We start from the raw sequence: 449992 nt of genomic DNA, 5'->3' as shown, positions 1-449992 counted from the left end.
CGGCCAGATTCGCGCCGTCAAGACCGAGCCCGGCCTGTACTTCAAGCTGCCTTTCGCCTTCATGGATGCCGATCGTGTCCAGTACGTGCAGCAGCAGGAACTCCGCTTCGACCTGGACAATATCCGTGTCCAGGTCTCCGGCGGCAAATTCTACGAAGTCGATGCTTTCGTCGTCTACAAGATCATGGATGCGCGTAAGTTCCGCGAGACCGTCTCAGGCGATCGCGATGCGGCTGAATCGCGTCTCAGGACCCGCCTCGACGCTGCTCTGCGCCGTGTGTATGGTCTGCGCGGCTTCGAGGCGGCGCTTTCCAACGAGCGTGCCGCGATGATGACGGAAGTGCGCAACGATCTGCATCGTGATGCGGAAACACTCGGCCTTAATATTGAAGACGTCCGCATCCGCCGTACAGACCTGTCTCAGGACGTGTCGCAGAACACTTACGACCGCATGAAGGCAGAGCGTTTGGCGGAAGCCGAATTGATCCGCGCGCGCGGTAACGAAGAAGGCCAGCGGCGCCGGGCGGTCGCGGACCGTCAGGTCGTCGAGATCGTGGCCGATGCGCAGAAGGATTCGGAAGTGCTGCGTGGTGAAGGCGAAGCCGAACGCAACGCCATCTTCGCGGATGCCTCGAAGCGCGATCCGAACTTCTACGAGTTCTATCGTTCGATGGCCGCTTACAACAAGGCACTCGCCTCAGGTGGCAAGACGCTCGTCCTGCCGCCGAACCAGTCGGACTTCTTCAAGTATTTTGACAGCCCTGCGGGTTCCGCACCCAATTCCGGGGCGCCGGCATTCGCCAATCCGACGCCGCCTGCGAACTGAGGCGTCGATTACACTGAAACGAAAGGGCTGCCTGAGGGCGGCCCTTTTCTTTATGACGCATTGCATCACCTTTGGCCTGCAAGCATCGGCGGCGAGGAGGTTCGGGGATTTCTCAAAAAGGTGATTTCACGCTTCATCATTCCGCCTTATGTTGATGCTTATACAAGTTTTCCCTTTCTTTATGAGGATGCCTGATGGCTTCGACCAATCGCCTGCCTTTCAGCCGTTCGTTTGCCTTGCTCGCAAGCATTGCACTGATTGCCGGCCCCGTTGTGGGCGTTACCGAACAGGCTTATGCGCAGACGCAGAATAGCGGTGCGGCCGCAGGTGCCCAGGCGCCGGCCACGACCAACAATCAGACGCCGCCGGCAGCATCTCCCACGGTCACGGCGAACCCGGCCATGAATGCCGGTCCGGCATCGGTTGCCGATCTCGCTTCCGGCTTGCTCGATGCGGTCGTCAATATTTCCACGTCGCAGAAAGTCAAGGATGAGGGGAATGGTCCGGCGACCCCGAAGGTGCCGGATAACTCGCCCTATCAGGATGAATTCAACGATTTCTTCAACAACAAGAAAGACGACGACAGCAATCGCAAGGTAAGCTCGCTCGGTTCCGGCTTCGTCATCGACCCCTCCGGCTATATCGTCACCAACAATCACGTCATTGAAGGGGCCGACGATATCGAGGCGATCTTCCCGAACGGCACCAAGCTGAAGGCGAAGCTGATCGGCACCGATACGAAGACCGATCTTTCCGTCCTCAAAGTCGAGCCGAAACATCCGCTGACGGCAGTCAAATTCGGTGATTCCTCGAAGATGCGCATCGGCGACTGGGTGATGGCGATCGGCAATCCCTTCGGCCTCGGTGGCTCTGTCACCATCGGTATCGTCTCGGCGCGGGGCCGTAACATCAATGCAGGTCCCTACGACAACTTCATCCAGACGGATGCGGCGATCAACAAGGGCAATTCCGGCGGCCCGCTCTTCAACATGAAGGGTGAGGTGATCGGTATCAATACGGCGATCATCTCTCCGAGCGGCGGTTCGATCGGCATTGGCTTTGCAGTACCGTCCGAACTGGCGGAAGGTGTCGTCAATCAGCTCAGGGATTTCGGTGAGACGCGCCGTGGCTGGCTCGGTGTGCGCATTCAGCCTGTCACGGATGATGTCGCCAACAGCCTCGGTCTTTCTGAGGCGAAGGGTGCGCTCGTCGCTGGTGTCATCAAGGGCGGCCCTGTCGACAACGGCTCGATCAAAGCGGGCGATGTCATCCTGAAATTCGACGGCAAGGATGTGGACGAGATGCGCGATCTGCCGCGCGTTGTCGCCGAAAGCCCCGTCGGCAAGGAAGTCGATGTCGTCATCTATCGCGATGGCAAGCAGCAGACCGTCAAGGTGACGCTCGGCCGTCTGGAGGACAGCGATCAGGCGGCAGCCGCGAGCACCGACAACAACAAGAAGCCGCAGCTTGCGCCTGACGACAAGGGCAACAGCGACGGCGTCATCAATCCCGATCAGGGAGACGATGGCGACGATGACGGCATGGATGGGCAGGATCAGGGCGGCGATCCGCAGCAATCGCCGCAGGCTCAGCCGCCAGTTCAGGCGACCTCGAATATCCTCGGAATGAAGCTCTCGACGTTGACGGCAGAGAATCGCAAGAGCTTCGGCATTGCCGACAGCGTCGATGGTGTCGTCATCACCGAAGTGGCCCCAGGTTCGGCGGCGGCGGAAAAGGGGTTGAAACCTGGCGACGTCGTCGTTGAGGTCGCGCAGGAATTCGTCCAGACCCCGAGCGCTGCCTCGGACAAGGTGGCATCGCTGAAGCGGGAGGGACGCCGCAATGCACAGATGATGATTGCGTCGCCGAACGGTGACTTGCGCTTCATCGCCGTCGCACTGGAATAGAATTCAGCTGTCGACATGTTTTGCCTGCTGCGCCCGCCATTCGGCGGCGCTGAGGCGATGTACGACATGGCGCTTCAGATGCGGATGCGTCTCCGGAATTTGTGGATGGTCGAAATCGGAGGCCGGATCGTGGTACATGCCGATTTTGCGCATCACCGCGAGGACGCGCCTGTTGTCATGTACGGCGACGGACAGGATTTCTTCGAGATTTAGGACGGTGAAAGCGTGACGCATAAGAGCCGCGCCCGCTTCCGTCGCATAGCCCTTGCCCCAATGGCGCGCTGAGATCCGCCAGCCGATCTCCACGGCATCTCTGGGCAAATGAGGGGTGAGTTGTACTCTGGACAGCCCCGAGAAGCCGATTGCCTCGCCGCTATGCTTCAAAACCACGGCAAGAAAATCGAAACCAGGTTCGGAGATGACGTTCCGGATCATGGCGAAGATGGTGTCGGTTTCCTCGCGGCTGCGGCTGAAGGGAAAGAATTCAAGAACGGCCGGATCGGAGCTCAGCTCGTAAAACAGCTCGCGATCCTCTTCCCCGCATGGCCGCAGGATCAGCCGAGGCGTTTCGATAAGGGTCATTGCCGGGAGCGCCACTCGGCTGCGGTCAAGCGGTAGAGGACATGGCGCTGCAGATGGGGATGGGTGTCGGGAACGTTGGGGTGATTGAAATCGCTGCCCTCGACGCTGTGCATGCCGATCCGCTCCATCACCGATGTCGACCTGACATTGTTGTGGACCGCGAAAGAGACGATTTCATCCAGCTTGAGCGTGTCGAAGGCATGAGCAAGAAGCGCTCGCGCCGCTTCGCTGACCAGGCCCTTGCCCCAGTGCCGCGCCACCAGCCGCCAACCGATCTCGACAGTTCCGATCGCGACGAAGGGTTCCAGGTGATCCGTCCGCACGAGCCCGCAATAGCCGATGGGCTCGCCGCTTTCCTTCAGCTCCAGCACATAAAGGCCGAGCCCGGTCTCCGTGATCATCGATTGTACCCGATCGAAGAAGGCATCCGCCTCCGTACGATTGCGGCGAAAGGGAAAGAACTTCATGACTGTTTCGTCGGAGTTGATCTCGTAGGCCAGATCGCGATCCGTCTCGCGCCAGTTGCGGATGATGAGGCGGTCGGTTTCGGTGATGATCATCTGCAGCCCCTGATTTCGGCGATCTGTGCCGCTCTATGGTTTGACGAAATCCGTCTTGCGATAGCCCTGGATGTAGAGCAGCGCAGTCAGATCGCCGTGGTCGATGCGCATCCTCGCTTGTGCTGAGACCGTCGGCTTGGCATGGAGTGCGACGCCGGAACCGGCAAGCTGCAGCATGCCGAGGTCGTTGGCGCCGTCGCCGACGGCCAGGGCATCATCGGTGGAAATACCGAGCTTTTCGGTGATATCGGTGAGCGCATCCACTTTGGCCTGCTTGCCGAGGATGGGCTCCTCGACGAGGCCGGTCAGGATGCCGTTTTCTTCCAGCAGAATATTGGCGCGGTTCTCGTTGAAGCCGAGGGTCGCGCCGATGCGGCTGGTGAAGACGGTGAAGCCGCCGGAAACGAGGGCGGCGTAATAGCCTTTCGCCTTCATCGTCGCGATGAGTTCGGGGCCGCCCGGCGTCAGCGTGATGCGCTTGGCGATGACATCGTCGACGACGGAAATCGGCAATCCCTTCAAGAGAGCGACGCGCTCGCGCAGCGCCGGCTCGAAGTCGATCTCGCCGTTCATGGCGCGGGCAGTGATATCGGCAACCTTATCCTTGAGACCGACCTCGGCGGCGAGTTCGTCGATGCATTCCTGACCGATCATGGTCGAGTCCATATCGGCAATCAGCAGCTTCTTGCGGCGGGTATCGGCTTCCTGGATCACCAGATCGATCGGCGCACTGCCGATCGCTGCGAGGATATTGGTCTCCGCGGCCTCGATATCGGTATCGTCGCGCAGCGCGATATCGCAGGCAATGCCGTCAGCGAGCCAGTAAAGCCCGGACGCCTTGACGGCTTCAGCCGCCTTCTCTGCGATGGCCGGAACAAGAACGGGGTTTGACGGATTGGCAATAAGCGTGGCAACGAAGGCCATGAGCAGAAACCCTATGAGCAATATCGACGCGATCCTGATAACCGGGCCGACCGCCAGCGGCAAGTCCGCACTGGCGGTAGAATTGGCGCGTTCGCATGATGGCGTCGTTATCAATGCCGACAGCATGCAGGTCTATGACACCCTGCGTGTGCTGACCGCGCGGCCCGATGAAGCGGATATGGAAGGCATTCCGCATCATCTCTACGGCCACGTTCCAGCCGGCCAGGCCTATTCGACCGGCGTCTGGCTGCGCGAGGCCGGCGCATTGCTCGAGCGACTGCGCGACGAGGGCCGCATGCCTGTCTTCGTCGGCGGCACCGGGCTTTATTTCAAGGCGCTGACGGGCGGGCTTTCCGACATGCCCGAGATTCCGTCTGATATCCGCAATCGGCTTCGCAGTCGATTGCTGACAGAGGGGCCGGAGGCGCTGCATCATGAGCTTGCAAAACGCGACGGTGTCGTTGCCGAAACTCTGAACCCGCAGGACGGGCAGCGCATCGTTCGCGCCCTGGAGGTGGTCGAAGCGACGGGCCAGTCCATTGCGGCTTTTCAGGGCAAGAACGGGCCAATGATCATCGATCCAGACCGCGCGCGAAAGATCGTGGTTCTGCCTGAGCGCGCTATCCTGCATGAGCGTATCAACAGTCGTTTCGAGACGATGCTGGCGATGGGTGCGGAGGCCGAGGTGCAGGCTCTGCTGGCTCTGGATCTTCCGCCGGAAATGCCTGTCATGAAGGCTATTGGTGTCGCGCAGATCGCCGCGATGCTGAAGGGGGAGATGACGCGCGCTGAGGTCATCGAAACCGGGTCTGCAGCGACGCGGCAATATGCCAAGCGGCAGATGACCTGGTTCCGTAATCAGATGGACGAGAGCTGGGAACGATTGAGCCCGTAGTTCGAGGCGTCAGTCCTTGTCGTAAAGGCTGCTCAAGGGTTTTTTCAGAATGCTGTCCCGCAAGGACAAGCCGGATTCGCGCCGCAGCGATGGGGCAGTTTCTCTTGACGGCGGCGAGCGTGCGCCTCCTTCATCGCTGCGGAATTCACGGCGCAATTCCGCAAGCTTGCTGTCGATCGATGTTTGCGAAGGGACTGCGGGTTGCGGTGCGCCGGTGCGCGGCAGCATGTCGGGACGGTAGGGTTCGATCGACGGGGGATTCGGTTCAGCTTGATGACAGATTGTCTGCTGGACAGGCCCTTCGTCGAAATCATCTCCGATATCGGTCATCGGCACAGCGTTGTAGCTTTGTTGGAGAGGGCTGAGATCTGGGCCTGAAATCGAACGCATGCGGCCGATAATCGCGCGCAGATCGACCGTATCGGGCGAATCCTCGCTGGTTTTCGCGACGCTGCCGCTGGCTTTTGGCAGCAAATGCCGTTCGACCTGGGAAAAGCGCATGCGCATCGGGACCGCGATGGCCTCGCCGAAGGCGATCGCTTCGCCGTTGCCGATCGATGAGAGAAAGCTGGTCGTCGAGATCGACGAGTTGGGTATCGCCGAGCGGATGATTTCCTGGTCGCGATCATTGGCAAGACGCATGGCAAAGAGCGTCGAGCACTGCGAAAGGATCGTCTGGTCGAGCTCGCCCGGGCGCTGGGTGATGATACCGAGCGAAACGCCGTATTTGCGGCCTTCCTTGGCGATACGGGCGATGGCCTGCCGCGTCGGGAAGAAGCCGAGCGTCGGGTCGGCGGGGATGTAGCGGTGCGCTTCCTCGCAGACGACGAGCATATGGATCGCCCCTTCGCTCCAGAGCGCCAGTTCGAAGGCCATGCGGCAAAGGACGGATGCGACGGAATTGATGACTTCCGAGGGGATGCCGGCGAGCTGGAAGGTGCAGATCGGCTTACCGTCGCCCGGAATGCGGAAGATCTTGGCGATGGTCTCCATGATCGTATCGGTGATCGTGTTGTTGGAGAACATGAAGTGATAACGAGGATCGTTGATCGCCGAGATGATGCGCATCTTGAGCGAACGCAGATGCGGCTTTTCCTGACGGCCCTCAAGGCGGCCGATGCGCTCGTCGATCAGTGCCAGCAGATCGGCCATGCGGTATGGGACCGGCGTATCCGCCGTTACCGAGGCCTTTTCCGTCTGGCGGCGCATCAAGGTTGAATCGCTGCCGCGGAAAGCGCGCCTGGCTTCGGGAATAAGATCGCGCAGCGCATCCAGCTCTTCCGGTATTGCCGGGCGGCCGCGGAAGACGACTTCACTGAATTCCTCAAGCCGCATCAGCCAGAAGGGCAGGTCGAGCGTATCGGTGTCGATGACGACGGCATGCTTCGGAAAGGCGGCTGCGAACTCGTTGTGCGGATCGAGAATCAGCACACGCAATTTCGGATCGGCGCTGATCGCCTTGTGCAGCAGCAGAGAGACGGCGGTGGATTTGCCGACGCCGGTCGAGCCGACGACCGCGAAATGCTTCGCCAGCATCGAGGGGATGTGGATGGCGGCATCGATGCTTTCGTCCTGCGTCAGCTTGCCGATGACACAGCTGCTGCCCTTGCCGGCATCGAAAATGCGCATGAGGTCGGCAGCGCGGATGCGATGCGCTATGGCGCCAAGATAGGGGTAAGCGGAAATGCCACTCGAAAATTCCTCGCGGCCATCCGGGCCGACGCGAACCTCGCCCAACAGCTCGACCTCAATGCGAAAGAGATTATCCTGCCCTTCACCCCAGCCGACGCTTTGCGTATTCATCGAATAGACGAGGGCTGCGACGCGGTTCTTCCCGACACTGATGGAAATCAGGCGACCGACCGACCAGAGTTCGGTCAGGTCCGTGCCGCCGGCCTCGGCCACGGCGGCGATTGTCGCGCGGGAACCGTTGCACGCGACGACGCGACCGAGGAAGCGATTTCCCGGTTTCAACTTGTCGCGGCGATCAAGATCTCCAGCGTTGCCTGATGTCTGCAGATCGTTATTCAGCAACAGTTACCCCAATCATTAGTGGCTGGAGCATAGAGACGGTGGCTTAATAAAACCCTGTCGACCACCCGTGCTTTTTATAGGGTTTCCGCGGGGCCACGATTTTTTATTGCTTCACGCGTTGACGCTTCGAAATTTTCTGTCTATCACTTCGGCCCATGAAAAACTCGATCATTCTTATCGTGGTGGGAAGGCGCATGGGCAGGATGGTGTAACCATCCGGCGATAGCCACCCATGCGCTAGATGACAGGCTCCCTAAGGGGCCTTTTTTTATGCCCGAAATCGAGATTTCATTTTTCCAAACCTCCAGCAGACAGCGGAACAAACGTATGACCGGCACAGATAATCAGGCGAGCGGCAATCGAATGACAGGCGCGGAGATCGTGTTGCAGGCGCTCAGAGACAACGGCGTCGAACACATCTTCGGTTATCCGGGTGGCGCTGTGCTTCCGATCTACGACGAGATCTTCCAGCAGGACGACATCAAGCACATTCTCGTCCGCCACGAGCAGGGCGCCGGCCATGCGGCCGAAGGCTATGCCCGCTCCACCGGCAAGGTCGGCGTCATGCTGGTTACCTCCGGCCCGGGCGCGACCAATGCGGTCACGCCGCTGCAGGATGCCTTGATGGATTCCATTCCGCTCGTTTGCCTGACCGGCCAGGTTCCGACGACGCTGATCGGCTCGGATGCCTTCCAGGAGTGCGATACGGTCGGCATCACGCGGCCCTGCACCAAGCACAACTGGCTGGTCAAGGACGTCAATCAGCTCGCGGCCGTCATTCATGAAGCCTTTCGCATCGCGCAATCAGGCCGTCCCGGTCCCGTTGTCGTCGATATCCCGAAGGACATTCAGTTTGCGACCGGCACCTACACGCCGCCGGAATCGCATGATGTCCAGAAGAGCTATCAGCCGAAGATTCAGGGCGATCTCAACAAGATCAACCAGGCGATCGAGCTGATGAAGAATGCCCGTCGCCCCGTCATCTATTCCGGTGGCGGCGTCGTCAATTCCGGCCCCGAAGCTTCCAAGCTGCTGCGCGAACTGGTCGAGCTCACCGATTTCCCGATCACCTCGACGCTGATGGGCCTCGGTGCCTATCCGGCCTCGGGCAAGAGCTGGCTCGGCATGCTCGGCATGCATGGTTCCTACGAAGCCAATATGGCGATGCATGATTGCGACGTCATGGTCTGCATCGGCGCACGCTTCGACGACCGCATTACCGGTCGCTTGAACGCCTTCTCGCCGAATTCGAAGAAGATCCATATCGACATCGATCCTTCGTCGATCAACAAGAACGTTCACGTCGACATCGGCATTCTCGGCGATGTCGGCAATGTCTTGGAAGATATGGTTCGCCTGTGGCGTGCGCTACCGCAGAAGCCTGCTGCCGACCGCCTCGGCGATTGGTGGACCAGCATCACCCGCTGGCGCGCGCGCAACTCGTTCGCCTACAAGCCGAGCGACGATGTCATCATGCCGCAATATGCGATCCAGCGCCTCTATGAGCTGACCAAGCATCGCGACACCTATATCACGACCGAAGTCGGCCAGCATCAGATGTGGGCGGCACAGTTCTACGGCTTCGAGCAGCCGAACCGCTGGATGACCTCAGGTGGCCTCGGCACCATGGGCTATGGCTTGCCGGCGGCGCTCGGCGTTCAGATCGCCCATCCGGAAAGTCTGGTCATCGATATCGCGGGCGATGCCTCGATCCAGATGTGCATTCAGGAAATGTCGGCGGCGATCCAGCACGATGCGCCGATCAAGATCTTCATCCTGAACAACCAGTACATGGGCATGGTTCGTCAGTGGCAGCAGCTGCTGCACGGCAATCGCCTCTCCAATTCCTACACGGAAGCGATGCCTGATTTCGTCAAGCTCGCGGAAGCCTATGGCGCCGTCGGCCTGCGCTGCGAAAAGCCGGGCGAACTCGATGCCGCCATCCAGGAAATGATTGACGTCAACAAGCCGGTCATTTTCGATTGCCGCGTTGCCAATCTCGCCAACTGCTTCCCGATGATCCCCTCGGGCAAGGCGCATAACGAAATGCTGCTGCCGGACGAAGCGACCGACGAAGCAGTTGCCAACGCCATCGACGCCAAGGGTCGCCAGCTGGTCTGATCGATAGCCGGGGTGCGGCGGAAGCCGCGCCCCGGCCGATCTCGCTGGCATATCGAACAAGAACCGAGGAAACGGAACAAGGATAATGAACGCACACCTTCAACCCACGGGCTCCGCCTATTTCATTTCGCCGGAAACCGCGGCGGCTGAGAGCCACACGCTTTCGGTGCTTGTCGACAACGAGCCCGGCGTTCTTGCCCGCGTCATCGGCCTCTTCTCCGGCCGGGGCTACAACATCGAAAGCCTCACGGTTTCGGAGACGGAGCATCAGGCGCATCTGTCGCGCATTACCATTGTCACGCGCGGCACGCCGCAGGTGCTGGAACAGATCAAGGCGCAGCTTGAGCGCATCGTCCCCGTTCACCGCGTCGTTGATCTGACGGTGCGCGCCCGCGAACTCGGCCAGGAACGGCCGATCGAGCGCGAAGTGGCGCTGCTGAAGGTGACCGGAAGCGGAGAGATGCGCGCAGAAACGCTGCGGCTGGCCGACGCCTTCCACGCCAAGGTGGTGGATGCGACCGTCGAACATTTCATTCTCGAAATTACCGGCAAGTCTTCGAAGATCGACCAGTTCATCGCCATCATCAAGCCGCTCGGCCTTATCGAAGTGTGCCGCACCGGTATTGCCGCGATGAACCGCGGCTCGCAGGGAATGTAAAAGCCTGCGGCGTCGGCCGGTTTGCCGTTCGGAATTGCGTTGGAAATCAGAGCGGTTCAGTGCTTCCGTGGAACGCTGAACCGCTTTATCTTTTGCGGCGGTCGGCTTGGGTCGACGATGTTGTTTGCAGCGGGAGAATAGGGTGGCAATCCTTGCCGGCGAGACTTTGCCTGAGATCGGCGGAAAGCCATGGCATCCGCCTGATGATATGCGTCTCGGCGCTGCCTTCTTCGTCCGTGGCGATTTTCCCTGGCTCCGGCATTATTTCGGCTCCCGGAAACTGGCCTCGATCCTTTCTCCCGGAATAGGCGGCGTCGTATCCTGGGGTGGCCGTGCGCCGGCGAAGCTCGCGGACAGCGTTGCGCGCTTTCGCCATCTTCGACATTGGTATCTGGAGGATGGTTTTCTCCGGTCCATGGGGCTCGGCAAGTCCGGCGCCATTCCACTATCCATCGTCATCGACGATCTTGGTTTGCCCGTCGATGCAAACAGGCCGTCGCGGCTTGAGCGGTTGATCGAGGGGGTGGGAGAGGCAGGAGAGCTTGGCCGCGCCATTCGCGAGCAGATCGTTCTCAACAAGCTGTCGAAATACAACCATCTTCCGCATCGCCCACCCAGCATTGCGCCGACGACAAAGCGGCGCATTCTGCTGGTCGATCAGGTCGTCGGCGACGTTTCCGTCGGCCGTGCGCTCGGCTCAAAAACTTCTTTCGAGACGATGCTTGCCGATGCGCTGGCAAGCGATGCGCAATGCCTGATCCGCACCCATCCGGATGTTATGGCTGGGCTTCGTAAGGGTTATCTTACGGATGGCGCTTCGAAAGGCGATGCAATTCTTGTCGACGCCGAGGTGTCGGTGGCGTCGATCCTCGACGTCGTCGATGAAGTCTGGACGGTCTCCAGCCAATTCGGCTTCGATGCGTTGCTGCGCGGCATTCCCGTTCGCTGCTATGCGGCGCCCTTTTATGCCGGCTGGGGTGTGACCGAAGATCATTTCGGTGTCCATACCAAGGCCGTGCTCGCCGGCCGTAGAACGAAGCTTCGGACCGTCGATCAGATCGCCGCCGCCGCCTTTTCGCTTTATCCGACCTATCGCGATCCGGCCGACTGGCGGGAGATCGACGTTTTTCGAGCGATCGAGCTGATAGTCGCACAGCAGAAGGCCGTTGCCTGAACCTACAGCATGTCCAGTGACTTCTTTCGCGACGGTGGCGGGAAGGCGGCGTCGAGGATAGCCCAATCTTCATCCGTGATGTCGACATCGATCGAGTCGCGGTTTTCCTCGATGCGCTGCACGTTCGAGGATTTCGGGATCGATATCACGCCGTCACGCTCCAGCAGAAAGGCGAGGGCGATCTGCGCGGGCGTCGCCTGATAGGTCTTGGCGACGCGGATCAGTTCTGGATGGTGAAGCAAGCGACCCTGTTCGATCGGCGAATAGGCCATGATCGGAATGCTGCGTTCCTGGCACCAGGGCAGCAGATCGTATTCGATGCCGCGTCGGGAGAGATTGTAGAGCACCTGATTGGCGGCGACATTGCCGCCATTTGGCACGGAAAGCAGCTCATCCATATCGTCGACATCGAAATTCGAAACGCCCCAGGCCTCGATCTTGCCCGCAGCCTTCAGGCCTTCGAAAGCTTCCACGGTCTCTTCAAGCGGGTAGTTGCCGCGCCAATGTAAGAGATAGAGATCGATGCGATCGGTGTTCAAGCGCTTCAGGCTGCGTTCGCAGGCTTCGACGGCGCCTTTGCGGCTGGCATTGGCGGGATAGACCTTGCTGACCAGGAAGACCTCGTCGCGCCGCCCTTCGATCGCCTTGCCGACGATTTCCTCCGAGCCGCCATCGGCATACATCTCCGCCGTGTCGATCAGCGTCATGCCGAGATCGAGACCGGTTTTCAGGCTGGTGATCTCGTCCCGGGCGGTCGCGGCGCTCTCGCCCATATTCCACGTTCCCTGGCCGAGTGCCGGAACCAAGATGCCGGAGGGAAGGGTGACAGTTGGGATGGGCTCGCGCATGGTCATTCCTCACTGCAGAAAACCGAAGGATAGGGGCATTCGACCGGATTTCAACCGACATCCGTCATGTCACCGTGACAATCACCCTATGGCTTTCGTATGGCTGGCGAACTAATGTCGCACGGCCATGCGTCGTTACATTTTGCACGCATGAAGAAGAATTTTGGATGCCGCCCTGTCACAATACGGTGTCCTAGGAGGCATCATGGCGCTGGATACATTTCTGGCTCTTCTACTTTTTGCATTCACAACCTCAATCACGCCCGGACCGAACAACATGATGTTGTTTGCATCCGGCGTGAATTTCGGTTTCCGCCGCACCATTCCGCACATGCTCGGCATCGGCGTTGGCTTTCTCTCGCTGTTGCTCGGTGTTGGTCTCGGCCTGGGTGCCGTGCTGCACACAGTGCCGCTGCTCTATACCGTGCTGAAATTCGCCGGCGGCGCCTATCTTGTCTGGATCGCCTGGAAGATCGGCACGTCGCGTAGCCTGACCGAGAGCGAGGGCTCGGCGCAGCCGATGAGCTTCATCAGCGCCGCCGCGTTCCAGTGGGTCAATCCCAAGGCCTGGGTGATGGCAGTCACTGCCATGGCGACCTATACCAATGAGCAGCTCTATCTTGTTACCGTCCTTTTGGTCGGGTTGGCTTTTGCTGCGGTCAATCTCCCGAGCGTTTCGACCTGGGCTGGCTTCGGCTCGGCACTACGCGACTGGCTCTCTGATCCCGTCCGGCTCAAATGGTTCAACATAACCATGGCCGTCCTGCTGGTGCTCAGTCTCTGGCCGATGCTAAAGTAGTCGCAAAGAGACAGGAGACAGCCATGTCCCACGGACACTCGCATGATGACGACGATCATCACGATCACCATCACCACGACAACCACTATTCGGACATGCAGGCGCGGGTGAAGGCGCTCGAGACGTTGCTGACGGAAAAGGGTTTGATCGACCCGGCGGCGATCGACCGTATCGTCGAGACCTATGAGACGAAGGTCGGGCCGCGCAACGGCGCGCAGGTGGTGGCAAAGGCCTGGAGCGATCCCGATTTCGCCGACTGGCTGCGGCGTGACGCAACGGCGGCGATCGCTAGCCTCGGCTTTACCGGCAGGCAGGGTGAACATATGCGTGCGGTGTTCAATACGCCGGAAACGCATAACCTGATCGTCTGCACGCTTTGCTCCTGCTATCCGTGGGCCGTGCTCGGGCTGCCGCCGGTCTGGTACAAGGCGCCGGCCTATCGGTCGCGCGCGGTGATCGATCCGCGTGGCGTGCTTGCCGAGTTCGGCCTGACCTTGCCGCAGGAGACGAAGATCCGCGTGTGGGATTCGACCGCCGAACTTCGCTATCTGGTGATTCCCGAGCGTCCTGCCGGTTCCGAAGGCATGGACGAGGCGGCGCTGGCGGATCTCGTCAGCCGCGATGCCATGATCGGAACGGCAATCGCCAAGGCGCCGGAGGCCGCGCTATGAACGGACCGCACGATCTCGGCGGCCAGATGGGGTTCGGCCCGGTCGCGCCGGAACAGAACGAGCCTTATTTCCATGCGGAATGGGAAAAGCGCGCGCTCGGCATCACGCTTTCCTGCGGCGCCTTCGGTGCCTGGAACATCGATGAGAGCCGGCACGCGCGCGAAAACATTCCGCCGGCGAGCTATCTCGGCGCCAGCTATTACGAGATCTGGACTCGCGCCGTCGATACGTTGCTCGAACGGCATGGCTTTGCCACGGCCGAGGAGCTGCGGGTGGGGCACGCGATCGAACAGGGCAGAGCACCCAAGCGGGTGCTGAAGGCTGAAATGGTCGATGCCGCTTTGGCCAAGGGTGGCCCTTGCGACCGGCCGATCGATGCTGCACCACTTTTCGCCGTCGGCGATCATGTACGGACGAAGAACTTCAATCCGACCGGCCATACCCGGTTGCCGCGCTATGCCCGCGCCAAGACGGGCATCATCGAAGCGGTGCAGGGATCATTCGTCTTCCCCGATGACAACGCTCACGGCCGGGGCGAGAATCCACAATGGGTCTATACCGTGGTCTTTGAGGGTGCCGAGATCTGGGGCGAGGGCGCCGATCCCTCTCTGACCGTCTCGATCGACGCCTGGGAGAGCTATCTTGAGCGCGTGTAGGGTCCCGTCGCCTCTGGCGCAATCGCCGGGATTGCCGAAGTCGACCGATGGCGAGCCGGTCTTTCCGGAACCCTGGGCGGCAGATGCCTTTGCGATGACCGTGCATCTGCATGAGAAGGGCCTGTTTGCCTGGAGCGAATGGGCTGAGCGGCTCTCGGCGGAACTGCACAAGCCAGGCCGCGCGTCTGACGGCAGTGATTATTTCGATTGCTGGGTGGCTGCTCTGTCAGGGCTGCTGGTCGCGAAGGGCATTGCCGATGCCGATGCGATCCTGGCTTTGCAACAAAGCTGGCAACGTGCGGCCGAGGCAACGCCGCATGGCAAGCCGATTGCGCTTGAAAACGATCCGCAATGGTAGGGTAATCCGAGTATCGGTTTTACCGCTCACGGCAGGCTACGACGAGAACTGCTTGTAGCACTCGTCCGCCACCTGCCGCAGCATGTCGCGTGAGATTTCGCCTGTCACGGCATAGCCGAGATCGCCGTCGATCCAGTAGAAGGTCTCGACGGCTTTGTCGCTGGCGAAGCGGAAGCTGGTCGTGGTGTTGCCGCTATTGCGCCCCACCAGCACGGTCAGGCGCTGGCCGCTGGCATTTTCATACATGAACAGGGCTCCGGGCGTGCCGTTGATCGGCAGCAGCCGGCCGCCGACGAGCTGGAAGCCCAGTTTCTGCAGGCTCGGCACCTTGAGGCCGGCGACATTCATGCGCTTGCCGAGCCAGGTGGCGAGATGCGCCTCCTGATCTGCGCCGACTTCGACGGGGTGGCGGACATCGCTGGCATAGACGACGAAGGCCGAGTGCGCTTGCTGCGGCAGGGCTTCGATCGATGTCAGCTGCAATTCGGGCTTGGCGAAAAGATCGGGGCCGAAGTGGCCGGCCACAGCACCGGCGATGAAGAGCGCCAGTGAGGCAGCAAGCATCATCAGCCTGCGGCTTCTTTGCGGGGCAAACGTCTGTACAGCCGATGAGGTTCTGCTTTTCAAAATGAGGTCGGTGTCGCCATCCCTTGATATCGCATAGGGGGAGAACATGGCCCGGATGTCATCGTTCTGGGCCTGCCATGCAGTCACGGAAGCAGCCTCTTCAGGATTTTCGGCCAGCCATGCCTCCAGCTCCGCCTGCTTTTCGGGTGGCAGGAGGCCATCGGCAAGGGCGTGAAGGTCCGCTTCGGTCACGGTCGGTTTGTGTTCGTTCATTTTGGTCTCCGAAGCGTGACAACGTTGTCTGCATTCAGCAGGCTGGTCATCTTCTGGCGCGCGCGCGACAGGCGCGACATCACCGTGCCGATCGGGATATCGAGCATGTCGGCGACATCCTGATAGCTGTAGCCTTCGACGACGACGAGTATCAGCACCGCGCGATAGTCTTCGCCGAGGCTGTTCAGCGCCGTTTCGAGGCGCGATCGCTGCAGCGGATCGCTATCCGTTTCGGCAGCCGGCAGGTGGCTGTTGTCATCGATATCGACGAAGCTGCGGCCGCCCTGCTGGCGCCGCTCGTTGCGGTAAAGATTGGTCATGATGGTGAGGATCCAGCCGCGCAGGTTCAGTCCGCGCCATTGGCCGCGGCGGATCAGAACCTTCTCGACACAATCCTGAAGCAGGTCCTCGCCGTCGGCATCCGACCAGGTGAGGCTGCGCGAGTAGCGTCGCAGCGAGGGGAGGAGCGCCAGCACCTCCGCCTCGAAACTATCGGGCGCGGGGGAGGCTTCCGCCGCGCCGTTTCCGGTCCGGTCAGGGCCGTGCGGCATCCCAGACGCCCTTGAAGCCGTCACCGGCGACATCACCGGACTTTGCGTCCTTGACGAAGAAATAGAGCGGCATGCCGTCCTTTGCCCACTGTTTCATCCCGTCCTTGCGGGTAATGATCGAATATGCACCCTCAGCCTTGGCTTTGTCATCGGCCATGAGCGGCGGCCAGGCTTTCTCGCAATCGCCGTTGCAATTGGACACGCCAGCCTTGTCGTTTTTGAAGGTGTAGAGCGTCTTGCCGTTTTCGCCGGCGAGCACCTTGCCCTTGGCGCTCTCGACCGTCTTGACGGGTGCTGCGGCGAAGGCCGCTGTGGCAAAGGCCGATGCCGCAGCGAGCGCGGCCAGGAAACTCAGGGTCTTCATGATGTCTCTCCTCGGGTGGGTAAACGATGGTCGTCCAGGCCTCGCATTTTGCGTTGCCGGACATGAGACACCGGTACCTGGGATTTTATTCCCGGCTCGCCGGGTATTTTTTACTGCTTGCTTCCCTCGGCCGAATCCTGCCATTTCGGCGCATGCAATTCGCGCCGCAACAAGATGAAGCGCTCAAGGCCGTTGCCAACTGGCTGAAGGAAGGGCGCTCACCGCTGTTCCGTCTGTTCGGCTATGCCGGCACGGGCAAGACGACGCTCGCGCGGCATTTTGCCGAGCATGTCGATGGCGATGTGCTGTTTGCTGCCTTTACCGGCAAGGCGGCGCAGGTGCTGCGTTCGCGCGGCGCCTCCAATGCCAAGACCATTCATTCGCTGATCTATCGGCCGCGCGGCGAAGAGGCCGTCGAGGACGAAGAGACGGGCAAGACATCGATCGCCCCGATGTTCACCATCAATCGCCAGAGCCCGGTCGCCAAGGCCGCGCTGATCATTGTCGACGAATGCTCGATGGTGGACGAAGCGCTCGGCAAGGATCTGATGAGTTTTGGGACGCCCATTCTGGTGCTCGGCGATCCCGGTCAGCTGCCGCCTGTTTCCGGCGGCGGGTTCTTCACCAACGAGGAGCCGGATTATCTGCTGACGGATATTCACCGTCAGGCGCGTGACAATCCGATCATCCAGCTCGCCATGCAGGTGCGTGAGGGCAAGGAAATCATGCACGGCGACTATGGCACCGCGCAGGTGATCTCGAAGAACGAGGTCACGCAGCCGCTGGTGCTGGAGGCCGATCAGGTTCTCGTTGGTACCAACAGGACGCGCCGGCGCTACAATCAGCGTCTGCGCGAGCTCAAAGGCTTTACGGCCGACTATCCGCAATCCGGCGACAAGCTGGTCTGCCTGCGCAACGATCCCACCAAGGGGCTGCTCAACGGCTCGCTCTGGCAGGTCATGACGTCTTCCAGGGAAACGACGAAGCCCGGCATCAATCTTCTGATCCGCCCGGAAGACGACGACATGGACCGAGGCGCCGCGAAGATCAAGCTGCTGAAACAGGCTTTCGAGGATGTCGAGGGCGAGATTCCGTGGTCGACCCGCAAGCGCTATGACGAATTCGATTATGGCTATGCGCTGACGGTGCACAAGGCGCAGGGCTCGCAGTGGAACAATGTCGTGCTGTTCGACGAGAGCTGGGCATTTCGCGATACGCGCGAGCGTTGGCTTTATACGGCCATCACCCGCGCTGCCGAGACGCTGACAATCGTCCGATAGGGCTGCGTTTGCGCTCATAAATATCCGCAGAAGGACCTTGTTGCTGATACGTCACCGTATGGTGATGCCGCTTTGCCGTGTCCATCAAAGTTTTGCATGGGTTGATGTCGGAATCTCGTTGGTTTTGCTGGGCATAATGGCCTAAAACGGCTGCTATCATCCGCTTTGAAAATCAGGGATTTCGATCATGCCCGCCAAGCTTTCCGTGAACCTCAACGCCATCGCGATGCTGCGCAACCGACGCGATCTTCCCTGGCCGAGCGTTACGGGCCTGGGACGCATTGCGCTCGCCGCTGGCGCCAGCGGTCTGACCGTTCACCCGCGCCCCGATCAGCGGCATGTCCGCTTTTCCGATCTGCCCGATATCCGAGCCCTGATCGACGACGAGTTTCCGGAAGCGGAGTTCAATATCGAGGGCTATCCGAGCGACGAATTCTTCGATCTTTGTGCCTCGGCCGAGCCCGAGCAGGTGACGCTCGTGCCCGACGATCCCACGCAGGCGACCTCGGACCACGGCTGGGATTTCCGTAGGAACCGCGAACTGCTAGTCGAGGTCGTCGCCAAGTACAAGAAGATCGGCTGCCGCGTGTCGCTGTTTGCCGATGGCGACGGCGATGCGGACGCCGTGAAGATCGCCAGGGAAGTGGGTGCCGACCGTATCGAGCTTTACACCGGCCCTTATGGCGGCTGCTACGATGATCCGCAGAAGGCCGCTATCATTCTCGAAGCACTCGGCAAGACCGCCGATGCCGCCCTCGCCAATGGCCTTGACGTCAATGCCGGCCACGATCTGACGGTCGCTAACCTGCCAGCGTTGCTGAAGCGCATTCCGAAGCTTGCCGAAACCTCGATCGGCCATGGGTTGACCGCCGATGCGCTGGAATATGGCATGGCTGAAACGGTTCGCCGCTTCCGCCGGGCGTGTGGGCAGGTGGTTTGAGGGGAAGAGGTTTTGGGGCTGTGGTCACCCGGCTGACTTTGTCACGTAGTAAGTAGGCCTAATAGGTGGCAAAAAGAGATATGCCATATGGTGCTCTCTCGTGGAGATAAACAGTGAAGTGCGTCCCAAAGACCTTGCGCGACGATATTGACCCGAAAAAATCTATCTCCTACTAACTATCTTTGGCGGCGGTATGCTGCTTTTTCCCATCGTGGGACCGTTTCTGGTAATTTTTACTCTCGGCGCGGCGATACTGCTACCAGCACTTTGGTTGTATGCTACCGCAGCGCTTCCAGCATATGCCGTCTGGCGGATGTCCGGACGGACACGTCTTGCTGCAGCCATCGCTATAGCAAGTATCATTGTCCTCGCCACGGCGCCGGGGCAACTGGCTAACAAAGAGCTCAAGCGAACTCTGGATGGTTACCTCGCTCACGACATACAGCTCGTGGTGCCACAGCAACCCGCGGCGCTCCAATTCGTTGTGAATGGCGGGCAAAGGGTGTTTTGCAAAGCCGTATGTCAAAGGCTGTTGTTATCGGGCTCAGTGCAGTCAATTACGATTCGTAGCGATAGAGGCCGAAATCCTCCTGAAGTTGTAACTTATCGCGTGAAGCAACTTTTTTCGTGCCCAGAGATCTTTGCGAGCTGGGTGCCGGTATTGCCCTCGACACGGAAATCGATCGCCGAGAACAAATGCATCACCTCCAGCACTGGTGATGCAATGCACGACGGTGTGACCATCGAAGAAAAAGAAATTGAAAGCTCGTCAATTCCTCAGTTTAGTCTTGTGGGTGTTTACCGGGTTCAGCGCTTGCTGATATCGAAAGTTGATGCCGGCCAGGAGACGTTGCTTGTTCAGAAGACGATGGCAAGGATAGGCAAAGCTTCGACCCCATTTTGGCTGTATAACTACTGGGGCTTTCTGACATCGGTGAGAGGTGTCGCGGTAGCCCAGGTAGACGAGGTTTATAACCATTATCGACTTTTGGATGTGTTGGCCGAGATAGCGGGCATTGACGTCGACACGAGGTATTGTGGAGATCCGCGACCCTATGAGCCGTCGCCTGAAGAGATCCTTTTTAGCCAAGAGGCACGAGATTCGCATTGCCTAGCAAAGCAGCCGCAGACGGTACTTTGAAATTAAAAGGCGGCCGGGCAAACCTTTACCAAAGTGGCAGGCCAGCCCGGCCGCTTGAAAACTCAGCCGGCCAATGCGGCCTTGTGTTCCTCAAAGAAGCTGCGCAGCGTCTGCGGTTCCTTGCCGGTCAGCTTGTTGAAGTCGTTGGTGAGGATGTCGAATTTGCCGGCGCGGGTGTTGGCGTCGGCGGAGACGAGCATGTCGACCACGAAGGGCGGCAGGCCGGCGCCGGCAAGGCCAGCGGCAAACTGTTCGTCGTTGACCTCAACGACCTCAAGCGGGCGGCCGGCGATCCGGCTGACGACGCTGGCGATATCCTCGACAGTGATGGCGGTCGAGCCGGTCAGCGTGTAGGTGGCGCTTTCCGTGCTGTCGGAAGCGAGAGCAGCGGCGATGGCGAGCGCGCAATCTTCGCGGCTGATGTTGCTGACGCGGCCGCCACCGGTCGCTGTGTACCACTTGCCGATTTCGAGGCTGTGCGGGAGACCGTGCAGGAAGTTGTCGAAATACCAGGCGTCACGCAGGATCGTGTAGCCGATGCCGCTCGCCTTGATGGCGTTTTCCGTGCCGAGATGATCGGGCGCGAAGCTGACGAGCGAGTTTTCTGGTGCGGGCATAGAGGTGTAGAGGATGTGCTTGACGCCGGCTTTCTTGGCGGCCTCGACGGCAGCGGTCTGCTGCTTCAGGCGCTGGCCGGGAACGGCGAGCGCATCGGTGCTGATGATCAGCAGGCGATCGACGCCTGCAAAGGCGGCGGCCAGGCCGGCGGCATCGTCGAAATCGGCCTTGTGGGTGACGACGCCCTTGGCGGCGAGATCGGCAAGCTTTTCGGGGCTGCGCGTGGCGGCGATGATGCGGCCGGGAGCGACCTTGTATGTCTCCAGCAGGTGATGAATGACGCGCTGGCCAAGCTGACCGGCGGCGCCGGTGACGAGAAGAGTGCTGCTCATGTCTTTATCCTTGTTTGACCGCCGCGGATTTGCAGAGGTTTGTCGCTCTCAAAAAGAGACCAGCTCTACATTGGGGTTTGACTTCGACCTGTAAAGGAGGCAGTTTTTTGGCTCTACGTTACCAAAAGGGAACCGCCTTGAGCACCAGCACTGTCGTCAATCTGCGCAACGCGAAGGTACCGCTGCGTACCGTCGATATCAGCAAGGTCACGTTTACGGATTGCCCGGTGCGTGATCTGGTCTCGCAGATCGGCGGCAAATGGTCGGTGCTTTTGCTGGAAGCGCTGGCGCAGCGGCCCTATCGTTTTGGCGAGTTGCGCCGCATGGTGCCCGATATCTCCCAGCGCATGCTGACACAGACGCTGCGCGAACTTCAGCGTGACGGCTATATCGGTCGCGAGGTTTTCCCGACCAAGCCGCCGAGCGTCGAATATCGGATGACCGATCTCGGCTATTCGCTCTACGAACCGCTGGCACAGCTTCTGAATTGGGCCGAGGCCAATCATGAGGCCGTGCGGGCCGCCCGTACCCGTTTCGATCAATCGCCGGACTGAGCCGCCCATCGTGAAGCCCTTGAAGATCGCTATCGTCGGCGCCGGGCCTGCCGGTCTTGCCGCCTCTCTCTTTCTCACCCGTGCCGGTCATACGACCGACATTATCGAGCGGTTCGACAGCCCGGCTCCCGTCGGCTCGGCGCTGATGCTGCAGCCGACCGGATTGACCGTGTTGGAATCCCTCGGGCTCGGCCCTGCGATCCATGCGGCCGGTAATCGCATCGATCGCTTGTTCGGCACGGAAACTACCCGCGGCCGTATCGTCCTCGATGTGCGTTACAATGCCTTGCCGGGCGGGCGCTACGGGCTTGGTGTCCATCGTGCAGCGCTGTTCGACACGCTTTACGATGAAGTCTCCGCACGGCGACATCCTATTTATACAGGGCAGCGGGTCATTGGCGTCATCGAGGAGAGCGGCGCTAGCTATCTCTCAATTGAAGGTGGCGAACGTCTTGGACCTTATGATCTCGTCATCGATGCCAGCGGTGCGCGCTCGGAACTGGTCGCAGCGTCGTCCGTCGCGCCGCGTGCGCGCAATCTCGTCTATGGCGCTTTCTGGGCGACGCTCGATTGTCCGGATGGATTGGTGGATCAGGCGGCGCTGACGCAGCGTTATGACAAGGCGAGCGTGATGATCGGTGTCTTGCCGATCGGTCGTCGCAGGCCGCATTTACCGAAACAGGCAGCCTTGTTCTGGAGCCTCAAGGTCGCGGATGCGGATGAGGTGCGCAGGCTGGGACTCGAGCGTTGGAAGGACAGGATTCGTGGTTATTGGCCCGAATGCGAACCATTATTGGAGCAGATCAGCGATTGGGATCAGTTGACGCTGGCGCGCTATGCCCATCGCACCGTGAAGACGCCCTATAGCGGACGGACTGTATTCGTTGGCGATGCGGCGCATTCCACCAGCCCGCAGCTCGGGCAGGGCGCGAACATGGCGCTCCTCGATGTCGCGGCTCTGGCGCATGCGCTTGCCGGGCACGAAACCGTCGAGGCGGCTCTCTCGGCCTATGCCAGGGCGCGGCGGATGCATGTGCGGCTGTTCCAGCTGCTGTCGCTAGCGTTCACGCCCTTCTACCAGTCGGATTTGGCAGCGTTGGCCTGGATCAGGGACCGGCTGGTCGCCACCATCGCCAGGGTGCCGCCGGCGCCGCAGATCCTGGCGGGCATCGTTTCCGGCACACTGGTCGATCCGTTCAACGGTGCCGGCCTTAGGGAATGTGACTGGCTGCAGCTGGCCGTGCTGCAGCCGTCCTGATCAGCGTTTGTGTTGGAGCCTTTCCGCTTTTCTTCGAAACGCGGAAAGGCTCTATCCCTTGTCTCTACGCACTTTTCCTGGAATTGCGCTCGGTCAGGAAGGCAAGCAGCGCGATGACCGGGAAGGCGATGCCAATCCAGGATGCCAGATTCCAGCCGCCAGTCGCATAGGCCCAGCCTCCAAGCGCCGAGCCGATGGCGCCGCCGCCGAAGAATGTCGCCATGTAAAGGCCGTTGAGACGGCTGCGATGTTCGGCGCTGAGCGCGAAAATGGCGCGTTGACCCAGCACCAGATTGGTCTGAACGCCGAAGTCGAGCATGATGCCGGAGAGCGTCAGCGTGATCAGCGCCAACAGCGAGCCGCTGCCCGAGACGTGGCCAATGAAAAAGGCGATAATGGCGAGCACCATTGCGAAAGCGGTGGCGAGCTTCGTCCAGCCGCGATCGGCAACGCGGCCCGCGATCGGCGAAGCGACGGCGCCGGCTGCACCCGCAAGGGCGAAGAGGGCGATGCCGTTCTGCGTCAGGCCGAAAGCCGGGCTCGCCAGCAGCAGCGGTGTCGTCGTCCAGAACAGGCTGAAGGCGGCGAACATGCAGGCCTGATAGAGGGCCCGCCGCTGCAGCACCGGCGTATGCAGGGCGAGATGACCCATGGAAGAAAGCAGTTGGCCATAATGCAGCTTGGTGTGCGGCACACGGGTCGGCAGAACGAGGCGCAGGATGACGATCAACCCCACCATGATACCGGCCGAGATGATATAGACCGCATGCCAGGACAGAAGCTCCGACAGGAAGCTTGCGGCCGGGCGGGCGAGCATGATGCCGCAGAGCAGGCCGCTCATGACATTGCCGACGACGGCGCCGCGGCTGGCATCCGGCGCCATGTGGGCGGCAAAGGGAACCAGAACCTGCACCGCGACGGAGGCGAGGCCGATACACAGCGAAGCGAGCAGGAACAGCGACGGGGAAGAGGCAAAAGCAGCGCCTACAAGAGCAATGGCGGACAGCGCCACCAGCGTCAGAACCAGCCTGCGGTTCTCGAGAAGATCCCCCAATGGCACGATCAACAGCAAGCCGAGGCCATAGCCGATCTGCGTCAGCGTGACGATGAGACCGGTTGCGGCCGGCGTGAAGCCGAGCGACTGGCTGATGGGGCCTGCGAGCGGCTGGCCATAGTAGAGATTGGCGGCCACCAGCCCGCAGGCGGCGGCGAACATGAAGGTCAGCAGTGGCGAAATGGTCTTTTCCGGAAGCGGTGTGCTCTCCCGTCTGGCGGCGGCAGTTGCGGACATGTCTTATCCTCGATGCAAGCAGGGGAGCGCGCCCCCCGAAAATCCGATGAAGTCAGTTGAGCAGTTTCATGGCCGTCTGGGCGACGGCGAGCATATGTTCGTGTTTGCGGCCGGTCTTTCCGATCACGCGCATGCCCTTGGTGAGGGCAAGCATAGCGCAGGCGGTGCTTTCGGGATCGACGTGCTGCGCCACCGAGCCATCGGCATGACCGAGACGGATGAGATCCAGGATGCGGCGCTCGTCGAAATCGAAAGCCACGCCGACGCGGTTGGCGACCTCCTCGTCGAAAAGCGCAAGTTCGGTTGCACTGCCGACCACAAGGCACCCTCGGCGACCGATATCGCCGCAAGAGGCTTCGGCGAAAAATGTCACCAGGGCGTGGAGTTTCTCATAGCCGGTCGGAGCCTTGGCAAGGGTCTCGTCGATCAGCTGCTGGCGCACCTGGCGATAGCGGCCAAAGGCGGCAAGGAAGACGCCGCGCTTGTCGCCGAAAGCCTTGTAGACGCTGCCCGCCGTCAGGCCCATGGCCTCGGTCAATTCGCTGATCGAGGCGGCATAGTAGCCGCGCTCCGAAAAAACGCGCAGCGCCTCATCAAGCGCGGAATCCATATCGAATTCGCGCGGTCGACCGCGAAGCTTCGGCGTGATGTCGAGGGTGTCTGTCGTCATGCGACTCTTTTAGGAAATGATCGTTTCCAAATCAAGTGAATTTTTGCAATGCAGCAAGACATCGCGAGAATGATGGCTGCGGTGGATTTCGCTATTCGTGGAAAAACGCCATGTGGATCGCGTCCTTATAGCGTCCGTCTATGCGAACGGATTTACGCGCGAGGCCCTCGCGGACGAAGCCAACTTTTTCGTAAAGAGCGATGGCCCTGCTATTGTCGGCATGCACGCTGAGTTCGACGCGTTCTATTCCCGCATCATGCGCGGCTCGCAGCGTCGTTTCGATCAATCGACGCCCCAGTCCTTGGCCGCGATAGGCAGGGGTGATTCCCATGCCGAGCTTGCCGGCGTGAGCATGGGATGGAAAGCCATGGCGGCTGATATCGCACCAGCCGACCACCTTGCCATGTGCCAGGGCAACGAATTGCGGATTGCCTTTCTCGATCATGCCGAACACGAAGGCGCGCATCTCTTCCAACGGAAAGGCTTCTAGCAGTGATAGATATTCCCGCTCGCGCGCAACCGTATCGAGCGCCTTGTGAAAGCCTTCGACGTGCTCGGCCGATATGGGTTCTATCCGGATTTCGGTATCGGTGGTCATGGAAAACAACTCGATGCAAATAAGGGATGCATCGAGGATATGGTTCAACCAAGCGCCTGTCTATCCACCTATTTCACCAAGGATATCTACAGATCGAGCACCCAGGTCTGGCCATTCAGTTCCGGGCCGAACATGCGATGCCTCTCCTCTGCGGCGAGCTTGAAGCCTGCCTTGATGTAGATGGCCCGCGCGGTGTCGAGAATATCGTTGGTCCAGAGTGACAGCGTCTTATAGCCGGCGTCGCGGGAGAAGCGGATGCATTCGTCGACAAGCAGCTTGCCGAGGCCGAGGCCGCGTGCCGTCTTGTCGACGTAGAGCAGCCGGAGCTTTGCCACGCCATCGCCGCCATCCGCGATCATGGCGGAGCCGACATTGAGGCCGCCTCTTTCGGCGATCCAGCAGCGGTCCATCTGCGGATTGAAATTGGACAGGAATTTTCCGGCGACTTCGGCGACCAAACCTTCGAAACGGTCGTCCCAGCCGAATTCTTCGGTATAGAAGCGTGCCTGGCTTTGCACGATCCAGCCGATATCGCCAGGCCGGTGGTGGCGGATCAGGGCGGGTGCCCTAGTGGTTTCGTCGGAGCCAAGCGTGTCCTGGATGGTCCGCATCGCTGCCACAACGCGCTCAGGTTCGCCGATCGCGAGTTTTTCGAAATAGCCGGCGATCTGGGCGCGCGAGCGGCGGACGAATTCCTCAAATTGTCCCTGTCCCTTTTCGGTGACTTTTATGACCTGGCTGCGCGCATCGCTTGGATCCGGCGTCGTCTCGATCAGCCCGTCCTCGCGAAAGCGTTTGACGATACGGCTGAGATAGGCGGGATCGAGATGGAGGTCGCGTGTCAGGGCTGAGGCGGCAACACCGCCACGAAATCCAACCTCGAACAGCACGCGCACATCGGTCAGCGTATAGGGGCTGTCGAGATAGGCCTTGTTCAGGACGCCGAGAAAATTCGTATAGAAGCGGTTGAAGTCGCGGACGGCATCAATGGTTGTGAATTCGGCAGCGGGGGGCATGACATCGTCTCCTCGTATATAGGAGACGATGTCCATCATTTATTGGACTCAGTCAAGTAAATTGATTGAGATCAGGCCGCGCAGCTTTTACCGATCTTTTCATTCGCAAGAGCGAAGTCGACAGCCGCTTCGGCGTGGATCGTCGTGGTGTCGAAGCCGGGCAGGATGAGAGCCTTCGGATCGAGGATGAGGCAGATCTCGGTGCAGCCGAGAATGACGCTGTCGGCACCTTCGGCCTTGGAGCGCTCGATGATGCCGTTCAGCTTCCGGCGCGACTCGTCCTTGATGATGCCGGCGCAGAGTTCGTTGAAGATGATGTCGTGCGTGATCGTGCGATCCTCGGGGCCGGGGACCATGATGGAGACACCATTCGCAGCCATGCGCTCGGCATAGAAGCCGTGTTCCATCGTGTAGCGGGTGGCGAGCAGCAGCGGCTTGACGCGGCCGGCGACTTTCAGCGCCGTGGCGGTTTCATCGATGATGTGGATGAGCGGAGCTGAAACGCGTTCGGCAACCTGAGGCGCGATCAGGTGCATGGTATTGGTGCAGATGAGCACGCATTCGGCGCCGGCCGACTGCAGGCGCTGCGCGGCATCGGCGAGCCGGTCGGCGGCATCGCTCCAGCGTCCGGCCTTCTGCAACGCAACGATCTCCTCGAAATTGACGGAGTACATGACCATTTCGGCCGAGGAGAGACCGCCCAGCCGCTCGCGGACCATTTCATTGATCAGGCGGTAATAGACTGCTGAACTCTCGAAACTCATCCCGCCGATCAGGCCAATGGTGCGCATAATGCTGTTCTCCGCTCCTTAGTTGTGAATGTAGGAATAGTGCGGCGATTCATCCGCCATGTGTTTGCGTTTTTTGAAGCCTATCAAAGTTCTTCAGCAACAGTTTGCGTATTTTGTGATTTATGTGCAAAATAATGGCGCCTCAATAGGAATTGCCGCACATGCTGGACGAACGCGACAGAAAGATTCTCGAATTTTTGCAGGCCGATGCCGGCATATCCGTGACGGAACTTGCCGATCGCGTTGCGCTATCGGTCTCAGCCTGTTCGCGCCGCATCCAGCGGCTCGAGGAAAGCGGCCATATCGCCCGGCGCATCGTCGTGCTCGATCGCGAAAAGATGGGGGTGCCGACCACGGTCTATGCGATGATCAAGACCGCTCATCATGCCGACGAGTGGATCGAATCCTTCCGCAAGGTGATCGGTGATATTCCGGAAATCGTGGAGGCGCATCGGCTTACCGGGAATTACGACTATATACTGAAAATCGTGTTGCCTCGGGTCGAGCATTACGATGTCATCTACAAGCAACTTGTGCGTCGAGTCGAACTGTTCGACGTCTCCGCATCGATTTCGATGGAGGAGTTGAAAAGCGGCGCGTCGGTTCCGGTTGGATACGCACACTGAATTGGCAGCCGTCGCGTGCTAATTCCGCATATCACCCCGGCAAAGCTCCTATGGAGACGGCAAGTTTTGAAGTTGTAGAATCGGTCTTGTGATTATCGCTCTAGGGGCAATCCGCCATGCGCAACGCAGATATTCAAAATTACTTCGTGCCTGGTGAAAAACTATTGTGGCAGGGCCGACCGAAGCAAGGCTTTATGCCCAGCAAAAAAGATCTGCTGCTTGTGCCCTTTTCGCTGATATGGGGCGGCTTTGCGGTCTTTTGGGAAAGCATGGTCGTACGCCAAGGCAACGCACCAATCTTTTTCAGGCTTTGGGGGGTGCCTTTCGTGCTGATTGGCCTCTATCTCATCGTCGGCCGTTTTGCGGTCGATGCATTCGTCCGCGCAAGGACCCAATATGCTGTCACTGATCAACGCATCATCATTTTGCGCGAAGGCTGGTTTGCCAAGCTTCTGACCTTGTCACTGGAACGCTTGCCGGCCTTGGACCTCGATCAGAATGGCGACGGCTCCGGTACGATCAATTTCGGTGCCGATAGCGGGATCGGCTACGGTCGACGTGGCGGCGGTATGAGCGTCTGGACACCTGCGCTCTCGAATGTACCGCGATTTCTCGGCGTCGCGGACGTGCGCAACGTATTCAATCTCATTGTGCAAGCTCAATCCACGAAAGCATCCTAGTCCTCGGCGCGAGGGAGAGGATGCAGGGGTGCCATGCATAAAAGATAGTTGCTGCTTATGCGTCTCAACCCTACGTTTTCGGGCGAAACCTAGATAAGAGGTGTTGCCATGCAGGATCATCATGTCGTCGTCGTCGGGGGCGGTTTTGCCGGGGTGCAGCTCGCCAATGATCTGAAAGGCGCTCCCGTACGCATCACGATGGTCGACCGGCGCAATCATCACCTGTTTCAGCCTCTCCTCTATCAAGTCGCAACCACCTTGCTCGCCACATCCGAGATCGCCTGGCCGATCCGCAACTTCTTTCGCGACAGGCCGGAGGTGACGACGTTGCTTGCCGAGGTCGTCGGCGTCGACAGCGAGGCGCATCAGGTGCTTCTGAAGAACGGCCAAGAAATCCGTTACGATACGCTGGTGCTGGCGACCGGCGCCACCCATGCCTATTTCGGCCATGACGAGTGGGAGCCGGTAGCACCGGGATTGAAGACGCTGGAGGACGCCACGACCATCCGCCGCCGGTTGTTGCTGGCCTTCGAGCAGGCGGAGATCGAGACCGACCCTGCCGTCCGCGAGGCGCTGCTGACTTTCGTGATCGTCGGCGCCGGTCCCACGGGCGTCGAACTCGCCGGCATTATCTCGGAACTGGCAAGGACGACCTTGCCGAAGGAATTTCGCAATATCGACACCCGCAAGGCGAAGATCATCTTGGTGGAGGCCGGTCCTCGCGTGCTGGCCGCCTTCGCGCAAGAGCTGTCCGATTACGCACACAAGGAACTGGAGCTGCTCGGTGTCGAAGTCCGTTTCGGCAAGCCGGTCACCTCGTGCTCGGCGGAAGGCGTCACGATCGGCGATACGTTCGTGCCATGCCGGACCATCGTCTGGGCGGCGGGTGTCGAGGCGTCGCCGGCGGCGAAATGGCTTGGCATTCCAGCCGATCGTGCCGGCCGAGCTATCGTCGACAAGGATCTGAGGGCGCCGGGCAAGGAGGATATCTTCATCATCGGTGATACGGCAGCCGTCATGCGTGACGATGGCAGCCCCGTGCCGGGGATCGCTCCCGCCGCCAAGCAACAGGGCGCTTACGTTGCCAAGGTCATCAAGGCGAAACTCGCCGGCCGGCCGGCGCCTGGGCCGTTCCATTACAGCCATCAGGGCAGCCTTGCGACGATTGGAAAAAGCGCGGCGATCATCGATTTCGGCTGGCTGAAGCTCAAGGGATGGCTCGCCTGGTGGGTGTGGGGGCTTGCCCACATCTACTTCCTGATCGGCGTTCGCTGGCGCATCGCGGTCGCCTGGAGCTGGCTGTGGATCTATATCAGCCGGCAGCACAGCGCCCGGCTGATCACGCAAAGAGAAAGCGTGCGTGAGGAATAAAAAGGGGCGGCGTCCGTATCAGGCGCCGCCCCTTTTTTTAATTAAGCAAGCGAAGCGATATCGATGACGAAGCGGTAGCGGACGTCGCTCTTCAGCACGCGCTCATAGGCTTCGTTGATCTGCTGAATGCTGATCTTCTCGATCTCGGAGACGATGTTGTGCTCGCCGCAGAAGTCGAGCATTTCCTGGGTTTCCTTGATCGAGCCGATCATCGAGCCGGAAAGGCTGCGCCGGCCGGGGATCAGCGAGAAGGCATGGACCGGAACGGCATGTTCCGGCACGCCGAGCAGCACCATGCTGCCGTCATATTTCAGCAGGTTGAGGTAGGCATTCCAATCGATAGCGGTGCCGACCGTGTTGAGGATAAGGTCGAAGCTGCCGGCGAGCTTGGTGAAGGTTTCGGCATCGCTGGTCGCATAATAGTGGTCGGCGCCGAGCTTGAGGCCGTCTTCCTTCTTCGACAGCGACTGGCTGAGAACCGTGACTTCAGCGCCCATGGCATGCGCCAGCTTGACGCCCATGTGGCCGAGGCCACCCATGCCGACGATGGCAACCTTCTTGCCCGAACCGGCTTTCCAGTGGCGCAGCGGCGAGTAGAGCGTGATACCGGCGCAAAGGAGCGGGGCGCCTGCGTCGAGCGGAATATTGTCCGGAAAGGAAAGGACATAGCCTTCCTTGACGACGATCGAGTCCGAATAGCCGCCGAAAGTCGGCGTCTTGCCGTCGGCTTCGACATCGTTATAGGTCTGCACCAGACCCGGCATATAGTGTTCGTAGTCCGGGTCGCGCGTGGCGCAGGTCGTGCAGGAATCGACGAAGCAGCCGACGCCGACGCGGTCGCCGACCTTGAACTTCGTGACCTTGGAGCCGACAGCGGTCACGATGCCGGCAACCTCATGACCAGGCACCATCGGGTATTTCGAGAAGCCCCATTCATTGCGGGCCTGGTGGATATCGGAATGGCAGACGCCGCAATATTTGACGGAGATGGCGACATCGTCGTCATTTGGTTCGCGGCGCTCGAAGGTGAATGGGGTGAGCGGCTTGGACGCGTCGGTCGCGGCGTAACCCTTTGCGATAGGCATGGGAGTTTCCTTGATCTTGGGATGGGGTGGGAGTGGAATTGAGACGCTGCACTATGCAACGGGATCGGGCGACAGCGTTAGAGCGATCCTGCAAGCTTTGTGTACGATCCTGCGAATCTAATTCCGTGTTCACCCTTTCGCGGTCGCGGGCAGTTACCTAGATAAGTCTCGACAAGCCCTCTAAAACAGTTGGTTGCGCATGACACTACCCTTCAATCCCAACCAGGAACTCGCGTCCATCGTTGCCCGTTTCGCCACCGGAGACGGGGAACATCGCACGCCCATAGAGGGTCTCAACCTGTATCGGCAGTCGGCCGTGACCGTATGGCAACACGGGGCGTATCGGCCATCCTTCGCGGTCGTCGTTCAGGGGCGCAAAAGCCTGACGGTCGGCGCCGATACCTACCATTACGGAGTCGGCGAATATATTCTGATGGCTGTCGACCTGCCCGTGTCGACACAGGTCACCAATGTCCAAAGCGAAACGCCCTATCTCTGCTTCTCCATGGTGCTCGAAAGCGAACGGCTGAATGAATTGCTGTCGCGCGTCAACATTCCGCGCCAGGCGATGATGGCGGAACCCTTGCGCGGTCTCGCGGTCAATGCAGCATCGCCGGAACTGCTCGATGCCTCTCTGCGGCTGCTCAGATTGCTCGATCGGCCGGACGATATTCCGGCCATGGCGCCACTGATCGAGCAAGAAATCCTCTATCGCCTGCTGACCGGTCCGAACGGGCCTCGGCTGCTGCAGGTCGCCATGGCCGAGAGCCAGAGCAACCGGGTGGCGCGCGCCGTTGCCTGGATACGCGGCAACTTCGCCCAACCGCTGCGTATCGAGGATCTGGCCGAACGCGTTGGCATGAGCGTTTCGTCGCTACACCATCACTTCAAAGCGGTGACAGCCATGTCGCCGATGCAATATCAGAAGCAGCTTCGGCTGCATGAAGCGCGGCGGCTGATGATCGTTGAGCAGCTCGATGTCGGATCGGCCGGCCATCGCGTCGGTTATCAGAGCCCCTCGCAGTTTAGCCGCGAATACAGCCGTCTCTACGGTCTTCCGCCTCTGAGGGACGTCGAGGCGATGCGCAGTGCTGCCGCTGCGGAATAGACGCCGTCCTTACTCGTTACACTCGTGATCTTCGATCAACTGATCGGGGCGCCGCAGTCACTGCCATTCCAGATATAGCTGGGAGTGGCCCCCTGCGGTCCCCACAAGCCTTCGAAGCGACGATAGCCGGGAGCGAAGCAGATCGTCAGCGACCCCATTCCATATTTGTCGAACCAGCGCAGCGTGCGCTGCCTACCGCCAGACGTCCCGACTTCGGACACCGATCCGACCGTCGTCGTTCCATCGTCATCGAAGCGATAAGTCCCCGAGATGTGACCTTGCCCGTCGACCCGAAGAGACGTCTCTACATCGACCAGTTTGTCGCTGGAGAGAAGTTTGCCGCAATAGCGTCCCGCGGGTGCGGGGACTGATTTTGCCGTTGAGTGAGCCGAGGCGGGCAGGGCAAGCAGGCCCATCGCCATGCCGATCCCCGCGATACGGACGAGCACGCGTTGCTTGTCTTCGGCCATGCTGCCGCTGGATGGCGTGAGAAGGGTTGGTATATCGAGAGGCAACGACCGTTCGACTTTCATCAGGAGGCTCCAGCACAGAAGCGGATAAGCGACAAGCTCTAGCCGGCATGGGCCTGCCCTGACAAGCGCTCTCTTTTTGGCGCAGTGCAGCAACGAATTCCGCTTGACGGCCGCATTGGCGTCCTGCATAAAGCGCCACGAACCGTACCGTACGGTACGCATTTGGGAGTGGCCATCGTGCTGAGCGAAGTAGGACAGTCGAGCGAGTTTTCGCCGCGCCAGAACGCGGTTCTGGAACAGGCGCTGCGTCTCCTCGTCGACGGCGGCGAAAAGGCGCTGACGACCTCGGGCGTCGCGCGTGCCGCCAATTGCTCCAAGGAAAGCCTTTATAAGTGGTTCGGCGATCGCGACGGCTTGCTGTCGGCGATGATTACCTATCAGGCCAGCAAAGTGCGCACCTTCGAGCGCAATGGCGAACGGCTGAATACGGCAAGCCTGCATGACCATCTCGTCATTTTCGCCCGCGATCTGCTCGAGGTTCTGGCCGGCGACGTTTCTCTCGCCTTGAACCGCCTGGCGATCGGCCAGTCGAACCGTGACGGCTCCAAGCTCGGTAAGCTTTTGCTGGAGCGCGGGCGCCGGCAGATCGACCGCCGCGCCATCGGTCTCATCGATGCCGGCAAGCGGGTGGGATTGTTGCGCTTCACCGATGCCGACGAGGCATATCACACGCTTTACGGGCTCATCGTCTCCGATCTGCATGTTCGCATGCTGCTCGGCGAGCCCGGTTTGAAGGATACGAGCCGTCAGGCGGAAAAGGCGGTCAGCGCCTTCCTCAAGCTTTACGGCACGGAAAAGGTATTGGCGGAAGCAACAGCGACCGTCTGACAATTTAAAATCTGCACCCAGACAAGCAAAGGGAAGGACAAACAATGCGCGTCTATTACGATCGTGATGCCGATCTCAACCTCATCAAGTCGAAGAAGGTCGCCGTCATCGGCTACGGTTCCCAGGGCCGCGCTCATGCGCTGAACCTGAAGGACAGCGGCGCACAGAATCTTGTGATCGCGCTGAAGGCCGGTTCGCCCACGATCAAGAAGGCCGAAGCCGATGGCTTCAAGGTCATGACCGTTGCCGAAGCTGCCGCCTGGGCCGACCTGATGATGATGGCAACCCCCGACGAGCTGCAGGCCGACATCTACAAGTCCGACATCGCTCCGAACATTCGTGACGGCGCTGCGATCGCCTTCGCACACGGCCTAAACGTTCACTTCGGCCTCATCGAGCCTAAGGCTTCGGTCGATGTTGTTATGATCGCTCCGAAGGGCCCGGGTCACACGGTTCGCGGCGAATACCAGAAGGGCGGCGGCGTTCCCTGCCTCGTTGCCGTTCACCAGAACGCTTCCGGTAACGCGCTTGAACTCGCTCTCTCCTACGCTTGCGGCGTCGGCGGCGGCCGTTCGGGCATCATCGAAACCAACTTCCGCGAAGAGTGCGAAACCGACCTCTTCGGCGAACAGGTCGTTCTTTGCGGCGGTCTCGTCGAGCTTATCCGCGCCGGCTTCGAAACGCTGGTTGAAGCCGGCTACGCTCCGGAAATGGCCTATTTCGAGTGCCTGCACGAAGTGAAGCTCATCGTCGACCTGATCTATGAAGGCGGTATCGCCAACATGAACTACTCGATCTCGAACACGGCAGAGTGGGGAGAATACGTCTCCGGTCCGCGCATCATCACTGCCGAAACCAAGGCCGAGATGAAGCGCGTCCTCAAGGACATTCAGACCGGCAAGTTCACCTCCGAGTGGATGCAGGAATACCGTTCGGGCGCGGCCCGCTTCAAGGGTATCCGCCGCAACAACGACAGCCACCAGATCGAAGAAGTCGGCGCCAAGCTGCGCGGCATGATGCCCTGGATCGGCAAGAACAAGCTGGTCGACAAGTCGGTCAACTAAGCTTTCGGCGAGAGCCGGAATGGAGGGCCGGGGCGAGAGCTCCGGCCTTTCTATTTTTGGGCTTTGACATGGAGCCATTTTGTCGGCTCACCATCGAAGCCGCCGCCATTGGCCTCGGTCGTGACGATGTTTTTCCATCCTCCGGCGCTCAGCATAGCCTCAAGCCAGGTAGCGGAAGGGTAGTTGTAGTAGCGCCCGAACTTGTCGTGTCCTTCTGCTTCTCCCGCCTTGAAGCTGGCATGGAAGATGCCGCCCGTTTTCAGGGCGCGCAAAATACGGTCGAAGACATCCGGCAGGACGGATCGCGGAACATGCAGGAGGCTTGCTTCCGCCCATACTCCATCGAAAGCCTCTGTGGCATCCAGGGCTTCGAAGCGCATGATTCGAACGGGCTTGCCGAGACGTTTTTCTGCCTCTCTAGCGAGTTCGGCGGAACCGTCCGTGGGCGTAATCTCGAAGCCGCGGGACAGCATGTAGGCGGCATCCTGACCACCGCCGCAACCCAATTCGAGAATGGCTGCGCCGGCGGGTAGGGCGCCGAGGAAGGCATCAAGCCTCTGTCTCGGCAGCTTGCGGTTGCGCGCTGCATAAACGGCGGCGTTGTCGGTATAGAAGGACGATGTCGGGTCGGTGCTCATGCTTCCCGTGGCTCATTTTTCTTTATTCGAGATGGATAGCGACAAGCGGGTAGAATGAACCACTGTTATTCCTTACCAAGATAGACGACGCGATCTAGGCCTTTGAAGTGAGCATCCAGCGTCAGGACGTCGGCATCGTGCAGTTCCGCAGTGGCGTAGATGATCGCGTCGGCAAGTGAGAGTTTGTGTTTCGCTGAGACTTCGGCGGCTCGGCGGGCAAGGGTCGTGTCTAGGGAAGCGATGATGCAGGTGGCGGTGTAGGCGAAGAACGAATCGACGGCGTCCTCATCGCGCTCGCGCTCCAACCATTTGGCGAGTTCGAGCTGGACGATGGTGGGGACGATACATTCGGTTCGCAAGGGCATCTCGCCTTCGAGTCGATCCACCGCAGGGCCTCGGGTCAGCCACTCGATCCATGCCGAGCTATCAACGACGCGCATCAGAACCGGTCTTTCCGGTCGCGATAATTGCTGGGGTTGGCACCCTTTGCCATGCCCTTAAGGTCGGCGAGCTCGGGTACGGGAATAAGCAGCACGCCCTTGCCCTTGGGAATAAAGACGAACTCCTGGCCTGCGCTCCAATGCTGTTGTTCGCGAACTTCTTTCGGGATCGAGATCTGAAATTTTGAGGAAAGGGTTGCAGTGCTCATTCTTACTTTTTCCGATCGATGGATGCGGTGTAAGAATAACATCTGGAGAGGGAATTGTGTAGGTCCTTTTGGGGGAGTCTCAGCACAATGGCGGCCAACCGCAAATCGACCATTTCCAGGAATTGTTTGTCACCGTCACAACAAAATAGGTCAGTATTGTTGACTTATCTTTTGTTGCGTGATCTTGTGCAATAAAGATCAAAAATTACGAGGAAACCCCATGTTGAATTGGGAAAATATCTTTGCGACGCGTTCTAGCCGTATGCGCGCCTCCGAAATCCGCGAGCTGCTGAAGCTGCTGGAGCGGCCGGATATCATCTCTTTCGCCGGCGGTATTCCCGATCCCGCATTGTTTCCGGATGCGGAGTTCAAGCAGGCCTATGCCGATATCTTTTCCGGCCCGACCGTCAACGCGGCGCTGCAATATTCAGTCAGCGAAGGCTATAAGCCGCTGCGCGAATGGCTGGTTGGACAGATGGCGGCGCTCGGTATTCCCTGTGAGCTCGAGAACGTCTTCATCGTTTCCGGTTCGCAGCAGGGGCTCGATTATCTCGGCAAGCTCTTCCTGTCGCCGAAGGATACGGCGCTGGTGACGGCGCCGACCTATCTCGGTGCGCTGCAGGCTTTCAACGCCTATGAGCCGACCTACGACCAGCTGACGCCGAACGGCAACCGCACGCCGGATTCCTATCGCGCTGCGGCTTCGCAGGCGGGTGGTCGGGTGAAATTCGCCTATCTCTCGGCCGATTTCGCCAATCCGACGGGCGAGACGGTCGATCTGGCCGGGCGCGAGAAGCTGCTCGATCTTGCCGAAGAGCTCGATATCGCCGTCATCGAAGACGCTGCCTATCAGTCGCTGCGTTACGACGGCGAGCCGGTTGCGCCGATCCTGGCGCTCGAAATCGCGCGCAAGGGCAACATCAACGACACGCGCACGATCTATTGCGGCAGCTTCTCCAAGACGCTGGCGCCGGGCTTGCGCGTCGGCTTCGTCGTTGCCAATGCGCCCGTCATCCGCAAGCTGGTCCTGATGAAGCAGGCAGCCGATCTGCATTCCTCGACGATCAACCAGATCGCGATCCATCAAGTCGCTGAGCGCGGTTTCGAGGCGCAGGTCGCCAAGGTCCGCAAGACCTATAGCCATCGCCGCGACTGTATGCTGGCAGCGCTTGCGAAATATATGCCTGACGGCACGAGCTGGACGAAGCCGGAAGGCGGCATGTTCGTCTGGGTCACCCTGCCGAAGGGCATGGACGGCGCCAAGCTGCTGGCAAGGTCGCTGGAAACGGCAAAGGTTGCTTTCGTACCCGGTCAGGCCTTCTTCGCCGATGGCAGCGGCGCGAACACTTTCCGCGTCAGCTTCTCCTGCGCCAATGACGAGATGATCGAAGAGGGCATCTCGCGGCTCGGCAAGCTGATTGCCGGCGAGATCGGGGCAATGGCGGCTTAAGCAATTCCAGCAAAAGTGCAAAGCGGTTTTGCGTCCGGAATTGCGTGAAAGTAAAAAGATTGAGCATTTCCGTGCCTCTGTTCGAAACGGAAATGCTCGAAGCCGCCATCCAGTTTTCGTCACTTCGTCAGATGCGGGCCGATCAGTGAAAGGTCGGCCTCGCTCAGACGATCACTGGCCGTATTGCGCTGGTGCCAATAGGGATACATCAGCGGCGGCAGGCTGACGTCGTCGAGCCGCTTGCGCTCCTCGTCGGTCAGTTTCAATTCGGCACTGGCGAGATTGTCCTTGAACTGGGCTTTGGTGCGGCCGCCGATGATGACCGAGGTCACGCCCTTTCGGCCGATCAGCCAGGCAAGCGCCACTTGAGCTGCGGAAACGCCGCGACCCTCGGCGATCTCCACCAGCGTATCGACGATGTTCCACAGGCGGTTTTCATCGCGGATCGGCGGTTCCGTCCAGCCGGCGAACTGGCGCGTGCCCTCCGGCGTCGCCTGGTTGCGCCGGTGCTTGCCCGACAGCAGGCCACCTGCAATCGGGCTCCAGACGAGAATGCCAAGACCCTGATCGATGCTGATCGGCACCAGCTCGTTTTCCGCGTCGCGGGCTTCCAGCGTGTAATGGATCTGCTGACTGACGAAGCGTTCGCGCTTGTCACGCTCGCTGACGCCGAGCGCCTTCATGATGTGCCAGCCGGAAAAATTCGAGCAGCCGATGTAGCGGACCTTGCCCTGGCGGACCAATGTGTCGAGTGCTTCCATCGTCTCTTCCAGCGGCGTCTGCCCGTCCCACTCATGCAGCTGGTAGAGATCGATGACATCGGTCTTCATGCGCTTCAGGCTCGCCTCGCAGGCCTGAATGAGATGCTGGCGGGAAGAGCCGACATCATTGACGCCCGGACCCATCGGAAAACGCGCCTTGGTGGCGATGAGCACGCCGTTCTTGCGCGGGCCGCCGATGATCTCGCCGAGGATTTCTTCCGATGCGCCTTGCGAGTAGACGTCGGCCGTATCGAGCAGGTTGACGCCGGCATCGACGCACATGTCGACAAGCTTCTTGGCTTCCTTGACACCGAGATCGCCGACGGTTTTTGCCCAACCGACTCCGCCGAAGGTCATGGTGCCCATGGTGATGGTGGAAACTTTGAGGCCGGAGCGGCCAAGTAGGCGATATTCCATAGATCTGTCCTCCTCGATCCCGTCTGAAATACGTGCGTCAGAAAATAGTGCGAGAGGACGATGGTCAAGATTCAATCATCATATGAACGGCAATCTATTCAAATTCAACTGTCACAATCATGTTAAGCCGTGCGTCTAGACAACCCTCCTGCAACCTAGCCGAGGACGTTTTCATGAAGACCTTTATTTCCGCTTTTGCCGGCCTGTTGGCCATCGCTCTTTTCTCCGGTACCGCAAATGCTGCCGATCTCGTCCTCTACACCAGCCAGCCAAATGCCGATGCGCAGGCGACCGTCGATGGGTTCATGGCCGCCAATCCCGGCATCAAGGTCGACTGGGTTCGCGACGGCACGCCGCAGATCATTGCGAAGCTGCAGGCTGAGATGCAGGCCGGCGCTCCGGTCGCCGATGTTCTGTTGATCGCCGACACCGTCACGCTGGAGCGTCTCAAGGAAGCCGGCAAGCTGCTCGCCTACAAGTCGCCGGAAGCCGCCAATTACGATGCGTCGCTCTATGACGCCGACGGCTATTACTATTCCACGAAGCTGATCACGACCGGCATCGTCTACAACACGGCGGCCGCAATGAAGCCGGCAAGCTGGCAGGATCTGGTCAAGCCGGAAGCCAAGGGCCTCGTCGCCATGCCGAGCCCGCTGGCTTCGGGTGCCGCTCTCATTCACGCGCAGACGCTGGCCGGCGTCAGCAGCCTCGGCTGGGACTACTACAAGAGCCTCGCCGACAACGGCGCGATCGCTGCAGGCGGCAACGGCGCCGTGCTCAAGTCCGTCGCTTCCGGCGAAAAGGCCTATGGCATGATCGTCGACTACATGCCGATCCGCGAAAAGGCCAAGGGCGCCCCGCTGGAATTCGTCTTCCCGAAGGAAGGCGTTTCGGCAGTCACCGAGCCGGTCGGCATTCTCGCCGGCACGCAGCATGCCGATGCCGCCAAGAAGTTCGTCGACTACGTTCTCTCGGAAAAGGGCCAGGAAGGCTTCCTGAAGCTCGGTTATATTCCGGCCCGCAACGGCACGCCGCTGCCGGAAGGTTTCCCGGCGCGTGACAGCATCAAGGTTTTGCCGTTGAATGCCGCCGATGCCCTGAAGAACACGGATCAGGACCTGAAGACTTTCTCCACCTACTTCAAGTCGAAGTAATCCGACCCGGATTTGGAATGTACGGATATGTGCGTCGAGGAAACAGCCAGCCGGCCTGGCTGTTTCCTTTTGTTGTTGCCGTCGTGCTTTTGCTCAGCGTCCTGCCGCTGGCGCGGCTGGCGCTTGCCGGCATCGAGGCGCTGCTCAGGGGTGGTACCTATGAGCTCATCACCGATCCGGCGCTCTGGCGCTCTGCGTGGTACACGATCGAGACGGCGGTGCTCGGCACCATCGTTTCCGTCTTGCTTGGCTGCCTCTTCGCATTCCTGCTGACATTGACGGATCTGTCGGGCAGGGGGCTGCTCGGCTTCCTCTTCGTATTGCCGATGATGATCCCGCCGCAAGTGACGGCACTCGCCTGGGTGCAGATGTCCGGGCCGTCGAGCCCCCTACTGAAAGCATTGCATATCGCGCCGCCGCTAGGCTCGCCGCAGCCGCTCTATTCTGTCGGCGGCATTGCGCTGCTCTACGGCGTTCAGCATGCACCGCTCGTCTATCTCGCCCTGCGCGCCGGCCTGATGGCGCTGCCGCGCGATGGTGTGGAGGCTGCAAGGCTTTCCGGCGCCTCGGGCCTGCGCGTTTTCCGCGATATCATCCTGCCCTTGTCTCTGCCCGGTGTCATCGCGGGTGCGGCCATCGCCTTCGTTTCCTCGATCGGCAATTTCGGCATTCCCGCGATCCTCGGTATTCCCGCCTCGATCTATACGCTCTCGACCCTGATCTTCACCAAGTTCTCCAGCTTCGGCCCGCGCACATTCGGCGATATCGCCGTGCTGTCGACGATGATCGCCGTCATTGCGGTTGCCGGGCTTGCCGTGCAGGGCAGGGCCTTGAAGGGGCGTGATTATCGCGTCATCGGCATTTCCGGCGCGACGGCCGTCTTTTCGCTCGGCCGATGGCGCTACGTGGCGCTGCCGGTGCTCTGCACCATCCTGTTCGTCATGCTCGTCGCGCCCTTCCTGGCGCTGGTTGCCGGCGCGCTGGTGCCAGCCTATGGGGTTCCGCTCACTTTCAAGACGGCATCGCTCAACGCCTTCACGGAAATCCTGTTTCGGCAGAGCATAACGCGCACGGCCTTTTCCAACTCGCTGTTCCTCGCCGGCATGACAGCCCTTGGTCTCCTGCTGGTGACAGTGCTTGCGGCCTATGCGCTGACGCGGCGGAAGGACATGTTGAGCCGCATCGTCGGCGGCATGATCGAGATCCCCTATTCGCTTCCGGGCATCATCATTGCCGTATGCTTCATTCTGGTGTTTGCGGCACCGCTTCCGATCCTCAATGTCACGCTTTACGGGACGATCTGGATCATCCTGCTCGCCTATTTCTCCGCATACTTCGCCGTCAGCCTGAAACCGGTCATGAGCGCCTTTCTGCAGCTCGATCCGGCATTGGAGGAGGCTGCGCGTCTTTCGGGCGCTGGCTTCTTCCGTCGGCTGACCGATATCATCGTGCCGCTGATCGCGCCGGCTGCGGGCGCGTCGGTGATCCTCGTCTTCCTCATTGCCTGCAACGAGCTGACCGTTTCGGCGCTGCTCTGGTCGGCCGGCACGCAGACGCTTGGCGTCGTCATCTACAATCTCGATGATGGCGGCAGCGCCGATCTTGCCTCGGCCATGTCGGTCATCGTCATCGCCATGGTCGTTATCATGATGGTGCTTCTGGAAATCATGGCCAAGCGCCTGCCGAAGGGAGTGGTGCCTTGGCGAAGCTGATCCTCAATCATATCAGCAAGGATTTCGGCACAGGTGGGCGGGCTGCGGTCAACGCCTTGTCGCTGGATGTCCGCGAAGGCGGCTTCCTGGCGCTGCTCGGCCCCTCGGGCTGCGGCAAGACGACCGTGCTTCGAATGATAGCCGGTTTCGAGCAGCCGACCGATGGCTCCATCCACCTCGGCGAACGGCTGCTGGCGGATGCGGCAAACATGTTGCCGCCCGAACGGCGCAATATGGCGATGGTGTTCCAGTCCTATGCGCTCTGGCCGCATATGAACGTATCAGACAATGTCGGCTATCCGATGAAGGTGCGCGGCATCTCCGGCGAACGCTACCGCGAGAAGGTGCGCGAGGCGCTCGCGACCGTGCGCCTTGGCGATTACGCCGAACGCAGGCCAGCCGATCTCTCCGGCGGTCAGCGGCAGCGTGTGGCGCTTGCTCGCTGCCTGGTGACATCGCCCGATGTCGTGCTGCTGGACGAGCCGCTTGCAAACCTCGATCGTCACCTGAAGAAGGAGATGGAAGAAACCTTCCGCGAGTTCCACCAGCGCTCGGGTGCCACGATGGTCTATGTGACGCATGACCAGAGTGAGGCGATGGCGCTTGCGACCGACGTCGCCGTCATGTCCGAGGGGCGGCTGCTGCAGGTGGCGCCGCCGGCCGAAATCTATGCACGCCCCGAAGGCAGAATGGTCGGTGGTCTCGTCGGGCAGGGCGCAATCCTGTCGCTTGCTTTTCCAGGCGGCGGTCAGCGCCGCATCGACTGGTCGTCCTTCCGCGGTCTCTGGGATAATCGGGTAGGCGGCTCGCCGAGTGCGGATGTCCTTGTGCGCCCTGAGGATGTGCTTGCCGATGCGGAGGGCATCTCCTGCCGGGTCGATTCCGTTCTCTATGAGGGGGAGCGCTATGCGATGAGGCTGTCGATGCCGGATGGGCAAGTGCTGCGGGCCTATAGCCGTGAGGCTGTCGCTGTTGGCGACGACTACCGGATCGCCATTCGCTCCGCCTGGCGGCTTTGATCGGACAGGGGACAAGATGGTTGTTCCCTGCCGCCTCCTATGCTTGATTTGCTCGACGTCACGAAGGGGAGTCGCTTATGTCCGATCATAGCTTTCCGATTTTCGATCTCGGCGCTTTCGAGGTAGCCGATCACGACGAGAAAAAGCGGCTTGGCGCGGAGGTGGATCGGATATGCCGCTCGACCGGCTTCCTGGCGGTTGCCAACCACGGTGTCGCGGATGCCGTGATCGCCGAGGTCTGGAAGAAGACGCAGACTTTCTTCGATCTGCCGCCCGAGACAAAGCAGCGCGCCAAGACGCTCTATCCTGGCTATCCCTATGGCTATCTTGGGCCGGGAACCGAGGCGCTTGCAAAATCGCGCAATGTCGACACGCCGCCGGACCTGAAGGAGAGCTTCAATGGCGGCCCGCTTTCCGTTCCCGCAGGCATGAGCGATCCCGAAGCGCTGGGTTTTTGCTATGCGGAAACCATCTGGCCTGAAGGGCCCGAAGGGTTTGTGGAAGCTTGGAAGGCCTATTATCGGGGGATGGAAGATCTGGCGGCACGCATCATGCGCGTCTTCGCAACGGCGCTTGGCCTCGACGAGCATTTCTTCGATGCCTATGTTGACGCGCCGATCAGCGCACTGCGGGCACTGAACTATCCCGAGCAGCATGTGCCGCCGCAGCCGGGCCAGCTTCGCGCCGGCGCGCATACCGACTACGGCAGCCTGACGATTCTCCGGCCGCAGCCCGGCTCGAAGGGTCTTGAGATCATTGCACCCGATGGCCAATGGACGCCGGTGCCGCCGGTCGAGGGTGCTTTCGTCATCAATATCGGCGACCTGATGGCGCTGTGGACCAACGATCGCTGGGTTTCGACCGTGCATCGCGTTGTCAATCCGCCGCCGGAGGAGGGCGGCATGCAGCGTCGGCAATCCCTTGCCTTCTTCCATCAGCCGAACTGGTTTGCTGAGATCGCCTGTCTGCCGTCATGCCTGAAGGACGGCGAACAGCCGAAATACGCACCGGTTCTTTCCGGCCCTTATCTGATGGGCAAATTCAAGTCGACCGTAACAGCCAAAGCCGGCTGATATAAGCCGGCTCACATTTTCTTCGTAAACTGGAATGCTTCATGTCCCTGCGCCTTGCGACCTTCAATGTCGAAAACCTTCTGACCCGTTTCGATTACACCGGTTTCCGCAACCAGCTGCGCCAGGATCGCGTGCTGCAGCTCTTCGATGTCCGCAACGAGGAGGTCTATCAGCAGCTTGAGGCAGCGCGGGTGGTTGCCGCCACCGACGACACCAGACAGATGACGGCGCTGGCGATCGCAGACGCCGATGCCGACATCATCTGCCTGCAGGAAGTCGACAACATGGCGGCGCTGCAGGCTTTCGAATACGGCTATCTCTACCGCATGGTCGGCAATGGCTATCGCCAGAAATACCTGATCGAGGGCAATGACAGCCGCGGCATCGATGTCGCCGTGATGATGCGGGAGGAGACGCGTGACGGCCAGCCGATCGTGCTCAACGACATCAAAAGTCACGCCATGGTTACGTATGGCGATTTCGGTCTTTTCAGCGACGAGCTGGCGGAGCTCGGTCACCATGCGGAAGACAAGATCTTCAAGCGCGATTGCCTGGAGCTGCATCTTCACATCGGCGGCGTGCCGTTCTCGCTCTATGTGGCGCATCTGAAATCGATGGGACCGGCACGCGAGGGCATGGATGGACGTCACGCGACCATGCCGATCCGCCGGGCCGAGACGATGGCGGTTCGCCGCATTATCGAAGATCGGTTTGGCGCCGGTCATACGGCGTCGAAGAACTTCGCGATTTGCGGCGATATGAACGACTATCAGGAATGGATCGATGTCATCGGTATACGCCGCAGCGGTTATCGCTTCGAGCCACGCAGTGAGGAGAAGGGCAGTGCGCTCGATGTCTTCAGCCATGACGGCTTTGTCGAAAATGTCGTGCGGCGCCGGGACGAACTTGACCGCTGGACGCTCTACCATGCCCGCGGGCCTCAGGAGCAGCGGCTCTGCCAGCTCGACTACATCTGGCTCTCTCCGGCTCTGGCGCAGGCCAATGCGACGCGCCTTCCCGATATCGTCCGCTCGGGCCAGCCTTTCCGCACCTTATTCCCACCGGGGCAGGAGGTGGAGCGCTATCCGCGCGTCGGCTGGGACCGGCCGAAGGCCTCAGACCACTGCCCCGTCGTCATGACATTGGATTTGATATGAGCGTTTCAGAACAAAACGATACGGCCGGCTGGCCGCCGGAAGGCACTGTATTTCCCATCTCCAGCATCGATCTTGCTGTCCTTCCCGGAGAGCATCCCTTCCATGTTCGCGAGCGGGAGGCGGCTCAGGAGAGCTGGGCAAGGGAAATCGCCGCCAATCCAGCCCTCTATGATGGCCGCATGGTGTTCCAGCACCGGCTGTCGATTGTTGACGGCGCTGTGACGGGGGAATCCTATGTAACATCTTTCTCGACGTTTCTCTGGTGGCGCAGGCAGAGGCAGCCGGGTGGTTTTCACCTTTTCGGCCTTGCGGTTGTGGTGTCGTCCGATAATGCTATCATCGCGATCCGCATGGCGCCGCATACAGCCAATCCCGGACAGGTCTATTGCGCTGCCGGCTCGCTGGATGAGAACGATATCGTTGACGGACATGCAGATGTGGCGGGCAACATGCGGCGCGAAGTGCTGGAGGAAACCGGTCTGGATCTGAATGATGCGACCGCAGATCCTCAGTACTATGCTACCCATATAAGCCGTTCGGTCACGCTCTTCCGCGTTTTCCGCTTTCCCTGGACAGCCGAGGATATGTTGCGGCGAATCGAGGCACATGTGCTGGTTTCCGAAGAGGATGAAGTCGACGGTGTGGTCGCGATTCGTTCGGCTGATCCAGCGGCGCAGCGCTACAATGTCGCGATGCTGCCGATCCTCGCCTGGTTCTTCGGTGACGGCAGATAGCTTGGGCTTGCGCTGTGGTCGCTTGCCGGTATGAATAATCAAGTCTGGAAGTATGGATGGAGGCCGGATTGGCACGCAGCTATAGTGTCTATGATGTGTTCACCGACAACAAACTGGCGGGCAATCCACTTGCGGTCATCTTCGATGCCGAGGGGTTGAGCGACGAGGCGATGCAGGCGATTGCCAGGGAGATGAACCTTTCCGAGACCGTATTCGTGCTGCCGCCGCAAAATCCCGCCCATACGGCGAGCCTGCGAATATTCACGCCGGGCCGCGAACTCCCGTTTGCCGGACATCCGACCGTCGGCACAGCGATCGCCTTGGCGGAGAAGGCCCATGCCAATCACGGCGGAGATCTCGATCTTGTTTCGGTTCTCGACGAGCGTGTCGGGCCGGTGCGCTGTGCCATCAAGCTGCGGCAGAACAAGGCGAGCTTTGCCGAGTTCGACCTGCCGAAGAAGTCGCAGGAGATCCTTCTGCCGCTCGACAGAGCCGATATCGCCAACGCGCTCAGCCTGAAAATCACCGAGATCGGCTTCGAGAATCATGTTCCCTCCATCTGGAGTGCCGGTGTGCCGTTCCTTCTGGTGCCGGTGCATGATGTCGGCGCGGCAGAACGGCTGGAATTCGATCTGCAGCTCTGGGAAAAGACGGTGCCCTTCGTCGACGGCGCGCTTGCCTCGGCTTTCATTTATTGTCGCGGTGGCGTCAATCACGTTGCCAAATTCCATGCGCGCATGTTCCCCGTGGGAATGGGTATCGTCGAGGACCCGGCGACAGGTGCCGCAGTGGCGGCGCTATCCGGTGCGATCAATCAGTTCGACGCGCTGCCGGATGGGCATCATCCGGTCATCATAGAGCAGGGCATCGAGATGGGGCGGCCGTCGCTGATTCATCTTCACCTCGACATCGATGGTGGCCTGATCGCCAATGCCCGTATCGGCGGCCAGGCGGTGCGTGTTGCGTCAGGAATTCTTGAGCTTTGATTTTATTGAGTTTTCGGCGGCCTCTGAAATTTTTTTGACAAAAAGATAAAGAAAATTCGTCTGGCCGCTGGACAATCAAACCGATCCTATTTATATGCCCGGTCACGCCGCCAGCAAGCGGTACGGGTGATTAGCTCAGTTGGTAGAGCAGCTGACTCTTAATCAGCGGGTCGTAGGTTCGAGCCCTACATCACCCACCAAAAACCTCTTGAAATCGTTGACTAATCTGTAACGTTTCAAGGGTTTTCGGCTGCGCGGTTTCCAGCGCATCGGAAATGGCTTCCAACTCACTTTCCGCTCTTTCACCAGTTCCAAGACTTCCGTCGCAGACGCGAACATTGGGCGTCGACAAGCCTCGAATGGAAGCGACATGTTTTGTGTCAGGGCAATATGAGGTGAGGCGCGGCTCGCGCCGCCCTGAATGGCCTCGGGAACGGTTGTAGGACGATTTTCTGATCGGGCTGGATTTGATTTGGCTTTCGAAGCTATTGCTTCTGTTCAGGCCTTTTGCCAGCTCAGTGACTTCCTGTTCTTGATGACAAGAGAGCCACATAAGGCGTGCGCTCGTCCGCCGCCTGAACGGACAAGCGGTGGTCGATGTCTTCGGCCGGTAGGGTTTCGGATCAGTCGGAGAGCCTGCCCAGCAGAAGGCCGGTAAATAGACCAAGAAGCGCCGTCACGATCAGGACCGAGCTCGTGGCTGTCGGATTTTCCCTGGCGGCCTGCGCCACGTTCCTGCCCTCCGAGCGGGCATGGTCCGCGATGCTTGCAACTTTTCCCCTCGCCGAAGAAAGGGCCTCGTCGGCGCGATCCGAGGCGCTGTCGATCCGTCTTGCCAACTCGGTGGAGAGCTTATCGATCTGGCTGCGGAGCTCGTTGATCTGAGCGTTGATATCCTTGTCCAGCGAAGCGTCGGCCATGATGTTCTCCTTGATAGCGGGAAGTGCCTTTAGGAACGAACGGTGGCTTGCTTTGGTTCCCCATCGCGATGGATTGATCCCGGATGCTGCAGTCGTTGCTGTGTTCTCAGGACGAAGCCTTGCAAAAGCTGCCGAGGTGATGATCTTGTCTGAGACTAGTCGGGCTGGCCATCGTTACCTGCGCTCTTCAACGCGGCATTGATTTTATTCCAGGCGGATATGGCGGCACTGGCAAAAATCACGGGTTCGGTCTGGGCGCCACACGAATAACATCTGACATACCAGTCGTCCTTTGTCTTGCGTTGCAGGTGGACCTTGTCTCGCCCACAGCGGAAGCACGGTTCCAATGGCCACCTCGCAATTGCCGCCTTAGCCTTCATGGCGTCCATGCTCCCCAGGAGGTAGATCAGTCCGCCAACGACTACAAAGAAGATCAATAGTTTCAGTAGGTCTTCCATCATGTCCTCCCAGCTATCGATGCAGGTTGTTCATATTCGTTCGTCGTCCTGCAGAGCGGGTTCTCTTCTTAGCCCGGCTTGAGATGAGCCTCGCTATCCAGCGTCTCTCGCCTAGTCTTCGGGTGAACGACGTCTGAGCAGCAGAGCAGGCTGTGAGACGAGAAGAGAATGAACGATCCCTCTGATGGAAGGCAAAGCCCGGTTCAGCGCAGATGCAGCAGAAACGCCGTTGGTGCGGTTACCGATATCGTGAAGAGAAATAGGGAAAGCCCATATTTCAGCCTTCTCATCCGGCGTGTCTTTGTGCCATCCCAATCGTAAATCATAAGTATATCCCCGTTGCTTCATGTCTTGTCGATATCGGTAAATATCCTAGGAATTGTTTGCGCGAAGCTTGTGGAATATTTTCGCAGATTCATGAATAGATGCGTCGGATTATACAATCCTGTGCTGCAATGTCTGCTCTGATTTTTGCAAGTATAATCATGCAGCTTCATTCTCAAATCAAAGGACTTCGATCCGGCTCCTATTGGAAATCTTGCGAGATCGATATTCTTTGATTTCACGGCTACGAAGATGAAGAGTTTGCATGGGGCTGCAAAAGCGGCTCTTCGATCACTATAAGCGAATGCTCGCGATCGGAGATTGCATGCGGGTTGCAACATCAGAAATTCCAGCAGGAGCTCGGGCGGTTCTGGCAATTGCCAAGGAAGTTTTCGGTGGCCATCTCCAGGCCGTCTATCTGCATGGATCGGCGATCGCGGGCGGATTGCGGCCGCAAAGCGATGTGGATGTTTTGGCGATCATCGATCTCCCGATGACCGATTCCATGCGCAAATGCCTGCTTGCTCGTCTGCTGGAGGTTTCGGGTCGTCACCCGGTCCTGCCTGGTGCTCCGCGCTGCATCGAACTCATGGTGTTTTTGAAGGATCGTCTTGCAGCACCGGTTTTTCCGGTGTGTGGTGAGTTCATCTATGGTGAATGGTTGCGCGACAGCTTCGAGGCCGGCGGGCTCCCTGTGCCTCATTGTGATCCGGACATCACGCTCGTCCTGGCTCAGGCGCGGCAGCAGGCTCTAACGCTATTGGGCCCGGCTCCTGGTGATCTTCTTGCTGAGGTTCCAGCGGGAGATAGGACGCGCTCTGCGGGAGGCGCTGCCGGCCTTGCTTGCCAATCTGCATGGAGATGAGCGGAATGTCCTGCTGACACTGGCCCGTATGTGGAGAACGGCGGCGACAGCGGAGTTTGTCAGCAAGGACATCGCCGCCGGTTGGGCCATGCAGCGCCTGCCTGCACAAGTAATCCGAACGGCAATGCAGCTTGCTCGCGATGCCTATATGGGGGAAACGCAGGATGATTGGAAGTTTCGCCAGGGTGAGGCTCGCTACACAGCGGCCTATCTGCATCGGCAAATCCTGTCGTCGCTATAGGTGGCTTCGCCGTATGGACCTGATCATGTCAGGCAGGCGACCTTGCCAGCTGGTTCAGCCGCGCACTTCAACTCACGTCAGACATGTCCGCCTGACGGCAATGGCCACCGCTTTCGACCGTATGCGGTCAGTGTTTCCTATGTCCGCGTTCCATGACGCTGAACACAAATATGGCGGCCAGAATCAGCATCAACGTATAGTCGAACGCGGTGAGCAGACGAAGTAGTTCCATGATGCTTCTCCTCCCACAGAGAACACGAACCAGAACAACCGCTAGTATGTTCCTCTAACAGGTGTATGCCAAGTTTTTTACATCTTGCGATGCAAAAACAATGTTGTGCGAGGCACAAATAACCGCTTGTTTGCAAAGGCATATCAGTACTGTATTGACTGCCGTTGGTTGCGGCGAGGGCGGGCACGCGCTGCAATCGTGTTGTCAATAAATTTTATAGAGTATATCATTATCCCAATGATAATTGCGGTTGCCCGATGGATGCAGAATTCGCGTGGCGATCGATCTGGAGGGAGTTGGCTATTGACCATTGGCTCGGACCACCAGGCGTCTGATCTGCCTGTTATCGTCATAGTCGGCGGCGGCGTTTCCGGGACGGCGGTTGCCTTCCATTTGCTACAGAAGCAGTCGGTGCGGGGTGGTCAGCTCTTTATATTCGAGCCAAGGGAGCGTTTGGGGGCAGGGCTTGCCTACGACACACAAGATCCTGCCCACCGGATCAACGTGCCCGCGGCGAAGATGAGCCTGCTGCCCGATGACATCGAACATTTTCAGCGCTGGCTGCTGGAGAATGATGCGCTTGCCGATGATGATGTGGCGGTTGCCGTCAATGGCGGCTTTTTCCCGCGGCGCTCCGTTTTCGGCAACTATATCAACAGCATGATCCGCCCTTTTGTCGAGAATGGGCGGCTCCTCCATGTCAAGCAAAGCGTCGAGCGCATTCAGAGGACGGGCAGCCGTTGGACGGTCACCGGTACTGACGGACAGTGTGTGGATGCTGATATTCTCGTCATCGCCACCAGCCATCCGTCCCCCCTGCCGCCACAAGTGCTGCAGGATGCGCTTAGCGATCATCCTCGCTTCATTCCCAATCCGACGCGGCCGGATGCGCTTGCGGCCATTCGTGCCGGGGATCGAGTTCTGGTCGTCGGCAATGGCTTGACCTCGGCCGACGTCATTGCGTCGCTCGATCTCAGAGGTCACAAGGGACCGGTCACTGCCATATCCCGACGCGGTCTGCGCTCGCGTGGCCATGCGGCGGTCAAACAGGAACCGTTTGGCGATTTCGCCAATCAGCCGTCGAAGACGGCAGTTGAGCTGCTGCGCAGCGTGCGCGCCGCCATCCGCAAGGCGCAAGGAGAAGGCCGCAGCTGGCATGCTGTCATCGATCAGGTGAGGGCGCAGGGCCGGCATGTCTGGCAGGCGCTGCCGATTGCGGAGCGGCGGCGTCTCGTACGGCATTTGAGGCCGTTCTGGGATGTGCATCGGTTTCGTGTCGCGCCACAGGTGGAGGCTGTCAGCGAAGGAGCGCTCGCAAGCGGCCGGCTGGAAATACTGGCGGCTTCGGTCGCAGCTGTCGGCGTCGCCGATGGCATCATCGATTGTACCTTGCGGCTCAGCCGTTCCGAACAATCGGTTGAAAGGCAATTCGATGCGGTCGTGGTCACCACCGGTCCCGGACACCGCGGCATACTGCAATCACAGGGCTGGATCGATGAAATGTCGAAGGCCGGGCATCTTGCGATGGACCCGGCACGGTTGGGATTTTCCTGCGATACGCGATCGCGCGCGCTTGCCGGCGATGGAGCCGTGATACCTTCCCTGTTTATCTCTGGACCACTCGCGCGCGGAACCTTCGGCGAATTGATGGGATTGCCCGAAGTGGTCGAGCACGCCGTTCTGGTGGCTGAACAGGTGGCTGGCGCCATCACCGACCATGGGCGTGGGCAAAGGAAGGCATATTTGGACAGTAGCGCCGCCTAAAATCCAAGAAAAGCCGCAAATTCGTTGCTTAGGCGATACAATTGCCTAAATTTACTCATATAAACTATACAATTTGTGAGTTACTGTCTTGTTCGTAAGGGGCTGCGGGGTTACTTCCGCAATCCATGCTGACAAGACCGGCCCGTTGAGTCTCTTTCGAGCCACGCCGGGTTTCAACAATCGACTTTGCAGTAAAGCGGACGGCGATGCTTACGAAAAAAGGAAAATACGGATTGAAGGCGCTGGTGGATCTCGCACGCCTCGGTCCGGGTGAAACCGCGTTCATCAACGATATCGCGTTACGCAACAATATTCCGAAGAAGTTTCTCGATACCATCCTCCTCGAATTGCGAAACGCCGGCGTGTTGCGTTCGAAGAAAGGCCCCGGCGGCGGTTATTCGCTGTCGCGTCCCGCATCCGAAATCCGCATCGGCCATGTCATCCGCACCTTGGACGGTCCGTTGGCACCCATCCGCTGCGCCAGCCGAACGGCCTATGAAGCCTGCGACGACTGTTCCGATCCGGAGCGCTGTCAGGTGCGGCGCTCGATGACGGAGGTGCGTGACGCTATTGCCGAGATTCTCGACAACATGTCGCTGGAGCAGTTCGTTGCCGGCGGCGCAGACGTTGAGATCCCGGAACGGGAAGACCGCCGGGCTTCGCACATCGGTTGATCTTGCCGTTGTGCCCTGATGCCCATTAAGGCAACGAGTTCTTCGATGGCTTTACGCCGTTGAGATGATAGTTGCCGACGGTGTGGTATTTCCGATGTGCCGGCTCATGCAGCGTGTGAATGCGGGCGTTGCGCCAGTGGCGATCGAGGTTGAGCCCGATGCGCGCCGACTCTGAGCCCGCAAGTTCGAACAGCGTGTTGGCTGCTTCCATCGCAATGTCAGCCGTAATCGTCTGGGCTGCAGCTACGGAGAGCGCTGCGTCGATAACATGATCTTCGGTGAGATTGATCTGCGCGGCATCGATCTTGCCGCCGGCACGCTCCATCATCGCCGTCGCCGCTTCGATGCGGATGGCAATCTCGCCGATCCTCGTCACGATTAGTGGATCATTGACGGCTCGCTTATCCTCGTTGCTTTCCTCTGAGTGAGAGCGAGCCCGCACGAATTCCATCGCCGCCGCCAATGCGGAGCGGGCAATACCAAGATTGATGCCCGCGCGCGTGAGATGGTTCACGCTATCGATCACTGTGGGTTCAGCCAACTTTTCCCGGTGCAGGAGCAGGGCATCGGCATTGAGATAGACGTTATGCAATATGGTCGTGCCGTTTCCGGACGTACGCTGACCAAAGCCATCCCAGTCGTCAATGATCTGGATGCCCTCCGTATTTCTAGACACGACAGCGGCTATCGGTCCCTTGCGTTTGTCCGCCGTGAATAGCGCGATCCAGTCCGCAAACAGAATGCTGGCGGAGGCCTGGCTCCGTCCGTTGAGGCGGAAGCCAAGCCCGTCCGCTGTCAGATGCAAGGAATGCTGGTCGGTGCCGCTTGCATCGGACTCGGAAAAGATGCTGCCGAAACGATCGCCTGTAATGGCGCGGTCGAAAAGAGATGCCCGCTGGTCCTCGCCGCCCGCAATTCTCACCGCTTCCAGTACATGAAAATGCGTTTGCAATATCTGTGCTATGGAAGGATCGGCCTCTGCGAGGATGGCTATGACCTCGGCGAGAACGCAGTTTGAAATATCGATGCCACCATGTTCTGAAGGAACGGAAATCCCAAGCAGGCCCGATTGGGACAGGGCTTCGATCTCGTCATAGGGCAGGATGCGGTTGATATCGCGATCGCTTGCCTGCGGAGCGAAGCCGGCCGCGAGCGAACGTGCGATGTCGAGCGCTTCCTCTTCGCTTTGGACGCGATGGGCGGGCGGCCTGACGCGTTCGTGCAACTGCGAAACAGTCCCCATTCATCACTCCTCGGCCAGCGCCAGGTCGGTTTCTCAGGCGCGGCAAATCAGTACGATCTTAATTTCGATAGATGGAGTGCACAACGGATTTTCCTGGCGGATTCGCATCGCGCCCTCCGGCTCGATCGGCGTCGATCGCGGAAATTGTAAGCGCACAGTCCGATATAACGCGTTGAGGATAGCGAGTTGTGAACCCTCTTTTCTGCGTCAATGAATATCGAAAGCCGCTTCACAAGCTGATCTTAGAGCTTGGAATTGCTTTTTCTTTTGCCGATCGAAGCAAGCTCAAGATGAGAAGGGCTGTCCGGTCATCCGCCGTTTTCTGTGCCGCAGTCTCGTCGGCCCTGTTCTGTCCGGACAAGAAAGCGCTTGCTAGCGGAGCGTTTTCGCGCTTTCATATACGACTAAATAAGTAGACAATGGCAATAATCCTGCCGCCGATGGCTTTTGACGAAGTGATCATATGGTGGCCGATTGCAGGCATCTGGTGTTGGATCAGAGTTGGACCTGCCTGTCGCATCTTTCATTTTGGAAGGGATTCCCGATTGAAGAATTGCGACGCATATTGAGAACGGAAGCGGCTTTTTGTGCGTTCTGTCGGCCGCAGTTCCAAGGTTGCCGAGGCCCGGTATCGGTGTCTGTGTTTCCGGGCCTGTAAAAAGTGAGCAAGCCCCAAGAAAGGCATGATCGACCACCTCTCGCCCCAGGAGTTGATATGACGGTTCAGGGATTTTTTTCCGCGAGGACGAACGCGACAGCGCAGCCTTATGCGATGCCCCGCATCGCCGTGATCGGGCGTGGTTTTTCCGGCATGATGATGGCGATCGCGCTGATGAAGACGGTTCGCTTTCCCTTCCATCTGCAGCTTTTCGATCCCAATTCCACCGTCAGCGGCGGACAGGCGCTCGCCTCCGGGCATAGCAGCGAAATTCTCAATAGCCGTGTTCGCGATCTTTCCGTTTCCGCTGGAGATCCCGACGATTTCAATCAATGGCTTTGCGGCAATGCGCCTTTCCGCAGCGCCGTCCCCGCCGCCATACCCGGTTTTTTGCAGATCTTCGTGCCGAAGAGCATTTTCAGCGACTACGTCTATCAGCGCTTTTCGGAGGCCTTCTCATCTCGGCGGGATGTGGCGGTGCAGGTCAGCAGCGAGACGGTCTTCGGGCTTCGGCGCGTTCGTGGCGGCCGCTTCGTGGTGGAAAGCGACGGTGCCGCCAATGCGCCTTTCGACATGGTGGTGCTGGCGACAGGCTACGGCATTGCAGATCACGAATTCCAGGCCAGCGATCTCGTGACCGTGCCGACGACGGTGCGGGCGCGCCGTCTCGTGTCGCGACCGCACACGATCTTGCTTGGGAGCGGCCTGCGTGTCGTCGACCGGCTGCTGCAGATGCGTGAAAGCGGCTATGCGGGGCAGATCACCATCGTTTCGCGGCGAGGCTTCCTGCCGCAGAGCCATACGCGTAACAATGCTGATCCGGTTTTTCCTGCCGATGAGATGCCCGGTAAGCTAAGCGAGATCGTCCGCTTCGTCCGCACGGCTTGCGGCGAGGCGGAGGCGAGCGGTCAGAGCTGGCAATCCGTCATGAACGGCTTGCGCAAGCACGCGCGCTCGCTTTGGCGATCCCTGCCGGCGGGGCAGAAGCAGCAGTTCAACCGACATTTGCGGGCGCTCTATGACAGCCATCGCAATCGGTTGCCCGAGGCGCTGCATGTGCGTCTCAATCAGGAGCTTGCCGAGGGCAACACGCTGCTGCGGCGCGGCCATTTTATTCGCCGAACGCCGACAGGACTGGTTTTGAGGCCGGCTGGTCGGCAGGAGACCGAGCAGCTCTATGCCGACGATGTAATTGACTGTCGGTGTCAGGCGCCGGATCTGAATGTGCCCTTGCTGCGCAGTCTCATCGATGCCGGCCTTGCGGTGCCGGACGAGCTCGGCCTCGGTCTCGCCGTGGAGGCGACAGGCTCGCTAGAGGTCAATGGGCGCACGACGGAGGGGCTTTTTGCGATTGGTCCCCTGGGACTTGGAAGTCTCCCTGACATCGATCTGGTGCCTGAGATCGTCACGCAAGCCTATGCGGCGGCAGAGGGCGTCGCGTCGCGTTTCCATCCGCAGTGCAAGGCGGTCTAACAACCCAGTGGTTTTTTCATTCCGGATCGTGATTGCGGTGCCTCTGCACACGCATATCGCAGTTTTGGCCTCGAGGCGGAAATAGTAGCTTGTTATTTGTTATGTAATAACGTAACCAATAACGGAAGCCTAAGCTAAACCTCCAGGACAAATGAAAGCGCATATGACATCGCCGTTGCCCGCATCCGCTTTCTATGAGATGAATACCGCAGATGGTGCTGCTTTCGGATCGATCCCGACGGCGGCTGAAAAGGGAACACGGTGCGGACTACCCATCAGGGGCCAAAACCGTGGCTGCCCCCGCAACTGTAAGCGGAGAGCGCGTTCGCAATATGCCACTGGCTTTAAGCCGGGAAGGCGCGAACGAGTTGTGACCCGCGAGCCAGGAGACCTGCCATCGACGATATCAACCGCAACGGACGGGGTGTTCCGATGGAAAATCAGTGGTTGGGCGAGGGCGCCGTTGCGTCCGCTGGCCCTATCTTGACTTTGCCTCCGGTGAAATCTCCGGGAGGCATCTCATGGACAAAGCAAAAGAGGCGACGCACCGGATTACCGTGTGCACGAACTGCCGTCATGTCGGCAAACCATGCCGGCCGGGCCTCGATCTCCTGACGCATTTGCAGGCGGCCATTTCTCAGGCCGGCGCCGCTCTCTCGGACGATTTCAGCCTTGAAGGCAGCGTCTGCATGGCTGGCTGCGAGCGGCCCTGCACGGTCGCCTTCCAGGCGACGGCAAAGGCGACGTACCTCTTCGGTGACATCGAGGATGCGAGCGATATCGGTGCGCTCGTTTCCTTCGCGAAGCTCTATCGGGATCGTCCCGATGGGTTGACCCGCGAAGGCGAACGCCCGACCGCGCTTGGAGGCAAGACGCTCGCGCGCATACCCGCTGCCGTCGTGTCAGCCGAACGCCAGCCAGTCGTATTGCAATAGGAGCCGGTCATGTCCGAACGAAACGCGCGACTGGATGCGGACGGCATCACCTGGGGGCCGCAGAAGAGCACGCCGATCATCAGCGGTATCACCCTATCCGTCGAAGCCGGCGCCCGACTGGCCATTATCGGTCCGAACGGAGCTGGCAAGTCGACCTTGCTGCGATGCCTCTATCGCGGTCTGAAGCCGCAACGAGGTTTGGTGCGTCTCGACGGCACCGATCTTTGGTCCATCGGTCCGCGGGAGGTGGCGCAGCGCATCGCTGTCGTGCCACAGGAGACACCGGGCGATTTTCCCTTCAGTGTGCGGGACGTTGTGCTGATGGGACGTATTCCGCATCGCAAGGGCATGGCGCGCTGGAGCGATCGCGATCATGAAGTCACGACCACGGCGCTTGCGCGGCTGGAGCTGGAACCTTTGGCGTTGCGACAGTTCGCGTCGCTCTCCGGCGGCGAAAAGCAACGGGCGCTGATTGCCCGCGCTTTGGCGCAGGAGCCGGAGCTCATCATCCTCGACGAACCCACAAATCACCTCGACATCCGCCACCAGCTCGAGATTCTCGAACTGCTGCAGGGGCTTGGGCCGACGATCATCACGACGCTGCACGACATCAATCTCGCGGCAGACTTTGCGACCCATGTCGCGGTTCTGGATTGCGGGCGGCTGACGGGACATGGCGAGCCGGCCACAGTCCTGACCGTGGAGCACGTATCAAAAGCATTCCGTGTCGGCACCCGCCTGCATCGGGCTGACAATGGCCCGCAGCGATTTTCCTTTTCCCTTCGATAGTTCGATCATTGGAGTTGTTCATGTTTCCTCGCATGTATTTGTCTGCCACCGCGTTGCTGGTCGGAGTTTTGTTCGCAGGCGCGACGCTTGCCGAGCCCGTCACGGTGCGCAGCTGCAATCGGGATGTAACTTTCGACAAAGCGCCGGAGCGCGCCGTTTCCAACGACGTCAATCTTACGGAAATGATGCTGGCGCTGAAGCTGCAGGACCGCATGGTCGGCTATACCGGCATTTCCGGCTGGAAGACGCTGGACGAAAAGCTGCGTGATGGCGTGAAGGAACTGCCGGAGCTGTCACCGAAATATCCGAGCAAGGAGGTGCTGCTCGGCGCCAACGCGGATTTCTTTTTTGCCGGCTGGAACTACGGCATGAAGGTCGGTGGCGAGGTGACGCCGGAGACACTCGCGCCTTTCGGTATCAAGGTCTACGAACTTACCGAATCCTGCATCTTCGTCATGCAGAAGAACAAGCCGACCATGGACGACATGTTCGTCGACCTCCTCAATCTCGGCAGGATCTTCCGCGTCGAGGATAGGGCGGAGGCGCTGGTTGCCGGCTATCACAAGCAGCTTGGGGAAATCCAGGCGAAGATCGGTCATGTCGACAAGCCGATCAGCGTCTTCGTCTATGATTCCGGTGAGGAGAAGCCGTTCACCTCGGGGCGCTACGGCATTCCGACCGCCTTGATCGAAGCAGCCGGCGGCGTCAACGTGATGGACGATGTCGAGAAGAGCTGGACGGAGGTATCCTGGGAACCGGTCATCGAGAAAAACCCGGAAGTGATCGTCATCGTCGACTACGGCCAGGTGACCGCCGCCCAGAAGATCGCCTTCCTCAAGGGTAACCCGGCCTTCAGGAATATCGAGGCCGTGAAGAATGATCGTTTCGTCGTGCTGCCTTATGTCGAAGCGACGCCGGGGCCGCGCAATATCGAGGCCGTTGCCACCCTGGCCAAGGCCTTTCACCCGGGCGCCATGTAATCGTCTGCAATGTCGATCCATCCAGTCGATCATTGGATGGATTCTCTTCCTCAAGATTCAAGCATGCGCCTCAACCTCTCCATTCTCATCCCCTTGCTCGCCATAGGCTTCATCCTGTCGATTGCCGCCGGGGTGTCGCTCGGCTCGGCATCCATTCCGTTCTCTACCGTCTGGTCGATCGTCGGCAACAAGCTGCACGCGGGTAGCTTTCCGGTCACATGGTCCAGTGGGCAGGAAAGCATTGTCTGGGACGTCCGTTTCCCGCGCGTCGTGCTGGCCGCGCTCGTGGGAGCGGGGCTTGCCATCACCGGTGCCGTTCTGCAGGCGCTGACGCGAAATCCGCTGGCGGACCCGCATCTCCTCGGCGTCTCCTCCGGGGCGGCGTTCGGTGCCATTCTGGCGCTGCTGCATACCGGGCTGATCCTCGGCCTGCTGACGGTGCCGTTGTTCGCGTTTGCCGGCGCCTTGCTCGCAACCGCGGCCGTCGGGCTGACGACGCGCCTGACGCGTTCGCACTCGGCCGATCGGCTGGTTCTGTCGGGCGTTGCCGTAGCCTTCGTATTCACGGCGCTTGGCAACCTCCTGATCTTTTTGGGCGATCCCAGAGCCGCCAACACCGTTGTCTTCTGGATGCTGGGCGGGCTCGGGCTGGCGCAATGGCAGCACCTCATCTATCCCGCCGGCATCCTGCTGTTCTGTCTTGTCTTGCTCCTCCCGAAGACGAGGGAGCTCAATGCGCTTGCGATGGGCGATGAGACGGCCGTGACGCTTGGGATAGCAGTCGCGCAATTCCGCCTGTTGCTGTTCGTCATCACGGCGCTGCTGACCGGCGCGATGGTGGCATTTTCCGGCGCGATCGGCTTCGTCGGTTTGATGGTGCCGCATTTCGTGCGGCTGATCGTCGGTGGTGACAATGTGCGCGTGGTGCCGTTGAGTGCCGCTTTTGGCGCGCTAACCCTGATCTGGGCCGATATTGCCGCCCGCCTGGTCATGGCGCCCGAGGATATGCCGATCGGCGTCGTCACTGGGCTTGCCGGAGGTGTTGCCTTCATCCTGATCCTGCGAAGCGGGCGCGCGTAGATCTGCCCATTGCCAAGGTGTTTTCCTGGCCTATTTCCGGGCGGGCAATGGTTGGTCCGGAAGGTCGTCTTCAAGATGAAGCGGGTGATACCCGGTTTTGAGCAAGGTTCAGGACCGGATAAGGGTACAGAATGCCTTTGTGTCGCCTTTCTTTGTCTTACAAGGCGTACGCGTAAAGACTATGGAATTCGCAATCATACTACAGGACGACTCGGGTCTCCATTTTTGTGGCGATTTCGGTCATCCACTGCCTGCGACTTCATGTGCAACGAGGAGCTCTGCTTGCGCCCGCTGAAATCTCGTCTTTTTCTGCTGCCCCTTTTTCTGTTGGGATTGGCTGTCTTCACAGCCGTCATTCCGCTGACGGGCGGGCATGCCTTTGCGCAGGATCAGCAGCCGGCCCAAGCATCGCAGGCAACCGAGCAACAGCCCGCCAATGGGCTGATGGACGCCGCCGTTGCCGATCTCAACAAAGCGAAAAAGACCTATGCCTCGCTCCAGGATGCGGCCAAGCAGGCGACATTGGACGACGAGACGCTTGTCGCGCTGTCCGGTCAGGTCGACGACCTCAATCGCACCGTCGCGGCGATTTCCACGCGCCTGAAGCCCCGTACCGCCGAGATCGATACGCGCCTGACCCAGCTTGGCGCGGCTCCCAAGGAGGGCCAGCCGCCCGAAGCTCCGATCGTCACGCAGGAGCGCGAGAGGCTCAATGCCGAACGCTCGCAGATCAGCGCGGTAATCCTCGATGCGGACAATCTGACCGCGGAAACCAATCGGCTTTCGATGGAATTCATGGAGATGCGCCGAAAGCTGTTTGCCGAAACGCTATTCAAGCGGACGGAGATTTCCACCACGACGTTCGACGATGCAGGGGCGGCTCTGGTCGACGAGGGTGTGAAGTTCAGCACTGCCGTGACGAGCTGGATCGGCTTTGTGCTCAAGGCCAAGCTTGCCTCATTCCTGGCCGCCGTTTGCCTGTCCATCGGGGCGGCGCTGATATTTCTCTCCGGTGGTTATCGGTTGTTCCGTCGCTACTACGTGCAGGATGAGGCCGTCGAGAATCCACCCTATATCAGCCGGCTCTCTGTCGCCTTCTGGTCGACCTTGATCCGCACGCTATCGCTGGCGGCCTTTCTCGTCACGTCCTTCTTCTTCCTCTCGAATTTCAATGTGCTGCGGCCTGATATCGCGCCGATATTGGCGGCGGTCTTCGGTTTCATCGGCCTTGTCTATTTCGTCGGTCGCCTGAGCAATGCCGTCTTCGCGCCGTTCCGGCCGCATTGGCGTCTGGTCAAGCTATCGAACAAGGGAGCGCATTCGCTGACCTGGTGCCTGCAGGCCATGGCCGTGGTCAACGGGTTGGATTACGTCTTCGACCGCATCAGCGAGTCCATGGGATCGCCGGTCGTCGTTACCGTAGCCAAGAGCTTCCTGGCGGCACTGCTGATTGGCCTCATTCTGATTGCGGCCTCCTTCGGCTCGCCGATGCTGGCGAAAAACGGAGATCCGGACGCGCCAGGCCGCCATTGGCCGCATGGCATGGCCATCATTCTTCGCGTTCTCGGCATATTGGTGATCTTCATCTCGTTCATCGGCTATGTCGGGCTGGCCCGCTTCATGGCAACGCAGATGATCGTGACGAGCGCCGTCATCGCCACGATGTATCTCGGTTTCCAGCTCGGCAAGGCGGTGTCCAAGCAGGGCGTTTTTGCCGAAACGATCATCGGCCGCTTTCTGGAAAATCGCCTGAAGCTGCGTGAAGTTGCGCTCGATCAGGCCGGTCTCGCGGCCGGGCTTGCGACCTACGCCGTCGCGCTGTTGACGGGCATTCCGCTGATCCTGCTCTCCTGGGGCTTCCACATTCAGGATCTGGAGGTCTTTGCCTACAGGCTATTTACCGAGATCAAGATCGGCAACATGTCGATCTCGCTGCTCGGCATTTTTGTCGGCATTCTGCTGTTTGCGGGCGGTTATCTGGTCACGCGCTGGTTCCAGCGCTGGCTCGACAGCAATGTCATGGCACGTGGGCAAGTGGATCTGGGTGTCCGCAACTCGGTGAGAACCGGCATAGGCTATCTGGGCATAGCATTGGCGGCGATCTTTGCCATTTCCGCTGCCGGCATCGATTTGTCCAGCCTGGCGCTCGTTGCCAGTGCCCTCTCGGTCGGTATCGGTTTTGGCTTGCAAAACATCGTGTCGAACTTCGTGTCCGGCCTGATCCTGCTGGTCGAACGGCCGTTCAAGGTCGGCGACTGGATCGTCTCGGGTACATCGGAAGGTATCGTCAAGCGCATTTCGGTGCGCGCGACCGAGATCGAGACCTTCCGCAAGCAGTCGATCATCGTGCCGAATTCCGAGCTTATCAATGCGTCCGTGGGCAACTGGACGCATCGCAACAGGCTCGCTCGCTCTGAAATCCCTGTATCCGTCAGCTATGACGCCGATCCGCGCAAGGTGATGGATATCCTGCTGGAGCTGGTACGCTCGATCCCGAAGGTTCTCAGGAATCCAGAACCACATGTGGAGTTTCTGCGTTTTGGTCCGTCATCGCTCGATTTCGAGATGCGCTTCTATCTGTCCGATCTCTCCGATGGCATGGAGATCCGCAACAATCTGCGCATCGAAATCCTGAGGCGCTTCAATGAGGAGGGAATTTCCATTCCTTATCCGCATCAGGAACTGCATATCGTGCGCGATGGAAGAAGAGGTAGGCAGTCGGATATCGCAGCCGATGCCTTGACGGATTCCGCTGATGGACCTGAGGCTGACGATGACATGAAGGAAGATTCCGCTTTGTCAGCCGAAGGCAAGGTATCGGAAGCAAAGAGCACAAGCCGGCGCCGCGGCAGGACCGCCGCGGAGTAATCCGATTACCGGCAGGGTCCGATGAAACGGAGCCATGCTGCCGCGCGGGAGTGATGCCGGTCATCGTTTCCGGGCGTTCGGCTCTCAAGCTCTCAGTTGGCGTTCCTCGACGAGAGAGTGTCGCGGTCTTCCGGATTGTTTCTCGCGTATCAGGTCCAGGATCTCGCTACGTCGTTGCCGCGATAACCCTGGCAATCACGCCTTGGAAGTCGCGAACGGGGCTGTTTTCTTCATTTCCGGGAAACCAGTCGGCTTAACAAATCCGCAAAGGCTTTGTTCTAAAAAAATACAGAGGGGATCATTTTCAAAAAAGCAGGTTTTCATTATGCCATTTCTGGGTGTTTCGGGGATGCAATACTCCGGCGCGTCTCTTGCCGGCTCGCGCATTCTTCTCGTCGAGGATTCCAATCTCTTTACATCGATGGTCAGGGCCAAGCTGAAGGAGCTTCTGGACATCGACGTCGAGATTTGCCGCAATTTCGAAGAGCTGCAGCTCGCCTACGACAAGTCATCGGAGCCGATCAAGCTGGCGATCTCGAACATGAACCTGCCAGGCGCCGAGAAGGGAGAGGCCTTGGCCTATCTTCTCGATCTCAGCATTCCAACGATCGCTTTCACAGGCACTTTTCTCGAAGGCACGCGCGACGAGCTGATCGCCAAGGATGTGGTGGATTATATTCTCAAGGACAATGTCTTTGCGGTGGATATGCTGGCGGAATCGATCTGCCGTTTTCTCACCAACCACCGTCATCACGTCCTCATCGTCGATGACAGCGCGACGGCGCGTGCTTTGCTGTCCAGCCGGCTGAAGCGCTACAATTTCCGTGTCAGTGTCGCGGAAAACGGCGCCAAGGCGCTCGAAATCCTCAAGACCAGCCCGGATATCGGCCTCATGGTCACGGACTACAATATGCCGGACATGGACGGCTTCGAGCTGACGCGACGTATTCGTGCGACCACCGGCTCCCATGAGTTGCGCATCATCGGCGTCTCGTCATCCAACAATCGGCTGCTTTCGGCCCGCTTCCTCAAGGCGGGTGGCAATGACTTTATCCTGCGGCCATTCATTGACGAGGAATTCTACTGCCGCGTGAATCAAAATCTCGACACTCTGTTGCAGATTCGGTCAGCTCAACCGATCGGAAAGAGCGTATAGGCGCAGCAAATCAGGCAAAAGGACCCCAAGAAAAGTGAGGGAAAATCACTTTTATGTAAATCTCCGCAATCAGCGGTTCCAATTTTTTCACGAATCCTGTTCAGGATAGGTGGAAGATAGTTTGGGAAGACGGTTGGGCAGACCTGCGATTGACTGAATATTCATGCACCTGAAGGTGTGGGAGGAATTGACGGGAAATGGTACTGCATGTGGGATCCCTTGGCGGCGGCATCGGTCACCGCAATGGCAGCCAGAAAATACTTCTGGTCGAGGATTCGCGCATGTTTTCCGCGGTGTTGTCGCATCGGTTCGAAACCGAACTCGGCTTGGCCGTAACGCATTGCTCTTCCCTGAAAATGCTGAACGAGGTGCTGGCGGAGCCGGATAGCGGCTTCACGATGGCGGTGATCGACCTCAACCTTCCGGACGCTGCCCATGGAGAAGCCCTGGATGTTGCCGTCGCCCATGACGTTCCTACCATCGTCTTTACGGCGTCTTTCGACATGGCGACGCGCAATCGCATCATGGAGCGCAATGTCGTCGACTATGTGCTCAAGGATGGCGAGTTCGCCCTCGACAATCTCGTCTCCTCCGTAAGGCGCGCCATTGCCAACCGGTCGATGCGTGTTCTGGTTGTGGATGATGTGCCTTCGGCTCGAAAAATGCTGACAGATTTGCTGCACGCTCAGCAATTCAAGGTCGCCGAAGCCGGCACGGGTGTTGAAGCTCTGGCGATGCTTGAGACATTCGACGACATCGAAATCGTCGTCACCGACTACAATATGCCCGACATGAACGGTCATGAACTGACCCGCCGCATCCGCCATCGCTATGGCTCGGACCGGATGCGGATCATCGGCATTTCTTCTTCGAACGATCGTTTGCTGTCTGCGACATTCCTGAAGGCGGGCGCGAGCGATTTCATCTATCGCCCCTTCGTTCAGGAGGAGCTGCAATGCCGCATCGCATTGAATGTCGAGACATTGTCGCAGCTGAAACAATTGCGAGCGGCCGCGGCAAGCGATTATCTGACCGGGCTCTACAACAGGCGCTATTTTTATGATCATGGCCCGCGTCTGGTCAATGAGTGTCTGCGTCGCCAGCGTCCAAGCTCGGTCGCCATTCTCGACATCGATCACTTCAAGAATCTGAACGACACCTATGGTCACGAGATCGGGGATCAGGTGTTGAAGGCCGTTGCCGGCCGGCTGCACGGATTACTGGAAGGCACCGACAATCTGCTTTCTCGCCTCGGCGGCGAAGAATTTGCCATTCTTTTTGCGGAAATGAATTCGCGCGCGGCGACCGCGCTATGCGACGAGGTCCGTCTCAGCCTTGCCAGCCTGAAGGTTCATGCCGACGACGAAGAGCTTTCGGTGACGGTTTCCATCGGCGTGGCGGAGATTGCTGGCTACGAGTCCTTCGACAACTATCTCAATGCCGCGGACCAATTCCTCTACATGGCCAAGCACAACGGCCGAAATCAGGTCTATTCCGATTTCAAGATGGCCCAAGAGGCGGCCCAGTAGGCCGCCTGCAATAATCCGATTGCTTTGATTTCCATCGCCCTCAGACGACGATGCCGGTGCGGTTGGTCGACATGGTCAGCTTGCGCTCTGCGCGCTCCTGCTGTGGGGAGCGATTATAGAGTTCGCGATAACACTTGGAGAAGTGCGAGGCGGAGACGAAACCGCAGGCGACGGCCACTTCGACGACCGGCATGGAGGATTGCACCAGCAGATGCCGGGCGCGATCCAGGCGGATTTCGAGGTAATAGCGGGCCGGCGAGCGACCCATTTCCTGTCGGAACAAGCGCTCGATCTGCCGGCGCGACAGGCCGGCATCATCGGCAATTTCCAGAAGCGACAGCGGCTCGGCGAGGTTACTTTCCATCAGCTCGATGATCGACAGAACCTTGGAGTTCTGCACGCCGAGGCGCGCGCGCAACGGCAGGCGCTGGCGGTCATGCGGGCTGCGGACGCGATCGGTCAGCTGCTGCTCGCAGACGCGATTGACGAGGTTTTCGCCGAAATCCTGGCCGATCAGATTCAGCATCATGTCGAGCGAGGCGGTGCCGCCGGCGCAGGTGTAGAGATTGCTGTCGACCTCGTAGAGATCGGCATAGACTTCCGCCTGCGGGAAGGTTTCGGAGAAGCCCGGCAGATTTTCCCAGTGGATGGCGCAGCGCTTGCCGTTCAACAGGCCCGCCTGGGCAAGCACATGGGCGCCCGTACAGAGGCTGCCGACAGCAACGCCGCGATTGTAGGTTTCGCGCAGCCAGGCATTGACCGACTTGTTGTGGAATTCTTCGACATAGATGCCGGAACAGACCAGTACCATGTTCGGGCGGTTCTCGCCGCCGAGATAGCGGCGCTCGTCGGTGAGGGAGGAGTTGACCTCCAATCCGATGCCGCTGGAGGAATAGACTTTCTGCCCGTCCGTCGAGGCGAGCCGCCATGTGTAGGCGGGATAGCCCAGCATGCGGTTGGCAATCCGCAGCGTCTCGATCGCGGCGGAAAACGGCAGCATGGTGAAATGCGGAACAAGGAAGAAAACCAGGGAACGCGTCTTGATCGGAGTCTTGCTCATGTTGTGAAAATCCATGCTCCAGGGCCGTTACGTATTCCTTGCGTCAAATACGTCGGCCCGATGGTCTATAAGCGACATTGGCATGGATAATCGCGGCCGCAAAGGGATATTTGCGTCTACTATGAAAAATACGGCTCTAGAGGAGGGAAGCGAAGGGGAGGCGAGCAATATGCTCAAGCGGCGAAATATATTTGCAGGTAATTCTCAGGATTAAAGAGCGATTCGCGTCTGGATGCAGAAATGTTCAAAAGGCGACGCTCGCTTGGGTTGAGCGTCGCCTTCAGTCGTTATGCTCTTTGATTATCATCGGCTGGCTTTCGGATTCTTGATTTCGTTCGCGGCCGGCCAGCCCAAATCCTTGCGCATATCGTCGGACAGAGATTCGAGCTCGCGAAGGGAGCGCCACTGCTGCCAGCGATTAGCGAGGCGAGAAAAGAAGGGCATATAGCTGCTGCCGGACGGAAACGGGTTCCGCGTGCCGGTCTGTCTATAACTGATCGTCGTCATTTCCAGGTTCCTTTCAGTGTCAACCGTTCAAAATGTCACGCCTGTTGAGTGTAAATATGGATCTGGCTGGCCCATCAATCAAACGAATAGATCTTATAGCTGCCATTAGTATTTTTGAACGAATGCAGCTTGCCGGGCTTTCGCTCAAGCGCTGCCAAGGTGCGATCCGGCGGGAGACCGCGCGCATTGACGTCATCGATCAGATGAGCGGGAAAGCGCGTGGCAATCTCGTCGAGTGTATGCTGTGCCATCCGCTGAATTTTGCGGAGGCGTAGGAAAGAGAAAAGGCGAGAGGCCTCGTCCAATGCCGTGTCAGCCATGACTTTTACTCCTTTGAGGTTGTCTGCGTGAATTTCCATTGCGTCTAATATGGTGCTTCGTTGACATTCAGACAAATGAAATGATATGGTGCTTAAGATCAGAAAAATTGAAAGGTAATCGATATGACCGTTCCGTTCCGCCGGCCCATACCGTTGCTTGACAATGAAGTTCTGCGCACCTTTGTCGCTATTGCCGAAACGGGAAATTTTTCGACCGCGGCCGATGCCGTCTTTCGCACGCCGTCAGCCGTTTCGATGCAGATCAAGAAGCTGGAAGAGCAGCTCGGTGTCACGCTGTTCCTCCGCGATGCGCGCTCGGTGAGCCTGACGCAGCACGGCGAGATGCTGCTTTCCTATGCCCGCAACATCCTGGCGCTTTCCAACGAGGCGGTATCGCGCTTCATCATGCCCGAACTCAGCGGCGTCGTGCGGCTCGGCGCGCCTGATGATATTGGCGAGCGGCTGCTGCCGAGCATCCTGAAGAGTTTTTCCGAGAGCTATCCGGGTATCATGGTCGACGTCACCGTCGATATGAGCATCCAGCTCAAGAAGCGCATCGAGGAGCAGCGGCTGGATCTGGCGCTGATCAATTGCGCAACGCGGCCTTTCCCGACGGAAGGCGAGGTGATCTATACGGAACGTCTCGTCTGGGCCGGCGCCAAGTGCGGCACCGCCTATCGTCGCGATCCGCTGCCGATTTCCATCTGGGAAGAGGGCTGTATCTGGCGGTCGGAGGCCATGGCGCAGCTGGAGCGGCAGAAGCGCGCCTATCGTGTTTCCTATCTTAGCGCTCATACGATGGCGCAGCGCGCCGCCGTCGTTTCCGATCTTGCCATTGCGCCGTTTCCGCGTTCCTACGTCACGGAAGATATGGAAATTCTCGGGCCGAACGAAGGGCTGCCGGAACTGACGTCTTTCGACATTCGGCTATTGACGGCCTCGCAGATGACGGGGCCGATGAAGGCGGTGGCTGACAGCATCCGCCAGGCCTTTATCGAGATCGGGCGTAAAATGGCCGCGTGAACGCAGCCAATCGCTCTTTACTCGCGGCTGCGGCGACGCCTGCGGCCGCCGCCTTCTCCGCCATCGTCGGAGATTTGCTTGCGCTCCGGCAATGTCACCACCTTGGAGAGTTCCGGGAATGCGTCGACTTTGTTCGGCAGGGCCATGGCATAGACGAAATGTTCTTGAAACTTTGATTCAAGCGCCGTCTCTATCTTCTCGATTTTCCTGACGGTTTCCTCGATTTCGCGGCGATGGCCGCGGTTCAGCAGCGCCATGCGCGCGCCGGTGCCGGCGGCATTGCCGACGGCCTTGACCTTGTCGAGTTCGCAGTCGGGAATGAGCCCCAGCACCATCGCATATTTGGGATCGATGAAGGTGCCGAAGGCGCCGGCGAGGCCGATACGGTCGACGTGATCGATGCCCTGCTTGTCCATCAGCAGCTTGACGCCGGCATAAAGTGCCGCCTTGGCAAGCTGGATGGCGCGGATATCGTTCTGGGTCACCGTGATGCGCGGTTCTCCGTCGCGCAGCAGATAGGAGAAGGTGCGGCCGTTTTGCAGGATGCGCGGCGAGCGCGCTGCCATCGAGCCGTCGACGACGCCATCTTCCGAGATGATGCCGGTCAGGAACATTTCCGCCACGACCTCGATGATGGCCGAGCCGCAGATGCCGGTGACGCCGACCTTGGCGGCGGCTTCTTCGAAGTCTGGCTCATCGGACCATGGCTCGATGCCGATCACGCGGTAACGGGGTTCGAGGGTGACGGGATCGATGCGCACGCGTTCGATAGCACCGGGTGCCGCGCGCTGGCCGCTGGAAATCTCGGCACCTTCGAAGGCAGGACCGGTCGGCGAGGAGGCGGCGACGACGCGATGACGGTTGCCGAGCACGATCTCGGCATTGGTGCCGATGTCCACAAGCAGCATCATATCATCCTGGCGATGCGGCCCTTCGGCAAGTGTTGCAGCGGCCGCATCGGCGCCGACATGGCCGGCGATGCAGGGCAGCATGTAGATGCGCGTGCCCGCATTCATCGGCAGGCCGATCTCGGCCGATTTCAGATGCACGGCGCCGGATACGGCAAGCGCGAAGGGCGCACCGCCAAGTTCGGTCGGATCGATGCCGAGGAAGAGGTGGTGCATGATCGGATTGCCGACGAAGACGGCGTTCAGAATATCCTGGCGCGACACGCCGCCATCGGCGCAGACCTTGTCAATCAAGCCGTTCAAGGCTTCGCGGACGGCGTTGGTCATCGCCTCACGGCCGTCCGGGTTCATCATGACATAGGAGACACGGCTCATCAGATCCTCGCCGAAGCGAATCTGCGGGTTGGAGGCGCCGGCCGATGCGACGGTTCTGCCTGACAGCAGCGACGACAGATGCATGGCGATCGTCGTCGAACCGATATCGCAGGCGATGCCATAGGCCTCGTTCTTCAGGCCCGGATAGAGCGCGATGAGGCGAGGGCGTTCGCTGTCCTGATCGCGATGAATGGCGGCCGTTACCTTCCATTCGCCTTTGCGCAGGATCGACTGCACCTGCGGGATGAGGTGAAAATCCACTTCGAGATTGTCGTATTTCCAGTCCGCTGCGATTGCCTGCTTCAGGCGATCCAGATCGCCTGATGGTTTGTGCATGTCGGGTTCTTCGACCTCGACGTAACACATGTGCACGGCCGGGTCGCGTTCGATGACGCGCTCGTCGGCCGCCTTGCGCACCACTTGCGCATTGATGACGGTATCCTGCGGCACGTCGATGACGAGATCGCCCTGGATCAACGCGGAGCAGGAGAGGCGGCGGCCTTCCGGCAGATCGCGCACCTCGGCATAGCGCTTTTCCTTCGGTCCGATCGGCGAAAGGTGATCGTTGGCCGAAACGATCTTGTGCTTGGCGAAATTGCCTTCCTGTACGGAGACCTGGCAGCGCCCACAGGTGGCACGGCCGCCACAGACGCTTTCGACATAGACGCCAAGCTGGCGGGCTGCCTCCAGCACGGGCGTTCCCACCGGGAAGTGGCCGCGCTTGCCGGATGGCATGAAAAGGACGAGTGGTTTCGCGCTGTCGCTGGCTTCGGCCACGGATCAGCCTTTCTGTTTGCTGAGGCGGCGCACGTTCGAGCGAACGCGCTTGCTATATGGTTTGACGGCGGCGCGGGCGATCGAATCTGCCGCCTGGTGCGTCGAGGTTTTGCGCCCCGCCGCAATTGCCGTCATTGCCGCAATGTTCTGTTCAGCCATCGCCATGTTCGCAGCGATGACGCTTTCGCCAGCGGCCGCCATCTTTTCGGTGATCATCCGATTAAATTCGGCCGTGTTCACGCGGCCGCCGGTCAGGGCCGTCATCCACATTTGCGAGAGGCGCATCCCAATCACCATGGGTGCCTCAATCCACAGGGTGGCGAGATCGTCTGAAAGCCGGCGGCTCGGATAGGTCATCGCTACTCCCTCGTGGCTCCTGCACCGGCGCGCGCGGCACGGCCGCCACGACGTCCGCCGCCAGCAGCCGGAGCTGCCGTTGTTGCTGCCGCTACCGCGCCGCCTTCGGCCGGCTTGTAATCGCGATAGGTCATGATCCAGTTGGTGCAATTGGCGTCCGTGCCATTCAGCACGTTGGCGGCGCGCACGGCTTCCATCTCCTGCGGGCGGCAAGGGTTCATGATCGCCGAGGTCATGCCGGCGCCAATGACCATGGGGATGAAGCCGGCATTGATGCCGTGACGATGCGGCAGGCCGAAGGAGATGTTGGAGAGGCCGCAGGTCGTGTTGACCTTGAGTTCGTTGCGTAAGCGGTGCAGGAGGGCGAAAACCTGACGGCCGGCATCGCCGAGCGCCCCGATCGGCATAACGAGCGGGTCGACGACGATGTCATGCGGCTTGATGCCGTGATCCATGGCGCGCTCGACGATCTTCTTGGCGACTGCGAAACGTACGTCCGGATCCATGGAAATACCGGTCTCGTCATTGGAGATGGCGACGACGGGTACGTCGTATTTTTTGATCAGCGGCAGGATGGCTTCGAGCTTTTCCTCTTCGCCCGTCACCGAATTGACCAGCGGCCGGCCCTTGGCAACCTTGAGCGCTGCCTCGATCGCTGCTGTGACCGAGCTGTCGATCGAGAGCGGCACATCGACCAGACCCTGCACGATCTCGAGCGTCTGCACGAGAAGGCCCGGCTCGGTCTCGTTCGGGTTGACGGAGGTTACGCCCGCATTGACGTCGAGCATGGTCGCACCGGCGGCAACCTGCTCCAGAGCGTCCTTGATGACGGTGTCGAAATTGCCTTCGATCATCTCGGCGGCGAGCTTCTTGCGCCCCGTCGGGTTGATGCGCTCGCCGATCACGCAGAAAGGCTGGTCGAAGCCTATGATGATCTCGCGGGTGGCGGAGGCAACGATGGTACGCGTCATGTCTGATCCTCTGGTCAGTTGGCCCGATAGCTGGTCTATCGTGCGGTGATTTGGGTTACAAGCTGGCCGGTTCCTCTCCTGGCCCGCTGCTGTCGTCTCGAATTCAATGTGCCTGCTGCGGCGTATGATGGGCAGCGATCTCCGCCATAGCCTGCTGGTTTTCTTCCCTGCCTTCGCTGATCTGGTGCAGTCGTTCGGCTACGAGCGCATCGGTGCGGCTTGCCTCGCGCTTCCACGGCTGACGGCCCTTCAGGACGCCGGAATCATGCACCATTTCAGCGACATATTCTTCCTGGCGATAGGCCATGACGTGGATGCCGGAAACGCCTTCGATCTCCTTCACCTCGTTGATGATGTCGATGCAGAGCTGCTTGCCTTCCTTCTTCTGATCCTGCGCGCCCTCGATGCGTTTGATGACCTCATCGGGGATATGAACGCCCGGCACGTTGGAACGCATCCAGCGGGCGGTCTTTGCCGAGGCAAGCGGGCCGACGCCGACGAGAATGAAGCATTTTTCGTTAAGGCCGAGATCCCTGACCTTCTTCATGTATTCGCGGAACATCGGCACGTCGTAGCAATACTGGCTCTGGACGAACTGCGCTCCGGCCTCGATCTTCTTCGCCAGCCGGTAGGGACGAAAATCGTAAGGCGGGGCGAAGGGATTGATGGCGGCGCCCAAAAAGACCTTCGGCGGTGATGTCAGCTTGCGGCCGGACAGGAACTTTGCGTTGTCGCGCATGATGCGCACGGTTTCGAGCAGCGACATGCAATCGAGATCGAAGACCGGCTTGGCGCCCGGCTGATCGCCGGCCTGCACGCCGTCACCGGTCAGGCACATGATATTGCACACGCCCATGGCGGCGGCACCCAGCACGTCGCCCTGGATGGCGATGCGGTTCTTGTCGCGGCAGGCGATCTGCATGATCGGCGCATAGCCCATGCGGGTCAGCAAAGCACAGATCCCGACCGAGGACATATGGCAATTGGCGCCGGATGCATCGACGGCGTTAATGCCATCGACCCAGCCTTCGAAAATGGCGGCACGCTCGTAAACATCTTCGGCATTGGCGCTGTCGGGAGGATTCAGTTCGGCTGTCACGGCGAATTCGCCGCGGCGAAGCACGCGTTCCAGCCGCCCGAGCGAAGAATGGCCGGGCAGGGGATCGAGCGGCAGATGGACGCCAAGCGGATTTTCATCGATATGCGACATCGCTCAGGCTTCCTTTTTTGCCGCTTCGCGGGCTGCTGCCGCTTCCGCCGTGACGCGAAGCCAGGAGGAGGTCTCGCGCAGCGACTGGTTCACGGGCTTCTGCACCTTCAGGATCGCATCACCCTGGGTCATGTTCTGCGAGCCGTTCCAGGCCTGCACCCAAACGCAGGGCATGTCGGGTTCTACCTCGCAATTGCCATTGGCGCGAACGCCGCCGCAGGGGCCGTTGCGCAGTTGCTTGGGACAGTTCATCGGGCAGGACATGCCCGTCGACGACAGCGCGCACTGACCACACATGCGGCAATCGAACAGGAAGCCCTTCACATTGCGCTCGATGAAGGTGATCGGTCGCTCGACGCGATCATAGCCGAACGCCTTCCACAGCGGATGAAGCAGGAGGAAAGCGTCGGCGAAGCGACGATAGAACCATTCGAAGAAGCGCGAGTGACGCACCGCCCAGAGGCGGACCGTGTATTTGCGCCGGGCGCGGCGGTTGGGCGAGACGCCTGCCGGCGTGTAGGCGCCGCTGGCAGCCTTTGCGCCCGCTGCGGCATTGCCGGGCTTCTGGACGGCATCAGCCATTGTCGCGGCCTCCGGCCTTCACCAGCGCCACCAGCCGCTTGCGGTCATAAGCGGCCTCGAGCTCGCCGGCTGCCTTGTCTGCTTCAGCTTCGAGATCGTCCGATACCGGCACCGGGTCGGCCTTGCGCCATTCGGCGAGATAATCATCGGTTTCGGCCGCGCCCGTGCGCATGGCGCACATGTCGATTGCTTCGGTAAAGCGCAGCGAAAGCTCGCGTTTTGCCGTCTGCCTGCCCTTCTTGATAATCACCTGGGCCGGAATGTCCCGCCAATAGACGACAATGCGATCCGCCATGCACAAATCTCCTCTTCACGCCAGAATGCACGCCGGCCGAGCTCGGGACTGCGCTCGCCACGACGCGGCACATGCCGAAAAGCGACGCGACATGAAAAGCTTGTCTACGAGTGTCCGGAACGGGCATTATCCTTTGAAATTACCGGGTTCGAACTGTGATTGAATGTGCATCCCTCGTCCAGTATGTCGGTGATGGCAAAGAGGCAGCTGGTAGGAAATGACGGGGCGTCGCAATCAGACGACCAACAGTTCGCGGGCAAGGTCGCCATAGCCGGTGAAGCGATATTCATAATCCAGGCCGAGATAGGTGGCGGCTTCCTTTGCCTTCGCCTGCAGCGCCGGATCTTCCTCCTGCGAGAGATAGACCATCTTGCGGTAATTGCCGAAATACATGTCGCGCAGTTCGGGATGGCGATCGAGGCCGAGCGGGACGATAACGAAGGCTTCGAACTGGCGGGCCAGGAAATCTGTGAGGAAGAACGAGGTTATGTCGTCATCGTTCGCTGCGAAAGCTTCGTTGCCGGTAAAGAAGGAATAACAGTGCGGGCCGGAAAGGCGCTCTATCCCCTCTCGCTCGCAGATCCTGTCGATATCACCGCCGGTGCCACAATCGGCATAGCCGACGAAGACTTTCTCGAAGCCGCGCGCGCGGGCATCCGCAATTGCCTGTTCCAGAGCCGGTGCGATCTTCTGCGGGTAGGAATGGTAGATCGCCGGAAGACAGTGCAGGTCGATGTGATCGAGCCCGTTTATTCTGGACACCGCCAATATTTCGCGCGCGATTGCCCCGCACGCGATTACATGAACCTTTTGCTTTGTTATGCGTTTACTGTTTGGAGGGTTTTTCTCCGTATTTTGCCGATCGACATCCATACAAAAGGGGGCTCCTGATCATGACCGCATCGACAACAGGCAAAATCGCCGCTGCCTTCGCCGTACTTATGGTACTCGCTTCATGCTCCAACACAATTCGCGGCATGGGCAGAGATACGGCCAACGCCGTCAACGCGACGGAAGATGCCGGTCACAAGGTCAAGCGGGCCGTTCAGAACTAATGTGAGATGTGGATCGGCCGGCGACAAGGCTTTAATTGTCGCCGGCCTTGAATTCGCGGCAATCAGGCGCCAGCAGCCAGGCTGTTGTGCTTGCGCTTCATGAATTCCTTGGCGGTCTCGACCGCGACAGCCGCATCGCGGCAGTAGGCGTCGGCGCCGACGGCCTTGCCGAATTCCTCGTTCAGCGGCGCGCCACCGACGAGGACGACGTAATCGTCGCGCAGGCCCTTTTCCTTCAGCGTATCGATGACGACCTTCATATAGGGCATCGTCGTGGTCAGCAGGGCCGACATGCCGAGAATGTCGGGCTGTTCGCGCTCGATGGCGTCGAGATAGTTTTCGACCGGATTGTTGATGCCGAGGTCGATGACGTCAAAGCCTGCGCCTTCCATCATCATGCCGACGAGGTTTTTGCCGATGTCGTGAATGTCGCCCTTGACGGTGCCGATCACCATCTTGCCGAGCTTCGGTGCACCGGTCAGCGCCAGAAGCGGCCGCAGGATCGCCATGCCCGCCTTCATCGCGTTGGCGGAAAGCAGAACTTCCGGAACGAAAAGAATGCCGTCTCGGAAGTCGATGCCGACGATGCGCATGCCTTCGACCAGCGCCTGGGTGAGGACATCGTAAGGCGTCCAGCCGCGATCGAGAAGGATCTGTGTTGCTTCCTCGATTTCTTCCTTCAACCCGTCATACAGGTCGTCATGCATCTGCTGCACGAGCTCTTCGTCAGAAAGTTCCGAGAGAATGATTTCGTCGTCAGACATGCGCTCCATCCCGTTTTCGTGCAATGCATCAGAGACTTGTATAAAACACTGCCGCCATTATCGATAGACCGGAAGGCCGCCAAAACTCTTTTTGAATGCGACGTCGCACGGATCAATCGCGACGGACGAAGAACAGTTGATATTGGCAGCCCATGTCTGTCCTATGCTAATTGCTGGCGCATTAAGGAACGTCCGCTTGGCGGAATCGGATAGCATGGGGTCATGATAGACGCATCCATGCGCAGGAGTGAGGAAACATCATGGACGATATGATTGAGCAACCGGCTGCAGGCAATGACGGCGGTGGACGGCGTTCGCGCAGCGAGGGCAGGGGTGCGGCAGCACGGCGCGCTTCGCGCAGCGGCGGCGGGCCGGGTCCTTCGCTTCCCTATATCACCCGCAAGATCGGCGTCTACGAAGTGCTCGACGAGGAAGGCCTGCAGCTCATCGAGCGCAATGCCGACACGGTTCTGGAAGAAATCGGCATCGAGTTTCGCGATGACGCCGAAGCTCTGGCGCTCTGGAAGGAAGCCGGTGCCGATGTACGCGGGCAGCGCGTGCATTTTCCGAAGGGACTTTGCCGTGAGCTTCTGAAGACGGCGCCGAAGGAATTTACCTGGCATGCGCGCAACAGCGCCCGCAACGCCCATGTCGGCGGCAAGGCGACGATCTTCGCGCCGGTTTACGGACCGCCCTTCGTGCGCGATCTCGAGGGCAACCGCCGCTATGCGACGATCGAGGATTTCCGCAATTTCGTGAAGCTCGCCTATATGGCGCCGTCGATGCATTCGTCCGGTGGCACGGTGTGCGAGCCTGTCGATATCCCGGTCAACAAGCGCCATCTCGATATGGTCTACAGCCATATCAAATATTCCGACAAGCCGTTCATGGGATCGGTTACAGCACCTGAGCGTGCCGAAGACACGATCGCCATGGCAAAGATCGTGTTCGGCGACGATTTCGTTGAAAACAATTGTGTGACGCTGAACCTCATCAACGCCAACTCGCCGATGGTGTTTGACGAGACCATGCTCGGTGCATTGAAGGTCTATGCCCGGCACAATCAGGCGTCGGTCGTTTCGCCCTTCATCCTTTCGGGTGCCATGAGCCCGGTAACGGTTGCCGGCACGCTGACGCAGATTTTGGCCGAAGTGCTGGCCGGCGCTTCCTTCACGCAGCTGATCCGCAAAGGGTCGCCGGTGCTTTACGGCACCTTCGCGGCATCGATTTCGATGCAGTCGGGCGCACCGACCTTCGGCACGCCGGAGCCGTCGCTCGTTTCCTATGGTGCGGCACAGCTTGCCCGCCGTCTCGGCCTGCCGTTCCGTACCGGCGGCTCGCTTTGCGGCTCCAAGATTCCGGATGCGCAGGCGGCACACGAATCTGCCAGTACTTTGAATATGACGCTGCTCGCCGGCACGAATTTCGTGCTGCATGCGGCCGGATGGCTGGAAGGCGGTCTCGTTTCGTCCTACGAGAAGTTCATGATCGACCAAGATCAGTTGGGCATGATGCAGAAGATGGCGGAGGGTATCGATCTCTCGGAGAATGGCCAGGCGCTGGATGCCATTCGTGAGGTCGGCCCGGGAAGCCACTATCTCGGCTGCGGCCATACGCAGGCGAATTTCCAGTCGGCCTTCTATCGTTCGCCGCTCGCCGACAACAATTCCTTCGAGCAGTGGGAGATCGAAGGCCAGAAGCGCATCGAGGAACGCGCCAACGCGCTTTGCCGCTCGTGGCTCGATCACTACGAAGCGCCGCCGCTCGATCCGGTCATCGACGAGGCCTTGCTTGCCTATATTCAGAAGCGCAAGGATTCCATGCCGGACGCTTTCACTTGAAGAGAGCCCGAGGCCGCCAGGGAGCAAGGCGGTGCAACGCGCGTTGCCGACCTGATCCAGAAGGAAGTCTGGCGGCCGCACTACGCATATAAGGGGCCACGGTGAGCCGCGGCCCGCAAATATTCGAACAGCTCCGTGCGGCGCTCGGCGTCCACGGAGTTTTCGTTCGTGGCAGCCTGTCTTTTGATGAAGGCGAGGGGCCGCTGCTGACGGATGGCACAACAGCTCGAAGCGTCGCGCTGCTCGGCAATATCGGAGGCTCGATCTGGCCGGCGTTCTCGAAATGGCTGGATATGCCCGCCAACAGGACACGCAAAGATCCCCTCGACGATTGGTCGAAGGCAATCATCCGGCCGGTCGCAACCGAGTTGGGGGCCACGGCCTATTTTCCTTCGGACCCTCCTTGGCAACCGTTTCAGCGATGGGCCATGCAGGCCGAGGACCTGAAAGCGTCGCCGCTCGGCATCCTGATCCATCCGGACTATGGCCTGTGGCACGGCTATCGCGGCGCATTGGGATTTGCCGATGCTCTGGAAGGAGTGGAGGAGCCGCCAATTTCTTCGCATCCATGCGATCTGTGCGTGGAAAAGCCTTGTCTTGCCGTCTGTCCCGCCGGGGCGATAACGGCCGTGGGGTTCGATGTTCCACGCTGTCGGTCGCATTTGCGCAAGCCGCAAGGGCAGGCTGGCTGCATGGCTGGTGGCTGTCTTGCACGCAATGCCTGCCCGGTCGGGGCGGGCTATCGTTATCCCGCCGAACAGCTTGCATTCCATATGGCAGCGCTCCAGCTTTAGTTCTCACGCGTTCCTTGTTTCGCCGCATTGCGATGCGTTCTGAAGCCTGTGCTATCCATGCGGGGCCATGCGCTTGATTCGATTGATCATCATCCTTGCCGTTCTCGCCTTCGCCGCCACCGCGTCAGCCGGCGAAGCCTGTCGCAAGGTTCAACATCTCGGCGACGGCTATACGGTCTGCACTTTCGATCCCGCCGGCGACGATATCCAGATTTTCCAGAATGACCGCAGCGGCAAGCCCTATGGCTCGTTCCGGGCGCTCGAAAACGATCTGCGCGAGGATCGCATCTATGTGCGCTTCGCCATGAATGGCGGCATGTATCTCGACGACCAGTCTCCCGTCGGCCTCTTCGTCGAAAACGGACGCGAAGTGAAGGCGATCAACACGAATAAGGGATGGGGCAACTTCCATCTGTTGCCGAACGGGGTTTTCTATCTCGGATCGAGCAAGGCCGGCATCATGGAAAGCAAGGCCTTCGCCGCCTCTGGCATCAAGCCTTTTTACGCAACGCAGTCCGGCCCGATGCTGGTCGTCGGCGGCAAGCTCCATCCGTCATTTCTGGCGGACAGTCCGAGCTTGAAGACACGAAACGGCGTTGGCGTTACGGCTGACGGCAAGGTCATCTTTGCCATTTCGGATGGCGCGGTGCGCTTCCACGATTTTGCGACGCTGTTTCGCGACGAGCTGAAATGTCCGAATGCGCTTTTTCTGGACGGCAGCATTTCCAGCCTCGACATTCCGGAATGGCAAAGGCGCGACAGCCTGTTTCCGCTCGGGCCGATCATTGCGGTGACGGAAATGTTACCGGGCTGATGTGAAACCATAAGAAAGGCTCCGCCGAGCATTGCGCGACGGAGCTCCTTTGGCGTTCAACGTCAGATATCAGACGAACTGATCGATATAGGTGAGAATGCTGAACAGGCCGTCTTTCGGACCCGGATTTGCGGGGAAATCCTCCGTGAAGCGAAGATAGGCCCTTGGCTTGCCGCCATAGCTGCCGGTCTGCGGCGCTTCCCTTGAAAGATGCTGCCGGATCGACTGCGGGAGAAGGTTGATCGTGGCATCGTCGATGATCGGCTCGATGATGACGGGCTCGCCGTTGAAGGCGATTGCTTCCGTTGCGGCGGTGGAGATGCCCGCCAGCTTGCGGATCTGATCGTAGGATTCCGGCGGCAGCGGCGTCGGAAGATAGGCCGCCATGCGGTGATACATGATATAGGCTTCTACCCAGTTCTGCGCATTGACATGCAGGCGCATGGCGACCGCCTGACGCTGCAGCATGAATTCGGTAATGCGCGGCATCAGCGAGCCGCGATAGTCAGGCGGATAGCGGTTGTCGCGCAGGGCCTGCGAGGCGAGGTATTCGAGGCCGCCCCTGTAGGTATCCCACTGGAACATGCATTCCTTGTTGCCCTGCTGCAGGCGCGGATCGTCAGAAACGGCGGTCACGCGCGCAAAAGGTTCGGGCATGAACAGGATATCGGCCTTATCCAATGCACGGGTCGTGTAGAGGAAGGCCCAGAAGATGAAGGGCGTGGGGCTGGAGATCGACTTCGTCAGAACGTCGCGCCGGATGATCATGAATTCGGGGAAGATGTGCTTGTCGAGAATGAATTCCAGCATCGAGCGGAAGTCACCCTTGGTGTGACGCGTCGGATAGGAGAGGTGATAGAAGGGCTCCATATCGCCGCCGCCCGGCCGGCCGTCGACCAGAAGCCACGGCGCCTGGATCATGCCGATGTTCTTGTCGTCCACCATGATGCGAAGATATTCGACGACTTTTTCCGGGATCAGCAAGTCGTCATCGCCGAGGAAAACCGCGTAGTGGCCGCGGGCTCTCTGCATTGCAAAAGCGTAGTTGCTGATGAAACCGGAATTGCGCGCCCGGCGATAGGCGCTGATTTCCGGGTGATGCGAGATCGACTGAATGTAGGCCGCGGTCTCATCCGTCGAACAATCGTCGACAATGACGATTTCGAAAGGGAGTCCCAGTCGACGAAATTCTTCCAAGTGGAAATTGACGTTCCGTTCGAGCATGAACTGACGGTTATAGGTCGGAACGCAGATCGAAAGGACGGGAACTTGAGCAGAAGACATCGATATTCTCCACGAGGCATCAGCGCGATTCTATGCACGGACTTTGATCCATGAATAAGCCGGATTGCTTTCGCGGGGCTGGAGAGTTTTGGGCGACCTGATTGCGGAAAGCGCTCATGCTCCAGTTCAGTGCAAGTTCCGCTCTCTATGCTCCTGTCAGCGCATCCTGCAATCCCGGCAGGAGGCGATTGCCGTTTTTGAGGGTGCCTCTCCCTCGGAAATGGCTGGATAGCCGGAGGCGCATGGACAACCGATACCTGCAGGGTTTGGCATCCATGTCAGTATCAGGAGACCCTGTGAGCAAAGTCAGTGTCATCATTCCCGCCTTTAAGGCGCAGGAATCCATCGGTGAAACGATTGCCGCGGTTCTTGAAAATCGTGATGTTTTGGAGGTGATTGTCGTCGACGATATGTCTCCCGATGCCACCGCGATGATTGTCGAGCGACATGCTCAGCGCGATCAGCGGGTGCGGCTGCTGCGCAATCCGCAAAATGGCGGGGCGGGATACAGCCGGAATGCCGGCATGGCCGCCGCCCGCGGCGACTATTATTACTTTCTCGACGCCGACGACATGGTGGCGCATCGCTCGATCGATGAAGTCGTCCATCACATGGAAGCCAATGGTTGCGATGTGATGGTGTTTCGTTATCGCTATGTGACCGAGAGAAGCGGCCGTCTCGATCCGATGCTGCCGATCGATAATGATGCCTGGCAGGCACTGCTCGGCGATACTGATATAGGCATTTTTACGCTCGACCAGTGCGAGCGATTGCTGTTCACCGTGAATTTCCCCTGGAACAAGATCGTTAGCGCCAACCTATGCCGGGAAACGGGTCTCCGCTTCTCGGAGACGCGCGTCCACAATGACATCTATGCTCACTGGCACATCTATCTGTACGCCCGGAAGATCGGCATGATGAATCGCTATCTCATCGGCCACCGCGTCTATCAGGACCGGGCGCAATTGACCAATGTCTTCACCGAAAAGCGATTCGAGGTCTTCAAGGCCTTTGCAGAGGTGGAATCGCTATTTGCGCGCCTGCCTCAGATGAAGCAGGCCTACTATCAGTGGTTCCTTCGCAGCAAGTTCGATTTGCTCGATTGGATTTACCCGCAATTACCGTTCGATCTCAAGGAGCGCTTCTTCGCGCTGGTTCGGCAATGCTACGAAGAGTATGGCCTGGCTGACTATGAGAACGTGCGCAGGCAGTCGTTCGAGACTGCGGATATCGCGCTCAGGCTGAAACAGGCCCCTCATTTGATACTCGGCAAGACGCCAAGATAGCCGGCTAAGATAGTGTTCGGCGCCTGATGTACTCGCAATAAAAAGAGAGGCGCCGCGGTCATGCCGCGGCGCCTCTCTTCCGTTTCAGGCTGGTTCATCTGATGGCGTCGAGTTCGTTCAGATCCAGGGCATTTTCGAATTCGTCGCGGCTGTAGATCGCAAAATCCGCTTCGGTCGATTCCTTGAACTTGTATGGGTTCTCCACCAGCTTCAGCAGGGTCCATTGCGGGAACCGGTTTGCGATGTCCGTCGTGAACTTGCGGTGCCGGACATGCGACGCGCCACGAATGTCCGGGCCGTCGAAATTGGAGGCGTAGATAACCACATAGCGCTGTGGCAGGGAGAACAGCTGGTCGAGGTAATTGACGTAGATATTGTCGTCGATCAGATGGTAGAGCACGTCAAGCGACAGGGCGCAGTCATAGGCATCCTCGTGCATTTCCCAGTCCAGCGACTGATCGCCCAGCCAGACGAAATTGTAGTTCGGCTTGTCCCTATACATCATCATCGTGCGTTCGATGACCGTCTTGGAGACATCGAAGCCGGTATAGCGGTCGAACGAGAAGTATTTCAGCTGATTGCCGTCGCCGGAGCCCATCTCCGCAAAGGATTTCAGCCCTTTCTTCCGGGCGAGACTATTCAGAAACTGTCCCTTGTACTTGGCGAGCACATCATAAGAGCCGGCACCCGAGTTGCCGCCATTGCGATAACGGCCCTCCCAATAGCCGGTGGAGTCAAAGGAAGGGGCAGCTTCCGATCGCCGGATCGGCTGTTCCAGCGGCGTAACGGGAGCAAGCCGTTCCACAGATGGTGGCGGGATGGGGTGCGGCTGTGTCGGATAGGGCTGCGGCATCGGCTGCATCGCCACCTCGGCAACCGGCATGGCTTCGCGAACCTGCTGCACCGATATGGCCTGCGGAATAGGCGCCGCGGGCTGTTGAACCTGCTGTGCGGGTGCTGGCCGCTGAGCCAGCCAAAGCGGGACGGGCCGCTTCATATTTGAACCCGCCTGCTGTTCCAGCGATGCCCAATTCACGGGTTTTGCGACTTCGGGTACCCGATCGCCCATGACGATATCGAGTTCGCGCAGCTGCTTGGCGAGAGGGAATTTCTCGTGGACATATTGCGTCCATTGATGGGTCTGACCGGCAATGATCTTTTCGACGGCCTCATCCACCGACGAGAAGCGGATTTCGTCGGGCCAGAATTCTTCCGCACCGGGATAATCATGGACCACCGGTAGGGCGCCGACAGCCATGGCTTCGGCAATGTTATAACCGAAGCTCTCATGTACCGAGGTCGACAGTATCACGCCCTTGTCGGCAAGGAAGGCAGGCATGTTGCGCTGCCAGCCATGGAAGAAGACGTTGCGGGTGAGACCGAGCTTTTCCGTCGTGCGCTTCAGGTACGGCATCATGACGAACTCTTCCTGTTCGCCGGCCACATGCAGCGTGTAGGAAGGATCGCGCTTCACCAGCGAGTGCATGACTTGCAGGAACAGCGGCTGGTTCTTGCGCATAAAGGGCTTGGCGGCCCAGGCGATCTTCTTCTTGTCGAGCGAAGGGATCGGCTTGAACTTGTCGAGATTGAGGCCGTTCCACACGACGTGGGTACGGGTCTTCTGGGTGACCTGGGGTGCCCTGAGTTTCAGGACACGCAGCATGTCATGAGACACCAGAATCAGATCGTCGATGGCGCCGAAATCGATGCGATCGGGAAAATTCGATTCCACGATCTCGAAGCGATGCCAGCGCGCGATGACACGCTTGCCGCGCCGCTTGATGTTCTGGTTAATCGCATGGACGAAGAGCTCGTTGCAGAATTCGAACCAGACGATGTCGGCCCATTCCACAGCCGTCTCGATCTCCTTGAAAGTCTTTGGCTGTATGGCCATGACTTCGTAGGTCTTTGACAGATGTTGGATTATGTCGCCGATGAAGCTATCGACTTCGATGATTATGGCCAGCTTTTTCTTCTGATGCATCTTCTGCTACCGTAAAAGAGACGAGTGGTTCTTAGTCTCGACCTGACGGACGACACGACCGACCTTCGTGTCCGCCGAGCACCGACGTTCTTGGCAATATTCTGAACGCGCGATTGTCCCCGCACAGAAATTCCAGTCCCGAGCTTATGCCGACCAACTTTCGCGAGGCTGGATTGCGCGAAAAGTGTCCCGGGCGGCAGACGTCCGGCGATTTCCCGCACAAGCTTCGCAAAAGGAAGGATGGCCAAAGTGCCGATCAAACGAGCTCGATCGCGAGCGAATCTCCGGGAGCCACGTCGTCTGACTGCTTTCCTCGGATCGGGCCGTTACCTGGGGTTCGGAATTAGGGGACAGTCCACATGTCATTGGCAGCGAACAGCCTGCATACGCCCACCTACGAAGCGCATCCTGCGAGCCAGATACAATGGTCCGATGCGCCGCTGCTGACCCAGGACATGTTGAGCGGCACATTCTGGAGCCTTGGCGACGTCAATCGCGGGATGTTTACGCGCTTCATGGTTCTGGCGCCCGATGGCATGATCGGCAATTATTTCGATCCGAGCGTCGACTTCTGGCATGTCATGGGCGGCCGGCTTTGCCTGATCGACAGGGATGGACTGCCGTCGGTCATCTTCGATTCCGCCCATATCGAGGGCGGCAATCTTATGGCGCTTGCGGGACGAGGCGTCGTTGGCGGCGTTGATGCGACCTATCTGCTGGTGCCGGCCGATCATCCTCCACATCCGCTGTTTTCGACACCTGTGGGCGTCGAGCGCAAGGCAAACTTTCTTGTTCAGCCTCAGGAAGGATTGCGGCGTCCCAATCTGGTGGTCGCGCCGGCCGGTTCGAAGTCGCTCCATCCGCGCTGGTTCGAGAAGATCGATGAAGCCTCGCGCAACTGGGATCTTTGCATTGGCTATTATGGTGCCGAGACGCCGGAGGTTTCCAATAGCCCCTACGAATATCTGGCGCACATCCCGAAGACCAAGAAGTTCAAGATCATCTACGATCTCTTCCACGAAGGCAGCCCGCTCTGGAACTACGAGCGGATCTGGCTGCCGGATGACGATCTGCTCTGCGATGGTGAAGACGTCAACAGGATGTTCCACCTGTCGCATAAGCATGGTCTGGATCTGGCGCAGCCGTCGCTCAAGAAAGGTCCGGGTTCCTACCCCAACCATCCGTTGACGGTTCAGCGACCTAACAGTGTCGTTCGTTTCGAAGGCTTCGTTGAAATCATGTGCCCGGTCTTCTCGCGGCGGGCGCTGCAGATCTGCATCGAGTCCATGAAGGATGTCGAATCCGGATATGGCCTCGACCATCTTTGGCCTTCATTCCTCGGGCGGCCGGTAGCACGCATGGCGATCATCGATGCCATCTCTGTCGCCCACACGCGGCCGCTAGGCGCAACCTACAATGTCAACGCGGCGGTGGAAGAACAGGCCGCACTCTTCAGGACGTATCAGTATACGCCCTTGAAATATGCTGGCGTTTGGTAAGCGCACTTGGATTTTCCCTGTGCCGTCGATGGATTTGCGCTGACGCCACCCCTCACATCTCCATTTCCGATTGGCACGTTCGATTGCAACCGTTGACGGGATTTTGGTGGCACAGAAAGTTTTAGAGCATGATTGATTTTTCCAAGGTAGATTTATTGATCGTCGGCGCTGGGTTTTATGGCGCGACGATTGCCGAGCGGGTGGCGAACGAGCTGCAGAAGAATGTGCTTCTGATCGACCGGCGAAGCCATATCGGCGGTAATGCCTATAGTGAGTTCGACGGCGAGACCGGTATCGAGGTTCACCGCTACGGCGCGCATCTCTTCCATACGCCGAACGAGGTGGTCTGGACCTATCTCAACAGGTTCACGGCCTTCACCGACTACAAGCACCGCGTCTATTCGACTTATCGCGACCAGGTCTATTCGATGCCGATCAATCTTGGCACGATCTCTCAGTTCTTCAACCGGCGCCTTTCTCCGGCTGATGCAAGGGCATTGATTGCCGAGCAGGCGGCCGAGATGGCGGATCGTCATCCAGCCAATCTGGAGGAGAAGGCGATTTCGCTGATCGGCCGGCCTTTGTACGAGGCGTTCATCCGCGGCTATACCGCCAAGCAGTGGCAGACGGACCCGCGCGATCTGCCCGAACACATCATCACGCGCCTGCCGGTCCGCTACACCTTCGACAACCGTTACTTCAACGACAAGTACGAGGGTTTGCCTGTCGACGGCTATACGGCGATCTTCGACAGGATGCTGAAGCATCCGAAGATCCAGATCGCTCTCGGTGTCGATTTCTTTTCGCTGAAATCCTCGCTGCCGGCTGATCTTCCCATCATCTATACCGGCCCGATCGATCGCTATTTCGATTATTCCGAAGGCGAGCTGGGGTGGCGTACGATCGATTTTGAGAAAGAGACGCTGAATACCGGCGATTTCCAGGGGATGGCGGTCATGAACTATGCCGACGAGACGATCCCGTACACGCGTATCCTGGAGTTTCGCCACTTCAATCCCGAGCGCAGCTATCAGAACGAAAAGACCGTCGTCGTGCGTGAATATTCGCGTTCGGCCAAGCGCGCTGACGAGCCCTATTATCCGATCGACACGCGGCAGGACAAAGAAGTCTTCCTGCGCTACCGCGAGCGGGCGGAGGCGGAGACCAATGTCCATTTCGGCGGGCGGCTCGGCACCTATCGCTATCTCGACATGCATCAAGCCATAGGCGCGGCCTTGAAGGCTTTCGACAGTCGCGTCGTCCCGCATTTTGTCGAGGGACGCGCGATCGGCGGCGAGAAATAGCGGGCGGCTTGCGCAGGCTCGCTTTCGGCATGCTTTGAAGATGGTGCCGGGCGGAAATCTCTGTGGAAGCAATTGAATGATAAAAAGAAAGCCCGGTGACCGGGCTTTCTTTTTTGTCCTTAGGACCGTCTGCGGCGTTCGCGAGCGGGAGCCGCGCCGCCCTCGTTGGCGGTCTTGTTGCGCAAGGGGCCGATCTTTTCGACGATCGTTTCCAGCGTCGGGCGAGGGCCGGGCACATAGCTGTCCAGTGCCTGTCGCATTGCAGCCAGATGGCCGCAGGAGGTGCCGCAGCAGCCGCCAATGATCTTGGCGCCGGCATCGCGGGCAAGGCGGGCATAATCGGCCATTAGTGGCGGCGTGCCGGAATAATGGATTTCGGCGCCGCGATACTCCGGAATGCCGCAGTTGCCCTTGACGATAACGATTGCGGACGCATCCGCCTCGGTCATGTCGAGAAGGCTGGAGAGGATGTCCGAGGCGCCGACGCCGCAATTGGCGCCGACCGCGAGCGGGCCTGTGCCGATATCTGTGGCGACGGCATGAATGTCCTTCGGATGCAGGCCCATCATGGTCTTGCCGGCGGTGTCGAACGAGCCGGTATAGGTGTAGGGCAGGCCGACCTTGGCGGCGGCCTCGGCAGCAGCACGGATTTCTTCCGGCGACGACATGGTCTCGATCCAGGCGACATCGGCGCCGCCGGCCTGCAGGCCTTCCATCTGCTCGACGAAAGCGGCGACGGCGTCTTCATAGGTCAGGGCGCCAAGCGGCATCAGCAGCTCGCCCGTCGGTCCTACCGAGCCACCGACGATGACCTTGCGGTCGGCCTTGTCGGCTACGGCGCGAGCGATCTCGGCTGCCGTCTTGTTGAGGCTGTGCACGCGATCCTGCGCGTGGTGAAGCTTCAGGCGATGACGGGTGCCGCCGAAAGTGTTGGTGAGGATGATATCGGCGCCGGCATCGACGAAATCCTGATGCAGCTTCGTGATCCGGTCCGGGTGCTGTTCGTTCCAGAGTTCCGGCGCTTCGCCGGCCTCCAGGCCCATGGCGAAGAGGTTGGTGCCTGTTGCGCCGTCGGCAAGCAGCACGCCCTTTTCGGCAAGGAGATCGGTCAGGGGATTGTTGGCGACGGTCATGGCGTGTCCTCGGATACGTCGGATGTTCGGATATCAAATGCAGATATAAACATTTCTTTATGTGAACACAACGACAAGATAGCCGCCATGTGTGGGTGCGGCAATAGCGGCAGAAAAAAGCGCCCCGGTGGGGCGCTTTCCTTTGTCGAATGAAGGATGCTTTCAGGCCGCGGCCATCTGCGCCGTTTCGTGCGTTGTCGGCGTCACCATGGCGGCGATGATGCTTTGCAGGTCAATCGTGCCGATAGGCTTGCCGCCCGCATCGGTGACGACTGCGCCTGTCTGGCCGGCCTCGGTGATCTGCTTGGCGGCGACTTCCAGTGTCATGTCGCCGGGAACGCGCGTGCCGCTTGGCTCGCCGGCAAGCGGCTTCATGATCGTCTGCGCCTGGATGACGCGACCGCGGTTCACCTCCTTGACGAAGGCGGTGATATAGTCGTCGGCCGGCTGCAGCACGATCTGCTGGCCGGTGCCCTGCTGCACGACCTTGCCGTCGCGCAGGATGGCGATCTTGTCGCCAAGGCGCAGCGCCTCGTCGAGATCGTGGGTGATGAAGACGACGGTTTTCTTCAGTTCCTTCTGCAGATCGAGCAGGACAGTCTGCATATCCACGCGGATCAGGGGATCGAGCGCCGAATAGGCTTCGTCCATCAGCAGGATATCGGCATCGTTGGTCAGCGCGCGGGCAAGGCCGACGCGCTGCTGCATGCCGCCGGAAAGCTGGTTCGGAAAGTGCCTTTCGAAGCCCTTGAGCCCGACACGTTCGATCCAGTACTGGCCCTTCTTCTCGCTTTCGGAGCGCGGCACGCCCTGAATATCCAGGCCGTAGATCGTGTTTTCGATCACGGTGCGATGCGGCAGAAGCGCGAACTTCTGGAACACCATCGCCGTCTTGTGGCGACGGAATTCGCGCAGGTCGTTTTCGCTCATCTTGCAGACGTCGACGCCGTCATAGAGCACCTCGCCGACAGTCGGCTCGATCAGCCGGTTGATATGGCGGATCAGCGTCGACTTGCCGGAGCCGGAGAGGCCCATGACGACGGTGATGGCGCCGGCCGGCATGTCGATGCTGATATCCTGCAGGCCGAGCACATGGCCGTGCGTCTCGTTGAGTTCGGCCTTGCCTAGGCCGTTCTTGACCTGGTCCACATAGTCGCGCCCGCGCGGGCCGAAGATCTTGTAGAGGCTTTTAATCTGGATCGCGTGACTAGCCATGAATGACCTCCGAGTGCTTCTGGAGCCGTCTGCCATAGGCTTGGCTCGTGCGGTCGAAAATGATGGCGATGGCGACCAGAGCAAAACCGTTGAGGAAGCCGACGGTGAAGAACTGGTTGTTGATCGCCTGCAGCGTGTTCTTGCCGAGCCCGCCGACGCCGACCATCGAGGCGACGACCACCATGGCGAGCGACATCATGATGGTTTGGTTGATGCCGGCCATGATGGTGGGCAGCGCAAGCGGGATCTGCACGTTGAACAATTTCTGGCGATGCGACGAACCAAAGGCGTCGGCGGCTTCCAGCACCTCCTTATCCACCAGGCGGATGCCGAGATTGGTCAGGCGGATCATCGGTGGGACGGCATAGATGACGACGGCGATGAGGCCCGGCACCTTGCCGATGCCGAAGATGACGACGACGGGAATGAGATAGACGAAGCTCGGCATGGTCTGCATGACGTCGAGGATCGGGTTGACGATCGACTGCAGCCGGTCAGAGCGCGCCATCAGGATGCCGATCGGCAGGCCGATGACGATGGCGATGAGCGTACAGACTGTCACCATGGCAAGCGTGACCATCGTGTCGGTCCAGAGGCCGAAGACGCCGATGAGGATCATGGAGATCGCAGTGCCGGCGACAATCTTCAGATTGCGGCTGGCGGCATAGACGACGAGCATCATAGCGATGAGTATGATGAACCACGGCGTGTTGGTGAAAACCCATTCGAGATAGTTCAGAAACCATTGCAGCGGTTGGACGATGGCGTCAATGAGATTGCCGTAGGCGCGCACGGACGCCCTGAAACCATCATCGATGTTCTTGCGTGCGAGACGTATGATCGACTCGTCTATTGCCGGAAAGTTGCAGAGCACATTCGGCAGGATCGTACACTGAATAGCCATGTATTTCCCCTTCTTAGTCCGGTTCTGTCCCGCTCCGCCCGTGTGGCCTTCACTTGCGGATGGCTTTGCAGCGCTGCGACCGGTTCTTCAGGCTGCCCCTGAATTCTTACTACATTCGCCGCCATCAATCTGCACTCGTTGCGACCTTGCGCCATGTCGCTCTGTCGGTATGAGCGTCATACCGGTTGTGGCGCGCGAATGTGAAATCGGCGGCAGGCATGCGCCTGCCGCCGATTCTGCAGCATGGATTAGAGCGAAGCCTTGACCTTGGTGGCAACGTCCGGAGCAACCCACTTGGTCCACATGTCGGGGTAGGTCTTGAGGAAATACTTGGCGCCGTCCTCGTTGGTACCCTGATTGTCGGTCATCCAGGCGAGAACCTTGCCGACGGTGGCGTTATCCCACTTGCGGGTCTTCATATAGTCCATCGCAATGCCGGCCTTTGCCGCAAAGTCCTTGGTCACGACGGTATAGACATCCGAAACCGGATAGGAGTTCACCTTCGGATTGGCGCAGTCCTGGATCGCGGTGCAGGCGTCCCATTCCTTCTTGTCGTGCGGCACGTTGAAGCTCAGGCGCACCATGTCGTACTTGCCGAGGATGGCGGTCGGTGCCCAATAGTAGCCGAGCCAGCCGGTCTTCTTTTCGAAGGCGTTGGCGATCGAGCCATCGAGACCTGCGGCAGAACCCGTGTCGACCAGCGTGAAGCCGAGCTTGTCGGCGCCGAGGGCCTTGTAGAGATTGGCGGTCGAAATCTGGCAGTTCCAGCCGGCCGGGCAGTTATATACCGCGCCCTTGGAAGAATCTTCCGGGGCAGGGAAGAGTTCCGGATGCTTCAGCGCGTCCTGAACGGTCTTGATATCCGGATGGGCATCGGCGAGGAATTTCGGAATCCACCAGCCTTCGACACCGCCATCGCTCAAGAGCGGTGCCGCCTCGATCAAACGGCCTTCGGATACGGCCTTGTCGAGCGCGGTGCGCACGGCATTGACCCAAAGCTCGGGCGCGACGTCAGGCTGGCCCTTTTCGTCCATGGAGGTAAAGGTCGGCTGCGTGTCGCCGGTCACCAGAGTGACGTTACAGCCGTAGCCGTTTTGCAGGATGATCTTGTCGACCTGGGCGGCAACACCTGCCGATGCCCAGTTCATTTCAGCGATGGATACGCTGCCGCAATCCGCGGCGTGCGCCGAGCCAGCCAAAGCATAGGCGCCGAATGCAAAAATGGCTGAAGCGAGAAGCTTCTTCATTGATATCGTCTCCCAATTTTTCGTTACGTTGCGGAAATCGACTCCAAACGCGTTCGATTTCTGTCGATCCCCTGTCAGCGCGGTTCAATTACAACCGTTCATACGCCGCTGACGACGCCCGTACGGTCCCCTCTGCTGCCGTCGTGCATTTGGTCTTTTTGCGACCGCGGAACTCTGTCGCGGCCGGGCATTCTTTGCATCGACAAAGGGCAGCGTAAGGATTTGAAAGAAGAAATCAACAGCCCGTCGGCCAACTGCAGTTATCGTGCCTCTTGGAGAAGCTCAATTAAGCGCCTGAATTAGCCTGTTTTCTGCTATTCACGGCTGCAAAACAGGCATTGCATGGCTTCCGTGAAGCTTTGCCGCCAAGACGGATTTAAATACCGTTCGAATATCGCGTCCCTGAAAGACGTTTTGTATCCCATTTGCGTCGTTTGCGATTTCTCAACGCAAAGGGGAAAATTTTCAAAAAATTTTCGGATTCACTCTAATTTAAGCACTTAATAACCCTCCGGTAACGATGTCGGTTTATCAATCGATGCGTGGCGGGGGACATACCGCTGCTTCCCTGGATCAGGTATTGCGTACCGGGGAAAGCGAACCTTGCGGTGTTTGTGCAGGGAAGCCGGCGTTTTTGGCAAACCGCGTTGATCTCCGGATCGCGCGGTTTTCGCGCTTTAGAGGATGCCGTTTTGAGACAGTTTGATGTGCGGGAAGCGGCAACCCATTCTGATCCCGACAATGATCAAAAATAAAGCCGCCGATGCTGTCGCATGGCGGCTTCTCATGTATGGGGCTGGCGGCTTGACGCGGTATCAGCCGACATTATACGTGCGGATGAAGCCGATCGTGCCGAAGCGCGTGTCTAGCTGCTGCAGGCGGCTCTCCGGGCGGTGGGCCGGAAGCTTGCCATTCCAAGCGATCTGAATGGAATTCTGTCTGTTGAAGATGAAGAGCATTGGGGTATCCTCCGACCCGGACCGGCCGGTTGCGTTGTGTGATTTCGCGATGGAGATAATCCTCTTCCGGATAACTCACAATGGATGAAATCGTCATCCGATGTCGCAAACAGAGCATGTTTGAAGGTGATGTATTTTTGTATCGTGATCGCTCTTTCCGGCGGCTGGAAATCGCGGCAGAATCAAGGCGGAATCTAGCGTTTTCAGTGGCTGTGGCGTATCGAGGTGGTGGGGAATGACAAGAGCGATCATGCTGCAGGGAACCGGCTCCGATGTCGGAAAAACGGTATTGGTCGCGGGACTGTGCCGGCTGTTCGCAAACAAGGGCGTGAGAGTGCGCCCATTCAAGCCACAGAACATGTCGAACAATGCCGCCGTTGCCGAAGATGGCGGCGAGATCGGACGGGCGCAGTGGCTGCAGTCGCTGGCAGCGCGCGTTCCCTCATCCGTTCACATGAATCCGGTGCTGTTGAAGCCGCAATCGGAAACCGGCAGCCAGATCATCGTGCAGGGTAAGGTCTGGGGTCATGCCAAGGGCAGGGACTATCAAGCGCTCAAGCCACAGCTGCTTGGTGCGGTACTCGAAAGCTTCGCCACTATGCGGGCGGGAACCGATCTCGTCATGGTCGAGGGAGCGGGTTCGCCTGCCGAGATCAATCTACGACGCGGCGATATCGCCAATATGGGCTTTGCGACACGCGCCAATGTTCCGGTGGTGCTCGTCGGCGATATAGACCGTGGCGGCGTGATCGCGTCGCTGGTCGGCACATATCATATTCTGCCGGAGGAAGACCGGCGGATGATCCGCGGCTATCTGATCAACAAGTTTCGTGGCGATGTCTCGCTGTTCGGTGAGGGCATAGAGGCGATTGGCGGCTTCACGGGCTGGCAGTGTCATGGCATCGTGCCGTGGCTGAAGGCGGCGGCGCGTCTGCCGGCCGAGGATTCCGTCGTGCTGGAGCGGCTTGCCCGCGGCTCCTCCGGCGCGTTGAAGATCGCCGTGCCCGTGCTGTCGCGCATCGCCAATTTCGACGATCTCGACCCGCTGCGGGCCGAGCCCGATGTCGATCTCGTCTTTGTAAGGCCTGGCGAGCATCTGCCTGCCGACGCGGGACTTGTGGTGCTGCCTGGCTCCAAGTCCACGATCGGTGACCTCCTCGATCTGCGCGAGCAGGGATGGGATCGCGATATCGCCACGCATATGCGCCGCGGCGGTCGCGTCATCGGCATTTGCGGTGGCTATCAGATGCTTGGCCATACAGTCTATGACCCGCTCGGCATTGAGGGATCGGTCACCGAGACACCGGGATTGGGCCTATTGGATATCGAGACGGAAATGGCGCCGGAGAAGACGGTGCGCAACAGCCTCGCTGTCTCGAAAGAATATGACGTTCCGCTATCGGGCTATGAAATTCATCTCGGCGTGACGCGCGGCGCCGATTGCGACCGACCCTCGACTGTCATCGACGGTCGGCCCGATGGGGCGATATCGCCGGACGGCCGCGTCATGGGCACGTATCTTCATGGCCTCTTCGGCAGCGATGCCTATCGGGCGAGGCTGCTGGAGAGCTTCGGCCTGGCCGGCGAGCGGATGGATTATCGCGCCAGCGTCGATGCGGCGCTGGACGACATTGCGAGGGAACTGGAAGACGTACTCGATCCCGCCTGGCTCGACAGCCTTGTGGGCTAGAACGGTTAGCTTTTCGCAGAATTCCTGAACCGCTTCCGCTCTTTGTTTCCTCGCAATTCCGGACGGAAAACCGCCGCGGACTTTTCCTGGCGTTGCCCTAGAGTTCGCCCGACACTTCGCGGCGGCGGCGGTCGAGTTCTTCACTGTAGCGACGCAGCGTGTAGCTCTCCGTCAGCAGGCCGATGACCTTGCGTTCGATCAGGTCGTTGACCACGACGAGCGCTTCACTCTTGGTCTGGTCGAACATGGCGGCGGCCTGCTTGGCGTTCATCTGCGGCTGCAGGAACTCGTTGCGGAGCTGGATGAAATCGGCGAGCCCGTGTTCCTCGTCGTCCTTTTCGATCGGGCTCGCATAGATATCGGGCACGAGAACCATTCCGGAATATTTCTCGTTCTTGTCGATCAGGATGACGCGCTGGGCCGAGCCGATCGGGAAATTCCTGCGGAATTCCTCGATGCTCATGTCGATGCTGCCCGTATGAACATCGGGGCGCATCATTCGGGCGACGGTCAGATTGCGGATCCAGCCGACGTCGTGGGCGCTGCGGATGCTTTCGCCGCGCAGATGGAAGCGCCATGTGGCGAAGGAGTAGCCGAAGGTGGTGCGCACTACCAGCGACGAGGTGATGACGGCGGCCAGAACCAGGGCGGTGATCGGAAAGTCCCCAGTGATTTCAAGCGCCAGGAAGGTCATTGTCAGCGGCCCGCCGATGATTGCAACGGCAAGCGAGCTCATGCCGACCACGGCATAGACGACCGGCGTCAGCGTCGCATGATCGAAATAGGGGGCGCAATAGGCGAAGATCTTGCCGAGCAGCGCGCCCATGAACAGCGAGGCGAAGAACAGTCCACCTCTGAAACCGGAGCCGATCGATATCGCCGAGGCGAGCGATTTCAGCAGGAATAGACCCACCAAGGCGCCCAGCGTCACGTCCGTAGACAGATTGAGATGCAGTGCGCCATGGCCGGCCGAAAGAACCTGCGGCGAGATCAGCGCCAGTGTTCCGACGACCAGGCCGCCCAGTGCGGGCCGGAAGGGCGGCGCGATGGAGCTCTTGCGTGCCAGCTCTTCGACCCAGGCGACGCCCTGCATGATCAGGATGCCGATACCGGCGCAGAAGGCGCCGAGCAGGATGGCTGGAAGATAGTCTGCCGGGACGATCGCGCCGAAATGATCGATATCGATGGCGAAGTCGTCGCCCGCAAGCAGCCTTGCGATCATCGTTGAAATCAGTGCTGAGACGACGACGGGCGTCAGCGTGAGGATGGAATAGCTGCCGATGATCAACTCGAAGGCGTAGAAGGCGCCGGTGAGCGGCGCATTGAAGGCGGCGGCGATAGCGCCGGCCGCGCCGCAGCCGACGAGCATGCGTAGATCGGCGCGCCGCATCTGCATCTTGTAGCCGAATTTCGAGGCAATGCCGGCGGCGATCTGTGTGTAACCTGCTTCAAGCCCGACAGAGGCTCCAAAGCCGTTCGAGATCAGGTTCTGCACCGCGACGATGATGCTGTCCGTGAGCGACATGCGGCCGCCATGCAGCGCATTGGCTTCGATCGGGTCGACCATCGGCTTCTTGCGCGTGCGCGACAATATATAGAGCAGTATGCCGAGGATGATTCCGCCAGCGATCGGGGCGATGAACAACACCGATTTGTCGGGAATCGCCATTGCCGCCGAACTCAAGCGTTCGTAGTCGGTTATGCCGTAGATGAGGCTGTGAAGCTTGCGCGAGATATAGCTCATCGCGGTTACGGCGCAGCCGGACGCTATTCCCACCAGCGCGCCGGCGAAAACAAGGCCCAATTCGCCACGGCGCAGCAATGCCCTGAAGCGACCGAGATCGAATAGGGCCGAGAAGACGCCGAGGCGTCGCGGTTGGAATTTCTGCAACATGGGAAGCGAACGTTACGGTTTTGCTCGAATATGAGGGCTTACCCTCTATAAACTTCTAACATCAAAGAAATACGGCAAAAAAACCGCTGGCTTAATGGGAATTTTCAGCTGATTTCGCAATCAGGATGGCTAAGGTCGCATCCATGCCCTTGATTGACTTGAACTAAGTGAAAGCCTAATCATTGCGGCATAACGAATGGTTCCTGAGCGGCGATCCGCCGCATGGGATGAAAAGGGAATGTGACGGGACGGACCCAATCCGGGCGTCCTCATCACAGCCGACCCCGCGACTGTAGAGCGGTCAGGGTCTTTCGTTCGGTTTGAAGTCTATTTCGTCGATGATTCGCATGGGGCGAACGGGGCGGGGCAGGCGCAAATCGAAAAAGCCACTGGCGTGGCATCATGATCAACCGGGGCTGGACGCCTCTCATTCTACGAATCGTCCGCCTTTTCATGATGGATTGCCGGGAAGGCGAGAAAGACCCGCTGGCGCACGATCGGGGGCGACCGGTTTCGGTCTGCCCCCGTCGCGGCGCCTTATCCGTGAGCCAGGAGACCTGCCATGCGTGCCGGGCGCAGAGCCTGTTCTGGGACGAGAGTTCCGCTGCCAGCACGGAGGTTGTCGTGGCACAAGATGAGTTTTCGGCGTGTAGGCGCCCGTTTTCCGGTTTCAGCTGCGTGCTGCCAACCCTCGTTTTTCTGTGGGAGCGGGCGTAGCGCATGTCGTCTTCGATTTCCCGAGCCATTTTCGTCCTCGGTGGCGCGCGTTCCGGCAAATCCAGATTCGCAGAATCTCTGGTTTCGGATACCGGCCTCGAGCGTCACTATGTGGCGACAGGTCAGGCGTGGGACGATGAGATGCGCGAACGCATTACACAACATCGTGCCGACCGCGGCGATCTCTGGCAGACGCATGAGGAGCCGATCGACCTCGTCGCGCGGCTCGCCGCCATCGACGCCGAGGGGCGAGCCGTGCTTGTCGACTGCCTGACGCTCTGGGTCACCAATCTGATGATGGCGGAGCGTGACATGGCGGCGGAGTTTGCCGCTCTCGCCGAATTTCTGCCACGGGCACGATCGCGGCTCGTTTTCGTATCCAACGAAGTTGGTCTCGGCATCGTGCCGGAAAATCGCATGGCGCGCGAATTTCGCGATCATGCCGGCCGCCTGCACCAGATGGTCGCGGCGGCGAGCGCCGAAGTTTATTTTATCGCAGCGGGCCTGCCGCTGAAAATGAAGGGTTGATCCATATGAACCAGGAAAAGATTCCCGCCACCGTCATCACCGGCTTCCTGGGAGCCGGCAAGACGACGATGATCCGCAACCTCCTGCAGAATGCCGGCGGCAAGAAGATCGCTTTGATCATCAACGAGTTCGGCGATCTCGGCGTCGACGGGGACGTGCTGAAGGGCTGCGGCGCGGAGAACTGCACCGAAGACGATATCATCGAGCTGACCAACGGCTGCATCTGCTGCACCGTCGCCGACGATTTCATTCCGACCATGACGAAGCTTTTGGAGCGCGATGCGCGTCCGGATCATATCGTAATCGAAACCTCCGGTCTTGCGCTGCCGCAGCCGCTGGTCGCCGCCTTCAACTGGCCCGACATTCGCACCCACGTCACCGTCGATGGCGTCATCACCGTGGTCGATAGCGCTGCCGTTGCCGCCGGGCGTTTCGCCGACGATCACGACGCTGTGGAAGCCCGCCGTGTCGAGGACGACTCGCTCGATCACGAAAGCCCGATCGAGGAGCTTTTCGAGGATCAGCTGACTTGCGCCGATCTGATCGTGCTCAACAAGACCGATCTGATCGACGACGACGGGCTTGGCCGTGTCCGCGCCGAGGTTGCCTCGCGCACCGCCCGCAAGCCGACGATCATCGAAGCGAAGAACGGCGACGTGCCGGCCGCAGTTCTGCTCGGTCTCGGCATCGGCACGGAAGACGATATCGTCAACCGCAAATCGCATCACGAGCTGGAGCATGAGGACGGCACGCCGCACGACCACGACGAATTCGATAGCTTCGTCGTCGAACTCGGCCCGATTGCCGACTCTGCAGCCTTTGTCGATGCGTTGAAGGGCGTGATCGCCGAGCATGACGTGCTGCGCCTCAAGGGCTTCGTCGATGTTCCCGGTAAGCCCATGCGCCTGCAGCTGCAGGCTGTCGGCAGCCGCATCGATACCTATTTCGATCGCGCCTGGACACCGGGTGAAGCCCGTGCGACCCGACTTGTGGTGATCGGCTTGCACGAGATGGACGAGACGATCGTTCGCAAGGCGATCGAAGCGCTGGTCTAAGGGAAATCCATGCATCTCCTCTTAGCTCAAAAGGGAACGATCAGCGACGGCGAAGAGGCGATCGATCTCGGGCAGTCGCCCGGCGATATCCTCTTTCTGTCGGCGGCCGATACCGAGCTTGCGTCGATTGCCGCGGCGCACGGCGAGGGCGGCTGTTCCCTTCGGCTCGCAAGCCTGATGAGCCTCAAACATCCGATGTCCGTCGATACCTATGTCGACCGGACGGCCCGGCATGCGAAGCTCATCATCGTGCGGGCGCTCGGAGGAGCAAGCTATTTTCATTATGCGCTGGAGGCGCTGCATGCCTGCGCGGCGCGCCAGGGTGCCTTGATTGCAGTGCTGCCGGGGGATTCGAAGCCCGATCCCGGGCTGACGCCTTTTTCCAACGTCGCGCTCGATGATCTCAATGCACTCTGGTCCTATCTGATCGAGGGCGGCGAGACGAATTCGCGGGCGTTTCTTAGCTATGCCGAGGCGATGCTCTCCGGCGCCGAGAAGCCCATGCCTGCCGCACCTCTGATGAAGGCTGGCATCTGGTGGCCGGGCAAGGGTATGATCGGCGTTGAGGAATGGAGGAGGGTTTCCGTTTCGGAGGTGGCGACCCCTGCAGGACTCGAACCTCCGACGGTCGCGATTTCCTTCTATCGGGCGCTGGTCCAGAGCGGTGAGACCAAGCCTGTCGAAGTCATGATAGAGGCTGTCATCGCCGAGGGCATACGGCCACTGCCGGTCTTTGCCTATAGTCTCAAGGATGCCGTGTCCGTCGGCATTCTCGAACGTGTCTTTACCGAGTTGAAGCCGGGCGTGGTCATTAACACCACGGGCTTTGCCGTTTCGGCTCCGGGTGCGGATCGTCAGGCGACGGTGCTGGAGACGGGCGAGGCCGTCGTGCTTCAGGCCATCTTCTCGGCTTCGTCGAAAGAAGCCTGGGAGGCATCCTCGCAGGGGCTTTCGGCGCGCGATCTCGGTATGAACGTGGCGTTGCCCGAGGTCGACGGGCGCGTTCTTGCCCGTGCCGTGTCCTTCAAGGCGGCCGCCCGCTATGACGAAAGGGTCGAGGCCAATATCGTCGCCAGCGAGCCGCTTGAGGATCGCATGCGCTATACGGCGCGGCTCGCCGCCAATTGGGCGCGGCTGCGCAATACGCCGCCCGGTGATCGCCGCGTTGCGCTTGTCATGGCAAATTATCCCAACCGCGATGGGCGCCTCGGCAACGGCGTCGGGCTCGATACGCCGGCCGGCACGATCGAGGTGCTGAAGGCGATGCAAGCGGCGGGTTATGGCGTTGCCGATCTGCCTGCCGATGGCGATGCGCTGATGCGGCATCTGGCGGAAGGCCCGACAAATTCGGGGCATGATGGCCGCGTCGTTCGCGAGATGCTTTCCTTCAGCGGCTACAAGGATTTCTTCGCGTCACTTCCGAAACAGATTCAGGATGAGATCACGGCGCGCTGGGGCGAGCCGGAGGCAGATCCTTACGCGATTGATGGCGGTTTCGCCCTGTCGTTCACCCGTTTCGGCGAGGTGCTTGTCGGTATCCAGCCGGCCCGCGGCTACAATATCGATCCGAAGGAGAGCTACCACTCCCCCGATCTCGTCCCGCCACACGGCTATCTGGCCTTCTATGCCTTCCTGCGCCGCTCCTTCGACGCGCATGCGGTCATCCACATGGGCAAGCACGGCAATCTCGAATGGCTGCCGGGCAAGTCGCTAGCCCTATCGGAAAGCTGCTATCCGGAAGCGATCCTCGGGCCGCTGCCGAACCTCTATCCTTTCATCGTCAACGATCCCGGCGAGGGCACACAGGCCAAGCGCCGCACGAGTGCCGTCATCATCGACCATCTGACGCCGCCGCTGACGCGTGCCGAAAGCTATGGCCCGCTGAAGGATCTGGAGGCACTGGTCGATGAATATTACGAGGCTTCGGGCGGCGATCCGCGTCGTATCCGTCTGCTCCGCAAACAGATCCTCGATCTCGTCGCCGATATCGGCCTGGATCAGGATGCGGGCATCGCCAAGGGCGAGGGTGAAGACGAGGCATTGCGCAAGCTCGACGCCTATCTCTGCGATCTCAAGGAAATGCAGATCCGCGATGGCCTGCACATCTTCGGCGTTTCGCCTTCCGGGCGATTGCTGACGGATTTGACGGTGGCACTGGCAAGAGTGCCGCGTGGGCTGGGTGAGGGTGGCGATCAGAGCCTGCAGCGGGCGATTGCTCGGGATGCTTTGGGCGGGACAGAGAATTCGGTGGGTGTGGAGGGTGCGGCACCCCCCTCTGTCGCTTTCGCGACATCTCCCCCACAAGGGGAGAGATCGGTAAGGCTCAGCACTTCCTCCGACCAAAGCGAAGTCGCTGATACAGTTGATGGAGATGTGGGAAAGCCGGGCGGCATATTCCCACCAATCTCCCCCCTTGGGGGGGAGATGTCAGCGAAGCTGACAGAGGGGGGTATCTCTCCACGCAAAGCTTTCGACCCTTTGGACTGCGACATGGCCGCCGAATGGATCGGCCCGCGCCCCGGCATCCTCCAAGACATCTCCGACGCCCCCTGGCGTACCCAGGGGGACACCGTCGAGCGTATCGAGCTTCTGGCCGTGAAATTCGTTGATGGCGACATAGCCTGCCCGGAGAGTTGGCCGCATACCGGCATGGTTCTCAGTGAGATTGCCTCAAAGCTCCAGCCGTCCATCCTGGCCTGCGGCGATGCGGAAATCGCAGCCCTGCTCAAAGGCCTCGACGGCCGTTTCGTGTCCCCCGGACCCTCCGGTGCGCCGACGCGCGGCCGACCCGACGTTCTGCCGACGGGGCGGAATTTCTATTCGGTCGACAGCCGGGCTGTACCGACGCCGGCCGCCTACGAGCTTGGTCAAAAATCGGCCGAACTGCTGATCCGTCGCTATGTGCAGGATCATGGCGAATGGCCCGTCTCCTTCGGGCTGACAGCCTGGGGCACGTCGAACATGCGCACGGGGGGCGATGACGTCGCGCAGGCGCTGGCGCTGATCGGCGTCAAGCCCGTCTGGGATATGACCTCACGCCGCGTCACCGGCTACGAGATCATCGCGCCGGCAATGCTCAGGCGGCCGCGCGTCGATGTCACGCTGCGCATCTCCGGCTTTTTCCGTGACGCGTTTCCCGAGCAGATCGCCCTGTTCGACAAGGCAATCCGCGCTGTCGGCATGCTCGATGAGGATGCTGCCGACAATCCGATTGCAGCGCGCATGCGTGGCGAGATCGCGCGGCTTGAAGCCGCCGGCCTCGACACGGCTTCTGCCAGCCGCAGGGCCGGCTATCGCATCTTTGGGTCGAAGCCCGGAGCCTATGGTGCCGGTCTACAGGCACTCATTGATGAGAAGGGATGGGAGCGGCGTGCCGATCTGGCTGAAGCCTATCTCGTCTGGGGCAGCTATGCCTATGGCGCCGGCGAGGAAGGCCGTGCTGAGCGCGGTGTTTTCGAGGAGCGATTGCGGTCGATCCAGGCGGTCGTGCAGAACCAGGACAACCGCGAGCATGATCTGCTCGACAGCGACGATTATTATCAGTTCGAGGGCGGCATGGCGGTGGCGGCCGAGCAGCTTGGCGGTGCGCGTCCCTCGATCTATCACAACGATCATTCAAGGCCGGAAAAGCCTGTGATCCGCTCGCTTGAGGAAGAGATCGGCCGGGTCGTGCGTGGACGGGTCGTCAATCCCAAGTGGATCGATGGTATCATGCGCCATGGCTACAAGGGTGCCTTCGAGATCGCGGCAACGGTGGATTATCTTTTCGCTTTCGCCGCGACGACGGGGGCGGTGCGCAATCATCAATTCGAGGCCGTCTATCAGGCCTTCGTGGTCGATCAGAACGTGCGGGATTTCATGGCGGAGAAGAATCCGGCTGCGCTGCGGGACATGCGGGAGCGTCTGCTTGAAGCGATCGACCGCAAGCTCTGGACGCCGAGAAGCAATTCGGCACGGTTCGATCTGGAGAGCCTGAAAGAGGGCAAGGAGGCGACGGCATGAGTGCGGTCGATCAGCTCCTGGTTGCTTTTCAGAATTATTTGCAGTCGCGCAGCGATCTGGTGCTGCAGCATTTTATTAGGGGTTTTGACTGGTCGATGAAGGAGCGCTCGCTTCCGGCGCGCGATCTTCCTGTGGTTGCCTATTTTCGCGAGCGTGACCAAGCTGCCGATGGTGCTGAAGGGGCTTTGCTCGATCGGCTCTCTCGCTCAACGGATCTGCTGCATTGGGCGCAGACCTATAGCATCACCGATTTTGGCGAAGATTTCCTGCAGAGATATGGCTGGGTCGAGCTCTTCGGTACACGCGGCCATTTCGCAAGCGAGGAGATGGCGGGGGGCTTCCTGCTGCTTGGCCCTGGCGTCCACTATCCGGATCATCATCATGTGGCCGAGGAGATTTATATCCCTCTGACCGATGGCTCCCTATGGAGCAAGGACGCGCAGCCGTTCCTGCCACGCTGGTCGGGCGAGATCATCCATCACCCCTCGAACATCCGCCATGCCATGCGCACGGAAGATGAGCCGCTTGTCGCGCTCTACCTCTGGCGTGGCGGGCCGTTGGCACAGAAATCGATCATATCAGGGAGAATGCAATGAGCGACGAATTGGCCGAAACCGGCGCGGACGCACCGAAGAATGACGATGCCCGTCACGCCGACAAGATGGCCAAGAAAAAGGCTGCGCGCGACAAGATCATGGCGACCAAAAACGATGAGAAGGGCTTGATCATCGTCCATACCGGCAAGGGCAAGGGAAAATCCTCCTCCGCCTTCGGCATGATCTTCCGTCACATCGCCCATGGGAAGCCGAGTGCCGTCGTGCAGTTCATCAAGGGTGCCATGTGGACCGGCGAGCGTGACCTGATCGAGAAGCATTTCGCCGATCTCTGCCAGTTCCATACGATGGGTGAAGGTTTTACCTGGGAGACGCAGGACCGCGCCCGCGACGTGGCAGCGGCCTCTGCTGCCTGGGAAAAGGCCAAGGAGCTGATCCGCGACGAGCGCAATTCCATGGTGCTGCTCGATGAAATCAACATTGCACTTCGTTACGACTATCTCGACATCAACGACGTGATCGAATTCCTCAGGAACGAGAAGCCCTACATGACCCATGTGGTCTTGACGGGCCGTAACGCCAAGGAAGAGCTGATCGAGATTGCCGACCTTGTCACCGAGATGGAATTGATCAAGCATCCGTTCCGCTCGGGCATTAAGGGACAGCCGGGCGTCGAGTTCTGATCGCCTGGCGAGCGTTTAGCTGCCCGGCAGCATCGTCCTCAGAGTTTCCGCCGTCTGCGGATTCGCGGGAAAGAAGGATTCGATTGCGAGTTCCGACAGCGTGACATCGACAGGCGTTCCGAAGACCGTCGTAGTGGACAAAAACGATAGATGTCCCGCTTCGGTGATAAGTTCCAGAGGTACGGCGATGCCGGCAAAATCCCGTTCCGGAGCTGCCGATTTCGGCGCAGGTGGTGCGGGATAGGCCGACAATTCCTCAAGCAGTTTTTTCAAAACAGGATCACCTGTCGCCGATATCTGCTGGCGTAGGCGTTCCAACAGATGTGCCCGCCATTCATGGAGATTGGCGATCCGAGGCGCCAAGCCGTGGGGGTGCAGGCTGAGCCGCAGGACGTTAATTGGTCCTTCGGTCAGCGAGGCATCGCTCACCCCTGCGAGCAGCGGAGCGACGGCGGCATTGGCGGCGATGAGCGTCCAATGTCGGTCGACCGCCAGGGCCGGGAAGGGCTCGTGACCTTTCAGCAGCATATCGATCGCCCGCCGCGCCGGGGCAAGTGCCGGATCATCCAACTTGCGTTCGGGAAAGACCGGTGCAAATCCGGCCGCGAGAAGCATGGGGTTGCGATCGCGCAAGGGCACATCGAGCCGTTCTGCGAGATGCATCAGCATCTCGCGGCTTGGAAGCGCCCGCCCGCTCTCGATGAAGCTCAGATGTCGCTGCGATATATTGGCTTCAAGGGCGAATTCGAGCTGGCTCAGGCGGCGGCGTTGCCGCCATTCGCGCAGATGGTCGCCGAGAGAGCGGGCCGGGTTCATCATGCGGCAGCCGGCAGCTGGTCGATGAAGCCGTGAACGGACTTCAGCTGGTCACCCTCGAGGATGGCGAAATCCGTGCCCTTGATCAGCGGCTCGGCATCGGCCGGGCCGAAACCCCAGGAGAAGCGGAGATTGTCGCCATGGCGATCGCCGTTCGTGATGAGCGTGAAGTGGAAGCCGGGGAAGCGGTCGTGCGCCGCTGTAACCAGTGCATGGATCTCTTCGCGATTGCCTGCACGCATCATCGGGTCGACATAGCTGCAATTTTCCGTCCATGCCTCGGCGATGAGCGCACGCCTGCGGTCGGTATCGGCCTCGTTCCAGATGGCGATATAGCGGTCTGCAATGGTGTTTGCGTCAGTCATCGGTCAACTCCTTTGGATCGCCTGAACCGTTCAGGCAGGGCGATCATCGGCGCGTACCGAAGCACTATCAATTACGTCGGAGGTAATCAAAGGCCGGATCTTACAATCCCAGCCAGATCCTTACCGGATGGGTGGGGTCGGCCAGCAGCTTGACCGCAAAGGCGATGCAGACGATGACCAGCAGCGGCTTGATCAGTTTGGCGCCGATGCGCATGGCGAGCCGCGAGCCGAGCTGGGCGCCGAGGAATTGGCCAACACCCATCGTCAGCCCGACCTTCCAGAGGATGGCGCCGGAGAAGATGAAGACGATCAGGCCGCCGAGGTTCGAGCCGAAGTTGAGCAGCTTCGTATGTGCTGTTGCCTTCAGCAGGCCGAAGCCGGCGAGCGTCACGAAGGCGAGCATCAGGAATGAGCCTGTGCCCGGCCCGAAGGCGCCGTCATAGAAGCCGATGAGGGGTACCAGCGTCACGCCGAAAAGTCCGGCACTCATGCGTCGATGTTTTTCGACATCGCCGAGATTGGGCTTCATGGCGAAGTAGAGCGCGATTGCGATCAGCAGGAAGGGCAGGATGATGCGCAGAACTTCGCTCGGCATGACTGTCGCCAGCAGCGCGCCGAGCATGCCTCCAAGGACCGCCATTGCGGCCATCGGAAGCTGTTCGCGAAGCCTGACATGTCCTTGCCGGGCGTAGGCGATCGTCGCCGAGGCCGCGCCGCAGATCGACTGCACCTTATTCGTGCCAAGGGTCTGTAGCGGCGGAATACCCGATAGCAGCATGGCGGGTACGGTGATCAGCCCGCCGCCGCCCGCAATGGAATCGACGAAGCCGGCAAAGAATGCGGCGGCAAACAGTAGGAGCAGGATCTGGAATGTAATATCTGGCAAGGCGGGAACTCGAAGGCGGGAAATCAGCGGCCTTCTGGCACTTCGCCTGCCGCAAGGCAATTGCTATCAGGACACACCAGGCGAAATTGACGTGCCGAAAGGTGCCCGCTACAGCTGTCACATCGGCCGATGCCGTTGGGAGCGACTATGACGACATATGCCAATTTCACCCGCCGGTATCTTTTGGGCCTCGGCTGTGAGCGCGGTACGGACTGGAATGACGTGCGGATGCTTGCGGAAAGAGCGTTCCAGGAGGTCGGGATCAGGAGCGACCAGGTTCTGGCCGTCGTCTCGATCGATACGCGCATGGATGAGCCGGCCATCCTCGAGACTGCCACGCATTTCCGCCTTCCGGCCCGCTTTTTCAAGGCGGCGGCACTGGAGCGGGAGACTCCGAGGCTGAAGAACCCCTCCGAGATCGTCTTTGCTCATGTCGGTTGCCACGGTGTCGCCGAGGCTGCTGCACTGGCGGCCGCCGGCCCGGATTCGGAGCTTGTGCTTCCCAAGATCAAGTCCGGCTTTGCTACAGCGGCGATCGCCAGGATCGCCTGAGCAGCGAATTCGCCACGCAAATCTCACAAATGCTCCATAGGACATCGCCACGGCATTCCGCCATCGGCGGTTCTCGTGTATGCCGATAAGTCAAGCACGATCCGCCGCGGGAGGAAGTTTCCGGAAGATCAAGCTTATTCAGTATGTTGGTAAGGAAAAATCATGCATAAGGTCATTTATGATACGGATCCGGGCGTCGATGACGCCATGGCGCTTCTCTTCCTGCATCGTCACCCGAATATCGACCTTCTTGGCGTGACGACGGTTTTTGGCAACGCCTCAGTTGATACGACGACGCGCAACGCGCTGTTTCTGAAGCGCGAGTGGAATATTCCGTGCCCGGTCGCGCGCGGCGCCAGCGTCACTTTCGATCCCTCGCGGCAGGAACGGCCGTGGCCGACCGTCGTTCACGGTCATAACGGTCTCGGCGACATCGATGTGCCCGAGACGATCGACCTGCCGGCCGATCCGCGTCCGGCCTATCAGTTCATCATCGACACCGTCCGTGCCAATCCGGGTGAGGTGACCCTGGTCGCCGTCGGCCGCATGACAAATCTGGCCCTGGCGCTGAAGCATGATTCCGAAATCGCCTCGCTCGTGAAGGGTGTTGTGATCATGGGCGGTAATTTCTACGTACCGGGCAATGTCACTCCGGTCGCGGAAGCCAATATTCACGGCGATCCGGAAGCCGCCGATTTCATCATGAAGGCGCCCTGGAAGGTCGTCGTGGTCGGTCTCGACGTCACGTCGGTAACGACCATGAGCCGCAGCTATCTGGCTGACATGGCAAAGGCGGGCGGGCCGTCTGTGCAGCTGCTGTCCGACCTCTCGCAGTCCTATATCGATTTCTACAAGCATGCGGTCGAAGACGGCATGATGGTCCACGACAGCTGCGCCTGCGTCTATGTCGTGGCGCCCGAGCTGTTCGACACGATCGAGGGATCGATCCGCGTCGTCTGCGGCGGCATTGCCGATGGCCAGACGATCATCAAGCAGGATGGCCGCCGCTTCCCGCCGGGCGATTGGGACAATCTTCCGAGCCAGATCGCCTGCACCGGCATTCGCTCGCAGCAGGTTCTCGATCTGATCCGCGACGTGATTCTGGGCAAGGTGAAGCACTAAGCCCCGTGAAGGGGGCGATTGCGCCCCCTTCACAATTCGCTGAAGGCCATTCTCCAGCTCTATCAGGAGCCTATTTGAGTTTCCGGATATATTGAGTCCGGAACGCCATGCGATCGATCGACTATTTTTCCTTCCCTGTCGTCGTTGGAAAAGCCCATAGCGTGCTGTCGCTCATGCCGGGAGGGTGTGTGACGTAATGTTTGCGATGGGAGCGATGTCGAACCGAGATCGCCTTATCCCGTTCTCAACATTGCAATTTCGCCCATCCGGGCATAGGACACATGGGATGAACGATACCGCCTTTTCCAATCTGCCGGTCCTCGAGCCGGGGTCCGTCTGGCTTGTCGGCGCCGGGCCGGGCGATCCGGGGCTTTTGACCCTGCTGGCCGCCAAGGGATTGGCCGAGGCAGATATCATCGTGCATGATGCGCTCGTCAACGAAGATTGCCTGAAACTCGCGCGCCCAGGCGCCGTTCTGGAATATGCCGGCAAGCGCGGCGGCAAGCCGTCGGCCAAGCAACGGGATATCTCGCTGCGGCTGGTGGAGTTGGCGCGCGCCGGCAAGCGTGTTCTGCGGCTGAAGGGTGGCGATCCCTTCGTGTTCGGGCGCGGCGGCGAGGAAGCGCTGATGCTCGTCCAGCATGGCATTCCCTTCCGCATCGTGCCTGGTATTACGGCCGGGATTGGCGGTCTTGCCTATGCCGGTATTCCCGTGACCCATCGCGACGTCAACCACGCCGTCACCTTCCTGACCGGCCATGATTCGTCCGGTGTCGTACCGGATGCGATCGACTGGGAAGCAATCGGCAGAGGATCACCCGTCATCGTCATGTATATGGCGATGAAGCACATTGCCCAGATCAGCGCCAATCTCATCGCTGCCGGCCGCTCGGCTGACGAGCCTGTTGCCTTCGTTTGCAACGCGGCTACGCCCTCTCAACAGGTATTGGAAACGACGCTTGGGCTTGCGCTTCAAGATGTCGAAGCCTCCGGCCTCGAGCCGCCCGCGATTGTCGTTGTCGGCGAGGTGGTGAAACTGCGGCCGTCGCTCGATTGGTTGGGCGCGCTTTCAGGCCGCATGCTGGTGCCGGCAGCCGAAAGGCCGGGCGAAAGCGGACATAAGGTGCCGGCATGAGCGGCCTCCTGATCGCGGCACCCTCTTCCGGCTCCGGCAAGACCACATTTACGCTCGGTCTGCTGCGAGCGCTGCGAAACAAGGGTGTTGCGGTCGCATCCGGCAAGGCCGGACCGGACTATATCGATCCCGCCTTTCATGCGGCAGCGGTCGGATCAGCCTGCCTCAACTTCGATCCCTGGGCCATGCGCGCCGAACTCATTTCCGCGAACGCCGCGCTTCATCGTGCCGGCGGACGGATGCTCGTTATCGAGGGGATGATGGGCCTCTTCGATGGCGCTGCCGACGGCACGGGTACGCCGGCCGATCTCGCCGCCTTGCTCGGCCTGTCCGTTGTGCTCGTCGTCGATTGCTCGCGCATGTCGCAATCGGTTGCGGCCGTCGTCAGCGGGTTTGCCAATTTTCGCGCCGATATCCGCATCGCTGGTGTTGTGCTCAATCGCGTTGCCAGCGACAGGCATGAGAAAATGCTGCGTCAGGCATTAAATGCGGTGCGTATGCCCGTCGTCGCCGTTATCCGCAGTGATGCCAGCCTGGCATTGCCGGAGCGGCATCTCGGCCTGGTTCAGGCGGGAGAGCACGGGGCGCTCGAGCAATTTATCGAGGCGGCCGCGGAGGTCGTGTCGAAGGCCTGCGATTTCGAGCTGCTCTTGCGGGCGGCGCAGCAGCATGTCGTCCGTCCTTCGGTTGCCAATATCGCCCGCCTGATGCCGTTCGGCCAGCGCATTGCCGTAGCGCGGGATATCGCCTTCGCCTTCTGCTACGAGCATATGCTGCTCGGCTGGAAGCGACGCGGCGCGGAAATATCCTTCTTTTCGCCGCTCGCGGACGAAGCCCCTTCGGCCGACGCCGATGCCGTCTATCTGCCGGGCGGCTATCCGGAATTGCATGCCGAAAAGCTTGCCGCCGCCCAGCATTTCAAGGGTGGTTTGAAGGCAGCGGCGGCGCGCGGTGCGCGCATCTATGGCGAGTGCGGCGGGTACATGGTGCTTGGCGAGGGTCTTGTGGATGCGGCAGGCGTCCGTCACGGGATGCTCGGCCTCTTGCCCGTCGTGACCAGCTACGAGAAACGGCAGCGTCATTTAGGCTATCGGCGCGTGGTGCCGCTTGCCGGTTCCTTCTTTGAGAAGCCGATGACGGCGCATGAGTTTCACTATTCGACGATCGTATCGGAAGGCGAGGCGGACCGCCTGTTTGCGGTCAGGGACGCGCTCGATAGCGATCTCGGTGCAGCTGGTCTGCAACGCGCCAATGTCGCCGGTTCCTATATGCACCTGATCGATCTCGCCGGTGAAGCCGCATGACCAACAGGATCATCCATGGCGGCGGCATCACTGCGGCGGCGCGCCAATATGGCGGACGTCCGGAGGAATGGCTGGATCTGTCGACCGGCATCAACCCCAATCCGGTTTCGTTGCCCGAGATTCCCATTGCCGCATGGCATCGGCTGCCCGATCAATACTTGCAGGAGCGGGCGCGTGAGGCGGCGAGTGGCTATTATCGCAGCGGCGATATCTCGCCATTGCCGGTTCCCGGCACGCAATCGGTCATCCAATTGCTTCCGAGGTTCGTGACCGGCGGCAGTGTCGCGATCCTCTCGCCGACCTATGGCGAATATGCGCGCGCCTTCACGCTGGCCGGCCTGCAGGTTCGCCAGGTTTCGACAATTGCCGAACTCACCGCCGCCGACAGCCTCGTGGTCGCCGTCAACCCGAACAATCCCGATGGGCGGACCCTGTCGGTCGAGCAGCTGCGGGAGCTGCATGACAGGCAGCGCAAGCACGACGGCATTCTTCTGGTCGACGAGGCTTTCGGCGATATCGAACCGAAGGCAAGCATGGCGCCTTTTGCCGCCGCGATGCCGAACCTCATTATCTTCCGTTCCTTCGGAAAATTTTTCGGCCTGGCCGGCCTGCGGCTGGGTTTCGTGATTGCTGAAGCCTCGATCATGGCTCGTTTCGAGGATTGGCTCGGGCCCTGGGCGGTTTCCGGCCCGGCCCTTTCGATTGCAGCTTCCCTCATGGAAAGCGACACAAGCGCCATCCGAAACCGCATTCTTCACCGGCATTCGGCGCTGGAGGCGGTTCTCCAGCGCTCGAGGCTGGATGTCGCGGGAGGCACGGCCCTATTTGCACTGGTTGCAGACGACCGCGCCGAGGGCATATATACGCATCTCTGCCGTCATCATATTCTGGTCCGCAAGTTCGATTATGCGCGCAATTGGCTGCGTTTCGGGCTGGCTCTGGACGAGGGGGCGGACGAAAGACTCGCCGGGGTACTAAAGGATTATTCGCCATGACCGCCGACGAACATTTGCTCATTCTGGTCCTTGCTTTGCTGCTCGATCGCATCGTCGGCGATCCCGACTGGCTTTGGCAGCGCTTTCCGCATCCGGTCGTGCTGTTCGGCAACGCGATTTCATCTTTCGACCGCCGGTTCAACGCAAAACACCTGCCGGGCGTCCTGCGCCGTCGCAACGGGCTTATGTCGATCGTCGCGCTGCTCATGGGAGCCGTGATCGCCGGCTGGGCCATTCATGGGTTTCTTGCCTTCTTCGGCTGGCTCGGTATCTTGGTCGAGGCTGCGCTTGTGGCGGTTTTCATGGCGCAGAAAAGCCTTGCCGATCATGTCGGCGAGGTGTCGCGGGCATTGCGTTCCGATGGTCTCGAAGGTGGGCGTCTTGCCGTATCGCGTATCGTTGGCCGCGATCCCGAGACGCTGGATGAGCCGGGTATCTGCCGTGCGGCTATCGAAAGCCTTGCCGAGAACTTTTCCGACGGCGTCGTCGCTCCGGCGCTGTGGTACGGCGTTTTCGGCCTGCCGGGCCTGTTTTTCTACAAGATGCTCAACACCGCCGATTCGATGATCGGCCACAAATCCGAGACCTATGTCGATTTCGGCCGGGCCGCCGCGCGCCTCGACGATATCGCCAACTGGCCGGCCGCGCGTCTGTCCATCCTGCTGATTGCTGCCGGTGCTCTGATCAAACGAGGAATCTCCGCGCTTGGAAATGCCATCCGCATCGCCGTCCGCGATGGCGGGTTGCATCGTTCGCCCAATTCCGGCAGGCCCGAGGCCGCCATGGCCGGTGCGCTTGATATCCAGCTCGCCGGCCCGCGAATCTATGGCGGCGAGCTCGTGCGCGAGCCGATGATCAACGGCGCCGGCCGGGACACTGCTACGGTCAACGATATCGAATCCGGCATTTCCATCTTCTATTCCGCATGCTCGATGCTGACGCTTCTCGCTTTCCTGGGATTCCTGCTGCTGCTGTGAGTGCCCCAAATTAAGCAATCGCTCACTATATGTATTAATTTGGTATAATCAGCATAGCGATAGACTCTCCCATCGTCTGAATTGCTTCGAGAGGAAGCAAACAGTCGGAGGGGCAAGATGAAGCGTATCGCGTTGGCAGTAACGGCATGTCTGTGCATGCAATTCCACACCGTTTCGGCCCATGCCGGAACTGTTGTTGCAGTGGTCGATCTTCGATCGCAAACAATGACCGTTTCCGAGGATGGAGCTCTGAAGTATCGCTGGCGAGTGTCGACGGCGCGTAGAGGCTATGTGACGCCGACCGGCTCCTACACGGCCAAGTGGCTGTCGAAAGATCACCGCTCGAAGAAATATGACGATGCGCCGATGCCTTATGCGGTGTTCTTCAATGGCGGCTATGCCATTCACGGCACCTATGAGGTGCGGCAACTCGGCCGGCCGGCATCGCATGGCTGCGTGCGGCTCGATACCCGCAATGCCGCCACCTTCTTCGCGATGGCATCGGATGCCGGGCTTCACAATACCCGTATCGTGATCAGCGAGTGATCTTTCGCCAACCGGCGTGCTTCGTCATCGCGGTTTGGCCGCAATGCTGCCGCATCTCGCGTCCATGTCGCGCACAATTTCGTCATTGTGACGCAACTGTCATTTTTGCTGTTTGCGCAACAGTGGCTTGCCAAATTGCCGGGGTTTCTGGTGGAAACCATTGGCTTTTGGAATGGATTTCCCTATGAGGGGGATGAATTATTATTTCAAGAGGTATGGGCAGTGACTGCTACATTTGACAAAGTTGCCGACATCATCGCTGAAACCAGCGAAATCGACCGTGACACGATCACCCCGGATAGCCACACGATCGACGACCTCGGCATCGACAGCCTGGACTTCCTGGATATCGTTTTCGCGATCGACAAGGAATTCGGCATCAAGATCCCGCTCGAGCAGTGGACGCAGGAAGTCAACGAAGGCAAGGTCTCGACCGAAGAGTACTTCGTGCTGAAGAATCTCTGTGCCAAGATCGATGAGTTGCGCGCCGCCAAGGGCTGAGCGACATCCTTGCATTTTTTTGACGCCCAGCCGCCTTTGAATATGGCGGCCGGGCGGTTTCATTCTTAAATAGCGTATCCCGCCCGCAGCATCCTGCCTTGCCGGGTTGGATCGGAGGCGTTGATGCTGCTGGAATATTTCCAGATGATCGACAGGATCGAGTCCGTCGATCTGTCCAAAGGTCATTTGAAGGCTCGTTCCGTCGTTCCGGCGAAAAGCCCGGTCTTCGAAGGCCATTTCCCAGGCATGCCGCTCGTTCCTGGCGTTCTCCTTATCGAAACGATGGCGCAGGCCTCGGGTATGCTGGTGCTTGCGGCGACGAAATTTACCTATATGCCGTTTCTGATGTCGGTCGATGGCGCCAAGATGCGCACCTTCGTGGAGCCGGAAGCCGAACTCGATATCGAGGCCGATCTGGAACATGAGGGCTCGGGCTTCGCCGTCACCAAGGCGCGCATCGCCATTGCCGGAAAGAAGGTTTGCGATGCGCAGTTGAAGCTGCGCACCATGCCGTTTAATGAGGTGCCGCTCGGCGATATCGTGCGTAAGCGGGCAGGCGAGGTCGGGCTTCTCGACGCGATCGCCGCCAACGGTTGATGCTGCCGGCTTGATCGGCGCCGCATTCGAAGAGGATTGATGAATGAGCAAGGCTCAGAATGATGTGGTCATCACGGGTATTGGCATTGTTACCTGCCAAGGCGTTGGCAAGGACGCGCATGTCGCCCTGCTGAAGGCGGACAAGGCGCCGCCGACCATCGTCGAAACCGAGAAATTCAAGCCCTATCCCGTGCATCCGCTGCCTGAGATCGACTGGTCGCAGCAGATTCCGAAGCGCGGCGATCAGCGCCAGATGGAAAACTGGCAGCGCATCGGCGTCTTCACCGCCGGTCTCGCTCTCGACGATGCCGGCTTCAAGGATGATCTGGAAGCCTGCGGCACCATGGATATGATCGTTGCAGCTGGCGGCGGCGAGCGCGACACCAATGTCGACACGCTGATCGTCAACGAAGGCCTCAAGCGCAACGACCGTGAGCTGCTCTTGAACGAGAAGCTCACCACCGAATTGCGGCCGACCCTGTTCCTGGCGCAGCTCTCGAACCTGCTTGCCGGCAACATTTCGATCGTCCACAAGGTCACGGGTTCGTCGCGCACCTTCATGGGCGAAGAAGCCTCCGGCATTTCCGCCGTCGAAACAGCGTTCCATCGCATCAAGTCGGGCGAGTCGAGCCATGCCCTGGTAGGCGGCGCATTTTCCGCCGAGCGGCTCGACATGATCCTGCTGATCGAATCGATCAACGCGCATGCAATCGGCGACTGGCATCCAATCTGGTCGCGCAAGCCGCAAGACGGCGGCGGCATGATCATGGGATCGCTGAGCGCCTTCCTCGTTCTTGAATCGCGTGCGCATGCCGAAGGTCGCGGCGCGCATATCTATGCGACCATCGATGCGGTCGAGGGCGATCGCGGCCGGCGCGACGAGGGCAAGTTCGAAGCGCGGCTGGAGCGCATGCTCGCGCCTGCCAAGCAAGGGGCAGGCGAGACGACCATTGTTTTCTCCGGCACGTCGGCGATCTCCGATCTTGCTCAACGCGAAAAGGCGGTACTCGAAGCGCAGCTTCCGGGCTCGGCCATTCGTGCCTATTCCGGCGTTTCCGGCCATGGACTAGAAAGCCAATTCCCGCTTGGGCTTGCCTTTGCGGCACTCGCTGTGGCCAATCAGGCCAAGGTGCCGCCTTTCGATGCCGCACATGAAAAGCCGATGGCGACGGGTGCCCGCAAGGCCGTAGTCACGACTGTCGGCCATGCGCGCGGCGAAGGCATCGCCGTACTATCAGCTGAAGCGTGAGGAACAGGACATGACCGCTTACAAGGATCATCTCGGACGTCCGATCGTCGCCGTCACCGGCATGGGGATCATCACGTCGCTGGGGCAGGGCCTGCAGGATAACTGGAATGCGCTGTCTTCGGGCACGTCGGGCATTCACGGCATCACGCGCTTCCCGACGGACGGGCTTTCGACACGCATCGCCGGCACGGTGGATTTCATCGATATTCCCGTTCCGAATGCCGTCGAGCGCTCCTACGCTTTTGCCCGCGAAACGACCATCGAAGCTTTGGCTCAGGCCGGCATTTCCGGTGATTTCGACGCGCCGCTCTTCCTGGCCGCGCCACCGATCGAACCAGAATGGAGCGCCCGCTTCGAATTGGCCGACCGCTCTCCTCCGGCAGATCATGATGGCGATGCCTATGAGCGCTTCCTCGCCGCCATGCGCCAGCGCCCGGATCCCGCTTTCCACGAAGCCGCTCTTTTCGGCGCCATTTCCGAGCGTCTTGCCGACCGTTTCGGCACCCGCGGGCTGCCGGTAACGCTGTCGACGGCCTGTGCATCGGGCGTAACCGCGATTCAACTCGGCATCGAGGCAATCCGCCAGGGCCGCACCACGCGGGCGCTGACAGTTGCGACCGACGGCTCGCTGAGCGCCGAAGCACTGATCCGCTTCTCGCTGTTGTCGGCGCTGTCGACGCAGAACGATCCGCCGACCAAGGCGTCCAAGCCGTTCAGCAAGGATCGTGACGGCTTCGTCATCGCCGAAGGCGCTGCGACGCTGGTGCTGGAATCGCTCGAGGCGGCTGTTGCGCGCGGCGCGAAGATCCTCGGCATCATGAAGGGCGCCGGCGACAAGGCCGATTCCTTCCACCGCACCCGTTCTTCGCCCGACGGCGGCCCGGCGATCGCGACGATCCGTGCTGCATTGGCCGATGCCGGCATGGCGGAGACCGATATCGGCTATATCAATGCTCACGGCACCTCGACTCCGGAAAACGACAAGATGGAATATGGCGCCATGTCCGCCGTCTTCGGCGAGCGGCTTCCGAGCATTCCGGTCTCGTCGAACAAGTCGATGATCGGCCATACGCTGACAGCGGCGGGCGCGGTCGAGGCAGTGTTCTCGCTGCAGACCATGCTGACCGGCACGCTGCCGCCGACCATCAACTACAACAACCCCGATCCGTCGATCGACCTCGACGTGGTGCCGAACAAGAAGCGTGAAAAGCAGGTGAATGCCGTTCTTTCGAACTCTTTCGGGTTCGGTGGTCAGAACGCCAGCCTTGTCATGGCGCTTGAACCGGCTTAATCGGACCTTTGAATAACAGATACTAACTGCGCCCGAGAGGCGAGGGACTTTGCCATGCGTGCTTTGCAACTGATCGACGACCGCAAACTTGAGATCACCGATCTGCCGGAGCCGGAGGCGCCGGGTGCCGGTGAGGTGACTTTGCGCGTCAAGGCCGTCGCTCTCAATCACATTGACGTCTGGGGCTGGCGCGGCATGGCGTTCGCCAAGCGCAAGATGCCGCTGGTCATCGGCGCGGAAGCTGCCGGCGTGGTCGAGGCGATCGGCCCGGGCGTCGCCAATGTCCTGCCGGGTCAGCTGGTGTCGATCTACGGCGCACGCACTTGCGGTCTCTGCCGCCATTGCCGCGAGGGACGCGACAATCTATGCGAACATGTCGGCGGCGTGCACGGCTTCCATCTTGATGGCTTCGCGCAGGAGAAGGTCAATTTGCCGGCCCGCCTGCTGGTTCCGGCCCCTCCCGGCGTCGACGCGATCGGTGCTGCTCTTGCGCCCGTTACCTTCGGCACGGTCGAGCACATGCTGTTCGACAATGCCAAGCTCGAACCCGGCGAGACGATCCTCGTTCATGCCGGCGGTTCAGGCATTGGCACGGCTGCCATCCAGCTTGCTAAGAAGATCGGCTGCACCGTCATTACCACGGTCGGCTCTGACGACAAGATCGAGAAGGCCAAGGCGCTGGGTGCCGATCACGTCATCAACTATCGCACGGACCGCTTCGAGGGTGTCGTGCGCAAGCTGACGAAGAAGAAGGGCGTCGACGTCGTTTTCGAGCATGTCGGCAAGGATACCTGGGCCGGCTCCATGCTCTGCATGAAGCGTGGCGGCCGTCTCGTCACTTGTGGTTCGACCTCAGGCGTTTCGACCGAAATGAACCTAATGATGCTCTTCCAGCAGCAGCTTAAGCTGCTCGGCTCCTTCGGCTGCCGCATGGAGAACATGGCCAATGCCATGCAGAAGATGGCACGTGGCCTCGTACACCCGGTCATCGATACCGAAGTTGGCTTCAATGACATCGATCGGGCGCTGGAACGGATGGAATCGCGTCAGATCTTCGGCAAGATCATCCTGAAGATGGATTGAGCCGCGTGAAGCTCTTCATCACCCGGATCGTCCTTGCGCTCAGAAATTTCCAGCAGTGGCTGGTGGCGCAGTTCATTTTCGGATTTCTGAATTTCCTGAAGCTGTTTCCGGCTGATGCGGGCATCAATTTCGCCGATCGGCTGACCCGAAAGATCGGTCCGCGCATGCGCCGGCATCAATTGATGCTGACCAATCTGCGCAATGCCTTTCCGGAAAAGAGCGAGGCGGAGATCGAGGAAATTGCGCGCGCAAGCTGGGGCAATATGGGCCGGCTGGCGGCGGAATACGTCTTTCTCGACCGGCTTTTCGACTTCGATCCCCATAGCGACAAGCCGGGCCGCATCGAAGTTTCGGGCATCCCTCTCTTCCTTGACCTCAGGGACAATCCACGGCCCTTCATCGTCTTTACCGGGCATACCGGTAATTTCGAGCTGCTGCCGGTTGCCGGCGCCGCCTTCGGTCTGAAGGTGACGGTGCTCTTTCGCCCGCCGAACAATCCCTATGTCGCTCAGAAGGTTTTCGACTTTCGCGCCAAGCGCATGGGCAATCTCGTGCCCTCCCATGCCGGCTCGTCGTTCAGCCTGGCGCGCGAGCTGGAGGCAGGTCGCGGCGTCGGCGTGCTGGTCGACCAGAAATTCCGTAAGGGTTTGAAGACCTTGTTCTTCGGCAGGGACGTGAAAACCAATCCGCTGCTGCCGAAGCTCGTGCGTCAGTTCAATTGCGAGGTTTATCCGGCCCGCTGCATCCGCCTACCGAACAATCGCTACCGGCTGGAGATCGAGCCGAAGCTCGAAATGCCGCGCAACGAAGCCGGCGGTCTCGATCTGACCGCAACGGCACAGATGCTGAACGACAAGGTCGAGAGCTGGGTGCGGGAAAACCCCGAACAGTGGCTCTGGTATCATGACCGCTGGAATATCAAGAAGAGCGTTTTCTAGGCATCCATTTCGGCGCGTTACAGACAGTTCTGCATGTATATTTGCATCCGGTCTTCATGCAGTCATTACGCCCAGTAAGCCTTGCATTTCAGAAAGTTCTCCTTTCCCGAGAACTTCCGCTCATCTGGATTGAAAGTGGGGGTAAGTCATGTTAATTCACAATACAGAAAGTTTGGTGAGAAAGCGGACACCAAGCTGAATATCCTTGGGCATGGCAACGCCGGGAAACGAGGCCCCTGCGTCCTGTTATGTTCTGGGACAGGAGGGCAATTTTGCTGGCACTCTTTCATGCCTTCTCCACGAAATGTAATCAGATTCAGCGTGCGATAAAACTTGGCGATGATGAGCTTGTAGCTTCACTTGATCGCGAATTGGAGCCACTTATCGCGGCTATTCTGGCTTATAAGGCAACGAGTCTGCTTGAAATTTACATGCAGCTCCAGTTCATGAACAATCTCATCCGGGAAGAATCGGATGATCGCTCGCGAGTGATGCGCAATTCTGCATCGCTTTCGGTGCTGATCGATCGTTATTTCGGCGGCGCTAACGAAGCGGCGGGCGAAGTTCTTAGGGCCTTTTCAAGCGAGAAGGTCGATCGCGACGATGCGTTCGGCTTCGAAGAAGGGAGCGTCCTGAATGATGTCATCCTCGACAGCCTCCCCGATCGTGTTGCCGTCGTCACGCGGGATTATCGCTACCTCTACAGCAATGCCGCCAACGCGGAGTTTCTGAAGTCGAAGCCGATGGAACTCGTGGGACGTCACATCTCGGAATTCGTCGGTGCGGAAGATTTCGAAAGCAGCCTGAAGGCGAAGCTCGATGCCTGCTTAACCGGGGAGAAGGTGGAGTGCCTTTATCCCTCCTATCGCCAGATCGAACCCGGCAAGGTATTTCACTGCACCATGACGCCGTTGCGCGCCAAAACGGAAGTGATCGGCGCCTTGCTCGTGATGCACGAGATCATCGCCGTTCCCGCAGGCATGCTGGTGGCCTGAACTCGCGTTCAGGCCCCAAATAGCAGTTTTCCAATCATGTCGGACATTGGGCGAAGGTCGGCTTCGCCTGATTTTGCGCTGTCTCGATCCGTTTCGACCGTATCGAACTGCGATCTATCGTCCGACTGTTCGTTATCGGTGCTGCATTCGAAGCAATGACAGCGGAATCTGATTACCTTCGGCTTTTTCATGCTGCCGGTCTGTTCCAGCTGGCGAATGGATCGGGCAGATCTCGCCAACGTTCCGGCGTGAAGCGGTCAGCCTCGACCAGGCAGGCATCCAATTCTGCCGTGATCTGCTGCTCGCTCATCGGATCGGCGCCGATGAACACCAGCTCCTGGCGGCGGTCACCCCAGATCGGGTCAAGATAGGGCGCCAGAGCGCGCTTGAAGCCCGGATCGCGCGGCCATTGGTCCTGGGGAACGGCTGCCCACCAGAGGCCCATCTTGCTCGTGCGGACAAGCGCGCCGGCCTGGCTCATCTCTCCGACGTAATAGGGTCGAGTGGCGAGCCAGAAGAAGCCCTTGGCGCGGACGACGCCCGGCCATGAGCGATTGAGAAAGCCCTGGAACCTAAGTGGATCGAAGGGTTTCTTCGCGCGATAGACGAAGGAGCGGATGCCATATTCCTCGGTTTCGGGAACGTGATCCTTGAAGCCGTGCAATTCCTTGTACCAGAGCGGATGGGTTTCGGCGCGATCGATGTCGAAACGACCGGTGCCGAGAACCTCGGCTGGCTCCACTGCGCCGAAGTCGGCTTCGATGAGCCGCGCATCGGGATTGAGGCCGACAATGATCTTGCGAGCTGCGTCGCGTTGCTCAGCCGTTGCCGAGCCGACCTTGTTCAGAATGACGACATCGGCAAATTCGATCTGCTCAACCAGCAGGTCGACTATGGTCCTGTTGTCGCCATCGCCGGCAGTTTCTCCGCGATCGGCAAGAAAATCCGTCGACCCATAGTCGGCAAGAAGGTTGGCTGCGTCCACCACGGTCACCATCGTATCGAGCCGGGAGACATCCGAAAGGCTGTTGCCGCCCTCATCGCGGAACTCGAAAGTGGTGGCGACGGGCAAGGGCTCGGCGATGCCGGTCGATTCGATCAGCAGGTAGTCGAAACGATCCTGCTCTGCGAGTTGCCGGACTTCCTTCAGCAGGTCGTCGCGCAGCGTGCAACAGATGCAGCCATTGGTCATCTCTACAAGCTGCTCCTCCGTGCGGGAGAGATTGGCGCCTCCGTCGCGCACCAGCGCCGCATCGATGTTCACTTCGCTCATATCGTTGACGATCACGGCAACGCGCAAACCTTCTCGATTGTTGAGGATATGGTTGAGTAGTGTCGTCTTGCCCGCGCCGAGAAAACCGGAGAGGACGGTGACTGGGAGCTTCTTGTTCATGGCAACCTTTTTTGTAATGTAATATCATTACATTTATTGTAATGAAAAAAGCGAACAAGGCGCTCGCTTTTTTTCGGAGATGTTCAGCCTTGCGCTGAAAGGCAGGTTTTCAGGGAACTTGCGATACCGCGCATCAGGTCGAAATATAGATCCGGTCCCTGCGGCAGCGTTGCGGCCTCCGGGTCGAGGACGCCCGACTTTGCCGATGTGCCCTCCAGCACCACATTGACCAGCTTCGGCTCGAATTGCGGCTCGGCAAAGACGCAGGTCGCACCGAGATCTGCGACCTTGCTATGGATTTCCGCGACGCGCTGTGCGCCCGGAATGGTTTCAGGGCTGACGGTGATCGAGCCTGAGACGCGCACGCCGTAGCGATGCTCGAAATACTGGTAGGCATCATGAAAGACGATGAAGGGCTTGTCCTTCACCGGAGCAACCGTGGTGGCGATTTCCGTATCCAGGGCGTCAAGCTTGTCGTTCAGCGCTTTCTGGTTTGCTTCATAGGTGAGCGCATTGGCGGGATCGGCGGCAACCAGCGAGGTCGTGATTTCCGCAACCATCGCCTTGGCGTTATGGGGATCCAGCCAGAGATGGGTGTCGAACTCGCCGTGATCATGGCCATGGGCGTGATCGTCACCGGTATCATGCTCGTCGCCGTCGTCATGCGGTTCGAAAGCGCCGCCTTCGCGGAACTTGAGTTTGGTGATGCCCGGTGCGTCATCGAGCTCGACGACGGTGGCGTTGGCGCCGAGAGAGGCGAGCGGCTTCTGCAGGAAGGCTTCCATGCCCGGTCCGACCCAGAAGACCACTTGTGCCTGCTGGAGGCTGCGGGCATTCGACGGCTTGAACGCGTAAGTGTGCGGCGAGGCGGCGCCATCGACGATCAGATCCGGCGTCCCGACCCCTTGCATGATCGCGGCGACCAGCGAATGGATGGGTTTGATGGAGACGACCACGCGCGGGGCGTCGGCCGCGGTGGCAGCCGTGCTCACAAGCAGACCTGAGAGGAGAAGGGAGGCGGCGACGGGAAGAAAGGCTTTTGCTGCGTTCATGCGATAAATGCCCTTGAATGGGTCTGTTATGTTATTACATCAATTGCGTTATGCTATAACGTGTGCGATAGCATGGCGCAATAGTGCAATTGGAAATTTCATGCTTTCTTCCATCGACAGCAAGAGCCGGCCGCTGGTGTCGCTCCATGATGTCGGCGTCCGTCGCGGAGGCCGCTGGCTGGTGCGCGGCGTCGATTTTTCCGTCAGTCGCGGCGAGATCGTCACCCTGATCGGCCCGAACGGCTCCGGCAAATCCACCAGCGCCAAAGCAGCGATCGGTGTGCTGAAGCCGGATGAAGGGCGTGTCGATCGCATTGCCGGCCTCAAGGTCGGCTATGTCCCGCAGAAGCTTGCCATCGATTGGACCTTGCCGCTTAGCGTGCAGCGCTTGATGACGCTGACGGGACCTTTGTCGGAACGCGAGCTGATCGGCGCTTTGGAGTCGGTCGGCATTGCCCATCTTGCGAAAGCAGAGGTGCAGCATCTTTCCGGCGGCGAGTTCCAGCGGGCGCTCTTGGCGCGCGCCATCGCCCGCAAGCCCGATCTGCTTGTTCTTGACGAGCCTGTACAGGGAGTCGATTTCAACGGCGAGATCGCGCTTTACGATCTCATCAAGTCGATCCGGAATACATCGGGTTGCGGCATCCTGTTGATTTCGCATGATTTGCATGTCGTCATGGCGGCGACCGATACAGTGGTTTGCCTGAACGGTCATGTCTGCTGCCGCGGCACGCCGCAGACCGTCAGCCAGAGCCCCGAATATGTGAAGCTGTTCGGCACGCGAGCAGCGCAGTCGCTTGCGATCTACAGCCATCATCACGATCACACGCATCTGCCTGATGGACGCGTGCAGCACGCGGACGGCTCGATCACGGATCACTGCCATGCCGATGACGGCCACCACCATCATGAGCATAGCGATCATCACCACGATCACGATGATCATCATCACGGCCATGGCCATGCCGAGGGAGAGCGTCATGTTTGACGATTTCTTCCTGCGCGCCGTCGTGGCCGGCGTTGGACTAGCGCTGACGACTGGGCCGCTCGGCTGCTTCATCATCTGGCGTCGCATGGCCTATTTCGGCGATACGATCTCGCATTCGGCATTGCTCGGCGTGGCGCTGTCGCTGCTTTTTCAACTGAATCTCACGCTGTCCGTCTTCGCGGTCGCAGCGCTCGTCTCGATCCTGCTGCTCTTCCTGCAGCGGCGGCAGGCGCTTTCGGCGGATGCGCTGCTCGGTATTCTCTCGCATGCGACGCTCGCGATCGGCCTGGTTATCGTCGCTTTCATGAGCTGGGTGCGGATCGATCTCATCGCCTTCCTCTTCGGCGACATCCTGGCCGTCAGCCAGTCCGATATCGCGGTGATCTGGGGCGGCGGCATCTTCGTGCTGGCGGCGATCGCCTGGCTTTGGCGGCCGCTGCTGGCCTCGACGGTCAATCCCGAGCTTGCCGAGGCTGAAGGGTTGCGGCCGGAGCGAGCGCGGCTGCTCTTCATGCTGCTGATGGCCGTGGTAATCGCGATCGCCATGAAGATCGTCGGCATTTTGCTTATCACCGCGCTGCTGATCATTCCCGCCGCCACGGCGCGCCGCTTTGCCGCCACTCCGGAGACGATGGCGATCTTCGCTTCGCTGCTCGGCGCCATCGCCGTTGTCGGCGGCCTTTTCGGATCGCTGCGCTACGACACGCCGTCCGGGCCTTCAATCGTCGTCGCGGCGCTCGTCTTGTTTATCATCAGTCTGCTGCCCCTCGTTCGCAGGGCCGGCACGCCAGCGGCGCAACAGAGAGGACAGTCATCATGACCACTCCGATGCTCACCAAGAACCAGTCCCTTGTTTTCGATGTTCTGACCAAGGCGGAAGCGCCGCTCAGCGCCTATACCATTCTCGACAAGCTGCGCGATCAGGGTTTTCGCGCGCCGCTGCAGGTCTATCGCGCGCTGGACAAGTTGCTGGAATATGGCGTGGTGCACCGGCTTGAGAGCATCAACTCCTTCGTTGCCTGTGCGCATCCGCATGAGGATTGCCACAGCCATGGCCTCGTTGCCTTCGCCATCTGCGAAAGCTGCGGCCAGGTGATCGAATTCCACGATCACGAGGTCGATCACCGGCTGATGGACTGGCTGAAATCGCAAAAGTTCAAGGCGGAGAAGTCGACCATCGAAATTCGCGGCCATTGCGCCAATTGCGCGGCCTGAGCTGCGAACCGCAGCTTATTCCAAGCTCGGTCAAGTTCTTATAAGAAATTTCTAATCTAATCTTTTAAGATCACGCGCGAAGCGCTGCCAATTGGCGACGTAATGCTGGGCTGAGCGGCGCAGGCCTTCGATTGCCGTCTCATCCAGCGTGCGGATCGCTCTTGCCGGTGCGCCGACGATCAGGGAGCCATCCGGGAATTCCTTGCCTTCGGTGACGAGCGCATTGGCGCCGACCAGGCAATTATTGCCGATCTTCGCGCCGTTCAGAATGGTTGCCCCCATGCCGATCAGCGAATTGTTGCCGATGGTGCAGCCATGGATGATGGCATGATGGCCGATGGTGCAGCCTTCGCCGATCGAAACTGGAAAGGCCGGATCGGTGTGGATCATCGTGCCTTCCTGAATATTCGTCGCCTTGCCTATGGCGATCAGTTCATTGTCGCCGCGCAGCACAGAGCCGAACCAGATGCCGACATCCTCGCCGATCTCGACCTTACCGATGACGCTTGCATCCGGTGCGATCCAATATCGGTCCGGACCGGGCGTTTTCGGCGTCAGGCCTGCGAGGGCATAGAGCGGCATGGTCGATTCTCCTCGATCAGACGACGTTCAGTACCAGGTTTGCGACGCCATCGACGGCGCAGCTGATCCGGTCACCGCGTGCAACTGGGCCGACGCCGGCCGGCGTACCGGTCATGATGATATCGCCCGGCGCGAGCGTGAAGAGCTTGGAGAGCTCGGCGATGATTTCCGGCACCTTCCAGATCATCTGGGAGAGATCGCCTCTCTGGGCAGCCTCGCCATTGCGCATCAGCCAGATGCCGCCCTTGTCGGGATGGCCGACGCGGGTAGCGGGAACGAGTGCGGAAACCGGTGCTGAATGATCGAAGGCCTTGCCGATTTCCCAGGGGCGGCCGAGCTTCTTGGCTTCGCCCTGCAGATCACGACGGGTGAAATCGATGCCGACGCCATAGCCATAGACGCAATCCAAAGCCTGTTCGACCGGGATGTTCGCGCCGCCGCAGCGCAGCGCCACGACAAGCTCCACTTCGTGATGCACATCCGACGACAGGGCAGGATAGGGGAAATCGCTCGAGACAAGCAGATTGTCCGGGTTCTTCTGGAAGAAGAAGGGCGGCTCGCGGCTCGGGTCATGTCCCATCTCGATGGCATGGTCGGCATAGTTGCGGCCGACACAATAGACGCGGCGCACGGGAAAAAGCTCGGTCTCGCCTTCGACTGGCAGAAGGACGGCGGCAGGTGGTGGAATGACTGTCGTTAGTGGGGCGTTCATATGGGCTTTCGAAACTCTCATCTTTTTCAGAGGGCTGCTGCCGTCCGACTCCGTGCGGCAAACTAGCATTATTGTTACAGCCGCGAAAACTGGCGTTTTTGAGGGATTTGGTGTAGAGGGCGGACAGAAAGGTTTCCCATGTATAGCGACGCGCTGAAAAATGGCCGCAAGATCTTTGCGGTTGCCCCGATGATCGACTGGACGGATCGCCATTGCAGGTACCTGCACCGGCAGATCAGCCGGCATGCGCTTCTCTATACCGAGATGGTGGTGGCCGATGCGATCATTCACGGGCCGCGCGACCGGCTGCTGGGGCATGATATCGCCGAGCATCCCGTCGCGCTGCAACTGGGTGGCTCCGATCCTGCCAAGCTTGCCGAGGCGGTGCGGATTGCTGAAGCCTATCATTATGACGAGATCAACCTGAATGTCGGCTGCCCGTCCGATCGCGTACAGTCAGGCACCTTCGGCGCCTGCCTGATGCTGACACCGGAGACGGTGGCATCCTGCGTTGCCGCGATGAAGGCGGTGTCGAAGGCGCCCGTCACGGTGAAATGCCGTATCGGTGTTGACGAACAGGAGCCGGAAGAGGCTCTGCCCGAATTGATGACGCGTGTGCTCGATGCGGGCGCCGATGCGATCTGGATTCATGCGCGCAAGGCCTGGCTGAAGGGCCTGTCGCCAAAGGAAAACCGCGAAATACCGCCGCTCGATTACGATATCGTCTATCGCATGAAGCAGCGTTGGCCGGATGTTTTCATCGGGATCAATGGCGGTATCCAGACGCCGGACCAGGCTGAGGCGCATCTTGCCCATGTCGATGGCGTCATGCTTGGCCGTGCCGCCTATCAGAATGCCGCGATCCTCTCAGATGTCGATCATCGCTTCTATGACGAGCCTGCCGTTGAGACCGATTGGGATGACTTGCGCGACCGCATGATGGCCTATGTGGAGCGCCATATCGAAAACGGCGGCCGCCTGCAGCATGTCGCGCGCCATATGGTCGGCCTCTTCACCGGCCTGCCGGGTTCGCGCCGCTATCGCCAGATCCTCTCCACCGATGCCAACAAGCCCGGCGCAGGGCCGGAGGTGATTGCGGCGGCCTTCGCCGCGGTGGATTTTGCCGGCGAGCGTGAACGCGTCAGCGCTTGAGGGGATATTGATTCCCACTGCCTTTGTCCTTCGAGGCAGCTTTCGCTCCCACCTCACGGAGAGGGCTGATCGGCTGGAAGTTAAGGAGCAGTCTGGTCAAAAGATCATCTCGCACCCGTCATCCTCGGGCTTGACCTGAGGATCCATGCCTAACCACATTGGTGCGTCTAATCGACGAGAGTGCTGGCTTTGCTTTGGCGCGCATCCCTTTTCGCCAGAGGAGGCAGTGAGGTTCGTGCCTGGATCCCCGGGTCAAGCCCGAGGATGACGGAATGTCAGGATGGTTCGGGGCCGACAACGGACTTGCGGTAAGGGGCATAGACAAGCTTGATTCAGGATGAGGGTGCCATCCTCACAAACGAAAAACGGCGCGGTTTTCACCGCGCCGTTCGAAACCTTGATCAGGCAGTCACCAGAGGCTTAGTTAGCCTGGATGTTTACGGCCTTCGGGCCCTTGCCCATGCGATCCGGCTCGGTGTCGAAAGTGACCTGCTGGCCTTCGCGCAGCGACTGGATGCCGGAAGCCTGAAGAGCGGAGATATGGACGAAAACGTCCTTAGCGCCGCCGTCAGGAGTGATGAAACCAAAACCCTTGTCCTGGTTGAAGAATTTTACGGTGCCCTTGGTGGCCATGGGGGATAGTCCTTTACCCATCAGTCTTAATTAATCCGGGGAAACCCGGACGGCTTTGCCTCCGCGCCATGCGAAAGCTAGTCGAGAAGTCACGTACGGGGAAAGAACGTCTGCGCGGGTCTTTGAAACCCAACCACTGCCTGCCGCCAGCGGATCACCAAATCAGTCCAGTCACCGGCATGCAAATGCCCGAGCATGCATATGGGTGACAGGGTTTTAGGAAAAAGGCAAGGGGTGTTTTAGCTGGCAGCTGTAATGGAAGAAGAATCAATAGGTTGAAGGCTGGTCGCTTCGATTGGTCGACGAATCTACTATTTTCAGATCATATAATAAGCTTACTTCCTATTCCCAAAATGCAGATCAAAAATACGTTCCAAAGAGGGGCGATCGTTGCGGGCTTTGCAAAAGCCGCTACTTTCCGAGCACACAACCTTTGATAATTCGGCGCTTTGGAGGGTGCATGGCGGAATTGAGCGATGATGATATGATGGGGCTGGCTTTAGCTGAGGCAAGAACAGCCTTGGAATATGGCGTTTTTCCCGTTGGGGCGGTTCTATCGTCGGGAACCCGGATTCTGGGTCGCTCGCACAAGACCATGGTTTCGAATCATTTGAACCATGCGGAAATGAACCTTTTTCATCGGGTGTTTACCGGCGATTACACCTTCTCGCGAAATGACAATCTGACACTTTATACAACGCTGGAACCCTGCATCATGTGTTTCGGCACTATGCTCCATCTGCCGATAAGCCGTCTCGTATTCGCCATGCCCGACGCATATGGCGGTTGTGCGCATATGAGGCTGGAAAATTCTCCCCCAAGACACCTTTCGAGAGCTGTAGAAATCGTCGGAGGCGTTCGCCGTCAGGAGGCCTGCGAGCTCTTTGCGAAGTTTCTCGAGACAACGACCGAGGAATTCTGGTTGACGGGCGGTGCTTCACATTTTCAGGCGGCCGTGAAGGCGGGTCTCCCTGCATTGCAAGGCTGATTGTGCGTTCATGCCTGGGAGCGCTCGGAATATCAGCTTTGTGCGAGCGTAAACACCGCGCAAGGCTCCGCAATCCCGCGCAGCTCGTAATTCCCCAAAGGCAGCAGTTGCATCGCCGTCTCAGCAGCGACCGAGCCTGAAATCAGGATATTTTGGCCGAGCGGCTTGCACAGGCCCTCCAGCCGGCTGACGAGGTTGACGGCGGGGCCGATCGCGGTGAAGTCCAGGCGGTCGGCGGCGCCGATGTTGCCCCAGAGCATGTCGCCGAAGTGCAGGGCGGCGCCGAAGGGGAGCGGCGGCAGGCCCTGGCTTGCCCGCGTCGCGTCGAGATGCGCCATGCCGGCGCGGATGGCGGTGGCGGCGCGCAGGGCCGCTTCGCAGGCTTCCCTTGGCGTTCCGCTCACCGGGAAGATCGCCAGCACGCCATCGCCCATGAATTTCAGCACTTCGCCGCCGAAGGCGTGCACCGCGCCGGCGACGCGGTCGAACCAGGCATCGAGCGCTGCGATCATGACGGTCGGCTCCGTCGCCTCGGACAGAGCGGTGAAATCCCGCAGGTCGGCGCAGAGCAGGGCCGCGCGGATGGTTTCGCCGCTATTGCGGCTGAGCGCTCCCGCCTGCACGCGCGCCGCGCTCCGGCGGCCAAGATAGGCTTCGAGCAGGGTCGATAGGGTGGCGCGGGCGGCCAATCCCGCCAAGGGGGCCGCGGCAAAGCGGGCGATCTCGCGCAGGCTTTCCGCCTCGGAGGAGGTGAAGGGCCGGGTGCCGGCCCAGGCGAGCACGGAATTGCCGGGCGCGATGCCGATCGTTTCCTCGCATGTCGGGCCGAGATCGCCGAGCCAATCGCGGCCGGCCTGGCCGAGCGCCGTCCCGGCGAAGCCGAGAGCTTCGGTCACCGCGCCGGTCTCGGCGCGCCAGAGCCAGCTATGTTGCGTGATGATCGGATGCGGCGCGGCAAGCGTCAGGGCGCTGCCGGCAAGCGGCAGGTCGGCGGCCAACAGATGTCCGCCCAGATCGGCCAGGAAGCGTTCGGGGCTGGGCGAGGTGCCGGCTTCGTCAACCAGCCAGGCAAGGGGGGCGGGCAAATCCATGCCGCGATCATGCCATGGCGGTTGCAGCCTGTCATCGGTGTCAATGTAACCTTGCTGGCAGTGCGCAGATCACCGCGATGCTGAAGACGGAGCAGAAGTGTCGCCAGTGATTGACAGACGCGGCCTTCAAGGCATCGAGCACCCAATGGTGCCGCGCTTAGAACGTCGTCAGCTTTTGTCGTCGTGACCGCGCATGGCGTCAGGGCCGGGATCGTGTCCGGCGGCGACTGTGGCCATGCGGTCGAGATAATGCGCCCAACCCTTTGCGTGCGCTTCACATTGTTCAACTGTGGGCAGGCCGGTATGGGTGAGGCGGACCAGCGTCCCGTCCGGCTGCTCTATCAGGTCGATTTCCACCAGGCTCGATCCGGGAGGCACTTCCTCGCTGCCTTCCCAGCCAAAGCTATAGGCGAGCCGATGAACCGGCACGACCTCACGGAACGAGCCGCGTGCGACACGAGCTCCGGTGACGTTGACGAGATAGATACCGCCGGGTTGCGGCTCGGTCTGGGCTTCCGTCCCCATCCAGCGCAGGATTTTTTCGGGATCGGTCAGCAGCGCGAAAATGGCGGCAGGCGGCGCCGAGACATGGGTCTCGCGACGGACGATTAAAGGCTCGGACATTAGTCTCTCTCCCCAGGTTGCTGTCGCTTCCCACCGGCCCGGTATGCGCTCAAACGCTTTCCGTCCCTCGGTAGGCCTCCTCATATGAGGGCATGTAGCGGCTGCGGCCTCGTCAGCAAGGCATAGCGCAATGCTTGCAGGCCTCAGCCCTCATAAATCGGCAACGCCGGCTGGCAGATATCCGAAAGTAGCGGTCGCCTTATCGCCCGGGTCGCCCCGTCTTGCCTTTCGTCCGTCCCTTGCGCTGCTTCTCGTCCACTGGGTCCTCGTATGAGCCGACGCCCGGCTTTGCCCGGGTGATCGGCTTGTCCGGCACCTTGCCCATGACAGGCTTCTCTGTGCGGCCAACGGTCATTTCATCCAGCGTGTTCTTGCGGAAGAGCGGCGTGCCGGCATCGCTGCCCGGCCCCATTTCGTCGAGGCTCGGCTTGGCGAAGTAGGAGCGGGAGGTCTCCGGTGGCGGAGCCGCACGCTTGCCTGCCGTTGTACCCCGACTTTCGAGGCTTTTCGCTTCCTCGCGAGCCAGCGGATCGTCCATGGCGGCGAGCTCGACAGCCTTCAGACGCTTGATCTCGTCGCGCAGCCTCGCTGCCTTTTCGAAATCCAGGTCTGCGGCGGCGTCGCGCATGGATTTTTCCAGAGCGTTGAGATGGGCCTGCAGATTGTTGCCGACCAGATGGCCGCCATCGGCAAAGCCCTTGCCGGAGGCCCCGCCGATATCGGCGCGGACATGGTCCTTCTCGTAGACGCTGTCGAGGATGTCGGAGATCTTCGCCTTGACCGATTCCGGCGTGATGCCGTGCTCAAGGTTGAACGCCATCTGCTTCTCGCGGCGGCGGCTGGTCTCGTCCATCGCCCGCTGCATCGAGCCGGTGACGGTGTCGGCATAGAGGATGACCTTGCCGTCGACGTTACGCGCGGCGCGGCCGATCGTCTGGATCAGCGAAGTCTCAGAACGCAGGAAGCCTTCCTTGTCGGCATCGAGAATGGCGACGAAGCCGCATTCCGGAATATCGAGGCCCTCGCGCAAGAGGTTGATGCCGACGAGCACGTCGAAGGCGCCGAGGCGCAGGTCGCGGATGATTTCGATGCGTTCCAGCGTATCGATGTCGGAGTGCATGTAGCGCACGCGCACGCCCTGTTCGTGCAAATATTCCGTCAGGTCCTCGGCCATGCGCTTGGTCAGCACGGTGCAGAGGGTGCGGTAACCCTTGGCGGCGGTCTCGCGGATTTCGCCGAGCACATCGTCGACCTGCGTACGGGCGGAGCGAACCTCGACCGGCGGGTCGATGAGACCTGTGGGGCGAATGACCTGTTCGGCGAAGACGCCGCCGGATTGTTCCATCTCCCAGCTGCCCGGCGTTGCAGACACCGCGATCGTATCCGGGCGCATGGCGTCCCATTCCTCGAAGCGTAGCGGACGGTTGTCCATGCAGGAGGGCAGGCGGAAGCCGTATTCGGCAAGCGTCGCCTTACGCCGGAAGTCACCCCGGTACATACCGCCGATCTGACTGACCGAGACGTGGCTTTCGTCGATGAACAGCAGGGCGTTGTCGGGGATATATTCGAACAGCGTCGGCGGCGGCTCGCCGGGATTGCGGCCGGTCAGGTAGCGCGAATAGTTCTCGATGCCGGCGCAGGAGCCGGTAGCTTCAAGCATTTCGACGTCGTAGCGTGTGCGCTGCTCCAGCCGCTGCGCTTCGAGCAGGCGGCCGGCCTTCTCCAGCTCGGCAAGCCGGATTTTCAGTTCTTCCTTGATCGCCTTGATGGCGCCGTTCAGCGTCGGGCGTGGTGTGACATAGTGCGAATTGGCGTAGATCTTCACCGATTTCAGGTCGCCGGTCTTCTGGCCGGTTAGGGGATCGAATTCGGTAATGGCGTCGATCTCGTCGCCGAACATGGAGATGCGCCAGGCGGCATCCTCCAAGTGAGCCGGGAAGATTTCGATCGTGTCGCCGCGAACGCGGAAGGAGCCGCGGATGAAGTCCATGTCGCGGCGCTTATATTGCTGCGCCACGAGGTCGGCGAGAAGCTGGCGCTGGTCCAGCCGGTCACCGACATTCATCTGGAAGGTCATCGCCGTGTAGGTTTCGACCGAGCCGATACCGTAGATGCAAGAGACCGAGGCGACGATGATGCAATCGTCGCGTTCCAAGAGCGAGCGCGTCGCCGAGTGGCGCATGCGGTCGATCTGCTCGTTGATAGAACTTTCCTTCTCGATGAAAGTGTCCGAGCGCGGCACGTAGGCTTCCGGCTGGTAATAGTCGTAGTAGGAGACGAAATACTCGACCGCGTTGTCCGGGAAGAAGTTCTTGAATTCGGAATAGAGCTGCGCCGCGAGCGTCTTGTTCGGCGCGAGGATGACGGCGGGGCGCTGCGTTGCTTCGATCACCTTGGCCATGGTGAAGGTCTTGCCGGAGCCGGTGACGCCGAGCAGCACCTGGCTACGGTCGCCGTTCTCCAATCCTTCGACAAGGTCGCGGATCGCCGTCGGCTGGTCGCCGGCGGGCTGATACTCCGAGGCCATGCGGATCTCGATACCGCCTTCGGATTTCGCCGGACGGGCAGGGCGATGCGGCGTCCAGAGCTTGCCATCCTTGAAGAGCGGGTTGCCGCTCTCGATCAGCTTCGACAACGCTTCCACGGTTGCGGTCACACCGCTCGTTGCGATCTTGTCGGCATCCTCAAGCGCGACATCGAGGCCAGCCACCGGATTGAGACCGGCCGCGGCGCGCGTCTTCGGATCGGTCGAGCCGCCCATCGAGGTGCCGCGTGCCGATTTGGAAGCGGCGATTTCTACCTTCTTGCGATGCTTGCCGGCCTTGGAGGCGATCTCGCGCTGGGTTTCGATACCGGAGGATTCCGCATCGGTTTCGAGCTGCTTTACCCAGTCGGCAACACTACCGCTGAGCGGCGCACCTTCAAACGGTGCCTGCGGCGCCTCTTCGAAACCGGTCGGGGCGGAGGGTTTTTTCGGTGATTTGGCCATGACGCGAATATGGAGACAGATCGCGCAGATGTGAAGGGGCAAAGAGTACAAAAGGGAAACAAAGTGGCGGATTTTTCCATTCGCCGAAGATGTCAAATATGTTACAACCCAAGGGCGGCCGATGCGTTATCGCTGATCCAAAAGTCCGCATAGCGCGATCCTCGCAGGCGCCAAGGGAGGAACCAGCCGCAACGTCGACATGCCCGGCAATGCCGGGTTCCCCCAGCTTCGACGGCATCCGGTATTGCCCGCCTCGCCGCCGCCATCCGGTCGGAGGATCATGATGACCGCATTGGATAGCTTACGTTCCTTGTCCCCCCAGCAACGAAACACCGTGATCGCGGCCTATCTGGGCTGGACTCTGGACGCTTTCGATTTCTTCATTTTGGTTTTCGTTCTCAAGCATATAGCCGAAGAATTTCACACGGACGTTCCGGCAGTCGCCGTGGCGATCTTCCTCACGCTTGCCATGCGGCCGCTCGGAGCCTTGATCTTCGGACTTGCGGCGGATCGGTTCGGGCGGCGCACGACCCTGATGGTCGACGTGCTGCTTTATTCCGTCTTCGAATTCCTGACCGGCTTTTCGACCGGCCTGACGATGTTCCTCGTGCTGCGCGCGCTGTTCGGCGTCGCCATGGGCGGCGAATGGGGTGTGGGCGCATCGCTCGTCATGGAGACCATACCCGAAGATTCGCGCGGCCTGGTGTCCGGTATCCTGCAGGCGGGCTATCCCTCGGGCTATCTGCTCGCTTCGATCGTCTTCTTCCTGCTGTTTCCGATCATCGGCTGGCGCGGCATGTTCATCGTCGGCGCGGTGCCGGCGCTACTGGTGCTCTACATCAGACGCAACGTGCAGGAATCGCCTGCTTTCCTCCAGAGGCAGGCCAAGCCGCAACGACCGTTTCTCACCGTGCTGCGCGAGAATATTCCTCTGTTCATCTGGGCGGTGCTTCTCATGACTGCATTCAATTTCTTCAGTCATGGCACCCAGGACCTCTATCCAACCTTCCTGGAAACCCAGCGGCAATATGATTCCTATACGGTCGGCGCCATCGCCATCGTCTACAATATCGGAGCGATCGTCGGCGGCCTGACGTTCGGTGCTCTGTCGCAGCGTTGGGGCAGACGGCGGACCATCGTCATCGCAGCACTGCTGGCCATTCCCGTCGCGCCGCTCTGGGTCTGGGGTCAGGGGCCGGTGATGCTCGCGATCGGCGCCTTCCTGATGCAGCTGTTCGTGCAGGGTGCGTGGGGCATCGTCCCCGTGCATCTCAACGAATTGTCGCCTGACGAGGTGCGCGGCACCTTCCCCGGATTTGCCTATCAGCTCGGCAATCTGCTGGCTTCAGGCAATGCCTCGATCCAGGCAGGTTTGGCAAAGCAATGGAGCGGCGACTATGCGCTGGCCCTGTTGATCGTTGCCTGCATCGTCGCCGTGGTCGTTGCAGTTTTTGCCGGCTTCGGCTTCGAGAAAAAGGGCGTCAGGTTCGGGGAAGGCGATGCCGGACGAGCCAACGGCGCCGTGCGAGCCTGAAGAGCTCGCCACGCTGATTAGCAAGGGCCGACGGATATCGTCGGCCCTTCGATATTACTTTCCGCAAATTTCCGAGATTTTGGCCTGGGCAAAGCCGCGCGCAAGCTCCTGCAGTCCGCCAACGGAGGATATCAATTCGCCGATCGGCCCATTGATGCCCAGATGCAGGTCGGTGATGTGGCATGCGCCGACATCGACGGTCATGGAGGCGTCGAGCTGGCCCTTGATCGTCGTCTTCAGTACACCATGCGATTTGCAGGCCATCTCGGCATGGGCGTTGATCTGGACGCCACCGTTCGGGCCATCGCAGACGTCGAGTGACTTCACCTCGAACTTGTCTTTGTGATCGACGCCGGGCAGTTTCTTGCAGGGATCGGCTTCGTTCACGGACTTCTCTATCTGCGGGCCAAATTTGCTCTGCAGCAGCGACCAGCACGAGCCGGGAGCCGCTTCCGCCGGCGTTGCCGCCATCGGAAGCGGAGAGAGCGGCAGCACGACCGCCGTGGCCAGCAAAGCCATGCGAAACGGCGGCAGAAGCGAGAAGGGGGGCATGGGATATTTCAGGTTCACGACGATCTATCCTCTCAAGAGAAGAAGCAGCAAATCAGGCCTGGCGCGGCGACAGTCTTCCATCTCTTCGTCTGCCAAGGCAATCCCCCCGATTTTGATGGTTATGCCTTGACGACCATGGTGTCGCAGAAGCGGTCGTAGAAAGTCTGTCCGCGCCACACGATTAGGGGGAAGACCCACCAGATGAGCGCGAACACGAACAGAAGCGGCGCCAAGGCCCCCGTCAAGGCGAAGAAGCCGATGGCATTGAGAAGATTGGTGTCGCGCGCCTGCTGAATCAGCTGGTCGATTGGCGGCAGATATGAGGGCAGCAGAAACAGGCTGACCAGATTGACTGTTGCCAGCAGCATCAATGGCAGAAACTTGAATATTTCCCGCTTGAGGGCGAGCCCGAAGGGCAACGCGCCGCCTTCCGTCGTTGTCACGCGCAATGAGGTCAAACGCTTGCCTGGCGTTCGCCCGCCGCCGATCGAGCAAAGGGCGAAGGCGACAGGAAGGAGCAGCAGGACGATGCTGGAGGTCGGCCTTACGGTGATATTCGGATCGACCGGGTTGCCATTGCCGTCGATGGGCACGGAAAAGGCGCGCTTCAATGTGGTCGATCCCTGCTGCGATGCGACGATTGAAAGGAAGACCGTGTATCCGTTGCTGCCCAGCCAGGATATACGGCACAGTTGGTTGCTTCTCACTTCGCCTGGCTGCAGCGGCCATTCGGCCTCCACTTTCGCAACGAGAGGCGCCGACGTTGCTTCTTCGCACCGCTGTTTCTGAAGAAGTGGCAAGGTCAAATCCCACGGCGTCACCGCCGACAACGCGAGAAACAACAGCGTAAAAGCAACCTGGAAGATGACGATATCGACCGCATAGGCACCGAGCCGTCGCCAAAAATGGCGAGGCGGTGAAGAGGCTATTTGATGATCGGAAGCGTCAAAACTCATAATTTCCCCCGGCTCAGCGCGTTTCACGACGCCCCACACGTCGCATCACGTACTTCAAGTTGTGGGCATTAGCATGTTTTGCCGCGATTCGCTGGGAGTGAAGGCAGATGGCCGGCAGGGCATGATGTTACCGGTCGGCCAGTGCAGTGCGTCATATCGGAATAGTCTGTCCGCCGGAAGGGGCTTGCGGTTGTTCGTCCGTGTCGCCGTCATAACCCAGGTGCTTCGCCTTGCGGAACCATTCCGCCGCCTTGGCCGCATCAGCAGCAACGCCATCACCGTCGCGGTACATCATGGCGAGATTGTAAGCGGCATCGGCATAGCGATGTTCTGCCGCCCGCTCGAACCAGTAGACCGCCTTAGGGCCGTTCTTGGTGACGCCTTCGCCATCGCGGAACATCACCCCAAGATTGTATTCGGCCTCTACGTCGTTCTGCGCCGCGGCCTTTAGGAACCATGCGATCGCCTGGGCATCGTCCTGCCCGATCCCGTCGCCATCGGCATACATGGCGCCGATATTGAACTGGGCGCTGGCATCGCCCTGATCGGCCGCCTTCTTGAACCAGGAGAAGGCTGCAGCACCATCCTTGGCGACGCCTTCGCCGTCGCGGTACATAATGCCGAGATTGTATTGCGCCTCGATTTTTCCCTGCTCGGCCGCCTTGCGATACCAGATGATGGCCTTGCTCTTGTCCTTGTTCGTGCCGTCGCCCTGGTCGTACATGGTGCCGACATTGTACTGTGCTTCGGCATCGCCCTGTTCGGCCGCCTTGCTGTACCAGGCGAACGCCTGCGGCTTGTCCTGGGCTACGCCTTGGCCCGTGTCGTAAACGACGCCAAGATTGTATTGCGCATTGAGGTATCCCTGCGCCGCAGCTTTCTTGTACCAGACAATGGCCTCGCTCTTGTCGGCAGTAACGCCTTCGCCTTGGTCGTACATGGTGCCGACATTGAATTGCGCTTCGGCATTGCCCTGGTCGGCGGCCTTCTTGTACCAGCTGAGGGCAAGGGTGAGGTTTTTTCCGACGCCGTTGCCGTCCTCGTACATCTGTCCGAGTTTCAGCTGTGCGGCGACGTTGCCCTTGTTCGCCAGGGGACGCCAGTAGTCCAAGCCGGATTTGATATCGCCGCGATCATAACTGTTTCGTCCGACATCGGCTTGTGCCGTTCCCATGGACGCCAGCGCGAAGAGCAAACCTGCTGCCCCCTTCTTCCAATTCACGATTTACCCCTCAGTCGAAATCCGTTGAATTAAGATGCCGAACGCTCCGCGACCACTAGGGTACGAGCGCCATCAGCAAATGGAAAAGGACCCAGCCCGTCTTGTTGCCGGTGTCCTTTTTTCCGGCCGTCCCTTGTCCCAGCGGTCCGAGATCCTTGATCGGGCCGTCGCCGTTGGCTTCCATATAGCTGAGCCCATGCTGCGCTTCGGGCAATCCCTTCGCCACCGCCTTGTTGAACCAGTCGGCAGCGATCGTGGAGTCCTTCGGCACGCCATAGCCGTTATAATACAAATATCCAAGACCGTATTCCGCGCGGGCGTCACCCTGATCGGCGGCTTTGCGAAACAGATCGGCCGCCTGACCATAGTCCTTGGTCACGCCGGCGCCCTGATAGTAGAGATAGGCGAGGGCGTATTGACCTTGGGAATTGTTCTGGTCAGCCGCCTTGCGATACCAGCTTGCGGCAACTGATTTGTCAGTCTTTGTCCCCTGACCGTTTTCGTACATATAGCCGAGAGCATATTGCGCGTCCGCATGGCCTTGGCCGGCAGCTTTCCGACACCAGTCAAAGGCCTTGCCATAATCCGCAGCAACGCCACGGCCGGCGACATACATGAAGGCGAGGGCGTATTCGCCTCGCGCATCGCCTTGCTCGGCGGCCTTGCGATACCATCTCACTGCGCTGTCATCGTCGACCTTCACGCCCTGGCCGTTGGCATAGAGATAGCCGATGGCGTATTGCGCGTCGGGCCGCCCCTGGTCAGCCGATTTGCGATACCATTGAAGCGCCTGACGATAGTCCGGGGCCACGCCGACGCCATTCTCAAGGCTGTAGCCGACGGCATATTGTGCTTCGGCACGCCCCTTCTCGGCTGCTTTCATGTACCAGGAATAGGCTTCGGCATCATTCTGTTTGACACCCTTGCCATTGGCATAGGCGTAGCCGACTGCGTAGAGACCTTGCGCGCTTCCCTGGTCGCCGGCCCTTTTATACCAGGCGACGGCCTGTTCCTGGTCTTCTTCCGTGCCTTGGCCGTTGTCGTACATGTAGCCGATCGCGTATAGGGCGTCAGCGCGGCCCTGGTCGCCGGCCTTGCGATACCAGCCGAGTGCAATGGCACTATCCTTCTGCACGCCGAGGCCATTGGCATACATGTAGCCGAGCGCATATTGCGCCTGCGCCTCGCCCTGAGCGGCGGATTTTTGATACCAGGTGACGGCGTCTTCGTTGTCGACAGCCATGCCCCGGCCATTGGCATAGGAATAGCCGATGGCATATTGAGCATCGGCATTGCCGTTTTGCGCCGCCCTTAAATACCAGTCGTTTGCCTGTTTCAGATCGGTATCGACGCCGCGACCGCTGGCATACATATAGGCCAGAGCATATTGAGCCTGCGCATTGCCTTGGTCAGCCGATTTCCGATACCAGTCGACCGCCTGCACATCGTCCTGCTCCACGCCCTGGCCGTGGGCGTAGCGATAGCCAAGACCGTATTGGGCAGCCGGATTGCCCTGTTTTGCGAATTCTACCCAATATTTCAGATCGATCGTGGTATTGGCAGGTCCCGGCGCAGGGTCTTCGGCATGAGCAAGCCATGGTAACGACAGAGCAAAGGCCAATCCCAGTGCATAGCTCTTTGTCTTCAAGGCTTGAGTCTCCCACCTGTGTCTCAGACCGTAATCGATCTGAACAATATGGCGATGTCTTGGTCAAGGATCGTAGAGCATCGAAATGGCAGCCGTTTTAACGCCCGTGCGGAATGTGATCGCTAGACGGGAAGCACGTCGTAGAGCCGGAAGATCCATGTGATCTGGTAGATCAGCCCGACCGTCACGAACGCGGCCTGGAAGCGCCGGTTGGCCGTGATCGCCGCAATGATGCACAGGATGACATAGACGACATTGCGTATTGGATATTCCCAGCCGAGCGACTGGAAATAGGCTTCACCCTTCAGCAATGTGTCGATGAGATCGACAGCATAGGTCACGGCAAGCAGGCCGAAAAACCAACGCCGGCGGGAGATGAAATATTCCTCGAAGCCGCCATAATCCTCGACCGAGGGCGGATTGAGCAATACGCAAAGGAAATAGAAGAGGCAGCAGAAGCAGATGAGAAAGAGGTAGACGCCGAAATTGATCTGCGCGACGGATTGCAGACGATATTCCCACCACCAGAAATGGATGATGAACAGGAACATCGACAATACCCAGCCGATATGGACGAGGTAGATCTTGTTCTTGCCCGGCGCCTGCACGAAGCCGGCAAGCCGGGTCAGGAGCTGGGCGAGCGAAAGGCCGATCACCATGCTCATGACCGTCCTGATGTAGACGTAGACTTCCGGTACGTGTGCGGAACCCATCGCGTCAGCTCTCCTCTGGTACAGCCTTCGGCAAGCCGTTTTCATCAAGTGCGACCATGATGAAGGTCGCCGCCGTAACCTTCTCCAGGCTATTGTAGCGTGCGCGGTGCGCCCAGGCTTCGACGCTCAGGGTGATCGAGGTGCGGCCGACACGTTCGATATCAGTGTAGACGCTCAGCGTGTCGCCGATCTTGACCGGCAGTTTGAAGGCCATCTCCTTGACCGCTGCCGTGACCACGCGACCGCGCGCCCGTTCGGCGGCACGGATGCCGCTTGCCAAGTCCATCTGCGCCATGACCCAGCCGCCGAAAATATCGCCGGCAGGATTGGCGTCGGCGGGCATGGCAAGTGTGCGCAAAGTCAGCTCGCCTTTCGGTTTGACGCTGTCATTCATTCATCTGCTCCTGTTCACGGTCGATTCCGACAATCAGCCTATGCAATCCTGCCGCGATGGAAAAGCCATACTGGCATTTCCATGGAGGACTCCTGTGGGTCGCGTACTTTGCTTCAGGTCATCCCGGGGTGGCACGGTGCCGGCCTGAAACATCGAGATTCCTCACGGTAAGCTTTCGTTCACCCTTCCCATTTAGGATTTGTAATCGTTACCGACCGTGGCTGGGGCAGCGGATCAGGAGTATGACCATTTTACCCATTCTACGGCGGGTCGCGCTGCCATTGCTATTGTCGTCGGCACTGGTCGCCTGTACGGCGGACAGCCTCGTGCCGCCTTCTGGCATCGATAGTTCCTCGCGTGTCGGGTCCATCAAGCCGCATCGAACCGTGCCGCAGCGGCAATTCGCCTATCAAGGTGTACAGGATCCCGTCGTTTCCGCATCGAGCAATTACAAAAGCGGCGGTCCCGTTCGCTCCAACGGAACCGGCGAGGCCGTGACGACCTCGGACGTCGAGGTTGGGCTGGCGCAGCAATCGGACATTCCCTCTCAGGGCGTCAACATGGATGCCGAACTCGGTATTGGACCGAGCGAGGAGGAGCAATCCGGATCGGTCGTCGGGTTGGCGCAGGAAGAGCAGCAGAATATTGCCGAAGGTCAGTCCGACCAGCCCGTCGTCGACGGCATCGGCACCGATGCGCCGGTGCAGACCAACCGTTCGGTGGTTCAGCGCCCGGCCGCGCAGGCCGAGCTCAACCAGTCACGGATACCGAGGCAGCTGCCGGGGACGCAGGTCGCGATGCTGCCGCGCGTCGAAAATCCGATACCGCGCCTCGATCAAGAGTTCGAAGCGCCGCAATCGACGCCGGGCATGATGCCGCCTTCGGAAATCGCTTGCCGCCAGGAACTGCGGCGCATGGGCGTCGTCTATACGGATAAGCCGGCCATATCCAACGGCCCGGCCTGTCAGGTTCCCTATCCGGTTTCGCTCAGCGGTCTCTCAGGCAATATCGCGGTCCGGCCCGCCGTCACATTGAATTGCCAGGTGACGCTTGCCTTCGCCAAATGGGTGAAGAACGAACTGGCGCCCGCCGCGCGCACCCGGTACTGGACCGGCATCGGCACGATCGTGCCGCTCGGCGGCTATTCCTGCCGGCGCATGAACAATAGCCGGCAACGCTACAATCCGATGTCGGAGCATGCCCACGGCAATGCGATCGATGTCGGCACCTTCGTTCTCAAGAACGGCCATGTAATCGACGTACGGAAAAAGGGATTGTTCTCTTTCCGGGAAGGACGGCTGCTCAAGGCGGTGCGCAGCGACAGCTGCCGCTATTTCGATACGGTGCTTGGGCCGGGCAGCAATCCGGAGCATTGGAACCACTTCCATTTCGACCTCAGGGACCGAAAGGGCGGCCGGCGCTATTGCAGCCTTTGATTGGCCCTTTGCCGGGACAGCATCCACCCTTGCCAAACGGAGAAGCTGATTTACCTATCGGTGGAATCGCGCTCAACTGCGCGAACCGACGGCAAGAGAGGGGCTCATGGAAGACGTACCGAGACGAAAGAGAAGCCTTGGAAGGGCGCTCCTTGCCGCATTGATTGCCATTGTCATCGTCATTGGCGGCCGCTGGTATGCCTATGTCGCTTATGCCGATGATCCCTTCGATGAAGTTGGCATTGGCCTCAACTCCATGATGCCCGGACCCATTCGCGACAAGGGCTGCGAAATGCTGAAAGCGCGCTTCGAGCACAAGACGTTGCCGCCGGCAGGCTGCGGTGTCAACGGCAACTGGTAGCGGTCGTTTCCCGATCGTAAGCTGGCGAAAAAAGAAAAAAGCCGGCTGATGCCGGCTTGAGCGGAGCATGGCAATGACGGGGGATCTTTGCCAGCTCCAGAAAAGAACTTCATGTTGCAATGATGCATGCAATATGAATGCGAGGGCAATAAATCGGCCAGTACAGTAGGCGCTAACGGTGTCGCCAAGAGGCGTTGGGCGGAGTTGCGACAAACGTTGCTCACCTAAGGAGCTATATGCCCGACGAAGGTCACGATTTGATGACAGCTTATTCCGCTTAGACGAACGCTGTGTTTCACCACCGTGGGGTGGTAAAAGCGCAAGACCGGCTATATAGCGGGCAAACGCCGCGAAATTCATCACAAAAGCCGGACTTTGCCTGACCATGGCTGCGATCATTTCTATCCGCAATCTCACAAAAACATATGCCAACGGGTTCCAGGCACTGAAGGGTATCGATCTCGACATCGAGCGGGGCGAAATCCTGGCGCTGCTCGGGCCGAACGGTGCGGGCAAGACGACGCTGATTTCCATCGTCTGCGGGATTGCCAATCCAAGCGGGGGCTCGGTGACCGTCGGCGGTCATGATGTCGTGCGCGATTTTCGCGCTACGCGCAGCCTGATCGGCCTTGTGCCGCAGGAGCTGACGACCGATCAGTTCGAAACTGTCTGGAACACGGTGAGCTTCTCACGCGGGCTTCACGGCAAGAAGCCGAACCCTGAATATATCGAGAAGATACTGCGCGACCTCTCGCTCTGGGAGAAGAAGGACAATATGCTTCGGCAGCTTTCCGGCGGCATGAAGCGGCGCGTGCTGATCGCCAAGGCGCTCTCGCACGAACCGGAGATTCTGTTTCTTGACGAGCCGACTGCCGGCGTCGACGTGACGCTGCGCAAGGACATGTGGCATGTGGTCGAGCGCCTGCGGGCGTCCGGCGTCACCATCATCCTGACCACTCACTACATCGAAGAGGCCGAAGAAGCGGCCGATCGCGTCGGCGTCATCAATGGTGGCGAGCTGCTGCTGGTGGAGGAGAAGAAGGCGCTGATGGCCAAGCTCGGCCGCAAGCAGCTCATCCTCGATTTGAACGAGCCGCTCGACGCCGTACCACAGTCTCTTGACGGCAACGGGCTTTCGCTCGGGCCGAACGGTCTGACGCTTATCTATGATTTCGATGCCCAGCATGAGCAATCCAGCATAGCGGCTCTGCTATCGAAGCTGGCAGAGCAGGGAATTCATTTCAAGGATCTTTCGACGCGCCAGAGTTCGCTCGAGGATATTTTCGTCTCGCTGGTGGAGGCAGGCAAATGAACTTCGAAGCGATCAAATCCATCTATACATTCGAAATGGCCCGCACGCGCCGCACCCTGCTGCAGAGCGTCGTCTCGCCGGTCATTTCCACGTCGCTCTATTTCATCGTTTTCGGCGCTGCGATCGGATCGCGCATCAATCTCGTCGAGGGCGTCTCCTATGGTGCCTTCATCACGCCCGGCCTGATCATGTTGACCTTGCTCGGCCAGTGCATCAGCAACGGCTCCTTCGGCATCTACTTCCCGAAATTCACGGGCACGATCTACGAGGTGCTGTCGGCGCCGGTTGCCATGACCGAGATCGTTCTCGGCTACGTGGGTGCCGCGGCGACCAAGGGAATGCTCATCGGCCTGATCATTCTGGCCACGGCGAGCTTCTTCGTCGATATCCGGATCGAGCATCCGTTCATGATGATCCTGTTCTTCGTGCTGACGGCGGTAACCTTCAGCCTGTTCGGTTTCATGATCGGCATATGGGCTGGGAATTTCGAGCAGCTGAACCTCATCCCCATGCTGGTCGTGCCGCCGCTGACCTTCCTTGGCGGCAGCTTCTATTCGATCAATATGCTGCCGCCCTTCTGGCAGGCAGTCAGCCATCTCAACCCGGTTCTCTATCTGGTCAGCGGCTTCCGCTGGAGCTTCTATGGCATCGCGGACGTCAATCCGGTGCTGAGCCTTGCCATGATCACGCTCTTCCTCGTCGTCTGTCTGGCCATCCTCGGATGGATTTTCAGGACGGGGTATCGCTTGAGAAACTGACGGCGTTCACGGCAAATTTGCGCTGCGAACAGACTTTCGTTCCGTTTGCCGAACCAAAGCATCAATCAGGCAGCGGATGAAACTCCGGTACGAGCCTTCGGCAGATGATCATCGCGAGCAACCAGGTTGCGACGCGTCAGCCATCCGTGTCCCCAGTCTCTGAGGCCGAGCAATATCGGCGCCAGCGTCCGGCCTTCCTCGGTGATCGAATATTCCACCTTTGGTGGGATGACGGCGAAGACTTTGCGCTCGACAAGCCCATCCTCTTCGAGTTCCCGAAGCTGCTTGATGAGAAGGCGCTGCGAACAATCTCCGAGCTCTCTTTTCAGGGCATTGAACCGAAGAGTGCCGTTCAGCAGGTGATAAAGGATCATCCCTTTCCATTTGCCGCTGATGAGATTGAGTGCCGCATACATGGTGCAGCCAGGCACTTCGTCATAGTTCCTGTCCTTGTTCATCTTTGGCCTCGCGACGGTATACTTTTGAGCACTATATGCTTTTGATTACCGTATTTTCATTCTGGCCGCTACTTGCCAAATGCCTGTGACCTACCGCGCCACCCACGAGCGCGACGGAAACATGCAAGGAGAATGAAGCATGACGAAAGTTGTACGCTTTCACGAATATGGCGAGCCTGATGTGCTGCAGATCGACGATATCGAGATCGCGCCGCCGGCCGCCGATGAGGTGCAGATCACGGTAAGGGCCATCGGTCTCAACCGCGCGGAAGTCATGTTCCGGCGCCACGCCTATCTTCAGGAGGCCGAATTTCCTTCAAGGCTTGGTTATGAAGCGGCGGGTACCATCAAGGCTCTTGGCGGCATTGTGAACGGATTTGCCAGGGGCGATGCAGTCAGCGTCATTCCGACACTGGATATGGCCCGTTGGGGCACCTATGGCGAAGTCATCAACGTGCCAGCCCGTCACGTTGTGAAACATCCGGCGAACCTGTCCTTCGAGCAGGCTGCCGCCTCGTGGATGCAGTATATCACGGCCTGGGGTGCATTGATCGAGCAGGCGAAGCTTTCGAGCAGTGACTTCGTGATCGTCTCCGCCGCGTCGAGCAGCGTTGGCATTGCCGCGTTTCAGATCGCGCGCAGTGTCGGTGCCACCGTCATTGCCACGACCCGCACCAGCGCCAAGGTGGAAGCCCTGCGCGACGCCGGTGCGCATCACGTTATCGCAACGGCGGAAGAGGACCTGATCGCGCGGGTGAGGGATATTACCGGTGGCCAGGGTGCACGCGTCGTCTTCGACCCGATTGGCGGGCCGGCGATCGCGCAGTTTGCCGAGTGCATGGCGGTCGGCGGTATCCTGCTGGAATATGGCGCACTCAGCGCTGAGGACGGGCCTTTCCCGCAATTTGCCGTTTTAGGGAAAAGCCTGACGCTGAAGGGCTATCTTTATACCGAGGTCGTATCCGACGATGCCGTTCTCGACCGTGCCAAGACCTTCATCAATGAGGGCCTCAAGTCCGGAGCTCTCGATCCCTTCATTTCCCGCACCTTCGCTTTCGATCAAATTCGAGACGCAACGCGCTTCCTTGAAAGTAATGAGCAGATCGGAAAGATCGTCGTTACCGTCTAAACAGCGCATGGCCCCCGCCGATTTCTGCTCGGCGAGGGCCTTTCGGCCCGATTGCGACAGGCCCGAAGTGGTCCGAAGATATTGGCTGGATAGAAGCGAGAATTTAGGCCCTTGCGGCATTGGCTGCGGCATGAAACTCATGGATTTGAAGTTGTCATGGCAAGGTCGAAAGCTACGTCTCGCCGTGCCGCTCGCTTATGTCAGTCTGAAATCTCCCCGAAGGTATATCATGCCGCAATCGCATCCCAGTCAGCCGCTGTCTCAAGCACTCTCCCGGCTCGATCAACTGACCAACTGGGAGCGCAAGCCGCGCGGGGAGATGCGTGTCGGTCTTGAGCCGATGCTCGATCTGATGCAGCGTTTGGGCAATCCGCATAAAAGCTTTCGCGCTATCCATGTTGCCGGCACCAAGGGCAAGGGTTCGGTTTCCGCACTCCTCGAAGCGGGATTGCTGCGAGCTGGCTGGCGGGTCGGACGTTATGGGTCGCCGCATGTCGATCGCGTGAACGAGCGTGTCAGCGTTCTCGGCCGGGAGGTCGAAGACGACGTGCTGGCAAAGGCGATCATGCAGGTTCTGGATGGCTACGAGAGCGCGAAGCAAGCCGAAACCGCTGGGGAAGATGCCACCTGGTTCGATGTCATTACTGCCGCTGCATTCGTCTCTTTCAGAGATGCCGGCTTGAACTGGGTCGTGGTCGAGGTTGGGCTTGGCGGCCGGCTGGATTCGACCAATGTGGTCTTTGGCGAAGTTGCCGTCGTCACCAATATCGGGCTCGAACATACTGAAATTCTGGGGACGACGCGCGAGGCGATAGCGGGCGAGAAGGTCGGCATATTGAAACCGGGTGCGACGCTTGCCACCACGCTTGCTGTTGACGATATCGCGGGAAAGGTCTTGCAGCAGCGTGCGGATGAACTCGGTTGCGAGGTTCTTCGAACCGACCTTCCCGAACACGCAACGATTGCGGAGACGAATATCGCTCTGGTCGGCCTGGTGTTCGATCATCTGGGACGACAAGGCGAGAGTGTGAAGGCGGCAAGCGAAAAGAGCCAGCCGATCGGTGCGTGGCTGCTCGAGCCGGCCGTGATCGACAAGGCGCGGCTGCCGGGGCGGATGGAGCGCTTCGATTTCACCTTGCCATCCACACTGCAAAGTGGACGACAGAGCCTGCCCATTATCATGGATGGTGCGCATGTGCCGTTCAACATCGAGGCTGTCCTGCGCGATATCACGCACTCGTCCAGCGTCAGCGGCGATTGCGTCGCCGTCGTCGCACTGGCGTCCGACAAGGATGCGCCCGGCTTTCTGAATGTGCTCTCGCGATATGTTGTTCATGCGGTCTTTACGGAAGCGTCAGGGTCGGGTCGCGCCCATGCGTCGACGGAACTGGAGGCATTGGCGATCTCGATGGGGATGGCTTGCGAATCCGAGCCTGACCCGCAAAAGGCGCTGGATCGGGCCGTCGCCAAGGCTTCCGAATGTGGCGGGTGGATCCTTGTGACTGGTTCGCTCTATCTCGTTGGCGCACTGCGCGGCACTGTCTTTGGCAATGCCCGATGACGGAGGAGATCGTCATCAGAGCAGCTCTTGCCGAGGATATCGCCGATATCGCCAGGCTGCATTATGCGATCTGGTGCCACACCTACCGCGATCTCGCGCCTGCCGATGTTTATCAGGCGCTTGATGAGGACTACCGTCGCGTACGGTGGGCCGATATGTTCGCCAATCCCCGGAGAGATCAGCGTATTCTTCTGGCGCAGCAAGGAGAGCGGCTTGTCGGCATCGGCGCGATTGCCGCGCCATCCGAACCGGCGTTCGGCGAACGCGGCGAGATAAAGTCGCTCTATGTCGATCCCGCGATCAAGCGCCAGGGAATTGGTCGTCGGCTGATGCGGGACATGGCGCGAGAATTTGTGTCGATGGGCTATTCTGCTGCCGGTCTCGGGGTGGTGGTCGGCAACGAGCCGGCAATTGCCTTTTACCGCGCGCTCGGCGGGCAACTGGTCGGTCAATATGTGGATCCAGGACCAATCTGGCGCTCCGACAATCTCATTTTCGCCTGGGATGATCTGTCTCTGTTGATCTGACCCCGCCGCGCGCCGTCAGAGCCGCGTTATCCCGCGATCGCCCGTTTGCGTGGTGCGATGGTCATGGCCATCACGCCGGCCACGACACAGACGAGGCCGACGGCTGCCGTCGGAGACAGAGGTTCGCCGAGGAAAATCACACCGATGCCAACGCCGATCGGGACGCGCAGATAGGCCTGCGCCGTCGTGCCGACCGAGCCGAGCGTCTGGATAAGCCGGAAGTAGATGCTGAAAGCGAGGGCGGTGGAGACGACAGACAGGCCGAGCAGCGCCATGATCGACGCCGTGGACGGCGCGATCTGCCAGGGGTGCTCGAAAGCCAGGCTGGTGGGAATGAGCAGCGCTGCACCGCAGAGCAACGAGCCGGCTGCGGGCATCATCGGGTCCAATCCCTTGAAGTTGCGGCCGAACAGTGCTGCGCAGGCATAGCAGATCGATGCCGCGACGACGGAAACTTGCGGCAGCAGTTGACGGCCCATGCCATGCAGCGCATCGAGGCCGATGATTAGGCAAATCCCCGCCATGCCGACAATCACGCCGAACAGCTTGCGGCCTTTCAGCGGCTCGCTGCGCAGCAGGAAGGCGGCGATCAGGAAGGCGAAAATAGGCGTCGTGGAATTCAATATGGTTGCAAGGCCGGCATCGACGGTCTGCTCGGCCCAGGCGATCAGCGTGAAGGGAATGGCGCTGTTGAGGCAGGATTGAATGAGGAAGCGTTTCCAGGTGGCGGCGTCCCTCGGCAGGCTCAGGCCGCGCCAACGAATGATCGCGAGGAGGATAAGGCCGGCGATCAAGGTACGGGCGGCAATCAGCGTGATCGGCGGAATGGTTGCCACGCCGACACGGATGAAGGTGTAGGAGGCGCCCCAGCAGGTTGCGAGGGCGAGGAGCAGCAGCAGTTCAGTCGTCAGGTTCGGTCTTGCTGAGGTCATGGGCGTTTCACTCTTCATGCGGTTCGGACATGACGTCTTTTAGAGTGACGAGGCCGGCGAATGCTTCGCTCCCAACCGAACTATCGCGTCCGATGGTTCATTTCCGTCAATCGCGCAGCCGAAGCTCGTCGGTCTGCATCTGCATCGACCCCAGGGTTTCGAGGAAGCTCATGCCGAGCAGGCTCTGATCGAGCTTGCCCGCTTCGGCGACGCTCGCCTCGACATCCCTGCGCTTGATCGGGCCGATGGCCACCGAGCCGAGTTCCACGGGAGCTGCCCTGGCGCGGCCGTTGGCTGTCAATACAGTCTGGGAATAGGTGAGGTTTTCCGGGATGATGCCGACGCGCTCGGCGTCTTCCTGCGACAAAGCGATGGTGCTGGCGCCGGTGTCGATCAGCATGTCGATCGGCTGGCCATTGATCTTGACCCGCGCTTCGAAATGCCCGTTCGAGCGTTTGTGAAGGATCACTTCCTGACCACCTTCGCTCGTCGTGACGACGACGGCGTGGCCAGGCATGAGGCCGGCGAAGACGCGATTTCCGACCTGCTCGGCATCATAGCGGTAAATATAGGCGGTCGCGAGCGCCATGATGATGACGAACCAGATCAGGAGATTGCGGATCGACTGGCTGACCGTATGCCGGCTCGCCCAGACGGCAGCGCTCATCATCAGGGCGATCGGCAGGAGATAGACGACCCGCGCGAAGTCGTCGTTCTGCATGCCGAAGGTAGTGCCGCTGTTGTTGTTGAAGATGAGTAGTGCGAGGCCGATGCCGAGAATGGCGAGAACAATGTTCAGGCGGTTCATACGGCACTGCGCTCCCGTGCCATCCTTTGGCGGCGGGTCTCCCGGCGCGGCTTGCGCTCGACCTTGGTCAGGCGCTCCGGAAGCATCTCCATGATATGGCGGCGTTCGTCGTCGCTATAGCTCATCCATGCGCCGATTTCAGCTGATGTGCGGCCGCAACCGAAGCAATAGCCGGTATTCTGGTCGATAGAGCAGACGAGGATGCAAGGTGTCAGCATGGGATCATATATCGATGCTTCAAACGCACATGGCAAGAGTACAGAGAGACGCGATCTCGCAAATCTGCTGCGTCGCGCCGATCGTATCGCCCGTATGCCCGGCCAGTTTCTGGCGGACGTATCGGGTGGCGAGAAATGTCGCGGCGCTTGTCGCAAGAAGGCAGCCAACCAGTGCCGGAACGCCCATGGCAGGACCGACGAGCAGTATTGCAAGGCCAAGTGTCGCAAGCAGCGCCAACTGCATGGCGTCGCCATCCGGCTTGCCTGCCGATGCCGCGATCCCGTCCGGTTTGGCTGACGGCAGGGTGTACCAATGCCAAACCATCGCGCCCCGGCTGAGAGCGGCGGCTGCAAGGATCGCGACCGGAGCCTCGGAGGCCGGCAGCTCGCGGGCGAGGGCGGCAAGCGCTGACGCGCGCAATCCGAAAGACAGGATGAGTGCCGCCGCACCATAGGTGCCGATGCGGCTATCCTTCATGATTTCGAGGGCACGCTCGCGATCCTTGCCGCCGCCAATGCCGTCGGCCGTATCGCTCAGCCCATCCTCATGCAGAGCGCCTGTGGTGATCGTCTGCACGGTAAGCGCCAGCAGTGCCGCCATCAATGGATCGGCATTGATGGAAAGCAGCGTGCCGAAGGTCAGGGCTGCGGGGAGGGCGATGAGAAGGCCGGCAAAGGGAAAGGTGCGCGAAACGCGCGTAAGCTTGCCATCATCGCCCTCAAAGAAGGATGGCGGCATGGGAATGCGGCTCAAGAAAGCGACGGCGCGCACGGTGTCGCGCAGATATTCCCGCATTTCTTCCTCTCCCCGCCAAACGAGCGACAGCATCGGGCGCTTTTGGAGTTGTTCGCGCCGATTCCCAGGACTAATAGAGTCGCACGCAAAGAACCCGATTTGAGACCAAAAGACAAGGAACGCATTCATGAGCGTCAGCGGCCTCCCATTCGACGATTTCCGCGCATTGCTGCGCGACCTTCCAGGCCCGGATGCCCGGGCGCTCGTGGCAGCGCGCGAACGTGATGCGCAGCTCACCAAGCCGCCGGGCGCGCTCGGAAGGCTCGAGGAGATCGCTTTCTGGCTGGCCGCCTGGACCGGTCGTCCCCCGGCCGTGACCCGGCCGCTAGTCGCGATCTTTGCTGGCAATCATGGTGTCACCAAGCAGGGAATTACGCCGTTTCCGCCTTCCGTCACGCAGCAGATGGTGGAAAATTTCGCAGCCGGCGGTGCGGCCATCAATCAGATCTGCGTCGCCTATGACCTCGGCCTCAAGGTCTTCGACCTCGCACTCGATTTTCCGACTGCTGATATCACCGAAGAGCCGGCGCTCAGCGAGCGCGATTGCGCCGCCACCATGGCCTTCGGCATGGAGGCGATTGCCGGCGGCACAGATCTGCTTTGCATCGGCGAGATGGGCATTGGCAACACCACGATTGCAGCGGCCATTCACTACGCGCTCTATGGCGGCAAGGCTGAAGACTGGGTCGGTCCCGGTACCGGGTCCGAAGGCGAAATGCTGAAGCGCAAGATCGCCGCGGTCGAGAAGGCGGTCGCACTCCATCGCGATCATCTGTCCGATCCGCTGGAAATCCTGCGCCGTCTCGGCGGGCGCGAGATCGCCGCCATGGCCGGCGCCATCCTTGCAGCGCGCATGGAACGCATCCCCGTCATCATCGACGGTTATGTCGCGACGGCCGCTGCTTCTATTCTCAAGGCGGCGAACCCTTCCGCGCTTGACCATTGCCTGATCGGGCACGTCTCGGCTGAGCCGGGCCATCTGCGCTCCATTGAAAAGCTCGGAAAGACGCCGCTTCTGGCGCTCGGCATGCGACTTGGCGAAGGCACCGGAGCAGCGTTGGCCGCCGGCATCGTCAAGGCTGCGGCCGCCTGCCATTCGGGCATGGCGACCTTCGAAAGCGCTGGCGTTACGAACAAGCATTAGAAAATCGGGGCGGCGGGATGTTGAAATAAGCGTTTCGCCGCTAAATTTCCTGTAGATGATCGGTTTTTCGTCATAAATCTGCAATGAATTTTGAGGGCAGCGAGAGCTGTCGCCTTGCTTCGCCCACGGTGAGGCGGTATTCGCAAAGCATCCAGATTGCAACCGGGACAATACGGGCGGAACGCGAATGGCTGAGTTTTCAAAATCAGCGGTCACCAAGGAGACCGGGATTCGGCACTTTTTCGCCGCTGCCGGCTATTCCTGGGGCGGATTTCAACGGCTGTTGCAGGAATCGGCCTTTCGACAGGAGCTCCTTTTTGCCGGAGTGGGGCTGATCCTGTTGATTGCCGTCGGCGCGACCATTGGGGAGATTGTTGTCGCGATGGTTCTGTTTCTCGCCGTGTTCGCGGTTGAGGCGATGAATACGGCGGTGGAAGAGGTGATCGACCGCATTTCACCGGAGATTTCCAATGTCGGCAAGCATGCCAAGGATCTCGGTTCGTTTGCCGTTCTCTGCATGCTGGTCGCGTCCGGAATTTACCTGCTTTACGTCATCGGCAGCCATCTGCTCTTCCGCTAGAGACCAGCACCTGAGCTTCGTTTAAGCGAAGCTCTTCTTGCGCCGCTCGACAAGGGGGGCGTCCTCCACCGCCGGCAGGCTTTGCAGCACACGCTTGGCCGGCAGGATGGCGATGACTTCGGTGCCTTCCCGCAGCTTGGATTTCAGCATGAACTGACCGTCGTGCTTGGCGAGAATGGCCTGCACGATGGGCAGACCGAGGCCGGTGCCCTGTTCGGCACTCTTTATGGCGATGGAACCCTGGCCGAAGGCTGACAGCACGACTGGTATCTCTTCCTCGGGAATGCCCGGGCCGTTGTCCTTGATCGCCACATATTCGCCGCCGCCGGCCGTCCAGCCGACCTTGACGTTGATCTCGCCGCCTTGGGGGGTGAATTTCACCGCATTCGACAGAAGATTGAGGATCACCTGGCGCATCGATTTTTCATCGGCCCAGACCGAGGGCAGCTGCGCTTCGAATTGCGATGAGATCGAAATGTTCTTGGCGCGGGCGCGCAACTGCACCATGCCGATGCAATCCTCGGCAATATCGAGGAGGGAAATCGCTTCCTCGTTCAATTCGTATTTGCCGGCCTCGATGCGCGAGAGGTCGAGGATTTCGTTGATCAGATTGAGCAGGTGCTGGCCCGATCGATGAATATCGGTGGTGTATTCGCGATAGGTCGGATTGTTGAGCGGCCCCATGACCTCGGCCGACATGACTTCGGAAAAGCCGAGGATCGCGTTCAGCGGCGTCCTGAGCTCATGTGACATGGAAGCGAGGAAGCGCGATTTGGCAAGGTTTGCCTCCTCGGCACGCCGGCGCGCCTCATCCGACATCGATTTTGCGACTTCCAGCTCGGCGATCAGATCGTCCTTTTCCGATTGGAAGAAGAGGATCTTCAGATTGGACTGATACATGCGATTGGTGATGAAGCTGAAGAATATCACGGCCACCGAAATGGCGGCGGTGAGTGCAATATCGGAGGGTCTTCGCGTCAGGATGGCCGTCACGACCAGCGCGACGGTCGCCGGTGCGAAGGAAAATGGAACAGCTCGCGGCAGCATGAAGCTGGACATCGCCGTGATGCAGATTGCCACGAGCAGCGTCGTGCCCTTGTAGAAGGCGAAACTGTCGCCGCCGCAGGTCGGGCAATTCTGCATGGTGAAGAGCGCCCAACAGAAGCCGACGAGCAATTGCCCGAGCAATAGTCGCTGGCGCCATTTTCTGGCGCTTTCGGCTGACATTTCCTGCTTCTTGGCACGCCGTCCGATCAGCATGTTGATCGCATGTGCCGTCAGGATCGGAATGGTCCAGAAGAGAATGCCCGCATCACGCGTCAGATAGACGCCGAGAACGGCAACGACGATGACGAAGATCGGCACCACGGCGGCACTCTGCCGCAAGGTGTCGATATGCATCATCATCAGTTCGCGGTCGAAATTGCGGCTATGGCCACTTTGCAGGCGCTCGCGCGTTTGCCGCACGGCCTTCGACACAGCCCGGTTACGGTGACTGCGCGATCGGTCGACAATGTTTTTATCTGTCGATGTGCTGACGCCGGTGCTCATGGTTACATTGAAACTTGGCCTGCCTGAGACTACACACTAGCGTCCAAACCTTAAGAAGATGCTGCGCCGAAATGATTTGTTTGCCATCTTCGCCAAGGATTTGTTCTTAAAGGAGGCAACAAAGTGATGCGGTCGGGCCGCCTGCTTCGTGACGGCGTGGCCACTTTCGCGCTGCTTGCCATTCTTGCATTATTCGCGTTGAAGATGAACAATCGACCAGAAATCGTTCAAAATGGCAGCTTTTATGTCATCGACGGCGATACGCTTTCCGCCAATGGCGAGCGCCTGAGGCTGAAGGGTATCGACGCTCCCGAATTTAAGCAGCGTTGCCAGCGCAATGGTGCGGATTGGGCTTGCGGTGAAGAAGCACGCAAGGCGCTTGCCACAATGATTAAGGTCGGGGTGCCCGAATGCCGGGGATGGGAGAGGGATCGTTATGGTCGCCTGCTGGTGACATGCGTCGCTGGCGATGTCGATATCAATGCTGCGATGGTGCGCAATGGCATGGCGGTTTCCTATGGTGCCTATGCGAGCGAGGAACGCATCGCGCAGCAGGCGAAAGCCGGGCTTTGGGCCAGTGATTTCGAGAGGCCTAGCGACTATCGGCGCGAGGAACATATGGCGCGTGGCAATGACAATGATCCGATAGCAGGACTGTTCAGCTATTTGCGTCAGCTCGTCGGATGGAGTGCCCCATGAAGCAGGAAAGCGAATTGCAGATCCTGCGTTCGGCGATTGCGGCCTGTCGTCTCTGTCGGGATGCGCCGACCAAAGGCGAGGCGGATCGTTTGCCGCACGAGCCGCGTCCGGTTGCGACACTATCGTCGACCGCACGGATACTGATCGCGGGTCAGGCGCCAGGATTGCGCGTTCACGAGAGCGGTCTGCCCTTCAACGATGCCTCGGGCGACCGTTTGCGCCAGTGGCTCGCTGTGGATCGCGAGAGTTTCTATAATCCGGATCATTTCGCCATAATGGGCATGGGCTTTTGCTTTCCAGGCTATGACAAGGCGGGAAGCGATCTGCCGCCACGCAGGGAGTGCGCGCCATTGTGGCGTCAAAGGGCCATGGATGCGATGCCGCAGATCGAACTGATCCTGACGATCGGTCAATATGCGCAGGCGTGGCATCTCGGCGCGCAGCGCATGGGGTCGATGACGGAGACGGTGGCGGAGTGGCGGCGCTATCTTCTGACCAATCGGTCGCCGGCGGTCCTGCCGTTGCCGCATCCGAGTTGGCGCAATAGCGGCTGGCTGAAACGTAACCCATGGTTCGAAGCCGAATTGCTTCCCGTATTACAACAACGTGTGAAAAGCCTGCTTCCTTGAGAAAAAGTTTCTTTTCTCTCGCTTAAAATAGGCTATAGAGAGAATATAATTCGAAGGGATGCTTTAATGGACCGTCTAGACCGCAAAATCCTGCGCCTGCTGCAGGAGGATTCCACTCTGGCCGTGGCCGACCTCGCCAAGAAGGTTGGGCTGTCGACGACGCCATGCTGGCGCCGCATCCAGAAGATGGAAGAAGACGGTGTCATTCGCCGCCGCGTGGCGCTGCTCGACCCTGAAAAGGTCAACACCAAGGTCACGGTTTTCGTTTCGATCCGCACCAACAGCCACTCCATCGAATGGCTGAAGCGCTTTTCGGAAGTGATCGCCGATTTCCCAGAAGTGGTCGAATTCTATCGCATGAGCGGCGATGTCGACTATCTGCTGCGTGTCGTCGTTCCGGACATCGCGGCTTACGACGCCTTCTACAAGCGCATGATCGCCAAGATCGAAATCCGCGACGTCTCTTCGGCTTTTGCGATGGAGCAGATCAAGTATTCGACGGAACTGCCGCTCGATTACATGTTGCTGGAAAATGCCAAGTCCAACGAGGACTGATATGAACTGAGCGCCGCTTTAAAGGGGCGCTCAGCAGATGCCGCCGATTTGCGGCTGTTACTTCTTGTCCAGGCGCGCGAGCAGCGAGGAGGTATCCCAACGGTTGCCTCCCATCGCCTGGACATCGCCGTAGAACTGGTCGACAAGCGCCGTGAGCGGCAGCTTGGCTTGGTTGCGGCGGGCTTCCTCCAGCACGATGCCGAGATCCTTGCGCATCCAGTCGACCGCAAAGCCGAAATCATATTTGCCTGAATTCATCGTCTTGTGGCGGTTTTCCATCTGCCAGGAGCCGGCAGCCCCCTTGGAAATGACCTCAACGACCTTTTCGATATCGAGGCCGGCCTGCTTACCGAAGTGAATGCCTTCGGCCAGGCCCTGGACGATACCGGCGATGCAGATCTGGTTGATCATCTTGGTCAGCTGACCGGCGCCGACCGATCCCATCAGGCCGACCATGCGGGCATAGGCGTCGATCACGGGGCGGGCCTTCTCGAACACGGCTTCATCGCCGCCGCACATGACGGTCAGTACGCCATTTTCGGCACCTGCCTGTCCGCCGGAGACCGGAGCGTCGATGAAGTCGACACCCTTTTCCTTGGCGGCGGCATAGAGTTCGCGGGCGACTTCGGCGCTTGCGGTCGTATTGTCGATGAGTATTGCGCCGGCTTTCATGGTTGAAAGGACGCCGTTCTCGCCCGTGGTCACCGAGCGCAGGTCGTCATCATTGCCGACGCAGGTGAAGACGAAGTCGGCGCCTGCAGCGGCTTCAGCCGGGGTAGTGGCGAATTTGCCGTCATATTGCCTGGCCCAGGCCTCGGCCTTGGCGACGGTGCGGTTATAGACAGTGACGTCATGCCCGCCCTTGACCTTCAAATGCCCGGCCATGGGATAACCCATGACGCCCATGCCGATGAACGAGACCTTTGCCATTTCATAACTCCCTGACCGAATTTGTTTCGAAGGCTTAGCGGAAAGGCCAGGGGGACGAAAGACCGATTTGTCGGGCAACTTGTCACCATGGCATATGATTTGAAATCTGATTTCTGTTTTTTGCTAATGTGGGAATGGAATTTCGTTGTTGGCGCGAATCTTCATAATATCCTTTGTCGATATAATCTATGGATTTGCGATCTTAAGCCATCGACAACGAGCCGATGGTGGCGGAAGCGCCGAGGCCTCATGAAAAAGGGATCTTCGATGATTTCGCGCAGACAGACACTCGGCCTTCTCGGCGCCACGGCGGCTGCCTTTGCATTGCCTTCCATCCGGCCGGCGCGGGCGGCAGCTGCGACGACGCTTCGGATCGGCTGGCAGAAGAATGGCGTCCTGGCATTGGCCAAGCGCAAGGGGGCACTGGAAAAGCGGCTCTCCGATCGCGGCATTTCGGTCGAATGGTCGGAATTCACATCCGGTCCGCCGCTGCTCGAAGCTCTCGGTGCCGGTGCGCTCGATTTCGGTGCTACGGGCGACGTGCCGCCGCTCTTCGCACAGGCTGCCAATGGCAATCTGCTCTATGTCGGCCTTTATACCGGCAGTCCCGAAAGTTCCGCCATTCTCGTGCGCAAGGATTCGCCGATCCAGACCCTTGCTGATCTCAAGGGAAAGAAGGTTGCCTTCAAGCGTGGCTCCAGCGCCCACAACGTCACCGTCAAGGCGCTGCGCAAGGGCGGGCTGACGATCAACGATATTCAGCCGCTCGATCTCGCCCCACCGGATGCATCTGCCGCGTTCAAGACAGGCGCGATCGACGCCTGGTCGATCTGGGACCCCTATCTTGCCATTGCCGAGGCGGATCCGGATACGCGTATCCTTGCGACTGCGCGCGGCATCGTCGATTCCTTCAGCTATTTCCTGGCGAACGGCGATTTTACCAAGGACAATCCGCAGGTCATCGTCGATGTCATCGATGAACTGGCCAAGGTGGGAGCGGCGGCGCAATCGAACTTGGATGGTACGATCACTGCCTTGTCCGAAATCACCGGCGTTCCAGCCGAGGTGACGCGGGTGACGCTGACGCGTCCAGGCGCCGATCTCGGCGGTGTTTCGACCATCACCGACGCGGCGGTGGCCTATCAGCAGGGATTGGCCGACGAATTCTATAATCTCGGCATCGTTCCGAAGAAGCTCAACGTCACGGACATTGTCTGGCGGCCGAAGGCGAGCTGAGGCTGACAAAGCCTGTAGATATCGTCCGCGCCCGAAACACTACGGACGCGGCCTTTATCGGCAAAAATATTTCGTCAAACACAGGCGATTAGAAAATCCATATTGTCGATATAATCAATAGTCTATGTCACTATCCGGGTCGAACATCGGGAGTGGCTCCCGACCACGCGCATCCAGAAAGCAGGAAAGCTTCATGACCGCGACCGCAAAACCCATCGATTTCCTTTGGTTCATTCCGACCTCCGGTGACGGCACCTATCTCGGCACGACCGATCTCAATCGTGGCCCGGAGATCGGCTATCTCCAGCAGATCGCGCAGGCGGTCGATCGGCTTGGTTATACCGGCGTGCTGCTTCCGACGGGTGTCTCCTGCGAAGAGTCTTTCGTGACGGCGGCCGCACTTTCGGCCCATACGCAGAAGCTGAAGTTCCTGGTGGCGATCCGTCCCGGTACGGCGTCGCCGGCCTATTATGCCCGTCTTGCCTCCACGCTCGATCGTGTCTCGAATGGCCGCGTGCTACTCAACATCGTCGTTGGCGGCAGCCCGGCCGAGCTCGCCGGCGACGGCATTCATCTCGAGCATGACGAGCGTTATGCCCATGCCGATGAATTCTTTCATGTCTGGGAGGAATTGCTGGAGACGGGATCGTCGACTTTCGAGGGCAAGTATATCAAGGCGACCAATGCAAGGCTTGGCCTACCGCCGGTGCAATCGCCGCGTCCGCCGCTTTATTTTGGTGGCTCCTCCGATGCCGGCATCGAGTTTTCAGTCGGCCGCGTCGACAAATATCTGACGTGGGGCGAGCCGCCGGCGCAGGTGGCTGAGAAAATTGCAAAAGTGCGGGCGGCGGCGGCCAAGCGCGGCCGCGAGGTCAGCTTTGGCATCCGCCTGCATTTCATTGTCCGCGAGACGGATGAGGAGGCATGGGCAGCGGCCGACAAGCTGATTTCCAAGCTCGATGACGAGACGATCCGCGAGGCGCAGGAACAGTTCGTCAAACAGTCCGATTCGGTCGGGCAGAAGCGCATGGCGGCGCTGCATGGCGGCCGGCGCGACAAGCTGGAAGTGTCGCCGAACCTCTGGGCCGGCGTCGGGCTGGTCCGTGCTGGTGCCGGTACGGCTCTGGTCGGTTCTCCCAAGACGGTGGCCGCAAGGCTGCGCGAATATCAGGAGCTTGGCATCGAAACTGTCATCGGCTCCGGCTATCCGCATCTGGAAGAAGCCTATCGTGTGGCAGAGCTTCTGTTCCCCGAACTGGGATTGAAGCGTGACGAGCAGCGCGCCGGGTTCCGCAACGAGTTCGGCGCCAAGCAGATCTTCGCCGGCGGCAGCCACGGCGGCAATCTGAAGGTCGTTTCCGGCTCTTAACGCCACCTCGGAAGGGAGATCCTCATGTCGGCATTCGACACATCCTTCGTCCACGTAGGCTCGGAACGCCGCACGCGTCCAGCCAAGGCAGCACGGCAGGCCATCTCGCTTCAGAGATTTCTGCCCTTCCTGCTGCCTGTCGTCGTCATTGCGGCATGGCAGCTCGGCTCGTCGTTCGGCTGGATCTCCACCCGCATCATGCCGTCGCCGGCGGCAGTCGTGGTCGCCTTCTGGCAGACCACGATCTCCGGCCAGCTGCCGAACAATATCCTCGTCAGCGCCGGCCGCGCTTTTGCCGGCCTGCTGGTCGGCGGCTCGATCGGCTTTCTCCTGGGCATCGCCAACGGTGTGTCCAGGCTTTCGGAGCAGCTGACCGACACGACGCTGCAGATGCTGCGCACCATTCCGCATCTTGCCATGGTGCCGCTCGTCATTCTCTGGTTCGGGATCGGCGAGGAATCGAAGCTGTTCCTGACGGCACTCGGCGTGCTTTTCCCGATCTATCTCAACACCTATCACGGCGTGCGCAATGTCGATCGCGGGCTGATCGAGATGGGGCGGGTCTATGGCATGAGCAACTGGACGCTGTTCCGGAAGGTCATCTTTCCGGGCGCGCTTCCATCCATCCTCGTCGGCCTGCGCTTCGCCCTCGGCATCATGTGGCTGACGCTCATCGTCGCTGAATCGATCGCGGCATCGTCAGGCATCGGCTACATGGCCAACAATGCCCGCGAGTTCGGCATGACCGATGTCGTCGTCCTGACGCTGGTCATCTACGCCATCCTCGGCAAGCTCGCCGATGTCGTCGCGCGGGCGATCGAGCGCAGAGCCTTGCGCTGGAACCCGGCCTATCAGAATTGAGGAGCCTGCCATGAGCGTCAACACACTCGAACGCCCACGGTCCAAAGCCGAGAACGCTGCTTCGCAGGTTGCGGGTGCTGCAGCCATCCATATCAAGGGACTGGAGAAGAGTTTCGGCAACAACCGTGTCCTGCGCGGTATCGATCTCGATATTCCCGCCGGCCAGTTCGTCGCCGTCATCGGCAAGAGCGGTTGCGGCAAGAGCACGCTGCTGCGTATCCTGATGGGGCTGGAAGAGCCGAGTACAGGTCATCTTCGGTTCGAGGCGGCTGATGGCAGCGACGCACGGCTGAATACGCGCATCGTCTTTCAGGAGCCACGCCTGTTGCCCTGGTTTTCCGTCGCCGACAATGTCGCGGTCGGGCTGGGCGAGGGCGTACCACAGGATATCTCGCGTAAGGAAACGGCTTCCGTTCTTTCCGAGGTGCAGCTGGCCGAGAAAGCCGGTGAATGGCCCTCCAGTCTTTCCGGCGGCCAGAAGCAGCGCGTGGCGCTTGCCCGAGCGCTCGTCAGCAGGCCCGGTATCCTCGCACTTGATGAGCCGCTCGGTGCGCTAGATGCCCTGACCCGCATCAGCATGCAGGAATTGCTGAACCGCGTCTGGCGCGAACTCGGCTTTACCGCCGTGCTTGTCACGCACGACGTCAGCGAGGCCGTGCATCTGGCCGATCGCGTCGTGGTGCTGGATGAGGGCCGGATCGTGCTCGATCTCGACATTCCCCATCCGCATCCGCGCCGCCACGGCAACCCGGCCTTGGCGGACCTTGAAGGGCAGCTGCTCGCGGCCATCCTCGGCGATGCGCGGGGCTAATTCACTCTCGCATCGTCGGCCTCGACGAAAAGTCGGAGATTGTCGAAGCCGATTTCCGTGCCCATGAGGCGCGAGCCGTTATCGCTGTAGCCGTCAAGAAAGACGACCTGTTCGACGAAGGTCATCCTCGTGCCGCCGGGCTCGGAGGCGAAGTTGACCGTTGCCAGCGAGACGGAAATTCTGAGGTCGTCGAGCATCATGTCGAAGGCATAGATGAAGCGCTCGTTCTGGATGACGTCGATATAGCGCGCCTGATAGGCATGCACGACGCCATCCGCCGAGGCGACGCGATTGCTCTCGCTGCCGCCGGTGCGGAAATCGAGCTGGAATTCCAGCGGCTTCCAGCCTTCATGACAGGCAAACCATTGCCGCTTCTGCTCGGGGGTTGCCCAGGCGTTGAAGACCTTCGATAGCGGTGCCTTGAAATGGCGCTCTATGGTGATGGTCGTATGGTCTGTCGATCGTTTGCTCATTCGTCTGCCATCTCCGTGGATGTATCCGCAAGAAAGAGATCCAGGCGGTCGAAGGCCTGATTCCAGGACGCCTTGCGTTCGGCAATCCATCGTTCAACGGATGCCAGCGCCTCCTTGCGCAAGTGATAGGTCCGCACTCGACCGGCCTTTTCCGACAGCACCAGTCCGCTCGTCTCAAGCACTTGCAGATGTTTCATCACTGTCGGCAGCGCCATATCCAGCGGCTGTGCCAGTTCAGTGACGGAGGCAGGTCCGCGTCCGAGCCGGTCGATCATGCCGCGCCGGCTCTGGTCGGAAAGGGCCTGGAACATGCGGTCGAGCGCCAGTGTTTCCTCAAGCATTCGGCTTTTCCGGCCGGAACTGCGCCGGCAGTTTCTCGCTGTAGGGATAAAAATGGAAATAGGGCATGGCTTCCTTCAGAACGCGTGCGAAGGACGGGCGATCGAGGAGACGCTGATAGTAAGCCTTCAGCCGGCCATGTTCTTCGCTAAAGGGAACCAGGGTTTCGGCATAGAATAGAGCCGGCGCTGCGGCGCAATCGGCCATGGTCAGATTGTCTCCGGTGATCCAGATTTTCCTGTCCAGCTGCCTTTCGATCATTCCATAGGCGGTGCGCAGCATGGTCTGGGCTGCGGACACGCCTTGAGGGCTCTGGTCCTTCTCAGCCCGGCGTACATCCGCGACGATCGCTTGCATCGGCTCCTGCACATAAAGATCGAAGAAGCGGTCCCAAAGCCGCACACATAGGGCATCGGACGGATCGATCGGCAGGAGCGGTTTTGCTCCCGGATAATGCCGATCGAGATATTCGATGATGATGCTGGTCTCGGGCACGGTGCTGTCGAGGGTTTCATCGCGCAGGACCGGAAACTTGGCGAGCGGCCAGAGGCGCACCAGCGAGGCGCGCGATTCCGCATTGCCGAGATCGATGATCCGGCTTTCGAAGGGCGTCCCGTTTTCATAGAGCGCCATCAGGACCTTATGGCAGAACGAGGCGAGCGGATGCTGATAGAGAATAAGGGACATGCGACGACCTTTCCGAAATCAAGGTTCGAGCTGATACTTATCTGAATGGCTAAGTATCAGCTCGGCGATCATCGCGCAAGGAAATAGTTATCCAAACGGATAACTATTCTGCTTCGGTCGTCTTAGTCGGCGAGCAGGCGCGCAATGACCAGGTGGCCTGGTGTCGGCTGGCCGTCTTCCATGCGGACGTTGATATCGGTGATTTCGATGAGTTCGAAGCCGGTCGCTTTCAGCCGTTCGCGCACATAGGCTTCGGAATGGGCGAAGCGCTGATGCGCGCCGACCATATAGGGGCGTCCGGTCATGGTCGCATCCGGCAGGGTTTCGGAGGAGAAGATGAAGAGACCGCCCGGTGTCATGTTTTCAGCCGCGCCGAAAAACAGCGGTTCCAGCGCGCCGAGATAGGGTAGGACATCGGTTGCGGTGATCAGATCGAAGGCGTCTTCGTCATTATCGTCGAGGAAATCCTCGACTTCGGCGACGAAGAGTGTCTCGTAGATGTCCTTTTCATGGGCGACTTCGACCATGTTTTCGGAAATGTCGATGCCGGTGATATCCTCGACGATATCGCGCAGCGTGCCGCCAGTAAGGCCCGTGCCGCAGCCAAGATCGAGCATGCGCTTGAAGGGGCCGAGGCCGAGCGCCTGCAGACGCTGGCGAACGAGCACCGGCACATGGTAGCCGAGCTGCTCCACCAGCACGTCCTCGAAAACCTCGGCATGCTGGTCGAACAGGGTCTCGACATAGGCGTCCGGCGCCTTGACCGGGGTCTCGCCGCGACCCATGGAGGCGATGCGAACGGCTGCGCCACCATGGTCTTCCGGATCGAGGGCCAGCACCTTCTCATAGGCCTGAACCGCCGCGTCGATATCGCCCGCCTTCTCCAGCGCCAATGCGTGGTTATAGGCTTCCGCCAGCGCGTCTTCGTCGATCTTCTTCTTTGCCATAGTTACAGGCCCTTCCTTTTGTCACGCAGGCATTAAGACGCTTGCTCAGCTTTTGCAATGCTTGCCGCACAGGCGCAGAATACCGCTTTCGGCAAAGGCGAGCTGGGGGTCGCTGTCCGGATAGAACAATAAATATGGGAGGAACGACAATGGATACCGAATTGACCGCGCCGAACCAAGCAGGCGGCGCGGTGGAGCGTGCGCGTCCCGCCTTGCCGGCGACGTCGGCAGAAGTCACCAACACATTGACCCATTATTATCGAGGTGAACTGGCGAGAATGACCAGCTGGCGTGACCGCATCGACCGGACGTCAAACTGGGCGATCACGGTGGTCGCGGCTCTGCTGTCCGTATCGCTGTCGACGCCATCGTCGCATCACGGCGTGCTTCTGTTCGGGATGATGCTGATCACGCTGTTGCTGATGATCGAGGCACGGCGATACCGCTTCTTCGACGTCTACCGTTCGCGGGTGCGGCAGCTTGAGCGGTACTATTTTGCGCAGATTCTGGCACCGCAAGCTGAGCTCAACTCGGACTGGACATTGCCGATCGCATCCAGCCTGCGGTCGCCGCGGCTATTGCTGAGCCATGCCGAAGCGATGCAGCGGCGGCTGCGGCGCAATTATTGCTGGATGTATGCGATCCTGCTGCTGGCGTGGATTCTGAAGATTTCGACGCCGAGGCTGCAGACGGACGGGCTGGCGCAGGAGCAGGCACATTCATGGGGTTATATTGCCGACAATGCGGCCCTCGGACCGATGCCCGGCTTCATTGTCATCATCCTCGTTGCAGCCTTTTATGCCGCGATTGTCTACGGCACGCTCCACCGCGGGCCGGATGATGGGGATTTCGTTCATGGCGAGGCGCATGTCTGATCGTGGCCAGGCACCACGTACTTGACCGATGCTCAGTGCAGGATGAATTCACCCTTCACCGCTCGCCATTCGGTCGCTGAAATCAGCTTGCGATGGACATAGCGCACGGAATGAAGCGGACCATCTAGCGTTTCCTGCCAGAATTTCAGGAATCCGCGCATTTCCGGGAAGTTCGGGGCGAGGTCATAGTCCTGCCAGATGTAGGTCTGGAGAAATTGCGGATGATCGGGCAGGCGGTAGAGGATCTGCGCCGTCGTCAACCCATAACCCTGCAACTGCTTTTGCATATCGTCGTGCATGAGCTTTCTCTTTCCGTTCCCATTTTTTCGTGACTCATGGTCACACAGATATGGAAACAGCTGATGGTAAACTCAAGCTTTACAAAACTGTCATGAAGACAATTTTATTCACAGAAATCAATGTGTTAGCAGCGGATTCATGGGAGTGCTGCCAAGCGCGACGCTTCTGCGGCGCGCTTGAAGGATCAGCGCTTGAGATGCCGGGTCAACCGGCCTTCCATCCGCGCCCAGCCGTTGCGCATGAACTCGACGATTACCAGGTAGAAAATCGCCGCCCAGAGATAGATCTGGTAATCGTAGGTGCGCGAGAATGCGTAGCGGGTCTCGCCCATAAGGTCGTAGACCGTGATGATGGAGACGGTGGCTGAGCTCTTGATCAGCAGGATGATTTCATTGCCGTAGGGTCGCAGCGCCACGATGAGCGCCTGGGGGATGATGATCTTGCGGAAGGCGATCCATGTATGGATGCCAAGCGCGCTCGCGGCTTCCGTCTGGCCTTTCGGCACGCTCTGAATGGCGCCTCGGACGATCTCCGTCTGATAGGCTGCGGTGTTCAAGGTCATGGCGAAGACGCCGCAATAGAAGGGGTCCTTGAAGAACCACCAGAGGCCGATATCCTCGAACAACCAGCGAAAGCTCGGGAAGCCGTAATAAACCATGAAAATCTGCGCCAGCAGCGGCGTGCCGCGGAACAGGTAGACATAGCAATAGGTCAGCGTGCTCAGAATCCTGTTGCTCGACATGCGGGCAAAGGCGAGCGGTATCGACAGGATCGCACCAAGCACAAAGGAAATCGCGACCAGCTTGACGGTGATCCAGAGGCCATGCAGGAGCCGGGGGCCATAGGTCTGGAGTTTGTCGGGGTCCCAGCCGGTGACGACCATCGAGATGAGAGCGATGCCGAGAATGGCCCATAGCGTCAGGAAGAAATAGCCTGCAATGGCGGATTTGGACAGTTTTCTGGCTGTTTTCGGCGGCGCAGGCTGCGCTGCGATCAGAACTTCGGCATGGCTCATCGGCGAACCTCCGCACGTTTGGCCCATCGATCGAGATAGAAGAGGCCGATCGAAGAAACCACGGCCAACGTCAGATAGAACAGGCAAGCGATTGAATAGAAGGTGAAGGGCGCCTTTGTGGAGCGCACCGCAATGCCCGTCTGCCTGATGATATCGGCAAGGCCGATGATCGAGACGTAGGACGTGTCCTTCAACAGGTTCATCCAGAGGTTTCCAAGGTTCGGCAGCGAGATGCGGACCAGTTGCGGCAGGATAATCAGCCGCATCGTGCGCACGCGATGAAAGCCAAGCGCATCGCCCGCCTCGTACTGGCCCTTGGGGATCGCCTTGAAGGCGGATACGAGCACTTCCGAGCAGTAGGCCGAGAAGACGATCGCCAGGGCGGTCATGCCGGCGGCGAAGGCATTGATCTCGATCGGGCCGTCATAGCCGAATTTGGCGAGCACCGACTGCAGCAAGATCTGCATTCCGTAGTAGATGATGAAAAGCGTCAGCAGCTCCGGCAGGCCGCGGAAAATCGTCGTGAATACGCCGGCAGCAAGTCGCAGCGACTTTTCTTCCGATTGCTGCGCGAGTGCGACGAAGAAACCGATGACCAGCCCGAGCGGCAGCGTCGCGACAGAGACGGCAATGGTGATCTTCAAACCACCGGCCAGCTCATCGCCCCAGCCGGTATCGCCGCAAGCCAGTATCGTGTTCTGGAAGAACACACTGAACAAACCGGCCGGACCACACAATGGGTCAAAAATCGTAGTCAACCAGGTCCAAAACGAACCGAGGGCGGAAAACAATCCGCTCATGCCATATTTCCCCTAGCGGCTTTTGCCGCGTTTCTGCTTATATTCTTCTCGTTGTCAAACAAAAACGGCGGAAGAGCAAGCTTCCGCCGTCGTCTTTTCCCAGGGAATCGACGGGCGATCAATCGCCGTAGACGTCGAAATCGAAGTACTTGTCCTGAATCTTCTTGTAGGTGCCGTCAGCGCGGATCGCGGCGATTGCGGCGTTCAGCTTGTCCTTGAGAGCCGCGTCACCCTTGCGGATGGCGATGCCGGCGCCGGCGCCGTTGACGACCGGGTCGATCTTCAGCGTGCCGAGCATCTTGCAGCAGCTGCCGGCATCCGACTTCACCCATTCCGACAGCACGACGACGTCGTCGATGGCGGCATCGATGCGGCCGTTGCCGAGATCGAGTTTGTATTCGTCGGCCGACGGATAGAGCTTCAGCTCGGCGTCCTTGAGATGGACGGTCGCATAATTGGCGTGCGTCGTGGAGGACTGGGCGCCGATCGACTTGCCCTTCAAGGCTTCATCGGTCGCTTCCTTGATGGTCGAATCCTTCGGAACGGCGATCGCCGGCGGCGTATTGTAGATCTTGTTGGTGAAGTCGACGATCTTCTCACGCTCCGGCGTGATCGACATGGAAGAGATGATCGCGTCGAACTTCTTGGCCTGCAGGGCCGGGATGATGCCGTCGAAATCCTGATTCACGAAGCTGCACTTTACTTTCATATTGTCGCAAAGCGCATTGGCTATATCGATGTCGAAGCCGACGAACTTGCCGCCAGCTTCCAGCGATTCGAAGGGCGGGTAGGTCGCGTCGGTGCCGAAGACGATCGTGTCGCCGTCGGCAAGCGCCGCACCGGCGACGAGCGACATCGCGGCGAAGGATGCAGCGGCAAAAAGACGAGTGGAGATGCGCATATTGACCCTCTCTGTTGGTGGCCGCCAGCCCATTATTGTTTTTGGCAGACGGCTCGAGTGGAGCGGGCCGGTGGCCCGCCTTGCGGCGATATTCGTACTTTTTTTCTGGAAAATGCAACTGGAATTACGAAGGCAACATGCCTTTGCGCGATGCAAGCACGCCACAGGGAAATCTGAACGAAAACCATCCACTGCGTTCAGCCAGGGTTAATTGCGGCAACCTAATAGTGCGGGAACATATAGCGGCTTGCCGCGATTCAGCCTCATGAGAACCGAAAATTGGCCGGGATCTTGGGGCAATCGCCTTGCCCGCTGAGATTCGCAATTCGGCGGACAAAGATCACAAGAGGAGATCCCATATGGGAAAGCGATCCAGACTATTTGCCAGCGCCGCGTTTCCACTGCTTTCGCTATCGCTCGCATTCGAGCCGGCAGCAGCCGCGGCACTTCGTGAACAGCCCGTCGCACCGCTTAGCAATGGCATCGTCGGCGCAGCCGCGACTGCTGCAGACGCAAGTGTCGAGGTGGCCCAACAGGAGGCGCCGGCAGCTCAGCCCGACGAAGAGCAGCTCAAGCACAAGAAGCCTGCCGAAGGCGGAGAGGGCCAGAAGCATCAGGGTGGCGGCGAGCAGCAGCACCAGATGAAGCAGGCCGAACCTGAAGGTGAGCCGCAGCAGAAGGCGCCGAAGCAGCAGCAGCCGGAAGCCCAGCCGCCGAAGGCCGAGCATCAGCAGCCTGCAGAGCAAGAGCAGCCGAAGCCGCAGAAGCAGCAGCCGGCCGCGGAGGCTCCGCCCGAGCCGAAGAAGCAGCACCAGCAACCGGCTGAAGAGCCTCAGGCACAGCCCGAAGCCAAACCGCAGCCTAAGGTCGCCGCTCCCGAGGCACAGCCAGAAGCACCGCAGCCGAAGCCGAAGGCCAAGCAGCCCGAAGCCAAGCAGCCGGCCGAAGCGCCGCAGCCAAAGGTAGAGCAGCAGCAACCTGCTACGGAAGCGCAGCCCGAGCCAAAGGCTAAGCCTGGTGCGAAGGTGCAGCAGCCGGCGTCGGCCGAGAAGCAGGCTCCTGCCGCGGGCGAACAGCAAAATCAGGAGGCTCAGCCTGGAAAGCAGGCGCAGCCCGAGCAGAGCACCAAGCCAAAGCAACAGGGTCAGACCGAGGCTCCGGCAAAGCAGCCCGCCGAGCAGCAGCCGGCGCCTGCCGGCGAGCCAGCCCAGGGACATAAGGCACAGCCAGGCACGCAGGCACAGCCCCAAACGCAGGGGCAGCCTGAAGCGCAGCCCGGGACACCGGCGGCGCCTGGCGCCCAGCAGGGGCAGAAGCAGGGTGGGGACAAGACCCACGGCAAACAGCCGCAGAACCAGCAGCAGGGCGAGCAGCCCGCCGCCAATCCGCAGCAGCCGGCCCAGCAGGGCACGCCACAAGGACAGCCCGCCCAAACCGGCAACCAGGCGGCGCCACAGCCCGGCAAGCAGCAGCCGGTCAATGGCGCCGCGACGCCGGCACAGGGTGGTGCAACGGCTCCCGCCGCCAACGGCAACGGCCAACAGGCTGGCGAAATCCAGGTGCCTCCCGCCGAGCAGGTCTCGCCGCAGGAGCTGGAGCGCCGCAAGAAGATCGCCGAGAATCCGGCTTCCGCCAACGGTCCTGTCATCCTGCCGGTTGAAAACGGCAGTGCCGTTCTCGACAGCCAGAAGGGTGCAGTTCGTCGGGGCGATCACCTGAACAACGGTCAGAACCCCGGCGCTCCGGGAGCACAGGGCGGTCGCGGACAGGCCGGCCAGGGTCAGGGCCAGAACGGGCAGGCACAGAACGCGCCCGGCCAGCAGCCGCCTCCGGCCTATACCAAGCCGCCGACCTCCGACGCCGAGGCTCAGCGCGTCACAGGCGGCGCTCAGGCGCAGCCGCCGGTGAAGATCGAAGCCGTGACCAGCGAGCAGGGTCGCCGGATCGATCGCCGGCCGGACTTTGCCCCGCCGCAGGGAACGACGGTCCAGACGATCATCAACCAGGACAACCGGACCATCGTGAATGTCGACAACACCTATGTCGTTCGTCACGATGACAGCGAGCGCTTCATTCGTGGCGGCGAGCGGCCGGTTTACGAACAGCTGCCGCGCGACCGCTATCGCGAGACGATCGATCAGCCCGATGGCGATCGCGTCGTCACGATACGCAATCGCTACGGCGACATCATCCAGCGCTCGCGCATCGACGCCAGCGGCCGTGAATATGTGCTGTTCTATTCGCCGGAGCTGGAAGATCGTCCTGACAATGACGATTACTTCCGCGATCCGGGCGACAACCTGCCGCCGATGCGCCTGCTCATTCCGTTGAGCCAGTACATCATCGACACGGCATCGAACCGCAATGCAGACTATTACGACTTCCTGCGCGAGCCGCCGGTCGAGCCGGTCGAGCGTATCTATTCGGTCAACGAAGTCCGTTATTCGGCTCGTATCCGCGACAAGATCCGCCGTATCGACCTCGATACCATCACCTTTGCGACGGGCAGTGCCGACATTCCGATGTCGCAGGCTAGCACGCTGCGCGGTGTTGCCGACGGCATCTCGAAGATCGTCAAGCGTGATCCGACCGAAACTTTCCTCATCGAAGGTCACACGGATGCTGTTGGCTCGGCCGAGAGCAACCTGATCCTGTCGGATCGCCGTGCCGAATCGGTCGCCAACGTGCTGACGGATGTCTACGGCATTCCGGCCGAAAACCTGGTCACCCAGGGCTATGGCGAGCAGTATCTCAAGGTGAATACGCTCGGCCCGTCACAGGAAAACCGACGCGTCACGATCCGCCGCATCACCCCGCTGGTGCGTCCGGTCGCATCCAATCAGTAAGTATTGGGCTGCATTCAGAACAGAGGCCGCCGGGAAACCGGCGGCTTTTTTTATTTCGTCGGTTTGCCGAGGCCGACTTTCGCCGCGATGAAATCAGCGATGGCGAGCGTATCGTCAAGGTCGAAAACGGCAAGCGGACCCGTGTCTTCCACCAGATGGTCGGCGGCGATGGCGACGATGTGAGGGTCCTGCGGGGCCAGCGGCTCGCACTTAGCCGCTTCCAGCCGTCGGGCCTCGATTTTCGGTATGGGTTCGCGCTTGTAGCCCTCGATCAGAACGAGGTCGCAAGGGGCAAGACGCGCCAGTATTTCTTCGAAGCTCGGTTCCGGATCGCCGCGCAATTCGTGCATGATGGCATAGCGCGTGCCGGAGACGATGGTGACTTCATGCGCGCCCGCCTCACGATGGCGAAAGCTGTCGGCGCCGACCTTGTCGATATCGAAATCGTGATGCGCATGCTTGATGGTCGAGATCCGATAGCCGCGCTGCGTGAATTCGGTGACCAGTCGCACGGCAAGTCCCGTCTTGCCGGAATTCTTCCAGCCGGCGATGCCGAAGATCTTGGGCCGGGATTTCGTCATGACATGTTTTCCAAAGCTGCCAGCCATGCCTCTGCTTCGGCGAGATCGGCTGGTGTATTGATGTTGAAGAAGGGGTCGAGAGGGCCGATCGCCGTTTCGATCGCGGGAAATTCCACCCGCCGCACCTTATGCGGGGCGAGGAAATCTCTTACGCGCCGCTTCTCGTCGGAGACGATCCATCGCTCCAGATCGGCGGCGGCGGAGATGGGCCATAGACCGAAAACAGGATGATCCTGGCCGAGCGATGCTGCAATGGCAATCTCATCGGGGCCGCGAATGACATGGGCGAGGCGGGCGACCAGATCGGGGGGAAAGAACGGGGTGTCGATGGGGATGGTGGCGACATGCGAGACCTGGGGGTAGCGCAATATCGTGTCTTGCATTGCGGCAAGGACACCCGCAAGCGGACCTAATTTGCCCGGAATTCCGTCGGGAACAAGCGGCATCCCCATGACGTCTGGCCAATCGGCCTCGGCATTCAGAGCGATTGGTTTGCGTTGCCTTTCGGCGATCTTCGAGGAGATGCGAGCGAGTAAGCTTTCGCCGGCGAGCAATGCAAAGGCCTTGTTCGCGCCCATCCGGCTCGACCTGCCTCCCGCAAGCAGAACGACGGGAATATCTTCGGGACTGGCGATGAAGTCGGACATGATTGCGACCTCAGGCGGGAACGCGGGGTTCTGATTCCTGCACGGCGGGTTCGGCCGCCCGCCGTTTGCTTTCGCGATAGAAAGTATAGATGCCCGAGACGATGACAACAGCGGCGCCGAAGATGGACCAGCTGTCCGGCACCTCGTTGAAAACAATCAAACCGAGCAAGGCGGACCAGATAAGGCTCAGGTAGCGGAACGGCGCGACGAAGGAGATTTCGCCGGTGCGCATGGCCAGGATCACCATCTGATAACCGACCAGCACGAGAACGGAGGCCAACAGGATCTGTATCAGCGATGTCGTACTCACCGGCTGCCATCCTCCGAAAGGAACGATGCACAAGGCGCCGAAGATGGATATGGAAAATGCGGTGCAGAGCGTGACCATCAGCGACGGCACATTCTTGTCGATGCAGCGGGTTGCCAGATCGCGGGCAGCAGTCACAAACATGCAGGCGATGACGAGCAAGGCTGCAGTGGTGAAACCCTCCGGACCGGGCCGGATGATGATCAGCACGCCGATGAAGCCGACGCCTATCGCCGTCCACCGCCGCCAGCCCACAGGCTCCTTCAGAAAGATCATCGCGCCGAGCGTGACCGCCAGCGGCACGGCCTGCTGGATGGCGGAAGCATTGGCGATGGGCATCATCCCGAGAGCGGTGATGTAGGTTGCGGCGGCTATCGCTTCGCAGGCGATCCGTAGCGCGATCATCGGCTGCAGGATGACTTTCCAGGAGCGCATGGCACCCATCCTGCGGGCCAGCAGATAGACAAAAAAGGTCGTGAACAAGCCGCGAATGAAGATGATCTCGCCCGCATTCATCGTGGCGATGACTGTTTTGGACAGCGCATCGCTGCAGCAGAAGCCGGCCATGGATACGGCCATGAAGAGCGCGCCCTGCGTATTCTTGGTCAGTCGCATGAGAAAGATGAGTCCCCCGATATGCCTATCTCGATTAGCGCCGTTTTCCGCAAATTGGAATCGGTTGTCTTTTGACTGCGGTTGAATTCGATTGTGCAGTGCAGCGGAGTTGTTGCGAAAATGGCATGTTTTTCGCGCAATGGTCGCGAAATGATACGGCGGTTGTAAATTTTTTGCCGATGCGACCGGTTTCAGGCGAACGATTAATCCTTATTCAATCTTATTTTCCGAGGCTCTTTGCGGTTTTGCATGAGGCAGAAGCAGCTACCGCAGCGCAGCAGGAATGACGATCCCGCCTTCGCTGGAGATTTTTAATAATCCAGTTGAGGCGCCGCATGTTTTTCATTGATCGTCTTTTGCAAGGCCGCAGGATTGTCACCAAAGTCCTTATTTTCGTAGTGCCGCTGGTGGTTCTCATCGCCGGTGTCGGCCTCGTCGGTTATCACACGGCCAATATTCTGAACGGTCATATGACCGTGACGCGCGCCACGATCGAAAATATCAGCGACTTCGAAAACCTGCAGGCCGCCCTGCAGGAATTCACCGGGTCGCCTTCCGGAGATACGCGCCAGGCGCTCGCCGAAAAGATCGATGCGCAGGAAAAGGGCGTACTTCGCTTGAGCGGATTGCTGAGTGACGATCAGCGCGCCAAGATCGTTCCGGTCAGCGAGCTTGCCGCCAAGATGCGCACGCAGGAAGCGACCCTCTGGTCTATCAAACAAAAGCAGGATAGCGACGTCGAAGCCATCCAGAAGGCGGTGCAAAATGTCGAGGCGACCGCCAAGGCGGCCGGCAAGCAGATCGACATCATCCGCAAGGATTTCGGCGACAAGGAAACCTTCGCCAAGGAACTGCTTTACGATGCCGCTGCCTATAAGGGGCTGTCGGAGAAGATGAGCAATCTGCGCATTCAGGTGCAGATGGCAGCCGATTCCACCGAAGAGATTTCAGACGCGCGCACCTATGCCGACGCCATTTTGAAGCAGGTAACGGTTTCAAAGGCTCTCGTCTCCAAGCGTGGCGCCGCGCTCGTCGCGAACGCTTCCGACGCCGCCGACAAACTCGATGCGGTGTTGAAGGGCTCCGACACGCCCGATCAGAAGGTGGAAGCCATGGGTCCGATCCTGCAGAGCTTCGTGAAGATCGAAGGCGAGATGACGCTGCAGTCGGCCAAGAACAGCGACACTGCCGCCGATCGCTTCGTCAGTCTCGACAAGATCATCGATGGCCAGAAGGAGCTTCTGGATCACGTTGATCAGGCACTTGGCCTTGTCGATCGCCTGACGTTGCATGCCTCGCGCATGGAAAATGTCCGCGATGCTGCATCGCGCGAACTGGTGCTCGCGGACCTCAAGGATCTGCAGAGCGTTGCTGCCAGGATTTCGGAACTCGGCCAGACCAATGCCACGATGCGTGATTTCGCGGCTCATATGAAGCCGCTGATCGACGGCCTGACCAATGGATCGGCCGATCTGCTGCAGACTTCAGCCGACTGGAAGACGACGCGTGTTCAGTCCAACGCCCTGCTCGCCGACGCGATGACCTCGCTGCGCGGCTTCGTCGCCCAGGCGCAGGAGATCGGCAAGGAAGACAGCGAGCGCTCGGCCAATGTCTCGGTCATCGCCATGATCGTCGGCACGCTGCTTGCCATCATCGGTGGCTTGATGCTGGTGGAAACCCTGCGTGGCCCGCTAAAGCGCGTCGCCGACGTCATGACGCGCCTCGCAAGTGGTGATTTGGAAGTGGCGATCGACGGCCGTAATCGCGGCGACGAGATCGGTGACATGGTCCGCTCCGTCAGCGTCTTCCGCGATGCCGCTCTCGAAAACGTCCGGCTGGAGCGTGAGGCAGAAAGCGCCCGTGCGCTCTCTGCGGAAGAGGCATCCCGCCGCGCTGCCGAGCGCGCCCGCATCGAAGCCGAGCAGAAGCAGGCGCTCAATGCGCTGGCGGACGTTCTCGCCAAGCTTGCGGACGGCAATCTGGAAGAAGGCATGCGCGAGGATCTTTCCGCCGACTTCGTGGAAATGGCCTTCACCTACAATCACGCGGTTGAAGCTCTTCGCGAGACCCTGACGGATGTTCGCTACACGGCCGAAGAAATCAAGGGCGGCACCGGCAACCTCGCAATGTCGGCCGATGATCTGGCGCGGCGCACCGAGCAGCAGGCGGCCGCCCTCGAGGAAAGCTCACGGGCGCTGCACCGCCTCAGCGACGTTGTCCGCTCGACCGCTGATCGCGCCCGGCAAACGGCGAACTCCGTGAATGAGACGCAGGCCTATGCGACCCAGTCGGGCGAAGTCGTTGCGAAGGCTGTCGGCGCCATGAGCGAGATCAACCGTTCCTCCGAGAAGATCGCCACGATCATCAGCGTCATCGACGAGATTGCCTTCCAGACAAACCTGCTAGCGCTGAATGCCGGCGTCGAGGCTGCCCGTGCCGGCGAGGCTGGCCGCGGCTTTGCCGTCGTTGCTCAGGAGGTCCGCGAACTGGCACAGCGCTGCGCCAATGCAGCCAAGGAGATCAAGGGCCTGATTTCGGCAAGCTCCGCCCAGGTGCAGAACGGCGTTCATCTGGTCGAGCAGACCGGTGCTGCGCTGGCGGAGATCATCAGCCACGTTACTGGCGTCCAGAGGCTTGTTGCCGACATATCGTCTGCGACAACAGAGCAGTCGACCGGTATTGAGGAGGTGACGCGAGCCGTGTCCGAAGTGGAGCTCATCACCCAGCGCAACGCTGCGATGGTCGAGGAAAACAACGCCGAGATCCACGGCCTGCGCCAGCGTGTCGACATGCTATCCGAGAAGATCGATCGCTTCCGTACCGGCGATGGCGAGGTGGGTTACGCAGATCACGGCAACACGGACGTGCGTTATCGTGCGGCCTGAAACATAGGCTTTGCCAGCTTGTCAAAGCAAAGGGCGCGAGGTTCCTACCTCGCGCCCTTTGCTTTTCTATTAAGATAGTATCAGCCGCCGGTGACGCTCATGTGGCGAGCGACCGCCGGGCGGTTGTGCGTGCGGTCGATGATGAAGTCATGCCCCTTGGGCTTGCGGGTAATCGCTTCGTCGATCGCAGCATGGAGCAGGGCATCGTCCTCGCTCGCCCGCAGCGCCGTACGCAGGTCGGCCGCGTCGTTCTGCCCGAGGCACATATAGAGCGTGCCCGTGCAGGTGAGCCGCACGCGATTGCAGCTCTCGCAGAAATTATGGGTCATCGGCGTGATGAAGCCGAGGCGGCCGCCGGTTTCGGCGACTTCGACATAGCGGGCAGGGCCGCCCGTCTTGAAGGGGATATCGGTCAGCGTGAACTGACGTTCGAGATCAGCGCGCAACTGGGAAAGCGGCAGATACTGGTCGGTGCGATCCTCGTCGATCTCGCCCATGGGCATGGTCTCGATGACGGTCAGGTCCATGCCGCGACCGTGCGCGAACCGCAGCAGGCCGGGAATTTCGGTATCGTTGAAGCCTTTGAGCGCGACGGCATTCAGCTTGATCTTCAGCCCGGCTTTCTGCGCTGCGTCGATGCCTTCCATCACCTTGGAGAAATCTCCCCAGCGGGTGATCGCGCGGAATTTGTCGGGATCCAGCGTATCGAGCGAGACGTTGATGCGCCGCACGCCGCTATCGTAGAGCTCGTCGGCATGGCGGGCGAGCTGGGAACCGTTCGTCGTCAGGGTCAATTCGTCGAGCGCGCCGTTCTGCACGCTCTCACCGAGTTTCCGGACCAGAAACATGATGTTCTTGCGCACCAAGGGTTCGCCGCCGGTGAGCCTGATCTTGCGCACGCCCTTGGCGATGAAGGCGGAACAGAGCCGGTCGAGCTCTTCGAGCGTCAGTAGATCCTTCTTGGGCAAGAAGGTCATGTGCTCGGCCATGCAGTAGGTGCAGCGGAAGTCGCAGCGATCGGTGACGGAAACACGCAGATAGGTGACGGCACGCCCAAAGGGATCAATCATCGGGCCAGTATCCGCTGCCAGCGGCGCGGCGCCGCCTATCGTACCAACAATGCTATTCACTCGAACCTCCGTCAGGTCTCTAATGTGTGCATAGGCGATTGTTGCGTCAAGGAAAATGCCTTTCAATTATACTTGCGTGCGAACCTATAGCGGCATAATTCTCGGAAAGACACTGAAAGGCATGGGAAAATCGATGAGTGACGTTTGGCCGACCGAATTGCGGGTCTCGAAAGATCGTCGTCACCTCACGGTGACATTCGACAATGGCGCGAGCTTCGATTTGCCGGCCGAGATGCTGCGGGTGCTGTCGCCCTCCGCGGAAGTCCAGGGACATGGGCCGGGGCAGAAGGTTACCGTGCCGGGCAAGCGCGATGTCGGCATCATGTCGATGACGCCTACCGGCAATTATGCCGTGCGCATCGGCTTCGACGACATGCACGACACCGGCATTTTCACATGGTCCTATCTGCGCGAGCTCGGAGAGAAAGGCCAAGAGCTTTTCACGGCCTATGAGGCCGAGTTGAAGGAAAAGGGTCTCAGTCGTGACCCGATCGGAAAGCCGCACTAGCAAATCTCCAGTAACGGACAGGGGGCGCAAGCATGATCCTTGGGGGTAGGGAAAATTGGCTTCGCGCCAAGGGCAGCAAGAACGAGAGCAAGGTCTCCTTCGTCGAGCTGTTTTTCGATCTGGTCTTCGTTTTCTCGATTTCGCAGCTTGCCCATGCGCTGGCCGAGCATTTCACCCCATTGGGCGCCCTCGAAGCGATCATGCTGATCTTCGCGGTGTGGTGGGTCTGGGTTTTTACCGCCTGGGTGACGAACTGGCTCGATCCGGATCGAATGCCGGTACGCATCATGCTCTTCACGCTGATGTTTGCCGGGCTAATCCTCTCGGCCTCGATCCCCGAAGCTTTCGGCGAGAAGGCGATTTTCTTTGCCGGCGCCTACGTCTTCATGCAGGTGGGACGCTCGCTGTTCACCGTCTACGCCCTCAAGAATGCCAGTGCGGCCAACCATCGCAATTTCCTGCGTATCACCAGCTGGCTCGTCCTGTCCGGCATCTTCTGGATCGCTGGTGCGCTGATGGAAGGCGAGGCCCGCATCGTGCTTTGGCTGATCGCTCTCGTCATCGAATATTCGGCCCCTGCGCTCGGCTTCCGGGTACCTGGGCTCGGCAAGTCGACGACGGCGGACTGGGATGTGTCGGGCGCGCATCTGGCCGAACGCTGTGCGCTATTCATCATCATCTGCCTCGGCGAAGCGGTCCTGCAGGCTGGCAAGACCTTCGCCGAGCAGCCGGTAACGCCCTTGATAGTCGCGGTATTCATCACCGCTTTCGTCGGCACGGTTGCTCTCTGGTGGATCTACTTTCAGTTCGGTCATGAAAGGGCGGCACATCGTATCGAACATGACGACACGCCCGGCAGCCTCGCGCGCCAGGCGTTCACCTACGCGCATATTCCGATCCTCGCCGGAATCATTCTGAGCGTCGTCGGAGACGAATTCCTCTTTGCTCATCCGCATGATGCTGCCGACATGCACGCTGCAGCTGCCCTACTCGGTGGGCCGGCGGTCTTCCTGCTTGGAAATCTTTGGTTCAAAGGGGTGACCACCGGCCGGCCGCCACTGTCGCACATGGCTGGGCTCGTCGGGCTGGCGCTGCTGCTCATCACCTTGCCGATGGTCGTGGTCTACCAGCTCGGCATTCTCGCCACAGCCGTGCTTGTCGTCGTTGCTATCTGGGAATTCGCCTCGTTGAACCGGGTCGTTCCTTCGGCACGTTCGACTGGCGATCATTGATCGCCAACGGGCTCCAGCGGTTCACGCTCTTCCTGTATCAGGAGGCTGACGATGCGCTCCATATGCACGGTGATCGCTTCGCACTCTTCGATCGGCGCATCCGAGAGCATCCGGTCGATGAGCGCGGTCTGGATGGTCATGGCTTCCCCTGTGACACGTCGCCCTTCCTCGGTCAGGTGGAGGCGGAGCACGCGCTTGTCGAGACGGTCGCTGCGCCGTTCGATCAGTCCCCGCTTTTCCATCTGCGGCAACAACATGCTCATGTTGGAGCGGCCGACCAATAGCTTGCGGGCGAGTTCCTGCTGGGAAATCCCTTCAAAGCGAAACAGGTTGACGAGAATGTCGAGATGCGGCGGCTTGATGTCGAGATGCGCCAATTCCCGCGCCAGTGATTGTTGCATCAGCTGGCAGGCGCGCGCCACGGCGATCCAGCTTCGAAAACGCGGATGGTCCCAGGGAAGGGATTGATTTTTGTTCATCGTTGTACTTTATTGTTCATAGTTGAACATTGTTGGATTCCCACTATGCCATCCTTTGCGCTCGAGGTCACCCGGTCGGGTCTGTCCGGTCTTGAAAGGCTGTCTCCGCGGCTGGCCGGCAAGGCAGCTTTCCGGCTTTTCTGTCTGACGCCATCGCGCCGGCCGCGCGGCTCAAAGGCCAAGGCGGCGCATATGGAGGGCAGGGAGCGTCTTCTGGCGGCGGAGCGGGTGATGCTGCCGTTTCCGGGCGGCCGCGCCATGGCCTATCGTTTCAATGGCGGAGCCAAGGGATCGCGCAAACGCTATCTCGTGGTACATGGTTGGGGTTCCAGCAGTGAATACATGTCCGAGCTTGCTACCTTCCTTGCCGATCGTGGGGCAGAGGTGATCTCGCTCGATCTTCCCGGGCATGGCCGTTCGGGCGGACGGTTCCTGAATGTGCGTCTGGCCGTTTCCGCCATCGCAGCCGCTTCTGCCCGCTTCGGAGGTTTCGATGCCGCGATCGGACATTCCTTCGGCGGCGCGTCTCTGACGCTGGCCTCTGCCGGCTTTCTACCCGATGTCGATCCGCTCCAGCCGGGCAAGCTGGTGCTGATCGGCGCGCCGAGCGCCATGGGCTGGCTGTTCAAGGATTTCGGCCGCCTGATGCGGCTCGGGCCGGCGACACAAGCGAGCCTGGAAGACGAGGTTCGCCGCGTGACGGGCAGAACGCTTGCCTCCTATGACCAGAAGCGCGGCAGGCTCGATCCGAGCCGACCGGTCCTTGTCGTTCATGCCGAAGATGACAAGGAGGTGAGTGCCGATCATGCTCGCGCCTATGCCGCCGAGGGATCGCATGTCCACCTTTTCTGGGCTAATGGCTTCGGTCATCGGCGCATCGTCAGCGCTCCGCCGGTCTTTGACGCCATCGAAAGCTTCCTCGCCGAGGATATCGAGGCGGAAAATCCGCTCGGAAATCAGGACGGGACGGTGCTATCGTTTTATCGAACCTCGCTGCGTCGCTCGTCATAGCAATATCTGCGTCGCGCGGGCTTTTGGGGCAGATCGCCAAAAGGAGGCGCGAGGCAGCATGCGTATCGTTACTTCAGTCGAGGAACTGAAAGGGCTCTATGGGGATGCCGGCGAGGCGTCGATCACCAAGGTAGCGAGCGTCCTGACACCGCTCTATCGCCGGATGATCGAAGTATCGCCCTTCATGGCATTGGCAACGGTCGGACCGGAGGGTCTGGATTGCTCACCGCGCGGTGATCTGGGTGGGGTCGTTCGCGTGGAGGATGAGAAGACCCTGCATCTGCCGGATTGGCGCGGCAATAACCGCGTCGATTCTCTTGCGAATATCGTGCGCGATCCGCGCATTGCGCTGATGTTCCTCATCCCCGGGTCGAATACGACGATGAGGCTCAATGGTCGGGCAGTCGTCTCTATCGAGCCGACTTTACTCGACAGTTTCGAGATGGATGGCAAGCATCCACGCTGCGTCATCGTCATCACGATCGAGGAAGTCTATTTCCAGTGCGCGCGGGCGGTGATGCGAGCTGAGCTTTGGAATGCGGAACGGTTCGTCGATCCGGCAAGCCTGCCGAGCCCCGGTATGATGCTCAAGGCTGCAAGGGCCGATTTCGATCAGGAAACTTATGATCGCGAGGCGCCGGCGCGGGCGGCCAAGACGCTGTGGTAAACAAGCCGCCGGCATGCCTGGGAAAGCAGCGCCGGCGGTTGGTTGGCTTCACTTCTAATTTTTGTAGATGAGCCAACTTTTGGTGAAATCCTTCTGCATGCCGTCCTGATAGACACTGCTGCAGTTGCGGCCGGCATTCTTGGCGCAGTAAAGCGCCAGATCGGCCTTGTTATACAGCTCTCCTGAATCGGCTGCTTCCGAAGCCATGCAGATGCCGAGCGAGAGGGTGATCGGACCGTAATCGACCCTGGTGCGGGAATTCTTGAAAGGCGTCATCTCCAGCGTGCGGCGGATTCGTTCGCAGACTGTCGTGACGTCTTCGACGCTGGCGGCTTCCAGAATCAGGGCGAATTCCTCGCCGCCAATGCGGGCAACGAAGACATCGCGGCGTACATTGGCGCGGATGATGGAGGCGACGGTCGCAAGGATCTTGTCGCCGACCGGATGGCCGAATGTGTCGTTGATCCGCTTGAAGTGATCGATATCGGCGAGCACCAGCGCCGTCGTCGGGCGGGTCAAATGGTTGTCGAAGATGGAGATCAGCCGGTCCTCGAAGGCGCGGCGGTTGGAAAGGCGGGTCAGGGCATCGGTGTTGGCGATGCGCTTGTATTCGTCCAACTCCTTGCGGACCAGCTCCATTTCCTGGCTGCGCTGGGCGACGTTCTCGACCGTCTTTTCACCATGAGCCATGGTGTCGCCCGTCGCAGCGGCGAGCATGTCGATGGCGCCGCGCAGCAGTTCGGCGCTGTTGTGGCTCCTGGAGCTTATGCTTTGGCAGGTCTCGCCCAGCAGGCGATTGTAGCTCTGGAGCGTCGTCTGTTCCTGGCGCAGGGCGCGCAGGACGGCATCAAGTTCGGAGGTCAGGCGAGCGTGCGCATCGTCGAAGACGCGACCTGCGTGATGCGGGAAATACTTAGCGCCTATCTCGTCCAGCTCTTCCTGCGTGGCGCTCTTGCCGAGAGCTGCCAGTTCACGGGTGAGAGCGAGATTGGAGCCGATATAGGCTTCGTAGAAAAGTTCGTAATTGCGCGGAATAGGTGCGACCCCCATGGATCGCATGGCGTATGTAATCTGCCCTGCCACGTCGGGAATTTGCGCCTTGGGCGCAATCGCCGTACTCATCGGTGAGCTCCGTAACATGTATTGGTTAAATCCCTTCTTTATCTACGCAAAGATTCTTTGAGAAAATATTAAGGACGTGATTGTGAAAAATCTTCTGTGATTACGGTTTTATTCGGAAATAATTACAATTAAAGGACGCTTTTACAGAAGGGGCGCTGATGCGCCCCTTTCAATACGATCGATCAAGGGCAGAAATTTCTATCCTAGATTGAGTTCCTGGAAGAAATCGTTGCCCTTGTCGTCAATGACGATGAAGGCGGGAAAATCCTCGACCTCGATCTTCCAGACGGCTTCCATGCCGAGTTCGGGATATTCGAGAACCTCTACTTTCTTGATGCAATCCTGGGCAAGGCGCGCTGCCGGACCGCCGATCGAACCGAGATAGAAGCCGCCATATTTCCTGCAGGCTTCACGCACGGCGCGCGAACGGTTGCCCTTGGCAAGCATGACCATGGAGCCGCCGAACGACTGGAACTGGTCGACATAGCTGTCCATGCGGCCCGCGGTCGTCGGGCCGAAGGAGCCGGAGGCATAGCCGGCCGGCGTCTTTGCCGGACCGGCATAATAGACCGGATGGTTCTTCAAGTATTCCGGCATGCCTTCGCCCTTTTCCAGGCGTTCACGGATCTTGGCATGTGCCAGATCACGCGCGACGATGATGGTGCCGGTGAGCGACAGGTGCGTCTTGACCGGATGCGCCGACAACTCGGCCAGGATATCGGCCATCGGCCGGTTGAGATCGATGCGGATCATCGATTCCGAAAGCTTGGCTTCGTCGATTTCGGGCATGTATTTCGACGGATCGGTCTCGAGCTGTTCGATGAAGATGCCGTCGCGGGTGATCTTGCCCTTCGCCTGACGGTCGGCGGAACAGGAGACACCAAGCCCGATCGGCAGCGAGGCGCCATGGCGGGGCAGGCGGATGACGCGGACGTCGTGGCAGAAATACTTGCCGCCAAACTGCGCGCCGACGCCGAGGCTCTGCGTCAGCTTGTGAATTTCCTTCTCCATTTCGACATCCCGGAAGGCGTGCCCGCTTTCGGAGCCTTCCGTGGGAAGACAGTCGAGATATCGCGTCGAGGCGAGCTTGACCGTCTTCAGGTTCATCTCCGCTGACGTGCCGCCGATGACGATGGCGAGATGATAGGGGGGGCAGGCTGCCGTGCCGAGCGTCAGGATCTTCTCTTTCAGGAAATCCAGCATGCGGTCATGGGTGAGCAGCGAAGGCGTACCCTGGTAGAGAAAGGTCTTGTTGGCCGAGCCGCCGCCCTTGGCGACGAAGAGGAATTCGTAGGCGTCGGTGCCTTCTTCATAGATGTCGATCTGCGCCGGCAGATTGTTCTTGGTGTTCTTTTCCTCGAACATCTTGATCGGCGCGAGCTGCGAGTAACGCAGGTTCTTCTTCTCGTAGGCGTCGAGTACGCCCTTGGCCATCGCGCCGCTGTCGCCGCCTTCGGTCCAGACGCGGCGGCCCTTCTTCGCCATGATGATGGCAGTGCCGGTGTCCTGGCACATCGGAAGCACGCCACCGGCGGCGATATTGGCGTTTTTCAGCAGATCGTAGGCGACGAAGCGGTCGTTGTCGGTCGCCTCAGGATCTTCCAGGATTGACGCGAGCTGCTTCAAATGGCCAGGGCGCAAAAGATGATTGATATCGGCAAAGGCCGTTTCGGCAAGCAGCCGGATGCCTTCGGGGTCGACGGTCAGGATCTCCTGGCCTTTGAACGTGTCGACGGAAACATAATCGCCGGAAATCTTGCGATAGGGGGTCGTGTCGTCGCCGAGGGGAAATAGATCGTCAGCCATATGGGAAACCTTTCAAGCCGGATGGCGGGGAAGATGTTTGGAAACGATCTAAATCCGGCTTGCGTCAAAAGCAATTGTTGATGGTGACCTGGTTGTGTGAGGCATCAGCCGATCAGTTCAGACATGCAGGAAGCGGGCGCTTGATTCCCACGTCGCAATGCTCTCAGTATCTTATCGATAGCCAAGGCCACCTGATCAGAAAGTCAGCACATTTTCGTTTGAACAGATCTGGCTGTGCATTGGCAGGGTTTATGCGCAATATGCCGTTCCACATGTCATCGAAGCCATCTGGCGCGTACACGCTTCCACCTTCTGCTCTTATGCCAACACGAGTGCAGGAGATCAGATAGCGATCAATGCCTTCTTCCGCGCGCTGAAGAGGCGGATAAGACCTTCCGAATTTTTTCGAATACCAAAGATGAACTCGAGCCTGATTTCGAATCTCGATCCGATCCGCCAAACTTCCGAGAGCCTGCTTCACCTTCTGAATGACTTTATCTTCGGCTTCCCACGATAGATCTCGATCATCAAAATAGAAGATATCGTAATCTTTGACGCCCCATGTCGGGGAATGCCCACTTTTGAAATTCCACACCGTTTGAAATAGGCATCCGGCAGTAAGGATGCATTGGGGTAGCTTGAGAAGAGGAAGGCGATCAAGCAGTTCCCTGTTGATCTGATTCTCCAGCACATGCGCTACAAAGTCGGATGTCGTTATCGACATTGATACCTCCGTTTGTTCGCTTTATGTTCTGAAAATTGATCAATCTCGTCAAGGGAACGGAGGCTATCTCCACAGAGGACGCCCCGGCCATTTGTCGGGGCGATTTGTCTCCAGTGGGTGATTTTACTTCGGACCTATCATCGTCTCCGGCCGGACGATGGCGTCATATTCCTCCGAAGACACCAATCCGCTTGCGAGCGCTTCTTCCTTCAGCGTCGTGCCATTCTTGTGGGCCGTCTTGGCGATCTTTGCGGCATTGTCGTAGCCGATCTTCGGCGCGAGTGCCGTCACCAGCATCAGTGACCGCTCCAGGCCTGCCTTGATGTTGTCTTCGCGCGCCTCGATGCCGACGACGCAATTATCGGTGAAGGAGACGGCGGCGTCGCCGAGCAACTGCACAGACTGCAGGAAATTGTAGGCCATCATCGGATTATAGACGTTGAGCTCGAAATGGCCCTGGCTGCCGGCAAAGGTGAGGGCGGCATTGTTGCCGAAGACCTGAATGCAGACCTGCGTCAGCGCTTCGCACTGGGTCGGATTGACCTTGCCCGGCATGATCGAGGAGCCCGGCTCGTTTTCCGGCAACGACAATTCGCCGAGACCGGAGCGCGGGCCGGAGCCGAGCAAGCGGATATCATTGGCGATCTTGAAGAGAGCTGCCGCCGCGGCGTTGATCGCGCCGTGGCTGAACACCATCGAGTCATGGGCTGCCAGCGCCTCGAACTTGTTCGGCGCGGTGACGAAGGGCAGGCCGGTAATCCCGGCGATCTCGTCGGCGACCCTCTCGGCAAAGCCGATCGGCGCGTTGAGCCCGGTTCCGACCGCCGTGCCGCCCTGGGCGAGTTCGCAAAGGCCCGGCAGGGTCAGCTCGATGCGCTTGATCGAGGAGGCGACCTGGGCGGCATAGCCGGAAAATTCCTGGCCAAGCGTCAGCGGTGTCGCATCCTGCGTGTGGGTGCGGCCGATCTTGATGATATGGGCGAAGTCGGCCACCTTCTTTTCCAGTGCGGCATGCAGATGTTGCAAGGCTGGCAGCAAGTGATGAACGATCTGCTCGGCGCAGGCGATGTGCATGGCCGTCGGATAGGTGTCGTTCGACGACTGGCTCATGTTGACGTGGTCGTTCGGATGCACCGGCTTCTTCGAGCCCATGACACCGCCGAGCATTTCGATCGCGCGGTTCGAAATCACCTCATTGGCGTTCATGTTCGACTGCGTGCCGGAGCCGGTCTGCCAGACGACCAGCGGAAAGTGATCGTTGAGCTTGCCGTCGATGACTTCCTGCGCCGCCGCGACGATTGCCTTGCCGAGCGCCGGGTCGAGCTGGCCGAGTTCCATATTGGCGCGTGCGGCCGCTTGCTTGACGATGCCGAGCGCGCGGACGACCGATAGCGGCTGCTTTTCCCAGCCGATCTTGAAATTGCCGAGCGAGCGCTGCGCCTGTGCGCCCCAATAGCGGTCGCTGGCGACTTCGATCGGGCCAAAGGTATCGGTTTCGGTGCGGGTGGACGTCATGTTCCTGGTCCTGCTTTTCATTGAGACAGATAGCAGCCATATAAGCCCGAACAGCGCCCAAGAAAACATCAAAGCGCCATTTGATGACTTTGCTATTCAAGTTTTCTGCCAAGGCGGCGTGCTCTTTTTAACACGCCCCGCATATATTAATGGGGGCGCATTTGGGGCGCTTAAAAAGTCCCGGAAATTTCAATAAAAGATTAACCAATAATTTCATAATTCGGTGTGGACTGAGCGCGGAAGACGCCGCTGCTTCGTAACATGAAGTTGAGGCATTGAACGAAAGGCGGGGTCTCGCCGTTTTCACTATATCAGGTGTATGATGCCGAAGGCATCGCGGCCGAGTTGAAAACAGCACCGCCAAGCTCGAAGTTATCGCACGATACAGGGACTGATTAGAGAATGAAACTTGCCATCAAAGCCACAGCATCCGTCCTGGCCCTTTCCTGTTGCCTTTCCTCCATCGGCGCAACCTCTGCAAGCGCGATGACTCTTATGGATTTCATCCGTGGCGGGCAGGGGCGTCAGCAGAGCACGCAGGTATCGGCGCCGGTTCCCGTGAACCCGGCGCAGACGCTGAATGCCGATCAGCCGCCGCGGGCCAAGCAGTCGCTGCCGACCGTGGATGCACCCAAATACTATACCTACAAGGCTGACCAGATGCGTCTGGTGGCGACCACGCATTTTGCCGATCCGGTGGTGACCGGAGCCGTTGCCGACGCCTCCCCGACGCCGGTCGCGGTCGATACCGAGATCTCGCAGCGTCGCTACCTGGCCGATGCCCGCGTCATGGCGACCAACGACATCGCCAAGGCAATCGAGGCCTATTATGCCGATCAGAGCAAGCCGCTTCTCTGGGTTGCCGATCATGCCGTCAGCGACAAGGCGAAGGCCGCCATGGGCGTTCTTGCCGATGCCGGTTCCGTCGGTCTTGATCCCGCGGACTATGCCGTGATGCCGCCCAGTGCCGATGCGGCAAATGCCGATCCGGTGATGCGCGACCGCGCACTCATGCAATTCGAGCTTGCGCTGTCGAGCAAGGTATTGATGTTCGTTCAGGATACGGTTCGCGGTCGTCTCGACCCGAACAAGATCTCCGGCTATCACGACTTCAAGCGCAAGGACGTCAATCTGACGGCCATGCTCGATGTGCTGCGCGCCAGCCCGGATGTCGGTGCCTATCTCAACAGCCGCAGCCCGTCCAACTCGCAATTCATGGAATTGAAGGCGGAGCTTGCGAAGCTGCGCGCCGCAAGCGGATCGGACGGCAGCCATATCTCCATTTCCCTGACCGGCACCTTGAAGCCGGGCGGCAGCTCCCCGGAAATGGCCAATATCGTCAAGGCGATCCAGCATCGCGGATCTGACGCGCTGAAGACGGCTCACGCCGATCTTTTCGCCGCTTATCTGGGCACGCCGAGCTACACGCCCGAGCTGGTGTCGCTGGTCGAGGACTTTCAGAGAGAAAAGGGACTGACGGCCGACGGCGTCATCGGTCCGTCCTCCGTTCGCGCCATGGTCGGCGAGAACAGCGACGCGAAGATCCAGAAGCTGGTCATCGCCATGGAACAGCTGCGCTGGCTGCCTGACGAACTCGGCCCGCGCTACGTCTTCATCAACCAGCCGGCCTTCATGGTCTATTACTACAACAACAACCAGGAACAGCTGTCGATGCGCGTCGTCGTCGGCAGCAAGCAGCACCAGACCTTCTTCTTCGAAAATCAGGTGCAGACGGTTGAATTCAACCCGTTCTGGGGCGTTCCGCAATCGATCATCATCAACGAGATGCTGCCGAAGCTGCGCGCCGACCCGAATTATCTCGACCGCATGGGCTATCAGGTTGAAGTCGGCGGCCGTGCCGTCGCATCGTCCAGCGTCGACTGGTACGGCTCGACGAAGAGCATCTCGGTTCGTCAGCCGCCGAGCAGCGACAATGCGCTCGGCGAACTGAAGATCCTCTTCCCGAACTCGCACGCGATCTACATGCACGACACGCCGCAGAAGAGCTTCTTCAAGAAGGATATGCGTGCACTCAGCCATGGCTGCGTCCGTCTTGCCGATCCGCGCGCAATGGCTGCTGCCGTGCTGAACACCACGGTCGACGACGTCGCCAAGCAGATCGCGACCGGCCAGAACAAGGGCGTTTCGGTGCCGCAGAAGTTCCCGATCTACATCGCCTACTTCACCGCATGGCCGAACAAGGATGGCGTCATTCAGTATTTCAACGACGTCTACGATCGCGATGCTGCCACGCAAAAGGCGCTCGATGCGACCTCGAAGGCGCGTACCGCTCAGATCTGAGTTTGGTTTGATTTAAGACAAAAAGGGCGACCTGGCGGTCGCCCTTTTTTATTGCCCTATTACTAAAGACGCCGGCGGAAACTGCCCGGGCTGGCCCAACCGACGATCCGGCTTAATTCTTCGCTTGGATACGCCATTCCCGGCCGCCGAAGGTGACGTCGAAGCGCGAGAGGAAGGAGCGGCCAAGCAGCCCGTCAACTTCGTTGCCGAGGGCTGCGTTGTCATCAAGGACGACCGTCGTGATATCGCTGGCCTGGACATGTCCGACTTTCACAGTGGCAGCCGTTGTGTGCGTGGCTTGGGAAACGCCGTTCGCCGTCTGAAGCGAAATTCCGTTGTTGCCGTCGATCGGCAGCTTGGCCCGCGCGGCAAAGGCTTTGTTCACTGCGACAAAGCTGGCGCCTGTGTCGACGATGAACGTCCCTTCCGTGTCATTGATCGAGACCCGCGCCAGGATGATATTCTTGCCCTGCGTCGGAAATCGATCACTGCCGGTGGCATAGGTCGAGGTGCATTTTCCCATGGTTTCATACAGCTTGATGATCCCACGCACGACCGCGGTATCATTGCGATCGGGATTGGTGGAAACCCAGAGCTGAAGCGGTCCAATCGCCTCGCAATATTCGCCAAGTTCGCGATAGCTTGTCGAGATTCCCTCGAATACCGCGCTGTTTAACATCGCGATATTGTCGGTTAGGCCGATGACGGAATAGTAGTCGTCGATAGCGTCCCGATATTTCCTAGCATTTGCGCGAATTCGTGCGCGTTGGAAATAGAAATCGGGCATTCCCGGCGACATTGTTATCACCTCATTCGAGACCTTCAGTGCTTCGTCGAAGTCGCTGAGATCGTCCAGAATTTCGGCAGCTGAGCTCAAGGCGATATTCGAGGGCTTGCACTTGTTGGAGAAGGCAATGAAAACTTTGGCTGCTTCGCGGCGATAGCCCTGCTTCTGCAGTTCATCGGCGAATTTATAGACTGCATTCCAATCGCAATGCTCTCGCCGTAACATATCGAGATCGGCTGCCATCGTAGCTCTGCCTGCGACGATGTTCGGCAGAGGTGCGATGTCGAAATGTTCATAGACTGCCGTGAGCGCCGGATCGGGTTTGGCGCCGGCTCCGGTTTCTGTCTGGACATATCCGACAATACGGTCGCCATAGATGTAGAACCAAATACCGGCGCATAGTGCTGCGCAAATGATCAGCGTTCGGACAATGGGAGCAAACCACCCTCGGCGGCTTGGCAATCTACCGGCGTTACGGTCGTCTGGATCTGCTACGAGCAAGGGGGCGCTCCACTATCGAGTTATCGTCCGGCTCAGCAACAGCGCGCAAGAAACGTTTCTCTCTTGCGGTCGCGATGCCGATAGCAGGACGTCGATAAGTTGTGGCGGAAGCGCGTGAATCGCGCAAGACCCGCTACAACCCCGCCTTTTGAACCAACAGAGATTTTGGTGATCTCAGGCCGCGAGCAGCCCTTCGACCAGCTCTGGGGTCAGCTCGTCATAGTGATAGATGATGCGGTTCGGGCCGAGCGTTTCCACACCGACATCGGAATAGCCGAATGGAACCGCCACCGAAGGCACGCCGGCGTTGCGGGCGACGAGGATGTCGTTGATGCTGTCGCCGATCATGATGGTGCGGGCGATGTCGCCGCCGGCGCGTTCAACCGTGCCGATCAGATGCTCGGCATTCGGCTTGCGCACGGTGAAGGTGTCGCCACCGGTAATGGCCTCGAAGTAATGGGTCAGCTCCAGTCGGTCGAGCAGGGTGCGTGCCAGCGATTCCATCTTGTTGGTGCAGACAGCGAGCTTGTAGCCCTGGCTTCTCAGCGTATTAAGGGCCGCCAGGAGCCCCGGGTATGGCTGCGTGGCGCCCGGCATCGTCTCGGAATAATGGGTTATGAAGCGCTGGAGGAGAGCCGGCAATTCTTCCGATGTCAGCGTATAGCCGTGCAGCTTGCAGGCTCGCTCGATCATCACCTGCGCGCCGTTGCCGACGAGATGCGTCACGTCGTCGTAGCTGATGGGCGGAAGCTTGAGGGCGGCGATCGTATGGTTCAGGCTGACGATCAGGTCCGCATGCGTGTCCAGCAGCGTGCCATCGAGATCGAATACGACAAGGGGAGATTTCACGAGGAATCGGCCTTTGCATAGAAAAGAGTGCGTCTTCTGGAGTTAAAAGATCGCGCGGGCAATTGCAACTGAAGCGCCCGAAAGCCTTGGCGGGAAGGGCCGGGGATTTCTATATCGCGCCGTTATTTTGGCTTTCGTTTGGCTGGAGAGCCGTGTAAACAGCAGACCAACGTAACAATGGGAGCAGGTGGCGCATGGACGCCCGCCAGATGAAAATCGAGGCTGCGAGAGCCGCGCTGGCTTATGTCGAGAGCGGCATGCGGCTCGGGATCGGCACCGGCAGCACGGCGGAGGAGTTCGTTCGCCTGCTCGCCGAAAAGGTTGCGGCCGGCCTCTCGATCCAGGGCGTTCCCACGTCCGAAAGAACGGCCAAGCTCTGCAATGAACTCGGCGTTCCGTTGAAATCGCTGGACGAGCTTCCGGAACTCGATCTCACCATCGATGGTGCCGACGAACTGGATGGCAGGCTGACCCTGATCAAGGGCGGCGGCGGCGCGCTGCTGCGCGAGAAGATAGTTGCTGCCTCGTCCGCCCGCATGATCGTCATCGCGGATCAGAGCAAAGTCGTCGAGACCCTCGGGGCCTTTCCGCTGCCGATCGAGGTCAACCCTTTCGGGCTTGTTTCCACTCGCATCCTCATCGAGAAGGCCGCATCGCGCCTTGGGCTTTCGGGCGCGCTCAACATGCGCCGCGCGGGTGACAGCCTCTTTGTCACCGATGGGGGGCATTTCATCGTCGATGCATCTTTCGGCCGTATTCCTGATGCAGAGGCGCTGTCGAGCAAACTCTATTCGATTCCCGGCGTTGTCGAACACGGGCTCTTTATCCATATGGCGACACAAGCGATCATTGCCGGCCCTGCCGGTGCGCGCACGTTGCAGGCGAACAATACATAGGAGCATTCATCTCATGATCAAATTTGCGGGTCTTGGCCGTCTTGCCGCTGCTACCATTCTTCTCTCTGGCATTGCCTTTGGTTCCGTCAACGCTCAGGAAGTTTCCGAGGATCAGATCAAGGCTGCGCGCGCCGCGATCAACGCTCTCGGCATCACCAATCAGTTCGACAATATCCTGCCGAACCTCGCCGAGCAGCTGAAGAGCACGATGATCCAGGCAAACCCGAATTTCGGCGATGCGATCAACTCGACCGTCGATGCCACCGCGCTGGCGCTGGCGCCGCGTCGTGCCGATCTCGAGCGTGAAGCCGCCATCACCTATGCCAAGGCCTTCTCGGCCGACGAACTCAAGGCGATCGCCGATTTCTACGGTTCGCCGGCCGGCAAGAAGCTTCTGAAGGACGGGCCGCTCGCCACCCGCGAACTTTACAAGGCCGCCGATATCTGGAGCCAGGGCATTTCACGCGACCTCGCAAACCAGAGCAACGATGCTCTGCAGAAGGTCGTCAAGCAGCCGGTCGCTACGCCGGATGCCGGTGCCGCTGCTCAGACAGCGCCGAAGCAGTAAGCGACAGGCCTTTGCCGTGCTGTTCCGGAAGGCAAGTCTGGCTTTTCGGTGTAAGCGGCGGACGGTTCCAAATTCGAAGCCCGGATCGATTCCGGGCTTTTCTTTTTGCATCGCGGCTCCCTATATGAGTGCCAACCCCCAATGGCGCTTCGTGCGCATATTCATGACCACAGGAGCCACCGATGCCTTCGTTTGATTTCGACCTTTTCGTGATTGGCGGCGGTTCCGGCGGTGTGCGCAGCGCGCGCGTGGCGGCCTCGCTCGGCAAGAAGGTCGGCATTGCGGAAGAATATCGCTATGGCGGCACCTGCGTCATTCGCGGCTGTGTGCCGAAGAAGCTGTTCGTCTATGCCTCGCAGTATAGCGAGCATTTCGAGGATGCGGCAGGGTTCGGCTGGGCGGTCGGTGAAAGCAGCTTCGACTGGAAGAAGCTGATCGAGGCGAAGGACAAGGAAATCGCCCGGCTGGAGGGCCTCTATCGCAAGGGGCTAGACAATGCGAAGGCGGATATCTTTGATACGCGCGCCGAGCTGGTGGATGCCCACACGGTCAAGCTGTTGAAGACCGGCCAGACCATCACTGCCGAGACCATCGTGATTGCGACGGGTGGCAGGCCGAACCTGCACACGGCGCTGCCGGGCCATGAGCTCTGCATCTCCTCGAACGAAGCCTTCCATTTGAAGGAACTGCCGAAGTCGATCCTGATCGCCGGTGGCGGCTATATCGCTGTCGAATTCGCCAATATCTTCCACGGCCTCGGCGTCGAGACGACGCTGATTTATCGCGGCGCCGAGATCCTCTCGCGTTTCGACCAGGATTTGCGCAAGGGTCTGCATGAAGCGATGGAAGAGAAGGGTATCCGCATTCTTTGCCACGACATCATTCAGAGCGTCGAGAAGACGGAACGTGGCCTCAGTGTCCGGACGAAGAATGACAAGTCCTTGACGGTCGATACCGTCATGCTGGCGCTCGGCCGCACGCCGAATACCGAAAGCCTCGGGCTGGAAGCGGCGGGCGTCGCAATCAACGAGCAGGGCGCTGTCATCGTCGATGAATATTCGCGCACGTCCGTTCCGAATATCTACGCGCTTGGCGACGTCACCGACCGGGTACAGCTGACGCCAGTCGCGATCCATGAGGCCATGTGCTTCATCGAGACCGTCTACAAGAACAATCCGACGCGGCCGGATCACGAGCTGATCCCGACCGCCGTCTTCTCGCAGCCCGAGATCGGCACGGTCGGCCTGACTGAGGAAGACGCTGCCAAGCGCTATCCGGAGCTTGAGGTTTATCGCGCCCAGTTCCGGCCGATGAAAGCGACGCTTTCGGGCCGTACCGAGAAGATGATCATGAAGCTCATCGTCAATGCCGCCGACCGCAAGGTGATCGGCGCGCATATTCTCGGCCACGATGCCGGCGAGATGGCGCAGATTCTTGGGATCACGCTGAGGGCCGGCTGTACCAAGGATGATTTCGACCGCACCATGGCTGTGCATCCGACGGCGGCGGAAGAATTGGTGACCATGTATTCGCCGAGCTATCGCATCCGCAACGGCGAGCGTGTGTAAAGCGTCCGTTTTGGCGCAGATATCGACTGCAGCATAAAAGATTCGCACAGTAGTTTGCCCGCCTTTGCAAGCGGGCGGCAAAGGTTTATAAGCGCGCGTTATTTACGAAGACGGGACGCCCGACCAAGATCGGGCGCACAAGCAGGTGAGTGAGATGGCACAGAATTGGACCCCGAGCAGTTGGCGGCAGAAACCGATCCAGCAGGTGCCGGATTTTCCGGACAAGACAGCGCTTGCAGAGACCGAAGCGCAACTTGCAAGCTATCCGCCGCTCGTTTTTGCCGGTGAAGCCCGTCGCCTGAAGGCGCATCTGGCCAATGTCGCAGAGGGCAATGGCTTCCTGCTGCAGGGTGGCGATTGTGCCGAAAGCTTTGCCGAGCATGGCGCCGATACGATCCGCGATTTCTTCCGCGCCTTCCTGCAGATGGCTGTCGTCCTGACCTTCGGCGCGCAGCTGCCGGTCGTTAAGGTCGGCCGCATCGCCGGCCAGTTCGCCAAGCCGCGCTCGTCGAACATCGAAACGCAGAATGGTATATCGCTGCCGAGCTATCGCGGCGACATCATCAACGGCATCGAGTTCACCGAAGATGCGCGCATTCCCAATCCAGAGCGTCAGTTGATGGCTTATCGCCAGTCCGCTGCGACGCTCAATCTGCTGCGTGCCTTTGCCATGGGCGGCTATGCCAATCTGGAAAACGTGCAGAAGTGGATGCTCGGTTTCGTCAAGGACAGCCCGCAGGGCGAGCGCTACCGCAAGCTTGCCGACCGCATCGGCGAGACCATGGATTTCATGCGCGCAATCGGCATCACCGCCGAGAGCAATGCCAGCCTGCGCGAAACCGATTTCTTCACCAGCCACGAAGCGCTGCTGCTTGGCTATGAAGAAGCTTTCACTCGCGTCGACTCCACGACCGGCGACTGGTACGCGACCTCGGGCCACATGCTCTGGATCGGCGACCGCACGCGCCAGGCCGACCATGCGCATGTCGAATATTTCCGCGGCATCAAGAACCCGATCGGTCTGAAGTGCGGTCCTTCGCTGCAGGCGGATGATCTGATCAATCTGATCGACATTCTGAACCCGGAAAACGAAGCCGGCCGCCTGACGCTGATCTGCCGTTTCGGCCACGACAAGGTTGCCGATAACCTGCCGCGCCTCATCCGCGCGGTCGAGAAGGAAGGCCGCAAGGTCGTCTGGTCCTGCGATCCGATGCATGGCAATACGATCACGCTCAACAACTACAAGACACGTCCGTTCGAGCGCATCCTGTCGGAAGTCGAAAGCTTCTTCCAGATCCACCGTGCCGAGGGCACGCATCCGGGCGGCATCCACATCGAGATGACCGGCAAGGACGTGACCGAATGCACGGGCGGCGCCCGCGCCGTCGGCGCTGAAGACCTGCAGGATCGCTATCACACCCATTGCGACCCGCGCCTCAATGCCGACCAGGCGCTGGAACTTGCCTTCCTGCTTGCCGAGCGGATGAAGGGCGGCCGCGACGAGAAGCGTATGCGGGCTCACGGCTGAGCGAATCCGCATCCACCATCTAGCGAGCGGGCCGGCGAAAGACCGGCCCGTTTGTTTTTAACCGAGGCGGATCAATCCAGCTGAAAGGCGCTTCATTTCTTTGAGATTGACCCGATTGCCGTTTTCAGGAAGGCTACCCTCAAAACAAGGGGAGCGATGATGAGCGACGAACACACGGGAGCCTGCCTTTGCGGCAGCGTACGTTTCAAGGCACGCGGCAAGCTGCGCGAGGTCGTCGCCTGTCATTGTTCGCAGTGCCGCAAGCAGACCGGGCTCTATTATGCCGCAACCAACGTTGCGCGCGAAAATCTCGTCATCGAGGGGGAGGAGGCGATCACCTGGTATCGTGCCAGCACATTCGCTCGCCGCGGCTTTTGCAGGACCTGCGGCTCGGCCCTGTTCTGGGTGGCTGACGGCGCCGATGAAATATCGATCATGGCCGGTCTGTTCGACCGGCCGAGCGGCCTTGAGATAGGCTATCATATTTATTGCGCCGACAAGGGCGACTATTATGAGATCAGCGACGGACTGCCGCAATATCGGCAAGGGCGACCGGGATTGCTGACGGCCGGCCCTTCCGATTGACCCTCAGATACCACTTTTTTCCGTGACGAGCTTGCTGAGCTTGGCGAGTTCTTCCCGCACCACCGCGAGCTCCGTCAGCACCTGCATATCGATCTTCTGATGCAGGGACAGCACTTCCAGCTCGGACTTCAGATTGACTTCGTAATCCTTGGCCGCCTCGAAGCGATCCCGCTCTGCCTGCCGGTTCTGAGACATCATGATGATCGGCGCCTGGATCGCGGCGAGCATGGAGAGGACGAGGTTCAAAAAGATGAAAGGATAGGGGTCGAAGGCGTTCGTGGTGAGAAGGATCGTGTTGATGGCACACCAGAAGACCAGAAACAGCAGGAAAGCGATGATGAAGGACCAGGAGCCGCCAACGCGGGCGATGCCGTCAGCCAGACGCTGTCCCGTGGACGATTCCGCCGAGATGGCTGCATTGATGTCGGTGGAAATGATCTTTCGCTCGTGCGCCTTTTTAAGAACGCGCTTTTCGATATCGCCGAGCTGATCGGTCGTCTTGTCAAAATGCAGATGAACGAAGTTGGGAAGATTATGCATTGGGAGGGCTCCGAGGTCCTTGTGGCATTGAATGCAACTATTCGACCAACGGATAAAAATGCAACGAGGGAAGGGTTTCAAACCCGACTACGCATGGAGCCGCTGCGTGTGCCGCTATGGCAAAACCGCTGCATTAACCCATGCTCGCGATGGGGCTAGCTGTTCTCCTGGCTCACCAGCTCTGCATGCGATGGGAAGAAGCGCTCCAGACCATATTGGCGGCCGAACATCATATCGTGCTGCAGATAGCGATAGTCGCGCACTATCGGGTCGAGCTCCTGCTCCTTGCGCGCCCAATCGGGAAAGGCCTGATTGTCGCGGCTCGCAAGCTGGTAGCGATCGACGATGGTGTATTTCTTCTGCACGCGCCCGAGAAAGCCCGTGTAGAAAGGATGCTCGTAGCCGGCGGTTTTCAGCAGATGATAGGGCAGCTGCGAGGGGCTGATGGTGCCGATGTCCTTGCGGGCGCCTTTCTTGCTCGACCAGACGACGAGCGGCGTCTCATGCTCCTTCTTCATGACATCGAGTGGGGCTTTGCGGGTGGCGACCTGCTGCGGCATGTAGCCGGTGTTAGGATAGACGTTGCCGAGCGGCGGCAGATGATCGCCCCAGAGGACGATGATGGTTTCGCGGTCGCGCTTTTCGGCCCAATCCATCAGCATCTTCAGGCTGGCATCGGCTTCGCGCACGCCCTGCGCGTAGGTAGCAAGTGCGGCACGGTCACCATCGTTCAGATTGCCAGCGATATCGACGGTATTCTCAGCGTAGCGGTCGGCTTCGTAGGGGCCATGTCCCTGCAGGGTGACGGCGAAGAAGAAGAACGGGCGCTCGGCGGCGTCTCCCTCGCGTATGATTTCCTTCATGAGGGAATCGTCGGCGGCGAACATGCCGCGCTTGTCCATGGCCGGTAGGGTTTCCTGGGTGTGAAACTCCTCGAAGCCGAAGGCGCGATAGACCTCGTTGCGGTTCCAGAACCAGCCGCTGAAGGGGTGAAGGGCGCGCGCCGTATAACCTTCGCCGCGGAAGAAGGTGGCAAGCGACGGCATCGGGCGGCGCACATATTGCTGATAGGGAATGCTACCATAGGGTAAGAAGGCATTGGAAAAACCGGTCAATGCCTCGAACTCGACATTGGCGGTCATGCCGCCGAATTCCGGCGAGAAGACATTTCCGGATTGTCTGGCGCGGATGGTCGGCATCGGATCGGGCGTGAAGGCGATGTTGGCAAAGCGCGTCGGGTCCCAGAGGGATTCGCTCATCAACATGATGACGTCGGGCTTTTGGCGCGGACCGGAGAGATAGCCGTAATTTCTTGCAGGCAGGGCGTCGATGGCGCCAGGGCCATATCCGGCCGGTGACTTGACGTCGGCCATAGGCAGGTTGAGCGCGAAGGCAACCACGAAACCGTTGTGGTTATAATTTTCTGTCTGATCCCAGACGATCGGAATGATGCCCAGCTTTTCGCGAAGGTAGGAATATTGGGTCGGGTCCATCTGCGAGGCGAAAAGCACTGTTAGCGGCAGGCAGATCGAAAGCCGTCCGAGGCGCTCCTTGTGCGAAAGCACCGCGGCGCGGCTGCTAATGTAGCGCCAGACCAGGATCAAGGTAGCCAAGCCGACGAGGAGGCCGATCGCGAGCGCTGCGGCTGTCCAGGGGCGATCGCGCACCATGACGGGCATCAACTCCATGATCTGCCGCGCGAACAAAAAGTCCGAAGGATAGAGCGGATCGGAGAGGTAGTTCTGCTTATGGCTGGAAATGAATGCCAGAACAAGCAACAGCGGGGCGACGATCAAGGCGGATAGATGCGCGCGGCCGATCAGGGCATCCAGTGTCAGCATCGCCAGCATGACAATGCTGATCGTGGCAAGCCCCGGGCGGGATGTTGAAAGGAGATAAGTCCAAGCCGAGTTGAATTCGCCGCGCGCAACCCATTCGACCGTCATGACGATAGACAGGGAGAAAAGCAGGGTCAGCGCAAGGCTCAAAAGCAGGCGCAGAGCGGCGGACTTCTGTCTCGCGCCGTCGATCTTTTGGAAAAGGGCAAGCTTGCCCGCCAAGGCGGACTCGATGACCAATGCGACCAATGATTTCTCCAAAAGCTACAAAATATTCATATAAGTGTCACGCTTCTGTCATGAACGGTGCCTGAACCGCAAGGCAAGCTTGGTATTTTTCCGGGTAAAAATACTGCCTATGCGCGTGGGACGATCTTTGATGCGTGTCGGGAAGCGGAAGGCGGTTGCGGAAGAAAGATGCCATCGCTAAATGTATGGCATGACAGAGCAAAGCCAGATTACCCACACCATCCGCATCGCCGTCGCGCAGCTTAATCCGACGGTCGGCGACGTCTCCGGCAATCTCGCCAAGGCGCGCGAGGCCCGCGCAGAGGCGGCGCGCGAAGGCGCCCAGCTCTTATTGCTGACCGAATTGTTCATTTCCGGCTATCCGCCGGAGGATCTGGTGCTGAAGCCGGCCTTCATTCGCGCCTGCTGGAAAGCGGTGGAGGCTCTCGCTACCGACACTGCTGATGGTGGCCCTGGTATCGTCGTTGGCTTTCCGCGACAGGATGGCACCGGACGCTACAATTCGATTGCCGTGCTCGATGGTGGCAAGGTGATCGCTGTCCGCGACAAAGTGGATCTGCCCAATTATGGCGAGTTCGATGAAAAGCGCGTCTTCGATCAGGGTGCCATGCCGGGTCCGGTCAATTTCCGTGGCGTGCGGCTCGGCATTCCGATCTGCGAGGACATCTGGGGCGAACTCGGCGTCTGCGAAACGCTGGCCGAAAGCGGCGCAGAGATTCTGCTATCGCCGAACGGTTCGCCCTATTATCGCGGCAAGGTCGACGTGCGACATCAGGTGGTTCTGAAGCAGGTCATCGAAACAGGCCTGCCGATGATCTATGCCGCCCAGCTTGGCGGTCAGGACGAGCTGGTTTTCGATGGTGCGAGCTTCGGCTTCAATGCCGACAAGACGCTGGCCTTCCAGATGAGCCAGTTCGAAACTGCCCTTGCGGTCACCACCTGGAAAAAGAACGGCGACGTTTGGCACTGCGCCGAAGGGCCGATGGCGCATATTCCGGAAGGCGAGGAGGCGGATTATCGCGCCTGCCTGCTGGGCTTCCGCGACTACGTCAACAAGAACGGCTTCAAGTCGGTCGTGCTCGGCCTCTCCGGCGGCATCGACTCGGCGATTTGCGCGGCGATTGCCGTCGATGCGCTCGGCGAGGAGCGGGTGCGCACCGTCATGCTGCCCTATCGCTATACCTCGCCGGATTCGCTGAAGGATGCGGCCGATTGTGCCAAGGCGCTCGGCTGCCGGTACGACATCGTGCCGATCGAAGATCCCGTGACCGGCTTCACCACGGCCTTGTCCGATCTGTTCGAAGGAACGGAAAGCGGCATTACCGAGGAAAACCTGCAGAGCCGAGCCCGTGGCACCATCCTGATGGCGATTTCCAACAAGTTCGGCTCGATGGTGGTGACGACAGGCAACAAGTCGGAAATGTCTGTCGGATACGCCACGCTTTATGGCGACATGAACGGCGGCTTCAACCCGATCAAGGATCTTTACAAGATGCAGGTCTACGCGCTGTCGCGCTGGCGCAACCTGCATGTGCCGCCGGGCGCGCTCGGCCCGTCAGGTGAAGTGATCCCTTATAACATCATCGACAAGGCGCCTTCGGCTGAACTCAGGCCGAACCAGACGGACCAGGATTCGCTGCCGCCCTATCCGGCGCTCGACGATATCCTCGAATGCCTGGTTGAGAAGGAAATGTCCGTAGAGGAGATCGTGGCGCGGGGCCATGATGTCGCGACGGTGCATCGTATCGAGCATCTGCTCTATCTCGCCGAATACAAGCGCCGCCAGTCGGCGCCGGGCGTGAAGATCACCAAGAAGAATTTCGGTCGCGACCGTCGCTATCCGATCACCAACCGGTTCCGCGATCGCTGATCGCAGCATCCTTCGGCAAGGGAGAGGAAGAATGCGGAGCTCGGTCGAGATCTATAATATCCGCACGGGTGCGAACCGGATTGTCTGGCAGACGGACCAGCTGATCGAGGCGCCAAATTATTCGCCCGACGGACGTTATCTGCTGCTGAATGGGGACGGCTTACTCTACCGGCTGCCGCTCGATGGCGGCGGTGGGATCGCTCAGGTCGATACCGGCTTCGCGACGCGGTGCAACAACGATCACGGCATTTCTCCCGACGGGTCGCTGATTGCCATTTCAGACAAGACGGAGCATGGCAAGGCCTGCATCTATGTTCTGCCGGCGGAGGGTGGTACGCCAAGGCAGGTTACGACCAATCTGCCTTCCTACTGGCATGGCTGGTCACCGGACGGAAAACGCTTCTCCTATTGCGGCATTCGCGACAACGTCTTCGATATCTACACGATCTCCATCGATGGCGGCGAGGAGACACGCCTGACGCATGGAGAAGGCCGCAATGACGGACCGGATTTCTCGGCTGACGGGCAGTGGATCTATTTCAATTCGAGCCGCACCGGTCTGATGCAAATCTGGCGCATTCATCCCGACGGCACCGGCCTGCAGCAAGTAACCCACGACAACTACGGCAATTGGTTTGCCCATCCGTCGCCCGCCAACGACAAGGTCGTGCTGATCTCCTACGATCCCGATGTCTTCGACCATCCGCGTGACCTGAATGTGCGGATGCGGCTGATGGATATGGATGGCGGCAATCTCACGACGCTGTTCGAGCTCTTTGGCGGGCAGGGGTCGATCAATGTGCCGAACTGGTCACCGGATGGTGATGAGTTCGCCTATGTGCGTTATGAGCCGGCGTGAGCTCTGGACAGATCGCAACCGGCGCTATAGATCTGGATGCGTTCTCAGGGCGCATCCGATCCGCGGGAAGGGCCAGGCCCACCTGAAGCATAGAATATGAGACTGCCACACCTCTTTTCAGTCTGTGGGCGCGGATACCGGACGTAAATGGAAGGAGGTCTATTTTGACCACGCGCTCTTTGGCGAGTTCCGCCACACTCGATTCCCTGAAAAAGCAGGCCAAGTCTTTCCTCAAGGCTGTCCAAACCGGCGATACGTCGGCGCGTAGCCGCGTTGCGCCCTACTTTGCCGACATCGCCAGCGTTGGACTGCAGGACATTCAGCTCGTTCTTGCCCGCGAGTTCGGCTTCTCCAGCTGGACGAAGCTCAAGGCGCATCTCGAAAGCGGCGATCGCAAGCATGTCCCGCGGGATCAGCTCGCCAACCGTTTCCTGTCGCTGGCGACGGTTTCGTATTTTGCCAATATTCCCGCCGATCCCGCGCGCTTCGATGAGGCGCTGCGGCTGCTTGTAGACAATCCGGAGGTTGCCGAGGAAAGCATTCACATCGCGGCCGCGCTCGGCGATGCCGACAGCATAGGTCGTTGGCTCGATCGTCAGCCGCAGCTTCTTGATCGCAAGGGCGGGCCGCATGATTTAACTCCGCTGATGTGCGCCGCATACGCCCGCGTGCCGGGTCGTTCCAGCCTGCCGGCCGCGCACGAGCTGGTCAGGCGCGGGGCCGATGTCAACGCCTTCTTTCTCGATGCCGGTCAATATCGCTTCACCGTATTGACCGGCGTTTTCGGAGAGGGCGAGGCGGGAAAGGATCGCCAGCCACCGCATCCGGAATGCGAGGCATTCGCACGGCTGCTGCTCGATGCCGGAGCCGAAGCCAATGACAGCCAGGCGCTTTATAACCGCATGTTCGAACGGGATGATATATGCCTGAAATTGCTGATCGAGTATGGCTTGTCCGCCGGGGATAAGAACAATTGGCTCGTGCGCGAGGACGGCAAGTTTGTTGAGAACTCGCAGACCGTTTTCGACTATCAGCTTGCCTGGGCGCTGGAACATCGCATGGGCGAACGGGTGCGCCTGCTGGTGGAAAATGGCGCCGATGTCAACAAGATCGTTAACGGCAGGACGCCGTACGAATGGGCGCGGCTTGGTGGCGATGCTGAGTTAGCTGGATATCTGGAGCGCAAGGGCGCGGTTGCGGTTCGCCTGAAGCCGGAGGATTGGGCCTATCTCCAGATCAAGGCCGGCGACATCGATGCCGAGCAAATCAATAAGGTCTTCAAGCAAATGCCAGGTGGGAGCGACATTGACATCGCTGTCGCGATGCAGCGGCATCATCCGGCAATGCTGCATGATGCTGCTGGCGAAAACGATCTGGAAGCGGTGGGTCGAATGCTGGCCCTTGGTCTTGACGTCAATGCCATGACCAGCCGCACGCCGCTGCATGAAGCGGCGCTGCATGGCCATATAGGGATGGCGAAACTGCTGATCGAGCATGGAGCCGATACCAGCATTCGCGATCCCAATTTTCACGCGCCGGCAATCGGTTGGGCCGAATATAATGGCAAGGGCGAGATGGTCGAGTTTCTGAAAGCCTATCCGCTCGATATTTTCGCGGCTGCAGCCTTCGGTGAGATCGGTCAGCTTGTGACTATTCTCGATAAGCATCCGGAACAGGTGAATATCCGCTTCGGTGAATTTCGTCCGCATGGGGAGCCCATCGATCGCGATTGGATGACGCCACTCGGCTTTGCCATCGTCAATCGGCGCGGCGATGCGGTGCGCTTCCTGCTGGCGCGTGGTGCGGATCGTTCGATCAGGGACGCCTCCGGACGATCCTATCGTGACCTTGTGCAGGAGGCGGGTGACGAAGCCATTGCCTCCTTACTGCGCCAGCCGGCAGCGATCTGAAAACAGGGAAGCGAGGCGGTCAGATGGAGATGAAAAACGTCTGGCCGCGCACTATTGCGTTGGCTGGGGTCCAGCCTCTTTCGGGTGCTTGAGGTCGATGCTGCCCTGGTCGGTCGCAAGAAATTGCGGGCCGACCTGGCGCACCTTATGGGCCGAGGGATCGTAGGGGCGATCAGGCGGAAACTGTTGCGGCTGCGCCTGTGTTACCTTGGGTGCTGCCGTCGGGGGGGCCTGCCTTTGTTGCAGGCTGGAATCCTTCTGCAGCCTCGGCGTCTCGATGACGGTAATAGAGCTTTCCGGCTTAGCCAGGGATTGCTCCTGCGGCGCATAGGCATCCATTTTCGTGCGGGTGTCGATGACGATATCCGGAGTTGCCGAAGCCGGCAGGCTGCAGCCGTTGCGCTGCATCGTATCCAGCAACTGCCGGCGCTGCATGGCAACGGCATCGACACGGCCGACGCTCTGCTCACGCTGATCCATCAGCAGGGAGAGATCGTGCCGCATCTGATCGATCGATTGCCGCATGTCGTTGCAGACGCCTTGATTGTCCTGCCCGCCAAACACCGCATCGTCGCCTTCGATGCAGCCCTGGTTGCGCAGATCGCTCATCGTTCGGCGGATCATCAGGTTCTGTTGGACGATGGCGCGTGAGAGCTGGCGGGTTTCCTGGCTGGCGCCGATCACTTCGTTGATGTCGACATAGCGGCCGCGCAGCTCGTCGCAGAGGTCTGCCTGCGCGAGGGCCGGTGTGGCCGTCAGCAGGGATAGCAGGGCAATGGAAGCTTGTTTTGTGCCGCGGTTCACGGTTCTGCTCTCGAAAGCGGTTTTAAGTCGCTAAAGATTACACGCTGCAGCTTAACAACGTATCCATGAAAAAGCACGGATTTCGAGAGGATTTTCACGAAATTGCAGCTCGGGGCCGCCAAAAGCAAAAAGATAAGAGGGTTCCGCGATTGCATGAAGCGCGGAACCGTTCTGGCAGCGGCTGCGAGGCGCCGTATTAAGCGATCTGCGAGGCCTCGACGACAGCGAGCGCCGCCATGTTGACCACGCCGCGCGACGTGACCGACGGCGAGAGAATGTGGGCGGGAAGCGCCGTGCCGAGCAGGATCGGGCCGACATGCAGGCTGTCAGTCATGGTCTTGACCACGCCGAGCGTGATGTTGGCGGCATCGAGGTTCGGGAAGACCAGAAGATTGGCTTCGCCGGAAAGCGTGCTATCCGGCATGACGTGCCGGCGCAGGCTCTCGGAAATGGCGCTGTCGCCATGCATTTCGCCATCGACTTCCAGCTCTGGCGCCGCCTTGCGAACCAGAGCGAGCGCCTCGCGCATCTTCGTAGCGCTTTCCGACTCCCGTGAACCGAAGTTGGAATGCGAGACGAGAGCGGCACGCGGCTCGATGCCGAAGCGTTTGATTTCCTCGGCGGCCAGCCAGGCCGACTCCGCGATTTCTTCGGCGGTCGGATTAAACGTGACGTAGGTATCCGTGTAGAAGGTCGCGCCGCGCTGCGAGATGAGCAGACTCAATGCCGAGAAATCACGAACGTCCGGCCGCTTGCCGATGATCTGGCGGACGATGCGCAAATGACGCTCATAACGGCCTTCAAGGCCACAGATCAGCGCATCGGCTTCGCCGCGCTTCAGGGCCAGCGCGCCGATGACGGTTGTGTTGGTACGGACGATCGTGCGGGCAGCTTCGGGGATCACGCCGGCCCGGCCGACGAGCGAGAAGTAGAGATCGACATATTCGCGGAAGCGCGGATCGTCTTCCGGGTTGATGACGGCGAAATCCGTATTCGGGCGGATCTTCAGGCCGTAGCGCTTCAGGCGGGTCTCGATGACGGAGGGGCGGCCGATCAGGATCGGGACGGCTGTGCCTTCTTCAAGCAGAACCTGGGCGGCGCGCAGCACGCGCTCGTCTTCGCCTTCGGAAAAGACGACGCGCTTGCGTTCCGCCACTTTAGCCGCCGCAAATATCGGCTTCATGATGAAGCCGGAGCGGAAGACGAAGCGGTTGAGCTCGTCCATATAGGCGTCGAAATCGGCAATCGGGCGCAGCGCTACGCCGCTATCGGCCGCGGCCTTCGCCACAGCCGGCGCGATGCGCAGGATCAGGCGCGGATCGAAGGGCGAGGGGATGAGGTAGTTGGGGCCGAAGACCGGCGTTTCGCCCGAATAGGCGCGGGCCGCGACATCGGAAGGCTCTTCGCGGGCAAGCGAGGCGATGGCGCGTACGGCGGCCATCTTCATCTCTTCGTTGATCGTCTTGGCGCCGCAATCGAGCGCGCCGCGGAAGATATAGGGGAAGCAGAGGACGTTGTTGACCTGGTTCGGGAAGTCCGAGCGGCCGGTGCAGATCATCGCGTCAGGGCGGGCGGCGCGGGCGAGATCCGGCATGATTTCCGGCGTGGGATTGGCGAGCGCCATGATCAGCGGCTTTTCAGCCATCTGTGCGAGAAGTTCCGGCTTCAGCACGCCGGCTGCTGACAGGCCGAGGAAGACGTCGGCGTCTGGAATGGATTCGGCAAGCACGCGCTTGTCGCTGTCTTGGGCATAGACGGACTTCCACTCGTCCATCAGCACGTTGCGGTCCTTGTAGACCAGGCCCTCGATATCGTGGACCCAGATATTTTCGCGCTTGGCGCCAAGGGTGACGAGCAGGTTGAGGCAGGCGAGAGCGGCTGCACCCGCGCCGGAGGCGACGATCTTGACGTCTTCGATCTTCTTGCCGGCCAGTTCTAGACCGTTGAGGATGGCGGCCGCGACGATAATCGCGGTGCCGTGCTGATCGTCGTGGAATACAGGGATTTCCATCTGCTCGCGCAGGCGGCGCTCGACGTCGAAGCATTCCGGCGCCTTGATGTCTTCGAGATTGATGCCGCCGAAGGTCGGCTCGAGCGCCGAAACGGTGTTGACCATCTCATCGACCGTCGGTGCCGCAATTTCGATGTCGAAGACGTCGATGCCGGCGAATTTCTTGAAGAGAACGGCCTTGCCTTCCATGACGGGTTTCGAGGCGAGCGGGCCGATATTGCCGAGGCCGAGTACCGCCGAACCGTTCGAAATCACCGCAACGAGATTGGCGCGGGACGTATAGTCGGCAGCCGTTTCGGGATTGTCGCGGATGGCGATGCAGGGGGCGGCGACGCCGGGCGAATAGGCAAGGGCCAGATCACGCTGGTTGCCCAGCGGTTTCGTCGCCTGAATTTCCAGCTTGCCAGGGCGGGGATAGCGATGGAAATAAAGCGCCTGTTCGTCGAGATTTCCGCTCGCCATATTCTTGGCTGCTTTCGAAGTGTCGTTCGTATCCAACTCGCGTCTCCATTCCTGCCTGCGCTTTGAGTCTTCTGCATACATCAATAGCTTCGCCTTCACAGTATGCAATTGAGGTCGCGAAGCGTTTTGTCGTGGCAAAACTGAATTGCCTTTTCCGCGATGATTGCGCGATGTCCCTTCCGCAAGTCGAACGTCGCGGTCGCGTCATCAGGCATTCATCGCGTCGACCTAAGAATATTTCAGGCGGAGATTTCCTTGATGACTCTGATAGCCTCCCATCGCGGCGGTGCGCATTTGTGGCCCGAAAACACCAGGCTCGCCTTCTCTAAGACGGCCAAGCTCGATGTTGATCTTGTCGAATTCGATGTGCATCAGACGCGAGACGGCAAGCTCGTCGTGCACCACGACGCTTTGATCGACCGAATGACTGATGGCAAGGGCGCGATCGCTGATTTCAGCTATGACGAGCTGATGCGCCATGTCGTGATCGGAAGCGGCGGCGAAACCATTCCGACGCTTATGGAGACGATCGATATTTTCGGGCCGTCCGCCGTCGATCTCCGGCTGGAGATCAAGACCAGGGCGGATGGCACGCCCTATGAGGGGATGGAGCGCCGCATCGTCGATGAGCTGACGGCGACGGGCATGCTGACACGTACGATGGTGACGAGCTTCTCCCTGCCGCATCTCGAAGCATTCGGCGCCGCGCTTGGCGAACAGGGGCTGAATGTCGGCGAACTGCTCGGTTTCATCTTCCTCTGTTCGCCTCAGCTCGCCGGGCAACTCGGCTGGGGCGGGGTCATGGCCGCCATGCGCGGCTTCGGCGTGCGCGAGATTGCAATACGTGCCGATGCGCTTGATGGCGAGGTTACGCAGCTCTTTTGTAGGAATGGCGTGAAGGTACATGGATGGGCGGCCCATACAAGCGAGGCGGCACGGGCCATGTTTCGCCTCGGTATCGCCAGTTTTACAAGCGACCGTCCTGACCTCGCCGTCGCCGCGAGACGTGGTTGAACCTTGTCGCTGAGCCGCCAAGCACAGGGTTTGTCATCTTCCTGAAACACGAGTCTGGTTTTGGAATAGCCAAGGTAGGATAGGGCACGGACATAAAGTTCGTGAATGAAAACATGGACCCCCGGCATTTCCGAACGCTATTCATTTCTGACGTGCACCTCGGCTCGAAGGCCGCCAAGGCGGACTACCTGCTCGATTTTCTCCGTTACCACGACGCCGACACGATCTTTCTGGTCGGGGATATCGTTGACGGCTGGAGACTGAAGCGGAACTGGTACTGGCCGCAGGATTGTAACGACGTCGTGCAGAAACTCCTGCGCAAGGCGCGCAAGGGTACGCGCATCGTCTATATCCCTGGCAATCACGACGAATTCCTGCGTGACTTCCCCGGAATGCACTTCGGCGGTATCGAGGTGGCACAGCGCGCCATACACGAAACGGCCGACGGGAAGAAATATCTCGTGCTCCACGGCGATGAATTTGACGTCGTCGTCCGCAATGCCCGCCTGCTCGCCTATCTCGGCGACTGGGCCTATGACATGGCCATTCTGATCAATATCGGCCTTGCTGCCGTGCGCCGCCGCTTGAACATGCCCTATTGGTCCTTCTCGGCCTGGGCGAAGCTGCAGGTCAAGCACGCCGTGAACTTCATCGGCGAGTTTCAGCGTGTCGTCGCCGAAGAGGCCAAGCGTAACGATGCCGATGGTGTCATCTGCGGTCACATCCACCATGCTGTCATCGAGGATCTCGACGGCGTGCGCTACATCAATACCGGCGACTGGGTGGAAAGCTGCACGGCGATCGCCGAGCATGAGGACGGTACGTTCGAGCTGATCACCTGGCGGACAATCCTCGAGACGCAGCCTGTGGATTCTCCCGTCGGAGAATTGCCGCGGCCGATCGGTGCACAGGCGGCGTAATTTCTACGCCTCTTCACGTAGCTGATAATGGCCTGTCATAATTATTGATCGCCGCAGGACGGCCTTGACTTAGGATTTTTCCGAAACGTTACGGTTTTGGCCATTTCTCGCCATAGTCGTATTCTCGATAGCATGATAGGGACAGGTAAGTTCCCCTTCAGGTCTGTCATGATTCCCGCGATCAAGTCCTTCCAGGGCGAGGGTGCGCCTCCATATTTCCGCTTGCGCGCCGCCTTGTCCTATTGCGCTCCGTTGTTCGTCAACGGCATTGCCGTACCCTTCTTTCCCGTCTGGTTGGCGGGGCTGAACTTCAATGATCACGAGATCGGCCTGGTGATCGCCATTCCCATGGTCGTGCGCGTCCTCGTGACACCCTTCATAGCGGTGCTCGCCGATCATATGACGGAGCGGGCCGATGTGTTGCTATGGTCGGGCGCTCTGTCACTGCTGACGGCAATCGCGCTCTATTGGACGAGCGATTTCTGGCCGGTGCTTCTGGTCTATGGCATTCAGGGCGCCACCTATGCGCCTTACGTGCCGGTGGTCGAATCGATCGCCATGTCAGGCGTGCGCCGCTGGGGCTTCGATTATGGCTCCATGCGGGTGTGGGGATCGATCACCTTCATCCTGTCGACCCTTCTCGGCGGCCAGCTGATCGGCATGTGGGGCGGCGCCACCGTATTGCCTGTGATGGTGGCGGGATTCATTCTCACGACGTTGATGGGCTTTTTCGCGCCTCGCATCGGGCCGACGCGCCGGCGCAACCAACCGATCAATCTGCAATCACCGACCGGAAATCTGCGCTCGCCGCAATTGCTCATCACCATGATCGGCGTGTCGATACAGCAATCAAGCCATGCGATGCTCTATACGTTTGCGTCGATCTACTGGCATAAGCTCGGCTTTTCCGGCGCCGAGATAGCCGTGTTATGGAGCATTGGCGTTACCGCCGAGGTGATGGTTTTCTTCCTGTCGAAGAAACTGAGCAGGCGGTTCAGTGCATGGACGCTCATCTTCTTCGGTTCGACCATGTGCATTCTGCGCTGGATCCTGTTTCCGAGCAATTTCGGTTTCATCGGCTATTTCGTGCTGCAGTGCTTTCATTCCTGCACCTATGCCTGCGTTCATACCGGTGTTCAGCGGCGCATAGTCGCGTCCGTCCACGAAGCACAGGAATCATCGGCCCAGGGCGCCTATTATTTCTACAATGGCATGTTCCTGGGGTTGATGACGCTTGCATCCGGCTATCTCTACGCCTGGCTTGACCTGGCGAGTTACTATGTCATGGCCGGCATTGCCGCCTTCGGGCTAGCCATGGTTGTTTTCGCCTATGGGCTGCAGGCCAGGAAGCCGGCAATCGGTGGCGGTGCTCACGGCGTATCCTAACGCGGTGCAACAAATTCATTTGGATATCAAAAAGCCGTGACATATGTTGGCGCCGGCGCGAGATGGAAATTCCATGCATAGTCGGTGTATTAAGCATCGACCATGCGGGCTCTCTGAGTCGGCGCATGTTGTGCCAGATTTGAAAGACGCATGAATTTGAAAGCAGCCGAGCAAAGGTCCGATGCACCGAAGATCGATGATGCGCCTGAGGGCGCAGGTCATCGATATCGGCTGGAGGGCAATTGGCGCAGTGCCAATGTGCACGGCGTGCTGCGTCAGATCGAGCAGCTGTCCAGGCGCAGCTCCGGTGGCAACGTCGTGATTGATCTTTCCGGTCTTTCGGATGTCGATACGGCAGGTGCGCTGCTGATCCGCCGGCTGAAGGAAAGTCAGGAAGCACATAAGGCCCATGTCACGATCGAGGGCTCCAATCCGCATATCGATGAATTGCTGACGGCATTCGATGCGCATCCGGACGATGAGGCGGCTGCGGCAAAGCCGCGGAAATCATTGGCGGAGCGCATACTGGCGCCCATCGGCAAAACCGTTTACGAGATCTGGGGCAATCTCGTCGCCGCCATGTATATTCTGGGCTCCGCCGTGCGCGGCGCGCAGCTCAAATTCGGCCGCGGCAGTGGTGTTTCGCCGGCCTCGATCATCAATCAGATCGATCACATGGCGGTGCGCGCCGTTCCGATCATCCTGCTGATGTCGTCGCTGATCGGTGCCATCATCGCCCAGCAGGGCGCTTTCCAGCTACGCTATTTCGGCGCCGAAATCTTCGTGGTCGATCTGGTCGGCATCCTGCAATTGCGCGAAATCGGCGTGCTTTTGACCGCGATCATGATCGCCGGCCGTTCCGGCAGCGCAATTACGGCCGAAATCGGCTCCATGAAGATGCGCGAGGAAGTGGATGCGCTGAAGGTCATGGGTCTGAATCCCATCGGCGTTCTCATTTTCCCGCGGCTGGTAGCGCTGACGGTTGCCTTGCCGTTGCTGACGGTCATTGCCAACTTCGCCGCGCTTTTTGGCGCTGCCCTGGTGTCCTGGGCATATTCCGGTATCACCTTTGCGACCTTCATCTCCCGCCTGCATGAAGCCGTCAGCCTCTCGACGATCATTTCGGGGATGATCAAGGCGCCGTTCATGGCGCTGGTTATCGGCATCGTCGCAGCGGTCGAGGGATTGAAAGTGGGAGGCAGCGCCGAATCTCTTGGTCAACATGTGACCTCATCGGTGGTGAAGTCGATCTTCGTCGTTATCCTGATGGACGGGCTGTTTGCCATGTTCTACGCAGCAATCGATTTCTGAGGGACGGCAAGGATGAGCGCGCTTCACTCGGAAATCCCATTGGAAAAAGATGAGCACGGCAGGGACATTGTGCTGTCGGCACGGGATGTCACGGTCGGCTTCGGATCGAAAATCGTCCTCGATAAGCTGAACCTCAATATCTATCGCGGCGAAATCCTTGGTTTCGTCGGTGCTTCCGGCGCCGGCAAGTCCGTGCTGCTGCGTACCGTACTGCGACTGCTGCCGCGCCGTTCGGGCAAGATCGAAATCCTCGGCGAGGATTACGACAAGCTCGACGAGGAAGACCGCAACCGCCTCGACATGCGGCTCGGCGTTCTCTTCCAGCAGGGCGCGCTGTTTTCCTCATTGACGGTCAAAGAAAACATCCAGGTGCCGATGCGGGAATATCTGGATCTGCCCAAGGAAATGATGGACGAATTGGCGCTGATGAAGATCCGCATGGTGGGTCTTGCAGCTGACGCCGCCGACAAATATCCGTCCGAACTTTCCGGCGGTATGATCAAGCGCGCGGCACTTGCCAGAGCCTTGGCGCTCGACCCCGACCTCGTTTTTCTCGACGAGCCGACATCGGGCCTCGATCCGATCGGTGCGTCGGAGTTCGACGAGCTGATCGCCAAGCTGCGCGACACGCTTGGCCTGACCGTTTATATGGTGACTCACGACCTCGATAGCCTGTTTTCCGTCTGCGACCGTATTGCTGTCCTCGGACAGAAGCGGGTATTGGTGGAAGGCACGGTTGAGGACATGCTCGCCTGTGATGACCCTTGGGTGCAATCCTATTTCAGGGGCAAGCGCGCGCGCTCGATCGTGCCGCGCGAGGACATCAGAGGGCACAACGACGACAAAGGCGCAAGCGCCCACAGCCGCGAGAAGTGACTGGAGACAATGGAAACCAAAGCCAATTACACGATCGTCGGGTTCTTCACGCTGCTTGTTATCGCGGCTGCCTTCGGTTTCGTCTACTGGATGGCGGAATATGGCCGCGGCGGCCCGATGGTCGAGCTTGTCGTGCGCATCCCCGGTTCGGCAAACGGCCTGAGCGTCGGCTCGCCGGTTCGCTTCAATGGTATCCAGGTCGGTTCGGTGCAGGGTCTGTCGATCGATGCCGACGATCCGAACTATTCGCTTGCCTTCACGCAGGTACGCGCTGATGCGCCGGTCTATACTTCGACCAAGGCTATTCTTGAGATCCAGGGTCTGACGGGCGCCGCCTATATCGAGCTTTCCGGCGGGCGCAACGGCGACGAGAATATTTTGAAGCGTTCGATCGACACGGGCAAGCGGGCGGTGTTGCTTGCGGATCAATCGAGCGTGACCAATCTGCTGACGACAGCCGACAAGATCCTGAACCGCGCCAATGATACGATTGGCGACATTCAGGGCTTCGTCTCGGATTCGCGTGGGCCTTTGACCGATACCGTGCGCAATGCACAGAAATTCTCCAAGGCCATCGCCGACAATTCCGACAATATCGACAAGTTCCTGGCAAGCGTCGGGCAGCTTTCCGATACCTTCAAAACCGTCTCGACCCGCGTGGATTCGACATTGGATGCGGTTGAGAAGCTGGTGCGCGCGGTTGATGCCCAGAAGGTCAACGACGTCATCGCCAATGCCGACAAGATCACGGCCAATGTTGCCGACGCGACAACCGACCTGAAGGCGACGATTGCGAGTTTCAAGCAGACGGCCGACACCTATACGACGTTTGGTCAGAATGCTCAAAAGACGCTGGATCGCGTCGATGCGATCGTTGCACAGATCGATCCGGCCAAGATCAAGGGATCGGTTGATGATATTGCCGACGTGACGAAGCAGGCGCGCACGGCGGTCGCATCGATCCGCGACGTCGCCAATTCCGTTGCCGCGCATCAGCAGGATATCGACCAGACGATCGCCAATGCCCGCGACATCTCCACCAAGCTCAACGCGGCATCCGGGAAGGTCGACGGAATTCTGACCAAGGTCAATTCTCTGCTCGGCGACGACAGCACGAAATCGCTGTTCGCAGAAGCCAAGGACACGCTCGAATCCTTCAAGAAGATGGCGGACAATCTCAATTCCCGCATCGGTCCGATCGCTGACAATCTGCAGAAATTTTCCAGCAGCGGCTTGCGCGATGCCCAGACCCTCATCAACGACATGCGGGGCACGGTTGACAACCTGAATAGTACAATCACTAATTTCGACCGTAATCCGCAGCGATTGATCTTCGGCGGGGATACGGTCAAGACTTATGACGGCCGCGCGCGGCATTGATGAATAGCGATATCTGGTCTCCAGGGGATAAGCGAAATATGGTCGGTTGCGTGTCGAGTGAGCGTCATCAGATGTGGAAAGCTGTGATCGCGTTGCCGTTGCTCGCAGCCTTGCTGGGAGGCTGTGGAACCTCCTCCAACAACGATACCTACGATCTTTCCGCGTCGGCAAAGTCGAATGGGCCTTCGGTCAAGAGCCGCCAGATTCTCATACCGCCGCCGACCGCGCTGCAGGCACTGGACAGCAATCAGATCGTCATTCGCGTCTCGCCCTCGGAAATTCAGTACCTCGGCAAATCGCAATGGAGCGACAAGCTGAGCAAGATGGTGCAATCGAAACTGGTCGAAGCTTTCGAAAATACCGGCAAGCTCGGCGGTGTCGGCGTGCCCGGGCAGGGGCTTGCCATCGACTACCAGATCGTCACCGATATCCGTTCCTTCGAGATCAATGCCTCCGGTGGCCAGAAGACGGCAATCGTCGAAATCTCGGAAAAAATCCTGAACGATCGCACCGGTACGGTGAAGGCGCAGAGTGTATTCCGGAAGGTCGTGCCGGTCAGCGGCGGCAGCAATCCCGATTTCGTGCGGGCGCTCGATACTGCATTTGCCGGTGTGACAGGCGAACTCGTCGATTGGACCTTGCGTTCGCTGTAAGGGCGATTAGCGCTCCATCAATTCCTTCAGTGTCTTCAGATCGCGCATGACATGGGCGGCATCGGCCATGAATTGGGCAGTTTCCATGCCCGGTAGCTGGAGCACGGTGAACATGACCTCGCAACCATCGCCGTTCGGTACGATCCGCAAGGCATTGTAGACCTGCAGATCGGATTCCAGTGTTACCCAATGGTCGATGACGCCGAAGTCATTGCGAGGCGCAAAGCGCACCCGGGCAGTGCCTAGCGTGCCTTCGGCGATCCAATCATCCCCATCCTGTGTCAGTCCTGATGCCAGGCCAGAGGCCCAGAAAGGCATGTTCTCCGGTCGGCTGGCGTAGTCATAGACCTCCCTCCAGTCGCGAGCGATAGAGATGTGTACGATCTTCGCGCTCATGGTCGACATCGTGGTTTCCTCCTCTATATCATCGTCATGGGGCTGCGATTGGCAGAACAGGCGTTTGTTCGGAAACGGATGAATCGCGAATTCCGCAACATTGTTGCACAGTCCTGCAAAGAGAACGATTCACCGCTTTCGAAGGCTTGCCGTTTTCCGTCCGGAGTGCAACAACAGCCCCCAACGCAGGGCTGTCGCCGGTCGCGCCGAGCGTCGGTGGCATTGCGTCACATCGGATGTTGCTGTGTCTTGCGGGTCTTCAGGGTGGGGCCTGGCGCAGTCAACGACTCATTGGAGGATTGTCGTGGAAAAGGCAGAAATCGGGCTGATCGGTCTCGCTGTGATGGGATCGAATCTGGCGCTCAACATCGCCGAAAAAGGCAATAAGATCGCAGTATTCAACCGTACGCCTCAGGTAACGGATGAATTTTATGCGAATGCGGGCGCGCTCAAGGACAAGATCATTCCCTGCAAGACGATCGAGGAGTTCGTCGAGGCGATCCGCCCGCCGCGACCGATCATCATCATGATCAAGGCCGGCGAGCCGGTCGACCAGCAGATGGCGGCGCTGCAGCCCTATCTCGACAAGGGCGACATCATGATCGATGCCGGCAATGCCAACTTCCGCGACACGATCGCCCGCTTCGACCGCCTCAAGGATACCGGCCTGACTTTCATCGGTATGGGCGTGTCCGGCGGTGAGGAAGGTGCGCGTCACGGCCCGTCCATCATGGTCGGCGGTACCGAAGACTCCTACAAGCGCGTCGAAAAGGTGCTGACCTCGATCGCCGCCAAGTACAATGACGATCCTTGCGTTGCCTGGCTCGGCAACGACGGCGCCGGCCATTTCGTCAAGACCATCCATAACGGCATCGAATATGCCGACATGCAGATGATCGCCGAAATCTACGGCATTCTGCGCGACGGCCTCGGCAAGAGCGCTGCCGAGATCAGCTCGATCTTCGGCGAGTGGAACAAGGGTCGCCTCAACTCCTACCTGATCGAGATCACCGAGAAGGTTCTTGCCGCCAAGGACCCGGCAACCGGCAGCGCCATGCCTGACGTTATCCTCGACAAGGCCGGCCAGAAGGGCACCGGCAAGTGGTCTGCCATCGAAGCGCAGAACATGGGCATTCCGGCGACCGCTATCGAAGCTGCCGTCGCGGCCCGCAGCCTGTCTGCCATCAAGAGCCAGCGTGAAGCCGCCGAGAAGATCTTCGGCACGCCGGACTACAAGTTCCCGATCGCTTTCGGCCCCGATCTGCTGAAGGATCTCGAGCTTGCTCTCTTCGCCGCCAAGATCGGCGCTTATGCCCAGGGCTTTGCCGTGATGGCCGAGGCTTCGAGGGAATTCAACTGGTCGCTGCCGATGCCTGTCATCGCCAAGATCTGGCGTGCCGGCTGTATCATCCGTTCGCAATTCCTCGACGAGATCACCAGCGCCTTCACCAAGAACCCGGATGCGGCGAACCTGATCGTTACCCCAGCCTTTGCCGAGATGGTCAAGGAATCGATCCCGTCGCTGCGTCGTATCGTTTCGGCAGCAACGGCATCCGGCCTACCGGTTCCAGCCCTTGCTTCGGCGCTCACATACTTCGACGCTTATCGTCAGGCGCGCGGCACCGCCAACCTGATCCAGGCCCAGCGTGACTTCTTCGGCGCGCACGGTTTCGATCGTGTCGACGGCAAGGATATCCATCACGGCCCTTGGGGCAGCGGCGCACAAGGCTGAGAGGCTTGCTTGTGCTTCAATAAGGAAAGCTCGCCGGACCCGTTCGGTGAGCTTTTTCTGTTGTCAGCTCGTCTGGCCAAACAGGCTCGCTGATGCTTTGCAGCAGCTCCGGCTCCACGCCGTCGATCCGGGCGATCACGGCCTTGGCAAGCTCGCGGCCGGCGTGACGGAAGTCTTCCGATACCGTGATGATCTCGGGCCGGATCCAGCTCAGCACATCGGTCGATTGCTTGGCGACCATGTCGATATCGCGGCCGAGGCGGAAACCGGCTGCCTCGATGCCGGCATTGACGGCAATCGCACCGCCGCTGCTGGAACAGACGATCCCATCAGGTGCATGCGGTGATCGCATCAGCGCCTCGACCGTATCCTTGATATCGGCAAGAGCATTGTCGGTGGTTATCCTGAGCGGGATCTCCTCGGCGCCATATTGATGCAGGCCGGTCTGGAAACCGATGCGGGTGTGCGAATAATAGGTCAGCTTGCTGGAGGGCTGCAGCAGCGCCAGGCGCCGCCGCCCCCTTGCGACCAGCGCCCGCACAGCCTCATGCGCGAAGGCTTCGTTGTCGAAGTCATGGAAGGGGTGGACGATGCCCATATCCGTCCTCCCATGCGTTGAGAAAGGCATGCCGCGCTCATGCATGAGCTCGACGCGAGGATCGTCCGGCTCTGTACGCGATATGATGACACCGTCGGCCGAGCCGGTGTCGAGAATGTAGCGCACCGGCACCAGCGGATCCTTGCTGTGCGAGTGCGGCGTAATGACCAAATGATACTGGGTGCCTGCCAGGACTTCCGAGATGCCGAAGACGATGTGGCTGGTGAAGCCCATGATTTCTTCGTCGATGCTTAGCACCAGCGCGATGACGTTGGTCTTGCCGGTTCTCAAGCGCACGCCCGCGCGGTTCGGTTGATAACCCAGCTGACGGGCGACCATGCGCACGCGCTCTTTGGTCTCTGCGCCGATATCCGGAGCATCCTTCAATGCGCGCGAGACGGTGGTGATCCCAAGCCCGGTCATGAAGGCGATCGTCTTCAATGTCGGCCGTTCTGGGGTGGACGGCGTTCCGCCTCCTGAAATTTTCTTATTGTCCATTCCGTTCAAGCTCGCCTCCCGGCCGCCTCCCGCAGCCAATCCGCTTATATTGCTCACGTCTATGCCGCAAGCAAAGACGCTACGGAGCTGCCTCCTCCATTTTCATGAAAACTGTAACGATACAGTTCAAAAGTCGAGCGTTATTTTAGAGACGTTTGTAACGGGTATGCCTGGTGGTTGTATGGTCATCAGTCGCCGGAAATTTTGCTGCGCCAGTAAGGGACGTGAATTCTCTTGCAGGGCGACGAGGGGATATGTCCATATTTATCATGCGTTTATTTCGCCTTTCCCGAAAATATTGCCAATGTTCTCGTTGGATTTCGGCAGTATCTTCCACAGGGGAAACTTAATCACCGGTTGCATAACAAGGGATCTGTAAAAAATTCCGGAAGGAGCGGTTGCGTGTCGAAAATGATTCGACTAGGTTTTTCCGGCAACGTTTCAGTGAGGGAGGAGAACTCATGAATATTCGTTTGGTGGCCGCCGCTTTGCTCGCATCTGTCGCGATTCCGGCCTTCTCAGCAAACGCGACTGATCTCGAAGTGACGCATTGGTGGACATCGGGCGGTGAAGCTGCTGCCGTGAAGGTTCTGGCGGATCAGTACAATGCTCTCGGCAACAATCACTGGGTCGACGGCGCTATCGCCGGATCCGGCTCGACTGCGACGCCGCTGATCGTCAGCCGCATTCTGGGTGGTAATCCCATGGGCGCAACGCAGCTCAACACGGGTCGCGACGCCGAAGAGCTGGTCAAGGCCGGCCTGATGACCGACCTGACCGATCTCGCCGAAAAGGAACATTGGAAGGACATTATTCGTCCGGCGAGCTTGCTGGCTTCGTGCACGTACGAAGGCCGCGTCTATTGCGTGCCGCTCAATATCCATTCCTGGCAGTGGATGTGGGTCAACCGGCATGTCTTCGAAGACAACGGCATGAAGGTTCCGGCCAATTGGGATGAATTCGTAGCCGACGCGCCGAAGCTGCGCGAGAAGGGCATCATTCCGCTCGCAACCGGCGCCCCTTGGCAGGTCGACGGCATGCGCAGCGTGATGCAGATCGGCATTGGCGGCAAGGAAACCTATCTGGCGATCTATCAGAAGAAAGACGCAGACGCTGTGAAGAGCCCCGAAAACCGCAAGGTTTGGGACGCTTTCGCCCAGGCGCGCGATCTGGTTGACGAGAGCTATTCCGGCCGCGACTGGAACGTCGCCACCAATATGGTCATCACAGGCAAGGCCGCCGCTCAGATCATGGGCGACTGGGCGCAGGGCGAGTTTGGCGTCGCCAAGCAGGTTGCCGGCAAGGATTACGATTGCCTGCCGGGTCTCGGCTTCCATGGCCTGCTCGATACCGGCGGTGACAGCTTCTATTTCCCGAAGAACAGCAATGCCGACATCACCAAGGCACAGCTCGAGCTTGCGAGCATGCTGGTTTCCAAGGAAACCCAGGTCAAGTTCAACCTCGCCAAGGGATCGCTGCCGGTGCGTGGCGATATCGACCTGAGCGCGGCCAGCAGCTGCATGAAAAAGGGTCTGGAGATCCTCAAGAACCCTGACAATGTCGTGCCGGGTGTCACCCAGCTGATCGACCCGGATACGCGCGGTCAGATGACCGATCTCGGATTGCAGTTCTTCTCGTCGAAAATGACGGTGGATGAGGCGATCGAGAAGCAGGCCGCCATCTTCAAGCAGGCGCAGTAAGCACACGACCATCCTATCAATCGCGATGGCCGACATGGGACGGGCGAGGGTTCTCGCCTGTCCCGACGCCAGCCACCAACGGAGGTATCGATGGCTAACGCTGTCCGGCCATTTGGTCTGTTCCGCAACCTCAATGCGAAGATTGCCGCCATTCCGATGGTGTTGACGGTGATCGTCGTCTTTGTCGGCTGCACGCTCTGGACCGTCATCTATTCTTTCACGGATTCAAGGCTGCTGCCCAGTTCCAACTTTGTTGGCTTCATGCAGTATCAGCGCCTGTGGGGCACTGATCGCTGGAACATCTCGATCGGCAATCTTGCGACATACGGCATTCTCAGCCTGATTTTTGCTTTCGTCGTCGGCTTCTTCCTGGCCGTGCTGATGGATCAGAAAATCCGCTTCGAGAATACGTTCCGAACCATCTTTCTCTATCCCTTCGCCTTGTCCTTCATCGTGACCGGTTTGGTCTGGCAATGGATTCTCGATCCGGCGCTCGGGCTGCCGAAGCTGATGCAGGACATGGGCTTTACGTGGTTTAATTTCGCGCTGCTCGGCAATCAGAAGACCGTGCTTTATGCGCTGGTCATTGCCGGGCTTTGGCAGGGCACCGGTCTGGTCATGGTGTTGATGCTGGCGGGGCTTCGCGGCATCGACGGCGAAATCTGGAAGGCGGCCCGCGTCGACGGCATTCCGGCCTGGCGGACCTATATTTTCGTCGTCATTCCAATGATGCGCGGCGTCTTCGTCACCACGCTGGTCATCGTCGCTTCGGGCATCGTGCGCGTCTACGATCTGGTGGTCGCCATGACCGCCGGGGGGCCGGGCTTCGCGTCCGAGATGCCTGCCAAATATGTTTACGACTTCATGTTCCAGCGTTCCAATCTCGGCCAGGCGCTTTCCGCCTCCACCGTCATGCTGGTTACCGTGTTCATCTTCGTCGTGCCGTGGGCTCTCTTCGAGTTCCGCCAGAAGCGCAGATAAGGGAGGCACCAAATGGCATTCGCCGCCACCATCGAGCCTTCGGGCGCAAAACCCAAGCGCCGCTTCGCGCCGCGCACCATCATGCTCTACGGCATTCTCGGGCTTGCCGCACTCTACTACGTGCTGCCGCTTTACGTGATGGTCGTCACATCGCTGAAAGGCATGCCCGAAATCCGCATGGGCAATATCTTCGCGCCGCCCATGGAAATCACCTTCGAACCCTGGGTGAAAGCCTGGTCGCAGGCCTGCACCGGGCTCTACTGCCACGGCATTCAGGTCGGCTTCTGGAATTCGGTAAAGATCCTCGTTCCGAGCGTCATCGTCTCGATTGCCGTCGCCTCGGTCAACGGCTATGCCTTGGCCAACTGGCGCTTCAAGGGATCGGAAATCTTCTTCACGATTCTCCTGTTCGGCGCCTTCATCCCCTACCAGGTCATGCTCTATCCGCTGGTCATGGTGCTGCGCGAACTGGGGCTGTTTGCAACGCTTGGCGGCATCGTGCTTGTGCATACGATCTTCGGCATGCCGATCAACACGCTGCTGTTCCGCAACTACTTCGCCTCGCTTCCGCCAGAACTCTTCAAGGCGGCGCGCGTCGATGGCGCGGGATTCTGGCAGATCTTCCTGCGCATCATGCTGCCCATGTCTCTGCCGATCTTCGTCGTCGGGATCATCATCCAGATCACCGGCATCTGGAACGACTTCCTGTTCGGCGTCATTTTCGCCGGCACGCAGAACTATCCGATGACCGTGCAGCTCAACAACGTCGTCAACGCCGTGCAGGGTGTGAAGGAATACAACGTCAACATGGCCGCAACGCTACTGACCGGCGCGGTGCCGCTTATCGTCTATTTCGTGTCCGGACGGCTCTTCGTCCGGGGCATCGCCGCCGGCGCAGTGAAGGGTTGATCCATGAACAGCAGCGTTTCCATCAAAGACCTTTCGCTGAATTTCGGTGCGGTCAACGTCCTGAGAAATCTCAATCTCGAGATCAATGACGGCGAGTTCCTCGTGCTTCTCGGTTCCTCCGGCTGCGGCAAGTCGACCTTGCTCAACTGCATCGCCGGCCTGCTTGACATCAGTGAGGGGCAGATCTTCATCAAGGGCAAGAACGTCACCTGGGAAGAGCCGAAGGATCGCGGCATCGGCATGGTGTTCCAGTCCTATGCGCTCTATCCGCAGATGTCGGTCGAGAAGAACCTCTCCTTCGGTCTCCGTGTGGCCAAGGTGCCGGGAGATGAGATCAAGAAGCGCATCGCCCGGGCGGCCGAGATCCTGCAGATCGAGCCGCTCCTGAAGCGCAAGCCGGCCGAACTTTCCGGCGGCCAGCGCCAGCGCGTTGCCATCGGCCGGGCACTTGTGCGCGATGTCGACGTCTTCCTCTTCGACGAGCCGCTGTCGAACCTCGACGCCAAGCTGCGCTCGGAGCTGCGCGTGGAAATCAAGCGGCTGCACCAGTCGCTGAAGAACACGATGATCTACGTGACCCACGACCAGATCGAGGCGCTGACGCTTGCCGATCGCATCGCGATCATGAAGAACGGCGTCATCATGCAGCTCGATGATCCCACGACGATCTACAACGAGCCGCGCAATCTCTTCGTCGCCGGCTTCATCGGATCGCCTTCGATGAACTTCCTCAAGGGCGAGCTGGTCAACCGCGAAGGCAAGGTCGTGTTTGCGACCAATGACGTGCTGTTTTCTCTCGATGGCTATAAAGCCGGAGAGGCTCTTCAAGCGGGCCGCAAGGTTGTGCTGGGCGTCCGTCCCGAACACATCAAGGTCAATGAAGAGGCGGCGTCGGGCGCCGAGGTCCACAATGCCACCGTCGATATCGAGGAGCCGATGGGTGCCGACAATCTGCTGTGGCTGAAGCATGCCGGCCACACCATGTCGGTTCGCGTCAACGGCGCCAGGCGCTTTGGCCCCGGTTCGGCCGTAAAGCTTGGCTTTGACATGTCTCTCGCATCGCTCTTTGATGCGCAGACAGAACTCAGAATATGATCCCATGCAGGGAGGCGGTCCGAGCGCCTCCACCTCACAGCGGTCCGGGGAGGTCCGATGTCGTCTTCGCTCAATGATAATTCTGCCGTCGATCTTGCCGGTTCGTGGAGGCTGACGTCTCCAGACAGCGATCATTCGCTATCGATGTCGCTGCCCGGTGATGTCCATTCCGCGCTGCATGCGGAAGGGCTTATTCCCGATCCCTATTTCGCGCGCAACGAAGAGGTCGTGCAGTGGGTCGCGAAGCAGGATTGGGAGCTGACGCGCAGCTTCACGCTCGATGACGCCGGCGGTGACTGGTATCTCGATATCGATTATCTCGACACCATCGCCAGCGTCTACGTCAACGATGCGCTCGTGCTGGAGGGCAACAACTGCTTCCAGCGCTATCGCCCCGATGTCTCGAAGGCGCTGAAGACGGGCGAAAACACCATCCGTATCGTTCTGCATTCGAGCATTGCGGCCGGCGCTGCGCTGCAGGACAAGCAGCCTTTCTACATTCCCTACAGCACCGGCAACTCGCCGATCCCGAACGGCAACATGCTGCGCAAGCCGCAATGCCATTTCGGCTGGGACTGGAACATCGCGATCGCGCCGCTCGGCCTTTACGGCACCATCGCGCTGAAGAAGCTCGAGATCGCCCGGGTCGAGAATGTCGTCTCCCAGCAGATTCACAACGACGACGGTTCGGTCGACCTCAAGGTGACGGTCGCGCTGTTTGCCAAGGGAACGGGGATCGCACAGCTCTATTTCTCGCTCGATGATGAGCGGGTGCGTCTCGATGTCGGCGTCAATGCCGGCGAAACCTCGATTACCCACTTCTTCCATATCGATAAGCCGAAGCTTTGGTGGCCGGCCGGCAATGGCGAGCAGACGCTCTATGCCTTGTCCGTGGAAACCAATTTCGAAACAGTCACTCGACAGATCGGTCTACGGACGATCGAGCTTATCACCACAGAGGATGAGGCCGGCAGCCGTTTCGCGCTGAAGGTCAACGGCCGCGAGATCTTTGCCCGCGGGGCCAACTGGATTCCGGCCGACGCGCTGTTTTCGCGCTCCAACCCGGCCGCGACCGAGGATCTGTTGCAATCGGCCGTCGATGCCAACATGAATGCGATCCGCGTCTGGGGCGGCGGCTTCTACGAGCATGAGTGGTTCTATGATACCTGCGACCGCTTGGGTCTCATGGTGTGGCAGGACTTCATGTTCGCCTGCAATCTTTATCCCTCGACGGGCGATTTCCTGGAGAATGTCGAGGCGGAGGTGGGCTATCAGGTTCGTCGGCTTGCGACACATCCGTCCATCGTTCTCTGGTGTGGCGACAATGAACTCGTGGGCGCGCTCACCTGGTTCGAGGAATCCCGCAAAGATCGTGATCGCTATCTCGTCTCCTACGATCGCCTGAACAGGACGATCGAGACGGCGATGAAGAAAGCGCTGCCGGATGCGATCTGGTGGCCGTCGAGCCCGGCTTCGGGTTATCTCAACTTCGGCGACGCATGGCATGCCGACGGCTCGGGCGACATGCATTATTGGTCGGTCTGGCACGAGAACAAGTCCTTCGACAATTATCGGTCCGTTCGCCCACGCTTCTGCTCGGAATTCGGCTTCCAGTCCTATACCTCGCTGCCCGTCATCAAGACCTATGCCGAGGCGAAGGACATGAACATCGCCTCTCCGGTCATGGAACTGCACCAGAAGAATGCCGGCGGCAACGAACGCATCGCCGGCACGATGTTCCGATATTTCCGCTTCCCGAAGGATTTCCCGAATTTCGTCTATCTGAGCCAGGTTCAGCAGGGCCTCGCAATCAAGACGGCGGTGGAATATTGGCGGTCGCTGAAACCGCATTGCATGGGCACGATCTATTGGCAGCTCAACGACACCTGGCCGGTGGCCTCGTGGTCCAGTCTCGATTACGGCGGCCGGTGGAAGGTGATGCACTATCTGGTGCGGCGCTTCTTCCAGCCGGTATCGGTCGCGGCAATTCCGTCCGAAGACAACAAGACGATCCGCTTCTCTCTGGTCAATGACACCAATGCGGATGTCACGGCCGATATTTCCGTCTCGCTGCTCAAGCTCAATGGCGAACGCGTGCCGCTGACGACGGCGCATGCCGTCTGCACGCCGGATGCGGCTGTCACGGCCTTGTCGATCGATGCGGATCAGGTACCGGCCGATTGCCTGCTGGCGTGGCGTTTCACCGCATCGAATGGAACGGGCGGCGAGGGGCACTATGTCCACGGCACCTACAAGGCGCTCGAGCTTCAGCCTGCCGGCCTGACGGTGCTGAGGGAGGAGCAGGAGGAAAACGGGACGGTGGAACTCACAGTCACCGCCAAGGGACTTGCGTTGTTCGTGATGATCGAGAGCGAGGTCGAGGGACGTTACTCCGACAACGCTTTCGATCTTGCAGCCGGCGAAAGCCGCCGCATCGTCTTCACGCCGACCAAGCTGCTGGCAAATAGGGTGCCTGAATTCCGCATCTATGATTTGCAATCCAGCCAGTCGGTGGACAGCTAGCTGGCGGTCAAACAACTGATGGATTGAGCTATCGCGCCGCAGTGGCGGCGCTTTCGGGGCCACAAGCCCAAGACAGACGGCCCGGAGGCCATTGGAGGACTATCGATGACGAAACTTGGATTTCAGCTTTATAGCGCCCGCAATTTTCAGCCCTATTCGGAGATCTTCGTCAAGCTCGGCAAGGCCGGTTATGCCGAAGTCGAAGGTTTCGGCGGTATCTATGCCGATCTCGATGAGGCCGGCCTCAAGACCCTGCGTGCCGAGCTCGACAAGAACGGCCTGCGGATGGCAAGCGGCCATTTCAGCCCGGATTTCCTCGACGGCGAAGTGCAGAAGTCACTGACCATCGCCAAGACCCTCGGCATGGATTCGATCTATGCGCCGCATATCGGCGCCGATCAGCGTCCGAGCGATGCGGCCGGCTGGCGTGCATTCGGCAAGCGCCTGCATGAAATGAGCAAGCCCTACAAGGATGCGGGCTTCGAATTCGGCTGGCACAACCACGATTTCGAATTCGTCAAGCAGGCCGACGGCTCGTTGCCGATCGAGCAGATCTTCGAAGGTGCTCCGGATATTTCCTGGGAAGCCGATATCGCCTGGGTCATCCGTGGCGGCGGCGATCCCTTCGCCTGGATCGAAAAGCTCGGTCCGCGCATCACGGCCGTTCACGTCAAGGACATCGCGCCGGCTGGCGAAAACAAGAACGAAGACGGCTGGGCCGATGTCGGCCACGGCACGGTTCCGTGGGCAAAGCTGCTCAAGGCGCTCGCCGGCACAAGGGCCAAGCACTTCGTCGTCGAACATGACAATCCGAGCGATGTCGATCGCCTGATCACGCGCTCCATCGCATCCTTCAAGAGCTTTTGAGGCACTTCCACATGGCTAAGGAACTTGGCGTCGGCATCATCGGATGCGGCAACATCTCGACCACCTACTTCTCGCTTGCACCGCTCTTCAAGGGCCTGAAGGTGCTGGCCTGCGCTGATATCAACATGGAAGCGGCGCGTGCGCGCGCCGAGGAATACAAGGTCAAGGCCCAGACCATCGACGAACTGCTCGCCAATGACGAGCTCGACGTTATCGTCAACCTGACCATTCCGGATGCGCATTTCCCGGTTTCCAAGCGCATCCTCGAAGCGGGCAAGCATGTCTACTCCGAAAAGCCGCTGGTGCTGACGCTGGAGCAGGGCGAAGAGCTGCGTCGCATCGCCAAGGAAAAGGGGCTCGCCGTCGGCTGCGCTCCCGATACCTTCCTCGGCGGCGCGCATCAGCTCGCGCGCAAGTTCATCGATGACGGCGGCATCGGCCGTATCACCTCCGGCTCGTGCCATGTGATGAGCCCCGGCATGGAAATGTGGCATCCGAACCCGGATTTCTTCTTCCTGCCTGGCGGCGGCCCGATCCTCGATCTCGGCCCCTATTATGTCGCCAACCTCATCAACCTGATCGGTCCGGTGAAGCGCGTGGGGGCGATGACCTCCATGGCATCGCCGACCCGCACGATCACCAGCCAGCCGCGCAATGGCGAGATCATCCCGGTGAAGACGCCGACGACGATCCAGGCGCTGCTCGAATTCGTCAGCGGTGCCCGGATCACGCTGACGACGAGCTGGGATGTCTGGTCGCACCGCCATGCCAATATGGAGCTCTACGGCACCGAGGGCTCGCTCTATGTGCCCGACCCGAACTTCTTCGGCGGCACCGTCGAGGCAAGCGGCCGCGACAAGGACATCAAGCCACTGGAAAACTGGGCGCATCCTTTCGGCATCGTCAATCAGGAAAGCCCGAACGGTTCGCGTGCCAACTATCGCACGGCCGGTCTCGCCGATCTTGCTGCATCGCTGATCGACGGCCGGGATGCGCGTTGCTCGCTCGACCGCACTTTGCACGGCGTCGACGTCATGACCTCGATCCTGAAGTCCGGCGAGGAAGGTCGTTTCATCGATCTCAGCACGACCTGCACGCAACCGGCAGCTCTCGGCATCGAAGAGGCGCAGGCGCTCTTGAAGTAAGCGCAGGAAGAGCTAGTTTGCGCGCGGGTGAACAACCCGCGCGCTTTTTCATCTCGAAGGAATTCTACCATGGCCTGGCAACCGGCATCCGATCGTTATTCAAAAATGAAATACAACAGGACCGGCCGTTCCGGTCTGAAGCTGCCGGCGGTCTCGCTGGGGCTCTGGCACAATTTCGGCGGCGACACGCCGCATGACCGCAAGGTCGACATGTGCCGTACGGCCTTCGATCTCGGCATCACCCATTTCGACCTTGCCAACAATTACGGACCGCCTCCCGGCAGCGCCGAGACCGCGTTCGGCGAGATTCTTCGCACCGATTTCGCCGGTCTGCGCGACGAGCTGATCATCTCCTCCAAGGCCGGCTACGACATGTGGCCGGGTCCCTATGGCGAGTGGGGCAGCCGCAAGTATCTGATCGCCTCCTGCGACCAGAGCCTGAAGCGCATGGGCCTTGACTATGTCGATATCTTCTATTCCCATCGCTTCGATCCAGATACGCCGCTCGAAGAAACCTGCGGCGCGCTCGACCATATCGTCCGTTCGGGCAGGGCGCTCTATGTCGGCATTTCTTCGTACAATTCGCAGCGTACGCGCGAGGCTGCCGCCATCCTCAAGGACCTCGGCACGCCATGCCTGATCCATCAGCCGAGCTATTCCATGCTCAACCGCTGGGTCGAGGATGACGGTCTGGTGGATACGCTCGAAGAACTCGGCATCGGCTCCATCGTCTTCTCGCCGCTGGCTCAGGGCATGCTCTCGACCAAGTATCTTGGCGGCATTCCGGATGACAGCCGTGCTGCACAGAACCACTTCCTGAAGCGCGACTTCATCCGCCCGTCGATCATCGACAATATCCGCAAGCTCAACGAGATTGCCGAGAAGCGCGGCCAGACGCTGGCGCAGATGGCGATCGCCTGGGTTCTGCGCGGCGGCCGTATCACCTCGGCTCTGATCGGCGCCAGCCGCTCGTCGCAGATCGTCGATTGCGTCAAGGCACTCGATAATCTCGACTTCACGGCCGAAGAGCTGAAGCAGATCGACGTCTATGCCAAGGAGGCCGACATCAATCTCTGGGCCAAGTCCGCCGAACGCGACTGATCATCATAAAGCGCCCGGGCAAAGTCCCGGGCGTTTTCCCTTATTGCCGCTTGTCGTGGTCTCCGGAGGAGAGTTTCATGATCCGCAATCCGATCTTGCCGGGCTTCAACCCCGACCCATCCATCTGCCGCGTCGGCGAGGACTATTATATCGCCACCTCGACATTCGAATGGTATCCGGGCGTGCAGATCCATCATTCGCGCGACCTCGTAAACTGGACCCTGGTGAGGCGGCCGCTGGAGCGTGCATCGCAGCTCGACATGCGCGGCGAACCCGACAGCTGCGGCATATGGGCACCTTGCCTCTCTTATGCGGATGGCCTGTTCTGGCTCGTCTATACCGACGTCAAGCGCTATGACGGCAACTTCAAGGATGCCCATAATTACATCGTGACGTCGCCGACCATCGAAGGCGAATGGTCCGAGCCGGCCTATGTAAATTCCTCCGGTTTCGATCCTTCGCTGTTCCACGACGACGACGGCCGCAAGTGGTTCGTCAACATGCAATGGAACCACCGCACCGAGAGCTATGGCGGCTCGCCGAAGACGCCGGCCTTCGATGGCATCCTGCTGCAGGAATGGGATCCGGTGGAAAAATCCCTGAAGGGCCCGATCAGGAACATCTTCGCTGGCACGGAGCTTGGGTTGGTCGAAGGGCCGCATCTCTTCAAGCGCAACGGCTGGTACTATCTGACTACGGCGGAAGGCGGCACCGGCTATGATCATGCCGTGACCATGGCGCGTTCCCGCGATATCGCCGGTCCTTATGAATTGCATCCGAACAAGCACCTGATCACCTCGAAGGATCATCCGGAAGCGGCATTGCAGCGTGCCGGCCACGGCCAGTATGTCGAGACACATGACGGGCAGTTCCATCATACGCATCTTTGCGGGCGGCCTCTGTCGCCGCATCGTCGCTGCACGCTCGGTCGAGAGACGGCTTTGCAGAAATGCGTCTGGAAAGAGGATGGGTGGCTCTATCTAGAAAATGGCACCGGTGTTCCCGATGTCGATGTCTCTGGCCTGAACGGTGCCCAGCGCATCGAAAAGCCCCGGCGCAGCGGTTACAATTTCGATGAGCGCAAATTGCCGGCGGATTTCCAGTGGTTGCGCACGCCGCAACCGGAGCGCATCTTCAGCCTGACGGATCGCCCCGGCCATTTGCGGCTTTTCGCCCGCGAGAGCATCGGTTCCTGGTTCGAGCAATCGCTCGTCGCCCGCCGTCAGGAGCATCACAGTTTTCGCGCCGAAACGGTCGTCGATTTCCAGCCTGACACTTATCAGCAGGTGGCGGGCCTGACGCATTACTACAATCGCTTCAAACTGCATGCCATCGCAGTGACCTTACATGAGAAGCTCGGCCGCTGCGTCACCATCATGACCTGCCCGGGCGACTATCCGAACGGCCGTCTGAGTTTTCCGATCGAGGGTGGCATCGCTGTACCGGATGGGCGGATCCAGCTTGCCATGGAAGTGCGGGACAACGACCTGCAGTTCTTCTGGCAGGCCGAAGGCATGGGCGCATGGCAGGCCATCGGGCCTGTGCTCGATGCTGGCGTCATCTCGGACGAAGGCGGACGTGGCGAGCATGGCTCCTTCACCGGCGCTTTCGTCGGCATGTTTGCCTTTGATACCTCGGGGCGTGCGAAGACGGCGGATTTCGACTGGTTTAACTACGATGAGCTATAAGACTTCTCGCGAAGCGGGCGCCTGACCGAAGCAATCGCGTCCATTACGGAATTGTAATTCGACTGTCAGACTCGTTTCATGTCTGTCACGATAAGTTCGCGTGCAGAGTCTGAAATGAGGAAACAACCAATGAGAAAAATCTTCACTGCCCTTCTTGTGGCGTCCATCATCGGGATGCCGCTGGCTGCGGCTGCGCAAGTCAAGCCTGCACCCGCCAGCAAGCAGGCCGTCGCCCAGAAGGAAGTGGTGAAGAAGAAGGTCGTCATCCGCAAGGGCGGTTGGGTCAAGGGTCGCCGCCTGTCGGCCTCCGACCGCCGCCGCGCAACGGAAATCGACTATCGCGTCTACCAGCTATCCGCGCCTCCTCGCGGCTATCACTGGGTTCACCTCAAGAACAACTTCCTCCTTGTGGGTATTACCAGCGGTTTGATTTCGAAGGTACATGAAGCGCGATAAGCCGGGCGGAGCTGCTGCCAAACAAAGCAAGGGCGGCTGAGCCGCCCATTTTCATGCCGTAAAACCTAAGGAATACCTTGAATCAAAATCCCCGGCATTTCTGCCGGGGATCAAGCATTCGTCCTTTATCTATCTCAGCTCAGGCGACCCGCTGCGTGCGCCAGCATGGTGTAGACCTTGCCGGTATCCGATGTGAGATAGGATTGCGTGACCGTCTTGTCGCGATCGGTGCGTGCGACATCTGCGAGCAGCTTTTCGAAATCGGCGATGTAGCGATCGACTGCGGTGCGGAATTCCGGCTCGCGGTCGTACTTGCGTTTGATTTCGTCGAAGGTCTGCTGGCCCTTGAGCGTGTAGAGGCGACGGGTGAACACGTCGCGTTCGCCGCGCTGGTAACGGCGCCACAGATCGACCGAAGCGTCATGATCGATGGCGCGGGCGATATCGACCGAAAGCGAGTTCAGCGACTCCACGACATGGCGCGGGTTGCGCGCGGTGGGAGCGGGTGCCTGCTCCACCGGGGCTTTCGCGGTCGTCTGGCGTGCGGGCTGCAGACCGGCGTTTTCGTCGCGTGAAGCGCCACGAAGCAGATCGCTGATCCAGCCGCCGCCGGCTGCTTCCTGACGGGCAGGAGCTGCTGTTTCAGCCGGACGCTGCGGCTGTGCCGCCGGGCGCTCGGCTGGGATCGATCCACGCAAGCCGAGGGACTCGATCGAAGGCTGCTGCGGCTGCGGTGCCGGCCGCTGCATAGGCTGCTGGGCGACCGGTTGCTGTGGAGCCGGCTGTTGCGGCGCAGGCTGTTGTGGCCGGGGGGCGGCCGGTGCAGGTGCTGCGGGCTGCGGGCGCGGAGCGGGCTGTGCATCCGCAAGCGCGCGGGCTGCAGGCTCGGAAATTTCCAGCTGTTGCGTCGAGCGGCCGACGATCTGCGAGATGTCCTGCAGGGCCTTGATCTGTTCGGCAACGGCGCGACGCATGGCTGCGGCGCTTTCCTTTGCCTCTTCCGGGAGGTCGAAGGCACCACGCTTCAGTTCGCTGCGGGTAAGGTCGAGCTCGCGGCGGATATCACCGGCCGAGCGGCGGATCTCGTCCGTTGCGCCGGCGAAGCGGCCGATCGCGTCATCGACGGCGACACGCAGCGTTTCGCGCAGTTGCTCGGCTGCCGTGTCGGAGGTCTTACCGGCATCGGCGAGCATCTGCTCGACCTCGGAGAGCGAAGCCGTCAGGCCGCCACGCAGGCGGTTGGTGAGATCGCTGGAACGGCGCTCGGCATTGGCGAATGTGCTTTCGATAGCCTGGTTCGCCTCCTCGCCGGCCTTGTGCAATGCGCCGCGCATGTTTTCTGCCGCATCCTCGGCGCGCTTCTCGGCGTCGGAAAGAACACGGCCGATATCCGCAAAGGACGATTGCACGCCCTGGCGAAGATTGCCGGTCACCTGGTTCGAGCGCTGTTCCGCGCGGTCGAAGGCGGTTTCCACCATCGAGCCGAGGGCGCGCATGGTGTTCTCGATCTCTTCCGAGCGCTGAACGAGGCCAACGGCCAGGTTCTGCAGCGCGGTTTCGCGTTCTTCCAAGGTCGAGACCAGGTTCGACTGGGCAGCACCCAGAAGCTGCGAAGCCTGCGACAGCACCTTGGAGTGATCGTCGAAGCGGCCAACGATGCTGCCGACCTGCGACAGGGTCTGGCCGGTGATCTCGGACAGCTTGTCGACCTTGCCTTCGAGGAGGCGGCTGGAGGCCGACACCATCTCGCCGGCCTTCGCAGCGGATTCGGCGAAGCGTGTCGAGGTTGCCGTCAGGCGATCGTCGACGTTTGCGAATTCGGTCGCCGCGTTGGACAGCAGGCCGGCGATCGCCGAGTTGTTGTCCGCCAGGCGAGCGATGATGCCGTTGACGCTCGCAAGCAGGTTATTTTCGAGTGCGCTGACCGTGCTGACCGCATGCTCCGTGCGCGATGAAATCGCGTTGATGAGGGCGGCGTTTTCGGCGCGCAGACGTTCGGTGCTCTCCTGGGCTGCAGCCGAGATGAGGGCTGCGGCTTCCTGACCCGTTGCCGCATAGCGATCGACGATCGGGCGAGCCTTTTCATCGATCAGGCGCGACAGCTCGGTAGAGCGTCCGGCCAGCATCGAATTCAGCTCGCGAGTGCGCTCGTCGAGCGAAGTGCGGATGGAGGAGCCACGGGCTTCCAGCGCCTTGTCGACATCGGCAAGCGTGGAGTCGATTTCACGGGCACGCTCTTCCAGTGAGCTGCGGATCGCCGTGCTGCGCTCCTCGAGCGCACGCTCGACCTGAGACATGGTGGAGGCGATCTGCGCGCTGCCACCGGCCAGCGTGTTACTGATGGCCGCACCGCGTGCTTCCAGCGACTGTTCCGCCGAAGACAGGGCCTGCGAGATCGTATTGACCTGGTTGCTGACGAGGCCTTCGGCTTCGGCGACCTTGTTGACGATCGCATTGCCTGCTTCCGAGAAGGTCTGGGCAACGGCTGCAGCCTGGCTTGCCAACCGGTTCTGCGTTTCCGAGACGCGGTTGACAAGGTCGTTGGAGCGATCGGTCATGGCGCGTGCGAAAGCATCGCTGTGGCTGCCGAGGTTTTCGGCGAACTGCTGTCCGGTGTTGGCGAGCAGATCGGCCGTGCGTGTCGCTTCCGTGTCCATGCCTTGCGCGGCATCGGCAACAGCCGTGCGCAGCGTGGTGGCCAGATTGGCGGCCTTGCCTTCGATCGTGCGATTGACGGCTTCAAGGCCGACATTGAGGGCGCGATCCATGGTCGAGAGGCGCTCTTCGATGCGGGCGGATGCCTGGCTGCCGCTGTCGTCGATCTTTGCTGCGCCGCTCGCCAACGTATCGGAGAGGCGGTTGCCGGCAGCATCGACCTGGGCGGCAACGCCGGTAACGCCTTCGTTGATGCGATTTTCGAGAGCCGACAGGCTGGCCTCGACCCGCGAGCCGGTCTCTGCAAAGCGGTTCGTCATGCCGTCGATCGACTGATTGAGGTTGGACGAGAAGGTTTCGGCCGAGCGCGCGATGTCGCCTGCGGCCTGCTGGATACGGCCGGCAATGTCGCCCGCACCGCTGTTCAGGCGCTCTTCCAATGTCCTCGCGCTGGTGTCGATGGTCTGGCGCAGCGACGCTTCGCGATCTTCGAGCGACATTTCCAGCATGCTGGCGCTGGTGGCGATCGAGGTGCCAATGGCAGTCGTCTGTTCCATCAGTGTGTTGTCGATCTGCGTATGAGCGTCGCGCAGAGCGAGGTTGATGGCATTGCTGCGGTCTTCCAGCGTGGAGCGCATACGCTCATAGGCCGAGGCCAGGTTCTGGTCCATTTGCGACAGACCGGCGCCGAGTGTGTTTTCGAGCTGACGGGTCGTGGTGCCGAGAACGGTTTCGACGCGATCACTGTTGCTGCCGAGCATTTCGGAGAGAGCGTCGGTATGGGCGGTGAGCGAGCGGTCGAGGCGATCCTGGTTTTCGCTATAGGCGGCGCGGATGGCATCTGCCTTGTCGCCAAAGGCGCCGGCGACACGGGATTCAGCGCCGGAGACGCTGTCGAGAAGTGCGTTGGCCCGTTCTTCCAGGGCGCTTTCGAAGCGGTTCTGGTTTTCAGCGAGCGAGATTGCGAAGGCCATGCTCTTGTCGTCGAGCGTGTTGGTCAGTGCTTCATGGCCGCTGGTGACGGTATGGGCAATGGCCTTGGCGCTGTTGGTAAGAGTGTCTTCGAGTTTCGCATGGTTTTCCGAAAGGGCGATAGCCAGGGCCATCGTCCGGTCGTCGAGGCTATTGACGATCTTGTCGTGAGTGCCGGCAACGGTTTCGGAGAGGGCGTCGAGACGGCTTGATACCGTATCCTCAAGCCGCGACTGGGTGTCGGAGAGCGAAATGGCGAGAGCCATTGCCTTGTCGTCCAGTGCGTCGGCCAGGGCGTTGTGGTTGCTGCTGAATGCGTTGGTGATCGCCTCGGCGCGGTTGGCGAGCGTTGCTTCGAGGCGCGACTGGCCGGAGGTCAGCACATCGGAGAGCGCCCGTGTCTTGCCTTCGAGCGTATCGGCAACGCGTTCGGCGTGGCCGGAGACGGTATCTTCGAGACGGGTCTGGGCTTCCGACAACGCGATGGCGAGCGCCATCGTCTTGTCGTCCAGCGTGGCGCCGACGCTTTCCGCATGGCCGGAAACGGCGTTTTCAAGGCGAAGCTGGCTTTCGGAGAGAGCAATGGCCAATGCCATCGTCTTGTCATCCAACGTGCTTGCAACGCTTTCCGCGTGCCCGGCGATGGTGCTTTCCAGGCGGGATTGGCTTTCACTGAGCGCGATGGCGAGTGCCATCGTTCTGTCGTCCAGCGCTTCGGCCAAAGCATTATGGTTGCCTGCAAACGCCTTGATGATCGCTTCCGCGCGGTTGGCGAGGGTTTCTTCAAGACGAGATTGGCCGGAGGTCAGAGCGGCGGCGAGGGCACTGGTCTTGCCTTCGAACGTGTCAGCGACGCGGTCGGCGTGACCGGCAACGGTTTCCTCCAGCCGTGCCTGGCTCTCGGAAAGCGCGATAGCGAGCGCCATCGTCCTGTCGTCGAGAGCATTGGTGACGCTTTCGGCATGGCCGGAGACGGTGCTTTCGAGACGAGCCTGACCGTCGGCGAGCGCGCGCGCAAGTTCCTTGGTCTTGGCATCCAGCGTGCCCGCAACATGCTCAGCATGGCCGGAAACCGTGTCTTCCAGGCGGGATTGGCTTTCGGAAAGCGCAATAGCAAGCGCCATTGTCTTGTCGTCGAGCGTGTCGGCTAGCCTGCCATGGGTTTCGGTCATGGCGTTGTTGATGGCGTCGGCGCGGCTCGCCAGCGTGTTTTCGAGGCGCAACTGGCTTTCGGCCAGCGAAATGGCCAGCATCGAGGTGCGTTCGTCGAGGGCGGCGGTCAGATGCTCGTGAGAACCGCTGACGGCACTGGTGATTGCTTCCGAACGCTCGGCAAGCGTCTGCTCGAAACGAGACTGGTTTTCGGCCAGTGCGCCGAACAAGGCGTTGCTGCGAGCCGCCATCACGGCATCGACGCGCTCATGGGCTGAACCCAAAGCCTGTGTGATTTCGCTGGTGCGGGCGGAAAGCGTGTTGTTGATCTCGTTGGCCCGGCCGGTGAAGGCCGAGGTGAGTTCTTCCGTGCCGCTTTGCAGGGCGGTCGAGACTTCCCGCGTGACGCCCTGCACGGCCGAGGTGAAGGCGCCGGCATGCGAGGCGAGTGTGGTGTTGAGTTCGCTCGTGCCCGAAGTCAGGGCGGAAGAAATGCCTGTCGTCGCGTTCTGCAGCGCAGAGGTGATCTCGTTCGCCTTGGAACCGATCGCACTTTCCAGCACTTCCTGGCCGGTTGCCAGCGTCGTCGCCAGAGCGAAAGACTGGTCGGTGAGGTGTGAGCCCAAACGCTCGATGCTGGAGGTCAAGATACCTTCCAGCGCATCCGAATTGCTGCCGAGCGACTGGTTGATGCGAGTAAGGCTTTCCGAGAGCTTGGTGTCCAGGCTGCCGGCACGCTTGTCGAAGGCGGAGGTGAATTCCGATACGCGGTCGTCGAACGTGGTCGAAAGCTGTGCGATCGTCGACTGGAAGCGCTCTTCGAAGAAGCCGGAACGCAGATCGATATCCATGATGGCGTCATCGGCCGTCGATTGCAGGCTCTGACGGAAGCTTGCGCCCTTTTCGTCGAGCGCGGTGTTGAGGCGGGACAGAACATTGTCGAGCGTGCCCGTAATGGACCGCTCGCCGCCGGTCAGGCTCTCGCTGATTTCACGGGTGCGGGCAACCAGCGTCTCGTTGAGCTGGCGCGCACGCTCGTTGAGGGCGGAGTTCAGCTTTTCGGTGTTCGCATCAAGCGTCGAGGCACGCGTTTCGAACTGGCCAAGCAGCGCATTGCCGCGTTCGCTAAGGGTCGACGACAGGGATTCCAGGCGGGTATCGAATTCATGGCTGAGAGAGAGGCCCGAAGCGTTCAGGTTCTGCAGCAGGCTGTCGGTCTTGGCGGAAAGCAGGGTCCCGAGGGCCTGAACAGCCGAATCCGACTTCTCCATCAGGGCGGCGGCACGCGTATCGATCATCGATGCGAAAGCTTCGCCCGAAGTGGAGAGGCGCACAGCGATTTCTTCGGTCGCCAGCGACAGGTCTTCCTTGATCTGATCGTGCACGCCTGAAATCGACGAGCGAATCCGCTCGGCGTGATTGACGATGGCGTCACGCTCGGTGCCCAGCTCGTGGACCAGGCTGCGTACGCGCAATTCGTTGTCGGCGTAGCTGCGCTCCAGCGCATTGACTTCGGTATGGACGAGGGTTTCGAGCTCGGTGGCACGCGCAATAGTGCGTTCGATGCCCTCGTTCATTGCCGAAACTTCGCGGCGCACGGCCTGACCGACCGTCATGATGCGCTCGGAAGCGACGGTTTCCGGCTCGACGAGGCGCAGGGCGACTTCCGCCATGGAGCGGGCGGCATTGCGCATGTCGTGCGCACGCGAGATCATCATGCCGAAAGCATAGAAGAGCAGCACCGGAACGATGATACCGACGATGCAGGCGATGACGCCCGGAAGGGCCGCAAGATCCGCAATCGAATGAATGTTTCGGATCTGCGTGCCATAAAGCATGAAGGCGAGGCCGGCGCCGCCGATGATCCAGAACAGCGAGAAGATCGTGGCGTTTCGCACCGCGTGGCTCTGCGAGGCTCCGTCGAGCGCCCTCAATATGCTTGCGGAGCTTGCCCGGCTGCCGTCATTGGCGGCTGCAAGGTTCGGATTCTTCGGCGCCTCGGCGGGGCGGGGCGGGGTAGCGGGGGCGGCGGAGCTGCGTGCGCCGCCATTTGTGCGGGCGGCATCATCTCTGCTCTGCTTTATCGGCTGTTTCGGCGGCTCAGACACATTTCGCTCCGGGATATCGGGCGTAGTGCCGCTGCGGGACTCCAAGCTCTCGTCACTGAAATCGATCTGCAAAGCTTCGTCCAACGCCTGAAAGGCCTTGTCCTCGACCGACTCGATGTACTTTTTGTTCGCCATGCGGTTACGCCTCGTTACAACTCACTCGGGCTTGCCGTGTCTTTTCCGGTAATTCCGCCGTGTCCGGAAAAGACGAACCCTGCCTCCCGTGGGGTCCTCCGCCTTCGATCAATATCGAGCTTGGATTTCCCATTACATTTCAGAGTGGATAACTGGTTTTTCAAACGGATGTTATGAAAACATTACCATCATCCACTTCCGGGGCAAAGGCATGTGCCATCTACCCAATTTACTAGTATCGTAGTGACACATTCCCCCAGTCATGACAATTAATTCCACCTTAAAGCCAGTGGATCGTTAAGGCGCCATTAACCCTGTTTGCCTGTTCAACGCCATGAAAACCCAAGATTTTGAGCATGTTTAACGCACGTTAACCATGTCTGGAGTTTTCGGCCCTGAATGTGCCAAAATTTAACTGGATGGCCATGCCCGGGCCGCAACTATGCAGCAGGTCCATAAAACAGTCATAGATAAATGACGGGAGCATTGGCACATGGCAGCTTTGAACATCGCATTTGAATCTCCGGACAATTCGCGGGGCGCTGCTCCGTCGCGGGAGCGGGCGATCGATCTCGTCCATCTCGGCAAGCAGACGATGGGCGACAAGGCGCTTGAGGTCGAGGTGTTGCAGATGTTCGCAAGGCAGGCTCGTTCCTGCCTGCAGGAGATCGGCAGCGGCGATCCGAAGCGCATGGAGGCCGCATCGCACAAGCTGAAGGGTGCTGCCAGCGCCGTTGGCGCTTTCCGCGTCGCGGACGCGGCCGGAGCGCTCGAAAGCAATATCGGCGACGCCGCCCAGATGGCAGCGGTCACAACCAGCGTCATCGAGGCCGAAAACTTCATTTTGAAGCTTTCGCGCTGAGCTGATCCGCTCGAAGATCAATGATGTGCGTTCTTGCGCCGCCAGACGGGATAAACCGTTTCGGCGGCGCAAATGTTGACTGCCCCAGCGATTTGTTGGAAGTAAAATTCCGATCGTCCTTCATTCACGTAATTCGGAATTCACCCACATGACCAAATTGACCATCGTCGCATTCGACGGCACACGCTTTGACCTCAATGTCGACGAGGGCTCCACCGTAATGGAAAATGCCGTGCGCAACTCCGTTCCGGGCATCGAAGCGGAATGCGGCGGCGCGTGCGCCTGTGCCACCTGTCATGTCTATGTCGACGAGGATTGGACCGATAGGGTCGGCGGCCCGGAAGCCATGGAAGAAGACATGCTCGACTTCGCCTTCGACGTTCGTCCGAACTCGCGGCTCTCCTGTCAGATCAAGATGAAGAGCGCACTGGACGGTCTTGTCGTTCATGTGCCGGAACGCCAGGCCTGATGCCTGGCCTCAGGCGCATGCCGCCACTCGTTCCTTTGCGATAATCCGGCTGAAAGCCAAATGCCCAAAAAAGATGCCCCGCTCAGCTGGTGCAGCGAGCGAGGCGAGGCGGGCGCATCACCGCAGGCAAGGGAGGAAACACCTGCGGCTTCAGGACGCGCCAGGAGAACACTTAGCGCATGCTTTGAAAAACAAACCCCGACTGCGCCGAAGAGCGAAGAAACCCGCCGCCGCAGGTACTCAAAATCGATCCTTTTGCGACATCCGCCCGGTCTTCTTCGAATCAACCAGTGCGTTTGTCTCTGTAATTGATAGGAAAAACCTATTTCAGATTCTCGTAAAGTTCAAAGAGCGACGAGATCAGACGATTCACAGGATATAGTGACTGATTTCCCACAGTTGGCGCTTCTTCATCGCCTTTTGCACCGATGGTAGTGCTTCGAAAGGCTATTGCTGGGCACCCTGGCGGCTGCGGTAGTAGAGCAGCCTCTGCATCCGGCTCGTGAAATTAATCGCTTCGACGCGGTCGAAGCGCGCCTGATCGGCATCGTGTCGTTCGGTTTCCCGCGACGTCACCTCGTTTGCCTTTTCCTGAAGCGCATCGCAATTGCTGGCGGATGGGAGAGACAGGATCTGCCTTTCCATCTGCCGCGCATGCTGGCGGGCGATTTCGACATGCCGGTCCTCGTGGCGCCGGATATCGGCGGCCAAGGTATCCCAAATCATGGAAAGCTGCTTGCTGGCATGCCGCCGGTCGCGCCAGCGCGGCAGAATGATTTCCGTGTCGACCGTAACCTTGACGCCGGAGATGTAGCAGCGGCCATTTGCTTCGCTATAGGTTGCATTGCCGCCGAAGCGGATCTTCGTCGCACCGGGATGATGGCTGCTGGAGCCTATCGCCAGCGGTCCGCGCTGGTTCAGGGCGGCATCCAGCGCGTCGGCGGTGCTGCCCTTGATGTCGAAATAGGAAATGGATTTGCGGGCGATGACTTCCGCACCGGCCACACCGGGTATGCAGAACGCGAGCAGCAATGCACACGAAAGACTGAACTTATGGGATGCAAGCGGCATTCGTGTCGCTACCATGTTGAACTTCTGTGAACCTTGCGGCATAGCCACGGTGAGCGCAATATCAAGCGCAAGGTTTTTTCCTTTTCAATAGGATGGGACGGTTCGTGACCGAGCTTCGCAGCCAAACCTGGCATGTCGCGCATGGCCGCAGCATCGATGTCGGCGGACAGGGCGTCATCATGGCTATCGTCAATGTGACGCCGGATTCCTTTTCCGATGGCGGTCACTATGAGGCCGTCGACGCAGCTGTCGCCCATGCGCTGGCTTGTGTCGAGGATGGGGCTGCCATCATCGATATCGGCGGCGAATCGACCAAGCCAGATGCCGCCGCTGTCAATGCCAGCGAGGAGCAGGGGCGGGTGCTGCCCGTGATCGAGGCCTTGCGCAGCAAGACCGACGCGCTGATCTCGATCGATACCTATCGCGCCGATACGGCGCGGCTGGCGATCGGAGCCGGCGCACATATCGTCAATGACGTTTTCGGCCTGCAGCGCGAGCCTGATATTGCCACCGTGGCGGCGCAAACGGGCGCCGGTCTCTGCATCATGCATACGGGGCGCGACCGGCAGAAGCTGCCTGATGTGATCGATGACCAGCTTTTCTTTCTCAATCGCTCGCTGGAGATCGCTGCCGCCGCCGGCGTCGACAGGCACACGATCGTGCTCGATCCAGGTTTTGGTTTTGCCAAGGAGAATGCCGAGGAAAATCTGGAGCTGATGGCGCGTTTCAATGCTCTGTTGCGCTTCGAGCTGCCTCTATTGGTCGGCACCTCGCGCAAGCGGTTCGTCGGCACTATAACGGGTCGCGAGGCAGCTGATCGGGATGTCGGCACCGCCGCAACCAGCGCGATCCTACGGTTGCAGGGTGCTGCGATATTCCGCGTACACAATGTCGCAATCAACAGGGACGCGCTGGCGGTTGCGGATGCTATTCTCAGGACGCGCGCGAGGCTTAAAACATAATGCTCGAATCCAGGGAGCGGTTTTCGGACCCGATCGCGCCTGTTCGAAACGGAGAGACGCCATGAGCGCTGTGACATACACCATTACTCTGCAGAATTGCGCCTTCTTTGCCCGGCATGGCGTGCATGATGAGGAGGAGTTCCTCGGCCAGCGCTTCTTCGTCGATGCTGAACTCGATGTCGAGGCTGGCGATGCACTGGAGCGCGATTCGATCGATGACACCGTCAATTACGGCATCGCATTCAGCGTCATCGAGGAAATCGTGACGGGGCGCCGACGCTATCTGATCGAGGCGCTGGCGCTCGATGTGGCGAAGGAGCTATGCCGTCGTTTTCCGAGTATCCGCCGCGCCAAAATCACGGTACGCAAGCCCAATGCCCCGGTTCCGGGCGTTCTCGATTATGTGCAGGTGAGTATTGAGCATTTTGCCTGAAGGTGTAGCCGTGCGGACGACGCTCGGTTTGGGTGGCAATCTGGACAACCCGGTCCATGCCATGGCGCTGGCCTTGCGTACGCTGGACGCGCGCGCCGATTGTCATGTGGTTTCGGTGTCGCGGCTTTATCGCACGCCGCCCTGGGGCAAGACGGACCAGTCCTTCTTCTATAATTCCTGTGCTGCAGTCGATACGACCCTCGCGCCGGAAGCGCTGCTCGATGTGTGTCTCGATATAGAGCGGCAGATGAAGCGGGTGCGGATTGAGCGCTGGGGGCCGCGGACGATCGATATAGACGTGCTGACCTATGGAGATATTGAGCAGGCCGAGCCGCTGCTCACCATTCCGCATCCGCGAATGGTCGAGCGTGGTTTCGTGCTGATGCCGCTTGCCGACTTTGCTGCCGACCTCATCGTGAACGGTCGCACGATCAGTGAGTGGTTGCGCGATGTCGATGTGGAAGGCATCGAGATCGCGGATGAAAGCTGCGACTGGTGGCGGACGGCCTGAACTGAGGCATATGACTATATTATATAAAGAGAAAGGCCGGCAATTTTGCCGGCCTTTCTCTTTATGAATTGCTATCCGATGCTTACTGGATCGATCCAACCGCCATCTGGTCGACGTCGGCACGCTTCAGCGTGACACCGATCACAGGCACCATCTGCTCGCCGACCTTCACCGAAATGGTGACATTCATCGACTTGCTGTCGGGAACGCGGGCGATCATGGCGCCGTTCAGCTTCTGGCGGATCAGCCCGAGGACGACGGTGTTGTCGTTGACTGTGCCCGATGTGACGTCGAGGCCCTTGCCGGCTGCGCCATCCAGGAACTTTCCGGTGTAGGAGCCGCCACTTTGGGTGATCTCGGCCGACATCGGCTGCTGGAAGACGCCGACGCGGCAGGTGCCATCGAGCTTGACGCCGGCGCTGCCGCTGTCCGATGGCTTACCCGTGAGGTTGCAGGTGAACTTCGTGCCCTTGTACTTGCCGGCAACGATCTCGCCGGGGCCACTCCATGTGCCTGAGATCGACTGGAAGAAGGCCTTGTCGCGGGGTGCCGCGTCGGCTGATTGCGTCCAGACGCCGGTGGAGATGGTTGCGGCGGCAAGGCTGCTTACAAGAAGAAATCGACGCGAAAACATGGACATTCCCTAGCGAGGCGAAACCGTGAAACTAGTTGTCACTTTTGCCCTAGAATGGTTAATGCTTGGTTTCCGAAGGTGCTGAAGTCCCTAATTTGCAGGTCATCACGCCGGATTGCGGCCGGTGACGTTCGGCGTGAGGTCGCCGGCGAAATCGGCAATGCCCGGTCGCTTGAGTGCCTTGAAGGGAAGCGGCCGGCAGAGATCCATGGCGGCTATTCCGATCCTCGCGGTCATCATGCCGTTGACGACGCCTTCGCCAAGACGCGCCGATAGTTTCGACGCCAGGCCGTGGCCGATCAGTTGCTGGACGATGCTGTCGCCGACGGCGATGGAGCCGGTGACGGCGAGATGGGCGATCACATCGCGCATCAGCTTCATCATGCCGAGCGTGCCGGGTCTGCCGCCATAGAGTTCGGCCATGGCGCGGACCAGTTTTGCCGCTTCATAGAGGACATAGAGAATATCGACGAGCGCGCGGGGGCTGACGGCGGTCACGACGGACACGCGTTTCGAAGCGCCAAGGATCAGCGCCCGGGCACGGCGGTCAAGGGGGCCGAGGAGCTCACGCTCTGCAAGATCGATCAGCTGCGGCGCATCGATAATGTCGTCTTCGGCCGCCTTCAGGGTCGCCCGGCCTCTTGCAGTGTCCGGATTTGCCTCCAGAATCGTGCATAGGCGCTTGACCAGGGTTTTGGCGCGGGCCGGCCGGGTCTCGACGACGGCGGCTTCCGCCTCTGCCTTGATGGTCTGCACCGCGGCGAGCCGCATCATGCCGGCCGTCTCTCGGATGACGATGGCAAGCACGGCCAGGATGCCGACGGCGACGACCGTAAGGGCGGTATAGCCAAGCCAGTCGGCCCGGCTGAACAGGTCGCGGATGAGCTGATCTGTCCAGAGACCGAAAGCGAGCGACACAAGAATGCCAAGCGCACTGAGCGCCACCTTGCCGAAGGAGAATCCCTTGCGACGGGGCTTGGCGATGGCATTTGCATCCGAATCAGCGCCGAGGGCCGGATTGATGAATGGGTCTTCCGCATCGGGGGTGAGCACGACGTCGGTATCGAAGCTTTGCGGCTTGCGTATCATCGGCAGAGCGGCCTTGTTGTTCGATCCCTTGCCGGACACCTCCGGTTCCAGCGTGAAGACGGCAGGGCGGCGGTTGCCGTTCGGCTCGTTTTCGGTTGATTTCGTCATGCGAGGCGGTCTCCGAACAGGAACTGCATGGCGCGGTCGAGGCGGATATGCGGCACCGAAAGCTTGATGCCTTCGCCGGTTTCATCGAGCTCCGGCGGGCGGAACCGCACGACGTTCACCTCGGGCAGATGGACCTTTGCTCCATTCGGTTCAAGGGCTTCGAACAGCCAGCGGGGATTTTCCGGGAGATCGCCGGGGAAGACCGCTGTCTTGCGATTGCCGTCGAAAGTCTCGCCGGCGATGGTTTCCTTGTCCATTGGCGTGCCGACGATGACCGGAAGCGTCTGGCCGTCGCGGGTCACGGTCGCCTCCCGGGTGGCGCGCACCGAAGCAATAGCCATCACATCGATGCCGGCGCCGGCCATGCCGATACGCTCTATAGCCCGCTCGACGAGGCGGCGCGTCAATGCTTCCAGCCGATCGTGGCTTTCATGGTGAAGATGGTCGGCTTTGGTTGCGGCGACCAGCACGCGATCGATGCGGCGGCCGAGCAGCGAGGACAGGAGCGAATTCGTGCCGGGGCGGAAGCAGGCCAGCACGTCCGTCAGCGCCCTTTCCAGATCCTGCACCGCTTCCGGGCCGCGATTGATGGCCTGCAGGGCATCGACGAGAACGATCTGCCGGTCGAGGCGGGCGAAATGCTCGCGGAAGAAGGGTTTGACGACGACGGCCTTATAGGCTTCGTAGCGCCGCTCCATCATTGCCCAGAGCGAACCTTTCGGCGCGCTGCCTTCAGCGGGAAGCTTCAGTGGTGCGAAGGTGAGGGCAGGCGAGCCGTCGAGATCGCCCGGCAACAGGAAGCGGCCGGGCGGCAGCGTCGAGAGCGAGCGCTCGTCAGATTTGCAAGCCTTCAGATAGTCGGCAAAGGCCGTGGCGAGGTCGCGCGCCCTCATCTCGTCGGCGGGTGCTGCTATATCGGCCCCCTCGGTCATGGCGAGCCAATGACGTGAAAGCTCGGCGCGAATGCCGGTATTTGCCAGCGCCAGGGTTTCCTCGCTGAAGGTGCGGAAATCCTTGGCCAGAAGCGGAAGGTCGAGCAGCCATTCGCCCGGATAATCGACGATATCGATCGAGAGGCGACCGGGCGAAAACAGACGGTTCCAGCCGCTTGCGCTTTGATAATCCAGCGTGATGCGCAGCTCGGAGATTGCGCGCGTCGAATCCGGCCAGATACGATCCTTTACCAGTGCGCGAATGTGGTCTTCATACTGAAAACGCGGTACTGCGTCGTCGGGCTGCTGCTCCAGACGAACGGCGGAGACGCGCCCGGATTGTACGGGCTCGAACAGCGGGAGACGCCCGCCATTCAGGAGATTATGCACCAGTGAGGAGATGAAGACGGTCTTGCCCGAACGGGAGAGGCCCGTAACGCCCAAACGGATCGTCGGATTGACGAGGCCGGCGGCGCGATCGGCCAGATTGTCAAAGGCGATGAGGGCGTCGTCGGTAAAAGAGGTCAGGCTTGGGGGCAAGGCGGGATCCCTGGATGACAGCGTGGCCGTGAATATAGGGATCGAAACTCGCGCCGAAAAGGTGAGCAGCTATGCGACCGCAATCGGTAGCGAGCGCGGTCGCGGCCCAGGCCCATATCGGGGAAATCCCTATTCGGTGACAAAATCCGTCAGGATCCAGCCCGATGGTGTCGCATCGATCACAGCAAGGCCGGCTGTCGGAAAGCCATGTGGGAGAGCATCGGCGAAGGCTTCATGTCCGATCAGCGCGGCGAGCGTCAGCTCGATGATCGGATTGTGCGCGACCAGCATGACCGAGTCCTGGTCGGTCTGCGCGGAGATGAGCGAGAGGTAGATATCCGGCGTGCCATTATAGAGTGCATCGACAAAACGGAATTCAGTCGAGGGCGTGACGGCGCGGCGCATGGCTGCAGCAGTCTGACGACAGCGCATTGCTGTTGAGGAAATGACGAAGTCCGGTTTGTAGCCTTTGTCGACCGCTTTTTCCGCGACGATCTCGGCAGCAGCATAGCCGTTATCGCTTAAAGGACGATCGAAATCCTTCTGTCCGGGCGCAGCCTGCCGAGCTGCGGCATGGCGTAGAAGATAGATCCTGGAGGGCGGCGGCGAAATTTTGATCATGGCGAAATTCCGAGGCTCGATTTCCCCAATGAGGTAGCGTCTGTTCGCATGTGCCGTCAACTGCGAGGTGATCCGCGTGAAGGCGAGATGCCCGGCCTTCACAAGAAGGTTACGAGCGCCGAGAATCGGGGCCGACGAGAAGAAGTGATGAAAAAATAGAGCCTTAGCTGAATTTTATGACAAATTTAAAAATCAGTTGACAGCATCTATTTGGCTTGAATCGGTACTATTGGTTGGGATATACACCCCAGCCATATGAGATGTTCTTCAGGAGAATCGCGTTGAGTGAGAAGATCGATCTTAGTAGTTATGTGCCCTCGGAAGACGAGGAGTTCATGAATCTGAACCAGCGGGCTTATTTTCGAGCGAAGCTGGTAGCATGGAAAAACGATATCCTTAGAGAAGCGCGCGAAACCCTGGATCATCTGGCTGAAGAAAGCGCAAATCATCCCGATCTCGCCGACCGGGCTTCTTCGGAAACAGACAGAGCAATCGAACTTCGGGCTCGCGACCGCCAGCGTAAACTCATCTCCAAGATCGATGCCGCATTGCAGCGTATTGAAGACGGTACTTACGGCTATTGCGAAGAAACCGGCGAGCCGATTGGCCTGAAGCGTCTGGATGCGCGTCCGATCGCCACCTTGTCGATCGAAGCACAGGAACGCCACGAGCGCCGCGAGAAGGTTTATCGCGACGAGTGATGGTGGTTCGGTTTCGACCGGGCTTACAGAACAAAGGCACGTCGGAGATATCCGCCGTGCCTTTTTCGATTCTGGCGTTTGAGAGGCCGCGCCCTATTTGTCGCGGCTGACGCTCATTTCTCCGAAGATGCGAGCGACTTCTTTCTGAAGAGCGCTGTCGGTTCCGGTTAGCGGAGCAAGTTCGGGTTCGACACGTTTTGCCGGGCTTGGGACCGGCGATGGTGCAGCATTTGGCTGCTGTTGCACCTGCCGTGGTGTCGGTGCGTTCGGAATGATCCGTTCGGCGGTCAGGTTCTTCGACATTTCCGCTTCCAGTATGCGCTGGAAATCATTGCCGGGTTCGGCAGCAGGTGTCGGTGCGAGGGTGGGTTCGACTGCCGGCGGGCGCGCGGGAGCAGGTTGTTGCTGTGGCAGGACGACATGGCGGGCAGCATCCAGTATGTCAGCGGCTTCGGCCTCGCTGATCGCCGGAGCGGGCTGAGGGGGCGGTTGCGGCGGCTTGACGGCAGCGGGTTGTGGGCGCTCGGCGGCCTGCGGCACTGGAGCGGGTTCCGCCGCAGGTGCAAGGCGGGGTTCATTGCGCAAATAGGCTTCGATCTTGTCCTCGGCGGATTGCTGGCGCTGCGGAAGCGCTGCGGGAGGTGCTTCCAATGCAGCCGCCTTCTGCTGCCGCTCTTCAAAGGCCATGGGGATCTCGACCGGTGTCGCGGCGGTTCCAGCCCGGGTGGTATCGGAAATGCCTGATTCGATGACGATGTCCGTCGGGCCGCCGATCATGATCAGATGCTCGATCCCATCGCGTCGTACGAGCACGAGACGGCGGCGGGCATCGACGGCGGCGGCATCCAGCACCTGCAGGCGAGGCTGACGGTTCTTGCCGCCGCGCACGAAGGGAGAAGGAGCGCGGTTGCGCATGATCCACAGAATGCCGATCAGCACGAGCAGGGCAATGCCAACTCCGCCGGCTGCGAGAAAGAAACGGCTGCCATAGGCTCCGGCGATATCGTCCAACATGTCGAGATACTCCGTAATTGTCCCCGATGTCGCTGTAGTACTTTAAATCCGCTGCATAATTTTATCCCTAAAACGATTCCGATTTAAGGAATTATGCAGTAGACGCAACTACCGCGGGTAAAGCTTTGACCAATGACCCTTCTATACGGCGATCATATGAACAGGATTGCGCCGGAGACAAGATGCGATTGTAAGCTGTCGTATTCTATTGCTTGTGAATTCAAACCTTTCTGGCCCGGCAAAGCTTTTTGTGGATGACGCAAATTGATAAAGAAGATTCGAAAGGTCCGACTCCGGCGACCCCTAACGTGTATGACATGTCGCGAGGAGAACGGCTGATACGAGGGGTTTATGACGAAGCAGCGTCCGTCCGACGAGTATAGCGTGCCGCTGGTGGATCGCGGAGTTCGTTCGGGAACTGTGCTGCGCATCATCCTGCTTGCGCTCGTTCTCGTGGCCGCGGCCGCCGCCTTTGTCGTCTTTAAGAACCAGCTCGACAATGAGTCTGTGCTTGGCGGCCTGGGCGTTCTTGCTATGGTCGGCATCTTCTTCCTGGTCTCCTCGATCATCGGTTTCGTCGAGGTCATGCCGCAGCCGCAGTCAGACAGCCTGGCGCGCTCCTTCCTCAACAGTCACCCCGACGGGACGCTGATCACCGATGAGAAGGGCCGCATCGTCTATGCCAATGCGGCCTATGGTCGCCTGACCGGTGCGACCAAGGCGACGGAAGTGCAGTCGCTGGAGATGCTGCTGTCGCGAAACCGTGAGTCCAACGAGGCTCTCTACCGGCTCGCCAATGGCCTGCGCGACGGCAAGGAGGGGTCGGAGGAGTTCCGGTTGCTGAAGCCGCTCGGTCCCTTCAACGGGATCGGCCAAGGAGCCCATTGGTATCGCCTGAAGGCGCGGGTACTGTCGCCGGAACAGGATAGCAACAAAGCGCTGCATATCTGGCAGATTACCGACATCACCTCCGAGCGCGACGATCAGGAGCGATTCTTCAAGGAATTGCAGAACGCGATCGATTATCTCGACCACGCGCCGGCCGGCTTCTTTTCCGCCGGCCGCAAGGGCGAGATTTTCTATCTCAACGCGACGCTTGCGGAATGGCTTGGCTTTGATCTCACCAAGTTCGTTCCCGGCTCGATGACGATCGGCGATCTCGTGGCCGGCGAGGGGCTGGCGCTGATCCAGTCCGTTCAGGCAGAGCCAGGTTTAAAGAAGACGGTGACGCTCGATCTCGATCTGCGCCGTGCCAACGGCCAGAGCCTGCCGGTGCAGATCGTTCACAGCGTAACATCGATGCGCGACGGCGCTCCCGGTGAGAGCCGCACCATCGTCCTGACCCGGCAGAACGGGGCAGACACGGAGCAATCGGCTTCCGCAGCCGCGATGCGTTTCAGCCGTTTCTTCAACAATACGCCGATGGCGATCGCTTCGGTTGACGGCAACGGCCGCATTCTGCGGACGAATGCACCATTCCTGAAACTCTTCTCGGAACTGGTATCCCGCGACGATATCGAGCGCGGCGCTGCCCTTGAGACCATCGTCAATGAAAGCGACCGGGTGCGGCTGCAGCAGGCATTGGCTGCTGCCAAGGACCGGCAAGGCGACATTCCGCCGATCGACTCCCGTAATCCGAAGGATGAGACGCGGCATTTCCGCTTTTATATCAATGCCGTCATCGACCAGACCGACGAGGCGCCGGAAGAGGCTGCCATCGTCTATGCCGTCGAGGTGACCGAGCAGAAGGCGCTCGAAACGCAGATGGCGCAGACACAGAAGCTCAATGCCGTCGGTACGCTCGCAGGCGGCATCGCGCACGACTTCAACAACGTATTGACCGCTATCCTCTTGTCTTCCGACCATTTGCTGCTGCAGGCGCGGCCGTCTGATGCCAGCTTCGCCGACCTGATGGAAATCAAGCGCAATGCCAACCGCGCGGCCGTGCTGGTGCGGCAGCTGCTTGCCTTCTCGCGCAAGCAGACCATGCGGCCGACGGTTCTCAATCTGACCGATGTGATCGGCGATCTCCGCATGCTGGTCGACAGATTGCTGTCGGGCACGCATGTCAAGCTGGATGTCGACTACGGCCGCGATCTCTGGCCTGTTAAAACCGACCTCTCGCAGTTCGAGCAGGTGCTCATCAACTTGTGCGTCAATGCCCGCGATGCCATGCCTGGCGGCGGTACGCTGACGCTGCGCACCCGCAATCTGCTCGCGTCTGATGTCAGTGCCTTCAACTACCCCTACTTGCCACATGAGGACATGGTTCTCGTCGAGGTCAGCGACACCGGTACCGGCATCGCGCCCGAAATCATGGACAAGATCTTCGAGCCATTCTTCACGACCAAGGAAGTGGGCAAGGGCACCGGTCTCGGGCTTGCGATGGTCTATGGCATCATCAAGCAGTCCGGCGGCTATATTCAGCCGGAATCGGAAGTGGGCAAGGGAACGACGTTCCGCATCTTCCTGCCACGGCACATCGTCGAGATGCCTGTCGCGACGGAAGCGAAAGTGCCAGAAAGCCGCGATGTCACGGCCATGGACCAGAGTGTCGGTATAGCCGCCTCTACGGAAGAACCTGCCGATCTCACCGGCAAGTCCGCCGTCGTGTTGCTGGTCGAGGACGAGGAGGCGGTGCGTCGCGGCGGCAAGCGTATGCTTGAGACGCGCGGCTATACTGTCCACGAGGCCGGCTCCGGCGTCGAGGCGCTCGACATCATGGAGGAGCTCGACGGACAGGTCGATGTCGTCGTATCCGACGTCGTCATGCCCGAAATGGACGGGCCGTCGCTGCTGCGCGAATTGCGCAAGAAATATCCGGATCTGAAGTTCATCTTCGTTTCGGGCTATGCCGAGGATGCCTTTGCCCGCAACCTGCCGGCCGACGCACAGTTTGGCTTCCTGCCGAAGCCGTTCTCGCTGAAACAGCTCGCCGTGGTTGTGCGCGAGACGCTGGACAAGAATTAAACGGGAGGCGGCTGTTGCCGATGGTGTCGCAAAGATGCTATCGACAGCTGCATGATCGACCTTGCCAAGCCCATTTACCGTATGTGGTGGCGCTCCTTCTAGGAGCGGCAGTCGTCATGTCTTGAAATCGACCCTGCCGCCGTGATCCGGCAGGCATTCGTCTATTTCTATTTTCCTTCCCGATCGCGGCGGCTCCTTTTGCGGAGCAGTGAAATGTTTTCCCCTACCGATACTCGCCCTGTCATCCTGACGGGTGACCGGACCACAGGTCCACTCCATCTCGGCCACTATGTCGGCTCGCTGAAGAGCCGCGTTGCGCTTCAGCATAGCCACGAGCAATTCCTGCTCTTGGCGGATACGCAGGCGCTGACCGACAATGCCCATGATCCCCAGAAAGTGCGGCACAACGTCCTTGAAGTCGCCACGGACTATCTCGCCGTCGGCATCGACCCGTCGCTGACGACGATCTGCGTCCAATCCGCCTTGCCGGCGCTGGCGGAGCTGACGCTGCTCTATCTGAATTTCGTCACGGTCAGCCGCCTGGAGCGCAACCCGACGATCAAGACGGAGATCCAGCTGCGCGGCTTTGAACGCGACGTGCCGGCCGGCTTTCTCTGCTATCCGGTCGCGCAGGCCGCCGACATCACCGCCTTCAAGGCGACGGTCGTTCCGGTCGGGGAGGACCAGGCGCCGTTGATCGAGCAGACCAACGAGATCGTTCGCCGTCTCAATCGGCAGATCGGGCGAGACGTTCTCGTCGAGGCCGCAGCCATGGTGCCGAAGGTTGGGCGCCTGCCTGGGGTCGACGGCAAGGCGAAGATGAGCAAATCCCAGGGCAACGCCATTTCGCTTTCGGCATCGTCAGATGAGATAAGAGATGCCGTGCGGCGAATGTATACCGATCGGGATCACCTGCGTGTCAGCGATCCCGGAAAGATCGAGGGAAATGTCGTCTTCACCTATTTGGACGCCTTCTGTGAGGATTTGCAGCTGGTGGATGAGATGAAGGTACACTATCGCCGTGGCGGGCTTGGCGACGTCACCCTGAAGAGACATCTGGAGGGGGTCCTGCAAGCGCTGCTTGCACCGATCCGCGAGCGCCGTGCGCGTTATGCCGCCGAGCCGGATTATGTGATGGGAATCGTGCGCGAGGGCACGCGAAGGGCAAGGAAGCGGACGGAGGCAACGCTTGCGGAGCTGCGATCGGCCCTCGGTCTGTTCTCCCTGGCTTGAAACAAAAAGAACGGCCGGGCGATTTTTGACGCACCCGGCCGTTCTTGTGACTGAGATTCTAATTATTCGGCCAGTGCGACCGCGATTTCCGCAGCCAGACGCGCATTGTTTTCGACAAGCGCGATGTTGGTCTTGAGGCTGCGGCCTTCGGTGATGTCGAAGATCGTGCTCAGCAGATAAGGCGTAACGGCCTTGCCGGTGATCTCGTCGCGCTCGGCGCTATCGAGGGCTCGCTCGATATAGATTTCCATTTCCTCGCGCGGGATCTCGTCGGCTTCCGGAACCGGATTGGCGATCAGCATGCCGCCATCGATGCCGAGCTGTTCGCGCGTCGTCTGGAAGTTGGCGATCGCAGCCGGGCTGTTCAGCGTCAGCGGGCTCGTCAGGCCGGAGGAGCGCGACCAGAAAGCCGGAAACTCGGTGCTGTCGTAGGTGACGACCGGTACGCCGCGGGTTTCCAGCACTTCGAGCGTCTTCGGAATATCGAGGATCGCCTTGGCGCCGGCGCAGACGACGATGACGCCGGTGCGGGACAGTTCTTCAAGGTCGGCCGAAATATCGAAGCTTTCTTCGGCGCCGCGATGCACGCCGCCGATGCCGCCGGTGGCAAATACCTTGATGCCAGCGCGGGCTGCGGCGATCATCGTGGCGGCAACGGTGGTTGCGCCGGTGCGGCGCTCGGCAATTGCAAAGGCGATATCGGCGCGCGAGACCTTCATCGCGCCCTCCGTCTTGGCCAATGTTTCCAGCTCTTCCGGCTCAAGACCGATATGCAGCGTGCCGTGAATGACCGCGATTGTTGCGGGTACTGCGCCTTCCTGCCGGATGATCGCCTCGACGCTGCGGGCCATCTCGATATTGCCGGGATAGGGCATGCCGTGGGTGATGATCGTCGATTCCAGGGCGACGAGCGGCGCGCCGCGCAGCTTGGCGGCAGCGACTTCCTTCGAATAGGAGATCGGTAGCAGGGGCGAGATAGGCTGGGTCATTGTCGTTTCCAATTCACTGAAACAGTATACGCGTTTTGAACAGGCTTCATGACAGAATTTCGGCCCTGGGAACAAGAGCCAGCATCGTCTTTAGCAGTTCGGGAGAGAGATTTTCCGCCGTTGCAAAGGGCGATTGCACCGTGATCGCGGCTGCCGCAGCGCCATGGCGGACGGCTTCCGCGAGATCGTGACCGGCGAGCAAAGCGGAGAGAACGCCCGAGGCAAGCGAATCTCCCGCTCCGGTGACATCGGCAACCTCGTCGACGATGGGCGGCTGCAGGCTTACCATGGCATCAGGTGAGAAGGCGATCAGCGCGCGCTTGCCGCGGGTGATGACGCCATTACGCAGCCCGAGCGCGCGCAAAGCGTTGACCCACTCGCGCGGGTCTTCCGGACGGATTTCGGTCAGTGCGGCAGCTTCGGCTTCGTTGAGGAATAGATGGCCAATGCCAGCGAGGCTCGGCTTCAGCCGCACGACTTTTGCCGGCGAGATGGCGATGGCTGCGACCGGTTTGCCGCAAAAGGCGGCCCTTGCCGCAATCGCGCTTAAGGTTTCCGCCGGCAGATTGGCATCGCAGAGAACGAGGTCGGTTTCTTCGAAGGCGTCGCGAACGGCGCGAATCGCCAGCCGCCGCGGAACGAAAAGCTTGTAGAGCTCCATGTCGGCAAGCGCGATGACCAAATTGCCGTCATTCTCGAGGATCGCCGTATAGCTTGGCGTCTTGCGATCGAGGAAGACGAAGGGCTTGTCGTCGATGCCGGCGTGGCTTGCTGCCTCCGCCACCATCTCGCCCGAGGGATCGCCGCCACGCGGCGAGATCAGCTTTACGTCGAAGCCCAGGCGGGCGAGATTGCGGGCGGCATTGAAGCCGCCGCCGCCAGGCTCTTCGAACCATGCGCCGGGGTTGCTGGCGCCCGGCTCCGTATCGCCGAAGATGCGGCCGCGCCGGTCGATATGGGCGCCGCCGAGAACGAGAATCTTTTTCGCCATAGGGTTATCCTCAGCAGTGGAAAAGGCGAATCGAGCGAGCCGCAAACATCTCGCAATTCACCGCTTCGGGCATGTAAGTGCCTGGGAAGAAAGAAGAAAACAAAAATAGAACGGAATTCATTTTACCTTTTTCTTTCAATTGCTTGTTGTGCTCTTGCGATATGAGAACAAATAGAGTACAGAATTCTCATCGGCGGCGACATTGCTAGAGCGGCTTCAATAACCTAAAGGTGGATCGAATGTCTCAGAATTCTTTGCGGCTTGTAGAGGACAAATCGGTGGATAAAAGCAAGGCACTTGAAGCGGCACTCTCTCAAATTGAGCGGTCGTTCGGCAAGGGCTCGATCATGAAGCTCGGCTCTAACGAGAACGTGGTCGAAATCGAAACGGTTTCCACCGGCTCTCTGAGCCTCGATATCGCTCTCGGCATTGGCGGCTTGCCGAAGGGGCGCATCATCGAAATCTACGGGCCGGAAAGCTCGGGCAAGACGACGCTGGCGCTGCAGACCATTGCCGAGGCACAGAAGAAGGGCGGCATCTGCGCCTTCGTGGACGCGGAACATGCGCTTGATCCGGTCTATGCCCGCAAGCTCGGCGTCGACCTGCAGAACCTGCTGATCTCGCAGCCCGATACCGGCGAACAGGCGCTTGAAATCACCGATACGCTGGTTCGCTCCGGCGCGATCGACGTTCTGGTCGTCGACTCCGTTGCGGCCCTGACGCCGCGCGCCGAAATCGAGGGCGAGATGGGCGACAGCCTGCCGGGCCTGCAGGCGCGTCTGATGAGCCAGGCACTGCGCAAGCTCACGGCTTCGATCTCCAAGTCCAACTGCATGGTGATCTTCATCAACCAGATCCGCATGAAGATCGGCGTCATGTTCGGCTCGCCGGAAACGACGACGGGCGGTAACGCGCTGAAGTTCTATGCCTCGGTTCGCCTCGACATCCGCCGCATCGGCGCCGTCAAGGAGCGCGAAGAGGTGATCGGCAACCAGACCCGCGTCAAGGTCGTCAAGAACAAGATGGCGCCTCCCTTCAAGCAGGTCGAATTCGACATCATGTATGGTGAAGGCGTTTCGAAGACCGGTGAGCTGGTCGACCTCGGCGTCAAGGCCGGCATCGTCGAAAAGTCCGGCGCCTGGTTCTCCTATAACAGCCAGCGTCTCGGCCAGGGTCGCGAGAACGCGAAGATCTTCCTGCGCGACAATCCGGATCTGTCTCGTGAGATCGAGCTGTCGCTGCGCCAGAATGCCGGCCTCATTGCCGACCGCTTCCTGCAGAATGGCGGTCCCGATTCCGGCGACGACGGCGACGCTTCCGGCGAATAAGGATTTTCGGGAGCAATTCCCGACTTGAGACAAGACGAAATACTGAAACCGGCCGCATTGTCCAAGGGATGTGCGGCCGGTTTTGCTCGTGCGGCTGGACAGCGCCCGGAGCGAACGATAAAAGCCACTGACTTTGACGCAAGTTGTTGACGGCAGTACTGAAGGGCCCCCCATGAGCGGTGTGAATGAAATCCGGTCGACCTTCCTCGACTATTTTAAGAAAAACGGCCACGAGATCGTGCCGTCGAGCCCGCTGGTGCCGCGCAACGATCCGACATTGATGTTTACCAATGCCGGCATGGTGCAATTCAAGAACGTCTTCACCGGCCTGGAGCAGCGTCCCTATACGACGGCTTCGACCGCGCAGAAATGCGTGCGCGCCGGCGGCAAGCATAACGACCTCGACAATGTTGGCTATACCGCGCGCCATCACACCTTCTTCGAGATGCTCGGCAACTTCTCCTTTGGTGATTACTTCAAGGAGCGCGCCATCGAGCTTGCCTGGAACCTGATCACCAAGGAATTCGGCCTCGACGCCAAGCGCCTGCTGGTCACGGTCTATCACACCGACGACGACGCCTTTAACCTGTGGAAGAAGATCGCCGGCCTTTCCGACGACCGGATCATCCGCATCGCCACCAGCGACAATTTCTGGGCGATGGGCGATACCGGCCCCTGCGGTCCCTGTTCGGAAATCTTCTACGATCATGGCGATCACATCTGGGGCGGCCCTCCCGGCTCTCCGGAAGAGGACGGCGATCGCTTCATCGAGATCTGGAACCTCGTCTTCATGCAGTTCGAGCAGATCACCAAGGAGCAGCGTGTCGACCTGCCGCGTCCGTCGATCGACACCGGCATGGGTCTCGAGCGCGTTGCCGCCGTGCTGCAGGGCAAGCACGACAATTACGATATCGACCTGTTCCGCGCCCTGATCGAAGCTTCGGAAGAGGCGACGGGCGTCAAGGCCGAAGGCGAGCATCGCGCCAGCCATCGCGTCATCGCCGATCATCTGCGCTCGTCCGCCTTCCTGATCGCCGATGGCGTGCTGCCGTCGAACGAAGGCCGTGGCTATGTGCTTCGCCGTATCATGCGCCGTGCCATGCGCCACGCGCAGTTGCTCGGCGCCAAGGAGCCGCTGATGTGGAAGCTGCTGCCGGCGCTGATCCAGCAGATGGGCCGTGCCTATCCGGAGCTGGTGCGTGCCGAGGCGCTGACCTCCGAGACGCTGAAGCTCGAGGAGACCCGTTTCCGCAAGACGCTGGAACGCGGCCTGTCGCTGCTCAACGACGCCACTTCTGACTTGCACAAGGGCGACAGCCTCGACGGCGAAACCGCCTTCAAGCTCTACGACACCTATGGTTTCCCGCTCGATCTGACGCAGGACGCGCTGCGCGCTCGCGGCATCGGCGTCGATATTTCCAGTTTCACGGATGCCATGGAGCGGCAGAAGGCCGAGGCGCGCTCGCATTGGACCGGTTCCGGCGACAAGGCAACCGAGACCATCTGGTTCGAGCTCAAGGAAAAGAACGGTGCGACCGAGTTCCTCGGCTACGACACGGAAACCGCTGAAGGCGTCATTCAGGCGATTGTCAAGGACGGTATGGCCGTCGACAGCGCCGCTGCCGGCGACAAGGTGCAGATCATCGTCAATCAGACGCCGTTTTACGGCGAATCCGGTGGCCAGATGGGCGATACCGGCGTGATATCAAGCGATCACGGCAAGCTCGCCGTTAGCGATACGCAGAAGAAGGGCGAGGGCCTTTTCGTTCACAGCTCGGAAGTGTCGGAAGGCAAGATCACAGTTGGCGACGCCGTCGTGCTGACCGTCGATCACAACAGACGCTCGCGCCTGCGTGCCAATCACTCTGCCACCCACCTGCTGCACGAAGCTCTCCGCGAAGTGCTCGGCACCCATGTGGCTCAGAAGGGCTCGCTGGTTGCGCCCGAGCGGCTGCGTTTCGACGTTTCCCATCCGAAGCCGATGTCGGCCGAGGAGCTGAAGGTCGTCGAAGAGATGGCGAACGAGATCGTTCTGCAGAATTCTCCGGTCACGACCCGCCTGATGAGCGTCGATGATGCGATCGCGGAAGGCGCGATGGCGCTGTTCGGCGAGAAGTATGGCGATGAAGTCCGCGTTGTGTCGATGGGGCAGGGTGTGCGTGGTGCCAAATCTGGCAAGCCCTATTCGGTCGAGCTTTGCGGCGGCACGCATGTCTCCGCTACTGGCCAGATCGGCCTCGTGCGTATTCTTGGCGAAAGCGCCGTCGGTGCCGGCGTGCGCCGCATCGAAGCTGTGACCGGTGAATCCGCGCGTGATTATCTTGCCGAACAGGACGACCGTGTGAAGAGCCTCGCTTCGACGCTGAAGGTCCAGGCAGCCGATGTCGTCTCGCGCGTTGAAGCGCTGATGGACGAACGCCGCAAGCTGGAGCGCGAATTGGCGGAAGCCAAGCGCAAGCTTGCCATGGGCGGCGGCCAGGGCGGCTCGGCCGATGCGGTCCGTGAGGTCAATGGCGTCAAGTTCCTCGGCAAGCCGGTTTCCGGCGTCGATCCCAAGGATCTCAAGGGTTTGGCTGATGAAGCCAAGGCAAGCCTCGGCTCCGGCGTCGTGACGCTGATCGGCGTCTCGGACGATGGCAAGGCAAGCGCCGTCGTTGCTGTTACCGAAGATCTGGTCGGTCGCTTTAGCGCCGTCGATCTTGTGCGTGTCGCTTCGGCTGCGCTCGGCGGCAAGGGCGGCGGCGGCCGTCCCGACATGGCGCAGGCCGGCGGCCCGGATGGCGCCAAGGCCGATGAAGCGATTGAGGCCATTGCTGCGGCGCTTGCCGGCTAAGACGCTGATTTCCGATTGGTAATCAAGAATGGCGGATGCTTCGGTATCCGCCATTTTCTTTTGTCCGGACAACTCCGCAGGATTTGTCAAATCGGGTTATGGTCTTGTCGGGCCGATCGATTTGCAAGGGGTTTGACATGAGTGGTGGAACGGCGTGGGCGCTTTACGAGACCCGGTTGCGGCGGGTTTCGGCCTATATCCATGAGCATCTGGACGACGAACTCGATATGGAAAAGCTCGCCGAAATTGCCTGCATGTCCAGCTATCACTGGCACAGGATCTATCGGGCGATCTATGGCGAGACGGCGGCGGCAACGGTCAAGCGGCTGCGGCTGCATCGTGCCGCCGGTGATCTCGTTAACACCCGTCTATCCGTCAGCGACATTGCAAAGCGGTCGGGCTATCCCAACCTCCAGTCGTTCAACCGCATCTTCAGATCCGTCTACGGCATGCCGCCGGCGCGATATCGAAATGAGGGAAGCCACACGATCTTCGAACCAAACACCCAAGGAAGGATCACGGTTATGTTCGACGTTACGCTTCGCACCATCTCCCCAATGTCACTGATCGGTGTCGCCCATCGTGGCTCCTATATGCAGATCGGCCAGGCTTTCGAAACACTCTTCGGTACCATCTTCGCCCGCGGCCTTGCGGGCCCCGATATGCGCATGATCGGCGTCTATCTCGACGACCCCGATGTCGTGGAAGCGGACAAGCTGCGCTCCTATGCCTGCGTCACCGCTGGCGAGACCGTCGCTGCCGATGCGCCGCTGGAGCGGCGCTTGCTTGAGGGCGGCGAATATGCCGTGCTGCGCCATAAGGGTCCCTATGCAAACATGCATAGGGCTTATCAATGGCTCTACGCGCAGTGGCTGCCGGCTTCCGGTCGGCAACTGCGCGATACCGTCATGTTCGAGGAATATATCAACAATCCGCGCGACGTACCGCCGACGGAGCTTTTGACTGATATCTATATGCCGCTGCAATAGCGGCATATGATCCTTGTCGAGGGTTTCCTCCTAATGCCTTGTATTGTCAGGTATTAGCCGGCTTCGGCATGGCGGCATTGTCGATCTCGTTGCCGCGGCGATAGGCGTCGCGGTCGCTGACCCGGCTCCAATAGTCGATGAAGGCCGGCCGCTTTTCGATCGTTCCGAAATTAAGACCGTAGCCGACATGCGAGCCGACATAGACGTCGGCTGCGGTAAAGCGATCGCCGGCGATGAAAGGCGAGGTCGTGACGGCGTGCTCCATGGCATCAAGCACATTCGCGAAGCTGCCGCAGCCGGCCATGCGCAAGCGCTCCGGCGGAACTTCGAAGCCGAGGGCGCGATTGGTGATCGCCATCTCGAACGGTCCCGCTGCAAAGAACATCCAGCGGAAATAACGGCCGCGCTCGGCAGCTGTCGGGGCGAGCCCCGCCTGCGGGAAGGTTTCAGCCAGATAGGCGCAGATGGCGGCACCTTCGGTGACGACTGTATCGCCATGCTTGATGGCCGGCACCTTGCCCATGGGGTTGACCGCAAGATATTCCGGCGCCTTCATCGTCGTGCCGTAGTCGAGATACTCGGTGCGGTAGGGCTGGCCGGTCTCCTCGAGCATCCAGCGGGCAATGCGTCCGCGCGACATCGGATTGGTATAGAAAACGAGTTCTTCAGCCATCTGCCTCTCCCTTTTGTTGCGCGCATTTTTGCCACTGGTTAGCCTCGGCGGCAAGATTCGGGGCAAAAGAAAACCCGGCGCTGAGGCCGGGTTTTCGCATGTCTAGATGGCAGCAAGGCTTAGGCAGCCATGGCCTTCTTGAGATTTTCGTCGATCTTGTCAAGGAAAGCGGTGGTCGAGAGCCACGGCTGATCGGGGCCGATCAGCAGTGCCAGATCCTTGGTCATGTAGCCGGCTTCGACGGTATCGACGCAGACCTTTTCGAGCGTGGAAGCGAACTTTGCGAGTTCGGCATTGTCGTCGAGCTTGGCGCGATGGGCAAGGCCACGGGTCCAGGCGAAGATTGAGGCGATCGAGTTCGTCGAGGTTTCCTGACCCTTCTGGTGCTGGCGGTAATGGCGGGTCACCGTGCCGTGTGCGGCTTCGGCTTCGACCGTCTTGCCGTCCGGCGTGAGCAGAACCGAGGTCATCAGGCCGAGCGAGCCGAAGCCCTGCGCAACCGTGTCGGACTGGACGTCGCCGTCGTAGTTCTTGCAGGCCCAGACATAGCCGCCGGACCATTTGAGGGCGGAGGCGACCATGTCGTCGATCAGGCGGTGCTCGTAGGTGATGCCGGCTTCGTCGAACTGAGCCTTGAACTCGTTCTGGTAGACTTCTTCGAAGATGTCCTTGAAGCGACCGTCATAGGCCTTGAGGATGGTGTTCTTTGTGGAGAGGTAGACCGGCCACTTGCGCATCAGGCCGTACATCATCGAAGCGCGGGCGAATTCGCGGATCGACTCGTCGAGGTTGTACATGGCCATGGCAACGCCGGCGCCCGGAGCGTCGAAGACGTCTTTTTCAATGACCGTGCCGTCTTCGCCAACGAACTTGATGGTCAGCTTGCCCTTGCCTGGGAACTTGAAGTCGGTGGCGCGATATTGGTCGCCGAAGGCATGACGGCCGACGACGATCGGCTTGGTCCAGCCGGGAACCAGGCGCGGAACGTTCTTGCAGATGATCGGCTCGCGGAAGATGACGCCGCCGAGGATGTTGCGGATCGTGCCGTTCGGGCTCTTCCACATCTGCTTCAGGTTGAATTCCTTGACGCGATCTTCATCCGGCGTGATCGTCGCGCACTTGATGCCGACGCCATGCTTCTTGATGGCGTTGGCGGCGTCGACGGTCACCTGGTCGTTTGTTGCGTCGCGGTTTTCGACCGAGAGGTCGTAGTAGTCGATATCGATGTCGAGGTAGGGGTAGATCAGTTTGTCTTTGATAAACTGCCAGATGATGCGAGTCATTTCATCGCCATCGAGATCGGCAACGGGATTTGCGACCTTGATCTTCTTCATACTTCTGCCTCGTTTAAGCTAATGGGACCGGATGGTCCTGTGGGTAATGTAAAGTCCCGTGGGCTATAGCACCGCAAGTGCGGAACGCAAAGCCGATAGAGCCTCCGGCGTCGCGTTTTTGATCATTCGTGACATCACCTGCTTTTTGCGATCGGGCCATTGCCAAAGCGGTCCATGGGTCTAATGTCGCGCAGGTTTTGCCTGTTGCCCCCCGTGTCATGGAATCACGTCATGCATAAATTTGCTGCCTCCGCTTTTGCCCTTACGCTTTTTCAGTTTTCGCTTGGCGCGCATATGGCGTTCGCAGCCGACGCGACGACGCCGGTCAAGGCCATCATGGATGCAACCGTCTCGAACTGGGCGGGCGGCGACAGCGACTGGCAGGATATCTTCGACGAGAGCAAGCTGAAGGATATCTACAGCAAGGATTTCGGGGCGAAATATCAGGCGGCCGCGCAGTTTCCTGCTGCCGACGAGGACGGTATCTCGCCTTTCGACTATGACGTCATCGTCAATGCGCAGGATGCGTGTCCGCTGGAGGAGGTGAAGATTGCCGCACAGCCGCCGAAGAACAATGTGACCGAGGTGCTGGCGACCTTCAAGAAATCCACCTGCATGGGCTCGGATGCAGACTATCAGAAGACGACGACGGTGCGTTTCGAAGTCATTGAAGAAGGCGGAAAGCCCGTCGTCGACGATATCATCACGAACGATGACAACGGTAATCCGAGCTCGCTCAAGAACGTCATGCAGGATCTCGTCAAACAGCAGCAGCAACCGGCAGACCAGACGCAGCAGCCGTCGGATCAGCAGAAGCCGGCCAGTCCGCAATAAATCCGACCCGGCTCGTTCCACAGTTCGTGCGCAAAAACCTTGCCGATCGGCCGGTGTCTCGCTATTGCCACCCCGGAGCCGGATGATTTCAGGTCTGTTTGTCCTGAAATCATCCGGCTCCGGAAACAGGGAAATGGAGCATGAAGTCGTCCGAAAACGGCTGACACTTTTCGGCATCGTGCTCGAATTGGCGCGATCGGGCTCGCGCGCGGAGATTTAAGCATCATGGCAGGCACGAACAGCGAACGTCCACTTCTGGCCGAAGGACCGGCTATTATTCTGGTCGAACCGCAGATGGGCGAGAATATCGGCATGGTCGCGCGCGCCATGGCGAATTTCGGTCTTGTCGAATTGCGTCTGGTCAATCCGCGCGACGGCTGGCCGAACGAAAGGGCGCAAGCGACGGCCTCGAAGGCGGATCACATCATCGAGGCGACGAAGGTCTATGAAACGCTGGAACAGGCGATCGCTGATCTCAATTTCGTCTATGCGACGACCGCGCGCGAGCGGGATGGCTATAAGCCGGTGCGTTCGCCTGTCGTTGCGGCGGAGACCCTTCGCGCAAAGTTCAAGGCAGGTGAGGGCACCGGCATTCTCTTCGGGCGCGAGCGCTGGGGTCTGACGAATGAGGAAGTCGCGCTGGCCGACGAGATCGTCACCTTTCCCGTCAATCCTGCTTTCGCCTCGCTGAACATCGCCCAGGCCGTGCTGTTGATGTCCTATGAGTGGATGAAATCGGGCATGGAGGATCTGGGCGATGTGCCTTTCCAGGCGCTTGAACAGCGGCCATCGACGAAGGATCAGCTTTTCGGCCTGTTCGATCAGCTCGAAGAGGCGCTGGATGCGCGCAATTATTTCCATCCTGCCGGGAAAAAGCCGAAAATGGTCGACAATCTCCGGGCCGTCCTCTCGCGCCGGGCATTCACCGAGCAGGAAATCAGCGTCTTGCGCGGAGTGATCTCGTCTCTCGACCGTTTCACGCGGAAATCCCCGCGCGGCAGCGGTTCGCATCCCAGGTCCGCTAAAGCACCCAAGGAAACCACAAGCGATGACAGCAACGGCTAATGAGCTGAAACCGGTCCTTGTTTTCGATTCAGGGATCGGCGGTTTGACCGTACTGCGCGAAGCGCGCGTGCTGATGCCGGAGCGCGGTTTCATCTATATCGCCGACGATGCCGGTTTTCCCTATGGCAGTTGGGAAGAGGCGGCGCTGAAGGAGCGCATCGTCGATCTCTTCGCGAAGCTGCTTGCGCAATACGATCCGGAAGTCTGCGTCATCGCGTGCAACACGGCTTTCACGCTGGCCGGCGCCGCTCTGCGCGCTGCTTTCCCCCAGGTGACATTCGTCGGCACGGTGCCGGCAATCAAGCCGGCGGCAGAGCGGACGCGCTCAGGCCTTGTTTCGGTGCTGGCAACGCCGGGCACGGTCAAGCGCGCCTATACGCGCGATCTGATCCAGTCCTTCGCCACGCAATGCCATGTCCGGCTTGTCGGATCGCAGAACCTTGCGCGTCTCGCTGAGGCCTATATTCGCGGTGACGCCGTAGCGGACGAGGCTGTCATGACGGAGATCGACCAGTGCTTTGTCGAGATGGATGGCCGCAAGACCGATATCGTCGTACTGGCCTGCACGCATTATCCCTTCATGGCCAATATCTTCCGCAGGCTGGCGCCCTGGCCGGTCGATTGGCTCGATCCGGCCGAAGCGATTGCACGGCGTGCCCGTAGCCTGGTGCCGCAGGTGGCCGATGCTGTCCATCCCGACGATTTCGACTTCGCTGTTTTTACCTCCGGTGCGCCGGATTTCCCCACCCGGCGGCTAATGCAGGGTTTTGGGCTCAGGGCTTGATGAATGACTGACAAGATTTCGTTGCGTAAACTCGATCTCGCGGACATGCCGGCGGCTGCGGCCGTTCACCGCGCCTCGTTCAATGAGAGGTTGCCGACGCTGGCCGGGATCCACACTCCGGAAGAAGACGTTGGTTTCTGGACCGCTGTCGTTTTCAAGGATTGCCAGATCTGGGGTGCGGAAGAGGGCGGGCGTCTCGTCGGTGTCATCGCCTTTCTTGAGGATTGGATCGACCAGCTTTACGTCCTGCCCGAGGCGCAGAAGCGCGGTATCGGCAGCCGCCTGCTCGATATTGCCAAATCGACCTATCCGGTGCTCTCACTCTGGTCATTTCAGAGAAATGAGCCGGCGCGCCGCTTTTACGAAAAGCACGGCTTCTTCGTGGTTGACGAGTCGGACGGGGCAGGCAATGAGGAGAAGGAGCCGGATGTGCTTTACAAATGGGAAGCACGCTTGCACCGGCTTTAACTCAAGCCGAGTTGCATGGCCGAATTGGATAGCCGGGCTGGATGGCTGCTTATTGGGAGTTCGATAGTTGATGTCTTTTGAGAATGCCGAGGTCAGCCATGCGTTTGCGTGAGTGCCACAACTTCCATGATTTTCGCCTTCTCGCGAAAAAGCGTCTTCCCGGCCCGATCTTCAACTATATCGACGGCGCGGCCGACGACGAGGTGACGCTGCGGCGAAACACATCGAGCTTCAAAAGCTGCGATCTCGTTCCCAATGTTCTGCGTGGGGTCAGCGAGATCGACATGTCTGTCACCGTCATGGGACAAAAGCTCGCGACGCCGTTCTATTGCTCGCCGACGGCCTTGCAGCGGCTGTTCCATCATCAGGGCGAGAATGCGGTTGCCGCCGCGGCCTCTTCGCTCGGCACGATGTTCGGCGTCTCCTCGCTCGGCACCGTCAGTATCGAGGAAATCCGCAAGAAGCACGCGGGGCCGCAAGTTTACCAGTTTTATTTCCACAGGGATCGCGGCCTGAACCGAGCGATGATGGAGCGTGCGAAAGAAGCCGGCGTCAACGTCATGATGCTGACGGTTGACAGCATCACCGGCGGCAATCGCGAGCGCGATCTACGCACCGGATTTTCCATCCCCTTCAAGCTCAATCTGGCGGGCCTTACCCAATTTGCCATCAAGCCGGCCTGGGCGCTGAATTACGTGACGCATGAGAAGTTCCGCCTGCCGCAGCTCGACGAGCATGTGGACATGAGCGGTGGCGCGATGTCGATCGGCAAGTATTTCACCGAGATGCTCGACCCGTCGATGAACTGGAACGACGTCGCCGAAATGGTGAAGCATTGGAACGGGCAGTTCTGCCTGAAGGGCATCATGTCGGTCGAAGACGCCAAGCGTGCCGTCGATATCGGATGCACCGGCATCGTGCTGTCGAACCACGGCGGCCGGCAGCTGGACGGCTCGCGCTCTGCGTTCGATCAATTGGCGGAGATCGTCGACGCCGTCGGTCATCGCATCGACGTGATGATGGATGGGGGCGTCCAGCGCGGCACACATGTGTTGAAGGCCCTGTCGCTCGGCGCCAAGGCGGTCGGTCTCGGCCGCTTTTATCTCTATCCGCTGGCCGCTGCCGGTCAGGCGGGCGTGGAGCGGGCGCTCAGGCATCTGCGCACCGAAGTCGAGCGCGACATGAAGCTGATGGGCTGCACCTCGGTCAGTGAGCTTTCGCGCGCAAACCTGCGCTTCCGCTGACATCTGCAATCGCCTGTGGGTTTTTTCAATCCACGGGCGCGAAGCTTGGAAATCTTTGCTAGACGGAGGCGCGTCCTTTCAGAAAGATGGGGCGTATCCACGTTTGATTCTCGCTCATAGGGGAAGTGCATTGCAGGTCGGCATCGACATGGGAACGGCGTCCGGCGGGACCAGCGCCCAGCTCGATATCGAGGAGCTGCTGGCGACGCGTCTCCTGGTGCAGGGCAATTCCGGTTCCGGAAAATCGCATCTCCTGCGACGTCTGCTCGAACAGTCGGCGCAATGGGTGCAGCAGGTTATCATCGATCCCGAAGGCGATTTCGTTACGCTGGCCGACAAATTCGGTCATGTCGTCGTCGATGGCGAGCGCACGGAAGCCGAGCTTGCCGGCATTGCCAACCGCATCCGTCAGCATCGGGTTTCCTGCGTGCTGACGCTGGAGGGGCTCGACATCGAGCAGCAGATGCGCGCTGCCGCCGCCTTCCTCAATGGTATGTTCGATGCCGATCGTGAATTCTGGTATCCGGTGCTTGTCGTTGTCGACGAGGCGCAGATGTTTGCGCCTTCGGTCGGCGGCGACGTTTCGGAAGATGCGCGCAAGATGTCGCTGGGCGCCATGACCAATCTGATGTGCCGTGGCCGAAAGCGCGGTCTTGCCGGCGTCATCGCCACACAGCGACTGGCGAAGCTCGCCAAGAACGTTGCCGCGGAGGCCTCCAATTTCCTGATGGGCCGCACCTTCCTCGATATCGACATGGCCCGCGCCGCCGATCTTCTCGGCATGGATCGCAGGCAGGCGGAAATGTTCCGTGACCTGAAGCGCGGCAATTTCGTCGCACTGGGGCCGGCACTCTCGCGCCGGCCGTTGCCGATCACCATCGGCACGGTGGAAACATCGGCGCGTTCCTCCAGCCCGAAGCTGATGCCGTTGCCGGATGCGCCGCAGGATGTCGAGGATCTGATCTTCACGCCGGACCCGGAGGAGTTTTCCAAAGCCATTGTGCGCCGTACGGCGCCAGCGCCGCGTCCCACGACCGATATTCTGGCGGAGCTTTCCCGTTCCGTGCCAGCCGCAAGCCCGGCGCCGACAGAACCGAAGGTCAACCAGTCGGAACTATCGAGCGAGGATCGCGAGGCGAGGGTGGGTGCTGTGCTCTCCGAAATCCTCGACGACCCCGCTTCCGGATTCCGTACGGATTCGGTGCTCTATCAGGAGTTTCTCGTTCGTTTGCGTATGCGCCGGGTTCCCGGTACGCCGATGAGCCTGTCGGAGTTCCGTCGGCGCGTGGCGATTGCCCGCTCCGGTGCAGACGAGGACGTCATGGCGACTGACCAGTGGGCGACGGCGCTCTCGCTGTCCTCCAGCGTCACCGATGACCTCCAGGGCGTCTTCCTGATGCTGGCGAAGGCCGCCATCAGCGGTGAGCCGTGCCCGTCCGACGCGCGTATCGCCCGCGCTTATGGCACGCATTCAGCGCGGCGCGCTCGCCGTCTGCTCAGCTATTTCGAGGAGCAGGGCAGCGTCGTCGTTCACACGGATTTTTCGGGCAAGCGTATCGTTGCCTTCCCGGATATGGGTTCTCAGACCGCGCCTGGCGATGCTAATGCGCCTGATCTGGATGGTGGCGAGCAGGCGGCGGCGGAATAGCGGCCGTATTGTCGCTGAAGAGCGTCTGGCGCTGTTGACATTTTCATGACGACCCCTTAGAGACCGCCCCAACGCCGGGCAGAAATGTCCGGTGTTTCATTTGACATGTCCCGTGGCTTTCTCCGTTCGCTAATGTGAGAAGCCTGTCAGAGCTCGAAAACGGAGTTCAGAGGAGGGCGTGTTTCCTTCGCGGTTCGGCAACGGGCCGCGGCAACGTTTGAAAGGAAATGCGATGAGCAAGCGCGAATCGTCCAAGTATAAAATTGACCGCCGTATGGGCGAAAACATCTGGGGCCGTCCGAAGTCCCCGGTTAACCGTCGCGAATACGGCCCGGGCCAGCACGGCCAGCGCCGCAAGGGCAAGCTCTCCGACTTCGGCGTGCAGCTGCGCGCCAAGCAGAAGCTGAAGGGCTACTACGGCGACCTGCGCGAGAAGCAGTTCCGCGCCATCTTCGCTGAAGCTGACCGTCGCAAGGGCGACACCTCGGAAAACCTGATCGGCCTGCTCGAATCGCGCCTCGACGCGATCGTCTACCGCGCCAAGTTCGTTCCGACCGTCTTCGCTGCCCGTCAGTTCGTCAACCATGGCCACGTCACGGTCAACGGCGTTCGCGTCAACGTCGGTTCGTACCGCTGCAAGGCTGGCGACGTTATCGAAGTTCGCGAAAAGTCCAAGCAGCTCGTAACGGTTCTGGAAGCCGTTTCTCTCGCTGAGCGTGACGTTCCGGACTACATCGAAGCCGACCACAACAAGATGGTTGCGACCTTCGCCCGCATCCCGGCTCTTGCCGACGTGCCTTACGCCGTCGTCATGGAACCGCATCTGGTCGTCGAATTCTATTCGCGTTAATAAGCGGATAACTTTCTTGATGAATGAAAAGCCGCTCGGTTCGAGCGGCTTTTTTGTCTTTGGAGCGCCTCATGACGGATTTGCAGGCTATTCTCGACGGCATTCATGCGGAGCTTTCGCCGCGCATCGGCGAGGGTAAGGTTGCCGATTATATTCCGGAGCTGGCGAAGGTCGATCCGAAGCAATTCGGCATGGCGATCGCCACCGTTGACGGCGATGTCTACAGCATCGGCGATGCCGGCGTACCCTTCTCCATCCAGAGCATCTCAAAGGTCTTCATGCTGACGCTTGCGCTCGGCAAGGTCGGGGAAAGCCTCTGGAAGCGCGTGGGGCGCGAACCATCGGGCACGTCTTTCAATTCCATCGTTCAGCTCGAGCGAGAGGAAGGCATCCCGCGCAACCCTTTCATCAATGCGGGCGCTATCGCGATCAGTGACGTCGTGCTGGCGGGGCACGAGCCGCGCGAGGCGATCGGCGAGCTTTTGCGCTTCGTGCGCTATGTGGCCGACGACGAGACGATCAGCATCGATGACAAGGTGGCGCGTTCCGAGACGCAGACGGGCTACCGCAATTTCGCGCTCGCCAATTTCATGCGCGCCTATGGCAATATCCACCATCCGGTCGAGCATGTGCTCGGCGTCTATTTCCATCAATGCGCGCTTGCGATGAGCTGCCAGCAGCTTGCCAAGGCGGGGCTCTATCTCGCTGCACGCGGCAGTAATCCGATCACCGGTCACTCGGTCGTTTCGCCGAAGCGGGCGCGACGCATCAATGCGCTGATGCTGACCTGCGGCCACTACGATGGGTCTGGCGATTTTGCCTATCACGTCGGCCTGCCGGGCAAGAGCGGCGTTGGCGGCGGCATTCTGGCTGTGGCGCCGGGCATCGGCTCGATTGCGGCCTGGTCGCCGGGCCTGAACAAGGTTGGCAATTCCCAGCTCGGTGCCGTGGCGCTGGAGATGCTGGCGGCCCGCACGGGCTGGTCCGTATTCGGCGATTGATACCCATGTCTTCTCGTCCCGCTTTCTGCTATCAGCGTGGCGAGATGCAAGGAATGACGGAATGAATATCGCGACCACGGTGAAAGACGAAATCGATATCGAGGCTGAAGATGGCGGCTCTGCCGCGCATCCGATGTTTACCGATGCGCCGCGATCCGTCTCCTTCAACAAGCTGCGCAAGCGTCTGTTACGGCAGGTGCGCCAGGCTATGGACGATTTCCAGATGCTGAAGGGCCAGAAGCGCTGGTTGATCGGCCTTTCCGGCGGCAAGGATTCCTACGGTCTGCTGGCGCTGCTGCTTGATCTGAAATGGCGCGGTCTGCTGCCTGTGGAATTGATCGCCTGCAATCTCGACCAGGGCCAGCCGAATTTTCCGAAGCATGTTCTGCCGGATTATCTGACGAAGATCGGCGTTACCCATCGCATCGAATATCGCGACACCTATTCGATCGTGAAGGATAAGGTGCCAGAGGGTGCGACCTATTGCTCGCTCTGTTCGCGCCTTCGCCGCGGCAATCTCTATCGCATTGCCCGCGAGGAAGGTTGCGATGCGCTGGTGCTCGGCCATCATCGCGAGGATATTCTCGAAACCTTCTTCATGAACTTCTTCCATGGCGGCCGGCTGGCCTCCATGCCCGCGAAGCTGCTCAATGACGAGGGCGACCTGATGCTGCTGCGTCCGCTTGCCTATGCGGCCGAGGACGATCTCGCCAAGTTTGCGACGGCGATGCAGTTTCCAATCATTCCCTGTGATCTCTGCGGCTCGCAGGATGGCCTGCAGCGCAATGCGATGAAGGACATGCTCGCCGATATCGAGCGCCGCATGCCAGGCCGCAAGGACACGATGCTGCGTGCTTTGGCGCATGTGAACCCGTCGCATCTGCTCGACCCGAAGCTCTTCGATTTCGCTGGGTTGATGACACAGGGATCTTCTGGCGAGCGAGAGTAAGTTTAGCCCTTTTGCCACACCGATGTCATCGAATCGGGCATAAGAGGAAGCCCTTTCAAAACAGAGGCTTCCGATGACCTTCTCCGATACGGATTTCGACTATGTGATGACGATCGTTGCCGAAGCGGCGGCAACGGAAATCATGCCGCGCTTCCGCAATCTGGAGGATGGCGACGTATCGGAAAAGACCTCGGCTATCGACCTCGTGACCGAGGCCGATCTTCTGGCTGAGCGTCACATCACCGCGGCGCTGAAGACGCGTTTTCCGAAGGCCGTCATCGTCGGCGAAGAAGCCTATGAGGCTGACAAGTCCGTCGTGCCGGCGCTGGCGCATGCCGAGCTGGCTTTCACCATCGACCCGGTAGACGGCACGTTCAATTTCGCTGCCGGACTGCCGGTCTTCGGGACGATAGTCGCTGTCATCGCCAATGGCGAGACGATCGCCAGCATCATCCATGATCCGGTGCTTGGCGACACCCTGACCGCCGTTAAGGGTGGCGGCGCGTTTTTGCGCCGGCAAACCGGACAGGCGAGGCGGCTTACCGTTGCCGCACCCGCGCCCTTGAGCGCGATGACGGGCGCGATATCCTGGGGTCATATGGACGAACCGGATCGGTCGCGCATCTGCGGCAACCTGTCCAAGACCCGGATGGTTTTCTCAGTGAATTGCTCGGCTTACGAATATTGGATGGTGGCTTCAGGCAAGTGGCACTTCATCGGCCATTCAAAGCTGATGCCGTGGGATCATCTCGCAGGCGTGCTGGCGCATCAGGAAGCAGGTGGTTATACCGCCAAATTCGATGGCACGCCCTACCGACCCGGCGAGACGACGGGCGGCATTATTTCTGCGCCGGATGAGGAAAGCTGGCGGATGATCCGTCGCGAGATCATCGGCGCCTGACGCGAAAGGAAAAAGCATGACATCGCTCGTTGACGTTACCACGCTTGCTCATGTGCTGCGCCGCGCGGCACAGACGGAGATCCTGCCGCGTTTTCGCAGGCTGGGCAGCGACGATATCCGCGCCAAGAGCGAGGCGACGGATCTGGTGACGGAAGCCGACGAGCGTGCCGAGCATATGATAAAGGCCGAGGTTGCGCGGCTCTGGCCGGAAGCTTTGTTCGTCGGCGAGGAATCGGTTGCGGCCGACCCGTCGCTATTGACCAAGCTCGCGGATGCCGATCTCGCCATCATCGTCGATCCGGTCGATGGCACCTTCAACTTTGCCGCTGGCATTCCGGCGTTCGGCGTCATGGCTTCGGTCGTCTCGAAGGGAGAAACCGTTGCCGGCATCATCTTCGATCCGATGGGCGACGATTGGGTGCTGGCGGAACGCGGCAGCGGTGCCTGGTTGCGGCGGCCGGATGGCGAGACGCTGCGTCTCAAAGTGTCCCAGTCGGTTCCGCTGGAAGAGTTGGTCGGCATGGCAGCGACGGGCTTCCTGCCCAAGGAAAAGCGCGCCGAAATCATGGGTAATCTCGCCAAGGTGCGCTACACGACCTGCTATCGCTGCGCTGCGCATGAATACCGCACGCTTGCGGGCGGCTATGTGCACTATCTCATGTACAACAAGCTGATGCCTTGGGATCATCTGGCGGGGTCGCTGATATCAGCCGAAGCCGGCGCCTATGTCCGCCGCTTTGACGGTTCAGCCTATCTGCCGCATCATCTCGATGGCGGGCTGCTGATCGCCGCGGACAAGGATACCTGGGAATTGCTGCGGCGCGAGGTCTTCACCCTTTGAGGTGAGCAGCGCGCTACGATTGCCGGCTTGACCCCTTGGAAAGTAACGGCTGGAGGGCTATCTTTGCTCCAACAGGCAAGAGCCTTGGTCGGCGCTTGCCGCGAGGATGAGACAGATGTCCGAGACGAGCCGCAAGCTGACCACCATCTTCTGCGCCGATGTGCAGGACTACACGCGCCTTATGGGCAAGGACGAGGAGGGGACGCTTTCGACCCTTCGTCGTTACCGCGATGCGATGAAACGGCTGATCGAAGCGCACGGCGGCCGTGTCATCAATACCTGGGGCGATGGCGTCTTTGCCGAGTTTCCCAGCGTCGTCGAGGCGGTGCGCGCAGCGATTGACACGCAGAATGAGCTTGCCGGCTACAATGCCGTAAGCGATCCCGACAAGCAGATGCTGTTCCGTATCGGGCTCAATCTCGGCGACGTGATCGCCGATGGCGACGATCTCTATGGCGATGGCGTCAATATTGCGGCCCGGCTGCAGTCTCGGGCAGTTCCCGGCGGTATCGTCATTTCCAACACGGTCTACGATCAGGTCCGCAACAAGGTTGCGGTCGGCTTCGATTTCCTTGGCCAGCTCGATGTCAAGAACATCGAGGGCGGTGTGCCGAGCTATGCGGTGCGGATCGGCGGCGTGCAGGTTGTCGATACCACGTCAGACTATCGTTCGGCTCCACCTCCCTCGCGGGCGCCCGAGGCCCCCGAACCCGCTGCGGCTCGAGAAGCGGCGATGCCCCTGGATTGGCGGCGCAGTTACGGTGGGGTGCTTATCGTCTGCGTCGGTCTCGCCGCGCTCAACGGGCTGACCTGGCATGGCGATCTCTGGGCGAAATGGCCCATACTTGCCATTCTGTGGGCTGCTGCATTCCGTTATGTTCGCAGCAACAGGCAGATCGATATGGCTATTGCGAGCCTTGTCATCACAGGTATCGGCATCGTGATGATCAATCTGTTCACCTGGCATGGAACGCCATGGGCTATGTGGCCGCTATTCGGTCTTGCGATCGCTGCGGCGCTGCGCTGGGTCAGCCGCCCGCGCAGCGACGCATAACGAAGTGAGACATGTTAAAGCATTTCCGTTTTTAAACGGAGTGACGGAAATGCTCTATCTCTTTGTTTTCACGCAATTCCGGACACAAACCGCTTCGCACTTTTGCTGGAATTGCTCTAGACGTGCCCCATGCCCGGCTCCAGTGCCGGCGTATCGCCGGGATGGGTGAAGAGCTTGCCGCGTTCCGCCCACAGCGTTGCAACGATCGACAACGCACCGAATACCGTGAAACCGGCGAGCAACGGCTGTGCCGTGCCATCGAACATCTGACCGACGACGCCGCCGAGGAGAACGCCGACCGTGGTGGACACCGAGCTGGTGATTGCGGCCGCCGTTCCTGCCAGATGGCCCATCGGCTCCAGGCTGATGGCCATGCAGTTGGTGGTGATAACAGCAAACATCATCAACATCACCGAGATCAGTATGTAGATGAAGGTGAAGCTCGGCTGACCGAACATGCCAACGATGTAGCCGATAGCGCCGAGGACGGTGAAGACGATCATGGCAGCGTGGGAAATGCGGCGCATGCCGAAGCTGCGGACGAAATAGCCATTGGCAAACTGTGCGACGGCCGTGCCGGCTGCGGTTGCCGCAAAGGCGATCGGGAACGTGTCTCCAAGCCCGTAGACTTCACCGAAAACCTGCTGCACAGAGACGATATAAGCGCAGATGACGCCGGTGTAGAGTGTCAGGCCGATCATGTAGCCGCAGGTGATGCGGTTGGTCAGCACCGTCTTGAAGCCGGAAAGAACCGACGCGACCGAGAGCGGCAGGCGCTCTTCAACGGGCAGCGTCTCCTTCATGCGGAAGAAGGCGACCAGGAAGAGGCCGGCGCTGACGATGCCGAGCAGGATGAAAATCCACTGCCAGTTCGAATAGGCGACGATCATCTGGCCGACGAAGGGGGCGACCATCGGCATGATCATGAAAACGATCATCACATAGGACATGACGCGCGCCATTTCGCGGCCGCCGAAGCAATCCCGGACGATGGCGAGCGTGGTGATGCGCACGGCCGCGGCGCCGACGCCCTGCGCAAAACGCATCGCCAGCAGGGCAAACAGGCTGCCGCTCCAAGCCGCGGCAAACAGGGTCACCGTATAGAAGGCCAGACCGCCGAGCAGGATGTATCGCCGGCCATAGGTATCCGACAGGCTGCCGAAGAAAAGCTGGCAGATGCCGAAGCCGAGGAAATAGACGCCGATGACGAGCTGGGTGTCGTTCGGGTTGGCGACATGCAGCGACTGACCGATATTCGGCAGCGCCGGCAGCATGCTGTCGATGCCCATGGAGATGCTGGCCGTCATCAGGGCGATCGTGAGGATGAATTCCACGATGCCGAGGCCGATGCGGCTGGAACCGGATTGCGCCGGCTGCTGGGCCGGCTGCTGGGATTGAGGCGGGGTTGTCATGCGAATATGCCTGTCAATGTAAAGCGAGAGACTGGTCGGCTGGCGGCGGCGCATTGTGCGGGCGGAACAGCTTTCCCTTCTCAGCAATCAGCACGAAGACGACGCCAATGAGGGAAACGGTGAAATAGCCGATGACCATCGGCGTTGCCGTGCCGTTATAGAACTGCCCGATGCAGGCGCCGATCGACGCGCCGCCAACCGTGCTCATGAAGCCGAGTACGGAGGATGCCGTGCCGGCGACGTGGCCGAGCGGCTCCATTGCCAGAGAGTTGAAGTTGGAGCCGATCCAGCCGAACTGGAACATGGCCAATGCGAAAAAGACCATGAACAGCGGGAATGGCATCGGCGCAGGCCCGTAGAGCTGCACCAGCAGCCAACAGAAGGTGATGGCGACAAAGCCGAGCAGGGCCGTGTGCGACAGCCGACGCATGCCGAACCGACCGACGAACTGAGAGTTGACGAAGGACGACAGGGCCATGAACGCCGCGACGCCGCCGAACGCCAACGGCGTGTAGACGCCGAGGCCGTAGATATTGTTGTAGATCTGCTGGGCGGAATTGATGAAGCCGAACAACGCGCCGAACAGGAACGTGCTCGCCAAGGTATAACAAAGCGCTACCCGGTCCGTCAGAACGATCTTGAAGCCGGAGGCAACCGATCTGACGGTGAGGGGACGGACATTTTCAGGCTTCAGCGTCTCCGGCAGCCGGAAATACATCCAGGCGCCGACGAGCGTCGCCATGGTGCCGATGAAGACGAAAATCATGTGCCAGGTGCTGACGAGCATGATGATCTGGCCGCTTCCCGGCGCGATGACCGGAACGATCATGAAGACCATCATGATGAGCGACATCACTTCAGCCATCAGGCGGCCGCCGAAGACGTCACGGACGATCGAGACGGTGATGACGCGGGTTGCCGCCGAGCCGAGGCCCTGAATAAAACGGAGCGCCAGCAAACCGGCAAAGGACGGAATGAGGGCAATGCCGAATGCCGAAATCACGTAGATGATGATGCCGACCAGGAGCGGCTTGCGGCGGCCGAAACGATCCGACAGAGGGCCGTAGATGAGTTGTGCCGAGCCGAAGCCGATCAGATAGGCCGTCACCACATATTGCCGGTGATTCTCGTTCATCACGCCGAGGCTGGAGCCGATCTGCTGCAGCGCGGGAAGCATGATGTCGATGGCGAGCGAATTAATCGCCATGAGGAAGGCCGCGAGTGCGATGAACTCACGTTTGCCCATGGGCAATTGCCCATGGGACATGGCCTGGGATGAAGTCGTCACGGTTTTATTCCCATAAACATGTCAAGGGCGCCGCCCGCCGGCAGCGCCTTATCGATCAAATTGAACTATGGAAACCGGACGGGGGAGCCCGGTGCCCGGTCAGGCGGCGCCGCGAACGCTGATGCCGTGTTCCTGAAGGTGTTGCTGCAACTCGCCAGCTTGAAACATTTCACGAACGATGTCGCAGCCGCCGATGAATTCGCCCTTCACGTAAAGCTGCGGAATGGTCGGCCAGTTGGAATAGTCCTTGATGCCCTGACGGATTTCGGCGTCGGCAAGGACGTTGATGCCCTTATAATCGACACCGACGTAGTCGAGAATCTGGACCACCTGGCCGGAGAAACCACACTGCGGGAACTGGGGCGTGCCTTTCATGAAGAGAACGACGTCGTTGTTCTTAACTTCGTTGGCGATGAATTCCTGAATGCCGCTCATTGTCCAGTTCCTTTCACATGCGGGGTCAAGGTCCGCAGCGTTACATATGATCCTTAAATAGCAAGCACCCGGCTTGATTTCCAGCCGCAAAACGTAGGTGCCGTCTTTTTCATCGCATGAATGGATTTTCGGCACCAGTCGTTAAGAAGAGCGTCTGGAAAGTGTTGATTGGATATCTTTTCTGAACAGTGCGTTTTGGAATCGCCTCTTCAACTCCAAGCCTGAACAACACACATCAAATTAAAATCAAGGGACGATTAATATTAGTATGCTACCTAATTTACAAACCATCGGTATGTTTGTTAAAGTCTGCCGATTGATGCGATCTGGCGTGTATCGGCCCCTTGTGAGCATTGCATTCGCATTTTTGAGGGAGCGGACTCCATGAGCCACCATCACTATTCAGACGGGCAGGTTGGTGAAGAGCGGGAATTTTATAGCTCAGAAGATACGAGTGAAGGCGAGCGGGAATATTACGAGCATGTGCGCGCACCACGAGCATCGATTCTGAACAGCACTGTGACCGTAAGTGCCATAGTGCTTATTCTGAGCATCGCTTTCGGTTACCGGGCCTCGACCGCGCCGACGCCGCAATCGACCACGCCGCCGGTTGCGGAGAAAATCATGACGGCGCCACCGGTAGACTCCTGTGCCGATATCTCTCCATATCCGGGCCGGGAATGCTGATATGTCGGAATTTTGGAGTTTTACTCCTTGGCACGGCGAACAGGCCGGCTGAGGACGGTTGCGCTTCCGTTGCGTAGGCTCACATGATTGTAAACGTTTGATCCTATCTTTTTGTTTTTTGGATGATTTGTTGCAAGCTGCCATGAAAAAGCCAGCAGGTTATGATCTTGGCAATTTCCAGATTTCATCAGTGCTGCTGGCGCCCCGGGGACAGACTACAATATGAATCCTATCAAGAAGAGGGTGGTTCTCCACTTCCCTGGCTTCGAGCCGCTGGATGCTGCCGCACATCGGGCTCGTTACGAGCGTTCAGCCCGGCAGAGTGCCGCCGCCTGGGATTTTTCCACCTCGGTGGGGGAATTGAAGAATTTTGGCCGGGCACCGTATTTCGATGTCACGGCGACAACTGCGGACTGGCATACCCAAAGCCGCATTCATATCGTCGATCATAACGATCTGGTTGCCGTCCTGAACGGCAGGCCATTCTTCACTCGGCTCCTGCAGGGCTATCTTGCTGCCGCAAGAGTTGCCATTTCGGGCGGCATGACCGGCTATTTCCGTCATGCGTGGCGCTTCGGCTTCTTCTTTATCTTTCCCTTTCTGCTGATGCTTGCGGGGCTGGTTCTCAGCCTGTCGATCGCGTTTACGCCAATCCTCTTCGGATTGCCGGCGTGGAGCCATATTGGCAGTATCGCGCTCGCGGTCGCCTTCTTCGTCTATGTCTTCCTGCCGCAGGCCGAGAAGCTGCATACTCTGCATCTTTTCTCCGACTGGGAGATGGCTGTGGCGATGGCGGGTCTGAATGGAATAGGCGCCGAACAGTGGCTGGAGGCGAGCGCCGTCAGTGTCCGGCACGCCTTGGATGAGCCTGACGTCGAAGAATTCGTCGTCTCCTCGCACAGCATGGGCTCATCTGTGGCAGCTCATGTGGTCGGCCTGTTGCTCGAGCGCGAGCCGGAACTGCTGCAGGGCAAACGCGTGGTGTTTACGACGCTTGGCAGTGCCATCCTGCAATGCGCTCTCATGCGACCGGCAAAGGTGCTGCGCTCACGCGTGGGGTTGATCGCACGCTGCAAGGACATCTTCTGGCTCGACGTGCACTGTCTGACCGATGCGATCCATTTTTACAAGACAAAGGTCGCCGCCGTTTGCGGACATGAGGATGCCCGGCAGGCTTCCATCCTCTTCGTGCGCTTCAAGCAGATGCTCTCGGAAAAGCATTACAAGAAGATCAAGCGCGATTTCCTGCGGGTTCACCGGCAATATGTGCTCGGCCCCGATGTAAGGGCATTCTTCGATTTCACGCTGATGACGGCCGGTCCGCTGCCGGCCTCGGATTTCGCTGAATTCTCACCGAAGAGAATGCCGGAGCTAAGCTTCAACTCCGGCGAAGACGCGCAGGCGCTCTCAGTCGGGCGCTGACGTCTGTAGCGCCAGGGCGTGCAGCACGCCGCCCATATTGCCCTTCAGGGCATCATAGACCATCTGGTGCTGCTGCACGCGGCTCTTGCCGCGGAAGGCCTCCGCGACAACTTCGGCGGCATAGTGATCGCCATCCCCGGCCAGGTCGCGAATCGTCACCTTGGCGCCGGGAATGCCGGCCTTGATCATGTCTTCGATATCGCCGGGGTTCATGGGCATGAGTGGTACCTCGATTATTCAGCGGCAGCGAGCGCGCTGCCGTCCATGAAGGCAGGAAACCACGATTCATGCGCCTCGCGCAACTGTTCAACCGGAAGCGTTAACAGGCCATCGACAACGAGTGCGTCACCGCCGACCGTACCAAGACGGCGGAAGGGCACGCCGGCACTTTCGGCGTTGATGCAGACGAAATCAGCGACATCGGCAGGAACCGCGATCACGTAGCGGGCCTGATCTTCCCCGAAAAGTGCTGCATGCGGCAGCGTCCGGCCTTCGCTGAGGTCGATGCGCAGACCCTTGCGGGATGCCATCGCCATTTCTGCCAGGGCGAGTGCGAGACCGCCGGATGAGATGTCGTGGCAGGCCGTGACCTGGCCGTTGCGGATTGCTGAGCGGATGAAGTCGCCGTTGCGGCGTTCGGCAAAGAGATCGACTTCCGGGGCCGGGCCATCGGTCGAGCCAATGATATCGCGAAGATAGATCGACGAGCCGAGATGGCTGCCGTCGAGGCCGATCATCAGCACGCGGTCGCCTTCGGAGGCGGAGCCGATGCGAGCCATCGCCTTCCAGTCCGGCAGCAGGCCGACGCCAGCAATGGTCGGGGTCGGCAGGATCGCGACGCCGTTGGTTTCATTGTAGAGCGAGACGTTGCCGGAGACGATCGGGAAATCCAGTGCACGGCAGGCTTCGCCGATGCCCTTGATGGCGCCGACGAACTGGCCCATGATTTCGGGCTTTTCCGGATTGCCGAAATTCAGGTTGTCGGTCGCAGCCAGCGGCTCAGCGCCGGTTGCGGTGATGTTGCGCCAGCATTCCGCCACGGCCTGTTTGCCGCCTTCGAACGGATCGGCTTCGACATAACGAGGGGTGACGTCGGAGGAGAAGGCGAGGGCCTTGGTCGGATGGCCTTCGACGCGGACGACGCCGGCGTCACCGCCGGGAAGCTGCAGCGAGTTGCCCTGGATCAGCGTGTCGTACTGTTCGTAGACCCAGCGGCGGCTGGACTGGTTGGCGGAGCCAACGAGTGTCAGCAGAGCCTGACCGTAGTCTGCCGGCGCGGCAACGAGATCGGCGGGCAGGGCAGCGCGCTTGTCGGATTCACGCCAGGGACGGTCATATTCCGGCGCCTGGTCGCCGAGATCCTTGATCGGCAGGTTGGCGACTTCCTCGCCTTGATGGATGACGCGGAAGCGCAGATCGTCGGTCGTCTTGCCGACGATAGCAAAATCCAGGCCCCACTTGACGAAGATCGCCTTGGCGACGGCTTCCTTTTCCGGCTGCAGTACCATGAGCATACGCTCCTGGCTTTCCGACAGCATCATTTCGTAAGCCGTCATATGCTCTTCGCGCACCGGCACCTTGTCGAGATCGAGTTCGATGCCGAGGTCGCCCTTGGCGCCCATTTCGACGGCCGAGCAGGTGAGGCCGGCGGCCCCCATGTCCTGAATGGCGATGACGGCGCCCGTCTGCATCAGCTCCAGGCAGGCTTCCAGAAGGCATTTTTCGGTGAAGGGGTCGCCGACCTGAACGGTCGGGCGCTTTTCTTCGATCGATTCGTCGAATTCGGCCGATGCCATGGTCGCGCCGCCGACACCGTCACGGCCGGTCTTGGCGCCGAGATAGACGACGGGCAGGCCGACGCCCTTGGCTTCCGACAGGAAGATGGCATTGGACTTGGCAAGGCCGGCCGCGAAGGCGTTGACGAGGATATTGCCGTTGTAGCGCGCATCGAACTCGACTTCGCCGCCGACTGTCGGAACGCCGAAGGAATTGCCATAGCCGCCGACGCCGGCAACAACGCCGGAAACGAGATGGCGGGTCTTCGGATGATCGGGCTCGCCGAAGCGCAGCGCGTTCATGGCGGCGACCGGGCGAGCGCCCATAGTGAAGACGTCGCGCAGGATGCCGCCGACGCCTGTGGCAGCGCCCTGATAGGGCTCGATGTAGGAGGGGTGGTTGTGGCTTTCCATCTTGAAGACCACGCAGTCGCCATCGTCGATATCGACGACACCGGCATTCTCGCCTGGACCCTGGATGACGCGCGGTCCCTTGGTCGGCAGCGTGCGGAGCCACTTCTTGGAAGACTTGTACGAGCAGTGCTCGTTCCACATGGCCGAAAAGATGCCGAGCTCGGTAAAGGTGGGTTCGCGGCCGATCAGATCCAGAATGCGCTGATATTCATCCGGCTTGAGGCCGTGGGCGGCAATCAGTTCGGGGGTGATCTGGATCGAATTGGAAATGGTCATGGGCGCTCGAGTGTCCTTGCCTGTAAAGGATTGGAAGACCGGTCAGGGATCGGGGTCTCTTTAGCGCAAGTCTCCCTGTCGTGCGACAGGAAAATCACCGGCGTTCACAACACGCCGGCATTCATGCCGAAGAAGTCAAGCGAGCGGCCATTGGCGGCCGCTCCACGAAATCAGAATTTGTAGCCGACCATGAGGCCGACACGCGTCATGCCGCCGTTGTGGCCGTCGCAAAGATTGGCATTCGAGGAATGCGCGATCTGCGCCATCATGTTCCAATGGCTGTCGAAATTGTATCCGAGCCCGGCATATTCGCGGAAAAGAAAGCGACAGCCGAGCATCGGGCCGTGTTCTCTCCAGTTATCGATATTGCCGTTATGCCAGGTTCCACCGAAGCCGACTTCCGTGAAGATGCCGTTGCTATGGGTCAGCGTCCAGGAAAGGCCGCCATAGACCTGCGTCGCAGAGCCCGCTGTGCCGATCGATGTGCCGAGGTGAATACGCGGATGGGTCAGCTGATCCTTCCAGTCGGCGGTCGGGTTATAGCCGAACGGATTGAAGAGTACCTGGACATCTGGAAACACACCGTTCTCGTGCTCATTACCGTTCTGGATAGAGCCGCTTGCGCCGAAGCGCAATTCATCGAATATCTTGACTTGAGGGGCAGGGGTGGCGGCCACCGCGTCTGCAGCGGTTGCGACGGATTGACCTGCAACAATTATCGAACTGACTGCCAGAAAACTCGTAACTAAATGCTTGCTTACAAAGTCTGCAATAGCCATGCACTCCCCCTAGTGTAGCGGGCGAATCCTCATTTTTTATTGATAGAATGGTAGCGTGCTAAGTGTCGAGATGGCGAAATCGCAATTGCGCAAGATGTCTGTCGATAAATTGATAAGGCTTGCTTAAATGTGACTATCGTAACCCGATGAGCCGTTTTCCAGCAACCTGCGTAATGTCATGAAGCCTGCGGCGACATCTTCTCGCTGTGGAGGCGACGAAAAGGCGACACGGACCCTGTGGAAAACCCGTTCGATTCGAGCCGCCTTGAACTCGTCTTCATCATCGATCAACACCCCCTCGGTAAGGGCGGCGTTCTTGAATGTGCCCGATAGCCAGGGTTCGGGCAGCTTCAGCCACAGGAACGGCAGATGCGGATGCGAATTGAATTCAAAGCCCGCCATTGCTTCACGCGCCAGCTGCTCGCGTGCCTTGATTTCTTCGACCGCCTTGCGACGCAATTCCAAGGCGTGACCGCCAAGGACGAGCCGGGCGCAGGTTTCGGCCAGGATGAAGGGCAGGCCGCCCGTCGTCATCTTATGGGTGACTTTGATGCGCTGGGCGAAATGTGGCGGGCAGGCGACCCAGCCGCCGCGCACGCCAGCCGTCACCGATTTCGACAGGCTGCTGACCACGAAAGTCCGTTCCGGCGCGATGTCGGCCATCAGTGGGTTCTGGTCGCCGGTCATGCCGCCATATAGGTCGTCCTCGATCAGCCAGACGCTGTGCCGGCGCGCAATGGCGGCAATCGCCCGGCGTCTTGCCTCGGGCATTGTCACCAGCGTGGGATTATGGGCTGTCGGCATCAGGAAGGCGAGGCGCGGATGCTGCTGCTGGCACAGGCGCTCGAAATCTTCGGGGATCATGCCGTGCTCATCCGAATCCACCAGGATCGTGCGGCGTCCGAGTAGGCGCGCGGCGCGGCTGATCTGCGTATAGGTGAGATTCTCGAAGACGATCTTGTCGCCCGGCGAGGTAACGGCTGATATGACCGCAATGGTGCCGGCATGGGCGCCGAGCGTCGGCACGATTGTATCGATTGCCGGCTGCCAGCCGTTACGGGCAAGCCAGATCTGCCCCGCCTCAAACCAGCTTGCCGGGAAGTTCCGCGAATAGGAGGAGATTTCCGTCTGGTGCTCGCTGCTGATGTCGGCAAAGAGTTTGCCGATGATCGCGCCCTGGCCGATGTCGGGGGCGGCGGTTGTGTCAAAACGGATCTTGGCATCCGGCGTATTCAGGCCGCGGGTACCGGCGAGGGCCTGCGTGATCGGATCGACGAGCTCGATCTGCTTGCCGTTCGAGCGCTCCAGAACATAGGTGCCGCGGCCGACTTCGCCGGCCACGAGGCCGCGTTCGTGCACGAGGGCATAGGCCCTGCTCACTGTGCCGATGGTCACACCGATATCATAGGCAAGATTGCGCTGTGGCGGCAATTTCGTGCCTGGCGGCAATACGCCGTGGGTAATGGCGTGTTCTATGGCGTCCGCGACGCGGATATAGACCGGGCCGGTTCCGCTGGAAATGTCAGGCAGCCAATTTGTCATAATGACAATTTCCTAGATTGTCCCTGTCATCGAGTCAAGAGTATGAGTCAATTTGTATCGTTTGGCTCGATGCATCGAAATTGTCACCGTCATGTGGAAATGAGGATGAGTACAATGGCTACAATCTGTTCGACCGAAGCGGGAGATCCCCGCGCGGCGGGCGTGGGAATTAGAGCGGCGCAGCCAAGGCCGTATCTGATGCGCCGGCTGTGGGCGCTTTACGCGCATTGGCTGGAGAAGCGCGAGGGACGGCGGGCGCTGCGAGATTTGACGGACGATCAGTTGCTCGACATTGGCCTGACGCGTCGCGAGGCGGCAAAGGAAGTCAATAAGTCGTTCTTTTGGGATTGAGCTGACGGCGCGAGCCTATCTCGGCATCAACCTGCCTGGCATTTACTTGAGACCCAGAACGGAATGAACGAAATCGGCGCGCTCCTCGACGCCGATTTTCGGCAGGATATGGACCTCGTAGCCGAGTGCGGGATATGCGGCGCTCAGCCGGTCATATTCCTCGACCGCCGCCGTAAGATCGTGTCTTCGCTCGCGATCGCCGACATAGATTTCCGACCATGGCGGTGTCAGGAAGACATGTGTGTTGTAGCGGTGCAATTGGCCGAGCGAAGCCAGGACAGGTTCGCCCGTCAGGTGTTCGAGCGCCGATACGGCGTCGATCAGTCCTCTGTCGAAAAAGACCATGCCGGATAATTTTGCAGCCGTCTCGCGGTCGGCCAGCGACATGGCGATCGCCCGGTGGGCAAATGCCGGTGCGTCAACCCACGGCAGGGCAGAACCGTCGCCTTGCAATTCCTCTATAACAATGCGACGTCCCGGTTCTTCGACCACGTGATGGCCACGGCGCTTGAGCGCCTCAAGCAACGTCGATTTGCCGCCGCCGGAGCAGCCCGAGAGAATGATAAATCTGTCCATGACAATGATCCCTGCGTAGAGGGCACGTCATGCGCCGGCTGCGAGGCCCCCCGGGAAGCGGGAAAACCTAGGGCCATCGACTTAGCTGCAAGCCTTTGAGCCGCCAGCCCAGCGATTGACGTCGCCCGTGATACGGCCGCCGGAGGCGCCGCCCATCATCGGACCGAAGGCCTGCAGCTGTGCGGGATTGCCTTCCGCTTGCACAACGAGCGACGGCCTGCCGGTCGGATGTTTCTTGTCGACCACGAGGATGCGTGGGCGACCGGTAAAGGAATTGAGTTCCGGAGCAAGCTGATAGCTAGCAAAAGCCGGGTCCGAAGACTTGAACCAGCAGGCATTGGCACTGAGCATGATGCGCTCCATCGTCGACAGGGCGCTGTGATCGGTCGCGGTGATGCTCGGCGGACGCGGACCGCACGAGGTGACCAGCAGTCCAAGCATCGCGATGGCAGCGGCGGAATAAAGTCCTGTCGGGAGGCGAGGGCGCATCGATCTCTTTCCAATGAGGCGGTTTATGCTGTTCTGTCGAAGGTTGCCGGATACCCAACCGGCGCCCTGCTTATTTCTGCAAAGACGCCGATTTTATGGTTTCGATCGCGAATTGGCCAATGATCAGGCTGCAACAACGCCGAGCGCGGAGGCGAAGAGGCCGCGGCCGTCGCTGCCGCCATGGGCTGCCTCGATCAGATTTTCCGGATGCGGCATCATGCCGAGCACATTGCCCTTGGCATTCATGACGCCGGCGATATCGTTGACCGAGCCGTTGGGGTTCGTGCCTTCGGCATAGCGGAAGACCACCTGGCCATTGTCTTCGATCGCTTTCAGCGTCTCGGCATCGGCAAAATAATTGCCGTCATGATGTGCGACCGGGCTGCGGATGACCTGGCCCTTGGCATAGGCGGCGGTGAAATCCGTCTCGGCATTGACGACTTCAAGCTTCACTTCGCGGCAGACGAATTTCAGCGAGGCATTGCGCATCAGCGCGCCCGGCAGCATGCCGGCTTCCAGCAGAATCTGGAAACCGTTGCAGACGCCCAAAACCTTGACGCCCTTATCGGCCTTGTCCTTGATCGCCTGCATGATCGGCATGCGAGCCGCGATCGCGCCGCAGCGCAGGTAGTCGCCGTAGGAGAAGCCGCCGGGAATGACGATCAAGTCGACATCCGGTATCTCGGTTTCCGTCTGCCAGACGGTCACTGGTGCCTGACCGGAAATCTTGGTCAGCGCCGCGATCATGTCGCGATCGCGATTGAGGCCGGGGAGTTGGACGACTGCTGATTTCATGGTGCTGTTCCCGCAATAGGCGAAGAGTAATCGCTGGAATGTGCTTCGTGAGCCATACTCCATTGCCTCAGGCAAAGAAAGGATGGCTCGCGAAAGAGGACAATCAGTCGATCGAAATGCTGAAGTTCTCGATGACCGTATTGGCGAGAAGCTTTTCGCACATGGCCTTGAGATCGGCTTCGGCCTTGTTCTTGTCGGTACCTTCCAGCTCGAGATCGAAGACCTTGCCCTGGCGGACCTGATGGACGCCGTCAAAGCCGAGTGCGCCGAGTGCGCCTTCGATTGCCTTGCCCTGCGGATCGAGAACGCCGTTCTTCAGCGTGACGGTTACACGAGCCTTGATCACGATTGTCCTTCCTGAACTTACTTGACGAGAACCGGTCCCGTGCCGCGCACGGGTTCGTTTTCATTGATGATGCCGAGGCGGCGAGCCACTTCGGAATAGGCTTCGAGCAGGCCGCCCATGTCGCGACGGAAGCGGTCCTTGTCCATCTTTTCGCGGGTTTCGATATCCCACAAACGGCAGCTGTCCGGCGAGATTTCGTCGGCGAGGATGATGCGCATCATGTCGCCTTCGAAGAGGCGGCCGCATTCGATCTTGAAATCGACCAGCTGAATGCCGACGCCGAGGAAGAGGCCGGTCATGAAGTCGTTGACGCGGATGGCAAGCGCCATGATGTCGTCGAGCTCGGCGGGATTGGCCCAGCCGAAAGCCGTGATGTGCTCTTCGGAGACCATCGGGTCTTCGAGCGCGTCGGACTTGTAGTAGAATTCGATGATCGAGCGCGGCAGAACCACGCCTTCCTCGATGCCGAGGCGTTTGGAGAGCGAGCCGGCGGCGACATTGCGCACGACGATCTCGAGCGGAATCATCTCCACTTCCTTGATCAGCTGCTCGCGCATGTTGAGGCGGCGGATGAAATGCGTGGGGATGCCGATCTTGTTCAGATGGCTGAAGATATACTCGCAGATGCGATTGTTCAGAACACCCTTGCCATCGATGACTTCGTGCTTCTTCTTGTTGAAGGCGGTGGCGTCGTCCTTGAAGAACTGGATCAGCGTGCCCGGCTCAGGCCCCTCGTAAAGGATCTTGGCCTTGCCCTCGTAAATACGGCGGCGACGGTTCATTGGTATTGTTCTCTGTCTTTGGCGCTCATGGGACAGCGCAAGTGGATCGTGTGTGGGCGTCCCCATAACGGATAAGAAGCGAATTCACAATCCGCCTGCGCCTCCTTCCTCGGAATTCCGGCCCTGGCGGGGTGCCAAAGCAAGATTCGGGGTCCAGTCATGGCCTGTTTTACAGGCTTTTATCTGACGATGGAATGAAGGTGCCCGGTACTTCACAGGCTAGTGAGGCGAGGCATGCCTCTATCCAACGTCAATTACCGATAATACTACGGCTTCAGCTGGCTGAGAAACTTGGCAAAGACCATCGTGCCTTCAGGCCAGGGGCCGTGGCCGGATTCGGTGTTGATATGGCCGGCCTCGCCGGCATCGATCAGCATCGAACCCCAGCTGTTGGCGATTTCATCAGCATGTTCGTAGCTGCCGAAGGGATCGTTGCGGCTAGCGATCGTGATCGACGGAAACGGCAGGGGATCGCGCGGATAGGGGCCGAAGGTCATCAGATGCTTCGGCCTGATGGCCGGATTGGCAACATCGGGCGGCGCGACGAAGAAGGCGCCTGCGACCTTGTTGCGGAAATGCGGGATCGCATGGATCACCGAGGGAACGCCGAGCGAATGCGCGACAAGCACGACGGGCTTGTCCGAGGCATTCACCTCCCCGGCGATACGGGCAACCCAATCATCGCGCACAGGCTTCGACCATTCCGCCTGTTCCACGCGCCGCGCGGTTGAGAGCTTCTGCTCCCAGCGCGTCTGCCAGTGGTCGGGGCCGGAATTGGTATAGCCGGGGATGATGAGAATGTTTGCGTCGGAGGCTTTCATGATTTCGCCGATGTGGAAAAGGGGAGCCCAACTGTCAAGGGAAAAAGGCGACAATTGCGGCAAAATTTGCTAGGATCGCCGTTGCCGGTAGCGAATGACGATGTCGGCAACCATTTTGCCGCCATCCTGCACCGCCAGCCGAGCACCACGGTTGAGGAGGAGAGCATTATGACGGCCTTTCACGTCATGGCCGGAGCGGACCACACTTTTACGCGTCCCGCCATCCGTAAGATCGGTATCGCCGATCTCGTCGATGCCCTGAAGATGGGGCTGGACGATTTCAGCGAAAAGCCATCGCATTATGTCTTCTTGTGCCTGATGTATCCGATAGCCGGCATTGCGTTGGCGATCTGGAGCACCGACCAGAATCTGCTGCCCTTGCTGTTTCCGCTGATGTCCGGCTTTGCCCTGCTCGGACCTCTCGCCGCGATAGGTCTTTACGAGATCAGCCGGCGGCGGGAAAAGGGGCTGGATACGTCATGGAGCCACGCGTTCGATGTACGCTTCTCGTCGGCGTTGCCGTCGATCATCGTCGCCGGTCTCATGCTGTTCGGCTTGTTCATTGTCTGGCTCTTCGTGGCGCAGAGCATCTACTTCACTTATTTCGGCGATGGTGTCCCTCCGACGCTTTCATCCTTCGTGTCGAGCGTGCTGACGACGCGCGAGGGCATGGCGATGATGGTTTGGGGCGATCTGATCGGCTTCGTCTTCGCTCTCGTCGCGCTGGTGACAACTGTCGTTACTTTCCAGCTGCTGCTGGATCGTGATGTCGGGGTCGTCGCCGCGATCGACGCCAGCATCCGGGCGACGCTGACCAATCCGGTGCCGATCGCGGTCTGGGGCCTGATCGTGGCGGTGCTGCTGGTGGTCGGCACCATCCCGATCTTTGCCGGGCTGGCGGTTGTCATGCCGGTTCTCGGTCATGCATCCTGGCACCTCTATCGCAAGCTGATTGTGGCCGAGGGCTAGATAAAGCCGGCATCGGCGGAAGCCGTCATCATTGGAACCGGAGCGCGGTTTCTTACGTTGATCCGCATCATCAGGAGATGCGGATCATGGCGCGGCTTACGCATATTTTCACTCGTTTCGCAGTCGTTGTCTCGGAATGGACCGGCAAACCGGCCATCTTCGTGCTCGCCCTGTTCTCCGTCGTTCTCTGGGGCACTACGGGGCCAATCTTTGACTACTCCGACACATGGCAGCTGGTCATCAATACCAGCACGACCATCGTCACCTTTCTGATGGTTTTCCTGCTCCAGAATGCGCAGACGCGCGATACGCGGGCCATCCAGGCGAAGCTAAACGAACTCATCCTGACGAGCGCGGCCGAGAACCGCTTTGTCGGGATCGAGAATCTCGATGAAGAGGATCTGAAGCATCTCGATTGGCTGGTCGAGAAGGCGGCGAAGCGCCATCATGAACAACACGAGGGCAAGGCTGGCGACAGCATCGAGCATGATCGCGCTATCGCAACCAAATCCGCGAATAAAAGAAAGAGGCGGCGCGTCAGCCGCACCGCCTCAGGAAAAGCGCAATCGAAAGCGGGAAATTCTAGCCGAAAACCCGCTTGAAGATCGTGTCGACATGCTTGGTGTGATAGCCAAGATCGAATTTTTCGCGGATGTCCTCTTCCGAAAGGGCGGCACGTACTTCCTGGTCGGCGAGCAATTCCTCGAGGAAATCCTTGCCTTCTTCCCAGACCTTCATGGCGTTGCGCTGGACCAGACGGTAAGAATCCTCGCGGGACACGCCAGCCTGGGTCAGCGCCAGCAGCACACGCTGCGAATGAACAAGTCCGCGGAACTTGTTCAAATTCTTCATCATATTGTCCGGGTAGACCAGCAGTTTGTCGATGACGCTGGTGATGCGAGCCAGCGCAAAATCGAGCGTGACGGTCGCGTCCGGGCCGATCATACGTTCGACGGAGGAGTGCGAGATATCGCGCTCATGCCAGAGGGCGACGTTCTCCATGGCGGGGATGGAGTAGGAGCGGACCATGCGGGCAAGACCCGTCAGGTTTTCCGTCAGCACCGGATTGCGCTTGTGCGGCATGGCCGACGAGCCCTTCTGGCCCGGCGAGAAATACTCTTCGGCTTCCAGAACTTCGGTGCGCTGCAGATGGCGGATTTCGGTCGACAGACGCTCGATCGAGGAGGCGACGACGCCAAGCGTGGCGAAGAACATCGCATGACGGTCGCGCGGGATGACCTGGGTCGAGACCGGCTCCGGCTTCAGGCCGAGGGCTGCTGCGACATGCTCTTCGACGCGCGGGTCGATATTGGCGAAGGTGCCGACAGCGCCGGAGATGGCGCAGGTGGCGACTTCCTCGCGAGCCGCGATCAGGCGCTGCTTGCAGCGCTCGAATTCGGCATAGGCCAGCGCTAGCTTGACGCCGAAGGTGGTGGGTTCGGCATGGATGCCATGCGAACGGCCGATGGTCACAGTGTCCTTATGCTCGAAAGCGCGGCGCTTCAGGGCTTCCAGCAATTTGTCGATATCGGCGAGCAGCAGATCGCTGGCGCGCACGAGCTGAACGTTGAAGCAGGTGTCGAGCACGTCGGAGGAGGTCATGCCCTGGTGGACGAAACGGGCGTCCGGCCCGACGATTTCGGCCAGATGCGTCAGGAATGCGATGACGTCGTGTTTGGTGACGGCTTCGATTTCGTCGATACGCGCCACGTCGAAAGTAGCCTTGCCACCCTTTTCCCAGATGGTGTCCGCTGCGGATTTCGGAATGACGCCGAGAGCGGCCAGCGCATCACAAGCATGGGCCTCGATCTCGAACCAGATACGGAACTTGGTTTCGGGAGACCAGATGGCAACCATTTCCGGTCGGGAGTAGCGCGGGATCATTGGCTCAAAGCTTTCTTGGCTAACGGGAAAAGAGAACTCGGCGCCCCCATAACAAAGACGGGCGGTAATCACAATGTTTCATGGGCACAATGTTGTCGGACTGATCTTTCGCGAGGCTTCAACGCGCCTGTCGTGCAAGATAGGCCGAAACGACGATCAGGCAAACCAGGCCGAGCGGCAGAAACAAGGTGAGGCCGAGGACGGCGAACTGGTAGACGGCGCTGGCGCCGGTGAACAGAAACTGGAAGATCCAGATGAGCGAACCGAACGGCGCGTGCCAGCGCGAATAGAACCAGCGATAGTCCATGGCGAACAAGAATGCCGTCATGGCCGCGGTGCCGACAGATAGCACCAGAAAGAAGGCAGCAAAGCGCGCGCCGGTTGGCCGCTGGCGGGTAAAACGCCGGGCAAGCGGCACGAGAACGGGCCAGGAGAGGGCGCCGCCGAAGAAGTAGACGAGCGTGAGCGCGGTGAGGTGGCTGGTCTGAAGGCCATTGCGCAAATAGAGTGCCGCGATTACCGAGGCGGCCATGGCCGCGCCCCAGCCGATCGCACCAGCGAAGATTTCCAAACAATGCGAGGCGACGGTCCGTGTCCGGCCCGTCGCTGTAATGACATTGGTCGGATTAGTTTGATCCAACGCGGCCTCGTTCGGCGGCAGCCCGGAGATCGCCGACGGTCTGGCGATAGGCTTCGACCGATTCGCCCTTGAAGATGGCAGAGCCGGCCACGAGGACGTTGGCGCCGGAGGCCGTGATGAGAGGCGCGGTTTCGACCGAGACACCGCCGTCGACTTCGAGTTCGATCGGCCTGTCACCGATCATGGACTTGGCCTTGCGGATCTTGTCGGCCATGGCGGGGATGAACTTCTGGCCACCGAAGCCCGGATTGACCGACATGATCAGGATCAGGTCGATATCGTCGAGCACGTTTTCCAGAATGGAAAGCGGTGTTGCCGGGTTGAGGGTGACTCCAACCTTCTTGCCGAGATGACGGATCGTCTGCAGCGAACGATGCAGATGCACGCCGGCTTCGGCATGGACCGTGATGCGGTCGCAGCCGGCCTTGGCGAAGGCTTCCAGATAGGGATCGGCGGGCGAGATCATCAGATGGCAATCAAAGGTGGCTGATGTATAGGGCCGCAGCGCCTTGATGACATCGGCGCCGAAGGAGATGTTCGGCACGAAATGACCGTCCATGACATCGAGATGGATCCAGTCGGCTCCGGCTTCGGTCACATCCTTGACTTCCTGCCCAAGCTTGGCGAAGTCGGCGGCGAGAATGGAAGGGGCAATGCGGATCGGCAAGGTCATGGCTAAGCTGAACTCCATCTGTTTTTCGCGTCTGGATTAGCACCGCTCTTGAGGGCGGACAACCGCCCGAGCGGTTCACCTCAATTCGACGGCGCCGTCACCGGCACGAAGGCATTGCCGCGCCATTCCAGCAGGCGATAGGGATTTTCGGTCAATTCGTGGTTCTGTCCGAATGAGATCGGACCGATCGCCGTCTGGAACACCGTTCCGACGAGCTTGTCGACAATGGGCTTGCTGTCCGCCTTGGCGCCGTCCACTACCTGGCTGGCGACCTGAGCCGCTGCTGCGGCCGGCAGGATATACCCATCCGGTTCGATGCCGCTGGCGCGCATGGCCTGGATGGTCTGTTGCGCCGACGGCAGGCTTGCATAGTCGGGCAGAGCGATCGCCTGCACGCCCTCCAGCAATGGCACCGGCTGGTCGGAAGCGCGCATGGCATCGCCGCCCATAAGGACCAGCGGGATGTTTTCGCTCTTGGCGTCGCGGGCGATGATGGCGACATCGCTGCGGTCGCCGCCGACGAAGACGCGCGTCGCGCCCGCTTTCTTCAGACGGCGTACAAGCGCGATCTGCTGATCCTGGCCTGGGCGGTAGGTATCGGTGAAAACCGGCTTCAGACCTTTTTCCTCAAGCGCATTGCGGATCGCGCCGACCAGTTCGCGGCCGTGGATCGTGCCATCGTCGATCAGCGCCATCGGTTCGGCCGCCCAGTTTTTCAGGATAGTGTCGATGGCCAAGGCGGCCTCGGCGCTGTCGACCGGAGCCAGGCGAAACAGCGGCCATCCGTTCTTCAATGCATCCTCCATGAGAATGCGCGAACGCACGGAAACGGTGATGACGGGAATACCGGCATCCTTGAGGCGCGGTAATGCGCCCTCCAGGGTCTCGGTGCAGAGAAAGCCGATTGCGACCTGTGCTTTGGCTGCCACCAGCGCTTCGGCGGCGGCCCGACCGCCATCCTCCGTGCAGGGCTCATTGACGACGGTCGCCGTATCCTTTTGGGCCTGGATCTGGAAATTTGCGCCAGCGATGATTTGTGCGCCGAGCGTCGCGAAATTACCGTCCTGCGGTGCCACGACGCCAATGTGAATTCCTGCGGCATAGCTGCTGCTGGCTGCCGAAAGCAGCGCAAACAGGAGCGGAAGGCGACGCAGAACGTTCATCGATGCAGTATCCCGGACAATTTTCCTGCCCTATTTATCCGTCTGCAGGGCATCGTCAAAGAAAAAGCAGCAAAATCGCTCCGTTTTCAATAATGCTATTGTAGAAAAGCTAACCCCTGACCGTCATATTGAATGTTAGGCAAGCACGACTCAACAAAGGAGACGGTGGTGCTAGACAGGCAACGTATGGACCCGGCGCTTTATCGCGATGCCATGAGCCGCTATGCGGGGCATGTGCAGCTGGTGACGACGGCGCTCGGTGCCGAGCGGCGTGGCGTGACGATCACCGCCGCTTGCTCGGTGTCGGATAGCCCTGCGACGGTTCTGATCTGCCTCAACAACAGCAACGAGAAAAACGAGATCTTCTTCAAAAGCGGTATCTTCGCCCTGAATACGCTGGGTGCGGACCACCAATCCCTGGCCGATGCCTTTTCCGGCAAGACGCAGCTGACTGTTGATCAGCGCTTCGCTGCCGGCAAATTCGAGACGTTGGTGACAGGAGCGCCTGTGCTTAGTGACGCGCTTGCCGCCTTTGATTGCCGCGTGCTCGAGATCAAGCAGGCCTCCACGCACAACATCATCTTCGGCGAGGTGATGGCCATACGCTACAGCGAGCCGAAGCCGGCATTGCTCTATATGAACCGGGGCTATCACGCGCTATAACCCCTGCAAGGGAGTTATCATGGCGGATCAGACATTACCTTCGCTGCCGAGTTCGATCGACGAGACGATGGCGTTGCTCGGCACTCATGACTATCTGGCGGGGCGCGCGCTCGGCACGGTCCTCTTTCTCGCATTGAAAATGAAGCGCCCTCTCTTTCTGGAGGGCGAGGCCGGTGTCGGCAAGACCGAAATCGCCAAGGTCCTGTCGAAGGCGCTCGATCGGCCGCTCATCCGCCTGCAATGTTATGAAGGGCTGGATGTTTCCTCGGCTGTCTATGAATGGAATTATCCGGCACAGATGCTGGAAATACGGCTCGCCGAGGCATCAGGCCTCACCGATCGCGACCGCATTGAGGCGGACATCTTCTCGGAGCGCTATCTCATCCGCCGGCCGGTCCTGCAGGCACTGTCGGCTGTCGGCGGCCGGGCGCCGGTCTTCCTGATCGACGAACTGGATCGCACTGATGAAGCTTTCGAGGCATTTCTGCTGGAAGTGTTATCCGATTTTCAGGTGACGGTACCGGAGCTCGGGACGATCCGCGCGGCGGAACCACCTATCGTCATCATCACCACGAACCGGACGCGCGAGGTGCATGATGCCTTGAAGCGCCGCTGTCTCTATCATTGGGTCGATTATCCGCAGGCCGAGCAGGAGCTTGAAATCATCCGCCGCAAGGTGCCGGGCTGCAACGAAGCGCTGTCGCGCCAGATCGTCGCCTATGTACAGAAGCTACGCACGCTCGATCTCTTCAAGAACCCGGGCGTCGCCGAGACGATCGACTGGGCGACCGCCCTAACGGAACTCGACCGGCTGGCCCTCGATCCGGAGACGGTTTCGGATACGCTCGGCACGTTGCTGAAATATCAGGACGATATCGCCCGTATTCAGGGCGCCGAGGGCAAGCGGGTGTTGGACGAAGTCAAATCCGAACTGCTGGCGGCGGGATGAGCCATGGAACCGGGCGTGCAGGATGGCATCATCGTTGCGCCGTCACCAGCCGGTGACGGGCGTCTTGCCGATAATATCGTGCTGTTCGGCCGAGCGCTGCGCAAGGCCGGGCTGAAGATCGGACCTGGAGCGATTGCCGACGCTATAGAAGCGGTCGAGGCCATCGGCATCGGTTCCCGCGAGGAGTTTCATGCCGCCCTCTGTTCGATCTTCGTCAAGAGGCATGAAGACCTCGCTGTTTTCGACGAAGCATTCCGGCTGTTCTGGCGCTCGCGCGATCTCGTCGCCAAGATGATCGCGATGATGTCGCCCGTCGCCCCCGATCATCGCGAGAAGGAAAAACCGAAGCCAGGTGAGAGCCGGGCAAGCGATGCCTTGCTGAGCGACCGCAGCGACCGGCGCCCGCAGCGCGAAACACCTGATATCGAGATCGATGCCCGATTTACGAGCTCTGGAGGCGAGGTTCTGCGTCACCTGGATTTCGCACAGATGTCGGCGGCGGAAATTGCTTTCGCCAAGAAGGAGCTTGAGAAGCTGCAACTGCCGTTGGACCGCGTGCGCACACGCCGCTTCGCGCCATCCCGTACACCGGGGAAAGTCGATCCGCGCGCGACGATGCGCTCGGCCCTGCGCACGGGAGGGGCCTTGATCCTGCCACGCTTTCGACGGCCGAAGGAAATACAGCCGCCGCTGGTCGTGCTCGCCGACATCTCCGGCTCGATGAGCCAATATACGCGCATCTTCCTGCATTTCCTGCATGTGCTGACAGAGCGGCGCCGGCGCGTCCATGCGTTTCTGTTCGGAACGCGCTTGACCAATGTGACCAGGGCGATGCGCCACAAAGACCCGGATCAGGCGCTGGACGAATGTGCGGCTGCGGTGCGCGACTGGTCGGGTGGGACGCGCATCGGCGAGACACTGAAAGAATTCAACCTGATATGGGCGCGCCGCGTACTCGGGCAGGGCGCGATCGTCCTTTTGATTACCGATGGGCTGGAGCGCGAGGGCGTGGAATTGCTCACGCAAGAGATGGATCGCCTGCATCGCTCCTGTCGCCGGCTCATCTGGCTCAACCCTTTGCTGCGCTTCGAGGGTTTCGAGGCGCGCGCTCGCGGTGTAAAAGCGATGCTCCCGCATGTTGACGAATTCCGTCCCGTTCACAATCTATTATCTCTGGCCGATCTCGTATCGGCCCTCACGGCCGGCCGCGCGGATGCCTATGATCCGCGACGGTTTCTCGGCAAGCAATGAGGCTCCGATGTCAGATATATCCGAAAGCTTGGATCCGCTCGTGATCGCGGAGGAATGGGTGTCGGCAGGCCGCAACGTGGCCATGGCGACGGTCGTCGATACCTGGGGTTCGGCGCCACGGCCCTCGGGCAGTCATCTCGTGATCGACGGCGAGGGTAATTTTCATGGCTCGGTTTCCGGCGGCTGTGTCGAAGGCGCCGTCATCACCGAGGCGCTCGACGTCATCGAGACCGGCAAATCACGCATGCTGGAATTCGGCGTTGCCGATGAGACTGCGTGGCGGGTTGGACTCTCATGCGGCGGCCGCATCCGCGTCTATGTTGAAAGGCTTGGCTGATGGACCGGCAGATACTGGCGCGGCTGAATGAGATGCGGCGCAGGCGGCAGGCGGCGATCCTCGTCACCGATCTTTCCGGAGGGCCGGATCGGCTCATCGTCGAGGGCGATGCGCTGGAGGGCGCTTTGGCCGATGCTGCTTCAGCCGCATTCCGCTCGGGCAAGTCCGCAGCGCTTGATGTCGACGGGCAGAGCCTGTTCTTCAACGTGCATCTGCCGCCGCCGCGCATCGTTATCATCGGCGCCGTCCATATCAGTCAGGTTCTGGCGCGGATGGCCGCGCTTGCCGGCTTCGACGTGACGATCATCGATCCGCGCACCGCCTTTGCAACACGAGAGCGTTTCGAAGGCATAGACCTGATCGCCGACTGGCCCGTGGATGCACTCGAGGAGCGGCCGCTCGACAGCTATATGGCGCTGGTCGCCGTGACCCACGATCCGAAGATCGATGACGAGCCTATCGTTCAAGCGCTGAAGACGGGCTGTTTCTACGTCGGTGCGCTCGGCAGCCGCAAGACGCATGCCGGCCGGCTCGAACGCTTGAAGCGCGAGGGTTTGAACGATGTGGAGCTTGCCCGCATCCATGCGCCGATCGGGCTTCCCATCGGTGCCGCAAGCCCGGCCGAGATCGCGGTTGCCATTCTGGCTGAAATCATCGGTTCGCTTCGCGGGCGGGATGTCTCGTCGCCAAAAGGCGCTGGGCTATGATCTTCGGTGAATTTTTGACGGCGGAGGCGGAGGGCGCTGTTCTCGCACATTCCGTCCGGCTGGCCGATGGTAGTTTTTCCAAGGGACATCGGCTTGTCGGCGAAGACATCAAACGGCTCGCCGCCGCCGGCATAGAGCAAGTCATTGCCGCACGTATCGAGCCGGGCGACCTCATGGAAGACGAGGCGGCCGAGCAACTGGCGCGGGCGGTCGAACCCGATCATCTGACGTTCTCGGAGGCGACGACGGGGCGTGTGAACGTCCATAGCGCCGTCGATGGACTGTTCGTCGCAAATCGCATAGCGGTGGATCGGATCAACAGTCTTGACCCAGCGATCACCCTTGCCTGTCTTGCAGACCATGTGCCTGTGCGAGCGGGCGACATGGTGGCGACTTTCAAGATCATCCCGCTCGCCGTTTCCGGAGCTAAAATCGCTGCAGGTGTCGAAATTCTGCGGCGAATGCCGGTTTTCGAGGTCAAGCCTTTCATGCCGCATGCCGTTTCGCTTGTTGCGACGGAGCTGCCGTCGCTGAAGGCCTCGGTCATGGACAAGACTGCACGAATACTGTCGCAGCGGCTGCAGCCTTCGGGCAGTGTACTGCGGCGGGAAGAGCGTGTCGCTCATAGGGCAGCCGATGTTGCGGGGGCGATCCGTCGCGGCCTTGCTGCGTCCGATCGGCTACCGAAGCTGATGATCGTTTTCGGGGCTTCGGCCGTCATCGATGCCGGCGACGTCATTCCGGAAGCGATCCGGCTTGCTGGTGGCGAGGTCATTCAGGTCGGCATGCCGGTCGATCCGGGCAATCTGTTGGTGCTGGGCAGCGTGGGCGATGTTCATGTCGTCGGGGCGCCGGGATGCGCGCGCAGCCCGAAGGAGAATGGTTTCGACTGGGTGCTGGACCGCATATTAGCCGGCGAACGACTGACGCCGCAGGATATCAGCGGCATGGGTGTTGGAGGGCTGCTCATGGAAATTCAATCGCGCCCGCGGCCGCGCGACATAGCTGCCAAGCCGGCGTCGGAGATATCGGTTGCCATCGTCCTGCTGGCTGCGGGAAAAGCGAGCCGCATGGGGGAGGGTGGCTCGCACAAGCTTCTGGCGGAATTCGACGGCGTGCCGCTGGTGCGCCGTTCGGCGTCAACCGCCCTTGCCAGCGGCGCGTCCGATATTATTGCGGTCACCGGGCATCGTCAGGATGAGATCGGGAAGGCGCTTGATGGGCTTGCCGTCGAGCAGGTCTTCAATCCGGATTATGCTTCCGGCATGGCCAGTTCGCTGGTTGCAGGCGTCGGCACGCGAGCGGCTCAAAAGGCCGATGGCGTTCTCGTCATGCTGGCCGATATGCCCGGCGTCGCCAGCGACGATTTGAAGGTGTTGATGGCCGCCTTCCGCGAGGCGAGCGGCCAGGCGATCGTGCGGGCCGTATCGGGCGGCAAGCGCGGCAATCCGGTCATCCTGCCGCGTTCCGTCTTGAACGCCGTGATGCGGCTGGAGGGCGATGTGGGCGCCCGGCATATTATCGAAACATCGGGGCTTCCGGTCATTGATGTCGAGATCGGCGAGGCCGCACATCTCGATGTCGATACGCCCGAGGCCGTTGTTGCGGCCGGCGGCGTTTTGAAGGGGTAGGGAATGGACAATATCGATATCGAGGAGATGTTTCAGTCGCTCGGGCCGATCACCATCAAGCGGATGTTCGGCGGCAAGGGGATTTATCACATGGGGCGCATCCTGGCGCTCGAGGTGGATGATGAGATTCTCCTGAAAGCGGACGATGCCAGCGCGTCAGAGTTCGAGGCAGCCGGCGCGCGACGCTGGGCTTATGAGGGCAAGAAGGGCAAGGCTATCAACATGCCCTATTGGTCGGTACCTGACGACGCCTTTGATGATCCGGATGAAATGGCACGCTGGGTGCGGCTTGCCTATGAGGCTGCGCTTCGGTCGGATAAATAGGTGTCAGCAAAAGTCTTCTGCGCTCAAATGGGCGATCGTTGCCTTGACAAACTCTGAAAGCTGAGCCGGCAGATCGCCGCGGCCGAACCAGCCGAAATCGGAGAGCTTGTCCGGCTCCATCAGTCGAGGTTCGCCGGAAAAGTCCTTGCAGATGTAGATCAGCGAGATCCAGTGTTGCCTATCGGCCTCGATGATGACTTCCTGCGTGCAGAGATAATCGATGCTGCCGATGGAAAGGCCGCTTTCCTCTTCCGCTTCGCGAATGGCGGCCTTGGCGGCTGGCTCCATATGGTCGACTTTGCCGCCGACGATACTCCAGAAGCCCGCTTCCGGCGCCTTGACGCGCCGATAAAGCAAAAGTTTGCCGTCCCGCAAGATTGCGAGACCTGTTCCTAGTCCTGGGAAATCGATGCCAGGCTTGCCCAATATTCAAATCCCGAGATTGGACGCAGCGCCCGGCAAGCCGGTCTGCTGCGTGTCTGCACGGAATCTATCAGGCCTTGGCGTTAGCCACGATGAGCATGAAAGCCGGGATGTCGTCGCCGAAGCCGACCGGTGTCGGGCCGTCATCCTGATCGCGATAGCGGTTGCGGCGCTCGCGGTGATCGTCATTGGCAGCAGGGAAGGGCCGGTGGTTGTTGCGAGAACCGTTGTGGGACTTATTGTTGTTGTTCTCAGACTTGCGCTCGTTCTTCACGCTTTCGGCCTTTGCTGGTGCTGCTTCGATCGCTACGACGTCATTATCCTCGACGTCGATATCAGATTTATGACTCGAGGCGTTGCGGCCTCCACGGCTGCGATCCCGATCGCGGCCCTTACCCTTCTGGTCACGGCGGCGGGAGGAGCGGTTGTCGTCACCACTCTCGTCAGCCGGCGGTAGCGCCGAAAGGTCGCCGTTCAGCCACTGGACATCTTCGCCGATCAGCTTCTCGATCGCGTCGACATGCTTGGTGTCGCGCTTCGTGACGATGGTGAAGGCAGCGCCGGAGCGGCCTGCACGACCGGTACGGCCGATACGGTGAACGTAATCTTCCGAATGGATCGGAACATCGAAATTGAAGACGTGGCTGACATCGGGGATATCGAGGCCGCGTGCGGCGACATCAGAGGCGACGAGCAGCTGCAGATTTCCATCCTTGAAGTTCTGCAGCATGGTCATGCGCGAGCGCTGGTCCATGTCGCCATGCAGTGCGCCAGCGGAAAAGCCGTGGCGATCCAGTGAACGGAAGAGGTCGGAAACGTCTTTCTTGCGGTTGCAGAAGATGATCGCGTTCTTGAGATCCGTCTGGGCGCGGATGAGATCGCGCAGCGTGGCGCGCTTCTCGTAGTCCTTGCCGTGCGAGGCAACAAAGCGCTGCGTGACGGTCTTGGCCGTCGAAGCGGGCTTGGCGACTTCGACGCGTTCCGGATTCTGCAGGAATCGGTCGGCCAGCTTCTGGATTTCCGGCGGCATGGTTGCCGAGAAGAACAGGGTCTGGCGCGTGAAGGGAATGAGCTTGGCGATGCGCTCGATATCCGGGATGAAGCCCATATCAAGCATACGGTCGGCTTCGTCGATCACGAAGATTTCGACCGCGCTCATCAGTAGCTTGCCGCGCTCGAAATGGTCCAGCAGGCGGCCGGGCGTGCAGATCAGCACATCGGCGCCGCGTTCGAGCTTGCGATCCTGGTCCTCGAAGGACACACCACCGATTAGCAGGGCGATGTTCAAGCGATGGTTCTTGCCGTATTTCTCGAAGTTTTCGGCGACCTGCGCTGCGAGTTCGCGCGTCGGCTCAAGAATCAGCGTGCGCGGCATACGAGCGCGAGCGCGGCCCTTTTCGAGCAGCGTCAGCATCGGCAGCACGAAGGAAGCCGTCTTGCCGGTTCCGGTCTGGGCAATGCCACAGATGTCGCGGCGCTGAAGCGCAAAGGGGATTGCACCGGCCTGGATCGGAGTCGGTGTGGTGTAACCCGCGTCAGTCACCGCGGAAAGGACTTTTTGGCTCAGGCCAAGGTCAGCAAATGTTGTCAAAGGGAAAACTAATTCCGTCTTGGTTCAGTCGAACACCATGAGTCGACACGCAGGAACGTGCCGCAATGCAGCGCGACATAGAACCAAATACCCGGGAAGTCAAGGAAAGCGGGCGCTTCAACAGGCTTGAAGTTCATTCATAACGCAATTTTTGGATTAGTACCATCTTTGTTGCGCGTTTGTCACAATTCCCGCAGCTAAATTGCGCCCAATCCGCTGATGTAACTTGCGAGTTTCGTGCCGGCACCGATGAAATACATCGGGTCTATGGGATGTCCATTCTCGCGCACTTCATAATGCAGATGTGTTCCTGTCGAACGCCCGGTGCTGCCGGCAAGACCGATCGCTTCGCCGGCGCCGACCTTGTCGCCGACTTTGACGAGCACCTGCTCCATATGCCCATAGCGGGTGGAGATGCCGTCGCCATGGTCGATCTCGACCATGTTGCCGTAACCGCCAGTCCAGCCCGCCGAAACTACCTTCCCAGGCGCTGTGGCCTTGATCTTTTCGCCAGGACTGAAATGGAAATCTGTACCGGTATGAAGTGCCAGTGTGCCGAAGAAGGGGTCCTTGCGATTGCCGAAGGGGCTGGTGACGAGCTTGCCGGGCGCGGGATTGCGGAAGGGCAGGCTTTCGGCGGCACCCCGCACCGTTTCTAAGTGCGTCAAGGCAGTATCGAGGTCCGCCATGGATCGTTCGAACTGATCGACATTCTCAGGCGGAACGTAAGGTCCCCCCACGCCGCCATCGATGTCTTCCTTGCCGATACTGGCGACTTCGTTCGGAACCTTGACGCCGACATTTTGCATGATCGACTGGATTTCGTTCGCGGTTTCAGACGCGTCGACGGTGAGGTTGCGGATTCGGGATAATTGATCCTGTTCGATATGCTTCAGCGACAGCGTTACTTTGGAGAAGACTCGATCGGCGCGGTCGGCGACGGTTTCGGGGGCAGGGACGTAGGCAAGTGTGGAGTTGTCGGGTGTGGCGTCAGCTGGCTTGCCGCTCAGGAGAAGCTTTTCGATTGCCTTGGGTGACGTCAGCTGGGCATGTTCGTTCTTTGGCGCGGCAGCGTTGGCATCCGGGTGCGCGCTTTTGTCCGTCAGGCCGGAGTTCTCTGCCCGGTCGAGCAACGTGCCGAGCTTGCCGTTGCGCGACGAAAGTTGCTGCTGCTGCTCGATCAGCTTGTCGACCTTTTCCTCGACCACCTGCTGATCGAGGAGCTGACGGGAGGTGACGCGATCGACCTGGGCACGCAGCGCGGCGATGCGATCTTCATAGTCATATTGCATGCGCGCCTGGCGAGCCATCGTCGCGCCGATCAAATCGTCGCGCAGTACAAGGTAGGAGGTCGCAAGGAGATAGCCGATCGAGAAGATCCCGACCATGCAGACGGCGACGGCGGCCATCCATGGGCGCACGGTCATATGGCGTACCGTATCGCCGCTGGCGAGGATAATGGTGTGATGTCGCCGTTGCTTGCCGAAAACCCGGTTCTGAGGCTTTGCTGTCACCGAGACTCTCCCAATCGGTGCGCTTTGGCACCCAGTGGAAGTACACGGCATTATGGTTAATGAATGCTTTCTACGGCAGTATTAAATACCGGAAAAAGCCGTTTTACGTTAGTATATCAAGCATTGCTTGTAGATGTCAGCGAGCGATAGAAGGAAGGGGTCAGTCCCGCTTCCGCTCGGGCGATATCATTGAACGGTGCCTTCAGCGAACCACGGAAGTTGGCGCGCACCAGTTCCTGGAATGTTCGGGCTGGATCGCGCTTTTCTCGCGCACACAGGAAGCGGAACCATTTGGCGCCGACGGCGACATGGCCTTTCTCGTCATTGTAGATGACGTCGAGTACGGCGGCGCTCTCCAGATCTCCGGTTTCGCGCATCTTCGCTTGCAGCGCCGGCGTCACGTCCAATCCCCTGGCTTCGAGGATCAACGGCACGACGGCCAAGCGGGCGGTGAGATCGGTGCGGGTTGCATGGGCCGCTTGCCACAGACCGTCATGGGCGGGCAGATCGCCGTAATCTGCGCCGAGTTCGCGCAGGCGCGCCCGTACCATGCGAAAATGCTTGGCCTCTTCGAACGCAACCTGCATCCAGCCGTCGAAGAAGGAATTGGGGACCGGTCCCGTCGCGAAGCGCGCGACGATATCGAGCGCAAGATCGACAGCATTCAGTTCGATATGGGCAATGGCATGCAACAGTGCGATACGACCTTTCAGCGTATGCAGGGAACGCTTCTCCATATGTTTCGGCGGCACCAGCTCCGGCTTTTCGGGACGGCCAGGCCTATCGGCGAGCGGCGGATCGAGCGGCGAACGCAGCGACAGGGTACGGGCAAACCAACGCGTCGCCGATTCTTGGGCGAGCTCGGTCTTCAGATCGAGGTCGGCCGAACGGATGGCGGCGATGGCGCCGCCGCGCAGCGACGTGATGTTTTCGGGACTACCGGACATGCCGTTAAAGTTCCCTGGCGGCGGCAAGAACCGCTTCGGCGTGGCCCGCGACCTTGACCTTGTCCCATATTGCGGCGATGCGGCCATCGGCGCCGATCAGGAAAGTCGAGCGCACCACACCCATATAGGTGCGGCCATACATGCTCTTTTCCCGCCAGACGCCGTAGGCCATTGCCATGGTCTTTTCCTCGTCGGAAGCGAGCGGCACGGAAAGCGCGTGCTTTTTGACGAATTTGTCATGGCTTTTCACCGTGTCGGGCGAGACGCCGAGGACGGCGACGCCGAGCTTTGCGAAATCGGGGGCGAGCGCTGTAAAGGTAATCGATTCCGTCGTGCAGGCGGTCGTATCGTCCTTGGGGTAGAAATAGATGACCAGCGGTTTCCCGGCAAAATCGACGAGACGAACGCGATCGCCGCCGTCGCGCGGAAGATCGAAATCCGGCGCCTTGTCGCCGATGTTCAATTGAATCGGGAAAACTTCCGCCACGGGAAAACCTTTCTTTTGCCGGTTTTTTAGATGACACTTGAGGTAAGCCATATATACTGCCCTCGTGTGCCGTCCAATGGGACGCAGCGTCACCAACAAAATTGTATAAGCGAAAGGCACGCGCAGGAGTGATCCGAGGCGAAAAGGTAACATTCCGCAAAAAGGATCTCGTGTCGCTCGACCATCTGCCGTCCGCTCAGGTCGAAGATCCGTTGATCGTGCATGTGCCGGAGCGCGCTCGCCGCAGCCGTTCGCACGTCTGGCATGTCTGCCGCATGACGCTGGTTTTCTTTGCATTTCTTGCCATTATTCTCGGTGCCGTCATCGCGACCATTGAAGGCGGCATCTTCGATGCGCCACTGTCTCAGAAAGCGCAGACGGCTCTCGATCAGGCCATCGGTCCGCGTTACAAGGCAGAAGTCGGCGCGACCGTGATCCGATTTACCTCCGACCTGCGCTTGGCACTGGAGGCACGCGACGTCAATGTCGTCGATCAGGAGAGCGGCAAGCATCTGTCGACGATGTCAGCCGTTAACATGGAGCTGGACCCGCTGGCCCTCATCGAGGGCAGGGTGGAGGTGGCAAGCGTTGCGGCAGAGGGCATCGCACTCGACACCTCGCTGCTGCCGCAAGGTGATCCGGTCGATTGGACTGTCTTGCGTGTCGATGCCTTGCCCAAGGTCCTGAATGCGGCCTTCGACAATCTCGATTTCCTCGAACATTTCGTCCAGCGCGGCGGCACGAATTCCGTACGCATTTCCGGCTTCTCGATGAAGCTGGCACGACAGGAGGGCGAACCGATCTCGCTTGTCGTCGACAATCTGACCTTCGAGCGTGCCGCGCCGAATTCTCTCCATCTCTATGGCCAGGTCGCGCTCAACGGGTCCGTGGCGCTCCTGGATGTGAAGGCGGATCAAAAGGAAGCCGGTCATAGCTCCTCGCTGGCGGCCAAGATATCCAATCTCGATCTCAAGCCACTCACGATGACCTATGACCCGAACGGTACGCCGCGACAGGGTCTGATGAGCTTCGGGGACGTCACGCTTTCTGCGGTCAAGGGCGAGGCAGGCGTCGATCCGAAGCTGAACGCCGCCATCGATGTCCAACCCGGCGTCCTCTATATGGACCATGATGTGCAGGAGTTGACGCGGGCCAATATCAACCTCGCCTACAACTTCGATCACCAGACCCTCGAGATTGCGCCGTCAAAAGCGCAGTTCCTCCAGACGATCGCGCCATTTTCCGGTGCTGTCATCGATCTCGATCGTGTCGACGCCAATGCGGGCAAGGGCTTCGGCATTGATTTCGTGATCAAGGACGGCATCGCCGCTTCATCTCTGTCGGGGGAAAAGCCGGTCAGCTTCGATGGTCGCGCCACGGGGCGGTTCTTTTCCGCGACCAAGGAATTCCAGTTCGACAATCTCGGCATATCGACGCCGCAAGGCGCGCTTTTCGGCTCCCTGCACATGAAGCTCGGCGACAGCTCGCCAGAGATCAGCTTCGGCGGCCGTGCGGACAAGCTCGATACGACTGTTGTCAAGCAGCTGTGGCCTTTCTGGATGGCTTCGAAACCCAGGACCTGGGTCGAGGGCAATCTTTTCGGAGGCTCTGTGACCAATGCGGCCATATCGGTCTTCATTCCGGCTGGCCGACTACGGGAAGCATCACAGACCGGCAAGCTGCAGCTTGGCAAGAACGAGCTGCATATCGCCTTCGACATCGATGGCGCACGGATGAACGTTCCGGGCGAAATCCCGCCGTTGCGCGATACCAAGGCCCATTTCGATCTGACCGGTCCGAATATGGTCGTCGATATCGCGACGGCCACGTCCTATTTCGCAACCGGTCGCAAGATCACGCTGAGTGACAGCAGCTTCTCGATCCCGGCGACTTACGACAAGCCGCTGATGGCCGATCTTGATTTGACGATTTCAGGCTCCGGCGATGCGATCGGCGAACTTCTGACCTACAAGCCTCTCGAAGTACTGCAGCGGACCGAATTCAAGCCGGAGGATTTCAACGGCAAGATCGTCGCCAAGGTCGATGCCAGGATAGGGCTGATCAAGGATCAGCAGCCGCCTCCACCGGACTGGCAGGCGAAGCTCAATCTCGACAATGTCGATCTGCTGAAGCCGATGAACAATCGCAAGATCGACAATCTGACCGGTGTGATTTCGGCCGATCCGCAATCCGTGCACCTGCAAGCCCAGGCCCAGATCGACAGTATTCCAGCCCAGATCGACATGGTGGAACCGACCGACAGCAAATCGTCCGTCAAGCGCGCCCGCGTGATTACGGCGACGCTGACCGATGCGCAGCGCAACACCGTTTTGCCCGGACTTCGCGATATGATCGACGGGCCGGTTAAAGTGGAATTGACGCGCATCGACGATGATCGCCAGGCCGTCAAGGTCGATCTCGGCAAGGCGGCCCTGACCGTTCCTTGGGTCGGCTGGTCGAAGGGCAGCGGCATTGCGGCGACTGCGCAGTTCGAAGCATCCGGTCCAGACAGCCAGACGACGCTCAAGAATTTCACGCTCAAGGGGGATGGATTCGGCGCTAGCGGCGATCTTCTGATCAGCAAGGGGAGCCTCACATCGGCGAGCTTCGACAGCGTGAAGCTCTCGGCGCTCGACGATTTCGCGCTCTCGCTGAAGCGGGGCAAGGGCGGCGGCTACGACGTGGCGGTATCGGGCAATTCCGCCGACATACGCCCGATCCTTGCGCGCCTGAAGGCATCCACATCGGGCGGCCAGCAGAGTTCGGACGGAGACGCTTCGGCGAGCGCGACCGTTCGCGCCAATCTCGACAAGGTTATCGGCTTCAACGATGAGACCATCGGCAATGTCAAGGGCGTCTATTCGATCGCCGGCGGCAAGACGACGGCTGCAGATTTTTCCGGCGTGACCCGTAGCGGCGAAGCACTCGTCACCCAGATGAGCAAGGGCAACAACGGTGTCATCCGTATCACGAGCGGTGATGCAGGTGCCGTTGCGCGCTTCACTGACCTCTACAGGCATCTGCAGGGTGGGCTGCTCAATCTGTCGCTGCGGTCGATCGGGCAGGACGATTGGGACGGTTCGCTCGATATCCGCAACTTCTCCATCATCGATGACAAGAAACTCTCGACCATCGTGTCGACGCCAAGCGGAAAGAACGGCAAGAGCCTGAATTCGGCTTTGAAGCAGAATATCGATACCCGTTCGCAGAATTTCGAGCGCGGCTTTGCGCGGCTGGTGATGCGCGATGGGGCGCTCTCGGTCGAAAACGGTGTGGTGCGTGGCGTGCAGGTTGGGGCGACGTTCCAGGGCATGCTGAAGGACGCCAATGGCAAGATGGACATGACGGGAACCTTCATGCCTGCCTACGGCCTGAACCGGCTATTCGCCGAAGTCCCGATCGTCGGCTTCATCCTCGGCAATGGCAGCGATCGTGGCTTGATCGGCATTACCTTCAGGCTGACCGGCACGATCGAGAAATCGAACCTGCAGATCAACCCTCTTTCGATCATCGCGCCGGGTGTTTTCAGGCAGATATTTGAATATTGAGGAGGCGCGACGCTGAGGCTGTAAGGCGGATTATCTTTCTTCCGCCAATCGTTCGCGTATGCGTTCCGGCCCACCGCTCATGCGCCGGGCGAATGGCCGATCGGGGTCCACGATACGCCAAAACGGAGCCGTGCCGCTTTGGCTGATCTGCACCAAATGTCGCTGAACGGTGACAGGACAGCAGGCATCTGTGCCATATTGCTTGGCAAGTGCCTGTCTTACTCCCGCAATATCGGACAATTGACCCGGAGGCGCTGCCCAGAGCGCGCGGGCGATCATTTCCTCGCTGGGAATCAACATGCTTTGCGTAAGATTTCGGCCCTTGCGCCTCGTCTTGATCGTCGGCATTTCATCCATAATCCACCTCCGAGGTTCGGATCTTAACAGAGGACGAAAGGGCCGGTCGCGATCCGACATCGCAAACGCAAAAAATTTGCCAAGAGCCAGGATGTGAACTTATGGACCGGCAGCCTTCAAGCGTCGCAGTATCGGCTTGAACATTCCAGCGCGACGTTTCTATCGATGTTCCCGATGAACTATGGCACTTTGAGGGATATGACCCAAAGCAAATCGTGCCTGGCCGGTTGGACGACTGGCAACTGCAATGCAAACGGCATCGACATTCACTATCTGCGAACAGGCGGCCATCATCCTCCGCTGGTCGCGCTGCATGGGCTGCTCGGCAGCGGCGCGTGTTTGGCGCCGTTGACGCGTGCGTTGGAGAATGACTTTGATGTCGTCTTGCCGGACGCACGTGGACACGGAAAATCCGGCGCGCCGGCTCGAGGATATTTGTATGACAACCTCGCAGGCGACGTTGTCGAGCTCATAAAGAAATTGAATCTAAAAGCTCCAATATTGCTCGGTCATTCGATGGGAGGCATGACCGCAGCTGTCGCCGCCCGAGAACTTGGAGCAGGGGTTTCAGGCGTGATCCTGGTCGATCCAACCTTCATAAGTCCAGAGTGGCAGCGCGAGGTTTTTGAAAGCGATATTGCAGAGGAGCAGCGGCGATCGCTAGTTTCTAGCAGGGCTGATCTCCTTACCCACGCGCGCGTTCGACATCCATCCCGGTCGGAGGAGATTCTGGAATGCCTGGTTGATGCAAGGCTTCAGACCAGCATGTTCGCATTTGAGGTGCTCACACCTCCAAATCCGGATTATCGCGAACTTGTGCAAAGCATAGGCGTGCCGATTCTTCTCGTGATCGGAGATAAAGGGGTCGTTTCGTTGGATGCGGCCCGCGAGCTGCAAAAGCTCAATCCCTTGCTTCGATATGAACTGATCGCTGACGCCGGTCACGGCCTTCCATACGATCAGCCAAAGCGATTGGGAGCGGCGATCATGTCCTTCCTGCAAGCGATATCAACTTTACGGGCCGGTTCTGCGCGCGTCGACTGACCAAGCCGGTTCATTCCGTCGACCGACGACCTTCAGGTGGACAGACACAAAAAAGCCGGCGAGGGGGCGCCGGCTTTGTTTATTGTTCGTGTATTGGCCCGTCAGGCGGCCGGGCGGATCAGGATGTGCTTCTTCTTGCCGAGCGACAGCTTGATGACGCCATCGGCGGTGACCTCACCGATGCCAATGATCTTGCGCTCGTCGCTGACAGCCTGGTCGTTAATACGCACTGCGCCGCCCTGGACGTGGCGTCGAGCTTCGCCGTTGGAGGCGGCAAGGCCGGCACGGACGATCAGAGCCAGAAGCCCGATTCCGGCTCCAAGTTCGGAAGCCGGGACGTCGATCGACGGCAGGTTTTCTGACATGCCGCCTTCCTCGAAGGTCTTGCGCGCAGTTTCCGCTGCCTGCTCGGCTGCCGCGCGGCCGTGAAGGATCGCCGTGACTTCGGTCGCGAGGATCTTCTTGACCTCGTTGATCTCGGAACCGGCAAGCGCGGAGAGACGAGCGATCTCGTCCATCGGCAGCGTCGTGTAGAGCTTCAGGAAGCGCGAAACGTCCGCATCCTCGGTGTTGCGCCAGTACTGCCAGAAATCATAGGCCGAGAGCAGGTCGGCATTCAGCCAGACCGCGCCGGTGGCAGACTTGCCCATCTTGGCGCCGGACGCCGTCGTCAGCAGCGGTGAGGTCAGCGCGAAGAGCTGCTTCGTCCCCATACGGTGACCGAGATCGATACCATTGACGATATTGCCCCACTGATCCGAGCCGCCCATCTGAAGGCGGCAATCATAGCGCTTTGCCAGCTCGACGAAATCGTAGGCCTGCAGGATCATGTAGTTGAATTCGAGGAACGACAAGGACTGCTCACGATCAAGCCGGGTCTTCACGCTGTCAAAGGACAGCATGCGGTTGACCGAGAAATGGCGACCGACATCGCGCAGAAATTCGAGATAATTCAGCGAGCGCAGCCATTCTGCGTTGTTGATCATCAACGCGTCCTTCGGACCCTCGCCATAGGTGAGGTAGTTCGAGAAGCAGCGCTTGATCGAAGCAATATTGTTCTCGATCGTATCGATCGTCATGAGCTGGCGGGACTCTTCCTTGAAGGAGGGGTCGCCAACCATGCCGGTGCCGCCGCCCATCAGCGAAATGGGTCGATGGCCGGTTGCCTGCATCCAGTGCAGCATCATGATCTGGATCAGCGAACCTGCATGCAGGCTCGATGCCGTTGGATCGAAGCCGATATAGGCCGTCACGGTTTCCTTGGCGAAGAGGTCGTCGAGGCCGGCTTCATCGGAAATCTGATGAATGAAGCCGCGCTCTTGCAGGGTGTGCAGGAAATCGGATTTGAACTCAGCCATGATCTTGGTCTCTCGAGGCCGCAGCCTTGGAGGATGCGGCGAAGTCGCTGGTGTTGTTGAAAGTCGCGGGGCGCGTTTATCACCGATTTACCGGCGCGTCACCATTTTGGTGGCTACGAGATCAAGTTTCGATCAGTGTCACAGGTCGGGTGCGGTTTGTAAATAAATGCTTCTGAACGTCAATAGACCGTAACATCGCCGCGAAGCCGCCGGGAATAAGCCGCGCATTCGCCCGAATCAAATCCTAGTGATTTCCTGTTGATCCCCGTACGCACCTCATGTTTCGTGAAAGAAACCGGTATGTCGCCTCTGCTTTCGAAGATGGGATTGTCATCCAAAAAGACGATCTGGGCATTTTTTGCCATGATGTTGGTTTTGGCCGGTGTCGCTGCTGCGAATCCGGCCGAAGCTCAAGGTTCCCCTGAAAAGAGAATAGCGTTTGTCGTGGGTAACGCCGCCTACAAGGTGGGCGCGCTGCCGACGCCGGCCAACGATGCCGGTCTCATCGCGCAAACGCTGCAGGCCGCGGGCTTCGACGTGATCGGCGCGCGCGATCTCGACCAGAACGGCATGCGCGACGCGATGCGCGACTTTCTGACGAAAGCGAACGCGTCAGGCCCCAATACTGTCGTCTTCGTCTATCTGGCGGGCTATGGTGTGCAATATCAGGGCGATAACTATTTCGTGCCCGTAGACGCGCAAATCGCCAATGCCACGGATGTCCCTGTCCAGGCGATCCGCGTGAGCGACTTCACCAAATCGCTGTCGGCGATCAACAATCGCGGCAGTATCGTCGTGCTGGATGCGGCGAGGGCCAATCCCTTCGTGCAATCCAGTCAGCCGCTGGCTGGCGGCCTGGCATTGGTCGATCCCGACATCAATCAGCTGATCGCGTTCAATGCGGCGCCCGGCACGGTCGCACCGCAGGAGGCCGGGCCCTATGGTTCCTACGCGCATGCGCTGGCGGAGATGATCCGCGTCGGCGGCCTGTCACTTGACGATGTGTTCGATCGCACACGCTTGCGTGTCGGCGATCTCACCAAGGGTGCCGAAATCTCGTGGGATGCTTCCAAGTTCAAGAACGCATTCAACTTTTTCGATCGTGGTCCGAATGCGCCGGCTGCTGCGGTGTCGAACACCGAGGATGTGGCAAACCGGACAAAGCCGATCCGCGATTTCGACGAGCGGGATGCCTATTTCGCTGCGCTCGATCGAGACACGCTGCAGGGCTATGAGGATTTCCTCGCCGCCTATCCGAACGATTCCATGGTCAGGCGTGTCCGCGCCATTGTTGCCGCCCGCCGCGAGGCGATCACCTGGCGTGAGACCTGGATTGCCGACACGCCAGAGGCCTATTGGTCCTATCTGAGGCGTTATCCGCGTGGTCCCCACGTATGGGATGCCCGTCGCCGTCTCGAGCATTTCGAGGCAGCTCTCGAGCCGCCCCCGTCATTTGCTGTCATCGAGTATGACGTGCCGCCGCCACCGCCGCCGGAAGTGGTCTATGTCGACCGGCCGGTGCTTTATTTCGACGATGCCGATTTCGGCTATGCGCCGCCGCCGCCCGTTGTCTTCCTGGCACCGCCGCCACCGGATTTCGTGGTGCTGGCGCCGCCGGACCCCTCTGTCGATGTTTACGTGCTGCCTGCGCCCGTCTACGTTCCGGTCCCTGCATGGGTCGAGCCGCCACGCGACATCGCACCGCCCGAAAACAACATTATCTTCAACAACATCCACAATACGGTCGTGAACAACACGACGGTCATCAACAACAACACGACCGTCAATGAGAATGGGGCTGCGCCCGCCGCACCCGGGCTGACGACGGGCCAGAAGCTTGCCGGCGCCGCCGTCATTGCTGGCGCGGGTGCCGCGGCGTTGCATGTTGCCCTGCCGCCATCGGTGCAGAAGAAAGCGGCGGTTCTGCAGAAGCAGAACCCGGCTGCAGCCGTCAAGGCGGCACCTGGAGCAGCTCCGGCCGTCGTACCTTCGGCTCAGCCGCAAGGCGGAAATACTGCTGCCCACGCGCTTCCAGGCGCCAATGGTCAGCCGCTGCCGGCCGGCGGCAAGCTGCCCGTCAATCAGGGAACGGCTCAGACGAAGCAGGGGCAATCGCCGCAAGCCGCGCCCAATGCGGTGCATAATCCGGCTGTTGCCACGCAACCTGCGCAGCAGGGCACAAATGCCAATGCGCATGCACTTCCCGGTGCGAACGGTCAGCCTCTGCCCGCCACGGCCAATGCTGGAGCAGCGCAGACGAAACAGGCTCAACAGCCGCAGGCCGCGCCGAACGCCAGTGCACATGCGCTGCCCGGCGCCAAGGGGCAGCAGCCGCAGCCGACTATTGGTAATGCGCCTGCCGTGAAGGGGCAAAACCAGATTGCCAAGACCCCGGCACCGCAAGCAGCGCCAAGCGGCAAACCGAATCCGGTTGTCGCTGCGCCGAAACCCAATGCGCATGCGCCAGCCGTCGCCGCAAGGACGCCGGCAAAGCCCAAGGCGATCCCCAGCAACCAACCTCAGGCTCACAATCAGCCTCGTGTTGCCGCTGCGCCGCCTCGGCAAGCCAATCCGGCTCCTTCGCAGCCCAGGCCGGTGCCGCATGTTGCAGCCCAGGCGCCCGCACCCAAGCCGCAGGCTCAGCCGAAGCCCCAACCGCAGCCGAAGGTCGTGCAGCAGCAGGTGAAGAGACCACCTCCGCCTCCGCCGCAGAAGCCGCCGGAAAAGAAAAAGTGCGGCGCTCCCGGCCTGCCGGCATGCCACTGACCGATAATCTCAAGGCCCGCTTCGGCGGGCCTTCTCATTCGGAATTGTCGCTTGATCGGCTTGTTGAAATCAGGCCGAGCGTTTAGCGCTGACCGTCCGGTTGCCAATCGGCGCTGCCATACAGGTTACAGCAGGCTGGAGATCCACCACGAAAATAGGCAGGCAGATGAGTGATACCATCATACTCGAAACCCCGCGCCTCGTTCTGACGATGTGGGACAAGGGTGATGCCGAAATGATTCGGCAATTGCATTCGACAATCGAAACGACGCGCTATCTTTCAGGCGCGGCTCCTTGGACGCTGGACAAGGCTGAGGAGCGGCTGAAAAGCTGGTTCGGAGAACAGGCGCGCGACGGCACGACCAAATACAAGATGCTGCGCCGTGAGGACGGCCGCTTTATCGGCCGTGCCGGCTTTTCGCGTTTTCAGGAAAGCGGTCGGGGCGAATTCGAGCTCGGCTATTCTCTTCGACAAGAGGCCTGGGGCAACGGCTATGCCACGGAAATTGCCGGTGCGCTGTCGCAGTGGTTTTTCAGCCGCGGCTTGGCGAAGCAATTCATCGCCTTCACGCATCCTGAAAATGCAGCATCGCAGCGGGTTCTAAGGAAGATCGGCATGCAGGATCACCCGTCGATGATGATCGACGGGATACAATGTCCTACGTTTGCAATGGCTCGGTAAAAGCCGTTTCCTTAGCGGATGCGCTTGGCGGCCGGCTCCGGCACCAGTTCGCCGTTGAGGCGACGATCGAGATAATCCTCGCATTCGCCCAGCAGCGTTTCGACCTGGCCGTTGAAGAAGTGGTTGGCGCCCGACACGACCTTGTGCGTGATCAGGATGCCCTTCTGCGTCTTCAGCTTCTCGACGAGGCCGTTGACGTCCTTCTCCGGGGCAACCTTGTCGGCATCGCCGTTGATGATCAGGCCGGATGACGGGCAGGGTGCCAGGAAGGAGAAGTCGTAGATGTTCGGCTGCGGTGCGATCGACATGAAGCCTTCGATTTCCGGACGGCGCATCAACAGCTGCATGCCGATCCAGGCGCCGAAGGAATAGCCGGCAACCCAGCAGCTCTTCGAATCGGGATGGAGGCTCTGCACCCAGTCGAGTGCCGAGGCTGCATCGGAAAGCTCGCCGGCGCCGTGATCGAACTCGCCCTGGCTGCGGCCGATACCGCGAAAATTGAAGCGGAGTGTCGTGAAACCGCGCTTCTGGAACATATAGAAGAGCTGGTAGACGACCTGATTGTTCATCGTGCCGCCAAATTGCGGATGGGGATGAAGGATAATCGCGATCGGGGCGCTCTTTTCCTTGGAGGGCTGATAGCGGCCTTCAAGGCGACCCGCGGGGCCGTTGAAAATTACTTCGGGCATCGATACTCCGGCTCTTCTTTTTCTGCGTTCAAACCCTACGGCACGCAGCAAGTTGACTTGACGAATGCGCTCATCTTTTCTAGAACGCAGTTTAGAACAATTCGAAACTTGATGCGGTGGTCCGCGCGTTGTTTGTGCAACGGTTTGTGGAACGTGTCATAAGGCATGCCCGGCTGAAATTTCAAGGAAAATGAGCCGGTCGCAGCAAAGCAAAGTCGCGCAGGAAGAAGATTATGGCGGCAACACGCCTTTATCTCGATTGGAATGCTACCGCACCGCTCCATCCGGCGGCCCGCGAAGCAATGCTGCGTGCGATGGATATTCAAGGCAACCCCAATTCCGTTCACGGTGAAGGTAGGGCAGCACGCGCAGCTGTCGAGGCCGCACGCCGGCAGGTTGCAAGGCTGACGGGCGCGGAGCCTGCCCATGTGGTTTTCACCAGCGGTGCGACCGAGGCGGCCAATATGGTGCTGACGCCGGAATTTCGCATGGGGCGGACGCCGCTTGTCGTCAGCCACCTTTACATATCGGCCGTCGAGCATCCGGCCGTGCGCGAAGGCGGGCGATTTGCCAAGGACAATGTCAGCGAAATACCCGTGACATCGGACGGCACGGTCGATCTTGCTGCGCTGGAGACCATGCTATCAGCCCATGACAAGGCGAGCGGTCTGCCGATGGTCGCCATCATGCTCGCGAACAATGAGACCGGAATTGTCCAGCCTGTCGCAGAGGCAGCCAAGCTTGTTCAGGCAGCGGGCGGTCTCTTTGCGGTGGATGCCGTTCAGGCGGCCGGCCGCGTTCTGCTCGATATCAATAGGATCGGTGCGGATTTCCTCATCGTGTCCTCGCACAAGATCGGTGGGCCGAAGGGTGTCGGCGCACTCGTCTCGCGCGGTGAGGTGCTAATGCCGAAGCCGTTGATCCATGGCGGCGGTCAGGAGAAGGGCCACCGCTCGGGCACGGAAAATACGCTTGCCATCATCGGATTCGGTGCAGCTGCCGAAGCAGCTGCTGTGGACTTCGATGTTCGCAATGCTGCGATCGCTTCATTGCGCGACCGGCTGGAAGGAGGGATGGAGCTGGCGGCGCCGGATGTCATCGTTCATGGAAAGGATGGCCCGCGTGTTCCGAACACCAGCTTCTTCACGCTGCCGGGACTGAAATCCGAAACCGGCCAGATCGCCTTCGACCTGGAAGGCGTGGCGATTTCTGCCGGTTCCGCCTGCTCGTCGGGCAAGGTCGGCGAAAGCCATGTGCTCGTGGCAATGGGATGCGACCCGAAACTCGGAGCTCTCCGCATTTCGCTGGGGCCGACCACAACCGAAGCGGATATCGATCGCGCAATCGCCGCGTTTGCCCGCATAGCGGGAAGGCGCAAGCTGGCGGGTGCGGCGGCCTGACGGCCACAATTTTGCGGAAACCGAAATTTCCGCTTGCCAAGCGGGGTGAAAAGTCCCTTTTGGCCGACTACATAGGGGGCAGACATAAGTCTGCCGCAACGTTGACAAGCTGCCGGACCTTGGATCCGGCGAGATTGGAGAACGAAATGCCTGCAGTCCAGGAAACGGTCGATCAGGTTCGCCAGATCGACGTGGACCAGTATAAGTATGGTTTCGAGACTACGATCGAAGTGGAAAAGGCTCCCAAGGGTCTTTCCGAAGATATCATCCGCTTCATCTCCGCCAAGAAGCAGGAGCCGGACTGGATGCTGGAGTGGCGCCTCGAAGCCTATCGTCGTTGGCTGACGCTTGAGGAGCCCACATGGGCGCGCGTCGATTATCCGAAGATCGATTTCAACGACATTCACTATTACGCCGCGCCGAAAAAGTTCGCCGGCCCGAAGTCGCTCGACGAAGTCGACCCGGAGCTGCTGAAGACCTACGAGAAGCTCGGTATTCCGCTGCGCGAACAGGAAATTCTTGCCGGCGTGGAGAAGCCGAAGATCGCCGTCGATGCGGTGTTCGATTCCGTTTCGGTCGTCACCACCTTCAAGGAAGAGCTGAAGAAGGCTGGCGTGATCTTCATGTCGATCTCGGAAGCCATCCGCGAGCATCCGGAGCTGGTGCGCAAGTACCTCGGCTCCGTCGTGCCGACCTCGGACAATTTCTATGCGACGCTGAATTCGGCCGTCTTCACCGACGGTTCCTTCGTCTTCGTGCCGAAGGGCGTTCGTTGCCCGATGGAACTGTCGACCTACTTCCGCATCAACGAGAAGAACACCGGCCAGTTCGAGCGCACGTTGATCATCGCCGAAGAAAGCGCCTACGTCTCCTATCTGGAAGGCTGCACGGCGCCGCAGCGCGACGAAAACCAGCTGCACGCGGCCGTCGTCGAGCTGGTTGCGCTCGATGACGCCGAGATCAAGTATTCGACGGTCCAGAACTGGTATCCGGGCGACAAGCACGGCAAGGGCGGAATCTACAACTTCGTCACCAAGCGTGGCGATTGCCGCGGCCATCGCTCCAAGATCTCCTGGACGCAGGTCGAGACCGGCTCGGCGATCACCTGGAAGTATCCGTCCTGCATCCTGCGCGGCGACGACAGCCGTGGCGAGTTCTACTCGATCGCTGTTTCGAACGGCCATCAGCAGGTCGACAGCGGCACCAAGATGATCCATCTCGGCAAGAACACCTCAAGCCGCATCATCTCGAAGGGTATCGCCGCCGGCGTTTCGCAGAACACCTATCGCGGTCAGGTCTCGGCGCATCGCCGCGCGACCAACGCCCGCAACTTCACGCAGTGCGACTCGTTGCTGATCGGCGACAAGTGCGGCGCGCATACGGTGCCTTACATCGAGGCGAAGAACTCGTCCGCTCAGTTCGAGCACGAAGCCACGACGTCGAAGATTTCCGAAGACCAGCTGTTCTACTGCCTGCAGCGTGGCATTCCCGAGGAAGCAGCGATCGCGCTGATCGTCAACGGCTTCGTCAAGGAAGTGCTGCAGGAGCTGCCGATGGAATTCGCCGTCGAAGCGCAGAAGCTGATCGGCATCTCGCTCGAAGGCAGCGTCGGCTGACGTCCACGAAACAGAATTAGCTTTGGCGCGCCAGGCGCGCCGCACACTCATTCCTGCGATAGGATATTAAAATGCTTGAAATCAAGAACCTGCACGCCCGTATCGCCGAAGACGGCACCGAGATCATTCGCGGCCTGAACCTGACCGTGAAAGCGGGCGAAGTCGCTGCCATCATGGGACCGAACGGCTCCGGCAAGTCGACGCTCTCCTACATCCTCGCCGGCCGCGAGGACTATGAAGTCACCGAGGGTGACATCCTTTATAACGGCGAGAGCATTCTCGAACTCGATGCTGCCGAACGCGCCGCAAAGGGCATCTTCCTCGCCTTCCAGTATCCGGTGGAAATTCCGGGCGTTGCCACCATGCAGTTCCTCAAGGTTGCCCTTAACGAACAGCGTAAGGCTCGCGGCGAAGACGAGCTGACGACGCCCGACTTCCTGCGCCGCGTCAAGGATGCTGCGGCCAAGCTGCAGATCAACATGGACATGCTGAAGCGGCCGCTGAACGTCGGCTTCTCCGGCGGTGAAAAGAAGCGCGCCGAAATCCTGCAGATGGCGCTCCTGGAGCCACAGCTTTGCGTGCTCGACGAAACCGACTCCGGCCTCGACATCGACGCGCTGAAGATCGTTGCTGACGGCGTCAACGCGCTGCGCTCTCCGGATCGCGCCGTGATCGTCATCACCCACTACCAGCGCCTGCTCGACTATATCGTTCCGGACACCGTTCACGTCCTCTACAAGGGCCAGGTCATCAAGTCCGGCGACAAGACGCTGGCGCATGAACTCGAAGCCAACGGCTATGCCGACATCATCGGAGCTGCAGCCTGATCGAGGCGGAAAGGACACGTCGATGAACATTCAGACGACGAACCGCCTGACGTCAGCCGAAACGGCGCTGATCGAGGCATATAACGACCAGATGGGCGATCTGCCCGGCGACGGCGAAGTTTTCGCCGTCCGCGACCGCCTGCTGGACGAGCTGAAGACTGCAGGCCTGCCGACGCGCCGCGTCGAGGCTTGGCATTACACCGATTTCAAGAACCTGCTGCGTCTGGTGCCGAGCGATATCGGCAAGGGGCTGGTAGAGGCTCTCCCGGCGACGGTCGAAGGCTCTCCCGTTCTCGCGGTTCTTCAGGGCAAGGCAAGCGAAAAAGCCTCCGTCAAGGGTTTGACGGTCGCACGCTACGCTGACAGCCTGATCAACGGCACGGCTGCTACCGGCCTCGAAGCTCTCGGCAAGGATGACGCCATCGGCCGTATCAATGCGAGCTTTGTGCGTGACGGTTATGTCATCGATTTTCCTGATGGCACCGAACTCGAAGCGCCTCTGGAAGTGCAGTTCATCCATGCCGGCGGCCAGATCCACAGCCGCCTGCGTGTCTCCTTCGGCGCAGATGTCAAGGCAACCGTCATCGAGCGTCATCAGGCGGTCGAAGGCGCGGCTGCGCTGGTTTCCTCTGTCAGCGAAGTGAAGATCGGCAAGGGTTCTGAAATCACCTGGATTATCCTGCAAGAGCAGGGCAGCGAAGACACCCATCTCGGGCAGCTCCGCATCGATCTCGGAGAAGATGCCAAGCTGAAGCTGTTTGTCATCAACGCCGGCGGCAAGCTCGTACGCCAGGAGCTGTACATCAAGGTAACGGGCGAGGGCGCCGATCTGACGCTTCGCGGCGTGAACCTGCTCGGCGGCGATACCCACACGGACGTGACGATGGTGCTTGGTCATGACGTTCCGAACACCGGTTCCACGGAAGTTATCCGCAACGTGGTGTTCGATCGTGCTCGCGGCGTCTTTCAGGGCATGATCCGGGTCGCACCGGATGCGCAGAAGACAGACGCCAAGATGGCCTGCAACACGCTCCTGATGTCCGACGATGCCGAGTTCTCGGTGAAGCCGGAGCTCGAAATCTTCGCCGACGACGTTCAGTGCGGCCATGGTGCGACGGTTGCCGATATCGACGAGAACCATCTCTACTATCTGATGGCGCGCGGCATCCCGAAGAACAAGGCTCGCGCCATGCTGGTCAACGCCTTCGTGGCCGAGATCGTCGAGGAACTGGAAGACGAAGCCTTGGTCGAGGCGCTGGAAGGCGTTATCTCCGCCTGGCTGGAAAAGCACGCCTGATTGGAGGCAAAGCTCGTGGACAAGATCGTGCCGGCAACGGCCTATGACGTCGAAGCCATTCGCCGGGATTTCCCGATCCTGGCGAAAACGGTGCATGGCAAGCCGCTGGTCTATCTCGACAACGGTGCCTCCGCGCAGAAGCCGCAGGTCGTTATCGATGCGATTTCACACGCCTATTCGAACGAGTATGCGAATGTGCATCGCGGCTTGCACTTTCTGTCCAATGCCGCGACGGAAGCCTATGAGGCGGCTCGCGAAAAGGTGCGCCGCTTCCTGAATGCGCCGTCGGTTGACGATATCGTCTTCACCAAGAACTCAACCGAGGCGATCAACACGGTTGCCTACGGCTGGGGCATGCCTGAGATCGGCGAGGACGATGAGATCGTCGTCTCCATCATGGAGCATCACTCCAATATCGTTCCCTGGCATTTCATCCGGGAACGGCAGGGTGCGAAGCTCGTCTGGGTGCCCGTCGATGATGAGGGCGCGTTCCATATCGAGGAATTCGAGAAGAGCCTGACGGAGCGCACCAAGCTCGTCGCCATCACGCATATGTCGAACGCGCTTGGGACGGTCGTTCCGGTGAAGGAAGTATGCCGCATCGCCCATGAGCGCGGCATTACCGTCCTGATCGACGGTTCGCAGGGTGCCGTGCACATGCCCGTCGACGTGCAGGATATCGATTGCGACTGGTACGTCATGACCGGTCACAAGCTCTACGGCCCCTCGGGCATCGGCGTTCTCTACGGCAAGAAGGAGCGGCTTGCCCAGATGCGGCCATTCCAGGGCGGCGGCGAGATGATCTTCGACGTCACCGAGGACAACGTTACCTATAACGAGCCGCCGCACCGCTTCGAGGCGGGAACGCCGCCGATCGTTCAGGCGATCGGTCTTGGCTACGCGCTCGACTATATGGACAGTATCGGCCGCGAGGCGATTGCCCGCCATGAGGCTGACCTCTCCGCCTATGCGGCGGAGCGGCTGCGCGACATCAACTCGCTGCGCGTCATCGGTACTGCGCCCGGCAAGGGCGGCATCTTCTCCTTCGAACTTGCGGGAATTCACTCCCACGACGTTTCGATGGTGATCGATCGACAGGGTGTCGCCGTTCGCGCCGGCACGCATTGCGCCCAGCCGCTCTTGAAACGCTTCGGCGTCACCTCCACATGCCGTGCATCGTTCGGCATGTACAATACGCGCGCCGAGGTGGATGCCTTGGCCAACGCACTGGAATATGCACGGAAATTCTTTGCCTGAGGAGGCAAGCGATGTCACTCGACGAAAGCGAACAGAAGATCGATGCGCGCGAAGGGATCGTGCATTCCAGCATCCCCGAGGATGAGCTGGCACGCCTCAGCGACGACATCATCTCCGCGCTGAAGACGGTCTATGACCCGGAAATTCCCGCAGACATCTTCGAGCTGGGTCTGGTCTACAAGATCGATATCGAAGACGACCGGATGGTGAAGATCGTCATGACGCTGACGGCGCCCGGTTGCCCGGTTGCCGGCGAAATGCCGGGCTGGGTCGAAAATGCCGTCGGCGCAGTCGAAGGTGTTTCCGGTGTCGACGTCAGCATGACCTTCGATCCGCCCTGGACGCCGGATCGCATGTCGGAAGAAGCGCAGGTCGCTGTCGGCTGGTATTGAAGCTTTAAGCCGCCGGCTTTACATTGAGACTCGAAGCGCCGGATCTTGACCCCGGTTGCGGAAGGAGAATGAGCCCATGGGCTTTGCAGTCATGAGCATGACGGATGCGGCAGCAGCCCGCGTCAAGGCGATCGTTGAAAATTCCAGTCCCGATGCCAAGGGCGTTCGCGTCGGCATCAAGAAGGGCGGCTGCGCTGGGATGGAATATACCATCGACCTGGTGACCGAGCCGAATGCGAAGGACGATCTGATCGAGCGCGATGGCGCTCGCGTTTGGGTCGAGCCATCGGCCGTCCTTTATCTGCTCGGTACGGAAATGGGTTTCGAGACCACGACGCTGCGCTCGGGCTTCACCTTTACCAATCCGAACCAGACATCGGCCTGCGGCTGCGGCGAATCCGTCGAATTGAAGCCAGCCGATCTTGCCGCTTTGGCAGCTCAGCGTCAGGCTGCACCGGCCGTATGATGGGGCGACGCCGTTTGTCATCTCGAAAGTAAAATGATCACACGGCGCTGCGCTCTGATTTTATCAGCCGGGTTACTGCTCTCGGCATCGAGCCGAGTGCGGATGCTTTTTGCTGCCGATGGTGACTTTCCAACTCCTCTCCCGTTCAAGATCGCTCCGATGCCTGACGGCACGGATGCTGAAACGCTCGTCTTGATGGCTCTTTATGGTGAAGGTGAGGACCAAACGAAGTTCCTCATTGAAATTCAGGGTCCGCGCAAAAAGGACGGCAGCGCCGATCCTGATACTCCGATAAGCTTCTCGCATGGCGAGTTTCGCCATGTCGCGAGTTCCCATCCGGCACGGTTTTTCGAACAATTGGCCAATACCTTGTCGGCAGATTCGCCAATCTTTTCTGACGCAAAGCAGGAAAAACTGCCATTCGACATAGCATTTCTCGGCCCTCCGACGATGCGCCTTCCAGGTGGCGGTTTCGGTGGAGGGCCGGGAGACTGGTATGCCACCAAGCTGTTTCTCGCTGAAGGCGCGGCTGAGGTTTACTTCAATTTCAATCTGACATCCGGCGAGGCGGAGTTCAGCATGAAGGACGAGGATTATGGCAATGTCGTCCTCTCCGAATTGTCGAAGGTGATCTGGTAGTTTTCGGCTGCGCAGCGCCAGGGCGCCTAGGCTGCCCAAGCCGATAGTGCTGTATTTCCCCGCGCTGTTTTTCGTGTTTTGATCGCTCTAAGCTTGGGGCTCTCCGCTGCTGCCCTGGCTAACCGGCTGAACCGGGTAAAGTCGACATGGCGCACAACGGGAGATTCTATGGCGACTGCGGCATGGGTTTACACATTGATCCCGGCTGCGGCCGCCATTGCGGGTGCCGCGGTTGCGGTGAATACGCGGCCAGGACCTAACCTCGTCAGTGCTATCCAGCATTTTGCCGCCGGTGTCGTCTTTGCGGCTGCCGCTGGCGAAATATTGCCTGATGTCATGCACAGGGGTTCTCCCTTGGCGACGGTGATCGGCGGCGCGATCGGCGTCGGCATGATGTTGCTGGTCAAACAACTGGAGACCTGGGCCAAAGGACCGGTCGGCCTTCTGGCGGCCATCGGCATCGATATCCTGATCGACGGCCTCGTGCTCGGCATCGGCTTTGCCGCCGGCCCGAAGGTAGGCCTGTTGCTGACGATCGCCCTGACGATCGAGGTGCTGTTCCTTGGCTTGACGGTGGCGAATGAACTTGGCGAGAGTGTTCGCTCTCGAGCCAGGATCGTCGCCATCACGGCAGCGCTTGCTCTGTTGCTGCCGATCGGCGCCTTGCTGGGCACGCCGATCGCGTCGTTGCCCGACCCCATTTTGACCGGCTTCTTCGCGTTCGGGCTGATTGCGCTGCTCTATCTCGTCACCGAAGAACTGCTGGTCGAAGCCCATGAAACACCCGATCGCCCCTGGGTGACGGCAATGTTTTTTGCCGGCTTTCTCGTGTTGCTTCTGCTCGAAGAGGCGATCGGTTAGCGACGCCCCCGAAGGACTGCTAAAATCCTAACGCGCGTCGCGCCCCTTCAGGTTCGCTCCTCGCGCCTTATGTCTTTGATTTTATGCATGTCGTTGCCGCAAAACCGCTGCGCACTTTTGCGCGACATGCTTTAGCTCGCAGCCGAAACCGGCGTCAGTTTGAGGCCGAGCGCCCTGATTACCTTCAGGATCGTGGCGAATTCCGGATTTCCGTCGCCGCTTAGCGCACGATAGAGCGCCGAACGGTTCATGCCGACATCCTTGGCGAGCTTGCTCATGTTGCGCGTGCGGGCAACTTCGCCCAATGCCTTGGCGATCGAAGCGGGGTCATCCGTGGCGAAGGCTGCTGCGATATAGCTGTCGGGATTGTCGGTGCTCAGGGAAATCTCCTGGTTCATGTCATAGGCCTTTCCGTATGAGCCAGTCGCGGATGATACCGATGTCGTCCTGATTGACGTCGTGACCGGTCGCCAGCACATGAGCGCTGATATCCGCGCCGGCGTTTGCAAATTGATTTTTCAGGATATCGGCATCGCCGGGTTCGCGCCGCTGATCGTACTCGGCAGATGTGATCAGGATCGGCAAAGCGGCCAGCGATGGAAAGCCTGCGTCCGGCGCCGGCGAGAGTGGCCGCATCAAAACGGCGGCGGCGGCCAAGCGAGGCCGGCGCAGAAGAATGGATGCCGCCATGATGGCGCCATTCGAAAAGCCAACCAGCACAGGCTTCCGCTTGAGCGTCCCTTGCTCCAGAGCCGTTTCGATGAAATCACAGAGTTCGTCGGTGCGTCTCGTGAGATCGGCGTGATCCAGGCTTCGATCCAGATTGCGGCGAAAGAAGGCAAATCCGCCCTCCCAGCCGATGGCGCCTCGCATGGCGATATAGGGACGCCGCGGCGCAGCCGAATCGGCAAGAGGAATAAGTGCGGCTTCATCCATGCCGCTCCCATGCAGGAGAAGCAGCGGCGCGGAAACGCGTTCCGTTCGCCTGGCGACGAAGTGAAATTCCGGTTGCTCCGGCATGAATCTGAATTCCAAGGCCCCACTGTGGCGTCATCAAAAACGCCGCGCATCCTTTCGGACACGCGGCGTTTTCATAGACAAGTTTCACAATAGATTTATGTCTGTTTCCAGCGAAGCGACTGAACCGCTTCGCTTTTTGGCAAAAACCCTATTCTGCGGCCTCGGCGTAGGATTCGAGCGGCGGGCAGGTGCAGATCAGGTTGCGATCGCCATAGACATTGTCGATGCGATTGACCGGAGACCAATATTTGTCGACGCGGAAGGCACCGGGCGGGAAGCAGGCCTGTTCGCGCGAATAGGGGCGATCCCATTCGCCGACGAGGTCTTCTACCGTGTGCGGGGCGTTCTTCAGCGGGTTGTTGGTCTTGTCCATCCGGCCGTCTTCGATGGCGCGAGCTTCCTCGCGGATCGCCAGCATCGCCTCGCAGAAGCGATCAAGCTCGGCCTTCGTTTCCGATTCGGTCGGCTCGATCATCAGCGTGCCCGCAACCGGCCAACTCATGGTCGGTGCGTGGAAGCCGCAATCGATCAGGCGCTTGGCGACATCGTCAACCGTCACGCCGGCACTTGCGACCAGCGGGCGGGTGTCGATGATGCATTCATGCGCCACGCGTCCGTCCTTGGACTTATAGAGCACGTCATAGGCGCCCTTCAGGCGGGCGGCAATGTAGTTGGCGTTGAGGATCGCCACCTTCGTTGCCTGCGTCAGGCCTTCGCCGCCCATCATCAGGCAATAGCTCCACGAGATCGGCAGGATGGAGGCCGACCCAAAGGCTGCCGCAGAGACCGCACCGCTGCGGCCGTCCGTTTCCGGATGACCGGGCAGATGAGGCGCCAGATGCGCCTTGACGCCGATCGGCCCCATGCCGGGACCACCGCCGCCATGCGGGATGCAGAAGGTCTTGTGCAGGTTCAGGTGGCTGACGTCGGAGCCGATATCGCCGGGACGCGAGAGGCCGACCATGGCGTTCATGTTCGCACCGTCGAGATAGACCTGACCGCCATGCTTGTGCACGAGATCGCAGATCTCCTTCACCGTCTCTTCGAACACGCCATGCGTCGAAGGATAGGTGATCATGCAGCAGGAGAGGTTGTCGGCATATTGCTCGGTCTTGGCGCGGAAATCGGCCATGTCGATATCGCCGTCATCGCTAACCTTGACGACCACGACCTTCATGCCCGCCATCTGTGCCGAGGCGGGATTGGTGCCGTGCGCGGAGGTCGGGATGAGGCAGATGTCGCGGTGACCCTGGCCATTGGCAATGTGGTAGTTGCGGATGGTCAGGAGGCCGGCATATTCGCCCTGCGCGCCGGAGTTCGGCTGCATGGAGAAGGCGTCATAGCCCGTCACGGCGCAGAGCTTGTCCGTCAGGTCATCGATCATTTCGCGGTAGCCGAGCGCCTGATCGGCCGGCACGAACGGATGGATGTCCGAAAATTCCGGCCAGGTGATCGGCAGCATTTCCGCCGTTGCGTTCAGCTTCATGGTGCAGGAGCCGAGCGGGATCATCGAGCGGTCGAGCGCCAGGTCGCGGTCCGAGAGACGGCGGATGTAACGGGTCATCTCGCTTTCGGCGCGGTTCATGTGGAAGATCGGATGCACCAGGTATTCGCTGGTACGCAACAGGGTCTTCGGCAGCCGATAGGATGGCTCGAAATCGGCGATGCGGAAATCGCCGCCGAATGCACGCCAGACGGCTTCCACCGTCGCCGGGCGCGTGCGCTCGTCAAGGCTGATGCCGATCTTCGTTTCACCGACCTTGCGCAGGTTGACGCCTTCGGCGACGGCTGCGCGCAGGATGAGACCCTGCATATGGCCGACCTCTACGGTGATCGTGTCGAAGAAAGTCTCCGGCTCGACTGTGTAGCCGAGTTTCTCCAGGCCCTTGGCCATCAGCACGGCCTTCTGGTGGACCTGCTGGGCGATCGCCTTCAGGCCCTGTGGACCGTGGAAGACGGCATACATCGAAGCCATGACGGCGAGCAGCACCTGTGCGGTGCAGATGTTCGACGTCGCCTTTTCGCGGCGGATGTGCTGTTCGCGGGTCTGCAGCGACAGGCGATAGGCGCGATTGCCGCGCGCATCGACCGAAACGCCGACGAGACGGCCCGGCATGGAGCGCTTGTAGTCGTCCTTGACGGCCATATAGGCGGCGTGCGGGCCGCCATATCCGACGGGAACGCCGAAGCGCTGCGAGGAGCCGATGGCAATATCCGCGCCCATTTCGCCGGGGGATTTCAGCAGGGTCAGGGCCAGGAGGTCAGCCGCCATGATGGCGATGGCGCCGGTCTGGTGCAGGCGTGCGATCAGGCCGCTGAAGTCGTTGATGTGGCCGTGTGTGCCGGGATACTGGAAGATCGCGCCGAAGACGTCGACCGGATCAAGATCCGTGAATGGATTGCCGACGATGACGGTCCAGCCAAGTGGCTCGGCGCGGGTCTTGATCAGCGCGATCGTCTGCGGGTGGCAGGCGGCATCGACGAAGAAGGCCTTCGCCTTTGATTTGGCGACGCGTTCCGCCATCGCCATGCCTTCGGCCGCAGCGGTTGCTTCATCGAGCAATGACGCATTGGCGACATCGAGACCGGTGAGGTCGCTGATCATCGTCTGGTAATTCAGCAGCGCCTCGAGGCGGCCCTGGCTGATTTCCGGCTGGTATGGCGTGTAAGCGGTGTACCAGGCCGGGTTTTCCAGAATGTTGCGCTGGATGACCGGCGGCGTGATCGTGCCGTAATAGCCCTGGCCGATCAGGGAAACGAGAACCTTGTTCTTGTTGGCGGTCTCGCGCAGCCGGTCTAGCGCCTCGCGCTCCGTCATCGCTGCGCCCCAGGCGAGCGGTGCCTTCTGGCGGATGGCCGGTGGCAGCGTCGCGTCGATCAGGCCGTCGAGGCTCTTGTAGCCGATCACCTTGAGCATATCGGTCATCTCCGACGGAGACGGGCCGATATGGCGGCGATTGGCGAAGTCGTATGGCTGGTAATCGGTGAATGTGAATTCAGTAGGCGTCGTCATTATCCGATCAGCTCCTTGTAACCGGATTCATCAAGAAGACCATCAAGATCCCCAACGTTCTTCAGCTTGAGCTTGAAGAACCACCCAGCACCCATCGGGTCTGAATTGACGAGGGCCGGATCAGCGGTGATGGCTTCGTTGACTTCGGTGATCTCTCCGTCGAGCGGGCAATAGACTTCGGAGGCTGCCTTGACGGATTCGACGGTTGCCGCGTCGCCACCCTTGGAGAAGCTGGCGCCGACTTCAGGCAGTTCCACGAAAACGAGATCGCCGAGTTGCTCGGCGGCATGGGCCGTGATGCCGACCGTTGCAATATCGCCTTCGACCTTCAGCCACTCATGTTCTTCGGTGAATTTCAGCATGGGTAATCCTCTCTGGAAAAGACGCTCAACGTTTGTAGGTAGGCTTGATGAAAGGCAGAGCGCTGACGACGACGGGCAGATACTTGCCGCGTACTTCAGCGTAAACAGTGGTGCCCGGTGCCGTGAAATCGGTCGGCACATAGCCCATGGCAACCGGGGATTCGACGCTCGGACCGAAACCGCCCGAGGTGACTTCGCCGATTTCCGTCTTGCCTTCTGCATCGGCATAAAGCTTGGAGTGACCGCGCACCGGCGCCTTGCCCTCGGGCTTCAGGCCGACACGGCGGCGGGTGGTGTCGCCATCGAGTTCGCCGAGAATGCGAGCTGCTCCGGGAAAGCCGCCGGCGCGGGCGCCGCCCGTTTTGCGGGCCTTCTGGATGGCCCATTCGAGCGCGCCTTCGATCGGCGTCGTCGTCTGGTCGATGTCGTTGCCATAGAGGCAGAGGCCAGCCTCGAGGCGAAGGGAGTCGCGGGCTCCGAGGCCGATCGGCTGGACGTCTGGGTGTTCCAGCAGCCGCTTGGCGATATCCTCGGCCTTGTCAAACGGCACGGAGATTTCGAAACCGTCTTCGCCGCTATAGCCGGAGCGCGACACGAGGCAGGAGACATCGTGGAGGCGACAATGGCGCACATCCATGAACTTCATGTAGGCGATATCGGCCCAGAGTTCGGCAAGCACGTCGACGGCGCGCGGCCCTTGAAGCGCAATGAGGGCGCGATCAAGTAAGGTAATTTCGCAGCTATCGCCGATATGGTCTTGAAGATGCTTGAGATCCTGCTCTTTACAGGCGGCATTGACGACGACGAAAAGATAGTCGTCCATATGGGTAATCATCAGATCGTCGAGGATGCCACCCTTGTCGTCGGTGAAGAAGCCGTAGCGCTGACGGCCTTCGGCGAGGCCGATAATGTCGACAGGCACCAGGCTCTCGAGGGCCCGCGCCGCATCCTCATATTTGCCGGAGCGGGCGCGGATCGTCACCTGGCCCATATGCGACACGTCGAACAGGCCGGCGGAGGATCTGGTCCAGAGATGTTCCTTCAGCACGCCGGGCGCATATTGCACGGGCATGTCGTAGCCTGCGAAGGGCACCATGCGGGCGCCGAGCGACACATGCAGGGCATGAAGGGGGGTGGTCTTGAGGGCAGCGGTCTCGTCCAAATGACGCCTCCGGGTTTTGCGCTCGTTTCGAAGCGCAGAGCTCACAATTTCGGCGCGATAGCGCCTGACGATGAGCCCCCTCTGTCTGTTTGCCTGAGATTGTTATCCCTTCGGCGAACGCTTGCGCGCTTCTCTCCAGAGTTCCGTCTGCCCCTTGCTGGTCCTTTGGCCTGAGAGTTTCCGGGGCGGTTGCTCCTTCGGCACCGGCTCGCGCCGGATTCTCCCAACAGGGTTGAGAGCCATTATCCGGTCCCGGGCAGAGATGGCAAGGGGCAAATGTCGCCGCTGAACAAATTTTTGTCGCGCCGATCAATCCTGCGTTTCCTAATGATTACGGACCTTTGCAACAGGGATGGGAGAGGCTATCCCTTCTGCTCGATTGAGGAGCCGGGCAGGAGATGAACATGAACCGCAACCACGCCGCCGCATTGCTGATTTCGATTGGCGCTTTTTCGCTTCCGCTCGGTGGAGCGCTGGCCGAGGACAGCGGCGCGATGAAGTCCAAGCCCGGGATGCACATGGATGCTGGTGCGGCACCTTCCGGTTCGGCCGCCGCCAAGCTTGGCGATCTCGATATAAGCGGCGGTTATGTTCGTGCCATGCTTCCCGGCCAGCCCGTCGGCGGCGGTTACATCACCATCCACAATACGGGCAAAACAGACGACAAGCTGACCTCCGTGACCTCTTCGGCCGCCGGCAAGGTGGAGCTGCACGAGATGAAGATGGAGGGCGAGATCATGAAGATGCGCGAGGTGAAGGGCGGCATTGCCATCCCCGCCGGCGCCACGGTGACGCTCGCGCCGAATACGATGCACATGATGTTCAAGCAGGTGAAGGCGCCCTTCAAGCAAGGCGGCACGGTGCCCGTGATGCTGATGTTCGACAAGGCGGGTATGGTCGACATCAATCTGCCAGTCGTCTCGGCCAGGGGAAACTGAGCCAGAAAATTATCCTGCCGTATAATTCCGGTTTCCACTTTTCCTCGAAATGCTCTAAAGCCACGTCAAAAGGCCGGGAAATCTCCGGCCGCGGGGCAGATCGGCCCATTGTTTGAATTTGCATGATCCCGCCGAACGAGGTTTGGCAATATCTGGGACATGCCGCGGTATTTGAAAGAAGAAGAATGGCCGGGATTGAACATATACAGGTCGAGCCTGATGAAGCCGGCATGCGTCTCGACCGCTGGTTCAAGGTGCATTATCCGGGGCTTGGTTTCGGACAATTGCAGAAGCTGATGCGTTCCGGTCAGGTGCGCGTCGATGGCGGTCGCGTCAAGACGGATGCGCGCGTGCAGCCGGGACAGGTGATACGCGTGCCGCCTCTCGATGTCGATGCCAAGGGCGCAAAAAGCGGCCCCATCGCCGGCAATGACCTCAAACACGCCGGCGACGGCGAGCTCCTAGCGCGCATGTTGTTGCATGAGGATGAGAAGGTCTATGTGCTGAACAAGCCCGCTGGCCTCGCGGTGCAGGGCGGTTCCGGCCTTACCCGCCATATCGACAAGATGCTTGAGGCATGGACGAGCAAGAAGGGCGAAAAGCCACGCCTGGTGCATCGTCTCGACCGCGACACCTCTGGCGTCCTTGTCGTTGCCCGTACCCGAGGTGCTGCGCAGAAGCTGACGGCGGCATTCCGCGAACGCGACACCAAGAAAACCTATTGGTCGCTGGTCAAGGGCGTGCCGCGGAAGCATGAGGACAAGATCTCCACCTGGCTGGTGAAAGAGGCGACGGCCGATGGCGACCGCATGCGCATCGCCAAGCATGGGGAGGAGGGCGCCGATCACGCGATCTCCTATTACCGCGTCCTCGAAACCGCAGCGCAGAACCTCGCCTGGCTTGAAATGGAGCCTTATACCGGTCGTACGCACCAGCTGCGCGTTCATGCGCTGCACATGGGCCACCCGATTATCGGCGACCCCAAATATTTCGATGACGATCCGAACTGGGATTTCCCGGGCGGTGTCCAGAAGCGGCTGCATCTGCACGCCCGCCATATCGACATTCCGCATCCGAATGGCGGCCGTCTGCGTGTAACGGCACCGCTGCCGCCGCATATGGTGCAGACCTGGAACCTTCTCGGATTTGACATGGCATCGGCAGGGGAGCCGGACGACGAATGAAGCTGGTACTTTTCGATTGCGACGGCACGCTGGTCGACAGCGCGCGGCTGATCCATGAGGTCATGGCGCGCACCTTTGTGGCCTTCGGCTACAAGCGCCCGGATGTTTCCGCCACGAAGTCGATCATCGGTCTGACGCTCGATATCGCCATTGCCCGCATGCAGGGCAAGCCGCATGTCGACGATGAAGCGATTGCCATGACCGCGCACTACAAATCGATCTTTCCGGAGGTGCGGGACGAGGCTGATATGCAGACGCCTCTTTTTGATGGCATCAAGCCGCTGATCGAGACGCTGGCCGCGCGCGATGAACTGTTGATCGGCGCGGTGACGGGCAAATCCCGCCGCGGCTTGACCCATATCCTTGAGGTCAACGACTTCACGCCCTATTTTATTGTCTCGCGCACCGCCGACGATTGCCCGTCGAAGCCGCATCCTGCGATGGTGACGGAATGCTGCGATGAAACCGGCATGGACCCGCATGATACGATCGTGATCGGCGATGCCATCTACGACATGCAGATGGCGAAGGCAGCGGGTGCGACCGCCATCGGCGTTGCATGGGGCTATGCCTCCGTCGAAGAACTGCTGGCGGCCGGGGCCGATGCGATTGCGCATCATCCGAACGATTTGTTGAGCCATATTCTCTGAGGTGACGCCATGCGCGACCTGTTGAACGATCTTTCCGAGGGTCTCAGCCATCCCGATCCGATCCGCCGCGCGCAGATCCAGATGAAGAAGCCATTGCCGAAACGCTTCTACAAGGATGTGACGATCAGCGCGGACGAGGGCGGTCATGCCATCGCGCTTGACGGCAAGGTAGTGAAGACCCCGGCCAGGCACTCCCTGGCGTTGCCGACGGAAGCGCTTGCCAAGCTGGTGGCCGCGGAATGGGCGCGGCAGGTCGACATCATCGATCCCGCGACCATGCCTGTGACCCGCCTCGTCAGTACCGCGATCGACGGCGTTGCGGCCGAAAGCCAGGCCGTGTTTGATGAAATCGTGCGTTTCTCGGGTACGGATCTGCTTTGCTATCGCGCCGATGGGCCGGAGCGGCTTGTGGAGCGGCAGTCGGAGCGCTGGAACCCGCTAATCGAATGGGCCGCGCGCGATTTCGGCGCCCGTTTCATCCTGGCTGAAGGTGTCATGCATCAGGAACAGCCCGATGAAGCCATTGCAGCCTTCGCTGCCGCCTTGCGCAAGTTTGACACACCGATGGAGCTCGCGAGCCTGCACACGATCACGACGCTGACCGGTTCAGCGATCCTGGCACTGGCCTTCGCGGAAGGATTCCTGCCGCTTGCCGATGTCTGGTCCCTTGCACATCTCGACGAGGATTGGACCATCGAGCATTGGGGCAGCGACGAAGAGGCCGAGCAGCGTCGTGCACAGCGTTTTGAGGAATTTCAGGCGGCAACCGACGTTTTTTCTGCGCTTCGCAGTTGAATATTGTTGATTTCCAGTCCTTTATATCGATCTTCGCATCTTGCAAGCTTGGAAGTCGGGACAGGAATCATGTTGTTGTCGAGGTCGAGAGCCGTATCGGCGCTCGTGGGATGTTTGGCGCTGGCTGCGTGCTCGAGCTGGTCCGTTGATCCTCCGCCTCCAACATATGCCGTGCGCAGTGCAACCGTCATAGCCGATCAGGCTTTGCCGCCGGTGTCGCCGGCGCTGGTTGCAGCCATCAATGATCGCGTCAACGCCGCGATCACTGCAACAAGCTTCAGTCCGCAATTGCCACAGGTTGCCATCACCATCAGACTGAGCGACGTCCGCAAGGCGCGCGGCTTCAATCGCGACCGCAGCAGCGCCAAGATCAATATCGATGCGGCGGCGGCCGATGGTGGCGCCGTGGTTGCCATGGCGTCGTTTGAGACAAAGACCGTCGCTCCGGATCCCGCTACAGCTGACGAGCTCATGGCGGAAGATATCGCCGCGCGTGTCCGATCCATCTTTTCGCTGAACACACCACGGCTCGCAAACTGAGCCAACAGCTTCAAACAAGGCTCGCGCCATGCTAAGCCCGAGCGATGAGGGAGAGAGGGCCGCATGAAGGAAATCCTGCAGGAGCTGGAACGTCGTCGTGAGATCGCAAGGCTTGGCGGCGGGCAGGCGCGGATCGATGCGCAGCACGCGCGCGGCAAGCTGACCGCGCGCGAGCGCATCGACATCTTCCTCGATGAAGGCTCCTTCGAAGAGTTCGATATGTTCGTCGAGCATCGCTCGACCGATTTCGGCATGGACAAGAGCAAGATTGCCGGCGATGGCGTAGTGACTGGCTGGGGTACGGTCAACGGCCGAACTGTTTTCATTTTTGCCAAGGATTTCACAGTCTTCGGAGGATCTCTTTCAGAAGCACATGCGGAGAAGATCACCAAAGTACAGGATATGGCGCTGAAGAACAGGGCGCCGATCATCGGGATCTATGATGCAGGCGGCGCCCGCATCCAGGAGGGTGTGGCCGCGCTCGGCGGCTATGCCGAGGTCTTCCAGCGCAATGTGCTTGCCTCCGGCGTCATTCCGCAGATCTCGATCATCATGGGTCCTTGTGCCGGCGGCGATGTCTATTCTCCGGCCATGACGGATTTCATCTTCATGGTTCGTGACACCTCCTACATGTTCGTCACCGGACCGGATGTGGTGAAGACAGTCACCAACGAGACCGTTACTTCCGAGCAGCTCGGCGGCGCATCGGTCCACACGACGAAATCCTCGATTGCCGACGCTGCGTACGACAATGATGTCGATACACTCTTGCAGGTGCGCCGTCTCATCGATTTCCTGCCGCAGTCGAATACGGCTGATGTGCCGGAGATCGAATGCTATCAGTCCGTGACCGAGCCGGATAACTCGCTCGATACGCTGATCCCGGCCAATGCCAACAAGCCCTACGATATCAAGGAGCTGATCCTGAAGATCGCGGACGAGGGCGATTTTTTCGAGATTCAGGAGAGCTTCGCCAAAAATATCGTTTGCGGTTTCGGCCGCATCGAAGGCGCCACGGTCGGCTTCGTCGCCAACCAGCCGATGGTGCTTGCCGGTGTTCTCGACAGCGATGCGTCGCGAAAGGCGGCGCGGTTCGTGCGCTTCTGCGATTGCTTCAATATTCCGATCGTTACCTTCGTCGACGTGCCCGGCTTCCTGCCGGGGACGGCGCAGGAATATGGCGGGCTGATCAAGCATGGCGCCAAGCTGTTGTTTGCCTATGCCGAGGCGACCGTGCCGAAGCTCACGGTCATCACCCGCAAGGCCTTTGGCGGCGCCTATGACGTCATGGCCTCGAAGCATCTGCGCGGCGATCTCAATTATGCCTGGCCGACGGCGCAGATTGCCGTCATGGGCGCCAAAGGCGCGGTCGAGATCATCTTCCGCAAGGATATAGCCGATCCGGACAAGATTGCAGCGCATACGAAGATGTATGAGGACCGTTTCCTGTCGCCCTTCGTTGCGGCTGAACGCGGCTACATCGACGAAGTGATCATGCCGCGCTCGACCCGGCGGCGGCTGGCACAGGGCCTCAGGATGCTGCGCAACAAGGATTTGACCAATCCCTGGAAGAAGCACGACAACATCCCGTTGTGAACATGTGACAACAAGTCACGGATTTGACACGGAAAATTGATTGAGCGTCAGAATCCGTGTTTTCACGTTCGTCCCCGTGCGCTCTATTGCTTCCTCGTGGGGGAGTTAAAACTGGAGTTTAACATGGCGCTTTCCGATCGGCTGAATCAATATCAGCCCTATGCTCTTACCGTATTGCGTGTCGTCACCGGCGTATTGTTCATCGAACACGGCTTGCAGAAGCTGCTCGGCTTTCCGGCCGGCGGTCAATTTCCAAGCCCGCTGCCGACCCTGATTCTGGTTCAGGGTATCCTTGAAGTCGTCGGTGGACTGGCGACGATCGTCGGCTTCTTCACCCGTCCGGTCGCCTTCATCCTGTGCGGCAACATGGCGGTCGCCTATTTCATGGCGCATTATCCGAAGAATTTCTTCCCGGCCAACAATGGCGGCGACGCAGCGATCCTTTATTGCTTCATCTTCCTGTTCCTGATCTTCGCAGGCCCGGGCCTGCTGGCGATCGACAACAGCAAGAAATAACCAGCCGCTTCGTCGGGCTCGGCCGATCGTCGAGTCCGGCGAATAAATTCGTCTCTCGCGTGTTCTCTCTGTTGTCAGCGAAGCGAGAGCACTTTTGACAGGATCTCCTTCGCATCCCCTATCGAACGGAGATCCTCATGTCATTTTCCGAGCGCTTGTCGCCCTACCAGCCTGCAGCCCTTGCAATTCTGCGAATCGTGACCGCGTTGCTGTTCATCGAACACGGCACGCAAAAGGTCTTCGGATTTCCGCCAGCGCCTTACGCAATCACGACGCTGTTCTTCGTGGCGGGGATCATCGAGCTCGTGGGCGGTATTCTGATCTTACTCGGGCTTTTCACGCGTCCTGTCGCCTTTTTGCTCAGCGGCGAGATGGCGATTGCCTATTTCATGGTGCATATGCCGATCAATTTCTTCCCGGCCAACAATGAGGGGGATGGAGCGGTCCTGTTCTGCTTCATCTTCCTGTTTCTGGTGTTTGCCGGACCGGGAAGCTGGGCGCTGGACAACCGCCAGCGCCGATGATCTCAGTCAGGCGGTAAGCTTGAGACCGGCGATGCCTGCAACGATCAAGCCGATGCAGAATAGACGAACCAAGGTCGCGGGATCGCCGAGCAGCCATATGCCGAGCAGCACTGTGCCGACGGTACCGATACCGGTCCAGACCGCATAGGCCGTGCCCATCGGCAAGGTCTTTACGGCTAGGCCAAGCAGCACGACGCTGATGACCATGGAGATGACGGTGAGAGCAGTCGGCATCGGCCGCGTGAAACCATCGGTATATTTCAGGCCGATAGCCCAGCCGATTTCGAACAAGCCTGCGAGGAAAAGCAGGAACCAAGCCATGTTACGCTCCATTATTAAGAGCGAGGCCGTCCCCGCGATGTCTACGGCCGGTTTTGGATGCTGGCCGCCGCAGTCGTCTGCGCGTTTCCTATATGCCTGTGCCGCCTTGGTATTTCAAGGCGGCGGGTATGCCACTTCTACTTTTCGAGCCGTTCGGCATGCCACCTCAGGTGATCGTCCATGAAGGACGAGATGAAGTAGTAGGAATGATCGTAACGCTCGTGCATTCGTAGCATTAGGCCGATATCAGTGCCCTTGATAGCATCTTCGAACAACCATGGGCGCAAGCCGTTTTCGAGAAAGCTGTCGGCCTTGCCTTGATCGATCAGGAACTCGGGGAAGCGGGCGCCGTCTTCGACAAGCGCACAGGCGTCGTAGCGGCGCCAAGCGGCCTTGTCGCTGCCCAAATATTTTTCAAGCGCAGGGGCGGACCAATCGGCTGTCGACGGCTGTACGATGGGAGCGAAAGCGGAGCAGCTCTTGAAGCGGTCCGGGTTCTTCAACGCAATCGTCATGGCGCCATGGCCGCCCATGGAATGGCCAAAAATGCCTTGGCGGCTCATGTCGGCCCGGAATTGCTTGGCGATAAGCGTGGGCAGCTCCTCGGTGATGTAGCTGTACATCTGATAGTTTTCGGCCCAGGGCGTCTCGGTGGCGTCGAGATAAAAGCCGGCGCCTTTGCCCATCTGCCAATTGGTCAGCTCATCCGGCACGTCGTTGCCGCGCGGGCTGGTGTCCGGGCAGACGATGATCAGGCCGAGTTCTGCAGCCATGCGGCGATACTCACCCTTTTCCATGACATTGGCATGGGTGCAGGTGAGGCCGGAGAGATACCAGAGCACCGGGCGGGGCTCCTTGATCGCCTGCGGCGGCACGAAGACGGCAAAGGTCATCTCGCATTTGCAGGCTTCTGATTCATGCGAGAAGACACCCTGCATGCCACCGAATGCGGTGTTTTGGGAAATGATGTTCACGGCTGGTCTCCAGGCGATGATTGATGTGCTTTGGCACGCCGGCAAAGCCGGTCGAAGGTTTCGAGGAAGGCGGAGCGGTCGCGCGGCGAGAAGGCGGCATTATAGCCCTTGCTTTCGCCGGTTTCGCGAAGATGTGCCCCGAGATCGCGCATGGCCGTTGCCATGCCGATATTCGTCTTGTCGAAGATGCGGCCGGTCGGTCCCGTCACCAGAGCTCCGGTCGCAACGCAGCGGCCGGCGAGCGGTACATCCGCCGTGACGACGATATCGCCGGCGCCGGCATGCTCGGCAATCCAGTTATCGGCGGCATCGAAGGCGTTGGAGACGATGATGTTGTGCACCATCGGGTCCCGCGACGGCCTTAGTCCCGAATTGGCAACGAAGGTCACCTCGATGCCGTGGCGTTCGGCAACCTTCAAGATTTCCGGTTTGACCGGGCAGGCGTCGGCATCGACATAAATCATGATATCAAATCTTTTCAGCTATATGTGGCGCATTTCTCACGCGCCACATACGTCTCGCCGAGTGGCTTTCAGCGTCAGTATATCACGACGCCGCGGACGCTCTTTCCGGAATGCATGAGCTCGAAGCCCTTGTTGATGTCTTCGAGCGGCATGGTGTGGGTGATCATCGGATCGATCTGGATCTTGCCCTCCATGTACCAGTCGACGATCTTCGGAACGTCGGTACGGCCACGGGCACCGCCGAAGGCCGTGCCCATCCATGAGCGGCCCGTCACCAGCTGGAACGGACGCGTGGAAATCTCCTGGCCGGCGCCGGCAACGCCGATGACGACGGACTTGCCCCAGCCGCGATGGCTTGCTTCCAGCGCCTGGCGCATCACCTTGGTGTTGCCCGTGCAGTCGAAGGTATAGTCGGCGCCACCGATCTGGTCGGCCCCGCGCTTCGTCATGTTGACGAGATAGGGCACGATATCGTCGCCGACCTCCTTCGGATTGACGAAATGCGTCATGCCGAAGCGTTCGCCCCAGGCCTTCTTGTCATTGTTGAGATCGACGCCGATGATCATGTCGGCGCCGGCAAGCTTCAGCCCCTGGATGACGTTGAGGCCGATGCCGCCGAGACCAAAGACGATCGCGGTTGCGCCCATCTCCACCTTGGCGGTGTTGATGACCGCGCCGATGCCTGTGGTGACGCCGCAGCCGATGTAGCAGATCTTGTCGAAGGGGGCGTCGGGATTGACCTTGGCAACGGCAATCTCCGGCAGCACGGTGTAATTGGCGAAGGTCGAGCAGCCCATATAGTGATGGATCTTGTCCTTGCCGATCGAGAAGCGCGAGGTGCCATCCGGCATCAGCCCCTGGCCCTGCGTCGAGCGGATCGCCGTGCACAGATTGGTCTTGCGGCTGAGGCACGACGGGCATTCGCGGCATTCGGGGGTATAAAGCGGAATGACGTGATCGCCCTTCCTGACCGAGGTCACACCCGGACCGACATCGACGACGATGCCGGCACCTTCATGGCCGAGAATGACCGGGAACAGGCCTTCCGGATCGGCGCCCGAGAGCGTGAAGTCATCGGTGTGGCAGAGGCCGGTCGCCTTGACCTCGATCAGCACTTCACCGGCCTTCGGCCCCTCAAGCTGAACCGTCATCACCTCGAGCGGCTTGCCCGCCGCAACCGCTACCGCTGCTCTTACGTCCATGGTCTCATCCCTTCATGCTATGATTTTGGTCCAGGCAACATTGGCACGGTCCCATAGAAAGGCTCAAGCCAAAATCAGACACTTAGCGTCGCAATTGTCATGTTTTAGCCGAGCAATCGCCACGCAGCTTTTTCCATATGGCTGCGATGGCGAAGCCCCTGGATCAGGCAAATTCCATGATCACGGCGTCGACAGCGAGACTTTCGCCGGGCTTGGCGTTGATCTTGCCGATGACCAGATCGCGTTCGGCACGAAGGACATTTTCCATCTTCATCGCTTCGACAATGGCCAGCGTTTCTCCCGCTTTGACTTCCTGTCCCTCAGCAACGGCGATAGCAACGACGAGGCCCGGCATGGGGCAGAGCAGAAGCTTTGACGTATCGGGCGGCAATTTGACGGGCATCAGCTTGTCAAGCTCGGCCTGACGCGGCGTGAACACCTTGGCCCGGACGGAAATACCTTGCCAATCGATGCGCAGGCCATTGAGCAGGGTGCGGATCTGGGCCGTCAACTTGCGGCCGCCGACGGTGCCGACCCAGATGGAATCGCCGGGACGCCAGTCGGTTGCGACAGTTACGGTTTTGCCGCCAATCTGCATGTCCATCTCGAAGGGAATGGTCACCACGCCTTCAAGCAACGTCAAAGGCAGATAGTCGGCACCGAGCTTGGCGACCCAGCTCTCCCGCAGCGGCGCGGCGGCCGGACGCAGCCGGTCGCCATAGCGTTCCCGGCGGTTGGACTCGATCAGGCTGCAGGAAAGGGCGATTGCCGACAGCAAGGCGGTTTGGTCTTCGTCCGGCGTCACCGGCGCGAAGCCATCAGGATATTCCTCGGCAATGAAGCCCGTGGAGAGGCGGCCTTCGCGCCAGCGCGGATGTTTCATCAGCGCGGAGAGGAACGGCATATTGTGCTCGATGCCATCGACGACAAAACCATCCAGGGCCTCGCCCATGGCTTCGATCGCCTCCAGTCTTGTCGGAGCCCAGGTGCAGAGTTTGGCGATCATCGGATCGTAATACATGGAGATTTCGGCGCCTTCGAAGACGCCAGTGTCGTTGCGCACGACCAATTTCTCCGTTCTGCCTTCGCGCGGCGGACGATAGCGCGTCAGGCGGCCGATGGAGGGCAGGAAGTTGCGATAGGGGTCTTCGGCATAGAGGCGGCTTTCGATCGCCCAGCCATTGAGCGTGATATCCGCCTGCTTGAACGGCAGCTTTTCGCCGGCGGCAACGCGGATCATCTGCTCGACGAGATCGATGCCTGTCACCAGTTCCGTCACCGGATGTTCGACCTGCAGGCGCGTATTCATTTCGAGGAAATAGAAATTCCGGTCACGATCGACGATGAATTCGACCGTACCGGCACTTTGATAATCGACGGCCTTGGCAAGCGCCACGGATTGTTCGCCCATGGCCTTGCGGGTCGCTTCATCGAGGAACGGAGAGGGCGCTTCTTCCACGACCTTCTGGTTCCGGCGCTGGATGGAGCATTCGCGCTCACCGAGATAGACGACATTACCATGGGCATCGGCCAACACCTGGATCTCGATGTGGCGGGGATCGACGACGAATTTCTCAATGAAGACGCGGTCGTCGCCGAAGGAGCTTCTCGCCTCGGAACGGGCGCGCTCGAAACCGTCACGCACCTCATCCTTGCTCCATGCAATACGCATGCCCTTGCCGCCGCCGCCGGCGGACGCCTTGATCATGACGGGATAACCGATCTCGGCCGCGATCCTTTCTGCATGATCAGCGTCATCAATGATGCCGAGATAGCCAGGAACGGTGGAGACCTTGGCGGCATTGGCGAATTTCTTCGATTCGATCTTGTCGCCCATGGCTTCGATCGCCTTCGGCTTCGGGCCGATGAAGGTGATGCCTTCCCTCTCCAGTGCCGCGCAGAAGGAGGCGCGCTCTGAGAGGAAGCCGTAACCCGGATGAACCGCTTCAGCGCCAGTCTGTTTGCATGCCGCGATGATCTTGTCGGCGACGAGATAGCTTTCGGCTGCGGGGGCTGGGCCGATATGGACTGATTCATCGGCCATTTCGACATGCAGAGCATCCCGATCGGCATCGGAATAGACGGCGACCGTGAGGATGCCCATGCGGCGCGCGGTCTTGATGACGCGGCAGGCGATCTCGCCGCGATTGGCGATCAGGATTTTCTTGAACATGCAATCTCCGCCCAAATACCCTATTCAGTCAGTGTTTTAGCCACAAATTGCACTGCGGGTCCATGTGCAAGATATCTGCACTCACGCGGTTTTTTCCAATCTCGACTGAACGCGCTCCCGCCAGATGATGAAGAGGCCGGAGCTGACGATGATGGCGATACCGATCCATTTGGAAAGATTGGGAAAATCTCCGAAGATCGCGTAGCCGAGGACGGTGGCGGAAATGATCTCGAAATATTGGAACGGAGCAAGCAACGAGAGCGGCGCCAGCCGGAAGGCTCTGACGACGAGCATATGCGCATAGCCCGATATCGAGCCCAGAATCAGCAGAAGGATGAGGCCCAGCGTCGAGGTGGGCAGGGAAGGTTCGAAATCAGCGATGCCGGCGGATGCTCCCGCGAGCAGGGTGACCGACATGAACAGCGTGCCACCAACGCCGGCCATGACCTGCATCGTCATCGGCGAATCCGCCTCGCCGACCGCCCGGTTCATGAACAGGTAGAGAGCAAAGAGGAAAGCGCAGGCAACTGGCAGCAACGCCTTCAGTCCGAAAATCTCGAAACTCGGCTGGATGACGATCATCGCGCCGACGAAGCCGATGACGATCGCCAGCCAGCGCCTCCAGCCGACCTTATCTCCGAGAAACAGAGCCGAAAGTGCCGTCAGCATAAAAGGTTCGACGAAATAGATCGCGAAAACATCGGCAAGCGGCATGTATTTGACCGCCGCGAAGAAGAGCAGGCTGGCAGCGCCGTGCAGCGCGCCCCGCAGCAGGTTCATCCAGGGGCGTTTTGCGGAAAAGGCCGACCGTCCGGCCACGGTCAACAGCATCGGCAGCATGCAGACAAGCTGAAAGAAGAAGCGATAGAAGGTCACCTGACCGGGCGACATGCCTTCGAAGCTCGCCATGTATTTGGCGATCGCATCCATCGTCGGCAACAGGATCATGGCGCTCGCCATGATCGTCATGCCCCTGAGCGGATTCTGCTGTGTGGAAATGGCGGGAGAAACGGACATGGTCAGACATCAAACACAGGAAAGGCATGCAATCAAGGCGCGATCAGGAGTGGGTTGCAAGTCTCGGCGATAGCCATCGGAAAGTGTCACACTTTTCCAATTGGGACAGATCGCAATGGCGCGATGACGCCCTTAGACCTATCTGGAGCTTTGGAAACAGCTAAAACATGAATGCGCGGCACAAAATCGCCGGCGCGACCAGGAAAGGGATCGCACCGATGTTCAAACCAGAACAAGAGACGACCGTTTTTTCGGATGAAGGCGGTGACACGCTTGGAGGGCGCTTGTCCATGGCGCGCGACGCCGCGGGAATCAGTCTCGAAACACTGGCCCGACAACTTGGCGTCAGCGAGGAGACCATGCTTGCGTGGGAATCCGACCGCGCCGAGCCCAATTCTTCCGCGCTGGTCAAGATGTCGGCTCTTTTCGATGTTTCACCGGCTTGGCTGATGACCGGATCGGGTGACGGGCCCGGGGAGGACAGCGACGAGCGCGCCCTGGAAGCCGTCAGGAACGAGCTTTCGCGGCTGCGAACGGCCTATCAGGAGATCGGCCGGCTGATAGAGACGACGACAAACCAACTTGAGCGCCTCGACCATCAGATCAGGCTGCGCAATCTCAGCAAGGATGTGGCGCATTGAGCGCTGCGCCCTTTGACGTTCATGGCGCGGCGCTGAACCTCTCTAGCTGAGGCGGGCAATCGTATCGTCGAGGTTGTCGATCGCGAGCTGCTCGCGGGCGATCATGCCGTCAAGATCGATATCCTGGCCAGCTCCTTTTGTATTTGCGTTCTGCATCTTCATCGCCAGCAGTTCGTTGCGGTGGGCGATCTTCTCGCCTCTGATTTTGATAAGCTTCAAGCGAAAATCGTCATTCATCTCCAATCCCTCCGTTGGAATGAGTTATCCGCTGTTTCGAGCTGTCATTCGTTTCCAGGCTTATTCTGCCAATCTCAGTCGTGCCCACGTCCGCGATAGGTCGTGGGAACGCCGGCCTGCTCATGGCATTGGGCGAGAGTTTCCAGCCAGGTTGCCAATCCGGCCGGCACTTCGGCGTTTCCAGCCTCCAGCGCCTCCACCCATGAGAGGTCGCATTGCAGGGCGCTCGCCAGATTGATCGGCGTCCAGCGGATATGCAAAAGGCATTCGGAAAAGCGTTCTGGCGTCATGCATCCTCCAACGTCTCAGGAAATTTCACGGTGCCAGAGAGGAGCGCGAAGTCAAGTGAGCATCAAAATCCGGCCGCTTTTGCCATCAAGGGCAAGGAGGGCGAATTCGCTTGGATTTCAGCCTCCGCTTTGATTATTTTCGCTTCTCCCGTTTCGGATGAAGCCGCTTCGCTCTCACGGCCGATATGCCGATGATCGGCAGCGCGTCTGCTTGTTCTCCCCAAGCACACCTCTGCCGGGTCTCATCGTTATGGTGGAAGGGTCCATCAACGAAGTCAGGTTAAAAACGGCATGATATCGACGCCGTCGCCGGGAAAGACGGTAATATGGGGGTGGTCCTGGAAAAGCCTTGCGGCGGCGTCTGCGGTTTCAGCCTCGACCACCAGGTAGCCGCAGAATGGATTGACCGCGTCGGCGACGCCGTTCCTGGTGATGCGAGTCGTCTTTCCCACCATGCCGCCGCGATCAAGGATAGAGGCAGCGTTTCTTTCTTCCCACGCAGCCCATTGTGCGATGCCGATAGCATCGACAGCATCCTGCTCGGCTTTGGGCAGGCTTCGAAAAGACGCGAGATCTTCGGGCTTCATAGTGTAAACGGCAAGGAAACGGGGCATGAGCCACCTCCAAGGTTTTCAATGATTGCCAGCTTACACGCCGCGCGCCTGAAAACATCCATGGAATTCTATCGTGGTGCGACACATCGAATGGAACGCGACACGCGTTTTCGTCACCGTCGTCCGCTGCCTTCACTTCCTGCCGCATCATACTGATGGCGGGCAGGGCATTTACATCACCCCAAATCGGAGGCCGGATTCCGCCGTCGTTATCCGCGAGAAAGCGAGAGCGGCCTCTAAGCGAAGGAACCCGTTCGCGAAAGCACTGGAACTCTCCCCTAGCCACTGCCCTATCGATGTTATGTTCTCCGCATGGCCGACTCGCTTCACATCTACACCGACGGCTCCTTCAACGCCGCCTCCCGCTCCGGAGGATGGGCGTTCGTGGTCTATGAAGGCGACCGACAGTTATATGCCGATTGTGGCAAGGGGGCTGGCATATCGAACAACACGTTCGAAGTCCTCGCCGTTCTAAATGCAATGGCCTGGATCGCCTCGGAGGCTTCGGCACAGCCGATCTCGCTCTGGACGGATGCCGTTCACGTCATAGAAGGCTGCTGTCGGTGGAGGGCAATCTGGCGCACCAACGGCTGGAAGCGGATTACCTCGAACCCGCACACGCGACGCCGGCGGATCCACGACATGGAGATCTGGCAACAACTCGACCACCTGCTTGAACAGCATCCGAATGTGGTTGTGGAATGGTGCAAGGGGCATTCAGGAGCTGCAGGCAATGAGCTCGCCGACATCCTGGCGCGCGATGCCGCCTGTAGATGATCGGGTCACCCTTGTGCGAGCAGTTTTCCAAATTCTGGACCCAAAACTGAAGATCCGTTTGGAGGGCTGCAACGCGAGCGCCCAAATTGATGCAAGGCGCAGACCTTTGTGGTTTCGCCAAGGGCCAAAAACAAAAAACCCGGCCAAAGCCGGGTTCTTGGTGCGGTCGAGAAGACTCGAACTTCCACGGGTTGCCCCACAGCGACCTCAACGCTGCGCGTCTACCAATTCCGCCACGACCGCATCGTGGTAGGCCAGATTGCTCCGGCGCGGCTGCATGTAGCAAAAGCATTCGGGGGGCACAAGAGCGATATGTCAGTTTTTTTAAATTCCTTCACAGCTCCTCCGATCGAGCTGGTCCGGATGCGGCGGAAACGCCTTACATGTTTGAATTCCCGCCCGAATAGCGCCATATGTGGACAACCCGTCGGCACGCAGGTTTTCCACATATGCGGCCCGCGCGGCGCGTAAAGGACTGCCATATGCTTCGCACCGAACTTTCTCATCAGATGTTTCCCGCTCAAGGCACGCCGCCCGTCCGCTGGCGGATCAGTGACGGCCTCGTGCCATATGAAGAGGCCGTAGCCACCATGGAGGCGGAAGTGGCCGCTATTGCCGAGGGGCGGGCGCCGGAGCTCGTCTGGCTGGTCGAACATCCGCCACTCTATACAGCGGGCACCAGCGCCAATGCCGCCGATCTGATCGAGCCGGATCGATTTCCGGTCTTCGCGACCGGACGCGGTGGCGAATATACCTATCACGGACCGGGTCAGCGCGTCGCCTATGTCATGCTTGATCTGAAGTGTCGGCGGCAGGATATACGGGCCTTCGTCGGCGCGCTCGAAGAGGTCATCATTCGCACGCTCGAATCGATGAATGTGCGCGGCGAGAGGCGCGAAGATCGGGTCGGCGTCTGGGTCAAGCGCCCGGAGAAGCCGATTCTGCCTGATGGCACCGTGGCTGAGGACAAGATTGCGGCTCTCGGCATTCGCGTGCGCAAATGGGTGACGTTTCACGGTCTCTCGCTGAACGTCGATCCCGATCTCGGGCATTTCACCGGCATCATTCCCTGCGGAATCTCGGCCCATGGCGTCACCAGCCTCGTCGATCTCGGCTTGCCGGTCATGATGACGGATGTCGATATCCGCCTCCGTGAGGCGTTCGAACAAGTCTTCGGCGAAACGATCAATGACGTGTGAAACCGATCGGTGATCGCCTGAAGACGATCCCGGATGTTAAGTCGAATTCCAATGCTAAGCAGGACAGGTCAAACGACCTGTCCGATTGACCGTGAAAAACTGCGATAGCTTACAAGGAGGTGCCTTCGGCATCTTCCGCTACGGGCATGTCCGACTCATCCAGAGTGCCCCGTTTCGATTTCTCCAAAAGATCTATCCTGTCTTCTGCCTTGAGAAGATCATGCAGTTTCTGATCGCTCAGTATATTGTCACGATTGTCATGCGAGGTCATGCGGGTAACTCCTTGACCTCTGCAGGCGAGAGCGCGTTGTCTCTCTCAGCCGCTGGCGCCTACGGATTCGGTAGCCTGCGGTAAAGGTAGCCTACGCCCATTTGGAAGCTGTGGCGAATCATTTGGCGGACGGTCCATCCACTGCGCCTCGCTCGCCAGAAAGATGCCCGAAAGAAAAATGCCCTGGAAGGGAGAGCATCCAGGGCACAGAGAGGGGAACTGCACCAAGAAAACTAGGGCGATGCGACTACACTTCAAGGTCCGAAGTTCACGATAGGTTGTATCCGTTCCGCAATCGCTCTTATTCCTCGCGAAACAGTGATCGTCAGCGGCTCTTTGATAGGGTCCTAACGACTTTTTCCCTCTGCGCAGTGGTGATATCGTCGGCCAGCAAGTTAGACGCCAGCAAGTCGGACGAAAGTCCCGATGGTTCCCAACCATCATGCCGAGCCGAGGCGCCTGCGACGTTCCGCTTATCTCATGGCTGGAAATTGCGGACAGGAAAAGTTTCGCAACAGAGGGAGAAACGGAAGAAACATTCCGAAACTAGAATTCATTCCCAAACAAAACTGCAGAATGGAGTAAGGACATGAGACCCGTTTTTGGCGCGATCCGTTATCGGAAGACCGGTTTCAAGGCGTTATTTCTCCTTACCGTGTCTGTCCTGCCGGTCATGGCGCAGACGGCTGGTAACAACCAGAATGCCCAAAATTCGGCTTCGAGCTTCAGCTATCGGCGCGCGGATCTAGGCAGCGGCTATTCCACTTCGAGCATTCTGAAGATGCCGAATAACTCGTCCTATTTCGTAACGTGTAATTGCGACGACCGGACATTGCAGGACATGACGTGCCCGACACAGTCTTATGCATGCACCTGCGTTCCGCACGCCTATCTGATGTGCCAATAGGAAAGGCGGGCATGAGATATGGTCAAATCTATTCCAAGGCTATTGCTTGCGATTTGCGGTGTGCTCTGCCTTCCATTCATGGCGTTGGCCCAGCAGGATAACGCGCCGCCGCAAAGCACCGCTTCGACCTATTCCTTCAGCGTCGGATCTCGCTCGGCCGATATCGGCACCGGCTTTTCTATCTACAGCGCGACGTCGGCGACGGCAGATCAACAGTTTCATGTCCAATGCAATTGCCAGGATTTCAGCCTTGCAACCGCAACATGCCCGGCTCCCCGTTACGAATGCTATTGCAGCCCAAGCGCATCGCTGACCTGCGAATAGCAGAATCAAGCCTGCCAATGTGCCAGATCGGGGCCGTGACCTTTTTCTACCTCCGGCTGAGCTCAACTCGCCGGCGAATCGCCATCAAAGATTGTCAGTCCGGCCAAGCCACTCTTTTTAATGGCTATTTTTGTACAGTTTGCGTTCATGTTCGTCCGCATATGGTGTCTTCCGTCGCCCCCAGATCGCGCGTCGATTGACAATCGATATGGACGATACGATTAATAGTTTCGACATTCGTCATAGAGCGGAGGATATGCCAATGACAAGTCGTGCCATCCTGTTGATGTCTCTTGCGTCTCTTACAGTTGTGGGCTCGATGGGCCTCGCTTCTTCGGCTTCTGCGCTAACCATGAAAGAGTGCAGCGCCAAATACCAGGCTGCCAAAACCGCTGGTACGTTGAACGGCCAGAAGTGGAATGACTTCCGCGCAACGCAGTGCAGCGCCGATGCCAGCGCCACTACGACGACCACCGCTCCCGCAGCCACCGCACCAGCGGCTACGACGCCTCCCAAGACGGCGAAGACGACTGCGGCAGCCAAGGTCGATGCCAGCGAGCCCGACGCCACCAAGCCGCCGGCAGCAGAGCCGGCAAAGCCGACGACGGCTGCTCCGGCAGGCGTAACCTTCCCGGCAAAGGTCGACGCCAAGTATGCCAGCGAGACACCCGGCAAGGGCCGCTTCCACACTTGCGTCGATGCATACAATGCCGCAAAGGCCAAGAATGCACTCGGCGGTCTGAAGTGGATCCAGAAGGGCGGCGGCTACTACAGCCTCTGCAACACCAAGCTCAAGGGCTGATTGCCGAGTTTAGCAGTGACAGAACGGGCGCTTTCGGGCGCCCGTTTTCTTTTGCGGATTTCAATCCCGCATCTTCTCCCATTTTTTGACAAGCCGGTCGCGCTTGAGCTTGGAAAGCCGCTGGAGCCAGAAAATGCCATCCAGCTGGTCGATCTCGTGCTGGATGCAGATGGCCAGAAAGTCGTGCGCCTCCGCTTCATGTGTCTCGCCGGCGACATCCTGATAGCGAAACCGGATTGATTTCGGCCTGACGATCTCCTCCGTCGCTCCGGGCATGGAGACGCTGCCCTCCATATGCCGCATGGTCTCCGGCGACGACCATAGGATTTCCGGATTGATATAGGTTCGTACGCCATCCTCGCGGCCGAGTTCGATCACGACGACCCGCTTGAGGACGCCGATATGCGGGCCGGTGATGCCGACGCCGGGCGCGGCCCGCATCGCGTCCAGCAGATCGTTGACGAGCGCTCGTAGATCGTCGTCGAAGGCTGTGACGGTGGTGCAGGCGGTTCGTAGTAGCGGATCAGGAAAGCGGATGATGGGGCGGGCGGGCACAGCACTCTCTATCGGATGGAGGACATAGGTAGAAGGCGGTCAGGATAAGCGAAGATGGCGGAGATGCTATCGTCTTGATGGCTGCGCTTCCCGATGAGTCTTCTCCATTATCCAATTGTTTTTATATCGATTTCAAGGAAAGTCAGTTAGGGATGTCGGGCAAGCCAGAGGCCTTCCAGCCGAATGGCGTTTGCCATGATTGAGGGTGCGACCGCCGCATTTTAGCATTCCGTACGTCTGTCACATCGATTCGTGGATTGAGTCGCTGGGGCCGTCGCCTATCTTTGTGACCATTACTATCGAATTTACTGGAAATTTCGCCCCTTAGGCCTTGCGAGCCTATAGTTTTGCGCTGCGCTGGCGGGTTCGGAGCTGACTAGAACCCATGAAAATTGACTATTACGTAAAAGTCAATATTATCATGGGCAGCAGATAGGGGCGGATTCTTGGTCGACGGATACTATAGCATAACGGAGCTCACTCGGGAATTCGGGGTTTCGACCCGGACCTTGAGGTTCTATGAGGACGAGGGTCTCATCCACCCTGAGCGCAGAGGCCGCACGCGCCTGTTCCGTCCGGCCGATCGGCGTCTGATCATGGAAATCCTGCGCGGCCGTCGCATCGGCTTCACCATCGCCGAGATTCGCGAGATCATTCAGGTCTATAAAGAACCTCCGGGTGAAATCGGCCAGCTGAAACTGCTGATGAAGCGCGTCGATGAGAAGCGCGACGAACTGCGTCAGAAGCGCAAGGATATCGACGATACGCTGAGCGAACTCGATAATGTCGAGGAAGCCTGTCTCGGCCGCCTCGCCGAAATCGGCGTCGGGACGTGAAGATCTCAATCACGGCTAAGCAGATAATTTCTCAGCCATAGTTCCCCCAAGATGGCCGGAACGATTCCTTCAGCGCCCCTCAATCCTTTCGATTTCATAGCCAGCGGCGGGTGCGCCTGCAGTAAAATTCGAATTCGCAGCCGAATCGCGAGAGGAGATGCATCTCCTCGCAACGGATAACGAGCAAGGTCGTCAAGGTGGCGGCCACGGCCGCCATCGCCAGGAACCAGAGGTTGCCGATCAGCAGGCCGAGGCCCGCGGTCAGCAACGTGTAGCCGAGATAGGTCGGGTTGCGAGTGAAGCGAAAGGGGCCGGTAGTTACCAGATGCGCCGTACAGCGCTGTGTCAGAACGGTCGTGCGGCGCTCCAGCAGCGTTTTGACGGCCCAGACGTTGAGTGTCACCGCAAAGGCGGTCAACAGTGCGCCGACAACCCATGCAAAAAGCGCCCAGACGAAGGGCAAAGGCAACGGATACCATCGTTGTAGAGACAACGCTGCGATGACGGCAAGGCTATAGAGCAGCGGCGGCCACGGAAAACTCAGCGACTTCGAACGATAGGCATTCATGGAATAACCCTGTCATTGCGCTTCATCCGTGCATTGTATCGCGATTCGGCTTACACGTTCATCGCTATCTGCTTTAATCGCTCCGGATTCCAAGGGTTTGAAAAGATCCTGGGCCTGCAATTTGTCGAGCGTACACTGGCAGAAGCTGCGGCACATGGCTTCGCTGCCCGAACGTGTGCATGACGCCACGCATTGCCTGATATAGCCGACCGTCGGATCTTGCGGCGGAGCCGGAGCGACCAGCGACAGAAGATAGACGAGACCGAACAGCACCGGCTGGTGGACCAGATAGAAGATCAGGCTGTGGCGGCCCGCGCGGGCAATGAGGTTGCTGCCAGGGCCGAACTTGGCCAGGTGCTTCAGCCAGCCGAGAGACGTCGCTAGCTGCGCAATACCGAGACCGAAGAGGAATGGCGTCAGCCATGGGAACAACGGAACATAATCGTTCGAGCGCTGGATGTTTTCCGAAAGCCCGACCCACCACAGCCATGGCGCGTCGAAAAACGTCGAATGCAGCGACAGCGGCGCAACGATATTGTCGACCACGATGCCGACCGCCAGCAATGCCGCGATCAGAAGCGTGGCGAATGCCGGCAGGCGCAGGAACAGGAGCCCGATGAGGCTCGCCGCCGCGATGCTGTGCAGGATGCCGAAGAATATCCATTCGTCGCGCATGCCGATGAAGGTGACGAGGGAGATGGCAGCGGCAGCGGCGACGATCATGCCCAGTCGTCGCCCGTAGGAGCGCCAGCGAATCTCCGGTGTATTGGCCAGTACGAGGCTGAAGCCTGCCAGAAACAGGAAGGTGCTGGCTATGACGCGGGCGTAAAGCTTCAGCCAGCCGGTTTCTGCGGTGCCGGAATCGAGATAGCCGAAGAATTCGAAATCCCAGGTGCAGTGATAGCTTGCCATGGCCAAGAGCGCGACGCCGCGCGCCGTATCCAGAATGCCGATGCGGGGCGTCTTTTGCGGTGCATCGGCACTCTCGGCGATAGCGACCATTGGCGGGTCCTTCCAGGCATGAACTCAAATCACGAGCGTCGCTTGAGGCGGCGCGAGCATGTCATGGCACATCGCTATCCATAATGGCCAGACGGGCATCGGAAAAAAACTGCCGGCGGACCAGCACGATGATGATGAACATGGTCGTGACCATGAAAACGTAGGGGCTCAGAAACCAGCCGAGGTAACCAATCGACAGGAAGATGGCTCGCAGGCCGGAGTTGAAATTCCTGGCTGCGATGATGTTCATGCGGATGACCCGCTCGGCGGCACGTTCGGCGCGCACGGGATCACGAATGGCATCTTCCAGCATCGGCAATGAGCCGAAGAGAATGGTGCAGTAGTTGAACAGACGGTAGGCCCAGCCGAATTTGAAGAAGGCATAGCCGAAGAGACAAGCAAGCCCCGCCACCTTGATTTCGAAGGCTGCCCGGCCGCCATTGAAGATAAAAGGCATGTCGGAGAAGAAAGCATTGATCTTGTCGGTGGCGCCGAGCAACGCAAAGCAGCTGCCGATGGCGAAGATCGAGGTGGAGGCGAAGAAGCCGGTGCCGTTCTGCAGGCCTGAGAGGATCTGTGTGTCGATCATCTTCAGGTCGCGGCGAAGCGAGTTGTAGATCCATTCTCGCCGACGCTCGTTCATCGCCAGCGTCAGGCTGGTACGATTGAAAAAGCTGGCGCTGCTGACGATCCAGTTCAGCGCAATCCAGAGAAAGATAAAGAGGGCGAGGGCGACATAGTCGGCAGTCGTCATAAAAGGAGGTTCTCCAGATCAATCCAATGTGGACTGTAGCTCAGCGCGTGCCGCACGCAATGGCCTTCTGTTTGCTTCCCCGAATGCCTATATGTAATGTCGCTGCCATGAAATCCGATGTCGGCCAATCGCCGTGCAAGCTTGCCCCGATAGCGTAGCGTTGCCGGAAATCGATTTGCCTGGAGGCACCAAAGGTCCATGTTTCTTTCAGTTTTCGACGTGTTCAAGATCGGTGTGGGACCATCCAGCTCGCATACGATGGGGCCGATGTCGGCCGCGAATCGCTTCCTCGACCTTGTGGTTTCGAACGAATGGCCGCGCCCGTCTTCGAACGTGCATGTCGAGTCGATCAAGGTCAGCCTGCATGGCTCGCTCGCCCATACGGGCATCGGCCACGGCACGGGCAGAGCGGTTATTCTCGGCCTGATGGGCGAGAGACCCGACAGCGTCGATCCGGACCATATGGATGCCATTATCGACGAGGTCGAGCGCAGCGGGCGCATCACGCCACCAGGTCATCCGGGCTATCAGTTCCAGCCGAAGACCGATCTTATCTTCGACAAGAAGGTGCCGTTGCCCGGTCATGCCAACGGCATGAGCTTCTCGGCTTTCGACAAGGACGATCGCCTGCTCGTGAAGCGGATCTATTACTCCGTCGGCGGCGGCTTCGTCGTCACCGATACGGAACTGGAGCAGATGAAGGCCGACCGGAAGAAGCCGGCAGCGGCGGGCGAGCGCGTTCCATTCCCCTTTGCTAGCGCCAAGCAGATGCTCGAAATGTCCGAGCGTTCCGGTCTCTCGATTGCGCAGATGAAGCGTGCCAATGAAGAGACGCATATGAGCGCCGAGGAACTTGATGCCGGCCTCGACCGCATATGGGCTGCCATGAGCAGCTGCATCGATCGCGGCCTCAAGGTTGACGGTATCATGCCGGGCGGTCTGAAGGTGCGCCGCCGCGCGCGCGCCATCCATGACAAGCTGCAGGAGGAGTGGCGCAGCAACCGCATCAATCCGTTGCTCGCCAACGACTGGCTGAGCGTCTACGCCATGGCCGTCAACGAAGAGAATGCGGCCGGTGGACGTGTTGTAACGGCTCCGACCAATGGCGCCGCCGGCGTCATCCCGGCTACGATCCGCTATTATCAGCATTTCCACGAAGACTGGGATCAGGACGGCATCCGCAACTATCTTCTGACGGCGGCGGCAGTCGGCGGCATCATCAAGCACAACGCGTCGATCTCCGGCGCTGAAGTCGGCTGTCAGGGCGAGGTGGGTTCGGCGGCCGCAATGGCGGCTGCGGGACTTGCAGCGGTCATGGGCGCTACGCCGGAGCAGATCGAGAATGCAGCCGAAATCGCGCTGGAGCACCATCTCGGCATGACCTGCGATCCGATCGCCGGCCTCGTGCAGGTGCCCTGCATCGAGCGCAATGCGCTTGGCGCGGTCAAGGCGGTTACCGCCGCTTCGCTTGCGATCAAGGGAGACGGCCGGCATTTCGTGCCGCTCGACGCCTGCATCGAGACTATGCGCCAGACCGGCTACGATATGAGCGAGAAATACAAGGAAACCTCGACGGGCGGCCTCGCCGTCAATGTCGTGGAATGCTGATGCGGTCCAGGGTTAGAGCGCTGCGTTACGCGAAGATCATTTGCTTATTGGGGTCGTGATGGGGATGCCGGCCACGCGGCCTCCCAGGAGCATGGTTTGTAGTTGCTCGATTTGAGCACTGCTCGGCCCATTGTTGGTGTCGCATACCCTGTGAACCAAGACTGTCGCTATATCAGGAAACACCATGAGATATTGGTTCCCCATGCCGGATGCCCAATAGAATGGCTTGTCTTTGACGACGTCGCCACCAGACGCCGTTGGCGGCTGCAATGCGTATCGTCCAATCCACCAGCTATAGCCGAAACCCGCGCCGCGCCCGAGATCTGTGTAAGGCACGGTGCTTCTGCCGATCCATTCCGCCGGAATGATCTGGGCATCGCGCCATCGGCCGCCATTCACGAGGAGGACGCCCAGGCGTGCCAGATCACGCGCGGACATTCTGATCTTGTTAGCAGGATGGACCGATTGAGGTATCGTCTTGAAACGGAAGTGTTCCGGCTGAAAATCCTGCATCTGAAGCGGGATCGCGATGCGATTGGAGAAATCCCGGGCAATCGGAACGCCGCTCAATTGCTGAAGGATAACCCCCAGAACATTGAAGCTCCAATTGTTGTAGAACCATTGCTCTCCGGGGGCATGGGCGCCGCGGGGAGGCAGGAGGGCCGGGTCCTGATCGACAGCGGCGTGATAGATGCCCGATCTCGACATCAGAAGATCAGCGACTGTCGCCAGCTTCTCTTTCGGCGTCAGCGCCAGTTCGCAATCATCGATATCCAGTTCAGCGAGAGTCGTTGCCAGATCGATGGTACCCTCGACCTCGTGCATGCCGATCAATGCGCTCAGCAGGCTTTTGCGCATCGAGGCGATGCCGGTCACATCGGCAATCTTACCCCATGAACTCACAATCAAGCCGTCTTGCACGATCATGATCGCGGACGATCCGATCGATTGCGCATAGCGGTAAGCATTCGCGAGAGCGGTGCTGGACCAGCCGAATTGGCCGGGATCATCCGCTACCGTCCACTCGTTTGATGGGTAATCCGATGCGCTGCCCATAATCGTCTCCGAGAGAATCACCTTTTGCGCCGCCAGGGGATGTTACCCACTCTGTGGATGTCGGTAGCGAAAAGCTTGACGCTGCCGGCCAAAAGGATTTCAACGACACTATGGCTTTGCATCTCATCAAATTGTGCGTGGGCGCGGATTCGCTGGATGATCTGCGCGAATGGGTTTCCGAGCGGGCGATGAACGCCATCGCCGCCGGGCTTGAGCCGCATACGACCCACACGACGCGCATGGTGCCGAAACGGGTAGATGAGCTTTTGGATGGCGGCTCGCTCTATTGGGTGATCAAGGGACAGGTGCAGGCGCGGCAGAAATTGCTTGGCATCGAGACCTTCACCGACGCAGACGGCATTCAGCGTTGCCGTCTTATTCTCGACCCGAGCGTTGTCGAGACGACAGGGCAGCCGAAGCGGCCGTTTCAGGGCTGGCGTTACCTGCCGCAGGACGATGTGCCGCGCGATCTCGACAGTCTTGGCGCGGCAGCCGAATTGCCCGCCGATCTGCGGCGGGAGCTTTCCGAACTTGGTTTGCTTTAAGAGCGGCTGTTTAAAACAGTTTAGCTTTTCAACAAGCTTTTGAGCCGCTCTATCCTATTGTTTTCACGCAATTCTCGAAGGAAAACTGCTGCGCAGTTCTCCCGAGTTTGCTTCAACGCAGCCGCATCATGATCGGCGCGCGACCGGTCGGGGCGGTGATATGCAGATGAATATGCGCTTCCGGCTGCGAATAACGCCAGGCGCGGGCGCCGTGGCAAAGCAGGATGCCGATCAGGTCTTTCGTCTTGTTGCGCGAACGCGAGCGGCTGAGACCGAGGTCCGCCAGCCGCATCGCCGCCTCATGCAGCGGATGAAGAGCAAAGCCCTTCTGTTTCATCTTGCCCCCGCCGTCGAGCGAGAAACCGGGAAAGTTCTCGTTCATTGCCATTTCAAAACCCCGTACACGTTACAAACTCAGGGCCGGCCCGTTTGACATTCGGAACCGGAGGACCGGGCGCAACAGAAGGCCCGACCAATCTTCACATTATGCGGCGCGAAAACACCGGCCACATTCTATTCCATGCTCGCCCAGCACTTCACGCCGGCGCGCTTGAGCGCCTTACAGGCATTGAGGGCTTCGTTCTGATCCTCGAACCCGCCGAAACGGGCGCGGTAGCCGCCATCAAAGGCGACCGCATAGGGCTTGGCCGAACGCAAGGCCTTGCCCCCCTTGTTCTTTGCCGTATCAAGCAGGTCGGTCGCGCCATCCTTACTGGAGGAAATGCCGATCTGAACGACCCAGCCAGTCGGCCCGCGCTCGGCTTTTTCAGCCTTTGCGACCTTTTCGGATTTCTCGGCCCGCTGCAGCTTGACGAGTTTCGTATCGCTCTTGGAGGTCGATGCGGTCGTTACGGTATCGACTTCATCCTCATCGGCATCGTCTGAAGATCCGGCGGAGGCTGTCTCATCATAGGCGGGGCGCTGGACGGGCTTTGTGGCGAGCAACGGATTGCTCGACTGCGACGTCACCGCCGCAAAAGCCGCTGCGCTGGATGGGCTGGAATCGGCGACTTCGGTCGTCCCGTCATTCTTGATCTTTGCGCGGTTGATATCCGCCATACGTGCGCTGGCTGCCTGCACATTGGGCGTCGCAGCCGGGACCTGCGCGATCACATTGGAAGCGATGTGCTTCGTCGATGCCGCGGGCAGATAATCGGCGATCAGCTTACGCATCTGATTGTCGCGAGCCGGTGTTGAAGCGCCACCAAGGACGACGCCTACGATGGAGCGACCATCGACCTTGACGGAGGTGGCGAGATTGTAGCCGGCGGCGCGCGTGTAACCGGTCTTGATACCGTCGACGCCGCGCACCGAGCCGACCAGGCGATTGTGGCCGAGGATCGTGCGGTTGCCGAGCCGGAAGCTCGTTTCGGAGAAGAAACCGTAATATTCTGGGAAATGCTCGCGCAAGGCGATGCCAAGGCGGGCCTGGTCGCGAGCCGTCGTCATCTGCGCGGTGTTCGGCAGGCCGTTCGGGTTACGATAGGTCGTGCGCGTCATGCCGAGCGCCCGCGCCTTGTCGTTCATCATGCGGGCGAAGCCTTCTTCCGAACCGCCAAGCATTTCGCCAAGCGCCATTGCAGCATCATTGGCAGACTTGGTGACGATGCCGAGGATCGCCTCGCGAACAGTCACGGAGCGACCGGCGCCAATGCCGAGCTTGGTCGGCGCCTGAGCGGCGGCATTCCTCGAAAATACCACCGGGGTATCGAGGGTGATGCGTCCGGCCTCAAGCGCTTCGAAGGTCAGATAGACCGTCATCATCTTGGTCAGCGAGGCTGGATAGTGCAGCGTGTCGGCGTTTTCACTGTAGAGAACGTTGCCGGTATTGGCGTCGATGACGATGCCGGCATACTTCGGACCGGCCGCGCTCGCGTCAATGACAGTCACCGCGACCGTCGCTGTTGCGATCGAAAAACCAAGAAGCGCTCTCGCCAGAATCTTACCGGTTTGAGACGACGAAACGGAAAGAATGGATCTGGACACTAAATCACTCTCTGCTTGCATGTACATTCTCGATTGTCCGGCCGCCGCCTCCATGAACGGCCATTCCGTTCAACAATAGAGGCTTAGCGTTACCAATCGGTTTATGATGAACAGTTGGTTTCAGGTTTCTGCGCCATTTTAGCGGCCGCCGACGGCTGTTGCCGCAGGCGCGGCATTATCCACAAGGTGGATATTGACGAAGTTCTGGACGGCTGCATCCATCGCACGCCAATCACCCAGCTGATTGCTGGAAAAGCGGTAGAGAACGCTCAAATCCTTACCGACCTTGATGTCCCTTTGACAGTCGCCGCTGGTTGCCATCGCGGGCGAAGAGGGCAGGAGGCAGCGCACGACGTAATCGGTCTCGCCAGGCCGCGCCGCCGTCAAAAGGATTTCATCGTTATAGCCGGCATCCGCACGCAGCCGATGCGCCGTGAGGCCATGGGGACCGGCATAGGCGGCCCCGTCCATCAGCTGCGAATAGATCGGACCGAGTCGGCCGGACATGTCATGGGACATTGTGCTCTGGCTGATTTGCAGGAAGATCAGCGAGGACGATTGCGAGATATCGTCGAAGCGCATGCGATCGGCTTCGCTATACCCCTGCATCTGCGGCCAGGTCAGGTAGAGATCGACACGCTCTGCCGTACCGTCCGAACGCTCGCTCGGAAAGCGGATGGTATTTGCAGCCAGACGCATCATGTCGTCGCCGATCGTGACAGAAATGGGCTTGGTATCGGTCGTATGGCCTGCAAGCGAAATTTTCTCACCAAGCCAGTGTCCACCAACGGATATGGCGACGGTCAAGGCTGCCAGAACAGCAACACCAGCCGTGAGTCGATAGACAAAGCCGCTCGATATCAGCGGTCTTTCTTCGATCATTGCGGCGGATGACAGAGGAGGAGCCATACTCTTGCCTTCATTTCTTTCCGCTCCGGTCGCCATCATCGATGGCAAAGCCTCGCGGCATCTGACTTTTTTGAGTCTCGTTGGAATGATGATTGGCGCCACGATAGTTAACCGACGGTTAAATATACGTCGCAAGCCATGCTAATGGCACAGTTAAATTCTCGGGATATTTTCAGCGCATGCCTTGAGGCCGGCCCACAAACGAAAAAGAGCCGTTCCCCGGGACAGTGGGAACGGCTCAGAGGCACCGGCCTGGACAGAAATCAGGGGACGAGACCGGGCCTCTGACTTTGACCATCGACGCTAGGTCGCCGATGATCCTGTGTGAAGAGCGCTTATTTCAAGCTGCCGACCGCGACGGCGCGACCGTCCTGGATCTTGACCCAGCGAGCCGGGTGATCGGCGGACTGGCGCTTGAGGAAGGTATATTCGGTCTCAGACCAGAGCTTCACCTTGTTGCGCATGTTATCGAGAATGAAATCGCCACGATCCGTGCGAACCGTCAGCACGGCATGACCTTCGCCGTTCGGCTGCAGCACGACGGTCATGAGCAGATCGGAAGGCGAGAAGCCGGCATCGATGAGTTGCTTGCGCTTCAGGAGCGCAAAATCTTCGCAGTCGCCAGCGGTGGTCGGGATCGCCCACTTCTCTTCGACGCCGTAAAGTTCCATATCCGTCATCGGCTTGATGGTCGTGTTGACCGTGTAGTTGATCTGCAGGATCGTCTTCCAGCTATCCTGGTTAAGGATCATCGGGCCTGCGTCACCGCCGGAATAGGCGCATTCACGCGGGTTTTCCTTGCAGAACTCATAGTGACCGATCGGAGGGGCGGCGTCGCCGGTGATCGTCATGTTGGCGGGTGCTGCCTGAGCAAGGCCGAAGAAGCCAAGAGTGGAAAGCGCCAGAGCGGCAAAGCCGCGAAGTACGATTTGAAAGTTCATGTCCCTGTCCCTGTTCTTATTGGGATCAGAATGACACGCGTGATTTTACCTGACGCAAAATTGCACAGTCAAATTAAGGGCTTAGTTGAATCAAATCTGGCGAAAATTCTCATAAAACACGCAGAAAACTTGATTCAAGTTCGCGGCAAATTCGATTAAAATTTGAGGAATTTCAGTATGGAATGCAGCGACGCGAGAGTTTGATATCCGGCTGTTTCAGAACGCTTTTCAACAACGAGAATCGTTAACGTCCGAGCACCGATCTGAGCTGCAAACGTGTTGTACTGATACAGCGCGCGCGTAGCGATAGGCCTGCCAAGTGCCGGAAATACCCGCAAGAGCCTAAACCTGTCCCATTTTGAGAAAGCCGGCTCAAAAAATATTTTTGATTTTATTGCTGGCTATCGCTGCGAAGCCCGTCGGTTGCGCGGATGATCGCCGCAGCCATCTCCGCGACCGCCGGTGAGTGGGCTGCGTTCGCAACGACCACCAGTTCCGCCTCCGGCCATGCTTGCGACAGTTCCCAGGCCGTGACAAGCGGCGCCTCGAGATCCATGCGGCCCTGGATCATTGTGCAAGGGATGCCGGCGAGCCGATGGATGTCGCGCAGGATCTGCCGCTCCTCGAGCCAGGCCAGATGGTGGAAATAGTGGGTGATGATCCGCGCCCGTGCCGTCAGATAACGCGGATCGGACCAGCGAGACGGCAGGGTCTCGCGCGGGTCGACCAGGATCGAAGCAGCTTCCCATTCGTGCCAATCCCTGGCAGCCTTCACATAGATTGCAGGATCGGGGTCGCGCAGCAGGTGATAATAGGCGGTCACCAGATCGCCATCGCGATCCTCTTCGGGCGCGGCAGCGCGAAAGCGCGCCCATTCCTCTGGAAAGAAGCGGGCGAGACCTTTGTAAAGCCAATCGATTTCCGATTGTCTCGTCATGGTGATGCCAACGAGGAGCAAGCTTTTCACTCGTTGGGGATGGGTTTCGGCATAGGCGAGCGCAAGCGTGCAACCCCAGGAATTGCCGAACACGATCCAGCGTTCCACGCCGAGGCGCAACCGCAATTGCTCGATATCGGCAATCGTGTGCCATGTCGTGTTGGCCGAGAGATCGATCACCGGTTCCGACGCATGCGGAAGACTATCGCCGCAGCCACGCTGGTCGAATTGAATGATCCGATAATATCGCGGGTCAAAATAGCGCCGCGTTCTGGCTGAACTGCCGGAGCCAGGACCGCCGTGAAGGATAAGGACAGTCACCCCTTCCGGATTGCCCGATTGCATCCAGTAAATCCTGTGGCCGTCACCGACCTCAAGCAGACCCTCGGAAAAAGGAGTTGTGTCCGGGTAGAGCATTGTGCCGTCACGCATTGTGGAGGAAGACAGGCGTCGCTATTTCGCGATGCCGCGTGACAGGAGAATGACAATATCAGAGAAATTCGCGCAAGGTCTCACGAGACTGCAGCGAAAGGAATTCAATCGCCACACCTTCCATGAAATGGCGGACGACGCGGCCACGCATATTGCCGAGGCGCACCGGCATCCCGATCGTGGGGCGTATCTCGACATCGACCGCTGCGCCCGAGAGCGAGAGGTCCATGATGCGGCAGACATATTGCGTACCGTCGTCGAGCGTGAGCTCACTGCTGGTGTTGCGCGGCGTCAGACGATCATGGCGGCGATCCTCCGGCAGGCCGAGTTCGTGCTTGTTGGCAAGCCAGGTCAATTGCGCGGCGAGCTTTTCGCGTTTCCGCTCGGTCGCGTTGATCGACATGGTGAAACCGCGACCATCCACGGCAACGACATTGCCCTCGACGCGGCCAAGGTGATCGATGTAGGCGATAACGCGCTCGTCGGCACGCGGACGTCCCAGGCAGGTGACATGAAGGTCACCCGGTGACATCTCGGTGACCAGGCACTCGAATTCCTCGTAATTAGCCAGCATCAGGCGGCCCTGCATATTGATCGGAACCCGTTGAAAGGTCCGCTGATCATTGCGAACAGCATTGCCTGTCATTTGGTTGGGCCGCGTCGCATGGGCCGGCTGGAATGAGTGCATGGAAGCGTCTTGAACCCTATTGCGTCTCTTCCAACTATTAGCCGCAACTCCTTAAGGTAAGGTTGTCTTTCCCGAGGCATGACTTAGAGATGATCGTCGATTTTGTTCCGAGCTGGGTCAATTCCGGCTCTCTCGCGCCCATTTTTTGCTTGAATTAACTTTCGGCGCATCCATTCGCCCAGGCTTGTGTTTCCCTGATGCGGTAGAAGATCCGTCGGATCGGGATGGGGCGGCGTCTCCACGAGCCGGGCAGGGCGGTCGCGAAGCAGGCGGCTGCGATCCAGCGCCAGAAATTCCAGACGTTCGTTGCCGAGCCATGTCGGGTAAACGGTGGGCGTCAGGCAGCCAAGCAGTCTGTCGCAAGTATCGCTCGATGTGCGAACCGGCAGCAACATCATCTCGAAGGTCATGCTGCGGCCGCTGATGCAATAACCGGTCGCATGGATCGATGCAGGAACAACATGCCTCATCACGCCGGCGGCAATACGCACCGGATCGTCCTGCTGGCTGCCAGCCCAGAGCGCCGCGAAATCCTCGCCACGAATCTCGCGTCCCATGAGGTTGCAGATCGCCGTACCGGCCAGACGAAAGCGGGGATTGTCGTCCGCCGTGTTCTCCAGAATGAACAGCTCGGGAAGAATATGGCCGATCGCCGATGGCTGTATCAAATTGCGCAAGGGGGCATCCGCGTTGCCGCGTATGTGCTCCCAATAGGTAAATATATCGATGCTCGTCTTCTGGCGCATAATGCGTCCGTGTCCCATTTCACTTCAAATACAAAGGCATTCATTGCCTTCGACTCCAACCTTGCGAATTCCATGCCAGAACCGGGCCATTAGGGTTAACAAGGAGTTTCAGTTGCTATGCAGGCTGGTCGGCGTAAGAGTTTGTTCATCACTTCACCAAGTGACCTTCAGCACGAATTTCCCGGGTGCCGGACGGGCCATCGAGGTCCAATCCGGAAAGGAACATCCCGGTACGCCGCCCCATACTGCGGGCGGCTTTTTTTTTGATTTTTGCTGCGCTATGTGTCGATGACCTTTATCGATAAGCCGAGCAAGACATGGACGATGAACAGCTGCCGCGCCCAGAGCCGGAAAATCCGCGGCCGCAGCAGTACGCGCCGGCCTTCAATCTGCCTCCTGCCATTCTGGCGAGCATTGCTGTCCTGATCGTCATCTTCGCGGTCATGAACCTGCCATGGTGGTCGGACGATACGCTGAACTGGATTTATTTCGCCTTCAGCTTCATTCCGGCCCGCTATGCCTTTCCCTTGTCGCAGCAGGGGCTGGAATGGCTGTGGACGCCTGTCACCTATTCGCTGCTGCATGGCGGGATCGAGCATATCGTCTTCAACAGCCTTTGGCTGATGGTCTTTGCCGCGCCCGTGGCGCGACGCATCGGTGCCCTGCGTTATGTGATTTTCTGGATTTTCTCATCCGCCGCCTCCGCCTTCCTGCACGCAGCGCTCTATTGGGGAGACCAGACGCTTCTGATCGGGGCGTCCGGCGTCGTCTCGGCGCTGATGGGGGCGGCGTGCCGCTTTGCCTTTCCAGCTATGGACGGTCGCAGGACCTCCATGCGGCAGGCGCATCTCAACCCGCGCCTTAGCATTTTAGAGTCGCTTCGAAGCCGCACCGTCGTCGCCTATATCGTCATGTGGGTTGCCGGTAATGCACTCGTCGCCTTCGGCATCAACCTTGCCGGCGACAGCTCGCAGCCGGTGGCATGGGATGCTCATATCGGTGGTTTCCTGTTCGGATTCCTGCTTTTTGCACCCTTCGACCGGCAGCCGCCCGTGGAAGCTCAGGAAGCTTTACCACTCGATGAATGAGCTGTTGCTTTCTTACTGACACAGGAGCACCATTGCTATCCGTCGATCGTGGGATGAGGAGATCGACCGACCGACGGGCAAGGCGCCGGTTTGAGCTCCGGGGGTAATTTCGGAACATATCGGACGCTTCAGGTGTTCATCATGCTTTCGAGATGGGAGGATCGAATGTCAGTTTCCGTAAAGGCCATACTTGAAGCCAAGGGCCGCGACGTCGTGACGACGGGCGGTAATACGACCGTTGGAGAGGCCGCGAAGATTCTCAACGAGAATCGCATCGGTGCCATCGTGGTGGTCGGACCGGGCGGCAAGATTTCCGGCATCTTCACCGAACGGGATGTCGTCAATGCAGTTGCCAAGCATGGGCAGGAATGCCTCGATAAGCCGATCGCATCGATGATGACGGCCAAGGTCCACCGCTGTAAGGAAGATACGACGACCGACGAATTGATGGAGTTGATGACGATGCGCCGCTTCCGTCACGTCCCCGTCGAGGAGAAGGGCAAGCTTTCCGGCATCATCTCCATCGGCGACGTCGTCAAATGGCGCATCCGTGAGATCGAACTCGAGGCCGAGCAGATCAAGGCCTATATCGCCGGGTAAGGAGCTGTAGGGCACCGTCGAAGCAATCGACCCGGCGGGTCGATTGCAGCAACCAACGCCCTGAACTCAACGTAAAGCACCGATTGTGCGGCGTTCTCGGAGCCTTTTCTGTCATCGGCGGAAAGGTCTGCGTGACCGACGTTTTTTTCACAGTTTAACGCGCGTAGGCTTCCTGCATGCGCCGGATTTCGGTCAATCTTGCCGATGCCTCTTCGTAGCCGCGCTCTATTGCTTCGCCAGCACGGTGAAACTCCGAAAGGCCGATATCGCTGAGGCGCGGATGCAGCGCCAGATCGGGCGGGTCGCCGGCAAGGCGCGCACGCGCAATTCTGTCCTGTATTATGTTGAAGGCCTGTACCATGACACCGGTCATGCCGAGTTTCATGGCGGGCGCATCTTCGCGGCGCAGCAGATCACCGTTTGGCGGGCCGACATTGTGTTTGATTACCGCGGACCGGCCATAGAGATCATAGTGCAGGTTTACCGCGACGACCAACGGCTGTTCATAAGTCCGACAGACCGAAACCGGCACCGGATTGACCAGGGCGCCATCGACCAGCGTACGGCCGTTGGAGCGCACCGGCTCGAAAATGCCGGGCAGGGCATATGATGCCCGCAGCGCTGTGATGAGGGAGCCGTTGGCAATCCAGACTTCATGGCCCGTATTCAACTCCGACGCGACGGCGACGAAGGGGCGGTCGAGATCTTCGATGGAAAATCCTTCCAGATGCTCCTGCATGCGCTTGGTGAGCCGCATGCCGCCGAACAGTCCGCTTCCACCGATGGTGAGATCGAGCAGGCTGGCGATGCGTCGCATGGTCAGCGAACGCGCGAAGGCCTCGAGTTCGTCCAGCTTGCCCGCGAGATAGCAGCCACCGACGAGGGCGCCGATCGACGTGCCGGCAATCATGCCGACTGCGATGCCGGCTTCATCGAGCGCGCGCAAAACACCGATATGCGCCCAGCCGCGCGCAGCACCACCGCCGAGCGCCAAGGCAATCTTCACTTTTTTGGGAGGGGCCGGAGGGAGAAGCGGGGTAGACGTATCCTGCGTGAGGCCTGAACCGGTCGAGCTCTGTCCGCCGATATGACGATTCAACCCCCAATTCAGCATTTTACGCCTCCTCCGAGGCTCCGTGTGCCTCGGCTAAAATACTGTCCCTTTTTCGTTTCCAAATCGTATACTGGTTGTGGCTTGTTGAAACACCATCACCGATAGGTCTACTGCTTGTAGACGTCTTCCGGATTGAAATGCAGGTGATCGTCGACCACGCTCAGCACCGGCTTCCCATCTTCGAGCTCAACCGTTCGGTAGAAGCAGGAACGGCGTCCAGTATGACACGTCGCATCATGTCCGGCGACCTCCACTTTCAGCCAGATTGCATCCTGATCGCAATCCGTTCGGATTTCCTTCACTGTCTGAAGGTTTCCGGAGGTTTCGCCCTTTTTCCAGATTTTCCCGCGCGAGCGGCTGAAATAGTGCGCCGTGCCGGTCTTGATCGTCAGGGCGAGCGCCTCGGCGTTCATATGCGCGACCATCAGCAGCTCGCCGTCATGCGCATCCGTCACGATCGCGGTGATCAGGCCGCGATCGTCGAAACGGGGCGTGAAATCGCCTGCATCCTCCAACTCGGATTTATCTTCGGAGGGAGCATTGAAAATCAGGTTCATTTCCGGCTCTTTCGTTAAAGCCCGGTCAGCGACCCCGGACCAAAGACATGAAACGGGCCTGTTCAGCCGGATCGGCCTTGAAGGCACCCGTAAAGGTCATCGTCAGCGTCGAGGAGCCCTGCTTCTTTATACCACGCATGGACATGCACATATGTTCGGCGTCGATCATCACCGCAACGCCGCGCGGACGCAGCGACTCGTCAATCGCATTGGCGATCTGGGCCGTCATGGCTTCCTGCGTCTGCAGGCGGCGCGCAAAAATATCGACGACGCGAGCGATTTTCGACAGGCCAAGAACACGACCGCTCGGCAGATAGGCGACATGCGCCTTACCGATGATCGGCACCATATGATGTTCGCAATGCGAGTAGAATGGAACATCACGCTCAAGGACGATGTCATCGTAGCCGGAGACTTCTTCGAAAGTGCGGCCGAGCACATCCTCGGGATTCAGTTCGTAGCCGCCGAAGAGCTCGCGGTAGGCCTTGGCGACGCGCGCGGGCGTATCGAGCAGGCCTTCGCGACGCGGATCATCGCCGGCCCAGCGAAGGAGAACGCGGACTGCGTCTTCAGCTTCCTGCTGCGACGGGCGTTCGGAATCAGTGACTTGCGGAAAGTTCTTTACAATGGCGTCCATTACCTGTGGTTCTCCTGATCCGCTGCGCGGATATCATCTTGTCGGACTCGCCACTGGCATTCCCCGAGGTACGGAGATTTTGTACCTTTGGCGGGCTCCGGGGCGTTCTGGCTGGCGGACAAGCCTGCCGTCCTGCACGGTTTCCCATCAAACTTACAGAAGACCATTGCATTTCGATGGTCTTCGAACGACATACATATAGTATGGCATTGTCCCTGTGAAAGTGTCCTAAACGGACACGCTGTGTTTTTTGTTACGAAACACTAGAGCGGATTCAGATTTTAGGTCTGCTCGACCTAAAATCTGAATCCGCTCTAGATCAAATAAATAGAGCATGATGTCGTCCGAAAACCGCCTACACTTTTCGGCATCATACTCTAGCGGGTGCATCGGAGCAAAATCTGTGATGGACGACATCTACAACAGCAAAATTCTAGAGTTTGCCGGCAATATCGGCCGCATCGGCAGTCTTCCTGACGCCGATGCCAGTGCCCAGGCCCATTCCAGACTGTGTGGTTCTCGCGTAAAAATCTGGCTGAAAATGGACGGCGATGTGGTGACCGATTTTGCCCAGGACGTCAAGGCCTGTGCGCTCGGCCAGGCCTCATCCTCGATCATGGCGCTTCATGTCGTCGGCGCTTCGGCAGATGAAGTGCGCAAGGCCCGCGAAGACATGCTCGCCATGCTCAAGGCGGATGGCGAGGGGCCGGACGGCCGTTTCGAGGACATGCGCTATCTGAAGCCGGTCAGGGACTACAAAGCCCGTCATGCTTCTACCATGCTGACATTCGATGCCGTTGTCGATGCGATCGGGCAGGTCGAGGCGGCGCGGGCGGGCGGCATCGCCAAGACTGCAGAAGCTGTTTGACCGAGGCTTCGTGCGATGTGCCAATTCTGTCTTATGCAGGACGACGATGAAGATGAGGGTGGTGCCGCTCCTCCGAGGTCCGCACGACGTCATGCGTCACCATCCGGCGACAAGCTGGTCAAATCGCGCAATTATTCCGGCCCCTTTCGCAAAACTCCGGACCGGCTCTTCGGCATGGGCCTCATTCGCCTCTATCAACTGACGCTTTCCGGATTCATCGGTAATTCCTGCCGCCATATCCCGACCTGCTCGGAATATGGCTATGAAGCGGTTGCCCGCCACGGGCTTTGGGCTGGCGGCTGGATGACGCTCTTCCGCGTCGCGCGCTGCGGGCCAGGTGGTACGAGCGGGCTCGATCCGGTGCCCGGCGAGCTGGAGCGCCGTTATCACTGGTGGACGCCCTGGCGCTATTTTCGTCTCGGGCAAAAGGCTGCCTGACCGTATGGCGGTTTATATCGCGCTGCTCCACAGCATCGTTCTCGGCCCAGGCTGCAGGGTTGTTATGGCCGATCTCAAGGCGATGGCGGAGAGTTTGGGCTTTCGCAATGCCCGTACACTCGTTGCGACCGGCAATCTTGTTTTTGAAGCCGAGCCACAGCCGATTGCGTCGATCGAGATACAGCTCGAAGCGGGTTTTGCGGCAGCTTTCGGCAAGCATGTCGATATCATCGCCCGCGATGCCGATACATGGCTAAGACTTGCCGACGGCAATCCCTTTCTCGACGGGATCGGCAGCGAGGTCATCGTCCGGGTGATGCGGCGGCCGCTCGAGCCCGAAGTGCTGGATAGGCTTGCGAAATACCGCCGGGACGAGCGCATGGCCGTTGTCGGCGGCGATCTCTGGATCGACTTCGGTCTCAAGGCCAGCGAGACAAAAATGCTGCCGGCCCTGACAACGAAGAGGCTTGGCGTCGGAACGATGCGAAACTGGAACACGGTGCGCGGAATCGCTCAAATGATTAGCCGCGACGAAAAAAACAATATTTAAAACGGCATCGAGGTGTGGCTCTACTGTCATGCCGATCTAGCGGCGGTATTCAAACGCAATCATGGCAACAGACATGGGGCGGAAATGCATTGAATGAAAATATATCAGGAACTCCCAAACCGGAGTTGCAGGCAAAAATAGCGGCTGCGAATAAACGCGGCCAATTGCTCATGTCTGTCTGGGGTGTCTCGCTTCTTGTCACCATCGCGGCTTGGATGTTGTTCCACTATGAATTACAATCGACTGCGTGTTATTTCCGCGATAATTCGCTTTTGCGTGACATTTGGCCGCCAAATGCTACCGCTTTGCTGCAAATGCCGAATTTACACTATTCAGAGAAGGATCAATGCACCTTCTTTGGCGTCAGATCGATCACCAGTCTAACGTTGCTTGTGGGTTTCATCATTCTTTTTGCCTGGACTGGCAAGGAGTTGAGAAGCTTTAGAATCAAGAAATTGCCCGTGATCTTTCCAGCTCTATTGATAGGTTTCGCTATATTTTTCATGTGGTTGGATAAGTTCGACAATTATCACGGCTTGCACGCTTCGTTTGGCTTCCACCCGAATGATTCCATCGACGCCGTAATTATCAAAAGCCTCCTTAGAATATACTTTTATTATTGGCTGCTTTTTTCCTGGATCCTCAGCCTTATTCTATATTTTTTTCCAAAACCGATCCCCAAATCACCTTCCGCGACAAACAAAGGCTCGCTCGATTTCTACGGTCCCTAAGCGCACTTTCCTTTACTAAAGCTTGAAAAGCCTTTATCAGGCACGCGGTCAATTGTCCGCAAGATGCGGATGTTTGACCATTTCCACCAAACCACCCGCATTCGTTGGCGGGACTGGACAAGGAGAATATCGATGTCCCAATCCGTTTCCCTGACATTTCCCGACGATTCCGTGCGCAGCTTCGCTGCCGGCACGACCGGTCGCGATGTCGCCGAATCCATTTCCAAGTCGCTGGCCAAGAAGGCTGTCGCCATTGCTATCGACGGCACCGTGCGCGACCTTTCCGATCCGGTGACCGACGGCAAGATCGAGATCATTACCCGCTCGGACGACCGGGCGCTGGAACTGATCCGCCACGACACCGCGCACGTTCTCGCCGAAGCCGTGCAGGAGCTTTGGCCGGGAACGCAGGTGACGATCGGCCCGGTCATCGAAAACGGCTTCTATTACGACTTCGCCAAGAACGAGCCCTTCACGCCCGATGATCTTCCGGTCATCGAGAAGCGGATGCGCGAGATCATTCAGCGCAACAAGCCGTTCACCAAGGAAATCTGGTCACGCGAGAAGGCGAAGGACGTCTTTGCCTCCAAGGGCGAGCGCTACAAGGTGGAGCTGGTCGACGCGATCCCCGAAGGTCAGGATCTGAAGATCTATTACCAGGGTGACTGGTTCGACCTCTGCCGTGGTCCGCACATGGCTTCGACCGGCCAGATCGGCAATGCCTTCAAGCTGATGAAGGTTGCCGGTGCCTATTGGCGTGGCGACAGCAACAATCCGATGCTGACCCGCATCTACGGCACGGCGTTTGCCGAGCAGGCGGATCTGGATAACTATCTGCACATTCTTGCCGAAGCCGAAAAGCGCGATCATCGCCGTCTCGGCCGCGAAATGGACCTGTTCCATTTCCAGGAAGAAGGCCCCGGCGTCGTCTTCTGGCACGGCAAGGGCTGGCGGATGTTCCAGACGCTGGTGTCCTATATGCGCCGGCGGCTGCAGGGCGACTATCAGGAAGTCAACGCGCCGCAGGTGCTCGACAAGTCGCTTTGGGAGACTTCTGGTCACTGGGGCTGGTACCGCGACAACATGTTCAAGGTGACGGTCGCCGGTGACGACACCGATGACGATCGCGTCTTCGCACTGAAGCCGATGAACTGCCCGGGCCATATCCAGATCTTCAAGCATGGCTTGAAGTCTTACCGCGAACTGCCGATCCGCCTTGCGGAATTCGGTGCGGTCCATCGCTACGAACCTTCGGGCGCGCTGCATGGCCTGATGCGCGTGCGCGGCTTCACGCAGGACGATGCGCACATCTTCTGCACCGACGAGCAGATGGCCGCCGAATGCCTGAAGATCAACGATCTCATCCTGTCTGTCTATGAGGACTTCGGATTCAAGGAGATCGTCGTCAAGCTCTCGACCCGCCCGGAAAAGCGCGTTGGTTCGGACGAGCTCTGGGATCGCGCCGAAAGCGTGATGATGGACGTGCTGAAGACGATCGAGGCGCAGTCCGAAGGGCGTATCAAGACCGGCATCCTGCCGGGCGAGGGCGCGTTCTACGGGCCGAAGTTCGAATATACGCTGAAGGATGCCATCGGCCGTGAATGGCAGTGCGGCACGACGCAGGTCGACTTCAACTTGCCGGAGCGCTTTGGCGCCTTCTACATCGATCAGCACTCCGAAAAGACGCAGCCGGTGATGATCCATCGCGCCATCTGCGGTTCGATGGAGCGCTTCCTTGGCATCCTGATCGAGAACTTCGCCGGCCATATGCCGCTGTGGGTCTCGCCGTTGCAGGTGGTCGTGGCAACCATTACCTCGGAAGCCGACGCCTACGGCGAAGAAGTTGCCGAAGCCCTGCGCGATGCCGGCCTCGATGTCGAGACCGACTTCCGCAACGAGAAGATCAACTACAAGATCCGCGAGCATTCGGTGACGAAGGTTCCGGTGATCATCGTCTGCGGCAAGAAGGAAGCCGAAGAGCGTTCGGTCAACATCCGCCGCCTCGGCAGCCAGTCGCAGACGTCGATGTCACTCGACGAGGCGATCGCATCGCTTGCTCTCGAGGCAACGCCGCCGGATGTTCTGCGCAAGCGGGAAGCAAGACGCGTCAAGGCCGCTTGACGGTCCTCATATCTGGCGGCACCTTCAGGGTGCCGTCAGAGAACTGACATACAGCTTTCATATAGTTGATGAATCAACGCGTTGCTGTGGCTGCAACATGTGGCGCAACTGAACGATAGGAGCGGGGCAGCCCCGTCGCGCACTTGGAATTCAAAGAATTATCCTACGCCAATGAGCGGGATACGCGCATCAAGCGCTGGTTCATCCGCTCCATCGAAGGCCTTTCCGGCCGAGACCGTTATGCCCGGCTCTACGATATCTGGCGCACCGATATTGTCGGCAAGAGCGAGCGGGTTTTCGGCAAGATGCTTGACCTCATCGATGTGCGCCTACTCATCAAGGGTGAGTGGCCGCCGAACCAGATCCCCGAGGCGCCGATCGTTATCGTCGCCAATCATCCCTATGGTATCGGCGACGGGATCGCGGTGCTGGCGCTTGCCGAGCAATTGGGACGTCCGTTCAAGGTCCTGATCAACAATGAATTGTTGAAAGTGCCCGAGATGCTCGATTATTCGCTGCCGGTTTCTTTCGAGGAAACCAAGGAAGCGATGGCGATCAACATGAAGACCCGGCATGAGGCCGTTCGCCTGCTTAAGGAAGGCACGACCATCATCGTCTTTCCCGCCGGCGGCGTCGCAACCGCCAAAAAGGGTTTCGGACGCGCCGAGGATCTTCCTTGGAAGATATTTCCGGCAAAACTCATTCAGGCGGCACGCGCAAGCGTCATTCCCATCTATTTCGAAGGACAGAACGGTCGGTTGTTCCATCTGGCCAGCCGTATCTCGATGACCCTGCGCATTTCGCTGCTGATCCGGGAGTTCCGACGCCTGTCGGGCAGTACCATTACCGCCCATGTCGGCGCTCTGAGAAGCTGGGAAGCACTCAGCGAAGGCAGCGACCGCAAGGATCTGCTGACGAAGCTTTATGGCGCGGTCTTTTCGATGGCGCCGCCGAGAAGGATGCTGCGACGCAAGGCCAGCTAAGCGGGAAGGGCGGCGCGGCCGTCAATCCATGCTATCGCCGTCATCACCGCCGGCAGCAGGCGCCAATTGTTCGTAGGTCGGCAGCGGCTGCTGATTGGTGGTTGCCGGAGGTGTCTGGCTCTGGCGCATCGGCGGCATCTGGATCGGCAGCTGCCGTGCGGGCTGTTCATTATCGGCATCCTGCGGCTGCTGCTGCTTCATCAGCACTTCCACATCCGTATTCATGCCGGCGGCGACGGTGAAGTCGCGCTGATAGATCTTGTCCTTGTTGCGGGCGACGGCCGTGTAGCGGCCTTCTGCCAGTACCATGGTCGGAAAGGCGCTGACGCTTTCCCCGACGATATCGCCCGCAGATGTCAGGATCGACCAAGCGGTATCGGCGATCGCCTCGCCGCCGGCGTCCGAGACCAGCTTGAACGTGATCTTTGCCGCCCTGTGCTGGATAGTCGCCTCCGTCACCTTGCCGGCTTCCACCTGGATATCGGCGCGGATGACGGCATTGACCTCGCCATACTCGGAAACGACATGATAGGTGCCGGCGCTGAGGCCAACCAGCGTTTTCGGCTTCACGTCATCCATGACAAGGCCGCGCTCGCCGTCTTCCTTGGCTTCGCTGGAATAGATCGAGAAGCTCAGCTCGTTCGGAGGAATGCGGACATCGGGACCGGATACCGCGTTCAAAACCATGCCGCCGGCATCGAGAACCATCGTCTGCTTCTGGGTATCACCACTTTCCGGCACGCTTAGCCGCTTGGTGACGCCGGCACGACCGAAGGAGACATTGACGAAATAATCGCCCGGCAAAAGGTGGAATGAGGCCGAGCCTCCGCGCGAACTGGCAACCAGCGGCAGTTTACCGTCGGCCCCCGCTATCGGACTGAAGACATACCAGGCAAGACCCTGCTGCTGCGGGCTGCTCTGTGGCGTGAGCTTGGCCTCGAGCGAAACGTCGCGCAAGGTGCGCGCAGACGAATTCTCTCCATTTGGCGCCACGAAGGCATTGAGCTTCGGCATCTTGACGCTGCCGTCGAGCTGCTTGAATTCCTTGAAGGCATCCTGTGCCGAGACGGCGGTACTCATGCCCGCAAGCATCGCGAAAACCGCGCTCAATCGGCGAGCGGATGAAATGCCTGACATGGATACCAACCGATTGACTTCCGATAAAACACACGCCACTTCAAAACCAATGCGGTGGCAAATTCAAGACCTCATCCTACCACAAGCCAAAATGAAGGCAGTTCCTCAATGAAAACCGATATCAAGCTGGTCGACTATCTCGCGGTGCGCCGATCGATTCCCGCGTTCCAAATGTCGGAGCCGGGACCGGACAAGGCTGAGATCGAGGAGATTCTCCGATTGGCATCGCGCGTGCCGGACCACGGCAAGCTCGCGCCCTGGCGCTTCATCGTCTATCGCGGCGAGGAGCGTGCCCGTATCGGTGAAGAGCTGCTGAAGCTCGCGCTGGAAGCAAAGCCTGATCTGTCGGAGGAAATGATCCAGGTCGAGCGGACCCGCTTCACCCGCGCGCCCGTCGTCGTCGCAGTCGTCAGCAAGGCGGCGCCGCATTTCAAGATTCCGGAGTGGGAGCAGCTGATGTCGGCCGGCGCGCTTTGCATGAATCTGCTGATTGCGGCCAATGCCCATGGCTGGGTCTCCAACTGGCTGACCGAATGGTTCGCCTTCGACGAGCGTGCCTATCCGCTGCTCGGCGTGCAGCCGGGCGAGAAGGTTGCCGGCTTCATCCATATCGGCTCGACGAGCTTCCCGCCGGTCGAACGCCCACGCCCGGAACTTGCCGAAACGGTAACCTGGGTCGGCGGCGAGGACGCGTGATGTTCTATACGACGGACACCAACCGCCACGGTCTGGCGCACGATCCTTTCAAGGCGATCGTCGCGCCGAGGCCGATCGGCTGGATCGGCAGCAAGGGCAGGGACGGCTCGCTGAACCTCTCTCCCTATTCCTTTTTCAACGCCGTCAGCGACCGGCCGAAGCTGGTGATGTTTTCCTCCGCTGGCCGGAAGGACAGCGTACGCAATGTTGAAGAGACCGGCGTCTTTACCGCCAATCTCGTCAGTCGCCATATCGTGGAGAAGATGAACCATTCATCGATTGCCGTCCCCTATGGTACTAACGAATTCGAGCTCGCCGGACTGACGGCAAAGCCGGGCGAGCTGGTCGATGCACCCTATGTTGCCGAGGCCTTTGCCGTGCTCGAATGCCGGGTGACCGAAATCCTGCAGCCCAAGGGTCTCGACGGCACGGCATCGGAAAACATCATGGTCATCGGCCAGGTCGTCGGCATCCATATCGACGAGACGATCATTCGCGACGGCAGGCTGGACATGGCGCTGGCGCGTCCCATCGCTCGCATGGGGTACATGGATTATAGCGAGGGCAGCGACGTCTTCGAGATGATCAGGCCGAAGGCGCCCTGAGGGGGCGCCACTCATGCCGATAGGCGAAAGGTTAATAAGCAGGGTAAACGTCCCGTAAACCTTTGCCCGATAACGTGAAGCATATGAATTTGCGGGGCAAGAGTCGCCTCGTCGATATCGGGGCGTTACGTGATCATAGAAGCATTCCTTCGCTGGGCTGAAACCGCCAAGGCAGAAAGCAGAACCCGGGCGGCCAATGCGCTCGGCAGGGCCTATCTGCAGTCGGAGATGCCCAGGGAAGAGCGTGACGCCGCCGAGATGGCGATGACCTATCTGCTTGACGATCCGTCTCCTCGCGTGCGGCTGGCACTTGCCGAAGCCGTCGCCCATTCGGCCAGCGCACCGCGCAACGTCATTCTGTCCCTTGCCCAGGATCAGCCCGAGATTGCGGGGCAGATCATCCTGTTTTCGCCTGTGTTCACCGATGCCGATCTTGTCGATCTCGCATTGCATGGCAGCGACGTGGCGCGGATTCTCATCGCCTCCCGCGGGCTGGTGCCGCGTGCAGTCTGCGCCGCACTTGCCGAGATCGGCGGGGAGACTGAAATCCAGTGCCTGCTCGAAAATGACGGAGCCTTGCTTTCGCAGGCTTCGCTAAAGCGCATTGCGGAGCGCCTGGGCGATTGCGCCGACATACGCGGGTTGCTTCTTTCCCGGGACATTCTGTCTTCGGATATCAGGCACCTGCTGATGCGCCATGTCAGCGAAGCGCTTTCGGAATCGGCGCTTGTCCAGAGCTTTGTCGGTAGCTCCAGGCTGCAGCAGGTAACGCGTGAAGCAACCGAAGCGGCAACCGTCACGATCGCGGGAACGGCGCAGCACGAGCAACTGCCCGATCTGGTCGAGCATCTGAGGCAGACAGGCTGGCTGACGCCGGCTTTCCTGATGCATGCGCTGTGCTCCGGCAAGGTCGATTTCTTCGCCTGTGCGATCACCAACCTTTCCGGCTGCGACGAACGGCGCGTGCGCTCCATCATCTCCCGGGGCCGCGTCTACGCCATTCGGGCGCTCTACGAAAGCGCTGGATTGACCAGGGATATCAGCACCATCTTCGTCGAGGCGACGATGATATGGCGCGAATCCTCTCGCAAAAACGGCAACGCAATGCTGGAAGATGTTTCTTCGCGCCTGATGCGCAAGTTCCACCTTGCGGAGCCAGCTCCTGCGGCCGCTACACAGCTTCTCGACATGGTGGAGAAGCTTGCGAATGCCGAGCGGCGGCAGTCCGCGCGCAGTTTCGCCGCACTGGCGACGCTCGCCGCTGCGTGATATCCAGCGGCGTTCTATTTTCCGAGGTTCATCTTGTCGCTGACGATTGCTATCGAACCCCCACGCCAGGAAGGCGTCATTCGCCTTCTTGACATGTCGAGCGCCTATGCGGAGTCGCTTTATCCGCCCGAGAGCAACCATATCCTCGATCTGTCTTCGCTGGAGAAGGCAGAGGTAACTTTCTGGGTCGCCAGGGTTGAGGATGCGATCGTCGGATGCTGCGCGCTAGTCGAGGCCGGTGACGGCACAGCCGAGATCAAGCGCATGTTCGTCGATCCGGCTGCCAGGGGCCGCAGCGTCGCGCGCAAGCTCATGGAGACGCTCGAAGCGGCGGCGCTCGAAAGGGGCCATTCGGCGGTCCGGCTGGAAACCGGCATATATCAGCCGGAAGCGATCGGCCTCTACCGGAAATTCGGATATCTCGAAATCCCCGCCTTCGGCAGCTATCAACCGGACCCACTCAGCCTGTTCATGGAAAAACGGCTGGAACAAACGAGCTGAGCAATCAGCCCTCGGCAGCGTCCCGGACATGCAATTGCAGTTCGGGTTCCTGTGCCTGCTGTTCCTCGGTCAATTCGGCCTCGCGAATCCATTCGCGCCAGATCGCGACGATGATCGCCATCAGGACCGGGCCGATGAAAAGCCCGAGGAAACCCATGGTCTTCACGCCGCCCACCAGACCGAAGAAGGTTGGAAGGAACGGCAACTTGATCGGCCCGCCGACAAGCTTGGGACGAAGCGTCTTGTCGACAATGAAAAGCTCTATCGTGCCCCAGAGGAAGAGAGCGATACCGGCCCAAAGCGAGCCGCTGGCGACGAGATAGATCGAGACGAGCGACATCGAAAGCGGCGCGCCGCCCGGCACCAGCGCCATGACGCCGGTGAGAACGCCGAGCGTGATGGCCGAGGGAGCGCCGGCGATCCAATAGGCCACACCGAGAACGATACCTTCACCGATAGCGATCAGCGTCATGCCCATGACAGTAGAACTGATCGTCGCCGGCACGACGCGGGAGATCCTCTCCCAGCGATTGGGCAGGATGCGTTCGCCGAGCAGATCGACCTGGCGAACGAATGTCGAGCCGTCGCGATAAATGAAGAACAGCGCGATCAGCATGAAGAGCAAGGTCAGCACGACGTGGAACGCGCCACCGCCGGCCGCAAGCACCGCTCTGTATATATTACCGATATGGGCACCACTGACCAGTTGCGCCAGCTCACCGAGCGAACCGGGGCTGCCGACATATTGCGCCCACTGCTCGCCGAGCCAGGAGCCGACGACTGGCAAAGCCAGAATCCATTGCGGCGGCGGCGCACCTTCACGGTTCACATGGATCGCCCAGCTGAACCAGTCACGCACTTCACCAGCCATATAGATGGCGGAAAGAACGATGGGCAGGACAAGGAAGGTTACGATGAAGGCGATGGCGATGGTGGCGGCAAGCGTCGTATTGCCGCCGGTACGCCGCACGATATCGCTGTAGAGCGGCCAGGTGGCAAAGCCGATCACCGCGGCGGCCAAAACCGGAACGAGAAAACCGTAAAAGAAATAGATGCCGGCAATGGCAATTAGAATCAGCAGCCAACGCGCCGCGGAAATCGAAGGTATCAAAGGCATGCGCGCATGCGCACTCGGCCCCAGCCACCGGTGTTCCTTTGGCTTATGACGTTCAAATACACCCACCGGTCTTACTTCGCCCCTATTTACTAGATCATCCGGTTATGGGGTATGATCTAGGCCGTTTCAAGAGCAACGGCTTTAAAGCCTCTTTATTATGCAGGCATGACATTAGCACGACTATCGCGAGATATCAGGAGGGGCGCCTGATCACCTTGAACGCGAAAAACTGCGTCTTTTGCGTCGGATTGAAATTATTGTCGGCCACCAGGATCAATAGATCGGTGCCGTCTTTCGCCTTGCCGAAAGTAATGCCTTCAATATTGTCGGGGGCGAGGCCGAGGGCACGCAGATCCATGATCTGCGTTTTGCGCGCCGGCACGATGCGTTGATCGGTCTTCGCAAGCGACGGAATATTGGCGACGTCGGTGGCGCCATCAAGATCGAACATATTGATGGCGACCGAATTGCCGATGCCTTGCGCAAAGCCGCGCTCGATCGACAGGAGATGACGATCATCGAGCGCCATGATCTCGGACAGACCGAAATCATTCCATCCGCCGGCGATGGAGGGCGCCTGCGGGATGGGCGAGACCGGATAGACATATTGCGCCTTTTGCGCGCCGGTCGCCGCGTCGTAACGGATAAGACGTGCAAGCGCGCCGTTGGTCAATGTCGTGATCGGACCGTCCTGATAGAGCGCTGACTCGGTACCGACCAAAACGTCGCCGCCGGCAAGAAACGCCAGGCCTTCGAATGCAAGATTGTCACGGATGCCTGTGCTCTTGTCCGCGGTCGGGGCAAAACCATCGGGCAACGAGAACTCGCGAAGGAAGCTGCCGTCGCGACTGGCGACGCGCACGAAGGGCGGCAGCAGCGCCTTGCCGTCACCTTCGCTGGTCCAGTAGATACCGTCCTTGCCCAGGCGAATGGACTCGCCATCGACCTTCTTGACCGCGAAAGGCTGCCCGTCCTTGTCCTTCAGAGTGACGTGACCGACAACGGCAACGCCCTTCAGACCGCTGACGTCAACATCGATATCCAGATCATAGAACCGCGCCGGCGCCTTTTCGGAGCGGTCGTCGCTAATGGCGATATAGCGGCCGGTCGAGGGGTCGAAATCGATGCCAGAGAGGCCGCCAACCTCCACCCCATTTTCCATGAAGCCTGTCGGAATTTCGTAATTGCCGAGATAGGAGAGACTGATACCGGCCTTGCAGTCGCCGAAAGGGCAGGGCACGTCGATCGTCGTTCCGATATCCAACGCGTAGGCGGCGTGGCTTAAGAGGAGAGCAGCGGCAGTCGTCAGAAATGGCTTCAACATGGCGAAATCGTCAACCCGAATGGTAAAATGGCGGCTCCTGAGGCAATGCCGCCATCTACACATTCATCCATGACGCCTTCGTAACGGATATCCGACAATCCGATAAAATATCGCGAGTCGCGTGGACTGCGGCAATTAACGGTTGGCCTATCGTCAGATGTCGAGGTCTTCGGCGAAGGCCGCCCGCTCCTGAATGAAGCGGAAGCGAGCCTCGGCCTTGGTGCCCATCAGATTGTCGACGGCATCGCGGGTTCCCTCGAAATCGACCTCGTCGATCTCGACGCGCAGCAGCGTGCGCTTGGACGGATCCATCGTCGTTTCCTTGAGCTGGGCTGGAAGCATTTCGCCCAGACCTTTGAAGCGGCTGATCTCGACCTTGCCTTTGCCCTTGAATTCCGTCGACATCAGCTCCTGCCTATGGGCGTCGTCGCGGGCATAGATGGATTTCGAGCCCTGCGTGATCTTGTAGAGCGGCGGGACGGCCAGGAACAGATGACCCTGGCGGATCAGCTCCGGCATCTCCTGATAGAAGAAGGTGATGAGCAGCGAGGCGATGTGGGCGCCATCGACGTCGGCATCGGTCATCACGACGATGCGCTGATAGCGAAGGTCTTCCTCGCGATATTTCGTGCGGGTGCCGCAGCCGAGCGCCTGGACCAGGTCGGTGATCTGTTGATTGGCCGACAGCTTCTCGCGACCGGCACTGGCGACGTTCAGGATCTTGCCGCGCAAGGGCAGGATGGCCTGGTTGGTACGGTTTCGCGCCTGCTTGGCCGAGCCGCCTGCCGAATCGCCCTCGACCAGGAAGAGTTCGGCACCTTCGGACGTGTTCTGAGAGCAATCCGCCAGCTTGCCTGGCAGGCGCAGCTTGCGCACGGCGGTCTTGCGGTTGACTTCCTTTTCCTTGCGGCGGCGCATGCGCTCTTCCGAGCGCTCGATCACCCATTCCAGCAGCTTTTCGGCTTCGGCCGGATTATCGGTAAGATAGTGGTCGAAGGGATCGCGCAGCGCGTTTTCGACGAGGCGCTGGGCTTCGACCGTCGCCAGCTTGTCCTTCGTCTGGCCGACGAATTCCGGTTCGCGGATGAAGATCGACAGCATTCCGACGCCTGATATCATCACGTCGTCGGTGGAAATATTGGCCGCACGCTTGTTCTGGGTGAGGTCGGCGTAGTTTTTCAGACCCTTGGTCAGCGCAATGCGGAAACCGGCTTCATGCGTGCCGCCTTCGGGCGTCGGGATGGTATTGCAGTAGGAGTGGATCTGCGGATCGCCGCCATACCAGGTGATCGCCCATTCGAGCGAGCCGTGGCCGCTTTCTTTTTCCGACTTGCCGGCAAAGATCTCGCGGGTGACGGTGAATTCATTGCCCATCGTCGCCTTAAGGTAATCCTTCAAGCCGCCGGGGAAGTGGAAGACAGCCTTCTCCGGGACATCAGTGCCTTCGGGCGCCAGCTCCGGATCGCAGCCCCAGCGGATCTCGACGCCGCCGAACAGATAGGCCTTGGAACGGGCCATCCGGAAAACGCGGGCCGGATCGAAACGCGCGTGATCGCCGAAGATCTGCGGATCGGGATGAAAACGGACGCGCGTGCCGCGCCGGTTATGCACATCGCCCAGCTCTTCGATGCCACCGACCGGCAGGCCGCGCGAGAAGCGCTGGCGATAGAGCTTGCGGTTACGGGCGACCTCGACTTCCAGATCATCCGACAGCGCATTGACGACGGACACACCGACGCCGTGCAGACCGCCTGACGTCTCGTAGGCCTTGCCGTCGAACTTACCGCCGGCATGAAGCTTGGTCATGATGACTTCGAGCGTCGACTTGCCGGGTACCTGCGGATGATTTTCCACAGGGATGCCGCGGCCGTTATCCGTGACGGTCAGATAGCCCTCTCGGTCGAGGTAGACCTCGATGAAATTGGCATGGCCGGCCACCGCCTCGTCCATGGAGTTATCGATGACTTCGGCGAAGAGGTGATGCAGAGCCTTTTCGTCGGTGCCGCCGATATACATGCCGGGACGCATGCGGACGGGCTCGAGCCCCTCAAGAACACGGATGGAGCTTGCGCCGTATTCCTCCGACGACGACGTCATCGGAGCCGCGCGCTGTGCGGGCGCGGGGGCTGCCTTTTCCGGCTTTGCGGCCGGCTTTTCCGCTGCTTCTGGTTTCGGCGGGCGGGGGAGGCCGGAGAAGAGATCGTTGCTGTTATCCATAGAACTTCGAGCTGCTAGATTTGTCCTGGAGGGGCCAAACCCCTTTATTATCGCATTTGTCGCCGCTATTCGCGAATCATCGTGATTCTGCCAGAAACGGCGCACAAGAGCGATGGCGCCCCGTTACGGGGCAGATTCATGAAAGAGATTTGCGTTGCCGGGTGAAGAATGGCAAGCCCGATGGCCGATCGGAGGAAGTATCCGCATGCCAATGTCCACAGCTCATTTGCCCATCCTGTCCGCAATTTCAGGCTTTTTGCTTCTGGCGACAGGGCAGGCCGCCTCCGCAGATATGTTGAAGCCGTTCAAGGACGAGCTGTTTTCCAACCAGACCGTCATCGAAAGCCACGACAACGGCGCGTTCCAGACGATCGACTACCAGGAAATGCGTGACATTAACGGCCGCGACCAGATTCCGGAAAAGCGCGTCAAGCCGGCCTATGTCGATACCGGTCTGCGCTGGAAGGCGCAGGAAGATGAAACCCTGCAGCTCGGCGACCGTAAAGTGGATGTCACCCGCATAGGCCCGGCGTCGAAGCAAGCCTTTACCGTCATCTTCATCCATGGCCGCGGGGGCGACCGCAGACTTGGCTCCAACGACTATACGTTCGGCGGCAATTTCAACCGGCTGAAGAACCTCGCCTACCGCAACGGCGGCACCTACTACGCGCCGAGCGTCAAAGGCTTCGACAGCAACGGCGTTGCCGATATCGCGGCGCTGATCCGCTATTCCTACGAGCAGTCGGGCGGCAAGCCCGTAATCCTCACTTGCGCCTCCATGGGCAGCTTCATCTGCTGGGGCATTACCCGCGATGCCGAGAGCGTCAAGCGCCTGAAAGGCATGGCGATCCTGAGCGGCGTCACCGATCCGGATTTCACCAAGAGCGCCTTCTACAAGGCAAAGCTGCCGCTCTGGTTCACGCATGGCAGCAAGGATCCGGTCTATGCGGCTGCGGACCAGCAAGCTCTGTTTGAGAAACTCTACAAGGCGCACTATCCGACACGCTTCACGCTTTTCGAAACCGGAAATCACGGAACGCCGGTGCGCATGACCGATTGGCGCAAGGTGCTCAATTGGATCGTCGATCCGCAGGCGTCATGAAACATTCTCGCAATCCGACTTAATTTTCCGGATAAGCATTTTTCAAACGATTTGAGCCGGTTTCGGCCGCATTCGATAACTTTCCTTTCCCTTTCCTTTTTGTTAGTCCGAAGATGGATCAAGGGGGAGAATATCGGAATGACGAAGACCATACGGCCGCTTCTGGCCGGAAACTGGAAGATGAACGGCACGCGCGTGAGCCTGGATCAGATCAAGGCGATCGCGGACGGCGTCAAGGCGCCGCTGTCGGAGAAGATCGACACACTGCTCTGCCCCCCAGCCACCTTGCTCTATGTCGCGACGGCACTTTGCGACGACAGTCCGCTGGCCATCGGCGCACAGGATTGTCATCAGCAGGTCAGTGGCGCGCATACCGGCGATATTTCGGCCGAGATGATCGCCGATTGCTTTGGTACCCACGTCATCGTCGGCCATTCGGAGCGCCGGAGGAATCACGCGGAAAGTGACATGCTGGTGCGCGCCAAGGCGCAGGCGGCTCATGATGCCGGCCTCATCGCCGTTATCTGCATCGGTGAAACGGCTTACGAGCGCAACAGCGGCCAGACGCTCGAAGTATTGAAGCGGGAGCTTGTGGGCTCCATTCCGGATGGCTCCACGGCGCAGACAACTGTGATTGCCTATGAGCCGGTATGGGCGATCGGCACCGGCGTGGTCCCGACCCAGGAGAACGTGGAGGAAGCACATGCCTTCATCCGCGCCGAGCTCATCCAACGCTTCGGTAAAGAGGGAGCGAACATGCGAATCCTCTATGGCGGATCGGTCAGCGGCGCCAATGCACGCGACATTTTGGATGTTCCGCATGTCAACGGTGTGCTTGTCGGCGGCCAGAGCTTGAAAGCGGTCGACTTCCTTGCCATTTATGCCGCATTCGAACGGCAGTTCGCCTGAAGCAACAACTTGCCCGGAGTTCCGGCCTTAAAAGGGCTTGGAATAGGCGAGAGCCTCATGTAAAGAGCCGCGAGCTTTTATTTTTGATGCCCGCACCGGGCAGGACTGGATCTATGCAAACCGTACTGCTTGTCATCTATCTCATGGTTGTCGTCGCCCTTATCGGCGTGGTGCTGATTCAGCGCTCCGAAGGTGGCGGTCTCGGCATCGGCGGCGGATCGGGCTTCATGTCTGCGCGCGGTACGGCCAATGCGCTGACGCGTACCACGGCTATCCTCGCCACGCTGTTCTTCGCACTTGCGCTCGGCATGAACGTGCTGTCCCGCTTCGAAGCTCGCCCGACCGATATTCTCAATCGTATCCCGAGCACGGCAGGTCAGGGCAACGGCATCCTCGATTCGCTTGGCGGCCAGAAGGGTGCTGCTCCGGCCACGTCCCAGCCGAAGCCGGCCGACAATAGCGGCGTTCCGAACAGCGGCGCTGTCGCTCCGCAGTCGCAGGCAACGCCGCCTGCCGCAACGAATCAGGCAGCTCCTGCAACCATCAATCAGCCGGCTGCCGCAGCACCTGCCCAGCAGGCTCCGGCCGCGACCGGTCAGCAGACCGCGCCGGCAACGACTCCTGCGCCAGCCGACAACGGCGGCGTTCCGACCGGTAAGTAATCCCGGTCGCCGAAGATCATCCCCGGCAGGTCCTCGGATCTGCCGGTTTTGTTTTGTCCATATTCCGCGTTCTGTAGCCAAAATTCCGGAAACGAATTTTAGGGCTAGCGGAATCATTTGTGAAAAGGTATCCGGTGACTCCCATGGCGCGATATGTATTCATCACTGGCGGCGTGGTTTCTTCCCTCGGAAAAGGAATTGCGGCCGCGGCTCTCGGAGCGTTGTTGCAGGCTCGTGGTTATCGAGTCCGCCTGCGCAAACTCGACCCCTATCTGAACGTGGACCCGGGCACGATGAGCCCGACCCAGCATGGCGAGGTCTTCGTTACCGACGACGGTGCGGAAACCGACCTCGATCTCGGCCACTACGAGCGCTTCACCGGCCGCTCGGCCACGAAGACCGATAACATCACCACCGGTCGCATCTACAAGAACATCATCGACAAGGAACGCCGCGGCGACTATCTGGGCGCGACCGTCCAGGTCATTCCGCACGTCACCAACGAGATCAAGGATTTCGTGACGGAAGGCAATGAGGACTATGATTTCGTCATCTGCGAGATCGGCGGCACCGTCGGCGACATCGAAGCCATGCCTTTCATGGAAGCGATCCGCCAGCTCGGCAACGACCTGCCGCGCGGCACCTCGGTCTACGTTCATCTGACGCTGATGCCCTACATTCCGGCTGCCGGCGAGCTGAAGACCAAGCCGACGCAGCATTCCGTCAAGGAACTGCAGGCGCTCGGCATTCATCCCGACATCCTGCTCGTGCGTGCCGACCGCGAAATTCCCGAAGCTGAACGCCGCAAGCTTTCGTTGTTCTGCAACGTGCGGGAATCTGCCGTCATTCAGGCGCTTGATGTCGCGAACATCTATGACGTGCCGATGGCCTACCACAAGGAAGGCCTGGACAATGAAGTGCTGGCCGCTTTCGGCATCGAGCCGGCTCCAAAGCCGCGTCTCGAGCAGTGGGAAGAGGTTTGCAACCGTATCCGTACGCCGGAAGGCGAGGTGACCATTGCCATCGTCGGCAAATATACCGGCCTCAAGGATGCCTATAAGTCGCTGATCGAGGCGCTGCATCACGGTGGCATCGCCAACCGGGTCAAGGTTAAGCTTGAATGGATCGAGTCCGAGGTCTTCGAAAAGGAAGATCCGGCGCCTTATCTCGAAAAGGTGCACGGCATCCTCGTGCCCGGCGGCTTCGGCGAGCGCGGTTCGGAAGGCAAGATCCTGGCAGCCCGTTTTGCCCGCGAACGCAAGGTGCCGTATTTCGGCATCTGCTTCGGCATGCAGATGGCCGTCATCGAAGCGGCTCGCAATCTGGCTGGTGTCGAACACGCTTCGTCGACCGAATTTGGCCCCACCAAGGAGCCGGTCGTTGGCCTGATGACCGAATGGCTGAAGGGCAACGAGCTGCAGAAGCGCACGGCATCCGGCGATCTCGGCGGCACCATGCGTCTCGGCGCCTACAAGGCAACTCTGAAGAAGGGCACGAAGATCTCGGAGATCTACGGCTCGAGCGATATTTCGGAACGCCATCGCCACCGCTATGAAGTCAACATCGACTACAAGGCCAAGCTGGAAGATTGCGGCTTGACCTTCTCTGGCATGTCACCGGATGGCGTCCTGCCGGAGACGATCGAATATGCTGACCATCCGTGGTTCATCGGCGTGCAGTACCATCCGGAACTGAAGTCTCGGCCGCTGGAACCGCATCCGCTGTTCTCGAGCTTCATCGAAGCTGCGACGGAACAGAGCCGTCTGGTATAGAGCGTTTCACCGAAACGCTCTGCGTCTTTGCTTTTACGCAGTTCCGGACGGAAAACCGCTATGCGCTTTTCCTGGAATTGTTTTGAGGACTGCAAATCGCTTGCGGTAGTCGCTCGGGCTGACCGCAAGCCTCTCCCGAAAATGATGGCGCATGGTGGCGAGCGATCCAAACCCGCTGGCCACCGCCACATCGTCAAGCGAAATGGCAGCCTGCTTCTCCAGCAAGTCGCGAGCGCGTCGCAGCCGCTCGCTCAACAGCCATTCGCCCGGCGCCATGCCGGTAGTCGCCTCGAAGCGACGCTGGAAGGTCCGCATGCTCATGCCGGTACGCGCTGCCAGTGCGGCAATGGGCTGCTCTTCCTGCAAATGCTCGCGCATCCATTCGAGTAACGGACCCAAGCGGGCACCCTCGCGCTGTCTCAGAACCGGAGTCTCGATATATTGCGCCTGACCGCCTTCGCGATGGGGTGGCACCACCAGACGGCGCGCGACGCTGTTTGCGACGTCAGGTCCGAAATCCCGGCGAACGACATGCAGGCAGAGATCGATGGCAGCGGCACTGCCGGCGGCGGTCAGCACATTGTCCTCATCGACATAAAGAACATCCGCATCCACGGTGATATCCGGGTAGCGCGCCGCGATGGAATCGACATAGCGCCAATGCGTCGTTGCCTTGCGGCCAGCGAGCAGTCCGGCTGCGGCAAGAACCGCCACGCCGGAGCAAAGTGACATGATGCGAACGCCATGGCGGCTGGCCGCCTGCAGTTCAGCGATCAACGGAGCAGGGACCGGTGTCCCGATGCCACGCCAGCCGGGCACAATGATCAGATCTGCACCTGAAATGACTTCCAGCCCGTGGTCGACCTGCACCGTCAGCCCGCCGGCGGCACGAAGCGGGCCCTCCTCGATCGCACAGGCGGAGAAGCGATACCAGCCATCGCCCATTTCCGGGCGCGGCAGGCCGAAGATCTCATAGGCGACGCCGAATTCGAAGGTGCACAGCCCGTCATAGACGAGGGCGACGACATGCGGGCCGAGAAGATTGAGCTTATCAGAGTTTGGCATGATGTTAACGCTATATGGCATTTCGGCCAGTTTCAACTCTGGCATCGCTCAGGCATGAATGCATCGAACCCAAGAAGGAGCGCTCATGTCCCTAGTCAGTGAAATACCCGCCGCAGACCCAAGTCTCGTCGCCGAGCATTATGCCAAGAGGCTCGGTTTCGAGACCGATTGCTCCGACGTCTACCAGTCGATGAGATCAGGCAATGTGGATTTCGTCCTGCTTGACGTTCGCGGGCCGACCATGTTCCAGGAGCAGCATATTCCCGGTGCTATCAACCTGCCACATGGCAAGATGACTGTGCGAAAGATGGCGGAATGGCCTGATGATACTCTGTTCGTTGTCTATTGCGCCGGACCGCATTGCAACGGCACCGACAAGGCGGCCTTGCGGCTGGGCACGCTCGGCAAGCGCGTGAAGGTCATGATCGGCGGCATGACCGGTTGGGCGGATGAGGGTTACCTCTTCGAAATTGGCTAGCAGGCAAAGAGGGCAGATCTGGCACATGCAGGATCTGCCCAATTTTACGACACTGCGAAAAACTTCGGCATCTACGTCATTTGACTGTCGCGCCACCTCCGTTTCCGTGACACTGTGCGAGTAAGCATAATGGGAACAAAAGTATGATCCTCAATCCATTTGACGATCGGGCGGAAAGGTCGAAAGCGAAGATCGCCGTTACCTTCGCACTGCTGGTCGCTTTCAATATTGCCGCCTGGATTTGGGCCTGGATCGCCTTCGCCGACAGGCCGTCGCTACTGGGCATTGCGCTACTTGCCTATATGTTCGGGCTTCGCCATGCCTTCGATGCCGACCATATCGCCGCCATCGACAATGTCGTGCGCAAGCTGATTCAGGAAAAGAAGCAGCCCTATGCCGTCGGCTTTTTCTTCTCGCTCGGCCATTCCTCGATTGTCGTCATCGCCTCTGTCCTGATTGCCGCAACGGCCGCCGCCATGCAGAGCCAGCTCGATGCCTTCCACGATGTTGGCGGTGTCATCGGTACAACGGTTTCGGCTGCCTTTCTGCTGCTGATCGGTATCGCCAATCTCTTCGTCCTGAAGGGGGTGTGGTCTGCCTTCAGAAGGGCGCAGAGGGGCGAAAGGATCGCAGAAGATGACCTCGACATGCTGCTTGCCGGAGGCGGTTTTCTCGCACGCATCTTCCGGCCCATGTTCAGGGTCGTTACCCGCTCCTGGCACATGTATCCGATCGGCTTCCTTTTCGGCCTCGGCTTCGATACCGCAACGGAAATCGGGCTTCTCGGCATTTCCGCCGCTCAAGCCGCGCAGGGCATGTCCTTCTGGACCATCCTCGTCTTCCCAGCGCTGTTCACCGCCGGCATGTCGCTGATGGATACACTCGACAGCACGCTGATGACGGGAGCCTACGGCTGGGCCTTCGTCAAGCCCGTGCGTAAGCTCTGGTACAATCTGACGATCACTGCGGCGTCCGTCGTCGTCGCCGTCTTCATCGGCGGCATCGAGGCCCTGGGTTTGATCGCCGACAAGCTTGGTCTCGAAGGGAGCTTCTGGAACTTCATTGGCGAACTCAATGACAATCTTGCCAATTTCGGCTTCGCCGTCGTCGGTATTTTCCTGCTGAGCTGGTTGATTTCGACAGTGCTTTACAAAGCAAAGGGATATGACCGCCTGCAGATCAATCATTCCTGACGTCAATTGCGCCACATAGGGATGATCGAGAGCACGAGAAGGCAGGCGAGCACGATATTGAGGACGCGCCATTGCCATGGCGCGTTCAGCATTCGGGCAAACAGCTGACCGAGAGCGCACCACAATGTCAGCGAGAACGCCGCCATCACACAGAAGGTCAGGCCGAGCAGCAGCGCGAGCGTCAGCGGACTGTCTGCGAGTGCGGCGAAGGAGGCTGCGGCGCCCATCGTCATGGCCCAGCCCTTGGGATTGTGCCAGAGCATCCAGACGCCGGCGAGGAAGCCTGTCGGCTTGGTCATCTGCCCGGCCTTCTGCGGTTGGCCGCTTCTGCCGATCCGAACGGCGAGCCAGATCAGATACAGGGAGCCCAGCGTCTTCATGGCGATCTGCAACATTGGCATGGCCATTAATGCGCCGCCAAGCCCAGCAGCGGCAACGCAGGCCATGGAACCCAGGCCGAAGGCAAAGCCGCCCATGACGGGTATCGAACGACGGAAGCCGAAATGCGCGCCGGACGCGGTCGCGAGTGTCGTCGCGCCGCCCGGCGTTATGGTAGAAACCAACGCGAAGAGGATCAGCGGCAGTAGAGGTTCGATCGTCATATCCAGCCTTTCTCCATATCGAGAAAAGGCATAGGCGCCGCTCGGACATCATGAAATCGAATATTGAAGGATTGAGGCATTAGCAATTATAATGCCAAAATGATCCGAAACTTCGACATTGCCCTCATCAGAACCTTCGCCGCCGTTGCCGACCATGGCAGCATGACGATATCAGCCAATATGCTGCACATGACCCAAGGCGCCGTCAGCCAGCAGATCAAGCGGCTGGAGGACATGCTCGGCTGCGCCTTGTTCGAGCGTGACAGGCGCGGATTGCGGCTGACCGAAGCCGGTGAACGACTGCGCGGCAATGCCCGCCGCCTGTTGGCATTGAATGATGAGATCTGGGACGACATGACGGAGAGCACGGTTCGCGGCAGTGTCCGGCTCGGCGTTCCCTATGATCTCGTTGGAGCGACGCTGGCGCCCGTACTCAAATCCTATTCCGAGCGCCATCCGCAGGTGGAGATTTCGCTGGTCTGCGCATCATCGCCCGAATTGCTGGAAGAACTGGGGAAGGGAACCGTCGACCTCTGCGTGGTGGAGGAACCATACGGCACGTCGCGGGGCGAATGCCTGGCTGTCGAGCGGCTCGTCTGGGTCGGCGCGAAGGCCGGCAATGCTCATCGCAAGATGCCGCTGCCGATCTCGATGGTTGCCGATACCTGTGCCTTCCGCACATCCGTCTTTGCGGCGCTTAGCAAGGATGGTCTGCGCTGGCGGACGGTCTTTGAGAACGGCAATATCGAGGCGACCACGGCGACGGTGCGTACGGATCTGGCTGTCACCGCCTGGCTTGCCTCGACCGTTCCCGCCGATCTCGATATCCTCACTGTCGAGCAGGGCCTGCCCGAACTGCCGGTCTTTGCGATCAACCTGCATTTGCCGAAGGGCAATGCGACGCCTCAAGCGCTGGAGCTGGCCCGTCACATCCGCGAGGGCATGATGCGGCCGCGCCAATCCGCGGCCGCCTAAATTCCGCCTTCTGGCAGACCCGCCTATGCCGCCTTCGGCAGCGGTCCGACATAGCGCGACTGAGGCCGGATCAAGCGCCCGTCGAGCGTCTGCTCGCGTGCGTGGGCGATCCAGCCAACCGTACGGCCGATCGCGAAGACGCCGGTAAAGGAGCTGCGCGGGAAGCCGAGAGCGTCAAGCAGCAGAGCGGTATAATATTCGACATTGACGTCGAGAGGACGATCCGGCTTGCGCTCCTTGAGCAGCGCGAGAGCTGCTGCCTCGATCGCTTCCGCCAGCGCGATGCGCCCGGCATCCGCCTGTCCGCTGGCAACGATCGGCTTCAAGGCCGTTTTCAAGGCATCGGCGCGCGGATCGCGAACGCGATAGATACGGTGGCCAAAGCCCATCAGCCGCTCCCCGTGATCGAGCGCGTTCGATAGCCAGGTACGCGCGTTCTCGGGCTTGCCGACACCGTCAAACATATCGAGGACCGGGCCTGGGGCGCCGCCATGCAGCGGGCCTTTGAGGGCGCTGATTGCCGCAAGCACCGAGGAGGTCAGGCCGGCATGCGTCGAGGCGATGACGCGGGAGGCGAACGTCGACGCATTCAAGCCGTGATCGGAAATCGTCACCAGATAGGCGTCGAGCCCTGCCGTCTGCTCCGCCGTCGGCACTCGGCCCGTCAACATGCGCAGGATGTCGGCCGATTGTGAGAGGGAGGCATCCGGCTTGATCGGCGCTTCGCCCTTCTGCAATCTCAAGACGGCCGGCAGGAAGACGGCAGGCGCCGCCATCAGGCGGATCGTCGTGGCAAAGTCTTCGCCGTCGGCAACGCGTGCCAGCAGGGCACGTACGGCATCCACCGGCGGCAGCGCAAGCACTGCGGCGTCAGCGGCCTCCACATGCGCGAAGAGGGTAACACGGGCCACGCCAAGCTGCGTTCGGATGGTGACTGCGTCGATATGTTCGTCGAACAGGCCATCGAGCAAAAGCGCAGCCACATCCTCGAAGCGGCTGGTCGCGACCAGATCATCCAGCGACACGCCGCGAATGATCAGACGGCCGGCAGCGCCATCGACGTCGGATAGCTTGGTTTCTGCGGCAATGACATCTTCAAGACCACTTTTCATCATTGTTCTCCTTTGACTATCCGATTAGATCGGGCCTATTTCTATTGACGTCAATCTTGATGCAATTGATCAACATGAGGACCGATGAGCTGGCTGACGGCGGAGCAGGCGCTGAACCTGCTGGGAACGAAATCGCAGACGCTGTACGCCAATGTCAGCCGCGGGCGCATTCGTGCGAAAGCCGATCCCGCCGATACACGACGCAGCCTCTATTTCGCCGATGACGTCAAGCGGTTGGCTACCCGCCATGCCGGACGGCGCAAGACCGAGGCGGTGGCAGCCGAGGCCATTCAATGGGGCGATCCGGTATTGCCATCAGCGCTGTCGACGGTTTCGAACGGCAGGCTTTTCTATCGCGGCAGCGACGCGGCAGTGCTTGCCGAAAGCGCGAGTCTGGAGGATGTCGCATTGCTGCTGTGGGATATGAAGCGGCCGTTGCGATTCGAGCAAAACGCGGCTCGGCAAAGACTTCCTTCCCTGAACGCCGCGTTTTCAGCATTGGCAGAGCGCATAACAGGCGACTTGCCATCACTTGGACGCTCGCTTCCGGCCTTGCAGAACGAAGCCGAAAGCGTGTTCGGCACGGTGGCAGAAGCCTTGGCACCCGGCGCATGGGATCAACCGCTGCATCGACGTCTTGCCACGGCCTGGATGCGCCCCGACGCAGCCGATGTGATCCGCCGCAGTTTCGTCTTGCTTGCCGATCACGAGCTGAACGCTTCGACCTTCACAGCGCGGATCACGGCATCCGCCGGTGCAACGTTATCTGCCGCCACTCTGTCGGGTCTTTCTACGCTGACGGGGCCACTGCATGGCGGCGCATGGCAGAGCGTGCGCACGCTGATCGCACGGGCGGCTACGATTGGGGTGGACGAGGCGGTCCGCAGCTATCTGGCGGAAGGACGGCCATTGCCGGCTTTCGGTCATCAGCTTTACCCGGATGTCGATATTCGCGGCGAGGCGCTACTTGGTTGTTTCACGTTGCCGCCACTTTTCGCCAGGGTTCGAGATGTCGGAGAACAGCTGGTCGGAGAACGCGTCAATGTTGATTTCGCTTTGACAGCGATGACCCACGCCTATCATCTCCCGGAGGATGCGCCGCTGATCATCTTCGCGCTGGCACGGACGGTCGGCTGGCTTGCACATGCCATGGAGCAATCGACGAGCGGCAGGCTCATCCGGCCGCGGGCGCGCTATGTGGGGCCGTCAGTGCCTTGATCTCATTCCACCGGGAAATAGAGCGCGCGCCCTCAGTTCACCGGCAAGTGACAAACAGCTTCGATATTGTGGCCATCCGGATCGAGAATGAAAGCGCCATAATAGTTCTGATGGTAATGGGGGCGCAGACCGGGAGCACCGTTGTCGGTGCCGCCGGCGATAATCCCGACTCGATGGAACTCATCGACGATTTTCCGGTTTGAGGCAGCAAAGGCGATATGCGTGCCTGTTTGCAAAGCATCGCGCTGACCGATCCAGAAGAAAGCCTTCTGTCCAATGCCATAGCCCGCAAAACTTTCGCCTTCGGCATAAAGACGTTCTATGCCGATGGCGCGCAATATCGTGTCGTAGAAGATCTTCGATCGCTCGAAATCACGAACTCCGATCGTCACATGATCAAGCATATGGCCCTCCTAACAGCGAGATTAAGCTCCATCACCTCTGACCAATAGCGCCAGCGCCGCGATCGGCAAGTTCGACCCAGCCGATCACGAGTTTGCGGTTGGCAATCAGCCAGATCGTCGCCAGCGCGATCAAACCGACAACGATATTGGCGGCGACGAAGAGAATGGGGGCAAGTTGCGTGACTGGGCCGACATCACCACGTTCAACAAGGCGCATCGGGGCAGTCGCCAACGCTGTCGCGCCAAAGGTGAAAGCCCAATAAGCCGGACTGAAGCCTTCTTTCATGATCCAGGGCAGGAGACGCAACATGATCAGGGCTTGCAGCAAGCCGTAGCCGATCATTGCATGGACGAGCATGTCGGGAGGGCCTTGCGTAACGCTGATATAGGCAAGCGCACCAACGGCCGGCGGGGCCAGTTGAATTCCGAGGGTCGGTCTCAGTGGCGGCACGAGTGCCGGTCCTGTCAGCAGGCGATGCAGCAGGGCGGATTCGATGGCAAGCCAGGCGAAGAAGCCTGCGCCAAAGAAAAGCTGCGCCCATTGTGGAAAGCCAAGCGCCGCGCCGACGATGGCAGTGACGAAACTGCCGGCGACACTCGGCAGATAGAGTACGGCGGTCGTCGTCGCGATATCACGTTCGCCCTGCCAGAGCCCTCCGGTGCGCCAGACGGAAAATGCCAGGGTATAAACGGCGCCGATCAGGAATATGGTTTCGGCACCGATGCGCGAGTAGGGCAGGAGGCCACCGGCCACCAGCATAGTCGCGACACCGACAAGGCCGATGAAGCAGCACTGAACTGGGTGCGCCACTTCCTTGAATGCCTCCTCGCGCGCCACCATCCATTTCATAGCGTAGAGCACGATCAGCACCAGCCAGACGCCCAGCGCCAGAAAGGTCAGCACTTCCCCGACAAGTGCCGGCAGGTGCCAGATGCGTGCGCCCACACGCCAGGCATTGGCAAGACCGGAAAGCCCCAGAACCACACCGAAAAATGAAGCTGGAACCAGCGGCAATTTCAAAGACGCAGCCATATGCCCCCTTTGACGCCCTGTATGAGCGCCGCCCTAAAGAGAATGATGTAAAGAACCGAGATCGATGCTAAATCCATCGACGCGAATGGGAGAGCAAAATACAGCTTTCCTCGAAACCGGCAAAGCGCGATCATGATGAAAAGCGGGAGGTTTGACCAAGCGATATCACAGATGCGTGAACGGGCGAATTTTTCTTCGCTGTCTGGCCTGTGCATAGCTCGCCCGTCATTTGTTCATTGGAAAATACTGCGAAATGTCTCTATTGAACATTCAAACGATTAAAACCGTCCTAGGAGACTGACATATGCAAATCGGAATGATTGGCCTTGGCCGTATGGGCAACAACATGGTGCAGCGCCTGATGAGAGGCGGTCACAGCGCGGTTGTTTTCGATGCGCGTCCGGAAAGCATCGAGGGGCTGGAGCAGCTCGGTGCCACCGGCAGCAAGTCTCTCGCGGATTTCGTGTCGAAACTCGCAAAGCCGCGCGTTGTCTGGCTGATGTTGCCGGCAGCAATCGTCGACCAGGAATTGGCCGCGATCGTGCCGCTTCTCGAAGAGGGCGACATCGTCATCGACGGTGGCAATTCCTATTATCACGATGACATCCGCCGCGCCGAAGAGCTGAAACCGAAGGGTATCCATTACGTTGACGTCGGCACCAGTGGCGGCGTTTTTGGCCTGGAGCGCGGCTATTGCCTGATGATCGGCGGCGAAAAGGAAACCGTCGAACATCTTTCGCCGATCTTCGCGACGCTTGCTCCGGGTGTCGGCGACGTAGCACCCTCGAAGATGCGTTCCGAAGAAGCCGCCAAGAACAGCACGGCGGAGCAGGGCTATCTGCATTGCGGCCCGTCCGGCGCCGGCCACTTCGTCAAGATGGTCCATAACGGCATCGAATATGGCCTGATGGCCGCCTATGCCGAAGGCCTGAACGTTCTGCATCACGCCAATATCGGCAAGCAGACGGCCGAGAAGGACGCCGAAACAGCGCCGCTCTCGCATCCGCAATACTATCAGTATGATCTCGACATCGCCGAAATTTCCGAAGTCTGGCGCCGCGGCAGCGTGATCACCTCCTGGCTGCTCGACCTCACGGCCGACGCCCTGCATGGCGACGCGGCGCTTTCGCAATATGCCGGTCGCGTTTCCGACTCCGGCGAAGGCCGCTGGACGATCTCGGCCGCTATCGACGAGGGTGTTCCGACGCCAGTGCTGAGCGCCGCGCTTTACGGGCGCTTCGCTTCGCGCGGCAATGACGACTACGCCAACAAGGTTCTCTCCGCCATGCGCGCCGGCTTCGGCGGTCACCATGAGAAGCCGGCGAAGTAATCGGTCTACCGATCTGAAGAAATATGGGCCGGGTGGGTCAAACCTCCCGGCTCTTGCTTGTCTCGTTTGCCGCCGTTCCGGGAAAAATGAGTCATCGCGAAAGCGGCTATCTATTCCAGATAGGGCGTCAGCAGGTCTTCGATCCATGTCATGAATGCGCGAACTCGGCGCGACAGATTGCTCCGATGTGCTACGACAAGAGACACGGCGATCGCCCGGCGACGAAAATCGGGCATGATCTCCACAAGCGCTCCACTCTCTAAGTATTGGCCAATCCCCAAGAGTGGCGCCTGAATCAGGCCAAGGCCGGCGAGGGCGGCGGCGTCGTAGGTCTGCGCGCTGTTGACGTGTAGCGAACCAGGTAACTGAAACGTCGCGTAGCCATCACCGTCCGGATATTCCCACCCATGGGGTTTTACGCCCAGCATCGTCGAAAAATGAATTGTCCGATGTTGCTGACGCCGGAGATCTTCCAGCGATCGAGGAATGCCGTAGCGCGCCAAATAGGCGGGACTGGCAGCATTGACCATGCGCAAGAAACCCAGTGAGCGGGCGATCAGCGTCTCGTCCCTGATGGGGCCAAGCCGCAATACACAGTCAAATCCTTCTTGAACCAGATCAACTTGGCGATCGCTACTCGACAGCTCCAGCTCCAACTCGGGGTGGGTCGCCATAAAGGCCGGCAAGGCCGGCACGATCGTTGTGCGCGCCACTTCGGTCGGGAGATCGACCCGTAAACGCCCGCGGAGTGCTACGCTATCGCCTGCGAACATCGAGTGCAGGTCATCAACTTCAGCAAGCAGATCACGGGCGCGGGCATGAAATGCGCGTCCATCCTCCGTTAACTGCACACTGCGCGTCGTCCGGTGAAGGAGCCTGACACCCACATCTTCTTCCAGCTTCCGGACCGCCGTTGAGGCTCTCCCCTTTTGGATGCCCAGGCTATCGGCTGCGTGAGTAAAACTTCCCATTTCCGCGACTGTTATAAAAATGAGGATAGGTTCGAGATTCTGCATTTCGTGCCTCGATATTGTTCTTTTCTGAGAGAACAGTCAGTTCAATTCCAAGATGTTTATCATACCGTGGAGACACAGTAGCTTCGAAATTAGATGATCCTTTCGGAGAACGACAAGTGTCTAAAACCATGAACCTGCGTCAGTTGCCTGAAACCATGAACTTGTATCGCGCCCAGTTAGCCGGTCGGATGATGAGCGCGTTTGTCGTTATCGCTCTGGTGACAGATGGGGCTATACAGCTCTTCGCGCCAGCGCAGATCGCGAGCATGTTGCAGGAAACCGGGTTCGCCATGGACCTGACCCGTATCGTGGGTCCGATCATACTCGCCTGCGCCATCCTCTACGCCATTCCGGCCACCGCCGTTCTCGGCGCGATCCTGGTGACCGGCTTTCTGGGAGGCGCCATCTGCGCTCATGTCCGCGTCGGTGAGTTGGGGTCGCCGCCGGAACTTATTTCCCTGCTTCTGGGCGCGATGACATGGGGCAGCCTCTATCTGCGCGATCCCCGTGTACGGGCCATTCTGCCGCTTATCCATTGAACCAACGGGGGCATCAGTCTGTCCCGCAACATCAGGAGAAAATACATGTTTTTAGTAATGGGAATCACAGGGAAAGTGGGCGGCGCAACGGCCAAACACCTTTTGGCGCGCGGCGGGCAAGTGCGCGCGCTGGTCCGTAATCGCGAGCAGGCTTCGAGCTGGGCAAACCAGGGCGTGGAATTGGTAGACGGCGATTGGAATGATCCGGCGGCCATCGAGCATGCGCTCAAAGGCGTCGAAGGCGCATTTGTCATGTTGCCGTCTGTCTGGGCGCCTTCGCCCGATTACAAAGAAGCAAAGGGCGTGATTGCAAACTATGTCGAGGCGCTCACCAAGGCAGCTCCGCCGCGCGTGGTTGCACTTTCATCAATGGGTGCGAACAGAACCAGCGGGCTCGGGATGATCACCGCCTTGTCGCTTCTGGAACAGGGTTTTCGCGACCTGACATCCCCAATCGCATTTGTGCGCGCAGGCGGCTTCTTCGAAAACTTCCTCTACGGCTTGCAGATCGCTCAGGGCGGAACGCTACCGGTCTACTACAATCCAACAGACCGGAAATCGACCATGGTCGCGACGAACGACATCGGGGCGGAAGTCGCAACCCTTTTGACCGGGCCAGCCTGGTCAGGGCAGCGCGTCATCGAGCTCGGTTCGATGGTCAGTGCGGATGAAGTTGCTGCGCAATTGGGTGAAGTCCTGAAACTCGACGTGAGAGCCTTTGCAGTCCCGCGTGCAGGGTGGGCGGAAGCGTTCGAGCAGTTAGGCATTCCGAAGGGCCGCACCGGACCTGCCGAAGAAATGTTTGAAGCCGTGAATGCAGGATGGATGGTCCTCGGAGTCGAGGGTACGGAGCACATAGCGGGTACGACGACAGCACGCGAAGTCTTCGAGGCTGCACAGAACGCCGCCAAGACGTAAGTCCCGGAAGCATCAGGCGTGACGGAAGCTTCCCGTCTCTGCGTCGGACGTATCGCGGGAAGCACTCAACAGTTCAAGTCAAAACGGGGTGTTTACTCCCGCCCAATGTTCCGACTTCCCGAACAGCGCGGTTTTCCGTCCGGAATTGCGTAAAAACAAACAGATAGAGCGTTTTCGCGATTCGAAGAAAAGTGGAACGGCTCTAGCCGAGCAGATCCGGGCGCAGAAATATCACCCCAGTCGTCGCCCCCACCTCAAGCTCCGGCGCGTGCGGCGGACGCACGACCAGGGAGTCGGCGCGCGAAAAGACCTTCATCATCGACGAATCCTGTTTGGAGAAGGGCTCGGCGAGCCAGCCCCCGTCGGCAGCTTTCGTCAGCGTCGCGCGGACGTAATCCTGTCGCTGATCGTTCGCGGCGAAGGGCACGGCGGCGCGTGCAATGCCTTCACGCTTTACCGGAGGCAGGGATGCGCGCTTGCGAATCAGAGGTTCGAGAAAAAGCAGTCCGCAGACGAGGCTGGAGACAGGATTGCCGGGAAGGCCGAGGACATGCATGTCGCCGAGGCTACCGACCATCAGGGGCTTACCGGGGCGCATGGCAATGCGCCAGAAATCCAGCTTCATCCCCGCGGCGATCATCGTCGCCTGCACCAGATCGTGATCGCCGACCGAGGCGCCGCCGAGCGTGACGATGATATCGGCCTTTGCCACCTGCGCACGGCCAATGGCAGCGGTAATCTCGTCGCTGTCGTCGGCAACGATGCCGAGATCAAGCACATGGGCGCCGGCATTGCGCGCGAGTGCGGCAATGCCAAAGGTATTCGAGGCAATGATTTGCGATGGCCCTGGTTCATTGCCCGGAGCGACGAGCTCATCGCCGGTCGCGAGAATCGCCACCAGCGGCCGGCGATAGACATCCAATGCCGGATGATTCATGGCCGCGGCGACAGTGAGCCGCGAGAAGTCCATCACCGTACCGACGGGAAGCACAGCTTCGCCTTCCAGGAAATCCTGTCCGCGCGGGCGAATATGCTGCCCCTTGCGCAAGGGATAGGTCGTGCGGATACGATCGCCTTCCAGGCGCTCCGCATCTTCCTGCAGGAGAACCGAATCGGTGCCTGACGGAACGGGAGCGCCGGTGAAGATGCGAACTGCTTCGCCCTTGCCGACGCTGCCATCGAAGGCATGGCCGGCGGCGGAGGCGCCGATGACCTGCAGTTCCGAACCAGGCGCTGCAGCATCCTCGAAGCGCAGCGCATAGCCATCCATCGCCGAGGCGTCGAAAGGCGGCTGGGTTAGGCGGGCCGTCAGATCTTTGGCCAGAACCCGACCCTCGGCCATGTCGAGCGGAACGCTTTCGAAGCGATGGATCGGCGCGGCGCTGTCCAACAGGCGCGCTTGCGCTTCGGCGACGGGCAATAGGCTCATGTGTTAGGCCCCCGGATGGCGGAAATCCCCCGATTTGCCGCCGGATTTCTCCAATAGAGTGATGCCGCCGATTTCCATGCCACGATCGGCGGCCTTGGCCATGTCGTAGATCGTCAGGCAGGCGACGGAAACCGCCGTCAGCGCCTCCATCTCGACACCGGTGCGACCGGTCAGCTTTGCCGTCGCGATCACTCGCAGGCCGGGCAGGGCAGCGTCCTCTTCGATATCGACGGCCACCTTTGTCAGCATCAATGGATGGCAAAGCGGAATGAGATTGCTGGTCTGCTTGGCTGCCATGATGCCGGCGAGCCGCGCCGTGCCGATGACATCGCCCTTCTTGGCGTTGCCTTCGCGGATCAGCGCCAGGGTCTCCGGCTTCATCTTGACGTAGCCGGTAGCCGTAGCGCTGCGTGCCGTTTCGGCCTTGTCGCCGACATCGACCATATGCGCTTCGCCCGAGGCATCGATATGTGTGAGACCGGCCTTCAGCGTGCTCATTTCACTCGGCCGCCAGAATGCCGGCTTCGCCGTTCAGCAGCAATCGGGTCGCGGCCGCGACGTCATCCTTGCGCATAAGGCTTTCGCCGACGAGGAACGTCGTGATGCCTGCGGCCTCAAGACGTTTGCAATCGGCATGGGTGAAGACGCCGCTTTCGCCAACCAGCAGCTGATCTTTCGGCACCATGGGTGCCAGGTTCTCGCTGACCGTCAAGCTGACTTCGAAGGTACGCAGATTGCGGTTGTTGATGCCGATCAGCGGCGAGGAGAGCTTCAGCGCGCGCTCCATCTCTTCGGCGTCATGCACCTCGACCAGCACATCCATGCCGAGGCCGAAGGCTTCGTCCTGGAGACGCTCGGCATCATCGTCCGAAAGCGAGGCCATGATGAGGAGGATACAATCGGCACCCCAGGCACGGGCTTCCTGTACCTGATAGGTGTCGAACATGAAGTCCTTGCGCAGTGCCGGCAGCGCGCAGGCCGCGCGGGCTGATGTCAGGAATTCGGGCGCGCCCTGGAAGCTCGGCGTATCGGTCAGGACCGAAAGACAGGCCGCTCCGCCGGCCTCATAAGCCTTGGCAAGCGCCGGCGGGTCGAAATCGGGACGGATCAGGCCCTTGGACGGGCTTGCCTTCTTGATCTCGGCGATCAGGCCGAAAATACCGGCATCTTGCTTGGCCAGCAGCGCCTTGTGAAAGCCGCGCGGTGCGGACTGCCCGGCCTGCATCGCCTTGAGATCGGCAAGCGACAGCTTGACCTTGGCGGCAGCGATTTCCTCGCGCTTGTAGGCTTCGATCTTTCTAAGGATATCGGTCATGACGTCCTAGCCCTGTCCTTCCTCGTTGGAAACGGCAATGAGCTTTTCCAACGCAACGGCGGTAGCGCCGCTATCGAGCGAATGGGCCGCGAGCTTCATGCCATCATGGAGCGTTTCCGCCTTGCCGGCAATGACCAGCGAGGCGGCCGCATTGGCAAGAGCGATGTCGCGATAGGCGTTCTTTTCGCCACCCAGCACCGCACGAAGAGCCGCAGCATTGGCAACGCCGTCGCCGCCCTTGAGATCGGCAAGATCGGCATGCTGCAGACCGAAATCTGATGGTGTCAGCTCGAAGCTGCGGATCTTGCCGTTTTCCAGAGCTGCGACGGAGGTCTTGCCGGTCGTGGTGATTTCATCGAGGCCGTCGCCATGCACGACCCAGACGCTCTCGGCTTTCAGATCCTTCAGAACTTCGGCCAGCGGCAGCACCCATTGCGGTGCGAAGACGCCGAGCAGCTGGCGGCGCGCGCCCGCGGGATTCGAAAGCGGACCAAGAAGGTTGAAGATCGTCCGCGTGCCGAGTTCGACGCGCGAGGGACCGACATGGCGCATGGAGGAATGATGCAGCTGCGCGAACATGAAGCCGATACCGGCTTCCCGAATGCAGCGGGCGATCGTCTCCGGTCCGATATCAAGCTTGATGCCCAATACGGACTGTGTGTCGGCGGTGCCGGCCTTGGAACTCTGAGCCCGATTGCCGTGCTTGGCGACGGGCACGCCGGCGCCGGCGACGATGAATGCCGCCAGCGTCGAGATATTGTATGTGCCAAAACCATCGCCGCCGGTGCCGACGATATCGATGGCATCCGCCGGCGCCTTCACCGGCAGCATCTTGGCCCGCATCGTGGTCACGGCGCCGACGATCTCATCAACCGTTTCGCCGCGCACGCGCAACGCCATGAGAAAGGCACCGATCTGCGACGGCGTGGCCTCGCCCGACATCAGGATTTCGAATGCCTGCCGGGCTTCGTCCCGCGTCAGCGCCTCACGATTGGCGACCTTGGCGAGGAAAGGCTTCAATTCTGTCATTGATGATCCATCCTCCCGTATGGGTCTAGCGGGACATCGCCTGTTCGGCGAGGCTCTGGTTGACCGTGACGGCGTATTTGGACTGCAGCTGATTGACCATCTGGTCGAGGATGTCGTCGCCTGCCGCATTGGCGATCTGGGCGACCTGCTGATCGTCGTTGCTCAGCGCATCTGTCGTCGGATTGTCGTTGACATCGGTGACCTTGAGCAGGATCTGCGTCGTGTCATCGGCGCCGACGGCATTTGCGGCCGTGTCGATTGGACCAGAGAAGGCGGCAGCGATACCACCGCGACCGAGAACCGGATCATCCGTCGAGCGCGTGATACCGGTCTTGCTTTCGACGGCAATGCCAAGCGGCGTGGCGATGTCGGCAAGCGACTTGCCCTTCTGCGCTGCCTGTTTCAGCTCGGTTGCCTTGGCGGCAAGCGCGACCTTCTGCTGCTCCGCGGTCCAGTCGGCGACGGCCTTTTCACGCACTTCGGCAAGCGGACGATCGTGATCGGGCGTGACGTTCATGACGTCATACCAGATGTAGCCGTCGTTGCCGACTGTCAGGGGAGCAGGGTTACCGCCCTGATCGGCCTTGAAGACTTCCGAAATCAGCTGCTGTCGGGCCGGCAGATCCTTGATCTCATTGCCCTTCTGATCGAGGCCAGTCTGATCGATCGCATCGATGGTGACGAGCTTCAGCTTGAGCTGCGAAGCTGCATCCTGCAGCGATGCGCCAGAGCCGCGCAGGTCTTCGAACTTGTCGTGGACGCTGGTGATTTCGTTGGCGGCGTTGGCGAGCGCAATCTGCTTGCGGATATCTTCCTTGACCTCGTCGAAATTCTTCGCCGTTTCGTTCTTTACATTGGTCACGCGCAGGATGACCGGGCCGAACGAACCGTCCACGACCGGGGTTGTACCGCCTTCCTTGGAGACGGCGAAAGCAGCTTCGGCAACGGTCTTGTCCGGAACCTGATCCTTGGTGAAGGTGCCGAGCAGCACGTCGGACGGCTTCTTGCCCTGGTCGGAGACGAGCTGGTCGAAGGTGGTTCCCGTCTTCAACGCATCGGCGGCCGCGTTGGCAAGATCCTTGTTGGCGAAAGTCAACTGCTCGATGGTGCGCGTTCCCGGCGTGGTAAAGCTGTCCTTGCGCTTGTCGAACTGCGCGCGCACTTCGTCATCCGTAACACTTGCCAGATCGGCAATATCCTCGGCCTGCAGCTTCACATAGGCGAACTTACGGTATTCAGGTGCACGATATTTCGACTTCACACCATCGAACCATTTCTGCAACACGTCGTCGGCCGGCGCCTTAACGGGATCGATATTGGCATTGGTCAGCAGCAGATAATCGATGCTGCGGGTCTCGTCATGATACTGCTTGACCGCATCGACAAGAACCGAAGGCGCGATAAAGCCGTTCGATACCGCCTCGACGATCTGGCTGCGGATCGCGACCTTGCTGCGCTCCTTGATATAATCGTCCGGCGATATGCTGCTATTGCGCAGAAGCATATCGAACTTTTGACGGTCAAAGGCGCCGTTCGCAGCCTTGAAAGCAGGATCGTCGCCGATGAGCTTGGCAAGGCGGTCTTGCGAAAGGCCGAGGTTCATATCGGCGGCAAGCTGATCGAGCGAGGCGCCGGCGACGAGCTGCGCGACCGTCTGCTGCCCGATACCGAAGGCGCGGGCCTGCTCCGGCGTGATCTGCATGCGCAGCTGCTGGCTGATCGCCTGGATCTGGCGGCGATAGGCGAGACGGAACTCGTTGGTATCAATGTGCTGATCGCCAACCGTGACAACGGTATTGCTGCTGCCACCGGTGATGAGGGACCGCTCGACGCCCCACACGCCGAAGGCTGCCGCAAGAAGAAGCAACAAACCCTTGGCAACCCAGGTCTGGGCGATTTTTCTCAGCACGTCGAACATCGGAAAGCAAACCTCGTCATCATCAAGTCTTCGCCCGCAGGCGAAACAATCGGAGTTCCTTAGAACAATCCGAACCGGAATTGAAGAGCCAGCGGGGAAATCGCCGGATGAGGCGCAAATATGCCGGAACCTTTGAGAAGCGGCGGCGTTTCAGCAATACGGAAACACAAGGAGCAAACGATGGCAGAGACGAAATCAGCCTCCACTCAGTCGTCTTCGGCACGAGCACAAACGGAAACGGCAATGGAGGATCTTGCCGCCCAGGTCGCAGCGTTGCGCGAAGATCTGGCAAAGCTGTCACAAAGCGTGGCGGCTGTGGGGCAGGGAGCGAAATCTGTCGTCGCGGAGGAAGCCCAGGAGATCACCGAGCAGTTGCGCGAGAGAGTTCGCGAAGACCCGATTTTCATGGTCGCTGCCGCAGCCGGCATCGGCTATCTGATCGGTCTCCTGAGCCGACGCTAGCTTCAGGACGAACTTTCGATCGGTGGACGAGCCCTGCGAGCCACCACAGCTGCGAAACTGCCGAAAAGGCGCGGACGAACCGTCCGCGCCTTTTCAATTGGTCGGAAGTGGAGGCGGCCACACCTGAGAGCTGTAGTTCCCACCAAATACGCCACAACCAGCGCCTGCTGCGACATCTTTGCGACACTCCCTGCGACATCTTGACCGTCGCCACTTGTTGAACGCCCACCCTCTTGTATCGCATGGTCGCTTACTATAGGTAATGACAATTATAAGGTTGCTTATGAATAGCAGGCTCCTCATACCATGAATTCGACACCCACCGTTGGTTTTCTCCTCCATGACGTTGCTCGACTGCTTCGAAAGAGATTCGAGCAGCGTGCGAAGGATTTGGGCCTGACACGCTCGCAGTGGCAGACCCTTGCCTACCTCGCGAACAATGAAGGTATCCATCAGGCCGGACTGGCCGAGATTCTGGAAATCGAGCCGATCACCCTGGTGCGTATCCTCGACAAGCTCAGCGAACGGGGGCTGGTGGAACGCCGGCAGCATCCGAACGATCGACGAAGCTGGCTTCTTTACATGCGCGAAGAGGCTCGTCCGCTAATGGACACCATGCGCAGCATAGGCGAACAGTCGCGCCGGGAAGCACTCGAGGGCGCCTCTCAGGAAGATCAAGAACGCCTCTATGAATTGCTTACCCTTATGAAATCGAACCTGGTCAGCGCCTGCCGTTCGAAGGCAGTCGACAAAGAGTTACAACATGGCTGAAGCATCCTCTCCGCTTCGCGTACCCGCGAACGCAAACTCCTCCGAACAAAGTCAAACTCCTGTCGCCGAGGCCCCATCCTCCAACCCGGCGCAGCAACCCTCGACGACCGTTCCGGCCACACCGGCTGCACCTCCTGAAACGCCGCGCAAGCGCCGCGGCCTGACGCGGCCGGTGATGTTTGCGCTGCTTCCGATAGCACTTGCCATCGGCGGTTATTACTACGTTACCGGCGGACAGATCATGTCCACGGACAATGCCTATATCCAGGCTGACATGGTCGGGGTTTCCACAGACGTCTCCGGCACGGTGATCTCGATCGACGTGCATGAGAACGAAACCGTTAGGAAAGGGCAGGTGCTTTTTCGCCTGAAGCCGGATTCTTTCCGAATCGCGCTCGAGGGCGCGAAAGCACAGCTCGGCAATGCCAGGAACCAGATCCTGAACCTGCAGGCGAGCTACAAGCAATCCCTGTCGGAAATTGCACAGGCACAGGCCGATATCCCGTACTATCAGACGGAATTCGACCGCCAGCAAAACCTGATCACCAATTCGGTCGCTTCCAAGGCGGCCTTCGACCAAGCCAGACACAATCTCGAAGCCGCGCAGCAGAAGGTATTGGTCGCAAAGGCCACAGCCGCTGCGACTCTCGCCCAGCTGGGCGGCGAAGGTACTGCCGATCTGCCTCCGGAGCAGAACCCGCTCTATCTGCAGGCGAAGGCGGCGGTTGACAATGCGCAGCGCGAACTTGACGACACCGTCGTCAAGGCCCCCTTCGACGGCGTGACCGCAAACGTACCCTCGCTGCAGGTCGGCGCCTATCTGACGGCCTCCCAGCCGGGCTTCTCGCTGGTTTCCACCACGCATCTGTGGATCAATGCCAGCCCGAAGGAAACCGAACTCACCTATGTCCGGCCTGGCCAGAAGGTCGACATCTCGGTCGATGCCTATCCGGGCGTTACGTGGAAGGGCACGGTCGCCAGCATTTCGCCGGCATCCGGCTCGAGCTTCTCGCTTCTGCCGGCGCAAAACACAACTGGTAACTGGGTCAAGGTCGTACAGCGCATACCGATGATCATCAATATCGACGACACGGCGGGCAAGCCTCCGCTGCGAGTCGGGATGAGTGTCGTCGCCGGTGTCGACACCGGCCATGCCCGCGGCCTGCCTGATTTCATTACCAACCTGCTGGGCCGTTCCCGCGGTCAGGATCATGAGTAATACCGCCACCGCTTCTCCCGCGGTACCCGTTGCCAACCGCGGCGCGATCACCGCCTGCGTCATCCTGTCCGTCATCATGCAGGCGCTGGACACCACCATCGCCAACGTCGCTCTGCCGCATATCCAGGGCGACGTTTCCGCCAGTGCGGACCAGATCAACTGGGTTCTGACGTCCTATATCGTCGCAGCGGCGATCATGACGCCGCCCTCCGGCTTTCTTTCTGCGAAGTTCGGCCGCAAGCGCGTTCTGCTAGTAGCGATCGCCGGATTCGTCGCCGCCTCGGTCCTGTGCGGCCTGTCGGAATCGCTGATACAGATCGTCGGCTTCCGCCTGTTGCAGGGCCTCTTCGGCGCCGCGCTCGTGCCGCTGTCGCAGGGCATTCTGCTCGATATCTACAGTGTCGAGGAACGCGGCCGCGCGATGGCGCTGTTCGGCGTCTCGGTCATGGTCGGCCCGGTGCTCGGGCCGGTCATCGGCGGCTGGCTGACCGACAATATCAGCTGGCGCTGGGTGTTCTACATCAACGTGCCGATCGGCGCGCTCGCCTTCTTCGGCATCGTCGTCTACGTGACCGAAACGAAGCTCGATGCGCTTGCCAAGCTCGACTGGTTCGGCTTCAGCATGCTTTCGATCGCGATTGCCGGCCTGCAGCTTTTCCTCGACCGCGGTGAACAGCTGGACTGGTTCTATTCCAGTGAGATCATCATCGAGGCGCTCGTCTGCGTCAGCGCCTTCTATCTTTTCCTGGTGCACATGTTCACGGCCGAGCGAAGTTTCGTCAATCCGCGGCTGTTCATGGACCAGAACTTTGCCGTCAGCATCCTGTTCATCTTCATTGTCGGCGTCACCTATCTGGCTTCGCTGGCGCTGATGACGCCTTATCTGCAAACGCTGATGGGTTATCCGGTCGTGACAGCCGGTATTGTCATGGGGCCGCGCGGTCTCGGCACGATGTTCTGCATGTTCCTGGTCGGGCGCCTGATCGGCAAGGTGGACACGCGCTGGCTGTTGTTCATCGGTCTCGCGCTGACCGCCTGGGCCATGTACGACATGACAGGCTGGACACCGGATGTTTCGCAATGGACGCTGATTTCAGTCGGCTTCGTGCAGGGTGCGGGCCTCGGTTTCCTCTTCGTGCCGCTGACGACGATCGCCTTTGCGACGCTGCCGGCGCAGATGCGCGGCGAGGGGACCGGCCTCTACAACCTCTCGCGTAACATCGGCTCCAGCGTCGGCATTTCGGTCGTCTCGATGCTGATTACGGAGAACACGCAGGTCAACCATGCCAACATCGCCGCCTATGTGACGCCGTTCAACCGCTATTTCGACCTCACGGCCGCGCAGGGCGTGAGCCCGTTCACGGCGGTCGGCAGGGCCTCGCTTGATGGCATGATCACGACGCAGGCGACCATCATCGCCTATATGGACGACTTCAAACTGCTGATGCTGATGTCGATCTGCGCCATGCCGCTGCTTGTGCTCCTGCGCAAGCCGAAGGCGCCGCCGGCGGTCGATCACAGCGTCGCAATGGAATAGCCGCGCAGCCTTTCCAGTTTCACTGCGTGGTTATCGGCCGCCGGGCGCCACCCCGGCGGCTTATTTTTGATCCATCCCTAAAAACGACGGCTGACGAAGCGCGAGCCGGCGGCTCCGAAACGCCAAAGGGGATCGACATTCTTCGTGATGCCGATGCGCTTGCCCGCCACGATCGGCACCCTTTCCGCAAGCGAAAACGAAAACGGAGCCGCATCCAATGAACGGCCATTAAGCCCTATGTCGACGGCCAAGGCCTGCGAGAGCTTTCCCGGCCCGTTGCAAAGCGAAACGATATCGGCAAGGCCGCGCCGCTTCACCATCTCCTCGATGCCGCTCTCCGGCTCCAGTGCCCGAATGAGTACGGCGCTCGCGCCGGTACAGACAAAGTTCAGGCACCAGTGGATGCCATAGGACCGATAGATGTAGACATGTCCTGCCGGCCCGAACATGGCCGCATTGCGCGGCGTCTGCCCGTTATAGGCATGGGATGCCGCGTCATCCGGCCGATAGGCCTCCGTCTCGACAATGTGTCCACCGACACCCGCAACGGTCACACGCGCTCCGATCAGATCGGAGGCGACTGCTACGGCGTCCCGGCTGAAGAAGGCGGCAAGTGCATCGCCGGTAAGAGGCTTGGCTCCAAGAGAGAGGGAATCATCGTCAAGTGTCATGGGCGAGGGCGATATCCAGATTGGTCGACACCGAACCGTTTGTAAAAAACGCAGAGTTTTGGAACCTCTTTTCCTACAAATTTCGGTGAAAGGACAGCAGACAATTAGCCCCGGCATGACGGATTTCCAGGATACACAATCCGATCGACGGCACCGGAAAGAGCATTCCTTCCGCTGGACCAGCAAATCCGCGGCCGCCCCCTTCTTTAACAAAGCCATCCAACTTATTGATTTAAATAAATCTCCATTTGCAAAAGAGCTGAATAGCAGAGAGTGAGGCAGCAAATGAGGATTATTTGCCCACGCCTTCGATTTGCCGAAATGAAGAGGTCGGATGCTTTGCGTGATGATAATTGACAAACACTAAGCTTCGCTTATCATTAGCCTGCTTCAGTCAGATTTGACCCCTGACCTGGCGAAGGGGGTTCGGCCGCTTTAGCTGGCCGGCCCCCCTTGTTTTTGCCGGTTTAGACAAGCGCTTTCGAATGGTTTGGATGCTTCTCTGGAAGCGACGCGGTCCTACAATCCAGACTCCCGCCTTTACATCACACTATCAAAATCATGATCCACGCTTGGGTAGAGGGGTTGAACAATATCCTGCGCCGTGGTCTGCATCCGGCTTGGATATAGGCTGGTTTCTTCGTCGAAACCGCGGAGCGCGACCAAGACGGTAAGCCGGTGCTGGAACCAAAATATTCGGGACTGCACTACCTTAGACATTGGTTCGCATCATGATGCATCAATCGTCGCAAGGATGGCGGTTTGGAACTTCCGACGAAGTTCGTTCAGGAGCGCATGGGGCATTCGACGATCGCGATGACAATGGACACGTATGGCATCTATTTCCGCGCATCGATGACGGCTCCGAACTGGCCGCGGCGGCGGAATTTGTGCTCTCTTGACGCAACATGAATGCAACACATAGCGCATATCGCCATATAATTCAGGCTTTACGTCTTGATTTGTAATCAGAGGGTCGCGGGTTCGCAAATCCGCAATAGCTCACCGCTATCTCAAAAGTAGAAAAGCTCATGAAACCGAAACTCGTCCCGAACGTGGGCCGGGTGCTTTGTTGTGCGCGGAGCATCCGCCTCATCGTCGTGGCCGGCATCCTGTCCGGCTGCGGAATCGCACTCGCGATCATTGACCAGATCGTCGCGAAGCCCCGCGGTGTCTTTGCCGCATTATCTGGCCTCGTGACCTGCGGAGCGCTGATCAGTCGCCTTGTCGCCGAAGAAAGCCTGAAAGGCAATGAAGATGGCGAGTAAGCGCGCCAAAGCCGGCATTGCAATGGCCGTCACCACATTGGCGGCGCCGTCAGAGGGCTATTATGGCTACGTCTATAAAGACCCGAAACGTCAAGGGCAACCTGGCTGCGGTTCAGGAAGACGTTTCGCAAATGCGGCCGGTCACCGACGACGTGAAGCGATGGAAACTCATGAGCCTGGGGGCGTTAGGCATGATCGGGATCATCGGCATGGCGCTTGGCGTGTCGTTTGTCGATACATTGAAGCGAATAGGCTTTTGCTTATCGGCAAATAGCCCTGCCTCGAGGGGATGAGGCAGGGTGCGGAGGCTAGGCAACGAACCTCCTATGCGAATATCCGGTTGAGGGTGGGCACTAGTCGCACACAGTTTCGCGCACCATCACTCGATGATGATGGCGGTAAGCGTAGTGCCTCTCCGTCCAGCACCGGCGATGATACCTATAGCGCGGGCCGTCATAATATCCATCATATGCGTAGGCTGGCGGATAGCGATAATAGCGCGGTGGCGGCGGATCGTAGTCGTAGCGAGGCCCAACTCCGTATTCAAAGTAGACCTGAGAGAATGCCGGCGATGCCGCCAAAGTCGTTGCGAGCGCCAGCGCCGCGATTACGATTCTTTTCATTTCTTTTCCATTCCGATTTACATACAGCTGCGAGGCATTAATCCACGCCTTAGATGTAATATGCCATGAACGCTGCGCGTGAACACGGACCAAAGTCCCGATCAAGTATGGACCTTGGCCTGAGAACTCGTGAAAGCTCGGTTCGCTAGCGTTGACGAAGCTAGCGTTAAAATAGCAAACGCTTTGCGCATGACTGTTCCTCTGGCTGAGAAAACCATCATCGCTACCGGGCGGGTTTAGTCCATCGTCACAAAAGGTGGTGTTTCTACTAGGCTCCTGTAGAACCCAGCAGCAACCACGACACCGCCGAAGGTCGAGCGAACAAAGACGCTGGCCTATGACGCAGCTCAGACAGCGGTTCTGATTGAAGCTTTCCACCCAGGCAGGATGTTTATACCGATGCTTCTCGCCGTGATGTGCGGGTTGAGGCGAGGGGAGATCCTGGCGTTGCGCTGGCGCCATGTCGAATTAGGCGACAACAGACGCATGCTTTCCATCAGGGAGAGTGCAGAACAAACGAAGGACAAGGTCCGATACAAAGAAAGGCGGCGGATCGCCCACAGTGGCGCTGTCGTCGATGATGCTGAAAGAGCTGAAGGCTCACCGGACGAAACAAGCGGAAGAGCTTTTGAAAATCGGCATCAGGCCAGACTATGACTCGTTCGTGGTGGCTCAGGTCGACGGTCGCCCGCTGAAGCCGGTCTCTCTCACCCATGAGTGGACAAGGCCGCTTGGGGAAAACGTCTTTACCTCTTATTCGCTTCCACGGTCTGCGCCATACCCATGCATCACAGATGCTTGCCGCCGGCGTCCATCCGAAGGTCGCCAGCGAGCGTTTAGGCCATTCAACAATAGGGATCACGCTTGATCTTTACTCGCCTGTGATGCCAGGAATGCAGGCTGATGCCGCTGAACAAGTTGACGCGGCGTTGCAAGTCGCTATAAGCGCAAGTCGGAAAACGAAATAGTTGCAAACTGCGTAGCAAACGACTATTTCACTCCTTGGTATTAAAGAGAAAAATCATTTAATATCAAATAGATGGAAGAGTGTCCGAGTGGTTTAAGGAACCGGTCTTGAAAACCGGCGTGCGGGAAACCGTACCGTGGGTTCGAATCCCACCTCTTCCGCCATGCTTTTATGAAATCATTAGATTTTTGACGGTCAGGCGGCTCTGATGCCGCCCGAGGTCACTGCTGGCTAGCGCCGTGCCGATTGGCTTCACACCGGCGTGCAGAAAAGCTGTACGAATTTGAAGCTCGTCAGCCAGCCGATGTCCGGGGATGTGCCGACATCGATCACCTCTTTGCCGTCATAGGCATCCACTTTGAAGCTGTAGTTCAGATCCTCAAATATTTTCATGATCGTGGAGACCGTCCTGACCGGGTTGTCGAAGAGGAAAGTGTGCAGTTCGAGATTGATATAGGGCCGATAGGACAGGATCTTTGGTGCCCCCAGCAATACTTCGAGATCAGCGCCGTCCACATCGATCTTCAGGAAATCGACCTTTCTCAAATGATCGTAGTCGTCATCCAGCCTGACGACATCCACCTTGGTCGACATTCTCGGGTCCTGATCCGATGCCAGAACCATGAAGGAACCCTGGCTGTCGTGAACCGGCAACATGCCCTTCCGGTCGCCGGCTGCGCGCGGATGGACGACGACGTTTTCCAGTCCGTTCAGCTTGGCATTGCGTTCGATCACGGCGGCGTTGGCAGGAGATGCCTCCCAGGCGTGGACCACACCACTCGGCCCCGCACACAGAGCCAGAAGAACCGTTGTAAGCCCCTGATGTGCACCGCATTCGAGAACCGTGGCACCCGGCCTGATGGTATCGATCCACCATTGCCGCTCGCTTTGCCATTGATTGGGGTAGCTGTACCATTGCCGGCCCAACTCGTCCTGAATATGAATATCGAACTTATGCGGCCCGACAAAACGCTCGCGCGCGATGAACGGTTCGAAGACTTCAGACATCTTGGTATGCCCCCTTTTAACCCAACATACACGACCTGCCGAAAGGCAGGCCCATCGAACGCCCGCAGTCTTACAGGATCACCCTACGTAGATCAATAATTACTAATATCTAATGTTTTGATCGATTTTGGGCTGATTGCCGTCAAGGGTGAAGCATGACGTGTCACATTGGGAATTCCTGTCTTGTCTTGTCCTTCGCAACGCTATTTCCAAAGGAGATGACAAATGATCCGCCAGCGCATCGCAATCGTCTATCATAGCGGTTATGGGCACACGGGCAGACAGGCCGAAGCCGTCAGGGCGGGGGTCGAGGAGGTCGACGGCGCAGAAGCCATGCTGTTGACCGTCGATGAGGTGGAGCGCCACTGGGGCGATCTCAATGCGGCACAGGCGATCATCTTCGGTTCGCCGACTTATATGGGCGCGGTTTCCGCGCCATTTAAAACATTCCAGGAGGCAACGTCGAATGCGGTTCTCGCCAGAGGCTATCTCTGGAAGGACAAGATCGCAGCCGGCTTCACCACCTCCGGATCACGATCCGGTGACAAGCTTTCGACGCTGATGCAGATGGTGATTTTTGCAGCCCAGCATGGAATGCATTGGGTCGGTCTCGATCTTCCTCCGGCGAACTGCTCTTCGACAGGTTCGGAAGAGGATATGAACCGTCTCGGCTTCTGGCTCGGCGCCGCGGCGCAGGCGAATACGGATGAAGGCCCTGAAACCGCGCCGCCCGCATCCGATCTTGCCACCGCGCGCCATCTTGGAAAACGTGTGGCGCTGGCTACGTTGCAATTCGTTCGCGGCCGCGACTTCGATCCATTTCCACGCGAGTTTGCGGCCCATGAGTGAGACATCCTTCGACCCGATCTTTTCCGAGCTGCGCCCGCGCCTCGTCAGGCTTGCCTACAGGATGCTCGGGTCGGTCGCGGATGCGGAGGACATCGTGCAGGATAGCTGGCTACGCTGGCTGGCGACCGATCGCACCTCCGTTCGCGAACCGGCGGCATTCCTGCGGACCGTCGTCACCAGACTTTGTCTGAACGAGCTGAAATCCGCGCGCCGTCGCCGGGAATCCTATGTGGGCTCCTGGTTGCCGGAGCCGATCTTCGATCCGGAGGATGGCGATGCCGCCGACGATATAACCATGCCGCTGATGCTGGCCTTGGAGCGACTTTCGCCGCTGGAGCGGGCCGCCTTTCTGCTGCATGACGTGTTCGGCATGGATTTCGATGAGATCTCCTCCGCGATCGGTCGCGAGGCGGCCGCTTGCCGCAAGCTTGCCAGCCGGGCTAGGGCGCATGTCACTGAGGCCCGGCCGCGTTTCGCCGTCGGCAAGGAACAGGGGCTCAAGCTTGCCGCGGCTTTCTTCACGGCGTCGAGAACGGGAGACATGGCCTCTCTTCGGACCTTGCTTTCCGAGGATGTCATTGTCTATGCCGACGGCGGCGGCAAGGTGGCGACGTCGCAGCGACCACACATCGGGCTTTCTGCCACCATGCGGCTCCATGAGCAGCTGGCGCGAATTTTCCGCGCGCATCCCTCACAACTGATCCACTATGCCGTCATCGATGGCTTGCCAGGCTTCGTGACAATAGAAGCCGACAATGTGGTGCAGACGACCGCGCTGCAGATCGAACGGGAAAAGGTTGTTGCCATCTATTGCACCCGCAATCCGGACAAGCTGCGACACATTATCGAGACTTTGCCGCATTGATGGGTCGCATCGATGGTTGACGGCGTGAAGCGGGAGATGCGAAACCCACATCTTCTTTGCGCTGCTATGGCGCCTTGGCAAAGGGGGTGGGCATGCAGCGCTTCAGCATACGCCGTCTGGATCGTGACAACGCTTCGATGTTCAGGGACATCCGCTTGGAAGGACTGGCCCGTCACCCGGAAGCATTTGGCGCATCGCACGACGAAGAGCTGGACTATTCGCTGACCCAGATTGGCGACAGGATTGAAAACAATGCCATATTTGGTGGCTTTGCAGATGACGGAATGCTGGTAGGCGTCGTCGCGGTTGCACGATCAAAGAGCACGAAGATGCGCCACATCGCCACGATCTGGGGGATGTATGTGCGCCCGGAAGGGCGAGGCACCGGCCTGTCGCGTTCCCTGATGATCGCGGCGATCGACGAGGCTGGGCAAACATGCCGCTCGATCCGACTAACGGTTGTATCCTCCAACGCGGCAGCCATTCGCCTCTATGAATCTCTTGGCTTCAAGGCCTGGGCGGTCGATATGGAAGCGCTAAAAGTCGGCAATATCTATCATGACGAAATACTGATGCGTCTTGATACAGGCGCCTGAAAGAACTGCGCCGAAACTGCTCACAACAATCCCATCACATGGCAAACCGAGTGCATCTGTTGCAATCCGGAACGACTGATGGCGACCAGAAAACAAGTCATTACCGGAGCGGGGCGGTCGTGACCGACACTACTTGCAGCAGGCAATGCTTTACTGGGCATTAACCATGATCTTCGGAATTTCTTCAGTGCGCTCAATTTGCATCGCAAAATGGACAAACTGCAATCATGATTAAAGCACCGTTAGGTGATTGGAGCGTAGCAGGATACCGGAATGAGGGACGTACCGGTAGCAGACCTCCGTCAAAGTAATGAGTAGCGGCTTGGGACAGATGAAATTCGAAAATCGTGCAGTGACATACGCAACGGGTATGCGTTGGTTTGCTCTCTCACTGATGTGCGCAACCATCACGGCCTGCGGAACGTCTCAAAAAGTTGCTTCGACGCGCCAGCACGGCAAGGAATATTTCTCCGAGAAGGAATACGGCGTGAAGGCGAGCCCTCGCGTCGTCAACAACGGCCCGGTGCCAAAGGGCGGCGGCCGCTTCATGGTCGGCAATCCCTATCAGGTGAAGGGCAAGTGGTATTACCCCAAGGAAGATTTCGGCTATAACAAGGTCGGCATTGCGTCTTGGTACGGCTCTGCATTCCACGGTCGCCTCACGGCCAATGGCGAAGTCTACGACCAGCAGTCGCTGACCGCAGCGCACCCGACGTTCCCACTGCCGAGCTATGCTCGCGTCACCAATGTCGAAACCGGCTCCTCCATCATCGTCCGCGTCAACGATCGCGGCCCATACCATCCCGGCCGCATCATCGATCTTTCCAACAAGACGGCGCAGCTACTCGATCTCCAGCACAGCGGCACTGGCGACGTACGCGTGCAATATGTCGGCCGTGCCCGCATGGACGGTCATGACGAGCCTTATCTGATGGCATCCTATATTCCGAAGGGTTCGCGCCTGCCCAGCATCAATCCGGGCGGCCAGATCGCAACCGGCGTGATGGTTGCTTCGGCCGGGCGCATGACCGCGGATCAGCTGCCGGATTCGTATACGCCGACACCGACGCGCGCCAGCCGTCAGGTGCGCAGCTTTGATGCTACGCCGGCGATCGCGCCCATTCCGCGCCAGTCGCCTTATTCGGCAACGGCCTTCGCCGATGCGCCGAAGCCCGCTTATAATGGCGACAGGCGCAACAATCCGCCGCCGATGACCTGGAACGGCGGCGCGATGCCTGCCGTTGAGTCCGCCGATCCCGTGATGATCGTTCTGCCGCAGATCGGGCCGATCCCACGCGAGCGACCTGATTTTACGCCTCGCATGGCAAGCCTCGACAACCAGTCCCTGGGCTCCATGGTTGCCGGCTATCAGGAGACACCGGTCAAGACCGTATACGTCGATCTCGCCTTCGATGCCGTCATGGTTCGCAACGACGGCCTCACGCAGGAATCGATCCTCTCGTCCTATCGCCGCCAGCATCAGGGTACGACGCAGGTCGATTGATCGGCGTCATTGCCTGAATCTTAACCCGTCACTAAAATAATCGTGCGGGTGGTCGGATGAAGGGGACGATATGCCAAAGCGCTTGATTCTTTTGTTCCTTTTCCTGCTCGGCGTCGGCAATGCCGCTGCCCTTGCGCAGCCGGCCGCACCAGGCGCTTTCGACACGAAAGCTGCGCAGGCATTCATGATCGAGGCGTCGACCGGCACTATTCTGCTCGCCAAAAACGAGGATCAGCTGATTTCGCCGGCGTCGCTTGCGAAGCTGATGACGTTGGATGTCGTTTTCGATGCGATCGGGCGAGGGGAGATCAATCTCGACACCGAATATCCCGTCTCGGAAAATGCCTGGCGGACAGGCGGCGCTCCCTCGCGTGCGTCGACGATGTTCGCAGCTCTGAAATCTCGTATCCGCGTCGGCGATCTTATCCAGGGTATAGCCGTGCAGCAGGCGAATGACGCCTGCATCGTTCTGGCGGAAGGCATGTCTGTCAGCGAGCGCGAATTCGCGCGGCGCATGACGGCGCGCGCGCGCGAGATCGGCATGTCGCGGGCGACCTTCATCAATTCTACCGGATTGCCGGATGCCAACGACCCCGATGGCGGCGGTAAGGTCTCCGCGCGGGAGATGGTCATGCTTGCGCAGGACCTGCAGGAGAAGCACCCGGATCTCTACAAATATTTCGGGCAGGCCGACTTCACCTGGAACAAGATCTATCAGCGCAACAAGAACCCGATGCTTCTGCTCAATATAGGCGTGGATGGCCTGGGGCTCGGCTTTGCCGAAAGCGAGGGCTTTTCGATCGTCGCCTCCATTCAGCGCGACGGCCGCCGGCTGTTCCTGGCGCTGGGAGGCCTGAAGAGCGACAAGGAACGCATCGAGGAAACGCGCCGCGTGCTCGAATGGGGCCTCAGCAATTTCAAGAGCCAGCGTATCTTCGCCGATGGCGAGGTGATCGGCGACGCCAGCGTCTATGGCGGCGCTGCTTCCACCGTCGGCCTGCAGGCGAAAATACCCGTCGATGTCTATGTTCCGATCGAGACGCCGGATCGGCTGTCGGCGCGCATCGTCTATCGCTGGCCGCTGACGGCGCCGGTGGCTGCGGGCTACGAAGCCGGCACCCTTCGCGTGTTCCTGGGCGCGCGTCTGGTGCGGGAGCTGCCACTCTATACGAAGGAATCGGTCGAGCAGGGCACATTGGGTCGCCGCGCTTTCGATGCCTTCATGGAATTGACGGAATCGCTGCTGTTCTCCTGGCTGTGGGACAAGCCTTTGCCGACCTGAGTGAGCCGCAAGGCTCGCGAAATCTCTGTTCACACCCCATATAGAGTGGCGGACACCGGGACATGCACGGTTCCACCTGGACATGTCTTGGGTTAAACAGGATGCGTATCGCATGCCGGACGAATGGCACGCGAAAAGTGCAGGACATGATCATTGGCTGATGCAAACGGATTATTCGTAAGCTTCGAAGGCGGCGAGGGGGCTGGCAAATCCACCCAGATTCGCCGCCTGGCTGAACGGTTGCGCGAGCGTGGCCATGAGGTTCTGGTAACGCGCGAACCCGGAGGCTCGCCCGGCGCAGAGGCGGTGCGGCACGTCCTGCTTTCGGGTGCAGCGGAAATGTTCGGCACGCGCATGGAAGCCATTCTCTTTGCCGCTGCCCGCAATGATCACGTCGAGGATGTCATTCGCCCGGCACTTTCGCGCGGCACCATCGTGCTTTGCGATCGGTTCATGGATTCCTCACGCGTCTATCAGGGCGTGACAGGCAATCTCGAGCCTGACTATATCGAGGCTTTGCAAAGGATTGCCGTCAACGGTGTCGTTCCGCACTGCACGCTGATTCTCGACATTCCCGCGGAAGTCGGTCTAGAGCGGGCGCGCAAGCGCGCCTCCGCCGTGACCGCACCCGATCGCTTCGAGAAGGAAGAGATGCAGACCCATGAGAAGCGCCGCGAGGCGTTCCTCGATATCGCCGCCCGCGAGCCCGAGCGTTGCCATGTCATCGATGCTCAGAAGTCGGAAGACGAGATCGCCGCTGAAATCGCCGGGATTGTCGACAAGCGGCTCGGTGCTGCCAATATCGCTGCGAGATCGGAAGCGGCGCAATGAGCGACGAACGGCCGGGCGTCCTCGACGGCGCCATTCCTCCGCAGGACAATGCGAAGCTCTTCGGCCATGAGGAGGCAGAAGCCTTCCTTGCGCAATCCTATCGCTCCGGCAAGGGCCATCACGCCATGCTGATCGAAGGGCCTGAAGGCATCGGCAAGGCGACGCTCGCCTTCCGTTTCGCCAATCATGTCCTTTCCCATCCCGATCCGGCATCCGCGCCGGAGGTGATCGGCGATCCGGATCCGGCATCGGTCGTCAGCCGGCAGATTTCCGGCGGGGCATCGCATAATCTGCTGCATTTGAGCAGACCGGTCGACGACAAGACCGGCAAGGTGAAATCCGCGATCACCGTCGACGAAGTGCGTCGCGCCGGAAAATTCTTTTCGCAGACCTCAGGCACTGGCAACTGGCGGATCGTCATCATCGATCCTGCCGACGATCTCAACCGCAGCGCCGCCAATGCCATCCTGAAAATCCTCGAAGAACCGCCGAAACGCGCTTTATTCCTCGTATTGTCGCATGCGCCGGGCCGGCTTCTGCCGACGATCCGCTCACGCTGCCTGCCTTTGAAACTCGCGCCGCTCGCGGATGATGCATTGCGCATGGCGCTCGAAAATCTTGGCGTGCCGGCCGGACAGGGGAGTGAACTGCTCCCAGCTGCCAAGGGCAGCGTCAGCGAGGCGCTCAAGCTCCTGAACTACGGCGGCGGCGAGATCATCGAGGCCTATCGGCAGGTGCTTTCGGCTGATGGACCTGCAGCCCGCAAGGCGATGCACCGCCTGGCCGATGCGCTTTCCGGCAAGGACAGCGACACGATCTTTGGCTTCTTCCTGTCACATATCGGCGATGACATTATCGACCGGGCTCGCGCTGCCGCGCTTGGCGGCTCAATCTCCACGGCCGAGAGACTGGCCCGGCTGCACTCCGAGACCACGGAGCGCCTGAACGTTTCGCAGGCCTATAATCTCGATCGCAAGCAGACGCTCATCACTATCCTTGGCGAGCTCAAGCAGCAGCTTTCGGTCTAGATTCCCTGAGTGGCAACTTACGAAATACAACTGCGCACTTTTCTGAAATTATGAGCGAAAACCGCGAATGCGCACTTGCGGCTCCAAGCGGACACTGTACCGGCAAGCAAGCGCTACAGTGTCCGCAATGATCGCGTATGCCTTAGGCAACCGGGCAGGGCTGCATGTTCCAGATTTCCTTGGCATATTGCGAGATGGCGCGGTCCGATGAGAATTTGCCCGAGCCGGCGACGTTGAGGATCGCCTTGCGAGCCCATGCGCCACGATCGCCATAAAGCGTACTGAGCGCCTCGTCGGCATCGAGGTAGGAGACGATATCGGCCAGATGCATGTAACGGTCGCCGTTCTTCAGGAGCACGTCGTGCAGGGCTGAAAACGCGCCCGGTTCATTTGCGCTGAAATGGTTCTGGGCGATCAGATCGAGCGCATGGCGCGTTTCCGCATCATTCTCATAATGCCAATAGGGATTGTACCAGCCGCGGCTGTCAGCGACCTCCTGGGCGGTCAGACCGAAGAGGAAGAAGTTTTCCTCGCCGGCCTCTTCGGCCATTTCGATCGTCGCACCGTCCCGCGTGCCGAGTGTCAGGGCGCCATTCATCATGAATTTCATGTTGCTGGTGCCGCTGGCTTCGAAGCCGGCCGTGGAGATCTGGTTCGAAACATCGGCGGCCGGAATGAGCCGCTCGGCGAGCGAAACGCAATAGTCCGGAAGGAAGACCACCTTGATCCGGCCGGCTACCAGCGGATCCTTTTCGATCGTCAATGCGAGATTGTTGATGAACTTGATGATGAGCTTGGCGACTTTGTAAGCGGGTGCCGCCTTGCCCGCGAAGAAGAAAGTACGCGGAGCCATGTTCATGCCGGGATTGGCGCGGAGACGGCTGTAGAGAATGATGACACGAAGCGCATTCAGCAGTTGCCGTTTGTACTCATGGATTCTCTTGATGTGGCAATCGAAGATGCTGTCGGGATCGACGATCTGCCCGCTGCTTTCCTTCAGCCAGCTGGCGAAACGCACCTTGGCATGGCGCTTTGCGCCGAGGAAGGCATCGCAGAATGCCGCATCGTCCGCTAAGGGCTTCAACCGGCCGATCTGATCGAAATCGGCCACCCAATTATCGCCGATCGCTTCGGAAATGACGTTCGACAGCTCCGGATTGGCAAGACGAACCCATCGGCGCGGCGTCACGCCATTGGTCTTGTTGTTGAAACGCTCTGGATATAGCTCGGCAAAATCGCGTACTGTCGTGGTCCGCAACAGCTCGGAATGGATGGCGGCAACGCCGTTGGTGCTGTACGATCCGACGATCGCAACATGCGCCATGCGGACCTTGTCCTCGCGCCCTTCCTCGATGAGGCTGACACGCTCCACGAGCTTGTCATCCCCTGGATGGCGATTGCGCACGTCGTCGAGAAAACGGCGGTTGATTTCATAGATGATTTCGAGCTGGCGCGGCAGCATCTGCCGGAAATAGTGCAGCGGCCACTTCTCAAGCGCCTCCGGCAGGAGGGTGTGGTTGGTATAGGCCAGCGTGCGCTGCGTCAGGTCCCAGGCCTGATCCCAGCCGAGATGCACCTCATCGAGAAGGATGCGCATCAGCTCCGGCACGGTCAGCGCCGGATGCGTGTCGTTCATCTGTATGGCGACCTTGTTCGGAAGCTCGTTCCAGTCGTCATTGTCGCGGCGGAAACGGCGCAGCAGATCGGCGAGCGAGCAGGCAACCAGGAAATATTCCTGCGCGAAACGCAGGCTCTGTCCCATCTCGGTGGAATCGTCGGGATAGAGCACGCGCGTCAACGTCTGTGCTGCGATGCTGCCGACAAGCGCGCCGACGAAATCGCCAGAGCTGAATTCCTGGAAATCGAAATAGTCCGGTGCCGCAGCACTCCACAGACGCAAGCTGTTGATCGTCTTTCCGCCGAAGCCGACGATCGGCCGGTCATAGGGGACACCAATAAGCGTCGAAGGCTTGTTGGCGATGATTGCCAGCGCGCCCTGATGCATTTCGAAGCTGCATCCAAGCTTCACCTCGACGAACTGGCCGCGGCGCGATACTTCCCACGGATCCTGGCGGCGCAGCCAGTTATCCGGCTGTTCGTGCTGCCATCCGTCCTCTATCGCCTGGCGGAACATGCCGTATTCATAGCGCAGGCCATAACCCATGGCCGGCAGTTCCATGCTCGCCATCGAATCGAGGAAGCAAGCCGCCAGCCGCCCGAGACCACCATTGCCGAGACCGGCGTCCGGCTCCTGCTCAAGAAGATCAAGCCAGTCGAGGTTCGCCTCGCGGCTGGTGTTTTCGATGAACCGGTCGAGCACGAGGTTCATGACATTGTTGCTCATCGACCGGCCGATCAGGAATTCCATCGACATATAATAGACGCGCTTGGGATTTGCCTGATCATAGGTGCGCTGGGTTCTGATCCAGCGTTCAGCCAGAATGTCGCGAACCGAACGCGCCATGGCTTCGAAACGCTGTCGCTGATAGGCCGTTGCCGGCTCGACCAGGGCGTCGGAGAGAAGATGACGCTCGAAGAATGTATCGGCCTGCCCAAGGTAAGGCATGGAGGTCAGATTTGGGAGATGGGCATGCTTTTCGACAGCATTGGCATGAATCAATTCGTCCACAACCTTCTCCTTTGAAATCAATTAGAGATTTTATAGTGCGCGATCCAGCCTTCGCCGCCCGACGGCGCGTATTCGCCAACATCCGACGGACGTTACGATTTTTCGACCGCAGAAATGTGACGCATCTTGACCGTTAGTATGAGGTCTACCCCCGGAGGGCAGCCTCATTGACCACAGAGCGAGCTATGGCGGATTGGCATGCAGCGAAGCGTGGGAGGATGCCTTCTGGCGGAAGAACCAGCTCTCCGTGGTCCGATTGCCATCCTCTATGAGATGGCGGCAATCCTCTGTCGGATCATGTGGCGGCCGTTTGCCGATATCGTGAACCGGTGGTTTTCATCGCGTTCTCGAGACGGCGCTTACAAACTCGCTCGAAGTCGTCACGATCGTATCGCCGAGGAAACGCAACGCATCGATGGAGCGCATGGCTGCCGTTTCGTCTCCATGACCGCAAGCGTCTTCGATGACGATGGGAACAATCCCGAGATCGGCAGCATGCCTACATGTCGGCTCGATGCCGATTTCCGTGGCGATGCCGCAAATCGCCAGCGTGGAAAGTCCTGCATCGCGCATGGCCAATTGTAATGGTGTTCCTTCGAATGCCGACATGCCCAGCTTGTCAAAGACGAAGTCCTGCTCCTCAGGATAAAGTTCCGGCACGATCTCGACCGCTTCGCTGCCCCGAAGGAACCAGGGATGCACCTTTTCGGGGTCGTCGGTGTGCTGCCAAGCCATTGCCATACGGGTCGCAAACAAACCCATCCATGGCTTGGGCAACGAAAGATGACGGCAGAAGGCCACTCGGATGCCTGCATTTCTGGCCACCGCTACGATTGTGGCAATGCGCCGAACCGTTTCATCCGAGCCTTTGACCTGTCGAGCGATACCGATCTGCATGTCGTACACCAGCAAGGCGGTTCGATTTGGAGAAAGCCAATCGGCAAGCGTCGTGGGTATGGTCATTGGCGCAACATCCCTGACTGCAGTCGAGAGTTCTTTTTAGGGTAAGCGGGTGCCTTTGCATAGCGTCGGCATTGGCGCTGCGGGAATCGGCAAGTCATCCGTTGACGGCACAACGTCGCCCACCCGACAACCGAACCCGGTTGACCGCACTCATTCCATAATTCCGCATTTCTCCGTGAAACGCCCTATGGAAAGATCAGCTTCCAGGCAACGATCGCCAAGGTGACGGCAAGGATGATGCGCACCGACCGCTCATGCAGGCGTGGCGCCAAGAGGCTGCCTGCGACGATGCCGGGAATGGATCCCACCAGCAGGGCAAAGAGCATCGTCCAGTTGATCTCGCCGATGAACCAATAGCCCATACCGCCGATCAGGGTCAGCGGCACGGCATGGACGATGTCCGAGCCGACAATTTCGCGGACATCCGTCTGCGGATAGAGCACCAAAAGCACGGTGACGCCGAGCGCACCGGCGCCGACCGATGTCATCGTAACGAGAATGCCGAGAAGAAGGCCGAGAACAACCGTCAGCATGGCGATAGTGCGCGGCGATATCGTTCCGCGCTCACCGCGCCACTTGCGGATTGCCTCCAGAATCTGACCACGGAAAATCAGCATCAGCGCCGTCAGAAGCAGAAGACAGCCCAATGACAGGGTGACGGCATGGGCAACGGCAGGGCTCTCGCGATTGACGCCTGCCATGATCCAGAGCATGGCGAGCGCTGCCGGAACGCTGCCTGAAGCGAGAAGACTGACGACCTTCCAATTGACCCGTCCGTGCATGCCGTGCACGGCCGTTCCAGCCGTCTTTGTGATTGCGGCATAGAGCAAATCGGTTCCAACGGCTGTTGCCGGATGGACGCCGAAGAGAAGCACGAGCAGGGGGGTCATCAGCGAACCGCCGCCAACCCCTGTAATGCCCACCAGCATGCCGACGAAAAAGCCGGAAAAGGAATAAAGCGGCTGAAAGGAATCGATCAAACTCAAATTCACGGCCTCTTGAAGCCGTTAGGCAGATCAATACATAAAACGATGAAATTCACGGCCACGTCTGTCCTGCGCTCCACTCTTCCGAAGGGGTAAAGGCGAGGCGAAGTCGAGTCAAGCAAGGCGCCATCCAGAAATTCCGAATGCTGCGGGCGCGAAACTTGGTGTTTCGCTCATGGCAAACATGCGCTAAAGCGAGCGGAGCCAAGAATAACAGCGACGTAACAGTAAAAGCGGACCACTGCCCGACATGACCGAAAAAACTCCGTTCTACATCACCACCGCGATCGCCTATCCCAACGGCAAGCCGCATATCGGCCATGCCTATGAGCTGATCGCCACCGATGCGCTGGCGCGCTTCCAGCGTCTCGACGGCCGCGACGTCTTCTTCCTGACGGGCACGGACGAGCATGGTCAGAAGATGCAGCAGACGGCGCGGGCCGAGGGCATGGAACCGCAGCAGCTCGCCAACCGCAATTCCGACGAATTCCAGGCGATGGGCAAGCTGCTGAACGCGTCGAACGACGATTTCATCCGTACGACGCAGCCGCGCCACCACGAGACCTCGCAGAACATCTGGAACCTGATGGCCGATGCCGGCGACATCTACAAGGATTCCTATGCCGGCTGGTATTCGGTGCGTGACGAGGCCTATTACCAGGAAAACGAAACCGAGCTGCGCGCCGATGGCGTACGCTACGGACCTCAGGGCACGCCGGTCGAGTGGGTGGAGGAGGCAAGCTACTTCTTCAAGCTCTCCGAATACCAGGATCGGCTGCTGAAGCACTATGAGGAAAATCCCGATTTCATCGGTCCGGCCGAACGCCGCAACGAGGTCATCTCCTTCGTCAAATCCGGACTTAAGGATCTCTCGATCTCGCGGACGACCTTCGATTGGGGCATCAAGGTGCCGAACGATCCCGCGCACGTCATGTATGTCTGGGTCGATGCGCTGACGAACTACATCACGGCGACCGGCTATATCGAAGACCGCAACAATCCGCGAGCGAAATACTGGCCGGCCGATCTGCACGTCATCGGCAAGGACATCATCCGCTTCCATGCCGTCTACTGGCCGGCTTTCCTGATGTCGGCGAAGCTGCCGCTGCCGAAGCGCGTCTATGCCCATGGCTTCCTGCTCAACAAGGGCGAGAAGATGTCGAAGTCGCTCGGCAACGTTGTCGATCCGGTTAACCTCGTGAACCATTTCGGCCTCGACCAGGTGCGCTATTTCTTCCTGCGCGAAGTCTCCTTCGGCCAGGACGGCAGCTATAGCGAAGAGGCGATCGGCACGCGCATCAACTCCGATCTTGCCAATGGCATCGGCAATCTCGCCAGCCGCTCGCTGTCGATGATCGTCAAGAACTGTGACGGTCAGATACCGGAATGCGGCCCGCTGACCGACGAGGACAAGGCACTTCTGGCGCAAGCCGACGGGTTGCTGGCCTCGACGCGCGAAGACATGGGCAAGCAGCTCATCCATCGTGCCCTTGCTTCCATTATCGCCGTCGTTTCCGAGACGGACCGCTATTTCGCCAGCCAGGAACCCTGGGCGCTGAAGAAGACCGACCCGACCCGCATGGCGACCGTGCTCTATGTCACGGCCGACGTCGTGCGCCAGATCGGCATTCTGCTGCAGCCCTTCATGCCGGAATCCTCGGCTAAGCTCCTGGATCTCATAGCCATCCCTGCCGACAAGCGCGATTTCGCGGCGCTCGGCGAGGCGGGCCGCCTCGTTGCCGGGACGCCGCTGGAAGCGCCGAAGCCGGTCTTCCCGCGCTATGTCGCGCCGACTGCCGAATAAGGTTATCCATGCTGATTGATACGCATTGCCATCTGGATTTTGCCGATTTCGAAGAGGAACGCGACGCGATCGTCGCCCGCGCTCACGAGATGGGCGTCAGGCAGATGGTCACCATCTCGACCAAGGTCAGGAAGCTCGATGGGTTGCTTGCTCTCACCGAGCGCTATCCATCGGTTTTCTGCTCGGTCGGCACGCATCCCAACAGCGCCGATCAGGAACTTGATATCCAGACGGAAGATCTCGTGCGGTTGGCAAATCAGCACGAAAAGATCGTCGCGATCGGCGAGGCGGGTCTCGATTACTTCTATGATACCGTCAAGCCGGAAGACCAGAAGACAGGCTTCCTGCGCCATATCGTAGCCGCCCGCGAAACTCAGCTGCCGCTCGTCATACACAGCCGCAGCGCCGACGAGGACATGGCGGCGATCCTGACGGAGGAAACGGGGAAGGGGGCTTTCCCCTTCATCCTGCATTGCTTTTCCGCCGGCCCTGCCCTTGCCCAGACTGGTGTTGAGCTCGGCGGCTATATCTCGTTTTCCGGCATCCTGACTTTCCCGAAATCGGAGGAGTTGCGCGGGATCGCCAAGACGATCCCGCACGACCGGCTGCTGGTCGAGACCGATGCGCCGTATCTCGCACCGAAGCGCTGGCGGGGAAAACGCAACGAGCCGTCCTATGTCGTCAACACTGCCGAGGTGCTGGCCGACACGATCGGCGTCAGCATGGACGAGATCGCCGACATCACGACGGAAAACGCCTTCCGCTGCTTCTCCAAGATGACGAGGGTCTGACGTCGTGACATACCGGCGGCGCTTCACCATTTTGGGCTGTTCATCGTCGCCGGGTGTTCCCCGCATCACCGGCGACTGGGGTGCCTGCGATCCCAAAAATGCGAAAAACCGCCGTACGCGCGCTGCCTTCCTGATAGAGCAGATCGCACCGGATGGTGGCATTACCACCGTCGTCATCGATACCGGTCCGGATTTCCGCGAGCAGATGATCCATGCCGGCGTCAGCTTCATCGACGCCGTGCTTTATACCCATGCCCATGCCGACCATATTCATGGCATCGACGACCTGCGCGGCTACTTCCATATCTCGAACGAGCGTATCCCGATCTATGCTGATCCGCCGACCATGGATCGGATTCGCGAGGGCTTTCGCTACTGCCTGGAAACGCCGCCTGGCAGCAGCTATCCGCCGATCGTACGGCCGGTGTTGATCGAAAATCTCGAGAAAAGTTTCACGATCGACGGGGCAGGCGGCCCGATCCGCTTGTGGCCGCACAAACAGGTGCACGGCGATATCCATTCGCTCGGATTCCGTGTCGGCAAGCTTGCTTATTGCAGCGATATCAGTGACTTCCCACCGGAATCGATAGAAAGAGTTCAAAACCTCGACATCCTGATCATCGACGCCTTGCAGTATCGGCCGCATCCAAGCCATCTGTCGCTGGAGCAGTCGCTAGAATGGATCGAACGCCTGGCGCCGAAACATGCCATCTTGACCCACATGCATACGCCGCTCGATTATGAAACCGTGCTGGCTGAAACGCCCGATCATGTCGAGCCGGCCTACGATCAGATGCAGATCGAACTCGACGTGGAGGATGACGAGCTATGAGCGAAGATATCAAGAAGCTTTCCAGCCTGGAGCGCGTCGAACTTGCGGCGCGCACGCTGGGGCTCGACATCTCGATCAAACGCATGGAGCAATCCACGCGGACGGCAGAAGAGGCTGCCAAGGCTGCAGGATGCGCCGTTGGCCAGATCGTCAAATCGCTGGTTTTCGTCAATGCCGATACGCACGCGCTGACGCTGCTTCTGGTTTCGGGCGCCCATAACGCCGATACGGCTTATATCGCAACAGCTTATGGAGTTCGATTGAAGCGCGCCGATATCGACCGCGTGCGCGACGAAACCGGTTTTGCCATCGGCGGGGTTGCGCCGATCGGTCATCTAGTCGATCTGCCCGTTTTCATCGATGAAAGCCTTTTGGCTTATGATCAGGTCTGGTGCGCGGCCGGGCGCCCGGACAGCATTTTCTCCTGCCATCCAACAACGCTGGCCGAGAAGATTGCAGCCAAGGTGATCCGCATCAAGGCGAGCTGAGAACAGCGAATACAGTCTGCGCCGGCAGAGATTGCGTGAAATCCCTGCGGTGGGCGCTACAGGGAGGATGCGATGAGCGAGGCTTCAGATGGCAAAAGGACCGACAGGGCTTCCCGGGTAATTCGCTCGACGCCAAACGCGATCTTCAAAGCATTCCTCGATCCCGAAGCATTGGCCCTGTGGCTTCCGCCCAAAGGTATGACGTGCCGCATCCATGTCTTCGAACCGCATAATGGCGGCAGCTATCGAATGGCGCTATCCTATGACGCGCTGGATCACTCGACACCCGGAAAATCCTCCGAACATACCGATATCGTCTCCGGCCGGTTCCTCGATATCGTGCCGGATGAACACATCGTTCAGGCGGTGGATTTCGAGTCCGATGACGCAGCATTCGACGGAACGATGACCATGACTTGGTCCTTGGAAGAGGTTCCGACCGGCACAAGGGTCACCATAATTTGTGAAAACGTGCCTTACGGCATCAGCAGAGAAGATCATGACGAGGGACTGAAATCGACCCTCGACAATCTGGCCAACCATCTGGAATAAAAGCGAAAGATATCGATCTTATTGCCGAGCGGATGTTGGTTTCAGTTCCATAATCTATCTTATCTGATGTTTGTTTTGTAGCTGGTGGGTTCAAGGATGAAGTGCGACTTGCGAATGACGCCAATGGGTTGTCACTCGCAAGGAAGACGCAATGAGGCGCACCTGCCCTCACATCGATCCGGCCGCTTCTGGCGCCGTTCGAGCAAACCGTGGGGGCAGACTGGAACTTCGATCGCTCGGCAGGCCCATCATGCCTCCAAAGCCATGACGACGATCCAGGCCTGCCATCTGACGCCCGGGATTTTCAGCAGCAAATTGTCGACCTGCTTGCCAGTACCCCGGACCGCAGTGCCGAACGGGCTCTTGCGAAACGGTATGGAAGCAAGCGCAGCGAGCCCGAAAAACTCCAGATCGCACTTCGAGAAATGTTTGCGTACGATGTCGAAGTCCGATTTCAAGAGCGGATGCTCATCGACCGTGCGGGCTGCTGGCGTCCGGTTGCGATAGAGATTAATTACAGGATTGTGGCCGAGCGGTTCGAAGAAGAAGGCTTTGCCGCCGGGTCTTAGTACGCGCCGGATCTCGCTAAGCGATTTCTCCAGGACGAGGTGGTGTAGGATGCCGCTGCCGAAGACGACGTCAAAGCTCGCTGACGGCAGATTCATATCCTCCGCATTATCGACTTGGAACGTTACATTGTCGATTCCGCGGAGAGCCGCCGTATTCGTGGCCTGTTGAATGGCGACGTCCGAAATATCGATACCGGTAATCCGCTTGGCGGACGGTGCGAGACCAATACTGCTCATGCCGTTTGAGCACCCGTATTCGAGCACCTCTCTTTCGGGACAGGCAGCCCTCACCAGCCGCCAATAGGCGTCCACAGCAGGCTTTACGGCAAAATAGAACGAGTCCTCCTTGCGTTCCTCCACTGCACCGAAGCGTTCATTGTGAAAGTCGCGCTCACGCGCCAAGCGTGCATCATACGTCATCCCGGTCCTCCCAACTTGACCTAATGCGCTGAAATATTTGCGAGATCTATCTTACAAGGAGCATCAGACCGGCCGCAGCCAATGATGGATCCTTCATTTTCGGAGAATAACAAACTGGAACCAGACATCTCCGCCTACGCGAATTCGCAGTTCGGCGCTATTTCCTACCAGAACATGACAAGCGCAGCGAACGAGCAACTTCCGCTGTAGACATAGGGCAGCCCGCCCGTTCGGCAATCACTACTTGATTATTCGCCATGAGAGAGCTCTCTCAGCGAGCGGCAGTTGGGGTTTTTCATCCCGCGTTTGCACGAAGAAACCCGATCCCCTACCCTCTACGATAGGCATGATGCGGTGGGATCGGCTGCTCAGCGGAGCCAGCCTCTTGCCGGCTGCCCAAAGATGAATGGCCGGCTGGACGCTGAAATCAGACCGAAATCAGTTGGCCGAGCTTTGCTTGGGAGTACCGGTCGATACTGTGGCAGTTGTCGACACCGGGGCCAGATACGTATCCAGCAGGCTTGCCATCTTGTTGTCGCGAATTTCAGCGGTCTTCTCACCCATGACCACGCCGACAACACGACGTCCGTTCTTCGTCGCGGAGGTCACGAGATTGTAGCCGGAGGCATCGGTATAGCCGGTCTTGATGCCGTCGGCACCGGCGTAGCGATACATCAGATTGTTGTGGCCGCGCAGCTTCATGCCACGGAACTTGATGCCGCGCATGGAGAAAAGCTTGAACTCCTCAGGAAAGTCCCGCATCAGCGCAACGCCAAGCGTTGCCATGTCGTGAGCCGTCGTCACTTGTTCCGGATCCGGCAGGCCGGAGGCATTCTTGAAGACGGTATTGCTCATTCCAAGCTGATGCGCCTTTGCGGTCATCGTCTTGCCGAAATTTTCTTCAGAACCGCCAAGCTGCTCGCCGATGGCGACGGCAGCATCATTGGCAGACAGGACAACGATGCCTTCCACGGCTTCGCGTACGCTGACCTTGCGGCCGACGCCCACGGCGAGCTTGAAAGGTTCCTTGCCTTCGGCATTTTCCGACATGGTCAACTTCTGATCCCATTTCAGGCGACCATCATGCAGGGCCTCGAAAGCGAGATAAAGCGTCATCATCTTGGTGAGCGAGGCCGGATAGTTCAGCTCGTTCTCATTCGATGCTTCCAGCACCTGACCGCTATGCGCATCAACGACGTAGCTTGCCTGCCCCGCCTCTACCACCGAAGCCGCGCCGAGAAGCGATAGTGTCGAAATCGCCGCGGCGAAAAGCAGGGATGTTGTCTTGAACATGGATTTTTGCAGTCTCTTTTATTGGTGTTCTTGATGGAGCGGTCGACGCGACCGAGTTGAACCGGCGGCCAGCTTTTCGAGCGAAATGGATCGGGCAAATCTATGGCGGAAAGAAGAACGAGGCCATGAAAAAAAGACAATCCGCAAATAGTCCCCAGCCTGCTTGTCATCCACCCTCGCCCAAATAACGATCTTGCAGTCAGTTCAAAAGCCTTCTTATAAATATGATTATTTTACTCATGTATTATTGACGATTACGAGCTTGGCCTTTAAACACTCACGCATCGGTTGCGACCAAGAGGAAGAGAGGCGGATCTCGTATGTATCCATGCAGTGATATCAATGGCATAAGACGTCAAACCTCGACTATGGCCACGGCTACATCGGCTTTCGCTCTTGCTTTGTCGCTATCGGGAAATGCCTTCGCTCAGGACGGCGCGGCGGGTAGCGAGAACGCGACGCGTTTGGAGCCGATCATCGTCGAGGGCGCGGAGTCCGAGCAAAGCGACGACAGGACCGTAACGGCAAAGCGCAGCCGCGGCGCGACCAAGATCAGCACGCCGTTGATCGAGACGCCCCGCTCCGTCTCGGTCATCACCAAGAAGGAATTGGAAGAGCGGGCGGCCAGCAACGTCGTGGAAGCCGTGCGCTATATCGCCGGCGTGACCACCGCCTCGACCGGTTTCGATCCGCGTTACGATGTCATCATGCTGCGTGGCCAGGTGCTGTCGCTGAATGGCGATTATCGCGACGGCCTGCGCCAATACTATGTCAACTACGGCAACTTCCCGACCGAGCCCTATTCGTTGGAGCGCGTCGAAGTCGTCAAGGGACCGGTTTCGGTACTCTATGGCTCCGGTTCGCCGGGCGGGATCATCAACAAGGTTTCGAAAGAGCCGCTCGAACAACCGTTTCATGAAGTCGGCATCCTCTGGGGAACGAAGGATCGCGCGCAGGCGACCTTCGATTTCAGCGGTCCGGTCAAGCAGGACGACGATCATCTCTTCTATCGGCTGACGGGCCTTGCGCGTGTTGGCGATACCAATTTCGACATTGCCGACGATCGTTACATGCTGCAGCCCTCGTTGCGCTGGAATCCGGATGCGGCAACCTCCCTCACCCTTTACGGATTGCTGCAGGCAGACGAGAGCGATGGAAGCCCCGGCGCAGTCATAGCGCCGGATGGCCGTGTCCTCGACATTCGTGCCAGCGATCCGAATTACGACCATCAGAAGGTGCGCCAGCAGCAGGTCGGCTACCGCTTCGAACACGAGTTCGACAATGGCCTGACCTTCCGTCAGCACACTCGCTACTCACACATGGATCTGCATACGCGCTATCTCAGCGTCGCCAGCTGGACCGGCACCATCGCCCATCGCAGTGCGACTGCCCTGCGCGATGACGCCCATATCTTCCAGGTCGACAATCAGCTCGAAGCGAAATTCGACACCGGCCCGCTCGCCCATACCATGCTGTTCGGGCTCGACTATACCTACCTGACATCATCCTTCGGCTACGGCCTGGATTGGGTTACCAACCCCGCCTACGATCTCGATATCAGCAATCCGCGATACGGCGTATCGGGACCGACGCCCGACTATAATTTCTCGTTGCTGGACAAGGACATCAGCCAGACCGGCATCTACGCGCTCGATCAGATCGAACTCGACAGGTGGCGCTTCACGCTTGGCGCCCGCCAAACCTGGGTCAAGCAGACGCTCGACACCACCTACCCGACCGCCGGCACGAGCGACCATCAATCGGAGACCAATAGCGCAACATCCGTCCAGGCCGGCGCACTTTATCTGTTCGACAACGGCATCGCGCCCTTTGCCAACTATGCCACCTCCTTCGATCCGGTAACAATGCGTTCGGCTTCCGGACGAGTGCTGGAACCGACCAAAGGCGAGCAGTTCGAGGCAGGCGTGAAATATCAGCCGCCGGGGACGAATATTCTTCTTTCGGCGACCGCCTATCATCTGGTCGAAAGGAACAAACCGCAATTGGTCAATCCGCTGCTGCTCGCCTACCAGTCGCTCGGCGAAGTGACGACCAAGGGGCTAGAGCTGGAAGCACGCACGGCCTTCGATTCCGGGCTCGACCTGATCGCCACCTATACGCTGAGCCGTTCAGAGATCACCGAGGGCGAGAATGCCGGCAGGGAAGTCGCGGCAAGGCCCCGCCATGTGGCATCATTATGGGCTAACTATACCTTTGCGGAAGACTCCGTTGCTGCGGGGCTGAGTGTCGGAGCAGGCCTACGCTACAACGGCAGGAGCTATACCGACAATGCGAATACCGCCGAAAACAGCTCGACTTTCTATGTCGATGCCGGAATGAGCTACGATTTCGGCGCTGCGAACAAGGACTATGCCGGCCTGATTGCGGCGGTGAACGTACGGAATATCGCGAACCATCGCGACGCAATGTGCGAAAGCGGCTTCTGCTACCTGGGACAGGGCCGCAACGTCACCGCCTCGCTCAAATATCGCTGGTAGCCACTTCAAGAACACCGCTGCTCAAAGGCGTTCAGGCCCATGGCTTATGCGCCTTTGAGCAGCCTAAAGCGCGTCGTTGTCGCAATCGCTACGCACTTTTGCGCGACATGCCTTAACCCCAAAACCATGACTTGTTGACCTCGGTACGCGCTTCGGTGCGCGTCATGCCGATATCGCGAAGCTGATCGTCGGTCAGTTCTCGGAGGGTCCATCTTGTCTCGCGCTTTTCGAGATAGGCCAGAAATCTCGCCAGCACGCTTCGCAAAAATTGCCGCGTTGGCCGACCCCTGCCCGCACCGGCTGCTGCCGGCATCGGCCTATCGATATCGGTGGTCATTTTCCTGCTCCTTGGGGCTCATATCAACATGGCCTGAGGATGCACTGGCGTAAGCAATGAATGAAGCTTATGGTATTTATACAATCCATAAGGAATTCTTCTGTTGCTCAATCTGGATCAGCTGGCCGCCTTTGTGAGCGTCGTCGATCTCGGCGGCTTTACGGCCGCTGCCGATAAGGTCGGGCTGACGCAGCCTGCCGTCAGCCTGCAGGTGAAACTGCTGGAGCAGCGCCTCGGTGTGAAACTGATCGAGCGCGTCGGACGACGGGCGCAGCCCTCCCCGGCCGGACTTGACCTGCTACCGCATGCACGGCGCATCATCGAAGCCTGCTCCATGGCGGAGGAGGCAATGACGCCCTTTCGCGAGGGATGGGTCGGCCGCGTGCGGATCGGCAGCGGCGGCACGGCCTCGATCCATCTGTTGCCGCGTGCCATCGCCATGGCGAAGAAGCGCATGCCCGATCTCGAGATCATCGTCCGTGTCGGCAATATCGACGAGATCCTGCGCGATCTCGAATCCAATGCACTGGATCTCGCAGTGGTCGCCCTGCCCGCCGCCGGCCGCTCGCTCGAGGTCGAACCGTTCCATGAGGATGAGCTTTTGGCCGTCGCCCCCAGAGGAAGCGTGATGCCGGATGGTGGGCCTGATGTGGAATTCATGAATGACCGAACGCTATTACTCTATGAAGGCGGCAATACGCGTCGGGCCACGAACGAATGGTTCGAGGCGGAAGGCGTCCGTCCAGAACCGGCCATGGAGTTCGGCAGCGTCGAGGCCATCAAGGAGCTGGTCGCCGCCGGTCTCGGATGGTCCATCCTTCCGGACATGGCGCTGAGGCGCGACAAGTCCGATCTCCTCGTTACCTCGCCGCTCAGGCCAAGGCTCGTTCGACAGCTCGGCATGGTGTTGCGCCGGGACAAGCATCTTACGAAAGGTCTTCGCGAAATCATGAAATCCCTTCGCGAAGTTCAAGTGTCGGACCACACGGTATAGCGTAAGTGGAGCATTCTGGTCGGCGGCCTTTCGCTTACGGACTAAAGAGTAGTGTCCATAGCTGCTTGCTCCAAGAGCAGGTCATTGGCCTCGGGCACGATAGACCGTGATTCGGTCTCGGGATGTTGAAGAGACGGGTCTCGTAACTGGGTGGGCCGAAGTTCGCCTCAAAAAGCCACGCCACAGGCCGAGAACGGTCATTCCGAGCTCCTCTGTTGCCAAAATTTGAATTGAACCTATATAGAACCTATCGACCATTGCTTGTGACGTCGCCGAAGAGCCATCAGACTCTCGCCGGATTTCCTCTCAAATAATCGACCTAATTCCGCAAGGTATCGCGGGAGCAACAACGGTTACTTCGAAAGGAAATCGTTATGAACACTGGTACTGTAAAGTGGTTTAACTCCACCAAAGGCTTCGGCTTCATTCAGCCTGATGATGGTAGCACGGACGTCTTTGTCCATATTTCAGCAGTAGAGCGCGCCGGCATGCGGTCGCTGAGCGATGGTCAGAAGATCACTTATGACATCGTGCAGGATCGTAGATCTGGTAAGAGCTCGGCTGACAATCTTCGGGCCGCATAAATTTGTCACGGCTCTGCGCGACCACGGATGTACTGGCGCGCGGAAGCTATGACCGAGGAAGGTCGGGATACGTCCCGGCCTTTTGCTTTTCATTCAAACGGAGAACGACATGGCCCATGGTCGTTACCGGCCGGGCGACAGTATCGTCCTGAAGCCTGGAATTTTCGGAAGCATCCAACCCGCCGGCAGCGTGGTGTCTGTGATGCCGCTCTCACAGGGCGTTGTTCACTACCGCGTCCGCTTCCAGAACGAGAATTTCGAGCGGAGCATCCGTCAGGATGATATCGACGTTGAGGCCTCCCCATCGTCGCTTTCGCCAGCGCAAGCCGAGATACCGCAGATATCGAAATCAAACTGGATCAACTCGAATTTGATCCGTACCAAGAAATAAATACAGCGCGAGCTGAGAAGGAGACACTTTGCAGGTTCTGGTCAGAGACAACAACATTGAACAGGCGCTCCGCGTCCTGAAGAAGAAGTTGCAGCGCGAAGGCGTTTTCCGGGAAATGAAAGCCCGCAGCGCCTATGAAAAGCCATCCGAAAAGCGTGCCCGCGAAAAGGGCGAAGCGGTCCGCCGCGCCCGTAAGCTTGCCCGTAAGCAGGCTCAGCGCGAAGGCCTGTTGCCGGCGCCAAAGAGGAAAGTCATGACATCAGGTCGTGGACGTCCGCCGTCTCTTACAAAAACGCCCGCTGATAACGGAGAAGCATGACAAAGTCGAAAGACAATCTCTTCAAGCCCGAAAAGCCCTCTGCACAGGCCAAGTCCGAGCAGACGACGTCGATTGCCAAAGGTATCGTGGCCGATGAAGCATCTGCTCGGCAAAAAAAGACAGACAGGCTTCGCGCGCTTCGTTTGGCGCAAGAGGCGGAGCTAGCACCGGCGCCGAAAGCAAAAAAGAAAAGCAAGAAGGAATAGAGACCGCCCGAGTGCGGCTCCGTTTCCTTCGATCGACTTGCGGCCGTACCCCTTGCGGATCGACAGCGCCATTGCAGGTCTGCTGTGGAGGACAGCCGCAAGAAATATGTTCGTTCTCCTGTGCAGAGTAGCTACGCACGAATATTCCGGCGGGCTCCCGCCTCGGGGGTTACAAGAGTGGTTATCTACGGGAATTGGTTCTCGGGGACGAGCTTCTGCGTTGTCGCCGAGAGCGCTGGACAACCCCAGACGGTAAGACGGTGATGGCGCCGATCCGGCCGTCTATCTAAGCCGCTTTCGGCGCTCGATCTCCTCTTCGGACGGATTTCCCCCAACGAAGGAACCGGTCTTCACCGGGCCATCCGGCTTATAAGTCGCAAAGATGACCCCGGTCGGGGAAGAGTGGGTGCGCAGCAGTTTCATGGCCGCAGGAACTGCCCCGCCGGCGAACAGCTTTTTGCCGCCGCCCAGCACGACCGGAAAGATCATTAGCTTGAATTCGTCGATCAGTCCGTGGCGCAACAGGGTCTGGATGAGATCGCCACTTCCCTGGATAAGGAGATCTGGCCCCTCTTCCGCCTTCAATTCCTTGATCCCTGCCACGACATCTTTGCCGAGAGACTGGCTTTTGTTCCATTTCAGATCGGCATCGCCGCGCGTCGCAACATATTTGGTGACGCAGTTAAATCTATCGGCAATCGGATCGTCACCCTCGACGTAGGGCCAGAAGGCAGCGAAAATGTCATAGGTCTTGCGTCCAAGTAGCAGATCGAACGGCTTTTCGAACAGTTCGAAGAGCGCCTTGCCGGTTTCTTCGTCGGAGTAAGGAAATACCCAGCCACCATACTCAAAGCCGCCTGTGGGGTCCTCGTCCGGGCCGCCCGGTGCCTGCATGGCGCCGTCGAGGCTGATGAATGTTGCTGCTATTACTTTGCGCATGATGTCCTCCTTTTCTGGCATAGTGCCCGAAGGACGTCTCGTCGGTTTCGATCCCGACATATCATCGATTATTTTTTAAACACGCAATCTAACGTTCGCGTTGGACTTGTGACCGATTGACTCTTGAACGCCGCCACGGAATCGGCAAAATTCATCCTATCAATATTTTCCTTGAGATACGAACCCGTCTGCGGGCCCGCCTCATTTAATTATGCCTGGATAAAAGCGTGAGCAGCGATTCATCAAGAAGCGCGGCGAAGTCACTGGCTTCGCGTGCGCATGTCAATGCGGTCGGTTGGGGCCAAGGCCTGTCGACGATCGTCCGGATCACCCATATGACGCTGCGCCATCCCTGGCAGACCAGCTTTGCCATTGGAGCAACTTTTATAGCTGCAACGTTGCAGCTGACGATCCCGCGCTTGCTGGGCCGCGCCGTCGACCAGACACAGACGGCGGTTGCAGGTGGTGCCGCCGGGCAGATCGCCGAAAATGCCTTGATGACAACCGCTCTGCTTTTGCTCGTCGTCAGCATTTTGCGCGGCCTGTTCACCATGGTACAGAACTACTATAGCGAAGCCGTTGGCCATCATATGGGCTATGAGCTTCGGCTCGCCTGCTATGAGAAGATCCAGCAGCTCTCCTTCAGCTTCCACGACAAGGCCCATTCCGGCGATCTCATCACGGTCGGCCTGCTCGATCTTGAAGGCGTGCGCATGTATTTCTCCACGGCGCTGGTGCGCATGGTGCTGCTCACCATGCTGATCGGCGTCGGCGCCTATATGCTGCTGTCGACCGATGTCGCGCTTGGCCTGCTCGCCTTGAGCTTCGTACCCTTCGTCGCGTGGCGCTCTTCCGTCACTCAGCTGCGGTTGCGATCGACCTGGCTCGACCTGCAGGAGCGCCTCTCGGTGCTGACGCGCGTGATGGAGGAAAATCTCGGCGGCATCCGCGTCGTCCGCGCCTTCGCCGCGCAGGCGCACGAGCTCATGAAGTTCGACCGCGCCTCGCACAATGCGCTTTCCCTCGCTCATCGGCGCGTCGGTATCCGCGTCATCAATACCAGCGCGATGAACCTCTCCTTCTTCGTGTCGATGGGGCTCGTGCTCTGGCTCGGCGGCCTCAAGGTCATCAATGGCGAAATCAGCGTCGGCACGCTGGCCTCCTTCCTCACCTTCATGACCATCCTGCAGATGCCGGTGCGCCAACTCGGGTTGATGGTGAATGCCTTCGCCCGCGCATCGACCTGCGGTTCGCGCCTGTTTGAGCTTCTCGATCTCGACATTCCCATCAAGGATGCCCCGGACGCCAGGCCGCTCGTCGTGACCGAAGGCACGCTGCGGTTTGAGAATGTCGACTTCAGCTATCCGGGCTCGGAAATGCGGCCGGTGCTTAAGGATATCTGTTTCGAAGCAAAGCGCGGCGAGACGATCGGCATTGTCGGACCACCCGGCAGCGGCAAGTCCACCATCGCGCATCTCATTCCGCGCTTTTACGACGTCACGGCCGGGCGGATCACTCTCGACGGCCAAGATATCCGCAAGGCGACGCTGCAATCGCTGCGGCAGAATGTTGCGGTCGTGCAGCAGGATTCCTTCCTGTTCACGACGAGCATCGAGAACAATATCGCCTATGGCGACCCTTGGGCGAAGGAACCCCGTATCGAACGGGCCGCCGAGTCGGCGCAGCTGCACAATTACATTCTCGGTCTGCCGGCCGGCTATACCACAATCGTCGGCGAGCGCGGCGTGTCGCTATCCGGCGGCCAGCGTCAGCGCCTGACCATCGCCCGGACATTGATGCTGAAGCCTGCCGTGATGGTATTCGACGATTCCACAGCTGCGATCGACGCCGCGACGGAGCAGCGCATCCGCAGCGCTATGAAGCGTTTCGCTCGGGACCGCGTGACGCTGATCGTCGCCCACAGGCTGAGTTCGCTGATGCATGCCGACCAGATTCTCTTCATTGAAGATGGCGAGATCGTGGAGCGCGGCACCCATGAACAGCTCCTGGCCGCGGGCGGGCGGTACAAGGCGCTCTACGATCTACAGGTTCGGCCGGAGGACGATGTCATCAGGACATCTGGCGTCGGCACGCTCGAAAGGGCGAAAAGGGAGGTTTGACAATGTCGGAAATTACCGAAACCGAGCGCAACGATGTGCGCGAGGATGGTCGCCGCCCTCCCCGTGCAGTCGTCGGCTCGCACCGCGTCGAAGAAGAGATCTTCGGCAAGGTCTTCGACAGCAAGATCATTCGCCGCATCTGGGCTTTCGTCAGCCCCTATCGCCGGCAGATCTATATCTCGGTTGTCGCCGTCCTGCTCTTCACGGCCTCGCAGATCGTCATTCCGCTCGTCATCCGCCATGCGATCGACGGTGCCATGGCGCCTGGCGCCGTGGACTATTCGGCGCTCTGGCTGTCTCTGGGGATTTTCACGGCGGCAATTCTCGTCAATTACGGGGCGAGCTACGTGCAGGAAACCTATGTCGGCCAGGTGGCGGAAGAGGTTCTGTTCGATATCCGCCGGGCGATGTTTGCGCATCTGCAGCGCGTCTCGCTGTCTTTCATGGACAAAACCGAGGTCGGACGCCTGATGTCGCGCTTACAGGGCGACGTTAATTCCATGCAGGAATTCCTTGAAACCTCAGTGCTTTCCGTCGGTGACATCGCTTTGCTTTTCGGTATCGTCATCGTCATGCTGTCGCTCGATTTCCGGCTCGGCCTGCTGACGCTTTCCGTCATGCCGATCCTCTTCATCGTGCGGCTGTTCTGGCTCCCGAAGGCCCGCGTCGCCTTCATGAACGCGCATGAGACCAACTCCGTCACCAACGGCGCGCTGGCGGAAGCGATCCATGGTGTGCGTGCCGTCCAGGGCATGCATCGGCAGAGCGTGAACTTCTCGCTTTTCGACGACAAGGCCCATGCGAACCTTCAGACGCACCTGACGGCGGCGCGCTATGCCCAAGTCATGGTGCCGATCGTCGACACGCTGACCGGCATGGCCATGGCGATCGTCATCATCGTCGGTGGTTCGATGGTGCTGAACCACAGGCTCGATGTCGGCATCATGGTCGCCTTCCTGTTCTACATTCAGCGCTTCTTCGACCCGATCCGCTCACTCACCATGCAGTATTCGGTGATGCAGCGCGCCATGGCCTCCGGCCAGCGGTTGACCGAGGTGCTCGACGTTCCGGTCGACATCAAGGATGCACCCGACGCCATTGAGCTATCGCCTGATATGGACGGCTCGGTCGAGTTCCGCGACGTGGTCTTCGGCTACGATCCCAAGCATCCGGTGCTGAAGAATGTCAACTTCAGGGTCAATCCCGGCGAAACCGTAGCGTTGATCGGGCCGACAGGTTCGGGCAAGTCGAGCTCGATGGCACTCATCCATCGCTTCTACGACGTGCAGCAGGGCCAGGTACTGGTCGGCGGTCATGACGTGCGCTCCCTCACCCAGGATTCGCTCGGCCGCCAGATCGCCATGGTGCTGCAGGAGCCATTCCTGTTCACAGGCACGGTGCTGGAGAACATCCGCTACAACAAGACGGAAGCGACGCGCGAGGAGATCATCGAGGCGGCCAAGGCGGTCGGCGCGCATGAATTCATCATGCGTCTTCCGGATGGTTACGACTCGGTCCTTGGCGAGCGCGGCGGTGGTCTCTCGCTCGGCCAGCGCCAGCTCGTCAGCTTTGCCCGCGCCCTTGTCGCCGACGCCAAGATCCTCGTGCTCGACGAAGCGACGGCGAACATCGACAGCTATACCGAGATGCTGATCCAGAAGGCGCTGGTGAAGCTGCTGGAAGGCCGCACCGGCCTCGTCATCGCCCATCGTCTGGCGACCATCCGCGAGGCCGACCGTATCATCGTGCTGCAAAACGGCCAGCTGCTCGAAAGCGGCAACCACAATCAGCTGATGGCAAACGGCAAGCTTTACTCGAAACTCTATAACCTCAATTATGCGTCCTTCGACGATATTCCGGAGGAGGAAGTCTCCGCTTCGGTGCCTGCGGAGTCGCGGACTTAAGGCAATTCCCGGAAAAGTGCGCGGCGGTTTTCCGTCCGGAATTGGGTGAAAACAAAGAGATAGAGCGGTTCAGAGATTCCGTGAAGAGCTGAACTGCTCCAGACATGTCAGGCAAACTGTGGGGGCATAATCAACATGACCGACGGTATTCTGGTTCTCTACGGTTCCTACCGGTCGGATCGCGTCGGCATCCGTCTCGCGAATTATATCGTCAGCAGCCTGCAGCAGCGCGGAAACGACGTGGAGCTCATCGATGCGCAAGCGGTTGGACTGCCAATGCTCGATCGGATGTACAAGGAATACCCCAAAGGTTCTGCGCCACGGGCAATGGAGACGCTTGCCGCAAAAATCCGGGCTGCCGATGCCTTCGTTTTCGTCACGGGTGAATACAACTGGGGCATGCAACCTGGCCTGAAGAATCTGACTGATCATTACCTTGAGGAGTGGTTCTGGCGCCCGGCGGCGATTGTCAGCTATTCCGGCGGTCGCCTTTCCGGCGCACATGCGGCGCCCGCCTGGCATGGCACTCTTTCCGAGATGGGAATGGTCGTTATTTCTAGCACGCTTGCCGTCGCCAATATCTCGGCCGCATTAGACGTCGACAGCAAACCGACCGGGAGCGGAGGCGATGCCCTCGCGAGAGTTTTTCCCCGCTTTGCCGAGGATCTCGCCTGGTGGACCGAGGCAGCGAAACAGCAGCGCGCCCGCAAGGCACCTCCATACTGAGAGCCCGAGGCCTGTCTGTGAAAATAGCCCAGATATCCTGCCTTCCCACAACGGTCCTAGTGCAGAGATGTCTTTGTGATGAATAGCTAACTCACATAGATGATTTGCTCGGCCCCGAACCGATGCAATCGCCCCGATTCTCTCATGCCCACTCGCTCCAGCAGGCGGCGGGATGCGAAATTGGCAGACTGGGTTTCCGCTATCAACCGCTTGAGCTGCAGATCCTTCAAAGCATAATCAAGGACACGCCTTGCCGCTTCCGCTGCATAGCCATGACCCCACGCGCCTGGATGAAATTGATACGACAGTTCGCGATCCTGACCGTCCCTATGATGTGAAATTGAAATCAAACCAAGAGGTTGCCGTGAGCTCTTGGTTTCCGCCAGCCACACCATTTCCCCTTCCTCAAACGCGAAATAGCCAGAAATCACCGTTTCGTGTTGATCAATAGAAACAGGTCCCCCGAGAAAGCGGCGCACCTCCTCATGCGAAATCAACTTCCGTACGAATGCAATGTCAGCAAAGACGGGTGCACGCAGATGCAACCGCTCGGTCGTCAAGCCGCGACTTGTCGTCATAACGTCACCCCTTTTGCCTGAAGCCCAACCAGTCAAACAAACTGCAAACCAAAGCGACCATTTTGCGACAGACAGATAGTAACTTGCATTATGCTAGTTACTCATGCTATCTGCCTTGCCCATGCAGAGAACGAGCTTCAGCAGTTTCAAATGCCCCGCCGCCCGTGCGCTCGAAAGTGTCGGCGACTGGTGGAGTATCCTGATCCTGCGCGATGCGCTTCAAGGGTTGAGCCGGTTCGACGAGTTCCAGAAGAATCTCGGCGTTGCCCCGAATATCCTGACGCGGCGCCTCAAGCATCTGACCGATGAAGGCCTGTTCGAGCGTCGTCTCTACAATGAACGACCGCCACGCTACGAATATGTGCTGACTGAAAAAGGTCGGGATTTCTTCCCCGTGCTGATGGCGCTGTTTACCTGGGGCAACCAGCATTTGCCTGCAGAAGAGGTCGCGATGCGCCTTGTCGACGCCAATACCGGTGAAGATCGCGACCCGCTTCTCATCGACCGCGTCACCGGCCGCGCCTTTCACCCCGAAGACACGATCCTTGTGCCGGGGCCGGCGGCCGACGACACGGTTCATGAACGCATCGCCCAGATGAAAGCATGGTTTCTGGGCTTCGACGCCTGACCAAATAGGAGCAAGACATGGATCGTATCGTCATCACCGGCATGGGGCTGGTTTCGCCCTTGGGCGTGGGTGTCAATGCAAGCTGGAAGAGGCTTGTCGAGGGACGCTCTGGCCTGCGGCTGCTGCCTGAGGAAATGGTGGACGATCTCGCAGCCAAGGTCGGCGGCGTCGTTCCTGATATCGCCGAGGATGCAGAAGCCGGCTTCGATGTCGATCGCTACGTGCCGGTCAAAGACCAGAAGAAGATGGACCGCTTCATCCTTCTCGCCATGGCAGCGGCCGAGGAAGCGATCCTGCAGGCTGGCTGGCAACCGACTGACGTCAGCGCTCTGGAGCGGACGGCAACGATCATTGCCTCGGGCGTCGGCGGCTTTCCTGCCATCGCCGATGCCGTGCGCACGGCCGAGACAAAGGGCGTGCGGCGTCTGTCGCCCTTCACCATCCCCTCCTTCCTCGTCAATCTCGCCGCCGGACAGGTGAGCATCCGCTATGGATATAAGGGGCCGCTCGGTGCGCCGGTCACGGCCTGTGCCGCCAGCGTTCAGGCGATCGGCGACGCCGCGCGGCTGATCCGCTCAGGCGAGGCCGATGTCGCCATCTGCGGCGGCACGGAAGCCTGCATCGACAAGGTGAGCCTCGGCGGCTTTGCGGCGGCACGCGCGCTCTCGACCGGCTTCAGCAACCGGCCGGAAGAAGCCTCGCGCCCCTTCGACAGCGGCCGGGACGGTTTCGTCATGGGCGAAGGCGCCGGCATGCTTGTCATCGAGACCTTGGAGCATGCCCTTGCGCGTGGCGCCACGCCACTTGCCGAGCTTGTCGGCTATGGCACAGCCGCCGATGCCTATCATATGACCGCCGGGCCGGAAGACGGCGATGGTGCGCGCCGCGCCATGCTCGCTGCACTTTCCCAGGCTCGCATTTCGCCCGCCGAGGTCAAACACCTGAACGCGCATGCGACGTCGACACAAGTCGGCGACCGAGGCGAGATGGAAGCCATCAAGACCGTGTTCGGCCGCGATGGCGCGATTGCCGTCAGCGGCACGAAGGCTGCAACGGGCCATCTTCTGGGTGCTGCCGGCGGTATGGAAGCGATCTTCACCATCATGGCTCTGCGCGACCAGATCGCCCCGCCAACCCGCAATCTGCAGGAGGCTGACCCGGCTGCCGAGGGTATCGATATCGTCGGAGCGACCGCCCGGCCGATGGCCATGGAGTATGCGATCTCCAATGGCTTCGGTTTTGGCGGTGTCAATGCCAGCGCCCTCTTCCGCCGCTGGCAGTAATCGCTTCTGCTTACGATCAAAGCGCGCTAAGCTTTCTCCATTGGCTGGAGACGGATATGCGCGCTTTTTCTATCGCCGCTTTTCTCTGCTGCATCGCCTGTGCGCCGGTCGCTTACGCGGAAGATCCGGTTCAGACGGCACAAGGCCTTATCGAGCAACAGATAGAGGCCTTTCTGCACGATGACGCGGCGACCGCCTATTCCTTCGCCGCACCCGGCATCAAGACGCTTTTCCCAGACAAGGATAGCTTCTTCGCCATGGTGAAGAAGAGCTATCAACCGGTGTTTCATCCCGGCAACTATGCTTTCGGCAAGAGCCGCGCCATCGACAACGGCGCAGTCGTCTATCAGGAGGTGCTGATCACAGGCACCGATGACAAGGACTGGACGGCGATCTACCAGATCACCCGTCAACCCGACGGCAGCTACAAGATCAACGGCGTGCAGATCCTCTCCAAGGCGACGAGCGAGGGCATTTAGAGCATTTCCGCTTTTCTTCGAATCGCGAAAACGCCCTATCTTCTTGTTTCTTTGCGCATTTCGGACGGAAAACCGCTATGCACTTTTCCTGGAAGTGCTCCAGCCGATAGCTCAGCCCAAATGAAAACAGCGCGCCTCCCAGGGAGAGACGCGCTGTTCAAGAGCTTTGGCCAAGTGTTTCTAGCCGCGAATTCTAACCGAATTTCCGACCGCACTATTGCCGTCGAATTCGGGGCGCGGCTGCGGAATGACGACTGTCGAAGCCGGCATAGGCGTATTCGTGTATGTGGTTTCGCCGTTCGACAGCGGTCCCGAAATCGCCATGTCCGTTGGTGCCGGCGTCGGGATCGGAACCGCGGCCGGAATAAGAACGGCATTCTGCGGCATCGTCACGACAGGGTTCGAGACAGGCGTAAAGGCCGCGACGGCCGAAGTCGTCGATGCAGGCTGCATTTCCGGCAACACGAATGGAGACTGCGGCGCGCCCTGTGTGGGCACGTAATTCATCGCGACCTCGTAGGCTGGAAGCGGTGCCGGCGTCTGCAATTCGCCATCGCGACCACGCTTCTCATAGAACGCGTTGCCGCCAGCATAAGCGACGTAATGCATATTATCGTACGGGAATCTCAGCCCTTCGGTGTGGAAGAACATCGCGTCCTTCACCTGAGGATGCCGCTCACCACGCAGGATCTTCGACGCAGCAACTTCAAGATCGGGCTTTGCCTGATCCTTGACTTCTCTGGTCATCACACCTGGGGCAAACTGCCTTTCCTGGGAGACCACGCCACAGATCGTGGGCGGATAGGCACCGGAGGTCAATCTATTCATCACGACCGTTCCAACGGCCATGTAACCGCCGGGATCGGAGCGTTCCGACTCGAAGTACATTGCACGTTCGAGACAGTCCTTGTCCTTTATCGTATAATTATACGTCACCTTCGCGCCACGAATGGGCTTGGTGGTATTGCTGGGGGTAGCTGTTGTCTTCTGCGTCGTCGTGCAGCTGGTAGCGGCCAAACCGACAACCAATAGCCCTGAAAGACATGCCCCGAATTTGCGTTGCGCCCTCAACGGCAAGTGCCTCCTATTTTCGGTAGTACAGCCCTTATCGATTAAGAGAATGCGTTTTAGCCGGATTTTTTCAAAATTCCAAGCGTCCACGCAATCAAATCAGCCAATGACGTTTTTCAAAGGCGGATGGACCGTTTATTCCGATTCGCTATTTTTCCCAATGCTTTATTGTTGCCAGGCCTATTTTGAAACGCAGCCGGAAACGGAGATTGCCCACGGCAAGCCCGTTCCAGCCGGCTCAAGATGATGTTGGTTAAGAGTAACAATCAATCGATAATAAATGATTTACCAACAGAGCAAGGTCCATGCGCCAGCCGACTTCGATAAGGATTCGCCCCGGTGCAAAACAATAAAACGACCAATTGCCGCGTATGATCGAAGGTGGTTTCCAGATCTCGCAGCCGCTCGATTTCACCCGCTCGAACAACAGATCGACCGCCTCCCGGGAGGGCTGCACGAAGCCGATATGATAGGTATTGCGACCGACGGAGACGGTATCGGCGCCGCCGAATTTCTCCACCGGCCGGCTGATGACAAGCTCAAGCCCGGCATCGTCGCGAAGGATGGCAAGACCATTTGCGCCTCGCGTTTCCACTTCCGTCAGGCCGAAAACGGAAACAAAAAAATCCCGGGTCGCAGCGACATCGGGAACATGCAGATCCAGGTGGTTCAGTCTCATGACAGCTCCAAAAGGCTTTCCCGCGGAGACATGTCGGTCGATCCGGCCCACGCCAACGCGGGACACTCGACCACAATGGCCAAGTTCCGCGTCGTGGGTTCTCACGCCAATGGCGAGGAGCAGAGCTTCAAATAGAAGGGGTCGGGCTTACCGATCCGACCCTGCCATTTTTCGACGATGCCCAACTAACGTGAAATTGGGATCGAGGCAAGAGCGTGTGCGAGACCCGATTATACCGGCTCAAGATCACCCCTCGCCCAGTTTTCCTGCGTCTCGGCCATGAAATCGGCAAAGCGGCCTTCGGCGATCGCCTGGCGGATGCCCTGCATCAGTTCCTGGTAGTAGGCGAGATTGTGCCAGGAGAGTAGCATGCCGCCGAGCGCTTCGTTGGCGCGGACGAGATGGTGCAGATAGGCACGCGAGTAGTCGCGCGAGGCCGGGCAATTGGACTGCTCGTCAAGCGGGCGCATGTCCTCGGCGTGGCGGGCGTTGCGGATATTCACCTTGCCGCGGCGGGTGAAGGCCAGTCCGTGGCGGCCCGAGCGGGTCGGCATCACGCAATCGAACATGTCGATGCCGCGGGCAACCGATTTCAGGATGTCGTCCGGCGTGCCGACACCCATCAGGTAGCGCGGCTTCTCCGTCGGCAGTTCCGGAAGCGTGATCTCCAGCATGCGCAGCATGACTTCCTGCGGTTCGCCGACGGCAAGGCCGCCCACCGCGTAGCCTTTCAGGTCCATGCCGCTCAGCGCCTGCGCCGACCGGACGCGAAGTTCTGTCACGTCGCCGCCCTGGACGATGCCGAACATCGCCTTCCCGGGCTGATTGCCGAAAGCCACCTTGCAGCGCTCCGCCCAACGCAGCGACATTTCCATGGCGCGCTCGATTTCCGTCGGCGTTGCCGGCAATGCGACGCATTCATCGAGCTGCATCTGGATATCGGAATCGAGCAAGCCCTGGATCTCGATCGAGCGTTCCGGCGACATATGATGCAGGCTGCCATCGACATGCGATTTGAAGGTGACGCCCTGCTCGTCCAGTTTGCGCAGACCCGACAGCGACATCACCTGGAAGCCGCCGGAATCGGTGAGGATCGGATGCGGCCAGCGGATCAGCTGATGCAAGCCGCCGAGGCGGGCGACACGCTCGGCAGTCGGGCGTAGCATCAGGTGATAGGTATTGCCGAGGATGATATCGGCGCCGGTCTCACGCACCTGGTCGAGATACATGGCTTTGACAGTGCCGACTGTGCCGACGGGCATGAATGCCGGCGTGCGGATGGTCCCGCGCGGCATGGAAACTTCACCGAGGCGGGCGCCGCCGTCGGTCTTCTTCAATTGAAACTGAAAGCTCTCGCTCATCTCGTCCTAGTCTTTCCGGTAGAGCAGGCTGCCATCGCCATAGGAATAGAAGCGATAGCCCGTCTCGATAGCATGGGTGTAGGCCGCACGCATCGTATCAAGGCCGGCAAAAGCCGATACGAGCATGAACAGGGTCGAGCGCGGCAGGTGGAAATTGGTCATCAGCATGTCGACCGCCTTGAAGCGATAGCCGGGTGTGATGAAAATACCGGTGGCGCCGTGCCAAGGCTGGATAGTGCCGTCCTCAGCGGCGGCACTTTCGATCAATCGCAGCGACGTCGTGCCGACGCAGACGATGCGGCTACCCCTCGCCTTGACGGCATTCAGCTTTGCGGCCGTCGCGGCATCGACATAGCCGATCTCGAAATGCATCTTGTGATCGTCGGTGTCATCGGCCTTGACGGGCAGGAAGGTGCCGGCGCCGACGTGCAGCGTCACGAAATGCCGCTCGACGCCGAGGGCATCGAGTGCGGCAAACAGAGATGGCGTGAAATGCAGGCCGGCGGTGGGTGCTGCGACCGCGCCCTCTTCGCGTGCATAAATCGTCTGGTAATCGGCGCGATCGCGCTCGTCTTCGGGACGCTTCGCGGCAATATAGGGCGGCAGCGGAATATGCCCGACTGCGGCGATTGCCTCGTCCAATGCAGGACCAGACAGATCGAACCGCAGGGTAATCTCTCCGCCCTCACCTTTTTCCTCGACGGTCGCGTCGAGCGTGCCGAGCGCGCAAACATTCTCGCCATGGCCGAACTGGATGCGGTCGCCGATCTTGATACGCTTGCCGGGCTTTGCGAAAGCCTTCCAGCGATCGGGCGCGGCGCGCATATGCAAGGTTGCCGAGACCTGCTGGCCTGGCGCACCTTCGCGATGGCGAATGCCTTCCAGCTGTGCCGGGATCACTTTGGTATCGTTGAAGACCACGGCGTCGCCGGGGCGCAGGAAGGACGGCAGATCTCGTATCCGGTGGTCGCTCAGCGTATTCGAACCATTGTTCGGATCGACAACGAGCAGACGTGCACTGTCACGCGGCTCGGCGGGCCTGAGCGCGATACGCTCATCCGGCAGATCGAAATCGAAAAGGTCAACACGCATTGAATTCATCCAGGCAAAGCGAAACCCGCCCCTCACGCCAAAGGCGCAAGAGGCGGGTTTCAGGAATAATCACGATCAGACGTCGGCAGCAACCCGAGCAGATACGATCGAATCCGGATCCTTTACCGGCTCGCCGCGCTTGATCTGGTCGACGAAATCCATGCCGGAGATAACCTGACCCCAGACGGAGTACTGCTTGTTCAGCCAGGGAGCGTCGGCAAAGCAGATGAAGAACTGCGAGTTGGCCGAGTTCGGGTTCTGCGAACGAGCCATGGAGCAGGTGCCGCGAATATGCGAAGTCGCGGAAAACTCAGCCTTCAGGTCCGGCTTGGAGGAGCCGCCCATGCCGGCGCGGCCTGGATTGAAGGTTTCGCTGCCCTGCTTGCCGAACTGCACGTCGCCGGTCTGGGCCATGAAGCCGTCGATAACACGATGGAAGACGACGCCGTCATAGGCCTTTTCGCGCGCAAGCTCCTTGATGCGGGCAACGTGCTCGGGAGCGACCTGTGGCAGAAGCTGAATGACAACCTGGCCCTTGGTGGTTTCCAGGATGAGGGTGTTTTCTGGATCCTTGATCTCAGCCATGTTCGTTTCCTTGTTCTTTCTGTTTGTGCATGATCCGGGCAGGATCATGCAACTTGCCTTGGCTTGATCTCATCCAAAAGCCGCGCCGCGCCTTTTGGGATCATGCCCGTGAAATCACTTCTTGGTGACAGTAACCTTGATCATCTTGTCAGGGTTGCTCACTTCGCCGTTCTGGCCTTCGCCACGCTTGATCTTGTCGACAAGCTCCATGCCCGAGATGACCTTGCCGACGACCGTGTACTGGCCGTTCAGGAAATCCCCATTGGCGAACATGATGAAGAACTGCGAATTGGCGGAGTTCGGGTCCTGGGCACGCGCCATGCCGACGGTGCCGCGCTGGAACGGAACCTTGGAGAATTCTGCCGGAAGGTTCGGCAGGTCGGAACCGCCGGTGCCGGCCTTGTTCGGGTCATAACCCTTGGAAGCGTTGCCGTACTGAACGTCACCGGTCTGCGCCATGAAGCCATCGATAACGCGATGGAAGACGACGTTGTCGTAGGCACCCTTCTTCGCCAGCGCTTCGATCTGGGCAACATGCTTCGGCGCAACCTCCGGCATCAACTGGATGACCACCGGGCCGTCCTTGAGCTGGATGGTCAAAAGATCTGCGGCTGCGGCCGAGAACGCGCTGCCTGCGAAGGCGGCAAGGCTCAGGAATCCTGCCAATGCAATATGAAAGAGTTTCATGGATGCTCCGTTCGGGATTGGATTTCGGCTCAGCTGTTGCCGCTGGCCTTATTTTTGAGTTTGCCGTTCAGCGCTTCCAGCACCGCCGACGGCACGAAGGCGCTGACATCGCCGCCCATGGATGCGATCTGCCGCACCAATGTGGCGGTTATGGGCCGCGAGGCCGTGCCGGCTGGCAGAAACAGCGTCTGGATATCCGGCGCCATCTGCCTGTTCATGCCAGCCATCTGCATTTCATAGTCAAGATCGGTGCCGTCGCGCAGACCGCGCACGAGCAAGGTCGCACCATGGGCGCGGGCCGCATCGACGACCAGATTGTCGAAGGCGACGACGGAAATATCGCCCGCCTTTTGTGGCAAAGCCTCTCCGAGTGATCTGCGAATGAGCTCCGCCCGCTCCTCGAAGGAGAAAAGCGGCTTCTTGCCGGGATGAATGCCGATCGCGACGATCACCTTGGCGGCGACATTCAACGCCTGCACGAGGACATCCAGATGTCCGTTGGTCATCGGGTCGAAAGACCCTGGATAGAAGGCTGTCGTCATACCAAGCCGGCTCGTTGTTTCGACGCCTTTTGTCATGGATGAGGCCGTATCGCAAGTGATTTGCAACCCAGCGACCGCCTCTGAACTGTAGATGAACACGCCGTTCAAGCCCGTTTCAGCTCGACCATGCTTTACTGCCATCAACATCGAAACGGGCCTGGTTCAACGGCCCGCCGGTCTCCGCTTCAGGGAAATCATGTCATGCTCGTCTTCATCATCGCAGGCGCCATCATCGGTTCATTTTTCGTCGAATACCTCGTTCATCTTTTCGCCGACAATTATGAGATCGAATGGGATTCCGCCTCGGGAAACAGCAACGACATCGATTTTGCCCAAGAAATAGCCATCGCCATGCGCAAAACGCATCGCGAATCTGAACGCCAGATGAACAAGGCATTCAAGGTCGCTTCAGGCGCGCATTGCTAGATAGCTCTCAATATCGGCGGAACCATTTGGGAAACGCCGCGTTAACAGTCCGAAACTCAAATTGCACATTGCGGCAAGAAGGAAGAAGAGTATGCCCGACAAGATCACCCTTATTAACTTTGTTTGGATGGCCATGATTTCGGGAATGCTTGCAGCAACCGTTGCGCTTTACGATCAGAAACCCGACCAGTCGAAGATCTATGGTCCCTTTGCTTCGGCTCGTCCCTTCGTTGCCTCGAGCCAATACTAAGGGATCTGAACGCTAGTCCCACCAAAGGAGGGAGCGATCATGTTCACAATTTTGACGCTGCTTACAGTTTTCATCAGCATCATGTTTGTCGTGTCAGTCGCATCCACCATTTCGGCGCTCCATCGCGAAAGCGAAGAGAGCAAGAGACTGCATAAGCGTCACAAGACGCTCTGATCTCCGCGTACCGAGCATCCTCTCCCCGCCAGATGCTCGGATGGACCATGAACCGGACGCTATCCCCGCCAGCGTCCGGTTTTTTATTGCCGTTACAATATAAATCCTCTCCCCCACACCCTTGTCGTCTCGACGCAAAAGCATGATTTTGCAAGAGGAAGCGCGTCAGCCGCTTCAATCATGCTATGGTGATCGCGGTTCATCGAGGGATCGAGATGCGCATTGTCCTGACAGGCAGCTCCGGGCGACTTGGCCGGGCGATCTTTAATGCGCTTGCGCCAGGCCACACGGTGATAGGCATCGATCGATCGCCGTTTTCGACGACGCATCTCGTCGGAGATTTTACCGATGCGACGTTGCTGCGCCAAGCGCTGACGGATGCGGATGCGGTCATCCATTGCGCGGCCCTGCACGCGCCTCATGTCGGCACGGTTTCCGACGATGAATTTCGTCGCATCAACGTGGATGGAACACGGCAACTAGCTGAGGCAGCGCTGGCTGCCGGCGTGAAGCGACTGATATTTACCAGCACCACGGCGCTTTATGGTCACGCCGTCGTCTCCGGTCATTGCACATGGATCGATGAAGACACCGTGCCGCAACCGAAAAGCATCTATCACCGTACGAAACTGGAAGCCGAACAGATCCTTAAGGGCATGGCCGGCTCGAATCTGCAGATTCGCGTTTTACGCATGTCTCGAAGCTTTCCGGAGTCGACCAATGTGGTGGCCATCTATCGTCTGCATCGCGGCGTTGATATCCGTGATGTCGCGGATGCCCATGTGGCGGCACTCACGAACGGCGGCAAAGATTTTCAACGACATATCGTTTCCGCCAGCACACTGTTCAAACCGGAAGATTGCGAGGCGCTCGCGGTCGACGCCACCTCCGTCATCCGGTTACGCGCGCCCGGCCTTGCCGCGAAATTCGCCCAGCAAAACTGGCCTCTGCCTGACAGAATCGATCGTGTTTACGCATCGAAATCCGCGGGTGCGGTCCTCGGCTGGCATTTCCGCTTCGGTTATGACGAGGTTTTCGCGCAGCTGGATCGGGAGAGCCTGGAGGTTCTGCCGCCCTTCTCGCAAAACAGCAGACGCCCGGAATAGAAGGTCCTACAAGCGTCCTTTGGCAGCTCCGGCTCGCCCACGCCCACTGCACAAAAACAATCGCATGAGCCTGTCGCCAAGCTCATGCGATTGAAAGCATTGATTTTTTACTCGGCTCGGCGGGCAACCCCGGCTTTTCCGATCGGAGGCAGCGAAATCCTATTCTTCGCTGCCGCCCTCGACATCGCCGCCGGCATCCCCTGCCTCATCGGCAACAGTCTCATCGTCGACTGCCGCGTCCTCATCGCCTTCCGGCTCGCTGATACGCTCGACGGATACGACCTTCTCGTCCTTCGCGGTTGAGAAGATGGTGACGCCCTTGGTGGCGCGGCTGGCGACGCGGATGCCGCCGACGGGGACGCGGATCAGCTGACCGCCATCCGAGACGAGCATGATCTGATCGCCGTCCTCGACCGGGAAGGCGGCAACAAGCTCGCCAATCTCGCCCGTCTTCGACGTGTCGGTAGCGCGGATACCCTTGCCGCCACGGCCGGAGATGCGGAAATCGTAAGAAGACGAACGCTTGCCGAAGCCCTTTTCCGAAACCGTCAGGATAAACTGCTCGAGCGCCTTGAGTTCTTCGTAACGCTCATCGCCCAACTGTCCCTCGTCGGTGACTTCCTCACCGACGAGCGCGATTTCCTCGTCGTCGCCCGTCGCCGAACGACGCTCGCTGACGGAGCGCTTGAGGTAGGCTGCACGCTCCCATGGCTCGGCATCCACATGCCGGACGATCGTCATCGAGATGATGCGATCGCCGGATGCAAGGGTGATACCGCGAACACCGATCGAATTGCGGCCGGCGAAAACGCGCACATCCGATACCGAGAAGCGAATGCACTGGCCAAGCGCCGTCGTCATCAACACGTCGTCATGCTCGGTACAGGTCTCGACGGAGAGGATTTCATCACCCTCCTCCTCGAGCTTCATGGCGATCTTGCCATTGCGGTTGACCTGGACGAAATCCGACAGCTTGTTGCGGCGCACGGTGCCGCGCGTCGTCGTGAACATCACGTCGAGATTGTCCCAGCTATCCTCATCCTCGGGCAGAGGCATGATCGTGGTGATGCGCTCGCCAGGCTCCAGTGGCAGCATGTTGATCAGTGCCTTGCCGCGCGACGTCGGCGTGCCGATCGGCAGACGCCAGACCTTTTCCTTATAGACGATACCGCGAGACGAGAAGAACAGGACCGGCGTATGTGTATTGAGAACAAATAGCCGGGTAACAAAATCTTCGTCGCGGGTGGTCATGCCGGAGCGGCCCTTGCCGCCGCGGCGCTGCGCACGATAGGTGGTCAGCGGCACGCGCTTGATGTAACCGAGATGGGAAACGGTGACGACCATGTCCTCGCGGGCGATCAGATCCTCGTCGTCCATCTCGAGACCGCCATCGACGATCTCGGTGCGGCGCGGTGTTCCGAATTCGTCGCGAACCGCAGCAAGCTCTTGTTTTACAATGGCTTGGATGCGCGCGCGCGAAGACAGGATATCAAGGTAGTCCTTGATCTCTGCGCCGATCTGGTTGAGTTCCTCGTCGATTTCATCGCGACCGAGAGCGGTCAGGCGTGCCAGACGCAGTTCGAGAATGGCGCGGGCCTGCTCTTCCGAGAGGTTGTAGGTACCGTCCTCATTAATGCGGTGGCGCGGGTCGTCGATTAGCCGAATAAGAGATTCGACGTCCGCCGCATTCCAGCGACGCGTCATCAGCTCTTCGCGGGCCGATTGCGGATCCGGCGCCTGGCGGATGACACGGATGACCTCATCGATATTGGCAACCGCAATCGCCAAGCCGACCAAGACATGGGCGCGATCACGAGCCTTGCGCAGGAGGTACTTCGTGCGGCGGCTGATGACTTCCTCGCGGAAAGCCACGAAAGCGCGCAGCATGTCCATCAGGTTCATCAGCTCGGGCTTGCCGCCGTTCAGCGCCACCATGTTGCAGCCGAAGGAGGTCTGCAGCGGCGTATAACGATAGAGCTGGTTCAGGATGACATCTGCATTGGCGTCGCGCTTCAGCTCGACGACGACGCGATAGCCCTGACGGTCGGACTCGTCGCGCAGGTCGGAGATGCCCTCGATGCGCTTCTCGCGCACGAGTTCGGCCATCTTCTCGATCATCGACGCCTTGTTCACCTGATAGGGAACCTCGGTGATGATGATCTGCTCGCGATCGCCGCGCATCGGCTCGATGGTCGCGACACCGCGCATGACAACGGAGCCACGGCCCGTCTCATAGGCGGAACGGATGCCGGCACGGCCGAGGATCTTCGCACCCGTCGGGAAGTCCGGGCCGGGGATGATCTGCATCATCTCAGGCAATTCGATCGCCGGATTGTCGATGAGCGCAATACAGCCGTTGATCACTTCAGAGAGGTTATGCGGCGGAATATTCGTCGCCATGCCGACGGCAATGCCGCCGGAACCGTTGACGAGCAGGTTCGGGAAGCGCGCCGGCAGAACCTTCGGCTCTTCCGTGGTCGCATCGTAGTTTTCCTGGAAGTCGACCGTTTCCTTGTCGATATCCTCGAGAAGCTCGTGGGCAACCTTCGTCAGGCGCGATTCCGTATAACGCATCGCCGCCGGCGGATCGCCGTCGATCGAGCCGAAATTGCCCTGCCCGTCGATGAGCGGCACACGCATCGACCAATCCTGCGCCATGCGGACCAAGGCGTCATAGATCGAGGCGTCGCCGTGCGGGTGGTAGCTACCCATGACGTCGGCGACGGGGCGGGCCGACTTCACATATTTACGGTTCCAGTGATAGCCGCTCTGATGCGCCGCATAGAGGATGCGCCGATGAACAGGCTTCAGACCATCGCGAACGTCGGGAAGCGCGCGGCTGACGATCACGCTCATGGCGTAATCGAGATACGACCGCTGCATTTCCTCCATGATGGAAATCGGCTCGATGCCTGGCGGGAGCTTCCCGCCGCCGGGTGGTGTTTGCTCAGTCAAAACAGATCACGATCTCTTTTAGAATCACTGCGAAATTTATAGCCGAAAGGCCTGGCGAGCGCCAATTTAGGCCGGTGTTTTTGAACAGACTTTTGCCTCTTTAAGCCATGAAATCGAACATTTCCGTGGCGTAACCCGGCAATAGCGGCACATGACCCTTTGCGAAAGCCGATTCCTCGCATAACAATGCTCGATAACAGCGATAGAACAAGCTTCGGGGACCATATGGCGAGCGCGGATACGCTGATCAATGCCTTCACGACGCTGCTTGTGACTGTCGATCCGCCAGGGCTCGCGCCGCTTTTCATCGGACTTACGGCGGGTATGAATCGGGCGGAGCGCAAGCAGGTCGCGCTGCGCGGATCACTGATCGCCTTCTTCATTCTGGCAGCCTTTGCGCTATTCGGAGCAAGCGTGCTTGGCGTGCTCGGCATCTCCATCGGCGCCTTCCGCATCGCCGGCGGCCTGCTCCTCTTCTGGATCGCTTTCGAGATGGTGTTCGAGCGGCGACAGGACCGAAAAGAGAAGACGACGGAAGTCGCCATCACGAAGGATCATATTCGCAATATCGCGGTCTTTCCCCTCGCTTTGCCGCTGATCGCCGGCCCCGGCGCGATCTCGGCCACGATCCTCTTGGCAGGATCGCTGCAGACGACACTCGACCGGGCGCAACTGATCGGCGTCATCGCCGCCAATCTCTGTCTGGTCTTTGCCGCGCTTGCGATTTCCGACAGGCTGGACCGCATGCTTGGTGCAACGGGCCGCGCCATCCTGACCCGCCTGCTCGGAGTTATCCTGGCGGCACTTGCCGCGCAATTTGTCGTGGACGGCGCAAAAGCGGCGCTCGCCCTTTCATGAAAAAGCCCGCCAAGTGGCGGGCTTTCAAAAATCAAGCAGCTAGGCCGCTCTCAGAACGGGATGTCATCATCCAGATCGCGCGAGAAATTCCCGCCGCCGCCACCCTGGTTGCCACCCCCGCGGTTGCCGCCGCCACTGCGGGAAGAGCCCTGCGAAGAAGACTGGCCGTAGTCATCACCGCCATAATCGCCGCCGTAGCCGCCACCAAAATCACCGCCGCCGCGACCGCCGCGGCTTCCGCCTTCCATTGCACCACCGCCTTCGCCGCGACCATCGAGCATGGTCAGGGTCGAATTGAAGCCCTGCAGAACGATTTCGGTCGAATACTTATCCTGGCCGTTCTGATCCTGCCACTTGCGGGTCTGCAGCGCGCCTTCGATATAAACCTTGGCGCCCTTCTTCAAATATTGCTCGGCGACCTTGCAGAGGCCTTCATTGAAAATGACGACGCGGTGCCACTCCGTCTTTTCCTTGCGTTCGCCGGAATTGCGGTCACGCCAGGTTTCTGAGGTCGCGATGTTGAGGTTGGCGATCGGGCGGCCGTCCTGCGTGCGGCGGATTTCGGGGTCCGCCCCGAGATTTCCAATCAGAATTACCTTGTTCACACTACCGGCCATGATACCACCCTGCTTGCCGCCCATCGACGGCTTTGAAATTCTATCCAGGCACCTTAACCCATAGCGGGCGTCTGGTGCTATTTATGCGGCCTTTCCAGTTCCGTTCATCCACAAAGAAATCGCCGCGACAATTTTGTTCTTTCTTTGTTCTAATTTATCCTTATGATCGTGTCAACGGAATCGAAAACCTGATCCTGCCCATCATTTCAGCCTCGACTCGCGGGCTGGCATCACTAAATAAAGGCAGACTCCAAGGGACCTGCATACGACGATGAGCGAACTAAAGACTATTTCCATACGTGGTGCGCGCGAGCACAATCTCAAGGGCATCGATCTCGACCTGCCACGCAACAAGCT

General features: G+C 59.6%; 445 protein-coding genes, 3 tRNA genes, 1 pseudogene and 4 riboswitches (2 of these 453 cut by a window edge). Of the genes and pseudogenes, 255 read left to right on the top strand and 194 right to left on the bottom strand.

Annotation, left to right across the window (positions count from 1 at the left end; genetic code table 11):
• Both ABOK31_RS09170 and ABOK31_RS09165 read left to right on the top strand, forming a co-directional pair.
• A protein-coding gene (locus tag ABOK31_RS09170) for a protease modulator HflC (RefSeq protein WP_349958669.1) crosses the window boundary here: on the top strand, positions 1 to 826 show its 3' portion. 113 nt of this gene lie to the left of the window's left edge; the window shows 826 of its 939 coding nt (coding positions 114-939); its start codon lies beyond the left edge, outside the window; it ends in the stop codon at positions 824 to 826.
• 194 nt (positions 827 to 1020) lie between these two features.
• Positions 1021 to 2733, top strand: a complete 1713-nt coding sequence (locus ABOK31_RS09165) for a DegQ family serine endoprotease (RefSeq protein WP_349958667.1) — start codon at positions 1021 to 1023, stop codon at positions 2731 to 2733.
• A gap of 3 nt (positions 2734 to 2736) precedes the next feature.
• Here ABOK31_RS09165 and ABOK31_RS09160 read toward each other — a convergent pair whose 3' ends face one another.
• From ABOK31_RS09160 to serB, 3 genes are read right to left on the bottom strand one after another with little or no spacing between them, the layout of a single operon-like run.
• Complete coding sequence (locus ABOK31_RS09160) at positions 2737 to 3315, bottom strand: GNAT family N-acetyltransferase (protein ID WP_349958665.1); 579 nt, start codon at positions 3313 to 3315, stop codon at positions 2737 to 2739.
• Positions 3312 to 3875 (bottom strand): GNAT family N-acetyltransferase, encoded by a 564-nt coding sequence (locus ABOK31_RS09155; RefSeq protein ID WP_349958663.1) that lies wholly within the window; start codon positions 3873 to 3875, stop codon positions 3312 to 3314. Before ABOK31_RS09155 ends, ABOK31_RS09160 begins: the two co-directional genes overlap by 4 nt.
• A gap of 33 nt (positions 3876 to 3908) precedes the next feature.
• Positions 3909 to 4799: a phosphoserine phosphatase SerB gene (serB, locus tag ABOK31_RS09150; RefSeq protein ID WP_349958661.1), complete on the bottom strand. Its 891-nt coding sequence runs from the start codon at positions 4797 to 4799 to the stop codon at positions 3909 to 3911.
• On the opposite strand from serB, the gene miaA reads away from it, so the two are divergent.
• Complete coding sequence (gene miaA, locus ABOK31_RS09145) at positions 4798 to 5694, top strand: tRNA (adenosine(37)-N6)-dimethylallyltransferase MiaA (protein WP_349958659.1); 897 nt, start codon at positions 4798 to 4800, stop codon at positions 5692 to 5694. The genes serB and miaA overlap by 2 nt on opposite strands.
• A 9-nt stretch (positions 5695 to 5703) precedes the next feature.
• Here the strand turns inward: miaA and ABOK31_RS09140 are convergent, their stop codons facing one another.
• On the bottom strand, positions 5704 to 7728 hold the full coding sequence (locus ABOK31_RS09140) for a DUF87 domain-containing protein (RefSeq protein ID WP_349958657.1): 2025 nt from the start codon (positions 7726 to 7728) through the stop codon (positions 5704 to 5706).
• A gap of 327 nt (positions 7729 to 8055) precedes the next feature.
• Between ABOK31_RS09140 and ABOK31_RS09135 the strand changes: the two genes are divergently transcribed.
• The 3 genes from ABOK31_RS09135 (at position 8056) to ABOK31_RS09125 (ending at position 11681) form a co-directional block, all read left to right on the top strand.
• A complete protein-coding gene (locus tag ABOK31_RS09135) occupies positions 8056 to 9849 on the top strand; it encodes an acetolactate synthase 3 large subunit (protein WP_349958655.1) in 1794 nt (597 codons plus the stop codon).
• An 85-nt stretch (positions 9850 to 9934) separates the two neighbouring features.
• The gene (ilvN, locus tag ABOK31_RS09130) at positions 9935 to 10507 is read left to right on the top strand and encodes an acetolactate synthase small subunit (RefSeq protein ID WP_174179833.1); all 573 of its coding nucleotides are present in this window, start codon (positions 9935 to 9937) and stop codon (positions 10505 to 10507) included.
• Positions 10508 to 10649: 142 nt separating this feature from the next.
• Entirely contained in the window at positions 10650 to 11681 is a 1032-nt protein-coding gene (locus ABOK31_RS09125) for a capsular biosynthesis protein (RefSeq protein ID WP_349958653.1), read from the top strand.
• 2 nt (positions 11682 to 11683) lie between these two features.
• Here the strand turns inward: ABOK31_RS09125 and ABOK31_RS09120 are convergent, their stop codons facing one another.
• Positions 11684 to 12529, bottom strand: coding sequence for an aldo/keto reductase (locus ABOK31_RS09120; protein ID WP_349958651.1), 846 nt, complete (start codon positions 12527 to 12529; stop codon positions 11684 to 11686).
• Positions 12530 to 12734: 205 nt separating this feature from the next.
• Between ABOK31_RS09120 and ABOK31_RS09115 the strand changes: the two genes are divergently transcribed.
• Genes ABOK31_RS09115 through ABOK31_RS09100 form a run of 4 tightly spaced genes read left to right on the top strand, consistent with a single transcriptional unit; the run spans position 12735 to position 15013 of the window.
• A complete protein-coding gene (locus ABOK31_RS09115) occupies positions 12735 to 13328 on the top strand; it encodes a LysE family translocator (RefSeq protein WP_349958649.1) in 594 nt (197 codons plus the stop codon).
• Positions 13329 to 13351: 23 nt separating this feature from the next.
• On the top strand, positions 13352 to 13999 hold the full coding sequence (nthA, locus tag ABOK31_RS09110) for a nitrile hydratase subunit alpha (RefSeq protein ID WP_349958647.1): 648 nt from the start codon (positions 13352 to 13354) through the stop codon (positions 13997 to 13999).
• Entirely contained in the window at positions 13996 to 14655 is a 660-nt protein-coding gene (nthB, locus tag ABOK31_RS09105) for a nitrile hydratase subunit beta (RefSeq protein WP_349958646.1), read from the top strand. Before nthA ends, nthB begins: the two co-directional genes overlap by 4 nt.
• Positions 14642 to 15013, top strand: coding sequence for a nitrile hydratase accessory protein (locus ABOK31_RS09100; protein ID WP_174179814.1), 372 nt, complete (start codon positions 14642 to 14644; stop codon positions 15011 to 15013). Before nthB ends, ABOK31_RS09100 begins: the two co-directional genes overlap by 14 nt.
• 36 nt (positions 15014 to 15049) lie before the next feature.
• Here ABOK31_RS09100 and ABOK31_RS09095 read toward each other — a convergent pair whose 3' ends face one another.
• Genes ABOK31_RS09095 through ABOK31_RS09085 form a run of 3 tightly spaced genes read right to left on the bottom strand, consistent with a single transcriptional unit; the run spans position 15050 to position 16768 of the window.
• On the bottom strand, positions 15050 to 15853 hold the full coding sequence (locus ABOK31_RS09095) for an anti-sigma factor (RefSeq protein ID WP_349958645.1): 804 nt from the start codon (positions 15851 to 15853) through the stop codon (positions 15050 to 15052).
• Positions 15850 to 16404, bottom strand: coding sequence for an RNA polymerase sigma factor (locus ABOK31_RS09090; protein ID WP_349958644.1), 555 nt, complete (start codon positions 16402 to 16404; stop codon positions 15850 to 15852). The genes ABOK31_RS09095 and ABOK31_RS09090 overlap by 4 nt, the downstream gene beginning before the upstream one ends.
• On the bottom strand, positions 16388 to 16768 hold the full coding sequence (locus ABOK31_RS09085) for a hypothetical protein (RefSeq protein WP_174179808.1): 381 nt from the start codon (positions 16766 to 16768) through the stop codon (positions 16388 to 16390). The genes ABOK31_RS09090 and ABOK31_RS09085 overlap by 17 nt, the downstream gene beginning before the upstream one ends.
• 152 nt (positions 16769 to 16920) lie before the next feature.
• Here ABOK31_RS09085 and ABOK31_RS09080 point away from each other — a divergent pair, with 152 nt between their 5' ends.
• The 3 genes from ABOK31_RS09080 (at position 16921) to ABOK31_RS09070 (ending at position 20129) form a co-directional block, all read left to right on the top strand.
• Positions 16921 to 18048 carry an ATP-dependent RecD-like DNA helicase gene (locus ABOK31_RS09080; protein WP_174179806.1) on the top strand — a complete coding sequence of 376 codons (1128 nt, stop codon included), beginning with the start codon at positions 16921 to 16923 and terminating at the stop codon, positions 18046 to 18048.
• A gap of 187 nt (positions 18049 to 18235) precedes the next feature.
• Positions 18236 to 18988, top strand: coding sequence for a pyridoxine 5'-phosphate synthase (locus ABOK31_RS09075; protein WP_349958641.1), 753 nt, complete (start codon positions 18236 to 18238; stop codon positions 18986 to 18988).
• A 193-nt stretch (positions 18989 to 19181) separates the two neighbouring features.
• The gene (locus ABOK31_RS09070; protein WP_349958640.1) at positions 19182 to 20129 is read left to right on the top strand and encodes a hypothetical protein; all 948 of its coding nucleotides are present in this window, start codon (positions 19182 to 19184) and stop codon (positions 20127 to 20129) included.
• Between the two features lie 62 nt (positions 20130 to 20191).
• On the opposite strand, the gene ABOK31_RS09065 is transcribed toward ABOK31_RS09070, so the two are convergent.
• The gene (locus ABOK31_RS09065) at positions 20192 to 21079 is read right to left on the bottom strand and encodes an SDR family oxidoreductase (protein ID WP_349958639.1); all 888 of its coding nucleotides are present in this window, start codon (positions 21077 to 21079) and stop codon (positions 20192 to 20194) included.
• 137 nt (positions 21080 to 21216) lie between these two features.
• Here ABOK31_RS09065 and ABOK31_RS09060 point away from each other — a divergent pair, with 137 nt between their 5' ends.
• Positions 21217 to 21633, top strand: coding sequence for a helix-turn-helix domain-containing protein (locus tag ABOK31_RS09060; RefSeq protein ID WP_349958637.1), 417 nt, complete (start codon positions 21217 to 21219; stop codon positions 21631 to 21633).
• A gap of 10 nt (positions 21634 to 21643) precedes the next feature.
• Positions 21644 to 22891 carry an NAD(P)/FAD-dependent oxidoreductase gene (locus ABOK31_RS09055; RefSeq protein ID WP_349958635.1) on the top strand — a complete coding sequence of 416 codons (1248 nt, stop codon included), beginning with the start codon at positions 21644 to 21646 and terminating at the stop codon, positions 22889 to 22891.
• 64 nt (positions 22892 to 22955) lie between these two features.
• Here ABOK31_RS09055 and ABOK31_RS09050 read toward each other — a convergent pair whose 3' ends face one another.
• The 5 genes from ABOK31_RS09050 to ABOK31_RS09030 all read right to left on the bottom strand — a co-directional run bounded on the left by ABOK31_RS09050 (position 22956) and on the right by ABOK31_RS09030 (position 27257).
• Positions 22956 to 24182: an MFS transporter gene (locus tag ABOK31_RS09050; protein WP_349958633.1), complete on the bottom strand. Its 1227-nt coding sequence runs from the start codon at positions 24180 to 24182 to the stop codon at positions 22956 to 22958.
• A gap of 52 nt (positions 24183 to 24234) precedes the next feature.
• Complete coding sequence (locus tag ABOK31_RS09045) at positions 24235 to 24852, bottom strand: TetR/AcrR family transcriptional regulator (RefSeq protein WP_349958631.1); 618 nt, start codon at positions 24850 to 24852, stop codon at positions 24235 to 24237.
• 91 nt (positions 24853 to 24943) lie between these two features.
• On the bottom strand, positions 24944 to 25450 hold the full coding sequence (locus ABOK31_RS09040) for a GNAT family N-acetyltransferase (RefSeq protein WP_349958629.1): 507 nt from the start codon (positions 25448 to 25450) through the stop codon (positions 24944 to 24946).
• Positions 25451 to 25536: 86 nt separating this feature from the next.
• Positions 25537 to 26466, bottom strand: coding sequence for a bifunctional helix-turn-helix transcriptional regulator/GNAT family N-acetyltransferase (locus tag ABOK31_RS09035; protein WP_349958627.1), 930 nt, complete (start codon positions 26464 to 26466; stop codon positions 25537 to 25539).
• A 71-nt stretch (positions 26467 to 26537) separates the two neighbouring features.
• The gene (locus ABOK31_RS09030; RefSeq protein WP_349958625.1) at positions 26538 to 27257 is read right to left on the bottom strand and encodes an aspartate/glutamate racemase family protein; all 720 of its coding nucleotides are present in this window, start codon (positions 27255 to 27257) and stop codon (positions 26538 to 26540) included.
• A gap of 161 nt (positions 27258 to 27418) precedes the next feature.
• On the opposite strand from ABOK31_RS09030, the gene ABOK31_RS09025 reads away from it, so the two are divergent.
• The 3 genes from ABOK31_RS09025 to ABOK31_RS09015 all read left to right on the top strand — a co-directional run bounded on the left by ABOK31_RS09025 (position 27419) and on the right by ABOK31_RS09015 (position 29934).
• Entirely contained in the window at positions 27419 to 27883 is a 465-nt protein-coding gene (locus tag ABOK31_RS09025; RefSeq protein ID WP_349958623.1) for an Lrp/AsnC family transcriptional regulator, read from the top strand.
• Positions 27884 to 27999: 116 nt separating this feature from the next.
• Positions 28000 to 28563, top strand: a complete 564-nt coding sequence (locus tag ABOK31_RS09020; RefSeq protein WP_349958621.1) for a PH domain-containing protein — start codon at positions 28000 to 28002, stop codon at positions 28561 to 28563.
• 108 nt (positions 28564 to 28671) lie between these two features.
• Positions 28672 to 29934: an NAD(P)/FAD-dependent oxidoreductase gene (locus tag ABOK31_RS09015; protein WP_349958620.1), complete on the top strand. Its 1263-nt coding sequence runs from the start codon at positions 28672 to 28674 to the stop codon at positions 29932 to 29934.
• A gap of 41 nt (positions 29935 to 29975) precedes the next feature.
• On the opposite strand, the gene ABOK31_RS09010 is transcribed toward ABOK31_RS09015, so the two are convergent.
• On the bottom strand, positions 29976 to 31019 hold the full coding sequence (locus tag ABOK31_RS09010; protein ID WP_349958618.1) for an NAD(P)-dependent alcohol dehydrogenase: 1044 nt from the start codon (positions 31017 to 31019) through the stop codon (positions 29976 to 29978).
• Positions 31020 to 31218: 199 nt separating this feature from the next.
• Between ABOK31_RS09010 and ABOK31_RS09005 the strand changes: the two genes are divergently transcribed.
• Positions 31219 to 32127, top strand: coding sequence for an AraC family transcriptional regulator (locus tag ABOK31_RS09005; protein ID WP_174179780.1), 909 nt, complete (start codon positions 31219 to 31221; stop codon positions 32125 to 32127).
• 35 nt (positions 32128 to 32162) lie between these two features.
• On the opposite strand, the gene ABOK31_RS09000 is transcribed toward ABOK31_RS09005, so the two are convergent.
• Positions 32163 to 32660, bottom strand: a complete 498-nt coding sequence (locus ABOK31_RS09000) for a hypothetical protein (protein ID WP_349958616.1) — start codon at positions 32658 to 32660, stop codon at positions 32163 to 32165.
• 177 nt (positions 32661 to 32837) lie between these two features.
• On the opposite strand from ABOK31_RS09000, the gene ABOK31_RS08995 reads away from it, so the two are divergent.
• Entirely contained in the window at positions 32838 to 33488 is a 651-nt protein-coding gene (locus ABOK31_RS08995) for a TetR/AcrR family transcriptional regulator (protein ID WP_349958614.1), read from the top strand.
• 44 nt (positions 33489 to 33532) lie between these two features.
• Entirely contained in the window at positions 33533 to 34552 is a 1020-nt protein-coding gene (ilvC, locus tag ABOK31_RS08990) for a ketol-acid reductoisomerase (RefSeq protein WP_349958612.1), read from the top strand.
• A 50-nt stretch (positions 34553 to 34602) separates the two neighbouring features.
• Here ilvC and ABOK31_RS08985 read toward each other — a convergent pair whose 3' ends face one another.
• From ABOK31_RS08985 to ABOK31_RS08975, 3 genes are all read right to left on the bottom strand, one after another.
• Complete coding sequence (locus ABOK31_RS08985) at positions 34603 to 35190, bottom strand: class I SAM-dependent methyltransferase (protein WP_349958610.1); 588 nt, start codon at positions 35188 to 35190, stop codon at positions 34603 to 34605.
• 65 nt (positions 35191 to 35255) lie between these two features.
• Positions 35256 to 35630, bottom strand: a complete 375-nt coding sequence (locus tag ABOK31_RS08980; RefSeq protein ID WP_349958609.1) for a type II toxin-antitoxin system VapC family toxin — start codon at positions 35628 to 35630, stop codon at positions 35256 to 35258.
• Positions 35630 to 35839 carry an AbrB/MazE/SpoVT family DNA-binding domain-containing protein gene (locus tag ABOK31_RS08975; RefSeq protein WP_174179775.1) on the bottom strand — a complete coding sequence of 70 codons (210 nt, stop codon included), beginning with the start codon at positions 35837 to 35839 and terminating at the stop codon, positions 35630 to 35632. Before ABOK31_RS08975 ends, ABOK31_RS08980 begins: the two co-directional genes overlap by 1 nt.
• Before the next feature lie 220 nt (positions 35840 to 36059).
• Here ABOK31_RS08975 and ABOK31_RS08970 point away from each other — a divergent pair, with 220 nt between their 5' ends.
• The gene (locus tag ABOK31_RS08970; protein WP_349958607.1) at positions 36060 to 37289 is read left to right on the top strand and encodes a PLP-dependent aminotransferase family protein; all 1230 of its coding nucleotides are present in this window, start codon (positions 36060 to 36062) and stop codon (positions 37287 to 37289) included.
• Positions 37290 to 37408: 119 nt separating this feature from the next.
• Here the strand turns inward: ABOK31_RS08970 and ABOK31_RS08965 are convergent, their stop codons facing one another.
• Entirely contained in the window at positions 37409 to 38467 is a 1059-nt protein-coding gene (locus ABOK31_RS08965) for an aldo/keto reductase (protein ID WP_349958606.1), read from the bottom strand.
• A 173-nt stretch (positions 38468 to 38640) separates the two neighbouring features.
• On the opposite strand from ABOK31_RS08965, the gene ABOK31_RS08960 reads away from it, so the two are divergent.
• The 8 genes from ABOK31_RS08960 (at position 38641) to ABOK31_RS08925 (ending at position 46502) form a co-directional block, all read left to right on the top strand.
• Complete coding sequence (locus ABOK31_RS08960; RefSeq protein WP_349958604.1) at positions 38641 to 39621, top strand: ABC transporter substrate-binding protein; 981 nt, start codon at positions 38641 to 38643, stop codon at positions 39619 to 39621.
• 17 nt (positions 39622 to 39638) lie between these two features.
• Positions 39639 to 41333 (top strand): iron ABC transporter permease, encoded by a 1695-nt coding sequence (locus ABOK31_RS08955; protein ID WP_349958603.1) that lies wholly within the window; start codon positions 39639 to 39641, stop codon positions 41331 to 41333.
• Positions 41321 to 42352 (top strand): ABC transporter ATP-binding protein, encoded by a 1032-nt coding sequence (locus tag ABOK31_RS08950; RefSeq protein ID WP_349958601.1) that lies wholly within the window; start codon positions 41321 to 41323, stop codon positions 42350 to 42352. The genes ABOK31_RS08955 and ABOK31_RS08950 overlap by 13 nt, the downstream gene beginning before the upstream one ends.
• 77 nt (positions 42353 to 42429) lie before the next feature.
• On the top strand, positions 42430 to 43425 hold the full coding sequence (locus tag ABOK31_RS08945) for a 2OG-Fe(II) oxygenase family protein (protein WP_349958600.1): 996 nt from the start codon (positions 42430 to 42432) through the stop codon (positions 43423 to 43425).
• Between the two features lie 41 nt (positions 43426 to 43466).
• Positions 43467 to 44582: an endonuclease/exonuclease/phosphatase family protein gene (locus ABOK31_RS08940; protein WP_349958598.1), complete on the top strand. Its 1116-nt coding sequence runs from the start codon at positions 43467 to 43469 to the stop codon at positions 44580 to 44582.
• Positions 44579 to 45316 (top strand): NUDIX hydrolase, encoded by a 738-nt coding sequence (locus ABOK31_RS08935; protein ID WP_349958596.1) that lies wholly within the window; start codon positions 44579 to 44581, stop codon positions 45314 to 45316. Before ABOK31_RS08940 ends, ABOK31_RS08935 begins: the two co-directional genes overlap by 4 nt.
• Positions 45317 to 45384: 68 nt before the next feature.
• Positions 45385 to 46302, top strand: a complete 918-nt coding sequence (locus tag ABOK31_RS08930) for a PhzF family phenazine biosynthesis protein (protein WP_349958594.1) — start codon at positions 45385 to 45387, stop codon at positions 46300 to 46302.
• A gap of 124 nt (positions 46303 to 46426) precedes the next feature.
• A tRNA-Lys gene (locus tag ABOK31_RS08925) sits at positions 46427 to 46502 on the top strand.
• Here ABOK31_RS08925 and ABOK31_RS08920 read toward each other — a convergent pair.
• The 3 genes from ABOK31_RS08920 to ABOK31_RS08910 all read right to left on the bottom strand — a co-directional run bounded on the left by ABOK31_RS08920 (position 46493) and on the right by ABOK31_RS08910 (position 47680).
• The gene (locus ABOK31_RS08920) at positions 46493 to 46855 is read right to left on the bottom strand and encodes a hypothetical protein (protein ID WP_349958592.1); all 363 of its coding nucleotides are present in this window, start codon (positions 46853 to 46855) and stop codon (positions 46493 to 46495) included. The two genes, ABOK31_RS08925 and ABOK31_RS08920, sit on opposite strands and share 10 nt — an antisense overlap.
• A 70-nt stretch (positions 46856 to 46925) precedes the next feature.
• Positions 46926 to 47222 (bottom strand): hypothetical protein, encoded by a 297-nt coding sequence (locus ABOK31_RS08915; protein ID WP_349958590.1) that lies wholly within the window; start codon positions 47220 to 47222, stop codon positions 46926 to 46928.
• Between the two features lie 155 nt (positions 47223 to 47377).
• Entirely contained in the window at positions 47378 to 47680 is a 303-nt protein-coding gene (locus ABOK31_RS08910) for a hypothetical protein (RefSeq protein WP_350019274.1), read from the bottom strand.
• A 649-nt stretch (positions 47681 to 48329) separates the two neighbouring features.
• On the opposite strand from ABOK31_RS08910, the gene ABOK31_RS08905 reads away from it, so the two are divergent.
• The 4 genes from ABOK31_RS08905 (at position 48330) to ABOK31_RS08890 (ending at position 51780) form a co-directional block, all read left to right on the top strand.
• Complete coding sequence (locus ABOK31_RS08905; RefSeq protein ID WP_349958586.1) at positions 48330 to 48869, top strand: hypothetical protein; 540 nt, start codon at positions 48330 to 48332, stop codon at positions 48867 to 48869.
• Positions 48844 to 49110: an aminoglycoside adenylyltransferase domain-containing protein gene (locus tag ABOK31_RS08900; RefSeq protein WP_349958584.1), complete on the top strand. Its 267-nt coding sequence runs from the start codon at positions 48844 to 48846 to the stop codon at positions 49108 to 49110. Before ABOK31_RS08905 ends, ABOK31_RS08900 begins: the two co-directional genes overlap by 26 nt.
• Before the next feature lie 535 nt (positions 49111 to 49645).
• A complete protein-coding gene (locus ABOK31_RS08895; protein ID WP_349958583.1) occupies positions 49646 to 51106 on the top strand; it encodes an FAD/NAD(P)-binding protein in 1461 nt (486 codons plus the stop codon).
• A gap of 206 nt (positions 51107 to 51312) precedes the next feature.
• Positions 51313 to 51780 (top strand): Rrf2 family transcriptional regulator, encoded by a 468-nt coding sequence (locus tag ABOK31_RS08890; RefSeq protein ID WP_092716059.1) that lies wholly within the window; start codon positions 51313 to 51315, stop codon positions 51778 to 51780.
• A 25-nt stretch (positions 51781 to 51805) separates the two neighbouring features.
• Here the strand turns inward: ABOK31_RS08890 and ABOK31_RS08885 are convergent, their stop codons facing one another.
• Positions 51806 to 53023: an SfnB family sulfur acquisition oxidoreductase gene (locus ABOK31_RS08885; RefSeq protein WP_349958581.1), complete on the bottom strand. Its 1218-nt coding sequence runs from the start codon at positions 53021 to 53023 to the stop codon at positions 51806 to 51808.
• Positions 53024 to 53738: 715 nt separating this feature from the next.
• Between ABOK31_RS08885 and ABOK31_RS08880 the strand changes: the two genes are divergently transcribed.
• The 8 genes from ABOK31_RS08880 (at position 53739) to ABOK31_RS08845 (ending at position 64491) form a co-directional block, all read left to right on the top strand.
• Positions 53739 to 55154 carry an FAD/NAD(P)-binding protein gene (locus ABOK31_RS08880; protein ID WP_349958580.1) on the top strand — a complete coding sequence of 472 codons (1416 nt, stop codon included), beginning with the start codon at positions 53739 to 53741 and terminating at the stop codon, positions 55152 to 55154.
• Between the two features lie 196 nt (positions 55155 to 55350).
• Positions 55351 to 55568: riboswitch (cobalamin riboswitch) on the top strand.
• A gap of 107 nt (positions 55569 to 55675) precedes the next feature.
• Positions 55676 to 56089 carry a DUF1636 domain-containing protein gene (locus tag ABOK31_RS08875; protein ID WP_349958578.1) on the top strand — a complete coding sequence of 138 codons (414 nt, stop codon included), beginning with the start codon at positions 55676 to 55678 and terminating at the stop codon, positions 56087 to 56089.
• A gap of 9 nt (positions 56090 to 56098) precedes the next feature.
• Positions 56099 to 56878, top strand: a complete 780-nt coding sequence (locus ABOK31_RS08870) for an ABC transporter ATP-binding protein (protein WP_174179743.1) — start codon at positions 56099 to 56101, stop codon at positions 56876 to 56878.
• A gap of 20 nt (positions 56879 to 56898) precedes the next feature.
• Positions 56899 to 57858: an ABC transporter substrate-binding protein gene (locus tag ABOK31_RS08865; protein WP_349958576.1), complete on the top strand. Its 960-nt coding sequence runs from the start codon at positions 56899 to 56901 to the stop codon at positions 57856 to 57858.
• Positions 57859 to 57921: 63 nt separating this feature from the next.
• Entirely contained in the window at positions 57922 to 58938 is a 1017-nt protein-coding gene (locus ABOK31_RS08860) for an iron ABC transporter permease (RefSeq protein WP_349958575.1), read from the top strand.
• A gap of 282 nt (positions 58939 to 59220) precedes the next feature.
• Positions 59221 to 61806 (top strand): mechanosensitive ion channel family protein, encoded by a 2586-nt coding sequence (locus ABOK31_RS08855; RefSeq protein ID WP_349958574.1) that lies wholly within the window; start codon positions 59221 to 59223, stop codon positions 61804 to 61806.
• 325 nt (positions 61807 to 62131) lie between these two features.
• Entirely contained in the window at positions 62132 to 62962 is an 831-nt protein-coding gene (locus tag ABOK31_RS08850) for a response regulator (protein WP_174179738.1), read from the top strand.
• Between the two features lie 197 nt (positions 62963 to 63159).
• The gene (locus tag ABOK31_RS08845; protein ID WP_349958572.1) at positions 63160 to 64491 is read left to right on the top strand and encodes a diguanylate cyclase; all 1332 of its coding nucleotides are present in this window, start codon (positions 63160 to 63162) and stop codon (positions 64489 to 64491) included.
• A gap of 40 nt (positions 64492 to 64531) precedes the next feature.
• Here the strand turns inward: ABOK31_RS08845 and ABOK31_RS08840 are convergent, their stop codons facing one another.
• The 3 genes from ABOK31_RS08840 to ABOK31_RS08830 all read right to left on the bottom strand — a co-directional run bounded on the left by ABOK31_RS08840 (position 64532) and on the right by ABOK31_RS08830 (position 66378).
• The gene (locus ABOK31_RS08840) at positions 64532 to 65551 is read right to left on the bottom strand and encodes a GlxA family transcriptional regulator (protein WP_348627044.1); all 1020 of its coding nucleotides are present in this window, start codon (positions 65549 to 65551) and stop codon (positions 64532 to 64534) included.
• A gap of 303 nt (positions 65552 to 65854) precedes the next feature.
• Positions 65855 to 66058: a DUF1127 domain-containing protein gene (locus ABOK31_RS08835; protein WP_174179728.1), complete on the bottom strand. Its 204-nt coding sequence runs from the start codon at positions 66056 to 66058 to the stop codon at positions 65855 to 65857.
• Between the two features lie 74 nt (positions 66059 to 66132).
• Positions 66133 to 66378: a hypothetical protein gene (locus ABOK31_RS08830; RefSeq protein ID WP_350019273.1), complete on the bottom strand. Its 246-nt coding sequence runs from the start codon at positions 66376 to 66378 to the stop codon at positions 66133 to 66135.
• Positions 66379 to 66501: 123 nt separating this feature from the next.
• Here ABOK31_RS08830 and ABOK31_RS08825 point away from each other — a divergent pair, with 123 nt between their 5' ends.
• Positions 66502 to 67401, top strand: a complete 900-nt coding sequence (locus ABOK31_RS08825; protein ID WP_174179724.1) for a LysR family transcriptional regulator — start codon at positions 66502 to 66504, stop codon at positions 67399 to 67401.
• A 17-nt stretch (positions 67402 to 67418) separates the two neighbouring features.
• On the opposite strand, the gene ABOK31_RS08820 is transcribed toward ABOK31_RS08825, so the two are convergent.
• The 7 genes from ABOK31_RS08820 to ABOK31_RS08790 all read right to left on the bottom strand — a co-directional run bounded on the left by ABOK31_RS08820 (position 67419) and on the right by ABOK31_RS08790 (position 73749).
• Positions 67419 to 69419 (bottom strand): ASKHA domain-containing protein, encoded by a 2001-nt coding sequence (locus tag ABOK31_RS08820; protein WP_349958903.1) that lies wholly within the window; start codon positions 69417 to 69419, stop codon positions 67419 to 67421.
• 45 nt (positions 69420 to 69464) lie between these two features.
• Complete coding sequence (locus tag ABOK31_RS08815; protein WP_174179722.1) at positions 69465 to 69818, bottom strand: hypothetical protein; 354 nt, start codon at positions 69816 to 69818, stop codon at positions 69465 to 69467.
• A 2-nt stretch (positions 69819 to 69820) separates the two neighbouring features.
• Positions 69821 to 70789 (bottom strand): methyltetrahydrofolate cobalamin methyltransferase, encoded by a 969-nt coding sequence (locus ABOK31_RS08810; RefSeq protein ID WP_174179720.1) that lies wholly within the window; start codon positions 70787 to 70789, stop codon positions 69821 to 69823.
• 103 nt (positions 70790 to 70892) lie between these two features.
• The gene (locus ABOK31_RS08805; RefSeq protein ID WP_174179718.1) at positions 70893 to 71999 is read right to left on the bottom strand and encodes a methylenetetrahydrofolate reductase; all 1107 of its coding nucleotides are present in this window, start codon (positions 71997 to 71999) and stop codon (positions 70893 to 70895) included.
• A gap of 3 nt (positions 72000 to 72002) precedes the next feature.
• Complete coding sequence (locus ABOK31_RS08800) at positions 72003 to 72581, bottom strand: methylenetetrahydrofolate reductase C-terminal domain-containing protein (RefSeq protein WP_174179716.1); 579 nt, start codon at positions 72579 to 72581, stop codon at positions 72003 to 72005.
• Positions 72574 to 72876, bottom strand: coding sequence for a virulence factor (locus ABOK31_RS08795; protein WP_349958565.1), 303 nt, complete (start codon positions 72874 to 72876; stop codon positions 72574 to 72576). The genes ABOK31_RS08800 and ABOK31_RS08795 overlap by 8 nt, the downstream gene beginning before the upstream one ends.
• Positions 72877 to 73110: 234 nt before the next feature.
• Positions 73111 to 73749: a DUF1638 domain-containing protein gene (locus ABOK31_RS08790; RefSeq protein ID WP_349958563.1), complete on the bottom strand. Its 639-nt coding sequence runs from the start codon at positions 73747 to 73749 to the stop codon at positions 73111 to 73113.
• A gap of 20 nt (positions 73750 to 73769) precedes the next feature.
• On the opposite strand from ABOK31_RS08790, the gene ABOK31_RS08785 reads away from it, so the two are divergent.
• Entirely contained in the window at positions 73770 to 73931 is a 162-nt protein-coding gene (locus ABOK31_RS08785; protein WP_174179712.1) for an entericidin, read from the top strand.
• A 62-nt stretch (positions 73932 to 73993) separates the two neighbouring features.
• Here ABOK31_RS08785 and ABOK31_RS08780 read toward each other — a convergent pair whose 3' ends face one another.
• On the bottom strand, positions 73994 to 74695 hold the full coding sequence (locus tag ABOK31_RS08780; RefSeq protein ID WP_075851835.1) for a B12-binding domain-containing protein: 702 nt from the start codon (positions 74693 to 74695) through the stop codon (positions 73994 to 73996).
• Positions 74696 to 74955: 260 nt separating this feature from the next.
• On the opposite strand from ABOK31_RS08780, the gene ABOK31_RS08775 reads away from it, so the two are divergent.
• From ABOK31_RS08775 to ABOK31_RS08765, 3 genes are all read left to right on the top strand, one after another.
• On the top strand, positions 74956 to 76536 hold the full coding sequence (locus ABOK31_RS08775) for a trimethylamine methyltransferase family protein (protein ID WP_349958562.1): 1581 nt from the start codon (positions 74956 to 74958) through the stop codon (positions 76534 to 76536).
• Between the two features lie 101 nt (positions 76537 to 76637).
• On the top strand, positions 76638 to 77330 hold the full coding sequence (locus tag ABOK31_RS08770; protein WP_349958560.1) for a ferredoxin: 693 nt from the start codon (positions 76638 to 76640) through the stop codon (positions 77328 to 77330).
• Between the two features lie 73 nt (positions 77331 to 77403).
• Positions 77404 to 78144 carry a phosphodiester glycosidase family protein gene (locus ABOK31_RS08765; protein WP_349958558.1) on the top strand — a complete coding sequence of 247 codons (741 nt, stop codon included), beginning with the start codon at positions 77404 to 77406 and terminating at the stop codon, positions 78142 to 78144.
• Between the two features lie 69 nt (positions 78145 to 78213).
• On the opposite strand, the gene ABOK31_RS08760 is transcribed toward ABOK31_RS08765, so the two are convergent.
• Positions 78214 to 79428 (bottom strand): glycosyltransferase family 2 protein, encoded by a 1215-nt coding sequence (locus ABOK31_RS08760; protein ID WP_174179704.1) that lies wholly within the window; start codon positions 79426 to 79428, stop codon positions 78214 to 78216.
• 296 nt (positions 79429 to 79724) lie between these two features.
• Here ABOK31_RS08760 and ABOK31_RS08755 point away from each other — a divergent pair, with 296 nt between their 5' ends.
• The gene (locus ABOK31_RS08755; protein WP_174179702.1) at positions 79725 to 80714 is read left to right on the top strand and encodes a glycosyltransferase family 2 protein; all 990 of its coding nucleotides are present in this window, start codon (positions 79725 to 79727) and stop codon (positions 80712 to 80714) included.
• Positions 80715 to 80808: 94 nt separating this feature from the next.
• Here ABOK31_RS08755 and ABOK31_RS08750 read toward each other — a convergent pair whose 3' ends face one another.
• Complete coding sequence (locus ABOK31_RS08750; RefSeq protein ID WP_349958555.1) at positions 80809 to 82698, bottom strand: glycosyltransferase; 1890 nt, start codon at positions 82696 to 82698, stop codon at positions 80809 to 80811.
• A gap of 359 nt (positions 82699 to 83057) precedes the next feature.
• On the opposite strand from ABOK31_RS08750, the gene ABOK31_RS08745 reads away from it, so the two are divergent.
• Both ABOK31_RS08745 and glf read left to right on the top strand, forming a co-directional pair.
• Complete coding sequence (locus ABOK31_RS08745) at positions 83058 to 84197, top strand: hypothetical protein (protein WP_349958553.1); 1140 nt, start codon at positions 83058 to 83060, stop codon at positions 84195 to 84197.
• A 128-nt stretch (positions 84198 to 84325) separates the two neighbouring features.
• Positions 84326 to 85501, top strand: a complete 1176-nt coding sequence (glf, locus tag ABOK31_RS08740) for a UDP-galactopyranose mutase (RefSeq protein ID WP_349958552.1) — start codon at positions 84326 to 84328, stop codon at positions 85499 to 85501.
• A 119-nt stretch (positions 85502 to 85620) separates the two neighbouring features.
• Here the strand turns inward: glf and bmt are convergent, their stop codons facing one another.
• The 5 genes from bmt to ABOK31_RS08715 form a co-directional block, all read right to left on the bottom strand.
• Positions 85621 to 86634 (bottom strand): betaine--homocysteine S-methyltransferase, encoded by a 1014-nt coding sequence (gene bmt / locus ABOK31_RS08735; protein WP_174179694.1) that lies wholly within the window; start codon positions 86632 to 86634, stop codon positions 85621 to 85623.
• Positions 86635 to 86796: 162 nt separating this feature from the next.
• Complete coding sequence (locus ABOK31_RS08730; RefSeq protein ID WP_174179692.1) at positions 86797 to 87849, bottom strand: glycine betaine/L-proline ABC transporter ATP-binding protein; 1053 nt, start codon at positions 87847 to 87849, stop codon at positions 86797 to 86799.
• Positions 87842 to 88753 (bottom strand): proline/glycine betaine ABC transporter permease, encoded by a 912-nt coding sequence (locus ABOK31_RS08725; protein ID WP_174179690.1) that lies wholly within the window; start codon positions 88751 to 88753, stop codon positions 87842 to 87844. Before ABOK31_RS08725 ends, ABOK31_RS08730 begins: the two co-directional genes overlap by 8 nt.
• Positions 88754 to 89001: 248 nt before the next feature.
• On the bottom strand, positions 89002 to 90000 hold the full coding sequence (locus ABOK31_RS08720; RefSeq protein WP_174179688.1) for an ABC transporter substrate-binding protein: 999 nt from the start codon (positions 89998 to 90000) through the stop codon (positions 89002 to 89004).
• Between the two features lie 815 nt (positions 90001 to 90815).
• Positions 90816 to 90959, bottom strand: coding sequence for a hypothetical protein (locus ABOK31_RS08715; protein ID WP_174179686.1), 144 nt, complete (start codon positions 90957 to 90959; stop codon positions 90816 to 90818).
• An 80-nt stretch (positions 90960 to 91039) separates the two neighbouring features.
• On the opposite strand from ABOK31_RS08715, the gene ABOK31_RS08710 reads away from it, so the two are divergent.
• Entirely contained in the window at positions 91040 to 91198 is a 159-nt protein-coding gene (locus ABOK31_RS08710) for a hypothetical protein (RefSeq protein WP_349958550.1), read from the top strand.
• Positions 91195 to 92649 carry a cobyric acid synthase gene (locus tag ABOK31_RS08705; protein WP_349958548.1) on the top strand — a complete coding sequence of 485 codons (1455 nt, stop codon included), beginning with the start codon at positions 91195 to 91197 and terminating at the stop codon, positions 92647 to 92649. The genes ABOK31_RS08710 and ABOK31_RS08705 overlap by 4 nt, the downstream gene beginning before the upstream one ends.
• A 97-nt stretch (positions 92650 to 92746) precedes the next feature.
• Here the strand turns inward: ABOK31_RS08705 and ABOK31_RS08700 are convergent, their stop codons facing one another.
• The gene (locus ABOK31_RS08700) at positions 92747 to 94543 is read right to left on the bottom strand and encodes a chloride channel protein (RefSeq protein ID WP_174179682.1); all 1797 of its coding nucleotides are present in this window, start codon (positions 94541 to 94543) and stop codon (positions 92747 to 92749) included.
• Positions 94544 to 94723: 180 nt separating this feature from the next.
• A riboswitch (cobalamin riboswitch) is annotated at positions 94724 to 95123 on the top strand.
• A gap of 140 nt (positions 95124 to 95263) precedes the next feature.
• Here ABOK31_RS08700 and cobU point away from each other — a divergent pair.
• The 5 genes from cobU to cobO are packed head-to-tail and all read left to right on the top strand — an operon-like array spanning position 95264 to position 102082.
• Positions 95264 to 95788 (top strand): bifunctional adenosylcobinamide kinase/adenosylcobinamide-phosphate guanylyltransferase, encoded by a 525-nt coding sequence (gene cobU, locus ABOK31_RS08695; RefSeq protein WP_174179680.1) that lies wholly within the window; start codon positions 95264 to 95266, stop codon positions 95786 to 95788.
• Between the two features lie 5 nt (positions 95789 to 95793).
• Positions 95794 to 96843, top strand: coding sequence for a cobalamin biosynthesis protein CobW (gene cobW, locus ABOK31_RS08690; protein ID WP_349958545.1), 1050 nt, complete (start codon positions 95794 to 95796; stop codon positions 96841 to 96843).
• 9 nt (positions 96844 to 96852) lie between these two features.
• Positions 96853 to 100845, top strand: a complete 3993-nt coding sequence (gene cobN / locus ABOK31_RS08685) for a cobaltochelatase subunit CobN (RefSeq protein WP_349958544.1) — start codon at positions 96853 to 96855, stop codon at positions 100843 to 100845.
• On the top strand, positions 100842 to 101441 hold the full coding sequence (locus ABOK31_RS08680) for a dimethylsulfonioproprionate lyase family protein (protein ID WP_349958543.1): 600 nt from the start codon (positions 100842 to 100844) through the stop codon (positions 101439 to 101441). Before cobN ends, ABOK31_RS08680 begins: the two co-directional genes overlap by 4 nt.
• Entirely contained in the window at positions 101438 to 102082 is a 645-nt protein-coding gene (gene cobO / locus ABOK31_RS08675) for a cob(I)yrinic acid a,c-diamide adenosyltransferase (RefSeq protein ID WP_349958541.1), read from the top strand. The genes ABOK31_RS08680 and cobO overlap by 4 nt, the downstream gene beginning before the upstream one ends.
• A gap of 15 nt (positions 102083 to 102097) precedes the next feature.
• On the opposite strand, the gene ABOK31_RS08670 is transcribed toward cobO, so the two are convergent.
• From ABOK31_RS08670 to ABOK31_RS08660, 3 genes are all read right to left on the bottom strand, one after another.
• Positions 102098 to 102901, bottom strand: a complete 804-nt coding sequence (locus ABOK31_RS08670) for a helix-turn-helix transcriptional regulator (RefSeq protein ID WP_349958539.1) — start codon at positions 102899 to 102901, stop codon at positions 102098 to 102100.
• The gene (locus ABOK31_RS08665; RefSeq protein ID WP_349958538.1) at positions 102898 to 103263 is read right to left on the bottom strand and encodes a nuclear transport factor 2 family protein; all 366 of its coding nucleotides are present in this window, start codon (positions 103261 to 103263) and stop codon (positions 102898 to 102900) included. The genes ABOK31_RS08670 and ABOK31_RS08665 overlap by 4 nt, the downstream gene beginning before the upstream one ends.
• 100 nt (positions 103264 to 103363) lie before the next feature.
• Positions 103364 to 104149 carry a TSUP family transporter gene (locus ABOK31_RS08660; RefSeq protein WP_349958536.1) on the bottom strand — a complete coding sequence of 262 codons (786 nt, stop codon included), beginning with the start codon at positions 104147 to 104149 and terminating at the stop codon, positions 103364 to 103366.
• A gap of 147 nt (positions 104150 to 104296) precedes the next feature.
• Between ABOK31_RS08660 and ABOK31_RS08655 the strand changes: the two genes are divergently transcribed.
• The 14 genes from ABOK31_RS08655 (at position 104297) to ABOK31_RS08590 (ending at position 117434) form a co-directional block, all read left to right on the top strand.
• Entirely contained in the window at positions 104297 to 104701 is a 405-nt protein-coding gene (locus ABOK31_RS08655) for a cobalamin biosynthesis protein (RefSeq protein ID WP_349958535.1), read from the top strand.
• A gap of 162 nt (positions 104702 to 104863) precedes the next feature.
• The gene (locus ABOK31_RS08650) at positions 104864 to 105823 is read left to right on the top strand and encodes a nucleoside hydrolase (RefSeq protein WP_349958533.1); all 960 of its coding nucleotides are present in this window, start codon (positions 104864 to 104866) and stop codon (positions 105821 to 105823) included.
• A 286-nt stretch (positions 105824 to 106109) separates the two neighbouring features.
• Positions 106110 to 106958: a uroporphyrinogen-III C-methyltransferase gene (gene cobA / locus ABOK31_RS08645; protein WP_349958532.1), complete on the top strand. Its 849-nt coding sequence runs from the start codon at positions 106110 to 106112 to the stop codon at positions 106956 to 106958.
• Positions 106955 to 108262: a cobyrinate a,c-diamide synthase gene (locus tag ABOK31_RS08640; protein WP_349958530.1), complete on the top strand. Its 1308-nt coding sequence runs from the start codon at positions 106955 to 106957 to the stop codon at positions 108260 to 108262. Before cobA ends, ABOK31_RS08640 begins: the two co-directional genes overlap by 4 nt.
• Positions 108259 to 109257, top strand: coding sequence for a threonine-phosphate decarboxylase CobD (gene cobD, locus ABOK31_RS08635; RefSeq protein WP_349958528.1), 999 nt, complete (start codon positions 108259 to 108261; stop codon positions 109255 to 109257). Before ABOK31_RS08640 ends, cobD begins: the two co-directional genes overlap by 4 nt.
• Complete coding sequence (cbiB, locus tag ABOK31_RS08630; protein ID WP_174179653.1) at positions 109254 to 110234, top strand: adenosylcobinamide-phosphate synthase CbiB; 981 nt, start codon at positions 109254 to 109256, stop codon at positions 110232 to 110234. Before cobD ends, cbiB begins: the two co-directional genes overlap by 4 nt.
• Before the next feature lie 117 nt (positions 110235 to 110351).
• Complete coding sequence (locus ABOK31_RS08625; RefSeq protein WP_174179651.1) at positions 110352 to 110780, top strand: L,D-transpeptidase; 429 nt, start codon at positions 110352 to 110354, stop codon at positions 110778 to 110780.
• Between the two features lie 222 nt (positions 110781 to 111002).
• A complete protein-coding gene (locus tag ABOK31_RS08620) occupies positions 111003 to 111281 on the top strand; it encodes an acyl carrier protein (RefSeq protein WP_069613139.1) in 279 nt (92 codons plus the stop codon).
• A 123-nt stretch (positions 111282 to 111404) separates the two neighbouring features.
• Positions 111405 to 111878 (top strand): 3-hydroxyacyl-ACP dehydratase FabZ family protein, encoded by a 474-nt coding sequence (locus ABOK31_RS08615; protein ID WP_174179649.1) that lies wholly within the window; start codon positions 111405 to 111407, stop codon positions 111876 to 111878.
• A 43-nt stretch (positions 111879 to 111921) separates the two neighbouring features.
• Positions 111922 to 113127 (top strand): beta-ketoacyl-ACP synthase, encoded by a 1206-nt coding sequence (locus tag ABOK31_RS08610; protein ID WP_174179647.1) that lies wholly within the window; start codon positions 111922 to 111924, stop codon positions 113125 to 113127.
• Positions 113128 to 113137: 10 nt separating this feature from the next.
• Positions 113138 to 114418 (top strand): beta-ketoacyl-ACP synthase, encoded by a 1281-nt coding sequence (locus tag ABOK31_RS08605; RefSeq protein WP_174179646.1) that lies wholly within the window; start codon positions 113138 to 113140, stop codon positions 114416 to 114418.
• 54 nt (positions 114419 to 114472) lie between these two features.
• Positions 114473 to 115501 carry a zinc-binding dehydrogenase gene (locus tag ABOK31_RS08600; protein ID WP_349958524.1) on the top strand — a complete coding sequence of 343 codons (1029 nt, stop codon included), beginning with the start codon at positions 114473 to 114475 and terminating at the stop codon, positions 115499 to 115501.
• Positions 115502 to 115506: 5 nt separating this feature from the next.
• The gene (locus tag ABOK31_RS08595; RefSeq protein ID WP_349958523.1) at positions 115507 to 116439 is read left to right on the top strand and encodes a lipid A biosynthesis lauroyl acyltransferase; all 933 of its coding nucleotides are present in this window, start codon (positions 115507 to 115509) and stop codon (positions 116437 to 116439) included.
• A gap of 272 nt (positions 116440 to 116711) precedes the next feature.
• Entirely contained in the window at positions 116712 to 117434 is a 723-nt protein-coding gene (locus ABOK31_RS08590) for a PAS domain-containing protein (protein WP_349958521.1), read from the top strand.
• A gap of 187 nt (positions 117435 to 117621) precedes the next feature.
• Here the strand turns inward: ABOK31_RS08590 and ABOK31_RS08585 are convergent, their stop codons facing one another.
• Together ABOK31_RS08585 and znuA are read right to left on the bottom strand one after the other, a co-directional pair.
• Positions 117622 to 118827: a GTP-binding protein gene (locus ABOK31_RS08585; RefSeq protein WP_349958519.1), complete on the bottom strand. Its 1206-nt coding sequence runs from the start codon at positions 118825 to 118827 to the stop codon at positions 117622 to 117624.
• Positions 118828 to 118910: 83 nt separating this feature from the next.
• Positions 118911 to 119879, bottom strand: a complete 969-nt coding sequence (gene znuA / locus ABOK31_RS08580) for a zinc ABC transporter substrate-binding protein ZnuA (protein WP_174179632.1) — start codon at positions 119877 to 119879, stop codon at positions 118911 to 118913.
• Between the two features lie 100 nt (positions 119880 to 119979).
• Between znuA and ABOK31_RS08575 the strand changes: the two genes are divergently transcribed.
• The 3 genes from ABOK31_RS08575 to ABOK31_RS08565 are packed head-to-tail and all read left to right on the top strand — an operon-like array spanning position 119980 to position 122082.
• Positions 119980 to 120867, top strand: coding sequence for a metal ABC transporter ATP-binding protein (locus ABOK31_RS08575; RefSeq protein ID WP_349958517.1), 888 nt, complete (start codon positions 119980 to 119982; stop codon positions 120865 to 120867).
• Complete coding sequence (znuB, locus tag ABOK31_RS08570; protein ID WP_349958516.1) at positions 120860 to 121687, top strand: zinc ABC transporter permease subunit ZnuB; 828 nt, start codon at positions 120860 to 120862, stop codon at positions 121685 to 121687. Before ABOK31_RS08575 ends, znuB begins: the two co-directional genes overlap by 8 nt.
• A complete protein-coding gene (locus tag ABOK31_RS08565; protein WP_075850764.1) occupies positions 121684 to 122082 on the top strand; it encodes a Fur family transcriptional regulator in 399 nt (132 codons plus the stop codon). Before znuB ends, ABOK31_RS08565 begins: the two co-directional genes overlap by 4 nt.
• Positions 122083 to 122133: 51 nt before the next feature.
• Here the strand turns inward: ABOK31_RS08565 and ABOK31_RS08560 are convergent, their stop codons facing one another.
• Positions 122134 to 122664: a gamma carbonic anhydrase family protein gene (locus ABOK31_RS08560; RefSeq protein ID WP_095435122.1), complete on the bottom strand. Its 531-nt coding sequence runs from the start codon at positions 122662 to 122664 to the stop codon at positions 122134 to 122136.
• Positions 122665 to 122680: 16 nt separating this feature from the next.
• A complete protein-coding gene (locus ABOK31_RS08555) occupies positions 122681 to 123376 on the bottom strand; it encodes a fumarylacetoacetate hydrolase family protein (RefSeq protein ID WP_349958513.1) in 696 nt (231 codons plus the stop codon).
• Between the two features lie 138 nt (positions 123377 to 123514).
• Between ABOK31_RS08555 and dusA the strand changes: the two genes are divergently transcribed.
• Positions 123515 to 124528, top strand: coding sequence for a tRNA dihydrouridine(20/20a) synthase DusA (dusA, locus tag ABOK31_RS08550; RefSeq protein WP_349958512.1), 1014 nt, complete (start codon positions 123515 to 123517; stop codon positions 124526 to 124528).
• 420 nt (positions 124529 to 124948) lie between these two features.
• On the opposite strand, the gene ABOK31_RS08545 is transcribed toward dusA, so the two are convergent.
• Positions 124949 to 125161, bottom strand: coding sequence for a cold-shock protein (locus ABOK31_RS08545; RefSeq protein WP_004109325.1), 213 nt, complete (start codon positions 125159 to 125161; stop codon positions 124949 to 124951).
• A 460-nt stretch (positions 125162 to 125621) separates the two neighbouring features.
• On the opposite strand from ABOK31_RS08545, the gene ABOK31_RS08540 reads away from it, so the two are divergent.
• The gene (locus tag ABOK31_RS08540; protein WP_349958510.1) at positions 125622 to 126149 is read left to right on the top strand and encodes a nucleoside deaminase; all 528 of its coding nucleotides are present in this window, start codon (positions 125622 to 125624) and stop codon (positions 126147 to 126149) included.
• Between the two features lie 32 nt (positions 126150 to 126181).
• Here the strand turns inward: ABOK31_RS08540 and ABOK31_RS08535 are convergent, their stop codons facing one another.
• From ABOK31_RS08535 to uvrB, 3 genes are all read right to left on the bottom strand, one after another.
• Complete coding sequence (locus ABOK31_RS08535) at positions 126182 to 127240, bottom strand: adenylate/guanylate cyclase domain-containing protein (RefSeq protein WP_349958509.1); 1059 nt, start codon at positions 127238 to 127240, stop codon at positions 126182 to 126184.
• Positions 127241 to 127408: 168 nt separating this feature from the next.
• Complete coding sequence (locus tag ABOK31_RS08530; protein ID WP_349958507.1) at positions 127409 to 127864, bottom strand: SRPBCC family protein; 456 nt, start codon at positions 127862 to 127864, stop codon at positions 127409 to 127411.
• 199 nt (positions 127865 to 128063) lie between these two features.
• A complete protein-coding gene (gene uvrB / locus ABOK31_RS08525; protein WP_349958505.1) occupies positions 128064 to 130853 on the bottom strand; it encodes an excinuclease ABC subunit UvrB in 2790 nt (929 codons plus the stop codon).
• Positions 130854 to 131136: 283 nt separating this feature from the next.
• Here uvrB and ABOK31_RS08520 point away from each other — a divergent pair, with 283 nt between their 5' ends.
• A complete protein-coding gene (locus ABOK31_RS08520; RefSeq protein ID WP_174179613.1) occupies positions 131137 to 132387 on the top strand; it encodes an MFS transporter in 1251 nt (416 codons plus the stop codon).
• A gap of 54 nt (positions 132388 to 132441) precedes the next feature.
• Here ABOK31_RS08520 and ABOK31_RS08515 read toward each other — a convergent pair whose 3' ends face one another.
• The 6 genes from ABOK31_RS08515 to ABOK31_RS08490 form a co-directional block, all read right to left on the bottom strand.
• Positions 132442 to 132957 (bottom strand): hypothetical protein, encoded by a 516-nt coding sequence (locus ABOK31_RS08515; RefSeq protein WP_349958503.1) that lies wholly within the window; start codon positions 132955 to 132957, stop codon positions 132442 to 132444.
• Positions 132958 to 133058: 101 nt separating this feature from the next.
• Positions 133059 to 133895 carry an RDD family protein gene (locus tag ABOK31_RS08510; RefSeq protein ID WP_349958501.1) on the bottom strand — a complete coding sequence of 279 codons (837 nt, stop codon included), beginning with the start codon at positions 133893 to 133895 and terminating at the stop codon, positions 133059 to 133061.
• A gap of 151 nt (positions 133896 to 134046) precedes the next feature.
• The gene (locus ABOK31_RS08505) at positions 134047 to 135117 is read right to left on the bottom strand and encodes an SEL1-like repeat protein (protein WP_174179606.1); all 1071 of its coding nucleotides are present in this window, start codon (positions 135115 to 135117) and stop codon (positions 134047 to 134049) included.
• A 55-nt stretch (positions 135118 to 135172) separates the two neighbouring features.
• Positions 135173 to 136765 carry an SEL1-like repeat protein gene (locus ABOK31_RS08500; RefSeq protein ID WP_349958499.1) on the bottom strand — a complete coding sequence of 531 codons (1593 nt, stop codon included), beginning with the start codon at positions 136763 to 136765 and terminating at the stop codon, positions 135173 to 135175.
• Positions 136766 to 136887: 122 nt separating this feature from the next.
• Positions 136888 to 137478: a hypothetical protein gene (locus ABOK31_RS08495; protein WP_174179603.1), complete on the bottom strand. Its 591-nt coding sequence runs from the start codon at positions 137476 to 137478 to the stop codon at positions 136888 to 136890.
• 4 nt (positions 137479 to 137482) lie between these two features.
• Complete coding sequence (locus tag ABOK31_RS08490) at positions 137483 to 137872, bottom strand: acyl-CoA thioesterase (protein ID WP_349958496.1); 390 nt, start codon at positions 137870 to 137872, stop codon at positions 137483 to 137485.
• Positions 137873 to 138114: 242 nt separating this feature from the next.
• Here ABOK31_RS08490 and ABOK31_RS08485 point away from each other — a divergent pair, with 242 nt between their 5' ends.
• The 4 genes from ABOK31_RS08485 (at position 138115) to ABOK31_RS08470 (ending at position 141739) form a co-directional block, all read left to right on the top strand.
• Positions 138115 to 139308 carry an extensin family protein gene (locus ABOK31_RS08485; protein WP_349958494.1) on the top strand — a complete coding sequence of 398 codons (1194 nt, stop codon included), beginning with the start codon at positions 138115 to 138117 and terminating at the stop codon, positions 139306 to 139308.
• A gap of 106 nt (positions 139309 to 139414) precedes the next feature.
• Positions 139415 to 139669 carry a hypothetical protein gene (locus ABOK31_RS08480; protein WP_174179597.1) on the top strand — a complete coding sequence of 85 codons (255 nt, stop codon included), beginning with the start codon at positions 139415 to 139417 and terminating at the stop codon, positions 139667 to 139669.
• 385 nt (positions 139670 to 140054) lie between these two features.
• Positions 140055 to 140981, top strand: coding sequence for an ABC transporter ATP-binding protein (locus ABOK31_RS08475; protein ID WP_174179596.1), 927 nt, complete (start codon positions 140055 to 140057; stop codon positions 140979 to 140981).
• Positions 140978 to 141739, top strand: a complete 762-nt coding sequence (locus ABOK31_RS08470; RefSeq protein WP_174179594.1) for an ABC transporter permease — start codon at positions 140978 to 140980, stop codon at positions 141737 to 141739. Before ABOK31_RS08475 ends, ABOK31_RS08470 begins: the two co-directional genes overlap by 4 nt.
• A gap of 65 nt (positions 141740 to 141804) precedes the next feature.
• Here ABOK31_RS08470 and ABOK31_RS08465 read toward each other — a convergent pair whose 3' ends face one another.
• Positions 141805 to 142197: a winged helix-turn-helix transcriptional regulator gene (locus ABOK31_RS08465; RefSeq protein ID WP_174179591.1), complete on the bottom strand. Its 393-nt coding sequence runs from the start codon at positions 142195 to 142197 to the stop codon at positions 141805 to 141807.
• 139 nt (positions 142198 to 142336) lie between these two features.
• On the opposite strand from ABOK31_RS08465, the gene ABOK31_RS08460 reads away from it, so the two are divergent.
• The 3 genes from ABOK31_RS08460 (at position 142337) to ABOK31_RS08450 (ending at position 145414) form a co-directional block, all read left to right on the top strand.
• Positions 142337 to 143326: a zinc-dependent alcohol dehydrogenase family protein gene (locus ABOK31_RS08460; protein ID WP_174179589.1), complete on the top strand. Its 990-nt coding sequence runs from the start codon at positions 142337 to 142339 to the stop codon at positions 143324 to 143326.
• A 229-nt stretch (positions 143327 to 143555) separates the two neighbouring features.
• The gene (locus ABOK31_RS08455) at positions 143556 to 144887 is read left to right on the top strand and encodes a Mur ligase family protein (RefSeq protein ID WP_349958491.1); all 1332 of its coding nucleotides are present in this window, start codon (positions 143556 to 143558) and stop codon (positions 144885 to 144887) included.
• Entirely contained in the window at positions 144884 to 145414 is a 531-nt protein-coding gene (locus ABOK31_RS08450; protein WP_349958489.1) for a GNAT family N-acetyltransferase, read from the top strand. Before ABOK31_RS08455 ends, ABOK31_RS08450 begins: the two co-directional genes overlap by 4 nt.
• A 26-nt stretch (positions 145415 to 145440) precedes the next feature.
• On the opposite strand, the gene ABOK31_RS08445 is transcribed toward ABOK31_RS08450, so the two are convergent.
• From ABOK31_RS08445 to ABOK31_RS08430, 4 genes are all read right to left on the bottom strand, one after another.
• The gene (locus ABOK31_RS08445; protein ID WP_349958487.1) at positions 145441 to 146346 is read right to left on the bottom strand and encodes an EamA family transporter; all 906 of its coding nucleotides are present in this window, start codon (positions 146344 to 146346) and stop codon (positions 145441 to 145443) included.
• A 106-nt stretch (positions 146347 to 146452) separates the two neighbouring features.
• Positions 146453 to 147154, bottom strand: coding sequence for a TIGR02281 family clan AA aspartic protease (locus ABOK31_RS08440; protein WP_349958486.1), 702 nt, complete (start codon positions 147152 to 147154; stop codon positions 146453 to 146455).
• The gene (locus ABOK31_RS08435; protein WP_174179580.1) at positions 147151 to 147372 is read right to left on the bottom strand and encodes a DUF1289 domain-containing protein; all 222 of its coding nucleotides are present in this window, start codon (positions 147370 to 147372) and stop codon (positions 147151 to 147153) included. The genes ABOK31_RS08440 and ABOK31_RS08435 overlap by 4 nt, the downstream gene beginning before the upstream one ends.
• Before the next feature lie 19 nt (positions 147373 to 147391).
• Positions 147392 to 148201, bottom strand: a complete 810-nt coding sequence (locus ABOK31_RS08430) for an adenosylcobinamide-GDP ribazoletransferase (protein WP_349958484.1) — start codon at positions 148199 to 148201, stop codon at positions 147392 to 147394.
• A 94-nt stretch (positions 148202 to 148295) separates the two neighbouring features.
• Between ABOK31_RS08430 and cobT the strand changes: the two genes are divergently transcribed.
• Both cobT and ABOK31_RS08420 read left to right on the top strand, forming a co-directional pair.
• Positions 148296 to 149312: a nicotinate-nucleotide--dimethylbenzimidazole phosphoribosyltransferase gene (gene cobT, locus ABOK31_RS08425; protein WP_174179576.1), complete on the top strand. Its 1017-nt coding sequence runs from the start codon at positions 148296 to 148298 to the stop codon at positions 149310 to 149312.
• Positions 149313 to 149499: 187 nt separating this feature from the next.
• Positions 149500 to 149892: a diacylglycerol kinase gene (locus tag ABOK31_RS08420; protein WP_174179574.1), complete on the top strand. Its 393-nt coding sequence runs from the start codon at positions 149500 to 149502 to the stop codon at positions 149890 to 149892.
• 21 nt (positions 149893 to 149913) lie between these two features.
• Here ABOK31_RS08420 and ABOK31_RS08415 read toward each other — a convergent pair whose 3' ends face one another.
• Entirely contained in the window at positions 149914 to 151443 is a 1530-nt protein-coding gene (locus ABOK31_RS08415; RefSeq protein ID WP_349958483.1) for a HAMP domain-containing sensor histidine kinase, read from the bottom strand.
• Between the two features lie 123 nt (positions 151444 to 151566).
• Here ABOK31_RS08415 and ABOK31_RS08410 point away from each other — a divergent pair, with 123 nt between their 5' ends.
• The 3 genes from ABOK31_RS08410 to ABOK31_RS08400 all read left to right on the top strand — a co-directional run bounded on the left by ABOK31_RS08410 (position 151567) and on the right by ABOK31_RS08400 (position 153326).
• The gene (locus ABOK31_RS08410) at positions 151567 to 152142 is read left to right on the top strand and encodes a thermonuclease family protein (protein ID WP_174179570.1); all 576 of its coding nucleotides are present in this window, start codon (positions 151567 to 151569) and stop codon (positions 152140 to 152142) included.
• The gene (locus tag ABOK31_RS08405) at positions 152139 to 152771 is read left to right on the top strand and encodes a uracil-DNA glycosylase family protein (protein ID WP_174179568.1); all 633 of its coding nucleotides are present in this window, start codon (positions 152139 to 152141) and stop codon (positions 152769 to 152771) included. The genes ABOK31_RS08410 and ABOK31_RS08405 overlap by 4 nt, the downstream gene beginning before the upstream one ends.
• 66 nt (positions 152772 to 152837) lie before the next feature.
• On the top strand, positions 152838 to 153326 hold the full coding sequence (locus ABOK31_RS08400; protein ID WP_069613098.1) for an Lrp/AsnC family transcriptional regulator: 489 nt from the start codon (positions 152838 to 152840) through the stop codon (positions 153324 to 153326).
• A gap of 57 nt (positions 153327 to 153383) precedes the next feature.
• Here ABOK31_RS08400 and ABOK31_RS08395 read toward each other — a convergent pair whose 3' ends face one another.
• Complete coding sequence (locus ABOK31_RS08395) at positions 153384 to 154277, bottom strand: NAD(P)-dependent oxidoreductase (protein WP_350019275.1); 894 nt, start codon at positions 154275 to 154277, stop codon at positions 153384 to 153386.
• Positions 154278 to 154523: 246 nt separating this feature from the next.
• On the opposite strand from ABOK31_RS08395, the gene ABOK31_RS08390 reads away from it, so the two are divergent.
• From ABOK31_RS08390 to ABOK31_RS08375, 4 genes are all read left to right on the top strand, one after another.
• A complete protein-coding gene (locus ABOK31_RS08390; RefSeq protein ID WP_174179564.1) occupies positions 154524 to 155492 on the top strand; it encodes an aliphatic sulfonate ABC transporter substrate-binding protein in 969 nt (322 codons plus the stop codon).
• Between the two features lie 193 nt (positions 155493 to 155685).
• A complete protein-coding gene (gene ssuD, locus ABOK31_RS08385) occupies positions 155686 to 156861 on the top strand; it encodes an FMNH2-dependent alkanesulfonate monooxygenase (protein WP_174179562.1) in 1176 nt (391 codons plus the stop codon).
• 24 nt (positions 156862 to 156885) lie between these two features.
• Complete coding sequence (ssuC, locus tag ABOK31_RS08380) at positions 156886 to 157722, top strand: aliphatic sulfonate ABC transporter permease SsuC (RefSeq protein WP_349958480.1); 837 nt, start codon at positions 156886 to 156888, stop codon at positions 157720 to 157722.
• Between the two features lie 10 nt (positions 157723 to 157732).
• On the top strand, positions 157733 to 158533 hold the full coding sequence (locus tag ABOK31_RS08375; protein ID WP_349958478.1) for an ATP-binding cassette domain-containing protein: 801 nt from the start codon (positions 157733 to 157735) through the stop codon (positions 158531 to 158533).
• On the opposite strand, the gene ABOK31_RS08370 is transcribed toward ABOK31_RS08375, so the two are convergent.
• From ABOK31_RS08370 to ABOK31_RS08355, 4 genes are all read right to left on the bottom strand, one after another.
• Positions 158530 to 159006: an SRPBCC family protein gene (locus tag ABOK31_RS08370; RefSeq protein WP_349958477.1), complete on the bottom strand. Its 477-nt coding sequence runs from the start codon at positions 159004 to 159006 to the stop codon at positions 158530 to 158532. The genes ABOK31_RS08375 and ABOK31_RS08370 overlap by 4 nt on opposite strands.
• Positions 159003 to 159347, bottom strand: a complete 345-nt coding sequence (locus ABOK31_RS08365; RefSeq protein ID WP_174179540.1) for a metalloregulator ArsR/SmtB family transcription factor — start codon at positions 159345 to 159347, stop codon at positions 159003 to 159005. The genes ABOK31_RS08370 and ABOK31_RS08365 overlap by 4 nt, the downstream gene beginning before the upstream one ends.
• Positions 159340 to 160032, bottom strand: coding sequence for a glutathione S-transferase family protein (locus ABOK31_RS08360; RefSeq protein ID WP_349958475.1), 693 nt, complete (start codon positions 160030 to 160032; stop codon positions 159340 to 159342). The genes ABOK31_RS08365 and ABOK31_RS08360 overlap by 8 nt, the downstream gene beginning before the upstream one ends.
• Positions 160033 to 160154: 122 nt before the next feature.
• Complete coding sequence (locus ABOK31_RS08355; RefSeq protein ID WP_174179538.1) at positions 160155 to 160979, bottom strand: methyltransferase domain-containing protein; 825 nt, start codon at positions 160977 to 160979, stop codon at positions 160155 to 160157.
• Between the two features lie 149 nt (positions 160980 to 161128).
• On the opposite strand from ABOK31_RS08355, the gene ABOK31_RS08350 reads away from it, so the two are divergent.
• Complete coding sequence (locus ABOK31_RS08350) at positions 161129 to 161854, top strand: DUF2270 domain-containing protein (protein ID WP_349958473.1); 726 nt, start codon at positions 161129 to 161131, stop codon at positions 161852 to 161854.
• A 32-nt stretch (positions 161855 to 161886) separates the two neighbouring features.
• On the opposite strand, the gene ABOK31_RS08345 is transcribed toward ABOK31_RS08350, so the two are convergent.
• The 4 genes from ABOK31_RS08345 to ABOK31_RS08330 form a co-directional block, all read right to left on the bottom strand.
• The gene (locus ABOK31_RS08345) at positions 161887 to 162153 is read right to left on the bottom strand and encodes an aspartate-semialdehyde dehydrogenase (RefSeq protein WP_075850725.1); all 267 of its coding nucleotides are present in this window, start codon (positions 162151 to 162153) and stop codon (positions 161887 to 161889) included.
• A gap of 185 nt (positions 162154 to 162338) precedes the next feature.
• Entirely contained in the window at positions 162339 to 163169 is an 831-nt protein-coding gene (locus tag ABOK31_RS08340; protein ID WP_174179534.1) for an ABC transporter permease, read from the bottom strand.
• Entirely contained in the window at positions 163166 to 163969 is an 804-nt protein-coding gene (locus ABOK31_RS08335; RefSeq protein ID WP_174179532.1) for an ABC transporter permease, read from the bottom strand. The genes ABOK31_RS08340 and ABOK31_RS08335 overlap by 4 nt, the downstream gene beginning before the upstream one ends.
• Before the next feature lie 118 nt (positions 163970 to 164087).
• Positions 164088 to 164870: a lysine/arginine/ornithine ABC transporter substrate-binding protein gene (locus tag ABOK31_RS08330; protein ID WP_174179530.1), complete on the bottom strand. Its 783-nt coding sequence runs from the start codon at positions 164868 to 164870 to the stop codon at positions 164088 to 164090.
• Between the two features lie 359 nt (positions 164871 to 165229).
• On the opposite strand from ABOK31_RS08330, the gene ABOK31_RS08325 reads away from it, so the two are divergent.
• A complete protein-coding gene (locus ABOK31_RS08325) occupies positions 165230 to 167716 on the top strand; it encodes an OmpA family protein (RefSeq protein WP_349958471.1) in 2487 nt (828 codons plus the stop codon).
• Between the two features lie 50 nt (positions 167717 to 167766).
• On the opposite strand, the gene mobB is transcribed toward ABOK31_RS08325, so the two are convergent.
• From mobB to ABOK31_RS08310, 3 genes are read right to left on the bottom strand one after another with little or no spacing between them, the layout of a single operon-like run.
• Positions 167767 to 168297, bottom strand: coding sequence for a molybdopterin-guanine dinucleotide biosynthesis protein B (gene mobB, locus ABOK31_RS08320; RefSeq protein ID WP_349958469.1), 531 nt, complete (start codon positions 168295 to 168297; stop codon positions 167767 to 167769).
• Positions 168294 to 168944 carry a molybdenum cofactor guanylyltransferase MobA gene (gene mobA / locus ABOK31_RS08315; protein WP_349958468.1) on the bottom strand — a complete coding sequence of 217 codons (651 nt, stop codon included), beginning with the start codon at positions 168942 to 168944 and terminating at the stop codon, positions 168294 to 168296. The genes mobB and mobA overlap by 4 nt, the downstream gene beginning before the upstream one ends.
• 10 nt (positions 168945 to 168954) lie before the next feature.
• Positions 168955 to 169866: a DMT family transporter gene (locus ABOK31_RS08310; RefSeq protein ID WP_174179522.1), complete on the bottom strand. Its 912-nt coding sequence runs from the start codon at positions 169864 to 169866 to the stop codon at positions 168955 to 168957.
• A 335-nt stretch (positions 169867 to 170201) separates the two neighbouring features.
• Here ABOK31_RS08310 and ABOK31_RS08305 point away from each other — a divergent pair, with 335 nt between their 5' ends.
• Positions 170202 to 172751, top strand: a complete 2550-nt coding sequence (locus ABOK31_RS08305) for a methyl-accepting chemotaxis protein (protein ID WP_349958465.1) — start codon at positions 170202 to 170204, stop codon at positions 172749 to 172751.
• Between the two features lie 80 nt (positions 172752 to 172831).
• Here ABOK31_RS08305 and moaA read toward each other — a convergent pair whose 3' ends face one another.
• Positions 172832 to 173881, bottom strand: a complete 1050-nt coding sequence (gene moaA / locus ABOK31_RS08300) for a GTP 3',8-cyclase MoaA (RefSeq protein ID WP_174179519.1) — start codon at positions 173879 to 173881, stop codon at positions 172832 to 172834.
• Between the two features lie 133 nt (positions 173882 to 174014).
• Here moaA and ABOK31_RS08295 point away from each other — a divergent pair, with 133 nt between their 5' ends.
• Together ABOK31_RS08295 and ABOK31_RS08290 are read left to right on the top strand one after the other, a co-directional pair.
• Positions 174015 to 174389 carry a DUF971 domain-containing protein gene (locus ABOK31_RS08295; RefSeq protein WP_174179517.1) on the top strand — a complete coding sequence of 125 codons (375 nt, stop codon included), beginning with the start codon at positions 174015 to 174017 and terminating at the stop codon, positions 174387 to 174389.
• A 32-nt stretch (positions 174390 to 174421) separates the two neighbouring features.
• A complete protein-coding gene (locus ABOK31_RS08290; protein ID WP_174179515.1) occupies positions 174422 to 175621 on the top strand; it encodes a low temperature requirement protein A in 1200 nt (399 codons plus the stop codon).
• Here ABOK31_RS08290 and ABOK31_RS08285 read toward each other — a convergent pair.
• Positions 175615 to 176100, bottom strand: coding sequence for a MarR family transcriptional regulator (locus ABOK31_RS08285; protein ID WP_174179513.1), 486 nt, complete (start codon positions 176098 to 176100; stop codon positions 175615 to 175617). The genes ABOK31_RS08290 and ABOK31_RS08285 overlap by 7 nt on opposite strands.
• Before the next feature lie 45 nt (positions 176101 to 176145).
• Between ABOK31_RS08285 and ABOK31_RS08280 the strand changes: the two genes are divergently transcribed.
• Both ABOK31_RS08280 and ABOK31_RS08275 read left to right on the top strand, forming a co-directional pair.
• Complete coding sequence (locus ABOK31_RS08280; RefSeq protein WP_349958462.1) at positions 176146 to 177111, top strand: alpha/beta fold hydrolase; 966 nt, start codon at positions 176146 to 176148, stop codon at positions 177109 to 177111.
• A gap of 58 nt (positions 177112 to 177169) precedes the next feature.
• Positions 177170 to 177778 carry a pyridoxamine 5'-phosphate oxidase family protein gene (locus tag ABOK31_RS08275; RefSeq protein ID WP_349958460.1) on the top strand — a complete coding sequence of 203 codons (609 nt, stop codon included), beginning with the start codon at positions 177170 to 177172 and terminating at the stop codon, positions 177776 to 177778.
• Between the two features lie 54 nt (positions 177779 to 177832).
• On the opposite strand, the gene ABOK31_RS08270 is transcribed toward ABOK31_RS08275, so the two are convergent.
• The 4 genes from ABOK31_RS08270 to fumC form a co-directional block, all read right to left on the bottom strand.
• Complete coding sequence (locus ABOK31_RS08270; protein WP_349958459.1) at positions 177833 to 178900, bottom strand: GGDEF domain-containing protein; 1068 nt, start codon at positions 178898 to 178900, stop codon at positions 177833 to 177835.
• A 198-nt stretch (positions 178901 to 179098) separates the two neighbouring features.
• Complete coding sequence (locus ABOK31_RS08265) at positions 179099 to 180706, bottom strand: fumarate hydratase (RefSeq protein ID WP_349958457.1); 1608 nt, start codon at positions 180704 to 180706, stop codon at positions 179099 to 179101.
• Between the two features lie 163 nt (positions 180707 to 180869).
• Positions 180870 to 181430, bottom strand: a complete 561-nt coding sequence (locus tag ABOK31_RS08260) for a nucleotidyltransferase family protein (protein WP_349958455.1) — start codon at positions 181428 to 181430, stop codon at positions 180870 to 180872.
• A 123-nt stretch (positions 181431 to 181553) separates the two neighbouring features.
• On the bottom strand, positions 181554 to 182945 hold the full coding sequence (fumC, locus tag ABOK31_RS08255) for a class II fumarate hydratase (RefSeq protein ID WP_349958453.1): 1392 nt from the start codon (positions 182943 to 182945) through the stop codon (positions 181554 to 181556).
• Between fumC and ABOK31_RS08250 the strand changes: the two genes are divergently transcribed.
• Positions 182944 to 183141, top strand: coding sequence for a hypothetical protein (locus ABOK31_RS08250; RefSeq protein WP_174179501.1), 198 nt, complete (start codon positions 182944 to 182946; stop codon positions 183139 to 183141). The genes fumC and ABOK31_RS08250 overlap by 2 nt on opposite strands.
• Positions 183142 to 183347: 206 nt before the next feature.
• Positions 183348 to 185246 (top strand): L,D-transpeptidase family protein, encoded by a 1899-nt coding sequence (locus ABOK31_RS08245; protein WP_349958450.1) that lies wholly within the window; start codon positions 183348 to 183350, stop codon positions 185244 to 185246.
• A gap of 112 nt (positions 185247 to 185358) precedes the next feature.
• On the opposite strand, the gene ABOK31_RS08240 is transcribed toward ABOK31_RS08245, so the two are convergent.
• Entirely contained in the window at positions 185359 to 186534 is a 1176-nt protein-coding gene (locus tag ABOK31_RS08240) for a TIGR02281 family clan AA aspartic protease (protein WP_174179497.1), read from the bottom strand.
• Positions 186535 to 186708: 174 nt separating this feature from the next.
• Positions 186709 to 187383 (bottom strand): HAD-IA family hydrolase, encoded by a 675-nt coding sequence (locus ABOK31_RS08235; RefSeq protein ID WP_174179495.1) that lies wholly within the window; start codon positions 187381 to 187383, stop codon positions 186709 to 186711.
• 194 nt (positions 187384 to 187577) lie between these two features.
• Here ABOK31_RS08235 and rpiA point away from each other — a divergent pair, with 194 nt between their 5' ends.
• From rpiA to ABOK31_RS08210, 5 genes are all read left to right on the top strand, one after another.
• Entirely contained in the window at positions 187578 to 188279 is a 702-nt protein-coding gene (rpiA, locus tag ABOK31_RS08230) for a ribose-5-phosphate isomerase RpiA (protein WP_349958448.1), read from the top strand.
• A gap of 13 nt (positions 188280 to 188292) precedes the next feature.
• Positions 188293 to 188847 carry a DUF2059 domain-containing protein gene (locus ABOK31_RS08225; RefSeq protein WP_349958446.1) on the top strand — a complete coding sequence of 185 codons (555 nt, stop codon included), beginning with the start codon at positions 188293 to 188295 and terminating at the stop codon, positions 188845 to 188847.
• Between the two features lie 182 nt (positions 188848 to 189029).
• On the top strand, positions 189030 to 190415 hold the full coding sequence (gene gor / locus ABOK31_RS08220; protein WP_349958444.1) for a glutathione-disulfide reductase: 1386 nt from the start codon (positions 189030 to 189032) through the stop codon (positions 190413 to 190415).
• Between the two features lie 154 nt (positions 190416 to 190569).
• The gene (locus ABOK31_RS08215; protein WP_174179487.1) at positions 190570 to 191943 is read left to right on the top strand and encodes a class II 3-deoxy-7-phosphoheptulonate synthase; all 1374 of its coding nucleotides are present in this window, start codon (positions 190570 to 190572) and stop codon (positions 191941 to 191943) included.
• Positions 191944 to 192102: 159 nt separating this feature from the next.
• Positions 192103 to 192528, top strand: coding sequence for a GFA family protein (locus tag ABOK31_RS08210; protein WP_174179485.1), 426 nt, complete (start codon positions 192103 to 192105; stop codon positions 192526 to 192528).
• A gap of 3 nt (positions 192529 to 192531) precedes the next feature.
• On the opposite strand, the gene ABOK31_RS08205 is transcribed toward ABOK31_RS08210, so the two are convergent.
• Positions 192532 to 193068, bottom strand: coding sequence for a DUF1003 domain-containing protein (locus tag ABOK31_RS08205; RefSeq protein WP_174179483.1), 537 nt, complete (start codon positions 193066 to 193068; stop codon positions 192532 to 192534).
• A 155-nt stretch (positions 193069 to 193223) separates the two neighbouring features.
• Positions 193224 to 195098, bottom strand: coding sequence for an LTA synthase family protein (locus ABOK31_RS08200; protein ID WP_349958902.1), 1875 nt, complete (start codon positions 195096 to 195098; stop codon positions 193224 to 193226).
• A gap of 247 nt (positions 195099 to 195345) precedes the next feature.
• Here ABOK31_RS08200 and ABOK31_RS08195 point away from each other — a divergent pair, with 247 nt between their 5' ends.
• From ABOK31_RS08195 to ABOK31_RS08185, 3 genes are all read left to right on the top strand, one after another.
• Complete coding sequence (locus ABOK31_RS08195) at positions 195346 to 197025, top strand: NAD+ synthase (RefSeq protein WP_349958441.1); 1680 nt, start codon at positions 195346 to 195348, stop codon at positions 197023 to 197025.
• Between the two features lie 31 nt (positions 197026 to 197056).
• Positions 197057 to 197884 (top strand): hypothetical protein, encoded by an 828-nt coding sequence (locus tag ABOK31_RS08190; protein WP_349958439.1) that lies wholly within the window; start codon positions 197057 to 197059, stop codon positions 197882 to 197884.
• A 164-nt stretch (positions 197885 to 198048) separates the two neighbouring features.
• Positions 198049 to 199794, top strand: coding sequence for an ankyrin repeat domain-containing protein (locus ABOK31_RS08185; RefSeq protein ID WP_349958437.1), 1746 nt, complete (start codon positions 198049 to 198051; stop codon positions 199792 to 199794).
• A gap of 51 nt (positions 199795 to 199845) precedes the next feature.
• Here ABOK31_RS08185 and ABOK31_RS08180 read toward each other — a convergent pair whose 3' ends face one another.
• Positions 199846 to 200598 carry a hypothetical protein gene (locus tag ABOK31_RS08180; RefSeq protein ID WP_092716294.1) on the bottom strand — a complete coding sequence of 251 codons (753 nt, stop codon included), beginning with the start codon at positions 200596 to 200598 and terminating at the stop codon, positions 199846 to 199848.
• A 196-nt stretch (positions 200599 to 200794) separates the two neighbouring features.
• A complete protein-coding gene (locus ABOK31_RS08175; RefSeq protein ID WP_349958435.1) occupies positions 200795 to 203107 on the bottom strand; it encodes an NADP-dependent malic enzyme in 2313 nt (770 codons plus the stop codon).
• Between the two features lie 222 nt (positions 203108 to 203329).
• Here ABOK31_RS08175 and ABOK31_RS08170 point away from each other — a divergent pair, with 222 nt between their 5' ends.
• The 7 genes from ABOK31_RS08170 to ABOK31_RS08140 all read left to right on the top strand — a co-directional run bounded on the left by ABOK31_RS08170 (position 203330) and on the right by ABOK31_RS08140 (position 210611).
• On the top strand, positions 203330 to 204085 hold the full coding sequence (locus ABOK31_RS08170) for a glycerophosphodiester phosphodiesterase family protein (protein WP_349958433.1): 756 nt from the start codon (positions 203330 to 203332) through the stop codon (positions 204083 to 204085).
• Positions 204086 to 204198: 113 nt separating this feature from the next.
• Positions 204199 to 205005, top strand: coding sequence for a UDP-2,3-diacylglucosamine diphosphatase (locus ABOK31_RS08165; RefSeq protein ID WP_174179468.1), 807 nt, complete (start codon positions 204199 to 204201; stop codon positions 205003 to 205005).
• A gap of 168 nt (positions 205006 to 205173) precedes the next feature.
• Complete coding sequence (locus ABOK31_RS08160) at positions 205174 to 206391, top strand: MFS transporter (protein ID WP_349958431.1); 1218 nt, start codon at positions 205174 to 205176, stop codon at positions 206389 to 206391.
• A gap of 150 nt (positions 206392 to 206541) precedes the next feature.
• Complete coding sequence (locus ABOK31_RS08155) at positions 206542 to 207702, top strand: MlaE family lipid ABC transporter permease subunit (protein WP_174179464.1); 1161 nt, start codon at positions 206542 to 206544, stop codon at positions 207700 to 207702.
• A 12-nt stretch (positions 207703 to 207714) separates the two neighbouring features.
• Complete coding sequence (locus ABOK31_RS08150; RefSeq protein WP_174179462.1) at positions 207715 to 208578, top strand: ATP-binding cassette domain-containing protein; 864 nt, start codon at positions 207715 to 207717, stop codon at positions 208576 to 208578.
• A gap of 9 nt (positions 208579 to 208587) precedes the next feature.
• Positions 208588 to 209958 carry an MlaD family protein gene (locus ABOK31_RS08145; RefSeq protein ID WP_349958429.1) on the top strand — a complete coding sequence of 457 codons (1371 nt, stop codon included), beginning with the start codon at positions 208588 to 208590 and terminating at the stop codon, positions 209956 to 209958.
• Positions 209959 to 209996: 38 nt separating this feature from the next.
• Positions 209997 to 210611: an ABC-type transport auxiliary lipoprotein family protein gene (locus ABOK31_RS08140; RefSeq protein WP_174179456.1), complete on the top strand. Its 615-nt coding sequence runs from the start codon at positions 209997 to 209999 to the stop codon at positions 210609 to 210611.
• A gap of 6 nt (positions 210612 to 210617) precedes the next feature.
• Here the strand turns inward: ABOK31_RS08140 and ABOK31_RS08135 are convergent, their stop codons facing one another.
• Positions 210618 to 211016, bottom strand: coding sequence for an SRPBCC family protein (locus tag ABOK31_RS08135; protein ID WP_349958427.1), 399 nt, complete (start codon positions 211014 to 211016; stop codon positions 210618 to 210620).
• A gap of 295 nt (positions 211017 to 211311) precedes the next feature.
• Here ABOK31_RS08135 and gndA point away from each other — a divergent pair, with 295 nt between their 5' ends.
• Positions 211312 to 212739 (top strand): NADP-dependent phosphogluconate dehydrogenase, encoded by a 1428-nt coding sequence (gndA, locus tag ABOK31_RS08130; RefSeq protein ID WP_349958425.1) that lies wholly within the window; start codon positions 211312 to 211314, stop codon positions 212737 to 212739.
• A 16-nt stretch (positions 212740 to 212755) separates the two neighbouring features.
• On the opposite strand, the gene ABOK31_RS08125 is transcribed toward gndA, so the two are convergent.
• On the bottom strand, positions 212756 to 213835 hold the full coding sequence (locus ABOK31_RS08125; protein WP_174179453.1) for a LacI family transcriptional regulator: 1080 nt from the start codon (positions 213833 to 213835) through the stop codon (positions 212756 to 212758).
• A gap of 461 nt (positions 213836 to 214296) precedes the next feature.
• On the opposite strand from ABOK31_RS08125, the gene ABOK31_RS08120 reads away from it, so the two are divergent.
• The 10 genes from ABOK31_RS08120 to ABOK31_RS08075 all read left to right on the top strand — a co-directional run bounded on the left by ABOK31_RS08120 (position 214297) and on the right by ABOK31_RS08075 (position 226300).
• Complete coding sequence (locus ABOK31_RS08120) at positions 214297 to 215535, top strand: ABC transporter substrate-binding protein (RefSeq protein WP_174179451.1); 1239 nt, start codon at positions 214297 to 214299, stop codon at positions 215533 to 215535.
• Between the two features lie 90 nt (positions 215536 to 215625).
• Complete coding sequence (locus ABOK31_RS08115) at positions 215626 to 216516, top strand: sugar ABC transporter permease (protein ID WP_174179449.1); 891 nt, start codon at positions 215626 to 215628, stop codon at positions 216514 to 216516.
• A 12-nt stretch (positions 216517 to 216528) separates the two neighbouring features.
• Complete coding sequence (locus ABOK31_RS08110; RefSeq protein ID WP_174179447.1) at positions 216529 to 217425, top strand: carbohydrate ABC transporter permease; 897 nt, start codon at positions 216529 to 216531, stop codon at positions 217423 to 217425.
• A 3-nt stretch (positions 217426 to 217428) separates the two neighbouring features.
• The gene (locus ABOK31_RS08105) at positions 217429 to 218520 is read left to right on the top strand and encodes an ABC transporter ATP-binding protein (protein ID WP_349958422.1); all 1092 of its coding nucleotides are present in this window, start codon (positions 217429 to 217431) and stop codon (positions 218518 to 218520) included.
• 57 nt (positions 218521 to 218577) lie between these two features.
• A complete protein-coding gene (locus ABOK31_RS08100) occupies positions 218578 to 221043 on the top strand; it encodes a glycoside hydrolase family 2 protein (protein ID WP_349958420.1) in 2466 nt (821 codons plus the stop codon).
• 105 nt (positions 221044 to 221148) lie between these two features.
• Positions 221149 to 221910 (top strand): sugar phosphate isomerase/epimerase, encoded by a 762-nt coding sequence (locus ABOK31_RS08095; RefSeq protein WP_349958419.1) that lies wholly within the window; start codon positions 221149 to 221151, stop codon positions 221908 to 221910.
• Positions 221911 to 221921: 11 nt separating this feature from the next.
• Positions 221922 to 223055, top strand: a complete 1134-nt coding sequence (locus ABOK31_RS08090; protein WP_349958418.1) for a Gfo/Idh/MocA family oxidoreductase — start codon at positions 221922 to 221924, stop codon at positions 223053 to 223055.
• 69 nt (positions 223056 to 223124) lie between these two features.
• Complete coding sequence (gene mgrA, locus ABOK31_RS08085) at positions 223125 to 224156, top strand: L-glyceraldehyde 3-phosphate reductase (RefSeq protein WP_349958417.1); 1032 nt, start codon at positions 223125 to 223127, stop codon at positions 224154 to 224156.
• Between the two features lie 77 nt (positions 224157 to 224233).
• Positions 224234 to 225844, top strand: coding sequence for a glycoside hydrolase family 43 protein (locus ABOK31_RS08080; protein ID WP_349958416.1), 1611 nt, complete (start codon positions 224234 to 224236; stop codon positions 225842 to 225844).
• 129 nt (positions 225845 to 225973) lie between these two features.
• Positions 225974 to 226300 (top strand): RcnB family protein, encoded by a 327-nt coding sequence (locus tag ABOK31_RS08075; protein ID WP_349958415.1) that lies wholly within the window; start codon positions 225974 to 225976, stop codon positions 226298 to 226300.
• A gap of 134 nt (positions 226301 to 226434) precedes the next feature.
• On the opposite strand, the gene ABOK31_RS08070 is transcribed toward ABOK31_RS08075, so the two are convergent.
• Positions 226435 to 233322 carry a hypothetical protein gene (locus tag ABOK31_RS08070; protein WP_349958414.1) on the bottom strand — a complete coding sequence of 2296 codons (6888 nt, stop codon included), beginning with the start codon at positions 233320 to 233322 and terminating at the stop codon, positions 226435 to 226437.
• A gap of 493 nt (positions 233323 to 233815) precedes the next feature.
• On the opposite strand from ABOK31_RS08070, the gene ABOK31_RS08065 reads away from it, so the two are divergent.
• Together ABOK31_RS08065 and ABOK31_RS08060 are read left to right on the top strand one after the other, a co-directional pair.
• Positions 233816 to 234184: an Hpt domain-containing protein gene (locus ABOK31_RS08065; protein WP_174177373.1), complete on the top strand. Its 369-nt coding sequence runs from the start codon at positions 233816 to 233818 to the stop codon at positions 234182 to 234184.
• A gap of 148 nt (positions 234185 to 234332) precedes the next feature.
• Positions 234333 to 234653, top strand: a complete 321-nt coding sequence (locus ABOK31_RS08060) for a 2Fe-2S iron-sulfur cluster-binding protein (RefSeq protein WP_349958412.1) — start codon at positions 234333 to 234335, stop codon at positions 234651 to 234653.
• A 447-nt stretch (positions 234654 to 235100) separates the two neighbouring features.
• Here the strand turns inward: ABOK31_RS08060 and ABOK31_RS08055 are convergent, their stop codons facing one another.
• The gene (locus tag ABOK31_RS08055) at positions 235101 to 235739 is read right to left on the bottom strand and encodes a DUF922 domain-containing protein (protein ID WP_349958411.1); all 639 of its coding nucleotides are present in this window, start codon (positions 235737 to 235739) and stop codon (positions 235101 to 235103) included.
• 164 nt (positions 235740 to 235903) lie between these two features.
• Between ABOK31_RS08055 and folP the strand changes: the two genes are divergently transcribed.
• From folP to folK, 3 genes are all read left to right on the top strand, one after another.
• Positions 235904 to 236686: a dihydropteroate synthase gene (folP, locus tag ABOK31_RS08050; RefSeq protein WP_234910136.1), complete on the top strand. Its 783-nt coding sequence runs from the start codon at positions 235904 to 235906 to the stop codon at positions 236684 to 236686.
• Between the two features lie 61 nt (positions 236687 to 236747).
• The gene (gene folB, locus ABOK31_RS08045; RefSeq protein ID WP_075850666.1) at positions 236748 to 237119 is read left to right on the top strand and encodes a dihydroneopterin aldolase; all 372 of its coding nucleotides are present in this window, start codon (positions 236748 to 236750) and stop codon (positions 237117 to 237119) included.
• A gap of 61 nt (positions 237120 to 237180) precedes the next feature.
• Complete coding sequence (gene folK / locus ABOK31_RS08040; RefSeq protein ID WP_234910135.1) at positions 237181 to 237630, top strand: 2-amino-4-hydroxy-6-hydroxymethyldihydropteridine diphosphokinase; 450 nt, start codon at positions 237181 to 237183, stop codon at positions 237628 to 237630.
• A gap of 82 nt (positions 237631 to 237712) precedes the next feature.
• Here the strand turns inward: folK and ABOK31_RS08035 are convergent, their stop codons facing one another.
• From ABOK31_RS08035 to ABOK31_RS08020, 4 genes are all read right to left on the bottom strand, one after another.
• Complete coding sequence (locus tag ABOK31_RS08035) at positions 237713 to 238264, bottom strand: hypothetical protein (protein ID WP_174177381.1); 552 nt, start codon at positions 238262 to 238264, stop codon at positions 237713 to 237715.
• 105 nt (positions 238265 to 238369) lie between these two features.
• On the bottom strand, positions 238370 to 239461 hold the full coding sequence (locus tag ABOK31_RS08030; protein WP_349958410.1) for a TIGR01620 family protein: 1092 nt from the start codon (positions 239459 to 239461) through the stop codon (positions 238370 to 238372).
• Positions 239458 to 240933, bottom strand: coding sequence for a YcjX family protein (locus tag ABOK31_RS08025; RefSeq protein ID WP_349958409.1), 1476 nt, complete (start codon positions 240931 to 240933; stop codon positions 239458 to 239460). The genes ABOK31_RS08030 and ABOK31_RS08025 overlap by 4 nt, the downstream gene beginning before the upstream one ends.
• Positions 240934 to 241062: 129 nt before the next feature.
• Positions 241063 to 241554, bottom strand: coding sequence for a histidine phosphatase family protein (locus ABOK31_RS08020; RefSeq protein ID WP_349958408.1), 492 nt, complete (start codon positions 241552 to 241554; stop codon positions 241063 to 241065).
• A 281-nt stretch (positions 241555 to 241835) separates the two neighbouring features.
• Between ABOK31_RS08020 and dksA the strand changes: the two genes are divergently transcribed.
• Positions 241836 to 242255: an RNA polymerase-binding protein DksA gene (dksA, locus tag ABOK31_RS08015; RefSeq protein WP_174177389.1), complete on the top strand. Its 420-nt coding sequence runs from the start codon at positions 241836 to 241838 to the stop codon at positions 242253 to 242255.
• A gap of 93 nt (positions 242256 to 242348) precedes the next feature.
• Here dksA and ABOK31_RS08010 read toward each other — a convergent pair whose 3' ends face one another.
• Positions 242349 to 243269, bottom strand: coding sequence for a flagellar biosynthetic protein FliO (locus ABOK31_RS08010; RefSeq protein ID WP_349958407.1), 921 nt, complete (start codon positions 243267 to 243269; stop codon positions 242349 to 242351).
• Between the two features lie 351 nt (positions 243270 to 243620).
• Between ABOK31_RS08010 and cckA the strand changes: the two genes are divergently transcribed.
• Both cckA and trpS read left to right on the top strand, forming a co-directional pair.
• Entirely contained in the window at positions 243621 to 246239 is a 2619-nt protein-coding gene (cckA, locus tag ABOK31_RS08005) for a cell cycle histidine kinase CckA (RefSeq protein ID WP_349958406.1), read from the top strand.
• 213 nt (positions 246240 to 246452) lie between these two features.
• On the top strand, positions 246453 to 247472 hold the full coding sequence (trpS, locus tag ABOK31_RS08000; protein ID WP_349958405.1) for a tryptophan--tRNA ligase: 1020 nt from the start codon (positions 246453 to 246455) through the stop codon (positions 247470 to 247472).
• Positions 247473 to 247534: 62 nt separating this feature from the next.
• Here the strand turns inward: trpS and ABOK31_RS07995 are convergent, their stop codons facing one another.
• Both ABOK31_RS07995 and ABOK31_RS07990 read right to left on the bottom strand, forming a co-directional pair.
• Positions 247535 to 248461: a pseudouridine-5'-phosphate glycosidase gene (locus tag ABOK31_RS07995; protein ID WP_349958403.1), complete on the bottom strand. Its 927-nt coding sequence runs from the start codon at positions 248459 to 248461 to the stop codon at positions 247535 to 247537.
• A gap of 46 nt (positions 248462 to 248507) precedes the next feature.
• The gene (locus ABOK31_RS07990; protein ID WP_349958402.1) at positions 248508 to 249452 is read right to left on the bottom strand and encodes a carbohydrate kinase family protein; all 945 of its coding nucleotides are present in this window, start codon (positions 249450 to 249452) and stop codon (positions 248508 to 248510) included.
• A gap of 239 nt (positions 249453 to 249691) precedes the next feature.
• On the opposite strand from ABOK31_RS07990, the gene recA reads away from it, so the two are divergent.
• From recA to ABOK31_RS07975, 3 genes are all read left to right on the top strand, one after another.
• The gene (gene recA, locus ABOK31_RS07985) at positions 249692 to 250780 is read left to right on the top strand and encodes a recombinase RecA (RefSeq protein ID WP_047633095.1); all 1089 of its coding nucleotides are present in this window, start codon (positions 249692 to 249694) and stop codon (positions 250778 to 250780) included.
• Positions 250781 to 250952: 172 nt separating this feature from the next.
• On the top strand, positions 250953 to 253613 hold the full coding sequence (gene alaS, locus ABOK31_RS07980; protein ID WP_349958400.1) for an alanine--tRNA ligase: 2661 nt from the start codon (positions 250953 to 250955) through the stop codon (positions 253611 to 253613).
• Positions 253614 to 253750: 137 nt separating this feature from the next.
• A complete protein-coding gene (locus tag ABOK31_RS07975; RefSeq protein ID WP_349958399.1) occupies positions 253751 to 254602 on the top strand; it encodes an AraC family transcriptional regulator in 852 nt (283 codons plus the stop codon).
• 46 nt (positions 254603 to 254648) lie between these two features.
• On the opposite strand, the gene ABOK31_RS07970 is transcribed toward ABOK31_RS07975, so the two are convergent.
• Positions 254649 to 255275, bottom strand: coding sequence for a glutathione S-transferase family protein (locus ABOK31_RS07970; protein WP_174177404.1), 627 nt, complete (start codon positions 255273 to 255275; stop codon positions 254649 to 254651).
• Between the two features lie 119 nt (positions 255276 to 255394).
• Positions 255395 to 256609, bottom strand: a complete 1215-nt coding sequence (locus tag ABOK31_RS07965) for an NADP-dependent isocitrate dehydrogenase (protein WP_296440816.1) — start codon at positions 256607 to 256609, stop codon at positions 255395 to 255397.
• Between the two features lie 231 nt (positions 256610 to 256840).
• On the opposite strand from ABOK31_RS07965, the gene ABOK31_RS07960 reads away from it, so the two are divergent.
• The 12 genes from ABOK31_RS07960 (at position 256841) to ABOK31_RS07905 (ending at position 268248) form a co-directional block, all read left to right on the top strand.
• Positions 256841 to 257443, top strand: a complete 603-nt coding sequence (locus ABOK31_RS07960; RefSeq protein ID WP_349958397.1) for a hypothetical protein — start codon at positions 256841 to 256843, stop codon at positions 257441 to 257443.
• A gap of 225 nt (positions 257444 to 257668) precedes the next feature.
• Entirely contained in the window at positions 257669 to 258508 is an 840-nt protein-coding gene (locus ABOK31_RS07955) for an RNA methyltransferase (protein ID WP_349958395.1), read from the top strand.
• Complete coding sequence (gene murI, locus ABOK31_RS07950) at positions 258492 to 259292, top strand: glutamate racemase (RefSeq protein WP_349958394.1); 801 nt, start codon at positions 258492 to 258494, stop codon at positions 259290 to 259292. The genes ABOK31_RS07955 and murI overlap by 17 nt, the downstream gene beginning before the upstream one ends.
• Before the next feature lie 3 nt (positions 259293 to 259295).
• Entirely contained in the window at positions 259296 to 259760 is a 465-nt protein-coding gene (locus ABOK31_RS07945) for a GNAT family N-acetyltransferase (protein WP_349958393.1), read from the top strand.
• Between the two features lie 98 nt (positions 259761 to 259858).
• Complete coding sequence (locus tag ABOK31_RS07940; protein ID WP_349958392.1) at positions 259859 to 261004, top strand: alpha-hydroxy acid oxidase; 1146 nt, start codon at positions 259859 to 259861, stop codon at positions 261002 to 261004.
• Between the two features lie 130 nt (positions 261005 to 261134).
• Positions 261135 to 262652, top strand: a complete 1518-nt coding sequence (locus ABOK31_RS07935) for an ATP-binding protein (RefSeq protein WP_174177417.1) — start codon at positions 261135 to 261137, stop codon at positions 262650 to 262652.
• Positions 262653 to 262884: 232 nt separating this feature from the next.
• The gene (rpsD, locus tag ABOK31_RS07930; RefSeq protein ID WP_075850646.1) at positions 262885 to 263502 is read left to right on the top strand and encodes a 30S ribosomal protein S4; all 618 of its coding nucleotides are present in this window, start codon (positions 262885 to 262887) and stop codon (positions 263500 to 263502) included.
• A gap of 71 nt (positions 263503 to 263573) precedes the next feature.
• Complete coding sequence (locus tag ABOK31_RS07925; protein ID WP_174177419.1) at positions 263574 to 264503, top strand: glutaminase; 930 nt, start codon at positions 263574 to 263576, stop codon at positions 264501 to 264503.
• A 61-nt stretch (positions 264504 to 264564) separates the two neighbouring features.
• Positions 264565 to 265452, top strand: coding sequence for a tRNA 2-thiocytidine(32) synthetase TtcA (ttcA, locus tag ABOK31_RS07920; RefSeq protein WP_349958390.1), 888 nt, complete (start codon positions 264565 to 264567; stop codon positions 265450 to 265452).
• A 73-nt stretch (positions 265453 to 265525) separates the two neighbouring features.
• Positions 265526 to 266353: an inositol monophosphatase family protein gene (locus ABOK31_RS07915; RefSeq protein ID WP_349958389.1), complete on the top strand. Its 828-nt coding sequence runs from the start codon at positions 265526 to 265528 to the stop codon at positions 266351 to 266353.
• A gap of 16 nt (positions 266354 to 266369) precedes the next feature.
• On the top strand, positions 266370 to 267194 hold the full coding sequence (locus ABOK31_RS07910) for an inositol monophosphatase family protein (RefSeq protein WP_349958387.1): 825 nt from the start codon (positions 266370 to 266372) through the stop codon (positions 267192 to 267194).
• A 115-nt stretch (positions 267195 to 267309) separates the two neighbouring features.
• Positions 267310 to 268248 carry an adenylate/guanylate cyclase domain-containing protein gene (locus tag ABOK31_RS07905; RefSeq protein WP_174177427.1) on the top strand — a complete coding sequence of 313 codons (939 nt, stop codon included), beginning with the start codon at positions 267310 to 267312 and terminating at the stop codon, positions 268246 to 268248.
• 116 nt (positions 268249 to 268364) lie between these two features.
• Here ABOK31_RS07905 and ABOK31_RS07900 read toward each other — a convergent pair whose 3' ends face one another.
• The 3 genes from ABOK31_RS07900 to grxD all read right to left on the bottom strand — a co-directional run bounded on the left by ABOK31_RS07900 (position 268365) and on the right by grxD (position 271383).
• Positions 268365 to 269660 carry a multidrug effflux MFS transporter gene (locus tag ABOK31_RS07900; RefSeq protein ID WP_349958386.1) on the bottom strand — a complete coding sequence of 432 codons (1296 nt, stop codon included), beginning with the start codon at positions 269658 to 269660 and terminating at the stop codon, positions 268365 to 268367.
• Between the two features lie 13 nt (positions 269661 to 269673).
• The gene (locus tag ABOK31_RS07895) at positions 269674 to 270906 is read right to left on the bottom strand and encodes a multidrug effflux MFS transporter (protein ID WP_349958900.1); all 1233 of its coding nucleotides are present in this window, start codon (positions 270904 to 270906) and stop codon (positions 269674 to 269676) included.
• 141 nt (positions 270907 to 271047) lie between these two features.
• The gene (grxD, locus tag ABOK31_RS07890) at positions 271048 to 271383 is read right to left on the bottom strand and encodes a Grx4 family monothiol glutaredoxin (protein WP_174177431.1); all 336 of its coding nucleotides are present in this window, start codon (positions 271381 to 271383) and stop codon (positions 271048 to 271050) included.
• Positions 271384 to 271767: 384 nt separating this feature from the next.
• On the opposite strand from grxD, the gene ABOK31_RS07885 reads away from it, so the two are divergent.
• Both ABOK31_RS07885 and ABOK31_RS07880 read left to right on the top strand, forming a co-directional pair.
• On the top strand, positions 271768 to 272070 hold the full coding sequence (locus ABOK31_RS07885; protein WP_174177433.1) for a hypothetical protein: 303 nt from the start codon (positions 271768 to 271770) through the stop codon (positions 272068 to 272070).
• Positions 272071 to 272292: 222 nt separating this feature from the next.
• Positions 272293 to 273492 carry a hypothetical protein gene (locus ABOK31_RS07880; protein ID WP_349958384.1) on the top strand — a complete coding sequence of 400 codons (1200 nt, stop codon included), beginning with the start codon at positions 272293 to 272295 and terminating at the stop codon, positions 273490 to 273492.
• Here the strand turns inward: ABOK31_RS07880 and ABOK31_RS07875 are convergent.
• From ABOK31_RS07875 to ABOK31_RS07860, 4 genes are all read right to left on the bottom strand, one after another.
• Positions 273478 to 273711: a BolA family transcriptional regulator gene (locus ABOK31_RS07875; RefSeq protein WP_004108912.1), complete on the bottom strand. Its 234-nt coding sequence runs from the start codon at positions 273709 to 273711 to the stop codon at positions 273478 to 273480. The two genes, ABOK31_RS07880 and ABOK31_RS07875, sit on opposite strands and share 15 nt — an antisense overlap.
• 14 nt (positions 273712 to 273725) lie before the next feature.
• Entirely contained in the window at positions 273726 to 275957 is a 2232-nt protein-coding gene (gene purL, locus ABOK31_RS07870; RefSeq protein WP_349958381.1) for a phosphoribosylformylglycinamidine synthase subunit PurL, read from the bottom strand.
• 170 nt (positions 275958 to 276127) lie between these two features.
• Entirely contained in the window at positions 276128 to 276634 is a 507-nt protein-coding gene (locus ABOK31_RS07865; RefSeq protein ID WP_349958379.1) for an acyloxyacyl hydrolase, read from the bottom strand.
• 225 nt (positions 276635 to 276859) lie between these two features.
• A complete protein-coding gene (locus tag ABOK31_RS07860) occupies positions 276860 to 278278 on the bottom strand; it encodes a PLP-dependent aminotransferase family protein (RefSeq protein WP_349958378.1) in 1419 nt (472 codons plus the stop codon).
• 105 nt (positions 278279 to 278383) lie between these two features.
• Between ABOK31_RS07860 and ABOK31_RS07855 the strand changes: the two genes are divergently transcribed.
• Positions 278384 to 278629, top strand: a complete 246-nt coding sequence (locus tag ABOK31_RS07855; protein ID WP_349958377.1) for a DUF1127 domain-containing protein — start codon at positions 278384 to 278386, stop codon at positions 278627 to 278629.
• Between the two features lie 42 nt (positions 278630 to 278671).
• Here the strand turns inward: ABOK31_RS07855 and ABOK31_RS07850 are convergent, their stop codons facing one another.
• The 6 genes from ABOK31_RS07850 to ABOK31_RS07825 form a co-directional block, all read right to left on the bottom strand.
• Positions 278672 to 279205 carry an AAA family ATPase gene (locus tag ABOK31_RS07850; RefSeq protein ID WP_349958375.1) on the bottom strand — a complete coding sequence of 178 codons (534 nt, stop codon included), beginning with the start codon at positions 279203 to 279205 and terminating at the stop codon, positions 278672 to 278674.
• Between the two features lie 81 nt (positions 279206 to 279286).
• Entirely contained in the window at positions 279287 to 279694 is a 408-nt protein-coding gene (locus ABOK31_RS07845; protein ID WP_349958374.1) for a hypothetical protein, read from the bottom strand.
• A 123-nt stretch (positions 279695 to 279817) separates the two neighbouring features.
• A complete protein-coding gene (purQ, locus tag ABOK31_RS07840; protein WP_145317230.1) occupies positions 279818 to 280489 on the bottom strand; it encodes a phosphoribosylformylglycinamidine synthase subunit PurQ in 672 nt (223 codons plus the stop codon).
• Positions 280490 to 280592: 103 nt separating this feature from the next.
• A complete protein-coding gene (gene purS / locus ABOK31_RS07835) occupies positions 280593 to 280835 on the bottom strand; it encodes a phosphoribosylformylglycinamidine synthase subunit PurS (RefSeq protein WP_069613006.1) in 243 nt (80 codons plus the stop codon).
• A gap of 17 nt (positions 280836 to 280852) precedes the next feature.
• Positions 280853 to 281617, bottom strand: a complete 765-nt coding sequence (gene purC, locus ABOK31_RS07830; protein WP_034504846.1) for a phosphoribosylaminoimidazolesuccinocarboxamide synthase — start codon at positions 281615 to 281617, stop codon at positions 280853 to 280855.
• Between the two features lie 266 nt (positions 281618 to 281883).
• The gene (locus tag ABOK31_RS07825) at positions 281884 to 282438 is read right to left on the bottom strand and encodes an alpha/beta hydrolase (protein WP_349958373.1); all 555 of its coding nucleotides are present in this window, start codon (positions 282436 to 282438) and stop codon (positions 281884 to 281886) included.
• Positions 282439 to 282606: 168 nt separating this feature from the next.
• Here ABOK31_RS07825 and ABOK31_RS07820 point away from each other — a divergent pair, with 168 nt between their 5' ends.
• Complete coding sequence (locus ABOK31_RS07820; protein WP_349958898.1) at positions 282607 to 283407, top strand: DUF2189 domain-containing protein; 801 nt, start codon at positions 282607 to 282609, stop codon at positions 283405 to 283407.
• 86 nt (positions 283408 to 283493) lie between these two features.
• Entirely contained in the window at positions 283494 to 284009 is a 516-nt protein-coding gene (locus ABOK31_RS07815) for a low affinity iron permease family protein (protein WP_174177452.1), read from the top strand.
• Here the strand turns inward: ABOK31_RS07815 and purB are convergent.
• The 4 genes from purB to ABOK31_RS07795 form a co-directional block, all read right to left on the bottom strand.
• Positions 283990 to 285291 carry an adenylosuccinate lyase gene (purB, locus tag ABOK31_RS07810; RefSeq protein WP_349958372.1) on the bottom strand — a complete coding sequence of 434 codons (1302 nt, stop codon included), beginning with the start codon at positions 285289 to 285291 and terminating at the stop codon, positions 283990 to 283992. The two genes, ABOK31_RS07815 and purB, sit on opposite strands and share 20 nt — an antisense overlap.
• Before the next feature lie 118 nt (positions 285292 to 285409).
• Positions 285410 to 285823 carry a hypothetical protein gene (locus ABOK31_RS07805; RefSeq protein WP_349958896.1) on the bottom strand — a complete coding sequence of 138 codons (414 nt, stop codon included), beginning with the start codon at positions 285821 to 285823 and terminating at the stop codon, positions 285410 to 285412.
• A 94-nt stretch (positions 285824 to 285917) separates the two neighbouring features.
• Complete coding sequence (rpe, locus tag ABOK31_RS07800; protein ID WP_174177530.1) at positions 285918 to 286604, bottom strand: ribulose-phosphate 3-epimerase; 687 nt, start codon at positions 286602 to 286604, stop codon at positions 285918 to 285920.
• An 80-nt stretch (positions 286605 to 286684) separates the two neighbouring features.
• Complete coding sequence (locus tag ABOK31_RS07795; RefSeq protein ID WP_349958370.1) at positions 286685 to 287767, bottom strand: ABC transporter substrate-binding protein; 1083 nt, start codon at positions 287765 to 287767, stop codon at positions 286685 to 286687.
• 168 nt (positions 287768 to 287935) lie between these two features.
• Between ABOK31_RS07795 and ABOK31_RS07790 the strand changes: the two genes are divergently transcribed.
• Genes ABOK31_RS07790 through ABOK31_RS07760 form a run of 7 tightly spaced genes read left to right on the top strand, consistent with a single transcriptional unit; the run spans position 287936 to position 293629 of the window.
• Positions 287936 to 288430 (top strand): flavin reductase, encoded by a 495-nt coding sequence (locus tag ABOK31_RS07790; RefSeq protein WP_349958368.1) that lies wholly within the window; start codon positions 287936 to 287938, stop codon positions 288428 to 288430.
• A 19-nt stretch (positions 288431 to 288449) separates the two neighbouring features.
• Positions 288450 to 289379, top strand: coding sequence for a MoxR family ATPase (locus ABOK31_RS07785; protein ID WP_349958367.1), 930 nt, complete (start codon positions 288450 to 288452; stop codon positions 289377 to 289379).
• A 3-nt stretch (positions 289380 to 289382) separates the two neighbouring features.
• Complete coding sequence (locus ABOK31_RS07780) at positions 289383 to 290630, top strand: VWA domain-containing protein (RefSeq protein WP_349958365.1); 1248 nt, start codon at positions 289383 to 289385, stop codon at positions 290628 to 290630.
• 7 nt (positions 290631 to 290637) lie between these two features.
• Positions 290638 to 290967: an XdhC family protein gene (locus tag ABOK31_RS07775; RefSeq protein ID WP_015340028.1), complete on the top strand. Its 330-nt coding sequence runs from the start codon at positions 290638 to 290640 to the stop codon at positions 290965 to 290967.
• A complete protein-coding gene (locus tag ABOK31_RS07770) occupies positions 290967 to 291674 on the top strand; it encodes an XdhC family protein (RefSeq protein ID WP_349958363.1) in 708 nt (235 codons plus the stop codon). Before ABOK31_RS07775 ends, ABOK31_RS07770 begins: the two co-directional genes overlap by 1 nt.
• A complete protein-coding gene (locus ABOK31_RS07765; protein ID WP_349958361.1) occupies positions 291671 to 293305 on the top strand; it encodes a molybdopterin-binding/glycosyltransferase family 2 protein in 1635 nt (544 codons plus the stop codon). Before ABOK31_RS07770 ends, ABOK31_RS07765 begins: the two co-directional genes overlap by 4 nt.
• A gap of 3 nt (positions 293306 to 293308) precedes the next feature.
• Positions 293309 to 293629, top strand: coding sequence for a TfoX/Sxy family protein (locus ABOK31_RS07760; protein ID WP_174177468.1), 321 nt, complete (start codon positions 293309 to 293311; stop codon positions 293627 to 293629).
• A 3-nt stretch (positions 293630 to 293632) separates the two neighbouring features.
• Here the strand turns inward: ABOK31_RS07760 and ABOK31_RS07755 are convergent, their stop codons facing one another.
• The 5 genes from ABOK31_RS07755 to ABOK31_RS07735 form a co-directional block, all read right to left on the bottom strand.
• Positions 293633 to 294055, bottom strand: coding sequence for an NUDIX domain-containing protein (locus ABOK31_RS07755; RefSeq protein ID WP_349958359.1), 423 nt, complete (start codon positions 294053 to 294055; stop codon positions 293633 to 293635).
• A gap of 67 nt (positions 294056 to 294122) precedes the next feature.
• Positions 294123 to 295643, bottom strand: coding sequence for a DEAD/DEAH box helicase (locus ABOK31_RS07750; protein ID WP_349958357.1), 1521 nt, complete (start codon positions 295641 to 295643; stop codon positions 294123 to 294125).
• Between the two features lie 197 nt (positions 295644 to 295840).
• Complete coding sequence (locus ABOK31_RS07745) at positions 295841 to 297157, bottom strand: peptidoglycan DD-metalloendopeptidase family protein (RefSeq protein WP_349958355.1); 1317 nt, start codon at positions 297155 to 297157, stop codon at positions 295841 to 295843.
• Between the two features lie 116 nt (positions 297158 to 297273).
• Positions 297274 to 298104, bottom strand: coding sequence for a ferritin-like domain-containing protein (locus tag ABOK31_RS07740; protein ID WP_349958353.1), 831 nt, complete (start codon positions 298102 to 298104; stop codon positions 297274 to 297276).
• A 4-nt stretch (positions 298105 to 298108) separates the two neighbouring features.
• Positions 298109 to 298591: a peroxiredoxin gene (locus ABOK31_RS07735; RefSeq protein WP_349958351.1), complete on the bottom strand. Its 483-nt coding sequence runs from the start codon at positions 298589 to 298591 to the stop codon at positions 298109 to 298111.
• Between the two features lie 128 nt (positions 298592 to 298719).
• Here ABOK31_RS07735 and ABOK31_RS07730 point away from each other — a divergent pair, with 128 nt between their 5' ends.
• Positions 298720 to 302139, top strand: a complete 3420-nt coding sequence (locus ABOK31_RS07730; RefSeq protein ID WP_349958349.1) for a DUF3971 domain-containing protein — start codon at positions 298720 to 298722, stop codon at positions 302137 to 302139.
• Between the two features lie 30 nt (positions 302140 to 302169).
• Here ABOK31_RS07730 and ABOK31_RS07725 read toward each other — a convergent pair whose 3' ends face one another.
• Positions 302170 to 302496, bottom strand: coding sequence for a hypothetical protein (locus tag ABOK31_RS07725; protein WP_349958348.1), 327 nt, complete (start codon positions 302494 to 302496; stop codon positions 302170 to 302172).
• A 93-nt stretch (positions 302497 to 302589) separates the two neighbouring features.
• On the opposite strand from ABOK31_RS07725, the gene ABOK31_RS07720 reads away from it, so the two are divergent.
• The gene (locus tag ABOK31_RS07720; protein ID WP_349958346.1) at positions 302590 to 303540 is read left to right on the top strand and encodes an alpha/beta hydrolase; all 951 of its coding nucleotides are present in this window, start codon (positions 302590 to 302592) and stop codon (positions 303538 to 303540) included.
• A gap of 101 nt (positions 303541 to 303641) precedes the next feature.
• Here ABOK31_RS07720 and tyrS read toward each other — a convergent pair whose 3' ends face one another.
• Positions 303642 to 304898 (bottom strand): tyrosine--tRNA ligase, encoded by a 1257-nt coding sequence (gene tyrS, locus ABOK31_RS07715; RefSeq protein ID WP_349958344.1) that lies wholly within the window; start codon positions 304896 to 304898, stop codon positions 303642 to 303644.
• Between the two features lie 444 nt (positions 304899 to 305342).
• Here tyrS and ABOK31_RS07710 point away from each other — a divergent pair, with 444 nt between their 5' ends.
• Both ABOK31_RS07710 and ABOK31_RS07705 read left to right on the top strand, forming a co-directional pair.
• Positions 305343 to 307664, top strand: coding sequence for a caspase family protein (locus ABOK31_RS07710; RefSeq protein ID WP_349958343.1), 2322 nt, complete (start codon positions 305343 to 305345; stop codon positions 307662 to 307664).
• Positions 307665 to 307830: 166 nt separating this feature from the next.
• Positions 307831 to 308346: a GNAT family N-acetyltransferase gene (locus ABOK31_RS07705; protein WP_349958342.1), complete on the top strand. Its 516-nt coding sequence runs from the start codon at positions 307831 to 307833 to the stop codon at positions 308344 to 308346.
• Positions 308347 to 308357: 11 nt separating this feature from the next.
• Here ABOK31_RS07705 and ABOK31_RS07700 read toward each other — a convergent pair whose 3' ends face one another.
• Positions 308358 to 309035 (bottom strand): alpha/beta hydrolase, encoded by a 678-nt coding sequence (locus ABOK31_RS07700; RefSeq protein ID WP_047633174.1) that lies wholly within the window; start codon positions 309033 to 309035, stop codon positions 308358 to 308360.
• A 233-nt stretch (positions 309036 to 309268) separates the two neighbouring features.
• Here ABOK31_RS07700 and ABOK31_RS07695 point away from each other — a divergent pair, with 233 nt between their 5' ends.
• The 9 genes from ABOK31_RS07695 (at position 309269) to ABOK31_RS07655 (ending at position 317790) form a co-directional block, all read left to right on the top strand.
• The gene (locus ABOK31_RS07695) at positions 309269 to 310435 is read left to right on the top strand and encodes a cysteine desulfurase family protein (protein WP_349958341.1); all 1167 of its coding nucleotides are present in this window, start codon (positions 309269 to 309271) and stop codon (positions 310433 to 310435) included.
• A 146-nt stretch (positions 310436 to 310581) separates the two neighbouring features.
• Positions 310582 to 312051 (top strand): Fe-S cluster assembly protein SufB, encoded by a 1470-nt coding sequence (sufB, locus tag ABOK31_RS07690; protein WP_349958340.1) that lies wholly within the window; start codon positions 310582 to 310584, stop codon positions 312049 to 312051.
• Between the two features lie 71 nt (positions 312052 to 312122).
• Entirely contained in the window at positions 312123 to 312878 is a 756-nt protein-coding gene (gene sufC, locus ABOK31_RS07685; protein WP_092716448.1) for a Fe-S cluster assembly ATPase SufC, read from the top strand.
• A 22-nt stretch (positions 312879 to 312900) separates the two neighbouring features.
• Positions 312901 to 314175: a Fe-S cluster assembly protein SufD gene (gene sufD / locus ABOK31_RS07680; RefSeq protein ID WP_349958339.1), complete on the top strand. Its 1275-nt coding sequence runs from the start codon at positions 312901 to 312903 to the stop codon at positions 314173 to 314175.
• Positions 314176 to 314190: 15 nt separating this feature from the next.
• Positions 314191 to 315432, top strand: a complete 1242-nt coding sequence (locus ABOK31_RS07675; protein WP_349958338.1) for a cysteine desulfurase — start codon at positions 314191 to 314193, stop codon at positions 315430 to 315432.
• A gap of 11 nt (positions 315433 to 315443) precedes the next feature.
• Entirely contained in the window at positions 315444 to 315824 is a 381-nt protein-coding gene (locus ABOK31_RS07670; RefSeq protein WP_075850603.1) for an SUF system Fe-S cluster assembly protein, read from the top strand.
• 76 nt (positions 315825 to 315900) lie between these two features.
• On the top strand, positions 315901 to 316290 hold the full coding sequence (sufA, locus tag ABOK31_RS07665; RefSeq protein ID WP_349958337.1) for a Fe-S cluster assembly scaffold SufA: 390 nt from the start codon (positions 315901 to 315903) through the stop codon (positions 316288 to 316290).
• Between the two features lie 159 nt (positions 316291 to 316449).
• The gene (locus ABOK31_RS07660) at positions 316450 to 316929 is read left to right on the top strand and encodes a hypothetical protein (protein WP_349958336.1); all 480 of its coding nucleotides are present in this window, start codon (positions 316450 to 316452) and stop codon (positions 316927 to 316929) included.
• A 168-nt stretch (positions 316930 to 317097) separates the two neighbouring features.
• Positions 317098 to 317790, top strand: a complete 693-nt coding sequence (locus ABOK31_RS07655) for a transporter (RefSeq protein ID WP_174177500.1) — start codon at positions 317098 to 317100, stop codon at positions 317788 to 317790.
• A gap of 131 nt (positions 317791 to 317921) precedes the next feature.
• Here ABOK31_RS07655 and ABOK31_RS07650 read toward each other — a convergent pair whose 3' ends face one another.
• The 5 genes from ABOK31_RS07650 to gcvT all read right to left on the bottom strand — a co-directional run bounded on the left by ABOK31_RS07650 (position 317922) and on the right by gcvT (position 323347).
• Positions 317922 to 318188, bottom strand: coding sequence for an addiction module antidote protein (locus ABOK31_RS07650; RefSeq protein ID WP_174177501.1), 267 nt, complete (start codon positions 318186 to 318188; stop codon positions 317922 to 317924).
• Between the two features lies 1 nt (position 318189).
• Positions 318190 to 318810 carry an esterase gene (locus tag ABOK31_RS07645; protein WP_349958335.1) on the bottom strand — a complete coding sequence of 207 codons (621 nt, stop codon included), beginning with the start codon at positions 318808 to 318810 and terminating at the stop codon, positions 318190 to 318192.
• A gap of 148 nt (positions 318811 to 318958) precedes the next feature.
• Positions 318959 to 321823, bottom strand: a complete 2865-nt coding sequence (gene gcvP, locus ABOK31_RS07640) for an aminomethyl-transferring glycine dehydrogenase (RefSeq protein ID WP_349958334.1) — start codon at positions 321821 to 321823, stop codon at positions 318959 to 318961.
• On the bottom strand, positions 321823 to 322185 hold the full coding sequence (gcvH, locus tag ABOK31_RS07635; protein WP_174177506.1) for a glycine cleavage system protein GcvH: 363 nt from the start codon (positions 322183 to 322185) through the stop codon (positions 321823 to 321825). The genes gcvP and gcvH overlap by 1 nt, the downstream gene beginning before the upstream one ends.
• A 25-nt stretch (positions 322186 to 322210) precedes the next feature.
• Positions 322211 to 323347: a glycine cleavage system aminomethyltransferase GcvT gene (gene gcvT / locus ABOK31_RS07630; protein WP_349958333.1), complete on the bottom strand. Its 1137-nt coding sequence runs from the start codon at positions 323345 to 323347 to the stop codon at positions 322211 to 322213.
• A gap of 71 nt (positions 323348 to 323418) precedes the next feature.
• A riboswitch (glycine riboswitch) is annotated at positions 323419 to 323496 on the bottom strand.
• A gap of 3 nt (positions 323497 to 323499) precedes the next feature.
• A riboswitch (glycine riboswitch) is annotated at positions 323500 to 323583 on the bottom strand.
• Between the two features lie 168 nt (positions 323584 to 323751).
• Here gcvT and ABOK31_RS07625 point away from each other — a divergent pair.
• The 8 genes from ABOK31_RS07625 (at position 323752) to ABOK31_RS07590 (ending at position 330090) form a co-directional block, all read left to right on the top strand.
• On the top strand, positions 323752 to 324285 hold the full coding sequence (locus ABOK31_RS07625; RefSeq protein WP_349958332.1) for a copper chaperone PCu(A)C: 534 nt from the start codon (positions 323752 to 323754) through the stop codon (positions 324283 to 324285).
• Positions 324286 to 324470: 185 nt separating this feature from the next.
• Positions 324471 to 325469 carry an RluA family pseudouridine synthase gene (locus ABOK31_RS07620; RefSeq protein ID WP_349958331.1) on the top strand — a complete coding sequence of 333 codons (999 nt, stop codon included), beginning with the start codon at positions 324471 to 324473 and terminating at the stop codon, positions 325467 to 325469.
• Positions 325466 to 326119, top strand: coding sequence for an HAD-IA family hydrolase (locus ABOK31_RS07615; RefSeq protein WP_174177514.1), 654 nt, complete (start codon positions 325466 to 325468; stop codon positions 326117 to 326119). The genes ABOK31_RS07620 and ABOK31_RS07615 overlap by 4 nt, the downstream gene beginning before the upstream one ends.
• A 9-nt stretch (positions 326120 to 326128) precedes the next feature.
• Positions 326129 to 326914 carry an ATP12 family chaperone protein gene (locus ABOK31_RS07610; RefSeq protein ID WP_349958330.1) on the top strand — a complete coding sequence of 262 codons (786 nt, stop codon included), beginning with the start codon at positions 326129 to 326131 and terminating at the stop codon, positions 326912 to 326914.
• Positions 326915 to 327085: 171 nt separating this feature from the next.
• Positions 327086 to 327454 carry a hypothetical protein gene (locus tag ABOK31_RS07605; RefSeq protein ID WP_349958329.1) on the top strand — a complete coding sequence of 123 codons (369 nt, stop codon included), beginning with the start codon at positions 327086 to 327088 and terminating at the stop codon, positions 327452 to 327454.
• Positions 327455 to 327517: 63 nt separating this feature from the next.
• Positions 327518 to 329050, top strand: coding sequence for an acyl-CoA carboxylase subunit beta (locus tag ABOK31_RS07600; RefSeq protein WP_349958328.1), 1533 nt, complete (start codon positions 327518 to 327520; stop codon positions 329048 to 329050).
• Positions 329051 to 329173: 123 nt separating this feature from the next.
• Positions 329174 to 329566, top strand: coding sequence for a DoxX family protein (locus tag ABOK31_RS07595; RefSeq protein ID WP_092716479.1), 393 nt, complete (start codon positions 329174 to 329176; stop codon positions 329564 to 329566).
• A gap of 137 nt (positions 329567 to 329703) precedes the next feature.
• Entirely contained in the window at positions 329704 to 330090 is a 387-nt protein-coding gene (locus ABOK31_RS07590; RefSeq protein WP_174177522.1) for a DoxX family protein, read from the top strand.
• A 6-nt stretch (positions 330091 to 330096) separates the two neighbouring features.
• On the opposite strand, the gene sugE is transcribed toward ABOK31_RS07590, so the two are convergent.
• From sugE to ABOK31_RS07560, 6 genes are all read right to left on the bottom strand, one after another.
• Positions 330097 to 330411: a quaternary ammonium compound efflux SMR transporter SugE gene (sugE, locus tag ABOK31_RS07585; protein ID WP_174177523.1), complete on the bottom strand. Its 315-nt coding sequence runs from the start codon at positions 330409 to 330411 to the stop codon at positions 330097 to 330099.
• A gap of 137 nt (positions 330412 to 330548) precedes the next feature.
• Positions 330549 to 331385 carry an S-formylglutathione hydrolase gene (gene fghA / locus ABOK31_RS07580; protein ID WP_349958327.1) on the bottom strand — a complete coding sequence of 279 codons (837 nt, stop codon included), beginning with the start codon at positions 331383 to 331385 and terminating at the stop codon, positions 330549 to 330551.
• Complete coding sequence (locus ABOK31_RS07575) at positions 331382 to 331849, bottom strand: YaiI/YqxD family protein (protein WP_349958326.1); 468 nt, start codon at positions 331847 to 331849, stop codon at positions 331382 to 331384. Before ABOK31_RS07575 ends, fghA begins: the two co-directional genes overlap by 4 nt.
• Positions 331850 to 331923: 74 nt before the next feature.
• Positions 331924 to 333051 carry an S-(hydroxymethyl)glutathione dehydrogenase/class III alcohol dehydrogenase gene (locus tag ABOK31_RS07570; RefSeq protein WP_349958325.1) on the bottom strand — a complete coding sequence of 376 codons (1128 nt, stop codon included), beginning with the start codon at positions 333049 to 333051 and terminating at the stop codon, positions 331924 to 331926.
• A 163-nt stretch (positions 333052 to 333214) separates the two neighbouring features.
• Positions 333215 to 335224 carry an acetyl/propionyl/methylcrotonyl-CoA carboxylase subunit alpha gene (locus tag ABOK31_RS07565; protein ID WP_349958324.1) on the bottom strand — a complete coding sequence of 670 codons (2010 nt, stop codon included), beginning with the start codon at positions 335222 to 335224 and terminating at the stop codon, positions 333215 to 333217.
• 81 nt (positions 335225 to 335305) lie between these two features.
• Positions 335306 to 336241, bottom strand: a complete 936-nt coding sequence (locus tag ABOK31_RS07560; protein WP_349958323.1) for a DMT family transporter — start codon at positions 336239 to 336241, stop codon at positions 335306 to 335308.
• A 218-nt stretch (positions 336242 to 336459) separates the two neighbouring features.
• Here ABOK31_RS07560 and ABOK31_RS07555 point away from each other — a divergent pair, with 218 nt between their 5' ends.
• A complete protein-coding gene (locus ABOK31_RS07555) occupies positions 336460 to 336882 on the top strand; it encodes a helix-turn-helix transcriptional regulator (protein ID WP_174175255.1) in 423 nt (140 codons plus the stop codon).
• 42 nt (positions 336883 to 336924) lie between these two features.
• On the opposite strand, the gene ABOK31_RS07550 is transcribed toward ABOK31_RS07555, so the two are convergent.
• From ABOK31_RS07550 to ABOK31_RS07540, 3 genes are all read right to left on the bottom strand, one after another.
• Entirely contained in the window at positions 336925 to 337119 is a 195-nt protein-coding gene (locus tag ABOK31_RS07550; protein WP_349958322.1) for a hypothetical protein, read from the bottom strand.
• Positions 337120 to 337193: 74 nt separating this feature from the next.
• Entirely contained in the window at positions 337194 to 337409 is a 216-nt protein-coding gene (locus ABOK31_RS07545) for a hypothetical protein (protein WP_174175251.1), read from the bottom strand.
• Positions 337410 to 337684: 275 nt separating this feature from the next.
• Positions 337685 to 338023 (bottom strand): hypothetical protein, encoded by a 339-nt coding sequence (locus ABOK31_RS07540; protein ID WP_075856903.1) that lies wholly within the window; start codon positions 338021 to 338023, stop codon positions 337685 to 337687.
• A gap of 312 nt (positions 338024 to 338335) precedes the next feature.
• Between ABOK31_RS07540 and ABOK31_RS07535 the strand changes: the two genes are divergently transcribed.
• Positions 338336 to 338800, top strand: coding sequence for a ribonuclease HI (locus ABOK31_RS07535; protein ID WP_349958321.1), 465 nt, complete (start codon positions 338336 to 338338; stop codon positions 338798 to 338800).
• A 158-nt stretch (positions 338801 to 338958) separates the two neighbouring features.
• On the opposite strand, the gene ABOK31_RS07530 is transcribed toward ABOK31_RS07535, so the two are convergent.
• Positions 338959 to 339043 (bottom strand) — tRNA-Leu (locus ABOK31_RS07530).
• Positions 339044 to 339282: 239 nt separating this feature from the next.
• Here ABOK31_RS07530 and lipB point away from each other — a divergent pair.
• On the top strand, positions 339283 to 339999 hold the full coding sequence (gene lipB, locus ABOK31_RS07525) for a lipoyl(octanoyl) transferase LipB (RefSeq protein WP_349958320.1): 717 nt from the start codon (positions 339283 to 339285) through the stop codon (positions 339997 to 339999).
• A 109-nt stretch (positions 340000 to 340108) separates the two neighbouring features.
• On the opposite strand, the gene ABOK31_RS07520 is transcribed toward lipB, so the two are convergent.
• Complete coding sequence (locus ABOK31_RS07520) at positions 340109 to 340270, bottom strand: hypothetical protein (RefSeq protein ID WP_349958319.1); 162 nt, start codon at positions 340268 to 340270, stop codon at positions 340109 to 340111.
• Between the two features lie 589 nt (positions 340271 to 340859).
• Between ABOK31_RS07520 and ABOK31_RS07515 the strand changes: the two genes are divergently transcribed.
• Together ABOK31_RS07515 and ABOK31_RS07510 are read left to right on the top strand one after the other, a co-directional pair.
• Positions 340860 to 341177 (top strand): hypothetical protein, encoded by a 318-nt coding sequence (locus ABOK31_RS07515; RefSeq protein WP_349958318.1) that lies wholly within the window; start codon positions 340860 to 340862, stop codon positions 341175 to 341177.
• 586 nt (positions 341178 to 341763) lie between these two features.
• Positions 341764 to 342303, top strand: a complete 540-nt coding sequence (locus tag ABOK31_RS07510) for a hypothetical protein (RefSeq protein WP_174175239.1) — start codon at positions 341764 to 341766, stop codon at positions 342301 to 342303.
• Positions 342304 to 342363: 60 nt separating this feature from the next.
• Here ABOK31_RS07510 and ABOK31_RS07505 read toward each other — a convergent pair whose 3' ends face one another.
• Complete coding sequence (locus ABOK31_RS07505) at positions 342364 to 342858, bottom strand: peptide deformylase (RefSeq protein ID WP_349958317.1); 495 nt, start codon at positions 342856 to 342858, stop codon at positions 342364 to 342366.
• Positions 342859 to 343304: 446 nt separating this feature from the next.
• On the opposite strand from ABOK31_RS07505, the gene ABOK31_RS07500 reads away from it, so the two are divergent.
• Positions 343305 to 343694 carry a MerR family DNA-binding transcriptional regulator gene (locus tag ABOK31_RS07500; RefSeq protein WP_069612249.1) on the top strand — a complete coding sequence of 130 codons (390 nt, stop codon included), beginning with the start codon at positions 343305 to 343307 and terminating at the stop codon, positions 343692 to 343694.
• A 94-nt stretch (positions 343695 to 343788) separates the two neighbouring features.
• Here ABOK31_RS07500 and ABOK31_RS07495 read toward each other — a convergent pair whose 3' ends face one another.
• The 3 genes from ABOK31_RS07495 to ABOK31_RS07485 all read right to left on the bottom strand — a co-directional run bounded on the left by ABOK31_RS07495 (position 343789) and on the right by ABOK31_RS07485 (position 346018).
• Positions 343789 to 344262 (bottom strand): isoprenylcysteine carboxylmethyltransferase family protein, encoded by a 474-nt coding sequence (locus tag ABOK31_RS07495; RefSeq protein WP_349958316.1) that lies wholly within the window; start codon positions 344260 to 344262, stop codon positions 343789 to 343791.
• A gap of 12 nt (positions 344263 to 344274) precedes the next feature.
• Positions 344275 to 345264, bottom strand: a complete 990-nt coding sequence (locus ABOK31_RS07490) for a DUF1624 domain-containing protein (RefSeq protein ID WP_349958315.1) — start codon at positions 345262 to 345264, stop codon at positions 344275 to 344277.
• Between the two features lie 61 nt (positions 345265 to 345325).
• A complete protein-coding gene (locus ABOK31_RS07485) occupies positions 345326 to 346018 on the bottom strand; it encodes a DUF599 family protein (RefSeq protein WP_349958314.1) in 693 nt (230 codons plus the stop codon).
• A 198-nt stretch (positions 346019 to 346216) separates the two neighbouring features.
• Between ABOK31_RS07485 and ABOK31_RS07480 the strand changes: the two genes are divergently transcribed.
• Complete coding sequence (locus ABOK31_RS07480; RefSeq protein ID WP_174175230.1) at positions 346217 to 347626, top strand: L-serine ammonia-lyase; 1410 nt, start codon at positions 346217 to 346219, stop codon at positions 347624 to 347626.
• A gap of 36 nt (positions 347627 to 347662) precedes the next feature.
• On the opposite strand, the gene ABOK31_RS07475 is transcribed toward ABOK31_RS07480, so the two are convergent.
• Positions 347663 to 348682, bottom strand: coding sequence for a serine hydrolase (locus ABOK31_RS07475; protein ID WP_349958313.1), 1020 nt, complete (start codon positions 348680 to 348682; stop codon positions 347663 to 347665).
• A gap of 110 nt (positions 348683 to 348792) precedes the next feature.
• On the opposite strand from ABOK31_RS07475, the gene ABOK31_RS07470 reads away from it, so the two are divergent.
• A complete protein-coding gene (locus ABOK31_RS07470) occupies positions 348793 to 349227 on the top strand; it encodes a DUF1489 family protein (RefSeq protein WP_092715857.1) in 435 nt (144 codons plus the stop codon).
• Positions 349228 to 349339: 112 nt separating this feature from the next.
• Here ABOK31_RS07470 and ABOK31_RS07465 read toward each other — a convergent pair whose 3' ends face one another.
• The 7 genes from ABOK31_RS07465 to ABOK31_RS07435 form a co-directional block, all read right to left on the bottom strand.
• Entirely contained in the window at positions 349340 to 349615 is a 276-nt protein-coding gene (locus tag ABOK31_RS07465) for a hypothetical protein (RefSeq protein WP_092715253.1), read from the bottom strand.
• A 125-nt stretch (positions 349616 to 349740) separates the two neighbouring features.
• Positions 349741 to 351234 (bottom strand): D-alanyl-D-alanine carboxypeptidase, encoded by a 1494-nt coding sequence (locus ABOK31_RS07460; RefSeq protein ID WP_349958312.1) that lies wholly within the window; start codon positions 351232 to 351234, stop codon positions 349741 to 349743.
• Positions 351235 to 351351: 117 nt separating this feature from the next.
• A complete protein-coding gene (locus tag ABOK31_RS07455; protein ID WP_349958311.1) occupies positions 351352 to 352122 on the bottom strand; it encodes a hypothetical protein in 771 nt (256 codons plus the stop codon).
• A 335-nt stretch (positions 352123 to 352457) separates the two neighbouring features.
• On the bottom strand, positions 352458 to 353063 hold the full coding sequence (locus ABOK31_RS07450; RefSeq protein WP_174175224.1) for a transglutaminase-like cysteine peptidase: 606 nt from the start codon (positions 353061 to 353063) through the stop codon (positions 352458 to 352460).
• Between the two features lie 391 nt (positions 353064 to 353454).
• Entirely contained in the window at positions 353455 to 354417 is a 963-nt protein-coding gene (gene pip / locus ABOK31_RS07445) for a prolyl aminopeptidase (RefSeq protein WP_349958310.1), read from the bottom strand.
• A gap of 73 nt (positions 354418 to 354490) precedes the next feature.
• On the bottom strand, positions 354491 to 355120 hold the full coding sequence (locus tag ABOK31_RS07440) for a PilZ domain-containing protein (RefSeq protein WP_349958309.1): 630 nt from the start codon (positions 355118 to 355120) through the stop codon (positions 354491 to 354493).
• A gap of 83 nt (positions 355121 to 355203) precedes the next feature.
• Positions 355204 to 355866: a PAS domain-containing protein gene (locus ABOK31_RS07435; protein ID WP_349958308.1), complete on the bottom strand. Its 663-nt coding sequence runs from the start codon at positions 355864 to 355866 to the stop codon at positions 355204 to 355206.
• Positions 355867 to 356183: 317 nt separating this feature from the next.
• Here ABOK31_RS07435 and ABOK31_RS07430 point away from each other — a divergent pair, with 317 nt between their 5' ends.
• On the top strand, positions 356184 to 356954 hold the full coding sequence (locus ABOK31_RS07430) for a rhomboid family intramembrane serine protease (RefSeq protein WP_349958307.1): 771 nt from the start codon (positions 356184 to 356186) through the stop codon (positions 356952 to 356954).
• 165 nt (positions 356955 to 357119) lie between these two features.
• Positions 357120 to 357554, top strand: coding sequence for a CBS domain-containing protein (locus ABOK31_RS07425; RefSeq protein ID WP_349958306.1), 435 nt, complete (start codon positions 357120 to 357122; stop codon positions 357552 to 357554).
• Positions 357555 to 357708: 154 nt separating this feature from the next.
• Here the strand turns inward: ABOK31_RS07425 and ABOK31_RS07420 are convergent, their stop codons facing one another.
• From ABOK31_RS07420 to folE, 3 genes are all read right to left on the bottom strand, one after another.
• Positions 357709 to 358668, bottom strand: a complete 960-nt coding sequence (locus ABOK31_RS07420) for a patatin-like phospholipase family protein (protein WP_349958305.1) — start codon at positions 358666 to 358668, stop codon at positions 357709 to 357711.
• A gap of 107 nt (positions 358669 to 358775) precedes the next feature.
• On the bottom strand, positions 358776 to 359225 hold the full coding sequence (gene hisI, locus ABOK31_RS07415; RefSeq protein WP_174175212.1) for a phosphoribosyl-AMP cyclohydrolase: 450 nt from the start codon (positions 359223 to 359225) through the stop codon (positions 358776 to 358778).
• A 25-nt stretch (positions 359226 to 359250) separates the two neighbouring features.
• Positions 359251 to 359862: a GTP cyclohydrolase I FolE gene (folE, locus tag ABOK31_RS07410; protein ID WP_174175210.1), complete on the bottom strand. Its 612-nt coding sequence runs from the start codon at positions 359860 to 359862 to the stop codon at positions 359251 to 359253.
• Positions 359863 to 360265: 403 nt separating this feature from the next.
• On the opposite strand from folE, the gene ABOK31_RS07405 reads away from it, so the two are divergent.
• From ABOK31_RS07405 to ABOK31_RS07380, 6 genes are all read left to right on the top strand, one after another.
• Complete coding sequence (locus ABOK31_RS07405; RefSeq protein ID WP_174175208.1) at positions 360266 to 360730, top strand: iron-sulfur cluster assembly scaffold protein; 465 nt, start codon at positions 360266 to 360268, stop codon at positions 360728 to 360730.
• Positions 360731 to 360745: 15 nt separating this feature from the next.
• Positions 360746 to 361168, top strand: a complete 423-nt coding sequence (yidD, locus tag ABOK31_RS07400) for a membrane protein insertion efficiency factor YidD (RefSeq protein WP_113385913.1) — start codon at positions 360746 to 360748, stop codon at positions 361166 to 361168.
• 4 nt (positions 361169 to 361172) lie between these two features.
• A complete protein-coding gene (locus ABOK31_RS07395; RefSeq protein WP_349958304.1) occupies positions 361173 to 361718 on the top strand; it encodes a DUF1697 domain-containing protein in 546 nt (181 codons plus the stop codon).
• Between the two features lie 89 nt (positions 361719 to 361807).
• On the top strand, positions 361808 to 362449 hold the full coding sequence (locus tag ABOK31_RS07390; protein ID WP_349958303.1) for a hypothetical protein: 642 nt from the start codon (positions 361808 to 361810) through the stop codon (positions 362447 to 362449).
• 132 nt (positions 362450 to 362581) lie between these two features.
• On the top strand, positions 362582 to 364570 hold the full coding sequence (thrS, locus tag ABOK31_RS07385; protein ID WP_349958302.1) for a threonine--tRNA ligase: 1989 nt from the start codon (positions 362582 to 362584) through the stop codon (positions 364568 to 364570).
• A 143-nt stretch (positions 364571 to 364713) separates the two neighbouring features.
• Positions 364714 to 365553: a lysophospholipid acyltransferase family protein gene (locus tag ABOK31_RS07380; protein WP_174175201.1), complete on the top strand. Its 840-nt coding sequence runs from the start codon at positions 364714 to 364716 to the stop codon at positions 365551 to 365553.
• Between the two features lie 21 nt (positions 365554 to 365574).
• On the opposite strand, the gene ABOK31_RS07375 is transcribed toward ABOK31_RS07380, so the two are convergent.
• Complete coding sequence (locus tag ABOK31_RS07375; RefSeq protein WP_349958894.1) at positions 365575 to 366645, bottom strand: hypothetical protein; 1071 nt, start codon at positions 366643 to 366645, stop codon at positions 365575 to 365577.
• 153 nt (positions 366646 to 366798) lie between these two features.
• On the opposite strand from ABOK31_RS07375, the gene ABOK31_RS07370 reads away from it, so the two are divergent.
• The 4 genes from ABOK31_RS07370 to ABOK31_RS07355 all read left to right on the top strand — a co-directional run bounded on the left by ABOK31_RS07370 (position 366799) and on the right by ABOK31_RS07355 (position 369761).
• Complete coding sequence (locus ABOK31_RS07370) at positions 366799 to 367386, top strand: nitroreductase (protein ID WP_174175199.1); 588 nt, start codon at positions 366799 to 366801, stop codon at positions 367384 to 367386.
• A complete protein-coding gene (locus ABOK31_RS07365; protein ID WP_349958301.1) occupies positions 367386 to 367991 on the top strand; it encodes a flavin reductase family protein in 606 nt (201 codons plus the stop codon). Before ABOK31_RS07370 ends, ABOK31_RS07365 begins: the two co-directional genes overlap by 1 nt.
• A 114-nt stretch (positions 367992 to 368105) precedes the next feature.
• On the top strand, positions 368106 to 369260 hold the full coding sequence (locus ABOK31_RS07360) for a DUF2336 domain-containing protein (RefSeq protein WP_349958893.1): 1155 nt from the start codon (positions 368106 to 368108) through the stop codon (positions 369258 to 369260).
• A gap of 33 nt (positions 369261 to 369293) precedes the next feature.
• Positions 369294 to 369761: a GNAT family N-acetyltransferase gene (locus ABOK31_RS07355; protein WP_174175195.1), complete on the top strand. Its 468-nt coding sequence runs from the start codon at positions 369294 to 369296 to the stop codon at positions 369759 to 369761.
• A 4-nt stretch (positions 369762 to 369765) separates the two neighbouring features.
• Here the strand turns inward: ABOK31_RS07355 and ABOK31_RS07350 are convergent, their stop codons facing one another.
• The 3 genes from ABOK31_RS07350 to parE all read right to left on the bottom strand — a co-directional run bounded on the left by ABOK31_RS07350 (position 369766) and on the right by parE (position 374419).
• Positions 369766 to 370944 carry an AI-2E family transporter gene (locus tag ABOK31_RS07350; protein WP_174175193.1) on the bottom strand — a complete coding sequence of 393 codons (1179 nt, stop codon included), beginning with the start codon at positions 370942 to 370944 and terminating at the stop codon, positions 369766 to 369768.
• Positions 370945 to 371071: 127 nt separating this feature from the next.
• The gene (locus tag ABOK31_RS07345; RefSeq protein WP_349958300.1) at positions 371072 to 372202 is read right to left on the bottom strand and encodes an esterase-like activity of phytase family protein; all 1131 of its coding nucleotides are present in this window, start codon (positions 372200 to 372202) and stop codon (positions 371072 to 371074) included.
• Between the two features lie 153 nt (positions 372203 to 372355).
• Positions 372356 to 374419 (bottom strand): DNA topoisomerase IV subunit B, encoded by a 2064-nt coding sequence (gene parE, locus ABOK31_RS07340; protein WP_349958299.1) that lies wholly within the window; start codon positions 374417 to 374419, stop codon positions 372356 to 372358.
• Positions 374420 to 374624: 205 nt separating this feature from the next.
• Between parE and ABOK31_RS07335 the strand changes: the two genes are divergently transcribed.
• From ABOK31_RS07335 to ABOK31_RS07320, 4 genes are all read left to right on the top strand, one after another.
• A complete protein-coding gene (locus ABOK31_RS07335) occupies positions 374625 to 375521 on the top strand; it encodes a dienelactone hydrolase family protein (RefSeq protein ID WP_174175188.1) in 897 nt (298 codons plus the stop codon).
• A gap of 138 nt (positions 375522 to 375659) precedes the next feature.
• The gene (tpiA, locus tag ABOK31_RS07330) at positions 375660 to 376430 is read left to right on the top strand and encodes a triose-phosphate isomerase (protein ID WP_349958298.1); all 771 of its coding nucleotides are present in this window, start codon (positions 375660 to 375662) and stop codon (positions 376428 to 376430) included.
• A 113-nt stretch (positions 376431 to 376543) separates the two neighbouring features.
• Positions 376544 to 377092, top strand: a complete 549-nt coding sequence (gene secG / locus ABOK31_RS07325; RefSeq protein WP_349958297.1) for a preprotein translocase subunit SecG — start codon at positions 376544 to 376546, stop codon at positions 377090 to 377092.
• 134 nt (positions 377093 to 377226) lie between these two features.
• Positions 377227 to 378864 carry a CTP synthase gene (locus ABOK31_RS07320; protein ID WP_349958891.1) on the top strand — a complete coding sequence of 546 codons (1638 nt, stop codon included), beginning with the start codon at positions 377227 to 377229 and terminating at the stop codon, positions 378862 to 378864.
• A 33-nt stretch (positions 378865 to 378897) separates the two neighbouring features.
• On the opposite strand, the gene ftrA is transcribed toward ABOK31_RS07320, so the two are convergent.
• Positions 378898 to 379950, bottom strand: a complete 1053-nt coding sequence (gene ftrA, locus ABOK31_RS07315) for a transcriptional regulator FtrA (protein WP_349958296.1) — start codon at positions 379948 to 379950, stop codon at positions 378898 to 378900.
• A gap of 64 nt (positions 379951 to 380014) precedes the next feature.
• On the opposite strand from ftrA, the gene ABOK31_RS07310 reads away from it, so the two are divergent.
• A complete protein-coding gene (locus ABOK31_RS07310) occupies positions 380015 to 380407 on the top strand; it encodes a rhodanese-like domain-containing protein (RefSeq protein WP_349958295.1) in 393 nt (130 codons plus the stop codon).
• Positions 380408 to 380550: 143 nt separating this feature from the next.
• Positions 380551 to 381600: a HoxN/HupN/NixA family nickel/cobalt transporter gene (locus tag ABOK31_RS07305; RefSeq protein WP_349958294.1), complete on the top strand. Its 1050-nt coding sequence runs from the start codon at positions 380551 to 380553 to the stop codon at positions 381598 to 381600.
• Positions 381601 to 381602: 2 nt separating this feature from the next.
• On the opposite strand, the gene ABOK31_RS07300 is transcribed toward ABOK31_RS07305, so the two are convergent.
• Positions 381603 to 382202 carry a LysE family translocator gene (locus ABOK31_RS07300; RefSeq protein WP_349958293.1) on the bottom strand — a complete coding sequence of 200 codons (600 nt, stop codon included), beginning with the start codon at positions 382200 to 382202 and terminating at the stop codon, positions 381603 to 381605.
• A 99-nt stretch (positions 382203 to 382301) separates the two neighbouring features.
• Here ABOK31_RS07300 and ABOK31_RS07295 point away from each other — a divergent pair, with 99 nt between their 5' ends.
• The gene (locus ABOK31_RS07295) at positions 382302 to 383177 is read left to right on the top strand and encodes a LysR family transcriptional regulator (protein ID WP_349958292.1); all 876 of its coding nucleotides are present in this window, start codon (positions 382302 to 382304) and stop codon (positions 383175 to 383177) included.
• Positions 383178 to 383200: 23 nt separating this feature from the next.
• On the opposite strand, the gene ABOK31_RS07290 is transcribed toward ABOK31_RS07295, so the two are convergent.
• Positions 383201 to 384289, bottom strand: a complete 1089-nt coding sequence (locus tag ABOK31_RS07290) for a citrate synthase/methylcitrate synthase (RefSeq protein WP_349958889.1) — start codon at positions 384287 to 384289, stop codon at positions 383201 to 383203.
• An 84-nt stretch (positions 384290 to 384373) separates the two neighbouring features.
• Between ABOK31_RS07290 and ABOK31_RS07285 the strand changes: the two genes are divergently transcribed.
• The gene (locus ABOK31_RS07285) at positions 384374 to 385507 is read left to right on the top strand and encodes a citrate synthase (protein WP_349958291.1); all 1134 of its coding nucleotides are present in this window, start codon (positions 384374 to 384376) and stop codon (positions 385505 to 385507) included.
• A gap of 32 nt (positions 385508 to 385539) precedes the next feature.
• Here the strand turns inward: ABOK31_RS07285 and ABOK31_RS07280 are convergent, their stop codons facing one another.
• Together ABOK31_RS07280 and tehA are read right to left on the bottom strand one after the other, a co-directional pair.
• Positions 385540 to 385911, bottom strand: coding sequence for a VOC family protein (locus ABOK31_RS07280; protein ID WP_349958290.1), 372 nt, complete (start codon positions 385909 to 385911; stop codon positions 385540 to 385542).
• 31 nt (positions 385912 to 385942) lie between these two features.
• Complete coding sequence (gene tehA / locus ABOK31_RS07275; protein ID WP_349958289.1) at positions 385943 to 386944, bottom strand: dicarboxylate transporter/tellurite-resistance protein TehA; 1002 nt, start codon at positions 386942 to 386944, stop codon at positions 385943 to 385945.
• A 304-nt stretch (positions 386945 to 387248) separates the two neighbouring features.
• On the opposite strand from tehA, the gene gnd reads away from it, so the two are divergent.
• A complete protein-coding gene (gnd, locus tag ABOK31_RS07270) occupies positions 387249 to 388274 on the top strand; it encodes a phosphogluconate dehydrogenase (NAD(+)-dependent, decarboxylating) (protein ID WP_349958288.1) in 1026 nt (341 codons plus the stop codon).
• A gap of 110 nt (positions 388275 to 388384) precedes the next feature.
• On the opposite strand, the gene ABOK31_RS07265 is transcribed toward gnd, so the two are convergent.
• Complete coding sequence (locus ABOK31_RS07265) at positions 388385 to 389290, bottom strand: LysR family transcriptional regulator (RefSeq protein ID WP_349958287.1); 906 nt, start codon at positions 389288 to 389290, stop codon at positions 388385 to 388387.
• A gap of 116 nt (positions 389291 to 389406) precedes the next feature.
• Between ABOK31_RS07265 and ABOK31_RS07260 the strand changes: the two genes are divergently transcribed.
• On the top strand, positions 389407 to 389829 hold the full coding sequence (locus ABOK31_RS07260) for a DoxX family protein (RefSeq protein ID WP_349958286.1): 423 nt from the start codon (positions 389407 to 389409) through the stop codon (positions 389827 to 389829).
• Between the two features lie 45 nt (positions 389830 to 389874).
• Positions 389875 to 390747 carry an NmrA family NAD(P)-binding protein gene (locus ABOK31_RS07255; protein WP_349958285.1) on the top strand — a complete coding sequence of 291 codons (873 nt, stop codon included), beginning with the start codon at positions 389875 to 389877 and terminating at the stop codon, positions 390745 to 390747.
• A 202-nt stretch (positions 390748 to 390949) separates the two neighbouring features.
• Here ABOK31_RS07255 and glp read toward each other — a convergent pair whose 3' ends face one another.
• Genes glp through ABOK31_RS07230 form a run of 5 tightly spaced genes read right to left on the bottom strand, consistent with a single transcriptional unit; the run spans position 390950 to position 396438 of the window.
• Complete coding sequence (gene glp, locus ABOK31_RS07250; RefSeq protein ID WP_349958284.1) at positions 390950 to 392176, bottom strand: gephyrin-like molybdotransferase Glp; 1227 nt, start codon at positions 392174 to 392176, stop codon at positions 390950 to 390952.
• A 3-nt stretch (positions 392177 to 392179) separates the two neighbouring features.
• Positions 392180 to 392674 carry a cyclic pyranopterin monophosphate synthase MoaC gene (moaC, locus tag ABOK31_RS07245; RefSeq protein ID WP_174174940.1) on the bottom strand — a complete coding sequence of 165 codons (495 nt, stop codon included), beginning with the start codon at positions 392672 to 392674 and terminating at the stop codon, positions 392180 to 392182.
• A 1-nt stretch (position 392675) separates the two neighbouring features.
• Positions 392676 to 393491: an indole-3-glycerol phosphate synthase TrpC gene (gene trpC, locus ABOK31_RS07240; RefSeq protein WP_349958283.1), complete on the bottom strand. Its 816-nt coding sequence runs from the start codon at positions 393489 to 393491 to the stop codon at positions 392676 to 392678.
• A 6-nt stretch (positions 393492 to 393497) separates the two neighbouring features.
• Entirely contained in the window at positions 393498 to 394520 is a 1023-nt protein-coding gene (gene trpD / locus ABOK31_RS07235; protein ID WP_349958282.1) for an anthranilate phosphoribosyltransferase, read from the bottom strand.
• Positions 394521 to 394545: 25 nt separating this feature from the next.
• Entirely contained in the window at positions 394546 to 396438 is a 1893-nt protein-coding gene (locus ABOK31_RS07230; RefSeq protein WP_349958281.1) for a SurA N-terminal domain-containing protein, read from the bottom strand.
• Positions 396439 to 396618: 180 nt separating this feature from the next.
• Between ABOK31_RS07230 and ABOK31_RS07225 the strand changes: the two genes are divergently transcribed.
• From ABOK31_RS07225 to ABOK31_RS07210, 4 genes are all read left to right on the top strand, one after another.
• Positions 396619 to 396900, top strand: coding sequence for a hypothetical protein (locus ABOK31_RS07225; protein WP_349958280.1), 282 nt, complete (start codon positions 396619 to 396621; stop codon positions 396898 to 396900).
• A gap of 306 nt (positions 396901 to 397206) precedes the next feature.
• A complete protein-coding gene (locus ABOK31_RS07220; RefSeq protein ID WP_349958279.1) occupies positions 397207 to 397671 on the top strand; it encodes a MarR family transcriptional regulator in 465 nt (154 codons plus the stop codon).
• The gene (locus tag ABOK31_RS07215) at positions 397664 to 398890 is read left to right on the top strand and encodes an HlyD family secretion protein (protein ID WP_349958278.1); all 1227 of its coding nucleotides are present in this window, start codon (positions 397664 to 397666) and stop codon (positions 398888 to 398890) included. The genes ABOK31_RS07220 and ABOK31_RS07215 overlap by 8 nt, the downstream gene beginning before the upstream one ends.
• Positions 398883 to 400427: a DHA2 family efflux MFS transporter permease subunit gene (locus tag ABOK31_RS07210; RefSeq protein WP_349958277.1), complete on the top strand. Its 1545-nt coding sequence runs from the start codon at positions 398883 to 398885 to the stop codon at positions 400425 to 400427. Before ABOK31_RS07215 ends, ABOK31_RS07210 begins: the two co-directional genes overlap by 8 nt.
• Before the next feature lie 77 nt (positions 400428 to 400504).
• Here the strand turns inward: ABOK31_RS07210 and ABOK31_RS07205 are convergent, their stop codons facing one another.
• Entirely contained in the window at positions 400505 to 401098 is a 594-nt protein-coding gene (locus tag ABOK31_RS07205; RefSeq protein ID WP_349958276.1) for a DNA-3-methyladenine glycosylase, read from the bottom strand.
• A gap of 576 nt (positions 401099 to 401674) precedes the next feature.
• On the opposite strand from ABOK31_RS07205, the pseudogene ABOK31_RS07200 reads away from it, so the two are divergent.
• The 3 genes and pseudogenes from ABOK31_RS07200 to ABOK31_RS07190 form a co-directional block, all read left to right on the top strand.
• A pseudogene (locus ABOK31_RS07200) lies at positions 401675 to 402000 on the top strand (site-specific integrase); the annotation flags it as partial.
• A 129-nt stretch (positions 402001 to 402129) separates the two neighbouring features.
• Positions 402130 to 402366, top strand: a complete 237-nt coding sequence (locus ABOK31_RS07195; RefSeq protein WP_174174925.1) for a hypothetical protein — start codon at positions 402130 to 402132, stop codon at positions 402364 to 402366.
• Positions 402367 to 402428: 62 nt separating this feature from the next.
• Entirely contained in the window at positions 402429 to 402659 is a 231-nt protein-coding gene (locus tag ABOK31_RS07190) for a DUF1515 family protein (protein WP_349958275.1), read from the top strand.
• A 60-nt stretch (positions 402660 to 402719) separates the two neighbouring features.
• Here ABOK31_RS07190 and ABOK31_RS07185 read toward each other — a convergent pair whose 3' ends face one another.
• Positions 402720 to 402989, bottom strand: a complete 270-nt coding sequence (locus tag ABOK31_RS07185; protein WP_174174922.1) for a hypothetical protein — start codon at positions 402987 to 402989, stop codon at positions 402720 to 402722.
• Positions 402990 to 403388: 399 nt separating this feature from the next.
• Between ABOK31_RS07185 and ABOK31_RS07180 the strand changes: the two genes are divergently transcribed.
• From ABOK31_RS07180 to ABOK31_RS07170, 3 genes are all read left to right on the top strand, one after another.
• On the top strand, positions 403389 to 403646 hold the full coding sequence (locus ABOK31_RS07180; protein WP_349958274.1) for a hypothetical protein: 258 nt from the start codon (positions 403389 to 403391) through the stop codon (positions 403644 to 403646).
• A gap of 56 nt (positions 403647 to 403702) precedes the next feature.
• Positions 403703 to 403957, top strand: a complete 255-nt coding sequence (locus tag ABOK31_RS07175) for a tyrosine-type recombinase/integrase (RefSeq protein WP_349958273.1) — start codon at positions 403703 to 403705, stop codon at positions 403955 to 403957.
• Between the two features lie 73 nt (positions 403958 to 404030).
• A tRNA-Ser gene (locus ABOK31_RS07170) sits at positions 404031 to 404120 on the top strand.
• 88 nt (positions 404121 to 404208) lie between these two features.
• On the opposite strand, the gene ABOK31_RS07165 is transcribed toward ABOK31_RS07170, so the two are convergent.
• Complete coding sequence (locus ABOK31_RS07165) at positions 404209 to 404964, bottom strand: FkbM family methyltransferase (RefSeq protein WP_349958272.1); 756 nt, start codon at positions 404962 to 404964, stop codon at positions 404209 to 404211.
• A 225-nt stretch (positions 404965 to 405189) separates the two neighbouring features.
• On the opposite strand from ABOK31_RS07165, the gene ABOK31_RS07160 reads away from it, so the two are divergent.
• From ABOK31_RS07160 to ABOK31_RS07130, 7 genes are all read left to right on the top strand, one after another.
• The gene (locus ABOK31_RS07160) at positions 405190 to 405813 is read left to right on the top strand and encodes a flavodoxin family protein (RefSeq protein ID WP_349958271.1); all 624 of its coding nucleotides are present in this window, start codon (positions 405190 to 405192) and stop codon (positions 405811 to 405813) included.
• A complete protein-coding gene (locus ABOK31_RS07155) occupies positions 405806 to 406678 on the top strand; it encodes a sigma-70 family RNA polymerase sigma factor (RefSeq protein ID WP_349958270.1) in 873 nt (290 codons plus the stop codon). The genes ABOK31_RS07160 and ABOK31_RS07155 overlap by 8 nt, the downstream gene beginning before the upstream one ends.
• A gap of 92 nt (positions 406679 to 406770) precedes the next feature.
• Positions 406771 to 407274, top strand: coding sequence for a GNAT family N-acetyltransferase (locus ABOK31_RS07150; RefSeq protein ID WP_349958269.1), 504 nt, complete (start codon positions 406771 to 406773; stop codon positions 407272 to 407274).
• 331 nt (positions 407275 to 407605) lie between these two features.
• Positions 407606 to 408778: a septal ring lytic transglycosylase RlpA family protein gene (locus tag ABOK31_RS07145; protein ID WP_349958268.1), complete on the top strand. Its 1173-nt coding sequence runs from the start codon at positions 407606 to 407608 to the stop codon at positions 408776 to 408778.
• Positions 408779 to 408848: 70 nt separating this feature from the next.
• Complete coding sequence (locus ABOK31_RS07140; protein WP_349958267.1) at positions 408849 to 410060, top strand: D-alanyl-D-alanine carboxypeptidase family protein; 1212 nt, start codon at positions 408849 to 408851, stop codon at positions 410058 to 410060.
• 153 nt (positions 410061 to 410213) lie between these two features.
• Positions 410214 to 410891, top strand: a complete 678-nt coding sequence (tmk, locus tag ABOK31_RS07135) for a dTMP kinase (protein ID WP_349958266.1) — start codon at positions 410214 to 410216, stop codon at positions 410889 to 410891.
• Positions 410888 to 411919: a DNA polymerase III subunit delta' gene (locus tag ABOK31_RS07130; protein WP_174174895.1), complete on the top strand. Its 1032-nt coding sequence runs from the start codon at positions 410888 to 410890 to the stop codon at positions 411917 to 411919. The genes tmk and ABOK31_RS07130 overlap by 4 nt, the downstream gene beginning before the upstream one ends.
• Positions 411920 to 412061: 142 nt before the next feature.
• Here the strand turns inward: ABOK31_RS07130 and ABOK31_RS07125 are convergent, their stop codons facing one another.
• The 3 genes from ABOK31_RS07125 to ABOK31_RS07115 form a co-directional block, all read right to left on the bottom strand.
• Complete coding sequence (locus tag ABOK31_RS07125) at positions 412062 to 414548, bottom strand: glycogen/starch/alpha-glucan phosphorylase (protein ID WP_349958265.1); 2487 nt, start codon at positions 414546 to 414548, stop codon at positions 412062 to 412064.
• 336 nt (positions 414549 to 414884) lie between these two features.
• On the bottom strand, positions 414885 to 415511 hold the full coding sequence (locus ABOK31_RS07120) for a cysteine hydrolase (RefSeq protein WP_349958264.1): 627 nt from the start codon (positions 415509 to 415511) through the stop codon (positions 414885 to 414887).
• A gap of 185 nt (positions 415512 to 415696) precedes the next feature.
• A complete protein-coding gene (locus ABOK31_RS07115) occupies positions 415697 to 416497 on the bottom strand; it encodes a sulfite exporter TauE/SafE family protein (protein ID WP_349958263.1) in 801 nt (266 codons plus the stop codon).
• A 250-nt stretch (positions 416498 to 416747) separates the two neighbouring features.
• Here ABOK31_RS07115 and metG point away from each other — a divergent pair, with 250 nt between their 5' ends.
• The 5 genes from metG to ABOK31_RS07090 all read left to right on the top strand — a co-directional run bounded on the left by metG (position 416748) and on the right by ABOK31_RS07090 (position 420964).
• Complete coding sequence (metG, locus tag ABOK31_RS07110; protein ID WP_174174889.1) at positions 416748 to 418301, top strand: methionine--tRNA ligase; 1554 nt, start codon at positions 416748 to 416750, stop codon at positions 418299 to 418301.
• 8 nt (positions 418302 to 418309) lie between these two features.
• Positions 418310 to 419092: a TatD family hydrolase gene (locus ABOK31_RS07105; protein ID WP_349958262.1), complete on the top strand. Its 783-nt coding sequence runs from the start codon at positions 418310 to 418312 to the stop codon at positions 419090 to 419092.
• A 4-nt stretch (positions 419093 to 419096) separates the two neighbouring features.
• Positions 419097 to 419924, top strand: a complete 828-nt coding sequence (locus ABOK31_RS07100) for an MBL fold metallo-hydrolase (RefSeq protein WP_349958261.1) — start codon at positions 419097 to 419099, stop codon at positions 419922 to 419924.
• On the top strand, positions 419921 to 420412 hold the full coding sequence (locus tag ABOK31_RS07095; protein ID WP_349958260.1) for a YbaK/EbsC family protein: 492 nt from the start codon (positions 419921 to 419923) through the stop codon (positions 420410 to 420412). The genes ABOK31_RS07100 and ABOK31_RS07095 overlap by 4 nt, the downstream gene beginning before the upstream one ends.
• A gap of 72 nt (positions 420413 to 420484) precedes the next feature.
• On the top strand, positions 420485 to 420964 hold the full coding sequence (locus tag ABOK31_RS07090) for an SRPBCC family protein (protein WP_349958259.1): 480 nt from the start codon (positions 420485 to 420487) through the stop codon (positions 420962 to 420964).
• Between the two features lie 248 nt (positions 420965 to 421212).
• On the opposite strand, the gene ABOK31_RS07085 is transcribed toward ABOK31_RS07090, so the two are convergent.
• Complete coding sequence (locus ABOK31_RS07085; RefSeq protein WP_174174879.1) at positions 421213 to 421935, bottom strand: class I SAM-dependent methyltransferase; 723 nt, start codon at positions 421933 to 421935, stop codon at positions 421213 to 421215.
• A 456-nt stretch (positions 421936 to 422391) separates the two neighbouring features.
• Positions 422392 to 423246: a D-alanyl-D-alanine carboxypeptidase family protein gene (locus ABOK31_RS07080; RefSeq protein WP_349958258.1), complete on the bottom strand. Its 855-nt coding sequence runs from the start codon at positions 423244 to 423246 to the stop codon at positions 422392 to 422394.
• 368 nt (positions 423247 to 423614) lie between these two features.
• Between ABOK31_RS07080 and ABOK31_RS07075 the strand changes: the two genes are divergently transcribed.
• The gene (locus tag ABOK31_RS07075) at positions 423615 to 425744 is read left to right on the top strand and encodes a TonB-dependent siderophore receptor (RefSeq protein WP_349958257.1); all 2130 of its coding nucleotides are present in this window, start codon (positions 423615 to 423617) and stop codon (positions 425742 to 425744) included.
• A 112-nt stretch (positions 425745 to 425856) separates the two neighbouring features.
• Here ABOK31_RS07075 and ABOK31_RS07070 read toward each other — a convergent pair whose 3' ends face one another.
• A complete protein-coding gene (locus tag ABOK31_RS07070; protein WP_174174873.1) occupies positions 425857 to 426081 on the bottom strand; it encodes a DUF1127 domain-containing protein in 225 nt (74 codons plus the stop codon).
• A 100-nt stretch (positions 426082 to 426181) separates the two neighbouring features.
• Here ABOK31_RS07070 and ABOK31_RS07065 point away from each other — a divergent pair, with 100 nt between their 5' ends.
• The 5 genes from ABOK31_RS07065 to ABOK31_RS07045 all read left to right on the top strand — a co-directional run bounded on the left by ABOK31_RS07065 (position 426182) and on the right by ABOK31_RS07045 (position 428575).
• Positions 426182 to 427075 (top strand): LysR family transcriptional regulator, encoded by an 894-nt coding sequence (locus ABOK31_RS07065; RefSeq protein WP_174175039.1) that lies wholly within the window; start codon positions 426182 to 426184, stop codon positions 427073 to 427075.
• 374 nt (positions 427076 to 427449) lie between these two features.
• Positions 427450 to 427659 (top strand): cold-shock protein, encoded by a 210-nt coding sequence (locus tag ABOK31_RS07060; RefSeq protein WP_174174871.1) that lies wholly within the window; start codon positions 427450 to 427452, stop codon positions 427657 to 427659.
• Positions 427660 to 427768: 109 nt separating this feature from the next.
• A complete protein-coding gene (locus ABOK31_RS07055; protein WP_174174869.1) occupies positions 427769 to 428050 on the top strand; it encodes a cold-shock protein in 282 nt (93 codons plus the stop codon).
• Positions 428051 to 428078: 28 nt separating this feature from the next.
• A complete protein-coding gene (gene rpsU, locus ABOK31_RS07050) occupies positions 428079 to 428369 on the top strand; it encodes a 30S ribosomal protein S21 (protein ID WP_174174867.1) in 291 nt (96 codons plus the stop codon).
• Positions 428366 to 428575: a hypothetical protein gene (locus ABOK31_RS07045; protein ID WP_234910528.1), complete on the top strand. Its 210-nt coding sequence runs from the start codon at positions 428366 to 428368 to the stop codon at positions 428573 to 428575. The genes rpsU and ABOK31_RS07045 overlap by 4 nt, the downstream gene beginning before the upstream one ends.
• Before the next feature lie 282 nt (positions 428576 to 428857).
• Here ABOK31_RS07045 and ABOK31_RS07040 read toward each other — a convergent pair whose 3' ends face one another.
• A complete protein-coding gene (locus ABOK31_RS07040; protein ID WP_349958256.1) occupies positions 428858 to 429514 on the bottom strand; it encodes a dihydrofolate reductase family protein in 657 nt (218 codons plus the stop codon).
• A gap of 227 nt (positions 429515 to 429741) precedes the next feature.
• On the opposite strand from ABOK31_RS07040, the gene ABOK31_RS07035 reads away from it, so the two are divergent.
• The 3 genes from ABOK31_RS07035 (at position 429742) to ABOK31_RS07025 (ending at position 434264) form a co-directional block, all read left to right on the top strand.
• Positions 429742 to 431634 carry an ABC transporter transmembrane domain-containing protein gene (locus ABOK31_RS07035; protein WP_174174863.1) on the top strand — a complete coding sequence of 631 codons (1893 nt, stop codon included), beginning with the start codon at positions 429742 to 429744 and terminating at the stop codon, positions 431632 to 431634.
• A 2-nt stretch (positions 431635 to 431636) separates the two neighbouring features.
• A complete protein-coding gene (locus tag ABOK31_RS07030; protein WP_349958255.1) occupies positions 431637 to 433538 on the top strand; it encodes an ABC transporter ATP-binding protein in 1902 nt (633 codons plus the stop codon).
• A 135-nt stretch (positions 433539 to 433673) separates the two neighbouring features.
• Positions 433674 to 434264, top strand: a complete 591-nt coding sequence (locus ABOK31_RS07025) for an NADPH-dependent FMN reductase (protein ID WP_349958254.1) — start codon at positions 433674 to 433676, stop codon at positions 434262 to 434264.
• A gap of 86 nt (positions 434265 to 434350) precedes the next feature.
• Here ABOK31_RS07025 and ABOK31_RS07020 read toward each other — a convergent pair whose 3' ends face one another.
• Complete coding sequence (locus ABOK31_RS07020) at positions 434351 to 434842, bottom strand: GNAT family N-acetyltransferase (RefSeq protein WP_349958253.1); 492 nt, start codon at positions 434840 to 434842, stop codon at positions 434351 to 434353.
• Positions 434843 to 434963: 121 nt separating this feature from the next.
• On the opposite strand from ABOK31_RS07020, the gene ABOK31_RS07015 reads away from it, so the two are divergent.
• The 3 genes from ABOK31_RS07015 to ABOK31_RS07005 are packed head-to-tail and all read left to right on the top strand — an operon-like array spanning position 434964 to position 437232.
• On the top strand, positions 434964 to 435470 hold the full coding sequence (locus ABOK31_RS07015; RefSeq protein WP_349958887.1) for a helix-turn-helix domain-containing protein: 507 nt from the start codon (positions 434964 to 434966) through the stop codon (positions 435468 to 435470).
• 17 nt (positions 435471 to 435487) lie between these two features.
• Positions 435488 to 436753 carry a beta-ketoacyl-ACP synthase II gene (fabF, locus tag ABOK31_RS07010; protein WP_349958252.1) on the top strand — a complete coding sequence of 422 codons (1266 nt, stop codon included), beginning with the start codon at positions 435488 to 435490 and terminating at the stop codon, positions 436751 to 436753.
• A gap of 56 nt (positions 436754 to 436809) precedes the next feature.
• Entirely contained in the window at positions 436810 to 437232 is a 423-nt protein-coding gene (locus tag ABOK31_RS07005; RefSeq protein WP_349958251.1) for a DUF4864 domain-containing protein, read from the top strand.
• A 180-nt stretch (positions 437233 to 437412) separates the two neighbouring features.
• Here ABOK31_RS07005 and ABOK31_RS07000 read toward each other — a convergent pair whose 3' ends face one another.
• The 7 genes from ABOK31_RS07000 to coaD form a co-directional block, all read right to left on the bottom strand.
• Positions 437413 to 438303, bottom strand: a complete 891-nt coding sequence (locus ABOK31_RS07000; RefSeq protein WP_174174851.1) for a cell wall hydrolase — start codon at positions 438301 to 438303, stop codon at positions 437413 to 437415.
• A 253-nt stretch (positions 438304 to 438556) separates the two neighbouring features.
• Positions 438557 to 438982: a VOC family protein gene (locus ABOK31_RS06995; protein ID WP_174174849.1), complete on the bottom strand. Its 426-nt coding sequence runs from the start codon at positions 438980 to 438982 to the stop codon at positions 438557 to 438559.
• A gap of 230 nt (positions 438983 to 439212) precedes the next feature.
• Positions 439213 to 440343, bottom strand: coding sequence for a tRNA guanosine(34) transglycosylase Tgt (gene tgt, locus ABOK31_RS06990; protein WP_349958250.1), 1131 nt, complete (start codon positions 440341 to 440343; stop codon positions 439213 to 439215).
• A 6-nt stretch (positions 440344 to 440349) separates the two neighbouring features.
• Positions 440350 to 441435, bottom strand: a complete 1086-nt coding sequence (gene queA, locus ABOK31_RS06985) for a tRNA preQ1(34) S-adenosylmethionine ribosyltransferase-isomerase QueA (RefSeq protein ID WP_174174847.1) — start codon at positions 441433 to 441435, stop codon at positions 440350 to 440352.
• A gap of 75 nt (positions 441436 to 441510) precedes the next feature.
• On the bottom strand, positions 441511 to 442020 hold the full coding sequence (locus ABOK31_RS06980; protein WP_163985792.1) for a peptidylprolyl isomerase: 510 nt from the start codon (positions 442018 to 442020) through the stop codon (positions 441511 to 441513).
• 114 nt (positions 442021 to 442134) lie between these two features.
• Positions 442135 to 442707 (bottom strand): peptidylprolyl isomerase, encoded by a 573-nt coding sequence (locus ABOK31_RS06975; RefSeq protein ID WP_174174845.1) that lies wholly within the window; start codon positions 442705 to 442707, stop codon positions 442135 to 442137.
• A 29-nt stretch (positions 442708 to 442736) separates the two neighbouring features.
• Positions 442737 to 443249 carry a pantetheine-phosphate adenylyltransferase gene (gene coaD, locus ABOK31_RS06970; RefSeq protein WP_015339888.1) on the bottom strand — a complete coding sequence of 171 codons (513 nt, stop codon included), beginning with the start codon at positions 443247 to 443249 and terminating at the stop codon, positions 442737 to 442739.
• A gap of 201 nt (positions 443250 to 443450) precedes the next feature.
• On the opposite strand from coaD, the gene ABOK31_RS06965 reads away from it, so the two are divergent.
• The 4 genes from ABOK31_RS06965 (at position 443451) to ABOK31_RS06950 (ending at position 445205) form a co-directional block, all read left to right on the top strand.
• On the top strand, positions 443451 to 443675 hold the full coding sequence (locus tag ABOK31_RS06965; protein ID WP_234910529.1) for a hypothetical protein: 225 nt from the start codon (positions 443451 to 443453) through the stop codon (positions 443673 to 443675).
• A 91-nt stretch (positions 443676 to 443766) separates the two neighbouring features.
• Positions 443767 to 443925 (top strand): hypothetical protein, encoded by a 159-nt coding sequence (locus ABOK31_RS06960; protein ID WP_167078361.1) that lies wholly within the window; start codon positions 443767 to 443769, stop codon positions 443923 to 443925.
• A gap of 39 nt (positions 443926 to 443964) precedes the next feature.
• Positions 443965 to 444099: a hypothetical protein gene (locus ABOK31_RS06955; protein WP_280173817.1), complete on the top strand. Its 135-nt coding sequence runs from the start codon at positions 443965 to 443967 to the stop codon at positions 444097 to 444099.
• A gap of 215 nt (positions 444100 to 444314) precedes the next feature.
• Complete coding sequence (locus tag ABOK31_RS06950) at positions 444315 to 445205, top strand: NAD(P)-dependent oxidoreductase (RefSeq protein WP_349958249.1); 891 nt, start codon at positions 444315 to 444317, stop codon at positions 445203 to 445205.
• Between the two features lie 159 nt (positions 445206 to 445364).
• Here the strand turns inward: ABOK31_RS06950 and gyrA are convergent, their stop codons facing one another.
• Positions 445365 to 448160, bottom strand: coding sequence for a DNA gyrase subunit A (gene gyrA / locus ABOK31_RS06945; protein ID WP_349958248.1), 2796 nt, complete (start codon positions 448158 to 448160; stop codon positions 445365 to 445367).
• Between the two features lie 225 nt (positions 448161 to 448385).
• Here gyrA and ABOK31_RS06940 point away from each other — a divergent pair, with 225 nt between their 5' ends.
• Positions 448386 to 449018 carry a MarC family protein gene (locus ABOK31_RS06940; protein WP_174174837.1) on the top strand — a complete coding sequence of 211 codons (633 nt, stop codon included), beginning with the start codon at positions 448386 to 448388 and terminating at the stop codon, positions 449016 to 449018.
• Between the two features lie 50 nt (positions 449019 to 449068).
• On the opposite strand, the gene ABOK31_RS06935 is transcribed toward ABOK31_RS06940, so the two are convergent.
• Entirely contained in the window at positions 449069 to 449635 is a 567-nt protein-coding gene (locus ABOK31_RS06935) for a single-stranded DNA-binding protein (protein WP_174174835.1), read from the bottom strand.
• Between the two features lie 271 nt (positions 449636 to 449906).
• Here ABOK31_RS06935 and uvrA point away from each other — a divergent pair, with 271 nt between their 5' ends.
• Positions 449907 to 449992, top strand: the 5' end (the start) of a protein-coding gene (gene uvrA / locus ABOK31_RS06930; RefSeq protein ID WP_349958247.1) for an excinuclease ABC subunit UvrA. It continues 2836 nt past the right edge of the window; 86 of the gene's 2922 nt are visible here — the first part of the coding sequence; its start codon is at positions 449907 to 449909; its stop codon lies off the right edge, out of view.

Source organism: Rhizobium sp. ZPR4 (assembly GCF_040215725.1).
In the GTDB taxonomy this organism is placed as follows: Bacteria; Pseudomonadota; Alphaproteobacteria; order Rhizobiales; family Rhizobiaceae; genus Rhizobium; species Rhizobium rhizogenes_D.
Note: the sequence above shows the minus strand (reverse complement) of the source record. Positions and strands in the feature narration are given on the sequence as shown.

Coding starts and splice junctions, on each gene's coding strand:
- ABOK31_RS09165 (WP_349958667.1), top strand. CDS start 1,021: ATGGCTTCGACCAATCGCCTGCCTTTCAGCCGTTCGTTTGCCTTGCTC.
- ABOK31_RS09160 (WP_349958665.1), bottom strand. CDS start 3,315: ATGACCCTTATCGAAACGCCTCGGCTGATCCTGCGGCCATGCGGGGAA.
- ABOK31_RS09155 (WP_349958663.1), bottom strand. CDS start 3,875: ATGATCATCACCGAAACCGACCGCCTCATCATCCGCAACTGGCGCGAG.
- miaA (WP_349958659.1), top strand. CDS start 4,798: ATGAGCAGAAACCCTATGAGCAATATCGACGCGATCCTGATAACCGGG.
- serB (WP_349958661.1), bottom strand. CDS start 4,799: ATGGCCTTCGTTGCCACGCTTATTGCCAATCCGTCAAACCCCGTTCTT.
- ABOK31_RS09135 (WP_349958655.1), top strand. CDS start 8,056: ATGACCGGCACAGATAATCAGGCGAGCGGCAATCGAATGACAGGCGCG.
- ilvN (WP_174179833.1), top strand. CDS start 9,935: ATGAACGCACACCTTCAACCCACGGGCTCCGCCTATTTCATTTCGCCG.
- ABOK31_RS09120 (WP_349958651.1), bottom strand. CDS start 12,529: ATGCGCGAGCCCATCCCAACTGTCACCCTTCCCTCCGGCATCTTGGTT.
- ABOK31_RS09115 (WP_349958649.1), top strand. CDS start 12,735: ATGGCGCTGGATACATTTCTGGCTCTTCTACTTTTTGCATTCACAACC.
- nthA (WP_349958647.1), top strand. CDS start 13,352: ATGTCCCACGGACACTCGCATGATGACGACGATCATCACGATCACCAT.
- nthB (WP_349958646.1), top strand. CDS start 13,996: ATGAACGGACCGCACGATCTCGGCGGCCAGATGGGGTTCGGCCCGGTC.
- ABOK31_RS09095 (WP_349958645.1), bottom strand. CDS start 15,853: ATGAACGAACACAAACCGACCGTGACCGAAGCGGACCTTCACGCCCTT.
- ABOK31_RS09090 (WP_349958644.1), bottom strand. CDS start 16,404: ATGCCGCACGGCCCTGACCGGACCGGAAACGGCGCGGCGGAAGCCTCC.
- ABOK31_RS09085 (WP_174179808.1), bottom strand. CDS start 16,768: ATGAAGACCCTGAGTTTCCTGGCCGCGCTCGCTGCGGCATCGGCCTTT.
- ABOK31_RS09080 (WP_174179806.1), top strand. CDS start 16,921: ATGCAATTCGCGCCGCAACAAGATGAAGCGCTCAAGGCCGTTGCCAAC.
- ABOK31_RS09075 (WP_349958641.1), top strand. CDS start 18,236: ATGCCCGCCAAGCTTTCCGTGAACCTCAACGCCATCGCGATGCTGCGC.
- ABOK31_RS09070 (WP_349958640.1), top strand. CDS start 19,182: ATGCTGCTTTTTCCCATCGTGGGACCGTTTCTGGTAATTTTTACTCTC.
- ABOK31_RS09065 (WP_349958639.1), bottom strand. CDS start 21,079: ATGAGCAGCACTCTTCTCGTCACCGGCGCCGCCGGTCAGCTTGGCCAG.
- ABOK31_RS09050 (WP_349958633.1), bottom strand. CDS start 24,182: ATGTCCGCAACTGCCGCCGCCAGACGGGAGAGCACACCGCTTCCGGAA.
- ABOK31_RS09045 (WP_349958631.1), bottom strand. CDS start 24,852: ATGACGACAGACACCCTCGACATCACGCCGAAGCTTCGCGGTCGACCG.
- ABOK31_RS09040 (WP_349958629.1), bottom strand. CDS start 25,450: ATGACCACCGATACCGAAATCCGGATAGAACCCATATCGGCCGAGCAC.
- ABOK31_RS09035 (WP_349958627.1), bottom strand. CDS start 26,466: ATGCCCCCCGCTGCCGAATTCACAACCATTGATGCCGTCCGCGACTTC.
- ABOK31_RS09030 (WP_349958625.1), bottom strand. CDS start 27,257: ATGCGCACCATTGGCCTGATCGGCGGGATGAGTTTCGAGAGTTCAGCA.
- ABOK31_RS09025 (WP_349958623.1), top strand. CDS start 27,419: ATGCTGGACGAACGCGACAGAAAGATTCTCGAATTTTTGCAGGCCGAT.
- ABOK31_RS09020 (WP_349958621.1), top strand. CDS start 28,000: ATGCGCAACGCAGATATTCAAAATTACTTCGTGCCTGGTGAAAAACTA.
- ABOK31_RS09015 (WP_349958620.1), top strand. CDS start 28,672: ATGCAGGATCATCATGTCGTCGTCGTCGGGGGCGGTTTTGCCGGGGTG.
- ABOK31_RS09010 (WP_349958618.1), bottom strand. CDS start 31,019: ATGCCTATCGCAAAGGGTTACGCCGCGACCGACGCGTCCAAGCCGCTC.
- ABOK31_RS09005 (WP_174179780.1), top strand. CDS start 31,219: ATGACACTACCCTTCAATCCCAACCAGGAACTCGCGTCCATCGTTGCC.
- ABOK31_RS09000 (WP_349958616.1), bottom strand. CDS start 32,660: ATGAAAGTCGAACGGTCGTTGCCTCTCGATATACCAACCCTTCTCACG.
- ilvC (WP_349958612.1), top strand. CDS start 33,533: ATGCGCGTCTATTACGATCGTGATGCCGATCTCAACCTCATCAAGTCG.
- ABOK31_RS08985 (WP_349958610.1), bottom strand. CDS start 35,190: ATGAGCACCGACCCGACATCGTCCTTCTATACCGACAACGCCGCCGTT.
- ABOK31_RS08980 (WP_349958609.1), bottom strand. CDS start 35,630: ATGCGCGTCGTTGATAGCTCGGCATGGATCGAGTGGCTGACCCGAGGC.
- ABOK31_RS08975 (WP_174179775.1), bottom strand. CDS start 35,839: ATGAGCACTGCAACCCTTTCCTCAAAATTTCAGATCTCGATCCCGAAA.
- ABOK31_RS08970 (WP_349958607.1), top strand. CDS start 36,060: ATGTTGAATTGGGAAAATATCTTTGCGACGCGTTCTAGCCGTATGCGC.
- ABOK31_RS08965 (WP_349958606.1), bottom strand. CDS start 38,467: ATGGAATATCGCCTACTTGGCCGCTCCGGCCTCAAAGTTTCCACCATC.
- ABOK31_RS08960 (WP_349958604.1), top strand. CDS start 38,641: ATGAAGACCTTTATTTCCGCTTTTGCCGGCCTGTTGGCCATCGCTCTT.
- ABOK31_RS08955 (WP_349958603.1), top strand. CDS start 39,639: ATGTACGGATATGTGCGTCGAGGAAACAGCCAGCCGGCCTGGCTGTTT.
- ABOK31_RS08945 (WP_349958600.1), top strand. CDS start 42,430: ATGTCCGATCATAGCTTTCCGATTTTCGATCTCGGCGCTTTCGAGGTA.
- ABOK31_RS08940 (WP_349958598.1), top strand. CDS start 43,467: ATGTCCCTGCGCCTTGCGACCTTCAATGTCGAAAACCTTCTGACCCGT.
- ABOK31_RS08935 (WP_349958596.1), top strand. CDS start 44,579: ATGAGCGTTTCAGAACAAAACGATACGGCCGGCTGGCCGCCGGAAGGC.
- ABOK31_RS08920 (WP_349958592.1), bottom strand. CDS start 46,855: ATGTGGCTCTCTTGTCATCAAGAACAGGAAGTCACTGAGCTGGCAAAA.
- ABOK31_RS08915 (WP_349958590.1), bottom strand. CDS start 47,222: ATGGCCGACGCTTCGCTGGACAAGGATATCAACGCTCAGATCAACGAG.
- ABOK31_RS08910 (WP_350019274.1), bottom strand. CDS start 47,680: ATGGAAGACCTACTGAAACTATTGATCTTCTTTGTAGTCGTTGGCGGA.
- ABOK31_RS08905 (WP_349958586.1), top strand. CDS start 48,330: ATGCGGGTTGCAACATCAGAAATTCCAGCAGGAGCTCGGGCGGTTCTG.
- ABOK31_RS08890 (WP_092716059.1), top strand. CDS start 51,313: ATGCTTACGAAAAAAGGAAAATACGGATTGAAGGCGCTGGTGGATCTC.
- ABOK31_RS08885 (WP_349958581.1), bottom strand. CDS start 53,023: ATGGGGACTGTTTCGCAGTTGCACGAACGCGTCAGGCCGCCCGCCCAT.
- ABOK31_RS08880 (WP_349958580.1), top strand. CDS start 53,739: ATGACGGTTCAGGGATTTTTTTCCGCGAGGACGAACGCGACAGCGCAG.
- ABOK31_RS08875 (WP_349958578.1), top strand. CDS start 55,676: ATGGACAAAGCAAAAGAGGCGACGCACCGGATTACCGTGTGCACGAAC.
- ABOK31_RS08870 (WP_174179743.1), top strand. CDS start 56,099: ATGTCCGAACGAAACGCGCGACTGGATGCGGACGGCATCACCTGGGGG.
- ABOK31_RS08865 (WP_349958576.1), top strand. CDS start 56,899: ATGTTTCCTCGCATGTATTTGTCTGCCACCGCGTTGCTGGTCGGAGTT.
- ABOK31_RS08860 (WP_349958575.1), top strand. CDS start 57,922: ATGCGCCTCAACCTCTCCATTCTCATCCCCTTGCTCGCCATAGGCTTC.
- ABOK31_RS08850 (WP_174179738.1), top strand. CDS start 62,132: ATGCCATTTCTGGGTGTTTCGGGGATGCAATACTCCGGCGCGTCTCTT.
- ABOK31_RS08845 (WP_349958572.1), top strand. CDS start 63,160: ATGGTACTGCATGTGGGATCCCTTGGCGGCGGCATCGGTCACCGCAAT.
- ABOK31_RS08840 (WP_348627044.1), bottom strand. CDS start 65,551: ATGAGCAAGACTCCGATCAAGACGCGTTCCCTGGTTTTCTTCCTTGTT.
- ABOK31_RS08835 (WP_174179728.1), bottom strand. CDS start 66,058: ATGACGACGATCAGTTATAGACAGACCGGCACGCGGAACCCGTTTCCG.
- ABOK31_RS08830 (WP_350019273.1), bottom strand. CDS start 66,378: ATGGCTGACACGGCATTGGACGAGGCCTCTCGCCTTTTCTCTTTCCTA.
- ABOK31_RS08825 (WP_174179724.1), top strand. CDS start 66,502: ATGACCGTTCCGTTCCGCCGGCCCATACCGTTGCTTGACAATGAAGTT.
- ABOK31_RS08820 (WP_349958903.1), bottom strand. CDS start 69,419: ATGCCATCCGGCAAGCGCGGCCACTTCCCGGTGGGAACGCCCGTGCTG.
- ABOK31_RS08815 (WP_174179722.1), bottom strand. CDS start 69,818: ATGACCTATCCGAGCCGCCGGCTTTCAGACGATCTCGCCACCCTGTGG.
- ABOK31_RS08810 (WP_174179720.1), bottom strand. CDS start 70,789: ATGACGCGTACCATCGTTGCCTCCGCCACCCGCGAGATCATCATAGGC.
- ABOK31_RS08805 (WP_174179718.1), bottom strand. CDS start 71,999: ATGTCGCATATCGATGAAAATCCGCTTGGCGTCCATCTGCCGCTCGAT.
- ABOK31_RS08800 (WP_174179716.1), bottom strand. CDS start 72,581: ATGGCTGATGCCGTCCAGAAGCCCGGCAATGCCGCAGCGGGCGCAAAG.
- ABOK31_RS08795 (WP_349958565.1), bottom strand. CDS start 72,876: ATGGCGGATCGCATTGTCGTCTATTGGCGGGACATTCCGGCCCAGGTG.
- ABOK31_RS08790 (WP_349958563.1), bottom strand. CDS start 73,749: ATGGATGTCGATCGGCAAAATACGGAGAAAAACCCTCCAAACAGTAAA.
- ABOK31_RS08785 (WP_174179712.1), top strand. CDS start 73,770: ATGACCGCATCGACAACAGGCAAAATCGCCGCTGCCTTCGCCGTACTT.
- ABOK31_RS08780 (WP_075851835.1), bottom strand. CDS start 74,695: ATGTCTGACGACGAAATCATTCTCTCGGAACTTTCTGACGAAGAGCTC.
- ABOK31_RS08775 (WP_349958562.1), top strand. CDS start 74,956: ATGGACGATATGATTGAGCAACCGGCTGCAGGCAATGACGGCGGTGGA.
- ABOK31_RS08760 (WP_174179704.1), bottom strand. CDS start 79,428: ATGTCTTCTGCTCAAGTTCCCGTCCTTTCGATCTGCGTTCCGACCTAT.
- ABOK31_RS08750 (WP_349958555.1), bottom strand. CDS start 82,698: ATGCATCAGAAGAAAAAGCTGGCCATAATCATCGAAGTCGATAGCTTC.
- ABOK31_RS08745 (WP_349958553.1), top strand. CDS start 83,058: ATGTCATTGGCAGCGAACAGCCTGCATACGCCCACCTACGAAGCGCAT.
- glf (WP_349958552.1), top strand. CDS start 84,326: ATGATTGATTTTTCCAAGGTAGATTTATTGATCGTCGGCGCTGGGTTT.
- bmt (WP_174179694.1), bottom strand. CDS start 86,634: ATGACCGTCGCCAACAATCCCCTGACCGATCTCCTTGCCGAAAAGGGC.
- ABOK31_RS08730 (WP_174179692.1), bottom strand. CDS start 87,849: ATGGCTAGTCACGCGATCCAGATTAAAAGCCTCTACAAGATCTTCGGC.
- ABOK31_RS08725 (WP_174179690.1), bottom strand. CDS start 88,753: ATGGCTATTCAGTGTACGATCCTGCCGAATGTGCTCTGCAACTTTCCG.
- ABOK31_RS08720 (WP_174179688.1), bottom strand. CDS start 90,000: ATGAAGAAGCTTCTCGCTTCAGCCATTTTTGCATTCGGCGCCTATGCT.
- ABOK31_RS08715 (WP_174179686.1), bottom strand. CDS start 90,959: ATGCTCTTCATCTTCAACAGACAGAATTCCATTCAGATCGCTTGGAAT.
- ABOK31_RS08710 (WP_349958550.1), top strand. CDS start 91,040: ATGGATGAAATCGTCATCCGATGTCGCAAACAGAGCATGTTTGAAGGT.
- ABOK31_RS08705 (WP_349958548.1), top strand. CDS start 91,195: ATGACAAGAGCGATCATGCTGCAGGGAACCGGCTCCGATGTCGGAAAA.
- ABOK31_RS08700 (WP_174179682.1), bottom strand. CDS start 94,543: ATGTTGCAGAAATTCCAACCGCGACGCCTCGGCGTCTTCTCGGCCCTA.
- cobU (WP_174179680.1), top strand. CDS start 95,264: ATGTCGTCTTCGATTTCCCGAGCCATTTTCGTCCTCGGTGGCGCGCGT.
- cobW (WP_349958545.1), top strand. CDS start 95,794: ATGAACCAGGAAAAGATTCCCGCCACCGTCATCACCGGCTTCCTGGGA.
- cobN (WP_349958544.1), top strand. CDS start 96,853: ATGCATCTCCTCTTAGCTCAAAAGGGAACGATCAGCGACGGCGAAGAG.
- ABOK31_RS08680 (WP_349958543.1), top strand. CDS start 100,842: ATGAGTGCGGTCGATCAGCTCCTGGTTGCTTTTCAGAATTATTTGCAG.
- cobO (WP_349958541.1), top strand. CDS start 101,438: ATGAGCGACGAATTGGCCGAAACCGGCGCGGACGCACCGAAGAATGAC.
- ABOK31_RS08670 (WP_349958539.1), bottom strand. CDS start 102,901: ATGATGAACCCGGCCCGCTCTCTCGGCGACCATCTGCGCGAATGGCGG.
- ABOK31_RS08665 (WP_349958538.1), bottom strand. CDS start 103,263: ATGACTGACGCAAACACCATTGCAGACCGCTATATCGCCATCTGGAAC.
- ABOK31_RS08655 (WP_349958535.1), top strand. CDS start 104,297: ATGACGACATATGCCAATTTCACCCGCCGGTATCTTTTGGGCCTCGGC.
- ABOK31_RS08650 (WP_349958533.1), top strand. CDS start 104,864: ATGCATAAGGTCATTTATGATACGGATCCGGGCGTCGATGACGCCATG.
- cobA (WP_349958532.1), top strand. CDS start 106,110: ATGAACGATACCGCCTTTTCCAATCTGCCGGTCCTCGAGCCGGGGTCC.
- ABOK31_RS08640 (WP_349958530.1), top strand. CDS start 106,955: ATGAGCGGCCTCCTGATCGCGGCACCCTCTTCCGGCTCCGGCAAGACC.
- cobD (WP_349958528.1), top strand. CDS start 108,259: ATGACCAACAGGATCATCCATGGCGGCGGCATCACTGCGGCGGCGCGC.
- cbiB (WP_174179653.1), top strand. CDS start 109,254: ATGACCGCCGACGAACATTTGCTCATTCTGGTCCTTGCTTTGCTGCTC.
- ABOK31_RS08625 (WP_174179651.1), top strand. CDS start 110,352: ATGAAGCGTATCGCGTTGGCAGTAACGGCATGTCTGTGCATGCAATTC.
- ABOK31_RS08615 (WP_174179649.1), top strand. CDS start 111,405: ATGCTGCTGGAATATTTCCAGATGATCGACAGGATCGAGTCCGTCGAT.
- ABOK31_RS08610 (WP_174179647.1), top strand. CDS start 111,922: ATGAGCAAGGCTCAGAATGATGTGGTCATCACGGGTATTGGCATTGTT.
- ABOK31_RS08605 (WP_174179646.1), top strand. CDS start 113,138: ATGACCGCTTACAAGGATCATCTCGGACGTCCGATCGTCGCCGTCACC.
- ABOK31_RS08600 (WP_349958524.1), top strand. CDS start 114,473: ATGCGTGCTTTGCAACTGATCGACGACCGCAAACTTGAGATCACCGAT.
- ABOK31_RS08585 (WP_349958519.1), bottom strand. CDS start 118,827: ATGAACAAGAAGCTCCCAGTCACCGTCCTCTCCGGTTTTCTCGGCGCG.
- znuA (WP_174179632.1), bottom strand. CDS start 119,879: ATGAACGCAGCAAAAGCCTTTCTTCCCGTCGCCGCCTCCCTTCTCCTC.
- ABOK31_RS08575 (WP_349958517.1), top strand. CDS start 119,980: ATGCTTTCTTCCATCGACAGCAAGAGCCGGCCGCTGGTGTCGCTCCAT.
- znuB (WP_349958516.1), top strand. CDS start 120,860: ATGTTTGACGATTTCTTCCTGCGCGCCGTCGTGGCCGGCGTTGGACTA.
- ABOK31_RS08565 (WP_075850764.1), top strand. CDS start 121,684: ATGACCACTCCGATGCTCACCAAGAACCAGTCCCTTGTTTTCGATGTT.
- ABOK31_RS08560 (WP_095435122.1), bottom strand. CDS start 122,664: ATGCCGCTCTATGCCCTCGCAGGCCTGACGCCGAAAACGCCCGGTCCG.
- ABOK31_RS08555 (WP_349958513.1), bottom strand. CDS start 123,376: ATGAACGCCCCACTAACGACAGTCATTCCACCACCTGCCGCCGTCCTT.
- dusA (WP_349958512.1), top strand. CDS start 123,515: ATGTATAGCGACGCGCTGAAAAATGGCCGCAAGATCTTTGCGGTTGCC.
- ABOK31_RS08545 (WP_004109325.1), bottom strand. CDS start 125,161: ATGGCCACCAAGGGCACCGTAAAATTCTTCAACCAGGACAAGGGTTTT.
- ABOK31_RS08540 (WP_349958510.1), top strand. CDS start 125,622: ATGGCGGAATTGAGCGATGATGATATGATGGGGCTGGCTTTAGCTGAG.
- ABOK31_RS08535 (WP_349958509.1), bottom strand. CDS start 127,240: ATGGATTTGCCCGCCCCCCTTGCCTGGCTGGTTGACGAAGCCGGCACC.
- ABOK31_RS08530 (WP_349958507.1), bottom strand. CDS start 127,864: ATGTCCGAGCCTTTAATCGTCCGTCGCGAGACCCATGTCTCGGCGCCG.
- uvrB (WP_349958505.1), bottom strand. CDS start 130,853: ATGGCCAAATCACCGAAAAAACCCTCCGCCCCGACCGGTTTCGAAGAG.
- ABOK31_RS08520 (WP_174179613.1), top strand. CDS start 131,137: ATGACCGCATTGGATAGCTTACGTTCCTTGTCCCCCCAGCAACGAAAC.
- ABOK31_RS08510 (WP_349958501.1), bottom strand. CDS start 133,895: ATGAGTTTTGACGCTTCCGATCATCAAATAGCCTCTTCACCGCCTCGC.
- ABOK31_RS08495 (WP_174179603.1), bottom strand. CDS start 137,478: ATGGGTTCCGCACACGTACCGGAAGTCTACGTCTACATCAGGACGGTC.
- ABOK31_RS08490 (WP_349958496.1), bottom strand. CDS start 137,872: ATGAATGACAGCGTCAAACCGAAAGGCGAGCTGACTTTGCGCACACTT.
- ABOK31_RS08485 (WP_349958494.1), top strand. CDS start 138,115: ATGACCATTTTACCCATTCTACGGCGGGTCGCGCTGCCATTGCTATTG.
- ABOK31_RS08480 (WP_174179597.1), top strand. CDS start 139,415: ATGGAAGACGTACCGAGACGAAAGAGAAGCCTTGGAAGGGCGCTCCTT.
- ABOK31_RS08475 (WP_174179596.1), top strand. CDS start 140,055: ATGGCTGCGATCATTTCTATCCGCAATCTCACAAAAACATATGCCAAC.
- ABOK31_RS08470 (WP_174179594.1), top strand. CDS start 140,978: ATGAACTTCGAAGCGATCAAATCCATCTATACATTCGAAATGGCCCGC.
- ABOK31_RS08465 (WP_174179591.1), bottom strand. CDS start 142,197: ATGAACAAGGACAGGAACTATGACGAAGTGCCTGGCTGCACCATGTAT.
- ABOK31_RS08460 (WP_174179589.1), top strand. CDS start 142,337: ATGACGAAAGTTGTACGCTTTCACGAATATGGCGAGCCTGATGTGCTG.
- ABOK31_RS08455 (WP_349958491.1), top strand. CDS start 143,556: ATGCCGCAATCGCATCCCAGTCAGCCGCTGTCTCAAGCACTCTCCCGG.
- ABOK31_RS08450 (WP_349958489.1), top strand. CDS start 144,884: ATGACGGAGGAGATCGTCATCAGAGCAGCTCTTGCCGAGGATATCGCC.
- ABOK31_RS08445 (WP_349958487.1), bottom strand. CDS start 146,346: ATGACCTCAGCAAGACCGAACCTGACGACTGAACTGCTGCTGCTCCTC.
- ABOK31_RS08440 (WP_349958486.1), bottom strand. CDS start 147,154: ATGAACCGCCTGAACATTGTTCTCGCCATTCTCGGCATCGGCCTCGCA.
- ABOK31_RS08435 (WP_174179580.1), bottom strand. CDS start 147,372: ATGCTGACACCTTGCATCCTCGTCTGCTCTATCGACCAGAATACCGGC.
- ABOK31_RS08430 (WP_349958484.1), bottom strand. CDS start 148,201: ATGCTGTCGCTCGTTTGGCGGGGAGAGGAAGAAATGCGGGAATATCTG.
- cobT (WP_174179576.1), top strand. CDS start 148,296: ATGAGCGTCAGCGGCCTCCCATTCGACGATTTCCGCGCATTGCTGCGC.
- ABOK31_RS08420 (WP_174179574.1), top strand. CDS start 149,500: ATGGCTGAGTTTTCAAAATCAGCGGTCACCAAGGAGACCGGGATTCGG.
- ABOK31_RS08415 (WP_349958483.1), bottom strand. CDS start 151,443: ATGAGCACCGGCGTCAGCACATCGACAGATAAAAACATTGTCGACCGA.
- ABOK31_RS08405 (WP_174179568.1), top strand. CDS start 152,139: ATGAAGCAGGAAAGCGAATTGCAGATCCTGCGTTCGGCGATTGCGGCC.
- ABOK31_RS08400 (WP_069613098.1), top strand. CDS start 152,838: ATGGACCGTCTAGACCGCAAAATCCTGCGCCTGCTGCAGGAGGATTCC.
- ABOK31_RS08390 (WP_174179564.1), top strand. CDS start 154,524: ATGATTTCGCGCAGACAGACACTCGGCCTTCTCGGCGCCACGGCGGCT.
- ssuD (WP_174179562.1), top strand. CDS start 155,686: ATGACCGCGACCGCAAAACCCATCGATTTCCTTTGGTTCATTCCGACC.
- ssuC (WP_349958480.1), top strand. CDS start 156,886: ATGTCGGCATTCGACACATCCTTCGTCCACGTAGGCTCGGAACGCCGC.
- ABOK31_RS08375 (WP_349958478.1), top strand. CDS start 157,733: ATGAGCGTCAACACACTCGAACGCCCACGGTCCAAAGCCGAGAACGCT.
- ABOK31_RS08370 (WP_349958477.1), bottom strand. CDS start 159,006: ATGAGCAAACGATCGACAGACCATACGACCATCACCATAGAGCGCCAT.
- ABOK31_RS08365 (WP_174179540.1), bottom strand. CDS start 159,347: ATGCTTGAGGAAACACTGGCGCTCGACCGCATGTTCCAGGCCCTTTCC.
- ABOK31_RS08360 (WP_349958475.1), bottom strand. CDS start 160,032: ATGTCCCTTATTCTCTATCAGCATCCGCTCGCCTCGTTCTGCCATAAG.
- ABOK31_RS08355 (WP_174179538.1), bottom strand. CDS start 160,979: ATGGCAAAGAAGAAGATCGACGAAGACGCGCTGGCGGAAGCCTATAAC.
- ABOK31_RS08350 (WP_349958473.1), top strand. CDS start 161,129: ATGGATACCGAATTGACCGCGCCGAACCAAGCAGGCGGCGCGGTGGAG.
- ABOK31_RS08345 (WP_075850725.1), bottom strand. CDS start 162,153: ATGCACGACGATATGCAAAAGCAGTTGCAGGGTTATGGGTTGACGACG.
- ABOK31_RS08340 (WP_174179534.1), bottom strand. CDS start 163,169: ATGAGCCATGCCGAAGTTCTGATCGCAGCGCAGCCTGCGCCGCCGAAA.
- ABOK31_RS08335 (WP_174179532.1), bottom strand. CDS start 163,969: ATGAGCGGATTGTTTTCCGCCCTCGGTTCGTTTTGGACCTGGTTGACT.
- ABOK31_RS08330 (WP_174179530.1), bottom strand. CDS start 164,870: ATGCGCATCTCCACTCGTCTTTTTGCCGCTGCATCCTTCGCCGCGATG.
- ABOK31_RS08325 (WP_349958471.1), top strand. CDS start 165,230: ATGGGAAAGCGATCCAGACTATTTGCCAGCGCCGCGTTTCCACTGCTT.
- mobB (WP_349958469.1), bottom strand. CDS start 168,297: ATGACGAAATCCCGGCCCAAGATCTTCGGCATCGCCGGCTGGAAGAAT.
- mobA (WP_349958468.1), bottom strand. CDS start 168,944: ATGTCCGACTTCATCGCCAGTCCCGAAGATATTCCCGTCGTTCTGCTT.
- ABOK31_RS08310 (WP_174179522.1), bottom strand. CDS start 169,866: ATGCGACTGACCAAGAATACGCAGGGCGCGCTCTTCATGGCCGTATCC.
- ABOK31_RS08305 (WP_349958465.1), top strand. CDS start 170,202: ATGTTTTTCATTGATCGTCTTTTGCAAGGCCGCAGGATTGTCACCAAA.
- ABOK31_RS08295 (WP_174179517.1), top strand. CDS start 174,015: ATGAGTGACGTTTGGCCGACCGAATTGCGGGTCTCGAAAGATCGTCGT.
- ABOK31_RS08290 (WP_174179515.1), top strand. CDS start 174,422: ATGATCCTTGGGGGTAGGGAAAATTGGCTTCGCGCCAAGGGCAGCAAG.
- ABOK31_RS08285 (WP_174179513.1), bottom strand. CDS start 176,100: ATGAACAAAAATCAATCCCTTCCCTGGGACCATCCGCGTTTTCGAAGC.
- ABOK31_RS08280 (WP_349958462.1), top strand. CDS start 176,146: ATGCCATCCTTTGCGCTCGAGGTCACCCGGTCGGGTCTGTCCGGTCTT.
- ABOK31_RS08275 (WP_349958460.1), top strand. CDS start 177,170: ATGCGTATCGTTACTTCAGTCGAGGAACTGAAAGGGCTCTATGGGGAT.
- ABOK31_RS08270 (WP_349958459.1), bottom strand. CDS start 178,900: ATGAGTACGGCGATTGCGCCCAAGGCGCAAATTCCCGACGTGGCAGGG.
- ABOK31_RS08265 (WP_349958457.1), bottom strand. CDS start 180,706: ATGGCTGACGATCTATTTCCCCTCGGCGACGACACGACCCCCTATCGC.
- ABOK31_RS08260 (WP_349958455.1), bottom strand. CDS start 181,430: ATGTCGATAACGACATCCGACTTTGTAGCGCATGTGCTGGAGAATCAG.
- ABOK31_RS08250 (WP_174179501.1), top strand. CDS start 182,944: ATGTTCCTGGTCCTGCTTTTCATTGAGACAGATAGCAGCCATATAAGC.
- fumC (WP_349958453.1), bottom strand. CDS start 182,945: ATGACGTCCACCCGCACCGAAACCGATACCTTTGGCCCGATCGAAGTC.
- ABOK31_RS08245 (WP_349958450.1), top strand. CDS start 183,348: ATGAAACTTGCCATCAAAGCCACAGCATCCGTCCTGGCCCTTTCCTGT.
- rpiA (WP_349958448.1), top strand. CDS start 187,578: ATGGACGCCCGCCAGATGAAAATCGAGGCTGCGAGAGCCGCGCTGGCT.
- ABOK31_RS08225 (WP_349958446.1), top strand. CDS start 188,293: ATGATCAAATTTGCGGGTCTTGGCCGTCTTGCCGCTGCTACCATTCTT.
- gor (WP_349958444.1), top strand. CDS start 189,030: ATGCCTTCGTTTGATTTCGACCTTTTCGTGATTGGCGGCGGTTCCGGC.
- ABOK31_RS08215 (WP_174179487.1), top strand. CDS start 190,570: ATGGCACAGAATTGGACCCCGAGCAGTTGGCGGCAGAAACCGATCCAG.
- ABOK31_RS08210 (WP_174179485.1), top strand. CDS start 192,103: ATGAGCGACGAACACACGGGAGCCTGCCTTTGCGGCAGCGTACGTTTC.
- ABOK31_RS08205 (WP_174179483.1), bottom strand. CDS start 193,068: ATGCATAATCTTCCCAACTTCGTTCATCTGCATTTTGACAAGACGACC.
- ABOK31_RS08195 (WP_349958441.1), top strand. CDS start 195,346: ATGACAGAGCAAAGCCAGATTACCCACACCATCCGCATCGCCGTCGCG.
- ABOK31_RS08190 (WP_349958439.1), top strand. CDS start 197,057: ATGCGGAGCTCGGTCGAGATCTATAATATCCGCACGGGTGCGAACCGG.
- ABOK31_RS08170 (WP_349958433.1), top strand. CDS start 203,330: ATGACTCTGATAGCCTCCCATCGCGGCGGTGCGCATTTGTGGCCCGAA.
- ABOK31_RS08165 (WP_174179468.1), top strand. CDS start 204,199: ATGGACCCCCGGCATTTCCGAACGCTATTCATTTCTGACGTGCACCTC.
- ABOK31_RS08160 (WP_349958431.1), top strand. CDS start 205,174: ATGATTCCCGCGATCAAGTCCTTCCAGGGCGAGGGTGCGCCTCCATAT.
- ABOK31_RS08155 (WP_174179464.1), top strand. CDS start 206,542: ATGAATTTGAAAGCAGCCGAGCAAAGGTCCGATGCACCGAAGATCGAT.
- ABOK31_RS08150 (WP_174179462.1), top strand. CDS start 207,715: ATGAGCGCGCTTCACTCGGAAATCCCATTGGAAAAAGATGAGCACGGC.
- ABOK31_RS08145 (WP_349958429.1), top strand. CDS start 208,588: ATGGAAACCAAAGCCAATTACACGATCGTCGGGTTCTTCACGCTGCTT.
- ABOK31_RS08140 (WP_174179456.1), top strand. CDS start 209,997: ATGGTCGGTTGCGTGTCGAGTGAGCGTCATCAGATGTGGAAAGCTGTG.
- ABOK31_RS08135 (WP_349958427.1), bottom strand. CDS start 211,016: ATGTCGACCATGAGCGCGAAGATCGTACACATCTCTATCGCTCGCGAC.
- ABOK31_RS08125 (WP_174179453.1), bottom strand. CDS start 213,835: ATGGACAATAAGAAAATTTCAGGAGGCGGAACGCCGTCCACCCCAGAA.
- ABOK31_RS08120 (WP_174179451.1), top strand. CDS start 214,297: ATGAATATTCGTTTGGTGGCCGCCGCTTTGCTCGCATCTGTCGCGATT.
- ABOK31_RS08115 (WP_174179449.1), top strand. CDS start 215,626: ATGGCTAACGCTGTCCGGCCATTTGGTCTGTTCCGCAACCTCAATGCG.
- ABOK31_RS08110 (WP_174179447.1), top strand. CDS start 216,529: ATGGCATTCGCCGCCACCATCGAGCCTTCGGGCGCAAAACCCAAGCGC.
- ABOK31_RS08105 (WP_349958422.1), top strand. CDS start 217,429: ATGAACAGCAGCGTTTCCATCAAAGACCTTTCGCTGAATTTCGGTGCG.
- ABOK31_RS08100 (WP_349958420.1), top strand. CDS start 218,578: ATGTCGTCTTCGCTCAATGATAATTCTGCCGTCGATCTTGCCGGTTCG.
- ABOK31_RS08095 (WP_349958419.1), top strand. CDS start 221,149: ATGACGAAACTTGGATTTCAGCTTTATAGCGCCCGCAATTTTCAGCCC.
- ABOK31_RS08090 (WP_349958418.1), top strand. CDS start 221,922: ATGGCTAAGGAACTTGGCGTCGGCATCATCGGATGCGGCAACATCTCG.
- mgrA (WP_349958417.1), top strand. CDS start 223,125: ATGGCCTGGCAACCGGCATCCGATCGTTATTCAAAAATGAAATACAAC.
- ABOK31_RS08080 (WP_349958416.1), top strand. CDS start 224,234: ATGATCCGCAATCCGATCTTGCCGGGCTTCAACCCCGACCCATCCATC.
- ABOK31_RS08075 (WP_349958415.1), top strand. CDS start 225,974: ATGAGAAAAATCTTCACTGCCCTTCTTGTGGCGTCCATCATCGGGATG.
- ABOK31_RS08070 (WP_349958414.1), bottom strand. CDS start 233,322: ATGGCGAACAAAAAGTACATCGAGTCGGTCGAGGACAAGGCCTTTCAG.
- ABOK31_RS08065 (WP_174177373.1), top strand. CDS start 233,816: ATGGCAGCTTTGAACATCGCATTTGAATCTCCGGACAATTCGCGGGGC.
- ABOK31_RS08060 (WP_349958412.1), top strand. CDS start 234,333: ATGACCAAATTGACCATCGTCGCATTCGACGGCACACGCTTTGACCTC.
- ABOK31_RS08055 (WP_349958411.1), bottom strand. CDS start 235,739: ATGGTAGCGACACGAATGCCGCTTGCATCCCATAAGTTCAGTCTTTCG.
- folP (WP_234910136.1), top strand. CDS start 235,904: ATGGCTATCGTCAATGTGACGCCGGATTCCTTTTCCGATGGCGGTCAC.
- folB (WP_075850666.1), top strand. CDS start 236,748: ATGAGCGCTGTGACATACACCATTACTCTGCAGAATTGCGCCTTCTTT.
- folK (WP_234910135.1), top strand. CDS start 237,181: ATGGCGCTGGCCTTGCGTACGCTGGACGCGCGCGCCGATTGTCATGTG.
- ABOK31_RS08035 (WP_174177381.1), bottom strand. CDS start 238,264: ATGTTTTCGCGTCGATTTCTTCTTGTAAGCAGCCTTGCCGCCGCAACC.
- ABOK31_RS08030 (WP_349958410.1), bottom strand. CDS start 239,461: ATGACGAAATCAACCGAAAACGAGCCGAACGGCAACCGCCGCCCTGCC.
- ABOK31_RS08020 (WP_349958408.1), bottom strand. CDS start 241,554: ATGATCAAAATTTCGCCGCCGCCCTCCAGGATCTATCTTCTACGCCAT.
- ABOK31_RS08010 (WP_349958407.1), bottom strand. CDS start 243,269: ATGTTGGACGATATCGCCGGAGCCTATGGCAGCCGTTTCTTTCTCGCA.
- cckA (WP_349958406.1), top strand. CDS start 243,621: ATGACGAAGCAGCGTCCGTCCGACGAGTATAGCGTGCCGCTGGTGGAT.
- trpS (WP_349958405.1), top strand. CDS start 246,453: ATGTTTTCCCCTACCGATACTCGCCCTGTCATCCTGACGGGTGACCGG.
- ABOK31_RS07995 (WP_349958403.1), bottom strand. CDS start 248,461: ATGACCCAGCCTATCTCGCCCCTGCTACCGATCTCCTATTCGAAGGAA.
- ABOK31_RS07990 (WP_349958402.1), bottom strand. CDS start 249,452: ATGGCGAAAAAGATTCTCGTTCTCGGCGGCGCCCATATCGACCGGCGC.
- recA (WP_047633095.1), top strand. CDS start 249,692: ATGTCTCAGAATTCTTTGCGGCTTGTAGAGGACAAATCGGTGGATAAA.
- alaS (WP_349958400.1), top strand. CDS start 250,953: ATGAGCGGTGTGAATGAAATCCGGTCGACCTTCCTCGACTATTTTAAG.
- ABOK31_RS07975 (WP_349958399.1), top strand. CDS start 253,751: ATGAGTGGTGGAACGGCGTGGGCGCTTTACGAGACCCGGTTGCGGCGG.
- ABOK31_RS07970 (WP_174177404.1), bottom strand. CDS start 255,275: ATGGCTGAAGAACTCGTTTTCTATACCAATCCGATGTCGCGCGGACGC.
- ABOK31_RS07965 (WP_296440816.1), bottom strand. CDS start 256,609: ATGAAGAAGATCAAGGTCGCAAATCCCGTTGCCGATCTCGATGGCGAT.
- ABOK31_RS07960 (WP_349958397.1), top strand. CDS start 256,841: ATGCATAAATTTGCTGCCTCCGCTTTTGCCCTTACGCTTTTTCAGTTT.
- ABOK31_RS07955 (WP_349958395.1), top strand. CDS start 257,669: ATGGCAGGCACGAACAGCGAACGTCCACTTCTGGCCGAAGGACCGGCT.
- murI (WP_349958394.1), top strand. CDS start 258,492: ATGACAGCAACGGCTAATGAGCTGAAACCGGTCCTTGTTTTCGATTCA.
- ABOK31_RS07945 (WP_349958393.1), top strand. CDS start 259,296: ATGACTGACAAGATTTCGTTGCGTAAACTCGATCTCGCGGACATGCCG.
- ABOK31_RS07940 (WP_349958392.1), top strand. CDS start 259,859: ATGCGTTTGCGTGAGTGCCACAACTTCCATGATTTTCGCCTTCTCGCG.
- rpsD (WP_075850646.1), top strand. CDS start 262,885: ATGAGCAAGCGCGAATCGTCCAAGTATAAAATTGACCGCCGTATGGGC.
- ABOK31_RS07925 (WP_174177419.1), top strand. CDS start 263,574: ATGACGGATTTGCAGGCTATTCTCGACGGCATTCATGCGGAGCTTTCG.
- ttcA (WP_349958390.1), top strand. CDS start 264,565: ATGAATATCGCGACCACGGTGAAAGACGAAATCGATATCGAGGCTGAA.
- ABOK31_RS07915 (WP_349958389.1), top strand. CDS start 265,526: ATGACCTTCTCCGATACGGATTTCGACTATGTGATGACGATCGTTGCC.
- ABOK31_RS07910 (WP_349958387.1), top strand. CDS start 266,370: ATGACATCGCTCGTTGACGTTACCACGCTTGCTCATGTGCTGCGCCGC.
- ABOK31_RS07905 (WP_174177427.1), top strand. CDS start 267,310: ATGTCCGAGACGAGCCGCAAGCTGACCACCATCTTCTGCGCCGATGTG.
- ABOK31_RS07900 (WP_349958386.1), bottom strand. CDS start 269,660: ATGACAACCCCGCCTCAATCCCAGCAGCCGGCCCAGCAGCCGGCGCAA.
- ABOK31_RS07895 (WP_349958900.1), bottom strand. CDS start 270,906: ATGGGCAAACGTGAGTTCATCGCACTCGCGGCCTTCCTCATGGCGATT.
- grxD (WP_174177431.1), bottom strand. CDS start 271,383: ATGAGCGGCATTCAGGAATTCATCGCCAACGAAGTTAAGAACAACGAC.
- ABOK31_RS07885 (WP_174177433.1), top strand. CDS start 271,768: ATGAGCCACCATCACTATTCAGACGGGCAGGTTGGTGAAGAGCGGGAA.
- ABOK31_RS07880 (WP_349958384.1), top strand. CDS start 272,293: ATGAATCCTATCAAGAAGAGGGTGGTTCTCCACTTCCCTGGCTTCGAG.
- ABOK31_RS07875 (WP_004108912.1), bottom strand. CDS start 273,711: ATGCCCATGAACCCCGGCGATATCGAAGACATGATCAAGGCCGGCATT.
- purL (WP_349958381.1), bottom strand. CDS start 275,957: ATGACCATTTCCAATTCGATCCAGATCACCCCCGAACTGATTGCCGCC.
- ABOK31_RS07860 (WP_349958378.1), bottom strand. CDS start 278,278: ATGACAAATTGGCTGCCTGACATTTCCAGCGGAACCGGCCCGGTCTAT.
- ABOK31_RS07855 (WP_349958377.1), top strand. CDS start 278,384: ATGAGTACAATGGCTACAATCTGTTCGACCGAAGCGGGAGATCCCCGC.
- ABOK31_RS07850 (WP_349958375.1), bottom strand. CDS start 279,205: ATGGACAGATTTATCATTCTCTCGGGCTGCTCCGGCGGCGGCAAATCG.
- ABOK31_RS07845 (WP_349958374.1), bottom strand. CDS start 279,694: ATGCGCCCTCGCCTCCCGACAGGACTTTATTCCGCCGCTGCCATCGCG.
- purQ (WP_145317230.1), bottom strand. CDS start 280,489: ATGAAATCAGCAGTCGTCCAACTCCCCGGCCTCAATCGCGATCGCGAC.
- purC (WP_034504846.1), bottom strand. CDS start 281,617: ATGAACCGTCGCCGCCGTATTTACGAGGGCAAGGCCAAGATCCTTTAC.
- ABOK31_RS07825 (WP_349958373.1), bottom strand. CDS start 282,438: ATGAAAGCCTCCGACGCAAACATTCTCATCATCCCCGGCTATACCAAT.
- ABOK31_RS07820 (WP_349958898.1), top strand. CDS start 282,607: ATGACGGCCTTTCACGTCATGGCCGGAGCGGACCACACTTTTACGCGT.
- ABOK31_RS07815 (WP_174177452.1), top strand. CDS start 283,494: ATGGCGCGGCTTACGCATATTTTCACTCGTTTCGCAGTCGTTGTCTCG.
- purB (WP_349958372.1), bottom strand. CDS start 285,291: ATGATCCCGCGCTACTCCCGACCGGAAATGGTTGCCATCTGGTCTCCC.
- ABOK31_RS07805 (WP_349958896.1), bottom strand. CDS start 285,823: ATGGCCGCCTCGGTAATCGCGGCACTCTATTTGCGCAATGGCCTTCAG.
- rpe (WP_174177530.1), bottom strand. CDS start 286,604: ATGACCTTGCCGATCCGCATTGCCCCTTCCATTCTCGCCGCCGACTTC.
- ABOK31_RS07795 (WP_349958370.1), bottom strand. CDS start 287,767: ATGAACGTTCTGCGTCGCCTTCCGCTCCTGTTTGCGCTGCTTTCGGCA.
- ABOK31_RS07785 (WP_349958367.1), top strand. CDS start 288,450: ATGGCGGATCAGACATTACCTTCGCTGCCGAGTTCGATCGACGAGACG.
- ABOK31_RS07780 (WP_349958365.1), top strand. CDS start 289,383: ATGGAACCGGGCGTGCAGGATGGCATCATCGTTGCGCCGTCACCAGCC.
- ABOK31_RS07775 (WP_015340028.1), top strand. CDS start 290,638: ATGTCAGATATATCCGAAAGCTTGGATCCGCTCGTGATCGCGGAGGAA.
- ABOK31_RS07770 (WP_349958363.1), top strand. CDS start 290,967: ATGGACCGGCAGATACTGGCGCGGCTGAATGAGATGCGGCGCAGGCGG.
- ABOK31_RS07765 (WP_349958361.1), top strand. CDS start 291,671: ATGATCTTCGGTGAATTTTTGACGGCGGAGGCGGAGGGCGCTGTTCTC.
- ABOK31_RS07760 (WP_174177468.1), top strand. CDS start 293,309: ATGGACAATATCGATATCGAGGAGATGTTTCAGTCGCTCGGGCCGATC.
- ABOK31_RS07740 (WP_349958353.1), bottom strand. CDS start 298,104: ATGTCCGGTAGTCCCGAAAACATCACGTCGCTGCGCGGCGGCGCCATC.
- ABOK31_RS07725 (WP_349958348.1), bottom strand. CDS start 302,496: ATGGATGAAATGCCGACGATCAAGACGAGGCGCAAGGGCCGAAATCTT.
- tyrS (WP_349958344.1), bottom strand. CDS start 304,898: ATGGCTGAGTTCAAATCCGATTTCCTGCACACCCTGCAAGAGCGCGGC.
- ABOK31_RS07705 (WP_349958342.1), top strand. CDS start 307,831: ATGAGTGATACCATCATACTCGAAACCCCGCGCCTCGTTCTGACGATG.
- ABOK31_RS07700 (WP_047633174.1), bottom strand. CDS start 309,035: ATGCCCGAAGTAATTTTCAACGGCCCCGCGGGTCGCCTTGAAGGCCGC.
- ABOK31_RS07695 (WP_349958341.1), top strand. CDS start 309,269: ATGGCGGCAACACGCCTTTATCTCGATTGGAATGCTACCGCACCGCTC.
- sufB (WP_349958340.1), top strand. CDS start 310,582: ATGCCTGCAGTCCAGGAAACGGTCGATCAGGTTCGCCAGATCGACGTG.
- sufC (WP_092716448.1), top strand. CDS start 312,123: ATGCTTGAAATCAAGAACCTGCACGCCCGTATCGCCGAAGACGGCACC.
- sufD (WP_349958339.1), top strand. CDS start 312,901: ATGAACATTCAGACGACGAACCGCCTGACGTCAGCCGAAACGGCGCTG.
- ABOK31_RS07670 (WP_075850603.1), top strand. CDS start 315,444: ATGTCACTCGACGAAAGCGAACAGAAGATCGATGCGCGCGAAGGGATC.
- sufA (WP_349958337.1), top strand. CDS start 315,901: ATGGGCTTTGCAGTCATGAGCATGACGGATGCGGCAGCAGCCCGCGTC.
- ABOK31_RS07660 (WP_349958336.1), top strand. CDS start 316,450: ATGCCTGACGGCACGGATGCTGAAACGCTCGTCTTGATGGCTCTTTAT.
- ABOK31_RS07655 (WP_174177500.1), top strand. CDS start 317,098: ATGGCGACTGCGGCATGGGTTTACACATTGATCCCGGCTGCGGCCGCC.
- ABOK31_RS07650 (WP_174177501.1), bottom strand. CDS start 318,188: ATGAACCAGGAGATTTCCCTGAGCACCGACAATCCCGACAGCTATATC.
- ABOK31_RS07645 (WP_349958335.1), bottom strand. CDS start 318,810: ATGCCGGAGCAACCGGAATTTCACTTCGTCGCCAGGCGAACGGAACGC.
- gcvP (WP_349958334.1), bottom strand. CDS start 321,823: ATGACGACGCCTACTGAATTCACATTCACCGATTACCAGCCATACGAC.
- gcvH (WP_174177506.1), bottom strand. CDS start 322,185: ATGCTGAAATTCACCGAAGAACATGAGTGGCTGAAGGTCGAAGGCGAT.
- ABOK31_RS07625 (WP_349958332.1), top strand. CDS start 323,752: ATGAACCGCAACCACGCCGCCGCATTGCTGATTTCGATTGGCGCTTTT.
- ABOK31_RS07620 (WP_349958331.1), top strand. CDS start 324,471: ATGGCCGGGATTGAACATATACAGGTCGAGCCTGATGAAGCCGGCATG.
- ABOK31_RS07615 (WP_174177514.1), top strand. CDS start 325,466: ATGAAGCTGGTACTTTTCGATTGCGACGGCACGCTGGTCGACAGCGCG.
- ABOK31_RS07610 (WP_349958330.1), top strand. CDS start 326,129: ATGCGCGACCTGTTGAACGATCTTTCCGAGGGTCTCAGCCATCCCGAT.
- ABOK31_RS07600 (WP_349958328.1), top strand. CDS start 327,518: ATGAAGGAAATCCTGCAGGAGCTGGAACGTCGTCGTGAGATCGCAAGG.
- ABOK31_RS07595 (WP_092716479.1), top strand. CDS start 329,174: ATGGCGCTTTCCGATCGGCTGAATCAATATCAGCCCTATGCTCTTACC.
- ABOK31_RS07590 (WP_174177522.1), top strand. CDS start 329,704: ATGTCATTTTCCGAGCGCTTGTCGCCCTACCAGCCTGCAGCCCTTGCA.
- sugE (WP_174177523.1), bottom strand. CDS start 330,411: ATGGCTTGGTTCCTGCTTTTCCTCGCAGGCTTGTTCGAAATCGGCTGG.
- ABOK31_RS07575 (WP_349958326.1), bottom strand. CDS start 331,849: ATGATTTATGTCGATGCCGACGCCTGCCCGGTCAAACCGGAAATCTTG.
- ABOK31_RS07570 (WP_349958325.1), bottom strand. CDS start 333,051: ATGGACGTAAGAGCAGCGGTAGCGGTTGCGGCGGGCAAGCCGCTCGAG.
- ABOK31_RS07565 (WP_349958324.1), bottom strand. CDS start 335,224: ATGTTCAAGAAAATCCTGATCGCCAATCGCGGCGAGATCGCCTGCCGC.
- ABOK31_RS07560 (WP_349958323.1), bottom strand. CDS start 336,241: ATGTCCGTTTCTCCCGCCATTTCCACACAGCAGAATCCGCTCAGGGGC.
- ABOK31_RS07555 (WP_174175255.1), top strand. CDS start 336,460: ATGTTCAAACCAGAACAAGAGACGACCGTTTTTTCGGATGAAGGCGGT.
- ABOK31_RS07550 (WP_349958322.1), bottom strand. CDS start 337,119: ATGAATGACGATTTTCGCTTGAAGCTTATCAAAATCAGAGGCGAGAAG.
- ABOK31_RS07545 (WP_174175251.1), bottom strand. CDS start 337,409: ATGACGCCAGAACGCTTTTCCGAATGCCTTTTGCATATCCGCTGGACG.
- ABOK31_RS07540 (WP_075856903.1), bottom strand. CDS start 338,023: ATGCCCCGTTTCCTTGCCGTTTACACTATGAAGCCCGAAGATCTCGCG.
- ABOK31_RS07535 (WP_349958321.1), top strand. CDS start 338,336: ATGGCCGACTCGCTTCACATCTACACCGACGGCTCCTTCAACGCCGCC.
- lipB (WP_349958320.1), top strand. CDS start 339,283: ATGCTTCGCACCGAACTTTCTCATCAGATGTTTCCCGCTCAAGGCACG.
- ABOK31_RS07520 (WP_349958319.1), bottom strand. CDS start 340,270: ATGACCTCGCATGACAATCGTGACAATATACTGAGCGATCAGAAACTG.
- ABOK31_RS07515 (WP_349958318.1), top strand. CDS start 340,860: ATGAGACCCGTTTTTGGCGCGATCCGTTATCGGAAGACCGGTTTCAAG.
- ABOK31_RS07510 (WP_174175239.1), top strand. CDS start 341,764: ATGACAAGTCGTGCCATCCTGTTGATGTCTCTTGCGTCTCTTACAGTT.
- ABOK31_RS07495 (WP_349958316.1), bottom strand. CDS start 344,262: ATGAATGCCTATCGTTCGAAGTCGCTGAGTTTTCCGTGGCCGCCGCTG.
- ABOK31_RS07490 (WP_349958315.1), bottom strand. CDS start 345,264: ATGGTCGCTATCGCCGAGAGTGCCGATGCACCGCAAAAGACGCCCCGC.
- ABOK31_RS07485 (WP_349958314.1), bottom strand. CDS start 346,018: ATGACGACTGCCGACTATGTCGCCCTCGCCCTCTTTATCTTTCTCTGG.
- ABOK31_RS07480 (WP_174175230.1), top strand. CDS start 346,217: ATGTTTCTTTCAGTTTTCGACGTGTTCAAGATCGGTGTGGGACCATCC.
- ABOK31_RS07475 (WP_349958313.1), bottom strand. CDS start 348,682: ATGGGCAGCGCATCGGATTACCCATCAAACGAGTGGACGGTAGCGGAT.
- ABOK31_RS07470 (WP_092715857.1), top strand. CDS start 348,793: ATGGCTTTGCATCTCATCAAATTGTGCGTGGGCGCGGATTCGCTGGAT.
- ABOK31_RS07465 (WP_092715253.1), bottom strand. CDS start 349,615: ATGGCAATGAACGAGAACTTTCCCGGTTTCTCGCTCGACGGCGGGGGC.
- ABOK31_RS07460 (WP_349958312.1), bottom strand. CDS start 351,234: ATGCAAGCAGAGAGTGATTTAGTGTCCAGATCCATTCTTTCCGTTTCG.
- ABOK31_RS07455 (WP_349958311.1), bottom strand. CDS start 352,122: ATGGCTCCTCCTCTGTCATCCGCCGCAATGATCGAAGAAAGACCGCTG.
- ABOK31_RS07450 (WP_174175224.1), bottom strand. CDS start 353,063: ATGAACTTTCAAATCGTACTTCGCGGCTTTGCCGCTCTGGCGCTTTCC.
- pip (WP_349958310.1), bottom strand. CDS start 354,417: ATGCTCTACCCGGACACAACTCCTTTTTCCGAGGGTCTGCTTGAGGTC.
- ABOK31_RS07440 (WP_349958309.1), bottom strand. CDS start 355,120: ATGCACTCATTCCAGCCGGCCCATGCGACGCGGCCCAACCAAATGACA.
- ABOK31_RS07435 (WP_349958308.1), bottom strand. CDS start 355,866: ATGCGCCAGAAGACGAGCATCGATATATTTACCTATTGGGAGCACATA.
- ABOK31_RS07430 (WP_349958307.1), top strand. CDS start 356,184: ATGGACGATGAACAGCTGCCGCGCCCAGAGCCGGAAAATCCGCGGCCG.
- ABOK31_RS07425 (WP_349958306.1), top strand. CDS start 357,120: ATGTCAGTTTCCGTAAAGGCCATACTTGAAGCCAAGGGCCGCGACGTC.
- ABOK31_RS07420 (WP_349958305.1), bottom strand. CDS start 358,668: ATGCTGAATTGGGGGTTGAATCGTCATATCGGCGGACAGAGCTCGACC.
- hisI (WP_174175212.1), bottom strand. CDS start 359,225: ATGAACCTGATTTTCAATGCTCCCTCCGAAGATAAATCCGAGTTGGAG.
- folE (WP_174175210.1), bottom strand. CDS start 359,862: ATGGACGCCATTGTAAAGAACTTTCCGCAAGTCACTGATTCCGAACGC.
- yidD (WP_113385913.1), top strand. CDS start 360,746: ATGTGCCAATTCTGTCTTATGCAGGACGACGATGAAGATGAGGGTGGT.
- ABOK31_RS07395 (WP_349958304.1), top strand. CDS start 361,173: ATGGCGGTTTATATCGCGCTGCTCCACAGCATCGTTCTCGGCCCAGGC.
- thrS (WP_349958302.1), top strand. CDS start 362,582: ATGTCCCAATCCGTTTCCCTGACATTTCCCGACGATTCCGTGCGCAGC.
- ABOK31_RS07375 (WP_349958894.1), bottom strand. CDS start 366,645: ATGCTTGCGGGCATGAGTACCGCCGTCTCGGCACAGGATGCCTTCAAG.
- ABOK31_RS07370 (WP_174175199.1), top strand. CDS start 366,799: ATGAAAACCGATATCAAGCTGGTCGACTATCTCGCGGTGCGCCGATCG.
- ABOK31_RS07365 (WP_349958301.1), top strand. CDS start 367,386: ATGTTCTATACGACGGACACCAACCGCCACGGTCTGGCGCACGATCCT.
- ABOK31_RS07345 (WP_349958300.1), bottom strand. CDS start 372,202: ATGTTGAAGCCATTTCTGACGACTGCCGCTGCTCTCCTCTTAAGCCAC.
- parE (WP_349958299.1), bottom strand. CDS start 374,419: ATGGATAACAGCAACGATCTCTTCTCCGGCCTCCCCCGCCCGCCGAAA.
- ABOK31_RS07335 (WP_174175188.1), top strand. CDS start 374,625: ATGCCAATGTCCACAGCTCATTTGCCCATCCTGTCCGCAATTTCAGGC.
- tpiA (WP_349958298.1), top strand. CDS start 375,660: ATGACGAAGACCATACGGCCGCTTCTGGCCGGAAACTGGAAGATGAAC.
- secG (WP_349958297.1), top strand. CDS start 376,544: ATGCAAACCGTACTGCTTGTCATCTATCTCATGGTTGTCGTCGCCCTT.
- ftrA (WP_349958296.1), bottom strand. CDS start 379,950: ATGCCATATAGCGTTAACATCATGCCAAACTCTGATAAGCTCAATCTT.
- ABOK31_RS07310 (WP_349958295.1), top strand. CDS start 380,015: ATGTCCCTAGTCAGTGAAATACCCGCCGCAGACCCAAGTCTCGTCGCC.
- ABOK31_RS07305 (WP_349958294.1), top strand. CDS start 380,551: ATGATCCTCAATCCATTTGACGATCGGGCGGAAAGGTCGAAAGCGAAG.
- ABOK31_RS07300 (WP_349958293.1), bottom strand. CDS start 382,202: ATGACGATCGAACCTCTACTGCCGCTGATCCTCTTCGCGTTGGTTTCT.
- ABOK31_RS07295 (WP_349958292.1), top strand. CDS start 382,302: ATGATCCGAAACTTCGACATTGCCCTCATCAGAACCTTCGCCGCCGTT.
- ABOK31_RS07290 (WP_349958889.1), bottom strand. CDS start 384,289: ATGAAAAGTGGTCTTGAAGATGTCATTGCCGCAGAAACCAAGCTATCC.
- ABOK31_RS07285 (WP_349958291.1), top strand. CDS start 384,374: ATGAGCTGGCTGACGGCGGAGCAGGCGCTGAACCTGCTGGGAACGAAA.
- ABOK31_RS07280 (WP_349958290.1), bottom strand. CDS start 385,911: ATGCTTGATCATGTGACGATCGGAGTTCGTGATTTCGAGCGATCGAAG.
- tehA (WP_349958289.1), bottom strand. CDS start 386,944: ATGGCTGCGTCTTTGAAATTGCCGCTGGTTCCAGCTTCATTTTTCGGT.
- gnd (WP_349958288.1), top strand. CDS start 387,249: ATGCAAATCGGAATGATTGGCCTTGGCCGTATGGGCAACAACATGGTG.
- ABOK31_RS07265 (WP_349958287.1), bottom strand. CDS start 389,290: ATGCAGAATCTCGAACCTATCCTCATTTTTATAACAGTCGCGGAAATG.
- ABOK31_RS07255 (WP_349958285.1), top strand. CDS start 389,875: ATGTTTTTAGTAATGGGAATCACAGGGAAAGTGGGCGGCGCAACGGCC.
- glp (WP_349958284.1), bottom strand. CDS start 392,176: ATGAGCCTATTGCCCGTCGCCGAAGCGCAAGCGCGCCTGTTGGACAGC.
- moaC (WP_174174940.1), bottom strand. CDS start 392,674: ATGAGCACGCTGAAGGCCGGTCTCACACATATCGATGCCTCGGGCGAA.
- trpC (WP_349958283.1), bottom strand. CDS start 393,491: ATGACCGATATCCTTAGAAAGATCGAAGCCTACAAGCGCGAGGAAATC.
- trpD (WP_349958282.1), bottom strand. CDS start 394,520: ATGACAGAATTGAAGCCTTTCCTCGCCAAGGTCGCCAATCGTGAGGCG.
- ABOK31_RS07230 (WP_349958281.1), bottom strand. CDS start 396,438: ATGTTCGACGTGCTGAGAAAAATCGCCCAGACCTGGGTTGCCAAGGGT.
- ABOK31_RS07225 (WP_349958280.1), top strand. CDS start 396,619: ATGGCAGAGACGAAATCAGCCTCCACTCAGTCGTCTTCGGCACGAGCA.
- ABOK31_RS07220 (WP_349958279.1), top strand. CDS start 397,207: ATGAATTCGACACCCACCGTTGGTTTTCTCCTCCATGACGTTGCTCGA.
- ABOK31_RS07215 (WP_349958278.1), top strand. CDS start 397,664: ATGGCTGAAGCATCCTCTCCGCTTCGCGTACCCGCGAACGCAAACTCC.
- ABOK31_RS07210 (WP_349958277.1), top strand. CDS start 398,883: ATGAGTAATACCGCCACCGCTTCTCCCGCGGTACCCGTTGCCAACCGC.
- ABOK31_RS07205 (WP_349958276.1), bottom strand. CDS start 401,098: ATGACACTTGACGATGATTCCCTCTCTCTTGGAGCCAAGCCTCTTACC.
- ABOK31_RS07195 (WP_174174925.1), top strand. CDS start 402,130: ATGAAACCGAAACTCGTCCCGAACGTGGGCCGGGTGCTTTGTTGTGCG.
- ABOK31_RS07190 (WP_349958275.1), top strand. CDS start 402,429: ATGGCTACGTCTATAAAGACCCGAAACGTCAAGGGCAACCTGGCTGCG.
- ABOK31_RS07185 (WP_174174922.1), bottom strand. CDS start 402,989: ATGAAAAGAATCGTAATCGCGGCGCTGGCGCTCGCAACGACTTTGGCG.
- ABOK31_RS07180 (WP_349958274.1), top strand. CDS start 403,389: ATGCTTCTCGCCGTGATGTGCGGGTTGAGGCGAGGGGAGATCCTGGCG.
- ABOK31_RS07175 (WP_349958273.1), top strand. CDS start 403,703: ATGAGTGGACAAGGCCGCTTGGGGAAAACGTCTTTACCTCTTATTCGC.
- ABOK31_RS07165 (WP_349958272.1), bottom strand. CDS start 404,964: ATGTCTGAAGTCTTCGAACCGTTCATCGCGCGCGAGCGTTTTGTCGGG.
- ABOK31_RS07160 (WP_349958271.1), top strand. CDS start 405,190: ATGATCCGCCAGCGCATCGCAATCGTCTATCATAGCGGTTATGGGCAC.
- ABOK31_RS07155 (WP_349958270.1), top strand. CDS start 405,806: ATGAGTGAGACATCCTTCGACCCGATCTTTTCCGAGCTGCGCCCGCGC.
- ABOK31_RS07150 (WP_349958269.1), top strand. CDS start 406,771: ATGCAGCGCTTCAGCATACGCCGTCTGGATCGTGACAACGCTTCGATG.
- ABOK31_RS07145 (WP_349958268.1), top strand. CDS start 407,606: ATGAAATTCGAAAATCGTGCAGTGACATACGCAACGGGTATGCGTTGG.
- ABOK31_RS07140 (WP_349958267.1), top strand. CDS start 408,849: ATGCCAAAGCGCTTGATTCTTTTGTTCCTTTTCCTGCTCGGCGTCGGC.
- ABOK31_RS07130 (WP_174174895.1), top strand. CDS start 410,888: ATGAGCGACGAACGGCCGGGCGTCCTCGACGGCGCCATTCCTCCGCAG.
- ABOK31_RS07120 (WP_349958264.1), bottom strand. CDS start 415,511: ATGACCATACCCACGACGCTTGCCGATTGGCTTTCTCCAAATCGAACC.
- metG (WP_174174889.1), top strand. CDS start 416,748: ATGACCGAAAAAACTCCGTTCTACATCACCACCGCGATCGCCTATCCC.
- ABOK31_RS07105 (WP_349958262.1), top strand. CDS start 418,310: ATGCTGATTGATACGCATTGCCATCTGGATTTTGCCGATTTCGAAGAG.
- ABOK31_RS07095 (WP_349958260.1), top strand. CDS start 419,921: ATGAGCGAAGATATCAAGAAGCTTTCCAGCCTGGAGCGCGTCGAACTT.
- ABOK31_RS07090 (WP_349958259.1), top strand. CDS start 420,485: ATGAGCGAGGCTTCAGATGGCAAAAGGACCGACAGGGCTTCCCGGGTA.
- ABOK31_RS07080 (WP_349958258.1), bottom strand. CDS start 423,246: ATGTTCAAGACAACATCCCTGCTTTTCGCCGCGGCGATTTCGACACTA.
- ABOK31_RS07075 (WP_349958257.1), top strand. CDS start 423,615: ATGGCCACGGCTACATCGGCTTTCGCTCTTGCTTTGTCGCTATCGGGA.
- ABOK31_RS07070 (WP_174174873.1), bottom strand. CDS start 426,081: ATGACCACCGATATCGATAGGCCGATGCCGGCAGCAGCCGGTGCGGGC.
- ABOK31_RS07060 (WP_174174871.1), top strand. CDS start 427,450: ATGAACACTGGTACTGTAAAGTGGTTTAACTCCACCAAAGGCTTCGGC.
- ABOK31_RS07055 (WP_174174869.1), top strand. CDS start 427,769: ATGGCCCATGGTCGTTACCGGCCGGGCGACAGTATCGTCCTGAAGCCT.
- ABOK31_RS07045 (WP_234910528.1), top strand. CDS start 428,366: ATGACAAAGTCGAAAGACAATCTCTTCAAGCCCGAAAAGCCCTCTGCA.
- ABOK31_RS07040 (WP_349958256.1), bottom strand. CDS start 429,514: ATGCGCAAAGTAATAGCAGCAACATTCATCAGCCTCGACGGCGCCATG.
- ABOK31_RS07030 (WP_349958255.1), top strand. CDS start 431,637: ATGTCGGAAATTACCGAAACCGAGCGCAACGATGTGCGCGAGGATGGT.
- ABOK31_RS07025 (WP_349958254.1), top strand. CDS start 433,674: ATGACCGACGGTATTCTGGTTCTCTACGGTTCCTACCGGTCGGATCGC.
- ABOK31_RS07020 (WP_349958253.1), bottom strand. CDS start 434,842: ATGACGACAAGTCGCGGCTTGACGACCGAGCGGTTGCATCTGCGTGCA.
- ABOK31_RS07015 (WP_349958887.1), top strand. CDS start 434,964: ATGCAGAGAACGAGCTTCAGCAGTTTCAAATGCCCCGCCGCCCGTGCG.
- fabF (WP_349958252.1), top strand. CDS start 435,488: ATGGATCGTATCGTCATCACCGGCATGGGGCTGGTTTCGCCCTTGGGC.
- ABOK31_RS07005 (WP_349958251.1), top strand. CDS start 436,810: ATGCGCGCTTTTTCTATCGCCGCTTTTCTCTGCTGCATCGCCTGTGCG.
- ABOK31_RS06995 (WP_174174849.1), bottom strand. CDS start 438,982: ATGAGACTGAACCACCTGGATCTGCATGTTCCCGATGTCGCTGCGACC.
- tgt (WP_349958250.1), bottom strand. CDS start 440,343: ATGAGCGAGAGCTTTCAGTTTCAATTGAAGAAGACCGACGGCGGCGCC.
- queA (WP_174174847.1), bottom strand. CDS start 441,435: ATGCGTGTTGACCTTTTCGATTTCGATCTGCCGGATGAGCGTATCGCG.
- ABOK31_RS06980 (WP_163985792.1), bottom strand. CDS start 442,020: ATGGCTGAGATCAAGGATCCAGAAAACACCCTCATCCTGGAAACCACC.
- ABOK31_RS06975 (WP_174174845.1), bottom strand. CDS start 442,707: ATGAAACTCTTTCATATTGCATTGGCAGGATTCCTGAGCCTTGCCGCC.
- coaD (WP_015339888.1), bottom strand. CDS start 443,249: ATGACGACAGCCTTCTATCCAGGGTCTTTCGACCCGATGACCAACGGA.
- ABOK31_RS06965 (WP_234910529.1), top strand. CDS start 443,451: ATGCTCGTCTTCATCATCGCAGGCGCCATCATCGGTTCATTTTTCGTC.
- ABOK31_RS06960 (WP_167078361.1), top strand. CDS start 443,767: ATGCCCGACAAGATCACCCTTATTAACTTTGTTTGGATGGCCATGATT.
- ABOK31_RS06955 (WP_280173817.1), top strand. CDS start 443,965: ATGTTCACAATTTTGACGCTGCTTACAGTTTTCATCAGCATCATGTTT.
- ABOK31_RS06950 (WP_349958249.1), top strand. CDS start 444,315: ATGCGCATTGTCCTGACAGGCAGCTCCGGGCGACTTGGCCGGGCGATC.
- ABOK31_RS06940 (WP_174174837.1), top strand. CDS start 448,386: ATGGCGAGCGCGGATACGCTGATCAATGCCTTCACGACGCTGCTTGTG.
- ABOK31_RS06935 (WP_174174835.1), bottom strand. CDS start 449,635: ATGGCCGGTAGTGTGAACAAGGTAATTCTGATTGGAAATCTCGGGGCG.